Origin of the sequence: Paenibacillus sp. FSL R7-0273 (genome assembly GCF_000758625.1) — a bacterium.
In the GTDB taxonomy this organism is placed as follows: Bacteria; Bacillota; Bacilli; order Paenibacillales; family Paenibacillaceae; genus Paenibacillus_AQ.
This window is the reverse complement of record NZ_CP009283.1, coordinates 2,602,610-3,063,982: the sequence shown is the minus strand read 5'-3', so window position 1 is coordinate 3,063,982 and position 461,373 is coordinate 2,602,610. Positions and strand designations below refer to the sequence as shown.

The window sequence follows — 461,373 nt, the reverse complement described above, 5'->3', positions numbered from 1 at the left end:
TTGGTAGCCACGGATTCCACGAAACCGTCCTTCGGCCCGCGGACTACCATCTGTGAGGAAGACTCTTCTACAGCGCGCGTCTCGCCGCCTTTGGTATCGCAGATAACCGCACTTGTGTATCCGTCTGCGAGAACAGCCGTATCACCTGATAGCACGGCCAGCAGCAGATCATTCCATTCATCTGTGACCTGGGCGTCGCCAAGCTCTAATACTCTTTGAACCAGCCGTGCGGGAAATGCCTCCTGGCTGCCTGTCTCTTCCGGCAGCCAGGAGGGCTGGTCTGCCAGTAACGAGCCGATAACGAACTCATTGACGGCAGTTGCATCCGCCAGACCGCTGATATGAACTGCTGCTGCCTGTATGGGATGCTCTTTTCCGACCAGTATTTTCCGCACCTTCAGATCCGGGCTTCCGCCAAGCGCAGTCCTGATCTTACGGATGTCCTCATCGAGAGCCCCTGTTAAGCCGGGTGTCCCCGATTCCGGACCGGACAAGCCTTCCTCCTTATTCTGGCTTGCCGGACTCTGCCGTCTGCCGTTCATCGGACTCCCCCTTTTTTAACAGTGGTTCCTATTATTCGCGGTTCGTCCTGCCATTATTCGGCTGATGAACCGGCTAGAAACACAAAAAAGGATGTCCGCAAGCCGTAAGGCTTATCGGACACCCTTCTATTCTGCTGAAATATAACGTGCGGGCGAGGTCCTGTCTTATTATACTTCTACAGATCCTGTGTAGACCACCTGAGCAGGCCCCGTCATATACACATGATTATCCTGCTCGTTCCATTCGATGAAAAGGTCGCCGCCCTTTAGACTGATAACAGCCGAGCGGTCAGTCAGGCCGTTCAGGACGGAGGATACCAGCGTTGCGCAGGCTCCAGTGCCGCAGGCCAGAGTCGGTCCTGCACCGCGCTCCCAGACGCGCATGTCCACATGGCCGCGGTTCAGCACCGTTGCAAACTCAACGTTTACTTTTCTCGGAAACAGGGGATGCACTTCAAGCTTGGGTCCCCAGGTCGCCAGATCAAAGCTGACAGCATCATCCACATAGATAACACAGTGCGGGTTGCCCATCGAAACAGCTGTAAATTTAAATTCTCTTCCGTCTGCCTCAATCGGCTGATCCTGCACCGGCTCGGCATCGATAGCAACCGGAATCTGTGTTCCGGACAATACGGGCTCGCCCATGTCCACGGTTACTGTCTCCACCACGCCGTCCTTCACCTTCAGCGACACCTTCTGCTCGCCGGCACCGATCGTTTCAATAACGATCTCTTCCGACTCCACCAGACCATGCTCATAGACATATTTGGATACGCAGCGGATCGCGTTGCCGCATTGCTCGGCCTCCGAGCCGTCGGAGTTCATAATGCGCATCATATAGTCTCCGCGTTCAGACGGCAGAATGTATACAAGCCCGTCGGCGCCAATTCCGAAGAACCGGTTGCACAGCTTAACCGCCAGCTCTGCAGCATTAGCCGGCAGCTCCTGCTCGCCGAATACGATAATAAAGTCATTGCCAAGACCGTGCATTTTTGTAAATTCCATTAATGGGTCCACTCCTAAAAGGTTGTTTGATAGCATTCAAAGGTGAACCAAGCATACCTCAAGGAGCGGGAACAAAGCTATTGATTTTATGCCGAAATTTTTGTACTTTTTATCATCGGCCGTCCGCCGCTCTTGCTGCGGTTCCGCTTGCCGCCCCATACGCTGCCTGCACCCATCACGAAGGTCGGGATACCAGCGCTAACCAGCACCAGGCACCATTCCCGGAAGTTCAGCGGTACGGTCTTGAAGACCGGCTGCAGCACCGGCAGGTACATGACGACCAGCATCAAAACGACAGAGGACAATACGGCCAGCACCAGCGGTTTATTCTGGAGCGGGTTGCGGTGGAATACCGAACGCGAGCTGCGGCAGTCAAATACATGGATCAGCTGGGCCATGACCAGAGTCGCGAAGGCCACGGACTGTGCGCGGATCAGCTGCTCTGCACTGCCTGGCGCGGTACGCAGCGTCAGCCAGAATGCGCCGAGTGTGCAGAGCCCGATCAGCAGGCCCCGGCTGATAATCTTCCAGCCCAGGCGGCGGGCAAAAATATTTTCCTTCGCTCCGCGCGGCTTGTGCTCCATCAGATCCTTCTCCGGCTGGTCTACCCCGAGCGCCATAGCCGGCAGCCCGTCAGTTACCAGATTGACCCACAGAATCTGGATCGGCACCAGCGGCAGCGGCAGTCCCAGCATCATCGCGAAGAACATGGTCAGAATCTCGCCGACATTGGACGCCAGCAGGTAGCGGATAAATTTACGGATATTCTCGTAAATATTCCGGCCTTCCTCGATAGCGGCAACAATTGTGGAGAAATTATCATCACCCAGCACCAGCGCTGAGGCTTCCTTCGTAACATCGGTACCGGTAATGCCCATGGAGATACCGATATCCGCCGCTTTGATCGCCGGCGCATCATTGACGCCGTCGCCAGTCATCGCCACCACATGGCCGCGCCGCTGCAGCGACTTGACGATCCGCAGCTTATGCTCAGGAGATACACGGGCATACACATTGACGGTATCCGAAATTTTATCAAGCTCATTATCGTCCATACGGGTCAGCTGGCTGCCGGTCAGCACCGTTCCGCCCCGCTGCAGGATTCCAAGCTGATAGGCAATCGCTTCTGCGGTCGTCCCGTGGTCCCCGGTAATCATTACGGTTTTGATGCCCGCACGCCGGGTTACGCTGATTGCATCGCGCACCTCCCGCCGCGGCGGATCGATCATGCCGGCTAGGCCGGCGAAGACCAGCTGGCACTCCGCATCCTTCTCGCTGCCGGCCGTTTCACCGGAGCGCAGATCGCGGTAAGCCATGCCGAGCACGCGCAGTGCGCCTGAGGCCATCTCCTCATTCGCTTCGAGCACCTTCTGGCGCAGCGTCGGCGTGCAGGGCACGACCGCACCCTCCCACAGCATATAGGTGCAGCAGTTCAGCAGGACATCCGGCGCGCCCTTCGTGCAGATCATCCGTCCGCCGGGATGGCTGACGACGACAGACATCAGCTTGCGTTCCGAATCAAACGGGAATTCCTGCTCCCTGGTATACGTAACCGCCAGTGACTGTGCGGTAAGGCCCATTTTGGCGGATAAGGCGACCAGGGCGCCTTCAGTCGGATCGCCCTTCAATTCCCAGACAGGCTGACTGCTGAGTGGATTCTCACCGGCTTCGGCTTTATCCTTCCCTTTGCGTTTGCCGCGCAGCTCGGACGGGAAGGTCTCCACAATCTCGGCATTGCTGCAGAGCGCGCCGATCTGCAGCATCCGCCGCAAATTCTGGTCATTTTTCAGATCAACCGGCTTGCCCTTCTGCATAACCTGGCCTGCCGGGGCATAGCCCTCCCCCGTGACCTCAAGAACCCGGCCGGCGTTCCAGACACGCGTCACCGTCATCTTGTTCTGCGTCAGCGTCCCTGTCTTGTCAGAGCAGATAACCGATGCGCAGCCGAGCGTCTCTACCGAAGGGAGCTTGCGGACAATCGCCTTGCGTTTGATCATCCGCTGCACACCAAGCGCGAGGGCAATCGTAACAATCGCCGGCAGACCCTCCGGAATGGCAGCTACCGCAAGACTTACACCCGCGAGGAACATCGCCGGCGCAGGCTGCCCGTGCAGGATACCGGCAAGCACTACAACAATGGTCAGTCCCAGCGATACATAGATGAGAATTTTACCGAGCTGCTCCAGACGGTGCTGCAGCGGCGTTTCCTGCGATTCGGTATTCTGGATCAGATCGGCTATTTTGCCCATCTCCGTATCCATACCGGTCCGGACAACCACGGCTTTGCCTGTGCCGCGCGTAATCATCGTGCCCATGAAGCCGATATTTTTCTGGTCACCCAGCGGCAGCTCAGCTGCATGAATGGCCTCGGCATGCTTCGATACCGGCAGCGATTCACCGGTCAGTGCAGATTCCTCCGCATACAGTGCACTGCACTCCAGCCAGCGTACGTCAGCCGGTACCCGGTCGCCGCTCTCCAGCAGCACAATGTCACCCGGGACCAGCAGTCTGGCCGGAATATTCTCCTGCCTGCCTCCGCGCAGCACCTTGGCATTTGGAGCAGACAGCTGCTTCAGCGCCCGCAGCGAACGCTCGGCGCGGAACTCCTGCACAAAGCCCAGCACCCCGTTCAGCAGAATAATGGCCACAATCGTAATGGCATCCAGGTATTCGCCCAAAAGGCCGGATACCAGCGTCGCCCCCATCAGCACCAGTACCATAAAATCCTTGAACTGGTTAAGCAGCAGGGTCAGCGGCGAGACCTTTTTCCCCTCCGACAATTCGTTTAATCCGCTCTCCTTGCGTCTTTCCTCCGCTGCCTCTGCGCTCAGGCCCGCACCCGGTTGAACGCCGAACAGCTTCTGCAGCTCCTCTGCACCGAGCCGGTGCCAGCTTTTTTGTTCCATATCGTTTCTTTCCCCTCCCGGTCGTTTCTTGACTTCCGGCGGCACACAGCTTTTCCACCTGTTCATGACCCATTGTATTCATGGTCGTCCCAAAATATCACTGCCTGTCTGCTTCTCCTTTTGCGCGAATGTGTTAAAGTATGGCATCATAGGAAGGAGACATTATCATTTAGCGACAGGAGAGCTTTTATCATGGCATTAGACGGCATTGTTACCAGAGCGATCGTGCACGAGCTTCAGGCATTTATCGGTGCGCGCGTCGGCAAAATATATCAGCCCAGCACCCACGATCTTATTTTTATCCTGCGCGGGGCCGGGGGCGGCGGCAAACTGCTGCTGTCGGCCAACCCGACCTACCCCCGCCTGCATCTGAGTGAGCGGAGCAGCGTCAATCCGGCGGAAGCGCCGATGTTCTGCATGCTGCTGCGTAAGCATTGTGAAGGCGGAACCATTGAGAGCATCACCCAGGTCGGCATGGAGCGGATCATCCATATTAACATCAGGACCCGCGATGAGCTGGGCGATGTGTCCGCCAAGCAGCTGATTATCGAGCTGATGGGCCGCCACAGCAACATTATTCTGACCGATCTTGTGAGCGGGACGATTATTGACGGCATCCATCATGTAACCCCCTCTATCAGCAGCTACCGGATTGTCATGCCCGGAGCTGCCTACACCGAGCCTCCGCAGCAGCACAAGCTGAATCCGCTGGATATAAGCAGAGAGGCATTCATCAAGCTGATGGCGGACGCTGAGGAAGCCGTACTGCTGGGCAAAAATGAAGAACAGGGCGAGCCTGAGGACATGATTGAAGGAGAGATTGCCGGGCTGCTGCGCTCGCTGGAGGAGCCGGCGAAAGACGGAAGCGGCGGACCCGCTCCGTCAGCAGACCCTGTCGGCTGGATGGTCCATGCCTTTAGCGGATTAAGCCCGCTTGCCGCCGGAGAAATTCTGCAGAGGGCAGGAGAGGCCTTTGATCCGCAGGGGACAGAGGCAGCTGCACAGCTGTGGACCGCCTTTGATTCCGTGATGACGCCTGTCAGAGAGTTTGCGTTCACTCCGGTGTCCGGCAATAATGCCAAAGGCAAGCCGTTCTTCTCCGCTATCCCGCTGTCTGTACTGGGCGGAGAGGCACGGCATTACAGCTCGATCAGCAGCTGTCTGGAGGAGTACTACGGGGATAAGGCAGAACGTGATACAGTAAAGCAGCGGGTAGCCGACCTGATCCGCTTCCTCACTAACGAGCGCAGCAAAAATGTCAAGAAGCTGGCCAAGCTGAAGAAGGATTTGGAGGAAGCAGATGACGCTGACCAGTACCGGATCTGGGGAGAGCTGCTGTTTGCTTCCCTGCATGCGGTGTCCAAGGGCGACAAGGAAGCCCGGCTGGTGAATTATTACGATGAAGATCAGGGAGAGATCACAATTCCGCTTGATCCGCTGCTCACCCCGTCTGACAATGCGCAGCGTTACTTCAAGAAATATAATAAGTACAAGAACAGCCTGCTTGTAATTGAGCAGCAGCAGGCCAAGACACACGAAGAAATCACCTACATGGAAACACTGCTGCAGCAGCTTGCCCATGCTTCCCTTAACGATATCGAGGAGATCCGGGATGAGCTGGTCAGCCAGGGCTACCTGCGTGACCGCAGCAAAAAGGGCAAGAAGAAGAAAAAAGCAACCCGGCCGACTATCCAGGTCTATACCTCTTCCGAGGGGATTGATATTTACGTCGGCAAAAACAATCTGCAGAATGAATACGTTACGAACCGCCTGGCCTCACCGAATGACACCTGGCTGCATACCAAAGACATTCCGGGCTCGCATGTGGTGATCCGCAGCGAGGCGTTCGGGGATGCCACATTGGAGGAAGCCGCGCAGCTGGCTGCTTATTACAGCCAGGCCAAGCAGTCCAGCAGCGTGCCGGTCGACTGCACCCTGATCCGCCATGTCCGCAAGCCAAGCGGCGCGAAGCCCGGCTTCGTCATCTATGACCACCAGAAGACGCTGTTTGTTACGCCGGATGAAGAACGGATCAAGAGCCTGCCGAATACGCTGAGAAGCTGAGCCCGCATAAACCGAAAAAGCCGTACCGCCGGAAGCGTAAACCTTCCTGCGGTACGGCTTTTATCTTGTGCGCTGCTCCGGTCAATAGATTAGCTGCCAGTTTCATAGACCGGACAGCGCCTTACAGCGGTGCCGCCCTTCAGTATTATCTGCGTTTGCCCGCAGCTTCGCGGAGCTGCTCCAGCACAGCCGCCGGTACGTTCACGCTGCCCAGATCGCCATGAAAAATGACGCCTTGGCGCGCGCCGTGAAAGTCCGAGCCGCCGGTAACCAGCAGCCCGGATTCTTCCGCCATCGCAACATACCGCGCAGCATCAGCCGCGCTGTGGTCCGAATGATAAGCTTCGATGCCGCGAAATCCGCTGCGGGCAATGATCCCCTGCACCAGCACATCATCGCCGTAGAGGCCGGGGTGAGCCAGCACCGGAGCTCCGCCGGCATCAATAATCCATTCACAGGCCTCCTCCGGGGTAATCCGCGGCGGAGATACATAAGCCGCTGCTCCGTCAGCCAGGTATTTGTCAAAGGCATCGCGCATATCGGCAGCAGCTCCGAGCCTTACCAGCTCATCGGCAATATGCGGCCGCCCGATGCTCTCATCCGGCTTCAGGTCACGTCCAAGACCGGCAATCACCCGCTCCAGCGTAATATCGATACCAAGCTCACGCAGCCTGGCCAGGATTGCTTCGTTCCGGGCGGCACGGGTATCACGCTGCGCCGCGAGCCTGGAGAGAAACAGTTCCTGTTCAATGTCAATATAATAGCCAAGCACATGAATCTCCTTACCTTCCGCACGGGTGCTGATTTCTACTCCGGGTAGGACAGCAATGCCGTATTTCCGTCCTGCCTCCAGCGCTTCTGCAACGCCGCTGACCGTATCATGATCGGTTATCGCTACGGCCGACAGCCCTTTATTGAAGGCAATCCGCACATTCTCCGCAGGCGGCTGCATGCCGTCCGATGCCAGGGTATGGGTATGCAGGTCTGCAAGCCCCTGCAGCCCGGTCCCGCCGCTGTCTTTTACCGTAATGTCATTCTGCTGTCTGTCCATCTGTGCCACCCCGTTGTTCTAAAGTAGGTACGCGGGTCATGCTCTCCCATTCCTCACGGAGAATTCCCATTTTGATTGCATCGTAATATTCGCCGCGGACAATCCGCGCTTTGCGGATCTGCCCCTCCAGGACCATACCGCATTTGGCAGCCAGCCCCATCATCCGGACGTTGCCCGACCAGGTGGCCATGCCAAGGCGGACTGTATCAAGTGAAGCAAACAGATAAGCCATCCACATTGTAAAGGCCTCGGTTCCGTAGCCGCCTGACCAATAACGGGAATCAAAAATGGTGATCCCGATCTCGAGCCAGTCCGTTTCCTCCGATACCCAGTACCAGTTGACTATGCCTTTGAGCTTTCCGTCTATTTCAATCACCAGCCTTGACCGCGGCTTGTCCGTCCGGGTAACCGCCAGCACTCCACGGTAGCTCTCTGTAAACTCCTCATAGCTCTCTTCTTCGGCCGGGTAATAAGGACCGTCCCACTCCTGAAACGCCTGGTCTTCCGCTTCATAATAGTGATGGTAGATGGTCCGGAGATCAGCATCAGCCAGATCGCGCAGAATCACCCTGCTCCCTTGTATCCGTACAGTCATTCCTTATTCCCCCGCTTCATCTGTTTGTATAAAAGCCGGATGTGCTCTAACGGTCATCCTTATGCTCGCGCAGATAAGTCAGGAAGGTGACTGCCGGAATCGGCAGCAGCGTCGATTTCAGATGGATGGCATAGAACTGCCGCTTAAAGGAGGCATCTGTAATATCAACAATCTTGAGCAATCCGAGCGCTACCTCATGCTTGACCGAGGATGCGGAAATAATCGTAATACCGAGTCCGGCTTCCACCGCCGATTTTACAGCACCGGTGCTCCCGAGCTCCATGACGATCCTCATAGCTCCAGGGTCAAGACCCTTTTCGAGCAGCTGCTCCTCCATCACTATCCGCGTGCCTGATCCCTGCTCACGCAGAACGAACGGATATTGCAGCGCATCCGCCAGGGTAACCCCGCCTTGCCCGGCTAACGGGTGCTCCCTCGGTACGATCAGCTTGAGCTCATCCCCCATTACCGGCTCCTGCACCATTGCCGGATGGGCTACCGGTGCTTCAACCAGCCCGAAATCCAGCTGATGCTTATGAATCTCCTCTATAATCTGTGAAGTATTCATAACTTTCATGGTAATGGAAATGTTGGGATATTCCTTGCCGAAGGGCCCGAGCAGCCGCGGCAGCACATATTCGCCGATCGTCAGGCTTGCCCCGAGCTGCAGCCGCCCCTCCAGCATATGCGTAAATGCCGTCATGGCCTGATCGGCCTCACGGATCAGCTGGATGCTGCGCCGCGCATACGGCAGCAGCACCTGTCCCGCTTCCGAGAGCACGATCTTTTTACTGGAGCGGTCGAACAGCTTGGTGCCGAAATAATCCTCCAGTGCCTGCACCTGCATCGTGACCGCAGGCTGGGTCATATGCAGCCGCTGGGCTGCAGCAGAGAAGCTCCCCTGCTCTGATACCGTATAAAAAATATGCAGCTGATGAAAATTCATGTAATCAGGACTCCTTCAATTTACTTCTAAAAAAAGGCATGCGGCCTCGGCCGCATGCCTTTTTGTTATGGTGCTGTACATCATTTGCGTCTGCGGCGCTTCTTCATCAGCTTCACGCGGCGGGTATTCCGCAGACGCGAGTAGTAGCCCTGCAGATCACGCAGCTGCGGAGTCGCCGAGATCCGCCCCAGAAAGGATACGATCACCATGATATGCAGCGGCCGGCCGGACAGGCTGGTGACGCCCTCCAGCTCCTTGAACTCTGCAATTACCACGGTATCCTCATCGATCAGATAGGCGTTGTATTTACTCTGCAGATAAGGCTTAACCCGGTTCTGCTTCAGGCTCTGCCACAGATAGGCGGCAACATCCGTCCCGGCTTCCCCTTCCCTGCTGACCCGGTCTGCATAACGGCTCTGCGCATGGCTTGTTATAACGATATCTGCGACCCTGTAGTCATTCAGCATGATGTGGAAAGGCTCATACGCCCCCCACCAGTCTATCCCTTTGCCATGCATCATCATCACTCTCCACCGGAAGGGTCTAGGCATGCTCTTATTGTTGTCAATCTTACCGCATTGACGCAGCATGTTCAAGCATCCCGCTCCGGCTGGGGCCCTCCCGTTCAGGAGCCTGCCCTGCTTACCGCAAGGTCAGAATCATCTGCAAAGCTGCTGCCTTTGATCTTCTTGCACTTTTTTTTGAGCCGCGCCGCCTCTTCGGACAAGGCCTCAACCGATGCAAACTGGCGGAAACGGTTGGTCACTACTGCAACGGAGATGGAGACCAGCGGGATTTTCTCGACACCGCCCGATCTGCTCTCCGCCAGCACATACTGCTGCGCCAGATGGCCCGGATGATAGAATCCTTTTATCACCTTTTCAAATTCCGCAATAATGGTCTTGCAGTACTCTTCAAACTGATAGTCATTAATAAAAATAATAAAGTCGTCCCCGCCGATATGCCCAAGAAACCCTTCCCGCTGCAAAGCGCAATGCTTCAATATCTCCGCAGCCGCCTGGATCAGCCGGTCGCCCTCCTTAAATCCGTACGTATCGTTGTAAGCCTTGAAATGGTCAAGATCTATGTATAGCACACTGAACTGCTCCTGCAAAAGCGATTTTACCATCCATTCATTGATGCTCAGATTGCCCGGAAGTCCGGTAAGCGGATTGAGAAAGCTGGCAGCCACCGCCTGAATTTCAGCAAAATTAAGCAAAAGCTCACGTACGCTCACCGCTCCGAACAAATGCCCCTCATGCATGACCAGCACATAATCATACAGGTTCTCCTCGTTGCGGTCCATCGCCAGTCTGCTGACCTCCGTAATCTGTGTCTTATACTCGACAACCAGCGGATTGCGGTCCATCACAAGCTCCACCGGCCTGCCCATATACAGCGTATAGCCGTATAACGTCCCGATCTGCTGATAAAAGCGGATGCGCATAATCAAGGCCACCGCCTGCCCGTTCTCCGTCACACATACACCTTGAAGCTTAGGGTTGCCTTTGAAAATATGATCCACATATTCGCATTTATGCTGCGGGGAAATCTCCGGGATTTGCTCCGCAATTTCACCGATTTGAAGAAACATAGCCATAGACTCCCCTTCCAGCAGCTTTGATAGGCTCTACCGGACAACTGCCCTGGACCGGAAGCTGCGCCGGCCTGCCCAGCGCGTAGCCCTGGCCGAACTCGATACCCGCCCTCTGCAAATATACCAGCTCCTCCGCCGTTTCGATCCCCTCTGCTATAACCTTGGTAGATGACCGTGCAGCATATTCCCGGATCAGCTCCAGCAGCTCCTGCTGCTCTCTGCAGCCCTCAATCCCGCGGATCAGTGACTTGTCCAGCTTGATAAATTCAGGCTTCAGGTACACCAGCGTTTTGAGGCTGTTATAGCCGGACCCTGCGTCGTCAACCGCAATGCGGAAGCCCTGCTCCCGGTAGTGGGACAGCACCTTTTCAAATCCGATATAATCCTGGACAGCCTGCCGCTCCGTCAGCTCAAACACGACACGCTCCGGCGACAGCCCCAGTGACTGCAGCAGGGCAAGGGTCTCACCGCTCTTATGCCGGGCGTCATTCAGCACACCGGGATGGACGTTTATGAAGACAAGCGTACCGCTCGCACGATCCTCCATCGGCAGCCGTTCCATGTAGCGCTGCAGCGACATCCGCCGGCAGTTCTGCTCAAAGCGGAACATCTGGTCCGTCCGCCCGGCAAATTCGTAGAAATGCTCGGTAGTGGGAAAATGGACAGAGGACGGAGGACGGTTCAGCACCTCATGTGCAACCGTAAGCCCGGAGCGCAGCTGCAAAATCGGCTGGAAATACGTGTCCAGACGTTCTTTGTTCATGATATCCAGCAATGCGGATAATTGGCCGAGCTCCTGAAGCTCCCCCCTGAGCCTGACATTTAAATGCTGCAGATACCTGGGGATTAATTTTATTTTTTGGGCAAGGGCCCGCTCTTTATTCATCTGATCACCTGTATGCCTGTCTTCGTGAATTTTATCACTCTTACTGCAAGCATATACGCAAAGTATTAAGCGGTGATTAAAACTTCTGCCAAATATCGACAACCGGCCGTTTTATTTTAAGCAGCGGGACACAGGTATCATTATAAAAAAAAGCAGACGCCTGCAGCGCCTGCTTCTGTTCCGTCTATGAATTATCCTACAGCCCGTAATACCGTGACTTGTCCTGCCCGTTACTGGTGTATTCCGTCTTGAGCTCATTGCGGTAGGATCGTTCGATCTTGCGCACATATGAGAGCCTGCGGACGTTCTTCATTACTTCCTCGGCACGCTCCGCATTGACGTACATTACCGCATAGTGCATCCGCCGTGATACATAGTGCAGTGTCCCGTATTTCTCCAGGTTGCGTGCCGCTTTGACATCGCTGACCCATACGATATATCCTGTCCGTTCCGCAAACATAAGCTCATCCGCCCTTTCTTTCTCTCCCCTGCCAGCGGCACCTTATCCGCAGGAGCATTTGCCTCCGCTGCCGCAGCCGCCCTTCGGCGACGGGTCATTGCTCGGAACCTTGATGCTCTCCGACACCGAGAATGCGATCGCTTCAGACATGGAATGCAAAATATCGTCCAGCGTCGCCTCCGCCTGCTTGAAGCGGACAACCTCCTCGAACTGCTCAAGCTCCTTCTCTACTGCTGCTACTTCATCCTTGGCCATATGGTAATTGGGGTGAAAATGCCCGAAGCGCTGTGTCTCTTCGAACAGCTCCTTCTTGCTCTGCAGCCGTCTGACCATGGCCTGGATTTCGGAATTGGCGCCGACGCGCCCCTTCCAGTATAAATAATCCGACACTTCGGCGGATTGATTAATCATATCGCCTAATTCATAGGCGTATGTCAGCACTTCGGCCATATCGACCGTATTCAATTCCGCTACGCTCATGAACTTCAACTCTTTTCTGTTGTAATGTTCTACAGCACAATGTAGACTACCCTATCATAACATAACCGGTCACCTAAGCAGAAGAGGAATTTCTCCTCTTCTCCGGAATCAGCAGCTTCATTTCCTTCCAGTCTCCCGGTACCAGCTCCGCGGCTTCATACTGCCCGGTTCCGGCAGGCATCAGCCAGCCGGAGACGCTCCACGGCCTGCCGTGAAGCTGCTCGGGGATGAAATCACAGATTTCCCCCTCCAGAGACAAACGGACCTTAATCCCCCAGCGGTGAGCCTGCTCCATTACCTTTTGTGCGGTAGTGATATGGTATTCCCGCCATTCCCTCAGCCACATCTGCGGAACGCCTTCTTCACCGGGAAGCAGCCCATCCTCTGGTTCCGCAGCCGGGACCGGCACGGTCCTGAGCATTGCGGTGCCGCCTAGCAGGCCTGTGGTCTCTTCAGGTGCCGGAAGGACGTATGCCTCCTGCTGAGCAAGGCCAGCATCCTCCGGCAGCCCGGCAGGCGCAAGCGCGTCTCCACCTGCGCTTCCGATCAGCCGCGGCGGTGCCAGTCCGGCTGCCGCCAGCTCCCTGCGAACCTGATCCGCGCGCCCATGCTGCACAATGAAATGCAGCGGCCCTATCCGGGTCAGGCAGTCTCCAAGCCGCGGATGTGCAGCGATGTCGGCAGCATCTCCTTCCCCCCGGCAGGCAAGCAGAATGGCCTCCTTCCAGGAGGTCCGGCCAATGCTGCGCGACCACTGGGCAAGGGACTGCCTGACCTGATCAGGCAGTCCGCCTGCGGCATGGGCCGCAAGCCAGCCTATCACGGCTTCCGGCGGCCTGCCCCGCTCTGCCGCCTCTTCCAGCTTCTCACGGCTTAGCCGGAAGCTCCACAGCCGGTCGTCGCCGGCAAGAAGCTCCGCACAGCCGGCAAGCCCCCAGCGCAGCCGGTAGGGGACCTCCGGCGGAACCAGCACCTCGAAATCCGGCTGGACGATAAAGCCGCCTCCGGCTCCGCCCGCGCTGTATCCGGGTTCCGCGCAGAAATTCCCGGTGTCCTGATTCTGCTGTCCTGCCGGAAGCACCGGCTTATACAGGGTCCAGCGGAAGCAGCACTCCCCGCTGTCTGCCGCCGTCCCCAGCTCACACCAGCCGAAGCCTGCCATGCATTGCAGCCAGGCAATACAGCCCGGCTGAAGCGCTTCGGTATCCTTGCCTGCAGTCAGATCCGACTGCAGCATTAAATCCATTAAATCACGGAGCACATACCAGCTGCCCGGCGTGAAAGCGCCGGATGACAGAAGATACCGGAAATGCTGCTGGGCCGGCTCTGAAGCAGCGTAACGGCTGAGGATTACACCGTATAACATTTCCGTCATCTGCGCCTCAGCGAGCCCAAGCCAAGCATTCATCTTCTCAGTCTTCAGCCGGTAAGCGTTGTCCCCGCGTTCAGCAAGCTCCAGTGCAAGCATTAAATCCAGCAGCACAGTGACAGTAAGCGGAACCGTCTCATCTGCAGGAGTACTGGGGAACAAGCCGCGCAGATGCTTATCCTTGACAGGCAGCTGAGCTGCCAGTCTGCCCGAGTGCTTCTTGTGGACGGCTCCTTTGCCTGTCAGCGGAAGCCCTTCCTGGCGCATGAACACCAGCGTGCGGAACAGCTGTGCAGCCAGCCCGGCCTCTGCGGGCCAGGTCACCTCAACACGTCCGCTATTAAGGGATTCCGGCTTGCAGCTAAAGCATTCCTGCTGCACAGCAGCCAGCTGCTGCGGAGGGATCTGGTACAGCTGCTCGCCCCAGATTTTCTGGCGCAGCTCCAGCAGCCCGGCCCGGCGCAGCTCCAGGATTGCCAGCTGGAGCTCAGCACGGCAGAGCGCTTCAGGGCGCAGCTGCTCCGCCTTCTCCACGGCAAACGGCCTGTCCGCATAAGCTGCACATATGCGCCGCAGAATCTCATTTGCGCCTGGACTCACGGTCATCATAGCAAAGCCTCCTCCTGCGGCCCGGCTGTTCTGACCGCATATTCATAGCCCTGCTCCGTCAGGAACAGCCGCCGCCGCAGGGCAAATTCCTGTTCACGGCTGTCTCCGGTGACCAGCGTATAGAAATAGGCTCTGTTCTCGCCCTGCTTGGGCCGCAGAATCCGTCCCAGCCGCTGGGCCTCCTCCTGCCGGGAGCCGTATGCACCCGATACCTCGATCGCAACCGAAGCGTCCGGCAGATTGACTGCAAAATTGGCTACCTTGGATACCACCAGCACATTTAGTGCGCCTTCGTTAAAGGCCTCGTACAGCCTGTTGCGTTCACGCTGCGGGGTTTTCCCGGTGATAAGCGGGGCATCCAGACAGGCAGCCAGCGCTTCGAGCTGATCCAGGTATTGGCCGATCACAAGCACCCTTGCTCCGGCATGCTCGGCAATAATCCCCGCGGCCGCCTCCGCCTTGGACGGGTTGCCGGCGGCCAGCCGGAACTGCTCCTTGCCCCCGGCGTAGAGATACCTGCTGCGCAGGGCACTGTCCATCGGCACAACCAGCTCCACACATTCCACAGCGGCGATCCAGCCCTGCTTCTCCAGCGACCTCCAGGGCAGCTCATAGCAGCGCGGTCCGATCAGCGAGAAGACATCCCCTTCGCGGCCGTCCTCCCTGATCAGCGTAGCAGTCAGTCCCAGGCGCCGCGTTGCCTGGATATCGGCGGTTGCCCGGAAGACCGGGGCAGGGAGCAGATGCACCTCGTCATAGATAATAAGGCCCCAGTTGCGCTCATTGAACAGACTCATGTGGACGAAATCCTCTTCCTTTGAGCGGCGGTGTGTCAGCATCTGATAGGTTGCCAGCGTAACGGGCCGCACTTCCCGGCGCTCACCGGTATATTCCCCGATCTCTCCGCTCTGCAGGCTCGTCCGCTGCAGCAGCTCTTCACGCCACTGCTCAACTGAGGTTGTATTGGAGGTCAGGATCAGTGTTTCACACTGCAGCTTCTCAATGACAGCAAGGCCTACCACCGTCTTCCCCGCCCCGCAGGGAAGAACAACCACTCCGCTTCCGCCCATCCCGTAGAATAACCGGACTGCCTCCTGCTGATATGGCCGGAGCCCGAAGGTCCCCGGATTGCCGCCGGTCTCCTCCAGCCCGACACCGGTCCAGGCCAAGCTAAGCCCCTGGCCTTCACGGTAGCCGGCATAGTCCAGCACCGGGTAGCCGAGCCGGGTAAGCTCCTGCTTCAGCAGCCCGCGGGAGACTGCCGGACATGCACATTCCAGCTCTCCGGTTCTTCTAAGCTGCAGCGCGTCCAGCCCTGCGAGGCCTGCCAGCTCATCGAGCAGCGCCGGGCTGTCGGCGCGCAGCAGCACCAGCCGGCTATCCGCTGTACCGGCATGCAGCGTCAGTCTTCCGTACCGTGTGACCAGCCTGCCGATTTCTTCCTCCAGTCCGGCCGGAACCCCCCAGCGCGCCAGGCGCCGCAGACTGGCAATGATCTGCTCCGCCGTCATCCCTCCGGCAGCGGCATTCCACAATGACAGCGGAGTGATCCGGTAGGTGTGATAGGCCGGAAGGCTTTTTACAAGCTCGGCGTAATCTGCAAGCTCCATTCCAGCAGCCCCGAATCCCGGGTGTCCGCATTCCAGCAGCACAGTCTTATCTTTACGGGCTATACATGCCCCTGTTCCGTTCATTTTCTCTCCTCCTGTCTGTTTTATCACTGATCAGCTCTTGTCACGCCTGACTGTAAGAACAGGCCCAACAGGAAAAAGCCCACGCCCGCAATTTTGCGGCTATGAGCTTCTCTTGTATCTTATTCAATGCAGCCGGTGCCGGGATATTTCACTCAGCGCCTCTCCCGCTTCGTCTGCAAAAATATTCTTTGCAGCCAAGTCGCCCAGCGACACAACGCCTATCAGCTCCCCGTCACGGGTTACCGGCAGGCGGCGGATCTGCCGTGATGCCATAAGCTCAGCTGCTTCCTCTACAGTCGCAGACTGCTCAACGGAAACTACCTGCTTGCTCATCACCGTCTCCACAGCGGTGGAACCCGGATGCTTCTGCGCGTACCCTCTCAGCACCAGGTCCCGGTCCGTAATCACACCGATGAGCCTGTTGCCCGACTCTGAATCAGTCACCGGAATGAACCCTGTATCATAGTCTCTCATTTTGACGGCAACCTCATAGACATTATCCAGCAGCGTCACCGCTGCAGGCCGCTCTGTCATCACTTCTCTGACTGTCTTCAAGTAGGAACCTCCTGTCTCTCCGTAATATACGGAAGTAGGTTCTCCCAATCCTGGCTATTTATGCATGATAAGTGCAATTATTCATTCTGGCAGGAGTCAGCGAGCGCCACCAGCAGCGTGGCACCGTGCAGCAGGGCATCCTCGTCAAAATCAAATTTGCTGTGATGATGCGGGTACACGGCATTCTTGTCCGCATTTCCGGCGCCGACAAAGATAAAGCAGCCGGGAATCTCCTTCACATAATAAGCGAAGTCTTCAGCGGGCATAATCTTCTCCATATGAATGACCTGCGCCTCATCTCCAAGCGCTTCGGGAGCAACCCGCATAAACCGGCGGAATTCCGCCTCATCATTAACCAGCGGCGGATAGCCCATCATGTAATCCACCTTCGCCTCAGCCCCGTAAACAGCAGCAACCGCTGATGCCATCTCCTCAATTCTGGTGCGGATCAGATACCGGGTCTCTTCATCAAAGGCACGGACCGTACCGGTAATCCGGCAGCGTTCAGCAATGATATTCTGGGCAGTTCCGCCCTGAATGGTGCCGATGCTGAGCACTGCAGGCTGCAGCGGATCTACACTGCGGCTGACGATGGTCTGCAGCTGTGTAACCAGCGCTGCAGCGGCTACGATACTGTCTACCGTGCGGTGGGGCATCCCGCCGTGTCCGCCCCTGCCGGTAATATCAATGAAGAATTCGTCCGCCGATGCCATCAGCGGACCCGGCGCACTGCCGACTGTGCCCAGAGGCAGCGGTGTCCACAGATGCAGGCCGTAGATGGCATCCGCTCCGTCAAGCACCCCTTCAGCAATCATATCCTTCGCTCCGCCGGGGCAGATTTCTTCTGCAGGCTGGAACAAAAAGCGCAGCTCGCCCTTCAGCCCGTCCCTCCGGGCGCTATAGTACGCAGCTGCCCCGAGCAGCATTGCCGTATGACCATCATGTCCGCAGGCATGCATAACACCGGGATTCTGTGAAGCATATTCACTTCCGCTCTCCTCGGTAATATTCAGCGCATCCATATCGGCACGCAGCACCACTGTCTTACCCGGCCTGCTGCCCTTCAGAATTCCCGTCAGTCCGTAACCGGCCTTGCTGCGCTTTACTTCAATTCCGAATGCTTCCAGCTTCGCGGCTACAAAAGCCGACGTTTCCTTCTCCTGGTAGGACGTCTCCGGGTGGCGGTGCAAATGGCGGCGCCATTCCACCATCTCCGGAAGCAGCCGGTCGATCTCTCTTTTGTCCATACGGTTCCATTCCCTTCTCACGTATTTTTACATTGTAGCAGAAACGCAAAAAACTGTGTACGGCTATGCCCGGCTTACCTTGCGCAAGCCCCGGAAACATACTATCATGAGGTAGAACATCTATAATGACACTTGCGAAATGATCATTATACTTCATAAGGGGGATATGTGCGCTATGATATTTGAGAACACTGGCCTCGTAGGACTGCAAAGCGACCTTCAATATCTGGACGAAAGTGCGGCCAAAGCCGGGTTCATCCGCTGGCAGTGGGAGTACACGCGTGCCACTTACGACTGCAAGATCGAAGACCCGCAAGAAGGCGGCGAATACTTCCTCAGAATCAACACGCGTGCTGTCGAAGGCAAGCTGGAGAAGCCCGATGCCGTGCTGGCCGTTGAAGCCGTTTATCTGGGCAAGGCCACCTTTCCCCATGGCCTGGAGTATGACTCCCCGGTCCCCCAGCCTGTACTCGACACCGCAGCACAGCGCATTCTTGAGCTGAAAGGACTGCTTGAAGCTTGAATACCGTAAAAGGAAAAACCAAACAAAAAGCCAGACTTCCCAAAAGAGGCACGCCTGATTTCCAGCTGCTCATCCTGACCCTGCTCCTGGTCGGCTTCGGTCTTGTCATGGTGTTCAGCTCCAGCTCCAGCCTGACCCTGGCCAGTGAAAAGTTCGGGAACGATCCGCTGTACTTCCTCAAGAATCAGATTCAATGGGTAGTAGTCGGCAGCGTCGTAATGTTCACCGTTATGAATATCCACTACAGTAAATTCAAGAAATGGTATGCCCCGATTTTTTTACTTACGCTCCTTCTGCTGCTGCTTGTAGCTTTCACTGAGCGCACCAACGGTGCCAAGAGCTGGTTTAACATCGGCGGACTCGGCATCCAGCCTACGGAGCTTGCCAAAATCTCGATCATCCTGTATCTGTCTGCACTCATTACCAAAAAGGGCGAGCGGCTGCGGGATTTACGCACAGGCTATATTCCGGTCATGGTCATTGTCGGTATTGTTGCCGGCCTTATCATGATGCAGCCGGATCTGGGCTCCTGTCTTATTCTTGTAGCAACCAGCGGGCTTGTTATCTATGCCGGCGGTGCCAGCATGAAGCATATCCTCGCCTCAATTGCACTATTGGTGCTTGGCGTAGGCATTGTCATGGGAGCCAAAACCGCCATAGACTCCCTGTCGCCGCAGACAACTATTGTGGCTGCTGACAACAACTACAAAATGGACCGCATCGCGGCTTTTATTGACCCTTTCAAGGATGCTGAAGACGGGGGATATAATATCATCCAGTCTCTGACGGCTTTGGGAGAAGGGGGCACAGGCGGCGCGGGGTTCGGACAGAGTATCCAGAAGCTTCATTATCTGCCTTATCCGTATACGGACTTTATCTTCGCCGTCATCGGCGAGGAGCTCGGCTTTATCGGCACAGCCGTCTTCCTGCTAGTCTATCTGTACTTTATCTGGAGGGGCATCATGATTGCCCTCAGGTGCACCGATCCTTTTGGCACACTCGTCGGCGTCGGGGTCATGGGCCTGATTGCCATACAGGCCTTCGTCAACATCGGAGGGGTTACTAAGACGATCCCGCTTACAGGGGTCACACTTCCATTTATCAGCTACGGGGGATCCTCACTGGTGGTTACGATGTTCTGTATGGGCATTATGCTCAGCATCTCACGGGAAACAAACCGCCCGGCCAAAGAAGAGGTTACCAAATCCGTCACCACTGTGCGGCAGGTACGCGCCACCCGCTAGAGCGGGACAGCAGCTGCCGGATATAAAAAGGCAGTCCGGAATGATCTCCGGGCTGCCTTTTTCGTTCAAACCTTATGAAATTTCGTCGTTCTTGAAGGCAACGCCTTCAACCTTGACATTCACTTCCACAATATGAAGGCCGGTCATGCTCTCTACTGCCTCACGCACATTCTGCTGAAGCATCCGGCAGACCTCATGGATCGGTGTCTCATACAGTACAATGATACGCAGATCCACTGCAGCTTCAAGCTGCCCCACTTCAACAGTAACGCCTTTCTGCACATTCTTGCCGCTTAGACGCTTCGCCCAGCCTTCAGACAAGCCGCCTGACATGGCCGCTATGCCCGGAGTCTCCAATGCCGCCAAACCGGCAATTTTAGAGACGACATCATTCGATATCCGTATGTTTCCCATTTCAAGTTGAAGTTGTTCTGCCATGCCATATCCCCCCTACACTCATTATCAATTATTGTAATTCGAAAACAGGCTAAAAAGCAAATGACTTCTGCGGCACCCGTTTACACACGGGATCAAGATGGGTATATTGAAATATGAATTTAAACTACATACAGAAACCGGAGCGTGCTTTACATGAAAAAATGGATTTCTCCTGCGCTGCTGATAATCACCTTTATCCTTAGCGCAGCCGGGCATTATGCGGACTGGGACCACACACTGCAGTTCGTATTATCCGCTGTTGCGGTTGTTTTCGTGGCCGGCTTTCTCGGCCGGGCGACCGAAAGTGTAGCCCACTATGCCGGACAGCGGCTCGGAGGCTTTCTTAATGCCACCTTCGGCAATGCCGCAGAGCTGATTATCGCCTTCTTTCTGGTCAAGGAAGGCCTGTTTGACATGGTCAAGGCAAGCCTGACCGGGTCCATTATCGGCAATCTGCTGCTGGTGCTGGGCCTGAGTATTTTTGCGGGAGGAATGAAGTTTAAGGTTCAGAATTTCAATGTTACCCTCGCAGGGCTCAACGGCTCACTGATGATCGTGGCGGTCATCGCCCTGTTTGTCCCCGCCATGTTCTTCAACACCCACTCCATCACCGAGCGGGATACCGATGTGCTCAGCCTCGTCGTGGCCGGACTGCTGATTGCAGCGTATATGGCCTGGCTGGTCTTCTCCATGATTACGCACAAAAAATATCTGGCCGATGTAACGGATGAATCTGCGGAGGAGCTGCCCAACGAGCATGCGCCTGTCTGGTCTAAGGGCAAGTCCATCTTTTATCTCATTCTGGCAACGGTCATGGTCGCTTTTGTCAGCGAGTGGCTGGTAGGCACACTAGAGACCCTTACGGAGCGCTTCGGCTTCAGCGAGCTGTTCGTCGGTGCCTTCCTTGTCGCAATTATCGGTAATGCAGCCGAGCACAGTGCAGCAATCATGCTGGCCATGAAGAACAAAATGGGAGCAGCGGTGGAAATTGCCGTCGGCAGCAGTCTGCAGATTGCCCTGTTCGTAGCCCCTGTTCTGATCTTCGCCAGCTACTTCATGGGCAATACGATGGATATCGTCTTTACGACCATAGAAATTGTAGCGATCGCCGTCTCTGTGTTCATAGCTAAGTCTATAACCCAGGATGGCGCCACCAACTGGTATGAAGGCTTACTGCTGCTGGCCGTCTACCTGATACTGGGTGTATCCTTTTATCTAGTATAGACAGACCTTTCCCCGACTCTTATTACAACAAAAAACGCACATGAGCGGCGTAGTCCCTCATGTGCGTTTTGGTATGAACAGTGCAAGCTGCTGTTAATTCTCGCGTTCATTCGCCTTCTTGTTCAGCGCCTCGTACAGCACAGCCAAGTTGCGTTCAAGCTCACTCAATACCTGCTTGCCGGTGAACTCAGGCACCAGTCCCGCCCTAACCGCAAAATCGACCTCTCTTGAAAAGCCGTACATCTGGGTATCCAGCACTTCCTCATAGAGAGGGCAGTAACGAGTAGCCAGATTCTCCATCTGCACTTCGATGAGCTTCTGAATTTTATCGGCATCTTCTTGTAGAAGAGTAATTGCTTTAAGATTAAGCTGTTCCTGCAAATCCGATGAAGTCATGCATTATCCCCCCCATGTCCAAAAGTTACAGCTGTTAATGCTATTTAGTTTAATATTAGTCGAAATTGAGAGCCAATACAAGAATTCAGTTGCGAGTAATTACAAAAAACGCCCTGCCGCTTCCGGCAGGACGTCTTTGAGGTCGCCGATTACTCAGCAACAACAGTAAAATTCAGACCATGTTTGGAAAATACTTCGCTCATCGCTTTCTTTGCTTCTTCGGCATCAGTGCCGTGTACATGAAGCTCATAGCTTTGACTGGAAACCAGAGTTGTAAACAACCCGAGGATGCTCTTAACGTCAATGTACTTGTTGTCCGCCTGTAGGACGATTGATGAGTTGAACTGGCTTGCCGTTTGGGCAATATCCACGATTGCCGCATTGTTACTGGACATAGGAATCCCTCCGCAACTTGATTAGAAAAACTTAGTACGCTTGTTCATTTGTAACCAATTCCATGATACATTGAATCCGCTTACTCACGCAAGGTGTTTTCTTTTGATTACATTTTATTTCAGATTTTCCGGGTTCAGACCTTCAAGTTCAGGAATCACGAAAATACCGTCCTTGCGGATCAGCACATCATCAAAATAAATCTCCCCGCCGCCGTACTCCGGACGCTGAATCAGCACGAGGTCCCAGTGAATGGAGGAACGGTTGCCGTTATCGGTCACATCGTACGCCTGACCCGGTGTAAAGTGCAGGCTGCCGGCGATTTTTTCATCGAACAGAATATCCTTCATCGGGTGGAGAATATACGGATTGAAGCCGATGGCGAATTCACCGATATGGCGTGCGCCGTCATCAGAATCAAGAATCTCGTTAAGGCGTGCGGTATCATTGCTGGCTGCCTCGACAATTTTACCGTTTTCGAAGCGGAACTTTACATTTTCAAAAGTAATGCCGTTGTACAGGGTCGCCGCGTTATAGCTGATCGTACCGTTAACGGAATCACGGACAGGGGCGCTGTAGACCTCGCCGTCGGGAATATTTTTCTGGCCGGAGCATTTCTCTGCACCGATGCCCTTAATGGAGAACGTGAGCTCTGTGCCTGGACCGGTGATGCGCACCTTGTCTGTTTTCCGCATAAGATCGGCAAGCGCATCCTGGGCTTTGTCCATTTTGGCATAATCCAGGTTACATACCTCAAAGTAGAAATCCTCAAAGGCTTCAGTAGTCGTATTGGCAAGCTGGGCCATACTCGCGTTAGGATAGCGGAGAACCACCCATTTGGTATGCTTGACCCGCTGCTCGCTATGTACCGGATGTGAATACAGGGAGTTATAAAGCTTCATATTTTCTTCAGGCACATCAGCCAGATCGTTCACATTCTCGCCGGCGCGGATTCCGATATAGCAATCCATCTGCTTCATGCGGTTCAGGTCGATCTCAGCCCAGGTCTTAATCCCCTCCGGGATTGCATATTTAAGCATACTGCGCAGGACGGTACGGTCTGTCAGCTGGACAAAAGCATTGCCTCCGGCTTTACCGACCTCCTCCACAACCGCCTTAATCAAATCTCTTTCGCTGCCGATCATTTCGACCAGCACATTTTCGCCCGGCTGCACGTCTACGGAATAACCCACAAGGTTTGCCGCCAGCTTTTGAATTCTTGGATCCTTCATCCTGCTCGCTTCCTTCCTCTTACATAAAAATGGCATACCGTTCTATTGTAGCACGCCCTCTATCCAGCGCAAGGCTTTCTGTCAGGTCCATCCTCCGTCTCTCATTGGTAGCCGTAAAAATCAACGTTGCTTACAAAAGCTTCGCCGTCTGAAGCACCGCCAGCTCCCGGATAACGGACTGTCTGCGTCCAGGTCAGCCGCTTGGGCAAATTCCGCCTTGTATCCACCTTCAGAAAATAAACAGAGGACACTTCAGCTTCGTCCAGCCTCCGCTTCAGCTCCCCGCTCTTCTGCTTCCATAAATTCTCCATCGCTGACCGGACCTCTGCCGGCTGTGCTGCATAGCCTGTATCTGCAGCCCCTGGACGGACGGCCTGCATTTCCTGTTCAAGCCGCTGCGCCAGCTGCCGCTTGGCTGCTGCAGGGCTGAGCCTGATCCGCAGCACCCGGCTGCCCGAGGCAGCGCCCGTCTCCTCTGTTACCTCCTTATCCTGCTCCTGCAGCTCTTCCAGCTGGTGCAGGGGATTGAGCGCAGTGAGCGGTCCGGCATTGTCCTGCAGGCCGTATGCCTGATACGGCTTCCATTCCCCGTCCTGCTTCTCCAGGCTGGTATAATAGGCTGAAGCTGCAGGCCCGCTCTGCTCAAGCTCCTTCAGCCCCTTGCCGGCAGCCGTACCGGCCCCTCCCGCCTCATCCGGCAGCAGGGAATACAGGGTGATCCGGTTATGATCCTGCAGCTTGCCCCCGTAATAAACCGCAGACTCTTCCACCGGCTTGCCTTCTACAAGGAGTGCAGCCGAGCCTTCAAAGGACACGGCATCTCTGCCGTCCATTCCCGCCAGAGCCAGATCCAGATCCTCCGCTGCCGGCCTGCCCCCTGCCGGACCACAGCCGCTGAGCAGCACCAGAGCCAATAACGCAAACGCTTTATTCATCTTCATGTGCGGATAGACATCCCTTTTATCGTATTTTCAATATCAATCTATATAGGTTCTCCTTTCACTGCACGCTTATGCGTCTGTCTCTATAGTCAAAAAAAAGAATCCTGTCAGCCCGTGGCTTAAGGATTCTTTGCACTATTCTCTGCATTTTTACGGTCTGTTACGACCTGATTACGGCCGTTGTTCTTTGCCTCGTAAAGCGCCATATCCGCACGGTAAAACAGGGATTCGACGCTTACCCGGTCATCTGTCCAGCTCCATTCAGCGATACCGCAGGATACCGTTACCCGCGGCTCCGTTTCGCCCATAACCCGCTTGCGTATCCGTTCCGCCACATATACGGCCTGCTGGATGCCAAGCTGCGGCAGATATACCGCCAGCTCTTCACCGCCCCATCTTGCGGCAATATCACCCTGGCGGATGGAGGACTTCACAATCTCACTGACCTGCTTCAGAATCTTGTCGCCCCTCTGATGCCCGTAGGTATCGTTAACCATCTTGAACTGGTCAATATCGACCACTATGAGCGTTCCGCAGAAGTCCTTGGTCTGCCGCTCCTTGATCTCCTCATCCAGATAATGGCGGGCATACAGCCCCGTAAGGCTGTCCCGGTTCGCCAAATAACGCACCTCCGCATGCAGGCGCGCGTTGCCGACAGCCAGCCCGATATGGCCGGCCATCGCCTGCAGCAGACGGAAGCTGTCATAGGAGAAGAAGTGCGGCTCCCTGTGGGTCAGCATAATAGCCCCCCGCACCTCTCCTCCCACATTAAGCGGTGTAGCAATCGCCGACTGCGACTGCGTGGCTGCCATAAGCCTTGAATGAATGCCTTCCGCCCCGCTGTACTCCGATAGAATAAGCGGCTCTCCCGAGCTGTACACCCGTCCGCCCAATCCTTTGCCGTTATCAATAATTTCGCCGCGCAGCGGAGGGTAGTTACAGGCAATGGCCTCAAGCCCGCCCTTCTTCTCATTCAGATGCAGGATACAGCAGTAATCGGCGCCGAACATTTCCAGCAGCTCTTCAAAGGCATACTGAAAAATATCCCCCAGACGCAGGCTCTGATTCAGCCGCTGGGTCAGCTCATTGCTCATCCGCAGCTCACGGATCAGCTGGTTCGAGCGCTCGTAGAGCTTGGCATTCTCAAAGGCGGTCCCTGCGGTATCCGCAACCATTGTGAGAAAGCGGAGATCCACATCGGGGAAGGCAGGCTTGTCCAGCATCATATGAAAGACGCCGTACACTCCCTGCTTGCCCCCAAGCGGCAGGCCGATTTCCACCGAATTGTTATCCCGTCCGGCATGCAGTGCCACCCGTCCGTCCTTAAAGGCCTTGGCGCAGACATCGTCTGCCCCCCAGCGCAGCGGCAGCGGCTTTACCTGCGGATGGGTGCTCCGGTGGTCCTGCGACATGAACAGCTCGAGCCGTGCACCCGGGTACATCGCTGAAATGCTGTCAATAACCTCTGTCAGCACGGCATTGACGTCGATGTTATCATGCATCCGCTGGACGATCTGGAACAGCAGCGAGCGCCGGTTGCTTTCGCGCTCGGCATGCTGATGCACCCCGGCCAGATCAGATACAAACACATGCTCAAATCTGCGGTAAAAACAGGTCTGGTAGTGCAGCGCCATCGCTTCTGCCGTATACCGGCCGCCCTGCATGAACTGCTCAGCCGGCATCGCGCAGCCCAGCAGGGCAAATATCTCGCCTTTGCTTCTGGTGAATACGGGAATTACCAGCAGCTTAACCTCCTGGCTGCCCCCCGCATCCTCTGCCGAAAGCACAAAAAGCTCTCCTGTAAGCAGGCTGCCCGCAGCGGCTGCCTCCCACGCCTTCTTCCATAGACTGCCCCGTCCCCCGGCAGGCTCTGCCGTCTCTACAAATTTCCCTTTATAATTCAGTACACACCATTCCCATGACCGGGCAAACGGCAGTACAGCCATCCCGCACCATTCCCTGAAGCTCTCTGCAAGCAATTGGCCTGCGTAGGGAAAGTCATAGGATACAATATCCGTCTCCCTTAGCCATGCGGCGGGATCATCGGGCTCTCCGCTTGCTTGCATTGTGTCCTGCAACAGCATACGTGTGTCTTTATAACCGCATGCTTCCTGTTCCGGCATAACTAGGATCCCCTTTGCATCAATTTAAAAAAATAATAATATCCGATAACATCTAATTAGCTATATTTTACTCTCTTTCTAGCAGTAATGCATTATATTTTCCTAAAACCCGGGATTTTTTTTAGGACCAAAGAACTAACGACAAAGATAGACAAAATCTTATTAAAGTAGCGCTTGACTTTACCTATTCTTTTCATATAATATTTATTGTTGAACAAGACTGTAAGAAGTCTTACTTGGGCGTAACGTTGTGTCACCCTCACGCTACCGTTACTGTCAGGGCAGCGGCTGAACTCCCCTGACAGAGTGAAACCAAATACACGCTTTCACGAATACGGCTGCGGCACAAATAGGCCCTACCATGAAATTTCAATTATAAAGGAGTCTACTATAACATGGCACGTTACACCGGACCTAAATTCAAACTCAGCCGCCGTCTGGGCATTTCCCTTAGCGGTACAGGTAAAGACCTTAAACGCCCTTTCCCACCAGGACAGCACGGCGCTAACCAACGCAGAAAAGTAAGTAACTACGGTATGCAGCTTCTGGAAAAACAAAAACTCCGTCACATGTACGGTCTGGGCGAGAAGCAGTTCCGCACATTGTTCTCCAAAGCACAGAAGATCCAGGGTATCGCGGGCGAAAACTTCATGTTCCTGCTCGAAAGCCGTCTGGACAACCTGGTTTACCGTCTTGGATTTGCTAACTCCCGTGCAGGCGCACGTCAGCTGGTATCCCACGGCCACGTAACTGTAAACGGCAAGAAAGTTGATATCGCTTCTTACCGTGTAAGCATCGGCGATGTAATCGGTCTTCGTGAAAGAAGCCGTTCCATGAAATCCATCAAGGAAGCTCTGGAAAACCGCAATCACCTTCCAGCTTACCTGGAATATGCTGACGCAGCATTTGAAGGCAAATATATCCGTTTGCCGGAACGCGCTGAGCTGACTCAGGAAGTTGACGAGAAGCAAATCGTCGAGTTCTACAACCGTTAAGATTCACACATCAAAGCCTCCGGTTCCCCGGAGGCTTTTTTGCGCCTTCTGCTATACACGCTGCGGGCAGACTATCCTAACCAAGACTCAGCCTGGCCAGCCTTCTTTTACCCACCTGGATAATATCTCCTTCCTGTGGAAGAATAGCTGCGCCCGGGTCTCCCTGCTTCACACCGTTAAGCCTCACAGCCCCCTGACCAATCTGGCGTCTGGCCTCACTGCCAGATTCAGCAAAGCCCAGCACCACCAGGAGCCGGGCCAGCTTTAGAACACCGTCCTCCAGTTCAGCCGCATCCAGACGGAAAGTCCCGATCTCCTCAGGCAGGGCACGCTGCTGGAAGACTGTTATGAAATGCTGCTGTGCGGCATCTGCTGCTTGCGCCCCGTGATACATCCGGACCAGGGTATGGGCCAGACGCATTTTGACATCCCGGGGATGGGCTGCCCCTGTATCCATAGCCCGGCTGAGCGCTGCCAGCTCACTATTGCTGAGGTCTGTCGCCATTTCGTAGTATCTGAGCATCAGCTCATCGGGCACGGACATCGTTTTGCCGTACATTTCGTTTGGCGCTTCATCAATGCCTATGTAATTACCGAGGCTCTTGCTCATCTTTTTGACCCCGTCCAGACCTTCCAGCAGCGGCATCAGCACCACGGCCTGCGGCTCCTCCCCGTACTCCTTTTGCAGTGTGCGGCCCATGAGAATATTGAATTTCTGATCTGTGCCGCCGATTTCAATATCCGTACCGTTGGCTACAGAATCCATCCCCTGCATCAGCGGATAAAAGAACTCATGTACACTGATTGCCTGGCCGCCCTGAAACCGTTTGGTAAAATCATCCCGCTCCATCATCCGGGCCACTGTGACCTTAGCCGCAAGATTGACCACCTCCGCAAAATTCATCGGGCTGAGCCAGTCCGAATTGCAGAGCACCTTTGTTTTATCCGGATCAAGAATCTTGAATATCTGCTTCCTGTAGGTTGCCGCATTGCGCTGAACATCCTCTTCACTCAGCTGCCTGCGTGTTTCCGATTTGCCTGTCGGGTCGCCGATCCGTCCTGTAAAATCCCCGATGATCAGCTGCACCTGATGCCCGGCCTCCTGGAACTGGCGCAGCTTATGAAGCACAACGGTATGCCCGATATGAATATCCGGCGCCGACGGGTCCAGCCCCAGCTTGATGTTCAACGGTGTACCTGTTGCCACTGACTGAACCAGCTTGCTCCGCAATTGCTCCACCGGAATAATTTCAGCCGCACCGCGCACGGCTGTTTCCAGCTGGCGCTCTACCTCCTGCTGCTGCGCCGGGGTTAATTCTTCCCATTTCATGCTTTTTCCTCCTCAATGTGATCTAACGCAACGCAAAAAGAGCCTGTCGCTCATCCCGAAAGGGACGAGCAAAAGACTCGCGGTACCACCCTAATTAAGAACCCCGGCAGGCTAAGCAGCAGGAGATTCTTCACTTCATTGTTATAACGGGGATGCCCCGGTTCCGGACTACTGGCTGGCGCCGCTTAAGCACCAGAGGTTCCTCCGTACAGCTCCGGACTGTAATTCAAAGGGGCCTGCTGCCGGTTCGCACCACCCACCGGCTCTCTGAAACACATGGCTTGCCTTCTACTGATGTCCTTCAACGCTTTTCTGATATCCAGTTGAGTTATTTTATACCACGTCTGGTTTTAGAAAGTCAACCGCGCTGTAATCCGACTTTCCATCAGAAGCGCATTCAAAACCGGCAAATTGTGCTATAATAGTTCCGTTAAAAGGAGGATTATCGTCGATGGTTGAGGAGAAAAAGAAGAAGACCGCAAAACAGCGCCCCCCTCGCAGATCCTGGCTCCGCAGGTTCGGTTCAGTCGTAAAATGGGTGTTTATACTCGGCATCCTGGGCCTTCTGTTTGCCGGCGGCGCCGTAGCAGGCTATGTCACTTCGATAGTGAAGGACGATCCTGTGCGCTCCGAGGAGCTGATCCAGCAGCAAGTCAGCCAGAACGCCATCACCGGCTTTGCTTATTTCCGTGACGGCCAGCCGATCGGTCAGCTCCGTACCGAGGAGGACCGCAGGCTTATTGAATTTAATGATATCCCGCAGCTGGTAATTGATGCCGTCCTCGCTATAGAGGACAATAGTTTCTACGACCATGTAGGAATAGATTTCAGCGGTACACTGCGTGCCGTCAAGCAGAAGCTGCTTAACGAGTCCGTCCAGACAGGAGGCAGTACACTTACCCAGCAGCTGGCCAGACGTGTATTCCTCAGCCTGGACCGTACAGAGGACCGCAAGGTTAAGGAAATCCTGCTGTCGCTGCGGCTGGAGCGTTTTCTGTCCAAAAACGAGATACTCACAGCCTATCTCAACAAGGTGCCGTTCGGTAATGGCTCTAACGGCTATAATGTATTCGGCATCAAGGCGGCATCCAAGGGCATCTTCGGGCTGGATGATCTCGACAAGCTTAACATCGCCCAAGCCGCTTATCTCGCCGGGCTTCCCCAGCTCCCTTCCAAGTATTCCGCCTTTAATGGCGTAGGCGAGTTCAACGAGACTGCCTTCGGCCGGGCCATGGACCGCCAGAAGCTGGTGCTGCGCCGGATGCTTGAAGAGAACAAGATCACAACATCACAGTACAATGAAGCCCTGCAGTTTGATATCCAGTCATCACTGGCTCCGTATACGAAGAAGGCATATGCTACCTTCCCTTACCTGATGCTGGAAACAGAGCGCAAGGCTGCAGCCATTCTATTGGCCATCAACGAGGATAAGAGCACTGGCGAGAACGCGGACAGCGCCGCAACCGCCGGAAGCGATACCGTCCTGCTTGAGGAAGCGCGCCAGCAGCTGATGACCGGCGGCTACCGCGTGTACACAACAATTGACAAAAAAGTGTACAGCGCCATGCACAGCGTTTCGGAGAACAGTGACAATTTTACGAAGGACAGTGAAGCAAGAGGCAAGGAACAGGCAGCAGGCATGCTGATCGATAACAAAACCGGGGCCATCCTTGGAATGATTGAAGGCCGGGACTTTAATATCGAGCAGATGAACTATGCTACACAAATGGTCCGCCAGCCGGGATCAACGATGAAGCCGATTGCCGCCTATCTTCCGGCGCTCGACAGCGGGCTGATCCAGCCTGCCAGCATCCTGGATGATGCGCCTATGATCCTGAAAGACGGCTCTAAGGGCTTCCACATTCCAAAGAATGCCAATAACCGCTATCAGGGTCTGGTTACAGCGCGTTATGCGCTCAACAAATCGCTTAACCTGCCGGCGCTCAAGCTGTTTAACGAAAAGGTCGGAATCGAAGAGTCCTGGGCTTTTACCAAGAAGCTGGGAATTACAACGCTCCAGGATAATGATTACAATGCACAGACCGGGGTTATCGGCGGCCTGCGTTACGGTGTTTCCGTTGAGGAATTGACCAATGCGTATGCTTCAATCGGCAACAACGGCGCTTTTAATGATGCATACATGATTGAGAAAATCGTTGATTTCCAGGGTAAAATTATTTATCAGCACAAGGTGAACCCGGAGCAGGTATTTTCTGAGCAGACGGCCTACCTGATGACAGATATGCTGCGGACTGTTATTACAGAAGGTACGGCTACCACTGTAAAAAGCAATTATGAGCACTTTAAGGACGTGCCGATCGTCGGCAAAACCGGGTCCACGCAGAACTACGGCGACGTCTGGTTCATGGGTTATACGCCGGATGTAACGCTTGGAATGTGGGTCGGCTACAAGGAGCAGATCAACACGCTTCAGGGTGATAAGCAGAAGCGCCAGGCGCAGACGCTTTGGGCCAAGGTTATGAATGCCGTAATTGAAAAGCAGCCGGAGCTGTTCGTAACGAAGGAGTTCACCCAGCCTGAGGGGATCGTCAAGAAGACTGTCTCCGCCTACAGCGGCAAGCTGCCGACGGATCTGACAGATAAATTCACCACAGACCTGTTCAATGCCAAGTACGTGCCGACAGACAGTGATGACGGCATTTCCAAAGCCAAATACATCACCTATGGCGGCGTGAATTACCTGCCGCTCGAGGGTACGCCTGACGATTTCCTCAGAGAGAAGATTGTCGTCAAGCGGGATAAGCCTATTCAGGACCTGATCAAGGAGCTGCAGGCGGCATTTGACGGGATGAAGGAGCATGAGTCTCTGGCATACTATATGCCGGCTGATGCCAAAACCGACTTCCCGACCGAGGTCGATCCCCGTGTTGATGACGGGAACGCACCGACTGCACCAGGCAGTGTCAGTGTGTCGTACAGCACAGGCAAAGCGGTCATAACCTTTGCCCCAAGCGGTTCTTCTGACGTAGTGGGCTACCGTCTCTACCGTTCGTTGAACGGCGGCGCTTTCCAGAAGCAGTCCGTTATCTCAGCCGGAGAGAACCCTGTTTTTACTCCGGGTACTCCGCAGAGTGTCAACGCCACCTTCTATGTGACTGCTGTAGATGTGGCCGGGCATGAGACTGCTTCAGGCAGCGTAGCCGGCGGTACGGCTCCTACACCGGAGCCAACACCGCCGCCGGAGGAATTGCCGGGAGCAGAGGCGACACCGGAGGGCGGTATCGTGCCGGGCGGGACCGAAGAGGATCCCGGAATGATTATCGTGCATCCGCCGGGCAGTGAGGAAGTACCGGCCGGCGGGGCCAATAATGCCGGCGGCGGTAACAACGCCGGCAACGCGCCTTAACCTTATCAGAAACACAAGAAACACCGGTACCCTGCTATAATGGGTACCGGTGTTTTTGATGTTTCCTATAGAGATTATGCATTAGTCCTCGATCGTTGATAAATCACCGGCCGGAAGCTCCAGCTCCCAGGCCTTCAGCACCCGGCGTATAATTTTGCCGGAGCGGGTCTTGGGCAGCTTCTCCTTAAATTCGATCTCCCGGGGGGCGGCATGTGCGGATAAGCCTGCTTTGACGAAGGCTGCAATCTCCTCCTTCAGCTCAGGCGTAGCCGTATAGCCTTCTCTGAGCGAGATAAACGCCTTAATGATCTCTCCCCGCAGCACATCCGGCTTACCGATAACACCGGCCTCTGCGACCGCAGGATGCTCTACAAGCTTGCTCTCTACCTCAAACGGGCCGATCCGCTCCCCGGAGGAGTTAATAACATCGTCAATTCTGCCCTGAAACCAGTAATATCCGTCTTCATCCATATAAGCGGAATCACCGGAGATGTACCAGCCGGGAATACGGAAATATTCATCGTACTTGGCTTTATTGTTCCAGATCATCCCCATCATCGACGGCCAGGGTGTCCGGATGGCCAGATTGCCCATGGAGTAAGGCGGCAGCACCTTCCCCCTGTCATCGAGAATCGCTGCCTCAATGCCGGGCAGCGGACGCCCCATGGAGCCCGGCTTGATATCCATTCCCGGATAATTACAGATGAGCTGGGCACCGGTCTCCGTCATCCACCAGGTATCGTGGATACGCTGCCCGTAGACCTTATCGCCCCAGCGCACGACCTCCGGATTCAGCGGTTCCCCTACTGACAGTACATGTCTGAGGCTGCTCAGATCAGCGCCCTGCAGGCTGCTCTCCCCTGCTCCCATCAGCATGCGGAATGCTGTAGGCGCACTGTACCAGACCGTGACGGCGAAGCGCTCAATCGTCCTGTACCAGTCCTGGGGACTGAAGCGCCCGCCCCGCACTACATTAGCGACACCGTTCAGCCAAGGTGCAAAAATGCCGTATGAAGTGCCTGTAACCCAGCCCGGGTCCGCAGTACACCAGTAGACATCATCGGGGCGCAAATCGAGCACTATTTTCCCCGTATAATAATGCTGGATCATAGCCCTCTGCAGGTGATAGACGCCCTTGGGCTTCCCGGTTGACCCGGAAGTGTAGTGCATAATCAGGCCATCCTCCAGTGTAAGCCATTCCGGTTCCAGCTCTGCAGGCGATGCAGCCATCTCCTCCAGGTAGCTGATCACTCCCTTATCCCCAGCGTTTTCCAAGCCTGTAACAATAACGTGCTTCAGCTCAGGCAGGTCCTCACGGCGGACCCGCCGCAGCAGCTCAGGTGTCGTTACAAGCGCCACCGCCCCGCTGTCCTCCAGCCGGTCTTTTACAGCGGTCTCCATAAACGCCTCGAACAGCGGTCCCGCAACCGCCCCGACTTTGAGAATTCCGAGCAGGCAGAAATACAGCTCCGGGCAGCGCGGCATAAAGATAAACACACGGTCGCCTTTGCCGACGCCGTATTTCCGCAGAATGTTCCCGAACCTATTGGACTGTTCCTGCAGATCGGCAAAGCTATACCTTTCCTCACGGGAAGCATCGCTATAGACCAGTGCAGTTGCCGCACCGCGTCCTTCAGCTACATGGCGGTCTACCGCCTCATGAGCCATATTGACCTTTCCCGTCTCATACCAGGAGAAGGCCTGCTCCGCATCCTCCCACCGGAATTGGTCAACTGCCAGGGAATAATCACTCATATTCGCCTGCTGCACTCGCCCCGGCAATATTTCATTGTGGACTTGCCCCATTACTCTTGCCTCCCCTGCTGGATTGATTTAAGCTTTAAGGGCGGGATTTCAAATTCATATCACATTTTGTCAACGTTCTATTTATGAATATTTTGTGTCTGAATTAGTATAACATAGCAAACGGTTACATTCCATAAATTAGTTGACCGGAAGGAGCCCATTCATGGACCACCGCAAAATCCACGTATCTCACCAGATTGTACATAACCACACAGAAATCAGCGTCTGCGGCCCGGTATCCTCTCACTTCTTACAGAGTCTTACGATTCATCCCGAGCTTGATGCCTTCCGCAAGCCTCGGAAACAGCTGCAAGCGCTGATCGAAATTGCTGAACTGCCTGAAGGACGGGTTATTGCCGCAGCCTGCAACAGCCTGCTGGTCGGTTATGTCACTTTTCATTATCCCGATGAAATGGAGCTTTGGTCACAGGGGAATATGGCAGATTTGATTGAACTGGGGGCGATAGAAGTAGCTGACGGGTACAGGGGCTGCGGGCTTGGCAAGCAGATGCTTGCCGCGGCTTTTGAACAGGAGCAGTTGGAGAATTGTATTGTGTTCACTACGGAGTACTATTGGCACTGGGACCTTAAGGGCACTGGACTGGATGTATGGGCCTACCGCAGTATGATGGAGAAGCTGATGAAGCCGGCAGGGATGGTCTGGTATGCCACCGATGATCCGGAGATCTGCTCACATCCCGCCAACTGCCTGATGGTCAGGATCGGCCGGGAAGTCCCTTTGTCCTCACAGGAAACCTTTGACAGGGTCCGCTTCAGGCAGCGTTTTATGTACTAGGGGGTACAGATTGATTAACTATCCTACAGCGCCTTCAGCATATATTCAAGAATGGCATGAGAGCGCCGCGCGGCTGTTACTGTAAATTCACGGTAATTAACATGAGCCGACCCATCGGCCTTATCAGACATCGAACGGATAATTACGAACGGGGCAGCATTCATATAGCATACCTGGGCGACAGCCGCACCTTCCATTTCTGCACAGGCGCCGTTCAGGTCCTTATATAAGCTATCAACCACACTGCTGCTGGCAATGAACTGATCCCCGGAGAGCACAACTCCCGTTATGAAATGCTGGTTAAGACCCCTGCAGGCTTCTTCTGCAAGCTGTACCAGTGCTGCATCTGCTGCAAACACAGACACCTCCTGATAAGGAATAACGCCTCTGGAATACCCCAGCGCAGTCGCATCCATGTCATGCTGGATACATTCCGAGGAGATCACAATGTCACCGATATCCAGACCGGGATGAACCGCTCCGGCAACCCCTGTGAACAGTATCTTCGACACTCCAAACTGGCCAAGCAGAATTTGGGTGGTCACTGCCGCATTCACTTTGCCGACCCCGGACTTGCACAGAACCGCCTTTTTGCCGAAAATGTCACCGGTATAATAGCTTACTCCCGCCTTGACCGTAGTCTGCTTGTTCTCCATGCTGCTTAACAGCAGCTCAATCTCCTCATCCATCGCACCAATTAATCCGATTACCTCATTCAATATGTATCCCTCCATTAGGCTCAGGCAACATAAAAAGCTCCCGAAGGAGCTTTCTACGTACCTCTATAAATAAATCTTACTTGTTGACGTGATTCACAGAGAGGCGGAGAATCGTCTCATGCGGCAAAATAACCCGCGGATTCTCAACGGTCTCCTTCTTCATCAGCTTGGTCAAAAGTCTCATCGCTACCGCACCCAGGTCATACATCGGCTGAGCTACAGTAGTCAGCAGCGGACGAACCATGGAAGCCATACGGATGTTGTCTACACTGATGATTGAGAAATCATCCGGAACCTTCAGACCCTCATCCTGAATGCTGTGGATGGCACCAATCGCCATTTCATCCGTTGCAGCAAAGATAGCAGTCGGCTTCTTCTTGAGGCCAAGGAAGTATTTCATCGCTTCGACACCGGATTCGTAACGGTAGTTACCGATACGCACCAGATCCTCCTGGTACTCAATTCCTGCCGCTTCAAGCGCCTTCTTGTAGCCCTGGAACCGGGCATAGCCGTTGGCCGGATCCTGCAGCGTTCCGCTGATCATTGCAATCTCACGGTGTCCGTGACGGATAAGCGTGTTCACAGCATCAAAAGCCGCAGTTTCATGGTCGATATCAACCGAAGGATAGGTGCCCTTCTCATCGCGGGTTGCGCATAGTACAATAGGAACCGCTGAGGTCTGGAACGCCTGGATATGCTCATCTGTTACCGTTCCGCCCATGAAGAGCAGCCCGTCAACCTGCTTCTCCAGAAGCGTGTTGATTACACGGATTTCCTTCTCTTTGCGTTTGTCCGCATTACACAAAATGATATTGTAATGATACATGTTCGCGATATCCTCAATCCCGCGGGCAATTTCCGCAAAAATCGAGTTGGAGATATCGGGAATGACAACACCGACGGTTGTCGTTTTCTTGCTGGCGAGACCTCTCGCCACGGCGTTTGGACGATAGCCCAAACGTTCAATTGCTTCAAATACCTTCTTCCGGGTCTGCGGCTTCACGTTAGGGTTATTATTCACAACCCGTGATACCGTAGCCATAGATACGCCTGCTTCGCGAGCTACATCGTAAATGGTTACCGTCAAATTACTCTCTCCATTGCGATAAATTTTATCGTTCGACTAATTAAAATTATGATACGATACTTTGTACAATTGTGCAATGATAACGCTTCATTTTCCTTTCAAATTTCTTTCAAAGGCAAAAAAAGCCAGTAAAAGCATGCACAAAGAATGAACCTGTTACTATCGTAACAAAAAGTCCGTGAAAAATCCAATATTCGTGAAAATTTTTCATTGTTTTTGCAGAAAAACTTTTTATTTCGCATTTTCTGGCGATTGAACTGCCAATTGTGCCAGTCTAGAGCCTGTTTCTTCCATCCATTTCAGGTCAGCAAGCTCTACAGCCAGCCGGTACACATCAAGCAGTACATCGATCCGGGCCTGGACCGCATGGCGGATGTTATCCTCCAGTTCAGTAAATCCGCCGTGAAATATACCCGTGCCGAAAACCTCCTTAAGCACACTCGCCCATTCATTCCGGTCCGCAAAGGAAAGCCTGCGCCGTGCCGCCGTATGCTCCAGTTCACCGATGAGCTTGCCCAGCTCCTTCTTTATGGACGGCAGCGGTTCATAACGTCTGCAGACTCCGCAGGTATATACGGGGACATGGGTAATTTTGGTCTTAGTGCTATAGACCAGCGTGTGCATATGTATGGTCATGGTACCGCCGCAGCCGCATGACTTCTTAACCAGATTATCGTTTAACATCTCCTACACCTCAGGCTACAATAGTATTGAAAAACACAGAAAACCGCCTTTTCAATAAGCTATATTCGACCTTATTCGTCCGGATTCCTTCCCATTTGCATAAAATGATTTATTTGGCAATAAAGCAATTTATTGCTTATCCAAAGATGACTTCATATTTTAAATTTGATAGAATGGTCTGGATACTGTGACTGAAGGGAGCTGCTGACAATGAGATTATCCGGTAAAAAGGTCATTGCGCTGGTTGATGACGAATTCGAGGATCTGGAGCTTTGGTATCCGGTATACCGGGTACGTGAAGAAGGTGCCGAGGTGCATCTGGCCGGGCTGGAAAAGGGTAAAACCTACACCGGCAAATACGGCGTACCCGCTGTAGCCGAATATTCCTGGGACGACCTGAATGCTGCCGATTACGACGGTATTCTTGTACCGGGAGGCTGGGCTCCTGATAAAATCCGCCGCTACAGCGCTGTCCTGAAGCTCGTGCAGGATTTCAACGCTGCCAAAAAGCCGATCGGCCAGATCTGCCACGCCGGCTGGGTACTGATCTCCGCCAAAATCCTTGACGGGGTAACAGTCACCTCGACGCCCGGCATCCGCGATGATATGGAGAATGCCGGAGCCATCTGGAAGGACGAGCCGGTAGTAACTGACGGTCATATCATTTCGGCCCGCCGTCCGCCGGATCTTCCGCCATACGGCAAAGCATTCTGTGATGCGCTGGCCGGGGAATAAGCATTTAGGACCTGTTTCCAAAGACAAGCAAGCCCTGCCCCTCCTTTGCTGAGAGGTTCAGGGCTTGTTCTGCTTCTATGCAGAAGCTACTGACGGATATCGAGGGATAGCTTCTGGTACACTGGAGCCGGATAGCTGTATATAGTAAAGGTCAGCGGCTGAGCGAACTTATTGCTGCCTAACCCCATGTAATTCCGCACCGGGATGGACTTCTGGTCCTTTGACGCCTGGTGCGGCGGAATGTCATACAGGTCCGCGGATGAATGAATCTGACCTTTTGAATCGGTAAACTCACCTTCCAGTATTAAGGAGTTATAGAATTTTTTCTTGCCGGGAGCTGTGTAATGATTCAGGACCAGCGTTGTTCCTTTTTCAGCAGTGTACAGTAACACACTTAAATTATCATCCGGGGCCATAATAACCTGCTGCTTATCCGTGTCAATAACCACCTGCATATCATCCTTATCGAGTGCCAAAATACCGTCAAGCTGCAATTGGAGCGGCTGTCTGGAGCGGCTGTCATTGCCGAACACCAGGATTTCCTTGCCTTCTGCGACCAATGTGCGAACAGGGCTGAAGCTTGTAAAGTCACCGTTGCTGCCCATCCGGAACTGCGGATTTATGATGGAAAAGATTTGTTTCCGGTTCTGCTGGCTGTTGGCATACTGGAGATAGGTGCCACTCGCGGCAGCATACACTTCATCAATAATAATATCTTGACCATCGACACTCAAAATTTGATTCATGCTCATGATTTCACCCGCTTTTGCCATCTTTTCCTTATCCAGCTTGAAGGGAACGGATAGTTTTGCCAACGGCTTATCTATAACTACCGGAGCTGAAGGATTCCGTTCAGGCTCACCAATATTAAGCTCAAGCGTGATTTCGTCCGGCAGAGAGCCAAATCCTCCGGCCCACTGCAATATTTCATAACTGTACGTCGTGCCGATTGCTACTTCCCTGGTGTTTAAAGACAGGCCATACGGGTAGTTCACCGGTGAGTAGCCTTTCCCTGAGAGCTGCAGCAAATTCACCTGCGCTTTCTGACCGGTATTATTTTGAAGTGAAAATAATAGAATAATCCCTTTGCGGTCTGCGGCAATTGCTTCTACCGCCAGTTCAAAACCGTTCTGCTCCACCGTAACACCGCTGACAGGCTGTACCAGCCCCGCTTCAATTGCCGAAGCTACCGTATTGTTGGCTTTTTCCAGATAGGGTGAAAACAAAGCATTTATCTGAGAAGCGACAGAGGACCCACGGGCATTATGCGGCTCGATCTGATTGCCAAGCCAAGGGAATGCAAAGAGCAGCAAGGCAGCCGCTATAACCGCCATCCCCACCAAATACCGCTTGGCTGCCCGGACACGGTAACGTACCGGTCCAGAAACTCCGCTGCGGATTACTGTATTTAATTTGATTTCCGATATTTCATCCGCCTGCCCCGCTATTTCACCAAAATACTCTTTCAACAGCATATCCTCACTGCCAGCCATGTGCGGATCCCCCCTTCATCTTGTTCCGGAGCTGCTTAAGGCCCTTGTTGAGCCAGGTCTTGACTGTCCCCTCCGGCTTGTCCAGCACTTCGGCAATTTCTGTCAGCGTCATATCACGGTAGTATTTCAGCACGATCACCTGACGGTATTTCAGCTTAACGCCGTCGAGCGCCTGCTCCATGTCCAGCTTGCGGTCACTGGTCATAACCATCACTTCACCGCTTGGGACATCAGCCGCTTTTACGGAAACCATCCGCTTCCTCCGCTTCATTTCATCATTGCAGCAGTTAATTAGAATGCGTGTTATCCAAGGTGCAAACCGCTGCGGATCCTTCAGGCTTTTTCTCCTGCTCCAGGCTCTGAATGTAGCCTCCTGCAGCATTTCAAGCGCATCCGTCTCACTCCGGAAATAGCTGTAGGCTATTCCGTAGAGTATTTTTTTCTGAGCCGATACAAGACCGATAAAGGACTGCGCCTCCTCTTTAGCCAGCTGTACCCGCTCAATCTCCATTAGATTTTCCATTCTCCGCCAATCCTGCCTCCTTTGTGCCCGGCTTCAAAAGCATCCTTTGTACTTCTGTTAATACTGACTTCCAAAGCCCGGAAACGGTTTTAGTTATTTTTTACGACCACTCATAAGTAAGCAGGTAATGCAAAAAGGCCGGCGTACCCGCCAGACCCTTTAATGCTGTCTTAGACAATATGTACTATCTGATTCTAATACGGTCATCCCCGATGATCATACCCGGATAGGCAGATAGCTTAAAGGTTAGCGGCTGCGGCAGCTTCTCTGTACCAAGTCTGAAGCGGACTGTAGTAATTGCCTTCGTGCCTTCAGTTCTTTGATCCCAGTCGAGTGTAGCATTCTGATCCTCCGGATTAACGAGCCAATGCCAAACTCCTTCACCATCCATGAAAGTGGAATCCAGAGAAAACCCTCTGATATCTGCATACTCATCTTCCTCCGGCACTTGCATTGTCATATCCAATATCATTTCGCCTGGCTCCGCATAGTCCATCTGGTCTGATAAGGTCAGACGTTCGTCGGGAGCTTGTATGATTTCACGGGTATCGCTGTTAATGACCAGATTGAGCCTCGCTTTGTCAATTGCGTGCAGGCCTTCGATATCCATCCTGACCGGGTCCTTGGGGCGTATACTATCATTGTGGAAAATATAATAGATTTTACTGTCTGATGAAAAGTCCCCGGCTTTTGACAGCTCTTTTTCATGTTTCCCGGTACCCATGACAACGCCGAAGCCATACTCACCGTATACGTCCAGATCCTTTCCTTGATATCCGGGAGTCATGTAAATCCCCGTAGGTCCGAGATAGAGGTCGTTTATATTATAAGTGTAGCCGGCAATGTTAAAGCCCTCCTCTAAAACAACCTCATCCCCCGCTGAATATTCTGCAGTTTCGTCTAAGTCTATAACCGCACCCAGCTTATGCATGATTACTTCACCGTTAGCATCCTGAAATATATATTGCTCATCGTCCATGGGCAGCAGCGTCAGTGTGGCAAACACATGATCCGGCAACGTAGTCTGCAAGTTATTCCACGGAATAATCATTACATCACGGACAATTCCGCTATACATGCCAGGTCTGTAATTATGATAACCGCTATAAAAATAAGTGCCTTCTGCAGTCAAACTGGCTGTCGAATGCTCATCTGCTTTAAAATTGAACTTCATATTTATATATTGCTTATCTGTACTATTCTCCAGCCTATATAGAAGGATTACTCCCCTCCTGTCGGCGATGACACCATCGATAGTAAATTGAAAGCCTCCCACTTCGGGAGACACAATATTCACATGCTGCACATATCCGGCATCCAGCGCAGAGGTAACCGTCAAATTGTCGCCGATAGCCTCACGGTATTCCTCAAGCTCACCCCAGCTTTGGGGCGGCAGCGCTTCGGGTTCGCGTATTAACTGCCCGTAGCTCCAAGCCAGACTTGCAAAGAGGACAACAGCGAATACCGCTATAATCACTCTATTGTATCTTCTGCGGCGTACAGGACTGCGGTGCCTGCCCTCTGCGATTCCGTTATGTATAGCCGTATCCAGCTTTAATTCAGGCACATCCGCCGTTAACCCGGCTATCTCCTGAAAATAATCTCTCAGCAGCCTATCTTCAGCCTCTGTCACATCAGGATACGGCTCCGCTTTCCTCCGCATTTTATCCCCGAGCTGCTTCAGGCCGTTGTCCAGCCAGGCTTTGACGTCACCCTCCGGTTTATCCAGTACTTCAGCTATCTCTGAAAAGCTAAGCTCCTGATAATATGTAAGCACAAGCACCTGGCGGCAGTTGTCCGTCACACTGTCCAGCGCCTGCTCCAGGTCCAGTCTGCCGCCGCTTTTCATCACTGTCATCCTGTCTTCGGAATAGTCCGGCTGCAGTCCTGCCTTCCCTCTCTTCAGCTCGTCATTGCAGCAATCCATCAGGATCCGCATCAGCCAGGAGGGGAAATTCCCGTTATCCTTCAGGCTTTCACGCTTCATCCATGCCCGGCAGGCCGTTTCCTGCAGCACCTCCAGGGCACCGGCTTCATTACGGACATAGCTGAAGGCAAGCCCGTACAGCTTATGCTTTTCCCGGGATACCAGCCTATAAAATTGCTCTTGCTCATCCTCTTCCGTTACAGCTACATCCCTAATATTCTCCGCCACTTGTCTGTTCCCACCCCTGTCCTCTTAAAAAACGTCTTACAACCTAAATACTTCACTGAACGTCAAAAGGTTTTACTTTTTTCTCATTTGAAAAGGCCCGGCAGCAGCCGGACCTGAAGGCACTTTATTTAGCCGAGTATGGAAGCTGCTCAGTCGGTATTGTCTTCGCCGCACCGCCCAGTCCGGCAAACGCACCAAGCACCTCTTCCGTCTCAAGGCTTGTCTTGTAACGGAAGCAGGCCTGCGCTGCCTCTTTGGCATCGGATGCCAGTGTATTAAGCGTGCGGTGCTTCACCCGCAGCAGCGCCTGCGGCGACATGCTGAGATTGCTGATTCCGAGCTCCAGCCAGAGCGGCAGCGAGCGTTCATCCGCAGCCAGCTCCCCGCAGACACTGACATCGATGCCTGCGCCGCGTGCAGCTGTAACAGTCATACGGATCATGCGCAGCACTGCCGGATGGTAAGGATGATACATATGGGCAATCTGCTCATTCATCCGGTCCACCGCCAGCACGTACTGCACCAGATCATTGGTTCCGATACTGAAGAAATCAACCTCTTCAGCCAGCAGGTCTGCAATCATTACAGCGGCCGGCACCTCAATCATGATGCCAACCGGAATATTGGCGTTATAGGGGATATTCCGCTGATCCAGCTCTTTTTTGACTTCGTCCAGCACAGCTTTGGCTGCCTGAACCTCTTCTACCGAAGAGATCATCGGGAACATAATTTTGACATTGCCGTAATGGCTGGCCCGCAGAATCGCTGTCAGCTGGGTTTTGAACAGATCCGTCCGGTCCAGGCTGATACGGATGGCGCGGTAGCCGAGGAACGGGTTCTGCTCCTCGGGAAGCTGGAAGTAATCCAGGTGCTTGTCTCCCCCGATGTCCAGCGTACGGATGACAACAGTATTGCCGCCAACCTTCTGGGCAACCAGCTTATAGACCTCAAACTGCTCCTCTTCTGTCGGAAAAGAATGCCGGTCCATATACAGAAACTCCGTACGGAACAAGCCTACGCCCTCCGCACCGTATTTCAGCGCCATATCCAGCTCCTTGACGGAGCTGATATTGCCGGCCAGATGGAGATTGACCCCGTCCTTTGTAACAGCCTCCACAGTAGCAAGCAGCTCAAGCTGTTCTTTTTTGCGCTGCTGCTTCTCGCGTCTTGCGGCATACAGCTGGATCGTGGCTTCATCCGGATGAAGCTGTACAATCCCGGTATCCCCGTCCATCGCCAGCATGTCACCGGTCTGGATCGGGTTGCTGATCTTGTTCTCAAGTCCTGCAACCAGCGGGATGCCCAGCGCCCGGGCCATGATTGAGGAATGGGAGGTTTTGCCGCCCATCATGGTGACAATCCCCAGCACGTAGACCGGATTCAGGTGGGCCAGCTGAGATGGGGACAGCTCCTTCGCCACGAGAATGTAAGGCTGTGTATCCGAAGGCAAGGTTACCTCTGGTGCACCCAGCAGGTGCTTGAGCAGCCGGTTGCCGACATCCTTGATGTCTACCGCCCGTTCCTTCATATATTCATCATCCAGCAGATCAAACATGGCCACAAAATGATCTATGGCTTCCTTCACAGCCACTTCGGCTGCCTTGTACTGGCGTTCAATAATGCCGCGGATTTCACTCATGAAGACCGGATCATCCAGAATGGCCAGATGGGCGTCAAAAATACTGGATTCCTCCGGCCCCACGACCTCGCGGAATTCTTTTTTGATAAATTCGATCTCATCTTTAGAGGTGCGGATTCCTTCATATAACCGCTCAAATTCCTGGGCCAGATCAACCGGATTCACTTGCGTGTCCGGCAGGCTCCATTCCCAGTTAGGCAGGACAAAGGCCTTCCCGATAGCTACACCTGCTGCAGCGCCTATGCCTTGAATCATGCTTCCACCCCTCCAACACTTTCATGTAATACCACGGACATTACCGAAGACTGCCCCTTTTTAACATTTTTGAATGGAGCGTAGCTCCAGGATTTGACGCGGTCCGGATTGGTGATGACCATCGGCGTTGCCAGTGAAGCCGCATGCTCCTGCAGGTAAGCCAGATCAAACCGGACCAGCAGCTGGCCGGGCTCTACACTGTCGCCTTCCTGTACAAGCGCCTCAAACGGCCCTTTAAGCTGCGAGGTATCGATCCCGATATGCATCAGCACCTCCAGCCCTTCAGGCGTAGAAATGCCTATTGCGTGCATTGTAGGGTACACGTGCATGACCTTGCCGAATACAGGCGAGACCAGCTCTCCTTTTTCCGGAAAAAAAGCCACCCCGTCGCCAACCAGCTTCGCCGCAAAAATATGGTCCGGGACCTCCTCGATCGGCATCATCTTGCCCTGGATCGGGGCACAGAACAGCACCTGCGGAAGATCGCGCAGCATCAGCTTGTCGATCTCCTCGCGGATCAGCTCGGAGTAGGTACCGAACACCACCTGTACATTGCCGCCGCCCAGCTTGATAATTCCGGCAGAGCCGAGGCCCTTGAGTGCTGATGTATCTATATATCGGTCATTGTGCACCGTTAATCTTAATCTTGTGATGCAGGCCTGAACCTGAACGATGTTTTCTTTGCCGCCCAGCGCCTCCAGAATCAGCGGAGCCTGATAAGGGATGTTGCCGGCCCAGTCCCCCAGCTCCGAGCCCTCCTCACGCCCCGGTGTCGGAATCTGGAAGCGGCGGATCGCCCAGCGGAACAGATTATAATAAACCACCGCGTAGCCGATGCCGATCGGAATCAGCAGCCAGGCGCGCTGGGACAGATGCATATTCAGGAAAAAGTCAATCGCTCCCGCCGAATACGAGAACCCGTGATGGATGCCCAGCAGATAGGTCAGCACCATGGCCAGACCGGACATGACCACGTGGACTGCGAACAGATACGGGGACGCGAACAGGAAGGCAAATTCAATCTGCTCCGACACCCCTGTCAAAAAGCAGACCAGCGCCGCACGCAAAAAAGTCTTCTTGATCTTCGGCTTCAGATCCTCGCGTGCTTCCTGGATAATAGCCAGTGCAATTGCCGGCAGGGCAAACATCATAATCGGGAACAATCCGGCCATAAATATCCCGGCCGTAGGGTCACCCGCAAAAAACCGCGGCAAATCCCCCTGAACCACCGCAGTGCCGTCAGGAGTGGTGAAGCTGCCAAGCTGGAACCAGAACACGTTGTTCAGGATATGATGGAGACCGAAGGCGGTGAGCACCCTATACAGCACCCCGTACACAAACACACCGTATCCGCCGGCAGACTGTATATCACGAAATAAATGGTCCAGCACATTCTGGAGCAGCGGCGAGACGCCGAGCATTATCGAGGCAAACAGGGCCGAGAACAGCCCCATGAACAGGAGTACAAAACGCGACCCGCCAAAAAACTGGATCGCCTCCGGAAGCTTGATATTTTTAAACTTATTATGTGCCACACCGGCGACAATCCCGAGGATAATCCCGATGAGTGTGGCAGGCTGAACAGCACCGTCTCCCATATTGGAAACAATCCGGTCATAGGTGAACATCCCCGCTAATGCTGCAAGTCCGGCCGGACCGGCCTGATTCGACAGCCCCCAGGCTACGCCGACAGCAAACAAATAAGGCATGAAATAAAATATTCCCTGCCCCGCGTATGTAGTCACTTCAGATACCGAAGAAAGTCCCCATGCAGACCACGGTAAGCTGCCCAGACTCAGCAGAATAGCCGCAGCCGGCAATACCATGGTAGGAAGCATAATGGCTCTGCCCAGCTGCTGCAGTGATCCGAGCCAATTCAAGGTGACCCTCTCCTTTCATTCTATCCTAAATGGTAAGCGCTCCAGCATTTTTTGTCAAAAGAATACGCAAGATTTAGAATACCACGGGTGACGGAGGATGGGAAGTTTATTCTGGCCGTCCGGCTAGTTGCTCAAGATGTATAGCTACCTCAACTAATACATGGCATGGCACCTGGCACAGCTGCACCAGCCACCAGCCACCAGCCACCAGCCACCAGCCACCAGCCACCAGCCACCAGCCACCAGCCACCAGCCACCAGCCACCAGCCACCAGCCACCAGCCACCAGCCACCAGCCACCAGCCACCAGCCACCAGCCACCAGCCACCAGCCACCAGCCACCAGCCACCAGCCACCAGCCACCAGCCACCAGCCACCAGCCACCAGCCACCAGCCACCAGCCACCAGCCACCAGCCACCAGCCACCAGCCACCAGCCACCAGCCACCAGCCACCAGCCACCAGCCACCAGCCACCAGCCACCAGCCACCAGCCACCAGACCAGCCACCAGCCTGAATAAGTGTACTTTGTACATCTAAAAATAATACCTTAGCCCAAAAATTAATTTTAACTGCAGTTTGTGCAGCTATTCCTCGCGTTTATTGGCTTTATCAGCAATTTCGCGGATTTTAGTTGCACAGAATGCAGTTATCCCCATAAAATGCCCCAAAATGGTTACTTTAGTTGCACGGAATGCAGTTATTCAACGAGCCCCCTGGATGTTAGCGACACTCTCCACTCACCAGCGACTACATTACCACAATTGGCCGGGCTGTAGACTCTTCACCTCGTAGTACCGCACCCGTTCGCTGGAACACACTGGCTTTAATAGCCCCTTTTCACTCAAAGAGATCAGCAGCTTCTGCGCCGTACGGAAATTAACCTTAAAATGGTTCACTACATCCTTCGGACGCACCGGTCTGCCAAGACGCCAGGCTAAACGCAGCACCTCTTTTTCTGCGGACAGCAGGTCGGCAGTACTGGCGGTTCTTGTTAAATACGGAGCCAGCGCCAGCTGCAGCAGTATTCTGCACACTTCAGGACGCTGCTGGATGTCATCGAACGAAAAATGCAGCATCCGCCAGCCCATGCCGGTGAGGAAATTATCCCGGTTCAGCGCGTAGCTGAATTTCTCCCGGTCCATGTCTTTAATATGTGTCTGAAAGCCGTCGCATTCAATCCCAATCTGCGGGCCGCTCTCCGGCAAAAAGGCAAAATCCAGAAACTGTGATTTACGGTTCCAGTCGTACACCTCGTACTCGGGATGCAAATGCGCCAGCGATCCAAACAGCGGCCACCATACATTCTGCACGAACAGCTTCTCCGCAAAGTTATGCCCCCGTAAAAGCCTGCCTCTGCGCTCACCGCTCCGCTCAGCCGAATGACTGCCAATCCACAATCCATGTGCTTCTTCGAAATCCATAATAAGCCCCCTCCGGCAAAATAAAAAAAGAACGCCCACTTCCCGTAAGTAGCCTAACGGGTAATGGACGTTCTTCGTCTAAAGCAAGTATAGCAATGCGCTTCGTTTATTTCCAGCCTGATTAAGGCTGAATGATAGGACTTTGCAACCGCACTCCAGTATATGGCGGCTTGAATGCCACTGCCCAGCCTTGCGAATCCTATATCGCCATCCGGCCGGCTGCAGTCTCAGGAAACCAAATGCTAGCTCCGGCTGCGCCCGTGCATCGTAATGGCTTCCTCAACCTTGATGCAGCGGTCCATGATTGCGGTCATGCCATGCTCAGCAGCAATATCTGCCGCCTCCTGGCTGATAATACCCTGCTGCAGCCACAGCACCTTGGCGCCGATGTCAGCAGCCTCCTGTGCCACCTCAGCACAGTATTCACTGCGCCGGAACACATTGACAATATCAACCGGCTCCGGAATCTCAGCCAGTGTGTGATAGCACTTCTCTCCGAGAATGTCGCCGTCTACCGTAGGATTCACCGGTATGATCCGGTATCCCCGGCTCTGCATGGCATAAGCCACCATGTAAGAGGTGCGGTCCGATTTGTCGGACAGGCCCACAACAGCAATATTACCTGCTGATGCGAGGATATCTCCAATCTGTTCACGGCTAGGGTTCTCAAAACTCATCGCAATGTTCCTCCTGTCAATGATCTTCGTCTGAATGCATTCTTATCTCTAAGAATGCCCTAAGAATATCATAAAGAATCAGCAGCCATCTGCGTCATACGGCACACGGGCCAAATATCGGGTCCCCGGAGCTTTACAAAAGGGGCTCATTACCCGTATGCCGCCTCTTATACTCTGTCCGGTACCGAATCAGCAAGCCTGCGCGCTGAGCTGCCTTACCTTACTTTACCCATTCCACATCGGCGCCAAGCTCACGCAGGTGATCAAAGTACTGCGGGTACGATTTGGCGACGTGATGGGCGTCCTTGATCAGCAGCGGCTGGCGAGCGCGCAGGCCGACTACTGTCAGGGCCATGATAACCCGGTGGTCATAGTGGGCATTAATGGTTACGCCGCCCTCTACGCCTTCCGGCATCCCGTGAACGATGATCTCGTCCTGCTTCTCTTCCAGTTTAGCGCCGGCACGGGTCAGCTCGGCCAGGTAATCCGTAATACGGTCACATTCCTTGTAACGCAGATTCTCTACATTATAGAAGCGCGAGGTCCCTTCCGCGAATACAGCTGCTGCCACCATTGCCAGTACAGCATCAGTTGCCGCATCGCCGTCAAATTCAACGGCCTTCAGGATTCCGTTGCCCTGAACATGTGCTGTTCCGTTCTCATGAGTCAGCGGCACCTCCATCATCCGCAGCACATCCACAACAGCCCGCTCTCCCTGCTTGCTCTGCTCGGCCAGCCTGTGGATCTTGACGTCTGACTTCGTTACAGCTGCAGCCGCCAGAACGGCCGCGGATCCCGGATAGTCTCCTTGCACCGTATAAGACTTGGCAGCATAAGCCTGACGGCCCGGCACCTTGAAGGACATGTAATCATCAGCAGCGTGTACAACGATTCCCGCCTGCTCAAGCACCTCAAGCGTCTGGCCCACAACAACCTTGGATTTCAGGTCATCCAGCACAGTAATCTCGCTGTCTTCCTCCAGCAACGGAGTCAGGAAGAGCAGTGCGCTGAGATACTGCGAGCTGACTGTGCCGGAGACGGTAATCTGACCGCCTGTCGGCTTGCCTCCGCGGATGGTAATCGGCAGTCTGCCGTTATTATGCTCAACTTCCACGCCCAGCTGGCCCAGTGCCTTGATCAGGTCATCGTGCGGACGCTTGCCCAGTGAATCGGGATAAGTGTTAACGAAGGTCACCTCCGGGCTGAGCGCAGCGACCGCCATGAGAAAACGCAATACCGCCCCCGCATTCCCTACATTAAGCTCCTTCACATCACGCGGATTCCGGCCAAAGCCCTGTACAACGATTTTTTCGTCATCCTCAGTCAGCACAGCGCCAAGATCCGCGATACATCTGCGGATGGCATCGCTGTCTTCACTATGGGCAGGATGGTAGATGGTGCTTACCCCTTCTGAAAGCGCCGCGACCAGCAGATAGCGGGTAGTGTAATTTTTGGAGGACAAAGCTCCAATTTCTCCTTGCAGGTTCGGTGTCGGCCTAACAATAACGTCCATTAGTTGTACGCTCCTTATATAATGTAATGTATATATGTAGTTCCCTGTTTGACATGCCAGTCCAAAGCTGTGTTATCATAACAATATTCTGCAGATAGAAAGGGGACTTACCCATGAACGATATTCCACAAGTTACACCTGATGAGCTGCGGCAGCGCCTGGCAGCCGGCGAGAACCTGCTTCTGATCGATGTCCGTGAGGATGATGAGGTGGCAACCGGAATGATTCCGGACGCTCAGCACATCCCCATGGGGCAGATTCCACAGCGCAGCGGAGAGCTGCCTGCGGATACCGGAATTATCTTCATCTGCCGGTCGGGCGCACGCAGCCAGCGTGTCTGTGAATACCTCCAGCAGTTTGGCATTCAATCGTCCAACCTGAGCGGCGGAATGATTGAATGGAACGAAACGGCGCAAGGCTAAGCCGCTTACGCCAATATACTTAAAAGCTCAACCGCGGTAATGCATTAAAATATGCTGCGACACTTCTGCCGCGTTCAGCTCCGATGTATCGACCGTGCAATGCGCAAACCGGTAAGCCTCACGCCGCCGCTCCATAATGGCGCGTACCTTATCCTGTGCATTGCCGGCGAGCAGCGGACGGTTCAAATCTCCGCTTACACGGGCAATAATAGCCTCTTCAGTCGCTGTTAATGCTACTACTAGTCCTTTATCCAGCATCATTTCGGCGTTACCCGGCGCAAGTACAGCTCCGCCTCCGGTCGAAATAATCCGGCCCTGCCCTTCAAGCATCCGCTGCAGCGCAGCCGATTCTGCCTTCCTGAAATACGTTTCACCGTCTGCGGCAAAAATGTCCGCTATGCTCCGGCCTTCACTCTCTACTATAATGTGATCCAGATCAACCAGCTCATAGCCGAGCTGCTCTGCCAGCAGTGCACCGACAGTTGACTTGCCTGTCCCCATCATCCCGACCAGAATAATATTTCTGCGCTGTCCTGCCTCAGCAGCACTTTGTCCTGCAATCTCCCCCGACATAACTACTACCCTCCAACCGCGACATTTGTCATATCATAACACACGGTCAAAAGATTGCACAATCCACTTCCAGGCTTACCGCCTATATCTCACATCATTAAAAAAGCCCGAAGGCTCCCCGTACAGGGAGACCATTCGGACCTTTAGCTTTACAGCTGCACTGTAAAGCCTATTCGTTAATCCAGTTGTGGTGGAAGACGCCTTCCTTATCCACACGCTTGAAGGTATGGGCACCGAAGTAGTCGCGCTGTGCCTGCAGCAGGTTCGCAGGCAGACGCTCTGTACGGTAGCTGTCATAGTAAGCAAGGGCGCTTGAGAAGCCCGGCACAGGAACGCCCTGTGCAACTGCAGCGGATACCACTTTACGCCATGCAGCCTGGTAAGAGCTCATGATGTCCTTGAAGAACGGATCCAGCAGCAGGTTCTTCAGATCCGGATTCGTTTCGTAGGCATCGGTGATGTTCTGCAGGAAGCGGGAGCGGATAATGCAGCCGCCGCGCCAGATTTTAGCCAGGCTGCCGTATTTCAGATCCCAGTTATATTCGTCGGAAGCTACGCGAAGCTGTGCGAAGCCTTGTGCGTAGGATACGATTTTGCTGGCAAACAGCGCTTTGCGCACATTCTCGATGAATTCGGCCTTGTCGCCCTGGAACGGCTCTACTTCAGGTCCGCTCAGCACTTTGCTGGCTGCTACGCGCTCATCCTTCATGGCAGACAGGAAGCGGGAGAATACGGACTCAGTGATCATGGACAAAGGCACACCCAGGTCGAGCGAGCTCTGGCTTGTCCATTTGCCTGTTCCCTTTTGGCCGGCGGAATCGAGGATCACGTCAACCATCGGTTTGCCGGTTTCTTCATCGTACTGGGCAAAGATATCAGTAGTGATCTCGATCAGGTAGCTATCCAGCTCACCGCTGTTCCATTCTTTGAAGATGTTGTGCAGTTCCTTGGCATCCAGGCCAAGAACGTCCTTCAGGAGCTGGTATGCTTCGCAGATCAGCTGCATGTCGCCGTACTCGATACCGTTGTGCACCATTTTGACGTAGTGTCCGGCACCGTCCGGTCCAATATATGTACAGCAAGGCTCTCCGTCCACTTTGGCCGAAATTGCCGTAAGAATCGGTTCAACCAGCTTATAGGCGCTTTCCTGTCCGCCCGGCATGATGGAAGGACCTTTAAGTGCGCCTTCTTCACCGCCGGATACACCGGTGCCGATGAAGCGGAAGCCTTTGTCTTCAAGCTCTTTACTGCGGCGTACAGTATCAGGGAAGTATGCGTTACCTCCGTCAATAATGATATCGCCCTGGTCCAGATACGGCAGAAGCTGCTCAATAGTAGCGTCGGTTGCTTTACCGGCTTGTACCATGATCAGAATTTTGCGCGGTACTTCAAGGGATTGTACAAACTCTTCAACAGAGAAGGTACCTACCAAGTTTTTGCCTTCAGCTTCGGCGATCAGGTCATTGGTTTTCTCCGGGGAACGGTTATATACCGATACGGAAAAGCCTCTGCTCTCGATGTTAAGAGCCAAATTTTTACCCATTACCGCCAAGCCAATAACGCCGATTTGTTGTTTTGCCATCTGGTTCTCCACCCTTTGCACCCTATATTTTTGTGAAATCCATTTCTCGCAGTATCAGAATACCATCCTTTGTCAGATACAGCAAAGTTCCGCCTGCGAAAGAGAGATCAATTTCATTGACAAAGCACACAGCATCAGGAAATTGCTCACAATGACTATTTTAACGTTTTTGCATGCAGAAGTGAACCCCTGTCCACAAGTTGAATATCGCGGCCGGACTATAGCCTGCAATATCCTTCATCAAGAGCAGTCTCCTCATAAAAGCAGGACATCCCGCCCACCGGGATGCCCTGATAACCTGCAGCATTTACCATTCCAGCAGCTCAAGCTCACGGGACAAATCAGCCAGCCTGGAGCTGCAAGCTTTGATAAGTGCGGTATCCTTGCTGCGCAGCGCTTCATTTAAACGGTCAAGCTCCTCGTCCACTTCCACCCTGCGCTTCCGGATCCGCTCTTCGCCTTCTACTGAGTAAAACAGTTTGCTGAGCTCCTGGTCAGTAAGCAGCGGCCCTTTTTGATACAGCACACGCTGCTGATAGCCGGAAATTTCCACCAGCCGGATCACTTCGCCGAACATAATGTTCTCAATGATAATCTGCCGGTCACGGAAGCGCTTGACCACCGCATGCCCGCGCATATCTCCGATCAGCTTCTCCATCCATTCCGACAGCCGCGCATCACGGATCATATAATCGCCTACCAGCTTATATCCGCCCTTTATCTGCTGAAAACGCAGCTTAACCAGCTTACGGCCGGTACGCACCGAGATCAGGAATACATTTTCATTTTCACTCCAGTACAGGGAATAGCCTTCCTTGATCAAATCCTTGATCAGGTTCTGGATATGCTGCCTGTCAAAGCGCAGCTCCAGGTTGCAGTACTCCACCTCGTCGTTTTTGTTCACGGCACTCCCTCCTAACAGCTTTGTTGAAGCGGCTTGATCTGGGGACACAGAGTAAAACGGACTGCCGGGCCTCACCTGATGTCAATACCTTTCGTTCGTCTTACTGATATTTTATACTTCATTTTATGTAGCGGTAACTTGGTTTATTGACTATTTTTACCCGCTTCCCGCCTTTCCCAAACGGCAGCAGCCGGGAACATGTATTTCTGCTCCTTCAGCTGCTGCTGTGCCTGAGCTTATTGCGGTGCAAGATCAGCAGATGCAGCCCGGCCAGCAGCACCATTACAACGGCACTTGCCAGAAAAGGAGCGCCGTGGCTGACCGAATCCCACAGCCGTCCCGACAGCACCGGACCGGCAACCATGCCGGAGCCCTGCAGGGTCAGAAACAGCCCCCAGACCGTTCCCCGCTCGCCTTTTGGCACCTGCATGGCCACAAATGCGTTCCAGGCCGGCAGAATGAGCGCATAGCTGATTCCGACTAACGCTACAGCCAGGAATGCCAGCGGCAGCTGCCGCACCTGCGAGAAGAAGGCCAGTGAGCAGCCGGCAAGCAAAAATCCGATATTCAGAAAGATGGTTGTACCGATCCGGTCAACCAGCTTGCCGGCAGGAATAAGCGTAAGCACTGTTATCCCGCCTCCGGCAATGAGCAGCAGGCTGAACTGGTTCGGTGTGACATGCAGCTCGGAACGTGCAAACAAGGTGACTACAGGTGTCATCAGCCCGATGGCAAAGGCCTGCAGGAACAAGGCCGGGAACAGCAGCCTGCTCACCTTAAGCGAGGTTCTCACCTGGCGCAGGGTCTGCTTCAGACTCCGGAAGGGCTGGAACGGCTTGCGGCCGCCGGCCGGAGCATTGCCGTGCATGTCCCCGACCGCACGCGGTGCATGGCCCGAAATTCTGGAAGGCAGGAACAGCGCCACAGCAGCCACAACAGCTGCACAGCCCATCAGGACAAGGAACACAGTCCGGTAGCTCTGCCCCCCGTGATCCATCATGAAGCCCACTACAATCGGCCCGATACCGGTCCCCGCCAGTGAGGCCATCTCCACAGCACCCATCGCCGCGCCGCTGCTGCCGCTCTCCGTTGCCCCGGCAAGCTCGGTTATGCCGGTCATTGTGCACGGCCAGAGCGGAGAAGTGCCGATACCGAGGATCAGGCAGGCGGCTGACAGCGCTGCTGCAGACTTGGCGTAGAGGATCATGCCGACTGCAAGCACAATCAGGGTCAGTGCCCCTGTCATCGTCCAGCGGTAGCCGATCCGCTCCATCACCCAGCCGAACGGGCTGCGGAAGAGATTATCACCCAAATACTGCAGGGCAAAGGAGAAGCCGACCACGGTAACAGACAGGCCGAGAATGTTCTCCATATACACCGGCAGCAGCGCCACCAGCAGGGAGCCCTTTACAAACTCAACCAGAAAGATAATGACCCACATCTCTACGATAAACGGCGAGGCCAGATTAATATGCATACGTCCTGCAGTTTTGCCAGTCATTTTATCACATCCTAGTATTATGGTGATTGATTTGTTATACTGATGCTTGCCGTAAAAAAATAAATCTTGGCGAAAGGTTGTGACAGCATTAAATGAATCAACACGATACTCCCCTCTTCACCGCTCTCAAAAAGCATGCCGCCGGAAACCCTGTGCAATTTCATATTCCCGGGCATAAGAAGGGGCTAGGAACCGATGCCGAATTCCGTGAGTTTATCGGCGATAACGCGCTATCCATAGATTTGATCAACATCGCACCGCTTGATGATCTTCATCAGCCTACAGGCGTGATTCTAGAAGCTCAGAAGCTGGCTGCGCAGGCCTTCGGCGCCGACTATACGTATTTTAGCGTACAAGGCACGAGCAATGCCATCATGACTATGATCCTCTCTGTCTGCTCGGAAGGAGACAAAATAATTGTGCCCCGCAACATTCACAAATCCGTGATGTCGGCCATTATTTTCTCTGGAGCCAAGCCTGTCTTTATCTCACCTGTTCAGGATGAGAATCTTGGGATAGACCACGGTATTACCACCAGCTCGCTGGAAAAAGCATTAAAGCGCCATCCGGATGCCAAAGGCGTCCTGGTCATCAATCCGACGTATTTCGGTGTAGTGGCCGACCTTCGTTCGATTGTAGACCTGGCCCACAGCTACGGGGTTCCCGTACTGGTGGACGAGGCGCATGGAGTATTGATTCATTTTCATGAAGATCTGCCGGTATCGGCCATGCAGGCCGGTGCGGATATGGCGGCAACCAGCGTACACAAGCTGGGCGGCTCCATGACGCAGAGCTCGGTGCTGAATCTTAATGCTAAGACCGGCCTGGTTAACCCGCAGCGGGTCCAGACGATCATCAGCATGCTGACCACAACCTCCACTTCATATATTCTGCTGGCGTCGCTGGACACCTCCAGACGCAATCTGGCACTGAACGGACATGATATGGCCGAGCGGACAATCGGCCTGTCCAATTACGCCCGCGAAGCCATTAACAGCATTGACGGCTTGTACAGCTTCGGCAAAGAAATTCTCGGCACAGAGGCTACCTTTAATCTCGATCCGACCAAGCTGAACATTCATGTCCGTCATCTGGGCATCACCGGCTATGAGACCGAGAACTGGCTGCGCCAGAAGTACAACATCGAAGTTGAGCTTAGCGATATGTATAATATTCTTTGCCTGATTACCCCGGGAGATACCCGTGAATCAGTGGACAAGCTGATTTCCGCCCTGCGGGTGCTGTCAGCCGTTCACTACAGCAAAGGCGAGATCTACGAGCTCAAGGTACAGGTGCCGGAAATTCCGCAGCTTGCCCTGATTCCGCGGGATGCCTTCTACGCCGATACCCAGCTGGTTCCGTTCCGTGAATCCGCCGGATACATTATTGCTGAATTTATTTATGTTTATCCGCCGGGTATTCCGATTCTGCTGCCTGGTGAAGTTATTACCCAGGATAACATCGACTATATCATCGACCACGTCGAAATCGGCCTGCCGGTCAAAGGACCGGAAGACCGCAGCATCAACTTTGTAAAGGTTATTGTCGAGGCTGACCCGATCTCCTGACGGGCAGCTTTGCAAGACAAACAAAACCCCGATACTGAACCAGTATCGGGGTTTTGTGCATGGAGTGCTGCCTGTCCGGCAGGCATACCCTCAGCTGCACTGAAATCTATTCTTGCTGGGCAAGCAGCTCGTTGTAAGCTTCTTCAACAGCTTTCCATTCAGCTTCATCTTCAATGTTGTAAAGAACCATTTCCTCGTTCTCTTCTTCCATACGCAGAATGATGCCGTCTGCTTCAGGGTTTTCGCGTTCCAGCAGCAGCGCATACAGCTTCTCGCCTACATCGAACGTTTCTACCAGCACCATTTCTACATCTTCGCCCTGCTCGTTCGTCAAGGTCAGCACAAACTCCTCGTGCTCATGGTCGTGATCATGTCCGCAACCGCATGCTTCACCATGTTCATGGCCATGCTCATGTTTGTGATCGCTCATTGAAATACCTCACTTTAATTGAATTATCCTGCCTTACGTATCGTAACACGTATGGTAAGTTCAGGTCAATTTGAAGAAGCCGTTTAATTCTTGGCTGTGGCTGTTACTACCTTTTCTGACACAAGAACGTAATCTGCACCCTTGGACGCCTTGATATAGAACCCTACGCTGTATTTACCGGAATCCTTGAAATCATAAGTGAATTCGGGCGTCGAAAACCAGAAATCCTCATTCTTTGAGCCGCCGGAATCCTCCAGAATGTCCTTTACATTTCCCGAAGGGTCCGTTATTGACACCTTCACGGCCGAAACGCTTTCCTTCAGGCTGTCCACCTGGGCAAGAACCTTCATCTTCAGCTTACCGGTATACGTGTTGCCGAATACAGTGTCGCCTTTGAACAGGACAATGTGCACGTTAGGCTTCAGGATCGTTACCTTACCCGAACCGTCCCAGCTGACGACACCCCCCGCCTCTCTGGCCGGAATGTATGTTTTGCCGTCGATCAGATACCCGCCATCGGCTATTTCCTTTCCATTGCTCCATACTCTAATCTTTTGATTAACTGAATCCGCGAATAATAATGAGCCTCCCATCAGGGAAAACACAGCCACGCACAGAGCAATTTTTTTCCATCTCATACCCGAGACCCTCCAAATAATTCATGCTGTTAATATATACTACATGTATTGCCACAAGTTGCGGAGGGTTCAGGTAAAAATTTCATCGATCCGGGTTAAAATAATACTATATTTAGAGTTACGCAATATTCTGCTGCAGCAGACTACTATTTCGGGATAGCATTGGAGGAATGAAGCAATGGCTGTACAGCTGCAAATGCTCGGCACCGGGGATGCCCATGCCAAAAACTACTATAATAACAACGGGCTGCTGCTCAGCCCGGACTATACGCTGCTGATTGATTGCGGTACAACCGCACCGGCTGCCATGAAGGCAGCAGGCCGTTCCGTCCATGAAATTGATGCCGTCCTGATTACCCACCTTCACGAGGATCACGCCGGCGGTTTGCCTGAGCTCGGTCTGCTAGCCAGGACGGATACAGGAGGCCCAATAATGTTACTTGCAGCTGAAGCCTTAATTGAACCTCTGAGGGAAAGCTACCGTAAAAACTGTCCTTCCGCCCCCCGGTACCCCCGCTCGCTTGAGGAGGCCTTCAATGTGAAGCTGCTGAAGCCGGACACTCCGCATATTCTGTCAGGCGAAATTACGCTTGAGCTGCTCCGCACGCCGCACATCCGCGGCAAGGACAGCTATTCCCTGCTGCTGAACAGCACTGTTTTTTACAGTGCTGATATGATCTTTCAGCCCGAGCTGCTCCTGAAGCTGGTCCGCAAGCAGGGCATCCGTACTATTTTTCATGAATGCCAGCTTGCGGGCAAGGGGGTAATCCATACTTCACTGGATCAGTTGTTATCCCTGCCGCCTGATATCCGCGAGCGGATCAGCCTGATGCATTACAGCGACGAGAAGCCCAGCTATGAGGGAAAAACGGGAGAAATGGCTTTTCTGGAGCAGCAAGCCGTATATCCGTTGTAAGTCTCATGGAGCTTTGGGCTGCGCAGCCCCTTTCCCTCTGATTTTGGCCACAAGCCAGTATAGTAGCGGTATCAGCTGCATACAGAGGGCGTAAGAAGGCCAGTATACCGTCATGAAGTTGAGCAGCTCTGCCGTGTTATTGGCAAAATGGACCGAATAGCCCACAACGGCAGCCGAAACCGAAAGGGCAAGCGGCTTATAATCGTGCAGCGACAGTAATCTGGCCAGACTGATAACTGCGGCATAGACCAGCAGGCTGATTTTTAGAAGCAGTGCAGGAATGTAGAGGATCGTCAGAAACGGATCCAGCGTCTCAATGAAATCGGCGATCCGCATGCTTCTTACATATTCCATAACCGGATACGTCATTTTGCCGCCCAGCTCCGGACCGAAGGCCAGCAGGCTTGGAACCAGATAGGACAAAATGAGAATCATGGAGAAAACAGCCCCCCAGAACGCCGCCCGCCTGATCTTGATCTGCTGCTTAAGGTGAGGATAGATAAACAGAACTACAAAAGCATCTCCAAACCAGGGGGTTGCCTGCAATGTTCCGGCTGCAGTACGGTTCAGATCGAAGTTGGTTACAAAGGCCCTAAGCATAGGGATATGAAGCTCGATTCCCATCAGCAGCGGAGTCAGGACAACAAACAGCAGCACATTTACAAAAAAAATCACCTCGGCAATTCTCGCAATAGCCTGTATGCCCGCCCTCACGGTCAGCGCGACGGCGATCCCCAGCAGAATCGCGATGACGGATTCCGGTGTTGTCGGCAAGTGGTTGACCATCAGAAAATCCTCGATATTACGCATGCCCATAGACGCCCGGTGAAGCATATATCCAATCAGGAGCAGGATAAGCAGAGTATGTACCCATTTACCCACAATATATTTACCGAATACGGCAAAGTATTCACGTTCATTTTTTCTTGCAAGCGCAGCACTGACCAGGACAATCAGAAGCCCCAGAACTCCTCCGATTATTACAGCAAATACTGTACTATAGGAGGCTGTTTTAATGATTGGAGAGATCAAAAAAGCAGCAGCCTCTGAGTACAGGTAAATAGTCAGCAGCATAACGAGCTGGGAGGACGAAATATGCTTCATGCAGCATTCTCCTTACCGGTTATTTTTGCAGAACAGCCTCAATGATCAGGTTAGGATTGAGCTGCTTCGGCAGCCAGGCGGCAGCCAGATTATAGATTAGCGACAGCAGCATGACTCCATAGACTATGAGATGCGTGCGCGGCTTCCTTTTATTAGATTTCAGGTAGGCATGTTCGAACAGGAATATCAGCAGGAACAGAACGAAAATTACAGCCACAGCCACTCCCCCTACAGGACGTAAAACAATTATTTTTTCTGAGCGCCAAGCAGCTTTATCTCTGCTTTTGTCTGTACTTCCAGCTTGACCCGCTCCTTGTACACACTGCTCCAATCCTCTTTGACCGCCTTCCATTCAGCCGGATAATTCCAGGCGATGTGGGAGCCAAGCTGAAAGGCATCACTTCCCGCCTTAACAGAAGCTTCAAAAGCCTGCATAATTCTGGACTCCACCTCACCGGAAAGAATCTTTTGCAGATGCCTCATGGTATCGGGGTCAGCCATTTCAAGGGAGGAATTGGAGGAATCCACGATGCTCTCGATATCAAGCTTCAGGGTGTAAACAAACTTTTCATCCTTCCGGCTCAGGCTTATTTTAGACTTGGCACCGATAATCAGCAGGCTGATCAGCTCTCCGTCAGACGGTGACGGAAAGGTGATGATCGCGTCCTTAATGTTGCCGCGCAGCCACATAGCCCCTCTCGTCTTGTAAACATCAAGCGTATCAACCATCTGGTTGTCCTGAAACAGCGCTGCACCAAGCACCCGGATCTGATGGCCTTCTGACTTGTCAGGGTTAGGACTAAGGTAAGACAGAATCATACCTCTGCCGTATTCCCGGGCAATCATAAAATGCTTCACGCTACCTGTAATGATCTTTTTGCGGGCTATCAGCTCACGGAAGATTTCACTCGGAAATTTCTCAATCTGGGTAGGAAACATTGAAATGGCCTCTGCGGTTCCTTTTGCCACCAGAATATAGGTTTTCAGCGGGATCGCCGACTTGCGGTTGACGAAGTCCAGCAGCGGCTGAACGCCTGTGCGGGCATACTGCTCGCCCATGACAATGATTTTTACCTGTCCCCAAAAAATCTCGCGCGAAGCATTGGTCTGGATATTGCGGTAAGCCTCTGAAATATTGCGCCCTTCCCCCTGGATAGTCGCATAAGGCATCGATGACCCCGGCGACTCGCCGCCTGCTCCCGAGGCAATCTGGTTAGGCTTGGCATACCCCAGCGTAAGCAGAACCTTGCCGTCCTCCTGCTCATCAAGGAACATCGCCACCACCAGCATCCGGTCATTAATCTCGATCCTGGACCAGCAGCCGGTAAGCACCAGAGACTGCAGAGTCATGATAAGGACAAGGGCAGCTATTTTTTTATACACCTTCGATCCGCTCAATCCCGGTCATCCCCATCATTGTGAAGTATGGTTTTTAACCGCCTTGTCGGCTCCATTCCATAAACAGAGGGTCTGGTCTTCATTAGCCTCCAGGGTGCGCGGGTCAGGGTATCTTTAATATCCTTCCATTTAAGAGGTGCAATCGGAGCCAGATAAGGCACGCCGAAGGAAGAAAGCACGACCAGATGAAGCAGCACCAGATAGATCCCGATTGACAGGCCAAGCAGACCAAAGCTCCCCGAGAGGAGCATAATCGGAAAACGGATAAGCCGCAGCGTAAGCCCCAGACTGTAGCTGGGAACAATAAACGAGGAGATTCCTGTCAGGGATACGATAATGACCATAGGTGATGAGACAATACCTGCTCGGACTGCCGCCTCGCCTATAACCAGTGTACCCAGAATGGACACAGCCTGGCCGATCGCTGACGGGATGCGGATGCTGGCTTCCCTCAGGCCTTCGAAGACAATCTCCATAATGAACGCTTCGAACAGCGCGGGGAACGGAACAGGCTCACGCGCTGCAGCAACACTAAAGAGCAGGCTAGCCGGAATCATCTCCGGGTGATAGGTGGTTAGTGCAATATAAAAGGATGGTGCCAGCAGGGAAACGAACATAAACAGCAATCTGATCCAGCGGATCCAGGTCGAGGCGTAGGAACGCTGATAATAATCCTCCGGAGATTGAAAAAAGACAGGAAAGGTCACCGGTGCAATCAACGCGATCGGAGTACCGTCGGTCAAGATCACAATCCGCCCCTCCAAAAGAGCTGCTGCTGCAGTATCCGGCCGCTCTGTATTCTGAATCTGCGGAAACGGTGAATACGGGTGATCCTCAATGAACTCCTCAAGATAACTGCTCTCCAGTACGCCGTCGATTTCGATTTTGGACAGCCGGTGATGCACCTCCTCGACAAGCTCGGGGCGGCAAATTCCTTCCAAATGAATGACTAGCACCTCTGTACGGGTGTGTCTGCCAATATAGGTGCTCTGAACCTTCAGCCCCGGGCTTTTGATCCGGCGCCGCAGCATCGTTACATTCGTCCTAACTTCCTCCACGAAGGCTTCACGGGAGCCGCGGATAACCACCTCATTCTGCGCTTCACCGATGCTGCGCTTCTCAAACCGGGCATACGGGTAGCAGATCATCCGGTCCTCACCGTCTATAATCAGCAGCACCGCGCCCTCAAGCACATACTGCATCACTTCCTCGTAATCCCCGCTTACATTGCAGGAGGTAATCAGCAGACGGCTGAAATCCGCCTCAGGTCCGGTTGCCCCCTTATCCCGGGAGTCTTCTCGTGTAAGCGGATTGATCAGATCCTCCTGCAGCAGCTCCAGATCGGCAATCCCGCCCAGAAACACAAGGGCATATTGCTGCCCGCCTGCGCCTGTGAAGGTCCGGAATACCGCATCCACACAATTGTCCAGCCGTTCCTCGAACCACTGAACCCGCTGCCCGAGCTCTTTACCCGGCTCTGGTGCGGACGCGGCAATCTCAGCAGCTTTCGGGGCCTTGCCGATGTTCGCTTTAGGTTTTCGGAATAATGAGAACATCTGCATCCCTCCGCCAGTCTAATCTTGGTAACCACATTATCCGCCATTTTCCATTGAACTATACGGCAAAATAACCTCACAAAGTGAGGCTTCAGCTTTGGTAATTACTCAAGTACACAGTAAGGACCCCAAAATAAAAAACCGGACAGATGCGTTAAATAACGCTTGTCCGGTCTGCAGGTTCATCTAATGCTGCCCCTGCTAAAACTGCGGCAGCTGGTCGAGATTATTGGTCGGGTCACCATCCGCATCTCCGCGGATATACAGCCCGCCGTCTTTTCCCTTAAAAATATTCACTCCGGCAATACCTCCGGCCTGTACCTCCTGCAGCGCCTGCTGATAATCAAGTACACGGCCGGAAGAGGTCTGGAACTTCAGCAGGTCTCCATCACCGTTACGCTGTGCTGCTACAAAACGCTCACGTTCATTGTTGTTAATCACTTAGGATCCGCTCCTTCGCGTAGGAATTCGCCCTTAGGCATACTGCTAGACTACCCTCTCACGCGAAAAAGTATGTACTTAACCGGCTACAGCTTCTTCTGCATTCTCACATGCAGAATACCGGCATCATAGAACGGCTCTTCCGAAATAACCTCATAGCCCTGCTTGGCATAAAAATCCTCCGCCTGGCACTGTGCATCCAGCACCGAGAACACCAGCCCCAGCTCCTTGGCCCGCTCCTCAAGCGCCATCAGCAGGACACGGCCGTAGCCCTTGCTGCGGTACTCCTTATGCACCGCGATGCGCTGCATTTTGGCAGAGCCCGCTTTATAGTAGATCAGCCTGCCGGTGGCTACCGGCAGACCTTCATCTATCACCAGCAGATGATGCACCTGATCACCGATCACATCGTATTCATCTATTTCCTCTTCCGCCGGTACCTGCTGCTCCTCCACAAATACTTTTTTGCGGATGTCCAGCCCCATCTGAAGCTGCTCCTCTGTCGTTACATGTATAATTTCCGCTGCCATCGTTACTGCCACTCCTCTTCATGTCTAAGCAATAGTTGAATTATTATACAGAATTTTTGATATTCTGTACAGGAGGTATACGGCCGGAGATTCAGCGCTTATTCGGTTGAATATACTTCTGCGGATATGGAACGGTCATATACATCCTGCATTACCGGTGACACCGGGCCGTACATGCTGTCCGGTCTGCTGTTCAGCTCTGTCATCGGACGGATTTCCACTGCTGCGGGCGGATTATACTCCGCAGTACAGCCGGCCAGTCCTGCAGACAGAAGAAGATAAATGCCTGCAGTTGTAATAGCACTTAGTTTGCGCATGGTACAATTCCTCCTAATCTTATCTGCTGCTTCCAGCTTTGACGGCTTAGGCAAATCTTAAACTTGCACTTGACTTCTGCCGCAGCCAGCCGTAAGATATCCAGTAATTAGGATATTACAAAGGCTGGGAAGAGAAAGAGTACCTTGGCAAATCTCTCACAGAGAGCTCCGTCCGCTGAAAAGGAGCAGAGATAACCCACGGGAATATGGTCTCTGAGCTGCGCACCGAATCCCTTGCAGGGCTGTAGGCTGCGCCGGAATCCGCATCCGTTAACATGCTAGGGTATAACCGCTTAACCTGCGGCGTACCTGAAGAGATGAATGCTGCGAGGCATTGATGAAGTTGGGTGGTAACACGTGAGCACAGGCTCCCGTCCCTTTTGGGGACAGGAGTCTTTTTTGTTGTTCAGAAAGACCATTTATCAACGGGAGGCGTACGATTGATGACGAATATTTTTATTGGAGGGGCCTGGCCTTATGCCAACGGCTCTCTACATTTGGGCAGGCTGGCAAGCATTCTGCCGGGGGACATCCTTGCCCGCTACCACCGGGCCAAGGGCGACCGGGTGCTGTACGTATCAGGCAGTGACTGTCACGGAACACCGGTGGCTGTGCAGGCCGCCAAGGAGGGTGTAACTCCAGGAGATTTTGCCGGCAGATATCATCAGGAATTCACAGAATGCTTCACCAGACTGGGCTTCACCTATGATCTGTACACACGCACGGATCAGCCGCAGCATCACCGGGTGGTTCAGGAGCTTTTTTTGCAGCTGCTGGATCACGGTTATCTGTACACAAAGTCAACCTTACAGTGTTATTGTGAGCAGGATCAGCGTTTTCTGCCTGACCGGTACGTAGAGGGCCTCTGCCCGCATTGCGGACAGCCGGCCAGGGGTGACCAGTGCGATTATTGCTCAGCCCTGCTTGACCCGTCCGAGCTGCTGGAGCGGGTCTGTAAAATCTGCGGTACTCCGCCCGTTCTGCGGCCAACGGAGCATTATTATCTCGCGTTATCGAAGCTGCAGAAGGAGCTGACCGCTTATGCGGAGGCGGAGCACGGCTGGAGAGAAAATGCGGTAAAGCTGACACAGCGTTACCTGCAGGAAGGTCTGCAGGACCGCGCAGCAACACGGGACCTGGACTGGGGTGTGGATGTGCCGGCGGACGGCTTCAGCGGCAAAAAAATCTATGTATGGATCGAGGCGGTCAGCGGTTATTTATCCGCAAGTAAGCAGTGGGCCCTGCAAACCGGCGAAAGCTGGGAGGACTTCTGGCTGGAACACCGGGAGGACAGTACCGGGGAGCAGCCGGACATTCTTGCTTACTATGTGCACGGCAAAGACAATGTGCCCTTCCACAGCCTGATCTGGCCTGCTATCCTGACAGCCGCCGGCGGGCTGCACCTGCCGGACCGGCTGCTCGCCTGTGAATATATGACACTGGAGGGGCAGAAATTCTCCACCAGCCGCAACTGGGCCGTCTGGGTGCCGGATATTCTCAGCCGCTATCAGCCGGATTCCATCCGTTACTTTCTGGTTGCGAACGGGCCTGAGAAGCGGGACACCGATTTCTCCTGGCGGGAATTTATCCACAGCCATAACGGCGAGCTGCTTGGCGCCTTCGGAAATTTCGTCAACCGCAGCCTGGCTTTTATTAATAAAGCATTCGGCGGCCGGGTGCCTGGCGGAGCAGCAGAGCCGTTATGGGAGAGCAAAATTGATATCCTGTATGGCGATGCGGGAAAGCTGATTGAAGCAGGCCGGTTTAAGGATGCGCTGGAGCTGATCTTTTCCGGTATCCGCCAGGCCAACAAATATTTCGACGGGCAGAAGCCCTGGATTGAGCTGAAGGAAAACCCTGCCGCCTGTGCCACCACCCTTTATAACTGTGTGCAGATCATCGCTAATCTGGCTAACCTGCTGAATCCGTTCATTCCTTTTTCCTGCGGCAGGATACGTTCCTTCCTCTCGCTCGGACAGCCTTGCTGGCACAGCATCTCTGTGGCTGAAGGCCAGACTGTTCAAGACCTGACCCTGCTGTTTGAGCGGATAGATCTGAAACAGATTGAGGAAGAGACCGGGCTGCTGGAGCGGAATTTAAAATAATCGCTTAAACCGCCAACCCTTACAGACATAAACCGGTATGTTGCGGCAGCTAGACTCTTTCACCTTGCCGCATATAGGCCTCTGCTTCGGCTGCCAGCGCAGGGACGATCAGCGGATAGGTCAGGTTATCCGGTATTTCCGTAAAATCCTTTATCTCAGCCATCTCATACTGGGGGAGCTGCCCGAACCTGTTCACATCCGCAAGGTAGAGCTTGCCGAAGCTTTCGGGCACCCCCTCTATGGCTACTGAATAGATGCAGACCGGCGTTATTGTAAATTCCTCTGCACCCGTCTCTTCATACAGCTCCCTGGCCGCAGCAGCATCCGCCGCTTCACCAGAGTCAATGTGGCCTCCGGCGAACTCCCATGTATTCCGGTCCTTATGTCTGGCCATGATCCACTGGCTGCCTTGCCTGACAGCAATGACTACATATTTTAACGAAACCTCTTCTTCTTCTGCATTCCTATGTATAGTTACTTTCAATGGTTATCCCCTCTATCTGCACAATATAACTGCTCCCATATCTCTTTTGTGTTATCCTCGCCCTTGTAATAATCCACCTGATCCGCCGCCTGATACAGCTCTTCATAGGGCAAAATATTAATTTTGCCGGAATCCGGGTACTCTGCAACGTCCAGACCATTGTTCGTGCGCAGATCAAAGTACCTGCAGGGAAGCTCCGTATGATTATACAGCTGATGCGCCCCCTCCGGACCTGTCTCAAAAAACACGATATCCCCTGCACTCAGCTCCTCAATTCCTTCCGGTGTTCTAAGCATGGCCTTACCTTCTATTATCACAAAAAGTTCTTCCGCATTTCTATGGAAATGATACGGATATGAGTACTTTCCGGGGTCTAGCGAGCGGATATCAAAAATCAGATGCTTCGAGCCAGCCATAACAGCCAGCTTCTCACTGGTATGCCAGGCAAACTCAGGTACCGGAGACTGCTTTTGCGTAAAAGCTGTATTTGCAACATTGAAAATAGAGGCCATGTGCTCACTCCTTATCAGTTATACAGGCTCCTATATTTTACCTGAAATGCAACTTTGCTGATAGGGATCTCACTAAATGAACACAGTGCTGTACCTCTACTGCAGCTCCCGGAAAAATAATGGTTGCTATTAACTAACATCCTATGGTATTATAAATTTCGTTGCAGGACGGTAGCTCAGCGGGAGAGCACTATCTTGACAGGGTAGGGGTCATGGGTTCGAACCCCATCCGTCCTATATGTGAGAAGCCTTATTATATAAGGCTTCTTTTCTTTTTATGAAGAAACCATCTCAACATAGCCCCTCCTTTGCCTGCATGGTAGCACCGTGGTAGCAAGTCAGTTCATTTCATTCTATATCCCTCAGTTACCACTGGGTAACTCAAGTTTAGAATAGTTGTTTTCCTAGAAAGTGCGCTGCTTCTCCCTGCATGTTCGGAAACAGGTGAGACTACAGATCAAGAGTAATCTGTATAGAGGCATGTCCCAAGCGCTCTGATACGATTTCATAATATCGCACCTCCTCTTTACGGACTGTATGCAGGAAATGTCAGACCTCATGGGGGAAAGTTTGGGGAATGGAGGGTCTGCCCGACCCCGTGACAAGCAAAAGTTAAAAGTAGTATATAAATCAAACGACAAAGGCTGCGTGAGAAATAACCCACACAGCCTTTAATATTTAATGTGCTTTCCTCAGCATTTTCAATTGATCGAAAGAAAGTCCTGTCAGTTCCTCAACTGTTGCAATATCCATTCCTTTAGCCAGCATCATTTGAGCCACTTCAAATTTCCCTTCCATCCTAGCACCTTCCAACATCGAGGCTTCGTCATGAAGGACTTTTTGCCTCATCTCATACAGACGCCTTGCTTCTGCATCTTGGCTTAGATATTCCAGTGCAGTCATTGCTTTACTCAAGGCAGGTTCATTCACTTTCAACACCTCCCAGTTTGTCGTATCTTCGCTTTTGAGGAATAACAGCCAATTGAGCAGGCCGCCTTCATTGGGTATATTTTGCGTGCTTAGCTTGGATAGCTCCATGATATGGATTTCAATGTCATCAATCAGTGCGATTCCGCTGTGGTCTTCCCGTAGATGAAAGACGCTGTGGTATCGGTCATTGGGGAGAATGGAGAAATTCAGGATGTTGATCGTGACGCATTTTCGAAGTTGCTTGTAGGATTGCCCTTCCTCAAGTTGCCCTGCGTATTGCTTACTCCAATAGTATAGCGTCCGCTTCTCGTTGTCGTATTTGTTGAACAGTTGCATTTCGACGTTAATTAACTTTCCTTCTATCGTTTTGGCTTGGATATCGAAGATGGATTGCTTGTCACGCGGTGAATCCTTGTCCGTGTAAGGGTTCATTAATATGATCTCTGTCAGCGGTGGTTCGCCAGCTTCCATGAAAGTTCTGTTAAGGAAGGCAAGTAGAATATCCTTGTTCTCCTCGCTGCCGAAGATACGTTTAAAAACGAAATCGTTCTTGGGGTCAAGTAGGTCATGCATTCGAATCAACTCCAATCCTTATCATCATTATTATACTATGATTCCCATTTAGTTGCATAATTTGCTTCAGGCAGCAGGAGCTTGCTTAGGAGTGAACTGCCGCTAATCAGCGGATGTTTAACGCAGAATGTAGTAGCAAGATGGTAGCATACTCCTAATAACTGACGGAAACCACAGATTACATCATTACTCAACAGCTCGATTTATAAGCTTCTAGGAAATCTAAGAACAGCATAGGAAACCACGGTACTCCATTGACAGGGTAGGGGTCATGGGTTCGAACCCCATCCGTCCTATACGTGAAAGCCTTGATATTCAAGGCTTTTTTTGTTGTGTCTTATCCAATAAGATAACCTCTGCAAAGTCCAATCCATTTGAGCCTCTGGCGTATACACTTTACTAATGGAATAATTCCGGACAGAAGCAGGTGGACATTATATATGAACCTTCAGGAGATTCAAAAAGAATACGATTTAATTATCAGCCTGGGCTCCTCCTGCTCACCCGCCATTAATATGAGACGATACGGCCTGCGCAGGTTCGCCATGCCCCTGGATTGGATGATTTCATCCTCACTGGGTGATGTGAACCGGCTGCTCAGCAGCCGTTTTAACCGTTTTATGGCACTTGAGAATCTAAGCAGGCTGGAGGAGACACACTTTTTCCTCAATGACGGAAATCCTGTGTATGATGATCCTGCCCGGGGCAGCTTATCCCAATCCCATTTTATCAGGGACTCCATGTATAATATTATCTCCGCCCATGATTTTCCGCTGATCCCGAATGTAGACTGGCGCGCCTTCTATCCGGCCTACAGGCAAAAGCTTGACCGGCGGATCACGCGCTTCTGGGCAAGTCTGATGGCAAGCAGCAGCATCCTGTTCATCCGATGGTCTGCCAGCTACGAACAGGTCTATGAGCTCCGGGAGATTGTATCTGTATTGCTTGGCGGAAAAAGCTTTACGATTCTGATTCTCAACCCTTCAGAGCATTTACCGGTCAGCCGGGAGCTGCCCTGGGGTATGGAGCATGTCTGCGCACTCGAGGTTCCGAATGATATGAACGATTATGCGAACTGGGATTATATATTAAGCGGTATACGGCTGAAGTAACCGGTTATCCGCTAATAACTTAACGATTGTCCAAATTCAAACCTTCCCCCCGACAAAAAAAGCCACTGCCGCAAACAACTGCTGACAGTGGCTTTTTCATATCCGCTTCCCCTTACTTTTGCAGCTTTTGATCAAAAAAAGCTTTTAGCCCGCCGGATTGGATAGAGAAATACTTTTGGCTCCGCTTATCCGTTATTGCGGCGTACAGTTCATGTTCATCATATTGAATCCGGATCGTTCGCGAATCATTCTTGTTCAGGCTGAGTCCAATTTCTGCAGTCAATGTACGTTCAGCATACCGAACTTCACTAATTGCAGACCCCGGAATGGCGTTAAGCATTGCTCTAACCTGATCCGTCTCCTGTTCATTCAGCTTCACGTAACGGTTCTCCGTATGTTGCCCGTCACCAAAAATCCAAAAATCAGCCCCGCTAACCTCATTCGGCCCAAGCTGTTCCCAGCGGATAGCCGGCTCATTAAGTAGACGTTCCACCATGCTGCCTCCCGACCCGACTCCTGCTATACCCGCAATACATATTGCAGACATAAGAACGACGGACACTCTGCTGATTCTCAGGTAACCATACAATGTACAGATTAAGGCCGCTGTAAGAGAAGGGATAACCAGAAAGGTCATGAGTCCCGATTTCAGTGAATAATCAACCATGGTCTCCAGCGAAACTAAGACAGACGAATCCTTATAATAGGAATACAGAAACGGGATGGACAAGCTGATAGCAAGGGATAACGGCACAATAATCCAATACATCCGCAGACGGCTTCTGTCATGAATGAGCCGGAATATCCTGTATAGCAGAGCCGGATACAGTATAGAAGCTGCGAGCACCAATATTACGCCCACGTTATCCCTCCCCCGTTGCTGATTCTAATAGCTGGCATAGATATACACCGAACCCAGCGTATCTCTCCAATAGCATAATGCATTATAGCTGACATAATAGATATTTCCCCAGCTGCTGATCTTCATGTACATATTAGCATTGCTGTCCTGGATATAGCCTAATGCTGTAAACCAGTGAAACACCATGCTGGAGGTACTTCCCGTATCAGGGTAGGTGGTGCTGCCTGTGGACGTTTTTTTGCCGGCGAGGACAGCAACCGGTTTGTTCCCGTTGATGCCTGTTTTGATATTATCCCATACCAGTGTATTAGAGGTCGTTGTAGGAGTTCCGAGATTGGTGTTATCACTTCTCAATTGCGACGCTAAGTAAGGACTATGATTATAATTGCTTAAATATGAATTAAGTCCGGCTTTGAATTCCGGAAAAGTAGTGCCCCAAATCGCAGACATGCTGTTCACTAAAACACTGCCCATAGTATACATATCCATAGCCCTTGCCGGATCGGCCTTCCACCACAGCATATCATTATAGGATGAATTGCGCTGCCCCAGCGAATACAAAAGATTAGTGCCGGCAGCAGGACCGCAGCCAAAATTCTCAGCTAATCCTAACGAGCCCTGAACATTTGTAAGAAAGACACTTTGGGTCGGGAAGCTAATCTGGGTATAGCCGCTGCTGGGCGGAGAAGGCTGGGCAGCAGCCACACTGAACTCAGGCATTTGAAAGGCCAGGGCTTCTGTAGAAATTCTCTCGCCGGTAATAACGTTAACTGCTGTTTTATCAAAGGCTTGCTGCTCTTTATCAACCTCTACACTATAAGACAATAGCGGTCCGCCATAAAGGAGCTCTGAATTGGCCAGTGCGGGGTCAGCATTCGTTTTTTGGACGGGTGAAGGCGTTGTTCCATGCTCCATAACGGCAAGCTTACCGTTATCTTCAAGATCTCCGAGGATTATGTAGCCTGTATAGCTGTCTCCGTTATAAAGATCGATATTGTAATAAGTCCGTTCATCTATCCCCTTCAATGGCGTTATTTCTTGACGCTCCGCTCCGGCTCTTCTCTGCAGGCCGTTTTGTTCAAAGACCGATATTTGACCCAGAAATTCCTGAACAGCTTGTGCCGCGGCTGCCTTATCAACCGAAGTGTCCTGAAGCTCTTCCTCATTAAATAATATGCTTTGCATTTTGCTTTCTGCATCTGCCTGCGTGACTAATGGAGCCGGGTCCGGCTGCTCCTCTGCCGAGACTGCTGCAGCGTTCGCTGTTAACATGAGGCCTGCCATAAGAACGGAAATGATCTTTTTCATACATACCTCCATAGAATGGTTAATATGAAACCTCCAGTTGATTACCTATTAGTTCCAAATAAAGAATAACCTTCATTTTCTATGAAAGCATTATCATTAGTCATATTCCTATTAATTGTTATTTGCTATGTCAGGTATCTCCTTCGAGAATCAGCCTCACGCCAGAACCTGCAACACATCCTCTATTTTGCGCCGGTGCGCCATCACGCCATAATTCATCCAGGCCATAAAATCCATCTCGTATACGCAGCCGCTGCGCACAGCAGGCAGGCTGCGCCAGAGCGGACTTTCAAGCAGCTCCCGGCCTTCCCCCATCTGGCGGTCAAAGGTAATGAACAGATGATCTGCCGTCAGCTGTGCGAGGGCCTCCAGGCTGAGATTCACCTGCTTCTGCCCCCGGCACAGCTGACGGACCAGCGGATGCGGCTGCAGCCCGAGGTCGCTGTGCAGCACACCACCTGTATAGCCCAGCCCGTCACATCCGTACAGCATAATGCCGGCGGAAGAGATACGGAGCACTGCTACAGTCTGCGTACCTGCTAAGCGGCTGAGCCGCTGCCTGGCTGCACGCGCCTTGTCCTCATAACTGCCAATAACCTCCTGAACGCTTCCGGACCGGCCGAAAATCGCTGCCGCTGAACGCAGGGTGGCACGCCAGTTCTCCTGATGAAACGGAAGCTTGAGCAATGGCGCTACCTGACTGCATTCCTCGAGATGCCAGCGCTGAAAGCCGTCATCAAGCATAATCAGCTCCGGCGTATAACGGGACAGCCCCTGCCAGTCGCCGGTGGAAATATCAAACGCCGGAATCTGGTGAAGCCCAAGGTAATCCTGCTTGCCCCAATCTGCATGACAGTACTGCGCAACAGGCGTGATGCCCAGGGCCAGCAGATAATCCTCCAGAAACGGGGCGAATATCCGTGTCCCCTCCTGGTAGAGGCTTCTGTATTTGCCCGGTGTAACCCCGACGCTCCCCTTAAAACGGCGGCTGAAATAATACTCATTGCTGTAGCCCACCGCCAGAGCAATCTCATGCAGCCTGTCTTTACTCATCAGCAGCTGCTGCTGTGCGCGTTCAATCCGCAGTCCGTTAAGGTACTCCAGCGGAATCTGGCCGGTCTGTTCCTTGAACAGCCTGGTAAAGCGGCTGCGGCCCAGGCCGGCAATCTCCGCCAGGCCGTCAACCGTTACCGTTTCATTGAAATGCTCCTGCATATATTGTATAGAGCGTTGAACCGCCGCCCGCTCATCCTCAGGCACAGCTGCACAGGGATTAGCACGCATGAGCAGCAGCAGCAGTTCCTGGAACCGGCTCTGGGCGGCAAAATGTTCTATACGCTCTGTGCTTCTAAGGCTCTGATGAATCGATTCCAGCAGCATATTGATTTGCGGGAACGGACGGCACTGTAACGGACCGGGCTGCAGCAGCCCGTCGTCAGGCAGGCTTTGCATTCCAAGCCCCCCGTTGTCACCGGCAGCAAGCACTTCAAAATGAAGCCGGTAAAAGCTCAAGCCCTGCTCCCCGGCACTAATCCGGTCTAAGGCTCCGCGTTCAAACTGGAATCCGGCACCCTTATCCAGCGGGTAACGCTGTCCGTCTGCTTCAACCCAGCCCTGCCCGTCTGTTACTATAATAAGAGCCGGAACCGGAAAATAACCGGTTTGCCTGTTGTCAGACATGGACTGTGCTAATGTCTCTATGCTGTTTAGACTGTATAACAGTCTGTACGGGGACGTACCTTCATATGCCCTTTCTTCCATTGCTCCGCCTCCTGACTGAGAATCATTTTCATTAATCCAGTGTAAAACAAAAAAGAAGGCCTATCAACCATGCTGATAGACCTTCTTCAATATTTGCTGCCAAAGCCAAAGTAATGAACTATTTAACTATCGCCTTAAGCAGATCGTCAAGCTTCATGGAATTGGCGGTAATGGCCCCGGACTGCCAGTGTGAACGTTCCATTTTGTAAATATTTCCGTTCTTCACTGCCGGAATGTTCTTCCAAAGCGGCCCGTCCAGAATGCTCAGGGCATCCTGATTCTCAGGGGTGTCCCAGTCCCCGTTATCGAGGAACACAATGAAATGATCAGCGCCCAGCTCCGGAATCACCTCTTCAGAGATAATCGACTGGTAGTCCGTCATCTCTGCTGCCATATCAACAGGAGTTAGTCCGAACTGATCATAGATTACCCCGGTATAACGGTTTTTGACCCCGAATAAGGCAAATGACTTATCAGCTACATTGAGCCGGATTACTGCTACCTTTTCCTGGCCGATTGCCTGCTGCAGCTTGGCTTTACCGTCCACTAATTTTGCGTCATACTCAGTCAGCACGCTCTCGGCTTTTTCCGGAATACCCAGAGCATCAGCTATTGCAGCGAGCATCAGCCTGGAGTCCTGCAGTACCGCCTCAGGCAGCCGGTAAACTGGTGCCACCTTAGAGTAGTTCTCGTAAGCTGTCTTGTCAGCACCGCCGTCCAGAATGATCAGATCCGGATTCTGGTCCAGAAGCGCCTCCATACTGCCGGTTATATCAAATTCCGGAACATCCAGTCCGAGATAATCCTGCTTGCCCCAGCTCGGATGATACCATTGCACCACCGGTGTAATACCCAGTGCCTTCAGATAATCCTCTACATAGATACCGGCAACCCGCTGCGGATGCACCGGAATCTCAACATCACCGAATTCCCCGGTAATAGTACGCATTTCTGCTTCACTGCTTGTATTGCTGTCCGGCGCATTGCTTGCTGCAGTCTCTGCCGCATTCTCTGTCTGTGCGGCATTTCCGCTGGCTGCATTATCATTGCTTCCGCAGGCAGCCAGTACTGCCATTAACATTAGGAGCATTGCTGTCCAGATATATTTCCGACCCCGTTTTACCATTGAACTCTCCACTCCCGACATTGATGTGATTGATTATCATTCTCAATAATCATATTGTCAATACTAGCATGCTTGTCTGAAGTTTCAATGCACTTTCTCAGCGGATTTTTTATACAAACTCAACTATTTAACTTCACATAGCAGCAAACAGAGACAGCCGTAACCTTTAAAACGGTTCACAGGCTGTCCCTCTGTTAATCTTTATGAGCCTTATTCATCCACCATCCGCTTCTTATACACATAGGCAGCAACTGCATGTATCACCAGTACCCAAGCCAGGATGACCAGCAGATGCAGCATAACATCACCCAGGCCGGCACCAGCCTCTACACGGTTCGCCAGCTCCAGCAATTGAAGGTTCGGCATATATTCTACCACAGCCAGTACCGGATATTTCTCGATAAACGGAGTGAGGAAGGAGCCGGAGCTGAAGATGAACATAATCGGAACGATAACTACAGAGGCCTCCATAACCGATTTGGTAAACAAACCGATCAGCGTACCTAGTCCAACATAGAACACCGCGGATAACACGAGCGCAATAGCAATTACAGCCATATTCCGGGGATTATAGCCGCTGAGCCAGATTGATCCGGCAACAACAACAGCTGTGGCGATAAAGCTCAGCAGGCTTTTTCCGCAAAAGATTTCTAGTGTACTGGCCGGAGACAGCATCAGTCCGCGCAGTGTGTTCTTTTCCTTCTCTTCCGCAATCAGGGAGGACTGGACATAAGCCCCTACCAGGATGAAGCCCAAATTAATGATCAAATAATGAGAAGCAATGCCTACAATCCCCATGCGGCCGAATAAAACAGCCATCAGGAGCGGCATAATTAATGTGGTGGATACGAACAAATTGCGGGACAAGTCCTTATAATCCTTTTGCAAAATAGCAATTATTCTTCTCGTTGAAAATGTCATGCCAGCTTCCTCCCTGTCACTTCTACAAATATATCGCCAAGTGTCGGATGATTCGATTGCACGGATACAAGCTGGTTCGTGCTCATATAACGGAACATCTGGTCCGCGCCTTCAGGCCCCTTCGGGACAATGACCATGCTGCCGTCGGCCAGCTCGACTGTCAGAGTGGGCTCCCCCCGCTGCTGGCGCAGCTTTTTGGGGCTGTCCAGGAGCCGGATTTCCCCGCTGTTCAGGAACGCAACCCGGTCGCATAACGCCTCTGCCTCATTCATGTCATGTGTCGTCAGGAAAATCGTCGTGCCCTTCTCCTTTAATAGAAGCAGCCCTTCATGAATATGCTTTGTATTGACCGGATCTAGCGCCGAAGTCGGCTCGTCCAGGAACAGCAGCTCAGGCTCGTGCAGGAATGCCCTTGCCAGAATAACCCGCTGCAGCATCCCTTTCGACAGCTTGGATACAGTCTTCTTTTCTTCACCCGCCAGATTAACCATCTGGAGCACCTCAGCGATTCTTTGATACGGCACGCCGTAAAGATCGCAATACAGCTTCAGATTATCGTAGACATTCAGCCTGCCGTACAGGGCCGTGTTGTCTGTGACGATGCCAACCTTTTGCCGGTAGGCCTCAGACTTCAGCTGCTCAGTGCTTACACCAAAGGCATACGCGCTTCCGGATGTCGGCCTCAGCTGTGCTGTCAGGATTTTAATAGTAGTCGTCTTGCCTGAACCGCTGGGACCGAGGAACCCGAATATCTCTCCTCTTTTCACACTGAACGTGACATCCTTCAGCGCCTGGGAAGACCCGAATGCTTTCTGTAATGAAGTGACTTCAATAATATTCTCCATCTCCTGCTCATCCTCCGTCTTGTGCTGTCTATGTCCAAATCGTACGGCAAATGCCGCAGCAGCGCATTAAAATCACCGTGAATGGAGCACAAAAGAGCGTGAATGGAGCATATGTATCCCTGAATGGAGCTATTTCAGGCCCATCATTTCCTTTAATTCGGCCATTTTGGTCTTGGATAAGGGCACCGAGGTTTTCGCCGCATCATCGAGTACGAGACTATAGCTGTTGCGGGTAAACGTGATCACCTCACGGACCTTCTGGAGATTAACGAGATAGGAACGGTGGCAGCGGAAAAATCCGTAGGAATGCAGACGCTCCTCCAGCTCATTAATTTTAAAAGCAGTCGGATAAAGCTCACCGCCGATTGAAAGCTGGGTCTGACCGTCACTGCTTTCGACATAATCAATTTCCGGCGGATTGAACAGAATGATTTTGTCGTTCATGCGGGTCGGTATTTTCTCAAAACGGAACAGCTGAAGCGTCTGCTCTATCTCCTCGGCTGCTTCTTCCTCTGCTATCACTAAAAGGTCCAGCTCAGCTTCGGCTAATTCTTCAGCCTGGTCCTCTTCACCTTGGATATCAAAACTCTGTAGTCCCTTTTCATCCAGCCGGTACACCCGGTTAGTTATACTGAGCGCAGTCTCCATGTTACCGGTCAGAATAAGTACCGCTTTCCCGCTGTCGCACAGCTGCTGCACAAGCCGCCTGAACACAAGCTTTGTTTCGTTATCGACATTCTGGTCCGGCTCCTCACAGACGAGCAGCTGCGGGTCCTGGATAATCAGCCGGGCATACTGCACACGTTTCCGCTCAGAGTGGCTCAGGGCGGATAAACGCACACCTGCTTTGGCATCAAGCCTGACCATCCGCATTACCTCCTCGACCGGACGGCCGTAGCCATACAGCTTGCTGTAAAAGCGCAGGTTCTCTTTTACCGTTAATCTGGTGTATTCCCCCTGCTCCAGCAGCAAAAAACCAGTCTCAGGCACCGCCTGCCGGATATGTCCGGTATATGTATGGCCGTTAATTCTGATTTCCCCTTCAGCCACAGGCAATTTGCCTGTAAGAATGCCGAGGAGCACAGCCCGTGCGTTCATTCCCGTATGCAGCGCAACCGCTTCCTGCCGGGAAACCTCCATTGTAAATGCGGGAAATACAACAGAGTGTTCCGTATAGCTTTCCAATTGTCTTATTGACAGCACAGTCACTTCATCACCTGACCCGTTTGTTTTTAGTTCTGCTTCTATTTCTCTCTTTATAATAAATCTATTCTATTATAGCAGCTTCTGTTCACCAGTTTTTCAAAAAGAGAATTGTTAAAAGAGGATTGATTTCCGGGACATTATATTTTACAATGAACTCATAAACGCGCGTTTACAAGCAAAAAGGGGGCAATATGCGCAGCGAAGATATAGCGAGGCTCGCAGGGGTGTCCCGAAGCACGGTGTCCCGCGTGATCAACAATTATTCCAATGTCCCTGAAGAGACGCGGGCCAAGGTACTGAAGGTTATTGAGCAGCATCAGTATGAGCCCAACAGCTTTGCCCGGGCTCTGGCCGGCAAGAAGACCGATACGATCGGGCTTTTTGCCATCAGCATGAACGAGAAGGAGAACACGACCCGGATCTACCAGAATAACTACTTTGCACCGTTCGTCGATGCCGTAGTCGACACGGCGAATGCCAGAGGCTGTTATGTGCTGATCCACACCGTCTACTCCCCCGATGATTTCCTGAAGGTCAAGCAGGCATTCCTGCAGAAACGGATTGACGGCGGTATCATCGTCGGCACCCAGAAGGATATTGATATTGTGCGGGAAATGGTGGGGCTGGACTCCCCGCTTGTGCTGATCGATTATGATATTTCAGAGATCATGGCAGAGCATCTGGACCGCAATCATCTGGCTATTGTTAACTCCAAGGATTATGAGGGCACGGTCGAAGCCATTGAGCATCTGATCGGACTTGGCCACAAGGAAATCGGCATGATCTGCGGACGGATGAACACTTACTCCGGCAGGGAACGCTACATGGCCTATGCGGATACGCTGAAGCGCCACGGGCTCATTCCCAATGAACAGTTTGTCCTGCAGGGCGATTTTTTGAAGGAAAAGGCTTATGAAGAGGTTAAACAGCTGATTGCTTCGGGTAATACGCTGCCGACCGCTTTCTTCTCCTCCAATGACGATATGGCGATTTCGGCCATGGAAGCGCTCGCCGAGCACGGCATCTCCGTGCCTGAGGACATCTCGATTGCCGGATTTGATGATGTGCAGCTTGCTGCCCGCATTCATCCCAAGCTGACCTCTGTGCGCCTGCCGATTTATGAAATGTCCAAGGCTGCCGTCGAGAAGGTCATCGAGCTCTGCGATTCACAGCAGCCAACCTTCAGCACCATCAGCTTTCCGGCCCGGCTGGTCGAAAGAGATTCCTGTCAGCCGCCGAAGGCAACCTAATCAGCAAGCAGAGACGGCTTCGCCTTCCAAAACAGGAGGGGTTCCGTCTCTGCGAGAACTATACTTCAAGAGAAACTCCCTTTGCCCCGAGGGAATTTTTTCTGACTCCCGTAAACGCGCGTTCACAATCGAAAGGAGACTCTCCTAAATGAAATTCGGAACTTTTGACGACACTCGCAAAGAGTACGTAATCAACACCCCAAAAACACCTTATCCATGGATCAACTACCTCGGTAACGAGCAATTTTTCGGTCTTATTTCCAATACTGCCGGCGGTTACACCTTCTACCGTGATGCACGCATGAGAAGACTTACCCGTTACCGGTATAACAATATTCCGCTGGACAACGGCGGCCGCTACTACTACCTGCATGATGATGGTGATTTCTGGACTCCGGGCTGGATGCCGGTTAAGCGTGACCTCGATTTCTACGAGTGCCGCCACGGTCTTGGCTACACTTCCATTACTGGTGAGCGCAACGGTATCTCCGTTAACCAGCTTGCTTTTGTACCGATGGGCCACAATGCCGAAGTACACCGCCTCATCGTTAAGAACACTGGCGACGTGAAGAAAACAGTTAAGCTGTTCTCCTTTGCCGAGTTCTGTCTGTGGAATGCCCATGATGATATGACCAACTTCCAGCGCAACCTGAGCATTGGTGAGGTTGAAGTCAAGGATTCCGTTATCTATCACAAAACCGAATACCGTGAGCGCAGAGACCACTACGCTTTCTATTCTGTAAATAAACCGCTGGCCGGCTTCGACACTGACCGTGAATCCTTCCTCGGCATGTTCAACGGACTGGACAACCCTGAGGTGGTCGCTTCCGGACAGGCTAACAATTCCGTAGCCTCCGGCTGGTCGCCAATCGGCTCCCACGCTCTGGATATTACGCTCGAACCGGGTGAACAGCAGTCCTTCATCTTCGTTCTCGGCTACATCGAGAATCCAGAAGATGAGAAATGGGAAGCACTGAATGTCATCAACAAAAAACCGGCACAGGCTGTTATCGACCAGTTCGCCACAGACGAGCAGGTTGACGCTGCACTTGCTGTTCTGGCTGCACACTGGGATAACCTGCTGTCCAAATACCAGATCCAGAGCGGTGACGACAAGCTGAACCGGATGGTTAACATCTGGAATCCGTACCAGTGTATGGTTACGTTCAACATGTCCCGTTCCGCTTCCTACTTTGAATCCGGGATCGGCCGCGGTATGGGCTTCCGCGATTCCAACCAGGATCTGCTCGGCTTCGTACACCAGATTCCTGAGCGTGCCAGAGAACGTATTCTCGACATCGCTGCTACCCAGTTCCCTGACGGCAGCGCATATCACCAGTACCAGCCGCTTACCAAAAAGGGCAACAACGAAGTCGGCTCCGGCTTCAATGATGATCCGCTCTGGCTGATCTCGGGAACTGCTGCCTATATTAAGGAAACCGGCGATTATTCGATTCTTGATGAGCAGGTTCCATTTGACAGCAATCCGGACCATACTGCTACCCTGTTTGAGCACTTGAAGCTGTCCTTTGAGCATGTTACCAACAATCTCGGACCACACGGCCTGCCGCTGATCGGCCGCGCGGACTGGAATGACTGCCTCAACCTGAACTGCTTCTCCACCGTTCCTGGCGAATCATTCCAGACTACCGAGAACATCGCAGGCGGTACAGCGGAATCCGTATTTATCGCTGGTTTGTTCGTCTTCGTTGGACCGGACTATGCAGAAATCTGCCGCATGCGCGGACTTGACGATGTAGCTGCAGATGCTGTTGCCAAGATCGAAAACATGCGTGAAATCACGCTGACTCACGGCTTCGACGGAGACTGGTTCCTGCGTGCTTACGACCACTACGGCGATAAGATCGGCAGCAACGAAAATGAAGAAGGCAAAATCTTCATCGAGCCGCAGGGTATCTGCGTTATGGCCGGCATCGGTGTTGAAGGCGGCCAGGCAGCCAAGGCTCTGACATCTGTAGAAGAGCACCTGGATACTGAATACGGTATCGTATTGCAGCAGCCAGCGTACTCCAAGTACTATCTGAACCTTGGTGAAATTTCCACGTACCCTCCGGGCTACAAGGAAAATGCGGGTATTTTCTGCCACAACAACCCGTGGATCATGATCGCCGAAACCGTGCTTGGACACGGGGACAGAGCGTTCGAAATTTACAAAAAAAATCGCTCCGGCCTACCTGGAGGACATCAGCGAAGTACACCGTATGGAGCCTTATGTGTACTCCCAGATGATCGCCGGTAAAGACGCTGTGCGTCACGGTGAAGCGAAGAACTCCTGGCTGACAGGTACAGCTGCATGGAACTATGTAGCGATTACCCAGTCGATTCTCGGTATTCAGGCTGACTTTGCCGGTCTGAAGGTTGATCCTTGTATCCCTTCCGAGTGGGACGGCTTCGAAATCACCCGCGTCTTCCGCGGGGACACTTATGTCATCACCATCAAGAACCCGAACCATGTGTCCAAGGGCGTTGCCAGCCTGACTCTCGACGGTGCTGCTGTTGAAGGCAACATCATTACCCCGGTCGGCGACGGCGCTGTACACAAAGTTGTAGTTGAGCTTGGCTAATTAGCTGCTGAGGCCGCTTAGGCGGACGTAGGCTTTTGGATGTAAAAGAACCCGGTTATCCGCTGATGCGGAGTAACCGGGTTCTTTATGTGTAGGGCTGCCGGGTTCAGAATGGCTGGGAGTTTAATGTTGCCGGGAGTAACGTCGGGTAAGCCGGTTTAACTGCAGTTTATGCAACTAAATCCGGTAAATAGCTACCTTTGTGCGCTTTAAGTGTATTCCGTGCAATTAAAACAGGCCGGATAGCCTAATTCAGAGATTTTCAGTACGTTTAAGTGTACAAAGTGCAGCTAAACACCTTAGTCATGATAGCTGATAGCCGCTTCACAAGCGTTCGCTCCCCGTCATATCAGTCTATAGTAACCAGTCCCCACTTGCCTTCCTTGCTCTGCATGAACCAGTAATTCGGGCTGTCCGCCCTCTCTTCACCGTCTGCGGTAAGCCAGTTGTAATTCACGTTCATTACTACTCTTCCATCCGGCTGGCTGAAGATATAATCCACTCCGGTGAAAATAATACCGCCTCCGGACTTGAAGCCATACTCATTGGCCTTGGCCAGCTCCGGCGTTGTAAACGCACGGTTGAACTGCTCCAGGTCCTCATTGACAATCCCCTCAAGCGCCTCTTTCAGGCTCGCTTTAATCTCATCATTTACGACAGGATCAGATATGTCGTCAATATCAAAGGCAATCTCTCGCTTATATTCTTCAGCTTCAGCCGCTGCCTGAGGCGCAGCAGTCACCTGGATGGCAGCCTCCGGCTGCGCCGTTGCTTCAGCAGCCTGTCCGCCTGCACCGCCCGGCTGACCGTTGTCTCCGCAGCCTGCCAGCAGCAGCATTCCCATCATTCCCAGCATAGAAAAACGTCTCATAAGTTATCCTCCTTATTCCCGGATACTTATGAGACGCCAATGCCGCTCTAAAAGTTGCTGCCCGCAGCCGACGCTGAGGGGCCATCTTATTTCATTAGACAGGCAGCATCAGGACATAGCTTCCAGTCATTAATCCCGGACCCACACCTTCATCTCACCGCTGCCGCGGTTGCCCCACATGTAATACGGGATCGCCGTAACCTCGACAGGCTTAACGCCGGCCTTCGTGCTGCCGTACAAACCGCCGTTCCAGCCTGCCTCATCTACACGGAAACCATCTGTCTTCACGACAACAGCTCCGCCGAGCAGCGACTTATCAAAGCTTTCGGTAAACGCTCCTGCGTCATCCAGGGAAATGGAGCTGAGTGTTGCTCCGTTATCCGCCTCCTCCAGACAGTAGACCAGCGGCCCCCGCTGAATGGCTGTCTGTCCGGCATCGGCACGCAGCTGCGGATGGGCGTAGACACGGCCTGCTGTCATAGGGAGGCTAAGCTCAATGACATCCCCGGCGTTCCAGGTGCGGCGGATAACGGCATAACCTTGCTCAAGAACAGAAGCAATATCCACAGCTTCTCCGTTGACCGTAAGCACCGCCCCCGTGCTCCAGACAGGAATCCGCACCGCAAGGCCAAATTCAGCAGCCGCAGCCGGCACAACCTTAAACTGCACCTTGCCCTCCCACGGGTAATTGTTCTGCTGGCTGACGGTAACCTCCTGTCCGCCAAGTGTAAAGACAGATTCACTGCCAATATACAGATTCGTATACAGGGTATCTCCATGCACCGTATAGATATACTGGTTCAGGGAAGTGAGCAGACGCGCCACGTTCGGAGGGCAGCAGGCGCAGCCGAACCACCCCTGGCGCTCTGCTTTTACATGATGCTTGCCCGGATTGCAGGAGCAGGCCTGCGGCCATACCTCCAGGGGGTTAACATAGAAGTAATGCTTGCCGTCCTGGGCCATAGAGCCAAGTACATTGTTATACAGCGCCCGTTCCATCACATCCGCATATTTGGCATCAGGAGTAAGCTCCAGCATCCGCTTTGCAAAAAAGATCAGCCCGATCGAAGCGCATGTCTCAGCATAGACAGTATCGTTAGGCAGGTCATAATCAAAGGTGAAGGCTTCACCGTGATGGGTCGAGCCAATCCCTCCGGTAATATACATCTGCTTCTGCGTCATATTAAGCCACAGCCGTTCGCAGGCCTCACGCAGCCCGGCATCGCCGGTAAGCGCCGCTAAATCTGCCATTGCAGTATACATATAGACAGCGCGGACGGAATGGCCTACCGCTACACTCTGCTCACGTACCGGCAGATGCGCCTGAAGATAAGCCAGATCGGTCTTATCCGTTTTGCCGCTCCAGTGTGTAACCTGTCCCCGGTCCTCCCATTCTTGATGGAGGAAATTCGGTTCCTGTCCGCGCTGGTCGATGAAAAAGCTGCTAAGCTGAAGATATTTCTGCTCCCCGGTCAGCCGGTACAGCTTCACCAGCGCCAGCTCGATCTCCTGGTGGCCGTCATAGCCCTTAAGCTTGCCCTCTTCCGGCCCAAAGACGTCTGCAATATGATCAACCAGCCGGCGGACAATATTCAGCAGCTTATCCTTACCGGTCGCTTCGTAGTATGCCACCGCTGCCTCGATGAAATGGCCGGCGCAATAGAGCTCATGGCAGTCCTGCAGATTGGTCCAGCGGTTGCCCGGTTCTTTTATAATAAAATACGTATCCAGATAACCGTCTGCCTGCTGTGCTTCCCCGACCAGCTCAATAACCTCATCCGCCCGGCGCTCCAGCTCAGGATCCTGCTTAATACTCAGGGAGTAGCCGACCGCCTCCAGCCATTTTGCCACGTCGCTGTCCTGGAATACCCAGCCCTTAAATTCACCGTTCTTTCTTCCGGCAGCGATTTCAAAATTGGCAATCGCATGGCTCGGCTCCGCTTCGGGCACACGGTCATGCAGCGCTTCATATTGATAAGGGATCACGACATCCTGTACAAGCCTGATATAACGGCCCCAGAATTCATCTTTAATTTCGGTGGTACCCGGAAGTGTTGCTCTTGTCTGTGTAATTTTGTTCATTTTATTCTTCCCTCCGCAGTGAATTTCTCCTCGCTAATTGCTATTATAGGCGGTAAAATGAAACAAAAACAGGAACAGAAGCAACCCTGTTTTTGTACTATTTCACACAACAGAAGAGGAGCCTGCACATGACCTTTCCACCCTCCTATATTCACTTGGCTGCGCCGCCGTTCCCTTATTTTCTGGAATGCGGCCGCACCGTCTATCAGCCCGGAGACCAGCATCCCAACCGCAGGGCTATGGGCAAGTTTGACCTGATATTTGTGGAGGAAGGCTGCCTGTACATCGGAGAGGAGCATAAGCAGTGGGCCGTCCCCGCCGGACACAGCCTGCTGCTGCTGCCTGACCGCTATCACTATTCAGCGAAGCCCTGTGAGACGGTGACCTCCTTCTTCTGGGTTCATTTTCACACTGTCGCGGAGTGGGCTGAGGCTGAAGGGGAGCCCGTCTATGCTGACCGTGATGCCCACTTCCGGGAGTTCCTTACACACCCCTATACAATCCGTATCCCGCAGTTTGGCCCCCTGCCTGACCCGTTCATGCGGAGCGGCCAGGCGGAGCTGCTGCTCCAGCTGAATGGAGTCAGACGGTCCGGTGCGGTATGGCAGCAGCAGCGGATTTTTGAGGAGATGCTGCGGATGACGGATCTGGCCCAGCAGGACGCCGCAGGCAGCCATGCCGTGGAAATCGCCGAGCAGACGGAGGCCTATATCCGTAATCATTATGCTGAAGCGCTGACTAACAGCCTTCTGGCAGAGGAGCTGCACTTTCATTACAACTATCTGGCCCGCTGTATGAAGCGGGTGTACGGGCTGACCCCAATGGAATATTTGACAGACTACCGTCTGGAGCAGGCTAAGCTGCTGCTGCTGAAGACTGAAAAATCCATAGCGGATATAGCAGAACAGACAGGCTTTGAGAGCACAGCCTACTTTTCCCGGCGCTTCACCGGCAAGGTGGGGATATCCCCGCTGCGTTTCCGCAAGCGGTACTCCCGTTAACAGACATGCCAAATACCCCAAGCCGGCAATAAGTGCATTGCGGCGGCTTGGGGTATTTTCAGACCAGCAGCTTGTCATCTGCCCGTGTTCAGCGGATAAGCACGGAATTCATACAGCTCCCGGCTGTACGATAAACCGCGTATGCTTACGGAGTTAGGCGTGTATTGCCTGATCCGGGCGCCATCCTCCAGAATATCATCCTCATATTCCTTAACGGCTACTGCCACCGGTATCTCCGATAATGCTGCAGCCAGGAGATCCAAGTCACTCTCCAGTACTTTGTATGTATAGTCCATCTGCGCCGTTCACCTGCTTTATTAAATAATCTGTTTATTCGTAATTATTACTATTAATATAATGGTTTTTAGGTGTGTCTGCAAGTCCTTTCAGCTTCGTTCCTAATGGTTCTGAATAAAACAAGCTATGCCGGACAACCTAACTCCACGTTCCTAATTCTATAATATAAGGAGATGTTCATATGTCAGGAGTGCTGGGCGGCAGCCCCAAGGACGAGCCGCTTCATTACGGGGAAATTTATGGCCTGTGGCAATTTACTGCTTCAGCCAAAATGGCCTTATCCGCTTTTCAGGCCTACCGTTACCATGCCGGAGATAGAGACCTCAAGGTCATTATTGATGACTTCATCGATCAGGTGCACCGGGAAATCAAAGCTTGCGACAAGCTGCTGAGGTCGAACGGCTTCATGGCGCCTCCGGAGCTGCCCGACCGTCCATCGGCAAAGCTTGATGACATCCCGGCCGGAGCCAGATTTACAGATCAGGAAATTGCCGCAGCCTTATCCTCCTCTGCTGCAGCCGGAATGGTGGTATGCAGCCAGGCCGCGGGAATATCGATCCGCGAGGATCTCGGCCCCATGTACATGAAATTCCATGCGCAAATGGCCGCACTGGGGCTTGCACTGCTCCACTTAAATAAGAAGAAGGGCTGGCTGGTGCCGCCGCCTCTTCAGCTTAAGCACCGTGAGCCTGCGCTAGTCTGAAAAGGATGACCGCCACACCCGATAATCCTGCGCAAGCAGGATTTTTTGCTGCCAGCTATTTTTTTCCAGTTTCGAGCATATCTATTAAGACATGCCTTAATTCTGGAGTTGTTGAATATGCGTCCATTATTACGTTTTGCAGTCATCCTGCTGGGAAGCCTGCTCATAGCAGCCGCAACCAACTTTTTTCTGGTCCCCTACAAAATACTGGATGGCGGCGTAATCGGCATTGCCCTGATCCTCAATTACACAAGCGGCATCAACATCGGACTGGCTATTGTCTGCTGCAGCCTTCCCATTTTCCTGCTCGCCTGGCTAAAAGAACGGGATATTTTTTACAACAGCATAATCGGGCTGCTTGCCTCCTCACTGCTGATTGAGCTGCTGGGACCGCTACAGTATTATTTTCTTTACTATATTGAAATCGGCTCCATCTCAAGTGCGATCATCGGCGGCTTCCTGATGGGTACCGGGCTTGGTCTGATGCTGCGCTTCAAAGCCAGTACAGGCGGCACGGATCTGCTGGCCAAGTTCATGAAACGGTACATTCCGCTGAATGTAGGGGTTATTATTTTTCTGAGCGATACCCTGATTATCGGCGCCGGCGGTGTGCTGATCTCCAAGGAAACCTTTTTCCACTCTATCCTGACGATCTTCTCCGGCGGCATTGCTACAGGGTTATGTACGTTAGACAATAAATGACAGGCCAATCCTTACTTTATAAGCAGTCCTAATAAAATCTTTCTTCAATCCATGAACCGAAATTCAAAGTATATTTCCTGTTTCCGGATAGAACCACCCTGAAATAATCAGGCGACAGCAGCTCATAATAGAACCTCCGGTCCTGTCCCGAATACACCTGATTGTATTGCTCAATAATTTGATCCCTGACCGCTTCAAGCTCCGCTTGGCTTTTTACAGGAATGTTGAACGCCAACAGGGATTGCTGAAAGGTCCCGGGGTTATTAAAGTTTTCGGTGAAATCGGTAAACGGGTTATTTAGCCCTGTATCCCCGGTAAGCTTCCGGATATCACTTAAGGTAAACCGCCATTGCCCGCCGACCTTTGCACCTGAAAGCTCACCGGATTTCATATAATTTCTGATCGTTCTGGTGGTCACCTGTAATTCCTTGGCCAGCTCCTCGACCGTCCAATAGCTTTTCATCATTGATATTCTCCGCCTCTAATGAAATCGTACCCGTTGCATATTTAACAGTATCACTGTCATGAGAAGTATATATTACTATTTTATCCTTTGCCATAGCCAGCAGTGCATTAAAAATGTCATCCGATGAGGTCTGGTCAATGCTGCTTGTGCTTTCATCCAAAATATAGACATCCGCATCCTTCAGCAGCATTCTGGCAATGGCAATCCTCTGCTTCTCGCCCCCTGATAAATTAGCCCCGTTCTCTGTAAGCAAAGTGTCCCAAGCCTTTAATTTTAAAATGGGTCCGATCACACCGGATTGTTCAATAATCTTCTTCTGTTCAGGGGTCAGCCGTTCACCGAAACCGATATTCTCCTCCAGGCTTTTTGACAGGATGGCCGTGTTTTGAGCGAGATAGGCAATTCTTGATCTTAAAGAGCTGTTACTAACCGTATGTATCGGCATGTCATTGATTGTGATTCCACTTCCGGCCCGGAATTTCAGCAAAAGCTTCAGTAAGGATGATTTACCGGAACCCGAGGGACCTCGAAGATACACGACCTGGCCTCTGCTTATGTGTTCCTGAAGGGGATAGCCGAACTCCATATTCCCTAGCTTAAATTCCGGCTGCTCAAACGTAATGGACTCAATTGTTGTAACGGGTACTGCGCCGTCAGCCTCTATATTGGAATCCAGATCGCTTTTAACAAAATCAATAGCAGCCTCCAGTGTTTTCAGATTCAGATTGACCTGGGTCAGCTCTCTTAAAGAGTTAAAAAACAGAGGCAATACTACACCAATGATGACTATACTGCCCACTGGTAAGCGCTGTTGTGTGATAGAGTATGCGATCGTTACGTAGATTAAATTTTGCAGGAGCTGGTTTATAAAATCAATGACCGAGCTTGCGCCCTGGGCAAACTTATTGGTATTGGCCAGCGTCTGATACATCTTCCCTATTCCAGGCAGCAGGGCCTTCTCCAAGAATGTAAAATCGGGCAGCTGCTTGATATGATCGGCATTTGACAGCGCAGTTACCAAATCCTTATTGGCCGTGGCGCCTTCGTGCTGCAGTGCCTCCATTTTGTGCTTAAGCCTTTTATTTATAAACCGGAAGCCAAAAAAATTCACAGGTATAAGAATCAGCAGACATAAAAAGATGGACCAATGAACAGAATAAGCCAGAAAAAGGGAAAAGAAAATGATAAAGCCCGCCCGGGTCAAGCCTTCAAAGCTGGAAATCATGAACAGATACACGGTGTCCACAGCTGAAAAAATCCTGTTAATCAGGTAGGTCGGCTCAAGCCTGCTGTACGCATCATAGTTCATTTTAAACATTTTATGTAAAAGCGACGACAGATGCCCAGTATTAAATTTTGCAGCATAGTTCTGTCTATAGATCAGTAAAGCAAACTGCAGCACGAAGGAAATGAACATTGCAGCAATAACCATTCCGAAGATATCCGTATCGGCCTCTGTTTTCCGGCTACTTAGAATCTGGATGATAACAGGAGTAATCGTAGAGGTTATTGAGGCTAGTACGACTAAAAGCAGGGTAATGGCAACGAACTTTTTATTCTTCAATATAAGCTCCTTCAAATAAATCCTCCCCTTTATCAAACCCTTTACCAAAAAATTCCGGTATAATTTCAAAAGATATCACAACATTCCTATATTTTCAATATAAACATGAAATATTAGGAAACCATAAACAGTCTATCGGATAACGATTTTGTTTAATTTTTATCTTTTAGCAGAATGACATTAATAATGGTTGATCTTTTTGTGAATTGCGGCGACAATCGGATATATAACATTTCAGGGGAGGATATAACGAAGTTGGACAGCACAAGCAATAACAGCAATACTTCCACGCATGACATTATCGATCTATGCCTGCTGGCCGGCAAAATTATGCTGCAGAGCGGCGCAGAAACATACCGTGTTGAGGACACAATGTCCCGTATGGCCGCAGCGCTCGGCTTTCCGGGGGCGCACAGCTATGTAACTCCTACGGTTATTATGTTTACTACGAGCCGGACCGAGCCGGTGAAGCTGTTCCGGATTGCGGAACGGACCACCGATCTGAAGAAGGTCTCGGACGTTAACGATATTTCACGCCGGCTGAGCGAACGCCAGCTTACCGCAGCCGAAGCCCGCGAACGCCTGGGGGAGGTGGATGATGCCGCCCATGCCTATCCGCTCTGGCTGCAGATTGTTGCAGCTGCCCTGACCGGGGCATGCTTCACTGTCATGTTCAAGGGCAGCCTGTGGGATGCACTTCCGGCCCTGCTGGTATCCGCACTTGGCTTTGCAGCCGCGACCTATCTGCACCGGCTTGTCCAGATCCGGTTTTTTGCCGAGTTCTCTGCCTCCTTCCTGATCGGTCTGACCACCTTCCTCTCGGTTAAGACAGGCATCGGCCAGGAAATGGACAAGATCATCATCGGCTCGGTCATGCCGCTTGTCCCGGGACTTCTGATTACGAATGCAGTCCGTGACCTGATGGCCGGCCACCTGGTATCCGGGCTGTCCAAGGGAGCCGACGCTTTCCTGACTGCATTCGCCATCGGGACCGGCATCGGGCTTGTGCTCTCGCTATTCTAAAAATATACGGTGTGAAAGAGGTCTGTCGTTCATGATTTTGCAATTAGTTACCAGCTTTATCGCGGCTGCCGCCTTCTGTATCCTGTTCAATGCACCGGCACGTGCGCTGCTGCAGTGCGGGATTGCCGGGATGGTCGGCTGGGTTCTGTATCTGGAGCTTGAGACGCAGCTGGATACCGTGGTCGCCACCTTCCTTGCAACGGTTGTAGTCGGCGTAATCAGCCAGCTGTTCGCCCGCTCGTATAAGATGCCTGTCATCATCTTCAGTGTCGGCGGAATCATTCCGATGGTTCCCGGGGGGCTGGCTTATGATGCCATGCGTAATTTTGTTGAGAATGACAATAATCAGGCGATTCAATACGGTGTGCAGGCGCTGCTGTTATCCGGGGCAATTGCAACAGGCCTTGTGCTCAGCGAGGTGCTGGGTCAAATGTTCCGCCGGAAAAAGCCTAGCGGCACCGGTCTGAAATGATTTGCCAGCATGCAGAAAAAGGCCGGCTGCGGTCAAGGGAGAAGCTCCTTTGCCGCAGCCGGCCTTTCCTATGGAGAGGTCAGCTGTTTCATTCATTAGCCGGTCCGATGATTTTCTGGTAGCTGGCAATATCCAGCCATCTTCCGAACTTGCGGCCGATTTGCCTGAACAAGGCGCTTTGTTCGTAGCCGTACTTAGTGAACAGCCGGCGGCTTGGCTCATTATCTGCACAGACAGTGGCGACCAGAACGTGAAAGCCGAGTGCTGCAGCCTCACGTTCAATGAAAGCCAGCGCCTGCCCGCCAATCCCCTGCCCGCTGCTGTCCGGGTTCAGATAAATACTGATCTCTCCGGAAGTATCATAAGCCTGCTTGTTCTTATGCCTGGTTATGAGGACATAGCCCGCTAAGCTCCCTGCCTGCTTAATAGCATAGGATTTGAAGCGCGGATCGCTGTTTAACACGGAGCTCCGCATCTCGTCAAGAGTCAGAGGCTCTGTGTGGAACGATACCGTCGTATTCAGCACGTAATAATTATAAATATCCAGCACACCGGCCAGATGCTCTTCCTTAGCTTGTTCAAAAATCAGTTCATCTGCCACCGTTCCCCTGTTTCCCACCGTCAATCCTCCCAAATCGATGTTTCCAGCTGATCCACAAACCGGCGCAGCCTGCCGGCAATCTTGAGATTGATCGCTCCGTTCTGATACATCTGCTGTACGGTATCGCGCTGCTCCTGGATTGCCTTCAGCTTAAGCTCCAGCTTCTGGTCGTCAATAATCCCGTCCTGGCTCCAGCCCTCACCCTGCTCCAGCCGTGATTCAATCCGTTCATATTTATCGATAACCCGCTGTGCCGCCTCCCGGTTCTCATCATTGATTCCGCTGCTCACCGCACTGACTGCAGCCTGACACATGGCGATCTTTGCTTTACGGGCTTCTTCGGCATTCTGGATAGCCTGCCTGCCCTCCGCACCGCCCAGCCGTCCGGTGAATAACCCGGAGAACAACCGCTGGAGCTCAGTCAGTGAGAACTTCACATGCGTATCAAACCGCTGGCACAGAATGGATTCCGTATGTTCCAGCATTTCTTCCATCTTAACCGCGACGGGCGCCGGAATGGTACCGTTCTCCGTCATCCGCCGCAGCTCGGTCCGTTCCGCCTCAAGTCCGCTAAGCCTTGCTTCAACCCCCAGCCGGCGCTTCCGCTCAGCTGCAGGGTCATTATCCTGCCGGAGCGCACAGATGCGGTCAATCTTGTCGGTGAACTCCAGCAGAGCCGGCTGGTTCATACGCTCCCCCGTCTCCGAGACCAGACTGCGCAGCATGCTCATGCCTGCGTCAATAACCACAGATCTTGCCGCCAGCTCCGTACTTCCGCCTGCTGTCTGGATAACCGTATCTTCGGCTTTGCCTGCAAGAAGCGGCAGCAGAATACTGGCGATTACCAGTGACATCAGAATAACACCTGCTGCCAGCGCGATTATAAGATCACGTTCCGGGAACGGAGATCCGTCTCCCAGGGCCAGCGGAATCGAAAATGCCCCTGCCAGCGTAACGGCTCCCCGGACTCCTGAAATCGAAGTAATGACCAGTGATTTGAGCGGTGTCCTCCGCTCCTTGAATCTTTGGCTTTCAATCAGAGAATACAGATACACCCAGATAAAGCGCAGCAGGATCAGCAGGGCTGTAATAATCAGAACGTACCCGAATACCATGAAATTACTGACCGTCTCATCCCGGTATATTACCCCGACCACATCAGGCACCGAAACACCCAGAATCACAAAGACGAGACCGTTCAGGACAAACAGCAGCACAGACCAGGTGCTGGCAGAGACGAGCTGCAGCTTATACTGCGGCGAAGCGGCACGGTCCTTCTCAATGGCATACACCACGCCTCCTGCAACGACGGCAAGAATGCCCGATACCCCAAGCTCCTCACTGATCAGATAAATAATAAACGGAGTGAGAATCTGCAGCAGCACATGCATGGTAACATCCTCCATGCCGAACCGGCGCAGGAATACGCTTAAGCGGATCAGCAGAAAAGACAGCACCGCCCCAACCAGCAGCCCTCCGGCTGCAATGATGATAAAGCTGAGCCCGGCCTTTGGCAATGAGAACACACCGGTAACGGCTGCAGCAATGGCAAACTTAAAGGCAACCAGACCGGAGGCGTCATTCATCAGTGACTCTCCCTCCAGAATCCGGTGAATACTTCCAGGCAGATGCACCCTTCCTGCCAGCGAGCTGACTGCCACCGCATCTGTAGGCGAAAGGATCGCCGCCAATGCGAAAGCGGCCGCCAGCGGTATCGATGGAATCATCCAGTTAATTGCGTACCCGGCCACCACAACCGTTACGAACACCAGGCCCAGCGCCAGCAGCAAAATCGGTGCCCTCAGATTCCACAGCTCCCCGCGCGGCGTCCGCTTGCCGTCATTGAACAGCAGCGGGGCAATGAACAAAACAAAGAAAAGCTCAGGCTCAAAATGCATATGTATTCCCGTAGGAACCAGTGCGGCGATAACCCCCAGCCCGATTTGAATCAGGGGAACCGGCACAAACGGAATGAATCTGTTCACAACGTTAGATGCCGCAATGAGTCCAAGCATTAACAGTACCGCAAGAAAAGTCTCCAAGCTGCCCAGCTCCATTCCACATCTTTTTTTCATCATTATATCCCAAAAAGAGGCATGACCGCATCATCCGGTTATGCCTCTTGCAATTCTTTTGTTGCAGCCCCCGTCATAGCAGAATCAGGACTCGGAAACTACCGTGAACCGTTCTCCGATATGCTGCGGCTGCTCAAGCTCATCCACAATGGCAATGGCGTAATCCGCATAACTTACATAGCTTTCGCCTTTGGAGTTGACCAGCAGGTGATCCTTGCCCTTGGTGTAAGAGCCTGTTCTGTCTCCGACGGCAAAGTTGGCGGACGGACTGACAAAGGTCCACTTCAGGCCTTCAGTACCCTGCAGAATCTCCAGGTTCTTCCCCTGGTTCAGTGCAGTAGGCTTAACAAAATCAGGGAAGCCCGGTGTATCCACCACCTTCGTTGTCTTGGCTTCATCTACAAACAGGCTGCCGGCTCCGCCGACAACGAGCAGGCGTGTCCCCGGTGCATCCTTAAGCGCATTAATCAGCACATTTCCGGCATCCACATGCAGATGCTCCTGCCCGAACGGCGCGCCGAACGCATTTACGACAGCATCAAAGGTCTGCAAATCAGCGGCGGACAGGTCAAAAACATCCTTTTCCAATACAGCTGCCCGGCTGTCAGTAACTTTTGCAGCGCTGCGTACGATAGCAGTCACCTCATGTCCTCTGTCCAACGCTTCCTTAACTATTTCACTTCCGGCCTTGCCGCCTGCTCCTATAACTGCAATTTTCATCTTAATCCCTCCAGGTCGATTAGTTCTTCTGATGCTGCACGGTCAGGTGAATACCGATATTCCAAGGGTCGGTTAGAATTACTCCGTCCGCTGTTTCCGTAACCGGATAGCCGGCAGCACGAACCCGTTCTGCGACTGTTGTTATTTCGTGTACGTCCGGCAGCTGCAGGGTAAAGTAATCAATGCCCGGAGCGTTCGCCGGAGTAGCCGGCGCACCTTGTCCTGCCCAGACATTCAGGCCCATATGATGATGGTACCCGCCTGCCGAGATGAATAATGCGGAACTCCCGTATTGGGTGGTCGGTTCAAAGCCGAGCGCATCCACATAAAATTTCTTGGCCTCGGCAAGATCACCCACATGAAAATGCACATGCCCGATAATAGTACCTGCCGGCAGGCCCTCCCAGGCTAGCCCTTCTGAAGCAGCGAGCAGTCCATCTACATCCACCGGATCGGTGGTCATTACAACATCTCCGGCAGAATCCCGCTGCCAGGTATCACGGGGACGGTCACGGTACAGCTCAATTCCGTTATTGTCCGGGTCCTGAATATACAGGGCCTCACTCACCAGATGGTCGCCCTGACCGATCTCGATATCCGCTGCAATCAGATTACGCAGCACCAGCCCAAGATTCGGGCGGTCCGGCAGCAGAATGGCAAAGTGGTATAATCCGGCGCCCTTGCGGCTTAACAGCTGAGGACGTTCAATCTCCCGCAGCACCAGCAGCGCCTGACGGCCGTCAGCGGTCATTACTGCTTCCCGGCCCTGACGGCGCAGAACCTGAAGCCCAATCACATTCTGATAAAAAGCGAGTGAACGCTCTAAGTCACTCACTCTTATCTGTACAAGACCAATCTGTGTGCTCTCATGTAAAACCGCTTTTGCCGTCATATTGAACCCCTCCTGAGGTGGCTGCATCCGCTATACCAGGTAATTGCAGCTTAGTGTTAGCTTCTGCTACTAATGTCATTCACTTGTAACTGTTACCGTTACATCTTAACTAACTTTAGTATAGTTGGGGTCCAAAAGTTTGTCAATTACTTTCACGAATAGTTTGGGATTCAATCAAACACAGTATATTTTAGCTTATTCTTTCCGCTCCGTTATAAATCCGTTTATCAAGCATCACTGCCTGAACCCATTCCAAAACGGATGTCCTGCTGAAAAAATATTTCTCATCCACTTTTAAATAGGGCAGCATATCCCCATAAAAGCTTCCGGTTTGACTCAGAATAGTGTGCTCAGCCCTTATAATGTTCATTACCTGATCCTCCTCAAGACCCAACAGCTGTGCTGTCTCCTGGAGATTCAGTACCTCTTTGCCCTGAGCCTCTGTCTTCGCCAGCAGCTCAGCCTGAGCTTTGGCTTCAGTCTGTACCTGGGCCAATGCCGCTTGGGCGGCTTTCTCGCTGCTATCCGCACGTTCACCACTTATAATCAGGCAGCCTATAATAAAGGAAATGCCCAAGATCAGACTTGAACCAAGCTTAACTACAAGATTTTCTTTCATATGTATTCTTCCTCCCCTGTTCTGTATTTCCGGTGAAATCTACTCCACTCTTCCGCAGTTAGCTGCCCTCATGTAAGTCTACCGCCTTTGGAATATTGTGTAAATGCCATCCATAGTGGAACATTAAGTGTAATAAGGTCACCTATTTATTGGACTTCAGCTATTTTGGGAGCCATTAGTTTGATAAAGGCAACCTAATCCGGCTGGCACACTCGTTCCCCCTAATCAGTTACACAGTATCCCAAGCCAAGCTATATGAAACGTTCAAAGGGGATTGTACACAAAAAGACCCTGCCGAGGCACGGCAGGATCTATCTAAAATGCATCCACTGGGGGGTGGAGACCTCAACTATACTCCCCAAACCTTAAAATCAGATAAAATCCTGCTGAAAGCCAACTTAAAATTTAAAAACGACACATTTCCGCTACTTTAGCTAACCGGAATCTGGCCGACAATCTGGTCAAGCGTAACCTCCTGCAGCACCTTCTCCATCGCCTTCTGAGCCATAGAAAAGACCGGTACAATCGCGCCTGCGATATTCTTGCCCACAGGACACTCCGGGTTGGGATGGTCGTGCACAGAGAACAGGCTGTCTTCTTCAACGGCATTTACTGCCCGGTAGATTTCCAAAAGGTTAATATCTACAGCACTGCGCGTAAGCTTGGCTCCGGCTACACCGGGCCGGACCTCAACCAGTCCAGCCTTGTTGAGCATACCGGTAAGCCGCCGGATGACAACCGGATTGGTATTCACGCTGCCGGCAATCCATTCGGAGGTGCTTTTTCCTTCCTTATTGCTGTCAATCAGCGTCAAAATATGAATAGCGACCGCAAAACGGGTGCTGATGTTCATGTGTATCTCTCCTTTGGAGCCTTCAGACAAAAGCTATAGATGCAACTATAATAGTTACATTTTAGACAGTTGTCAATCCTGCAAGCAGCTGCTGAACCTGCTCCGGATATTTTTTGCTGAGCCGCGCTTTGCCCAGATTTGCCTTCACCAGCCGGAGTATCCGCGGATCTCTGCTCTCAATCAGCCTGCGCAGCATGGCAAAGCCGGCCTCCGGTTCAGCGGCTGCAAACAGGCTCAGACAGTATTCCAGACCCTTGGACAATACCCGGAAATGCTCAGGATCGCAGCCGGCAGTCTTCCCCTGCAGAATAGCGTCCGTAATTTCCTCAGCCAAATCCAGACAATACAGCACTTGGCTGCGGGATTCGAGCAGCGGCGGATGAGCCAGGCCGGCCAGAAAGGCACGCTGCTCCAGAACAGAGGCCTCAGGTCTCCAGCTGTCCAGCAGCTCCTGCAGCAGGGAGAAGTCATTCTCTCCTATGAGTTGCAATCCGATTGCAGCCGCCTCACGGACCCTCCATCCCGAATCGTTCATAGCCGTTCTGAGAATTCCCCGGATCTGCCTGCGGTGCTCGTTGTCCGCGTAGCTGTAGTGGGCAGCGCAAGCTTGAACAGCACAGAACGGCAGGTATTCGCCGGGCTCTCCGGCCCATTTTATGATCAGCGACCATGCTGTACCGGTAATTTCCGGCTTACTATAATACCGGGCAAAGCGTGCAGCCAGTGCCAGATTAGCTCTCGGTCCGGGCAAACCGCTATTCTGCAGTAAATATTCCTCCAGCTGCTGCCCCCCGTCACTAGACTGGAGCCAGTCCTGCAGTTGTTCAAGCTTGTCTTCTTTTTTGTCCACACTACTCCCACCCATTCAGAGAAATTTTATTGCCGCTGCACGATTCCTTGTGTCACATACGGGTAATCAATCTGCTGCTTCACCGTGAGCATAGCTTCATCCCCAGCCAGCATTGACAGCATGTACAGCCCCAGGTCAATGGATGCGGAGACACCGCCTCCAGTAACAACGCTGCCGTCCTGAACGATCCGCGCCTTGACCACATTGGAGCAGTAAGGTGCAAGCAGCTCATAGGCTGACGGGTGTGTAGTTGCACTACGGTTCTCCAGAAAGCCGGCAGCACCAAGCAGCAGCGAGCCGGTACATACGGAGATTTTATAGGGAACCCCGGCCGCCCCCTGTAGCCAATTAATGAAATCAGCATCAGACCGCAGCTTCCTCGTCCCCAGCCCGCCCGGCACAAAAATCAGATCATACTCCGATAAGTCCGGCTTAATCCGGTTTATTTTGACCGTCAACCCCAATTCATCCGTTATTTCCTCACGCAATCCGCAAATATCCCATTCCAGGCCTTGTCCAGCATCAAACTGCCCAAGCCGGTAGATCACATCGTAAAAGCCGGCGAAATCCAGAAACGTTACTCCGTCAAAAAGAATAAAGGCCATTTTCATCGCAGCGTTTCTCCTTTTCTCCCATATAATAAGGGCGGCCCCGGACAGCCAATTGCCTGACTATTAACCGGTGCAGCCCTCATTCCCTCTGAATATTTTGCTTAGCGTACTGTGCAGTCCGTTGCTTCTTAAGCGCTCGTAAGGATAATCGGCTTGCCCTTGGTCACGATAATGGTATGCTCAAACTGGGCAACCCGGCTGCCTTCACCGACACTTAAGGTCCATCCGTCACTCTGCTGCTCCGCAAAGTCCGCTCCGGTACTCAGGAAAGGCTCCACAGTAATAACCTGCCCCTCCTTCAGCACAGTCTGTACGCGCGGATTATAGAAGGGTAAAATTTCAAACGGCTTCTCATGCAGCGCCCTGCCGATTCCATGGCTGCACAGGTTACGGATTACTTTATAGCCGCGTTTACGGGCTTCCTGCTCCATCACCCGGCCGATCTCATTGACCCTCATCCCGGCCCGCAGATGATTAATGACAGTCATCATGGTCTCTTCTGTACTGCGGCACAGGTGAATGAGCTTTTCATTATAGGGGGGAAGCTGAAAGGAAACTCCCGCATCTGCATAATAACCGTTCAGCACTGCCGAGACATCAATATTAATCAGATCTCCAGGCTGGATAACCTTCGGGCCGGGAATACCGTGCGCCACTTCGTCATTAATACTGATGCAGGTGCTGCCCGGAAAATCATACGTTACCCGCGGTGCTGATTGTGCCCCGAAACGCTCCAGCAGCTCTTCCCCGATCTTATCAAGCTCTGCGGTTGTCATCCCGGGAGCTACACTGCGCTTCATCTCCGCGATGGTATAGCCAACCACCTTGCCTGCTGCCTGCAGGCCCTGCAAATCCTGTTCGTTATCGCTGGTCATCCGTCCACTTCCTTCTGCTGTATAAGCTGCTTTACTTTTTTAAATGCGTTCCAGCGGTATGTATTAACCACCTGCCGGCCGAGCGAATTGTCATAAAAGGCGGTTTTGAAGCCGTCTGCGGTTTCATCCAGCTTGACTGAATACCTTTCGGGAACAGTAATGAATAGTTCAGGAGTACTGTCAACCGGTAGCTCTTTAATAGAATAATCTTCACTGATTGTAAAAAGCTTAAATACATTTCCATTACTTGAACCGTATTGACCAATTGTAAAATCCGGATTGCCGTCACTGTTGTAGTCACCGAATTCAATCAAAAACAAGTCATTGAATACCAGTTCTTCATTATATTGATCGCTCAACGGAAAAGTGTGCAAAAGCCTCCCGTCATCAGCGCTAATGCTCAGCCGGAACTGTCCGCTCCAGCTTCTGCCTGCAAACGGTGAAGGGGCATTCCAGTCCTCCCTGTATGTGCCCTGGACCAGCTCCAGGCTCAGAACCCCCGGTTTGCCGGCCGCCTGAAACAACGAATTGCGAGATATCGTAAAGGGACTCTCCACATTAACCGCCGCCGGATCACTAATATAACTATTATCATTAGTACAGCCGGCTAACAAAGCTGCCAGTAACATTGGTACAATAAGCTGAAACCTCCTGATGGGCTCCACCTCCATGTCCATATGCATCCACTCATTATAACAGTCTAGTGCAGCATAATAAAATACTCACAGAAAAAGCCGGGCCGGAGAGCCAAAAAAAGACCGGTCCGCATACACCTTACGGATCAGTCTTCTGTCTCCCGCTGTTGTCTGTGCTAGCTGATGGCGCCGGCCGCTTTAAGCCAGGCTTCTGCAATAAGTGCATGCCCGGCCGGCGATGGATGTACACCGTCTCCTGCCCAGTAAGCAGGCTCCGCCTGCACCGCTGCAGCCGCAAACAAGCCGTCAAGCGGAACAAGCGCCGCACCGTATTCCCGCGCCAGCGCGCGTACCACATGGATCTTGGGGTCAAGATCCACACGCCAGCCCTTTCGGTCTTCCGGTACCGGCAGCACAAAGGGCTCAATCAGCACAAGACTGGCATGGGTTGCCGCTTTGGTACGCTCTATCAAATCCCGGTAAGCGGATTCAAATTCCTCTGCTGTAGTCTCGAAGCCCGAGTCATACCAGCGCCAGGTATCATTAACTCCAATATATATGGATACCCAGTCCGGCTTCAGTGCCAGGCAATCCCGGTCCCAGCGGTTCTGCAGATCCGTTACCCGGTTGCCGTTGATCCCGCGGTTATATACAGTCAGCTTCTTCTCCGGATACAGCAGCCCCAGGCGTGCGGCAGCCATCAGGGCATAGCCGCTGCCCAGCGAGGCAGCATCACTGTAATTACGTCCGCAGTCTGTAATACTGTCACCAATGAATACAATCACGTCATTATCCTTGAATGCCATTCTTTAAATCCTCCCATGCGAAACCAGAATAATATAAACAAGGCTATTATAGCAAAGGGAAGGAAATAGTACAGCGGATTATTTCCATTATTTAATAGCAAGCAATTATTATGTAAAAAAATAAAACCCCCTCCAGTCGGAGGGGATTAAATGAATTAATAAGCGAGACTGAACAGGCCTTTAATATGAGTCAGGTAACGGATATTACTCGCTTCCTTCATCATGGTTGCCGGCAGCCCCTTAAGCGGAGTCGAGCTGCCGCCGATGATGGCTACGCCATCCTTACGGCCAAGGCTCGCAAGTGTTCCGGAGTTAATCGGGCTGAAGGTTTCCATGGATTTGTTGTTCAGCAGAGCATACAGATTGTAGCCGATCAGCTCACCCATCTGCCAGGCAATCTGTGCAGTCGGCGGATTTGGACGGCCGTCCGGCGCGAAGTGAACCGCGCTGTCTCCAGCAACGAACACATCCTTATGCGAAGCGGACTGCAGGAAATCATTAACGGTCGCACGGCCGCGGTTAACCTCAAGGCCGGATTCCCCGACCAGCGGATTGCCCTGGACGCCACCGGTCCATACAAAGGTGTTGGCAACGATTTTTTGACCATCCTTAAGATCAATCGTGTTGCCCTCAACATTCGTTACAGGCAGTCCGGTCAGGAACTGTACACCGCGTGCTTCAAGGCTTGCGGTAGCACGCTGGATCAGGTGATCCGGCAGTACAGGCAGAATCTTAGGCCCTGCTTCAACAAGCAGCAGCTTAATTTCCTTCTGGTCTACGCCATAACGCTTGGTCAGCTTAGGCAGAACATCGGCAATTTCACCAACCAGCTCCACGCCGGTAAGTCCGCCGCCGCCGATCAGGATAGTTGCATCCGCAGAGTTTTTACTTTTTGCGTATTCTGCGATTTTGCCTTCGATGTGGGCGTGGATGTTTTTGGCATCCTCAGCCGACTTCAGCACCATGCTGTATTGCTCAAGACCCGGAATACCGAAGTAAGCCGTGGTGCTGCCAAGACCGACAACAAGTGCGTCATACGATAGGGTTGATCCGTCAGACAGGCTGATCTGCTTGCTGTCCACGGAGAAGGATTTCACCTTGGCAATCTTCAGGTCGATATCTTTACCGGCAAACAGCTTTGCCAGCGGCATGGCGATTGCCTTTTCCGAGATGCTTCCGGCAGCCAGACGGTGAAGCTCTGTAATAATCTGGTGAGTCGGGTACTGGTTCACTACAGTAACTTTTGCTTCAGCCTTGCCCATATATTTACGCACAGTCAGCGCGCTCAGCAAGCCGCCGTATCCTGCACCTAGAATTACGATATGTTTTGACATTCTTATTCCTCCGTCCATACGTGTGTATACGTTTCTTATTAATAAGCTACAGTTATTTCTGCGGGCTGCGTTCGCCGCTGACCTGCAGATAGGCGTTCACGAAGCGGAGCATTTTCTGCACCTGAGGATCCTTGAGCATCTTCATCATGCCGAACAGGCTGATATTCTCCGTACTGGCCTCGGCGCGGTCCTTAGCTTCGATAACATTAGCGGCCATGTTCTTAACCGACCCTACAACAGGCTCGGCAATTTCCTTGATCGCTCCCACAGTGTCATTCTTAAGCACATCATCCGTTGCAACCGCCTGGACAAAATCAAAGGATTTCGTTAATACTCCGGCCAGCTGGGTGAGCTTAGGCAGCTCCTCTACCAGCAGTACGAGTGACTCCTGAACCTCCGGCTTTAGCAGCTGCTCCAGCAGGTCCTCCTTGGATACCTTTGCTGCGGCCGCTTTTTCTTCCTGTTCAGGCAGGGTTTGCGTAGTTGTTTCTGACATATTAGCCTCTCCTTCACATTGACATACCTGCTTAAAAATTTCTAACTCACAAAGTCAGTGTGCCTATTATACCACCGTTCTTGTTAAATATGTCACAAAGTTTTACCCATTTAGCTTTGTTTTGTGATAATAATCACTTCTTTAATGTCTTTTTCTCGAATTTACTTCTTTTTAATAAATTTTTTTATAAATTCATGTTTAATATCATTGACGATCCACAGTAGCCGTGTTATCTTAAGCAAGTAACCAATTGTAAGTACATTATAAAACATCAGTTATTGATTTTTATTAACCAATACATAAGCTAACGGAGGCATAATCATGAGTACCTTTTCAGAATTAGTCCAAGCCCGCAGATCCGCCATGAATTTCGTTGAAGGTGTTGCTATTTCGAAGGCAGAGCTGGAGGAAATGTTCTCGCTGGCCCGTCTCGCCCCATCCAGCAACAATCTGCAGCACGCCCACTACAAGGTGGTTACCGATCCGGCTGTCAAGGAACAGCTGCGCAAGGACGCCTACAACCAATACAAGGTACATACCGCCTCAGCCGTCATCCTTGTATACGGAGACAAAAATGCTTATCTGCAGGCACCGGAGATTTACAGCGGCCTTAAGCTGCTTGGTGCGATGAGCCAGGAGGAATATGACGATACCATCCAGTCCATTAACGATGCCTATGCCGGCAACGAGGCCTTCCAGCGCGATGAAGCTATCCGCAACGCCTCCCTGTCAGCCATGCAGTTCATGCTGATTGCCAAGGATAAAGGCTGGGATACGTGCCCGATGATCGGTTTTGATCCCGCGGCGGTTAATGCGACTCTCAAGGTGCCTGACAACCTGATTCCGGTCCTGATGATCACAATTGGCCAAGACAACAAGCATAAGATCAGACCGCGCGGCTACCGCAAGCCGGTGAACGAATTCGTGGAATTTATCTGAATGCGCATAAAAGCCCTCCGTCAGCATTTGGCGGAAGGCTTTTTTTGTCATATAATCCGCCCGGCAGCTATCAGGCTTCAAGGTGGGCCAGCTCCAAAAAACGGATGAATCTATGTAAAGCCGGCGGCTGCTGTTTACGGCGTCTGATTACAAAACGGATTGTCATTTTATCAGGCAGCTCCTCAAAACGGACAGAATGCAGCTCCTTTCGGCTATCGGCAACTTCTGCGGGAAGGATACTGATCCCAAGCCCTTCATTGACTGCCTGGAGAATGGACTCAAGCGAATCGAATTCCAGCACTGACCGGTCCGGCTGCTCTTTTTGACTGAACAAACCGAGCAATTTCCTTCTGTACACACATTCCGGGTCACTGTTAACGATTAAAGTCTGCATGTGCAGCGGCTTCCCGGGATTCTGCTTAGGAGAAAGGATTACGAGGCGCTCATCATAGGTATACACAGACTCAAACAACACGTTATTGTAAGGCCCGTTTACAAAAATCCCGTCCAGCTCCCCGTAAGAGAGCATTTCCTGCAGCCGTTCCGCACTATTCGTTCTGAGCTTGATATCAATATTATGGTTCTGCAGAAATGAAGACAGCAACCGGGGAATACGGATAGCGGCAACAGTCTGGGGAGCGCCGATAGCCAGCGATTTTTTCCACTTTACGGGATTTACAGAAGACCGGGCTTCCTCCATTAAAAGCAAAATTTGATTGGCGTAACCAAGCAATTCACTTCCCTCTTTAGTCAGTGTCACACCTCTGTTGTTGCGCAAAAATAACCGGACGCCGAGCTCCTCCTCCAGACCTTTTATCCTTTGGCTGATATTGGACTGGACATACCCCAGCTTCTCCGCAGCTTTTGAGACTGACTGCAGCTCTGCAACCTGTTTGAAAATCCTTAAATCCTGACTCTCCACAACCTAAAACCTCCGCTGATATCATTTCAAATGATACCCGATTCACTTTTCCGAATTATACCGCACCTCCGCACAAAAGTATAATGAACCTGTAAATCTAAAACGGAGATGATTATTGATGGAGCTGCAGGATAAAGTAATCCTGGTTACGGGCGGCGGAACAGGTATAGGCAGGGCTACTGCCCTAATGCTGGCTGCCAGAGGAGCCGTTGTTGCAATAAATTTCAGCCGGTCGGAAAAAGAAGCGCTTGAGACCCTTCATCAGATTGAGCATTTAGGCGGCAGAGGCTGTGCTTATCAGGCGGATGTGGCGAATGAGCAGGAGGTCCAGGCCATGGCTGCCTCCATTGCAGAGGCTTACGGAACGATCGACGGACTGGTTAACAACGCCAGCATTACCGTCCAGATCGGGATGGATAACCTGGATGCTGTGACAGACGAGGTGTGGGATACTCTTTTCAAGGTCAATGTGAAGGGGATGTTCCACTGTGTCAGGGCAGTTGTCCCTTATATGCAGAGGCAAAAATCCGGGGTTATCGTTAATATGGGGAGTGTTGCGGGAATCACCGGAATAGGCTCGTCGATCCCTTATGCAGCTACGAAATCAGCCATCCACACGATGACAAAATCGCTGGCCATTGCGCTGTCACCGCACATCCGGGTAAACAGCATTGCTCCGGGCGCGGTCGGTACCCGATGGTGGTCGGGCAATGAAGAGCGAATGCATCAGCTTGCCGGAAACCTGCCGCTCCGCAGAATTTCCACACCGGAGGATATTGCCGGGGCGGTTATTTTTCAAATAACACAGGATTCTCTTACGGGCCAAGTGCTGGTTATTGATAACGGGCAGACACTGTGAAAGTATTTCTGTGCGCAAACCGGACACCCTACCTTTAACCAGGGGGAGGTGTATTCCGTGAATTGGACACGAATCGTTAGCGTTACGCTTCTGACAATGGTGTTGAGCATATCAGCTCCAATGCCGGTAACAACAGCTGAAGCCACTTATTACACGCCGCTCAGAGACTCAGATGAGCTGAGGCTGCAGGATATGCTTATGAACTTTTTGAACCCTCATATCAATAATGCTGTCCGGGATTATTACCGGCATGTATTACTGGAGGCGCCGCTTGTCTATCCGTATTTCGTTAATATAACCGAATCTGCGCGGATAAACGGGTTTCGCGGTTTCCGGCTGTCAGTAACGCTTGATGTGACACCTGTTGTCGGACCCCACATTCCTGTTGGAGAGGACAGGTTAACGTTCGAAATCTCTGCAGGACCTGAAGTGAAGCTGGTTGACTATACACATCTAAAAAGCTATCCGCTCCCTCCGCACTGGCAGGATATTGTAAAGAAGCCTGTGAGGTGAGTGCTTATCCGTCAGGCTGTATTAAGCAGGAGCTTGTCTGCGAAAAGCATACAGGCAGACGCTCCCGCTCCTGCCCCTCCAATTCTACTTGGCGTAATGCAGGATGGCTACTGCCGCCCGTTCACGCCGGTCTGCATCATCGCTGTTCAGAGCCTCTTTAAGGACGGCAATAGCTTTGGCGACGGTTATTTCATCCACCCGGCTGCGGTTTCCGTCAGCTGCGGAATCTGCCGGGCCCGTCCCTTCAAGCCACAGCTCTATTCTTGCCGCCGGCAATGTCCCGCGGTACCTCGAAACGCTGCTCTCGTCTGCCAGCAGCTCTGCGACCTCCGGATTCAGCGCGCTTTGCGGAATGCTTTTCAGCCAGGTTACCCCGCGCCGGTGGCACCGGCCATCCCCTGCTTTATCATAGGTTTCGTCGTAAAAATAATCACCCAAATCGCCCAGATGCACCCACTGTCCGTCTGCAACCAGTACATAATCCCCATCCTGCATTTCGTGCACGAACAGATTAAGGTTAACAACAGCTGCCTCAAGCTCTTTTCCCTGATAAGCCCCGCTCTTCAGCAGCCTGGCCAGCATCTCCTCCGGGCTTGCACCTTCCAGATCCCCGGTGCCGGGATAGCCGATGCAAATATAGTTATTCTCCAGAAACTCCGCGATCCGTTCTACGCCGAGCGGCGATGCTTTGATCTGAAACAGCTTCATTTATACTCCTCCTCTGTGGGTTCATTATACATGATTTCTAAATAGGCATTACCCGGGTACAGGCCGAGGATACCGAAAAACTAAGAATCAGCCAGAATAATAGCGCTTACAAGAGGATAAACTGAAAAATAGTACCATTTTTAAGGCTTAGCGCTTTTTACAGCCCAGCCCTCCCCGGGTATACTTAAGACATCAACTCAAGGGAACCTTACACCGCTAGAAGGAACGTCTGACGGGCAGCTACACCTTTTCCGCAGCAATCCTGAGCAGCTGTAATCCCTGGGCTTGAGACTATATCTTTGATCCTGACGCTAAAGCTTTCAATCCATCCCCGAACGAAAGGGTATGAGCTTCTTAAAGCTCGAAGGTTACACCGCAGTCCACTCGTGGCAGAGGATGAATTAGAGAAGATTTACCGTGCAGGATAGGCAAATTTACTGCCGCCTCGGACGATTTCTACCCGGCTGAGTTCAAAGAGTGTAGGATAAGGAGTCTGAGCATAACATGGGTATAGTGCAAACAATGTAAGCCTCTATTGTTGATGCAAATCAATGATAGGGGTTTACTTGTGTTTTGGAGACATCTTGCAAGCACTTAGCCATTTCCCGGCAAAACCGGGCTGATATACAGTCACATCATCACCCGCATGAATATCCTGGTTATTATGCCTACGCCTGATACCGGGATAACTATGGACGGGGATGTGATCATGATGAACAGCAAAATCTGGAGAAACAAACAGCCAGTGGTAACGCAGGTTTCTGCCAAAGCTGCACAACGGCCGGTTAGAAGCAGTTTAAGTAACACAGGAGCAAGTAAAAAACGTACGGGCGGCAAGGCAGCGGCAGGGACCGGCTCAACGCGCACAAGAAAGCAGCTGAAGCGCTCAGCCAGCACCACACCTCGTACGGGAAAGCGCATAAAACGTTCAGCCGGCAGCACCTTACGCACAAGAAAACGCCAGAAATGCCCAAACGGCAGCCGAAAGCCTGCAGCCTCTTACATCTACCGCGATCCCTTATATAGCTTCACGCTAAAGCTCCCGCGTTCGTGGAAAAGCTTCACTGCCGTTGCACGCAGCAACAAGCTCGATGATGCAGAATATGGCGTGTTTTTCCGTTTTAAATATAAGGGTAAGGTCTATGATGACGTCCTGAGCCTGCTGGTCTACAAAATGACCCTCAAGCAGTGGCATGACGACGGCTATGATGACTCACCGATTCAATTCCTTGGCACGCGGAACGGACGGATTTATGCTTACACCGTGCCGGGAGAGCTCCCAGAGGAATTCCTCAACGAATCCGGCGACGATTATGATTACAAGAAATACGGCCGACAGATCTCCCTGATGAAACGCATGGTGAACGACGAGGTGCCGCAGATTGTCAAAACCTTCATGCTAAAGCGCTTGACTGTGCGCTAAAGGGCAAAAAACTGCTGAATCCTGTTCAGCAGTTTTTCTTTTAATGAGTAAGCGTAAATAAATCCAGCCTCTTGCCGTCCACATCATAGGCCTCATAAGTCAGCATTTTGCCTCTAACGCTAACACCGGCGAACATCGCCTTGTTATTCTGAAAATGCACGGCATGATAGAACTGGTCTTCTTTCTTCGCATTGAACTTGTTGCCGGAAGCATTCGTCACCACGTAGACTGTCCCCCTGGCCGTACCAGCCGGTTTTTTACTCCCGGTCACAATCTTTCCATTCAGCAGCGGATGTGACCTCGAGTACTCGTGATTATGCCCCTGGAGCACCAGATCCACTTCATATTTATCAAATATATGGGCCCAGTCCTCCACCTTCTTATACCTGTTGCCCCCGTACACGGGACGGTGCATGGCGACGATTTTCCAGGCTTGGTCCGTGCCCGCCAGATCCTTCTTCAGCCACTCGGCCTGTTTGCTCAGATTACTCTCCGTATTCAGCACCGTAATATGCACCGGACCATAGTCAAAAGAATACGTCGTTCCGGCGATCGATCCCTTAGCCCCGTTATCCGGGACGTTGAAGTGTGAGGTGAATCCGGCTGCTTGTTCCTCCACCTCATCGTGATTTCCTGTCACCGGCATCAGCGGGATGCGGGCAACAAGGCTGGTTACATTGCTGAAAAAACGGTTCCAGCCTGTAGAATCCTCTGCTTTCTCTGCAAAATCCCCGTTATGCACAATAAACTGCGCCGCCGGGAAGGTCTCCACTGCCCTGTTCAGCGTCTGCCCCCATACCGCAAAATCCGCCGCCTTTTCCCCTTGCGAATCGGTCACATTGATAAAGGTTACCTGGTCCATATCTGACTCCATAGTGGTGAAGCTGGCTGCAGCAGTCCACTCTCCCTCCTTACCTGAGCCTGCCCTGTAAGTGTACACGGTACCCGCCTCAAGCCCGCTGACCTCCGCTTTATGTATGCCTCTTTTGCCCTTGTCGGTCTTAAACGTTGCATCTGCAGCCTGCACTTTAATTACTGATGCACCTTCAAAAGCAGCCTCATCCCCCTTTACAACCTCCAGCCAGCCGGCTGCAGCAGGGTCCTTGGTATACCAGGTAAAGGCACGGCTGGTTCCCGCGTCTCCTTTGAACGTAGTTACCAGATTGTACGGGGTCCCTCCGTGGGACAATGCAGTCTCTGTACGCTCCGTCTTCAGTCTTTCCAGTACCAGTACGGCTACAATTACCACAATGAGAATAATTCCAATTATGAGTATGTTGTTCAAATGTTTCACCCGGGCTTTCGTACAGCATTTTACTTGGTAACAAACATAGCCTCCCTGGCTCGCAGAAGTCAAGATTTAACACAAACATCTGTCTGTTCCCTTCGCCGGGTTTAGTTAGATAAACATAGATAATACCCAGACGCCGAGCTGTTGGAGGGTTATCTGTTTACTTTTCTGCAGCACAAATCAATTAGTTCGATTTTCGTTACCTAATTTTCTCTTTCCTCGGCTTTTCTAACGATTAGTTGGAAAAACATCACCTAATCCGGGGTTGAAGACCCCTTTTACCGTAAAACACTCGTATTAGCTATCCTTTTTCCAACTAATCTTAGTTACAGGGTTCTTGGTGAAAAAATAGATGGCGTATTTCCACCTAATTTGATTAACTGCTGCAACCACTAAAGCCGGACAAACTTCATTAAGCATTTCTGACACCAGCCTGGCCTCTAGGCACCTCACAAATACCTGACGCATACTGTAGGGTATAGCCTACCGGGCGACAACGTGAAGGGAAGTGGATGTATGACTGCAAGGATTTTAAGATATTTTGCAGGCGGTAATACAGCTATCGGTTTCTTTAATTTGTTCGAATCGAATCTTCGGGGACTCCAGCGGATCTTTATTTTGAAAGGCGGCCCAGGTACCGGAAAATCCTCACTAATGAAGACAATCGGCTCGGAATGGGCGGAGCGGGGATACGATATAGAGCTGATCCATTGTTCATCCGATAAGGATTCGATCGACGCGGTCATTATACCGGCGCTTAGCGTGGGCATTGTTGACGGCACTGCTCCCCATGTAATCGAACCCAAGGCCCCTGGAGCGGTTGAGGAGTATGTGAATCTTGGGGAAGCCTGGGATTCAAGAGCGCTCATTAGTCAAAGAGAGATTATCGGCGAGATTAATCAACGGGTTGCGGATTCCTATAAGGCAGCGTACAGCGGCTTTGCAGAGGCTCTGAAGATTCATGATGAGTGGGAAAAGATTTATTTTGCGCACATGGATTTTAACAAGGCGAATCAATTAACAGCCGGAATGCTGGAGCAGCTTTTTGGTGATACACATCTTACTAAAAGTGCCATCGTAAAGCACCGGTTTCTGGGAGCGGCGACTCCTGCGGGGGCAGTTGACTTTGTGCCTAATTTGACAGAGGGGCTGTCAAACCGGTTCTTCATTAAAGGCCGGGCGGGAACAGGCAAATCCACCATGCTCAAAAAAATCGCCGCCGCCGCAGAGCAACGGGGCCTGGATACGGAAATCTACCATTGCGGCTTTGATCCCCACAGTCTGGATATGGTTATTGTGCGTGAGCTTGGCTTTGCGATCTTCGACAGCACGAGTCCGCATGAATATTTTCCGGACCGGGAAGGTGACGTGATCATTGATACGTATGAAACCCTTGTCGCACCCGGAACAGATGAGCGTTATGCCGGACCGCTTGCTGAAGTAAGCTCCCAATATAAAGCCCAAATGAAGGATGCCATAGCCGCTCTAGCCGAGGCGAAGGTGCACCGGGATCAATTAGAGAAAATCTATGTCACCGCCATGGATTTCCGTGTGGTGGATGAGCTGACGGACCGTATACGTACTGAGCTGTTGGAATGGACTGCTAGCCGGGGAGTTTGATTTATTGAAAGTAAACTAATAGTTTTAAAACTCTGTTTCAACTGCCTGGGCTGGGACAGAGTTTTTTGAGACTATCCCTTAATGATTTCAAATGTGATCTGTCTGCAATATAATCTAAAAATATTATTTTCATATTCAACTACCTTGAATCTTAAATTCTCTAGCTGGTCCTTAGATATATCCGTGATATCAAAGTATAACCAGCATACTAATCCCGCTAGCTGCCCTGTTTCCAGTTCGCTTACCCCTGTAAATGTTATCAATAATTGTTCCTCGTAATCAAAAGTTGATTGAGCCAGAGTGATTTGTAGAGTCGTCCGAAAATCGTCTAGCTCAGAAGCGCGAGTTAATTGAAATGAAGTTAAGTAACCGAAGTTCCTTTTTACTTGATCAAAATCGGATATGTGAGCTTTGTATTTGTTCATGTTATCCTCCTCGCACATTATATCTATACCACCTTGAGTTCCTATTCTCTTTCTGGCTATCGAAACTAAACCCTACACGTGCAGTGTTACTCATCCCATTTGATGTTCCTCATTGGTCCACATCATTAGTTGGTTTTATACTAAATTCTGATTTAACGTTCCGTTTATTGGATTTCCATCGATTTCAGTAAAATCACCTCGTCTATGTTTGCATCCACATACTAAATCACTCAAATTTATTTAACACCTTCCTTATTTCTCTGATATCAGATGTAAGTTGAGTCATTAAATGTTTATTTTTATCTGAATCACGTACTGCAAAATCCATCCCACCAAAAAAATCAATATGCAGCGCCATAATTTTATCCTTAATTTCATTCTCTACACCGCAATATTTTGTTTCATAAAGGCAACCGGTGGTTCTCGTTCATCACTTCCGGTAATCCCGCTGGCGGCAGTAGCTCACAGCCTTCCAAACGGCTGATTTCAGCAATAAGTTCTTTGATCATAGCTCCTCCTCGAAACTGGCATGCATGCGAAATACGCAAGCCATGCCCTTCTCTAGATCTAATTTATACATATATAACCATATACACAACAAAAAACTGCGGAACCCCCATCCCGGAAAAGGACAAAGCATTCCGCAGTTATTTATCTTCACATTGTTATTCCGTTGTCTATCCCTGCCCTACTCCTTCTTCCCCCGAAGCAGCGCGATCGCCGACAGCAGGAAGGCCAGCAGAGAAATCCCCAGCGTGATGTAGACCATCGGCGAAGTGCTGCCGGATTCCACGTTCTCCATAATCGCCTCATGCTCATCCATGGTCATGGAGCCGGAGTGTGCAGCCCCTCCATGGGAATGGGCGTCACCGCCGCCAGCGGCCTGGACGATCTCAGTAACAGAATGCGGCGTGTCGCTGCCTTCTTCACCGGACCATTGCACCAGACTGCCGTCAGCATAATGCTGGTAGGCATCCCAGGCGATATCGCCGGCAGTATCCGGGTTCTTGGCTGTGAAGTAGAAGCGCTGGAACTGGCCGGCCAAGATGCCGTCACCGGTTGATATCCAGCTGATTTTGTTGCCTTCGACCGTAACGGTCCAGCCCGGCGTCGTTTCATATTGCTTGAACTCGGCGCCTTCCGGCATGCGAAGGTCGATCTGAGTTGTGGCAATGTCTTTTTCCGACGGGACCTTCAGTGTATAGGTTTCCCAGGCGCCTGTGGTGGATTCAGCCGGTGATACGGTTACATGGGCGCTGGCCACAGCGGCAAATAGTGATAGTGCAGCTGCCATAGGGGCAGCAAGTGTCAGTAGTTTACGAAGCAGTTTATTCAAGATAGTTCCCCCTCAATGGATGATTGTTTCTTCTAATAATGCTTTATCTTTTCCGCGGAAAATCCCGCTCCCGGCGGGCCAGTCCCTGCTCCAGGGCATAGCGGGTCAGTTGTGTACGGTTCTGGAGCTGCAGCTTTTGCAAAATGTTCTTAAGATGGTTTTTGACCGTATGCTCAGAGATCCCGAGGGTTGTCGCAATCTCCTTATTTGTGGAGCCGGAGGATACACAGCCCAGTATTTCCTTCTCGCGCGCCGTTAATGCTTCCCGCTCCTCTTTGCCGGAGGTCACTGCAAATTCTTTCAGAATCTGAAAAGCCAGCTCCCGGCTCAGCGGGACCTCCTCACTAACAATGGCCACTAAATATTCGATCCAGGTGGACGGGGCCAGATTTTTCAGCAAATATCCCTGCGCACCCTGCTTCAACGCTTCGAACAGATAGGAGATTTCATCCGAGACAGTAACGATGACGATCCGGACATACGGATATTCCAGCTTAATGCGCCGCGTCGTCTCCAGTCCATCCATTCCCGGCATTTCGATGTCGATCAGAATCAGGTCAGGCATCCACTGGCCGGTCATAACAATCGCCTCGGCACCGCTGCCGACCGCACCGATCACTTCAAAGCGCTCATCCAGTGACACGATTTCGGTCATGGCCTCACGTGCATGCGCATGATCATCGACGATCATCACCCGGTATCGGTTCATCTGCGGTCCCTCCCTTCACAATTTCAACGGCCGTTCCTTCCGGTCCGGATATCAGGCCGAGCTGCCAGCCCATGCTTTCCGTGCGCTCCCGCATAATCTGCAGTCCATAGCTTCCATTTACCTGAAAAGGGTCCATATGCACTATACCGCCGCCGTTATCTGCCACGCTTACCTTCCAGCGCTGCTTATCACCTGTGCCTGTAATTTTTACCATACCGGCGCGGGTATGCTTGCGTACATTAATAACAGCTTCCCTGATACAGGACAGCAGCTCCGCCTGCTCTTTACTCGTCAGGGCATCAGCCTGCAGCTGCCAGTCGAGCGCAACCTCAATCATGACCTCACCGGCGATCCGTTTCAGCTGCTCCTGTACCGACCGTTCCAGGGAAAATTCCTCCTCCCCCGAGACCGGCACCTTGAGGCTGGCGATGGCCTGGCGGACATAGCGGTTCACTTCATGCACTGTCTTTTTCAGCTGATCCACATGCTCTGCGCTGACTGTGCCCTTCTGCTGGTTCTGCTCCAGCCGGTCAATACGCACAGACAGCAAAAACAGGGACTGCGCCATCCCGTCATGCAGCTCCTTCGCCAGCCCTTCGCGGGCTTCCATTGCCGTTGTTGCCGCCCGTTTCTCCTCCAGCTCCTGCCGGTTACGCTCCATAATCCGGAACAGCGGCAGCAGCAAAATAATACTGAACACGAACACAAGCACCGGTGTTAAATAGTTCCCCATATCCATCGAGATGTACGGCATCAGAAACTGGTGGCGCACGAACTCCCAAATCCCGACCATTAATGTGGGAATCAGCAGAATCAACAGCTTAATCGTCGTATACGTTGCCGTCCCCTCCCCAAATTCAGTTCTAAAGGTATCATTACCAGCCGGCTGCCGGCATGACTCTTTCGGGCTATACCTTTACATTAAATGTTACAAAATTAAGTATTTTAAAAATAATCCGACTGTGACTGCAGGCCGCCTGATCTCTTGTTACTTCGTCATTTACTATGTACAGCCTATTCTATTATTCACGATTCCTGTTCGCGAAACAACTTCCGATAAGGTACACTAGGAGCAAAGCGCTGTATAGGTACGTGCTTAAGATTATGGTTACAGGAGCGAATATGAAATGAAACGGATAACAATCCTTATCGCCGACGACGATGCTGAAATTGCCGGACTGGTAGCTCTGCATCTGGAAAAAGAGGGCTATCACACCGTCAAGGTGACCGATGGCAAAGCCGCGGTACAAGCCGTCCAGTCCCGCCACATTGATCTGGCGGTTCTTGATATTATGATGCCCGGCCTAGACGGGCATGAGGTGACCCGGCAGATCCGCGAGCAGCATCAGCTGCCGATTATTTTTCTGAGTGCCAAAACCTCGGACCTCGACAAAATCACCGGGCTGGTCATCGGCGCCGACGATTATATGACGAAGCCGTTCAACCCGATGGAACTGGTAGCCCGGGTAAACGCGCAGCTGCGCCGCTTCATGCAGCTTAACCAGCCACAGGCTGAGCGCAGGCCGGTGCTTGAATCCGGCGGGCTGGTTATTGACCCCGACCGCCGGACGGTGGAGCTGTTCGGAACGAACGTTGAGCTGACCCCCAAGGAATTCGACATTTTGTACCTGCTGGCCAGCTATCCGAAGAAGGTGTTCAGCGCGGAGAATCTGTTCCAGCAGGTGTGGGGCGAGGCTTATTTTGAGAGCGGAAATACCGTTATGGTTCACATCCGCACGCTGCGCAAAAAGCTTGGCGAGGAGCAGAACAAGAACAAACTGATCAAAACCATATGGGGAGTAGGTTATACGTTCAATGGCTAAAAGGTTTCGCAGCTTCCGCTTCCAGATGATCTTCCTACTCACGCTGAGCATGCTATGCTCCGGTATTATCACCTATGGGCTGTACAAGGTTCTGCAGCTGTATTATACGTCCACCGTTATGGCCGAAGACCCGCTCGCCCGGTTCCGGTATATGATCAGTAATATCGGGGACCTTAATTTCTTCCTGATCTTTTTTATACCGTTGGCCCTGGTCTTCTTCTACCTGTTTACGAAGCCGTATGCCCGCTATTTCCGTGAGATTTCACAGCAGATCCGTCAGCTGGCAGAAGGGAATTTTACCAGCCGGATCACCATCCCCTCGCAGGATGAGTTCGGGGACATTGCTGCCGATCTGAATGTAACCAGCGGCAAGCTGCAGCAGGCGGTGGAGCGGGGGGATTTTGCCGAGAACAGCAAGGACCAGCTGGTGCTCAATCTGGCGCATGATCTGCGCACACCGCTGACCTCTGTGCTGGGTTATCTCGATTATGTGCTGAAGGATGAAGCCTTATCTGCCGAACAGGTAAGGCATTACACCTCCATCGCCTATACCAAATCACGGCGGCTGGAGCGGCTGATCGATGAGCTGTTTGAGCTTACCCGGATGAACTACGGCATGCTCAAGATTGACCGCAATCCGCTCGATCTGAGCGAGCTGCTCGTCCAGCTTCATGAGGAGCTGTACCCGCTGCTGGACAACAACGGGCTGACTGCCCGGCTGGAGCTGGCTCCCGTTATGGAAATTCAAGGTGACGGTGAGCTGCTGGCCCGCGTATTCGAGAACCTGCTGACCAATGCGGTCCGTTACGGCAAGGACGGCCAGTATGTCGATATCAGCTGCAAGGAAGAGGACGGACAGGCAGTTGTCCGGGTAACCAATTACGGGGGCAGCATTCAGCCTGCGGATTTGCCCTTTGTATTTGATATGTTTTATACAGGCGACCGGGCGCGGAGCCATCAGGAGGGCAGCACCGGGCTCGGCCTGTTCATCGCCAAAAATATTGTCGAGCAGCACAAAGGCGAGGTTACGGTAGCCAGTGATCCGGTCCGCACAAGCTTTGTAGTAAAGCTGCCGCTTGGTGTGTAAGCAGCAGCCCGTCTGCAACTCCGCCTTCAGCCGGCTTTTAAGAAAAAATTTATTTTTACCCCGCTTCTATTTAAACGCTGCTCCTTATTCTTGAGTTATCAGGACAAGGAGGAAGCCGAAATGAAGAAGCGGGTTTTTTGCGCGGTTTTGATTGCATTACTGGGCTGGGAGGCTCTGCGGCAAATGAACGGAACTGGTGAACCGGCTGACGGGCTGCAGATGGTCCAGGTCATGAACGGTGAAGGTAAACGGTCTGATCTGACTGCCGTTTCAGCAAGCCGTGTGCACCAGGGCAATCTGCTGCTGGTTAACAAGGATTATCCGGTGCATTCGGAGGGTGTCACGTCCGACATCATTAAATTGGCAGAGCACAGGGAGCTGACGGCCGGCTATGCGCTGCTTGATAATGACACCCGGCTGTCCAAAACAGTAGCCCTGCAATTTTCAAAAATGGTCGAAGCAGCAGCTGGAGAAGGAGTCAGCCAGTTTCTGATCAGCAGCGGCTACCGGGATACTGACAAACAGAAGCAGCTTTATGAGGAAAAAGGAGCCGATTACGCCCTTCCGCCCGGCCACAGCGAGCATAACCTCGGGCTGTCGCTGGATATCGGGTCCTCGCAGATGGAGATGAGCCGTGCACCTGAAGGCCGGTGGCTGGAGGCTAATGCCTGGGACTATGGCTTCATCCTCCGCTATCCCAAGGACAAGTCGGACATCACCGGCATCCAGTATGAGCCCTGGCATTTCCGTTATGTCGGCTTGCCGCACAGCATCATTATGCGCGACAAGCACTATACGCTGGAGGAGTATCTTGATTTCCTGAAGGAGCAGCAATCGGTTACCGTAAAAGTTAAAGGGACGGTATACCAGATTTCCTATTATCCTGTTAACGGCAGCAGCACCTTCATACCTGTACCTGCCGGGCAGCAATGTGACATATCGGGCAATAACATAGAGGGATTGATCATAACCTCACATCCATAATATCCGGCCTTATTGCTATATCCGTCCCCCTAGAAAGGAGAGTCACCCCATGAACCAGACCCGGGTTATGCGTGAAAAAAAGGCTGCTTCTGTGAAACGCACAGCGCAGCAGCCGGACGCTTTTGCCAAGCTCCGTTCGGCCGGTCTGCAAGCTGTATTCGCAGTCTATATCTATGTATTGTTCAAAATCATCCTTTTCAAGTTCAGTCCGATCGACTTCCGCTTTCTGTGGCACCAGCTGCAGCGCAGTCCGGATACGATCCTGCGCCAGCTGCGGCTGGGCAACTTCACTCCGCTGGAGACCGTCTATAATACATTTGATCCGGTTACTGTAACCAAGCTGGTGAACCTTGTCGGAAATATCGCGTTATTTATCCCTTTCGGTATATTTATAGCTCTTTTGTCCTCTAACCGGAAGATTACCTGGTTCGGCGTAATGCTACGCTCCTTCGGACTCAGCGCTGTGCTTGAATGTGCGCAAGGGCTGTTCTCGATCGGTACGTTCGACGTTGACGATCTGCTGCTGAACACCTTAGGCGGTGTAATCGGCTACGGCTTGTTCAGGCTGTGGCGGGCAGGCCAAAAAGCCCGGCCGGCGCAATGAAGTGCCGGCAGGCTTTTGACTTTTGTTTGCTGAAATGGCGTGTTCCAGGCTGTCGCTAAACAGATTAAGTGGAAATTTGTCACCTAATTCTCTAGCAAACGCTGGAACGGGACGATTAGCTGGAAAAAGGACACTTAATTTCACTCGATCTGCGCTAAACCGGGTTTTAGGCTGAAATAAGTGACTTTTTTCCACCTAATGAACGAAAAAACCCGGATTTGAGGAAATTAGGTGGCGAAAATCAAACTAAAGTTGGAATGGGCCTGAGAAAAGCACCTTTGAGATCAGCCGTGGCGGCGGAGAACTATTAGCTTGCTGGAATGGGGTGTTCCAGGCTGTCGCTAAACAGATTAAGTGGAAATTTGTCACCTAATTCTCTAGCAAACGCTGGAACGGGACGATTAGCTGGAAAAAGGACACTTAATTTCACTCGATCTGCGCTAAACCGGGTTTTAGGCTGAAATAAGTGACTTTTTTCCACCTAATGAACGAAAAAACCCGGATTTGAGGAAATTAGGTGGCGAAAATCAAACTAATGATGAAGTGTCCCTGCAAAGTAGCAACTTTGAAGTTTAGCCGTGACGGCGGAGAACTATACGTTAGTGCTAGTGCTAGTGCTACTGCTACAACTACAACTACAACTACACTTACTCCATCAACAACTACACTTACTCCATCTACTACACTATCTACCCATCCACTACACTCCAACTCCAACTCCATCTACTATACACTTAATCTATCCTCTACACTCCAACTCCATCTACTACTACACTTACTCCATCCACTACTACACTTCAACCCCATCCACTGCACTTCGACTCCATCTACTCCCACACTCCAGTTCCATCTACTCCAATCCAACTCCATCTACTGCTACACCTTAACTACACTACTGCTACAACTACACTTTTAGCTCTAACTCCAGCTCAAGCCACACCTACCAACTACAGTTACTGCTCTAGCTCCTTACAGAAATCTCCATCACAGCGGCGAAGTATAGCGGTCGTACTGGATATCCAGCTCTTTAAACGTCTCTCCGGTCTGCTCCAGGAAAAAGCTGTTGATCCCCTCTGCCCCGAGCCAATTCACACCCAGCAGCAGTCCGTCAGTTGTCCTGGCCGCGAACAGCAGGGAGAACATCTGCGGGATGACTTCACCGCCGTCGTCGACACGCCAGACCGAGTACTCGTTGTCGGTGATCTCGGCAGGGTAATCCATAAAGCTGAGTTTGCCTTCTTCCTCCAGCACCAGGCTGAACAGCATATCCTTGTTCTGTCTGACGAACTGGACAAGGTATAGCTCCCGGCCCGGCGGCAGACTGGCCAGCTTCCAGGCCGACTGGATCTCCCGGTGCTTGGCATCCGTTATGCTCTTGCGCACCGGATCAGATTCAGGCAGCTGATCAGCATCTGCCGGTCCCGGTTCAACAGGTACCAGAGCCTCCAGTTGGAAGGTGGATGAATTCACGAGATAATAGGTTTCATCTGGAACCGCTGCATCGCCATCGACCGTAAATACATAGCCGGATATATTGGGCAGGTTAACGGCCAGCTCCCGGCCGTTGTTCTGGTCATTGCCCTCCTGCCAGCCCCCGAACCGCACCCGGAGCACCTGGCCTCCGCTACCGATGGCGGTATCCAGCGCCTGCATCTGCAGCTCCTCGTCATTCCCCTCCCGGGTGACAAGGAGCTGCCTGCCGGCTTCCCCGGCAAACCCGAACACCGGCTGCAGCGCAGCCGGATCCAGCACCGCCGCCTCAGCAGGCGTAGCCGCCGGACCGGGCGTTTGCGTTGCGGCAGCAGCAGACGCTCCAGCTCCAGCTCCGGCTCCAGCAGTTGCAGCTCCTGACGCAACCGGACTTGCATCTCCCTGATTAGCATCCTGCCCGCTGCCGGCACCTGAACAACCCGCAAGGCTCAGAGCAACTGCCATAACAGCCGCCAGTACAGCAGCCGGCTTCAATCGCTTAGGCATGCTGAGTGCCTTAAAGCTATGATATCCTCTCATGATCCGCTTCATCTCGTTCCCTCCGTCCGGGAATTAGAATATTCCCATACTCAGATAGCGTTCCCCTGTATCCGGCGCAATACACAGCACCCGCTTGCCGGGCCCGAGCCGGCGTGCCTCCTGCAGCGCAGTCCAGACGGCCGCGCCGCCGGAAGGGCCGATCAGAATACCTTCCTTACTGGCCAGCGCACGGACAGTCTCCAGTGCAGCTTCATCCTCCACCTGGACGATTTCATCATATACGCCAGTGTTAAGGATTGCCGGGATGAAGCCGGGGCTTGTGCCGACCAGCTTATGCGGTCCGGGCTGGCCGCCGGACAGTACGGGTGAGCCGTGCGGCTCAACAACGACGATCCGGATGCCCGGCAGCTCCCGGCGCAGCACCTCGCCGGTTCCAGTGATGGTTCCGCCGGTCCCCGAGGTGGCGACAAACACGTCAAGCCGCCCTTCCATCTGCTCGATAATTTCCGGGGCGGTCGTCGTGCGGTGGATATCCGGATTGGCGGCATTCTCGAACTGCTGCGGAATGAAGCTGCCCGGAATGGCTGCCCCCAGCTCCAGCGCCTTGGCAATCGCACCCGGCATCCGCTCTGCCGCCGGAGTCAGTACCACATCAGCGCCATATGCCTTCAGGATGTTGATCCGTTCCTTCGTCATATTATCAGGCATGACGAGAATGGCCTTATAGCCTTTTGCTGCAGCGTTCATCGCAAGGCCAATGCCGGTATTGCCGCTGGTCGGCTCGATGATCGTTCCGCCCGGCTGCAGCCGTCCGTCCAGCTCTGCCTGGAGGATCAGATTATAGGCCGCGCGGTCTTTTACACTGCCGCTGGGGTTGAACATCTCCAGCTTGACGTAGACTTCCGCATCATCAGGGCCGGTCAGGCGGTTAAGCCGCACAGCCGGCGTGTCCCCGATCAGCTCGGCGATATTATTCACTACTTTCGATTTCATACTTTCGTCCTCCCTTATCCTTCATGGTATACATTATACAATTAACGGCGGTCAAGGACCTGTGTGAACAAGTCCCTGACCGCCGCCGTTTGCTTAACTGTTACACTTCCCGGTCACTCATTTCTCCCGGACAACCAATAGTACACCTATAAAAATAAATGCGGTGCCTGTCCAAAAAGTCAAACCAATCTGTTCACCAAGCAGCAGCCACCCCAGCAGTGTACCGACGACCGGCTGCAGGAAGAAAAACAAACCACCGCTGGATGCATTCAGCATCTGCAGGCCGCGGTTCCACAGCAGAAAGCCGCAGGCTGTCGAAATAATCCCCAGATACAGCAGACCGCCCCAGATCGACGGGTGCAGCATCGCCTGGAGATCGAGCCTGGGGAGCCGGCTTACCGTAAACGGAGTAATCACAGCAAACGCTACGAGGATACTGTAGAACGTGACAACAATCTGTGAGTATTGTCCCGGCACTTTTTTTACGAGGACAGACATTAGTGCCCAGGTAAGTGCCGCAACAAGCAGAGATATGCCCCCAAGCCGCAGCGAAGGATCGATACTCCCGGTTCCTACAATAACGCCTACGCCGGTAGTTGCCAATATGATCGACAATGCTTTTTTGAGCGTAATCCGCTCTTTAAGGATGATCCTTGCAAACAGCACCATAAACGCCGGTGTCGTTGAAGTAATGATAGCGCCCATCTGTGCAGTAGACAGCATCGTGCCCGCTTCCTGAGTCAGAATGGAGACCGTGTTGCCAATCAGGCCTATCAGGATAATCAGCAGCATATCCCGTTTGGCAATACGCCACGACTGCTTTGTTACAACCCCGATGACCAGCAGGGCAATAATGGCAATCAAATAACGGAGCCACACGATTTCGAGCGGCGGCACAACGTCCACCACATGCTTTACAACAACATACATACCGCCCCAGATGCTGGCAGCCAGTGACAAAAACAATGATCCCATTACCTTCGACTTCTTCAATTGTGTACCCTCCGTTTGTTAGACAAGTCCTTGTTTGTCCTTAACGGAGTTGCAGTTTTCTGCTGTTAAGGAAGAAGAACTGCAGGTACATCACACTCAAACCGCGGTGCAGCCATCATTACTGTTCAACTCGCTTTCAAAAGCATAATTTCATTACATTTTACACGAAAGCTATAGTTTAGGATAGGGTCCGTTTGATAGGGACATACAGGTCAATTTTGGCCTTGCCCTCAGGATCGGAGTAGGGATCATTCATACAGAACTCGAGGGCGTCACGGTCATCAGGCTCATACCCGCTTGAAGGCAGCCACCCGCCGTACACACTCTGATACGCAATGGCAAGCTTGTCGATGGTGTCATAGAACTTATAGAGCGCATACGTACCGCCGGGCAGGTCTCTAAACGCAATACCCGTATCCTCCTCCTCCTCCGTAAATCCATCTGGAACCGTAATACAGGCATCATACCTGCAGGAGCTTTCGCCGGTTACACCCGGATCATCCAAAGATATGCCGATAAAAGTTTCTGCGGCCGCCAGACCACTGCTCCGCACCCATGCACCGAGCGTTTCCCACGCCTTATACGTTTCAAGATAGCTGCCGACATGCCTTACATAGGCTACCTTATAACCTGGCAGCTCCTTCAGTTCAATGTTCATTCCCCACACTCTCCTTAGAAAATTATTACTGTTGCTGTTCAAAGCATAGTCTTTGGGAGCGGACAAATCTTCCGGATTATTGCCGGAGACTGACGGAATGTTGCTAGGTTTCTTCTGTTCAGACTTGCGCATGGCGCTTGGGGTAGTGCCAAATTCCCTTTTAAAAGCAGCATTGAAGCTGGAGAGCGAGCTGAAGCCGCACAGGGATGAAATATCCAGCATAGTCTTGTTGGTTGAACGCAGATAAGTAACGGCATGATGAAGACGTCTTTCCGTCAGATAGTTCATCGGGCTTTTATGTATAATGGCGGAGAACACTCTGGAAAAATGATATTTAGAAAAGCTGGAAACCTCTGCAAGCGTGTCGAGCTTGATGTCCTCTCCAATATGTTCTTCTATAAATTGCAGAACCGCCCCGATACGCTGCTTATAATCGTTGTTCATCCGGTATCCCCTCACCTTCTGTATTCTGCTATCAAGCATAGCAAGCAGCTGCCGGTTCATGCAATGAACGAATCATCAGCTCAGCGTACTCACTGCCCAGAATCAAAAAGCCGCTCCCCGGCGCATCCGGGAAACGGCCCTGTATGGAACAGCAGCTTACGGATTGACTGTGATCGTAAACGTGGACGTGTTATTTTTGATCGGTGTCACCGTATTGGTAATCTTCAGATTGTTGAATATAACCGAGCCGACCGCCGGACCCTGGCCTGGCTCTGCCGATTCGTTGACCCAAATGCCGACCCCTGATTTGGCATCGAAGGCATCGCCGCTTTTCTGGGCTCCCGAGATGGAGATGTTGGTAAAGACCGTGTCCGCTACCGGGAACTGCGGCGCCGAGCCGACATAGTTAGTCTGGAACATGATGCCATGGTAGGTCGGATCAATGATATCCACATCACTGACGCGGATGCCCTGGAACACCTTGGAAGCCGAGAATACCCAGATCGCCGGAAAAGTCTGTGAGCCCCAGAAGTGGCCGCCTGCGCGGACAACTGAGATATTCTGCAGATTCGTCGTTGGCGAAGCGCCGAAGCCGTTCATCGGATAGCCGAAGTCCAGTGAGCTGATCGTAATGCCCGAGTAGCACAGCGTGTCGGCAATGTATATATTGCGGAAAGTGTTTGCGTAGCCGCCGTATACCGCCACGCCGGCTGCACGCCAGGTCAGAATGGAGGTCAGATTCTCATACACGTTGTCCTTCATGTCAGCACCGCCGGAATCAATCGCCGAGAACAGTGCAAAGCTGTCATCGCCGGTTGCCCGCGCTTCGTTATTGGAAACGAGATTATTGGTGCTGCCGTTAGTCATGTTGATGCCATCGGCAAAGGTGTTGCGGATCCGGGAGTTGCGGATGGTCATATAATCGGTGTTCGCTCCCCAGTACATACAGATCATGTGCTCAGTCCAGATGTTGTCGATCGTCATATTTGCGACGTTGGCGAAGTCAAATACTTTGCCCGGACCGTCGATCCGCGAGGTGTAATTGCCAAAGTAGGCAAAGCCTGAGAAGGTGGAGCCATTGGCGCTATCCGTCGCCCTGAAGCCGACATCCGTATTCGACTGGCTGGCTGGAGCATAAAACCGTGTGTACCATGGGCCGGCTCCGATAATTTTCATCGCTTTGCCGTACACCTGGAATTTGTTCGACGTCTCATAATTGCCTGCAGGCAGATACACCCCTTCAAGCTTGCCGGTTGTATCCATCCGCACTTTGTCCAGGGCATTTTGTACATCCTGGTGGGTGAAGCCCGCTGGTACGGCATATTTGGCCGGATCAGGATTCGCTATGGGCGCAACCTGCTCCAGACTGATGAAGTCGATGGCATACTGTGAGGTGTTGGCAGCATCCTTTTGCAGGCGGATCGTACTGCCTGCCGGAATGGTGCTGTCAAACATAATATTGGCCTCATCGTAAATATGACGCGGTGAGCCTGCACCCGGCTGGTTGCCCGGACTGGTCTCGGAGCCGTACAGCCAGGCGTATTTGGAGGTCAGGCTAATCGCCTTGGTAAAGACCCCGTTGACATAAATGTTCAGGGTGGAGCTGATGCCGTCACCGCTGGCTGAATCGGGAATGGAGAACCGGGTTACCAGTGTGTTGGTACTGGCTCTGGTTGTGAATTCCACATAGCTGCCGGTTGTATTGAGCGTTACCGCTCTTCTGCCGGACGCTTCACCGGCCAGGTCGCCGATATTGCGGTTTGCCGCAAGCTTGACTGCTCCGCCGCCGGTAACACCATCCTCCGCTTCATACATGTCATACGGCATATTCGCTCCGCGGCCGATGAACAGCGGGCGTGTCTCGGTGTTGTTGGCCTGCTTGACCGGCAGCTCATTTCCGTCTACGGCAATTTGCGTTTTTACGTTGTATTTTCCGTTCACCGCAGTCCAGGTGCCCAGGGTAACGGGGGCTGTGGTAGCGCCGCTGCTGATAACGCCGCTATAGGTGCCTGTCAGGGTTTTGATCACTGCATTCGTCGCTGCATCCGTCAGGGTCAGCGTAATATTGTGGGTTCCGCCCGCAGATGCGGCTGTCCCCTGATTTTTGACCGCTGCGGTGAAGGTTACGATATTGCCGCCGGCCGGATTTCCCGGAGACCAGCTGACCGCTCCTGCAACAAGATCGGAGCTTGAGACGGGTACAACGGTTAGGGAAGAGGGACTTGTGTAGCTGTTATTCCCTTCGTTAAGCTCGATAACCGTGTTGCCTTCATCAACCTTGGCGCTTACTGCATAAGTGCCTGCATCCTTCGCTCCGATGTTCAGCGATACAGTGCCTGAAGCACCGGCGGCAAGTGTCCCCACCTGAGCCGTGCCAGCAAGCGCGGTTCCCAGATAGAAGTTTACATTCGTCGCTGCAGCTGCTGCAGTACCTGTGTTTTTGACAACAGCACTGAGTGTAATACTGTCGGTTTCTACCGGAGCAGACGGATTCCAGGACAGTGCCGTTATTGTCAGATCCGGATTGGCAGCCGGTGTTCCAAAGATTTGTAACTCCGCCACCTGGCCGGCGCTTGATCCGGTATTGGCCGTAAACTTCAGCTGCAGCTCACTGGCTGTTGCGGTAACCGGAATGGTCACTGAATTGCCAGTGGCCGGGTCGAAGGGATAGACAGCTGCCGGAACGAGTGTGGAGAATGATGTGCTGTTCTGATTACGGCCCAGTACCTCTATCGTTTGGGAGCGTGCAGCCCAGGCAGAGGCCGGATTCAGCTTCACAACGACTGATGTGATATTGGCGTTGGAGCCAAGGTTCACGCTGAGTGTATTCGGGTAGCTCCCGCCTGCCCCTTCCCAGTAAGTGGTCACATCCCCGTCATTGACATTAGCCGGGACAAAGGTAAAGACAGAGGATGAGGCGTTGACAGCTTTTCCTATAGCCAGATTTGAGGAAGGTCCTGCAGTCGGCATAGCTGTCGGTGCCGGTGTAACAGTTGCCGTCGGTGTAGGAACGGGTGTTGGAGCAGAGGTGGGCGCTACAGTTGGAGAAGGCGTTGGAGCAACGGTTGGTGCCACTGTAGGGGCCGGTGTTGGAGCAGTGGTGGGTACCGCAGTCGGACTGGTTGTCGGTGCCGCTGTAGGGGCAGTTGAGGCTGTAAGCACCAGCTGGTCCAGATTCACATTCCCGCTGTCAGACGGATCATATTTGTAGGCAATCGTGTTTGTCCCGGCATTCAGTGTCAATAATTCACTTTTAACTCCCCAGGTATCCCAGTTCGCCAGGTTAGGAAGCACCGTCTGTCTGATTTTAGTTCCATTGACATAGATGCTGAGGGTCTTGGCACTCCCCGTGGCGTTTGCATACCTCAGTGCAGCATCTACATTCCCTGCTCCGGGCACAGTTACCGTAAAAGCAGCTGCTGCTCCCTGCGTCAGGTAACCGTCAACAAAAGCGCTGCCCGTATATCCGCTGTGATCGGTATTGGTTTTGGCACCGCCGCTTAAAGCTGCTGCCTCTGCCTCATACGTTCCCGGCGTTACAGCGGCTGTACCGTAGACCTCCAGCTCGGATACCTGGGCAGCCGGCCAGCCGGTATTGGCAGTGAAATTGATTTTTATATATCTGGCCGTAGCCGCGGTAAAATTAATCGTTACGCTGTTTCCGCCCGCCGCCGGAGTGAATACATAGCTTGAGGATGCAGCAAGATTGCTGTATGAGGAATCATTAAGGCTCCCCTGAACGGACAACGTCTGCGTTCTTGTCTCCCAGCCTGCGGGGAGCTTCAGTACAACCTGGTTAACACTGCCCGCAGCTGCAAGATCGACCTTGATCCATTGCGGAAAAGCATTGCTGGCGCTCTCCCAGTACGTCCCCTGATTGCCGTCATTTGCATTCACTGCGGTATATACATCACCGACCGAGCTTGCCGTAATGCTTTTCCCCTGGGCCAGATTACCCGCCGCCGCGCTTACCGCCGGAAATATCCCCATTTGTCCCGTAATCAGCAGAACGATCAGGATGTACATCGGCAATGATCTTTTGGCAAAAGCCTTGTTTCCCCTAGACATGTTCAGCCACCTCCTATAGATTTATCAATCTATTCCACCAACGTATACGCTTACAATATATCTTTTTGCCCATCGCCTCCCGGGTATAATATAAGTTATAGAGAGACGGTGGTCGATGACCGATTCTATGCGGAGTATGTGCAAAATAACGTACCTGAGAGGAATTCTTTCTGTTGTACAGAATTAGTAGAGTATCTCATTTCCGGAGGATGACTTATGGCAGCTTCACGCAAAAATACGGATTTTTATATGTTGGCGGCATCTGTTGCTTTCTTTCTTTATTTTATCATCGCTGTTATCCCGTACGGTGATTCGCATAACTTTTTCAGTGAGGCCAGTGTGCCTGAGGGCAGCGAAATATGGCCCTATTTTTTAATGACTACACCCGCATTGCTTGTATATCTGATCATCACATTTAAATGGATTGGAAGAATCCGATTTTTACGCTGGCTGAATTACCCGGTTATTATTTTCAATATCAGCTTCATTTCTTTGATATGCCTCTCTGCCTTCAACGGCGGGACCGTCTTCTGGCTGATCTTCATTATGGGCCCGGTTTCCCTGTTACTGACCGTCATCTTTTTTACCATCGGCCTGATTAAGGACCTGAAGTTCCTTCGTGCTGCAAAAGAACAAAAATAAAAGGGACCCTGCTTATTAGACAGGGCCCCTTCTCCGTGCTGCTTCAGGCGATATTGAATCTGGCCACCAGCCCTTGCAGACCCTGGGCCATCGTGCTTAGCGTGCTGGCGGAGGAAGCGATCTGTTCAACGGAAGCCATCTGCTCCTGGGAAGCGGCGGAGACATGCCGGGTGCTGGAAGCGGTTGTCTCCGAGATCATGGTGACCTTGCGGATGGACTCGACAATCTCATCGGTGGCAGCCGTAATCTCCTCGACCGCACCGGAGACCTCCTGCACCTGTCCGGCCAGTGAGTCAATGGAAATGCGGATCTCTCCGAAGGCATGTCCGGCATGCTCAATAATACCCGTGCCGTTCTCCACTTCATTCATGCTTAGCTTCATTGTGGCTACTGCGCCGGAAGCTTCATTCTGTATGCCGGCCGCCATCTCGGCGATCAGATTCGCGGATTCCCCCGACTGCTCCGCGAGCCTGCGGACCTGATCCGCAACTACTGCAAACCCTCTGCCCTGCTCTCCGGCCCGCGCCGCCTCGATAGCCGCATTCAATGCCAGTATGTTCGTCTCCGAGGCAATACCTTTAATGACTCCCACCAGACTGCCGATCTCCTGCGAGCGGTTCACAAAGCCCAGCACCTGCTGTGATAGCGAGGCGATCGAGCCATTAATGGAGTCCATCTGGCGGGCCGCCGCCTGCAGCGACTCATCACCGGAAGCGGCATATTCGGCGGAACGCACCGAGGCGTCGGAAATATCCTGCACGCTTGCGGCGATCTGCTGGATTGCCGCAGACATCTCCACAATCGTCGTCATATTCGTCTGCAGATCGTTCATCTGTCTGTCCGTACCTGAAGCAACATTGCCCATGATACCCGCGATCTTCTCGGTGACTGCAGCCGTCATTCCGCTGTCCGCAGTCAGCTTGGAGGAGGAAGCAGCCAGACTGTCGGCCGACTGGCTCACCTGGCCGATAATGCTGCCCAGATTGCCTGTCATCTGATTAAAGGTATGCGCCAGCTGCCCGATCTCATCCCTGCTGCGGACATTCAGCTTACGGGTCAGGTCTGCCCTGCCGTCGGCTATTTCCTGCAGCTGATTGTTCACGTCACGGATCGGCTTCAGAATCCGTCCGGACAGCAGGAGCGCAATCAGTGCAGCCAGCAGCACCGATAATCCCGTTACGCCGAAGCTGAAGCCCATTGCTGAACCGCGGTGCGCAGCCGCCTGGCTCTGTGCAGCCTTTATTTCTTTGGCCAGTACTTCCTCGAAAGCAATTTGCGATTCCATAATTGTATCCAGGGAGAGGTTAGTGAACTCTTTTTGCGCACCAGGGAAATTTCCTTCCTTCGCCATTGCAAAGGCATTCTCCAGTACTGTCAGATAATGGCTCCATCCGCTCTCCAGATTAGTAATTCCGGACAGCTCCGCTTCATTCAGGCCGGCATTCTTCAGCTCTGTAATCGAAGCTGTGATTTCCGGTATTTCAGCTTCATACGCCGACAAATATTTGGTGCGCTCGTCGTCGGTGTTGCTCATCACATATCTCGCCGCCAGACCGTCTGCTGTGCGGATCTTATCCGTCAGCTCCTGTACCAGTGTCAGCTTGCTGTAATTGCGGTTAATCTGGTCTGTCTGCATTGTTGCCTTGCCCTGAAACAGGGTATTACCGGCGATTGCCAGTATAAAGACGAGTATAACGGCAGCGAACCCCATCAGGATTCTTGCCCGGATTCCTTTAATCATAAATGTTGCCTCCCGGTTATGTATTATGTATTGCTTTTATCCTAAGCTGGCAGCCTTAAATCAGCCTTAAATCTGCCTGAGCATGGACTGAACGTTAGCTGAAAGTGCAGCGCCTCCCCCTCATCCTTCCCGCAAAAAAAAGACCGCCTCCCGGTCATATGCCGGAAAGCGGTCCTTCTCACCCTCATGCTTCAATTATTCGTACAAGTTCCCGTTAGCCAGCTGGGCCAGCCGGGTCTGATCCAGCACGCTCAGCCTGCCGCGCTTGCGTTCAATAATGCCTTCGTCGATAAAGCGCCTGACAATCCGGTTAAGATGCCGGTAGCTTGTGCCGAGCAGATCAGCAGTCTCGGTTAAGCTTGAGGTACGGATCTCCTCAACCCGCTGGCCGCCGACCGTCTCCTCAAACAGGGACATCAGATAGCTGGCAAACCGGTTCTCCACCGGGTAGAGCAGGTTCAGCGCAGAGGTCTGGCCGAGGGTGTACATTTTGTGGCTCAGCTCCCCCATCAGAAAACGCAGCAGCGCCGTATTCTCCTCCAGCTCCCGCAGGAGCATCTTCCGTGATGCCACAAGCAACAGGCTGCTGCCGACGGCCACGACTTCATTTTTGACCGGGTACTGCCGCAGCAGCTCCACATCCCCGATCACTGACATCGGCCGGGCGAACCGCACCAGCATCGACTTTCCGTTTGGCAGCAGCGTGTGAATCTTCAGCTTGCCCTCCATCAGAATGAACATGCTCTCCAGCCGGTCGCCGACCGAGCAGATCACCTCACCGTCCCCGTAGCGCCTCAGCTCCATAGCGGCTATGTCAGTGCTGCTGAATATTTTACCCAGACCGTTTCTGTCAGCAAGCCGCCGGACAGCTTCCGGGTCAATCATGGACTGCATTCTATTTCCTCCTTGAGAACTTGCAAATGTACAAGGTCATGCTCCGCGCAGGAGCATCAACATGATGCCCTTACTGTAACACAACCCCGCACAATATCGTAAGAGCGCCTGCCTCAAGGTTATTTTAACGAATGGATATAATCCTGCAGCGCCTGCTGTCCCCGGTGCCTGGAAATGTTGAAGGAAGGCCACTCCTGCTGCGCCTCCCCGCGCTGATTCGTCCATTTCTCACTAAGCTCCTGCTTGAGCAGATCATCATTCTCTTTACTGAAGCTGATCAGCAGCGGAACCGTCTCCCAGGACAATCCGGTCAGATAATACTTATCAATATCCCCTGCCGCCTCATACCGGGCAATATTCTGTGAAGCAATAATCCGGTCCATCCCGATGTAATTCATGAATACGTAGGACAGCAGTCCAAGTGCCACGTACCATTTTATCAGCGGAAAATCGGTCTTGGTTATCCGTACAGCAGCGAGAATCAGCAGCAAACCCAGAAAAATCATAAAGGCATGCACCAGGAAGCGTATCTCCGTATAGCCGTAAGCTTCTTCATATAAGGTAAGCCGGGAGAACGCCGAGTACAGCATCACTACCGAGCACAGAACCAGAATGTACAGGAGGATGCGGATGACGGACAGCAGTCTGGCTTTGGCCCGGGGCAGGGCAAGAAGTGACAGCAGCAGCAGGCCGAAGTTTATCGACGTCACCATAATCAGCTCGAAAAATCCGCTCCGCGCATAATCGGCATACGTGCTTCCCTGCGGCAAAGCCCCCTCCCACGCACCGAACAGGTAGGAAAATTGAACACTCACAAACAGTACATAAACCGCATTCACCGCCGTCAGGACGGTTGTGGCAATCACAGGGTCAACGGAGAACTCGAAAGGCTCCAGCTGCGGCTCCCCTTCCTTCGGAACGATAACCTGCCGCTCAGTACGTTTATAAGCTATAAAACCCATTAAATAACTGAACAGCCCGATTCCCAGCAACACACTCCACAGCGTCCGGCCGAAGCCTTCACCGAAGGAGATCCGTTCCAGCAGATCAGGGAATTTATTCAGAAGCTCATTAAACACACCGTCTGCCGAGGAGAGCAGCGAAACGACAATCAGCAGCAGCGGACAGGACAGCAGCAGACCGGCCAGCACCTTGAGGTATACTTGTTTATGTTCGCTTTTCAGGCCATCCCCGCCTGATTTGCGGATTGTAGTGAATACTGTAGGCCAATGCCGCGGACCCTGGGCAAAAAAATGCTCCAGCGCAGCGCCGATCAGCTGAATTCCGCTCCACGAAGGCCGGCGGTAGCTGAGCAGATAGGTCATATGTAAAAGAATCAGTACCGGAAGCGCCAGCAGATTAAGCCCGTAGAAAAACCAGCTGGAGAACAGCATAAAGGTTATTGCCAGCAAAAAGATGGCCGCCAGCCATACATAATCAAACCATTTCAGCGGGCGAAGCTGTTCCTTCGCATAGTACAGCATGAAGCCGTAGAACAAGACGACAAAGACCGGATAAGAGACTCCAGGCATATGTCCATAAAATAAATACTGGTGCACGATTGCCAGCAGCAATGCCGCAGCCAGCGCGGAAAGCGCAGACCTCGGAATAACGGGAACTTTCTCATTCATGGGAATACCCTCCAGTTTTTCACTTTCTTATACCAATTCTAGCTGTTAAAATAAGAAGAAAAAGAGAAAAAATAATCCGCTCATTTCCTATTATATTGAAAGGGGCCTTCGGCATGAAGCTGCACGGCCAATATCTGAAGCTGCATTCACAGCATGGAGGCGCAGAAGAAGCCTCTGTCACGCTGGATGAGCTTGCCCATATCCTAGGCTGCACCCACCGTAACGCACTGCATGTTATCAACAAGCTGACAGAACAGGGCTGGATCTGCTGGACACCGAGCCGGGGCCGCGGACGCCGTTCTTCCCTGAAATTCCTCGCGGATGCCGAAGAAATAGCGTTAAGCTCCATGAAGCAGGCCATCAGCAGCAGTGATATCCGCAGCTCGATTGAAGGCATCCGCGGGCACGCGCGCTCCTCCTCCCTCCAGGATACGCTCCAGGGCTGGCTGCTGGCCTATTTCGGACATCATTCGGAGCTGCGCAGCGACAAGCGTATTGATACACTGCGCCTTCCCGTCAGGCAGCAGCTGCACAATCTGGACCCGCTGTATATGAATCTGCTGGCTGAATCGTTTGTATCCAGCCATATTTTTGACGGGCTGGTTACCCGCAGCGGCGGAGCGGAACGGATCAGCCCCGGGCTTGCCCATGCCTGGGAGGCTGACGGGCAGCGCAGCACCTGGACCTTTCATCTGCGCAAGGATGTGCTGTTCCATCACGGCAAGGTGCTGTCCGCCGAGGATGTTGTCTATTCGTTTCAGCGGATGATGAATACCTCGCAGCGGATGCTGTACAGCAACATTTTCAAGGACATCCGTGAAGTGAAGGCGCTTAATCCGGTTACGGTCCGTTTTCTGCTCAAGCAGCCGAATGAGCTGTTCCTTCCTTTCCTCTGCACCAGCCGGGCCGCAATTGTACCGCGTGATCTCGAAACCGCCTTTGCCGGAGGCTTCGGACGCAGGCCGGCAGGAACCGGACCTTTCAAGCTGATCGAGATGAATGAGGACCTCTGCACGCTGGAGGTATTTCCTTATTATTTTCAGGGCAGGGCGCATCTCGACCGGGTGGAGATTCTTCATGTCCCGTGGAATATCATGGAAGCTGCACCGGAGACGAGCTCGGCCTTCCATATCATCCATAACCCTGCCTCCGGCGGTTCAGCTGCCTGGAGCCGGATTCACTCGGAGTATTCCGTACGCAAATTCGTGACCTGTAATACGAAGAAGCAAGGTCTGCTCAGTGATCCGCTGGTCCGTGCAGATGTGCTGTCCTGTCTCGGCGGCTTTACATCCGCAGGGGCTGAGTTGGCGGGAAGGCTGCGGGGTGAGACGGGTAATGAGGTTGTTGCGCAGGAAGCACCAATGCTGCAAATCGCCACTATCCCGCAGTATGCCGGAGATGCAGAAGCGGTAGCTGTTAAACTAAACGGCTGCGGATATCCGTGCCAGGTATTATCTGTGTCGCCCGAAGAATTCAAGGGTCCGGTCCGCCTGCAGGCTGACCTGATCGTCTTCTCGCTGCTGCGCGATCAGGACGAGCATCTGCGGCTGTTTGATCTCTACTCTACCATGGTGCAGCATCTGGAGCCGCAGACGCGGGCTGATATCGAAGGACGGCTGCGGGTCATCGCCCGTGAGCCGGACAGCCGGATAAGAGCCGCAGGCTTTCAGCAGATCGGGGACAGCCTGCGGCAGAAGCATCAGCTGCATATCCTGTACGAAAAGCCTGCTGAAACCGCCTATCTCCCCTCTGTCCGCGGGGTTACCTTTAACAGCCAGGGCTGGGTGGATCTGCGTCACCTGTGGTTTCCGCCTGAGCTGTAACATCAGGAGCAAATACGGAAGATCGGAAATTGGTAAATATAGCTCCGGTTTGGTATATTAGGTTTACTATGTTTATAGCGGAGGGGATTTAGAATGAGACTAGCGGAAGCACTTGTGCTGCGGGCAGACTGCCAGCGGAAGGTGGCGCAGCTGAAGCAGCGCCTGGGAAGAGTCATCAAGGTTCAGGAAGGCGACCAGCCTTCGGAGCCGCCTGCTGAGCTGCTTCAGGAGTTGAAGCATACATTGGATGAGCTGGCCGTCTGGGTGAAAAAGATCAACAAGACGAACTCCTTGAGTCCGTTTAATGCAGACCTGACCCTGTCGGAAGCGCTGGCGGAACGGGAGCGGATTATGCAGCACCGCAATATTTTGAATGAGCTGCTTAATGAGGCCTCGATCAAGCAGGAGCGTTACGGGCGGCAGGAAGTCAAATTCTATACAACGATCGAAATCTCTGCCCTGCAGAAGGACGTCGATGAGCTGTCCAAGCAATACCGTGAGCTGGATTTCCGTATTCAGGAGAAGAACTGGAGCACGGATCTGCTGGAATAGTGGTGTATGTCTGACTGTATAGCAAGTTGGTAACCGGAAGCATACAGGTGAGCACAACCCGCCAACAGGGTTAGTTGGACCTCCAATGTAGAAACAGGGCCATCTATAAACCTTACTAATTAGCCCAATAATGTTACAAGAGTGCGCGTAGCATGTAACCAGGCTGAATTTTTTTAAATGTTAACTACCATGTGCTGATGTATGATTCCGGTGAGGGCGGGTTCGGGGACTTGTTAGCTTTAATTTGTACAAAAAATAGCGGCAGCCTGGAAGTGTTCCTTCCGGCTGCCGCTTTTGTGTGGGCGGGGTGCGCCGCTATTAGCCTTTTTGTGAGGTGATGCGCCGCACGTAGCTTTTTTGGGTGGGCGGTGTGTCGCTCGTAGCAATTAGTTGGATTTGGGTCACCTAATTCTGCCAATTCTCAGCATTCTGGGTGATTAGTTGGATTTTGGTAACTTAATTATGGCTATATCCCCTTTGGAGCTGCAAAAGGACAAATTAGCTGACTTTTTTCCAACTAATCTCCTTTTCCAGGGACGCCAGCCCGAATTAGATGACTTTTTTCCAGCTAATTCTCATGGGTTAAGGTAACAGGGCCGTATTAATGACTCCTACTCCACCTGCTCTAGTCGGTACGGCGACTCCAGCTTAGTTCGGCGACTCCATCAGCTCCAACTTAGCTCAGTTACTCCACCTGCTCTAGCTTAGTTCGCCGACTCCTGCGATTCCATCTGCTCTAGCTTAGCTCAGCGACCGCACCAGGTCCAGCTCATCGCGGCGACTCCACCACTTCCAGCTCATTTCGGCGACTCCCGCCCTTTCTCTCCTAACTGGACCAGACTACTCAGCAGCTTTATCCGCCGCTATAACCGTCTGGGCCGCAGCATCCCATTTCACATCCATATTCAAGCCCTCGGAGATAAACCGCACCGGTACCAATGTCCGGTTATTAATGATCTGGGCTGGGACATTCAGCGTAACGGCTGTTCCGTTGACATAAGCGGTTTTGCTGCCGATGGTCATCGTGATGGTTGTGCTGCCCTTAACGGCAGTAATTTTCTTCGCACTCTGATCCCAGGTCACTTCAGCGCCAAGTGCACTAAAAATCGCACTGACCGGCACCAGTACCCGGCCGTCCTTATTCAGCGGAAGCTGATCCTGGAAGCTCACAGCCGTGCCGTTCAGCGATACTGTGATCACTTTGCTGCCAGAGGAAGCTGCAGGCGTCGTTGTGCCTGCTGATCCCGCAGCAGCCGTGCCGCCTTTGGTTGCAGCCACCTCCGGCAGCGGTGTAACCTCAAGCCCCAGCTGCTCCTGCAGATTAGCCAGCCGGTTCAGGGCGAAGGTCATCAGCGAGCCCGCTGCCATTGTGCCCATGCCCTGTCCGCCCTGCGGGCCGCCTGCACCGGCGAAGCCTGTGTTACCGCCCGCTCCCGGTGCAGCAGCGGCCGCTGAACTGCCAGCCGCTGCCGATCCGGCTGTTGCTGTCCCGTCAGCCGATCCGGCTTGTCCGGCAGCAGCGTCGTCAGGCCGCACGGGCGGCAAGCCGCCCATACCTTCCGGCGGCGTCATATCCCCTCCGCCGCCCATCATGCCGCCGCTGCCTGCGGTATCAGCTGTATAGGCCACATTGTTCTCAAACTGATCCATCGTGTAGAACTTGGTCGGATCAGCTTGAACATACGGCCGGATCAGTGCGGCAAGTCCGGTAATCCGGTCCTGGATTCCTTCCAGATAGGTCACCAGTTCAGATACATAGCCGTCATACTTGGCTTTGTATTCCGGGACCTCAAGCAGATTGCCGATCAGCGGCACCTGATCCACATCGATGCCGAGTGTCGGTGTATCGATAGAAGCAGTCACCGCATTGGCTGCTGATGCCGCTGCAGCTGTTCCCGTTGTGCCGGTGGCAGCACTTACTCCTGCTCCGGCTGATGTACCGCCAGCTCCGGCTCCGGCAGCCGCTGTACCATTAGCAGCTGTCCCAGCCGCGCCCTGCAATCTTCCTCCGCCGCCTCCGGTTGAATAGCCGTTAAAGCTCATATTCATATCCCATGGAATGACGGTATATTTACCGGCAGCATCCCCGTACAGCAGATAGTTATGCCCTTTATCGCCGTTATAGCTGTCGTAGTTGCCCAGCACGGCATTAGCGGCAATATATTTCAGTGCGGAATCCACGTCCAGCACACTCTCAATATTGCCTTTTTCCCCGTCAGGCATGGCGTTCAGCACGCTGATGAAATTTTTGAGCGATGCTTTATCATCCTCGGTACCGGTGTCATAGGTCAGTGTTTCATAATCGCTGCCTTTCTCATATTTCAGGTAGCTTTTCTCTTCCGTATCATACAGCACGCCGCTGTCAGCATCTGTACCGAAATTACGCTCCAGATAGCTGTCGTCCACGGACTCAACGCCGATATAGAAGCCGTATAGCTCTCCGTTGATATAGAGATTTGTGAACACTGTCAGCGGAACATCCTCACCAATCGCCCGCAGCGCCTCATAATGCAGATACTCCCGCAGGAACGACGGGTCCGAGTAGCTGTTGTTCAGCACCATTTTATCCAGGCCCAGCAGCGTCTGTGTTTTGTCATACTTGTCGAACTTCAGCCGGAAGCTATAGCGGTCGGAATCCGTCATCGCCGCCACAGATTTCAGTGTCAGGTTACCCTTGGTCGAAAAGCCCACATTTTCCAGCACCGTGCCGTCCACATCTACCGTAACGCTTTTATATTCCTTTTCCAGAGGCTTGGCAAGAATGCTCTCCCAGTCCTCATCGTCAATCGTCACCTTTACATTAATCACCTTGTCCGGGGTGAATAGGGCTTCATAGGCTTGGCTTACCCCTGCCTCAGCGGCAAAAGCCGGCACCGGGCTGACCGTAACGCTCCCCACCGATGCCGCCACTGTGAGCGATAATGTCGTCAGCAGCATTTTTTTGAACATGCTCTTCATTTTCAAGATGGTATTCCTCCTCTTATGCAGATTCATATTTTTTGTAAAGCCTGTGTAAAAGCTTAGAATATGAACCTGAAAAAAGACTGAATCCCCCTTTAACCCTTACCCGGCAACGTATCCCGCAGCCCGCGTCCGATGACATTGGCAGACACCGGCTTGTACCCCAGCTCTCTCGCCCAGACCGACAGCTGCCCCGTATGATGGATCTCATGGGCAATAATGTGCCGCATAATCTCGCCCCATGCATCGGTAACACTCTCTCCTTCATAACGCTTATCCACAAAAATATTCCGCTCCAGCCCCTCATGCCAGCCCAGCACAAACGCTTCTACCTCAGGCCGAAAGCGGGCATCCAACTCTTTTACCCTATCCAAAGTGCTAAATTCCGCAAAATCCTCTTCAAAATCAGGCTTGCCCTGCATCGCCATGATCCAGCTCCACTCCACATCTGCAATATGGAACAGCGTCTTCAGAATCCCGCCGGCTCCGCCGGTCCTCGGCTGCAGCAGCTCCTCCTCACTCAGCGTCTCACACCATTTATACCACTCTTCACGGACCATCCAGTTGTAGCGGAACAATGTCTGCATCTTAAGCCTCCGGTATTTTAAATTTAAATAAGACCTTTGAATTCAGTGTATCACAGCGGTTATTCATGTCCGAGGGAAAAAATGATTATATGCAGCAGTATCCGCCATCCCCGGACAACGCAAAAATACCGGCAACCAAGGTCACCGGTACGATAATTTATATGTACATGATACAAAAAAACATCTAGTTTTCCTGCGTTAACTATAAAATTAATATAGCACGGAAATGTCAACCTGGCAAGCATTTTTATGGAAATCGGAGAAAAAAGCACCTTTACTCCCCCGCTGTCAGCAGTGATGGAGCTACAGGGTGTTATGTGCTGCTGTCTCATCCATCCGCATAATGGTATGATCATCTCCGCGAAGGAGGCGGATCGAATGCAAATTAAGCTCAGGGACATCAAAAAAAGCTTTAAAGTGTATAAACGGCCGGAAGGAAAATGGGGGCTCCTGAAGGGAGCCTTTATGCGGAATGTGACGGAGGTGGAGGCGCTCGGCGGGATCGGCTTTGAGATTGCGGAGGGTGAGCTGGTGGGATATATCGGCCCGAACGGCGCCGGCAAGTCGACCTCGGTCAAGGTAATGAGCGGGATTCTGACGCCGGACAGCGGCGAATGCACCATCCTCGGCAAAGTGCCCTGGAAAAACCGTGTGGAGCATGTGTCAAAAATCGGCGTCGTATTCGGGCAGCGGTCGCAGCTGTGGTGGGATGTGCCGGTGGCGGATTCTTTTGACGTGCTGAAGGATATATATGCAATCCCGCCCGGTGATTACACAATCAGACTGGGCGAGCTAACACAAACTCTCGGTGTGGAAGCGCTGTTACAGACGCCGGTCCGCCAGCTGTCGCTGGGACAGCGGATGCGCTGTGAGCTGGTGGCAGCGCTGCTGCACCGGCCGAAAATTCTGTTTCTCGATGAGCCGACGATCGGACTGGATGCGGTGTCGAAGCTGGCTTTGCGCAATTTTTTGAAGGAAGAAAACCGTAAGCACGGAGTTACCATGCTGCTGACTACCCATGATATGGATGACATTGAAGCGCTGTGTGAGCGGGTGATGGTGATCGGGCACGGCAAGCTGCTCTATGACGGCAAGCTGGCCGGGCTGCAGGATAAATACGCCCCTGAGGTTGTAATGAAGGTCAACACGGATGCGATGATTGCCGCCATGTACAACGATCTGGCACTGACCTAACCGGGCGTGCAGCCTCATAAGGATGCCTTTGCTTTTCAGCTTAAATAGGAGGTGTGCAATTGCAATGGATTTAAAAAATACCTGCCGGGCCTCAGCCTCGCTCTTCCGCATCCGGATGGCCGAAGGCCTGCAGTACCGCGTATCTGCGATTTCCGGAACAGTGGTCGGCGTGTTCTGGGCGCTGCTGGAGTGCGTGCTGTTTACTGTTTTTTATACATATAGCGAGCATGGCTCATGGAACAGCAACGGGATGAGCCTGCCGCAGACGATCTCCTATGTTTGGATCGCCCAGGGGCTGTTTGTGTTGCAGACGATGAGTATCGACGGTGAAATTATGGGTAAAATCAACAACGGCGACGTCGGGATCGAGCTGTGCCGGCCGATGAATCTGTATACCCACTGGTTCGTCAAAAGCTCGGCCGGCAAGCTCGGTACCTCCTGGATCCGCAGTGTTTTGACCGTGCTTGTCGGTCTGCTGATGCCCGCCGCTTATGCGCTGCGTGCTCCTGCTTCTGCCGCCGGACTGCTCTGCTTTCTGCTCTCTGTCATTATGGCTTTTGTACTCTGCTCCTCCTTTGCGATGCTTGTGACGGCAATCCGGCTGAATGTTACCTGGGGTGACGGTCCGAGCCATATGCTTCTGCTGCTGAGCGGAATTCTGTCCGGGACGTATCTTCCGCTGCGGCTGTGGCCTGACTTTATGCAGACCTTTCTTTACCTTCAGCCGTTCGGCGGCTTTGCCGACATTCCGGCCCAGCTGTATATCGGCAGTATGCCGCCGGCAGCAGCACTGCCTGCAATCGGACTGCAGTGTGTCTGGAGTGCAATTTTTATCGCGGCCGGCCGGCTGATCATGAACCGTAAGCTGAAGAACATTATTGTCCAGGGAGGGTGAGCAGCAGCATGATTGCCGAGAGTAAAATCTATTTCAAATATTTACGTATGCATCTGCTTTCCGGAATGGAGTATAAAGGCTGGTGGCTGATGCTGATCCAGGTACTGGTTGTTGTCGTCTCTGACCCGATCTCTACTGTCCTGCTGTTCTCCCGCTTCGGCAATATCGGGGAGTGGAGCGTTGCCCATATTATTCTCGTATACTCGCTGGCGGTGGCTTCCTTCGGGCTGGCGGAGAGCTTTTGCCGGGGCTTTGACTATTTCCCGTGGCATCTGCTGCGTTCCGGTGACTTCGACCGGCTGCTGCTGCGGCCGCGCTCCCTGTTCGTTCAGGTTGCCGCCTCCCGGTTCCACCTGCACCGGCTCGTCCGTCCAATTACAGGAATCTGTGCAGCAGCCTGGGCGCTGAATGAGCTGGGTGTACAGCTGACTCCCGGTAAAGCAGGAATTCTCATTATGGCGCTCGCGGGCGGGTGCATCATGTATTGCGGAGTATTCGTGCTGACCTCAGGGCTTGCTTTTTTTACGATAAAGGGGCTTGACTGGATTTACCTGTTGACCAATGCCAGCTACCAGATCACCCGCTGCCCGGAGCCCTACATGCCGAGAGTGCTGAAATCGGTGTTCAGCTTTATGCTGCCGATGCTGTTCATCAGCTTCTATCCGGCTGCGGCCGTATGCGGCTGGGATTATCCGGCGTGGCTGGGCTACCTGTCGCTTCCGGCTGGTGCTGCTTTTCTCGGACTCTCGCTGCTGGTCTGGCGCATCGGCGTAAGGCATTACAAAAGCACAGGAAGCTGACCCCCGCTATACGGTGATCAGCTTCACTGTTCTATGATCCTATGATTACACGGGGACTATCTCTCTCCGCATACCGGCTCAATGCGAGCTCAGATGCTTGCGGTAACCCTCCACCTTCTCCACCCGGTAGCCCATCTTCTCATAGAAGACGTGGGCTTCCTTGCGCTTTTCCCCGGAGACAAGAATGATGTAGCAGCAATTACGCTCATGGGCGAGCTTTTCAATTGCGGTCATCAGCTGCCTGGCGAGACCCTGGCGGCGGGCGCGGGCGGAGACGACGACATTTTCAATGACCATAAACGGCCGGCAGTCCCCGACCAGATCCTGGCAGAGGATGCCCATCAGCGAGCCCATCAGCTCCCCGTCCACATAAGCGCCCAACAGGATGTATCTGCTGTCTGCCTTAATGGAGGCAAAAGCCTCCGCGAGCCTGGCAGGATCGGTCGGCTCACCGGTCAGCTCCCGGTATAGCTCAATTAATTCCGTTAGTGAATCTGCCTCAATTTCTCTGATCGTTACCATAGCTATGTACAACTCTCCTTACGAAGCAATATTTATTTCTCATATACATAAAGCTGTCCATTTCGGGGGTGGCTCATCCGCCCGCCTGTATACTTTCTGCGCCGCAGCTCAAGCTCAAGCTGTTTCATCAGCAGTCCATGTGTAACAAGCAGTACGTCTGTCTGCTCCGGCCTTGCCTCTATGTGATCCAGCATAGCCTTGATACGCCGTGAGGTTGCCTGCCTGCTCTCAGGCTGTGAGGCATGACCTGACAGCCACAGCAAGCGTCCTAGCACCAGCCAGCAGACGGAAGGCAGCTTGAAGCCCCGCAAGCTTCCCGAAGCCGCCGTCACACCAATTTCTCTAAGCTGCGGGCTGTACTTAATTTCACCGGTAAAAATGTGACGGGCCGTATCTGCAGCTCTAGAGAGATCACTGCTTATGCAGTAACCCCAGCCCTCCCCGTAATCGGCACAAGCTTCCGGCAGAATCCGCGCTTCATCATATTCAGCAACCCAGCGGTTGAACTGCTCTCCGGTAACCCACCCGCGCAGCCGCGGATGCTCCACCTTGAAATGCCTGACCAGCCCGATCCTCACTCCGCCTCCTCCCCGTCCAGCTGCAGCTCAAACTGCTCCTGATGTCCGTCCCACTCAACCTTCACCTTGACCGGCGCCTGTCCGCGATTCAGCGAGCCGCTGCTTGAGCCGTGCATATGCAAGGACTCCATTCTTACCGGGCCCTCCATCGACTGGCTTGAGCCGTGGCCGAGCGCCTCAAATCCATATGTAAATTGCTTGATCTGTTTAAGGTCTTTGGCTTCCCCTTTATAGGCCAGCTGAAAGTTATAATCGCTTGAAGGCTGGTAATACGCTGCTTTTCCTTCTGAAATAATCGGCTTCTCCGTAACCGTCTCGCTGTAGATGGCCGACCAGTGTTCTCCCTCACCGGAAAATGTATACGTATGATGAAGTGTGCCGCTGTTGCAGGCAGTCAGGAGCGCCAGCCCCGCAATAAGCCCGATCAGCCAAAAGCTTCGTACTGCCGCAGTCCGTCTCATAGCCTCAGCCCTCTTTTCCATAGGATAAGTAGCCTAATACAGCCTCCACACGCTCCTTAACTGACAAGTCTCCCTCCAGCCGCAGAACAGGACAGTCCAGCTCCAGCATCCACGCCTCATGCAGCTTCAGGCTCCGCACCTCCGGCCCTGCCGTGTCATACAGGCTCGCCCATTCCAGAAAAGCCTGCACGTCAGCATACCTGCTCCCGCCCGGCAGGCTCTCCGTCCCGTAACGTTCATATTCCCTGGCCTTCAGCCGCTCCAGCCTGAGCTCAGGCGGGATCCGCAGGAAGATTACCAGGTCAAAATAAGGGCGCAGCCCGTCGCCCCAGCCGCACACCGCACCAGACAGAATCCAGGGTCCCGGCTGCTCCAGATCCTGTCTTATTCTGCCGAGACGCTCCGTGATCTCACGCTGCTTCGTGAACTTGTGCTCCCAGAAGTAGTCGTCACTGTCCAGATGCACATGCGGAAGCCTGCAGGCAAGCGCCTGCCCGAGCGTGCTGGTTCCTGATCCGGAAGCCCCCATAATATGAATTCTGCGCTTCATCTGTACCTCCTGAACGTCTTAACTATCCATAATTTAACATACTACAAGCGATTAGTTTCTGCAAAAATGTAACCATCAGCTACACGCCAAGTACTCTTCCCACTGCCGTATAGCAAGAATCCTTAAAATGGGCATGCAGCTCATCCTGATCGGCCATCAGCCACTGGATCAGGCAGCCGTCAATAATGGCCCGGATCACCGGTGCAGTGGCTTGCGGAGTAAGCTGCTTGTCGTAAATCCCTTCCTGCTGCCCCAACTGCAGCACCTCTGTACTAATGCTGGCACAGCTGTCATAAAACCGCTGGTTAATCTCCCGGTAGACCGGGCTGCGGCTTGCCCTGGACAGAAAATCCAGATACACACGGTAAAAGGAACGGTTCTGCGCCGGACCGGCGAACGCAGAATCAATATATGCATGAAGCTTGCCTTCTGCCGTATGCTGCTCCGCTACAGCCGCCCTTTCCCTCGCAGATATTTTGCCGGTCAGCCATTCCAGCAGCTCCACCAGCACGGCTTCCTTGCTCGTGAAATAATAGTGGACCACTCCCTTGCTGACCTCAGCGTAATCTGCAATCGTCTGCAGGGTGACCGCATCATAGCCGTGCTCGGACAGTGCCCGGAAGGCGGCAGAAAGAATCTGCTTGCGTTTTTCTTCGGATTTCTTGTACTTTACCATACGACCTCCGCTGTTTAGCGTGATTGTCCGCTTAATTTACTGTATATTATATCATAGCAACAAAAAAAGTTGACCGGTCAGAATAAATTATAGATGACAGACCTGCTTAAAGATTGCGGATAAGGAGCGAATATAACATGTCAGAGACGTTTCAAGCTTTGGTTGTTGAGAAAAGAGATACCTTCTCAGTGGAGGTCCAGCAGATTGGAATGGATCAGCTGCCTGCCGGTGAGGTACTGATCAAGGTTGCTTACTCCAGTGTCAATTATAAAGACGGGCTGGCGGGTATCCCGAACGGCAATATTGTGCGCCAATACCCGTTCATTCCCGGCATTGACCTGTCCGGAACGGTCGTTTCCTCGGAGGACAGCCGCTTTCAGCCGGGCCAGCCGGTCATTGCCACCAGCTATGGTATCGGCGTATCCCATTATGGCGGATTCAGTGAATATGCCCGCATTCCTGCTGATTGGGTCCTTCCCCTCCCCGGCGGGCTGACCCTTCGGGAAGCGATGATCTACGGGACAGCCGGCTTCACTGCCGCGATGTCCATTCAGGCGCTTGAGGCCCACGGGATAGCGCCGGATAAAGGGAATGTGCTGGTAACCGGGGCTACCGGCGGTGTCGGCGGGACGGCCGTCGCCATGCTGGCCAAGCTGGGTTATCAGGTGACAGCGAGCACGGGAAAAGCCGGTGAGGCCGGTTATCTGCAGCAGTTGGGCGCAGCTAGTGTAATCTCCCGTGAAGAGGTAGGCAGCGAAGCTCTGAAGCCGCTTGACAAGCAGCTTTGGCAGGCTGCTGTAGATTCCGTCGGCGGCAGTCCGCTTGCAGCTGTGCTGAGCAAGATCGCTTACGGCGGCGCGGTAGCTGCAAGCGGCTTAACTGCCGGCACTGCTGTTCCTGCAACCGTGCTACCGTTCATCCTGCGCGGTGTAAGCCTGCTGGGCATTGATTCTGTCGCCTGCCCTGCCGGCAAGCGTCAGCTCATCTGGGAGCGGATGGCTGGTGACCTGAAGCCGGACAATCTGGAGCTGCTGATAGACCGTGAGATCACATTGAATGAGCTGCCGGCGGCCCTGCAGGATATCCTAAAGTCAAACACAAGAGGCCGGGTGCTTGTCCGCCTGTCCTAGCAGCAAGCCTCCCGGTTCTCTACTAACTCGGGAGGCTTTTTTATGCAGCTGCTATTCGTTATCTGTACCGGCATTGGAGTAAGCCGGCGGGTAAGGCAGCTGGCGGTACGGCTGCTGCACATAAGGCTGGGCATAGCAGGCCATGGTATTCATAGGCTGGTAGCCGAAGCCCTGAACAGCCGGCTGAGGCATATAATAAGGCATATTGGCTGATGCCATTACCGGAGCCATATTCGGGGCCATGTTCGGGGCCATGCTAGTAGCCATGCTAGGAGCCATGTTAGGAGCCATGTTAACGGCAGCCTGAATATTTTCAGCTGCCGCCTTTTGCGGCTCACAGCAGTCAGCAGGCGGGCCGATGAAGGTCTGCGGCTTCACCGGAGCCAGTGTTTCTTTTACCATGGCCTCATTCAGGCAGTAAGTATGTGCCAGCACATTGGCAGGTGTTTTGCTTAAGATATCCGACCCCAGAATCACTTCAGGCGTAGGCGCGTTAAAAATAGCCAGCAGATGCGTACAGTCCATGGTAGCAATCTCATAATGCCACCAGCCCTGCGGCACATTCGCCACCTGCCCCGGGGTAATCGGGAAATGCAGCAGCTCGTTAGTGAACGGGTTGATCAGTGAAACCACTGCTGCACCAGAGATACAATATACAAGCTCTGCGGCATTTTGATGATAGTGCGGTTCGACCACATTGGATTTGCTGAGGAAAATATCAAGCAGTGAGGTGTTCTCCAATGTATTCAGCTGCTTGATCCCCAGCACATTGATATAGTTGCAGTCATCCTTTTTAAACAGCGGATTGCAGTTCAGGTCTGCCGTGAATTGTGTAGCCGGGTTGGTATAATCCATGTATGAAGTCATTGTGCTTCTTCCTCTCTTTGAGCCCAGTTTTTTATCGTTCTGGGGTAGAATATGTATTTGCCCATGCCCGGGTGACGATTAATTTGCTCCAACAAAAAAAAGCATCTCTCCATTTTGAAAGATGCTCCATTCCTATTCACCATATATAACTGTGCGGTTCCTTCCGCTATGCTTTGCTGTATACAATGCTTCATCTGCACAGCCCAGCAGCTCCTCCCGGGTACGCCCATGTGTGGGGAAATGTGCAATTCCCTGTGAGGATGTAACCTTCATCGGCAGCGGGACCTCTGTTACCTCCAGTGTTTTGCGGATCCGTTCAGCAACTGTAAATGCCTGCTCCGGCTTAGTCCGCGGAAGCAGCAGCACAAACTCCTCACCGCCATACCTGGCGCAGATGTCACCCGGGCGGATGCTCTCGGTAAGAATTCCGGCTACCCGCCGCAGCACCTCATCACCGGCGAGATGGCCGTACGTATCATTTACGAACTTGAACTTATCCACATCCAGTACAACAACAGAGAACGTAACCCGGGCGGCTATCCACTGGCTGATGCTGATATCAAGCGACCTGCGGTTGGTAAGTCCGGTCAGGAGATCCGTCATTGCATCATGTGTCAGCTGGTCAGTCTGCTTCTGGATGTCTGTCCATGCCAGAACTACAGCTGTTGTAAGTAAATCCACCTCGCGGTTCCAATGGGGCTTAAGCTCAGGCAGCTCTACCTTCTCCTTACCGATCTTGTTCACCAGATCAGCAAGTACCACGAACGGCTTGGCTAACCGGTGTGCAAGCACAAACACACAGAACAGCAAAACGACAAACGGAATGACTGTATAGGCCACAATTTTGCTCAGATGCACCCTCAGCTGCTGCTGTATGACTTCTGCGGGCGAGACAACTACAATCCCCCACCCGTTGGAAGGAACCGCAGAATAGCCGGCTAGCATGGATACTCCCTGCGTATTTACAGCCTGCATTTTTCCGCTGAGTCCAGCCATTAAATTACGGACAACTCCGTTTCCGGTAACATTCTCATTCAGTCTGCCGATATCCGGATGATACAGCAAATGCCCTTCTGCGCTGACAATGTAATAATACGAGCCCGACTTGTCGATAACGTTGTTTCCAAAAATCATATTCAGAATATTGGAATCCCGAAGATATACTGTGCCTCCCAATTGCCCGAGATAATGCTTGTCCTTGTTATAAAGCGGCTCACTCATAAAAAACAGCATTCTGCCGGTAGACGGTGCAATATAGGGTGCAGAGAGATAGGAATTTTTCAGGCGGAGCGCTTCCTTGACCTGGGGTGAAGTAATCTGCTTCCCTACTATCCCGAGCTCCGCCGGTGAATTATTAAGCACAGTGCCGTTAGCATCCACCAGAATAATAGAATTAAAATAATTGCTGCTATTGCGTGTCAGATCGAGATAAGCATCGATGCTATCCGGAGACACGGCTTCCAGATTAGCAATCTGTTCCGCGCTGAACTGCAGGCTGCTGCGCATTGAACGGAATAAGGAATCTACGGTTTTGCCCATTCTTTCCGCATTGGTATAATTCAGATTAAGCGTTGTCTCTATTAGAGATTTCTTCTTGGACTGATACGAACCAATCAGCAGGATCGTTGTAGTCAACAGAAACACCAGGCTCACCAGTGCCATTAGGAGCAAAGTGAGGCTGAGTTTCTTCCTGGGTCTGGGTCTGGATTTGGCTGCTGCTGGTCTGGACATTTCTCTCAACCCCCTGATTGTCCGGGTATGTTAGCTTTTATTATATACGATTGGAATAGAGAATCTACATCCAGATTTCTTTTCCAGCTGATAGTGAAGGGTACATCTTTCCGTTGCTTTCAGGGCATCATTCAAAAAGATTACAGTACACAAAAAGTGGAGGAAATGCGTAATGAAGCAGATAGCAAACCGGATTACAATGATCTTCGCAGCAGCCCTGCTGATCCTGGTATCAGGCCTGCCGGTTAATGCTGCAGCAGTTGCAGCAGGCAAAACGAGTAAGCCGGCGGCGCAGAGCCTGACCTTCGTGCTTGTCCATGGAGCATGGGTAGACGCAGCCTTCTGGGATGAAACGGCAGCGGCGCTGCGGAAAATGGGCCATACCGTGTACACCCCGGAATATGCCGGACACGGCAGTGACAGCAAGAACACCATGGTCACGCATCAGCAGGTCACACAGTCTGTCGTAGATTTTATCAAAGAAAAAGACCTGCATGACATCATCCTGCTGGGACACAGCTTCGGCGGAACAGTCGTGCAGAAGACTGCTGAGCAGGTGCCGGACCGGATCAGACGCCTGGTCTTTTTTGATGCCTTTGTGCTGCCGGACGGACAGAGCGTTGCGGACCAGTTCCCCGCTCCCGTTCAGCAGCTGTTCAGCAATCTGCTGCAAGCTTCGGGCAACAACACAATTATGCTGCCTTTCCCGCTGTTCCGCGATGTGTTTGTGAATACCGCGACACTTGAACAGGCCCAGGCGTTGTACCAAAAGGCGATTCCCGAACCGGCCGGGCCGGCTTACGAGAAGCTCGATCTGAAGAAATTTTATAGTCTGGATCTGCCCAAAAGCTACCTGTATCTGACCGAGGATACCGTATTACCCCAAGGCGCCTCCGGCTGGCATCCCGGTCAGTCAAGCCGCCTGGGAACGTTCAGATATATCGAAGGCCGCGGGGATCATATGACTACCGTTCACACAGAGCCGGCGGCGGTAGCCGCCAAAATTGTTCAGGCCGGCAGAGAATAGTACCCGTTAATCTTTATCAGCTGATAAATAAAGAGCAGGCACCGGCAAAAGCCGCCGGCAGCCTGCTCTTTAATGTCTCTTACCATAAGCTTCGCTGAATAAGTGAGGTAATCTGGGCAGTATGTAAGCCCCTCTCTCAAATGGCATGCTATAAGAGCCCGTAGCATTCATCCAGTGAAACCACTGTATAATCCGGCTTCACCGTATGCTTCCAGGATGCTCCGGTCCGGTTAAGCCAGCATGAGGTAATTCCTGCCCTTGCTGCCCCCAAAACATCTGACGGTGTATCACCGATATGAATAATCTGCTCAGGTGCTGCTCCGTAATGGGCAAGGACCTCATTGAACATAAGATTACGGCTGTCGTTTTTGTAGGATTTGTACTGCTCAGAAGTAAACAGGGTGACCGGATAGCTCTGGTAGAACTCCGGAAGCATCAGGATATCTGTATCACTGACAATGCAGACCTGATATTCCCGGCATATCTGTTCCATAAACCGTTCTGTGTCCTCATACAATGCAGACAGCCGATGCTGTGCGAACAGAATATCTACAGCCTCCATGTAATTAAAATCCACCTTATGCTGCCCGAAAACCCGCTGAAAGCCGCAGGAGTAAATCTCTTTACTGGTCCAAAAGCTTCCCGTTTCCCTGACCTCTGCCGCCGTTTCATAATAGCTCCGCAGCAGCAGGCTGCCCAGCTCCAAAGCCCGGTCTTCACTGTAGTTCTGCTTAAGGATAGGCCTCCACACATATTCTCTCCGGCCTTCAATATTCACCAGCGTCTGAAACATATCCAGACTGACTACTTTATAGCGGCTCATCCCTGCAGGGACCCTCTATTAAATCGCGCTGTGACAAAAACAGCCGGTGAGTTCCAGTAGATCGTAACCTCATTGGTGGAATAGCTTGCCTCATGATCGGCAAAGCACTGCGCGGCAGGCTTGCCCTGCAGATGCTCCCTGACATATTCATCATGCAGCCCGCGGTCCGGTCCGCCGGACACAAGCCCGGGAACCGGCTCTGCCACCCCGTCTCCCACAGACGGGCGGTGATGGGGATATCGGACCGGACGGTCGCCGTACCCGGTCACATAGCTGATGTCCAGTACATTCCGGCCTAGCAGATAATGCAGATGATCCAGTGCACATTCCGCATAGGCTGCCTCTCCGCTGAAGCGCTCTGCTGCCAGCAGCAGCATCGCATTATTCATCACCAGCATATTGCTGCCCCAGATATAATCCTCTTCCCGCAAGGATATGCGGTAGCCGTCTTGTTGGCTAACCGCAGCCAGCCGGTCTGCCTCAGCCAGCAGGCCCGCCAGCAGTGAACGGTGCAGCGTGTCATCCGTACGCTCCTCACCGGCCAGCAGATAAGCCAGCGTGCCGTAACCGCCCATGTCCCCCCAGCCCAGGCTGTATTTGGGGAACGGTAACGGAATCAATTCTTCAGCAGCCGCTCGATATGATGGTTTGCCGGTGGTCCGGTACAGCTCTGCCGCTGCCCAGAAGCGTTCATCGCGGTTCTCTTCATCACCGTATTCTCCGGTCGTTATTCCCGGAGGATTGGTGAAGCCCGGTTCCTCGGGATGCTGCTCCAGCCAGCGCCAGGCAGCTTCCGCTGCAGCCAGACAGCGGGCAGCGTAAGCCTTATCCCAAGGCTCATAAATTCTTGCCGCCATTGCCATCACGCCGGCAAAGTCGCCGGTGGCAGCTGCAGATACCGGCGAGAAAAACAGCTCCGCCGTATCGTCCTCCGGCATCACCTCAAGCCCGGGAAAGCCCGCAGTTGTCAGCTTGTGATACACACCGCCGCTGCCGGCGTCCTGCATTTTGAACAGCCAGTCCAGCTCGACTCTGCATTCCAGCAGCACATCCGGTGTTCTGCCGTCACTTTCCGGCAGTGTGAGCGCATCCAAAAAGGCCTCGGGATACCATTCAAAGGCAAGCAGCAGGTCGGCAACCGCCTTGGCACCAGGACCCGAATATTTACCGTAGTCTCCGGCGTCATGCCAGCCTCCGCTGCTGTCCAGCCTCAGGCCGGGCTGGCCGATAACAGCGCCTTCAGCCAGATGGCAGGCTGCATGTCCCCAGGGGCCGGCATACTCTCCGCCCAGCTCCACACCACAGCGGTAGAAATAAAAGGCTTTCAACAATCCCTTCTGCAGCTCCTCATAGGGACGCTCTCCAAGAACAAACTCAGCTGAAACCGTCCCGTCCTCAGCTTCGATCAGGTACCGGCCTGCAGCGGTGACCGCAGAGAAATCTCCAGCTCGTACAACAGCACCGCTGCTCCCGTCCTTAACTGCCGCTGATGTTTCCCCGCTGAACACGGATGTACCGGTCTGTGCCTCCACTACACGGTAATGATGCGTCTGCCCCCTAAAGAGGGCGGTCTTCCTGCTGCTTACCGGATAACCAATCTGATTCACTGTAACCGTACGGACATTGTGTTCACTCACCTGATACACTCTCCCTTGTCATTTTCAGTGTATGTTCCAGATACGTTGCGACACCATCTTCGTTATTGGAGGCAATCACCTCATGGGCCAGCGCCTTGAGCTCAGGCCGGGCATTCTGCACAGCCATTCGCCTGCCTGCTGCAGTGAAGAGTCCAAGGTCGTTGATATGGTCACCGAACACTGTGATATTCCGGGTATCAACGCCCATATGCCGTGCCCACAATTTCAGCCCTTCACTCTTGTTGCCGCGGGGATGGCTGAATTCCAGGAAATAGTGCTCCTCTATGTATATGTCCTTCATGAAATGAATCTGCAGCTTATCCCCGAACCGCTCTAGCGCCGCCTGCCGGATGGGCTGTAGCTCCTCAAACAGGCCGATATAGCTGATAATCAGCGTCCGGTACCCTTCCGGGCAATCCAGCGCTGCTACTTCACGGAACCGCCTGTCCCCCGGCCGGCTGTTATAGAACTGCACCTCCCCGCTCCTTACAAGCGGTTCATGCAGCACACGCTCACAGTCCGCTTCATCAAGTGAAAAATAAAACGGGCAAAGGCCGCCCAGCTCCCGCCCAAGGGCGATGATTTCCCCGGAAATAACGGGGTCAAGCCAATAACCGTCAATCACCCTTCCGTTAATCCCGTCATAGATCAGCGCTCCGTTATAAAGAATCAACGGATGTCTCCACGGTATCTGTGTAACCACGCGGGCAGCACTGACATACCCTCTGGCCGTGGCATAGCTGATGAGTGCACCCTGATCCAGCGCTTGCGTAATCACCTGCACCGTATAGTCAGTAAGCTTCTGTTCCGAGGTGAGCAGTGTTCCGTCAAGATCCGTAATATAGGCCTCTGCCGGCATTCAATATCCTCCTTAAAGGTTTGATAGCATCTGCTACACTTACAAATACATGCTATACGATGAGCGTTGTGTCCGGCTGTGATTATTCACCCAGCAGCTTCATAAAGCCGGCCGGCAGATTAAACTGCTGGTTATTTATTGTAATCCGCTGGAACTCAATGGCATCGTCCTCCGCCTGGGCATCCTTAATTTCCTGGATCTCACGGTGCAGGCGCTCCATCTGCAGATCCAGCTCATTCGCCTTTACCGCTGCATTCTTCAGCTCACGGGTCAAATGCTCAGGAACAGACTGGCTGTACTTGTAGAAAATCTTATGTTCAAGGCTGGCCCAGAAATCCATCGCGATCGTACGGATCTGTACCTCTACACATACCAGCTCCGTGCAGTCTGACAGGAACACGGGCACCTCTACCAGCAGATGAAGGCTCTGATAGCCGTTTGGCTTCGGGTTTTTGATATAATCCTTAACTTGCAGCACCTTCAGGTCATCCTGCTTCTGCAGCATCTCGCTGACCTGATAAATATCGGATATAAAGGAACAGGTGATGCGGAGTCCGGCGATGTCCTTGATGCTTGATCTTACGGCATCCAGGGAAAAGGGTTTATTTTTGCGCAGCATTTTGTTCATAATGCTCTCCGGGGATTTGATTCGGGACTTTGTATGTTCAATCGGGCTATAGTCATGGAGCATCTGGAATTCCTGCTTCAGAATTTCAATCTTGGTCTCTATTTCCTCGAGGGCAAACTTGTAAATCATCATAAACCGGGTCAGTTCATACTTAATCTGCTTAAAATTCTCAATCTGGTTGCCAGCGTTCATCTTCATTTCTCCTCTTTCTGCTGCCAAAGGGTTTAGCAGGTTCTCATTTAATCATAGCCACTATGCCGCCGGAATTCAAATATGCCCGCAAAGCAATAAAAGCCAGCCCGGAAGCTCTGCAATGAGCATTCCGGGCTGGCTTAACGGGTGCCTGCGTGATACAGCGGCGGTCTAAACTAAAACCTCATCGACCGTCAATGCCCGTTCCTTCGATAAATCCCTGTATTCTTCATTCATTTTGACCAGCGGCTTAAAAATATCCAGGGCATTGTTCATTACAATTGTGCCTGTCTCCCCGTTACTTAGCAGCACAGTCTTTCCGACAAACCCCGGCAGCAGATGTCCGGTCAACGCCTGCACAACATTGCCGTTCAGTCTGCCAAAGCCCCATTCATGCACCTGACGCAGCACACTCACCAGCCCCTGCTTCGGACGGCTCAGTCTGGAGGTGGTCAGCTTCATATAAATATCTGCCACTGTTACAATTTCCGTGTACGGATGCAGATCAGCCTTACGGAGACTGGACGGATAACCGGAGCCATCCTCATATTCGTGATGCTGCAGTGCAACCAGTGCGGTGGCTTCATCCTTCATTGAGCCGCGGATAATATCATAGCCGTAAGCGGTATGCCGCTTTAGTTCAGTTTCCTCCGCAGCGTTCAGCAATCCGGGATTGTTGAGGATGGACAAGGATACCTGGCTTTTGCCGATATCATGCAGATAGCCCGCACGGCTGATCCGGTAGCATTCTTCCTTGGAATGCCCGAGCCAGGCGGCAATATAATAAGACAGCAGGCCCACCTGGAGTGAGTGCTGATACGTATCAATATCTTCGCGGTCAAGCAGGAGCAGGAGTGTAACAACGTCCTTCTGCTTGTCCAGCGTCTCCAGCAGCGGCTGCAGCGTGGCATCCACAAGCGCCGGGGTGAAGCATCCGTGAGACAATGCCTCCAGGAAAGTCGCTTCATAATTCATAATAGCCTCATCAAATTCTGCATGCAGCCCATGACCAGCCAGCTCCGCATTACCCGGAAGCTCGCGGGCCTGAATGGACACATAATCCACCCGGTGCCTGATCAGCAGAGAGATTTCTTCACGCTGCACAACTGTTCCGCCCGGTAATATATGCAAGCCTACATTATTGAAAGTATCAGTCATGAGGCGGTCACCAGGTTTGAGATCTGTGACATGAACCTTCAAATTGCAGCACTCCTTTAAATTGCAGATAATAAAACCTTATATTCCTTGATGATAGCCAAAAGCTCTCCAGGTAACAATATGGTTAAAGTCACATTCATATATCCGGTCTAGTTCTAATGTAACCCGACTTTAGCCGCTTTTTTTTAATGAAATTGTTGATTTAGTAAAGGATAGGGTATAATCAGTCCCAGTTCAATGAACAGGAGGTTAAATATGTACGAGCATTTGGTTGTATTCAAGTTCAACAGTAGCTTTGACCCGCAGCAGGAGCAGCAGCTGGTTAAGACGCTTTTGGGGCTGAAGGATCAGATTCCGGGAATAAGCGGGTTAACCGCGGGAGTGAATGTAACCGGGGAGACGGAGAATGTACATGGCTATACGCTGGGGCTCCGCGTGACCTTTACAGATCAGGAAGCCCTGCGCGCCTACGGGCCGCATCCGGCCCACCAGAATTTTGTAGCGATGCTTGAGGGGATTATTGAAAGTGTTGTAGTTGTTGACTATCCAGTTCCAGCTGACTAAAAAATATTATTCACATCAATAAGCACCTTGCCGACCAGCTGATCCTTGGCTACAAACGGAGTGGCCCACAGATGGGCATCATAGCTCACATTCCGGTTGTCGCCAAGGAAAAAGTAATGCTCCTCCGGAACGGTAACCGGTCCAAAGGTATAACTCATCGGCTCCTTAAGATACGGCTCTGCTATTTGCTCACCGTTTCTGTACAGCGCCCCGTCTTTTATTTCAACTGTGTCCCCCGGAAGGCCAATCAGCCGTTTCACATACCGCTTCTGCTCCTCGCCGGGCACCGGCGGGTGGAACACCACGATGTCACCATGCCCGAGCTTAGTCATCCAAAGCATTTTTTCCACAAACAGCCTGTCATTCACTTCGATCGTCGGGACCATGGAGTCCGTGGGGACCCTCATCGCCTCGGCAACATAAGAACGTATAAATAAGGACAGGACTATGCCCAGCGCAATACTAGGCAGCCACTGCTTCAGAAATTTTTTCATGCCGGCACCCCGTTTGTCGGATTGGATTATGAATTAAAGTTCAAACTTGGCCAAGATCCGTGACATTTCAGCTTCTACATCCAGCATAGTATCATCCTGAATATGGATCACAAGAAAGCCTCCAAAAATCTGTTCAGAGCGCCCGCCATTTTCCTTAACCGCCTGCTTCAGCGCTGATATCTCTCTTGAAGCCGCCGCTTCCCTGCTCAGCAGCCAGGCAAATCTCCGGTAAACGGACTTTTGCACGGTCTCCACATAATACGAGATCCCCTGCTTCTCCTTGACCCGGATAATATCTCCTAACGCAATGCCCGGGTTAAAAATCGGCGTCTCTTCTATTCTGTATTTGTCCTGTGCTACAGGAGTCACATCGAGCACCTCAATCTCCCGTCCCGACTCATCAAAGCAGATATGCAGTCCCACTGTTTCCGGCATTGTACACCTCGATTCTCTATGCAAATCCATGAATCTTCATTGTATTCAAACTTTCAAAGTTTGGCAATGAGCGTGATCATTGGATAATTAGCATCCTGACCGGCGGCATACAGACAGCCTGAGCTCAGGCATCCCGTCTACGGTAAAATGCGGTAGCTGCTGCTATAAACATCAGTGTCCATGACAGGGTTATGCCTGTCCCTTGCACAGGTGTAAGGGCATCCGCTCCGGTAAAAGCAGGCGGCGTATACATATAATAACCTGCTCTATCAGGGAAATAATTACTGAAATCAGGCAGAATACCCGTTGTTAATGGACTGATTATGAAATAATAACCGAGCAGTATTACCGCCGCAGGTGTGCTCCGTCTTAATAAACTGCTTATAGCCGCACTGAGGAGTGTAGTTAGCGTCAGATAGCCTGCTGCACCTGTTAATGACCTTATTACTGTATTTATTTCAATCCCTGCTGACGTGTCTTTCATCATAATAAAAGAATATAGAATTCCTGATGCCGCAATGATAAAAGCTGCCGGAAGAGTTACAATGGCCAGTGCCAACAGCTTGGCGGATAATTGAAGCCCGCGCCGGGGCATCACTGTCAGTGTAGTCCGGATCTGTCCGCCGCCTGTGTACTCTGAACAGGCAGCCAGGATCCCAAGAACAATGAACCCGGCCTGAAGATATCCCATTGAAGCAAGCCCTGTATTCAATATAGCCTGGGTTCCTCCAGCCCCCTGCAGACCGGCAGAAGTAAAGGCCGCAGCCAAAGCTAAATTAAGCATGAAGGCAGCAATGAGAAGGAAGCGGATCAAGGGTAAGGTAGCCAGCTTTTCCAGCTCAGCACCAAGGATCTGTGGAAGCCTTCTGCTGAAGGAGAGCTTCATGACGCAACATCCCGCTTACGGATTACAACAATTGCTGCAGCGAAAAGAACGGCTACCCAGGCAAACATGACCAAACCGCCTCTGAACGGACTAAGGATGCTTTCGCTTAAAGACATAAACATGTCAATACCGGCCCGGTCCGGCAGATATAACGCCAGCTTTGTAACCTTGGAGAGCAGAAAGCTGAAGGATACAAAGGAGGAGTTGATTATGAGCACAGCGAGGGGAACTATACCATTCTTTGTTAAAACGGTTATACCAAATGCTAAAAGAGCCGTGAATGCCCAGTAACATATTGCACCGATAAGCTTAGGCCATTCAAACCCCGGGGCATATTCACCCAGAATAAGATGTGTTGCCGGTACAACAGCCGCAATCGCAACACTGCACTGCAGTATGCTGATTAATGTCACTGCGCCTGCTTTTGCCAATAAAAAATGAAGTCTGGAGGAAACAACCGTCAAGCTTGCTGCAATTTGCTGCCCTCCGCCGGATTCACTGCTTTCGGTCAAATACTCACTGCTGACTGCAAGCACACCGAGAATAATGACACCCTGCACACCTACGGCTAATCCGATGTAACCAGCTTCCGGCAGCCGTGTGCTGACTCCTGCTATAAGATCCTCTTTTTGCGCTATACTGTCTAACGCAGCAATGACCGCCGGGGCAAATGCCCCGATGCAGCAGGCAAGCCAAATGCCCGGCAGGGAGAACAATTTATACAGCTCTGCATGAAACGCCCTCATACATTCTCACCAGTATATTCAGTGGTCAGGGCAAAATAAGCTTCCTCCAGCGTAGGATGTTTCCCTATTACTTCTGCCAATGTCCCGTCTGCAACAATTTGGCCTTGCTTAATAATCACTACATCATCGACCGTCTCGGCAAGCTCTCCCATTAAATGACTGGATAGCAGCACCGTGTTGCCAGACTCCGCACGCTTACGCAGAAATGTCCGGATCCAGCGGATGCCTTCCGGGTCCAGCCCGTTTACAGGCTCATCTAAAACCAGTATTTCAGGATCGCCGAGCAGAGCAGCTGCCATTCCAAGTCTTTTTCCCATACCAAGGGAATAGCTCCCTACTCTTTTGCCGGCTGCATTAGTCAGGCCTGTTATCTCCAGAACCTCCTCAACCCGTGCGCGTGGCAATCCTGCGGCGCGGGCAATCCAGCCTAAATGTGCACGGCCTGTCCGCATCCGGTGAGCTCCGGCTCCATCCAGTGCGGCACCCACTGTTGCCAGAGGATTATGTAATTCTGTAAACGGCTTGCCGTTAATTAGCGCAGTCCCCGAAGTGGCACGGTCAAGTCCTAGCAGAATACGCAGTGTAGAGCTTTTACCTGCCCCGTTCGGACCTAAAAAACCGGTTACTCTGCCCGGCCTGGCTTTAAAACTGATGCCCGATAAGATTTCCTGCTTCCCGCGGTGTTTTACCAGGCTATTTACTGTAATCAACCATAACACTTCCTTTCCGTTATGGTTCCCATTATAAAGAAGCAAGGTTACATCCCGGGTATCCGCCCGTTTAATTCCTGGTTACTTTTAGGTAAAGCTTTGCCAATCGTTACACTTGTGCCATATTCATCCGATGTGAATTCAGCCTTCAGCCTCATTTTTTCCAGCATATAGCCCACAGCCGATAAACCAATTCCCGCTCCGTGCTCATAGGCTGATGAGTTATCCATACCCGGCCCTTTGTCCGCGACAGTAATAACCTCTTTTTCTATATCAATCATGACACTTACATATTTCCCGTCTGCCGCATGCCGGACAATATTCTGAAATAAATTATCCAGAACCCGTGTCAGCCATTTAGGATCTGCTTCCCAATAAAAAGTTGTATCCGCAGGTATATCTGCATTGATCTGAATGTCCTGTTCTTCAAAAACCGGATACCACGCGGCAACCGCCGCCCTTACCAGACGCCCGATATCTGCCGGAGCAGGCACAAAGGGAAGCTTCCCTGAGGTAAGCTGGGTATAGGAAAACAAATCATCCATCAGCTCGCCGGCTCTTGTGATCGTACGGTCCATCTCTGCTAAGGAGCTTTGCCCTTCTGAGCTTATGGCTTCTCGATTCAGCCTTGTGATATGTCCTCTCAAGATGGTAAGGGGGGTCCGTAAATCATGCGATAAATTAGCAATAAGCCGGTGGCGTAACCCCTCCTCCTCATGCTCCCTTGCGCGGCTGTCCTCCAGCTGCTGAATCATCCAGTTAAAAGAGCGGCCTAACTGATCTATTTCGTCCATACGGTCACTTTGAACAGGTACGGGCTGCGGGAACGAGCTATGTTCAGCTGAGAAGGCCATGGCCTCCTGCAAGCTGGTGAGACGTTTGCGGAGCTTCAGGAAAAACAGCCAGGATATCAGAACAAAGGCAACAATAATAAAACCAAACACAAACAGTGCTGCGTAAAATTGATTCAGCGTATTCAGCGTTACTTCATTGACAGAAACCTCGACAAAGGCAGATAGAATAATAAGCACCATCGGAGGAAAAAAGATAAACATAAAATGGATCTTCAGATAACGGCGGAATAACGGCCTGCCCTGTTTCATAGCTTCACCCGGTAGCCGATTCCCTTCAGCGTTTCAATAATTTCCGGTGAATCCGGATTACGCTCCAGCTTTTGGCGCAGCCTGCGGATATGGACCATTAACGTTTTATCGCCTGTGATATAAGCTTCTTCCCAAACGGCTTCATAAATCTGTTCTTTCGGCAAGACCTGGTTAGGATGGCGTAAAAAATACATTAAAATCTGATGCTGCTTCCCTGTCAAAATCAGTTCCTCACCGGTGCGTTTGTCGAAAATCAGCTGGAGCTGCGGATCAACCTCAATATGTCCGTCTAATAAAATCCGTCCGGAGGGTGTTCCGCCGCTGCGGCGTATTAATACTTCCATTCTTGCAACCAGTTCTTCTGTATGGAACGGTTTCGTTAAATAGTCATCCGCAAATTGCAGTCCCTCGACCTTATCATCTATCGATGTACGCGCAGTTAAAAGTAAGATAGGAACAGCAGGTGCAGCTCTTTTCAACCGTCTGCCCACAGTAAACCCGTCCAGGCCGGGCAGCATAATATCCAAAATAACAAGCTCATGCTCCTTTACTTCTTGTTCAGCGCCTTCGCCGGAAAGCAGCCACCGGACTGAAAATCCGCGCTGCTCCAATTCTTCCTTGACCCAGCCGCCTATTGTCTCGTTATCTTCAATGTACAGAACATTTCTATTCAAGTTATACCCTTCTCTCTATAGGGGGAGATGTACGGTGCTTACTTCATCCCCGCCAGGGATTTGGCGATAAAGCGCTCGAGCGTTTTCCAGGGAAGCAGGATTTTGCCGATAATGAGGCTGTGAATGCCTTTACCCACCGGATAGCGCAGCTTGGGAGAGCGCTTCTGTACAAGCCTTCCAATCAGCTCGGCTACCTGTGACGGATCCGGCGCAGTTTCTGCAGTCCGCCGGGAGTAGCGCAGCACCTGCTCCAGCTGCTTGTTGTAAGGAGAAGCAGCACTGGTGCGGATGCTGTCCATTCCTTTGCCCCAGATCGGTGTGCGGAAGGAGCCCGGCTCGACCAGAATGACCTTAATCCCAAAGGGCAGCAGCTCCTGGCGCAGACTTTCGCTAAAGCCCTCCACTGCAAATTTGGATGCGGCATACGGCGCATAGCCGGGAAAGCCGAACAGCCCGCTCACGCTGCTGACATTGATAATACACCCCTCCCGCTGTTCCCGCATAACAGGCAGCACTGCCTTGGTAACCTCGACCAGACCGAAAAAATTCGTATCCATCTGGCGCCGCCACTCCTCCATGCTTATTTCTTCCGTGAAGCCGCCGACAGCAAAGCCTGCATTATTCACCAGCACATCTATGGCTCCGAAACGCTCGGTAACGGCTGATACGGCCGCTTCAATGGAGTCTGAGCGCGTAACATCCATCGTCATCAGATGAATTCTCTTTGTTACTCCGGCAGCTTCCGCCTGGCGGAGCAGCTCGTCCTTACGCTGCAGATCACGCATACACGCTACCACCTGATATCCCAAGGCGGCCAGCCTGACTGCCGTCAGCAGCCCGAAACCGCTGGATGTTCCCGTAATCAGCGCGATTTGATCACGGGCTTCTTCCTGAATTTGATTCATATATGCCTCCTGTGCTGTGATTGGACACTTCCATTCCACATTTATGCGTTGGCGAACTGGCGTTCCATTATTCCTTGACTTCCCAATAGATTCGAGCTATAGTGTGTATAAATTATACATGTTGAGCGGGCGAAGCACCTCGCAGGACAGGCATTTATGCCTTTCTTGGGGGTGCTTTTTTGCGTCCGCTGATAACATGCAGAGAAATGGAGATGACGCAAATGATTAATCCTGCTGTAATAAGCAGAATCCGCAGCTTTACTGTCCTGCTTCTCATTTTTGCAGCTTTGTCCGGGAACACCCCGCGGGCTGCGGCAGCCTCAGACTGGGATGAGGCGCTGGACCAGATTAACGAACAGTACAGCAGCTACACCAGCCTGCAGGCATCAGTTAAGGCTGAGAGCAAGCGCAATCAGGAGCTCCGCAAGCAGAACACAGCCGGTCTCGCTGCCGTTAATGCAAGGCTTCAGGCAACGGACAAGACTCTGCTGGGCCGTCTTAAATCAGAGGCTGAAGCCACCAGGAAGAAGCATGCTGCGCTGCTGGAGCAGTACTCGTCGCTGGGGAAGCAGGCTGCGGCAGCACGCAAAGCGGGCAATCTTAAGAGCGCTACTGCCTTCGAGCTGAAGCGCAATAAATTAAAGGCTTCTGCTGCAGCGGCGAATGCTGAGATTAAAGTGAAGAACACTGCGCTGACTGAAGCCAGGACGGCTGCGGCAGCCAAGAACAAGCCTTCCAAGGATGCGATCTCCCCTGTAGCCGGCATCAGAAAGCAAATTACTGCCGGCAACAAGCAGATCAGCGAAGCACAGGCGCTCCGCTCAGAAGCGGACAAACGTTATAAGACTGCCGTCAAGGCCGGAGACGCTGTTACTGCTGCGTCCGCAATGAAGCTTTCCTGTGCCAGGATGACGGAAATCCGTACCGGTCTGCAGCAGGTTTATGTACTTGAGCAGAAGATCACTGCAGCCCTCCGGCTGGCTGAAGCTAAGCTTCCATAACGGGCTTATCAGATTAGCTGAACCATCCAGCTGATGAAATAGGCAGCCGGCTCGAAGACGAGCTGGCCCAGCAAGGTTCCGAGCACCCTGGAGAACATTAACAGAACATAGATTTTACCTAGCTGGTCACGGTACTCTACACTCTCCGTTGCCTTATGGGTAATAATCCCCAGCTGCGGATCAATAAAGATGGTCAGCAGAATCGTAGCCAGACCGTTGATCAGCCCGGAGGCGTTGGAGGCGGTGGCCAGCAGCTGGGGAGACAAATGGCCGGCATACAGGGAGGACAGCACCCCAACCGTATAGAATCCGGTGACGAATATATTCATAATGATGAACCGCTTAGGGATGCCCAGATACCGGAAGCTTGGCAGCTGCAGGCCGGGCCGCTTGAAATACTTGCGGGTGTTCTTGAGCTGCTCCACAGTCACGCTGCTGAGCAGCTTGGGAATGGAGCCCTCTACCTCCAGCTTGGAAATCACCCTGCTGAACAGGCCGACAAAGGTCGGAAACAGTGCAATTGCAATCAGAGTACCCAGGGTAGAAGCGAGCATAATGATCCGCAGATAATTGCCCAGCGGAAAGCTTGGATCTTCATTGTTGGAGTAATCTACAAATTTGGCCGTCAGCGGGGCCTGAATCATATTGGCGGTTCTTGAGATCAGCACGATAATGCCGGTCAGGGATAAGGCAATGGCAATCTTGTTCAGCTTCACACCGGCAAAACGGACCGAATAGGATAACGTTTCTGCCGTATTAATAATCAAAGTCAGCAGGCATACGACGATTAAGCTGTTGGTCATGGTCATTAGGCATTCTCATCTCCATCAAGCTTATTTATCACGTTGAAGCTCTGTTCATGCAGCTCCGGTCCAGCACATAGGCGGCGCAGATTCCTGCTGTATAACGCACCAGGTCGATCCAGAGGAACCCTCTGCCCAGAATCAGCCTGCCCGGCAGCGTGGCCCGCACTTCATTAATCCATGCTGCCTGGTATAGCTGGCTGAGCTCAATGCCGAAGCTGAACAGCAGGCTTAGCGCAAGCGCGACTGCCAGTGACCGCCGGCTGAGCAGCAGGCGGAATCCGAAATACACCATCGCCGCCCATAATGCGTCTCCCAGATGAGCTGCTGCGAACTCAGGCAGATACTCCGCATAAGCTCTGGAACAGAGTCCTGAGACAAGAGTAATGATAATGGCACAGCAGTATATAATCCTGATGCGGCAGAGGTTTACAGCAATCTTTGGCACACTGATATCTCCTAACTTTTAATTAAGATGAAGCTACTCAAATATTGCCGGCCCGGCTTCAGCAGCGGGACTCCGGAACAGCTCAGCCGGATAGGGAATGGCAAGCTGCGGCAGCTCCCCTTCCTTGAAAAACCTGAGCTCCTCGCACTCTCCATCCATACTCCTTGGCGTCCCCTTGACGATTGAACACTCAAATACAGTAACGGAGTACTCAACACGGTCACCATTGCTGTACTCATACGCATACTTTTGGCCGCCGAATACGCCGCTGATCCGTAGTGGTGTTACCATTAATCCCGTTTCTTCAAACACTTCGCGGCGCAGCGCTCTGGACGGTGTCTCCCCTGGCTCAACCGCTCCGGCCGGCAGACCCCATAGCTGCTCTCCGCCTTTGCGGATGAAGAGAATTCCGCCTGCATCGTTACGGATCACCGCAGCCACAGACGGCACCAGCAGAAGACTTGTCCCTACATTGCTGCGCAGTCCGCGGTAAAATTCTGAAATCGGCATTATTACTCCCTCCTTACTCTACAGTACTACTATATGAGTTTATCAAAGAAGGCATTACGAAACTAACTATATTTGACACAGGATCGCCCGGTTCCCTCCATTAATTCCAGAAAACCCCGGAAATCCGTATTTCCGAAAATGCCAAAAAGGACCCTTCTTTGCCGGATGAACAAAGAAGGGTCCTTAATATACGGGCAGCGCTATAACAGAAAGGTCAGCCTTCACCTGGCTCCAGTCCGTTTAGACTGCGCCGGCGTATCCGCCAGGTCCAGAGCAAATCCGAAGTGAACAGCAGTACAACCAGCGGAAGCAGCGGTATCCACAGAATCTCGATGTAGGAATAGATCAGCCTGATCAGCGGATGCAGCATATAGATACACCCGGCTGCCAGCACCCACCAGTACAGCGAGAACTTGAGGCAGATGTGGCCGTGCAGCTGGCGGGGCATGTCCGAATAATCCCACCACTGTCTATGGAAGAAGCTCATCAGCAGCCAGCCGCTGATATACTCAACCAGCGAAGGGATAATCAGCACCAGCGTCAGAAACAGCGGCAGCGGAAGCTCCAGCCTTTGGGCTGCCAGCAGCAGCAGCGGTGCAAAGCCATACATCGGCTTGACCGGCCCCTTTAGAAAGCCCTCCTTACGGAAGCTCCCCTGGCTGTAAAGGTTGTATGACCCTTCGAGCATCCAGCCCAAGAAGGAGTATGCTGCAAAATAAAAGATATATTCTCCCGCCGCGGCAATTGCAGTATAACCGCCCGGCGGAAGCAGCGGAAAAAGATTCACCGGCCCGGCCTCCCGAATTGTATATTTATTGATACAGATCCATCGGGAGCTAGTATGTCAATACACCGCTGTAATTATGCGGATAATAAAAAAAGATGTCCCAGACCGTTGACTACGGCTCCTGAGACATCATATGGGCATGAATACTGGCATGCTGGACACCTTAAGCTTCACTCCTTCTGCTGCTGTTCCTTCATCAGCTGTGCTGCCAACGGATTATCGTACTGCTTCTTTAGCGCCTCCAGTGTGAGCTCACTGCGCACACCAACATCCGAGCCGTATTTCTTCTCAAGATTGCCTGCCAACGCCTCACCGCGTTTTTGCCTGTAGCGGCCGTTATCGTTACGACTACGCATCCTCTTGCCTCCTTCAAGTTCATCTGAATGAGTTCCGGGAAATCAGCCTGCGGACTGGAATATGATGACAAGCGACAGTACTTGACCTGAGTATACAACAGCTGTCTCTAATTACTCAATACAGCCGGTGCCACTAAAAAACAGGCTGCCCGTTTAGGACAGCCTGTCTGTATCAGTGTAGATCAGTTTTTCGGAAGCGGGTCCGGATGAGCGGACTCTGCCGGCTTGGCTACCCAGTCATCAGCCTCAGGCTCGATGTCTACGCCGTTCTCCATCTTTTTACGTTCTGCAAGAGAGTCGCCGTCCTTGTTCTCTTTATTGCGAATGTCCGCTTCGTTCTGAATGTGATCTGTCATGTGAATTCCTCCTTGAGCTTAACAGTTTTTTGGACACTTAGTTATAGTTACCCGTTGGACTGTTTCGCAAACATCAATTCTCAATCAAGGAAGACGTCAGACCTGCGTTATTCGTAATACACCCTGAACACAATATCCTGTTCATAATTGCCGAAGCCGCGGCCGTACAGCGTTAATCCGCCCCGCCTTCGGGTCGAATCTTCCGCCGTCAGCCTGAAGGTCCACTGGTCCTTCTGCCAGCACACATCATCCAGCGTTACTGCTGAAATCTGCTGCCCGTCGATGTAAGTCCCCCTGCGGTTAACGCGCAGCACCTTAAGCAGACCGTACTGGTTCACATCCGGATTCCACCAGGAGGGGGTTAGCCTCCCGCGCATTACCCCGAAATCACCGGGACTTGTCCATTTGCCCAGATCATGTCCGTTCAGCGCAAACAGGATCTCCGAAGGCCATTTCTCATTCACATGCGGCGCCTCTGAGCCAAGCTCCATAGAAATTTCGATCTCCTGCACCTTCTGATCCATAAACAGATAGTTGGGCACCTTGTACTCGGCATAACCCTTAGCGAACCAGAGAATACCCGCATCCACCCGCTCCGGGTCCAGAAAATAACGCGGATCATCATAATATCCGATCAGCTTCTCTGTGGTGGCAATCCCGCAGGTTGGTGAAGCCTGCAGATCCGTATAATGCCCAACCGGAACAGACACCTCTACCACCTTGCGGGCGATGCCCTTCGCTCCGGACAATTTAATCTGCAGAAAGTTAGCCGACAGGGAGCAGTATTTATAGGTGCCGCCGTCAATTCGTTTCATCTGTGAGCTGACGATCCCCGCCTTCTGCAGCTTAGAGACATGGGAGCTGACTATGGCACTGCTGAGATACAGCTTTGCCGCCAGCTCTTTAATATGCATCTCTTCAGTGCCCAGCAGATCAATGATTCTGAGCCTGACCTCACTGGCCAGCGCTTCATAGACTTTAAGTGACTCCGAATCTGTAGTTAAGTACATCCTTATCCTCCACCCTGTTAGGATTAGTAATTATATTAATCCTGAAGATTTATATTGCCTATTTTAACGTATAATTCGTATTATGTAATCATATAAAGATTAATTAATTAACAAATTCATTAATCCAAATCAAAGGAGCTGCACTGATGACAATAAAATCTACGATGATCGTTGACAAGGATTTCCGGCTGGGCGAGGTCGATCCGCGGGTATACGGTTCTTTCATTGAACACCTGGGCCGGGCTGTATACGGCGGAATCTACGAGCCCGGACACGCGACAGCCGATGAGGACGGCTTCCGAGGAGATGCCCTGCAGGCCATCCGCTCGCTGAATGTGCCGATTATCCGCTATCCGGGCGGCAACTTTGTCTCCGGCTACAACTGGGAAGACGGTGTCGGGCCGAAGGAAGAACGTAAGCGCTCTCTTGAATTAGCCTGGTGGGTGACGGAAACAAATCAGGTCGGCACCAATGAATTCGCCAAATGGGCGAAGCTGGTCGGCTCCGAGGTTATGATGGCAGTTAACCTGGGCACACGCGGAATTGACGCTGCCCGTAATCTGGTCGAGTACTGCAATCATCCGTCCGGCTCCTATTACAGTGATATGCGTATTTCCCACGGGGTTAAAGAGCCTCATAAATTCAAAACCTGGTGTCTGGGCAATGAAATGGACGGCCCATGGCAGATTGGCGCCAAGACAGCTGTTGAATACGGCAGACTTGCCAACGAAACGGCCAAGGCAATGCGCTGGGTCGATCCTTCGCTTGAGCTTGTTGCCTGCGGCAGCTCGGGCCGAAGCATGGCTACCTTTGCCGAATGGGAAGCTACCGTGCTTGACCTGAGCTATGACAATGTGGACTTCCTGTCTCTGCATACCTACTACAATAACAATGAAGGCGATACGCCGAATTTCCTGGCCAGCTCACTGGATCTGGACCAGTTCATCGACAGTGTAGCCGCTGTGTGTGACTATATCAAGGCCAAAAAGAAAAGCAAGAAGAAAATCTACCTCTCGCTTGATGAATGGAACGTATGGAAATCGCAGGGGTCCAGCCGGGCTGAAACGTACTGGCAGGTTGCCCCGCCGGAATTCGAGGATGTATACAATCTGGAAGATGCGCTTGTTGTGGGCTGCTGCCTGATCAGTCTGCTCAAGCATGCTGACCGGGTCAAAATGGCCTGTATCGCCCAGCTGATCAATGTTATCGCACCAATCATGACCGAAGACGGCGGTCCGCTCTGGCTGCAGACGACTTTCTACCCTTATATGCATGCTTCACAGTTCGGCCGGGGCACCGTGCTGCACCCGCTGATTACCAGCCCGAAATATGATTCCAAGGACTTCACCGATGTCCCTTACCTTGAGGCAGTCAGTGTATACAACGAGGAGCTGGGCGAGGTTACTGTATTTGCCGTAAACCGCCATTTGACCGAAGGCATGGAATTCTCCGTTGACCTGCGCAGCTTCGGCGAAGCCTCTGTTATCCAGCACACGGTGCTGGAGCATGAGGATCTGTATGCTGCCAACACCCGCCAGAATCCGGGCAATGTGCTGCCGCATGACCGCGGAAATGCTGCAGCTGACGGCGGACGCATAAGCGCCCTGCTGCCTAAGGCTTCCTGGAACGTGATCCGCCTGAAGGTCAAAGCTGAATAACGGCATTAATGTCTAGTGGTACATGATCCAGACGACGAGCGGCGAGACAACCGAGCCGACAATAGCACAGACCGTCATGGCAACTGAGCTCATGGAGACGGACTGCTCCCCGTATTCCAGCGCCTTGGCTGTGCCGAGCGCATGGGATGCGGTGCCCAGCCCGATGCCGATGCCGGACTCACTGCGGATTCTGAACAGCCTGATGATGTAGGGGCCGCCAATAGCACCGGTGAATCCGGCAATCATTACGAATACAGAGGTCAGTGAAGAATCTCCGCCGAGACTGCCGGAAATCTGAATCGCTACAGCCGTTGTAATGGACTTGGGCAGAATCGAGAGCACATAAATTTTGGAGAAGCCAAGACCGGCTGCCAGCAGCAGGCCGCTCAGCATGCCGACCAGCAGACCGGTCACGGTTCCTCCCAGCACAGCAGGCAGATTCTCCCGCAGCACATGCCGCTGCTTATACAGCGGGTAGGCCAGCGAGACAACCGCAGGTCCGAGCAGGCGGTTAATCCATTCGCCGCCGATCATGTATGTATCATACGAAATACCGAATCCGAGCAGCAGCACCACCACCGTAAAGGTAGCTGTCAGTGCGGGTAACAGGACAGGCAGGCGGTACCGTTTATAGAGCATGGCCATGAACAGGTATATTCCAACATTGAACAGGATAAATCCTGCAGCAAGCAGTATTCTCATGCGCCCTTCCTCTTTTCGCCCAGGGTTTCGGCAGGAATGCTTGTTGTACGGTTACGGCTTGCACTGAAGCCGGCGATCCACTCGCTGGTATGGGCGGTCACAACCATAGTAATCACACTGCTGACAACCAGAATCGCGATGAGCAGCAGGCCGCGGCCGCTGAATATATCCAGGTGGTTCATAATTCCCGCAGTTGCCGGAATGAAGAACATGGGCAGATAGGCCAGGATAAACGACGAGCCGTTTTCAATCAGCTTAACGGGGACAATTTTTAACAATAAGAGTACAAAGAGCAACAGCAGACCGACGATGCTGCCGGGAACAGGCAGATGGAGCAGCTTCTGCAGAACATCCCCTGCCAGATAGAACACGTACAGTATTCCGACCTCTGCTATGATACGGATCATTTTCATGTTGCAGGAATCCCTTCAGTCTAAAATAAGTAATTCACCGGATTTACACTTCCCTTCTAAGACTAGCGGCCTTTCAGCAAATTTTCAATCGTTTTTCGCACCTTCTCAATATTTTCACAAAATAGAAAAACCTCTTTACAAAGCCGGTGCACACAGCACAGACTTTCTGCAAAGAGGTTTTTTGTTCATCTATACCTTACACCCACTGAATAACCTGTTCAGAGGTCTGTCTTGTTTTGGCTCGCGGTTCAGCTTTGCGGTAGCCGAAGGCGGCCATGCAGGCAAGGCCGAAGTGTTCACGGTCCAGAATACCCTCCGCTTCCAGCGTCTGCTCAATCAGCTCCTTGTTGAAGCCTTCAACCGGGCAGGAATCAATGCCGATCATGGCTGCAGCAGTCATCATATTGCCGAGCGCCAGATAGGTCTGTCGTGCTCCCCACTCGAATTTGGCCCGGTCATTGCCGCTTAAGCCGAAGTCATCGTTGAGAAAAGCATCAAACGCCTTGGCTTTGCCTGCAGCCACCTCCGGCGGCAGCTGCTGCACCTCATGCATCATTCCGCTGAGAAACGCAGAACCGGCAGCAAAATCAGCCGGCTGTCTTGACAGAATCAGCACAAAATGGCTGGCTGTGGGCAGCTGCTTCTGCGCCCCCCATGCATTTGCCCGCAGCTTCTCGCGCAGCTCCGGATTCTGGACGACAACAAACTTCCAGGGCTCAAAGCCGAAGGAGCTTGGGGACAGCCGTCCGGTCTCCAGAATGAACGTGAAATCCCCGCTGCTGATTTTACGGCTGCTGTCAAATTCCTTAGTGGCGTGTCTGAAGGCATAGGCTGCCAGAATATCCTCTTTTAAGGCCAGTTTATTTTCCATCGTTTCCATATCGGCTACACCCTTTCCGGTCCTGATAAAAGTTTGTTTTGACGTCATCCTGTTCACATGCTTAATATTAAGATATATATAGCGGAGTTTGAAGTACGCACATTTTTGTTATGTAGTATACAAATTGATACTGTGAGGTGAATGACATGCGTGACAGAAAAGGGGGCTTTGGCGAATGCCCGGATGGCGCAAAGGCCTGCCCCGTTGAATTTACCCTTGATGTTATCGGCGGAAAATGGAAAGGCGTGCTGCTGTACCATCTGATGGACGGAACAAAGCGCTTTAATGAATTCAGAAGAATCTGCCCGGGCATCACCCAGCGTATGCTGACGCTGCAGCTGCGTGAACTGGAGGAAGACGGCGTTGTTCACCGCGAGGTTTATCATCAGGTTCCGCCAAAGGTTGAATACTCGCTGACCGAATTTGGCCGGACACTGATACCAATTATCCGTCTAATGAGGGATTGGGGCGAGGCCTACCAGACCAAGCAGCTCTCCGGGGAAACGGAAAGCCGCGGCCGGGCGGAAGCTGATGCAGGGGGGCAGGCTTAACGCCGTGCCCCTTCTGCTCCGGGATCATCATCAAAAAACTGCTCTGATTTCTCCCGGTGCTCCTCGGTCACCTGTCCGGCAATTGCCCGTACACCGGCGGCAATGATTGCGGCATCATCGGTCAGGCCAAGCCCGATAAACGCATCGGGGATAGCATCGATAGGAGCGATAAAATAAGCAAGTGCACCAAAAGCTATGCCCTTGGCCCAAAGCGGTGTTTTGGCATCCATGGCACAGTAATACATGGCGACGGCATCCTTTGTAAAAGGAATTTTACCGGCAAACTTTTTCATTTTACGCCAGAAATCCTTTTTAACGGTCTGCTCATTCTCCTTGCTGTACTTAAATTCCTCCGCCTTCAGAACTGCCGGCAGCTTATCATTTTCCAGTTCCATATCAGATCCCTCCTATTGTCATTTACCCTAATCTGCGGTATCTGCCGCCAGTTAGAAGTTGCAAGTCTATGAAAGCGTAACTATTATTAATAGGTATGCGCAATTATTATATTAAAAGGAGATGTTACCCATTCGATTCGGAACGTTAGCCCACACGGCAGGTTGCCTGCCCCTCGACACACTGGTTTCCACTCTGCAGGCTCACGACATTGATTTTGTGCAGCTTGCCCTGGCCAAGGCCATTCAGGATATTGATCTTTCTCCGGGCAGGTTCAGCCCCGCGCTGGCTAATTATATCGGTGAAAAATTCGACAAGGCCGGCATCCGCATCGGCGTGCTCGGCTGCTACATTGATCCGATCAACCCGGACCCCGCAGTACGCAGGGCTGAAATCAACCGCTTCAAGGAGCATCTGCGCTTTGCCAAGCAGTTCGGTGCCCCGATGGTCGCAACTGAAAGCGGAGGCTTAACCACCTATCAGTCAGCTGATCCTGAGCGTTATGAAGAGATTGGCTGGCAGACCTTCAGAGCCACGCTTGAAGAGCTGGCTGAGGAAGCGGAGAAATGGGGCGTGTTCGTCGGTATCGAGGGTGTCAGCAGCCACACACTGGCTTCCCCTCAGCATATGCGCCGGATTCTGGATGAAGTGCCGTCCAGCAACATCGGTGTCGTATTTGACCCCTGCAACCTGATCGGACAGGATGTGGCCCGCCAGGATGAGATCGTTGACAGCTCGCTTGACCTGTTCGGGGACCGGATCATTCTCGCCCATCTGAAGGATATTTATGCCGAGGGCGAAGGCTACCGTCATGGTGTTCCGGGCGGCGGACTGTTCCATACGGCTGAATTCTTCAAAAAGCTTCAGGCCCGCAAGCCGATGCTTGATGTGTCTCTGGAAGAGATCACATTGCCGGTGTTTAATGACACTGTTGCCCTGCTGCACAGCCTGCGCAGCTAGTGTTGAACAGCATTAGGTGTAATGCTTCCAGGCCAGCAGATACTCATCTTCATCCTGCAGCCATCTGGCAGCGTACACAATCTGAACGGTGTAGCAGGCATAATGCCCTGGCTGCACCGTTCAGTTTTTTTTGAATACACTGTGCCAATTAGACACCAGACCAAATAACGTACCTTTCCCTGTCAGCTGAATAAAATGCTATGACATAGCATTAATGCCAATGCAGCGCTACACAGGAAGGGAAGAGATCACTGATGAGGTTCACATTCCCCATTCTTACCTTATGCCATGGCGGTGCGCAACGGATGCTGGTGGAACTCACCAATGGTCTGACCGCGCTGGGCCACCAGGTTGTTATTGTCATGCCTGTGCATGGAGATGTTTCATACGAAATCCATTCGGCCCTGCACCGTACCGATCATACGGTGCTCCGGGAATCCGACTTTCCCTTCAGTGATATCATCGTATCCAATTTCTACACCACGGTCCCGGTGGCAGAGGCGGCCAGCCGAAGCGGCAAAGGGCTTCATGTCCGTCTGTCGTTATGCTATGAGCCGCTGTTTCTGCCGGAAAACCATGTCTCTTTTCCCAGCTATAATACCACGCCGAGGCTGATTGTGCTGTCGGAATGGCAGCGGGATATTATTGCGCTTAATCACGGGATCAAGGGCAGCATTGTTCCGGTCGGCATCAGCCCCCTTTTCCGCAACCGGCATATCCGCCACAGGCTGCAGGAGCCGATGAACATCACCGCCATTCTCCGTAAGGTCGAGAACGGCTTCTCCTGGCACCGTGAACAGGATTATCTTGTTTCGCAGCTCGATACCGTCAAGCAGAATCTGCCGCACGTAAATATCAACTTCATCAGCCCGCCGGATGAATTTTACACCTCGGACTCTCTTCAGGCCCTGAAAGCCAGCGGCAAATACCGCTTCTATACCCCTCTGAACGATGAAGAGCTTAATTATCATTACAACTGTGCCGATATTTTTGTCAGCTCAAGCATTTTTGACAGCGGCTCCCTGCCGGGGCTGGAAGCGATGCGCTGCGGTGCAGCGCTGGCTACCGTCTATTCCGGGGGAAATATGGAGTACGCCAGACACGAAACGAACTGCCTGCTCTCCTTCCGGTATGAAAACAGGCTGGCCGCTGATGTTATCCGGCTGGTACAGGATCATGCGCTCAGGATCAGGCTGGCTTCGCAGGGTGAGGCGGATTCCAACAGCTGGACCTGGGGGAACAGTGTCCGGATTATGGAACAGGCCATTCAGCATTTTATGCAGGGGCATTCCGCACTCTGATTCCAGGTACCGCACATATAATAAACGGACAGCAGCCATCCGCGGCAAATCGCGGTGGTGCTGTCCGTTTTTGCAATCGGCTGGTAACCTCCATAATCTGTGCGCAGGTCTTATAGCAATTCGGAATTATCCGCTTCCCGATCCGGGGATTGCAGCCGGATATACCGGTCCCCGAGCAGATTGCTGAAATAATTGCGGTTATACAGCATGCTGGGATGTGACGGATGAAACAGGAGTGCTGTTTCATTATGCTGGCTGGCCTTTTCATGCTGTCCCAGCCGGTCATAGCACAGGGCGAGCTGCAGATGCGGCAGCCAGGTGGAATACGCTTCATTTGTTATAGCCATCGATTCTTTATTCCGGGGCAGCATGACTGCCAGCTCATACCAGTATACGGCGGGCTGCAAACGTCCTTTATCCAGATGCCAGGCTCCGAGCCTGCAGCAGAATTCCGCACGGGGCTGGTCATACTGCAGCGTCCTGCACAGCGCAGCGAAGGCGGCCTCCTGGTCCCCCATCCGTTCCCGGCACTCTGCCAGCTTCAGACAAGCCTGAATATTATCCTCTATCCAGCCTCTGCCTCCGTCCAGAAACTGCTCATAATAGCCGGAGGCCTCCTCTTGCATCCCATGGTCACGCAGCTCATTGGCAAAATAGTACTGGTCACGCGGAGTGAACTGCTCCCCCTCTCCTGCCCGTTTCAGATAGATCCGCAGGTTGCGGTCCGTATATGCTTTGTCTTTTTCATGTGTAATACAGACGTCACTGCTGAGCGATGGCCCGTACACCTCCAGATATTCATGCACCGGCCCGATCCAGCGGAAATTGCAGCTGCGGCGGACCAGACGGTTGCGGCGCAGCGAGGCCGTTACATTCCCGGCTGCATCAAAGCCCAGATTATATTGCATGCTCACACTGTCTATCCCCTCCGGCATATTGCTCTTCAGCCGCAATAACCGCTGCTGATCCTCCTCCTTCAGGTAATCGTCAGCGTCGAGCCAGAGGATATATTCCCTGGTTGCTTTACTAAATGCAAAGTTGCGGGCTGCCGAGAAGTCATCAATCCACGCAAAATCGTAAATAACCGCCCCGAAGGCTGAGGCAGCTGCTTTGGTTCCGTCGGTGGAGCCTGTATCCACAATGATGATCTCGTCAGCAATGGCGGAGACCGTAGACAGGCAGCGGGGCAGGCTGTTCTCTTCATTGCGGACAATCATACATAAGCTGATTTCTATCATAAGCTCCTCCTGACCGGCTGATTGCTCAACCGTATTTGTGCTCCTATATGGATATGCAGCCATGGGGTTGAGCAACCCTGTTCCTACCCATGCCGCTGCTTCATTCCGCCAATTTTCCGGTCTTACCGGGCTGTAAAAAAAGTTATCCTGCAAAAAAGCAACTTTTCCTGCTGCAGATGGGTCAATGTTATAGAGACTGGGGGGCAAATGATGCCAATGGAGCGGAATGAAGTCGCCACGATGAGCGCCGGCGCATTGAAGACACTGATGGATACCTATGGCGAGGATGTGTGGAATTACGCTTTTTTCCTGTCACGCAGCAGAAGCGCTGCCGACGATATTGCCCAGGAGACCTTTATCCGGGCCTTTAAATATATGCATGCTTTCCGGGGGGAGGCTTCGGTCAAAACCTGGCTGCTGCGGATTGCCCGCAACCGCTGGTATACCTACCGCAGCAGCAGCTTTATGCGGCTTGTAACCCTGCAGGCTGCTCCGTTCAGTACACAAGCGGAAAAATCCGCAGAGGATGCCTACATCGGAGAATCGCTCAGCAGTGAGATCTGGCAGCTGGTTCTCCGGCTGCCCCGCAAATACCGCGAAATTCTGATGCTGCAGGCACATTATGACATGTCGATGGAGGAGCTGGCCCATACCCTTAACATCAGCCTGTCAGCGGCCAAATCAAGGCTGCGCCGGGCAAGGCAGAAGGCCAACGAATACTGGGAAAAGGAGTTGAACGGAAATGGGTAGACTACCACGGGACTGGGAGAAGCAGCTGAAGGCGAAGCCGTTTGCAGACAGGCATTTTACTGAAGAGCTGCAGCAGAATGTGAATGACCGGCTGCTTGAGCCGCGGCCCCGCAAGCTCCGCGGCTGGATTTATGCTTCCGTAATACTCCCTGTGCTGGCACTAATGCTGGTAATCGGCTATAGCACCGGAAGCTTTAGCAGTCTGAATGCTGTGCCGGACGAAGCCATTTCAAACGGGGAAAACGCCCGGGATGACGGCACAGCCGGCACAGCGGCGGATACGTTATCCTTTCCCTTAGCAGCTGCTCCCGGTGAAGAGGTGCAGCTCCCGCTTGTTAAGGTGCTGGCCATCCCAAGTATTGATAAAGGATTACCGGCAGTGAAAAACCCGGTCCCTGCCCTGCCGGACATGGCTTATGCTCTGTCAGCAGAAGCAGCAGAGCAGCTGCAGGCGACACTGGTCTACGGAGCGGACGGTAAAGACAGCTATCTCCTGCTATCGCCTGCCGGCTGGAACGCCTCTGCCGTTATAGGCGCCAACGGCTCCTACGGGATAACCTTCCAGAACCCGGATGATCCGGCACAGACACTGGCCTATACGGATACCAACTGGAGCTGCCAGGGCTGTGCCATTGCAGATATCGGACTGTATTTTCCGGAAAAAGCAGACTGGGCGGAGGAGCTGGGCTTTCCCGTATACATGCCGCTGGACTTCACGAGCCGTCAGGCGGCGGGTACCGGAGAAGCAGAAGAGCGCAACGTCCGCTATGTCCTGCCGGCTGACAAGGAAGGCCTCCGTGTAGACGGGGCGGCTTATTACGAGGAAGGGGACTGGGGCTATCTGATCCGCAGAATGGAGCTGAAGCATGATTCCGGCATTCCCGGGCAGGAAGCGGCGCTTGCGAGCATACTGGGCTTTTTTGCAGCAAATCACGGGGCATTAAGCCTTTCTGCAGCAGCTGCAGATTCAGACACATCTGACACCGCTCCATACACAGCCAGCGACCTGCTAGCAGCGCTTGGACAGCAGGGCCTCCGGCTGACCTCCGTAGGATCCGGTGAAGAGCATATGTTCAACAAAGAGTTAGCCGGTGTATGGCCGGCCGAGCAGCTTATCGACTATGAGGGGCCGCTGACGATTCCCGACCGGCTGTCCATTTATACTTATGAGAGCGCGGAAGCTTGTGCAGAAGGACTGGAAGCGCTGAAGCAGGAAATTAACCGGCCCACCAATGATGGGGGAGCCCGGATTTACCCCCATGTATTCAGAGGCGGGAACTTCCTGGTAGTGTACTGGATGGGCCCGGGCGGAGACGGCGGCTTCAAATATGACAAGGCGATCAAAACCGCTCTGGCCGGTTTTAATCACCAGGAATAAAAGTGAATATACGGCTGCGCAGCGCTAAAAAACAGCGTTGCGCTTTTTTGGCGACGATAGCGGTGTTTTTTGTTATAATGTCGTAGTGTGTAAATTGATTCCTCCAGAATCATTGCTTCAGAACTTTATATACAAGAAGGAGACGTTCGCCTTGTCAAAAATCGTGAAAACCCTAACTATAGCCGGTAGTGACTCCAGCGGTGGCGCAGGCATCCAGGCTGACCTCAAAACCTTTGAGGAATACGGCACTTACGGCTTCAGCGCTCTGACCACTATTGTTACAATGGACCCGGACAACGGATGGCACCATAACGTTTACCCGGTAGACGCCGCTATTGTGGCCGAGCAGCTCAAAACGGTGTTCGCAGGCGGTCCTGTTGACGCTATGAAGACTGGTATGCTGGGCAGTGTTGAAATCGTGCATGTCGCTGAAAAAGCGATTAAGGACAACCTTCAGACCAATGTAGTCATTGACCCTGTTATGGTCTGCAAAGGCGAAGATGAGGTATTGAATCCCGAAAGCGCCAACGCTATCCGCGATCTGCTGCTGCCGCTGGCAACAGTAGCTACGCCTAACCTGTTCGAAGCAGGGGTGCTGTCCGGACTGGGCAAGCTTACAACCCTCGAAGATATGAAAGAAGCGGCACGCCTGATCCACAAGCTGGGCACCAAAAATGTCGTTGTAAAAGGCGGCAAGGCACTCGGCGGCGACCTGGCGATCGATGTCTTCTTTGACGGAACGGACTTCACCGTGCTCGAAACCGCGAAGATTGAGCCGGCTTACAACCACGGTGCAGGCTGCACCTTTGCTGCGGCCATCACTGGCGGTCTGGCCAACGGCCTGTCGGTCCATGAAGCTGTAGCCAAGGCAAAGGACTTCGTCTCTGCCGCAATCCGCAACGGCTATGCCTTCAACCAGTATGTCGGCCCTGTATTCCACGGCGGCTACCGTCTGGAGAAATAGGACGAGCCCCGAAACAAACAAACCGTGCCCCTCGTCAGGGACACGGTTTGTTTGTGTTTCGGGCAGCAGTAAGTCTGCAGGATTATCATCCGGCAGCCTGCTTACGTAGTCCACTCATCATGGACTATTCCGCTCAGATACCAGCAGCCCTTGTATTTCTCATATACGAGCCGCAGGCTGCTCCAGCCCAGGTCATTGCCGTCCGCACCCTTGCTGAAGCTGTACTCCACAAAGCTGCTGCCGGGATAGGCTGCTTCAATGTTGCTGGACACATTCCCCGTCTGGACAATCTGATTGTAGCTGACCTTATCCGGTTTACTATAATCGCGGTTAAAGATGAACCGTTCATAGTACTTTTTAAAAGTCAGCCTGATCGGATCACCTGTGCCGTCATAAGCTCCCCATTCATAAATCCCGGCGTTATTGAAGCCGTTACCGATCTCAGTTCCTGATAACAGGATATCCCGCTTTACATCGATGTTAGCGTACGGCGAGAACCGGACACCTTTTTGGGGATGGGCCAGCTGCTGCAGCACCTTGAAATCCTGATTTTTGAGTGCTGAAACCGTCGTTTCCGCAATGGACATAACCGCTTTCCGGGCTCCGTCCTCTGCTGAAGAATCAGCAAGCACCGTTATATCTTCATAGACTGCCGGAACCGTGGGGGCAAGCGGATACGGGGTATGGCTGAACAGCAGAGATGCCGCCGCCAGCATAAAGGAGAACATCATCATATCACCTCTTAATTTTGGTTAGAGATTAGGTTGCTACGATAATGTAGAATCTCCCGTATGCGGTATTCTATACCTCACGGCAAAGCTTAGCTTACTGTGCAGCCGATCCTCCTGCAATATGCTCAATAAACGGAATAGCCTTGTCCTTGGCTTCATCCACACCAAGCACCCCGATAATCATATTCTCGTCCTCAGCCTTGTTAACCGGCAAGGCGGCCACAAAGGCAGAATCCGTAATATCCACGCCATAGAGCTCTTCTTGCCCGCTCTCCGGATTGGTGCCCCACTTCAGGCGCGGGTCATCTTTATCCAGGCTGCCGCTCTCAACAATGGCGCTCAGATCCTGAAACCCGTCCTGCCCGCCGATCCACTCCAGCGTAGCCTCATCCAGAATAATAATATCGGGATGGTTCGCCGCCAGCTCCACTACCGCTTTTTGCATATAGTTCATATCGAAGGAGTCTGCGTCCTGGCCGGTTCTTGGCAGGTAGATCATATTGCTCTCCACCCGCTTCCACTCCGGATACTGCGCAATAATAGCGGCATCCAGATCAGCCGTCTGGCCGTCAGGGTCCTGCACGCCGAAATTGCCCAGGAACATAATCTTCGCATCGAGCGGCGGCAGGGAGGCCAGATATTTGCGGTGCTGCCAGTTGTTATAGATGGCATTGCCCGCAACAGCAAGCACAATGACCGCGATTACCGATACAATGACATGCGTCCGGTACAGGCGGAAGAACCGTTCCCACTTGCTGGCCGCTCCGGAGAACTTACCGTATTTAGCCAGACGCTCCTGCTCCGCCTCCTCAATCTCCTGCTTGTCCAGAGTATCGAGAATGAACTTAAACGCCTGGAAATCCTCCTCCGGTGCAGAGCGTTCCTCATCCGATGCTTTGGATTTCCGCCGTTTAATCAGCAGGTCGAAGCGTTTATTAATCTCTTCCCTGGATACGTTTTCAGATAAGCCTAACTTGTCATAGGCCTGCTTCAGCTTCTCATTCACATTCATTTCTCCTTTGGTATGTATGATGCCAACTTCACTTACCTCTTACCGGTTTGTTCTGGAATAAGGTGTTCTTTAGCGTCCTGATCCTATTTTACCAGACATCGGCTCCATTTCTCCAGTCAGCCACAATTATATGAAGCTTCATGACTATATTATATAACAGTGAACAAGCCGATATAGATTTAATATAAAGATATTAACTATACTTTTGGAAGAAGGAGAACCTGTTCATGAAAACATCCGAGATCCTCATTGCTGCTATGCCCTACATCACACAAGCTATCCGGGAGGACGTTTCTATCTCCTTGTATGACCGCGAAAAATTTCTGTTTTTTCAAAAGAGTGAGGCGCTTCAGCTGGATTTCCGGCCTGGTGATCCACTCAACGATGAAAACCGGGATTTCAAGGATTTAAAGACCACTGAAGGCAAATCGTATGCCCATTTCCCGGAGGAGCTGTTCGGTGTTCCGTTCGATGCCGTCTTCATACCGGTTAAGGACGCACAGAATGAAGTTGAAGCAGTGCTAAGCCTAACTTACAGCATGGGGAATCAGAACCAGCTGCGCAAGCTGATGGCTGAGACCGAAGAAATCACCAGCAGACTGGTAGACAGCGTCCAGCATGTGGCAGCCCATTCCGAGGAGCTTAGCTCCACGACCGAGGAAATCCTGACCAATACAAGGCACACCGTAGAGAATTCCAGGCAGGTAACCGAGGTCGCCAGCTTTATCCGGGAAATATCGGAGCAGAGCAATCTGCTGGGCTTGAATGCAGCCATCGAAGCTGCCAGAGTCGGGCAGGCGGGCGCGGGTTTCGGCGTGGTTGCTACGGAAATCCGCAAAATGTCTGTACATACGAAAGAAGCAACCTCCAGGATCGAACTGTCCTTGAAGGCTGTTCAACAATCCATCGGGCTTATGGAAAAGGAGCTTACTGAAATTGCCTCCTCCTCGCTGGAGCAGGCCAATCTGGTCAATGATTTCATGGATACCATCGGGCAGCTGAATGAAACTAACCAGAATCTTAAAAAGTTCATTAAGCAGATCATCGATATTGAAGCTTAACTGATAAGTAGAACAGGCGGGGATGCATCCTCACATACCTGTCAAAGGGAGGAAGCATCCCCGGCTTTTAAATTATCTCTTCCCTCCGGGAATATAAAGCGCTTTATCACATATATATCCCACTAGGCAAAACATTTGGCTTGTCTTAACAAGCCATGAGGAGGCTTGAGAAAATGTTCACATTCGCCAGTGTTAACCAGGAGGAATGCATCGCCTGCGGAGCCTGTAATTCTGCAGCTCCCGATATTTTTGATCTGGATGATGACGGCATTGCGGCAGTCATATTTGCAGGTGACAACAACCGCGGCATTACGGCAATTGCCGAGGATCTGCAGGAGGAGCTTCAGGATGCTATAGACAGCTGCCCGACGCAATGTATCCGGCATGCTGATGCTCCTTTTGCCTGAAGAATACGCAGAACAGCCTGTTCATTATACACGCAGCAGGGCAGCTCTCCCCACTCCGGGAACAGCTGCCCTGCTTAACCATGCGGTTCATTTGACTGCCCGCTCACTGAAACCATGACCCGACGATGGTATTGAACGGCTTGTAAATCATGATGATGAGCAGAAGCGGGCTTGGAATATTCACACGCAGCAGTGCGCAGACCGCTGAAGAAATGCCGGCAGCCCAGAACAGCATATAAACAATCCGGTCACGGCGAATGCCGCGGCCTTTAAGCAGCTTCCGGTCGTAGGCCATGCAAATGACGGCAATAGCCAGGCATAACACGACAAGCAGCATATCAGGTTCACTCCTTAATCTGATCTAGAAAGGAATTATCTATGGCTCCTACCCGGTTAATGATAACTTTAGCCTTGTAATGAATAGGCAGGCTTTTCAGGTAATCACCGCCGCTCTGCTTCAGCAGCCTCGCCCAGGCTTTGGGGTTTTTCTCATAAATGGATTGTCCGAAGCCAAAAATATCAACGTTATAGCGGTCATTAATCTGTTTAACAGACTGCTTCATCCTTCTGATAATCCGCTCCTCTGCCTTTCTTTCCAGATCCAGAATATCCTGCTCCGCATCCAGACGGTCTTTGCCCGTCACTTCCTCGACATTACAGACGGCTTCAATATCGAGATAAATATGCGGTTCTCCTTCAATAAACCTGACCCTTCTTTTTGTTCTGGACTTCAACGCTTCAATCACGATTAAACCATCGTCATCCCCTTCAACATGACCCGTATTCTTTATCACATTATCCGTAATATAGTTATACCCGGCTACCTCATCGTCATCCAGCCAGCCGAGCATCTTATCCTTGCTGAATACCGCAACACTCTCATAACGCAGCTTGGTTTTTGGATTGGTGCGCTCCGTATTGTTTTTTTTACCGCCAGCATCGGGTTCACCTTTAACCACTACACCGGTCAATACCGGTGCTTTGCCCTCATAGAGCAGATCTTCAATGAACCTGTCCAGTGACACTGCGACCGTCCTGGCTGATACCTTGTAGGCCTTGTCCAATGCATTGAACAGTTTATTTGCCGGAAGCTTATCCAGAGCCGTGAGCACATTTAACGCTTCCTCCGCCGTCCCTTCCTTTGCCACCATGACGTAGAAATCCATCCGCGGCTCGCGGCTGCGCTTCAGCACATCCAGCATCGGGCCAAGTCCCTCGCGGGCAAGCGGTTCACCAATGACCAGTACCCGAATGTGTCCCATATAGGCAGAACGTGAGACGGTCATATTGAATAGACGCAGCGATTCATAAATGGTAGGTGCAGGAAAGGTATAGGAAGCTACGGGCACGCCGCTGCCCAACCCGCCGCCATTCTGGGAGGATACCGCTGAGGGGATCACGACCTGCATGGTCACCTTGAAGCCGGTCTCCGCCTTATCTATTCCCAGAGCAAGAACAAACGCCAGCTCGTTCAGCTCCTTCCTCTCCCAACAGCCGCTAAGCAGCATCGGCAGCAGCATTACCGGCAGCAAGGAGCATATTGCTCTGCGAAGACGTCTCATCATCATTTATTCTCCCTGCGGCGTGCTGTCCCTTGGCGGTAATAATTTTTGGTAAGATTCTCTTTCGGCCGGGTCCTGAGGTAAGGCCATGGAAAGCGGAAGATGGTATCCTTCATATCCTCTGCCCTGTACGGGCCGAGTGGGCTCATATATGGAATACCAAAGGAGCGCAGGCTCGCTAAATGCAGCACAATAACGAATACTCCGCACAGAATACCATATAAGCCGATAAATCCGGCCAGACCGATCAGGGCAAACCGGATGATCCGGGCAGCGATTGACATTCCGGCCTCGGGTATAACGAAGCTTGAAATCGCAGTTATAGATACGATAATGACCATTGCTGCAGAGATAAAGCCCGCAGCAACTGCCGCCTGGCCGATTACCAGCGTTCCGACAATCGAAATCGCCTGACCGATATTTTTGGGGATTCTTACTCCGGCCTCACGCAGGATTTCATAAGTCAGCTCCATCAGCAGCGCTTCTATAAAAGCCGGAAAGGGAACCGTCTCCCGCTGGGCGGCAAGGCTGATTACCAGATTGGTCGGAATCATCTCCTGATGATAGGTCGTTATCGCCACGTAAAAGGCCGGAGCCAGCAGTGTAAGAAAGAAAGCCAGAAACCGGATAAACCGCAGCAGAGTGGAAATATCAGCCCGCTGGTAATAGTCCTCAGCCGATTGAAAAAAAGCGACGAATATCGTCGGAGCAAGCAGCACAAACGGTGTTCCGTCAATCAGAATAGCCACTTTACCCTCAAGGATGCCTGCGGCAATCGTATCCGGCCGGTCACTGTTATATATGGTCGGAAAAGGCGTCTTAGCGGTATCCTGGATAAACTCCTCGATATAACCGCTCTCCAGTATGCTGTCGGTATCAATCCGGTTCAGACGGCGCTTTACCTCCTGTACAAGCTCGTCATTGGCAACATTGCTTAAGTACATAAGAGATACGCTGGTCTGGGTCACCCTGCCGATCTGAATGGTCTCCAGCCAGAGATGACTGTCCTTAATTTTGCGGCGGAGCAGTGCCGTATTCGTCCGCAGGTTCTCGGTGAAGCCTTCCATTGGACCGCGTACCACGGATTGCGAGCTCGGCTCACTTACCGCCCTGTCCTCCCAGCCCGGCAGACCGATCCTTAGCGCATTAGCGGTGCCGTCTACTACAAGCATGACGCTGCCGGACATCAGATCATGGACAAATTGGCCTGTTTTATTAATTACCGTCAGATCGCCTGCCATCAGAATACGATGTCTCAGCAGCTCAACAGCAGCATCCGGGCCAAGCCCCGCCAGCATATCCGGCGCCCTGCTTCCCTGCAGGGAGTACAGAATGGAATTGTGCAGCAGCCCGGTATCCACCAGCCCGTCTATATAAAATATGGATATGCGCGTGGTATCTCCAAGCAGCAGCTCTTTACTTACCAGATCCGTGCTGGAGCCAAGCAGCTTCTTGAGCTGTTCGTAAGTATCATCCAGGCGGCCCGATAAGGCCTCCTCATGTGTCTCTCTCATCGTGCTGCCTCCCTTTCCACCCTTCTGTCCCATAGTTTGATTCAGATTTTGATAATTATTCCTTGGCTGAGAATCTCCTGTACTAACATAAAATGGGCTAAATAAGCCATACTATGCCAATACCGACAAGGATATCCGCCCGCAGCGGAGGCAGGGGAGACAATATGACGCTTGAAAAAGACAGGCTTAGCTCAGCACAGATGGTTATACTTGGTCTGTTTGCTTTTATCGGGGATATGGCACTGGTCTACCCTGCAGTAATGGCTTCTTCTGCCCATCAGGATGCCTGGATTACCGGGCTGATCAGTGTACCGCTGGGGATCGGGACTATCTTTCTGTTAGTGACCTTAGGTAATATCGACCCTACTAAAACCATTATCGAGCTCAGCCGGCAGATTCTGGGCAAATGGCTTGGCGGAGCCGTGGGACTTTATTATCTGTTTTTTTATCTGCTGGCCGGTTCTACCTATATCCGTGAAATTGAGGATTTCCTCTGCACACAGATCTACGAGGGGACCCCCGGCGGCGTGATCAGGGCTATGGGAATATTTATACTGGTATACGGCCTGCGACTGGGATTGGAGACGCTGGGGAGGGCATCACAGATTTTTTTCCCCCTGTTTGCCCTCTTCCTGGTCTGCCTCATCGTCCTGCTGCTTCCTCAGGTGCGGGTTGATCGCCTGTTACCTATGCTTAATACACCGGTTCCCGATATGATTCATTCGGTAATGTACGGTGTCTTTTACCCGTTCGGGGAGATGTGTGTATTCTTGATGATCTATCCTTATGTCCGCAAATCGGACAAAATTAACCGTGATATCTTCCTCTCCATCTGTCTGGGCGCGGTGGTCCTGAACATTATCCTGATTCTCTCACTCACCGTGCTGGGCGTATATTTCTCGGAGCATGACTTCTACGCCGCCTATCTTCTGGCCCGGAAAATCAACATCGCCAACTTCCTGCAGCGGATTGAAGCCCTTATGGCTACCGCCTGGATTATCAGCACCTATTTCAAAACCGTACTGTTTTTTTATGCCTTTGTACTGGGTACTGCCCAGTTCTTTAAGCTGAAAAGCTACCGGCCGCTTATCTTCCCCACAGCCTTTCTGCTCTACGGTCTATCCCAGCTGATCGCCAAAAATATTATCTTCTATGTAAGTGAAATTCCAGCCTACTGGGTAGACTGGAATTTCACTTATGCCTTCGTCCTTCCGGTAATCATGCTTAGCGTCAATACGGTGCGGAAACGCTTGTCCCGGGGCTCATGAGCAGCTATGATTGAACCGGGGGAGGCTCAGTCAAGCATGGATATCAATCAATATGAGCAGCTGGTGCCGGATGTATTTCTGTTTGTTGACCGTAAATGCTTTGAAGGCTGGGGAATCGGCCGGAGCGTCATCGATTTCCATGATCTGACCTTTATTGTTGACGGCAGAGCCAGCTATTACATTAACGGGATCAAATATACGGTAGAAGCCGGAGATATGCTGTATGCCCCGGCAGGCAGCATCCGCGAGGCTCACACCTTCAGGGAGGCCCCGATGCATTCCTTCGCCTTCAATTTCTTCTGGCTGGGCGGGAGCAATGAAGTGGAGCTTCCCTTTCAGACAGTGACCCGCCATTGGCGGACTAAAGAAATTATGGAGGACATCCGCGAATTCTCACATCTATGGATGAGCAAGCAGCCGCTCTACCGGATGAAGGCCAGAGCCGTCTTCCAGCAGATCATCTACCGTCTGCTCATTATCGCCCATCATCAGCAGGCACCGTTTGTTGATCCCAGAATACATAAAGCAACAGCCTATATCATGGATCATTATGCAGATGAAATCACGATCGGCGAGCTTGCTCTACCTGCCGGGCTGAATCCCGAATACATGGGCAAGCTGTTCAAGCAGAACACCGGAGTAGCTCTCAAAGAATACATTAACCGGGTTCGGGTTAATAACGCCGAGATGCTGCTGTCAGCCGGCGGCTTCAATGTATCCGAAGTCGCCGCCCATTGCGGCTACCGGGACGCAGCCTATTTCAGCAACGTATTCAAGCAGATCAAGGGCTATCCTCCGTCAGCGCTGCTGAAGTGAGATAGCTTTCCTCCGGCCCAAAATAGGAATAAGGCAGCGGCTCTGCGGACAGCACCAGCTTCTGCAGCACCAGCCCGGCATCCAGTCCATAGAAACGCAGTATATGGACACCTTTAGATAAGGTGTGGGTGGTGACGGTAGTATGAATATTATTCATTACTGCCCGGCACCAGGGCTCATTCCCATGGTTACCTCCTTCATAGCCGGGAGGTAGAGCGTCGGCAACAACAGGCGCTAATCCGTCAAAGCCTGCTGCATACCTCAAGCCGCTGACTGGCGAAAGGTGATTGGTAGGCGCAATATAAGCAGTCAGGATATATTCGCCGTCCCGCTTGACCAGCAGCCTGTACTCCAGATAGGGCGCTTGTGCCGGTTCACTGAAGGATACAGTGTCCGGGTACATTTTGACCGAGGATAGGGTCCTGCCGTAATTGCTGATTGTTGTCCACTCTACCCCGTCCGCCGCACAGCGGTTAACAGTATGCTCAGCCTCTATAGCTACAACGTTATGTGCTTCAATAAAAGTCGCCGGCGGCAGCTCACCCGGGCTGCTCCAGTCTACCTCTGCACAGACAATCACCGTTCCGCCGGCTCCGCTGATAACGATATTGCCGCTGCACGCTCCCTGCACCTTATCCCAGTCAACCGATACTGTGATAGTCTCTCCTGTCTCAGTCCAGCCGCTGCTACTCTCCAGCCTGATCCAGTCCGTACTGCCGGTAGCTTCATAGGCAAAGCCCGTGTCCCCGCCGCTGCTGACCGTAACTGAATAGCTCTCTTTATGCAGATTTGTAAAAGCCGGCAGCGCCGCCGTTCCTGAAGTATACCCTTGCTCCGTGCCCTGCACATCGACGATCATAAGCTGGCCTTTTACCGGAATAACGGAAGCCGCCTGCGGATAACTCCACCCTGCCGCGTCCCAGTTCACATAGCCTACATGTGCCGAGCTCATCATCCCCCGCCATTTTCCGCCGGAAAGCTCATTGTTATACGCGTGCTCCAGCTGTTTATCCCGTTCAACCGCCGCTGCTGTAAGCCCGGCATACGTATTGGCGAGTACGCTGCCGCGTGCTGCATACAGCTTGCTTAGCCCTGCGTATACTTGCATCTGCAGAACATTGGCCGAAGCAGCAGCCGGAAAATAAACGAGCTGGAAGTAAGCAGCCTGGAGCTCTTCCGGAATCCGGCTTCTGTAATGCTCAGCGTTCTCAACAAGCTTGCCTGCCTGCTTCAGCACCTGCTGCGCCTCATTGTAATGCACGGGACTGAAGGTCTCCGGCCTTATAATTTCAGGCTTGCGCCGCCCGTTCATTCTCGTATAATCCGCCAGCACACCGGCAATTCCGCTTACGGCGGCTTCGTCGGCTGCATGGCCGAATTGCTGCCGCACCCACTGTTCTGTGTATTCTGCAGTTTTGTTAGGCGCAGCGGTTCCCCAGGCCCCGAAATCATAAGCTAAATCCAAAAAATATGAAATGGGCAGCTCCATCGGCTTCAAGTCCCCGACATTAACAATCCACACATCCCGGATGCCGTAATCATAAGCCATACTCATCTGCTCCCAGACCTTCTCCAGCGGCGTCGTATTGACCCATTCATACGAATGCGGGCCTCCATGGTAGTCCAGATGATAATACATCCCCCAGCCCGCGCTGCGCTGCTGCTCCAGGCCGAACGGGATTTTGCGGAGATTGCCGAAATTATCGTCTGACAGCAAAATCGTCACATCATCAAGCACATCCCAGTCCTTCAGTCCCGCCGCTTCAGCTGTGCCGTACCAATATTTCTCCACCTCTTTGTAGACGGCCAGAACCTGCGGTGCCTGCTCAAGCCCATAACGCTTAAGCAGTTCTTTTTGCGTGAGAATAATGTCCTTAAGCAGTCCAATATTGTAATGGTCGCTGCCTTCCAGCTCTGAATCGCTTTCTCCGCGCATGCCCAGTGTAATCAGGTTCGGATACTCTCTGTTGCGCTTAATTCCGTCCTCCCAGAAGGCGGTGATCGCCTCCCGGTTCCTGGCAAAATCCCACAGATTGCTTGTCCCGTAATCCCTGTACACCCTCTGCCATTCACTGCCTGCACGGAACAGGGGCTCGTGATGCGAGGTGCCCATAATGATACCGTATTCCCTGGCAAGCTCGGCATTGGCAAGCGGATGATGTCTGCCGTTAACGCTGAATTCTGCGCTCCACATCGCCGGCCAGAGATAATTACCCTTCAGCCTGAGAATCAGCTCAAAGACCTTTTCATAGAATGCTTCGTTGAAATCCCCGAATGCACCGGTTACCCAGGAGCCGAGTGAAGGCCAGTCATCATTCAGAAAAATCCCCCGGTACTTTACGGACGGCTCTTTGGAGATTACCTCCAGCTTTGCGTCAGGCAGGTCAAGCAGGGCTCTTCGCTCTGGTACTACATCGGCAAAATAAACCCACGGACTCACTCCCATCAGCTCAGATACCGCGTATACGCCGTAGATTGTTCCTCTTTTATCGCTGCCCGCAATGACCAGCGCCTGTTCAATACCGTCACAGGGATGTTCAATCCGCTGAATTTTGTAGCATTCCCGTTTGCCGTGAATAGCCGACACATCCAGTTTGCCTGCGGCAGCCCATTCATCGATCAGCCTGCTGCTTCCGGCGGTTCCTATAATGATAGCAGTACTCCCCAGCTGCCCTGATTCAGTGACTATTTCCGGTCTTGTACCTGTAACCAGCTCTATATCCGCGGCAAAAGAATCTGCGACCCGCCGCAAGCCTTTATAATCGACGGCCGCCGGATCCAGATAAAGCTTTGCTGCCGCTCCCTGTTCTGCCAATATCATTGTATTCCCGTCCTTCCGTATCGTCTGTTTACGCTGCTCAGGCACATTATATAAGTTAAGCGGTTTCAACAGCCATGTGTAAACCAGATACTTCTTGTAATAAACCGATATGATTTTAGGTAAAAGGACTTTAAATACGCGGAACTGCATTTTAGGCATAACGGATTTCTGGTAAAGTGTAGGCATTGTATGGCACTTCCGCTGCATATTCCAATGCAAATCCGTAAGCGCCTTCAAAATTACAGCCGTGAGGATGATCGATATATGTCAGATCCAATAAGCTCAACAGACAGCTGCACCGCCGGCAGCGGGCCCAGAGCCCCTAAAGATCCTGCTGAGCGCAGAAACGGATTTTTTATGCTGTTCGAAACCCATATTGAAGCAACCGCCCGGCCTTCAGGCAAGCCGTCCCAGGAGGTCTACCTGGAGGGCAGCTACCTGATCGACAAGGCCAGATATATCGGCGGAGTTGAGGATACGCATATGCTGGAGCTGCTGCGGACTTGTGAGGGCTTTCGTACATTAGTCCATAGCATCGGAGTGTCGGTAAAAGCGGAGCATAACCAGGGAGACATTACATTTCTGCTGCAAAACTGGGGGAAAACGGACAAATATACCTCCGGCACAGCGCTGCGGCTTCCCTGTCCGGCAGACGGGACCGAGCTTATTCTGCAGCTGGAGCAGATTGAATGGTCGGCGGACGATGATGTTCCCGGTAAATTTGCCTTTGAGTTTGATCAGGCGGGCGGGCTTGCGGTGGCGAGCATTATTTTTTATCTGAATGACGGGTATTGTGCCCCTGAGCTGTCACCGGAAACGCCGGTTGCCTTTGGTTCAGAGCCGTACCGCGATATGATCTCACATTCCCTGCTCCATCCGGGTAACAATGTGCGGCTGAAGGCTGCCATAGACAAGGCTTCCCGGGGTGAAGACGTCACCATTGCCTATATCGGGGGCTCCATTACCCAGGGTGCGGGAGCGAAGCCGATTCATACGGAATGTTATGCCTATCAGTCTTATCTGGGCTTTAAAGCGCTGTATGGCAGGGACGGCGGCGGGAAGGTTCATTTTATAAAAGCAGGGGTTGGCGGTACGCCGTCAGAATTGGGGATTATACGTTATGAAAGAGATGTGCTCAGGGAGGGTGCTGCCGAGCCGGATATTGTAATTGTGGAGTTTGCCGTCAACGACGAGGGGGATGAAACCAAGGGCAACTGCTACGAGAGCCTGTGCCTGAATATCCTGTCCGCTGACAACCAGCCTGCGGTCGTGCTGCTGTTCAGCGTATTTATCAATGACTGGAATCTTCAGGAGCGGCTCTCCCCTGTCGGGCTACGCTATAATCTCCCTATGGTTAGTGTAAAAGATGCCGTGACCGGCCAGTTTAAGCTGACCAAGGCTGAGGGGAATGTCATCTCTAAAAGACAGTTTTTCTACGACATCTATCATCCTGCTAACGACGGGCACCGGGTGATGGCGGATTGCCTGATTCATCTGTTTCAGCAGGCCGCCGCAGCTCCGGCAGATCCTGCAGATATTGATTTGCAACAGCCTCCGGTGATTGGGAATGATTTCAGGAATATCCGGCTGCTGGACCGTTCGGGCTCATTAAGTCATGTGCGGATTGAGCCGGGCAGCTTCACGGAAACCGATACGGATCTGCAGATGGTAGAGCTGGACGACAATCCGTCAGGGACCCCGGAGTTCCCGTATAACTGGATGCGTCTGGCGGAGGCTGGGGGCGAGCCTTTTAGATTAACGATTACCAGCAGAATCCTCATCCTGGTATTCAAGGATTCCGGCAGTGCCAGCTTCGGCAGCGCTGATGTCCGTGTGGACGGCAGGCCCGTGCTGACCGCTGATCCGCATGTGAACAACTGGACCCACTGCAACGCAGTCCTTTTGTACCATCAGCAGACGAGCAGCGAGCATACGGTAGAAATCACCATGGCTGACGGCGACCAGGACAAGTGCTTTACGATCCTGGGGTTTGGATATTGCTGACGGCACCGGGAGTGCGGATAAAAGGGGGATATTGAGGGACTTGGTGGACTTGGTGGACTTGGTGGATAAGGAACTTGGTGGGTAAGGAACTTGGTGGGTAAGGAACTTGGTGGGTAAGGAACTTGGTGGGTAAGGAGAGTGGTGGGTAGGGAGCCAGATAGGTGCGTGCTATACACGTAGTTATGGAGTGGGCGTTTGTGTTAAGTAACTGATGTGTGCATCCCTATCCGTCCGTCCCGTTGCCAGCACATTCAAAGGGATTTTCCCCTTTGATTCCGCCACCTCCGACCGTTTCCAGCCCCACCAAAGGGATTTTTCCCTTTGATTCCACTCCCTCGACCGTTGCCAGCCCCACCAAAGGGATTTTTCCCTTTGATTCCGCTCCCTGGACCGTTTCCAGCCCGACCAAAGGGATTTCTCCCTTTGGCTACCGTCCTCTCGGCGCGCGGCATCGGCTACTTACTGGCCCTCCCCCTATTCCCTGCAGATTGAATCCATGTGGCTGTGGAGCACCCGGAGGATCCGCTCCCTGTCGAGACGCCGGGGCTCCAGCAGCGCATGCAGAGCTACCCCGTCAAGCAGCGCGTACAGCCGCTCCGCTTCGATGCTCATATCCAGCTCCTCCCTCAGCAGCCCGCTCTCCTCCAGATGGCCCAGCAGATTGACAATGCCCGGATAGATTCCGTCATTTAACCCGCTATAATCCTCCTCTGCATACTTCAGGTGGAACACAAACGCGAACCATACCTCCATCTCGGCCATATTATTATCATTTAAAGGCAGCAGCTCCATCAGCACTCTGGTTACCAGCTCCTTCGGCGGTAAGCCCAGTCCGGCAATGTCTTTGATTCTGGCGTTAGCCCGGTCACTGACCAGCTTCATGGCAAAGCCAAGCAGCTCCTGCTGTGTTGCAAAATAATGACGCAAAGCGCCCAGCGATACTCCGGCCTCCTGGGCAATTTTGCGCACTGTAGCACCCTTCATCCCCTGATTCAGAATGACGCGCCAGGTGGCTTCGGCAATATGTGCTTTCCGTTCTTCGTGATCGACTATTTTTGGCATGTCCGTATTGTAGCATACCGCCGAAGCAGGCTGCAATTTAAATAATACAGTTGTATTATTTAAATCCGGCTGCTATAATCCCTCTTAACCAATACTTTTTCTGATGAGGAGTGCATGATGAACACTGTAGCCTGGGCTATTGTCACTGTTGAAATCCTGTTTTGGGTCGTAATCATTACAGGTCTTACTGTACGCTATATATTCAAACACCCCAAGCTGGGGCTGTTCTTCCTCGCACTGACTCCAGTGCTGGACCTTATCCTGCTGGTCATTGCAGGCGTTGACCTGTCCAAGGGCGCTACCGCCACTACAGCCCATGCCATCGCAGCTGTATATATCTCGGTATCCGTTGTTTTCGGCAAAAGCATGATCCGCTGGGCAGATGAACGCTTCCGGTATTATATCACCAGACAGGGAACGCCGCCGCTCAAGCGTACCGGAATGGACCACGCCCTGCATTATTTCAAGAGCTGGCTGTTGCATCTGCTGTCCTTTCTGCTGGGAGCCGGAATTCTCTACGGACTGATAGTCTGGATCGATGAGCCTGCCCGCACCGAAGCATTGCAGGGTGTTCTCAGCATTTGGACAATTGTCGTCGGTATCGATCTGCTAATTGCAGGCTCCTATTTCCTCTGGCCGCGTAAGGAAAAGGCAAAAACATCCGCGTAACAGCAGAAACTGCAGCACTTCTAATACAGCCAGCAGTACTCATACCCCAGCACTCATACCGCAACAGCACGTATCCCCAAACAGCATGTATCCCAAAACAGCATGTATCCCAAAACAGCATGTATCCCAAACAGCACCTATCCCAAGCAGCATCCGACCAGCAGCAAAAAACACACCCTCCGGTGTGTTTTTTCGTAATCAAGCCAATTGCAGCTGTGGTCCCGCGAAACCTTTCGGCTGGCGTGAGTATCAATTCACCTTAGTCAGTGCCCATTTCTGCGCATCGGTTCCGTTGTCGGTCCACTGCTGCACCGCCGCACCATCAGCTGTCGAGGAGCCGGATACATCCACAGCCAGGCTGCTCACCTTGGATATAAGCTTATAGTAGCCGCCGCCGGCATCAACGATCCGCCATCTCTGCGCATCCGTCCCGTTATCGTTCCACTGCTGCAGCTGAACGCCCGTAGCTGTGGAGGAATTTGGAACATCGAGCACTTTGCCGCTGTGTACTGCGGTAAGCTTATAGTACCCGTCACCCGTGCTGTCTACCCGGAACTGCTGGTTAGCGGCAGTGTAATTGGTCCATTGGTGGATTTTGGCGCCGGCTGCTGTGGATACGTCCACCACATCCATTACCTTTCCGCTTGCCTTGGAGGCAAAGGTGTATACGCCCCCGCTGACAATGCTTGCCGATGAGGCCGCCTGATAGACCCGCACATAATCGACCAGCATCTGTGCCGGGAAGGCGGTCGAAGCATTCGGGCTGCCCGGCCAGTTACCGCCCACCGCAAGGTTCAGCAGCAGAAAGAATGGCTTCTGGAATTCTTCTGTGTTACCGGTGTTATTCTCAATATAAAACTCATTGAACAGGCTGCCGTCCACGTACCATCTGATGTATTTGGCATCCCACTCAACGCTGTACACATGATACTGGGAGAAATCGAGATTGCCTGATACCTTGCCGTACTCGGCGTGGCCGTTGGCATCCCAATGAACGGTGCCGTTAACATAAGCGTTGTTATTCACCCGCTCCATAATGTCGATCTCGCCGCTTTTTGGCCAGCCGACGGTATCCATATTAGAGCCGAGCATCCAAAAAGCCGGCCAGATGCCCTGACCCGAAGGCAGCTTCATCCGGGCTTCGATTTTACCGTAGGTGAAGCTCTTTTTCCCCTGTGTCTTGATCCGGGCCGAGGTGTAGCTGCTGCCGTTATACGATTCCTTCTGGGCCGTAATGACCAGATTGCCGCCTGTTACCTGCAGGTTCTGCGAACGGTTTGTATAATACTGCAGCTCGTTGTTCCCCCAGCCGCTGCCGCCGGTTCCATTCTCAGCAGTCCAGTCTGCCGTATTCAGTGAGGTTCCGTTGAACTCATCGCTCCACACCAGATTCCAGCTGGTTGCGGCATCCGCCGCTTTTCCTGCCGGAAATAACGTAATCAGAAGTGCCAAAGTCATAATCAGCGCTGCCCATTTCCTTCTACGCATCGTATTCCTCCTAAAGTTTTCGGATAGCTGCTTATTTCAATACACGCCGCGCGTAACGTGCCTTTGAAATCGTTGCAACAGCAGGTTCCGCATTAACGAAACCGCTTTATTTCCGCCCCTTTGCATTCTATATCCTTTCCGGCGACAATATGACAGGAATCCGGGCAAGGCTGTCCACCCGGCTTGTTGACAATGCCCGGGCAGGAGCATAGATTTAAGAAGATTAGCGAAGCGCCAGCTGACACAAATCATGAAAGCGATTAATCCGCACCAAATAATCCATACATACAAGGAGAAGCAGCGATGAAATTATCTGTATTCTATGAGCATATCCGTGAAGCAGCCGGACAGAGCGGCCGGAGCCTGGAGGAAATCTGCACACTAGTTAAGAGCTTTGGCATTGACGCGCTGGAGATGGACGCAGACCAGTTTAAGGCTGAGGAAGACGCTATCCTGACGCTGCTTACGAAGACTGGGCTGACGGTAAGCTGCATGTACGGCTTTTTTGACTTTGGGCACATCACCAGCAGTGCAGTAAGAGAGGAGCAGATCACCTCCTTTCTATCTATGGCCGGACGGGCAGGAGCCTCGCGTGTGCTGGTTATTCCGGGCTTTCTGGAGGAGCATGAGCAGGACCCGGCTTCATTGGAGCATCAGCAATGTGTACAGTTAATGAAAGAGGCCGTAGCCGCCATGTGCGCAGCAGCCAAGCCTTTGGGTATAAGGGTAGGGATGGAAGATTTCGATGATTCCAGGGCACCGTTTGCCACAACAGCGCAGCTGCTGTCTTTTGTAGAGGAAATACCGGAGCTGTCCTGCTTCTTTGATACCGGGAATTTTTTGTACAGCGGAGAAGCTGCCCTCGAAGCCTACAAACGCTGCAGACCCCATATCGGCTATGTCCACTGTAAGGACCGTACGTTTGAGGTTCACCCTAAGGAGGAGCCTAAGCTGACGGCGGACGGCCGTCCAATGTATGCGGCCCCTGCCGGGAGCGGCTGCATTCCGATGAAAGAGCTTGTTACGGATCTGCTGCAAAGCGGCTATGATGACACCTTCGTCATTGAGCATTTCGGCGCTCAGGATCAGCTGGCTTTCATGAAGCAATCGGCAGAGTGGCTGCTGGGACTGAGAAAAGAAGTGCTCGGGGGATAGCCGCCGGCCAAAACTTTATCCAAACCTTAGATTTGGTTTAGAATAGATAAAGATTAGACCGCTATACTGGCCAGGGGTGATGGATTATATATACGATACTGATTGCTGACGACGAGCCTGAAATTGTTGAATTGCTGCAGCTTTACCTTGAAAAAGACTACCATATTCTAAGCGCTTCATCCGGATTAGAGGCCCAGCTTCTGATCCGGGAGCAGTCTGTCGATCTGGCGATTCTCGATATTATGATGCCGGGGATGGACGGGCTGCAGCTGCTGAAAAGCATCCGCGGAGCCTATCACTTTCCCGTCCTGTTCTTATCCGCCAAGAGCCAGGATCATGACAAAATACTGGGACTGGAGCTTGGTGCCGACGACTACATAGCCAAGCCCTTCAATCCGCTGGAAGTTGTGGCGAGAGTGAATGCCCTGCTGCGCCGGGTCCATCATTTTGATGTGCCAGTCCTTGCGCCGGAGCCTGAGGTGAAGCAGCTTGTGCTGGGGGCATTGACTCTGGATCTGAAGGAATGCGTGCTGTATGTATCCGGGGAGCCGGTTATGCTGACCTCTACCGAGTATAAAATCCTTAAGCTGATGATGGAGGAGCCGGGCCGGGTCTTTACCCGCAAGCGGATTTATGAAGCTGTGTGGGAGGATTTCTACATGTACGAGGATAACAGCATCATGGTGCATATCAGCAACATCCGTGAGAAAATTGAACGTGATTCCAAAAAGCCGGAATATTTGAAGACGATCCGCGGACTGGGGTACAAAATCAATGCGCCTGTGGAAAACTAGACAGCAGCGGCCGCTGCAGGCATCGCTGGCCATTGACTTTCTGCGGTTTCTGCTGATTGTGCTGTTTACAGTGACCGTAATTATATTCGGCACCTATGCCTTTATGCAGCTGGATGTTGCGCAGAAGCTGCAGGATTACCAGCTGGCTGACCCGGACCTGAAGACGCAGGCCAGCCGGTATCTGGACAATCCGCAAAGCGGGCCGGAAACGGCCAAACTGCTGCGCAGCGAAGGCTGGCTGGAGGTGCTGGACAGCAGCAAGACGGTCCGCGAGGTCATCGGCAGTAAACAGGATGATCCGCACAGCTATACTGAGGAGCAGCTGTATACATTGCTTGAGAATGATCCGGATCAGGCTTACTACGTGTCCCTGGCAGATTATCAGCAGGACGGGTTCACGGGCTGGCTGCTGCTGAAGCTTCCCCGGGACCGCATCGATATCACGATTAACAGCTATCCGTTCATGTCTCATGTCAATCAGTCTGTGACCTTCTATATCATGCTTGGCGCAATGCTGCTTCTGCTGCTTGTTGTTACGTACAGCTATTCCGTTGCCCGCCGTATCCTGAAGCCGCTGAAGACTATTATCCAGGGACTCAAGGAAATGATTCAGGGAAATTACAGCACCCGTCTTACGGTCCATGCCGAGAAGGAATTTGAGCAGATGGCCGAGACCTTCAATTACATGGCGGATATGATTGAACGCACGACCATTGCCAAGCAGCGGGCTGAGGACAGTAAGCAACGGATGATTATGGATTTGTCCCATGATCTCAAAACCCCGATCACCAGTATTCAGGGGTACGCTCAGGCCCTATATGAAGGCCGGGTAGAAGACGCCGAGCGGCAGCGGAAATATTTACTCTACATTTACAACAAGTCCTTCCAGGTCACCCGGCTGATCCAGAATATGATGGAGCTGCTCAAGACGGATTCTCCGGATTTTCTGCTGAAAATGGGCCGTCATGAGCTCGGTGATTTCCTGCGGGAGATTATTGCCGGCGCCTACGGGGAAATTGAACAGAAGCAGTTCACCCTGCGGCTTGAGGTGCCTGACCACGACGTCTACGCCCAGTTCGATCCTGAGCTGCTGTCACGTGTAGTCCAGAATCTGATTGCCAATGCGCTATCCTACAATCCGCCGGGTACGACACTACGGGTCGGGCTGGCTACAAGGCCGGAGGCCGTAGTCATTGAAATTGCCGATAACGGTGTAGGCATCCCTAAGGAGCTGCAGGCCACCATCTTTGATCCCTTTGTCCGGGGGGATGAGGCAAGAACAGCCTCCGGCGGGACAGGCCTGGGACTGGCAATCGCGCGGAAGAATACGGAACGGATGGGCGGAACACTTGAGCTGTCCGGATCCAGGCAGGAAGTGACGGTGTTCACCATCACTATTCCCCTCTAACCCCAAGCACAGCAAAGCGGCAGTCAAGGAGAATTCTCATCCCCTTGAGCTGCCGCTTCTTTGCGCTGCTTCATGTACAGTGCCATTATTGCGCTGCAACAACACCGACCACTGTCACATTTACATCCGTCACCTGCAGACCGGTCAGCTTTTCAATCCGGCTCTTGATGCTCTGCTGCAGAAGCTGGGCCAGCTGATGAAGCGGTGTGCCCAGGGTAATAATCGGGAAGAGCTGGACCGACAGCTCACTGCCGCTGATTTTCACCTTGATCGCCTTGTAAAATTCCTCCCGCTTCTTCCGTTTGGTGCTGCCTTCCACAAGCGCCTGCACCGCCTCAGTCTCCTGGACAGCCATTCCGGCTATTTTGGATATAACCTGCTGTGACACCGTCAGCTTTCCTACACAATTCGAGTCCTTGTCCGGTTGATTCATTCTGCTTCCTCCTTCAGCTCTCATAATGCCTACAGTCCCTCCCACTTCTCCTTGAGAAACAGCTGGTATGTATGCTTGGATATAATCTTGATTACCATGTACACAGGAATGATAATCAGCATACCGATAATTCCGAAGAAATTCCCCACTCCCAGCACAAGCACCGTCGTTGTAATCGGATGAATGTCGAGGCTTTTGCCAAAAACCAGCGGTGATATTATATTATCCTGAATCTGCTGGGCAAGCAAAATAATGATGAGTGACCACAAGCCTACCATAGGTGAGACTGTCAGACCAATGATCACAATTGGAACAGAGGAAATGATCGCTCCGAAAAAAGGAATAAAGTTCATAATGAAGGCAATCAGCGTCAATACGAGTGCGTAAGGCAGCCCGATCATCAGGAATCCAAGATACATCAGTATGCCCAATGCCAAATTGACGATGACTCTGCTCACAATATAGTTGCTGAGTGCGCCATCAACTTCACCTGTAATCGTATGTGCCCGCTCCCGGAAACGCCTGGGTACCATACGGACAAAGGCCTTGCCGAACTTGTCCCCCTCCTTAAGCATATAGAACAGCAGGATCGGAAATGTGAACAAAATGATGGCCAGATTGGACATCGCTGAGAACAACCCGGTAACATAGCTGGTCAGCAGCGTAAAGCCCTGGCTTAAATAATCATTTAACTGGGACAGCAGACTGAAATCCTCGGGAAACAGCTTGGCGAAGAAGCCTGACTGCTCCAGCTCTGTCATTTTATCGCTTACGATATCGAACAGCTGCGGGGCATTCTGCACCAGTGTCAGCAGCTGTGATTTCAGCGGAGGCCAAACCCCGCCAAAAAATCCGATTAACAGCACGCCAAGCACCAGATAGATCAGCAGAATAGCCTGCGTGCGCTTCAGTGTCCAGCGCTTGATCTTCCAGCGCTCCATCAGCGGCAGCAGCGGCCGCAATAAATAGTAGAAGAACACCGCCAGCAGCACCGGAATAAGAATAACGCCCGTCAGTGACTTGAACGGCTCAAAAATAAAATCGACCAATGACCCCACATATACAATAAGCAGAACCAGCAGTATTGCCTTACCTATCGTCAGAAATTTGTTCAGCTGCTTCATCTGCCACCCCCTGGCCCGTTAACAACCCGGCAGCCGGAGCACGCCGATTGCTGGTTTTGTTACAACTGTACCCCAGCAATCTTAATGCTGCCTAAGCTGAACCTAAAGATTAGCTAAATAATAGCCGGGCAGGCGGCAGACTGGCTATTCAGGCTGAATGCCAGCTTGGCAAAGATATAGGCTCCATTATAGTTGATAATCATTCTCAATACAATGGAAATACATATTATCCTCCGCCCTGCCCCCTGCTCAGGTAACCCCTGTCAGTAGAGAAAAAGTGCATAAAGTTGAAGATTGTCGAATGTTAGCCGGGGATGATTGTCCTCCCTATGGGTGAACGATATACTGGAATGAAGATAGAGGGGGCATGGCAAGCGCATGGTTGAACCTTTTTTTAATACCAGTCTGAAAACGAAAATTGTCATTGTGTTTGTTGTGATGATTACCCTGATTACGTCGGCTCTCGGGCTGTACTCGTTCCATACCTCCAAAAAACAGATTGTTAACAAGGTCAGCACGACCAATCTGTCGGTGATCCGGCTGATCGATAATAATATCATAGAGATGCAGAAAAGCATCAAAGACTGGGTGACCGTCTTCAGCCTCTCCCCTGTTGTGCAGGATGCGCTGCAGAATGAGCCGGACGGCAACGTGGATCTGGAATCACAAATCTATTCGGGGACGATGTCCGCCATTATGAATCAGATGCTGGTTACCGGCAATTTCGATTACCTGTCCCTTTACGGGCAGGAGGAGCAGCCGCTCTATCAGGTTGCCACCGATGACAGCAGCGGTCCTGGCAGCTACAGCGGGATTGTGTCCAGCGATGTCTATAAGCAGACCCTGGAGTTTAACGGCGCCTCCTACTGGTATCCGCTTAACGCCGCCAATAATGTCTTTATCGATGTGAACCGCAATGAAAAAATCGCCATGAGCCGGATTGTCCGCAGCACGCTGAACGGCCGGAACATCGGGCTGATCTTCGTCGGTATTAACACCGAAACGATCCGCAAGCGGTATCTGAAGGATCTGTATGACGAGTCCCATGGAATCATGATTCTTGATCAGAACGGCGTACCGTTTCTCACTGCCGGGAAGTCTTTTTACAATGAAAAGGAGCCGCTGCAGCTGCCAAAAGCCGGGAACGGTGCGCTAGACGGCTCACGCATTATCAGCCTGAACGGGGAAGAGCTGCTGCTGACCTACACTCAGAGCAACGCAGGCTGGCAGATCCTCTATGCGGTTCCGCTGGACACGCTGACCAAGGAGCTCAATTCCATCAAGCTGTTCGTCGTCATTGCTATTCTCGTGAGCCTGCTGCTGAGCATACCGCTGATGCTGGTGCTGTCCAATTTTCTGACCGCTCCGATCAAGAAGCTGCTGTATTCCATGCGGCGTTTCCAGAACGGGCATTTTGACGAAAAGGTGGAGGTGCGCTACCGGGATGAAATTGGCCTGTTAAGCCGCGGCTACAATACGATGGTCGGCAATATCAAGACTCTGGTGGATGAAGTGTATGTCCTGAAGCTCAAGGAACAGGAAGCAGAGCTCAAGGCGCTGCAGTCGCAGATCAATCCGCATTTTCTCTATAACATGCTGGATACGATTTTTTGGGAGGCGGAAAGCGCCGGCCAGGACAAAATCAGCGAGATGGTCATCAATCTGTCCCGGCTGTTCCGGCTCAGTCTGAACCGCGGCAAAAGCTTCACCAGCGTAGCCAAAGAAAAAGAGCTGATCCAGCTCTACCTGTCCCTGCAGCAGATGCGCTTCCGCGACAAGCTCAGCTATTCGATCGATATTCCGGATGCCCTCGATAACCTTGTCATTCTGAAGCTGAGCCTGCAGCCGTTCATTGAGAACGCTCTGGTCCATGGTATTGAGCGCAAGCGTGAGGGCGGTGCAGTCAGTATAACCGGGGCGATGGACGGCGGGTACCTGCGTTTTGTCATTGAAGACAACGGCATCGGCATGGATGAAGCAACGATTGCGAAGATTACCGAGGTTCAGGAGGAAGACGACATTCACACCGGCGCGAACACCGGCGGATATGCGGTAGCCAATGTGATCCAGCGTTTCCGCCTGTATTATAAGGATCAGTTCAACATCCGGTATTCCAGTGAACCCGGGTCAGGCACCCGTGTAGAGCTGATCATTCCTGTCACATCAGAACCCTTGGAGGAGAACCATGATTAACTTAATGATCGTCGACGATGAAGAGCGGGCCAGAACCGGGATCAGAACACTGATCGACTGGGCCAGCCATGATGTGGAGATTGTAGCCGAGGCGGGAGACGGTGTGGAAGCCCTTGAGCTGATGCACAAGCACCATGTGGATATTCTGCTGGCCGACATCCGGATGCCGGAGATGGACGGTCTGGCCCTGATTGAGCGGGTTAAGCGTGACTTCCCGCATGTGAAGTCGGTGATTATGAGCGGCTATAATGATTTTCATTATGTCAAAAAAGCGATCGCACTCGGCGCATCCGACTACCTGCTGAAGCCGAGCAGACGCCAGGAGATTACCGATACCATTGTCAATGTGGTTAACGGGATTCTGGAGGAGAAGCGGCAGACTGCGCATCTGAAGCGGTTAACCGAAGGCTTCCGCGAGAGCCTGCCGCTGCTGAAGGAACGTACGCTCAGCCAGCTGGTCCTGTCCGAGGAGGTCTCCTATGACAAAATCCGGGACAGCCTGGAGCTTAACGGAATTTATTTTCCCTATGACTATTTCGCCGTCTTTGTCATGCAGCTGGATAATCTCCATACCCTGCAGAAGAGCTATACGGCGTTTGAACTGGAGCTGCTGAAATACGGGCTCAAAAATATCAGCGAGGAAACCGTGCGCCAGCCGAATATCGGCCTGAGCTTCGAGCATCAGGATGATATCATCGCTATCCTTAACATGCCTGTTGAGCTGGGCAGCTCTGAGCTGCTGGCACTGGCCGGGGAATTCCAGTCCAATGCCAAAAATTATCTCAAGCTCGGCGTTTCCGTCGGCATCGGCGTTACCGGCACCCAGCTGCCTAGCCTCAACCTGTCCTACAGCTCAGCCATAAGCGCACTGGATGACCACTATGCCCTCGGTCCGGGCAAGCTTGTAAATGCCCAGGATAGCCGGGCGGCTGAGCACGGAAGCTGGTCCTATCCTATTTTACAGGAAAAAACAGTGCTGCTGAGTGTAATGAACGGCGACGCGGACAGCATCCGGGAGAGTCTCGCCACGTTCATGTCATCCCTTCCATCTTCCAAGGAACAGATTGTCAGCTGCTCGCTTGCGCTTTATTTTGCCCTGTATAAGCTGTATATCGAGAAAAATGCCGGCGGAATGGACGATTTCGGCATGACTCTGCAGGACAACATCCAGAGTATTTCCAAGGAAGATCCGGAAGGTATCAAGAGTGAGCTGCTTACCGCCGCCGTCAAAGTTAATGAGCTGCTGAATGCCAAAAAGAACAAAAACAAGCTGTTCGAATCCATCCTTGCTTACATTGAAGAAAATTACTATAAGGACATCAGCCGCGAGACGGTAGCGAATGAGGTGTTTATTACCCCGGGCTATTTGAGCCTGCTGTTTAAGCAGCAGATCAAGACTAATTTCCTCGACTATCTGCACAAAATCCGCATCGACCAGGCCTGCCTCCTGCTCAAGGACCGCAGCCGCAAAATCGGCGACATCGCGATGAAGGTCGGCTACAACGATGAGAAATACTTTTTCCAGGTGTTCAAAAAGTACACCGGCTTCACGCCCAACCAGTACCGCAATAATCTGGATGAGACGGGATTAAACTTATAATCCTCTTAATCTGAGGCTCCGCCGCTATTCCCTTAAGCTATGTATTCAAACGGGCAGCAGTCCTCTTCAGCACTAGCACACCGCTTATTAGTGCTATGTTGATGATAAGGACGACAACGCTGCCCTCTATGGCATAGCCGCCGCCTGACAGTAAGGATGCGCCGTGATAGCTGCTGTTATAGAGCTTCGGATAATCGCCTGCTAATGAGACTCCGCCTAAAATAACCGCCCCTGCTGTGTTCCAGACAAAATGGGCCAGAACCGGTGCTAGTAAGGTGCCTGTGTATTCCAGCAGCAATGTCATGAATAAGCTCATCGTTACAACATTCAGCACCGGGATAATCCCCGCTTCAAAGGCTCCGCCATGCATTAAAACAAATAATAGTGTGGTTATCGCGGCCGCCGCCAGCCTGTTGCTGCTGCGTTTCCATAGCTGATACAAATAACCTCTCACCAGCAGCTCCTGCATCGCCACATTTAACAGTGACGCCAATATCCAGATCCATATGTAATTTACCTCATTCCGGCTATGTATCGCCATCGTATCTGTCAGCAAGAGGACGGCCACTACGCTCCCCAGCCATAAAGCACCTGCCGCTATCCCCAGTAATATGTTTCTGAAGAAATGTTGTGCTAATGGCACCCTTAACCTCCCCCGCTCAATGAATTTCACAAAAAGTACAGTAAATAATACGGCTGCCGCCAAAGGCGCGAACTCCCACCACAGGCGACGGATTGCAGGATTGCTAAAGGGTCCATCGGGTGTAAAAGAAACTGCCGCCGCCCAGCCGGCAAAAAACAGAACTGTTTTTACAATGGTGCTCACAGGCTTGTTCATACTTGGCTCCTCTTTCTCTTTAGGATATAGTAAGTTGCCCGGCTCATCCCGGGCATCCTAACTTTAGACGCATGTGAGGGTGGATTGCACTGCAGCCAGCCGGGGAGTGTTGGCTGGGTGTTAGGATTTGATTCAGGCCGCCGGATAAGAATAGATGTATTTTGTGCAACTAAAAGCAGCTGAAATGAGCAGCAGCGCCGGATAACTGCATTCTGTGCAACTAAAGTTGCATGAATCAGCCTAAATCGGCCCTTTTGCAGCATTTTAGTTGCATGGAATGCAGTTATAACGCTGTTTGGAGCAAAAACAGGCGTTTTAATTGTACAAAGTGCAGGTAAGTGTGGATGGTGCGGTGAACATAGCTTGTTTGCCGCCTGGCTTGCCATACAAAAAGACCAGCCTGGTGATTCGGCTGGTCTTCTGCTGTGGTGTTAATTATGCTCCCGATACTCAAAGTAATCGAAATCGGCTGTGATCTGTCTGCGGTAGGAATCCTGGCAGTTGATCCCGGCGAAGGCGCCGGTGAAATGTCCGGAGGTGGAGTATTCATCTGAGCACTTGGTGCCGTCCAGCTCCGGGCCCACCTGCTGCCACTGCTCCCCGTCCGGCGAGGCGGAGAAGGTCAGCATTCCCTCACTTAGCTCGGCGCGGAGATAGACTCTTTCCCAATTCGCGACCGGCAGCCGGGACTCCGTAAGCTCAACCTTGGTGCCGTTGTCGGCGTACAGGATACCCAGACACTTCCCTCCAAGGCTCTCACTATAATAAATCCGCAGATAGTAGAACATATTCTGGTCATAGAAGAGCGTAAGTCCGGCTGACTGATGATAGTTCTCCGGCGTAAACTCCACACAGGTCTCTACCGTTGCATTAACGGACTGCAGGCGGCGTGCCACCAGGCTTTGCTCATGCAACGAGAATAGCGATTGCCGCCCGCGCAGCCGCAGGTAGCCCGGCCGGGCCGACAGGGAGGCCCAATCCTCGTCAATCGGAACGCGCAGGGAGCTCAGGTGAAGGTTCCACTTCCCGCTGTCAAAGTCCTCTCTGGCCGGTTCCGGTGCGAACGGATGAGGCGTGAGCTCAGGAGCGGGAGCCTCGGTCAGGGCCGTTTGTCCGCCGCCAATCATGCGCAGCCAGCCGTCTTCCGTCCATTCACATGCCTGAAGGGCCGTTTCTCTGCCCAGCATACTGCGGATTTGCGGCAGCACCGGCCGGGCACATAGATGCGCGATGTACCACTCCCCGTTCTGCGTTTCCACCAGCGAGCCGTGCCCGCTTTTTTGCAGCAGAGAATCCGGGTTATATTGGTACGGCTTAAGGTAATCATCCACATTCCGCCGGTCCAGATTAACCAGCCTGGCGGATGTAATAATCGGATTACACGGGTCGGACTCGTAAGGTCCGAACAATTCGCGCGATCTCGCCATAGTAACACCGTGCCCGAAGCCGGTCCCGCCCTCAGCGGTCATCATATAGTAATAGCCGTCCCGCTTATAGATATGCGGAGCCTCCATGCAGCCCATATCCGTTGCCCCGCGGAAAATGCTGCGCGCTGTGCCAATCAGCTCCTGCCGCACCGGATCATACTGCTGAATAACTATTGAGCCGGGATGCTCGTACCCTTTGCGCGTCTCCCACTCCAGGTTAACCAGCCATTTACGCCCGTCATCATCATGGAACAGTGAAGGGTCGAAGCCGGAACTGTTGAGATAGATGCGCTCCGACCAGGGGCCAAGAATGCTTTTGGCCGTGACCACATAATTGTCCAGGTCAAACGCGTTGCCGTTTGTGCTTCTCATAATCGTGTAAATCAGGTAAAAGATCTGCTCCTGCTCATCATAGGTCAGGCACGGTGCCCAGACACCGCCGGAGGCCTCGATCCCCTTCATATCCAGCTGATCCGGCCGGTCCAGCGCATAGCAGAGCGTCTGCCAGTTCACCAAATCTCTGGAATGATGAATCTGCACACCGGGGAACCATTCAAAGGTGGATGTCGCCATATAATAATCGTCACCGACACGGAGAATCGACGGATCGGGATTAAAGCCCTTCAGTACCGGATTTTGAATTTTAACGCTAGTCAATGTACTCCCTCCTCCCCTCTATCCGCTATACCTGCTCCAAAATAATCTGCACACCCCAAGGCGCAAACTCAAGCTCACTTTTTGCAGCAACTACGTTACCTGAGAGCAATTCAATTCCACCTTTGACCGGACGTACTCCCGTCACCTGTTTGCCGGAGTAGTTGTAATAGAATCTGACCGGAGCCCCATCACGGTTAACTGCGGATTTCACGATCAGCGGGAAAACATATTCTTGCTGCTCTGCCCACAATCCGGCTGTCTGTAGTGTATCGCGCACGATAACGGCCAGATCGGCAGAGTCCATCATACAGCCGACATAGGTTGCTGTACCTTCGCCGAAGGTATTCCGCGTGGCCGCCGCATAATTGCCCCATTCCGGATGGTCATAGGAGGCGAGCACTTCAGCGGTTCCCGGAACCAGCAGCTCCATCCAGCTGCTGACCGTACCGGCTCCGCCTTGCGGGAACAATCTCCCGGTAAGTCCGGTCTCTGCACCCGGCGTGGCAAACATGCTATAGCCCATTCCGCAGGCTTCGCTGATGATGCCCGGCTGCTGCACCGTGCGCACCTTGACCTGCTCGTCGGTAAAGCCGCTTTTGAAGGAATACAGGACGTGGCCGCCGCCCTTCACATACTCATTAAGCGCCAACAGTGCTTCATCCGATACCGCGTACAGAGCCGGCACGACAATCAGAGCATATTCATGGAGATACGGGCTGGAAGCCTGGATAAAGTCACATTCCGCATTCATCCGGTAGAACGCATCATACAGCCAGCGCACCACATCATTATAATTCTTGCCGTCCGGCAGCTTGAACCATTCCATCGCCGACAGCGCCTCGTTGCTGATCATAAAGGCGATTTTGTTCTTCTTCACGAGTCCGGTCAGCTGCGGGCTTAGACGTGCGAAATCTGCTCCAACCGTGCAGGCTTCCTTATAAACCGGGTTAGGCAGAAAATCATGGCTGAGCAGCCCCTTCCAATACGTTTCAAAGGAATTGTGGATCGAGTGCCAATGCCAGTAAGCCACCATGTTCGCACCAGAGCCGATATGACTGAAAGCCAGCAGCCGGAGCTGCCCCGGATAAGGTGTCCACTGCGGAAAGGCCTGGGCCTGTGTCTCCAATACCAGATAATTGCTGCGCTTCACGGAGCGTGAAATATCTCCGCCAAAAGCGATCTCGGCCCCGGTCAGCTCAGACTGGGAAGGATGATAAATATCCACACCGGCAATATCGAACGGCTCAGCCGCTGCAAAATGGTCCACCGAAGGCTGAACGCCGAAGGAATGCCCTCTCCACTCATAGTCGAAATTCTGGGTTACGAATTGACCCGGCTGCTTGTACTCATTAACTATCGACACCTGCCAGGCCAGAAAATCATTCACCAGCCCGCGCTGGAAACGGGCAAACTCAGCCCCCAGGCTACCGTTAATCGTACCGGCTACGGACGGAAAGTCCTCCCAGCTGTCGATCCGGTTGCTCCAGTAATCGAGACCGAATTGATGGTTGATTGTTTCCAGGGTTCCGTAGGTATTCCGCATATATTTCACAAATTTCAGCTGGACATTGTCGCCCGCTGTCTCGTAATGCTTGGTTTCATTATCGGTCTGGTAGCCGATGACTGCCGGATGCTTATGCACCCGCTCCAGCAGCTTGCGGATGATCCGCTCGGCATAGAACAGGTAGACCGGATGCGTGATGTCCATAATCTGCCGGGCACCGTATTTCCCGCGTCCCGCCGCAGTGACTGCCAGCACATCCGGGTGCTCCTTGACCATCCAGGCAGGAATGGCGTAGGTCGGCGTTCCGACAATGACATGGATACCGGCCTCATGCATAGCATCAAGTACGCGGTCTACGGATGTGAAGTCGAACACCCCGTTTTGCGGCTCATGCGTGCTCCAGGTAGATTCGGCAATCCGCACAGTATTGATTCCTGCCTCTTTCATCATGCGGATATCTTCAGCAAGCCTCTCGTAAGGCATGTATTCATCGTAATAGGCAACCCCATATAGCAGCTTATCCATTGCTTCATTCTCCTTTTGACCTAAAGTAACGTATCCTTAGCCCTTCACCGCGCCTGCAGTAACCCCTTTGGTAATCTGCTCGTTAAAGATGGCGTAAATAATGATCGCAGGCACCGAGGTCAGCACCATAACCGCAAACTGTGAACCGTAATCCGAGGAATACTGGCCGGTAAAGTTCATGACCGAGAACGGCAGCGTTTTGAGCGAATCCTTGCTCAGGAATGTGGAGGCCATAATAAATTCATTCCAGCAGTTCAGGAAAGTTGTTACGACAATAGTCACCAGGGCCGGAGCGGTCAGCGGGGCAATTATGCCGAATACAATCCGGTAAATGTTCGCGCCGTCGATTACTGCCGATTCTTCCATCGCTTTAGGAATGGAGCGCAGAAAGCCTGTCAGCATAAAGGTCCCGAGCGGTACAGAGACTGCAGTATAAGGAAGAATCAGTCCGAGATAGGAATCCGTTAAGCCCAGCGATTTAAAAATAGCAAAGTTAGGCAGCAGTGTCGCATGAATCGGAATCATAATGCCGAGCAGGATTACAGTAAAGAACAGGGAGCGCAGCTTCCACTGCATCCGTGTAAACGCATAGCCCAGCGTAAGTGATAGAACAACCGTCAGTACAATCGTAACCGCCGTTACAAAAAAGCTGTTGAAGAAATACCGGGCAAACTTGCCGTCCACCCACGCGTTAATGTAGTTCTGCCACTGCGGGGCATCCGGCCATTTCAGAATGCTGGAGGAATAGAACTCGCTGCTGCTTGTAAAAGAAAAGTTCACCAGCCAGATGAACGGGAACAGCTGCACCGCGGCGATGATCAGGAAGAACAGCCAGAGCATGATTTTAGTATTTTTCTTCATGGTGCTTCCCCCTTAGTATTCGGTAGCATCGCTGCGGGTCAGCTTGTTGCTCAGGTAAGTGAACAGCAGACACACGGCAATGAACAGGATGGATATGGCATTGGCATAGCCGTACTGGCTGGCCGAAAAAGCTTTGTTATACAGATACACAGCGAGGAACTGGGTAGAGTCGCCGGGACCGCCGTTGGTGGTCAGGAATACCATCTCCATCTGCTTCAAGGCAGTGATCATTGCCAGTGTTATCTGAACTGTAATGACCGGCATAAGCAGCGGGACGGTGATGCGCAGATGCAGTTTGAAGCCGGAGGCACCATCCAGAGATGCCGCTTCATACAGGTCTTCCGGGATACCCTTGACTCCCGCATAGTAGAACAGAAGGCCCCAGCCGAAGCCGGCCCAGATCAGAATGACCAGCATGGAGACGAGTGCAGTGCTGCTGTCGCCCAGCCAGGCATGCTTTAGAGCGCCAAGTCCTACAGAATCAAGCAGTTTATTAAGCACGCCGAAGGTCGGATCAAGCAGGGATAGCCACATTTTTGAAATAACCACGACGGAGATGACACTGGGAATGAAGAAAATGGTCCGGAACCACTTCTCGGCTTTACCGCCGATCCGGTCCAGCATAATGGCGAAGAAAATGGCAATCGGATGCTGGATAATAATAAAACCCAGGCCCAGCAGAACCGCATTGCGTAAGGAAAGCCAGAAGCGGCTGTCATGAAACAGCAGCTCGGTATAATTGCCAAGTCCGATAAACGTCGAATTCGTTCCGGGTGCAAGCGTATCGCGGAATGAGTAGTAACCGCTCAGTACAATCGGGGCCAGAAAGGTTAGTGCGAAAAGTAAAATGCCGGGAAAAACAAACAGAAAGATGGCCAGCTTGTTGTTAAGCACTTTATGCATGGGCGTTTCCTCCATCCTCCGGACGGACAAAGGGCAGGGAGTTCACTTAAGTTCCCTGCCCTTGTCCGTACCGTTATCTTTATAGTTGTTAAAGGGTTCGTCTTACTGGGAAGCCGCCGCAGACTGCAGATCGCCAAGCAGCTGCTCCGCCGTGGAGCCGCCGGCAAAGAATTTGCCGAAAGCATTCTGGGAATCGTCCTTGAATTTCGGTGTTCCGTAATCGAGACCCAGCGAGCCAGCAGTAGTAGTCGCACCGGTAAGCACTTCTGTCAGTTCCTTCTGAAGGCTGCTTTCATTCCCGTTCAGCTGATAGGTCTGGGCAGGAACAGCAGCACCGATATCCCATACGGTTTTGGCCCATTGACCCGCGCTCATCAGATAATCGAAGAATTTCTTGGCTTCCTCCGGATGCTTGGAGCTGTTCACCAGAGAGTAGCCGCCGCCGTTCCAGGCCAGCAGGTCCGTGTTCTTGCCTTTGCCGCCGTCCACTACCGGGAACTTAAGCACCGCTACATTATCGCGGAAGGTCTGCGGAAGATTTTCGTTAGTCGCCATCCCTGCTTCCCATGAGCCCATGTACCACATGGCTGCCCGCTCCTGGGTGAACAGGTTCTGGGATGCGCCGTAGTCAGAGGTCATGTACGAAGCCTGGAACAGTCCGCTGTCTCGGGCCTCGCCCAGCAGCTCCGCCGCTTTTTTAAAGGTTTCGTCTGTGGTGAAATCCTTCTTCCTGGCTACGGCATCCAGCATCAGGTTCTGGTCTCCGCCAACCCGGATCACAAGATCCTGGAAGAATGCGCCGAAGCTCCACAGATCCTTACCGTTGATTGACATCGGCTCAATGCCCTTTTCCCGGAACTGCTTGCCTGCTTCGATCAGCTCAGCATAGGTAGTTGGTACTTTGATGTTATTTTCTTCAAACAGCCGTTTGTTGTAGTAGATTACTTCATAGTCACTGTTGCGCGGAAGGCCATACAGCTTATCGTTGAACGTGAAGGAGGTATATACGCCCGGCAGGAAGCTGAAGGCTTCACCTTCGTAGGCTGCAGGATCGAGCTCTTTTACATAACCGGCTTGTACCAGCGTGTTCAGCTCGGCGCCGCCGTGTACCATCGTGACGTCAATCGGCTCGTTGGAGGCCATGTAGGCTTTCAGCTTGTTTTTGAACGGCTCCTCGGCCAGCGTTTCCAGCTCGATTTTGACATTCGGATTCTCTTTCGTGTAATTGTCAATGACCATCTGCTCTGCCAGGCCCTGTCCCGATTTACGGTCCGGAAGGTTAGAGAAGACGCGCAGTGTTACCTGCTCCCCGCCTGCTGCCGGCGTATTATTTCCTTCGGATGCTGTATTGCTGCTGTTATTGCTGCCGCATGCGCTGAGTACAGCCGTTGCTGCAAGTGCCCCGGCCAAAAGTGCATTTCTGCCTGAGAGTAAACCTTTGTTCATGATGAATCCCCCTCAAAGATCGTTATGTTTGGTTTGTCTGGCTTAGTGGTGGTGGTTCGTTCTTTCTGACCTCATATTATCAGAGCAGTCCCCCGGCGGCAGTAGAGAAAAAGTGAGGAAGGTTGAAATTTATCGAGACCGTTCAAATTTGCAGCAAAGTTATCCTGTACTAAATTTTAAATCGTATTGGCGTTTTTTCTGTTATAGCTTCCCCTTTTTCCGGGCTCATTAGAACGGCATGACGTTCATGCGGGTTGCATTGTGGCAGGCTTAAAGGATTGTTTCCACTAGGCTGGGAGTAACGAGCACCTACGCCGGAATCAAGGGCATTTCTGCCTCTCATTCCGCCATTTCCGCACCATACGCCGGAATCAAGGGCATTTCTGCCTCTCATTCCGCCATTTCCGCACCATGTGCCGGAATCAAAGGCATTTCTGCCTCTCATTCCGCCATTTCCACACCATACGCCGGAATCAAAGGCATTTTTGCCTTTCATTTCATACAATTCATCTTCGCCCCGCCGCACAGCTGACTCCGCATTGATTTTAACAAGGCGTCAATTTACACGAAAAAAACCCGGCAGCCTAACGGCTACCGGGTCAATACAGCAAACTTATTATCATGCCAGTCACCCGCGGGTACGGCGACCTGAACTTTCCGCCTTCAAGGAAAGCCTCGAAGCAATGTGGATGACTTTGCGCTGCGCTAGTCATCTGTATGCCCGAGGCCTGTCCCCGCGTCATAAAACATTCCAGTTCAGGGGGCTATTTCAGGTAAAAAACTTCCTTAAGGCTCTTGGATACCGGGCTGTTGTCCGGATTGGTCTCCATCAGCGGCTCCATGTAGACCCACCATTTCCGGCAAATCTCGGTCTCTGACATCTGGTCCCACTTCGCTTCATCCTCAATCTCCACGTAAGCAAACAGATTGCCTGTCTCTTCGTCGAGGAAAATGGAATAGTTGTTGGAGCCGTGGTTTCTCAGCTCTTCAGCCATCTCCGGCCATAGCTCATCATGGCGGCGCTTGTACTCTTCATAATGCTCGGGGTAAACACGCATAACACTAGCTTTTCTAATCACTGTTCAGCACTCCAGACATAATAGGGTTGGAAGGAACTTAAATAAACTATAATGAACATTATATGTTATAAATGAACTTTTTTGAAGATTAATAAACAAAGTTAAACGTTGCAGAGGATTTCTCCGCTTATAGCCAGTCCAGCTCCATGGCATTTAGTTGGATTTTCGCCACCTAATTCAGCTATTTCTCATCTTTTTTTAGTATTAGGCGGAAAAATGCCACCTATTTATACGAAAACTCTGGCTTAGGGGCAAAATCAGTAGAATTAAGTGACCTTTTTCCATCTAAAGCCCTTCTGACGGGGCACGCCCCGGAAATAGATGACAATTATCCACTTAATCGCCTGGCAGCACACTGCTCTTTATTAATAGAGCGGGCTTATATAGAATAGTGAATATAGAACGATAGATTATAGTAACCACACACGGAAAGTTGAGGCTGACGTATGAATCCGATGCGGCGTCATGAAATGATTATGAAAGTGATCCTGAACCGGAAGAATGTAACGGTTAATGAGCTTAGCGATAAACTACAGGTAACCGGAAAAACCATCCGCGAGGATCTGAGCAGACTGGAGGAGCAGGGGCTGATTCAGCGCATCCATGGGGGAGCGGTGCTCGCGCAGAGTGACCAGTTCGGCATTCTGGGCTCCAGACAGCCGCTCGATAAGCATGCCGCAGAGAAAATAGAGATCGCCCTGCTGGCACTGACTCATATCGTCCAAGACGATATTATCGCCCTGGACGGAGGCAGCACAACACTGGAGATTGCCCGGCGGCTGGACAACATGCCGCTGACGGTCATCACCAATGACGTATACATCATCAGCGAGCTGGTGCGCAAGGATCAGATCCGCCTCGTTGTGCCGGGCGGCTACCGTGTCCGCAACATATTGGCCGGTCCGGAAGCCGCTGCTTATGTACAGAGCCTGAATATAGAGAAAGCGTTTCTGTCTGCTACAGCCATACATATTACACACGGACTTTCCGTATATACCGGAGATTCCCTTGACTACAAGCAGGCGCTGACCCAAACCGCCCGCAAGGTATTCGCCACAGCCGACCATCATAAATTCGGCCAGGTTGCCCTGCGTACCTTCGCCTCGCTGGAGCAGGTGGATGTAATCCTGACAGACAAGGGACTGTCACAGGCAGCCGCAGAGCAGTACCGGCAGGCTGGTGTTGTCATTGAATGCGGATAGCGGATAGCAGACAACGGAACCCCGGCTGCAAGAGCTTATATCCTCACGGGAACACAACGTACCGGTTCAGCCCTTGCACCCCGCTCTGAAGAATCCCCTGCGCCACCAGCCTGGCAATTTCAATTGCGCCAGTCTCCGAGAAGTGGGTGTTATCCTGCGCCCCCTCCGGAAGATTAGGATATTGGCCAGGCTCTGCCCAGAGGAAGATTTCCTTGGTCCGCTCTTCGCCAAGCTCCTCGAAGTACGTTTTACTGAGCGCTGCCAGATCCACAAACGGCACGGCTTCACGTACGGCCAGCTGCCGCATCGCTTCTATGTATTCCCCGTGGGTATTCGTGATAGTGCCATCCGGTTCAAAAAACCGCCGGTGCATGGGGGCTACCAGCACAGGGTTCGCCCCGGCCGTACGGGCAAGCTCAATATGCTCCTTCAGATAGTGCTGATAGGTGGTGAAAGGCCCTTCTCCCTCTTCCTTTTCCTTCTCATCGTTGTGTGCAAACTGGATCAGCAGGAAATCATCCTTGCGCAGTTTTTTGGCGATCCTCAGCAGCCGGCTTTCCTGGATAAAGGTCTTTGCGCTTTTGCCGGAGCGGGCATGATTGGCGACCGCAATATCCCCATGCAGATACAGTCCGATCATCTGGCCCCAGCCTGTGTAGGGGAACTGGCCGGAAGGCTGGTCCGTTACTGTGGAATCACCGGCAAGATATAGGGTGGGAATGGCTGTGTTCCGCTCGACACTAACATACTGTACTGCCGGAGCTTTTCCCCCGAAAGCAAGCTTCAGCTGGCCGTTATCAACATGTACCGCAAAGGTACGGGTGATATGCTCTCCGGCTGCAGTCTCCGCTTCCAGCACCATGATCCGTCCCAGTCCTTCTCTTACGGTTGTGACTGCACTAAAGTCCGGCGATCCGAGCTGCAGAGTAACCTTATAATTGCCGTTAGGTACATCCATCAGGAGTGTCGGTACCTTCTCTGTGAAATAATCACCGGGCCATGAATCCTTCAAATCCTCATTTTTAGAGCCTTCTGCTGATATAGCAAAGCCATAGCCTTGTTCCGGGTCATAGCGGCAGTCAGCCGCAGGTGAAAACGAATAGCCAAACTTCATAAGGTCTCCCCCATTCTTTTTCCGTCCAGCTTAATCCATCCGGGGATTTCCGGCAATCAGACTTTTTTGCAGCGTTTGCACTTTTCCTGATTAAATCTGCATTGACAATAATATCTGGAGTCTATAATATTAGAAGTCCTGCCAGCTGCTCGCTGGCGATAAGGGGACCTGTAGCGGTTCATTCTTATTAAAAGGGTGGTTTGTATGAATAAAGAGCAATTGATGGAAAGCGCACGCAAGATTAAACAGGCTGCTTACAGCCCCTACTCCAAGTTTTCGGTAGGAGCCGCAATCCTGCTGAAGGACGGAACCGTCATTAACGGAGTCAATGTGGAGAATGTCTCCTTCGGGGCAACGAATTGTGCGGAACGGACCGCCTTTTTCACAGCGGTTACTAACGGGTACACCAAAGGGGATTTCAAGGCTATTTCCATCGCCGGGGATACCGAGGATTATCTGCCGCCCTGCAGCATCTGCAGACAGGTAATGGCAGAATTCTGTTCACCTGAAATGCCTGTATACTTAACCAATAACAAGCAGGAAATCCTTGAATTGAAGCTGATAGATTTACTGCCTTACGCCTTCACGGAGCTTGATATGTAATAAGCCATTAAACCAAACAAAGCAGCTGCCCTCCGTTAACGGAGAACCGCTGCTTTTTCCTTTTTCAGTGCTATTGCCCCAGCAGGATTTTGGCATAAGGCGAATCAATCGGGATCATAATCACCGGCTCGTTCTGCAGCGTGGTCACATAGCTCTGCAGGGTACGGTAGAAATTGTAGAACTCCGGAGACTTGCCGTAGGCCTGGTTATAAATTCTTGCGGCCTCGCCTTCGCCTTCAGCAATAATTTTCTTGGAGTCAGCTTCGGCCTGGGCTAACAGCTCAGTAGAGGTACGGTCTGCTTTGGAGGTGATTTTCTTGGACTCCTCGTCACCTTCAGACAGGTAGCGCGCAGCAATGGACTGGCGGTCTGAAATCATCCGGTTGTACACGCTTTGCTTGTTCTCTTCCGGCAGATCGGTACGCTTGATCCGAACGTCAATAACTTCAATTCCGTAGTTATCACGGGTCAAAGCGGAAATAACGTCCTTGGTGATCTCATCGTTAATATTGCCCCGTCCGGTATCCTCACTGATAATATTCTCATAATTGACCTCAGACAGCTTGCGGCGGACTGAGTTGTATACCGCTTCGTCGATACGCTGGATGCCGCCGCCAACGGATTGTACCGTTCTGAGGAACTGCGAGGCGTTGGTAATTCTCCAAACAGTATAATTATCAACCACAATCGGCTTCTGGTCCTTGGTCAAAATACTGGTTGGCGAGCTTTCGTAAGTCATCTGATATTTAGGAAGAGCCGATACATTCTCGATAAAAGGAATTTTCAGCTTCAAGCCGGGCTCCTCGACCGTACGCATCGCTTCTCCGAACCGGAGGACAACCTTGTATTCCCCCTCTTTCACTACATACATGGAACCTGCAAGCAGGATCAATAGAATTACTGTGGATATCAGTCCGATAATCTGGTTTTTCTTCATTCTGCAGCTCCTCCTTGCGGTGCGGCTGAAGCAGACGGGCTGGCAGGGGTACTGCGCATCAGCTCATTCAGCGGCAAATAATTTACAGTGTCACTATTGGAATTGGTTACAAAGATTTTGGCGTTAGGTAAAATCGTTTCCAGCGTCTCCAGAATCAGCCGGCTTTCAGTTACGCTCTGGTTGTTGGTGTATTCCGCATAAATCGCATTGAACTGGGCTACATCACCCTGCGCATTAAGGATACGTGATTTCTTCTCCCCTTCGGCTCTCTCGAGCAGCGCCTGCGCTTCACCGCGTGCTTTTGGAATGATATCGTTCTCATATTTCTTCGCATTGTTAATCTTCGTATTCTTCTCTTCCCGGGCATTGGTTACCTCGCGGAAGGCTTCCTCAACCTGGCCGCTCGGCGGCTCAATATCCTGGAATTTGATATCAATAATCTGAATGCCGGTGTTGTATTTCTTCTGCAGGTCAATGAGCAGCTCCCGGACTTTATCCTGAATTACGGTCTTCCCGTCAGTAATCGCATAATCCAGCTTCTCGGAACCGATTACGGCGCGAATTGAGGAGCTGGCCGAGTTACGCAGGAAATGCTCCGGGTCATCAATATTATACAGATAATCACGGATATTGCTGATCTTCCACTGAACCACCGCGTCTGCAGATACGATATTCTCATCGCCTGTAATCATCATTGCTTCATCTTCAACGGCTACTGCACCATCTGCCTCCTGCCGGTACCCGATATGTATTCTCTGGGTCAGCTCCGCAGGCACCGTAATGACTTCCTGTATCGGGTAAGGCCATTTGAAATGAAGCCCTGCCGAGGATTCATTCGTGTATTTGCCAAAGGTCAGTATAGCTGCTCGTTCCTGCTCCTGTACGGTATAAAATGATGTAGAGCCCAGATACAGCAGCAAGGCTGCTGCAGCTACCCCCAGTCCAATCTTCTTGTACGTTCCCGGCTTCATCTCAGGCAGCTTGGGCCCCGGTACCGGATTTCCGCCATCCCCATTTGTGAAATTCAAGATGCATCGCTCCTTTTTGCGTATTTAAGCCTATATTAAGATACATATACGTAAATAAAATAAAAAAGTCGCAAATTTCGCGACTTTGTTCAAGCTTGCTGATTTTTACTGCATTTCTCTCTTTTTCATGCCATAATTTTAGAGTGAGGTGAACTATGGAATGAACGATCCGCAGCAGATTATTACACAGCAGAAAAAGTCTGTTTATTTCTCACACGTCGATAATCCGGTATGCACAGGCACCGGCTACAAAGCGCCTAACTTACATACATGGGGGCCGGGTATCCGCGATGTGTACGCGCTCCACTATATCGTAAACGGCAAAGGGTATTATGAGATAAACGACGTAACCTACACTTTACACAAAGGCGAAAGCTTTATTATTTTCCCGCATATGGAGGTATATTACTACCCGGATCAGGAGGAGCCCTGGGAGTATGTCTGGGTAGAATTTAAAGGGGCCGCCGCCTTGCATCTGCTGTCCATGACCAGGCTGGCTCCCCATGCTCCAACACTCCCCGTGTCCCCGGAGGATCTGGAGCCTCTGTATAATGTGAGCGGATCTAACGGAAACAAGCCGTTTGAAAGAGAACGTTCCAACGCTAAGCTGCATGTATTGCTAACCTATTATATGGAATATTTTCCGGGTGAACGGGCAGTTCATAAAACAGACTATGTTATTTCAGCACAGGAGTATATTGAAAGCTATTATTGGAATCCGGATTTGTCCGTTCATCATGTGGTGGATTTCGTTAATATTAACCGCAGCTATTTGTTCCGGCTGTTTAAGGATACGACCGGTATGTCCATTTCCGGCTATCTTACTGCGTTTCGGGTACAGCGTGCCTGCGATTTATTAAAAACCACCCTGCTGTCTGTCAAAACGGTAGCCTATTCGGTTGGCTATGAGGACCCGTTGTATTTCTCAAAGGTTTTTAAGAAAGTAACTTCATATAACCCGACCGAATACAAAAGCAGGCACACTGCCGTTATTAACGGAAAAGAACACAATTCCCGGATTCCCTGAAATAGTTGATCAGCTTTTCGATAGGCTCCCTGCCGCAGTTCAGCTTAGCACCCAGACAATCGATGCACAAAAAATCTTTAGAGGCTCTGGAGACAAGCTTTAGATAGATGGCTACATCGTCAGACTGTAACGGGACATCACAGCGCAGGCAGGTTCTCTTCATCAAGGCTCTCTCTAAACCAGTTTGGCCCGTACAACTACACAATCATGGGCTGCCACAACCGGAGCATATCTTTCCTTGAATACGCCGAGCTCCTTATGCTCCCAGCAATCATACAAAGACAATGCTTTGCCGGAAGCATAGGGAAGCCCCAGATCCCAAAACTGCAGGGAGATTTCCTTTTGTCCGTCACTCAGATTAAAGAAGCCTATCGCCAGATCGCCGTCAGTCAAAACTTTTACCAGCATAAAGACCTCATCTGTATGGAACCACTGGGGCTCAGGCTTGATCCGGTAGGCTCCCCGGCCTTCAATATCCTGATTAATAGCGATCAGAGACTTGTTCATCAGAATATCCTTCGCCGCCCGGCTGGCCTTCCGGATATCATTGCCCATCATCAGCGGAGAGCCCATAAGGCTCCATAGTGAAAAATGCGTTTTATATTCAATATCATTGCAGCCGCCGATGGCTGCGCCGATAAAGCCGCTGTTAGAGGTACCGTACATGCCGACAACCAGCATATCCAGATCATTGTGGCAAAAGGCACCTGTACTGCTGGCCTTATCCAGCTGGGACAGCGTCAGGCTTTTGATAGAATCCCAGCTGTCCTGTATGTCAACCGTAGAGCGGTACATGTGCGCGCCTGATTCACGAATCCAGTGATACACATTGTCCTCGCCCCAGTTGCAGGCCGAGAACAGAATATCTCTGCCGCAATTTTTAAGCGCCAGACTCATCCGTTTGTACAGGAGCTCTCCCGACACATGTCTGGGCTTAAAGCAATAATCGTATTTTAATAGATCCACTCCCCATTCCGCCAGCAGCGCTGCATCCTGGAACTCATGCTCGAAGCTGCCGGGATAGCCGGCACAGGTATGTGTTCCCACACAGGAATACATTCCAAATTTCAGCCCCTTGGAATGGATATAATCGGCAAGGGCCTTCATTCCGCCTGGAAATTTATCCGGATCAGCCACAAGGCTGCCGTCTTCAGCCCTCTCCTTCAGACTCCAGCAGTCGTCGATTACAATGTACTCATATCCGGCTTCCTTATAGCCTTCCGAGGCTAATATATCTGCCGCCTCACGGATCAGCCGTTCATTAATATCCCAAGTAAACGTGTTCCACGAATTCCATCCCATAGGCGGGGTTAGTCCCAGCTGTTGACCCTGCATCTGTTCATCATCCCTTCATTTAAGCAGTTAAGCAGAATAAAGCTCCTTTAATCTGCTGCGCCTGTATGTATTTAATCACAGGCTGCGGGCCAAGCCCATGGCTTGGCGTTGCTTTTAGATGGAGGCATGTTGCTAATCCTCCAGCTTCTTTCATTCTCCCGATTACTTCTCGCGGCGGTTCACCGGCTGCTTCGGCGTCAACCCGTCGCAATACCGCAAGCAGCAGCTGGATAAGATGTACCGGATGTAATGCTGAGCACATAAAACAAGCTGCCCCTGTCAACAGACAGAAGCAGCTTGTTATCACATAAGCTAAACCTAAAACTCTCTATAGAAATCATCCCGCATTTCAGAGACTGCAAGATAACACTCTTTTCCCTCCAGCAGCTTGGCCGGCACTCTCCATACTTCTCCATAATAGTAGCTGTCCGCGACTAATTCCCCATCGGCATAGATCTGTGCTGCATCACCGTAATAATCAAGATTAACGAAGCCTTGGGAGCCTGTAACCGTTATTTTCTGCCAGGTGATCCTGCGCCCGCCGCCGATATGGAGCTCCTCTGCATACTTGGCTTCAAAAGGAGGCTGTGGAACCGCTTCAAGCAAGAAGACAGGCTCTGTGTAAGGCTTCTGGACAGTACTCAGTTCAAAGCCCGCCCCGTTCCAGAGCCAGTACCCGAAGTCTCCTGCTGCTGCAGATCTGATTTCGCCATCGGCTTTGTACAGATCACACTTGTCACCTACATAAATCTCATTATCCAGCTTCCGCAAATATTTCGCCTGTTCCCAAGTGAGCGTGATTACGGTAATGCTGTTCAACTGGAATCCGGACTCTAATCCTGCTTCAGGCGTGAAGCCCTGCCCGTTCTCAAACTGATATTCAGCAGCAATTCCCGGAATCTGTGCGAAGAAATAGGTATCACCTTGTCTGCACAGCGGCTGGGCCGTTGCATACTCCAGAATATTGCCTGACAGCTCCAGCTTGAACGGCATAAAGAAGCTGACATCTCCGCAAACATCAATCGGCGGGAAAGTGACGGTTCCTGTATTAATTACCGCCCCGCGGATATCTTCAAGCTGCGACAGCCGCTGGTAATGGTTGATAAATACAAATCCGCTTGTACCGTCTGTACGCATTACATACCGCAAGGAGGCTGTATCTTCCCGTTTTACTGTATGCTCGGCCTCTACTCTGGTCATAGGTGCCAGGGTCTGGTCAAAGTCCTGCACAAACAGATGCAGCAGATTCAGCAGCCTGTACTGCCCGCGCACCTCACCATACTCGGAGAGAGCAGTCTGAAAATCATAGGAAAGTATCGGATAATCGTTCGGATAGCCCGTTGCCTTTGACTCATTGAAGGTGGACAGTGTGCCGATCTGGTTCGTCCCGCCATGATACATGTAGTAACCGATCAGGTTATTGCCGTCACCAAGCTTTACAAGTGAAATGGCGTAGATATCCATCTCGCGGATGATCGGTCTGCGGTGATGGGTTACCTGCAGCCCTCCGCCGAGCTCACAGGTCGCAAAAGGATACCGTTCATACGGCAGCTGCCATTCACCATTCTCTTCGTTTCCCCGGGGAAGGAGATCTGCCCCTATACCCGTATCGTTACGCATCCCGGTAAAGAAATAATGGGGTGACGGCGGAAGCGGGTCCATATGCTCCTCCCATGGAGCTTCACAGTAGCCTCCGAATACAGGAACCACTTCGTCTACAGGAATCTTGGCACCGGAGACCGCATTCCAGCCCGTTACTGTATAAATAGGGGCAATCATTCCGCACGCTATGGACAGCTCCTTCAGTTTAGCCAGATGCTCGGCATCATTCGTCAGCTCATTCTCTAACTGGACGGCAATGATATTCCCCCCATCCTTGTAAAAGAGTCCCTGCACCTGCTCGGCGATTTTCTCATACAGGATCGTTACCTTCTCCAGGTATTGCGGATTATTCTCGCGCAGCTTGAACGGCTTCGCAAGCAGCCAATCCGGATACCCGCCGTTTCTGCATTCGCCATGCGCCCAGGGACCGATCCGCAGGACAACCTCCAGGCCGGCCTTCTGGCACTCCAGTATAAAAGCACGCACATCATTGTCGCCGGAGAAGTCGAATACGCCCTCAATCTCCTCATGGTAAATCCAGAACACATACGTAGATACAAGCGTTACACCGCCTGCTTTCATTTTGCACAGCTCATCATACCAGTCTTCTCTGGCATATCTGGAATAATGGAATTCGCCTGTTACCGGAATGATCGGCTTGCCGTCCCGCGTAATATATAAACTCGTTACATCAATTGTCTCTCCAGCCGGATTGGCGCCTCCAAGCTTTAAATGATTGCGGAGGATTTCAGGCTGCTTGTAGTCTTTAAATGTATACACTTGTAATCTTCCTCTCTGTAGGTCCCGTCAAAGCTACCCCTAATGTAACGCAGGCCTGCACACAAGCCAATCGATCAAATTCGGCTAAGCATGGATTATATTCTTGCCTGGTCATTCTCTTCCTAAGCTCACTTAGCCACATTGCCATTGTAACGCAGAGAATCAGCAGGCCGTTAGGATTATAAGACTTAGTAAATAGTATAGAATGAACATTTCCTGTAAAAGCGTATATAAAGACGCCTGCTGCACTCCGCACAAAAACAGCCCGCCGGCTAAATCCCGTCAGGCTGCAACCATTCAAACCTTCGTATCCTGTTCCTTATGTGGCTTAAGTAAATATCTCCTCCAGCACTCTTCCGTCGCCGTGAGAAAACTCAACACCCAGAATCCGGCCCATTGTCGGTGCGATGTCAACCATTTCAAGCGGCCCGAAGGCATAGTCATGCCTGATCTGCCTGCCGGAGACAACGATGTTGCAGCGGTAGCCGTCTTTATCGGGAGAGTAGCCATGGGTGGCATAACGGATACCGTGTGCCTCCAGATCCACCAGCAGCGGCTGGTCTATACTTTCGTCAAAGCTGTAGCCCTTCCTGGCTTCCAGCATGAAGCTGGTGACCGGACTGGCATGCAGGGAGTCCAGCTTATCTCTCGAATACACCTCTTCAACGCCTGACGCAGCATCCTCCATGTACTCTTTTACAGCTTCAAGAGCCAGCTGCTCCGCCTCAGCATCTCCCGGCCGGATATGCAGGTAAGCCGAACCGCCGCCGCACTGGAAGTATGCCCGCCATTTCCTTTCGCCGCTCTCTTCATAGATCAGGCCTTTATCCTGCAGCAGCTTGTTCAAATGCACCTTGTACCGCACATTGAACTGTCCGTGATCCCCGAGCACCATAATTACTGTATCGTCCTTAATCCCGGACTCCTCGACAGCCTGCATAATTTCGCCCAGCCTGTTGTCCATCCGCAGGATAACCTGCCTCACTTCCTCGCTGTCTGTCCCGTACTGGTGCTTGGCATCATCGAGATCGATCAGATGCAGCATCAGCAGGTTGGGCTTTTTGCGCCTGATTGTATCCGCAGCACACTTTGTGGTGAAGTCATCCAGATAGGGCTGCTGAATCCCCTGCCTGAGCTTTCCGTGCCTTAACTCCATCTGGATCGAGTACAGCGGGCTGCCGCTGCGGAGCACCTTGAGCGCCTGATTCTCACCCTTCAGCGCCCGGATTTCCGGAATATTATATTGAATGGAGGACTTGCCGGACACCGGCCAGAGTAATCCTGCAGTGCTCATCCCCTGCTTGCGCACAGCATCATAGATCGTCGGAGCCTTAATCGCCTCGCGGAACCAGAACCAGTGCTGGTCCTCCTCCGGGACGAACGGCTGCAGCGGATTGTTGTGATGAATCCCGTGCCTGGCCGGATAAACCCCGGTAGCGGTAGTCGTATGAACGACATAGGTAAGCGTCGGATATACGCTGTGCAGACGGCTGCTGTAAGCACCGCTCTGCATTAATTTAGCCAGATTAGGCTGACGGCTCGCCAGCTCCCAGTTGTCCTCCGAAAAGGCATCGTAGGAGATGACGATCAGATGCTTCGCTTTTGGCGTAAGCGCCGTGTTCGGTTCCATATTAGTTCCCCTTAGGTAATGTGATGAAGATAAAGAAGCCGATCAGAAACAGCGGGATAATGGACAAAATGCTGTAGGCCGCATTGCCCGTCAGCGTAGTCGTCAGAGCCATCAGGGCAGGCCCGATAATCGCGGCAAATTTACCGAAAATATTATAGAAGCCGAAGAACTCATTGGAGTTCTCCTTCGGAATGATTTTGGCGAAATAGGACCGGCTGAGTGCCTGAATTCCTCCCTGGGCAGAGCCGATCAGCGCCCCCAGAACAAAGATATGCCACACCGAGGAGATAAAGAAAGCGGCAATACAGGAAATGATATATGTAAAAATACCGGCGATGATCATGGTGCGCGCAGAGTACTTTTTGGCCAGGTTACCGTAAAGAATCGCACAAGGAAAGGCAATAATCTGAATGATGAGCAGAATCCCCAGCAGCGTGAAGGTGTCCATGGCGTCGGCACCAAGCACGGAGGTTGCATACGGTACTACCATTTTTATAATCGTATCGACTCCGTCAATGTAGAAGAAATAGGCTAGCAAGAAGACGAACACGATTTTGTGCTGGCGGATATTGGCGAAGGTGACAGCTAAGCGTTTAAAGCTTTTGGCAACAGGCTGTGGCTCCGGTTCAATGTAATATTTCTGCTTCACATCCCGGATCATCGGCACTGTCAGCAATCCCCACCAAAGCGCCGTAATGATGAACCCGATCTGGTAGCCGATGGCTTTATCCATCCCCAGGACAAAAATCAGCAGCAGACTGATCCCGAACGGAATTACGCTAAAAATATACCCGAACGCAAAGCCTCTCGTTGACACCTTGTCCATGCGCTCATCCGCGGCAACATCCACCAGGAAGGAGTCGTAGAAAATATTGGCCCCGGCGAACCCGATCGCAGACAAAATGTAAAAGGCAACCAGCAGCTGCCACTGTCCGCTATCCGGGGAGACGAACGCCAGGGAGGCCGTAGCCAGAATTCCTAACGCTGCAAAAAACATAAAAAAGCGCTTCTTCCGGTCCTTGTAGTCGGCAATCGTACCCAGGATCGGGCTGAGTACGGCCACCAGTATACTGGCGATGGAATTGAAGTAGCCCAAATCCATACTGCTGTCCACATTGTTGAACATGCCGAACACAATCGGCAGCAGCGCCGTCGTCACCGCCATCGAATACGCCGAATTGCCGCAGTCATACAGAATCCATGATTTCTCCTCTTTGCTCAGCTTCATCTAATCTTCTCCTCTTATAACGTATTGTTACTGTTATATCACGTGAAGATATGGAGCATGTTAAGCCGGTGTTAAATCGTGGAAGCTGCCCTGCTCAGTACTCTCCTTTGATCACAAAAAAAGACCCGCGGATCGTTCCGGCCAGCTTTGATTTCTGCCTTGCAAATTTGAACTTCTCCTCCAGCTCTTTAGGCACGTCCATCCCCTCGGACAGCTTGAAGCCGAAAGCCCGCTTCTTCGGGTCATCCACGGTGTACATTACATTAATAGCAAGGCCATCCTCGTAGAAGACATAGGTGAACCGGATATTTTCTACCTGAAAGCTTGAGGTTTCCAGCGGCTTGGCGGCAAATTCGATATTACGTTCAGTCTTCAAGATCCGGTTGACATAGTCAAGGTCTTCCTGGCTCTCACCGGCCGGTACGGTTGTGAATTCATGCTTGTACTTGTTCATAAAATAACGTGCTTCATTCGCCCGCAATCCGGCCAGCGCCTCTGCTACAGGGGATGACTCCAGTCCGGCTGTTGACACCTCTTTAAAATCAACGGTATATGGCATGTCTGTTCCTCGCTTCTATATTATTTATTTACAGATTTACTATTAACAAATTCAGCTGCATATATCCGAACCGTATATTCGACAGCAATGCAGTTAAATCCTTCATTTTTTAAATAAACCATCACAACAAAAAAAAGCAGCCCGTCAGAGCTGCCTGTGTCACTAAGTCCGGTTAGCCGCTACAACGGGACCGCTTGATCCCGCTCCATTTTCAAACAGCAGCCGGTAGAGGGTATTCTCCATCCATAGTTTCTGATGCTTGCCCTGATCCGCGATCTGCCCGTTGTCCAGCAACAGAATTTCATCCGCGTACATTACTGAGGAAAGCCGGTGGGCAATGATAATTACGGTACGGTCAGACGGCAGCTTGGCAAAGGTCTGATGAACGGCTGCCTCAGTGATATGATCAAGCATAGAGGTCGCTTCGTCCAAAATAATGATTTTGGCATCCGACAGCAGCACTCTGGCCAAGGCAAGCCGCTGCTTTTGTCCACCGGACAGCTGTACCCCCTTTTCTCCGATCACTGTATCATAGCCATGGGTCAGCTTTCCGATATACTCTTCCATCTCGGCCAGCCTGCAGGCTTCTTTAATTTCCGCTGTTGAGGCAGCCGGCCTGGCCAGCTTGACATTCTCCAGGATAGACATATTAAAAATGGCCGGATTTTGCATGACGACACCGAAGGATTTACGCAATTCGGCTTCACCAATCTGCTGTAGCTCACGCCCGCCCAGTTGGATGCTGCCATGAAAAGGCTGACAGATTCTGAGCATCAATTTGATTATTGTGCTTTTACCGGAGCCGCTCCTGCCGACAATGGCTATCCTCGCCCCGGGTTGAACAGCAAAGGATATATCCCTCAGCACAGCGGAACCTTCAACATTATAATAGAAAGAAACGTTTTTAAATTGCAGGACAGGAAGATGATTCTGATCTGCCGCTGGCTTCACTCTAGTTGTATTTTTCGTATCTGGCGTTTCTGCCAGCATGGAGCTGATTTTTTCAAGACCGGGCACATCGCCGTTAAACTGCATATCAAAATCGTTGATGGCTCTTAATTGCGTAAACAGCATTTCATAATACTTCATAAAGACCAGCAGCCCGCCAATCGTCATTTCCCCGTGGAAGATCAGCAGTCCGCCGAGAAAATACAGATTCATTCTTGTAATAAAAAGGTCCTTGAACTCCTGAAGGACACGGTTGAGAAACCAGTACATTTCTTTTTGAAAAAACACTTTGCTCATCGCATGCCAATACCCCGTGAATTTGAGTGAACTCCGCTTCTCCATCCGGTTGATCTTAATTTCCCGCCAGCTTTGGATGGATTGCTGCAGCCATCCTTCATACTCCCCGTAAATCTGCCGGTAGCTTGTAGAAACCTCTCTTGCCCGGATACCAAGTTTGCTTGTAATCCAGAAGGAGACAGGCACCATAAGCAAAGCGACCAGTGCCAGCTTCCAGCTGAAAACCGCCATCATGGCAGCACCCGCCAGCAGGTATGCAAAGCTATAGGCGTATTCCATCAGCTGCACCTTGAACAAACGGTCCACTGCATCCGTATCCTGGTCTATTCTGCCCTTTAAATCGCCTGTGTTCAGCTGGCAATAAGTACTGAGCGGCATGTTAAGATATCTGTCCCATAAAGCTGTACGTACAGCAAACGTCACACGATTCGTAAATTTGTTGCCTACAAAGGTTTGTCCGCCCGTGACGGCAGACTGCATAATATATACAGCAGCATAACCGGAACAAATCAGCCAAAGCGCCTTTAAATCCTGCTGAACGATAACCCTGTCAATCAGGAGCTTGAACAGTAAAGGTGAAACCAGCCCTAAACCAAGCAGCAGCACCTTAAAACCGGCAAGCATACCCAGCTCATAACGGCGGGGCTGCAGTTCAGCCTTGAAAGCCTTGATGTAATGCAGCTTAAGCCTGATACTGTGCTGCAGTTTCTTCATGATTCATCCCCAATCCGTTTTCAGCATATTGCTCATAAAAAAGCCGGCGGTAGATTTCACTGTCAGACAACAGCCGCAAGTGATGATCATAAGCAACGATCCGCCCGTTATCCAGGACCGCTACCTTGTCAGCGCTTAATATCGTGGACAGCCGGTGGGCAATAACAATAGCCGTCCTGCTCCCGCCAAGGTTATTCCATTGGGCCCGCACAGCCTTCTCTGCTTCACCGTCGAGTGCCGAGGTAGCCTCATCGTATATAATGATCGGAGCTGGCCGCAAAAAAGAGCGCGCCAGAGATATGCGCTGCTTTTGTCCCTCCGACATTCTCAGTCCGCGGTCTCCTTCAATCAAGGTGTCCAAGCCCTCGGGCAGTGTCCGTATGTATTCTGAAATGAATGCCTGTTCACAAGCAGTCCACAGTGCCTTGTCCGCCTGATAAACGCTTCCCCAAAGTAAATTTTCGCGCAGTGTGCCTGCAAAGAGAAAGGTTTCCTGTGCGTTGGTGCTGACTGCCTGACGAAGGGATCGCAGGCTGCATCGGCTGATGAGGGTTCCGTCAACCCTGATTTCACCCGATTCGGGTTGATAGAGACCCAGCAGCAGAGAAGCCAGCGTAGTCTTCCCGCTTCCGCTTTTGCCTACAAGAGCCACCGTCGTTCCTCCCTCCAGAGCGAGGCTCAGGTTCAGTAAAACCGGAGTTTCGGGGTTATAGCTGAAGGAAATGTTGTCAAATTCGATATTTCCCTTTGTTACCCTCAGACCGGGTAAGTCTGATCCCTTATTCTCTTCAGGCTCCTGCAGCAGAGAGATAACCCGGTCTATCGCCACTTTATTGCGCTGAATGCTGCGGCTTGCGCCGCTGATTCTTTGCAGCAGCTCACCACCCTTGGAGAAGTATTCCATACTTGCAATAAAAACGCCGAGCGTCAGCTGCTGATGGATAATGAGATAGCATGCCGTAACATACAAGGCGAGGTCAGAGCAGAGGCTGATTAAACCTATCGTTCTTTCAGAGATCCATTCCAGCTTGCTTGAGCTGTTCTTAACACGCATATATTGGATCAGCATATGTACAAATGTTCTGGAGCTGTACTTTCCGGCTCCCAGCAGCCTGATATCCTGCAAGCCTGCCAGCATTTCAAAGCACCAGCTCATCAGTGTGCCATATTGCTCTCTCTGCTCCGTCAGTCTGGTCCGTAATCTGCGGTTAAACATTACCGTAACAAAAACAACCGCCGGAACGGCCACCAGCATCAGAAGCCCTAAATAGAAGCTTGCATACAGCACAAAAGCTACTGCTGTCAGCAAACGGAGGATATTAGCTGCAAGAAAAAAAACGTTCAGATGGATGAAGGCCAAAATTTCTTCGGTATCCCTGTTGATAATAGTCATAAGATCACCGGATTTGCTTGCAGTGAAAAATGCCGGCCGCAGTGACAGCAGCTTATCATAAAGCCTCTTACGGATATCAAACGAGAACCGGGTAGCCAGATAAGCCCAGGCACTGTTGAAGCAGATATGCAGGCATTGCTCTCCGGCGAAAACAGCGCCATACAAAATTACGATATATTTCAAGAACTGGAGGTTCCTCTGATAGAACACTTCATCTATAAGCATTCCGAAGATATAGGGATAAACCATGCCGATGACAGAAGTAACTACAACGCAAATGAACAAATTGATGAAACTCCACCTGTACCGGCGGATAATTGGCCACAGCGGTTTCATCTGCGTATACATTGTTTTCCTCATAGGCGTTCTCCCTTATAAATCATTTTGAACCACAAGCTTCGTTGCCCCTGGGGAATTTCCACAAAGACCTGCTCTCCGGAAAGTGTCTTACCGGATTCTGTATTGGCCCGGGTCCATTGGCTGCGGCTGATTTCAAGCTCGACAGTACTCCCGCCCGCTTCAGCCTGTACCGCTACGACCGTTCCCGTATATCGTCCTCCGTCCGCACTTAAGTACCAGCTTGCAGTATCGCGGATATCAATATAGGAGCTGTCATAATTCCCCTTTAAGCGTACAAGCATATATTCCCCCGACACAGATGCCGAGCCGCTGACCGTTACATAATGTTGCAGAAGGAGGCTGTCCGCCCAAATGTATAAGCCTCCGCATAGTCCTGCAATGATCAGCAAGGCCGCTAGCGGCGTTCGGATAAACAGATAAGAGAATCCGTTCCACAGCCGCCCGTTCTTCTTTCCTTTTGCAGCATTCATCGGCGGCCCCATCTACTTATTAAGAAGCTCTTGCCGGTAGGAAGTAAGCAATTCAGGGGCGATTCCCAGCTGCGCAGCATATCTTACACATAAATAGGATGGCCCGAAAAAATCACCCAAAGCAATCTCAGAAGCGATTCTGCACTTCTTGACAGTCGGCCCGCATTGGTCAAAATGTTCACATTGGCTGCAGACCGTCAGCTCATTGCGGTTCATTACTTTTCTTACCCGGTTCATCCCCTCGGAATTCCAGACTTCAAGCAGCGAATTCCGGGTAACATTTCCGCAGTGATCAACAGGACGGGCCGAATTCGCATAAATCATGCAAGGATACACATCCCCGTTGTAATCAACAAACATCTGGCTCACACCGCCATCACAATTCGTTAAGACATTCTTATCCCTTTTAACAACATCATAATTGCCGCTCTCCATGCGGTTTCCGCTGAGAATGCCGTTTAAGAAAGCTTCGGCGTTCTTCCGGGCTATGGAGGGCTTCTCTTGAAAGAGTCCCGCGGGAAAATAGGGGTCGCTGTAATGTAGCTCGACTCCAAGCTCCAGGCCGGAAAGCTCGCTGACTCTATGCAAGTAACGGAGCCGGCTGTCCCACTCCAGCTCCAGCTCTTGTATTTGCGGATTCCGGTCAAAGTTGAATACGGGGTGCAGATACAGACTCCCGACGCCATTCTCGCGGCAAATGGTGATTAACGAATCCAGTTCAGGATACAGCTCCGCTGTAGCCATACTTTCAACGGCAGCAACAGGTATTCCCCGGCCGTTAAGCTGCTCCAGTGAGCCGATGATCCGGTTAAAGCTTCCAGTGACGCCCCGGACACCGTCATGTGTTAACGGAGTTCCTCCATCCAGGGAAACATGCAGCTTTAAGCCGCCGGGTTTTTGCTCCTGTATGCTCCGGAACAAGGTCAGCCACTTCTCATTGATGAGCATGCCGTTGGTATATAGAATTACCGTGTAGCTTCTATTCAAAGAATCCTCAATAACGGTATAGATCGATTGCCACAGCAAAGGCTCTCCGCCTGACAGCACTATATTCTCCACACCGCAGGCATCTGCTTCGTCCAGGAAAGCTTGTATATCCTCGAACCGCAGAATATCCTGCTGCTTATAATGCTTGTCAGATACAATGCAGTGCTTGCAGCGCAAATTACATTTAGGGGTACAGTTGAACATAATGGTCCGGGGAATCAGCGGTATTCCCTTTAGACGCTCTTCGGAGCTGCCAGTGAGCAGCCTCGCCTGCCCGGAAGCCGGCCCGTCATTCAATAATAAGAAATCCTGGGCAGTCAGCCAGTCTAAAACTGCCTGAAGCTCCTCTTCGTTCTCCCCGTAGCGGTTTAGCAGCTCATCGTATTGCAAAGGCAGGATCAGCTCTCTCAATAAGCTGAAGGACTCTGCTTCCAATACCGTTGTCCTTCTATTCTCAGTGTCACGTACATAGTAGGACGGGTTCAACGGAAGCCCGGCAGGCGCTCCTGCATTCCGCACCGCCTGATCGGCCAGAATCAGTGAAGACTTAGCTTGGTATACTCTCATGATTGGTCTCCTTAGAAATAGCATTCGGTCCTGCTGCCGGCTTGCGTAAATCAGCGGCAGCCTGAAGACCGGCGCCTGCTATGGTCTGCAAAGCATGCCCGAGGGTCACTACAAACCGGTTTTCACCGTAGATATGATATTTCCCGGATTCCTGTTTGGGCGTGTAGTTAACCGTGATTACATTGGCTCCGGCATTCAGTCCGGCAATTTGCCCTCCTATCCTGATTTTTTCCAGGGCGCTTACGGAAGGAATCAGCCATTCCGGATGTAAAATCCGCATAATAGATATAGCATTCAGTGACAGATCAATCGAACCGCTGCTGTAACGCTCAAGCGGAGTGTGCGCTGCAGGCAAAAAAGGCGACACACTGCACATATGCACCTTCAGTGATTTAGCCAACAGAATATCGTCAGCGATGCTGTCGATGGTCTGGCCGGGCAAACCGATAATCATTCCGGTGCCCACCTCATAACCGGTCTCAAGCAGCAGCTGAATCGCCTCAATCCTTTTATCCAAAGCCTCATGCCGGAGCCGCTCATGATTGATGGGGTCACTTGTTTCGAATTTGAGAATATAACCGTTCGCACCCTGCTCGTATAAGTACGCATACTCTGCCGCCGTCTTCACACCCAGGTTCAGAATAATATTCACTTCATCCCGGTACATGGAGCGGATTTTGCGGATAGCGCCTCCCGCTACCCGGGTATTTGCCGGATTTTCCCCGCCCTGCAGGAACACTGTACGGATTCCGCAATCCGTCATTTGCTCAACCGCACCCAGAATTCCCTCCTCGTTCAATGTAAACAGCGAGTTGTTTTTAAGATTATCCCGCCGCATCGGGCAATAATCGCAATTGCACAGGCAAAGATTACATACCTCAACGACACCTCTAATACAGACTCCTTCCGGAAACTGCTTATCTCTGACACCTCTCGCTGTTTCATAAAGCATCTGCTGCTCTTCTCCGTCTGCCGTTAAGAACTGAATGATTTCATCTTTATTCAAGCGTTATCCCCCGCCTTCACCTGATTACGATTCATATAGTCAATGACATCACCAAGCCGCTGAAAAGACAGTAAATCCTGATCAGGAATACTACAGCCGAGCCTGTTCTCCAGCTCTGCAACGAAAAAGAAAATATCAAAGCTGTCGAGACCCAAATCCCGCAGCTTCGAGTCTTTATGAATCCCTGCCGTTTGTACAGAAAATTTACGTTCTAAAAGCTCATAAATAAATTCCTGGGATATCATACCGGGCGCCCCCTATTCAAGCTTTGCTTGCAGTTCTTTTCTGTTTACTTTACCGCTGGTAAGCTTCGGCAATCCGGCACATTGGATAACACGGAATTTAGTAGGCGTAAGGACATCATTCAGCAGCAGAAGAATGTCAGGGTACAGGTTGCCTGATTCCGTATTTACCGAGTAAAAAATGCCTACAGTGTGGCTTGTATCCGAATAGACTGCAGCTGTTTCCGCTATACCCGGCAGGCTCCGGACTTGCTGTTCCAGCTCATGCAGTGAAATTTTTCTCCCCGCCGCTTTAATGAAAGAATCTGTCCTGCCGGTAAACCCCAGTACACCACCAGGATGACAGGTAACAGTATCTCCCGTATGATAGTAGCCGTCCTTATCAACAGGCTGCTGTTCCTCATAATTCCAATAGCCCTTCATTACGCTATCCCCGCGTATCAGCAATTCACCGCATTCCGGTTCAATCATCAGCTCATATCCGGGCACAGGAAGCCCCAGTATAGCCCCTTCCTCCAGAAATAAAGCTTCAGGCATTACCAGTACAATCCCCGTTGTCTCTGTACATCCCCATACCGAAATCAGTTTTTTTCCCGTCCTGCTATAGAATTTGAACCTAAGGTCATATGGAACGTTCTCCCCGGTCCCCAGCAGGAATTTAATGCTCTGCCAGTCTTCCCGGCTCTGGCATATTTTCAGCAGGTTTGACAAGGTGTGCGGAGTAGCCAGCAAATGGGTCAGCCGGCGCTCACGCATATGATGCCCGAAGCTCCGTAATTCGTGATTGGCTAACAACAGACACCGGGCTCCGAACAGCAGAGGTCTGGTAAATAGTTCATGGGGATGCATATCCGGGGCAAACAGACAGCAGTAACAGTCTTCTGTGTTAAGAGGGAGACGCTCGCTGACAAGCAGCGCATTTATAATAATCTCCCGGCTCCCTGTTCTTACCGCTTTAACTCCGCCGGTAGAGCCTGAGGTGAGATTATAGTAACTGGCATTGGCCTCTGACGGGGAGTACGTATAGCCTGCATAGCTGTTGTTCAATTGATATGGAATAAACGCATTGTCCGTTTCTTTTATATAGCCGTCATTAGCAGGCCTGATTCTGCTTATTACATAGGACCTGCTGCCCGGCTGGCTGTATCCTTCGTATTGAATGAGAACGTTCACCGGGATCAGGGATAAAATCTGTTGCAGCCGGATTTCCGCTGCCTGCTCCGGAAGCGGAACGACAGACAGTCCAAGTCCCATGGCAGCCACATACAGGAGGACAAGGGAAACACTGCGCGGAGCCGATATCCCCACAATATCCCCCTCGTGCAAGCCCTGTGAGTGCAAATAGCCCTGCAGCTCGCGCACCTTACACAGCAGCATACTGTAAGTCAGCTCCTGCTCGGCATCGGCCACCGCAGGATTGCCGCCGCTGCTCCCGGCCCATAGCTCCAAGTAGTCATTAAATGTGTACATCCGGATTGCACCTCTTTTCAGGAGCTCAGCTTTCTGGGCAGACCATAGAGAGCTGGGGGTGTGCTGTTTGTTTACAAGTCATCGCCTTATAGGCTGCTCTCCATTTACTGATTTTGAGCAGAAGGTTCATTGAAATGAATCTGCCGTCCAGGTGAGTCAGCACAAAGTCAAAAATCCGTTCATCGAAGCCCAGAAAGTGCGGAATAAGCAGGTCATTGCCCGTTTGCCCAAGCAGCGTTTCCAGTCCGCTTCCCGGTGAGATCCTTATCCCAAAGGAAAAGAAAAGCTGACCCGGCTCCAGAAACCGGTTGGCAAACTCGCAGGTTTCTTTAATAGTCAGCTCTGTTTCTCCGGGACCGCCGAATAACAGCAGACCTACAAGATTTACTCTGTATTCGGCGCACAATGCTATGAATCTGCTGATGGTATGAACAGAAAAGCCTTTTTTCAAGTTTGTCAGCATAGCGGGAGAAAAGGTATCGAACGAAACACTTAAGGTCTTACAGCCTGAAAGAGCCGCCAGCCTCAAAAACTCTTCATTGCGGGTCGGCCTGGCATATGCAGTCCATTCAAGCTCCGGCAGATTAAGCTCAATCAGCAATAGACAAAGATTCCGGGCATGCCCAGGTGAAATATTGATTAGAGAATCAGTAAAGAACAGCTCTCTTACGCCGATTTGATAGAGCTGGATAATTTCATTACGCAAAAGGTGCAGAGGCCGGGTATAATGGGTATTCTGGTCAAGCAAACCGTAAGAGCAATAAATGCACTGCATCGGACATCGGCCTCCGCACCGGGTTGGAATGCCGATCTGCTTCGCCCCAATTGCCAGATAAGCCTTCACAAGCTCCGGTTGATACTTAATTTCGAAGGCAAACCGTTCAGGACAGGTACTGCCAATACCAGCAAGCTGATCATTTTGCATTTCTTCGATATGGCCAGTGATAAACTGGAATAACCGTTCCTCTGTATCGCTGTCTATAGCGGCATCAAAGGGAAATACTTCAGCAAATCCTTTAGGGTAGGCGGTAAAGGCGCTTCCTCCCAGAAGAATTTTCACATCGGGATTCCGTTGCCTGCCCTGCTCTATAATTAAGGTTGTGATTTTCAGATAATAATCTACCAGATATTCACCGTCCAGCTCCATGGAATCCAGGTTTCTGATGGAGAATGCGATGCAGTCGAACTCTTTTTCCAAAAAATCCAGCGTTTCCAGCAAGTCCGGCCGCTGCACAAAATCGATAAAATCAACTTCTGCGCCCATTTCGGATAACAGTGAGCATACGTAATTGGCACCTACCGGGAAAACCGGACTGAATCCCAGATTCGGCAGTGAATTAAGATTGACCAGAATTACCTTATAGTTTCGCATAGGACATTTCCTTTAACGGATTTGAAAAGATAGTGGGTTTCATGGCCGCACTCATTGGTATACGGCGAGAATCCCGAAAGACGAAGGAGCGTGATTTTCCGCTGATGCTCCAGGTTTATTCTATATGTAGTTAGCCCGTCGCGGTTCAGCACAGCCAGCAATTCTACAATAGCCGCCGTGATGTCCAGTTCAGGTCTGGAGGAAAGTGTAAACATTGCGAACAATGTATCTCCATAAATACACCAGCGGATGCCTGCGGCTATTCCCAGCTCATCCTCTCCGACAAACCAGCCTGATTCAGGATTGGTAAAATCACCGCTCAGATTGACACTATCAATAAAGGAGCTTTGTGCTTCTGCTAGACTCTCAATAGCGGTACTGTCTCCTTGCACAGCGCACCGCCACTGAAGTAGGCTGTCCTTAATCTCTGCCTGCCGCAGCCGCTGCAGTCCGGCATCCTTAAAAAACAGCCGGTAGACCGGTCTGACGGATGAACTAAATTTCAGCCGCTTCATCATCACCGATTTCCAGGAGGGCATGTCGTCAATCCATGTAATAAAGCCATCGGTTACACATTCGGAAAGGGAGTCTACGGTGTGCTGGACCAATTGATAACAGCTCCAGATATTATGATTCTCAGGACGGACATAGACCCCGTATAAGAATCCCCATCCTGAAAGCAGCACTGTCCGGTGACATCCCATAATGAGGCCATTCATTTTGAGTACTTCCCATCTGATTAGTCCGCTATGCCATGCTTCAAGCTCAGCGGGCAGCTCTTTCATAAACGGGATTTGTAGCCGTGACATCTCCTCAAGATCGGAAAGTGCAGCTGTACTGTAGATTTCCGCATCCATACATTCAGCTCCCTTAATTAAAAGCTGAGTATGGAGAAGATCCCATACTCAGCTCAACAGTTAATAGACATTTTATCTTGGCTGATCACATGAACTCATTGCAATGTTCGATTTGTTGATAAACTCCACATTATTGGAAAGCTTACCGACAACCGCTTCAAATAATTGCGGATTCTCGCTTAATTGCTTAGTAAAGTCAGCAAGGCTGATCCCCAATCCGGCTTCTCTCAAAGCAGCATCCGGGTTATCGGCAAATTGTTTAACAAAATCAATATTCTCCATACGTTCGAGCAAGCCGGAAAATAAGCCTGCTGTTTGTTGTACAGCAACTGCCGCCATATCTGTCACCTCCTTTCCCTATAATCCATAAAGAAAATCGATGTGTAAGTATGTGAGTTGTTCTTATATTAGTTTCTCCCCTTCCAATTGTCAATCATATCCAATTATAATTATTTTTAGGTAAATTTCTTTTTTATAAAATATAATGATTTATCTGTATTAATGTCTTTATTATTCTTCATTAATACAGTTAATTCAGCATAAAAAAAAGATGAACCGCCCTTAAAAGGTACGGTTCATCAGTATCGCTGTTAGTACAGCTTGGGCTATTTTAATGATTTGACTAAATTAGACCAGAACGCCGAATAGTGCTGCCAGTCCATAAATTCCGTCGAGCCCCAGTGCGGGGAGCAGTCGCTGGCAAAGGCGGCGGTTTTGCCCTCGCCGTAGGTGCCCACGGTCAGTATAGCATCGCCGTTATAGCTCAGCAGCTCAGCAGCATCCGGCTTCGCAGCCAGCTTGTTGTAGCCGAGCAGCCGAGGCCAGCCGCCGTAGCCTACCAGCGGATGCTCCTGCGCCGCCACCGGCGAGAAGCCGGCCGGCATTTCCACCCGGTCATCGCCCGGCTGCATCACAACCGGCAGCACCTCGGCCAGAACAGTGTTTACATAGTTCGCTTTGCCCTCTATGCCCATAAAGGTCAGGTACCCGCCGACCATCAGCAGCCCGCCGCCTCCGGCCACATACTCCTTAATGTTGTCCAGCGCATTAGGGATAATCTGCATCTGGTAAAAGGTCGGGTTCTGCAGCAGGAACGTATTCGCGCCGACATCACTGATTACGATGGCATCATAGGCTTTCAGCTCCTCAAGCGTCTGCGGGAACCGCACCTGCACCTCATGGGCCGGCATATAGGTTACATCAATTCCCTCTGCCCGCAGGCAGGACAGCAGATAAGTCGCTCCTTCCTCGTATTTGGTAGAAGTAAAGCTGTCATATCCTTTGGTATGGATCATATGGACCACCCAGGATTCGCCGACAAATAGAATTTTCATGCTGTAATGGCACCTCCGTGTATGTTATAAGGCCGTTGCCCGTTTAATATCAGTCTTTAGGTTGTCTTATCATTAAGCCTTCTCTCATTAGCCTCTTCAGCACCGCACCAGTCGATAATCGTCTTGGCCATCATTTTGACCGCCTGGATCACTTCAGCAGCTGGCGTGAATTCGTCGCTGTGGTGAGCCAGGCTCGGGTCGCCGGGGCCGAAGTTGACCGTCGGAATACCGACGTTGACCGGCCAGCCCATATCGGTATGGAAGCCGAGTCCTTCGATCTTGCCCTCTTCGCCAATGGCCTGCAGTGACTGGACACAGGTCTGCACAAATGGATGAGCCACATCGGTTTCAGCACAGTCGGCATCCACCATCCACTCGATTTCCGGCAGATGCTCACTAAGCCACGGGTCCTGTCCGGCAGTTTCGCGCAGGAAATCAATAAGCTCCTTTTTCACATGGCCGCCGACCAGCTTTTCGTCACGCTCCGACGGGAGGTACTGGGCATTAAAGACAATCTCCGCTTCATTGGCAAAGGAGGTCGGGTACTCTCCGGCATTCAATTGTGCTACATGCACCTGGCAAGGGATAGATAAATACGGGTGGGTCTTGCTTACAGCCCACTTTTCATTCAGCCGGTCGAACGCATCCAGAATGTACCGCGCCTTCTTAATCGCATCGACTGCTCCGCCGTCCTTCCAGTCAGCCTGCGGCATTTCAATATGCCCGCTGCGGCCCTGGATTTTGATCTTGCCCCACAGAATGCCGCGGCATAGCGGCGCAATGGTCAGGGAGGTCGGTTCAGTCAGGATGCAGGCATCCGCCCGGTAGCCGTGGTGGATGAAATCCAGCGCACCCATGCCTCCGGCCTCCTCATCGACAACGGTCCCCACGACAACCGGGCCTTTCAGCTTCAGGCCGCTGCGCAGAACAGCCTCTACCGCCATAATCATTGCGGCCACGCCGCCCTTCATATCGACGGTGCCGCGGCCGTACATTTTGCCGTCAATGATCTGGCCCTCGAACGGGTCTACGGTCCATTTCGAGCCTGCCATTACAACATCGATGTGGCCGAACAGCAGAAGCGACTTGCCGTCCGTTCCTTTACCGAACGTTGCTGCCAGATTCGGTCTGCCGGTAAAATCGCGCCCCGGATAATATCCGGCCATTCCCTCATACTGCTTCAGGTCATCCGCAACCGGCTCCCACATTTCGATTTCCGCACCGAGCCCTTTAAGCTTACGGGAGAGAAATTCCTGCACCTCCTTCTCCTTGGACGGGCCCGGCTCGTCGAAGAACCAGGGATTAACGCTCGGGATCTGAATGAGCTGCTGCAAAAAGCCGAGGATTTCGTCCTGATGTTCATCGATCCATTTCATTACCTGCTGTTCCTGTGCCATCGCGTATGCTCCTTTATCTTTTATCCAAAAGTAACACTGTCACCGCCGGTAAAGTCCACCCACGGATTAATCATCTCATCACCGAATGTATCCTTCTTCTTTTCAATCGCAAACAGATACCTTGCAGCCTCTGCCGCCGGATAGGCCGGACTGTGCCAGACGCCGCGGCCGATAACAATCGCTTGTCCCGGCTTTATGCGAAAAGCCTTCACCGTAGAAGGATCAGGCTGCTCCTCCGGATCGTCAATATCCAGACACCGGGCAACCGGCTGGATAATCTCCTTGTCAAAGGTGAGCAGCAGCTCCTCGCGGCTGACATGCCGCTCCATCGCTGTCACCGTGAATTCACGCTGCTTCGTGACCACCAGGCCGAAGCCGATCGGCTCCGACACATCCAGCATCTGGATGTAGCTCCAGCAGTCCCAGCCGTCGCCGCTCTTGGACGGCTCCCCCGCAGGAATATCCACCACTTTTCCGTAAGGGGCAAAGCTGTCTGCCGTTAAATCTTCAATGATTATTGTGTGCTCCATGCAAGCTGCCTCCTATAACAGCTCTGACTAGAAGTCAAAGCTGCCCACATTTTCGCTGGTCACTTCAAGCGTTCCGATGAATATGTTCTGGCCGTCTACCTTAACAGCTCCCACGTTCGGGATTTCCATACCGTCCGAAATTTCGTTGCCCTGAGCCAGCTGATCCAGAATGTATACAGTGGTGTAAGCCAGCTTGCCCGGATCCCAGATGATATCCGTCTTGATCGTGCCGCTCTCGATGTAGCTCTTCACGACGCTCGGTACAGCAATACCGGTAATGGCGATCTGTCCCTGTTCAATCGTGCCGGCCTTCACTGCCTGCTCAACCACCTCAGCTGCCGCCGGCGGTTCGCCGCCCGCAAAGCCGATGATCCCTCTAAGATCAGGATAAGTCTGGATCAGGTTCTGGGCATTGGCGTAAGCCTTTTGCTGATCATCGTCACTGGCTACCGTTGTTACCAGCTCAATGCCGGGGTAGTTCGCTTCGAAGTAAGCTTTTGCCGCATCCGATTTGGCAATCTGGTTCTGGGAACCGAGTCCCGCTACCATGAACGCGACCTGTCCCTCGCCGCCGATTTCCTCGCCGATCGTCTTGGCCAGCAGCTCGCCCACTTCCTCATCAGTAGCAGGAGCTACATAATATTGGCGGTCCGTCTCGGGAGCATCGCTGTCCCAGGTCACGATCTGCACATCCTGCTCGGCTGCTTTTTTGAATACCGGCCCTACTGCTTTAGCATCATTAGGTGATACACCGATTCCGCTCACTTTACGGGTCAGCATATCCTGAATCATGTTGATCTGCTTGGAGGAATCCGCCTCAGTCGGTGCATTGAAGATTACCTCAACACCCATATCTTCGCCTGCCTGAATAGCGCCTTTTTCTGCAGCCGCCCAATAAGCCGGGCCGATCGATTTCGGATTGATGAAGTAGGTTCTGGTGCCGGAAGCAGCCGCCCCGTCATTGCTTGAGGACCCGGCATTATTAGCCGGAGGATTACCCGAATTCCCGCCGCAAGCAGTCAAGGTCAAAGCAAGCACGCCAGTCAATACAGCCAATGTCATTTTTTTCATAGGTATCACTCTCCGCTAATTTTTTTATTGGCTACCGCAAGCAGCAGCAGCGCCCCCAGAATAACCGCCTGATAGAGCACCGAAACACCCAGCAAATTCAGACCATTGCGCAAAAAGACGATAATCAGCAGACCGACAAACGTGCCGGTAAGGCTTCCCCTCCCTCCGAAAATATGAGTGCCCCCGATTAAGGTAGCTGTGATGACATCAAGCTCTATATTGGTACCCGAGGTCGCTTCGGCGCTTGCCAGCCGTGACACCAGGAATACACCCGCCAGTGCAGAGAACAATCCGCTGAGCATGAAGAGAATAAACCGGACGCGGACTACGGAAATTCCGGAGAACCGGACAACCTCCTCGTTATTGCCGATCCCGTAAATGTAGGTGCCGAACCTCGTCTTTTTCATGAAGAAGCTGGCTATGAGGAACATCATAACGAGGACGATGGCGTTAAACGGAATACCGGCAACGTACGCCTGTCCCAGAAAATAAAAGGAATCAGGGAAGCCGCTGATCGGTCTGCCTTCATTGACGACATAGACCAGCCCGCGGAGCATCACCAGCATCCCGATCGTGACTACAATCGCCTGCATCCGGTGCCGGGCAATCAGATAACCGTTGACTGCACCGCACAGCAGGCCGGCCAGCAGCCCGAAGATTACACAAACCCAGATGTTATAGCCGCGTTCAAAGGCAACCCCCATCGATACCGCGGAAAAAGCGAGGATCGAGCCGACCGACAGGTCCATCGCACCGGATATAATGATCATGGTCATCGGAATGGCGATCAGCCCGACCTCAACCATCTGGTTCAGCACATTCATGAAGTTGGTTACTGACAGGAAATAGGGTGACAGGAAGCTGAAGAGAATCAGGATGAACAGCAGCAGAACCAGCTGAACGATCAGCGTACCCGATTTGAACGGCAGACGGCTTGTCCAGGTTGTCATACGAGATCACCTTCTTTCCCTTTATTTTGGCGGGCCCGCTGCAGCGTGTTGATCACGATAGCGAGGATAATCAAAAACCCTGTGGTTGCATCCACCCAGAACGGGGATACCTTGGCGATAATCAGCCCGTTTTTGACAATGCCCATGAACAGTACGCCGAGCATCGTGCCGGCAATCGTCCCCACCCCGCCGAAGATGCTGCCGCCGCCGATCAGCACTGCTGCCATGACCTCAAAGGACAGGCTGTTACCGGCAGTCGATGCTTGCACACTTCCTACCTTGGCTGCAAAAATAACGGAGGCGATTCCGACCAGCAGTCCGGTTAATACGTAGACCATAAACTTGGTCTTGGGGACGCTGATCCCCGCAAGCTTGGCTGCGGAGCTGTTGCCCCCGACCGAATAGATTCTCCGGCCCGCCCGGGTGAATTTCAGCAGATAGATGAATACGGCAATCAGCAGGACCGCTACCAGGAGCGGAAATGAAACGCCTGCCGCCGTCCCTTGTCCGAAAAAGCGGAAGGCCTCGGGAAAATTATTCATCCAGGTGCCGCCGCTGATGCCGACCGCCACGCCCCGGAATATATACATCGTAGCCAGGGTGACAATGATGTCAGGAATCCGGCGGACGGCGATGAAATAACCGTTGACCATCCCGCAGAGAACACCGATTACAACCCCGAGCAAAGCCGCAATAACCGGAGACATCCCCTTGCTGAGAAACAGGCCGACCGAGGTTGCCGTTACTGCCAGGACCGAGCCGACCGACAGATCCATTCCTCCGAGCAGAATAACCATTGTCATTCCGATTGCCACAATGAACATGGTGATGTTCTGGTCCAGAATCAGCTTAAAGTTATTGATTGCGAAAAAATCAGGTGAAAGGAGTGAGAACAGTATGATGACGAGTATCGTGAAAATCAGGATCGGTGCCTCATGCACATTTAAAATACGCTTCATATAGCGGCTCCTTCCGTCCGGGGATGGGATGCCCGCTGCAGCAGCTGCTCCTGATCGGCTTCACCGCGGGTAAATTCATGGACAATGTCCCCTTTGTACAGCACGAGCACCCGGTCGCTCAGGCCCAGCACCTCCGGCATTTCGGAGGAAATCAGCAGAATGCTGAGCCCATCCCGGGCAAGCCCGTGGATGATGCTGTAAATCTCCGCTTTGGCGCCGACATCCACGCCCCGGGTCGGCTCCTCCAGTATCAGAATATCGGGCTTGGCCGCAAGCCATTTGGCTATGACCACCTTCTGCTGGTTGCCTCCGCTGAGAAAATCAACGCTTTGTCCGTCTCCCGGTGCCTTGATCCTCAGCTTCTCCATGTATTCTGCACTCACCTCACGGATAGCCTCACGGTCCAGCACCAGTCCCTTAGACAAACCGGGCAGTGTCGGAAAAGAGATATTCTGCCTGATCGACATCGGCTTAATGATGCCCTGGCGGTGCCGGTCAGGCGGGACGTAAGCCAATCTTTGTGCCTTGGCATCACCGGGGCTGGCAATCTTGACCGGCTTCCCGTTGATTTCAAGCCCGCCGCTGCCCCGCTTGAGCCCGAAGAGCCGCTCGGCAACGGTATGTGAGCCCGAACCCGGTATGCCGAACAATCCCAGGATTTCCCCTTTGTGCAGCTCGAACGAAATCTTGTGGCCGGCATCCAGCGACAGCCCGTTAACCTTAAGCACAACCTCCTGTCCGTGCGGCTGCTCCCGCTCAGGGTACAGCTGCTGGACCTCTTTGCCGACCATCATCTGGATCAGGCTCTGCTCCGTGACCTCGCCAATCGGCCTGGTGTCAATTTTGCGTCCGTCCCGCAGAACGGTGACCTTATCGGCAATTTCGAAGATTTCCTTCATCCGGTGGGAGACGTACACAATGGCTACTCCCTGCGAGCGCAGCTTCCGGACAACTTCGAACATCTTTTTCACTTCATTCTCCGGCAGCGCGGCCGACGGCTCATCCATAATCAGCACATCCGCCTTAAAGGATAAGGCCTTGGCGATCTCGACCACCTGCTGGCTATGTACACCCAAATGCCGGACCTCCTGGCGCACATCAATTTCGCCGCCTCCGATGGAGTCAACCAGCGCCTGCGCCTCCTGCACCATTTTCGACCACTTGATCCGGCCGAACCTGCCAGCCATTTCCGGACGGTCGATAAAAATGTTCTCAGCTGCGGACAGGTTGGTGAACAGATTAAACTCCTGGTGGATAATGGATACACCCTGGAGCTGGGCATCCAGCGGATTGCCGAAAGCCGCTTCCTTGCCCTTAAGCCTGATCACTCCTGCGGTTGGCGGGTAGACACCGGACAAAATTTTCATCAGCGTCGATTTACCGGCTCCATTCTCTCCCATCAGTGCGTGAACCTCACCGGGATAGAGCTCAAAATCAACATCCGCCAAAGCTTTGACACCCGGGAACTCCTTGCTGATTCCTTGCATGGACAGTACTGGCTGACTCATGGTCTTGACCCCCTTCTTCATTGACAGTGCTGAACCGGGATAATGCATTTATACTTTAAAAAGTCTAAGCGTTAATTGATAAAAGCACATGGATACAGAATTGCATCCGCCGCCGGAAAAAACGGCTATAAACAGTGAGCCAGAAAAGCATCCACCTGCTCCTTCACCGGTATAGAGCTCTGGGCTCCGGCAGCCGATACGGCAAGCGCCGCTGCCGCAGACGCATACTGCAGACTGTCCTTCAGCTCCATGCCCCCGTAATAGGCGGCGGCAAATGCCCCGATAAAGGTGTCACCGGCAGCTGTAGTGTCCACAACATTAACCGGATAAGACGGAGTCTCTATTACCGTTCCGTCTGCATCCATATAGAGTGAGCCTTTGCTGCCGAGTGTAATGACCAGCTGCAGGACGCCTTCCTCAAGCAGCCGGTATCCGGCTGTACGAGCCTGACCGAAGCCTTCAACCGGGAGTCCGCTCAGCGCCTCCGCTTCAGTCTCGTTCACAATCAGCAGCTTAATCCGGCTAAGCTGGCCGGGGTCAAACCCTTTTACGGGAGCTGGGTTCATTACCACAGGAACTCCTGCCGCCTCAGCCTTTTCAAGCACCGCTTCATTCACCGTTCCTGCTATTTCATTCTGCAGCAGAATCACATCATAGCAGGAGAAATCCGGCACCTTCAGCTCCTCCGCACGATAGCTGAAGTTCGCACCGGGAGAGAGGATGATGCTGTTCTCCCCAGAGCTGTCAGTAGTGATTATTGCTATGCCGGTTGTTTCCGGCGTATAGACAATGGCTCCCGTATCGATTCCCTCCGCCTCAAGCTGACTGTACAGCTGCCGGCCAAAGGCATCAGCACCGAGTCCGCCAGCCATCGTAACCGCCCCGCCGGAACGGGAGGCGGCACAGGCCTGGTTGGCGCCCTTCCCTCCGGCATGAAAGCCGGTTCCAAGTCCCTGTATCGTCTCACCTGGAACGGGGAGATCCGCAACACGTGTCACAATATCCATATTCATGCTGCCTACGACAAGTATATTGGCCATATGTCCTCCTCCGGGCTGCTAGTTTAGCTTTTTAACAGATCCCCGCTTGATCAGCTCCACATCCAGCACTATCCTTTTCAGCTTCGCCTGCTCGCCCGGCGGTGCCTTGATCTTCTGGATCAGCATCTCCGTTGCCTGTAGCCCCATCTCTCTCATCGGTCTGCCTACTACTGTAACTCTGGGCTGAACAAACTGTGCGAGCTCATTTTCGTCAAAGCCGATCAGGGAAATATCCTCGCCGATTTGGAGATTCAGGTCGCGGATGGCCTTGATGGCACCGGTACAGATAACGTTATTGGTAGCAAAAATAGCGGTCGGCGGCTCGGCGGACTGCAGCAGCTCCATCGTGAACCTGTATCCGTCCTCCTCAAGCCAGCTGCCCTGCTTATGATACTTGGCTTCAGGCACGATACCATGCTCATGCAATGCCTGATGATATCCCCAGTACCGATCCTTCCCGTCATTAAAGTCATGCGCCCCGTCGATAATCGCGATCCGCTTATGGCCAAAGTCTGCAAAATGCCTGGCCGCCTCGTACGCCCCGCGGAAATTATCGATCAGCACCCCGTCATGCCCGCAATCATTGATATAACGGTCTACCAGGATAGTCGGCTTACGGATATTCCGGTAAAAGCCGGCATCCTTATGTGTACCGATCAGAATGATGCCGTCCACATTGCGTCCCAGAAAGCCTTCAAAGAATTCCTCCTCCTCGGCCTCATCGTTATACGTAGACACAACCAGCGTGGAAAAGCCCTCCTTCTTCGCTGCCTCAACCGTACCGCCGATGACCGCCGTGTAGAACGGGTTCTGAATTTCCGGAACAACGACCGCGAGCATATGCGTCTTTTTGCTGACCATTGAGGCAGCCATCGTATTGGGCACGAAATTCAGCTCTTCAATAATTTTCTGGATTTTTTTGCGGGTGGCATCACTTACGCGATTCCTGCCGTTCATCACCCGCGAGACGGTAGCCACAGAAACTCCGGCGAGTCTGGCCACGTCTTTAATTGTCATTTCTTTCTCCGCCATATTTTTCCTCTCTGTCATAACGTTTACGCAACATATTTCCTTAATGTACCAGCGTTATGACCGTTGAAGTTTAGTCAGCTTTGCAAAAACGTTTACGCAATTTCTAGGTTTATTTTAGTATAGGATTTTCAGGATTACAATCCCTTTTTACTGAATTTTTAAAATAAAAACGGTTTCAAGACAAATACCTCACATAATTATGTTACTTATGTTGGTTTTATATACCATAACAAAGAAATTTTACACACGTTAATGTAATATTATATAACACATGACCTTAATCACGGACTTGAAATCCGCCAACCCTTACAATCCGTTTATTGGATTTTCAGTTTTTTATTGCTATCTTTATCATTTTTCCCATTTTCTTAAGCCCCTTTGAAATGAACCGATTACCCGCTAAAAAATTGTAAAAACGTTTACGCAAATCTGCTTTTCAGCACAAAAACACGACAGCATGTCTGCCATGCCGCCGTGATTGTAAAACTATATTTTCTGGCGATGCTTACGCCGGACAGAAGAAACAACCAGCAGCAGCAGCGGAATTCCGATCATATTCACCGGCAGCACATAACGGACCCAGACTGCCTTAAGCAGCAGCCCGGAAGGCGGATTCAGCTTGATGACCAGCATCGTGAGTATAAAGGTTACGGGAGCTACCGCCCAAGTGAGCTTTTTCCAGCTGCGCGTTTTCCCGATCCACTGGGCCACTCCGTAACAGGTTATGAACATGTAAATCGACAGCTTGACGAAGATGCAGACCAGCCATACAGCCATCACAAAAATATCCATATTCTGAATGAACTCCATCAGGTAGACCAGCTTGACCATCTCAAAAAACGGGAACTGCATCCGGCCCCCAACCGCCGGGCCAAAGGTCATTATGACCCAAAGGACGCCAAATAGAAGCAGGAACGACGAGAGCCCTACTCCCAGCAGCACGGCCTTTCGGGTCTCCTTTCCGGGATGCTCCACAAAGGGAAACAGCATCATAAGCAGCACGGCTTCACCCAGCAGCGAGACCGGGGCAAGCGCCCCTTCCGCAATAACCCCAAGTCCGGTATCTGCATATACAGGCAGCAGCATGGTCCAGTTAAGATTATTAAAGGTTAAGCCAAAGGTCAGCGCCAGAATAACCATAAGAATCGGTCCCCACAGCTCGCTGACTCTGCCGATCGCCTCAATCCCTCCATGATACACGGTGTACAGCACCACTCCGATCATCGTGCCGATCACAACCCAGTCCGGTGTTTTATAGAGAACACTGAGGCGGATGAACAGATATTCATCCCTGAGAATCAGGCTCATCACCCAGAACCACTGGAGGATAAAAGGAATGACGATCAGCTTCCCGCCCCATTTGCCCAGAATGGCAGTACTGTACTGTATCAGGGTCTGCTGCGGATAACGGGAGCTGAGCCGGGCGGCGGCATAGGTGATGATCAGCCCCGCCGCTCCGGCCGCAATGTAGGAAATCCAGGCATCCTGTCTGGCATTGCGGATCGTAGCTGTCATCGAGATAAGCAGGTTAATGCCGATCTCCATCATCAAAATCATCCAGAACAGCTGGCGGTTGCTGATCTTCATCTATTTATCACCGCCCTCTCTGTTAGGCAGCAGGGATTCACCCGTAATTCCCGTTCCCGTCAGATTAAGCTTAACCTTAATATCCAGCTCAACGTCCGGAAAGGTAGTTTCCCACTCAGCGGCAAGCTTCTTCCAGCGGTAGGGATGAAACTGGTGAAGCTTATCTCCCAGCCCGAAAATGTCACTTTTGAAATCCTTCTGCACCTTTTTGACAACCTCTTTAACCCGTTCCTCCAGATATTCATTCATCCGGGCCTCCACTTTCTCTATATTCCCCGGCTTGGACAGGTTCAACGGAGAGTCGTTTTCCTCAATGTAGCCCTTGCCCTCCAGCCGGATGCGGAACCCCGGCTGCCCGTCGTCAAAAACTGGGGTAATCCTGCTCTTGAAGGTATCTACGTTGACCGTTACAGTCTGGCCGCTCGTTGCTCCGGATAATGCATCTGCGGCTGCCCCGCCCGGCTTATCGGCATCAATGGCATTGACAATAGTAGTAAAAATCCAGCCTGTCAGCTGATCTGTAATCCACAGTCTGACCCAGTATTCATTATGATTCAGATAACCCGCCAGCTTCAGCTGGCTGTTAAAGATAGCTGCCCCGTATAAACCGAGTGTCGTTTGCGGAGGACTGTCATTTTTACTTTTCTTGTCCGTCTTCACTTCCGGCGGCAGAATCGTGAGCGCAGGCATGATCCCGCAGCCGGTGCCATTAGCCATAATGTAGAAGTCGAGCAATGACCGGCTGATTGGTGCACCGCTTTTCTCCTGAATTTTCTGAACGGCAATGGCCGGATTGGTCTCAAGCTGGTAAGCCAGGCTCATTGCATCCTGTGCCGTCCCCTCCTTGACGACAAAAATATTCGTCCGCGGCCGGACCATCGGGCTCCGTCCGTACTCATCAAGGATAGAGAAGACACCATGCTCCGCCAGCTTCTCCCCGATAAAAATATTGCGCCGGTGCCCCGGGAAAAGTACACGGGACAGCTTTCGCTGCATATTCTGTTCAGCATCCCTGTTGTTTTTGCCATATGCGCTTTCGGTCATGAAGCCGGAACGGCCGCCCTGTTCCCCGCCCTGCTGTCCGCCTGATTTGGAGGCAAGCGGCAGCACCAGATTGGCGGTCGCAAGGTACACCCCCTCCTTCACCAGATCCATGCCCCAGCCCAGCACTATGGCCTGGTCGTTTAGCTCCTGCCGGTCCCAGCAGCCGGTAAGCAGCAGCGGCAGAATCAGGAATAACGCTGTTATTTTCCTGTACATACACCTGTGTCCCTTTCCTGCCTGTTATTTGTTCCGTTTGGGGAACCGGGCAGCCCCGTTCTGAGCCAGCCACGGCTGCAGCCAGCGCATTTTGGATTTGGGCGCCCTGACAAGCACATCACTCAGATTGCGGATTGACATCGGCGCATAGGGTGACATATAAGGCACACCAAAGGGCTTCAGCGTTACCATATGAACAGACAGTACGATGAGAAACAGCACAATACCGTAGAACCCCAGCACCCCGGAGGCAAGCAGCAGCGGAAAACGCAGCATCCGGTAGGCTGTCCCCAGGTTATAGACCGGAAAGGCAAAGGAAGCAATCCCTGTGAGGGACACGATGATGACCATCGGGGTGGAGATAATTCCCGCAGCCACCACCGCCTGCCCAATAACCAGAGCTCCCGCAATACTGACGGCCGGCCCAACCTGCTGGGGCAGCCGGATGCCGGCTTCACGCAGGCCCTCGAATATAAATTCCATGATCAGCGCCTCAATTACAGCCGGCAGCGGCACGCCTTCCCGGGCAGAGGCGATGCTGACCACAAGCGGTGTCGGGATAACCTGCAGATGGTATGTGGTCAAAGCCACATACAGTGAGGGCAGCAAAAGGGAAACATGGACAAAGGTATACCGGATCCAGCGCACAAAGGTAGCGTAAATATACCTGTCTGTATAATCATCTACAGCCTGCAGTCCGGACCAGTAGGTCATTGGTAAAACCAGTACGAACGGCGTATTATCCGTGATGATCACGACTTTTCCCTCCAGCAGGCTGGATACAGCCACATCCGGACGTTCGGTATTCTGAATTTGCGGAAAAGGCGAGAACATATCGTCCTCAATATATTCTTCGATATTGCTGGAATGGATAATGCCGTCCAGCTCGATTTTTTGCAGACGCTTCCTCACTTCCTTGACCAGCTCTTCCTTTACGATGCCCTCCATATAGCCGATTACAACTTCCGTTTCAGTCAGCTTGCCGAGCGTCATACATTCCAGCTTCAGCTTGGAGGAGCGGATCCGCCGCCGGAGCAGAGAGGTGTTGGTCCGAAGCGATTCCATGAACGCATCACGAGGTCCGCGGACGACCTTTTCCGAAGTAGCCTCTTCAATGGAACGCTGCTCCATTTTGACCAGATCGGCCAGCATCACAAATGCATTCCCCTCTGTGAAAATAGCCGTTTCCCCGCGCAGGATCGCCTTAATGATCTTCTGTGTTTCATAGGCAATGCTGATCTTCAGCGTGGGGATAAAAATCTCCTTAAGCTCAACATTCCGGACCTCATCCACCCGCTGGCTGCTGCGGAAATGCTCAATCAGCGGCTGCAGCACAAATTCATCCACCGCCTGGACATCGCACATCCCGTTCACATAAATCAGCGTTGCCCGGTTCATCCCCCCAATACTGCAGTTCCGGTACATCACATCTGAACAATTGAGAAACTCCAGCTGCATCCGCTCTATATTGAACGCCAGCTCCGTAGACAGTGTCTCCGGCTCTTCACGTTTACTGAAGGCTGTCTGCTGTTCCATATCCATCACCCCATGGTTGGTATTTGCCGGGGATGCAGGAATTATGCACCGGAGCAGGCCTTTTACGCCATCCTGACAAAAAAAAGAGCACAGCCGCATCCTTTCGCAGCCGTACTCTTTCTTCCAGAACGTTCCCTTTATTTCAAATTCTGCAGCAGATCCCTAATCTTCGTGTAATGTCCGCTTACCTTGTCGGCCATGTAGTTATACATCAGCTGATTTTCTGCCAGGGTGCTCATTTCCTGATCGATATCCACATTGTTACCGTTGTTATTCATTGATGTGTCGCTCGATCTGGTAATCCGGTAAGGGATCACCGGTGATGCGGTATCTCTGATTGAAATATGCTTGTCATGAGTCCTTCTGACGTCCAGCTCCCCCTGCGAGCCGCCGTTGATGACACGCCGGAGCTCCTCCTCAAAGACTACCGTCTTCTTCTTGTAATTAGGTGTATCCGCGTTGGCAATATTCTCGGCAATCGCCTGATGCCTCGCATTCAGCACCTTGAGTAAAGATTCGTTGATTTGTGAAGACCTGCTCTCAATCATGGCTGTACCTCCCTTTCGCTGGCTGCTAACGGTTCATTCTGTAAGGGAAACTGTAAAACCACTCTGGTCCATTTCCCGTAAACGCTTGTTATCTCGAGCTTCCCTGCATAGCTGTTCATAATTCTCGTTGCGATGGCAAGACCCAGCCCGTTCCCTCCATGCTTGCGGCTGCGCGCTTTATCCACTCTATAGAACCGGTTAGTGACCAGATGCAGCTCATCCTCCGGTATGCCCATACCGTAATCGGTTACCGCCAGCTCCAGATTGCCGTTAGTCAACGCTGCGCCGATCCGGATCTCCCTGGTGCGGCCGGAGTATTTAATCGCATTATCCAGGATGATAATCATCAGCTGCTGGAAATGGCTTTTTTGCACGCGCAGGCTATAATCATCGCTGATCTCCAGCCTGGTGCTGATCAGGAATTCACGGTTCAAGGTCTGAAAATTCTCCACAATCTCCCCGATCGCCTGCTTTACTCTTATCGTCTCCTGAAGGTCCCTGGCGGCGGTGCCGGAATCCTCGACCCTTGTCAAAATCAGCAGCTCGGACACCATCTGAACCAGCCGGTTCGTCTCGTTGAGGCTGAGCTGGATCGATCTGCCCAGAACCTCGGGATCATCCTTCCCCCAGCGCTTGATCATTGATAAATGGCCGTGAATGATCGACAGCGGGGTCTTTAATTCATGTGAGGCATCCTCAATAAACTGCTGCTGCTGCTTAAAGGACTTCTCCAGGCTGTCCATCAGCTCGTTGAACATCAGCGACAGCTCGGTCATTTCATCCTGGTGATTGCTGATCTGGACGCGTTCATTGAGCCCGTTCTCTCTGATCCGCTTCATCGTACGGATCATTGAATTAATCGGATTAAGCAGCTGGAACGAGATCAGCCTGCCCCCGACCAGGCTCAGCACAATCGCAGCCAGCCCGGTGATGATGAACAATGTGGTACTGAGATTAATCAGACTCTCAAAGTTCTCCAGATTCCGTACAATTTCAACGGTACCTGTGAAGCCGTCAAACTCCACAGGCTTCCGGTAGATCAGCAGGGCGTCTCCCCCGGGGGAGACCTCAAGCAGCTCCTCTGCTCCGACATTTCTGGGCTGCACCCAGTCCTCCGGCACATGGTCTGACAGGCTGAGAACCGGCGTGTGGTCAGGACCGACAATCCGGATCAGCTGATAGCGCTCATTCAATACCTCCAGATATTCCCCGGCCTCCGCCAGATCGCTTCTGTCCCCGTAGTCCTGGACAAAGGCAACGATCTCATCCATATTATTGCGGATAATTTCCTTTTCGTGGTTGTTCACCCAGTTCTGGATCACGGTATATTGCAGCAGATTGTAAGAGAGAAACAGGAACAGCAGCAGAAATGCAGCCCACAGGGTCAGTTTCCATTTGATATTAATATTCCTTAAGGAGAGCTTCCTTCTATTTCTCATCCCGCATTATATATCCTATTCCTCTGATGGTTTGTATATATTCTTCCTTGTCGGCGGTCTCCAGCTTGTTGCGGAGATGCCGGATGTACACATCGACAACGTTGGTTTCGATCCCCACATCATAATCCCAGACCTGCTCGACCAGCATTTCCCGCGTCAGCACCCGGTTGACATTCTTGAGCAAAATAAACAGCAGCTCATATTCCTTCTTGGTCAGCTCAATCCAGCGGTCTCCCTTTTTCAGCATTCTCGAGTCAATATGCAGCTCCAGATCCTTAAAGCCGAGCGTCATGGACGGCTGGGTGCTCAGCTTCTCGTTCCTTCTGACAATCACCCTGATTCTGGCCAGCAATTCTTCTATAGCAAAGGGCTTGGGAATATAATCATCAGCCCCGCTGTCGAGACCGGTCACCCTGTCCATCACGCTGTCCCTTGCTGTAATCATAATAATCGGCGTATCCTTGACAGCCTTGACGCGGCGGCAGATTTCCATTCCATTAAGCTTCGGCAGCATGAGGTCGAGCAGAATAATATCCCACTCCTCACCAAGCGCCGCTTCCAGCCCTTCCCTGCCGTCATAGACAGGCCTTGCCTCATAGCCTTCATGCTTCAATTCCAATATAATAAAATCGGACAAGCCTTCCTCATCTTCAATAACCAGAATGCGCATCCGCCTAAGCCTCCAATGCAGACATTACTCATTGCTACCATTATACCCTATGAAAATAACTTGCCGGCTAATTCAAAATTAAATTTTTTTCATAATCCGCGATCCAGCAAAAAAAAGACAGACCACCTGTTAAAGGCAGATCTGTCTCCGGCCGTTCAGAATAAAATTTCACGCTTGTTGATCTTGGCTCCGGTTAACGATTTCTCAAACATATCAAGAATGAACAGGAAATGCTCCGCCTCCCGGTATACGTGATCAGCCAGCAACGGATGAATAATGCTCTTGATCCGGCATTCCGCGATTAAATCCCTGGCAGTTTTTTTGAAGTCGCGCAGCGATTCAACGGATACCTTATTCTCATCGACGAACTGGCTGAGTAGTGGCACGGTCTGGGATTGCGGCCGCATGGAGCTTAGATCGATTGCCTGAAACAGCAGGGTATCAAAATCATGGCTGAACTCCCTTGCCTGCTCCACCAGCTTCCGCTCGGAAGGATCCAGCAGATGGCTTATGAACTTGGCATGGTCGGCCATAATTCTCAGGAAAAATACATTTTCATCGATAATCGCATCATGCAGCGGTTCAAGCGTGCCGTTATTGAGCTCCTCGAGCCGGTTGCGGAAATAATTGGCCTCCCTGCTCACATGGTCCACCAGCAGCGGGAAATTGTTCTGCCCGGGAAGCTTGCACTGCAGGATGAGTCCGAGCACCTTTCTTTTGAAAACCCAAATATGGCTGACGGCAGTATGGACCTCAATATTGAATGCCCTGATTGTCTGTGGATCTGTTTCGGCTGTGAATGTATAGGACTTCCGTTCGATTTCCTCAAACATGGCTTGAAACTGGTTAGCCTCACTGATTAATTGTGTATCCTCACACCTGAATCCCAGCCGCAGGAACAGCGAATGCTCCTTCATGATACGTGACCAGAACCGGATCTCCTCCAGTGAACGGACTACAAAAGGATCAGACAATCGAACCCCTCCCATTATTTTCCCGAAATTAAGCTACCTAGAAAATATACGGGGTCCGGCTTGGCTATATTCGTTAAAGATCTATTATTTGCTGACGCTTACCCTGATAATATCACTCACCGTCTCCCCCGCTGCATTGACCAGCTCTGCCCGGTATTCATATTCACCGGAAGCGCGGCCGCTGACGGCAGTGACCGCACTCTGCGCTGCAGGCGTGTTAGCATTGAGCGCCTGTGTGTCGATTAGCTTGCCGTTCTCATACAGACGGTACTCTGCAGCATTAGTGCCCCACCACAGGTTCATCGTTATATTGTAGGTGCCGTCTCCATCCCAGTTGTCCTGACTCAGAACCGGCTTGCCCGGAGCAGCGTCACGGATCGTTACCGTGAGCGGCTGGCTCGTGGTCGTACCGTATTTGTTGGTCAGCTCCGCAGTATACACATAAGTACCGTTCGCTTTGCCTTTAAGCGCTGTGCTGGCCGTCTGTGCTGAAGGGGTAACATCCTTCAATTGACGGGTATCAATCAGTGTTCCGTTTTCATACAGCCTGTAGCTGGCAGCGTTATTGCCCCACCAAAGGTTCATGGTCACGGAATAGTTTCCGTCGCTCAAGCCATTGGTATGGCCGCTGTCCGAGGACAGCACCGCCTGACCGGGCTTGTCCGTTGCGAGTACGGCTCCGCCTGTAATCTGGAAGGTGTAGCTTTTCTCTGCAGAGTTGCCTGCGGCATCAGTCACAATGTATTTAATGATATGGGACCCGGCTCCCAAATCGGCTGCGCTAAGAGTCTGTCCTTCAGCAACCGGCTGTCCATCCAGCAGAAGCTGCTTCGAGGCTATGCCGGAGAGCTTGTCCTCCGCAGCCAGTTCGAACCTCAGCTGCCCTTCCTCTGCCACATCACCTACCGCATGGCCGGACTCCGTCAGCTCTGCCGTTGGCGCAGCGGTGTCAATATTAACACTCAATGACTTCGTCTCTTCCGGCTTGCCTGTAGCCGGAACTGCATGGTAAGCCAGCTGATGCCGTCCGTCTTCACTTACGGCAACCGGTGTGCTGTACAAGGCTTCAGTGCCGCTGTTCAGCGAGTAATAAATTTTGGCTGTATCAGAATCAGCCTCGAGGCTCACTTCAACCGGCCGGTTCAGCCAGCCCGCAGCGTTCGGTTCTGCGGACAGCTTCGCGGCAGTTACCGGAGCCGCTTCCTCTGGCGCTGCGCTGAAGTCTGCGAGACTTCTCGGCTTGAGCTGGAAGACCCCTTTAAAGACCGCGGCAACGCCTGTAATATCCAGCTTCTGTCCTTCCGCATAAGGGAAGCTATCCTGCGTGATGCCTGTCCGGACATCTACCCGGATGTGATTGCTTGTCCCGTCACCGGCCACAGCGTCGAATTCAAAGGAGCCGCTGGGAGCGGCAGTGATAATATTCGTTACTTCCACATAACTCAGCTTGATCAGCTGCCCCTGATTGCTGTCATTCACCGCCGCTGCGGCAGCAGGCTCAGGAAGCGCCGCTGTGCCGGTCTTTTCAATCTTTACAACCTCCGTCAGCTCCAGCTCCGTATTGTATAAGGCCGTTGAAGCCGTTAGCTTGACCTTGTCGCCGGCGTGAAAACCGCTTTGATTCTGATAGACATACAATCCGCCTGTTTCATCCTGCAGATAGAAGGTCTGTCCGCCGAATATTCCCGGCTCGGTTGTGACGACGCCCTCTACCGTTACCAGGGAACCGGCCGCTTTGCTCCGGGCTTCGGAGATGGATACGGCCGCCGGAATGGGATCTTCCTCGGACGGCAGCGGTTCTGCCGGCACATTGCCCAGCGTCACGGGCTTGGTAAGCAGATTGGTTCCATTCTGGCGCAGCCGCAGATTGGAGGCCGCAGTTGTGCCCGGCTTAATCTGCACCGTCAGATCCTTGTAGGCATAACCATTCAGATCGGCAGTCAGGCTGAAGGTGGAGCTGTAGCCATAGCTGGCCGGCCACGTGCCGTCACTGTTCTGGATCTTGGCGATCTGGGCTCCGCCGCTAACCTGGTAAATACCCAGCTGGAAGCCGGATACGCTGGTTCCCGCAGGAATATTATCCGCACTTACGCGGATCTGGAAATTCTGCGCATTTGGCAGCACAGCCTGGTGCGTGAAATTGTATTCCGCATTGGCAGCAGACGCCGGTCCGCCGTAGGAACCCGCTTTGAAGGTCGTACGGTCATACCATTTGTAGCCGGCATTCGGCGCAGCCCATGGCTCCGGCTGCGGCTCGGTGGACAGCGCCGGCTCTTCAAATGGAAGCAGCGGTGTCGGCTGATCCAGCGTCAGGCCGCTGACCTGGGTAAAATGAGTATAGCTTTCCTGTTCGGCAAGCCAGTTGACTGTATTCACCAGAAGCTCGGCATCGTCAGCTTCCTTGAAGCCGTCGTACGTTGTTTTTCTTGCGCCTGTGTCCTCGCGCAGATATTTCGGCGTGATATCCTCAACCGGTGAGGAGTCGCCGATAAACGCCGCTTTGCCGGCGCCTTTTTTGGCTACTGCCACATAAGGGCCTTCCTCAACCCCGCCGCCGTTGTAGACACCCTGGTCCACTGCGTTACCCCAGGCAGCGTTCGTCTTCGGCAGATAGACAATGCCCTTCGCCCGGGCCGGGTCGATAATCGCCAGCGTGGAGCCGGCATGCATAGCTACTGCTGATACGCCGGATGTAATGCCGAAGGCCTGGGAGGGAGACACGATGTTGTTCGCGGTAATATCGCCGAGTGCGTTATAACGGAACCGCACGCCGAATTCTTCCGCCAGCCAGTCAGAGCTGACTACACCCTGCATCGCAGCGGAGCCGGCCTCTTCGGCGCTCATGCCCTTGGCCGGGTTGTCCCAGGCGCCGCGGCGGTAGCCGTTGAAGGACTCATTGCCGTCCCAGCGGTTCTTGTTACGGTCAGCATTATAATGGTCGCCGATGAAGAAGATACTGCCGCCGTTCTCTACATATTCCGCCATGGCCGCCTGCTCGCTGGCTTTGTACGGAATATTGGCTTCAGCCACGATGAAGACGTCATAGCCGGAAAGATCACTGGACGTAATCGGAGTCGTCTTGCGGAGCTCCTTGACGTAATAGCCTTCCTGCGCAAGCGCATTGCCAAAGTCGGAAAAAGCACCGTCGATCACCCAGTCGGCCGCCCCGGCCGTCTGGGCGTGGGTATTGTCGAACAGAATTTTCTGGCCGGCACGCTCATTGACCACCTTGGCTTCAATATACGGTGCGGGGTCGCTTGGCCCGTCAGCATATACTGCCGCTCCGGCACCGAATGCGAACCATTGCAGCGGCACAGCAACTGCTGCAGCCAGCGTGCCGTTTAGCAGCCTCTTTTTCCAACCTGAATGCTTCTCCTTCATGTCCTGCCTCCTTAGAATATAGATCGGCGGCCTTTTCCATCATTATCCACCGCTTGTCGTCTTATATGCTAGCGTGGAAGGATCAAGCAAAACCCTGATTTATGTAAACCACTGGAAAATTATACTTTTGAACTAGACGCAGGAAGAAACAGGGTCGAATCCTGTAATTAAAATATGAAATAAGTCGCAGTGCTGCAGCGATTAGGACAGGAAATGTCCTATATGATTCCGCATAAAGAGAGCAGCCGGCTTTATATCACCGGCTGCTCTATGAACGGAATTTGATTATGCGTTAACACAATGCAGGATTTGCGGCTCAAATGGACTTGGCAATTCCGCGGTTAAGCTTCACGCTTAATATCCGAGCTATACGGTACCGCCGTTTTACGGATACGTCTAACGGTAATAAAGGCGGCTGCAACCAGGACAATGAGAATCGCCAGCAGCTGCGAGGTCCGGATATTTTCTCCTGCTTTCATCGTCCCCCAGCCCAAGAAGCTTACCGGGCTCCATAATGCTTTTAACAGAGCTGCAAGCCATTCCGGTCCGGCAAAGGACAAGCTGTCTGTACGGACTCCTTCTACATAGAAGCGTCCGATGGAGTACCATATAAAGTAGCCCATAAAGAGTTCACCGGCCTTCAGGAAATGCCTCCGCCGCAGGAAGAGCAGCAGAATTAGCCCCGCCAGGCTCCATAAAGATTCATACAGGAAGGTTGGATGGTAATACTGGCCGTCTATGTACATCTGCTTCACAAGGAAAGAAGGAAGCTGCAGCTTACTGTCCAGAAACTCCTGCGAAACAGGGCCGCCATGGGCCTCCTGATTGACAAAATTCCCCCAGCGGCCGATCATTTGTCCCGTAATTAATCCGGGTGCGCAAATGTCGGCAATTCTCCAGAAATTGTATCCTTTTCTTTTTGTGTAAATGACCGCTGCAATAACTGCACCTATCAATGCACCGTAAATCGCGATACCGCCGTGCCAGATCATGAATATTTCAGCTAAGTTATTCTTATAGCTATCCCACTCAAAAGCCACATAATAGATTCTCGCACCAACTATAGCGGACGGAAAGCCGATCAGCACCAGGTCGTAGAAAAACTCCTTTCCGATCCCAAACCGTCTTCCCTCACGGATAACAAGCATTAAGCCCAAAAGAGCACCTATCCCGATAATGATACCGTACCAGTGCACTGGAATCGGCCCGACGGAAAAAGCGACCGGGTTCAGCATCCCGCTGTCACCTCCTTATTATTTATGAGTAAGAATGCGTTAAAATAAAACAATCCCGCCTACCGCCGACAACAGGATCACCGCAAAGGGATGGATTTTATACCGGAGCACTGCTACCAGACTCCCCGCACAAATCAGCAGCATCCCGAACGTGGACCAGCTTACCAGTGACCCCCTCGCGCTTCCTATGCCGAAATGAATGGCAGCATAAACGATGAGCCCGGTAATAATGGGCCGTAATCCGTAAAACGAGGAGCGCACCCAGCTGTTGCTTTTCATCCGGAGGAAAAAGGCCGTAAACAAAATGACAATAAGCAGCGACGGCAGAATAATGCCAATGGTCGAAACGATCCCGCCCAGTATACCCATTTGCGAATAACCAATCAGTGTGGCTGTATTGGTCGCTATCGAGCCCGGAGCCATTCCGGCCAATGCAACCAGCTCCTGAAACTGCCCTGGGGTAACCCAGCCTTTTTCTGTTATTTCACGTTGAATAAGTGCAATCACGGCATACCCGCCGCCAAATGAGATCAGTCCCACCTTCAGAAACAATAAAAATAATTCAAGCAACATGCCACCAGCACCTTCAGATGTAATATTCAAGGTAATTCAAATCAGGCTGCTGATTTTTTACCTGCTTTTCCGTTTGAGCCGACAGGCCGAAGGCCCTTTTAACCGCAATAATTGCAACTCCTGCAACGGGTCCCCCCAGAATCAGATACAGGGAGTGCAGAGGTGTGAACAATAACAGCAGAACACTGATACAGGCAATCAGCAGCGTGGGGATATCCATAATCGACGCCTTGCCTATTTTAAAAGCAGCCACTATAATCAGCGCCACAACCGCAGCATGCACACCTTTGAGCGCAGCCTCCACTTTGGGCACATCCTGAAACAGCATACCCAAAATGCTCAGGAGCAGCACGATCAGGAAGGTTGGCAGCGTAATCGCGAACACAGCCACAATAGCTCCTAAAACGCCGCCCAGCTTATACCCTACAAAAGCAGCTGAATTTACCGCAACCCCTCCCGGAGCAGAACCGGCAACTGAAACCATATCCCCGGTCTCCCCCGGCTTCAGCCAGGCCTTTTTGTCCACAATTTCCCGCTCAATAGCTGCAATCATCGCATATCCGCCCCCGAATGTCGAAGGCCCCAGCTTAAAAAAGACAGCAAATAACTGCAGTAAAACTTTAATATGATCCTTTTTCCTTGCGTTCATCGCCTTACCCCCGTAACCATACTGCGCCCCTAACCTTTTTTGCCTTTAAAATTATAACACGTTAATTCCATTTTGGAAAAAAGTATACGCAAATTCTTATGTTTTTCTTGTTAACATTGTGATTATTGGGCCGACTTTCATTCAAAATGAAATTAACTTCATTATTCCTATATCAATAACTGGATAAAACGCCTGCTATCCGCTATACTGGGCATATCCCGACCTATTCACTTGGAAATGGAGCAGATAGAGATGCCTAATCCTTCCTCTTTTTCACTCAAAAAGCAAATATATAACCGCATTGCGTACCTGGGCACCATCTCCAAAGCCGATTTACTCGAGCATTTCTCTATTACAGGCAGCAGCATGACCCGGATTCTCGAAGAGCTGCTTGCGCAGGAGCTGATCCTGGTTTCCGGACTGGGTACATCAACCGGCGGGCGCAAGCCTATTCTTTTTCAGGCTAACCCTTCTTACCGCTATCTTCTGGGACTTGATATCTCGCGGATCAGTTCCTCCCTCGGCTTGTTCGATCTTCAGCTTAACTGCTTATCCTCTGTACGCTGGGAGATGGGTCCTGAGCTTTCGCCTGAACGTCTCATTGAACTTGTCATACAAGAAACGGATGCTATGCTGCAAAATCACCATATACAATATGACCAGTTACTCGGTTTGGGAATCGGGGCAGTCGGCCCGCTTGATGTACAGACGGGGGTTATCCTGAAGCCGGAGTACTTTTTGTCAGATGCCTGGAGCCACGTTCCCATTTGCAGACTCTTTGAAGAAGAGCTTAAGCTTCCGGTCAAGCTTGATAACGGGGCTAACACAGCGCTGTTGGCTGAGCATTGGGCACTGCGGGGTGAAGCCTGCAGGAATATGCTCTATGTACACGCTGGAGTCAACATACGGTCATCCATTATGTCCGGAGGACAGATCATCCGGGGTTCTGCTAATACTGAGGGAGCTATCGGCCAGATGATCATTCAGACGGGGGGACGGCGGCTTGGCGATAAGGGGAATTACGGTGCCCTGGAGGCGTATGTATCCCTCCCTTCACTGGAGGAGCGCGTCCGTTCCCAGCTTCGGATGGGCCGTGAAAGCTCCCTGCCGGCAGTTCCGCCTGAACACATCACCTTTTCTACCTTACTGGAAGCCTTGCAGCGTAAGGACACTTTTGTACGGGAAATGTTCCTTGAAACAGCCTCCTACCTCGGAGTTGGACTTGCTAACATGATTAACACGGTTCATCCGGAATATGTGATTGTCGGCGGGGCGCTTATTAATGCGGATCCCATAGTCTACGAGACGGCGGTTAACGTGGCCCGGAAAAATATACATGACTCTTCAAGCTACAAGCCCTTATTTACTCACGGTATCCTTAGAGAAGAAAGCGTAATGACCGGAGCGGCACTCCAGCTTCTTCAGCTTTTGGAAATTTAAAAAAGTCTATATTACGGTTGAAGCAAAGTCTCCTTTCCGGTAAAGGTTTGACTTTGCCAAAACTATATCGTATTATTTGAATATAGTGATATATCCACCCGGGAGGAATACCATGAATCAGTCCGCTTTTTTCAACAGTGATTCCAAGCAATTTAACGAATTGGCTGAATTATTAAAGGCTTTGTCTCACCCTGTCCGCCTGTGCATTGTACGAGGTCTGATGCGCAAGAAGAAATGCAATGTATCCTATATGCAGGAATGCCTGGACCTTCCGCAGTCAACAGTGTCCCAGCATCTGCAGAAGCTGCGCAGTGCAGGCATTGTAGAAACCGAGCGCAACGGCCTGGAAGTGAACTACGTGCTTGCTGACAAGCGGATTGAACAGCTTATACCTATTTTATTCGGAGAGGAAGATTGTGAATCATGAGCAAGAAAGTATTGATTGTGGGCGGTGTTGCCGGAGGTGCCTCCGCAGCAGCCCGCCTGCGCCGTCTGGATGAGCATGCCGAAATTATCCTGTTTGAGAAAGGGCCTTACATCTCCTTTGCCAATTGCGGTTTACCTTATTATATAGGCGGTTCCATTGCTGACCGCGAACGCCTGCTGGTTCAGACTCCCAAAGGCATGGCAGACCGTTTCCGGATTGATGTCCGGATACAGAGTGAAGTCACAGGCATTGACCCTGTCAAACGTACGGTCCAAGTCCGGAGCGGGGAACGGGGACTATATGAAGAAAGCTATGATGAGCTGATCCTGTCACCCGGTGCCCGGCCCGTCATTCCCGATCTGCCCGGAAAGGACCACCCGCTCATTCATACCGTCCGCAACATTCCGGATATTGACCGCATCAAAGAACTCATTACTTCTCATAACAACCTGTCTTCCATAGTTATTGGCGGCGGATTCATCGGTGTCGAGATGGCAGAAAATTTAAGGGAAGCCGGATTGGCTGTAACGCTGATTGAAGGTAATGAGCAGCTGCTAGCACCCTTTGATCCCGAGCTTGCCGCTTCGATTGCCCGGGAAATGGAACAGCATGGCATAAACCTGCTGTTCTCACAGCGTGTCCAGGGCTTCCGGTCCCTTAACGGGGGTATTGGCGTAGAGCTAGCCGGCGGCCGTCTGCTGAATGCAGATCTGGTCATTCTGGCGATTGGGGTAACTCCGGACACCGGCTTTCTGCGGGGCAGCGGAATCGAGCTTGGCGAACGCGGACATATCCTTGTTAATGAAGCGCTGGAAACCAATCTTCCGCATATCTACGCTGCCGGCGATGCCATTGAGGTTATGGATTACATTCATGGCACCAGGACCGCAGTTCCGCTTGCCGGCCCTGCCAACAAGCAAGGCCGGATCATTGCCGACCGGATTGCCGGACTCGATTCTGTCTATAAAGGTACCCAGGGCTCCTCTGTTATTAAGGTATTCGGACTGACCGGAGCAGCTACCGGCAGTAATGAGAAGACATTGAAACGTCTTGGCGTCAGCTATCAGAGCGTCATCGTCCATCCCGGGTCCCATGCCTCCTACTATCCCGGCGCAAGCCCGATAGCCCTTAAGCTACTGTATACGCCGGAAGGTAAAATTCTTGGCGCGCAGGCAGTCGGCTATGACGGGGTGGATAAGCGGATTGATGTAATAGCCACAGCTATTCATTTCGGCGGTCATATCACTGATCTGGCAGAGCTTGAGCTGTGTTATGCCCCTCCTTACTCGTCTGCAAAAGACCCGGTTAACATGGCCGGTTATGCAGCAGACAATAATGCAGCCGGACGTGTGCAGCTTTTCACGTATGACCAGCTTGATTTGCGTGAGCGGGATCAAACACTTCTTCTTGACGTACGAAGTGCTCTGGAGCATCAGAACGGACATATCCCGGACTCATTGTCCATTCCGGTAGATGAGCTCCGTGAGCGCATGCATGAGCTGGATGCCTCCAAAGAGATCTGGGTCTACTGTCAGGTTGGCCTGCGCGGATATACAGCTGCGCAAATTCTGCGGCAGCATGGCTATCAGGTGAAAAATCTCAGCGGCGGATATAAAACGTACCGGGAGTCGCAGTATAAACCAGCTCCATTCTCTGAAACGGACGGCAGCAGCGGGACAGCTCCTAAGGTTAACGGGCGTTCTTCAGCCGAAAGCGAGCCTGCCCTTAAGATAGACAGCGATTTAAATGTATGCGGATTAAGCTGCCCCGGCCCGTTAATTCAGGTCAAGCAGGCCATGGATCAGCTTGCTGCAGGCCAGACTCTCCGTGTACAGGCATCTGATCCGGGCTTCTATGAGGATGTGAAGGCGTGGTCGGCTATGTCCGGCTCCCGGCTTCTTCAGCTAAACCGGGGAAAGGGCGGCATTATTGAGGCTGTAATTGCGAAGCAGACGCCGTCCACTATACCTCAAGCAGAAGTTGCTTCTGCCGCAGCGCCTGCAAGTACCATGGTTATCTTCAGCGGTGACCTGGATAAAGCCATCGCCTCTTTTATCATTGCCAACGGAGCAGCTGCCAGCGGCCGCAAAGTAACGATGTTCTTCACCTTCTGGGGACTAAGCATATTACGCAAGCCTCAGCCCCCGTCTGTTTCGAAAACCATGCTCGGACGGATGTTTGACATGATGCTGCCGGGGAGCAGCCGCAAGCTCGGCTTATCCAAAATGAACATGCTCGGTGCAGGTCCGAAGCTGATCCGCAGCATTATGTCGGGTAACAATGTTGCCTCACTGGAGGAGCTCATTGAGAGCGCAGCTGCACAGGGAGTAGAAATGGTGGCCTGCCAGATGTCGATGGATGTTATGGGCATTAAGCAGGAGGAGCTGATGGACGGGATCAAAATCGGCGGAGTCGGTTACTATTTGGGTGAGGCGGCTTCGGCTAACCATAATCTGTTTATCTAAAAGGCGGCTATATCTTTGGAGTGCCTAAGGGGGAGATCATTGCTTTATCCTCCCTTTGGCCTTAAAGGTAATAAACCAGACTAAAGGCAGCAGGATGTTGAAGAAGATCACACCTGTCGGCCATACCGCAGTAATCTCAGCAGTGACAGATGGATTGTCCCAGACCAGCATAGCCAGCGGGATGCTCAGAAGCGCCAACGGGGGCAGCAGCCGCTGGTGATTTTTGAGCTCAAATAATTCAGCAACACCCTGTGTGCATATGTAGTAGGTAAAAATCATACGGTAGAACATCACGATGAACCAGATCACCGTTACTGCAGTTTCAATCCGTTCATAGAAACCGCCTACGGTAACGGTCTTGGCTGCAAACTGGCTGGCATAAGGGATATTCGGCGGCAGATTCTCACCGAGTACGGCTATAACCATAACAGTCAACAGCAGCAGACCCAGACCAGTCAGCCAGGTGCTGTGCCAAAGGGCTTTACTGTAGGTCTTCTTATTTTTTATATAAGGTGCCAGAAAAAGGCTTAACGCAATTTCACTGTTCGGATAAGCCAGAAACATTACTGACCCATGCAGGACAGGACGGATTCCGTCCTCCATTACAGGCAGGAAGTTGTCCCATTCCGCACCATGAAGCAGGGACAGCAGCAGCACCGCCAGCAGAAAGCCGGCAATGGGAAAGGTCAGCTCGGCCGATTTGGCCACCGCTTTTATTCCCTTAAACAGGCAGTACATCATGGCTGCCAAAATAAGGATATAGATCGCTGAAGGCGGTGTTTCAATATAGAGATCGGTGCTTGTAAAGTCACCCAGGCTGCGCAGGGTCAGCACAAAGATCTGAAAAGGCACGAAGAAAAGACAAAGAGCAAGCAGCGCTTTTCCGAACCCTTTTCCGAAAGTCCGGTTTAAGTACTTGCCTACCGAATCTCCGTTCATCTGCTTGAAAATCCCCGTAAATAGCGGAATTAGAAGCATTTGCAGACAGACCCCGAGCAATATGGACAGCCATGCATCCTTTCCGGATACGCCGATTAGTGAAGAAGGGAGTCCCAAAAGGGCGCTTCCCCAATAATTTAACGTCAGCAGCAGTGTCAATTCACGAGCGGTCAACATGGGCCTCCTCTCTCTTCCCCGGCTTGCTATCCCATTCCAAGAGCCCTATTCACCATTTGGAGCAGCGTTATGTAGGGCCGCATCAGTACAGGCTCGATCCACTTTTGAGCATAAATGATATTCATCGCCAGTGCACTTCCGTACAATCCGTGAAGGACGAGCTTTTCCTGCCACGCCCTTCCAGCCTTATGAACGGGCAGCCACTGCCAGATCCACAGCAAAGATGTGACTACAATCAATAAAAGGTTCATTCCAAAATCCCTTTCTGGATCGGGTTAACAATTCTGCCCCGGCCCTTAACCTCATATTTAACGACGACTTCAACCTCCATCCTGCTGAACATACGGTCCCAGTCTTCTTTCCACACCCTCCATTGCTTCGGGTATTTATGATGAAATTTCTGTCCGAAGCCGAAAATGTCGGATGCATAGCGGGTCTGCACTTCCCTAATGCCATGCTCAATGAGTTCCCTGGTCTTCCTGCCGGCCAATTCCCCCACCTCTTTAAGCACCTTACGGTCATTAAGATCCAGCTTACATTCCACTTCAGCGATATTGCCTTCAATCGAAACCTCAACGGTTGCCGAAGGTCCTCCCTCTTTCAGTCCGGGAATGATTTTGGTACGGGAATTGATCAGCTCCATAACAAACTCCCCTTTTTGATTCGGACACTCTACTTTGCCTACCGTTGATTTGACTTTTCCTGTTACATAGTTATAAGCCTTGCTGTCACTCTCATTCAGCCAGCCCAGCAGCACATCATCCTTCATGACCCCTATGCCTGAATATTCAAATTTGGCAGGGCTGTCCAGAACGGAGATATTGTCTTTACTCATTCCCTTTTCTATATCCCCCACCATCTTAAGACCGGTCAATACCGCCTGCTGCCCTTCTGTATTAAACCACTTCATTAGATCAAGCAGCCGGACCGCCGCTGTCGGCGCCCACACCTTTTCCGATTCATTCAGGGAATCAAACATGTCCCGGGCAGGCATCTGCTCCAGCGGGGTCAGTATTGAAAGGGCATCATGTGCAGTGCCGTTGCGGACGATAACCACATTGAAGTTGGGCCGCACCTCATGATCCCGGAACAGAAAATCAAGTGAATCCAGCACTCCCTCCCTGGCAATGGACTCATCAATAAGCAGAATGCTTAAATGGGAAAGATATATTTTACGCGGCAGCTTAGTTGTCAGCTTGCGCAGCGCCTCCATCACTGTGCTCTCCTCAGTAGCCATAACCAGGGCGGGCGGGCCGTTTGCTCCGCTTGCACCCGAAGCAGCCTGGCGGGGAGCAACAATCTGCGTGGTGACGCGGTACCCGTGCTCCGTCCGGTCGATGCCCAGACCGATTGACACCGCCAGCTCATTCAACTCTTTGCGGCTCCAGCAGCCGGACAGCACCAGTGTCATGAGTACGGCTGTCCATACAACCAGCACAGTTCTTTTCATACCGGTTGTCTGCCCTTGGTTTTTTTGTGCTTGTCGCGAAGCCAGTAAGGCGCCCTGATTAGACCGTCAACCTGTTCATTCTTTAAGTAAGGCGCGTAAGGCCGCATATAAGGGATACCCATGGAATCGAGGCTGCACAGATGCACTGCCAGCGCACAAAAGCAAATGGTCAGTCCAAAAATACCGAAAGAGGCCGCTACCCCCATAAATAGAAAGCGCACCAGCCGGAAAGCAATCGACATATTATATGCGGGAATGACAAAGCTAGAAATGCCGGTAATGGCAACTACAATGACCATTGCCGCCGATACAAATCCGGCATCCACAGCCGCTTGTCCAACAACGATGGTTCCTACAATTGAGACTGCCTGTCCGATATTACGCGGCATCCGGATGCCCGCTTCCCGGATAATTTCAAAAGTAATTTCCATCAGGATTGCCTCTACGAATGCCGGAAACGGGACACCCTCGCGCTGGAACATCAGGCTAAGCAGCAATTGAGTGGGCAGCAGGTCCTGATGGAAGGTAGTGATTGCGATATAGATAGCTGGTGCTATAAGGCTGATCCCGCCCGCAACCATACGCAATATCCGGATAAAGCTGGCGAACAGATAAGGCTGGTAGCTGTCTTCAGCAGATTGAATAAAGTCCAGAAACATAGAGGGCAACACAATTGCAAAAGGCGAGCCGTCGACAAACAGGGCAATCCGTCCCTCTGAAAGGGCTGCGGTCACCGAATCCGGCCGTTCTGTGTTCAGCACAGTAGGGAAAATAGTCCCTTTATTACTCTGCAGATATTCCTCGATATACTCTCCCTCCAGCACCGTCTTTAATGTCAAATGATCAATAAGCTTCCAGATCTGATCCAGCAGCTGCTGCTCAGCCATGCCGTCGATGTACATCACGGAAATATCAGTCTGGGTCATCTGTCCTGCGGTATGTGTTTCAATGCGCAGCCGTTCGTTCTTCATTTTGCGTCGGATCATCGTAATATTGGTGCGCAGATCCTCGGTGAATGCCTCCTGGGGTCCTCTAATGACCGCCTGGGTTTTGGTTTCCTCAATGCTGCGTTTTTCATAGCCTTGGATAGACAGAGACAAGCTTCGGGTATACCCGTCTATCATCAACAACAGGCATCCTGTCAGAATAGTCCGGACTGCGTGAGGAAAATCTTTTACCGTGCTTACTTGTCCGACAGGCAGAATTTGTCCGGAAAGCAGATCGGGCAGATCCGTCTCAAACGGAATATTGCCCGTGTTCTGAATAGCAGGAATAATGCTTTCCTGCAGGAGCTGATTATCAATCATTCCGTCCAGGTAGATCAGCTGGATTTGACTGCGGACGAGCTTACTGTCAGCATGTATTCTGCCTATCCAAAGAGAACGGATCGTCAGATCCGAGCTTGCCCCCAGGATTTCTTTGATAATCGATGTATTCGACGATGAATCTGATCCCAGCGGCCGGCTCTCCCCATTCTGCTCATCATCCCTGCTGCTTTTCTGATCATTGTTTCTCAAGCTTAACCACTCCTTGCACAGCTCTCCTGATTCTGGTAAGTAGTGTTGCCCGAACCGCTCATTTCATGCGCAAAAAAATCCCGTCAGCCGAAAGCTGACGGGAGCGGATGCAAACTAAAAAATATGTCTTTTAAGGAAGCAGTCTCTTTACCTCAGTGATAAACGGCTCCGCAGCCGTTTCTACAGGATAGGCATAGACCCCCTGCTTAGTATGCAGATAAAGAACGCCTTGCCCTTGTCCAAGATCCCGGAAGGAAATATCAAAGATTTCGGCCAGCTGAAATTCCCGGTAGGCCGTTTCTATCCGGTCAGAGTACAAGCAGAGTGAGCGTTGATGAATAATGGTCTCAATGCTATCAGCAGCTACAATCCGTTCAACTTTATAGTAAGGCTGAGTGGCGATGATCATAAATACTCCTCCTAATGTCCGGATACGGAATTTCTGGTTCCCTCGCCTCCCTGATGGAATTCAGCGTGTACTTTTTATCTACAGGTTATCTTCACTCCGGTTTTGCTGCCGGGCTTTCAGGTCATCCCTGACACTCCCCGTCCATAAAGGCACTCCTGAACGGTAGGCTGCCCTGCCGTTGAGGTGTCCTGCAACCGGAGAGGTAATGAATACGAATACTATTGCCAGCAGCAGCTTAATGCTGAATGTCCCGTCTGCGAACAGAAAGTAAACAAACGCTCCCCCCAGTACACACAACACCCCGAACGTTGCACTTTTGGTAGCCGCATGTGAACGCAGGTAGACATCAGGCAGCCGGACTAAGCCGAACGCACTGAGTCCGCAGAAAACCGCGCCCATCAGCACGAGAATTTTACCAAGCACTTCAACGATCATTCTGCTCACCCGCTTCCTCTTCTATCACAACGCCGCGCTCAATATATCTTGCCAGGGCAGTGGTTCCAATGAATGTTAGAATTCCAATAACCAAAATTATCTCCAGGAAATCCTGTGTATCCAGCAGCATGCATACCACTGCGATTATGGCCAGTACATGAATGCCGATCGTATCCAGTGCAGCAATCCGGTCAGAGCGGGTAGGCCCTTTCAGCAGCCGGAACAGGCAGGCAAGCAGTGCGAGGGCCAGAATGACCAGGGCAGCCATTAATATCGGCTGGTTCATCCGCGGGTCACCTCCATGATCGTTTGCTCAAAGCTTCTTCTGATTTGCAGTGCCATCTCCTCGGCATCCTTAATATCAATGGCGTGGATATAGAGGATTTTGTTATTTGCCGAAACATCGAGTGTTAAGGTTCCCGGTGTCAGACAGATCAGACAGGACAGCAGGGTGACCTCCCACGCTGAGGACAGCTTGGTCTCGTAAGCAAATATCCCGGGGCGTATAGCCAGTTTTGGCCGGATTATGTGGCCGATGACTACAAAGTTCGAAACCGTCAGCTCCCGGATAAAAATAAGCATCAGCTTCAGCACCGCCCATAAGCGCCTGAGATAAAACGGGCGGTTCCGCAATCTCCTCAGGAACAGCAAGATAACGACACCCAGCAAATAGCCGATGATGAAGCTTGAGACAGAAAGATCATTATTAATGAACATCCACAAGAAGGCAATCAACAGGTTAAGCAGGATTTGCAGGAACATTCCCTCTACTCCTTCATCACGGATTCAATATAAAGTGCCGGGGTGGCCAGAACTTCACCGGCTTGCGATACATAGGTATATACGGCCTCTGATTTAAGGCCCATCATTATCACGAGCAGCAGCAGTACGGCCGCCACGGCTGAAGTTCCTTTCATGCCTGCCCTTGCCTTTGGCACTACGATCTCAGGATCATCACCCCAAAAGGCCAGCCTGAATACTTTGATCAACGAGTACAGCACGAGAAAGCTTGAGCCGAGCGCGATAAGCGAAAGCATAAGCATACCGGCATCCAGGGCGCCCCGGATAATAAGCAGCTTACCGGCGAAGCCGCTCAGCGGGGGAATCCCGACCAAAGCCAGTGCAAGTATAAAGAACATCCAGCCGAGCAGCGGATACCTTCTGATCATTCCGCCCATGCCGGCCAGCCGGTCGGTTCCCGCAGCCGTAATAATCATTCCTCCGAGAATAAACATGAGTGCTTTCGCCAGCATATCGTGCAGCAGATAGAACACTGCACCATTCAGGGAATCGGCGGTCCCCGCAGCCAAACCGAAGGCCACAAACCCCACACTGATAATGACATTGTAGTTCAGAATCCGCGGAATATCCTTGTAGGCCACCGCTCCGATTCCGCCCAGGATCATTGTTGCTGCGGCCATCCAGGCAATCCAGTCTCCCGTAAAGCCCGGGTCGTTCACAAACAGCAGGGTAAAGGTACGGATAATAGCATACAATCCCACCTTGGTCAGCAGCGCTCCGAACAACGCCCTGACTGCAGACGGAGGCGCGCTGTATGAGCCCGGAAGCCAAAAGAACAGGAATAGTCCCGCCTTCAGGGAAAAGACAATGAGAAACAAAATGGCAATTACGTTCAGCACGCCGTTCTGGCCCGCTTCCGCAATCCGCAGGGACAGATGGGCCATATTGAGCGTTCCGACCGCAGCATAGAGATATGCAACTGCAGCAACGAACAGTGTTGACGAAACAATGTTAATCAGCAGATATTTAGAGGTTTCGCGCAGCTGAAGCCGGGTCCCTCCCAGTGAAATCAAGGCGTATGACGAGATCAGCATAACCTCAAAGAACACGAACAAATTGAAAATGTCACCGGTCAGGAACGAGCCGTATACCCCTACCAGCAGAAAATGAAAAAAAGAATAATAATAAAACCGCTCACGCTCTGCTCCAATACTGGAGAAGGAATACAACAGGATGGCAAAGCTGACAAGTGATGCCATCATGACCAGCAGCACGGCAAACATATCACCTACAAACACAATTCCGTAGGGCGGAGCCCAGCCCCCCATCTGCAAGGTCTGTATGCCGTCAGAATGTACGCGTTGCACTAAAAATACGGATATAAAAAGATTCAGTAAGCCGCTGGCAGTACTGATTCCGCGCTGCAGCCGGATCTTCTCCTTAAAGAAAATCAGAATAACTGCAGTAGCCAGAGGAATCAGTACAGGCAGCACCAGTAAATTACTCATTCCTTCTCCTCCTTGATGCTGTCTATTTCATCCGTACCTAAAGTCTGATAAGACCGGTACGCAAGCACAAAGAAGAATGCCGTAACGCCAAAGCTGATTACAATCGAGGTCAGGATCAATGCCTGAGGCAGCGGATCTACGTAAGTATCTGCTGTACCGCCCAATACAGGCGCCGCGCCTCTCTTAAGTCCAGCCATGGTGAGAAGCAGCAAATGAACACCATGTGTCAGCAGGGATGTTCCCAGCACAATGCGCAGCAGACTCTTTGACAGGATAAGATAGATGCCTATAGTGAATAAAATGCCTACCGCCACAGCCATCAGGAGCTCCATTGCTTATCCCCTCCGATCGATAAAATAATATTCATGGTGACACCGACCACAGCCAGGTACACTCCCAGGTCAAAGAGGACCGCTGTTGCAAGCTCCGTATCTCCGAGCAGAGGCAAATCAAAGTGCCCGAAGGCATGGCTCAGAAAAGGTGCTCCAAACAGAAAGGAGCCCGATGCGGTAAGAATGGCCAGCAGCAAGCCGGTTGCTGTAAGAAGACGGTAATTTACAGGAAGAGCCTTGCGGACCTGATCCATTCCGAAAGCGATCGTCATCAGGACAAGCGCCGCAGAAGTCATGAGCGCACCGATAAAGCCGCCTCCCGGATGATTGTGGCCTGCAAAGAACAAATAGAATGAGAAAACAATAATAATAAGGACAATCCCCTTGGACATCGTCTGCAAAATCACATCATTACTCCGCAGCTGCCGCGCAGAGGCGTTTTTAATGTCCGGCTGCCGAAGAGCAACAGGGTCCATTTTCAGCTGGATCAGACCAAAGATGGACAGTGAAGCAATACCAAGTACCATAATCTCGAACAAGGTATCAAATCCGCGGAAATCCACCAGGATGACGTTGACGACATTTTTTCCTCCGGCCGAGCTGTAGCTCTCCTTCAGAAAATATTCCGAGATCGGCTCAAAGGGGCTGCTGCCCATAGCAGCAAGGGCTATCAGCGTTACTGTAATACCGCCTCCCAGCGCAATAATCAGATTAGGCAGCTTGAAGCGCAAAGGCTCCTTTTGCTGCTTCAGCTTCGGCAGATACCGGAAGCAGAGCAGGAACAGTATGACAGATACGGTCTCTATGATCATCTGTGTAAGCGCAAGGTCGGGTGCCCGGAAGAGTACAAACAGAAGTGTGACCATATAACCGGTCCCGCCGGTGAACAGAATGGCATTAACGCGCGACTTGGCAAAAGGCACGGCAAATGCCGCCAGAAGCATCACCGCTACTACGGCTGTTTCATAAAAGGATAAATCGGCATATTGCCCCATTCCGAAGTGTACTCCCTGCTCCGACAGCAGAACAGCCAGCAGAGAGACTACCAAAAAGCTGAAAATGTACAGCAGATAATGACGGTTGGAGCCTGTCATGTAAGCATCAGTCATACGTTTTGAACCACGTTCAAGCAGTAGCAGGGATCCATCATAGACCCTGTTGAGAATGTTGCGTCCAGGTGCTTCACGATCCTGCACCTTAAGGCGGCTGTAGCCTATAAATAACAGGATTCCGGCAGCAATTACGCCTAAAGTCATAAAAATTTCCGGAGTAAAGCCATGCCAGAAATGAATGGATACTTTAAAGGCTTCGCCTGAACCAAGCAGCCCGGTATGGATTGAAGCAAGCGCCGGTTTAATCAGCGGATCTGATACGAGCCCCGGGAAGAAGGCAAACACGACAGCCAGTGAAATTAAAATCACCGGGGACAGTAAAAGCCCAAGCGGGGCCTCGTGCGGAACTTTATCCAGCTTCTCCTGCCGGAGCTTGCCGCCAAAAGCTTTGAAGACGAAAATCATGCTGTATACAAAGGTAAAAACACTGGCAATCCAGGCGATAACGGGAAAGAGCTGTATCCAGTAAGCCGAACTGAGGATATCAAACCCGCGGATATTCAGAACGGATGTAAAAAACATTTCTTTACTAAGGAATCCGCTGAACGGCGGCAGGCCCGCCATGGAGAAGGTCCCGATAACCGCAATGGAAAAGGTAACCGGCATCAGCGACATCAGTCCTCCCAGCTTGCGGAGATCACGGGTTCCTGTCTCATGGTCAATTATGCCTACAACCATAAACAGACTGCCTTTGAAAACGGCATGGTTGATAAGGTGGAAGACTGCAGCTGTCGTAGCCATAGTATAGAAGGCAGCTTCTCCAGTTCCGGTAAAGAAGGCTGCAGCAGAGCCGAGCCCCAGGAGAGACATAATCAGTCCCAATTGACTGATAGTCGAGTAAGCCAGCAAAGCCTTGAGATCGGTTTGGCGGATAGCTTTAAATGATCCGTAGATCAGAGTGACCAGACCCGTCAGCGAGACAATCCAGAACCATTCGGCTTGCCCTGCAAATAACGGAGTGAGCCTGGCCACCAGATAGATCCCGGCTTTAACCATAGTAGCTGAGTGAAGATAGGCACTGACCGGAGTCGGCGCTTCCATCGCGTCAGGCAGCCAGATATGGAAAGGAAACTGGGCAGATTTCGTGAAAGCACCCAGCAGAATAAGCAGCATAGCCGGGATAAACATAGCATGGTCTGCCAATCCGCCGGCCTGGGCTATAATTTCACGGATGCTGTAAGTGCCGGTCATTACATACAGCAGATTGAAGCCGGCAAACATCGCCAGTCCGCCGAATACGGTAATCAGCATTGACTTGAGCGCCCCGTAGGAGGATTTTTCCCGGCGGTGCCAGAACGCGATCAGCAGGAATGAGGATATGCTGGTAAGCTCCCAGAATCCGTAAAGGACAATCAGATTATCCGACAGCACGACACCCAGCATTGCCCCCATGAACAGCAGCAGATAAACATAGAACTGGCGGATACCCTCCGTCTGCTTATTCAGATAATAGATGGAATACAGAATAACCAGTGTACCCATCCCGGTAATCAGCAGGACAAAGAGCAGACTGAGTCCATCCAGAATCATGGTTAAATCCACCCCGAAGGAAGGCATCCATGAATAGCTGTCCTTTAGAAGCTGCCCTGCCTGAACAGGTGGAATCTTCGTCAGGAAATAGATAAAAAGAGCCGCCGGCAGTGGCAGAACGAGCCAGCCTAAATGAAAGCGGGAGCTCTTGTTAATCAGCAGCAGCAGTAACGCCAATAAAAACGGAAGCAAAATAATAGTGAACAACACGGCTCAGCAGCCCTCCTTTTGTGATAGTTTAGCTTAGTGCGGCTTCACCCATTCATTTTGCACAATCCGCAAATACTGCGCCTCACCGTCTGTGACGATTTTAAACAATCCGGTGTTAAAGTCGGTGTGAAGCTCGCGGAAGAAGACACCCTTCAAAACATTGACATTGCTGTCTTCAGCACTTTCTGCGAGGACATAACGGTCTTTGCTTAATGCAAGATAAGCCTTAACCCCTCTCTCATGCGTTTGCTCAAGCAATTCAGGATAACGCTGCACAGCCACAATATGAAGATCAATCGGGCCCAGCAGCTCCAGCAGGTCATTGATAAAATTCCCCCGGGTAAGTCCTTCCCAAAAGGTCTGACCTGATTGCCCGATTATAATCTGCGTAATGCGGTTCTCGCGCGCCGTATCCGCAATGACCTCAGACACGCTCTTGCCGTTGCCGTCACGGATAACAAACTGTCCACCGGCAGCTTCTGTAAGGCTCTTCCAGCCTGAAAGATATTGCTGCTTCTCCCGGTTGTATTCATTGTCTCCCAGTGCGCCCACTGTAAGTACAATTAACGGCGCCTGAAGCAGCCCTGCCAATTGGCTGCCCCGCTGAATCAGCCTTTGCCCGTGGGGACCATAATGTACACAGACCATAATGCTCTCCTTGCTTATTTCCACCGCACGGCCTCCCTTAAAGTAAATTTTTACCAGAAAAGCAACACAAAAAGAGCCCGCTGTTGGCAGGCTCCTCCGGTTTACTGCGTATACAATTAAAGCTATTATATAGTTCTCCGCGGGGAATGTAAAGCAATAACCGGTTAGCTCTTTGCTTCAGCCAGATTCATCTCCGCGCACATCAGCAGGAAGCCACCTACGCCGTGCAGATCATTTTCGCTGGTCGGGCGGGCGATGTAGTGCTCATAGCCGCCGATGCCGGTTCCGATGCAGATGTTGCCAATACGCACATAACCCTCATCATCAAACTTCAGGGTGTCGATTACCCCCTGATACCCTTTCCACGCATACTCCATGTAGCTTTCATCGAGGTAGCCGAAGCGGACAGCCTTGGCAATTGCATGTACATAAAGGGCGGTGCAGGAATTTTCCAGCCAGTTGTCCGGACGGTCAGTCTTATCCGTCACCTGATACCACAGTCCTGTGGCCGGGTCCTGGAATTTGGTCAGGGCAATCAGCAGGTCCTTCGTAATCTCCGCCAGCCGTGTCTTGTCCTTATGGTCCTCAGGCATATATTCGAACATTTCCAGCAGCGCGACAGGATACCAGCCGATGGCCCGTCCCCAGAACTCCGGTGCACGGCCTGTCACGGGATCAGCCCATGCGGCCTTTTTGCTGGCGTCCCAGCCGTGAAACAGCAGGCCCGTTGCTTCATCATAGGTATGCTCATGCACAAGCAGCGCCTGGAACGTCATCATGTCGGTGTACTCCGGCTGGTCGAAGGTCTTTGCAAACATGGCAGCAATCGGACCTGCCATATAAAGCCCGTCCAGCCACATCTGGTTAGGATAATGGCCTTTATGCCAAAAGCCGCCCTCCTCGTTAACCTCCCAGCTTTTCAGCAGCGGGACCAGAGTGAACAGCGCCTTTTTGTAGCGTTCGTCTCCCGTTTCCTTATACAGATTGAACAGCAGCACACCCGGCTGGATATCATCCAGCTGCTCACGGTGGAACTCCTTAATGCTGCCGTCCGGCTGCACCTGGGAATCTACCCAACGCTTGATATAGTCAAAATACTTACGTTCGCCGGTCTGCTGCCACACCTTCTCCATACCTGACAGAAATACGCCCTGATGATAGTGAAAATAGTTCGGCGGCAGTTGCTCCGGTTCAAATTCGTGCATCAGCGCCTCACAGGCTTTTTCTCCCCAGCCTATAGGGGTTAGTGCTGTTTTTTCGGTCATGAGCGGTGCTCCTCCTCGGATTCAATTCCTTTTCAACCCGATAGTAACACAGCAATCTGCTCATTTTTTGCGGAAAAGGCGTAATCCTTCTTATATCTTGCGATGTTATTAACACGCTTACCCGTTCAAGGCAGCTTCCGGTAAAATAACGGCGGCTGACCGGTCACCTGCCGGAAGACTCTGCCGAAGTGGCTCACACTGCCGAATCCGACCTTGCGCGCAATTAAATGAGCAGGCAAACCGGTTTCTGCCAAAAGCCTGATGGACTCCTTTACCCGTACACTATTAACGTATTCCACAAAAGTAAAGCCCGTAGCCTTCTTGAAGCACACGCTCAAATAATACGGGCTGATGAAAAAGCGTTCCGCAAGCAGCTGCAGCGACAGCTTCTCCATGTAATTCTCATTGATGTACCGGACCACGCCGGACATCCGTTCATGCATCGGGCTGGGGTATTCAGCCGGCTCCTCATCGTCTCCTGTCATTCTGCGGCAGCTGAACAAGATCAGCTGCTGAATAAGCGTAAGCACAAACAGCTCAAATCCCGGCTCCCCCCGCTGAACCTCGCCGATGATTCTTCTGGCCAGCTCATCGGTATACAGCCGCTCCTGCATGCTGCACCGGACAATCCGGTAGTCCGTCCCCAGCAGCGGAGCAAATACTTCCCTGCCGCCCTCCCCGCCAGGCAACATCAGATCCCTGCGGATGTTAACGATCAGCCGTTCATGCTGGGGCTCTGCTGCATTCGTCGTGCGGTGAAGCACATGGGGAGACACGATCATCACCTCCCCCTCCTGAATCTCCATTGTCCGGTCACGGATGAAGAACTCTCTTTTGCCGGACAGCAAATAGTATATTTCATAGGTAGAATGGAGGTGGAAGACCGGCATATTATGAGACTCCGCCTGACGGTGGGTCAGCTCAAAGGCTCCGTCCAAACTGCTGAATTTCAGCTCACTCACGCTTGATTCCCCCTCTGGCAGAGCTCGGATTAGAGATGATATAACTTCTATATAGCTTAACGTAAGCGCTTGCGTTATTCCACAAAAAAGTCCCGGACCGGAAGGCTCCGGCCGGGACTTTACAGCAGCGTTACTTATAAAGCTTCATCATATTGTCCAGCGCACAGGTTATCCGTAGGTTTGCTTTGATTATTAATCAAAGCAGGATTCAATTAAACAAGACCCTGTCCTTTGGATTCCGGCAGGGTCTTATTCTTATCCAATTATGCATTCCGTCTGTATGCACGAACCGCGAACAGATAAGCAACAACCAGGATTCCCGTACACCACGCCAGAGCGGCCCATATGTCAGTGCCTACCGGCTGGTCAGACAGCAGGTTGCGGATGGCTTCGACAATAGGGGTCACCGGCTGATTTTCGGCAAATACACGCACAGCTTTGGGCATCGAGTCTGTCGGCACAAAGGCCGAGCTGATGAAGGGCAGGAAGATTAGCGGATAGGAAAAGGCGCTTGCGCCTTCCAGGGTTTTGGCGGATAATCCGGCGATGGCTGCGATCCAGGTCAAGGCCAATGTAAACAGCACAAGTATACCTGCTACAGCCAGCCAAGCCAGAATCCCCGCCGGAGAGCGAAAGCCCATAAGAAGGGCAACGAGAATAATAAGGGCAACTGAAAGGATATTGGACACCACTGAGGTCAGCACATGCCCCCACAGCACAGCGGAACGGGCAATCGGCATAGAGTTGAACCGTTCGATAATGCCGCGCTGCTTATCTAGGAACAGCCGGTAAGCCACGTATGCCACACCGCTGGCTATCGCCATAAGCAGGATGCCGGGCAGCAGGTAGTTAACATAATTAGCTGCACCTGTTTCTATAGCACCGCCAAACACATAGACGAACAGCAGCATCATGGCGATTGGAGTGATACAAACGGTGAGAATAGTGTCCATACTGCGGACAATATGGCGCATCGAACGGCCGAGCATCACACTCATGTCGCTGAAAAAATGGTTTTTTGCCGTCTCCATCAGATAGCCTCCTTGTTACCGGTAATTGCGAGGAAGATTTCCTCTAAGGTCGGCTGCTTCTCAACATATTCTACCTTTGCAGCCGGAAAACGCTTTTTCAGCTCTGCCAGTGTTCCGCCCGCAATAATCCGCCCCTCATGCAAAATGGAAATTCTGTCAGCCAGCTGCTCTGCTTCTTCAAGATACTGGGTGGTCAGGAATACTGTCGTGCCGCCTGCAGCAAGCTCCCTCACGATCTTCCAGACCTCTATCCGGGCCTCCGGATCAAGACCGGTGGTTGGCTCATCGAGAAAAATGATCTGCGGCTTCCCGACAAGGCTGAGGACAATATCCAGTCTGCGGCGCATGCCGCCTGAATACGTAGACGGCTTGCGGTCAGCAGCATCTGATAAGCCGAAACGGTTCAGCAAAGCTTCAGCCACTTGCCGCGGCTGGTCCAGATGCCGCAGCCTAGCGATCATAATCAGATTTTCCCGGCCGGTGAGCATCTCGTCTACGGCGGCAAATTGGCCGGTCAGACTGATTGCCTGCCGCACCTTCCCGGGCTCTGACATAACGTCAAAGCCGTTAACGGCCGCAGTGCCCCCGTCCGGTCTGAGCAGTGTGGCGAGAATTCTGACTATCGTCGTCTTACCTGCGCCGTTACTGCCCAGCAGGGCGAAAATCTCACCCCGCTCCACTTCAAAATCGACCCCTTTTAACACTTCTGTATGCTTGAAGGCTTTGCGCAGGCCCTGCACTTGAATTGCTTTTCCCATTACGGTATCCACCCTTCACTTCAGTTTATCCGTTGCCTCTTTCATTGCTTTGGCTGTCCTTTGGTCAACCGCCTCCTGGTAAAGGTCAGCGTAGGTTTTGGAATCCTTAATTAGCTCGTCACAGAAGGCCGCAACATCTTTGCCGGTCACTTCAAGCACGCCTTTTCCTGAGGCAGCGCCCTCTTCAAACAGATCAACAATTCCCGAGAGCAGCTCCATCCCTTCACCAAGCACCACCGGACTGACCTTCATGAGATACTTTTGCAGCTCCTTATAGACAAACTGGTAATCCTGCGGGAGTGCCTTAACACGCGCCATATGCGCCTTCCACTCTTTTCTGCCCTCGATCATATCCCGTATGCTCATGTTATTTCCTCCTATTTGCCTAATTTTTTGGCTATGCTATTGTTAAGCTGCTCGCGCCACTTGTCGCGTTGAGATTTTGCCCCTTCTTCGCCGGCCAGCGCTGCACAGAAGCCTCTGATGTCGTCACCCAAAACCTCCTGGACACTCTGGCCATCCGCTGCCGACACCTCCAGCAGGCCAACTACTCCGTCAAAGATCGGCATGAGATTACGGCCGGTGAAATCGGAATGTGCCCAAAGATTTTGCTGGATAGCTGCCCATGCCGCCTGATAATCCGCAGGGAGCTCCTTTACCCGAATTTCATAAGCTTTGAATTCTTTTGTCATGTCCCTGCCGGTTACCTTTTCCCACAAATTCATTCCGCTCTCTCCTTTAACTCGCTCATTTTTGATGATACGAAGGCCCATTTGTCCCAGAACCTCTGCAGCTCCTCACGCCCTGCAGCATTGATGGCGAAAAACTTCCGCGGCGGCCCCAGCTCGGAGGGCTTCTTGGTGGTCTCAACCAGCTTGTTTTTTTCAAGCCGGACCAGGATCGTATAAACCGTTCCCTCCACAACATCCGCGAAGCCGAGGGCATTCAGCTGCCGTGTGATTTCGTAGCCATAGGTATCCTTGCGGCTTATAATTTCCAGGACACAGCCCTCAAGCACGCCTTTGAGCATTTCTGTCAGGTTATCCAATGTAATCATCCTTTACTATTCTGTATGACTGGTATGCAGTATTACTTAGTACTACTATAAAGTATCACTAAGTAGTGTTGATGTCAATAGCCAGCTTCCTAAAAATAGAAAACCCGCGCTATGCGCGGGTTCTTAAGGAGCTATGCTATTGTCCTTTAACAATCTTAGTTATGAGGAAGCCTTGATACAACCCTAGGCGCTCTGGACTGGTTTCTTGCGGATGCTTGTAAGTTCAAAGGCCTCTTTGGGAATCCCCATCTCTTGCGCCCTCTTCTTCTTGATCACCATGGCTTGCTGCAGGCTGGTAGCCTGAAATTCAATGGTAGTGCCGCGCGGATCCTCAAATGCATAGTAGCTTTTTTTCTTGGACATTCACACCGGGCCTCCTAATCCTGTACACGAATCATTTTTTGGTAAATCACCCTGATAGTGTGTGCCTCAACCTTAGGAACTATGCGTATATGTTCAGCAAAGAGCCTGAGCATTTGAGGCTGCTGCCGCCGCTCTCCAGCCTCCGCTTGCTGTAATGTTCGATGCATGCTCTACGGCATACGCTTCGCACAGAAATCCGGATACATGCCGCCCGTCCGCCAGCTCAATTTTGCCGATGCCCAGCGGGGCCGGGATCATGGCTGTGAATGCTCCAAAGGATGCTGCAGGCATGCTCCATAGCTCGAGTTCAATCGAAGCTCCGGCTTGAGGCACACGGATAAGACCGGGCTTGGCGGGTGTAGTCGGGAGCTTATATAGCTGATACATGGGGGCTGTTTGTGCTTCCTCCAGGAACTCAGCTCCCAGGCCAAGCATTTGCCGTTCCAGCGGCATGCCGCGCATATGAAGGCCGCAGACCGCGACTGTGATGTCATCCGGCTGGCTGGAGAACAGACGGGCCGCCGCTCCAAGATTCGCCTCTTCCTCAGGCACTGTAAACAAAGTAATGCCGAAAGGCAGCTTCTCCTCAGCCTCACCTGCGGGAACGGAAACGGCGCTCAGATCAAGCAGGTTGCAATGATTAGTGTAGAGTCCCATCTTGCTGTTGGTTATAACCGGATCGGCAGTCACCTGCCCGCGTGTCCAGGTTCCGCCTGCTGTCGGCAGCACCAGTACAGCGCCTCTAAGCATGCCGTGGACCAGTCTGCGGATCCCGGCAATCCGGTGCTGTGAGCGGAACAGCGAAGCTGCGGTAAAGTCCGGCTTCGCACCGGACCGGAGAATGCTCTCCGTGACAGGCAGGGCAGCACCCGGATGGCTTTCAATAAAATCCGCCAAATCTGCCCACCGCTCTGCAACCCATGGTCCTTCATACAGTTGAGCTGCCGCTTCCTGCAGGAGACTGACATCCGTTTCCTGTACGTTCATCCCGGAGTCCCGCAGATTTTGCTTCGTAAGCTCCCAGGCTTGCTGATAAGCAGCTGCGTATGGGCCAAAGAATTCCAGCGGCCCGGACGGGACAAGCCATATCTCAGGAGTTACCGCACGCCCAAGCGGACGATCAGCAGAATAAGGGTCTGACGGAAGGAGTCCGCGCACCTGCCGGTCAACGGCCTCTGCATCCTCTATCGTTTGGGCAAACACGGTAACACAATCCAGACTGCGGCAGGCCGGGATTACGCCCGCTGAAGGCCAGGCGCCGACTGCCGGCTTATAGCCGACCAGCCCGTTCAACGCGGCCGGAACTCTGCCTGATCCGGCTGTATCGGTGCCGAGTGCGAACGCAGCCTGGCCAAGCGCAACAGCCACTGCCGAGCCTGAGCTGGAGCCGCCGCTGATCAGCTCGGGCCTGAGCGCATTATGTGTTGCTCCGTAAGGGCTTCTCGTGCCAACGAGCCCTGTAGCAAACTGGTCCAGATTGGTTTTTCCCACCGGGATGGCTCCTGCCGCAACGAGCCGCTCTACCACAGCCGCGTGTCCCTCCGGCTCATAGGCATACTCCGGGCACCCGGCCGTCACCGGCCAGCCCGCGACCTCAATATTATCCTTAACGGCAAAGGGGATTCCCCATAGAGGGAATTGCTGCGGGTCCATCTCCTGCAGGCGCTCCAGGTACGGCACGAGCCGGTCCAGCGCAGGCGGCACAATCCAGACGGCCTTATCCTTATCCCTTATCGAACGCTCAACGATTACGGACATCACCTCTGATAAAGTGAACCGGCCGTTCCGGTAGCCCTTTTGTAGAGCACCGATGGTTAGCTTTGACGGTACATTCATTACGCTCATGATGCCGCCTCCTCTTGTTCCGGATAGATGGCCGCGATAAGGTCGCCTGCCCGGACCTGGTCCCCCGGTGATACAAACACATTTGCAATAATACCGGCGAACGGTGCCGTCTGAGGGAACTCCATTTTCATACTTTCTTCTATTATAATAGTCTCGCCCTTCTGCACCCGCTGGCCCGGCCCGGCGATCACCTTCCACACGCTTCCCGGCATCAGGCTGTTAATACCTGAGCTGCCTTCAGGAAGCACATTAACAGCCTGACCAGCCGCTGCTTCCGTTTCAGCCAGATGCTCGGCGATCCCCAGCTCCTTCCACAGCTCCCGCTCCTGCTGGAAGGCAGACTGCTGCGAGCTGCGGAACTCCGCAGCTTCCTGTTCAAAGGAATCAAGCCAGGCGAGATATTGGCCCAGATTAAAAGTAGTCTCTTCCACTTGAACTGTATAGGCTCCGCGCGGGAAGTCTTCCCTCATCTGCAGCAGCTCAGCCTCTGACACGGGATAGAAGGAAATCTGATCGAAGAAGCGCAGCAGCCATGGCTTGCCGGATTCAAAATTCGCGGTCTCCCTGAACTTGTTCCACATTTGCACTGTCCGGCCGACGAACTGATATCCGCCAGGCCCTTCCATGCCGTACACACAGAGGTAAGCACCGCCGATCCCGACCGAGTTCTCGGGAGTCCATGTGCGGGCGGGGTTGTATTTAGTTGTGACCAGACGATGACGCGGATCAAGCGGGACAGCTACAGGCGCACCCAGGTACACATCTCCAAGGCCCATAACAAGATAGGAAGCATTGAACACAACCTCCGCGACCTCGTCGATGGATTCGAGTCCGTTCATCCGGCGGATGAATTCCAGATTGCTCGGACACCAGGGAGCATCCGGTCTGACGTTCTGCTGGTAGCGCTCAATGGCAAGCTGCGTGGCCGGATCATCCCAGGACAAAGGAAGCTTCACTTTGCGCGAAGGCACCTCGATCGTATCCAGCGGCGGCAGACTCAGGTCGATATCGAGGACAATTGCCGCTGCTTCCTTTACTGTAATCTTCGTCCGGTCCAGATGAATCTGCAGGGAGCGGATGCCCGGTGTCATCTCGATATACGGAATTCTGCCATTGTCCTTAACGGCCTGCATCAGCACGTAGACCTGGAACCGGTACAGCAGATCCAGCTCGCGGTCCCCGTATTCTACGAGGATATTCTCGTCGCCGGAGCAGCGAATGGCGATTTTGAAGCGGCGTCCCTGTTCCTCAAAGGCAAGCAGCGGCATATATTGCCCGCTTGACTGTTCGGGCAGTGCTGGAATCTTAAGCTCTTCTGTCACGCTATGTTCTTCACCGATTTCATTTAAAAAGAGCTCCTGTGCCAGCCTAAGCTGCTCGGCCTCCTCAACAGTGATCAGCTTAAAGCAGACTTTATCTCCCGGACGCAGCTGGCCGATCTTCCATAGCTCCGCGGAAGCCGTGGTCACCGGGCAGACAAAGCCGCCCAGACTCGGGCCGTCGGGACCGAGCAATATCGGCATATCGCCGGTTAAATCCAGCGCCCCGATTGCATAAGCATTGTCGTGGATATTGGAGGGATGCAGCCCCGCGTCCCCTCCGTCCTCCCTGGCCCAGAGCGGTGCCGGTCCGATGAGCCGCACTCCGGTGCGGGAGCTGTTGAAATGCACCTCCCAGACGGTTCCGGTCAGCTGCTCCAGGTAGGCCGGCAGCAGATACTCCTCCGTGCAGTGCGGTCCTGGGATAACACCGATAGCCCATTCCCGGCAAATATCCGGCTGCGACACTTCAGGAAGCGGACGCACCGGTACCGGACGGTTCAGCGGTGCGGCCGGGTTAACCCTGAGGACGCAGCCCGGACGCAGGGCTCCGCCGCCGTAACCTCCGAAGCCGCCCAGCGTAAAGGTCGAGGCGCTGCCGAGCGTCAGCGGCAGATCGAAGCCGCCGGCGACGAGCAGGTAGCTGCGCATACCGAGTGCAGACTCGCCGAGTGTCAGTACAGCTCCGGCTGAGGCTTGCACCGGCGTGTACGGCGCAACCGGCCTGTCGTCCAGACGGGCATCCATATCCGCCCCGGCCAGGACGAACCGGATGTCTCCGCGGAACCGGTAGCTTCCGCCGCGGAGCGTCATCTCAAGCCCGGCTGCCTGCTCACTGTTCCCGAGCAGCCGGTTTCCCATCCGGAACGCCAGCGTATCCATCGGGCCGGACGGAGGAACCCCGATGTCCCAGTAGCCGGTCCGTCCGGGATAATCCTGCACCGTGGTCTGAACGCCGCCGTCCAGAACCTCTATTGCATGTTCAGCAGGACTATAGCCGCCCAGCATATTCGTAAAGACCCGGCCGGCGCAGAAATCTTCTGTCCCGAGAAAGGCTGCAATATACGCCTGATTGGTAGTAATCCCATACACACGCAGCTGCTCCAGGCTGGTAATCATCGCTTGAATGGCCTCGCCCCGGGTATCCGCATGTACGATCAATTTCGCCAGCATCGGATCATACAAGGTTGTTACCTGCAGTCCCGGCTGGATCCAGGTCTCTACCCGCGTGCCTTCCGGCCATATAACTCCGTCGATCCGGCCGTCACTGGGCCTGAAATCATGATGGCAATCCTCCGCATACAGCCGCACCTGCAGGCTATGGCCCTGCGGCTTGTTCACTCTTTCCTGCAGCTGCCCAATCCCGCCGGAAGCCTCAAGCACCATCCATTCCACAAGGTCAGCTCCGAATACCTCTTCAGTTATCCCATGCTCCACCTGCAGCCGGGTATTGACCTCGAGGAAATAATACTGGCCTGTGGCGGAATCATAAAGAAACTCTACGGTTCCGGCGTTGCGGTAATTCGCTTCTGCTGCCAGCTTCCTGGCACTCTCATGCATCGAACGGCGGGTCTCCTCCGCCAGCAGCGGGGCAGGCGTCTCCTCAATGATCTTCTGGTTCCGGCGCTGGACCGAGCAATCCCGCTCTCCGAGAGCGACCGCATTACCGGCCCCGTCTCCGAAAATCTGCACCTCGATATGACGGGCACGGGCGATATATTTTTCCAGGAAAACACCGCCGTCATTGAAATTTGCCGCTGCAAGCCTGGTCACGGAATTAAAGGCTTCTACTAATGCCTCTTCACCGGAACAGATCCGCATTCCTATTCCGCCCCCGCCGGCTGTACTCTTAAGCATAACCGGGTAACCAATCTCCCCTGCCTTCATAACAGCTTCCTCCAGATTGCTGATCAGTCCGGTTCCGGGAAGCAGCGGGACACCCGCCTGCTCTGCGATCGCTCTGGCCGTATGCTTTAAGCCGAACAGCCTGATGTTCTCCGGGTCAGGGCCAATAAAGGCAATCCCGTTCTCACTGCACGCTTCGGCAAAAGCAACATTTTCGCTGAGGAAGCCGTAACCGGGATGAATCGCATCCACGCCGGCTTCCAGAGCTTTGCTAAGAATGAGCTCCGCATTAAGATAGCTCGTTTTCGCCGGACCTTCACCAATAAGCAGGGCTTCATCTGCCTGCTCCACATGCAGGCTGTCGCGGTCCGTCTCCGTATAGACGGCTACAGAAGCGATCCCCATTTTTCGGAGCGTCCGGATGATGCGTACGGCAATGACACCGCGGTTAGCAATCAGCACCTTTTTAAACATGGTCATTCCCTCCTTTGCCATCCCAGATCAGCACCTGTGCCGGAGTCGGATTATAGGCATTGCACGGATTGTTAAGCTGCGGACAATTGCTGATGAGCACCGTAACCGGAGCCAGGGCGGTCAGCTCCACATAACGTCCCGGGCCTGAAATACCGTCGGCAAAAGTCAGCGCCCCCTCAGGGGTAACCGGCACGTTCATGAAGAAGTTCACGTTAGGAGCAAGATCACGCTTGGAGTATTCCGGGCGGCCTGACAGCATCAGCATGAACGTATCCCGGCAGTTATGCATCGGCAGCGTATCATGGGAATAACGTACCGTGTTGCTCTGGGCAGAGCAGGCTCCTCCGATCGTATCGTGGCGGCCGCAGGTATCTGCCGTAATTTTCAACAGCCCGCGTCCCGATTCTGCCAGCAAGACAGAGCCCGTTGTCAGGTACAGATTCTGCTGGCTGGAAATGGTCCTGATTGCGCTGTAATGGTCGCCCGGTTCATCTGCCGAATAAAACAGGGTATCCACTGCCTGATTGCCCTCCAGATCCACTATTCTTAAAATCTGTCCCGGCAGCAGATCATGCAGCCAGCCTTCTCCTGCAGGAATCGTCTTGTTATAAACAGCATCGTCTGGATTAAGTACGCTTAACGCCGGTTCGAAAGAATAGGTTGTCATTACAGATTCGCCCCTTTCAGTAAGGTATGTACATTCCAAGTGTTCTCAAAGGCTCTCCGGTTCTCGGGACAATGTGTAACACAGACATCATCCTCCGTAACAGCTTCCGCATCTGTTACCTGAACGAGGATGGACGAATCCGGATATTCAGAGCCCGGGTCCAGCGGGTTAGGCGTATTGGAGCATACCAGCAGGACATCACTTTCTGTACGGAGCGTCACTGACCGCCCGGCGGCCTGCTGCTGAACATAGTGCATAGAGCCGTCAAGCTCACAAATCACCTTCGAGAAAAAGTTAACCGGCGGCAGCAAGTCACGCGCCAGCAATTGGTTGCGGTAGAGCTCGACGATCAAATTTTCCTCACCGCTGCGGTACCATTCATTCCGCTGGTTCTGATAGCGGGTCAGCCCGTATTTTCCGTCGGTAGCCTGCCTGGTTGAGTACCCGCCTAAAGGATCATGCCAGCCGACCGAATCCTCAATGATAGAGGCAAGCACCTTGCCCTGATCACTCATCAGCACATTGCCTGCTGTCAAAAAAGCGGTATGCTGCGCCTTGAGCGTATCCGGCATGTTGTACCGTTCCGCAGGCTGCCACGCATCGAACAGGAGTGTGGACAGATTGGCGCGGTCATTATGGGCAGTCAGCGTGATTAATTTCCCTCTGGCAATGCGTCCGGACCATTTACCTCCGGCTTGAATGGTGAATGTAAGCATGATGATTCCTCCTTGATTATGAAAATATAAAAAAGCCCGGGAGAAGCTTCAAAGCAATTGCTTTGAAAGTTCTCCCGGGCTTTTATCCCGCCGTGGACACCGGCCCTGCAGGCTCCGGTGCGTCTTCTCTCGGACCAGCCGGATGTGAACATCCCGGAACCCTAGAAGACATTGTGTATTCGGTTTTGATGTTACAAAGTCTAACACAATAAAAAGCTATAGGCAACAAGAAAATTAAAAATTGCAGATTTTTTTGTGATTTACTTATTGTAGATGTCAGGTTTTTAATTAAAACAGAACACAAGTTCCTATTTACAGCTTTAAAAAAAGCTTGTTATAGTCATCTCATTCAAAATCATGTCAGCTGTAATGACATTCGGTCTACAATCGGGAATTAGAGGGAGCTGGAGAGCATATGAAAAATACAATAACGCTTAAGAGGGATTTATCCCTGTCACATGTCGTTACTATGGGACTTGCGTGGATGTCGCCGATGATTTTCTTCACCAGCTTCGGGGTGCTGCATGATAGTTCAGGAGGCATGCTCCTTGCAGCCTACGCTCTCGCCTTTATCGCCATTCTGTTCACGGCAGCCAGCTACGGCCAGATGGCCCGGGCTTTTCCGGTATCAGGCTCTGCTTACACGTACGTCTCCAAAGCAATGAATCCGTTTCTCGGCTTCCTGGTTGGCTGGGCGATCCTGCTCGATTATTTATTTTCCTGCATCGTAGCTGTCCTCATGTTCGGCGTTAACCTGAATGCCCAATTCCCCGCCGTTCCTTCTTCGATATGGATCATTCTGCTGACGTTTATTGTAATGATTATCAATGTGATCGGCATTAAGCCGCTGGCGAATATCAGCAAGCTTTTCGTATTTATGCAAATCCTGTTTATCGCCGGCTTTTGTGCACTGCTTGTCTACAAAGCGCTGGAGGGCGGTGTTACTGCAGATTTGAATCCTCTGGCTGCCCGGGAAGGCGTCTCCTTCTCAGCTATTTTGGCCGGAGCCTCACTCGTATGCTTCTCGTTTCTCGGCTTTGATTCTATTACGACCATGGCAGAGGAAACAAAAGACCCGAGGAAAACGATCCCCCGGGCCATCCTGTTAATTGTCCTGTCTGCTGGCGTGATGTATTTTGCTACAGCGTACCTGATCCAGCTTACCGCTCCCGGCTTCTCCTATGTGAATGTAGACTCCGCCGGATATGAGCTGATGCAGAATATCGGAGGCAGCCTGCTGGCCGGCATATTCACCTTTGTTATTATTTTCTCGATTCTGTCGCAAGGGCTCTCCTCCATGACCACCGTCACACGGCTGCTGTTCGTCATGGGCCGGACCTCGCTGCTGCCGCAAAGGTTCGCCTCCGTCCACCCCAAATTCCGCACTCCTGTTTTTAACATCGTGCTTATGAGCATCGTGTCCTTATCTGCGCTCTTTATCAGCCTGGAGACCGCCATCAAGTTTGTCAGCTTCGGCGCTCTGACAGCCTTCCTGTTCGTCAACCTGTCCGTCATCGCCCATTACATGATCCGCCAGAAGCAGCGCTCGCCCCGTGACATCCTCTTCCGGTTTATCTGCCCGCTGTCCGGTGCAGGCTTTGTCCTCTATCTGATTGCCCTGCTGGATTCCGCTTCGTTAATGCTCGGAGCCGGCTGGTTGGCAGCGGGTCTTGTATATTACGGAATCCGCAGATTATACAATGCGAAGGACAATCCGGCTCGTATACTATCGGAGCCTCCAGCTGAGGATCTAGTGGTATAAAAGGTACATAAAGGCTCAAACCGTGGTCGGTTTGAGCCTTTATGTACGACTAAGAATAATAAATACGATGTCGATGTTTAGTCAGAGGTACATCTTTAAACTGTGCTTGTAATTTACCTGCTGAATTTGTGGAGTCAGATATTACAGAACTATATAGAACATCATTAAGAGACTAACAAAAGGGCTCCTGTTCCCGCCTTAGGTAAAGCGTTGGGCAGCGGATAGATCCCCCCTCCCAAACGCTAACCTCGGTCAGTCGGTTCACAGTCAAATCAGTTTTAAGTGTACTTTGTACAATTAAAACAGGGGAATTTAGTCATTTTAAGGAGATAACTGTATTATGTACATCTATTTCCCTCAAAAAAGCCGGTTTCGGGCGTTTTTGGCAAATATAAATGTATAGAGTGCAGTTAAAACCTGCAGCGTAGCTAATTAGCCAGGTCTAATTGCAGAAAGTACAGTTATTTCAGCCCGTCGCATTCATTATGCCATGCAATTAACTACGAAACAGGACAAGTGCGCACCGAGTAGAAGGAAAGAGGCGATAGATTGTCTCTGCTTGAGGTTATAAACGTAATTGCGGTTTATATAGCACTATATAGATTGAACTTAAGAATTTAAGTTAAGGGAAAAGTGGCGGAGGGGAATTTTGGAACTGGAGGAGCGGTAGCGACCGCCTTTGTCTGCGGATTTCAACCGTTAAAAACGGTATAAATCAAGAAATCTGCAGACAACAGCGGCTGGAAGTCCAAACATTCTCTGGAGTCACATGCAATCCCAAAACAGCAATATTATTAGTTCAATCTAAATAGCTTTCGATTTACTATTAGTCACAGAACTTTTTGAACTTGGACTAGAGCCACCGCCAGCTCCTCCCGTTACTCCTCGGGATGGTGGAAATGATCCTGAACCTGATTCCATACTTCTAATTTCATTTTCAACGCTTATGCCCACTAGGATCAACATAAATCAGAAAATTATTTTCTACATACGTATACAGATTTGAACTCAGCGGATTGTCAATTTGACCTTCATACGTATTGCATTCACCAATATTACATTTCTACCGTAATGTCCGTCAGACCCTCACGGGAAATGGTGACCCCCTGTGCAGTCCGCGTGATACCAAGGCTGACCAAGGCTTCTTCCAGCGGAGGAGCTGAGCGGCTGCCAGCTGGGGCTCCGCAGACCGCGGAGATCAGCAGATGGCTTCCCGGCTCCAGCTCAGCCAGCAGTGACGGCAATGACGTGCGGGGATACAGCACATTGGTATTTACATTGGAATAGACCAGCTGTGCCTTGGTGTATCCTCTCAGGCTGCAAACACCGCTTTCGCCAAAGGTATTTTGGACCGACAAGCCCGGATTTCCCGCCTTCTCAATCTGCTGCTCCTGCTTCGCAGCCAGTGAATATCCGCCTTCCGCAGCAGTCAGCGGCCGTCCTGTCTTGATCTTGTGAATGCGTACATGCCAGGGAAGACCGGCCACGATCCAGGTCTGAACCTCTACATCACCCCACGGGCGCCATTTGGCGTACAGCACATTGCCGGAAATCCAGGTTTCCTCATTGACCCGCCGCACCCGGAACAGCTGATCCCGCTCGCTCAGTGCCAGCATGGAGTCTGCCGATGCCTGCTCAAGCCCCCATTCCGCTCTGGGCACACTGAAGCCAAACCGGGTCGAGTAGACAAATTTTTCATATTTGGCCGGAGTGTGCGTATGGGCATTGGTTCCAAGATGTCCGCTGTTGAACGCTGCCACATGACCTGAATCCAAATCCCTGCACACGACAAGGTGCGGCTCAGCTTGTACTGACAGGGCAGGCAGCTGCGGCATATCTTCCTCAGCGGACATCCAGAAGCCGGAATTCGTCTCAAGCGCCAGCACAAGGAAGGTTTTGAAGGCCCAATACGGCGAGCCTGGTGCATTATAATTCTCTGCCATAACGAGGTTGGGATAGGCATAGCCCACGGTTAGCACACCTGCGCTGTCAAAGATAGGCTGGCTGAACCACCAGCGGAGATTGCGCAGGATCATACCTTTCACCACACCGGGTGTAAGTGCCTCTGAGCTCAAGCCGGCATAGGCGAAGGCACTCCAGAAGGCAGACTGGGCAAAACGGTAAGACAAGCTTCTCCCGTAAGGCAGCGCAGACCCGTCTGCATCGAACCAGCCCGCAAAATCCTCTGCAAACAGCAGAGCACGTTCCTTATAGATAGAGCAGCGCTGCGGATCTTCGTTCTCCATCAGCTTTACATAAACCAGCGAGTAAAAGTGAATGGCAAACGGGCCATAATAATCACTGTGTCCGCCGATGCCGTCACTGTACCAGCCGTTTCCGAGATAGAACTCGTCGATGCGCTGTAAATTCCGCTCCATCTGCGGTGCGTCGTAAGGCTCACCGATCTGCCGGAAGCCGAGATTGACCATTATCTGAAAGAACAGCCAGTTACAGTCATGACAGGGATGTACATTGATCTGATTCAGCCAGTTGTACAGATTGCGGCGCTGCCCTGCATCAAGCGGGTACCAGACTGTCTCAGGGGCAAGGCACAGCGCCAGACCCATCGCCGCCATTTCCACAAGACGCTGGTCGTAATCGCCCACCTCTCCCCAATATTCCTCATGCCCCGGGTCCGTTCCGTTGATCAGACCCCGCAGGTAAATCTCCTTCAGCTCCGTTTCTTCTCCGCCGCCTGCCAGATACGGAACCAGTCCCCATGATATCCGGGAAAATCCCTCCATATCTGCGATCTCCTGCGTATGCCCGGCACCGGCGCCTCTGATTTCAAGGCGGGCTCCGCCGGTGCTGTACAGCTGTGTCAGCGGAGCAGTCAACTGCCTGAAGGCCGCCATCAAATCCTCTTTTGTCCGTAACGCATTTTCACTGACCGGTTGCTTAATAGCCATTGCTTTGTTCTCCCTTTCCCCTGATGGGCAAGACTAACGGAATAGCCGCCACAGCTTTCCTGTGGCGGTTATTCCAGTTTACTATTATTCTGCTTTTAATGCTGCCTGCTGCTGTTCAAAAATTTCATAGAAGTCACTCCAGATCAGCACATTGTCCTTTTCCTTATCCCACCATTGCTTATACCAGTCTACAATCTCCGCACCGCCGCCGGTTTCCCATTGCTTTTGCGCGTCCTGTGAAGCTTGTTCTACTGTATATTTGCCTCCGCTGATAATCGCTCTTGTGTAGATATCATGTACAGCGGCTGTCACGTTGCTGAATTTAACCTGCAGCTCCTTCGGCAATTGCGGCATATGCTCGGAGTGGGTTAGGCCTTCGCCCACCGGCAGATCGGTCATATACATATCCACCGCTTCCTTGAACAGGCGCAGCGCTTCCTTCTGGGCAGGAATGGCTTCGTCGAACTGGGTTTCGGCATAACCGTATTTGCCTTCCTCCAGACGGCTGTACACCATACCGAAGTCGCTGGCCCAGCTTACTTCATTCTTGTATTTCTCCTGGTCCAGAATGACCGGTCTGCCGTCAGCCTCCAGCTTATAATGCTCTCCCTCAATACCGTAGCGGAAGGTGCGTCCGGTCTCCGGCTTAACCAGGAAATCAATATATTCCATAATAGCTTCAGGGTTCTTGGCCCGGGCATTCACAATAGCAGTCATCTGCACCGGATTGTTCCAGACTGTAGTGAACTGTCCTGCGGAAGTCTTAGGCAGAGGCATAATCTTCAGCTTGGAATCCGGTACATTTTTCATCAATGTATCCAGCTCACGTGAGGCAAAGCCCATATAATCATTGGTCATAAAAGCGTAGATTCCGATTTTACCGTTCAGGAAGTCCTGCTTCGATTTGGACCCGTCCTTATCGCTCAGGAAGTCCTTGTCGACAACCCCTGCTTCGTACAGCTCCCGCTTGAATTCGGCCTCAGCCTTCAGGCGTTCAGGTCCGACCTCAATTTCACCGTTCTCACCGAGATTAACCCAGTTTGCATTAAAGATATACCGGAACAATCCGGCATTGTCCCCGAATTCAAACCCGCCGATCCCGTAAGTGTCATCCACGCCGTTGCCGTCCGGGTCCTGCTCGGTGAATGCTTTGGCTACAGCCAGGAACTCTTCCTCCGTGGTAGGAACCTGAAGTCCCAGCTTATCCAGCCAATCCTGGCGGATGAACACGCTCACCAGCGGGTACACCTCATTCATGCGGCCGAATTCATACAGCTTGCCATCCGATTTGATCCCGGCCTGCCGCAGCTGAGGATATTTCTCCAGCAGCGCCTTATACTCCACACTATGCTGGTCGATGAGATCATCCAGCGGCATGAGCTGCTTCTGGTCAAACATCTGGTTGCGGATGCTGGTGCCGAATTCAAAGATCAGATCCGGTGCACTGCCCGAAGCCAGAAGCACGTTCAGCTTGGACTGTGACTCCCAGCGCGGAATCGCCACAAATTTCAGATTGGCCGGTCCGTTCTCATTGATCCACTTGGTCCACATATTGTCTTCAATCGTGCCCATCCCGTTCGGAACCGATCCCCGGTCATAGATGGTAGAGGAGATATTCCCCCGCTCCTTAGGTGCGTTAGTGGCTGTGTTTCCAGCCGCCGGCTCTTTATCAGCGTTGTTGCTTGAACATCCTGCCAGCAGGCTGGCACCCAGGCCTGCAACGAACAGAAGCTTAGGCAGTTTATTGATTAAACTCATGATGAAACCCCACTTTCATGTAGTATAAATATGGAGAACGCCGGCCCTTTACCCTTTGATTGAGCCAAGCATAACACCCTTTACAAAATACTTCTGCAGCAGCGGATACACCGCCAGAATCGGGACAATCATGACAATGACGGCGGCAGAGCGTATCCCTTCCGGTGTCATCGTGGCCAGCATGGTCGGGTCCGCAAAATCCTGAATCATCGAGGTGGATTTGATCATATTCTGCACGAGCACGGTCATATTGTACTTGGCCGTATCGTTGATATAAATCATGACACTCATGAAGGAATTCCAGTATGCGACTCCGTAAAATAACGCTAGTGTTGCCAGCATCGGCTTGGACAGCGGCAGAACAATCCGCAGCAGAATGCCCGTTTCACCGCAGCCGTCGATTTTTGCCGCTTCATCCACCTCACCCGGCAGCTGTTCAAAGGCAGAGCGCATAAGCAGCATATTGTAAGTGCTGACCAGTCCGGGCAGCCAAAGTGCAGCGTAGCTGTTCACAAGGCCAAGATTGGACACGACCAGATAGCTGGGAATCAGACCGCCGTTAAAGATCATTGTGAATACCATCGCCAGTGTAAAGAAGCGGCGGCTGTAAAATTGCTTACGGGATAAGGGATAGGCAGCCATAATGGTAACCAGCATACTAAGCCCGGTACCGACTAATGTAATTTGCACACTGTTCCAGAAGGAACGCATGATGGGTGTCCCTGTAAACAGGCTGTTAAAGGACGAAAGGCTAAACTCCACCGGCCAGAGCGTCACTCTGCCGCTTGCCACCGCATCCGCTCCGCTGAGCGATAAAGCGATTACGTTCAATAAAGGAGCTATGCAGCTTATTGCTACAATGGTCAATACTATATAATTCAGTGCATAGAATATTTTCTCACTTCTGCTGTCCCGCATAAGTAGCTCCTCCTTACCATAGACCTTGATCAAATTTGCGGGCGATCGTATTGGCTGTGAATACCAGGATAAACGCCACTAATGATTCAAATAATCCCATTGCTGTCGTCAGACTGAACTGTGCACCCTGTAGACCGATCCGGTAAATATAGGTGCTGATTACATCGGCAATCTGATTCACATTCGCATTTTGAAGCATGAACACCTGATCAAAGCCTACCTCCATCACCCGGCCCATGGATAAAATCAGCAGCAGGATGATCGTAGGACGAATCCCCGGGAGCGTAATATGCCAGATTTGCCGCAGCTTCCCCCCGCCGTCCATGGCCGATGCTTCATACAGGCTGGGATCTATAGCAGACAGGGCCGCCAAAAAGATAATCGCGTTAAAGCCCATATCCTTCCAAATACCAGATCCGATAAAAATGGAAACCCAGGAGAGCTTCTCATACATAAACGGATACGCTGCACCGGTGAGCTGCTCAACGACCCGGTTGACCAGTCCGTTCTCCATGGCAAAGGCTGTCGATACCAGCATGGCAATGATGACCCATGACAGGAAATGCGGCATATAGACAATGGTCTGGACCGTCCGCTTAAAGCCCATGCTGCGGACTTCATTGAGCATGATCGCCAGTATAATCGGAATCGGAAAGCCCACGGCCAGACTCAGCAGGCTGAGCACCAGTGTGTTGCGGATAATCTCCAGCGTCCGGGGGTCCTGAAACAACACCTCAAAGTAATGCAGGCCGACCCAGGGACTGTTCATTATCCCGTCATAAAAGTTGTAATCCTTAAAGGCAATGACCAGCCCGCCAATCGGCGCATACCGGAATATCAGGTAAAACAGGATAACTGGCGTGAACATCAGCAACAGGGGCAGATTTGTTTTGAAGCGTTTCCATTTCGGCCCGCTGAATCTTCCCTTTACTTCTGGTCCGGCAGGGCTTGCAGCCGGAGCTGCATTTGTAATCTCCATCAAGACTCCTCTCCTATCGTGTTGCTCTTTGTTTATTGGTTATACATAGATTGTACCGGGCCGGGACGGCAGGAACATTCAAAATCCTACGATGTTTTTTTAAAATTCTACACACAAAAGAGCCATCCGCGCGTAAACGCCGGATGGCTCAAGCCCGGTATGAACTTTGGATTACTCAAACCGTTTCCGGAACTCACGCGGCGATTCCCCGGTCAGCTGCTTGAAGACGACCGTAAAATAACTGGAGTTATCGAATCCGACCCGCTCCGCAATCTCCGTCATCCGCAGGCGGCTCCGCTGCAGCAGCAGCTTGGCCTCCTCGATCCGCAGCTGGGCAACGTAATTTGTAAGACCGGTCCCAGTCTCTTTTTTGAACAGATTGCTTAAGTAATTAGGCGTTACATGCACATGCGCAGCCACAGTCTGCAGGGAGCAGTCCTCCTGGTAGTGGCTTTCAATGTATTGCTTGGCCTGAAGCACGGCATTGTCCTGCTGCCTGCTCAGCCAGTCATGGAAAATGCCTGTAAATTCTGCGCATTTCTCTTTGGCCCAGCCCGCCAGCTCCTGCACAGTCTGAAATTTGAGAATACGGGCAGGATTGAGCTCTTCCCCGGCCACTGTTGCCCGGACATGCTTGAACTCTGTCAGCAGGATACTTGAAAAGACAGTGATCAGCGTATAGATTCTCGTCTTGCCTGCCTGAAGCCCGAGTGCTGCCGCCTGGTTCACGTATTCCTCCAGCCTGCGCTCCGCCGCCGGCAATTCACCGGTATCCAGCAGTACCAGCAGCTCCTCTTTAAGCAGTGCAAACCCGTCCATCGTATCGAGATCAGCTATGCTGCCGGCTCCTGCTCCCGAATGAATACCGTATTGCTTCGCAAGATCGGCAAACCTCTGCACCACTCCAAGCTTCAGCCAGCTTGTCTTGAGCTCAATAAAGTCGTGCAAAGCCTCCTGCACATGCAGACGGTAAGCTTCCCCCATGGAACCGGGCTTCAGCAAGAAAGCAAAGGTATCCTTACGCAAAGGGAAATAAAGGCCTTCCACAGGCTCCCTCTGCAGCAGCTCCTGCAAAATATTCGTTACCGCGTAATGGAGGAGGCCAATGTCACCTGCAGAATAAGTTTTGCCCGGCTGCTCGTAGGTATCCACCTGCAGGATACAGAACTCCGCTTCCTGCCATTGCCGTTCCCAGCCCTCTCTGAGCGTACGCTCACAGGGCAAGCCGAATATCGCAGCCCGGAACAGCTCGGTCTGCTGCTCCTGTCTGGCGATTCTTGCCTTCAGCTGCTTCAAACGCAGCGCCTCATAGGCTTTGCGGAACACGAGATAGGCTTCATCCAGCGAGAAGGGCTTGAGCAGAAACTCTACGGCTCCGTAGCGCAGCGCGCGCTGGGCATACTCGAAATCACGGTAGCCGGTCAGAATGATCACCTTAATCTCGGGATGGGTGTGTGACAGCCATTCCATGAACTGCAGCCCGTCCATAACCGGCATATTAATATCCGTTATAATCAGGTCCGGCTTGCACAGCGCGACCGCCTGCATGGCCTCTTCCCCGTCAGCTGCCTCTCCGACAACCTCCCAGCCGAGCTGGTTGCTGGAGATCAGCTGCACCAGGCCCTCACGGAACCAGATTTCATCATCTACGACAAGCAGTTTACCAATCAAGCTTCCTCACTCTCCCCCAGCCGGTATGGCAGCTTCATCCGTACCAGCGTGCCCTCACCGGGCACCGACTCGAATTCGACTCCGTACGGTGCACCGTAAGCCAGTTCGATCCGCCGGATGACGCTCCCCGTACCTATACGTTTTCTTTTATCGTTTACATGCTCAGGTGAAGGATTCAGAATCCGCCCGATGGTCCCCTGGCTCATCCCGCTGCCGTTGTCGCTGATTTCCAGGACAAGCACCGGCTCTGCTCCTCCCCCGTCAGACTGAATACGGCCGGTAATCAGCAGACGCCGGTCCGACTTTTTGTTGTTGAAGGCATGCACGAAGGCATTCTCAACAATCGGCTGAATCAGCAGGCGGAACACACGGCAGTCCATCATTTCTTCAGGAATATTGATTTCTGCGGCAAGTGCATCCGGATAGCGTTCCTTTTGAATCTCCAGATAATTGTTAATCTGCCTGAGCTCATCCCGCAGTGTGGTCATCTGGCTGACCGGCTCGAGCGTATACTGCAGCATTTCCGACAACCCGTTAATCAGACGGGCAGAGCGCTCATCACCCAGCATATAAAACTTCCAGAAGAACATTCCCAGCGTGTTATACAGAAAATGAGGGTTAAGCTGAGCCTGTATCGCCTTCAGCTCTGCCTCCTTTTCATTAATTTTGCGTTCGTATATTTCATAGACCAGATTTTCGATATGGGCCGTCATATTGTTGAAGCTTTCTCCGAGAAAGCCCAGCTCATCCCTGCTGCGGATTTGGATCCGGGTCTCGAACTTGCCCTCCCGCACATGCCGCATTCCCCGGACCAGACTGCCCAGCGGGCGCAGCAGCATGCGGCTGATTACTGAAATAATAATGCACAGACTGACAAAGCTGGCCAGTGCCGAAGCAACCGCCACCTGCAAAATCACACTGCTGCCGCTCTGAATCTGTGCCAGAGATACCTTGCTTACCAGTGTGAAGCCAACCTTCTCGGACACCTGTCTGGTGTACATGTAGGAGACTCCATGCTCTTTGCGCACCATGCTGCCGGCTGCGGGCATGTCGGCAAGAGCGGGTGCCTGCGGATTGTCCGAGCCATTGAGAGAATAGACCAGCCGGCCCTCCGCATCGAATAAATAAGCTTCCGCATCCTCATGGATGCGCAGATCCTTGATGTGCGATTCAAATAAAGAATTGTTGAATAATATCAGCATAACGCCGTAGGTCTCCAGATCAATGGTACGCATGAGCCGGCCGGCCAGCAGCACATTGGTGGCCGCCCCCTGAACGAAATCGCTTTCAACAGACCGGCTCCATACGTACTCTCCGCCCGTCGGCTCCAGTCTCGCCAGCATATCCTCCATAAAGGAGCTGGTAAAGTTATTGAACCGTCCTGAAAAGGAGCCCAGGTTGAGAATGTTGCCTTTTAGGTCATATATGCGGATTCCCATAATTTCCGGCGCATCCAGGCGGATCTGATACACCTCTTTATCCAGCAGCTGCTCAAGCTTCATCCGCTCAAAGGAATTGGCCCCTTCCGCCTGCTCAGTGACTGCCTCACTTACCGAAGGATTCAGGGTGATATAATCGGTGACCCTGTACATATCGTTGACTCTTGAATCCAGCTGGGCCAATATTTGCTCAGTTGTCATGGAATACTGGCGGCTGATTTCCTCATTGAACAGCGACAGATGGATACGGTACGTAATGATGCCTGTAATACTGGAAATCAGAATATTGGCCGCCGATAAGGCAATGATCAGCTTCGTGCTAAATTTGAACGTTCCCCAAAACGGCCGTTTCCCCTTGTTAGTCATAGTTCATCCTCCGCTTAATACAATGCATGATGCCTTGGCCGAAAGTCAATATTGCTGTTGAGGATACAGGCTCTGATTGTCCGTAACCGGCCTAAGCCCAGCGCCGGAATTCCGTCCGGCGCTGGGCTTTGCAGTAATCATTACTTGATAGCTTTGTATAAAAGCTGTGCTGCCTGTGCCCGGGTAGCTTGGGCCGCAGGTGTAAGCTTATTGTTGTCTCCTGTCATGATACCGGCATCCACCAGTGCCTTCATCGCCTCTTTGGCATAGCCGGCTACTGCGGCTGCATCTGCAAAGCCGTCCAGGCTTACGCTATTCTGGCCCGCAGGCAGTTCACCCAGATGCTTCAGGGCATTGTAGAAAATAACGGACATATCCTGCCGGGTAATGACTGCTTCCGGGTTGAACTTGTTGTCCCCTGTACCGGACACCAAGCCCAGCTTCCGTGCAGTGCTTACATAGCCGGAGTAGTATTTATTCTCTGTATCCGCAAAATGATCCGTTGCTCCGGCATCTGCTTCGATCCCGTAAGCCTTCATAATCATCATGAGGAAATCAGCCCGTATTACCATGCTCTCAGGGGCAAATGCATTGCCGCCTACACCCTTTGCGATTTCTCTTGCTGCCAAGTAACCCACTGCATCATTGTACCAGTGCCCGGAGCTGACATCGCTGAAGGTCACTGCATTGTATCCCGCAGCATATTGCGATAAATGGCTTGTCTGAAGCTTCACCGTTCCTGTTGAAGCCTCATAACCGCCTTTGACAGGGGTCAGGCTTCCTGCCTGATCCATATAGTAGGCAACAATTGCGTTAGTCTGTTCACCCGCACGCGGAGCATATGGCAGACTGATTGTCACCTTGCCCCCGTTAAATTGTGTGATTTCAGTATTGGCTGCCTTTACAGTGAAGTCGTATACGGAATTGTCCCCGATTACGCTCCGGACATTATCCGGGAAGCCGGAAGCAGCAAGTCTATTAACACTGATTTCGGTATCTGCTGCTGCACTGCCTATAGCTGCAACTGATGTATGATCAAAGGTAATTGCAGCACCACCGGTATTCAGCCTGAATGCTGTTTCCGTATGATCCGCCAGCAGCTTGATCGCTTCCTTCGGAACCGTTAATTGGACAGTCTGCTCATTCGCTGCCCCATCAAGCTTGAGCTCAATTACCGCTTTTCGGCCCGCTGCCTGAGACTCTTTAACCTTTTGCAGCAGACCGTTTATTACATTAGAGTCCAGCTTGGCTGTATATCCTTCTTTTCCAGCGTTTGCTTCCGCTTTGATAGTGAGACTGTAGACATTAGTATTGCCGGCAACAGTAACAACAGGCTCGGGTGCCGGAGTACTGATTGTTCCCGGAATGCCGCCCGGAGAAGGAGTTCCGGTCTCACCGCTGGCTGGCGGAACCTGCGTCCCCGGATCGGTTCCCGGCTGTGTGCCTGGATCCGTTCCTGGATCTGTGCCTGGGTTCGTACCCGGCTCGTCACTGATTTTGATCAGAACGAAGTCGTCATAGGAGCCCCAATTCCCGGCTTTTGCATCCAATGAGAAGCCAATCTTCAGTGTTCCATCGGTGACTTTAATGTTGTCTACAACCGCCTGGTTCCACTTATTCCAGCCCTTATTCTTGAAGCCGGCTGTTAAAGGCGTCTGACCGCCCGCCACTGCATACAGCTCATTTTTCACTTCATCCCCGGCGCCCTGCGACCAGGCCGACAGCTTGTAGGTTCCGTTCGCCAAGCCTGTGAGCTCCTGATAAGCCTCAAAGGTAAACGCGGTTTCCTTCCAGAAGCCAAGCGACCTTTCACCCGTATAACCAGTGCCTTCACTCATCGGTGTGGTGTCAGGAAGGGTCCAGCCTTCAGGTGTGCCGTCTTCCTTAACCTTTTCAAAGCCGGGATTAGTAATTGTAATATACTCGGTATTATCCTTCTCTTTCAGCTCAAAATGATCAAGATTACCCCATTGCCCATCGGAGAGCTTATAATGGGCTCCGACAGTCAGCGTCCCATCTGTAACCTCAATATCCGTAATAGCGGGGTTGCTCCATTCTTTCCATCCGGTATTAGTGAAGCTCTGCACAGCATCTCCGGCAAAAATCTCCGAAACCTCTTCACCGCCGCCGCCGGAAACCCAGGCTGATAAAGTATATGTTCCGTTTTCCAGCCCGGTGAGGGTCTGGGAAACCTTGAATTCAGCCGGTGTTGGACTGTAATAGTGTAAGGCCGAAGAACCGGTATACACATCATTTTCGATGGTTACCGCGCTCTGATCTCCGGTAAGGGTCCACGAGTTCAGACCGTCCTCAAACCCGGGATTCTGAATCAGGCTTGTGCTTGGAATAACCGTAACCTCGCTGGCAGCGGTAAATCTGCCGTCATAGGTAACCGCAGTTACTGTTGCTGTTCCGGCAGAAATCCCGGAGAGCGTTCCCTTGTAAAGATCGACTTTAACAATGTCAGGCTGGGAGCTGGTGAATTTAACGCCCTTGTAGGTTGCATTCTCCGGAGTGAAGATTGGCGTTAAAGCACCATTCCCGCCGACCTCAATCACCGTTTCAGGCTGATCAAGGGTGAGGGCTTGAACGGGATAACGGTTAATTGGGGCGGCACCATCAATAAAAGCATCCATAGCAATGGTCGGGCTGCCGTCTTTATTCCATGCGGATAACGGATAATCAAACATAATACCGGTCGGTTCCCAGTAGAAGATCCCGGTGCCCCTCTGGTTCGGAACATTATGCAGTTTATCCTGCACGGCTACAAGCATATTGTGAACGCTGTCAACATCCTCGGAGACGTTCCCTCCAACTTCGACAATCATCACTTCCTTTCCGTAATTCTGCTCAAGCTTATTCATATTCTCGCTTAATTCATCAATGGAGGAGGTAAAGGTAGCCTCCGGATAATAAGATAACCCGATGATATCGTAATCGCTATCCTTCAGACCGGCAGCTACAAGACCGGCATAGTAGGGATCAACGCCTGCCTCTGCTCCATTTGCCCGGTGAATAATCACCTTGATCTCCGGAAAAATCGCTTTGGCTGCACTTGATCCGGCCTGAATCAGCTGAATCAGGTTGGTTGTATTACTGTAGGCGCCCAGCGGATGCAGCATACCGTTATTGATCTCGTTGCCGATCTGTACCCACTCCGGGGTAACACCTGCAGCTTGCAGCGCTTTCATAACGTCAGTAGTATATTCTGACACATGGACCTTTAATTGCTCCAGATCAGCATCGGCCCATGCCGCAGGGGTGACCTGCTTCCCCGGGTCCGCCCAGCTGTCGCTGTAGTGGAAATCAATCATCACCCGAAAACCGAGAGCGCTTACACGCGAAGCTAAAGCAACAACCTCTTCTGTACTGTTATGCCCGTTGGACGGATCATCCGAAGGATTAACCCAGGCTCTGATCCGGATGGAATCGATTCCATGATCCTTTAAAATAAGCAGAAGATCCTGTTCTTCCCCGTTGTCGTTATAGAATTTATGCCCAAGTGCCTCTAATTGCGGCAGCCAGCTGATATCAGCGCCTTTGGAGAAGGAACCCGGAGCAGCTGAAGCCTCTGCTTTTGCCGGTAAGCCGGTAAAAATACTCGACAGTGCCATTGAGATGAGTAGAATAATAGCCAGCATTCTTTTACTGTTCTTCACATAATAACCTCCCGGTAATTAGATTAGCCACATGAATCAGACTGGCGGCCTGATCCTGCTTATATGTAAGGGCTGTCCCAAAGCCAAGCTTTGGAGCAGCCCTTTAACATTAGTCTGATTATTGTCCTTGAGCAGCCAGGAAGGCATCTACCTGAGTCTGCACTTCAGCCTGCACCTTATCAATACCAGCTGATTTCAGCTGTTTGATCAGGTCTGCCTGACCTTTTTCAAGATCATCGATCAAGCCGTATTCCAATGGAATAGCGTAACGCAGCATTACATTACCGATATTAGCCACTTCATTCTTCACATTAGCTGTATCGAAGACAAAGGTTTCAAGCGGGAAGTGGAAGACATTAGCCTGCCATTCATTGAACATGTCGTCCGCTTCTTTAGGGTAAGCTGCATCCTGACGGTTCAGCGGGGAATTCCAGCCCCAGTTCGAGAAGCCTGTGTAGTTAGCTGCTGCCGGTCCTGCACTGAACTTATCGTCGCCTTCCGGATTGTAGTGGGTACCAGCGATACCATACATGGTCAGGTCATGAATTTCTTTATCGTTCTGCAGCAGATCGATCAGCATCAGGGCACGTTCCGGATTCTTAGAGGTTGCATGGATAGACATACCGTTCTGTGTAGCGATTGCAGCAATTTTCTTCTTGTCCGGTGTCAGGTCGGCAATGGCCAGCTCAACATCGGGTTTATCACGGCGCATTTCGGTAAGGTTGGCAGCAACAGTACCCAGGTTGTGGGCATAGGAGGAAACCTTGCCTGCCTTAACATCCTGCCACACGTCATTTTTGTTGCTGACTACGTTCTTCGACCAGGCGCCATTGTCCGCGAGATCTTTATAGTACTTAAGCAGTTCAGTGAATTCAGGCGTATCATAGATGTTAAAGATCTGGCCGCTTGCATCATCCAGCTTGTAGGCCAGCGGCATCAGGTTGGCATCCACCAGGTTGAAGTCGTTGTTCTGCTCCAGCAGCAGCTGGTCCAGCTCATGGAACTTCCAGCCATCAGCAGGCTTTGCTCCGAAGGCAGTTACACCCTGCTCATCTTTAGCAACCGTTTTCAAGTAATTAGCATAGGTTTCAGGACTGTTGATTTCCGGAAGATTGTACTTTTTGCGCAGATCTTCGCGGTACAAGACCACTTTATCTGTTACTTCAACATTGTTGTTCGGAACCATAAAGATTTTACCGTCTACTTTAGCCTGCTCCCAGTTTACCTTCGGCATGTTTGCCCAGGTCTGCGGCATATACTTGGACAGCATGTCTTCTGTCAGCTCCAGGAAGCCGCCTTTGAGTGCCTGATCGTTATAGAAAGCCCAGTTAGCCGTATACACGAGGTCGAAATCCTCATTGGCAGCAAATTTCAGCGGATATTTCTGTGTCCAGTCGGACCAGTCAAGAAACTCCGTTTCAACAGTAGCATTGATTTTCTCTTTCAGCTTCGTATTCAGCTCACCGAATACCTTATCGTAATCACCAGGCTGGCCGCCGACCAGAATCATTTTGAGCTTAACTTCTTCGGAAGTATCTGGAGCACCGGAGTTTGCAGCCGAATTAGCAGCATTAGTGCCGCCATTCGTTGCCTCTCCAGCTGTGTTAGCGGCATTATTGCCGCCTCCACATGCACTGAGGATTGTTCCAAGTGTCATCATTGTTGCCAATGTGACCGTGAGTTTCTTTTTCTTGTTCATCATGACATGTATTCCCCCTAAGGAAGTAGTGTTTTGAAAAGTATATTGATAACCGGGTTGCCCCGGAATTATCCTTTAACAGCACCAATTGTGAGGCCTTGTACAAAATATTTCTGGATGAACGGATAAGCGAGCAGGATCGGGCCTGTTGCTACAATTGTCATCGCCATCTTCAGGCTTTCTGTCGGCAGATCCGAATTCACAACCGCTCCTGAAGCCATCATGGCTTTGCGCATCCCGTCCATATTGCCCAGCATTTTATAAAGATAGTATTGCAGCGGCATCAGATCAGACTTGGAAATATACAGCAGCGCATTGTACCAGTCGTTCCAGTAGGCAAGAGCTATGAACAGACCAATCGTAGCAAGTGCAGGCTTAGATAAAGGAATAATCAGCTGCATGAAGATGCGGAAGTCGCCGGCTCCGTCGATTTTGGCAGATTCCGTGATTGCGTCTGGGATGCTGCTCATGAACGATTTCATGACGATAATATAGAATACATTCATCAGCATCGGCAGAATCAGGACTAACAGCGTGTCCTTCAGCTGCAGGAAGTTAATGATCAGCAGGTAAGAAGGCACCAGGCCGCCGCTGAACAGGGTGGTGAAGAAGAAATAGAAGGAGAAACGGTTACGCCATTCAAAGTCTCTCCGGGAGAGCACATAGGCAGTCATGGAAGTCAGGAACAAGCCGACAACCGTACCGATCAAAGTGACGGAAATGGTCACTCCATAGGCCCGGAGCATTTCACCCGGATACTCGAAGAGCAGTCTGTAAGCTTCCGTGGAGAAGGTGGACGGAATAATCTGGAAGCCCTTCTCGATAATAGAGCTCTCATCACTCAAAGAAGCGGAGATGACCAGCAGGAACGGCACGATACAGAATATGGCCAGGATTGTAAGTGTAACATATCCAATGAGGGACAAGGTTATTTTATCGATATCAGCACGCTTGCGTACTTTTTTCATATCGCCGTTTACAGTAGTTGAACTCATTAAGCTGCCTCCTTTGTTTAGAATAGAGCACGGTCTTTATCGTATTTACGCACAGCGTAGTTGGCGAGCATGATAGTCGCAAAGCCCAGCAGGGATTGATAGAAGCCGGCTGCAGCTGACATCCCGATCTCATTGGATGTGGTCAGGGAGCGGAATACGAACGTATCGATAACATCGGTATTAGAGAAGAGCAGACCGTTGTTCCCTACCATGTTATAGAACATGCCGAAGTCTCCGCGGAAGATGTTCCCGATTGCCAGAAGCACCAGAATGATCACCGTAGGAATCAGATTCGGAACAGTGATTTTCATAATACGCTGGAAGATGTTCGCACCGTCAATCTGTGCTGCTTCGTACATTTCTGTATCAATGCTTGTAATGGCGGCAAGATACATAATCGTACCATAGCCCAGCGCCTTCCAGGCAGAAACCACAATCAGGATAAGCGGCCAGTAGGAGGCAGTGTTATAAATATCAATAGGCTGCATGCCAAGCCCTTTGAGCAGTACATTGAGCGTACCTACATCAAAGTTAAACAAGTTATAGGCAATCGCTCCAACAACTACCCAGGAAATGAAGTATGGCAGGAAGAGTATGGTTTGTGTAATTTTCCGGAACCATTTCCCCGCAACCTCAAATAACAGAATACCGGCAAAGATCTGCAGCACATTATTGATGATAATAAAAGCAATATTATACAGTGCTGTGTTCCGGGTTACACGCCAGGCGTCACCGGAGCCAAAGAAGAATTTAAAGTTATCCAGCCCGTTCCACGGACTGTTAAAAATACCTCCGCTATAGTTGTACTGCTTGAACGCAAGTACGATCCCGGCCATAGGCACGTAAGCGAATACCAGGAAGAACAAGACTGCCGGAGTTAGCATAAGCAGCAAGGTTCTATTCTTTTTAACCTTATGCCAGAATCCATATTTGTTCTGTTTCATCTCCAATCCCCTTTCCACTACTCAATATCTCTATGTATTGATTATAGATAAGCAAACATTGCTTGTGGATTGAGCGCGCCAACAAATACTAATACTTTTCCAACGATAATTAATAAAAAGTATGCCCCGATAGACAAAAAACGCTGCCCCGGACGATAATCGGCCCAAGACAGCGTTTTATTGGCTATACTTTATGCTTTTTGCGGTATTCTCCCGGCGTCATTCCGGTTATCTGCTTAAATTGCCTGTTAAAATAAATCAGGTTTTTGTAGCCCATCCGCTCGGCAATCTCATAGATCATAAGGGTAGGATCCTTGAGCAGCTCGAACACCCGGCTCATTTTACGTTCCTTAACATAGTCTATAAATGGAATCCCATAGTCTTCCTTGAACAGATATCCTAAATAATTCGGTGTAAAGTTAAACTGGACCGCCGCTTCCTTCAGGGTAATCTTCTGCTCCAGATTATCTTCCACATACTTAATAATCTCATCAATCAGCTTGCGCTTCTGGCGCTGGCGTTTTACATACAGCAGCTCGGACAGCTCGAAGAATCTCCGTCTCATCCAGGACAAAATGTCATGGATCGTCTCAAACTGGAACAGAATCTCCGGCTGATGGGATTCCCATTGCAGCAGCTCGTACAGATTCTCGTTCTGCTGCTGCAGATCCGCATGGAGCTTTGAGGTGATCCGGATAATCAGGTCATAGACATCCTTTTTGCCGGCATTCATCATGAGCTGTAATAAATGATCATCGATAGCCACCAGATCGTACTGGATAATAGCTTCAAGCAGAAGGTCCAGAGTCTGATCCATATCGGCACCGGGCGTACCGCTCGGCACCGGCTCCATTGTATCGCGGATCAGCCGGTTCTTGCCCAGCAGCCATTTGGCGCTGAGTGCAGCTTGAGCCTGCTTGTAGGATGCATGCAGCTCCGCTTCACTCCGGGCATACCGGCCGGCGCCAACCGTTATTGTACAGATCGAGGACTCAGCAGTTCTCCGGATCAGCACCTCCATTAATTGCAGAAACGCCTCTTGGGGAAGGCTGCACAGAATAATGAATCTGTGACCGGACCCGATAATCATCGTTCCGCTCTTGTTCTCCTCAAGCAGGCCTCTAATCAATTGCTGGGTCTGCCGTATCATCATGCGCGCATTTTCTTCGGAGACATCCTGCATTTTCCATTCCAGATCATCGATTTCTATAACGGCTGCCGTTGCCCCGCTTACTAACAGCGGAATCAGGGCAGCATGCAGCTGCGGCTCAGCAGGCTCGGGTGTATCCTCATCGAACCAGCGCAGGATAAGCTCCTTGTTCATAAGAGACAGGGCTTCGTTAAAGGACCGGTTCTGCTCCCGCTCCTGTTCAATGGAATGGCACAGATTCCCCAGCATTTCGTACAGATCCTTATCCTTAACAGGCTTTAGCAGATATCCCGAGGCACTGATCTGGATAGCTTCCTTGGCATAGCTGAAATCCTCGTGGCCGCTGATAAATACGATTTTCACTTTAGGATGGATTGCTTTGGCTCTTCTGGCAAACTCCGTTCCGGTCATAATCGGCATCCGGATATCAGACAGAATGATGTCTACACGCTCCTGCTCCAGCATTTCAAGTGCATCAAAGCCGTTATTTGCTGTACCTGCCACTTCAATATCAAAACCGCTGGACAACACTCTGCGCCGCAGCCATTCCAGATCAACGGCTTCATCGTCAACCAGCAGTACACTGATCGTCCTCACTGTGAATTCCTCCTGTTGCGTTTAATGCAGCCTGCTTATCATCAGCCGGACTGCTCCTCCATCTCTGCACGGTCTGTAAGCCCGGCCGGAAGCAGGAGCTGAACGGTGGTTCCCGCCCCGTAGATGCTTGCAATGGTCACGCCATATTCGTCCCCGTACCTGAGCTTAATCCGCTCGTTCACATTTTTGACCCCGTAGCCGCCTGTCTGGCCCTGCCCGTCCATCATTTTCCGGATGTCTTCTGGCCGCATGCCAACGCCATTGTCGATAACCTTCAGCTCAATATTATCGCCAACTCTCCGGCCGGTCAGACGAATCGAAATGGTTTTGCCAAACCAGGCATGCTTGAATACATTCTCTACAAACGGCTGCAGCAGCAGCTTAATGACCTGCATATGCATAATTTCCTCGTCAACATCGACATACAGATTGAAGGTATCCGCATATTTGACCCGCTGGATGTCCAGGTACGTCTCCACCTGCTCCATTTCCTTCTTCAGCTCAATGTACACATTGCCCTGGTTCAGCGTCAGCCGGTAGAAATGCGATAAGCCTTCAACCATCCGCGTAACCTTTTCAATCTCCCCGAGATTCGCCAGGCTGCCTATAGTCGAAAGTGTGTTGTACAGGAAATGCGGATTGATTTGTGCCTGCAGGGCCTCCAGCTCAGCCTGTTTTTTCGAAACCTCCTGCACATAAACCCTGTTTATAAGCTCCTGGATGTTAGCCGCCATATCGTTAAAGGAATCGGCAATCTGCACAAATTCATCATTGCCCGAGAACCGGATCCGTTTCTGAAAATTCCCCTCCTGGAAGGAGCGCACCAGTCCAACAATCCGGCTCATCTTGCGCCCTGAAATACGCGCTACGACAAACCCGATCAGGGTCATGACCAGAAAGCTTAGCGTACAGGCAGCCAGAATGACCATGCGCAGCCTGCCGGCATCCTGTGTCAGATACTTTTGCGGAACAAGGGTTTCAATGAACAGATCACTGCCCGGTATCTGCTCATGCAGACTCAGGAATTCCTCGCGTCCGGAGTCATAACCGGCTGTTCCGCGCTGAAATATAGCCGTTCCGGCAGCCCTGTCCACCAGCCGCAGGGTAATCCCCTCTTCAACGGGGAAGGTCTCAAAGCCGCCGAACAAATCCTCCAGCGGAACAGTGATGCGGATAAAGCCAACCATCGTTTTGTTGTCACTGAAGCTGATCAGCCTGCGGACATGCGAGATATTGTTGAGCTTCTGATCTGTATCAATCTGCAGCCATATATTATCCCGCTTGGAGTCCTGAAGAGACTTAAACCAATCCTGGCCGGTGATATCCTCCAAGGGAAGGATGTAGTAATCACTGTCCACTATCGGCTCATCGAGGTTATCTCCGGGTACAACATTATAAATATTGTCCGGTGTATAGAGCATGAAGCGGATCTTATTCCCGAACAGCTGCAGTGGTGCAGTCAGCTGGGGGAGAATATCATCGATCAGCGTCAGGTAATTCTCGAACGGAGTCCCCTTCAGCTCAATGGCGCGCTGAAAGGGCTGGCTCGCGAACAGGTTATCGGACATCCTCTGTATCTCATCCATCTGATACCTTATGTTGTTTCTGGCCTGCTCCATCCCGGTTCTGACATTGGTCTCTGCCATCTCTGTCCGTGAATCGGTCAGCATGGAATAAGAGATATAACCAATGAATACATCCGTCATTAGAACCAGAAGCAAATAGGGAATCATCATTTTGTAGGTAAAGGGCATGTATTTCGTTAACCTGCGCATTGTTAGGGGCCATCCTCTATGTGAAATTCTTTATACTTCTATATGATCTCCCGGTACCGTCTGCAGCATCAGCTCTGCAGGAGCAAGTCCTAAGGATTCGGCCCGCAGCGTAACAGAGCCTGCATCGCCGGAGGCCTGAACCAGCGCCAGGCACCATCCGTTAAAGGCACGGCGCAGGGACGACTTGTCCGGCTCATGGCTGCTTGGGTTACCGTTGCCTACGCCCAGCAAGGAGCCTGCACCGGTAACCTCAAAACGGATTTCGTTATCGGCTGTAGGCACAATATTGCCATCCTTGTCCAGTACAGCAACGCGGACAGGAATCGTATCCATTCCGTCCGCCCGTGCTTCGTGCCGGTCAGGAATTAGTTGAATCTGATGAGGCTGGCCGGCTGTCACAACAGACTTCCGGGCTACCTCCTGTCCGCCGTGCTTTCCGACAGCCTCCAGCTGTCCCGGCTCGTAGATCACGTTCCAGGTCAAATATCCGTTTCTGTCCACCTGCTGTTCTCCCAGGCTTCTGCCGTTCAGATATAGCTCCACAGTCCCGGTATTAGAGAACACGCGAACCTCAACAGGCTTACCCTCCGAGCCCGGCCAATTCCAGTGCGGCAGCAGATGAACCATCGGCTTCTCTGTCCACACAGCCTGCATATAATAATAGCTGTCTTTCGGGAAACCGCAAGTATCCATCAGACCGAAATGGGAATTGATGCACGGCCACAGGTACGGAGTCGGCTCTCCCCGGTAATCAAATCCGGTCCACATGAAGACACCGGTCAAAAAGCGGTTGTCCACCAAATCTCTCCAGGCCTGCTGCGGCGTGCAGCCCCATGAAGGAATGTTCGTGCCGTATTCGGAGCAGTAGCCTCTAACCGGATCATCCTCATACACGCCTCTGGTTGCTGTAAAGCTGGCACATTCACTGCCAATCATCAGGCGTCCCGGGTATTGCTCATGGTCACGGATATCGAGATGGTCCCGGTGCCCATAATTATAGCCGGTAATTTCAACCGCATCATTATAGCCGTTCTCGTTCCAGCCGTGGTTCATTGCAGCACAGGTCGGGCGTGTCGGATCAATGCGGCGGGTGGTGTCCGCCAGTGTTTTCAGTATCCGGGCGCCTGTGATGGTGCCTTCCAGCACCTCTTCATTCTCCATGCTCCAGATAATGACGCTCGGATGGTTGCGGTCACGGTAGAGCAGCCGTTCCAGCTGGCTAATCCCGTTCGGGCTGCTGTCCAGCTTGCGGTTCTCATCCATCACCAGCATTCCGATCCGGTCGCAGATATCCAGCAGCTCCGGGGTTGGCGGATGATGTGCGCTCCGGTAAGCATTGGAGCCCATCTCCTGCAGAAGCTTAAGCTTATATTCAATCAGGCTATCTGGCAAGGCCACGCCGACTCCGGCAAAATCCTGATGATTGCATGTTCCTTTAATAACCAGCGGCTCACCGTTCAGGAAAAAGCCCTCCTCCGCATCAAAACGGATGCTGCGGATGCCGAACACCGTCTCGTACCGGTCCAGCTCTTTTCCTTCATGGATTATTACCGATTCTGCTCTGTACAAATACGGTGAATCAGGTCCCCAAAGGTTAGGCTGCTGGACCACGAAGCTCTGCGCAAGCTCCGTCTCGGCGTACCACTCAGCATAGGTATCTGCCGACCATGCACAGACCTGCTGCCCGGAGCCGTCATAAATTACGGTCTGCAGGGAGACCTGAAGACCTTCTGTATATTGATTGCGGATCCGTGTGCGGATGTTAACCGTTGCCTGTTCTTTGGCAACCTCGGGTGTGGTTATGTACGTACCGTATTCCGCCACATGCAGCAGATCCATATTCTCCAGCCAGACATGCCGGTAAATGCCGCAGCCCTCGTACCACCAGCCTTCACATTCCGTCGCATCCACTTTGACAACAATGACATTACTGCCCTCATCCCCGTAACGGAGCACGTCCGACAGGTCATAGCTGAAGCCGATGTATCCCCCATGGTGACTGCCGATCAGATGTCCATTCACCCATACCGTGCTGGTGCCGGATACCCCGTCAAAACGGATCAGCCATTTGCTTCCCGCAGCCTCGGCCGGCAGCTCAAACCCCTTGCGGTAAAAACCGATCCCGCCCGGCAAATACCCGTGGCTCCCGTCTCTGGCTCCCAGATGCTCATCCTGGACATACTGCTGCTCCACACACCAGTCATGCGGGATGCTGACAGAAGACCAGTCCAGCTGCTGCTCGCCCATTCCTTTATCGTTGAATGCAATATCCAGCCATTCCCCATCCTTGCGGGTACTTGCATCTGTTATTCCGCCTGTCATCCCGGCCTTAACTGCATAGGGAATCCGGATATCCCCTTTATAAAAGCTCCACTCCCCGTCAAACTGTACTTTGCTTCTGCCTGTGCCATTATTCATTCTGTGAATACCTCCCGGTGAAATAATACTCTCATTGTAGAGGAGAAACGCGAACTCCGGTTAGGACAATCCTATTATTGAATAGCACAAAATGAACATGCATTTCAGAGAAAAGAGAATGAACCGACTGGACCGGCTCATCCTCCTGCAAAAATAAAACTATACATTCTACATTAACTGCTTAATTGCTCTACGTACAGCTCATTCATAATGCGCTCAACCTGATAGGAATTCTCCGGCAGTTCCGATTTAATGTAGGCTTCCACGGCATCCGCGGGGATCTCATACATGACTTCAATTTCTTTGGAAAAAAGCTTATGCTCCCCCTTTATCCATTGTGCCAAACGGGGGGCTCTGCCCGGAGTAACGCCTTGTGTACTTATTTGGCTAAGCGCCTGGACATAAGCCTCCAGAGGTCTTGCTCCGACTATTTTCACACCTTTATTATCTTCATTTACCATAATAATAGTCGGGAAGCCGCGTACCCCTAAGCGTGATACCATCTCAAAATCTTCATCCAGCAGCTCCTGGGCAGCACCCAGCGCAGCTTCCCCGACAATTTGTTCTCCATCCAATCCCAGCCGGTCAACCATTCTGATCAGCACCTCGTCAGCGCCGATATTCAGATTTGATACAAATACGGCCTCACGGGCACGTCTTAGAAAGTCGGCCGCCCTGCCCGGAAACTTATTCTGGATCACCTTGAACACCCGGGATGGCGGATAGGAGGACAGAACCGGATCGGTATGCCACAGCGAGCCGTCAATCGGCATACGGGAGTGCTCCCCCACCTCTTTCCAATGCTCTGCAACATCAGACGGCTTCTGGATGCCATTCCCCCCGTCCGAAAAGCCTTTCCAGCTGGGCAGCAGTCCCCCCATCAGGATTTTCAGGTGGAAATACTGTCCATACTCCTGAATAAAGCGGTTAAAGACAGGCTCCAATGCCCAGCAATGAGAGCATATCGGATCCGTGACATAATACAGGGTTATTGTCTTCGGGGCCAGATTCAGATCTATTTCCTGCACGGCATCTTCCTCCGCAGCACCGCATACTCCACTTTCCAGATCACACATCATATTGGAATTATCCATAAGAAATTCAGTCCTTTCGAAAAAGCGGTTTGTTATTAATATCTTCTTTCTTATAGATCAATTATATTTTGTATGTATAAATTAACAAGTACTATTATATTTAATACCTAGTATACTTTTTATACTCGAAAAAGAACAGGAGCCCTCTGCAGGCTCCCGTGGCTTATAAATCTTTAAATTTTGGTTGTGCGTTGATGCCTAATATTATGAGCTTCTGTATGATCAACAATCATATAGTTGAGAATGCTCCCTTGTAATATTGTTCAGCCATTTATATCTGAAATAGCGCACTATCGCAACCGGAGCCTTAATGACCTCATCCAAATTGATGACAAAATAAATCATAAGCGGCGGGAGCTGCCATACAAATGCGCTCAAAAATCCAAGCGGCAGAATGATTCCCCACATCACGAGGGTGTCACACCACAATCCAAACCTGGAGTCTCCTCCTGCTACAAAGATGCCGCCGATTATTGTGGAGTTGATGGATTTCGGGATGCAATAATAAGCGCAGATCAGCAGCATACCGCTGAGGTACTGCTCAGCCTGCTCATTCAGATTCACCACCCGGAGCACTGCAGGCATTAGCAGCAGTGTGGTCAGCCCGGCCAGGATACCGAACAAAACAGCATAAGCCGTCAGCCTTTTACCGGCAGCTTTTGCCTGCAGGATTTCCCCGTTGCCCAGGTATTTACCGACTAATACAGCGCCTCCGCTTGCTATACCTCCGCATAACACAATTGCCAGATTTTTAACAACCGAAGCGACCGAATTTGCAGCTACCATATCCGCATTGACATGTCCGATGATGGCCGACGTTGCCGTTATAGCACCGCCCCAGACGATATAATTACCCTGGACAGGCAAGGTGTACTTTAGAAAATCGCCCAGTAAACGACGCCGGACAGCATCACGCAAAGGGTACTTAAACTTTATAGGTCCTTTAAAGGAATGAAGAATACAGCAGGCTAATTCAACAAACCGCGCAATTACCGTTGATAAAGCCACAGCCATGATAGCTTTTTCAGCATCCTCCGGATAAAGCGCAAATATGCTCACTGCATTAAGCAGGATATTTAACAAAAGGCAGGAGGAGCTGATCCAGGCGCTTGCCCGTGCATTCTCCATGCTCCGGATCACACTGAAGTACATTTGAGAAAGGCCTGCGGCCAGATAGGAGAAGGAGACGGTCTGCAGAAACTTTGCCCCGTACATGATCAATTCATCATCATTTGTAAAGAGACTCATCAGCTGTTCCGGCATTGACAGCGACAGGATAAAAAAGGCCGCAGAGATCATCAGTGTAAACACACATCCGATACTCAGTACCCGCTCAATGGTAATGAGGTCTTTTTTTCCCCAGTACTGTGCAGCAAGTATTCCAACTCCGGCAGCCATCCCTATGTAAAACAAGGTTAGCACGAAGGTGATTTGCCCGGCCAGGGATACGGAGGACATCGCCGACTGGCTGATAAAACCCAGCATGACCACATCTACAGTTACCGCCAGCGCTGAAATGAGATTCTGAGAGGCAATCGGGATAACCAGCTGAAGCAGCTGACGGTTAAAATGCTTATCCTTAACAGCTGAGATTATAAAGTTGCTAAGCATCTCTTCCCTCTTTTCAAGCCTTCTGCAGGGACAGCATTTGAAGGATCGTTTTCATTACGGCATCCTCGTCATTGGAGCCTGTAATATATCTTGCAGCATCCTTAAGCTCAGGGAAGGCATTGCGCACAGCAAAGCTGAAATCAGCACGGACTAGCAGCTCCAGATCGTTATACCCGTCGCCAAACGCCATTGTTTCTTCCGGTGTTACATTCAATAACTGCTGTAGATGTTCTACAGTCGTGCCTTTATGGACATTAACATTGGCAATATCGATCCAGGCTGCTTCAGACGCTACAATATAAGCGGATTCAAAAAAACGCGATAACCTTTCCCGTGTTTCAAAGCATTGCAGCGCCGCATCATAAACGGTTATTTTAACAAAATCGTCTGTAATTTCCCGGAAATCAGCAACTTGTCTGACCTGGGCGTAGGATCTTCTGACGAGGTCGGCGGGGACCGTATTCTTTATCACTGCACCGCTTCTTGTACAGGCGATGATTACATGATCCAGGCTGATCTCTTCCAGCAGCTGTATAATCTCAAGGCCAAGCTTGTTGCTCAGCAGGCTTTCATATACAAATTCCCCGTTGTGCTTAATCCGGGTGGCGCTGTCCCCCAGAATCCAGAGATCCTTGGCATCATCGCCAAACAGTTCTTCAACCCTCTCACACTGCTTACCAGTAACCGGAGCAAAAATAACGCCCTGCTCCTGCATCATCTCTTTTACTTCTTTAAATAGCGTTCTATTAAAATCACCGCTGCTGTTCAAAAAGGTTCCGTCCATATCAGTGAGTATTAACTTAATCATGTGTATGCTCCTTCATCTGTTGGTTTATCTCAATCCGGCTTCTTCATCCAGATCCTCTGGTGTTATCTCACGGTCCTTGTAATAGTATTTCCGGTCATGCTCATCAATCGTGCGTATTACCCGGCACGGGTTGCCAACGGCAACGGAGTTAGCCGGAATATCTCTGGTTACTACGCTTCCGGCACCAATAACCGTATTTTCACCGATGGTGACCCCGGGACAGATCGTTACATTCGCACCAATCCAGCAATTGTCGAGGATGGTTACAGGGTCCGCATACATGTAGCCCCGATAGTCCGGGTGGAGCGGATGTCCTACGGTAGCGATGGTTACAGCAGGGCCGAACATCACCTTTTTACCGATGATAATCTTAGTATCGTCAACAAAATTGCAATTAAAATTAAGGTAAGAGCCCTCCCCGATTTCGATGTTTGTCCCATAGCAGAAATAGAACGGCGGTTCAATCCACGCTTTTGTTTCCTTCCCGAATATTTCATTCATTAGGCTGGACCGTTGATCCAAGGCATCCGGTGCTGCGGCGTTGAAGGCAAGCATTCTTTTTTTGGCCTGCAGTCTGTCTTCTGGCAGTCCTTCGCAGTAATCCGTAAATAACTTTCCGGAAGCAATCCGCTCTCGCATTGTCATCTTTTTCTCTCCTTAAGCTTTCATTAAAGTTATCAAAATTGTATTATTATATTAACGTTCTATCTATCCAAATTGAATGCCATTTTATCAAAATCGTATTTTCTTAAGGAGAGGCACCTATGATGGCCAAGCTGGAAGTATTCTCAGATCTGTCGGAACAAATACATTATAATTTTCCTGATTTCCCGCTCTACGCAAAAAAGGGATTGCTGAACCAATTTGATAAATATGCTGCGGCATGCCACTGGCATCCGGATCTGGAGTTTATACTGGTGCTGGAAGGCGAGATGGAGTATTTTGTTAACGGCGAAATTATTACAATCGGACAGGGGAATGGTATTTTTGTTAACAGCAGACGCCTGCACTACGGCTTCTCTTCCAAGAGGCTCAATTGTTCCTTTATTGTCGTTGCCATTCATCCCGCATTGTTCGGAGACGGCAGCTATTTGGACAAAGCCTATTTCGATGAGACCTTCGGTTCTAATACACAGGACTATCTTTTAATTACACAGCAAAGCGGCTGGGAAAAAGACCTCCTGCGGGCAATCGAGCAAACTTTTAACGAAATGAACAATGCCTCCTTTAAGCCGTTGCGGCTTCTTGCTTTGGCTGCCGGACTTTGTGCGGATATCAGCGATCATCTGCAGCAGGTCCCCGGGCAGGTTAACGATGACCAGTCCTGGATGATTCTCCGGAATATGACCGGCTTCATTCATCATCAATATGATGCTAAAATAACACTCGATGAAATTGCTGCCGCCGGCTCTGTCTGCCGGAGCAAATGCTGCGAATTATTCGACAGATATACCGGGATAAGTCCTAACTCGTATCTGGTGCGTCACCGCATTCAGAAGAGCCGTGAAATGCTGACTGAAACGAACAGATCGATCAGCGAAATTGCGATGCGCTGCGGATTTCAAAGCTCAAGCTACTTCTCTTACGTTTTTCGCAACGAGATTGGCTTAACACCGCTGGGCTATAGAAAAAAGCTCAGAACATAAAAACAACCGGCGGAGAGCTGCCGGTTGTTTGGATGATGGTATTTTGCTTTTACTATAGAAACTGCAGTGTCTTGCCAGGCGGAACCTCAACAGCTTGACCGTCAACCGAAATCCATATAGCCAAGGCACACGGGTTATAGACCATAGTACAGTCTGCTGAAAATTTCAGCTTGCCGTGAGCTTCTATGTAACGGATGATTTCAATGTTGGTTGCATACCAGACCTCAGGATGATTGCTGATGCTTTGACTGAATGCCTCTATCAGCTCCCAGTTATCCTGCACATCAAACTCATAGCTGTGTCCCCATACGTAGAACAAAGATAAGGAACCGGAAGCATCAGCAAGAAAAGACTCTGTCAGATTCATCAGCTCAGGATGGTTATGATGACAGGTCGGGTGCCACTCATACGGATTATACGGCAGATTAAACTTCAAATGCGAGTTAACCGTTCTGGCATATTCCAGCCCGCATGCTTTCAGCACCTCGATAGTCGCAGCATTATAAGCTCCATAGGGATAAGCCATACCCGTTACAAGATAACCGAACTGCCGTTCCAGATTCCGCTTGTCGTCCAGCAGCTCAGTCAGTACATTCTCACGCGGAAGCTCTGGCAGCACAGGATGAGTCAGGCTATGAACAGCAATTTCGTGGCCTTCATACAAGCCCTTAAGTCCTTCCGGGTTCATCCGTCTGATCGTAATCCCTTTATCCACCCAGAAGCTGCCTTCATGCTGGATTCCGGAATTTAAGTTAAACGTTGCTTTCAGGTTGTAGGTATTAAAGATTTCTAGCAGCCTTCTGTCCTGCTCCACACCATCGTCATAGCTTAATGTAAAGGCTTTCGTTTTACCGCCGGGCCATAGCTTGGTTATCCGTTTCATTGGTGGCTCCTTTTATTATATTAGATATTAATATGCGCTTACCAAAGCGCAATTCCAACCTTATCCTTTTCTCGGAGTGCTATCTTTATCATCTCTAAGGCATTACCTGCTGCAAATTCTATAAATTCTTTATCAAGGGTTGTTCGCAGGATCAGAAATTCTAAATTTTCCAGCATAATATGGAATTCTCTTTGCAGCTTTTCTATTTCCTCATCAAAAACATATACGTTTGTTTCCCTCAAAGAATATATTAACTCACATCCAAGCTCTTTAACTGCATCACTCCCCCAGAATGATTTCCTGTAAGATTCATAACCGAACAAATTATTATGAGGTTCTGGTACCTGTGCTTCAAGTTCTTCCGTATCTATCGATACACCTCTCTTTTTGATAATACTAACAATCAGACTCATTTAGCGCCCTCCTCTAACTCATTATTATCATATTATTCCATGCTGCTACCACTTTAACAATATTAGCGTTATTGAGCTGTCCGAATCTTTTTCTCAAAGCTGAGCCCGGCGATTGTCCCCGAATTCTTCATCAAAATTTGCTGCCGGAAAAGTTCCTAATATATAAAAAAGCTTTCCTGCTGATACCTGGGTTAGGTACAGGGAAAGCCTTCGAATTGCATTATTAACGTGTTTCGCAGTGCAAAGTTACTCGTTTCAGTCGTGGTGAATTTTTTTCATTTCCTGTTGTTCAGTTATTGATGAGCGTTTTTCCGTTCCTTTTGGGCACTTAAACGCTGGTTGAACTTGTCAACGCGTCCGCCTGTTTCAGTATGCTTTTGTCTGCCGGTGTAAAATGGATGCGAAGCTGAGCTTGAATCTACACGAATCACAGGATAAGTTTGTCCATCCTCCCACTCCATTAATTCCGAGGAGCTTCTGGTTGATGCGCTAAGGAATGAAAAACCAACGCTTGCATCTAAGAAAATCACCTGTTTAAACTTTGGATGGATGCCTTCTCTCATAACAATCACTCTCTTTCTTTGTATCTCAAGTTTATTAGTAATGCGGACTTCCACTACTTCCCATGCGCACATTCTTCACAATAGCCGTAAATTTCAAATTTATGAGATATTACTTCGAATGCTTCCGGGGTCTTAATTCCCATATCAATGGGACAGAATTCAAGTGGATATGTTTTGTGGCACGCCAAGCAGATGAAATGATGATGGTGGTGGTCGGGACCACACCGTAATTTGTAGCGGAAGCCTTCTTTAAAATCAAATTGTTCAATTAATCCAATTTCCACCATAACTCTCAGATTGCGATAAACGGTATCGTAGCTGACCCCTGGTATATCTTTAGCAATATAAGAATGAATTTGACGGGGCAGCACGAACCCATTCGTAGATGAGAAAACTTCAGCAATAAGTTTACGTTGAAAAGTTACCCGAAGCCCCTTTTCCTCCATCGCTTCAACTAATTCTAACCATTTGCTTCCCATTTACCGTCCCCTTTTTGCCAAAAACCGGAAACAAGAATTATTTATTCTTAAATGTCCCAAGCTTCAACGATTTCTTTTCAAAAAAGTGTAAAATAGCTCTAAAATACTCTCCTCTTACTTATTCGTAATTATTACGATTTATTTATTTTACAACTTACCCATTTATGTGTCAACCTTGCACGAATTACAAGGATGACAAGATCGGCATCTGTTACTGCACCAAGTGCCAGTTGGGTAGCTGCACTGTCCTCCTGTATTCGGATTCCGGGCAGATCTGTAAGAACAACCGCGCAGTTCCTACCCCGGCAGCTTAAATGGATCTTCACTACTATTCACGACCTCGTCCTCTTGAACCAGACAGGCATCTAAATCCTGTATAATTTGCTCTTTGTCCATGTCTTTCCCTATAAAGACAAGCTCAATCATCCGGTCTCCAAAACGGGCATCCCAAATTTCCTTCAGACCTTCTCTAGCAGCAAACAACTGTCTGATTTCATCTGAATTTAGGGAAGCGATCCAGTAGCCCGCCGGAATAATATCCATAGCTCGGCCGGATTGCGAGATTTTGAACACCGTTTCTGCCTGTGTAATCAGCCACATCACACCTTTACACCTTGTAACCTCCCGCGGCCAACGGTCGAGCCACTGATCAAGCCGTACAGGATGGAAAGGTTCTCTTCTGCGATAAACAAAGGACTGAATACCAAGCTGGTCTGCTTCGTTCTCTATAAATTCATTCAGATCTTCTGTATCCAGAACGTCCTGGATACCGGCCATTTCATCAAATAACCCGGTATTTAAAACATCTTTTACAAGGACACGGCTAAAGGAGGTCTCGATAAATGATGCCTTAGGCTGAATTTTCCTAACAAATGAAGTCAAATAGTCCTTCTCATTAGGAGTTAACAAGTCAATTTTATTAAATACCAGCACATCGCAAAATTCGATTTGATTGATAATCAACTGATTGCTGTCTACATATTCATCGTTATACATACCATCCTCAGAGGTGAACTGCCCCAAAATCCTGTAGCCATCTACAACCGTTACATTCGTATCCAGACGGGAAACTGTATTAAGCGGCACACCATCATGCGTCACTCCATTTATGATGGTATTAGCAATTAATTGCGGGAGCGCAACACCAGATGCTTCAACAATGATCAGATCCACTTCACCTGAGGCAGCCAGATAATATACAGCTTCAATAAGTTCAGTTTTCAAATCTGAGCTGATACTGCCCGACGACATGACTACCAAGCGGTCTTTTTCAGTAAAAAATTCGCTTTTCTCAATTGTTTTTGCATCTACATTCACTTCGGCCAAATCATTGACGATCAATCCGATTCGCAATTGTTCTTTGCACAGTAATAGATGCAGTAACAACGTAGTCTTTCCAGATCCTAAATATCCGGATATCACTGTGACAGGTACACGGCTCATGTATAATCCGCCTCCTCGTAGAATCCCAATTTGATTTTCTCACATATGCTTCAACTGTCTTTTGAAGTTTAATTTTATCCTTATCTGGTGCTATACCATTTCTTGTCTGTTTTGACCCTCCGTATAATTTTACCAATGATAGTTACAAGCATTAAGATTGCGACAAGAATTAAGGTGATTGTTGCACCGGGTGGAGTACCATACTCGTAAGAAGTTACTAATCCGCTAAGCATACTTGTTAGTGTAATAGGTATCCCTATCAAAATCGTGCTTGAAAAACTTTTCCCCAAACGCATAGAAATAGCCGCAGGCAAAATCAAAATAGCTGACACTAATAATGCACCAACAATGGGCATAATGATAGCAATGGTTACCCCAGTTAACATATTGAACAGAATTGACATCATTTTTATAGGCAGCCCGGCAGTGAAAGCTGTTTCTTCATCAAAAACCATTACGTACATTGCTTTACGATATATTAAATATAGACTCGAAATAATAACTGCCAATATAAGGAGTATCCAAATTTGTTCCGTACTAATTGTGACGATAGATCCAAATAAGAATTGATTAATGCTTACCGTTTTGCCACCCTTACTTAAACTAATAAGAAGCAATGCCATAGCCATCCCGGCCGACATTAATATGGCAATTGAAACTTCAGAATAGGTCCGATACAACATACGCATATACTCTAGTAACACTGCTATAACGACTACCATTAGAATATTTGTCCAGGTTGGATTGATGCTGGTTATTAATCCTAATGCCACTCCAGCTAATGAAACGTGGGATAAGGTATCTGCCATAAGTGATTGCCTGCGCAATATAAGAAACAATCCTAACAATGGTGCAATTAATGAGATGATCAGTGAGGCTTGGAAAGCTCTTTGCATGAATCCATAGAGAAACATCTCCAAGGTGAGCCCACCTTTCGTATAAGTTCAATATGCTTGTTACAATAATTTTTCAGTTCATCGTGATCATGTGTGACCATCATTATTCCTTTTCCATGGGACTCACTGTGATGCTTTAACAGCCTGTAAAACTCCTCGCGTGACTTGGTATCCATACCTGTGGTAGGTTCGTCCAAAACAAATAAATCCGGATCTGTAGCAAAAACACGTGCTATAGAAATCCTTTGCTTTTGCCCTCCCGATAACTCACCGATTTTTTTAAAGCGCATGTCCCACATTGCAACTGATTCAAGTGCTCGTCTGACTTGTTCGTTGTCATCATTGTTTAATTTTCTTATCCATTTACCTCTTTGATAACGACCAGACTGGACCAGTTCCAATACAGTACTAGGAAAACCAACATTAAACGAAGCCACTTGTTGAGGAACGTATCCTATGATTAACTTATCTCCATTAGTATTTACTGGTGATAAGTTAACTTGTCCGGTGGCAGGCTTAAGCAAACCCAAGATATTCCGTAACAATGTGGTTTTAGCAGCTCCATTTTCTCCTGTCAGCATAATAAAGTCCCCTGGCCTTAATTCAAACGATATATCGGTTAAAACAGGTTCATTCTCATAATGAAAAGCAAGTCCATCTACCTTTACATAGTACATAATGATATTACCTCTCTATTCATTCCATGAAGGAGGGATCAAGCTCAATGTATACTGGCTTGCAGTGCTTCAAGGTTATGACGCATGGCTTCCAAATATCCTAAATCATTTGCCAGTAATTCTTCAGAGAGTACCTCTAAATCATACAAGACAGCCGTTTCTGTCCCTGTTTCTGTAGCAACAGTTTGAGCAATAGAGGAGCTGGCCCCTTGTTGATAATAAATAACCGGAACGTTGTGTTTATGAACTAACTCAGAAATCTCAGCAATTCTGGAAGGGCTTGGTTCCACTTCAGTTGATAGTCCGCCAATTGCAATTTGTTCTAAATTGTATCGATCTGCAAGATAGCCGAAGGCTTGGTGCTGTACAACAAAGGTTCTGTGCTCAGCATCCTTCAGCGCAGCCTGATAATCGTTATCCAACGCCTTAAGCTCCTTCACAAAAGCTTCTGCGTTTTCCTCATAAATCTGCTTTCCATTTGGATCTGCCTCTATTAAAGCATTGCGAATAGCCAGAACCTGATCTTGCGCCAATACCGGATCAAGCCAGATATGAGGGTCTTTACCTTCATGGTTATCAATCTTTACAGAAATGGCACTTGATTCTGCATAGACATTATGATCATTATCATAAAGTACAGCCTTCACTTCAAAGCTATCTCCAGATGTCTTATATTCAAAACGCTCAGTCTCTTGATCTGGTACAGCCTCCCAATCTTGCTCTGAATCCTCTCTTACGAACCAATTCCAATGCTCATAATTTTTCTCTTCTATTATATTGGCATTAAGCGTAACAACATCTCCTGTGTGATAGTGATCTGCTAAACCGACAATCGACACGCCTTCTCCTGCTTGTGTATGGCTGTGATCTTCATGGTCATTTTCTTCATGCTTTTCATCTATGTGCACATGATTATCATGATTGTCTATATGAAGCTCTACTGGTTCAGATTCAGCATATACACTGTGGTTGTGATCATAAATAACCGCTTTAACTTCGAAACTTTTTCCCGGTGCTTCTAAAATAAAGGTGTCCGTTCCTTGTCCCGAAATCGCTGCCCATTCTTCATTAGCATCTGCTCGCTGATACCAATGCCAATGATCATAATCTGCATCTCCTGTTAATTTCGCCGTTAGCTCAATCTCATCTCCTGTATGATAATGATTAGCTGCGCCTTCAACCTGTACCTTTTCTGTTTCCGGTCTACCAGGGCCATCTGCTGCACGCACAATGATGAGATTGTCATTCTCTATCGTTTTAAAAAGGCTTTTCGTCCAAAATTCCATCTCATCGCTACTATACACAAACACATCTGCTTTGTTTACAACCGCTACATCTTGTGCACTAGGTTCATAGTGATGTGCATCCTGCCCTTCGGAGACCATTAGTTGCACATCCGCCCGATCTCCTGCAACCTTTTTAGTAAATTCATACATAGGTAAAAAAGAAGCTACAACAGAAATGGTCGTTTCATTGTTGCCAGTGGAACCCTCCTCTAGCTTTTGCGACTGACACCCGAAAAGAACTAATGTCACAGTTAAAAGAACGGCTAGCGTTTGGAGCATTTTAAATTTCATCTATAAAGGTTCTCCTTTGAAATATGTAGTTAAAAAAAGCAGGGAGAAGAAAAGCTTATTGCTTCTCTTCTCCTCTATGATTAATGCGCTAATAGGTCGCGAACGATAGCTTTTGAATCATAACTTGAAGGATAATATGTTGGCCAATTTGTAACCTCTTTTAAGAGTTCTTCACGGTTATCTCCCCAGTATAAATGGTAATGATGAGAATCCGTTGGATATATGAGGTGGTCACTGAATTGAATATATTGCGGCATATCACTATTATCATCAACTAGCTTATAAATAAAGCGTACGCCCCGATTACCGGCTTCATAAGTAAGGATCTCGTGTCCATCATACTCGTAGTCGCCCTCGGATTTTTGTCCATTTTTGAAAAACGTGACATGGCCGTTATCAATAGTGATGCGCTCTACATCTGTTTCATACCCGGTGTTGTAGTATTCTTTGTATTCTTCCGCTGTCATTTTGCCATCTTGGGCTTTATGTTCATAAACCTCGTCCAAGTCACCAGCTAAAAGGTAAGGATATACAGACTGCCAGTCTCCTTCCCAGTCAGACAGTTCACGATCTTGTACTTGTTCATCGGTAAAGATACCTTTATTAATATTTCGACTCGCTTCGTCATGACCATGGTGATCGTCGATAACGATGGTCACTGGCTCGGATTCTGCGTATACTTCATGATTGTTATCGTAAAGTGTAGCTTTAATTTCAATGCCGTCCGCAGTTGCTTCCCCGGTAAAGGTTTCAGCCTCTTGACCAGAAGCCGCCTTCCACTCAGACTGTCCACTATCTTTTGTGTACCAATGCCAGTGATCATAATCAACCTCTTCACTAAGTACAGCAGTTAATTCGATTTTATCCCCTGTGTGATAATGGTCACCTAAACCTTCTACTGTAATTTTTCCTGCCTCTTGTACATTTGTCTCCTCTACTTCTGCTGTTGCATTAGTATTAGCAGCTGATCCTTCTTCTGTGCTTTGACATGCTGCTAACATCACGCTAAAAGCCAATAAACAAATAAATAAAGATATTTTTTTCAAGTGTGCTCTCCCCTTCTTCTCTCTTAATCGTAATTATTACGTTTTAAAGAATACAGGGGTAAGCAGCAATTGTCAAGCTAAGATATATATTTTGTCATATTCAGGCGGGCAATGCATGACTCGGTAAACCGGCTTCGAATAATCTATTCATTGCTTGTCAGAATATAAAATGAAGCTGAGAGAATCGGAGCAGCTCAGAGACGCTTTCATTAAAAAAACGGCCACTATTCATTCAGTGGCCGTACCTTTTTACGGTAATTATTCTAAATAATCAAAATATTCAAAATGCGCAGGAGAGCGGCTGATCCTGCCGTTTCCAGTCGCATACATTCCAAAGAATACCCCGGTAAAACCTCCCGCTACCTCGGTCGCCACGTAGGAGCATTCCCCGCAGCCGATGATAACCGGCTCTTGTCCGGCTAAGGAATAGCTGAAGATATACTGCCGGGAATCCGCCTGGATGCTCAGAATCACCCCGGCTGCCGCCTGCGCCTCCTCCCATTCCACCTTCCACAGCGATCCGATACGCCGTCGCAGAAACAGTGTTCTACGGCCGTTATATTTTCTCAGCCCAATCTCGTAATGGGCTCTTTCGTTCATATAGACGGTCAATCCAGCTTCTTCACCCTCATTACCAGGATCAAACAGCAGCAGAGCTGAAACCGCGCAATCGAAATCCTGCTGTCTGCGGCCGACAAAGGCCAGCTGCTGTGAGTCGTCCAGCGTATATTTTGTCCCATATAGCGTAAGACAGCCTTTCCGGTCGGAAAGCGAGTAGCTCTGTTCAGGCGGATTCTTATAAAAGTTCCACTGCAGGCCCAGAGCCCCGCCATCGAAATCATCCCTGCCAAAACGGGAAAACGCCGGGTCATAGCCTCTGAAAAAGCCAGGGCCCTCCATCTCCAAGCCGATCCTGCCACTCTCACCAATCAGCGGCCAGCCGTCTTCCGTCCAGGTCACAGGTGCAAGGTACGTTTCCCTGCCCAGGTGGTGGTGAAAAGGATACCCGACCGGCCGGATGCCGAGCAGTACGGTCCACCATGTGCCGTCATGGGCCTGAACAAAATCAGCATGACCGGTAGCCTGGACCGGATGACTGATGCTTCTGTGAGTCAGAATGGGATTGTATGGACAGGTCTCAAAAGGCCCGTAAGGCTGGCGGCTTCTGGCAACCGTCACCATATGGCCGTACTCTGTACCGCCTTCGGCAATGAGCAGATAATACAGGTTATTAATGCGGTACAGGTGCGGTCCCTCCGGAAAGCTGCCTCCGGTCCCTTCCCAGATCAGCTGCCGTTCTGTCAGAATCTCACCTGTAGACAGATCCATTTCCGCCTGATAAACCCCTGGAACAGCATCTGTATGGCTTCCTGTACCTGTAATGTATACCTTTCCGTCTTCGTCGAATAAAAGTGACGGATCAATTCCTCCCCACCTGTCCAGATACAGCGGCTCTGACCAGGGGCCCTCCGGCTTCTCCGCCTCGATGATAAAGTTCCGTCCCCCAACCGTATTGGTAGTTATAATATAAAACCGTCCGTTATGGAAACGGATCGTTGGAGCATAAATCCCCATATAGCTAAACAATGGCCCGCCGTCCGCGCCCTCGCTGCGGAGCAAGGGCGCCTGGCTTTCCCTTGTTAATCCGTAGCCGATCTGCCGCCAGTTAATCAGATCCTTGCTGTGAAAGATAGGCAGCCCGGGAAAATAACCAAATGAGCTGTTAACCAGGTAGTAGTCGTCATCCACCCGGCAGATGCTCGGGTCCGGATAGGCTCCGCTGACAATCGGATTGCTGAATTTCATCTCCATGCTCCTTCATTCTTTTTATTTCACAGCGCCAATCGTGATGCCTTTTACAAAATACTTCTGGAAGAACGGATACGCGATCAGGATCGGCAGTACACCGATTGCTGCAATGGCCATCCGGACCGAAGTGCTTGGCAGCTCCGCTATCGCCGCTCCGGCGTTCACGCCTGCAGCATTGCTGTTGCTTGTCAGGAACTGGATGTCCATCACCATCTTGGTGAGAATCGTCTGAATCCCGAACATCCGGGTGTCGGTAATATAGATCAGGCCGTTGAACCAGTCATTCCAGTAAGCGATAGCCTGAAACAGCCCGATCGTTGCCATAATAGGCATGGATAGCGGAAGGATGATCCGGTAGAAAATTTTGATCTCCCCAGCCCCGTCGATACTCGCCGCATCAATCAGGGCAGGCGGAATCGAGGTCAGGAAGAAGGTCCGGACCAGCAGGATATTAAAGCCGTTCATCAGCAGGCCGGGCAGCAGCAGGCCGAAAAGTGTATTTTTGATATCAAAGATTTGTGTGTATACCAGATAGGTTGGTACTAAACCTCCGTTAAAAAGCATGGTAAAAAAGACGATAAAGGTCCAGAATCTGTTCAGCGGCATATCCCGGCGGGACAACGGATAAGCCAGCATCGAGGTAATGGCCAGACTTACCGCAGTTCCTACCGTTGTTATAAGAATTGTAATCCCATAAGCCCGGCCCAGCTCCAGCTGATGCTGCCAAAGATACTCATAGGCCTTCAGGCTGAACGCCTCCGGGAAGAACGTATAGCCCTGTCGGACGATACTTTCTTCACTGCTGAAAGACGCAATAATCAGCAGGGCAAAGGGAATAAGGCACGCAGCCGAAAAAAGCCCCAATACCAGATTAGAAATCCATTTCATTGCTTTACTCTCATTGATCACGACCCGCTCACCCCGATTCTGTTAGAATAACGCATTATCTTTGCTGAACCTGCGGACAAGCAGATTCGCCCCGAGTACCAGGATGAAGCCGACGATGGACTGATAGACGCCTGCAGCCGATGCCATGCCCATATCCCCCGATACCATTAGCCCCTTGTAGACATAAGTATCAATTACACTCGTCGTATCCGAAATAAATCCGGCATTCATCGGCACCTGATAGAACAGCCCGAAATCGGAGTAGAAGATCCGGCCGATGCCAAGCAGTGTCAGCATGACAATAACCGGAGTAATCAGCGGGATGGTAATGGAGCGGATCTGCGCCCATTTGGAGGCTCCGTCCAGCGTTGCAGCTTCATAATATTCCGTATCGATACTTATAATTGAGGCAAGAAAGATAATGCAGCTGAACCCGATGGATTTCCACAAATGAATGATCGTTAAAATGAACGGCCAGTACTTCGGCTCGGTGTACCATGAAATCGGATCTATCCCCAGGAGCGGCAGGACTGTTTTATTCATAAACCCCGTCTCCAGGCTCAGTCCGGCATAAGCCAAGTAACCGACCACTACGAATGAAATCAGATGCGGCAGGACAATAACACTCTGATAGAACCGGGACAGCACCTTTTTCTTAATCTCATTGAGCAGTATGGCAAAGGCAATGGCAAATATCGTTCCCAGCACGATGAACACCGCATTATATAAGATCGTATTTCGCGTGATGATATAAGCGTCACTCGTCTGGAACAAATATTTGAAATTCTGAAACCCGATCCATTCGCTGCCGAAAATGCCTTTGGTGAAATTAATATTTTTGAAGGCAATGAATATCCCCAGCATCGGCAGATAATTGTTGATCAGCAGATAGACGATTCCCGGAATCATAAGCAAGTATAAGGGAGCATATTTAAGCTTTTTACTGCCTTGCTTTAAGCTCTGCTGCTTCATGTGGACTGCACTTCCTTTCCCTTGGAAAAATAGCATTTTAACAATACGATCCAACCAGCCTGCTGCTGATTGGATCGTAAGCCTCCCTATTTAGACGCGTTGCCGGCAGCCCATTCATCCAGCTGCTTCTGCTTTTCGGTGATGATGGTATTAATACCGGCATCATCAAGCTTCTTCAGGAATTCGGGAAGCGCTTTATCCAGTTCAAGCACGCCGCTCTCGATCGCCCGGCGATATTGGTCAAGCACCGCATTGCATGCTGCAATTTCGGCTTTTACAGAGTCGCCGTTAAAGGTGAAGCCAAGCGCCTTAGATTTGGCGGCAGACTGGTTGAACTCATTCATCTTCACATACACTTCAGGATCATCGCCCTCGAAGACATAGGAGAGGAACTGGTTGCCGTGCATCCAGCCGTCACTCTTGTAACCGACATTGTCGCCTGTGACACCATCCGGATATTTGATTACATTATCAGAGCCTTCGGCCTTAACATAATGCTTGCCTTCAATACCCCAGTCAATCAGATTTACGATTTCCTTATCCGTGTACATCAGGTTCAGGAACTGCAATGCCTTTTCCGGCTGCTCCGAAGTGGCCGCTACCCCGATGGCCACGTTGGTCACAGTATCCGTCATAGCTACTGGAGCCTGAGTGCGCGCGGCAGTCATGTCTACCCCGACATTGCGGCTTTCCTGTGTTTCAAAGCCCGGCTTCATGGCGGATAACCAGCTGGCTGCCTTACCGGATTTCACCATCACATTGTTTAATTCCGGGCTGGTCGCGGCATCCTTGACCAGGTAACCGGCCTCATACCATTCGCGGATTTTGGTCACAATCTGTTTGTACTCGTCCGAAGCGAAGAGGTTAACGACCTTCAGATCATCCAGCCCATGGTTCAGCAGGACGCCCAGATTGTTACCGAGCGGGTCCTGGATACCGTAAGTGCTGAGAATCGAGCCATTGGTTAAGTTAGTTGCGCCGGCCATGCCCGGCTCATTGTCTTTTACTGCCTTAAAGATTAATTCAAAATCATCAAAGGTAGTGACCTCATCAAGGTTAATGTTATATTTGTCTACGATATCCTTGCGGACTACGATACCGAAATCCTGGGCCAGGTCGCGGAGGCTCGGTACACCGTAGCTGACGCCGCCAACCTTGGTAGCGTTATAGTAATCGATGCCCAGCGCATCGATCGTCCCTTGCGCATTCGCTTCCATGATGTTGCCGATCGGGTACAAGGCTCCTTTAGCCACCTGATTGCTGTAGCTGCTTAGCATGGCGAACATATCCAGCTTTTCCCCGCTTGATAGCATCAGGTTGATCTGGTTAGTGAAAGCGCTGTTACTAATGGGCAGAAGCTTGACCTTTACATTGATTTTGTCCACCGAAATTCTGTTAATGGCTTCCTGTACCTCCTGAATGTCTGCAGGTACATTAGAGAACGCCGGATAAGCGTACACCACTTCATAAGGCGCCTCTTTACTCCCGGACGGATCGGCACTGCCTGCTTCTTTGTTCCCTCCGCCTGCATTGTTTCCTCCGGTATTTCCTGAACAAGCGGTTACTGCAAGCATAAATACCAATATGAGACTCAACCAGCCAAGCTTCTTTTTCATTCTTCATCCCCCTGTACCGTGTGTGAGTTGGAATCGAATTTGCATCGAATCTGTTTATAATGTTACAGCGGGCCACATTCCCTCACTACTCTGTTTTCGACCTCACATTTGCATATTTTCGACCTGTATGCAGCTACTGCTTATGCTTGTTCCGGTACTCCTTCGGGCTCATCCCCACCACCTGCTTGAATCTCCGGGAGAAATGGGCCAGGTTGGTGTAGCCTGCGCGGGAGGCAATGGAGCTGACAGACTGATTGGTCGCCGTCAGCAAATCGCGGGCCAGCAGCATCCTTCTGGATACAATAAACTCCGTGACGGAATGGCCGGATTCCTTCTTAAAGAGCCTGTCCAGGTAATCCGGATTCAGGAACACCTGGCTGGCTACAGCCTCGCGGGTCAAGCCCTCCGATTCCAGCTCCTGCAGGATGAATTGCTCCGCATCCTTCATAATCGGCTGTGACTGCTGGACTGTTCCTACATAACCTGTGGCCTTGGATATGGTATGCTTCATCCACTCCTTCATATCCGTCAGAGAGCGGACAGCGCGCTGGAACAGCACGGATGAGGTTTCATCGTTGAACAGGAGCTGGGCCTCAATGCCGTTTAGCTTCAGTACATAATAGACCATCTGCAGAAAGTTATGGTGGAACCGGTATAAGCTGTCTGCATCTATGGTCTCTGCACCGCTCAGGTCATGGAGAAACTTCTCCGCTTCTGCCAGCACCCTGTCCCCGTGTCCCTCCTTCAGCAGCACAGACCAGGTATTCATATCCGGCAGAACTACATTCTGCTGGCCATAGGGTTTATTTCGCCACAGCAGCACTCTATTACCATGAGCTACATTGTTCAGGTCCCATTCCGCCAGCCGGCCCACCATATCCGTCAGCTCATGACTAAGCACCTCATTACCGATGTAGACAGATATGTCGCAGTAGAAATAAGAGCTTGCTGTATCTATAAAAGCACGCCCGCGTGCCTGCAGCGTCTCCTGGATCTCAAGTGCATTCCGTTCCACAGGAATCAGCGCCAGCAGCTTATGCTCCGGCAAGCCGAACAGCAGGCCGCTGCCCTGAATGCCCAGCAGCTCTGCGCCGGAGTTGATCAGGGCATATTCGATAATTTTTTCGTCGCGGGGCGTAAAGGATTTGTTATAGCGCTGGATGGATATAAGGGCAGGCAGAAGCCTCATGTCCGTATCGAACGGAATATTGCGCACTTCTGCTTCCCTGCGGATCAGCTCCGGATTGGACGGAATCGTATGGTTGATGATATCCAGCCAGAAGCGCTCTGCCAGAAGCGGCTGATGCTTGGCCCAGAACTCCCCGAACCGGCTGTATTGCTTGGTCTCCTTGTCTTTGTTGATTTTCTCCGCTGCCCTGCGGGCGACATCACGCAATTCTTCCTCAGCAACCGGTTTCAGCAAATAATCAAAGCTCCCAAGCTGCACCGCCCGCTGCGCATACCGGAAATCGGCATGGCAGGTCATGAACACAGATTCGGTGCGCGGATAATGCTCTCTTACCCAAGCCAGCAGCTCGAGTCCGCTGCCTTGCGGCATCTCAATATCACATAGCATGAAATCCACCTGAACGCGTTCATAGATTTCTTTGGCCTGCCGGGAATTGTAAGCCGTATAGACAGGTCCGATGCCCAGGGAGGCCCATTCTATTTCATTAGTCAGTGAATCCGCAAACAGCTTTTCATCGTCTACAATCAGCATGGTTAACATGACGCAGTACCTCCAGGGCTGTAGTTGGGTCTATTCTCAGGAGCAAAGGGAAGCGTAATTTCAATGATTGCCCCGTGCGGAGCAGCATTGCGGAGCGTAACTTCCCCCTGCCCGTGATAGAGAAGCCGGAGCCTCTGCTTCAGGTTCCGTATGCCGATATGCTCGCCATCTTCATCGACGATGCGCTCCTCCTGATCAATCTTGCGGATAACGCCTTCCTGAAATCCCGGCCCGGTATCCCGGATCTGGATCTGGATTCCCGCCTGCGGCTGTTCACTCATCTCAAGCTCGATATACAGGTATACCGGATCATCCAGAGTAATGGCATGCTTGACTGCATTCTCCACAAAGGTCTGAAGGACCAGCGGAGGCACCGGCGTATTCAGCAAAAATTCGGGAGCCCTGATCTCAGGAATCAGCTGACCGGGAAACCGCAGCTCCTGAATGCGCAAATAATTTCTCACATGCTGCAGCTCATCCTTGAGCGTGACAAAGCTTAGATTACTCTGAAACATGTAACGGAAATAACGGATCAGATACAGGGACAGCTCCTCCAGCAGCTTCACTTCCCTGGTCCGGGCCAGGGTATGCAGCAGGTTTAAGGTATTGATATAAAAATGGGGCTTAATCTGCAGCTGCAGATGCTGGAGCTCCGCCTTCTGCTTGTTCAGCTGCTCTTCGTAGACGTTAATGCGCAGGTTCTTGATCTGCTCCATCATATTGTTGAACGTATCATTGACGGCCCTGAATTCAATGGAAGTCGGAAATTGCTTAATCTGGGTATCCAGGTTCCCCTGCTGAATCCGGTTCATCGCTTTTAACAGGCGGTTCAGCGGAATAAGCAGCGTCTTGCGCAGCAGCATCAATCCCAGCAGCAGAATGAGTATGGATGCAAAAGGCAGGATAAACGAGATGGCCCGCAGTGTCGGCAGCTGCTGCAATATTTTTTCCTCCGGTATAAAGGCATACAGGCTGAAATCTCCTTCGTGTGAACGTTCTCCTACCGTCAGATAACGCTCCGTCTCCCCCGTCAAATAGTAGGATTCCTCATCCGGCTTGATCTCGGCCCCTGTATCACGGATAAAGCTCTGGTTAACCAGCGCATTTCCCCGGTCGTCCACGAGCAGAGCCGCTCCCTTCTCCCCGATTCCCAGCAGCTCCAGCGGGGTTTTAAAGGCATTCATGTTGATCCATGCGCCTACAACCGACTGATTCGGCATTACAAAAAAGCGGATCAGGTACGTCTGGTCCCCGCTCCGCTGAACATACCAGTTCTTCATATGCTCGCGCTGCAGGCTTTCGCTTTTGCTTACATCACTGACAATATAGTCCTTCAGGTACATCCTGTCGATATAAGTGGATCTGGTCTGGAAGGAGTACAAGAAGGCATCATCCGAAGCCAGATACACAAATAATCCGTCAAGCACGGAATAACGCAAAATGGAATTTGAAAGGTTGTTATTAATCCGTTGTTTTACGAAAAGACGCTCATCCGCCGCGGTGTAAAAATCAAAATCCGACAGCTCCGGCTCAAGCATCAGGCCGTTCAGATAATTATCGGCTTCCTGCAGCCGGGCATCGACCTGGCTTCTGTACAGGGACAGAAGGTCCTTGCTCGATTCCGCCACCTGGGTTCTTACCGTATGAATGGCATATACATTGGAATAGATCAGGAACGCGATGAGCGGAGTGACAATCAGGAATAAACCCGCCAGCATTTTCACGCGGATGGATTGCCAGGTCAAAAAAGGATTTTGCCGAATACGGAGTGTCCGGAGCATTGTGATCTTCCTCTCTGTGCTGAAAATACGAAGTCTATTCTGACAGAACGATAATACCTCAATAAGCGAGTATTGGCGATATGAATCTTTGCTGTTCCAGATCAAGGTCCTATGAAACCGGTAATTAATAAACTGTAAATTCAATGTCAAATCAGATATAGTAAATCGTACCGATTTTGAAAATGGGTTCCCGTTTTACGAAGGATGGATCAACACGTCTCTATCCCATTTATTAATAATCTCTTCTCGAATTTAGTGAATTATTTCACATTAATTACCACAACATTCCTCTATGATGTTCATAGGTTATTTTAACATAGGTATTAATAACCCATACATTTAGGAGGCTAATCTAATGGTATTAAAGCATGTGTTTGCTCCCGGACGAATCGGGACACTTGAGCTTAAAAACCGCTTTGTTCTGGCACCAATGGGGTCCGGTATGGCCCAGGAGGAAATGATTACAGATCCTTTTATCAACTACCACGTATTGAGGGCAAAGGGCGGTGTCGGGTTAAATATAGTGGAATATACCGCTGTTCATCCGACCACGCGAAATGCTAATATCCCCTCTCTGTACCATGACTGTTTTATTCCGGGAATGCAAAAGCTGACAGCATCCGTGCATGAAGCCGGCGGTAAGATCGGGGTCCAATTGTGGCACGCAGGCCGGCAGACGAGCAGCAAAACAACAGGCCAACCGATTATTGCTCCTTCCGCTATTCCTAATGCAGTCTACCGGGAGATGCCGCTGGAAATGAGCCGGGAATCGATCCAGGAGATCGTCGAAGCCTTCGGAGATGCAGCCCTCCGTGCCAGGCTGGCTGGTTTCGACATGATCGAATTGCACGGGGCAAGCGGATATCTGCTTAATCAATTTATGAGCCCATACAGTAACATACGCCAGGACGAATACGGCGGAACTCTGCCAAACCGGGCACGTTTTGCTGTCGAGGTTATCCGGAATATCAAGCAAAAGACCGGCGCTGATTTCCCGGTTTCCTACCGCATTACAATCAATGAATATGTCCAGGGGGGGCTGCTTCCTGAGGATATTATCGAGGTGTGCCCTCTGCTCGAGGAAGCTGGAGCCGATGTCATTCACGTTACCAGCGGCATGCTGGAGACTGTTCATGAAACCATTGCCCCGCTGGAGAAACCACCCGGCTTTAACGCTGTATTCTCAGAACGCATTAAACAAGCCGTTCGTATTCCAGTTATAGTTGTCGGAAGAATTAACGATGCGGCAGTAGCGGAGGATATCATAGCCAGCGGACAAGCCGATTTCGTTGCCTTGGGAAGAACGCTGATTGCTGATCCGGCCTTTTGCCGCAAAGCAGAAGAAGGCCGGATAGACGAAATCATCAAATGTATCGGATGCAATCAGTCCTGTATCAGCGGTCAGCGGCCCGATCCTGAGGCAAGCCGAAATTACGGTCCGGTATGTCTGCGCAATCCTGTCACCGGCCGAGAGTATCTCTTTACGGATGAGCCAGCAGCTGAGACTAAGCGAATTCTGGTCGTCGGCGGTGGAGCAGCAGGTATGAGTGCGGCCATCCATTTGCAGAACCGGGGGCATCAAGTCACTCTTTGTGAGAAATCAGATATGTTAGGCGGACAGCTGTATCTTGCCGGACAAACGCCCTCCAAACGTGAGATGGCCGAATCCGCGCTGCAGATGGGTAGAGAAACCGGCAGAAGCGGCGTACAAATTATACTAAACACCACCGTTGATCCGGAGCTGATTGATTCATTAAAACCGGATGAAGTTATAATAGCAACAGGCTCGGTCCCTTTCATTCCGGATATCCCAGGCCATGAGCATAGCCATGTCAAAACCGCCCATGATATACTCCGCGGCGAGACTACAGGGAACCGGATTGCCATTATTGGCGGCGGACTGGTCGGCATGGAGGCTGCTGAGCTGCTTGTATCTCAGGGCAAGCAGCCTATTATTGTCGAGATGCAAGATGAGGTAGCCAAAGAATTGGTGCCTTCGCGCAAGGTCTTTGCCAAAGAATTAATCGCCAAGCATAAGATTCCAGTCTACGTTCAAACCAAATGTATATCCATTAGCGAGACTGGCATTACACTGGAGCAAACAGGAGCCTGCTTTGAGTTAGATGGTATAGATACCGTAGTCATCGCTACCGGCTCCAAATCCTTGGATAATCTAAGCAGCATAATGGAACTGAAGGGTGTGCCTTTCCATGTCATCGGAGATGCTTTCCGTCCGCGCAAAGCGCTGGAGGCTATCTATGAGGGTGTACGGGTGGGGCAAATGATTTAAGTCTTCACCTTCAAATCATCGTGACAATATAAAGGATACGGCCTTCAATAGGCTCGCATCCTTTTCTTTAATTTTGCCGTCCTCTGGATGAAGATAGTATACTGTTATATGAGTGAACATACGAACGGAGGATCTCCTTGTATATTGATATCTTGATACTATCGCAACTGATGAACGGGCCCAAGCACGGCTACGAAATTAAGAAAAACGTCCTCATTATGCTCGGTAAATCCAACTCCATCAATAATAACTATTTATATCCGGCATTAAAGCGGTTTGAGGAAGCAGGCATCATCACCAAGAGATTGGAGGCTCAGGAAAAACGGCCAAATCGCCATATTTATTCCATAACAGACCTGGGAAGGGAACTTTTCTATGAAATGCTTAATGAATTCCCTCCAGAGTATGCTGCCAACACCAATGAGGTTTTTAACCGGCTGGCCTTTTTTGATTTACTGGAGGATGCGAGCAAGAAAAAAATTCTTGGCTACCGTATAGAATATTTACAAGAACATATCAACTCACTTGAAAATCTGAATCAAACCATGACAGATACAGACTTCCTGCCATTTTCACCATACATCTATCATTATTCCAAGCGGCTGGCCGGCACAGAATTAGAATTTTTAATGGAGTTGGATTCTGCCCTGGAGCGGTCACAGGAATAAACCTGCAATGTTACCGGTTAGACGGCTAAATAATAAACACATAAAAGGCGGACATCCATGAAGCACTTTCTTTACCGGCATTATGGTAAATATGACAGGAATATAAGATTTACCAAAGCATCCTTTGTTATTAACGCTGCTGTCGGAACAGGCAAGCTTATATTGGGATTTTATTTGCTATCCGCATGGTTTAGTTTAAACGGGATCTATTATCTGTTACTATGCTTAGCAAGAAAGATAGCATTAACTAAGTATGAAGCAGCGAAAGAACTGAATGAGCCGGAGGAACGCTATAAATTGGCTCACTCCTTTTTAAGAACAAGCGGTTTTTTTCTTGTTCTTCTTGGGGCTATCTACTTTTTTATCAGCAATAGCCTTTATCTTTACGGTGATTCCATTATTTACGACGGATACCTTGCCTTTCTGGTCGCGTTAATAGCATTTCTTAAGCTTAGCTTTGCTATCTATGGAACCATTGCAACAAGCCGGCAGAGAAACCCGCTCGCCCTGGGCTTGAAACTGCTTAATTTCGCGGATGCGCTTGTTTCTATTGTCTTTACGCAATACATCCTGCTCGTTTTTACCGAATCAGAAAAATCTGTAGAGAGCAGCGCTGCCTTAGGTATGTTTGTCAGTGCCGTATTATTTATAACAGGCGTTATTGTATTTTTCAGAAAAAGCAATCTGTTTTTGAATGACGTTGAGTGACCGAGATCCTCAAGCTGATTAAGGATAACAGAAGCCCGATATCATAATCTGACTCTGCTGTCATGCAAGCTTCGTCTTCACCTTTCTCCACGGCAGCAGCTGACAGAATTTCGAAATAATATAATAGACTTTGCATGCTGTATCTCCTCCTGTTTGCACTAAGCAATCTTTTTCGATGGAACCACTATCGTAAGTCCCTGCGGAACAATCTCGATATTCTCCATTGAGCTTTTACGCATCTCCCCGTCAATACCGATATGAGCTGCATTTGCATCAAATTGAGTGATGCTTACCTTTTTAGTTTTGAAATACAGAACATCCGGATGTTCAATATGCGTACCCTTTTTTATATCCAATAGAAGCTGCATCGTGTTTAAAAACGAACTTTTCTTTATAACGAGCACATGTAGATACCCGTCATCCATTTTTGCATCCGGAACGATTCCTTCTCGTCCGCCTACCACAGAAGAATTAGTTATCAGGTAAAGCAATGCTTCTTGCTCGTTACTCAGTTCACCGCTCTCGATCTTAATATGAGTACCTTGAAATATCTTTGTAAGCTTAGGAACAGCCGATAAATAGTACGCTTTCTCACCAAACATATTTTTTAAATACTGATTTGTAGTATAGCTAATTGTATTTATTGCCCCACCTGCCAGAACATAATGAAAATACTCATCTCCGGCTAATCCGAGATCAATTTTTTTTGGTATGCATTCCATCCAACATCTCGCAAAATGCCTCCGCTGTGTACGGCAAACTCAAGCAGTGTCCGAAATCATTAACCGTCCCTGTGGGAAGATAGGCAACAGCTTTGTCAATTCCAAGGTGCTTAATAGAATTAACAGCATAGTGAAGTGTTCCGTCACCACCAGCTACTACAATGACATCGCAATGATCGAAAAATGCTTTTTCAAGCGGCTTACTCGTCAGGGAGGTATAGAAAATATCTTCCCGGCCTAACGTATGCTCTCTTTTCAAACGGTTAGTTACTTCCGCAACGACACTCCGCGCCTTAACATGTCCCGATACAGGGTTTATAATCATTTTTAGTCTCATATATTATCGAAGCTCCCTTCACCTTATAATTGATTTATCTCAATAAATGTTATGTGTATCTTTGTTATATTTTCATCTTACAGTAATGATAGCTGGTCAACATCGTCCAAAAGGGCGCCTGCTTTCTGCCCTTTCGGGCAGCCCTTAGGACAAAATGAAAAGCCCTGCATCGCAGGACTTTTACAAGTACAAATTATTTTAATTGACATCATCCGGTAATTGCAGAAGATAGCTATTCGACATCTCCAGCAGACGCTGTGCTGCTTCAAACTGCTTCTCGGTTGATCCGCCCGGTCTACTTTCATTATCCTCTAAGCTGTAATTTTCTCCATCCGCATAATCATTCCCAGTGACATAAATACTCTGATCGTTAACGAAAGAGCCTGTCGGTAAGAAATGTCTGATGGGAAGCACATTTCGATCCTGGTTAAACAAATCCTGACCAAAATGCAGCTGGTCCTCTACAGATATACCTAACAGATTGGCAACCGTCGGAAGAATATCCACCTGCCCCCCGGTGCCGCTCATAATCGGAGGCAACTGTCCGCCAGGGGAGTGAACAATTAAGGGAATGTTGAACATATCGGTATACCCGTATTCATGCCCGATTAGTGCGCTTAGCTGCTCCTTTTCTTCTAAACTGAGCGTATACATCGGAATTCCCTGATGATCCCCGTAGAATATGATCACGCTATCCTCCCACAGCCCGCTGGACTTTAAGTCTTCCAAGAATAAGCCCATAGCATAATCCGCATAATTTTGCGCTCTGATATAGTCTCCGAGCAGCGTATCTTCATAACTTTGAGGTAGCTGCATCTTGTATTTCTCCTCCGGAATATGAAAAGGGTGATGAGCGCTCATGGAAATGACCATCGCATAGAATGGCTGCTGCTCAGCATCTAGCTTGGACAACTCATGTGCTGTCTTGCTGAACAATACCTCGTCAGAGGCTCCAAAGGCAATATGATCCTCGCCACCATAAAAAGGCTGGTCGTAATATTGTGTGAAGCCAATCGCTTTATATAATGCGGTACGATTCCAGAATTCTACACTGTTCGTATGAAAAGTTGAGGTAAAGTAGCCGTTGTCCCCCAACAGGCGCGGCAGACTTGGTAGCCTCTTATTCATATAATCTGAAGAAGTTGCCGGTTTGTTCTCAGGCGCATAAAAGGATGTGTTGACAACAAACTCGGCGTCCGAGGTCGTACCTTGACCCGCATTGGTATAAAAGTTGTTAAAGTACGTCTCCTCTTTAACCAGTTTGTTCAGATTCGGCGTTACTTCCTGTCCGTTAATAGTCAATCCGATCAGAAAATTCTGGAACGATTCCATTTGGACAACGATAAGATTGTTACCCTTGTTCATTCCCCAATACTTCCGATTTCCCGGGATTTCTATACCCTTCCATTTGTTCACAGCTTGCTGTGTTATTTCTTCAGAATCGATTAATGCTTCCTTTTCAGTTGTATCCGCAATAACCGTGTACAGCTCATAGCCAAGAATGCCCATTCCTTCAGCTTTTTTATGTTCATTCATGCTGGCATGATGTGGCCAAATATTGAAGGTACAGAGTCCGAGAGAGATTGCTGTCAAAGGAATTAGGACCTTACGATTCATGCGGATCGACGTGTTCGACATCCAACCCTTAATGTACTTTGGACGGATGACAAGCAAACAAAAGAACACAATATCCACAAAAACAAACAAATAATAAGGTGCAATCAGTGAATAGGTGCTTTCGCCCACATTTGCAACCTTCTTCACCTGTCTTAGAGCATGATAGGTAGCTATGACTCCATAATATTTGTAGTACATCAGGACGGCAAAATAGATCAGTGTGATCGAGAGATTTGCAATCATATAGTAAAGAACCTTGCGTTTTCCAGAAAACCACTCAATTAGACAGAATACGATTATAAAAATAGGGACTTCTGTAAGAATCATACTCCAATTGAGAGCGTTATTAAATACGACATACCAGGCTACTGCACTCTTCAGGAGCAGGATAAAGCTGAATAGCAAAATAGGCTTGTTTTTTAAACCCCTCAATTTGTTCATGTTAGCCGTTCCTTTACATTATCTTGCGATTTGACACAGATGCACCATCTGACTCAGATTCCCCACCCTTCTTGGAGTACTCTTTCATGATGGTCTCCCCTTCAATATCGAAGTTGGGTAGAATTCTATCAAGCCATTTCGGGAAGTACCAAGCCGATTTGCCCATTAATGTCATTACAGCAGGCACAATGGCTAACCGAACTACAAAGGCATCAAATAAAACGCCCACAGCTAAGGCCAGACCCATTTGTTTGATCGTTGGGTCATGCGAGAAGATAAATCCTGAAAATACCGATATCATGATTAGCCCAGCCGCCGTTACGACAGCCCCATTTTCCTTCAAACCTGCATGAATTGCTTTCTTGGCATCGCCGGTGTGCGCAAATTCTTCACGCATTCTGCTGACCAGGAATACCTCGTAATCCATGGATAGACCAAACAGAATACCGATACATAAGACAGGCAACAAGAATAAGATTGCGCTTGAACCCGGGAAGCCAAACACATCAAGGAAATTACCATCCTGTACAATAAATACGGTGAAACCTAAGGTTGCGCCAATCGAAAGCACGAATCCGAGCACAGCCTTTAAGGGTACGAGAATGGATCTAAAGACAACCATCATTAGTACAAAGGCAAACGCTACGATTAGAATAGCAAAGGTTGGCATGGCACTCATGATTTGGTCAGAGATATCAATATTAACGGCTGTAGCTCCTGTCACCAGAATCTCCATATTCCCGCTGTCAGAAAGATCCCTGATCTCGTTTACAAGATCTTTGGTTTCCTGTGCATTCGGTCCATCTTCCGGCGTGACACTCAGTAGAAATAGTTCATTCGTTTGGTTCGGCATTGCAGGGGTGGCACTTTTCACATGATCCAGTTCGTTTATAGTTTCGGACAATGCATTCAGGTTTTCTGCAGAAGCCGCTTCCTGATTTGCAGGTTCAGCAATTACGACTAACGTAGAATGGAATCCTGCCCCATAAGCATCCGATAACATATCGAACCCTTGTTTCTCCGACGTTTCATATTGTTTATTCCCATCGTCCGGAAGGCCAAGATTTAAATGAAAGAACGGAGTAGCAATTACCGCCAGTAAAGCGATGCCGACTACAGCAACGATCAATGGATTTTTCGTTACGAATCTGCTCCAGGCATTGGTATCGGATTCTTTTTTCTTGTTTGCCCGCGTCAGCATGGCGATCAACCGGTTGCTCTTCTCGGGTCTGATGCGATGTCCCATAATTCCCAAGACCGCGGGTACAACCACTACGGCTACAATGATCGACATCAAAACAACTACAGCGGTCGCGATTCCCATGGTGGTCATAAAGGGAATGTCCACAACCATAAGACCCAGAAGCGCGATGATTACCGTTAATCCGGCAAAGATTACTGCATTACCAGCCGTACCGTTTGCGATCGCAATCGATTCTTGAACGGAAAATCCTTTTTTCAATTGTTGTTTGAACCGTGAGAAGATAAACAGGGAGTAATCAATTCCGACGGCAATTCCGAGCATTCCTGCCAAAGTGAGGGAGATCGAGGAGATATCGAAAAAGTTAGTTCCCAGCAAGATTAACAATACCCCGATACCAACACCGATCAGGGCCATAAGGATCGGCATTCCTGCAACAAGCAAGGAAGCAAAGGTAATGGCTAAAATAACATAGGCTAATATGACGCCCATAATCTCGCCAGGGCCTCCGCCCGCTTCCGTCTGTTCAAACTTTACAGTTCCGCTAAGTCCGGTCTCGATTCCTTTATCACGTGTTATCGCTAAACTGTCTTCTACTTTATCCTTAGATTCTTGTGAAACCTTATCTGCGGCAGAATTATACGTCACGACTGCATAGCCGATTTGTTTATCCGGATTGATGTTCGCCAGCTCGTATGGAGACGCAACCGAAGCTACTGCCTCATCTTCTTGAATCTTCGTAAGCAGCTCGCTAATGCTCGTTTTATTACCAGCTGAGTCTAAGGCTTCGTTATCCGGAGCTTTGAACACGATTTTTACTTGCCCGTCCTGTTCACCGCCTGTGAATTTTTCAGCTAAAATCTTCATGGCTTTTTCTGACTCTGTACCGGGGATAGATACATCCTCTTGGAACGCTGTTCCCATACTAAAGATCAATCCGCCCAATACAGCCATAAGCAATATAAATGCTACTATCACCTTTTTACTGTTGGAGCCTGCATAGCGTCCTAAACTAAATAACATCTTTGCCATTCTTCTCTCTCCTCCAATGCTCTCTACGACTAAGGTCGCCGACATTTAATGTTTTATCATGTCCTTATCGTACAGCTTGAAAGAAAAGGGCACATCGTCCGAATGGGCAGCCGTTACTTGCCCTTTTGGGCAAAATAGGGCATAAACAGCACTATATGCCGTTTGAGCCCTTTATTGCGTAGTATACCGTTATGCCCTCTCAGGCAGTTTTTTCTGATTTACGAAATAGCTGAAACCTACGCTTCTCGGAGTTCTACGGCTGAGTAAGCCGGCAAGACAGGAAGACAAATAGACTTGCTTAAATCCATAGCGCTCTGTTAGTTTTATCTTTGTGTATTCCCCATGATCAGCTGCCATCGTTTGCGAGACCAGAGTCATTTCGCGTTGTAATTCACCAGAAGCACTACTGGAATGAACTTGCATATCTTTCAGAATACAAATGTCCTGATCCGTTTGGCTACGGTTAAAGGATTTAAATCGTATCTGCATCTGCTGTTTTAGCTTTAGCGGACTAATGATTCGATTATTTAAGCCATATACTTCTCCTGCCGTGTTTGCAAGCTTTATCTTGTCCAAAATAAGCTCTTCATTTAAGTTCTTTCTGCTGTTATTAAGTAACTGAAGTAAAGCTTTCATTGATCCTGCTTTCGGGACACTGACAGCAGCCTTGACTACCATCAAGCCCGTTCCACTTGAAAAGGCATACGAATCCATTACTGTAACATCTCCGTTAGAAAAAAATAATGCCGCCTGCATTGCATTCTTGTAGGATTTAGATATTTCAGCAGACATACTAATAAACAAAACCTTCTCTTTCTGCTCAATAACGGATTTAAAAAGATCATAAAAATCTTTAACCGAAGGAGCTGCAATGCCAGGCATCATACCTCTTTCCAGGACATGGCGGTAAATATCTTCAGTCTGAATATCTTCATTGTGCTTGTAAATATTGTTATTGCCAAAGACAACATAAACAGGAATAACTCGGATACCCAATCGTTTTTTCAGTTCTTCAGGAAGCGTGGTCATACTATCCGTAAATACACGCACATTTTTCATAAGAAGCCTCCTCCTTCTATTCCGTTAGTAAGCATCCTAAAATTCAATGAAAACAACTTTAAATAGTCCGATATATTTGGTATTGTCCGCGGTCGTGAAAATAGAATAAAACAGTTTATTTTTTCTTTCTGTTGTTGATGCTAGCATTGGTTTACTGATTAGATTCGTAAAGCTTGTTATAAAGCCGTTTTTAATCCCTTCATGTACACCCGAACGGTTTAATTTATACTCTGCGAAATCTTCCTTGTCCGGATTATACAATGCAAGCAATGCAAACAAGATGGCACATAGAATAAGAAGCTTATTGTTATTATTTATCCTTCTATTGTCCTCATTGAATTGCGGATTAAACATTCCAACCCTCCTCGAATACACAGCCGTGAAGAAGAATAAGCATTCATCGCGACGTTTGTTTTAGCTCCAGTCGAAGTCTGTTCTGAGCGTTATCAATCATTGAATGAATGATTTCGGTAACGCCTGAAATAATCAAATAACCTGACATAAAAAAGATATACGTAACTTCAAGATTATTGGCTGTCACCCACGAAACAATTCCGAGCAGAAATGACAAAATAGAGTTAGGCAACAGTATCCAGTTCTTCCTCTTTATGTTCACCGATTTCAGATAATGATTAAAGTTCAGATACGCATTAAATACAAACCCTAAGCTGAGCAGGAGATGTGTAGATACAGAAAAGGCATCCCCCTTCAATAAAATCATTGATGACAGTCCCAATAGAGCAAAATAAAGTTTGGAAGTATGCTTCCAGACAGGCATGTGATTTTTAACTTTTTTAAGATGACGGATATATTTGTACACAGAGAATGAAAAAAAAGAAAAAAAGAATAAGGCTCCGAGTATTCTAAAAGTAAATTCGGGTTTCTGCATAAAAAACATTCCAAGAAGCGTGGTACATGCCCCTTTTATCATTGAACTCGTTCTAAGAAGAGCAAAATAATCAATTTTGCGGCAGCCTGTAATCACAGATTTGAAAAATGTTGATATAGCTTCCTTCGTCTTCACATCTGACCTGCCTAATGCCAGCAATATCGCTTCAAAACCGTCGACGCCGCCGCTTGTCAGATCTACCACTAAACTTGCACCGCCTGCTCCCAGGGCATCAAACAAGTCATTGGTAAATGTCTTTCTTTGCTCAAAATCAACATGTTCAATCCAGTTATCAACCATCTCATTAATCAGTTTGCAGCGTGGAGTCAAATCATCCTTTCGCACAAAGGCGCTGCCTTCCACCTCCCAGGTCATGGGATGATGTTGCATTAATCCTGTTGCCGAGCTTTCAATGATATATCGGGAAGTGTCGGTTGACGCAAACAGCATTCCGATCACACTGAACTCTGGTATAATTTGAAGCGTTCGGTCTTGTATTTTCTTCATATTTTCTGCCCAGGGAAGATCCTCGCAGAAGCCTGGACCATCATTGTTATAGATTTCAAGAATCTGCTCTCTAGCGGATTCTCCGCACATCATTGAGGCATACATCGCGAGATTTCCGCCTTTTGAATGCCCGCCTACCCTATATCTGTTCACACCAGGAACAATAACGGATTCAAGATAAGCCAGCGCCGATTGCTGGGCGGACACTGTTTGAAAGCTTATCGTAAAGTCCTCTCTCCATCCCAAGATAGAATTGTCTGTCCCGCGATATGCAATATAATTCGTATCATCTTCCAGTTCAATTAACAATGCAGAAAACTGCATCATTCTGGCATCATCCATAATATCAATGAAATTGGATAGCCTTGCATTTTTGAACCGCTCCGATTGTGCCATTTCTTTAAGCAGCGCGTGGTCTATAATCGACAGGCGCTTCAAACGTTCGGCATTTTTCTCATGCTGATGATTAAAATATAATTCAGAAGCTTCTGTTACCGTTATAGACTTGTCCTGACCTAATTCGGGTACAATTCCCTCCAGATCAAAGTAGGATAATGCAGACAATATTAAATTATCCACTTCATTAAAAGGCCGCTCCTTCAAACTTAGATCCCCGCGCCACTTTAAATAAGACAGGATATTCCCCATACATGCACCTCAATATTTTGAGCTTATTAAGAAAGTGATTAATCCCACAGCCTGACATCAATAACAACGGCTGCAGGCTATCTGCGCATGCAGCCGTTATCTTGATTCATCCTTGTATTTTATTGAATGGCTTCATAGAAATCCGTAGCAGATTGTGTGGTGTGCTGATATTTTTTCTCCACTTCCTTCATCACTTCCTCACCTTCAACATCCAGATTCGGCAGAAGGCGGTCCAGCCACTTCGGCAGGTACCAGGCTGATTTGCCCAGCAATGTCATCACACCCGGGACAATAAGCAGACGCACGATAAAGGCGTCAAACAATACCCCGAATAGAAGCGCAAAACTCATAACTTTAATACTTGGATCGGTTGTCATCATAAATCCGGCAAATACCGAGATCATAATCAGACCTGCCGCCGTAACGACACCGCCGCTGTGACGGATTCCGGCAAGCACTGATTTTTTGGCATCCCCGTTCTTTTTGAAGTCTTCACGCATCCGGCTGACCAGGAAGACCTCATAGTCCATTGCCAGACCAAACAGAATACCTACAACCATGATAGGGAGAAAGTTAAGTACAAGGGATTCTCCGCTGAAGCCGAACAGATTCTGGAAATGACCGTCCTGCACAACATAAGTTATGAATCCCAAAGTAGCTCCAAGAGAGAGAACAAAACCAAGAACCGCTTTGATCGGAACCAAAATCGAACGAAACACCATAACTAACAGAACAAATGCCAGACCTACTATGATTAGGCAAAATTCAGGCAATGCCTCATTAAGCTTCTGGGAGATGTCTATATTAATGGCTGTGCTGCCGGTGACACTCAGCTCCACATGGTTCTGTTGTGCAATTTCCGCTGCATGACTGCGAATCGTCTTGACCAAATCCACCGTTTCAATATCTGCATGTCCGGTAGCCGGGATAACATTGATCAATGAAACATTTCCCGAAGCACCTGTTACAGCCGGAGTAACGGTGCCGATGTTCGGATAGGTTTTGAGCTGCTCTACCGTCTTGGCCAGATTAGCTTCAGCTTCCGGACTGCCGTCTGTCTTGGCAAGAATCATTAGCGGATTATGATAACCGATACCGTAAGCCTCTGACATCAGATCATATGCCCGGCGCTCGGTCATAGTTGTCGACTTTAGCCCATCGTCCATAGTCCCAGTCTCCATATGCATAAATGGAACGGATAAGATTGCGAGCAGTGCAGTACCCAAGAGGACAGTCAACCAAGGACGTGCCGTAACCAGTCTTCCCCATTTATCTCCGCGATTCTTCTTTTTGAGATGAGTAACGCTTCTTTCAGAACGCTTAGCCCGCTTGGCCTTGATTAATCCGCCCATAGCGGAGAGAACCGCAGGAACTGTGATAATTGCAATTAAGACAGCTACCAGAATACATAGTGCAGCAGCCAGCCCCATTGCCGTAAGGAACGGAATACCTACAACACTCATCCCGGCAAGACCGATAATCACTGTAACTCCGGCAAATACGACTGCGCTCCCTGCCGTGCCGTTGGCAATTGCAATGGCTTCTCTCCGCTCAAAGCCCTGGGCCAGTTGCTGACGGTATCTGGAAATAATGAACAGCGCGTAATCTATGCCTACTGCCAGACCAATCATGCTGGCAAGCGATAAGGCGAATGAAGGGGTCTCTAAGAAGTTGGAGCCCATTATGATCAGCATAACACCTGTTCCCAGACCAATAACTGCTGTCAGAATTGGAATAATCCCTGTCAGGAACGATCCGAAAGCAAAGGTGAGAACAACAAGAGCTATCAGGACGCCGATACCTTCAGTAGCTCCACCGATCTCCATTGATACATAACCGTTTCCGGTTACTTCCGCCTGCAGGCCGGCATTCCGTAAACCTTCAGCCGCTTCCAGCACATATTCCTTCGAGACCTCTGTAACCTCAACACCTGGACGATAAGTAATCGTGGCATAACCGATAGTGCCATCGGCATTCAATGATTGATTATCATAAGGACTGACAACTGATGATACCTCAGGGTCCATCGCCACTTCCTTAAGCTCGGCGGAAATCAGCTGCTTGTTTGCCTCTGATGATAAGGTTTCATTATCCTTCGCTTTCATTACCAGCTGAGTTTCCTTGCCTTGGCCGTTCATGGAAGGGAATTCCTGATACATTCGTCCCATTGTCTGGATTGATTCCAGACCAGGAATCGTCGTTTCTTCGTTAAGCTTCGGCCCCATGGACATCGCCACTATCGAAGAAATCAGCATGACCGCTATCGTTCCCAGAATTACCTTGATTCGATTCTTGGCTGACCAGAAGCCCAGCCGATATAACAATTTAGCCATAACAGTATCGTCTCCTCTTATCTGTATCTTTGATCTTCTCTTAGGATACAGCAGCCATAAGTGGACAACATCGTCCGAAAGGGCAGCAGCATTCTGCCCTTTCGGGCTGCCCTGATACAGTTAGAACATGAAAATTTAATATATTTCCAGATCAAACATAAAAAAAGCATGCAGGATATTCATCCCACATGCCGGCAACATAAAATTATAGATTTAGCAGCCCACGCTCCAATGCAGCAGCAACGGCCTGTGACCGGGAGTCTACCCCCAGCTTATTATAAATACTGGTCAAATGGGCTTTGACCGTACGTTCTCCAATAGCCAGATCATAAGCAATTTCTTTACTCTTAAAGCCCTTTGCCACACACTGCAGAATATACGTTTCTTTGTCGCTCAGCAGAGCTGCTTCCGCTTTCAGCGGGAGCTCAGCCAGCTGGGTCTTGGCAGCAATAACACGCTCCATAATCTCTGCCGACAACAGCGTATCCCCACGTACAGCAGACTCAATGCTCCGGAACAGATTGTCGCGGTTTGTGTCCTTCAGCAGATAACCCTTGGCCCCCAAAGCCAATCCTTTGATCATAAGCTCATCTTCATTGTAGGTTGTCAGGATGATGACCGGGATCGTGATTCCTTCACTCTTCAGCTCCTGCATCGCATCCAGACCGCCCATAACCGGCATATTCAGATCCATCAGGATGACGTCAGGCTGAAGCGTCTTGAGCAGCTGGAGCGCCTGCTGACCGTTCTCGGCTTCGCCAATCACTTGAAACTGCTCACTTGTCTCCAGAATGAGCTTGAGTCCTTCGCGGACTACAAAATGGTCATCGACAAGCATGATTTGACAAGTGTTCATCTCTGTGCCCCTTCATTATGTGGTATGGATAACGTTATCGTCGTGCCTTGCCCACTGCTGGATATTTCCATCTCTCCGCCGATTAGCCTTGCCCGCTCCTGAATACCGAGCAGTCCGTAATGGCCGGGCTCCTTCCCGATTGCTTCTGTATCAAAGCCCCTTCCATTATCAATAAGCCTGATCTGCAGCCTGTCCCTATCGCCATAAACCTTAATCTTTACCATGCTTGCACGGGCATGACGGGCAATATTGGTGAGACTCTCTTTAATGATATGGATACTATGCTCCATAACGACCCGCGACAGCCGCTTGTTCCACTCAATATCAGTGATCATCTGAATACCGGTCGCTTCCCTGAAATGCTGCGCTTCATCCTCTATGCTCTCTTTGAAATCCAGCTCGGGTGCCGATTTCAGCCGCAGATTATCTATTGCCGTGCGCGCCTCCGCCAGCGTTCGACGGGCTTGCTGCATGGATAGCCTAATGATCTCCTGGGAACGTTCCGTATTGCCCTTTGTTAAATGTGCGTCAGCAGCTTCGAGCTGCATAATCAGTCCGGCGACTCCCTGTGCCAGAGTGTCGTGCAAATCACGGGCCATTCTCTGCCGCTCATTTGAAAGTGTAAGCTCTTCTACCTTCCGGTGCGCCTCCTGCAGATCACTCAAGAAGCTTTGTACTCTGAGCCTTTCCTGCACTTGACGGAAGAACGTAATAGCATATGCAATTACAATGATTAGCATCAGTACAAAGATAGGCAGGAAAATCAGCAGTTCACCTGTATCGTCAACAGTCAGAGCAGAATCAAAAAAGATGATGATGCTTATTAGTGAGACAAAGACGACTCTCCTGAAGCGAAAAGAAAAGCCTAAGCTTTGGGCAATGAGTACCGGAAGCAGTCCGATCAGCACCGCCTGATACCCGCCCGGCATCAGGATGGCACACAAGTAAATCAGAGTCCCCTGGATAGAAAAATAAATCCAGAATTGTTTCGGCGTAACCCGGTACGATACCCAATGGAGCAGAGCATGGATCGTGAACAAGCCGGTAAATATAACACCGGGCAGAATTAAGGGGTCCTCTAGAAACTGCAGGACAATGCTTCCAGCGTATACAAGCGTTAACCAGATCAGTACGGGTACTCTCGTGGAAAACATCTCATTAATAACCTCAAGTCCATCCTTCTTCTCCCTCAACAGAATATCCCTCTCTCATAATAAATGATTACAGTTTGAACCTGCCGATAGAACCTCTTAGCTGCTGCGACAGCACGGCCTGTTCTTTAGTGGTATTTGCCGCCTGATGCATAACCTGATTAATCTCAGCTAAGCTTCCATTGATTGTCCGGGTATAGTCCGAGGTTAAGAGTGAATGGTCCTTTACACTCCGGATAACTCCGCCAATCTCACCAACAGCAGTGCCCATGATGACAGTGGCTGAGTTCACCTCTTCCGACAATGAATAGATCGTTGCAGCATCCTTCTGATATTGTCTTCCGGTGTTGATCAGCAGCTCGTAATCTGCCTTAACATCCTTATTGATATAATTGAGAATATCCCGGGAGCTGAGCTCCAATTGCTCAAATGCTTCCTTTACTTGTACAACAATACCTTCTACATGAGCTATAGCCGCTGCAGACTTTCCAGCCAGCGTCCTCACTTCTTCCGCAACAATTTCAAATCCTTTACCATGCTCGCCTGCCCGGGCAGCCTCAATGGATGCGTTAAGCGCAAGCAAATTGGTTTGTGATGAGATTTCTTTAATACTTTCGGAAATATTGTTGATCTCATCTACAACCCTTCCCGCCTGGATCGCCTTTTGCAGGTTTTCCTGTTTCTCCAGATAAGTACGGTTAGCCTCTTCCAGTGATTGAGCTGCCTCCAGCTCCATTTGCGCCGCTCTTACTTTCATTGCACTGGAGGTGGATAGAGATAAATCCACTTTACTGCTGAGCACATCGTTGGTCTGATGAAGATGACTGATCGTTAATTCAGCATGATGAGCAGACTCCGTTAATTTGACTGCACCTTGGGCTAGAAAAGAAGAGGTAGAGTGAATGTTCTCCACACTGGAGGCAGAGCTCTCGGTTGCTTCCATCAGCTGCGCACTTGAAGTATACAGCTGTTGTGAGGCCGTGTTAATTTCCTGAACCAAATGCTTGATATGAGTTGAGCTTGTATCCAGAGCCCGGCCTAACCGGCTTACGTCATCGTTACCGCTAAAGTTCAGCTCATCCGTTAAATCTCCTTCTCCCAGATTCTTCGTGTAACCGGATACTCTTTGCAGCCTTCTGAGAATAAGCCGGTCATATAACGCTATAATAATATATACAGATATAAGTATGCTTAACCCGGAAGATACATAGAAACCCGTGTTCCCGTCTATGTACTGCGTATCAATTCCTGCCTCGGATATAACTTCCTTCCCTTTGTCGAAAAACATGTTTACTACCTGCCCAATATTGGCACTGAATATTTGTACTAATACGATCGGCAGAACAAGCTTGAACTTAATAGAATCCATTGTCCATTTGCTCATTTTCTCTTTAATCATCATAAGCTGCTCCTTTAACCTGAATCATTATCCTCATTCTATCCGGCACAGCTCATATTCCGCATCGTCCAAAGGGGCATTATCCATTGCCCTTTCGGGCAATGGATTCAGCTAAGTGACAATTCATCAATTAGCTTCATTATTTCCGGTGCCAGTTTTTTGCGCTCCTGTTGGGTTCGGATCAGGAACACAGGATAAGCAAGAGCTACACCGATAAGCCCAACGACACCAACCATAACCCCGGAAATAAAGAAATCTTTCCAGCGCAGAATACAGGCTAACCCAAGTCCAAGGAGCATAGACCCGGTTACACCGACAATAATAGAGAGAAGGGTTCCTGACCTTTCTGCCCGTTTATCCAATCTGCGAAGCTGCTCCATCTTATCCGCTTCACGCGGAAGATATTTTTGGCGTATGCTTCTAATCTCCTCCTGCTGCTTGGCGGAATACGTGAAGCTGAATGCTTCATTATTATTTTCCATTTCAAGCCCCTCCTGCTATCATTAGAATAGAGTCACAGTAAACACACTTCCCTGACCATAAATACTTTCCACCTTAATATCTGCACCTACGATATCGATTACTCGCTTCACTAGAGCAAGTCCCAAGCCGTTCCCCTCTGTAGCATGCGCCTTATCACCCTGATAGAACTTCTCGAACACGTGCCGTCCTACCTCTGGGCTCATCCCGCAGCCGGTATCGGCAATTTGCACGGCAGCTACACCGTTTGACTTCTTTAGACTGACGGTAATTTGACCACCCGGTTCAGTAAATTTAATGGCGTTAGAGATGAGATTATTCCACACAAGAGTCAGAAGCTCCGCATCTGCTTTTATATCCATGTCGTCAATGTGTGTAACCACCTTCAGCCCTTTCTTATCCCAGGCATCTTCAAAACCAAGCAAACACTCTCTAAGCTGCTCTCCCAAGGGGTACTCCCGCGCCTCCGGGAAAATCTGCTGATTCTCCAGCTTGTTCAGCTTCAATATATTGGTAATCAGCTCTGACAGCCTCCGTGAAGCTTGAGTGATCGTTTTTGCGTATTCTGTGTGCTTTTCCTTGGGCAGGGTCGGATTTTGCAGTAAAGTTGCGTAATTCTGTATAACCGCGAGCGGCGTCTTCAGCTCATGCGATACATTAGCAATAAAATCTGACCGCAAGGTTTCGATGCCGGACAGCTCTGCAGCCATCCGGTTAAAATCCCCGATGATCACATCAAACTCATTCATCCTGCCCAAATTATGAAACGGCTCAATCCGGGCCTCAAACTCCCCTTTGGTCAACCTGTGTGTAGCGTTCAAAATCCGCTTTACCGGACGCTCTACTGTATATTTTCTGCGGATACCGTCAATGACACTGCACAGAAGACTTAGTACTAACACGTTAACAAAGGTAAGAAGCGCATTTCCCCTCACATCTTTAAAGTTAATATCCATATTGTGCCAAAACAATAAAAAAGAACAGGATACCAAGGATGAAACTAACAGAAAAAAGTAAATATAGCTGCGCAAATTGAATAAGCTGCGGTTTACCCTTTTATCAAATTTATAATCCTTCATTTAACTACCGCTTTGTAGCCGAGACCATGTACCGTAACAATTTCAAAATCAGTGCAAGCAGCAAACTTTTCCCGTAGCTTAGTTATATAAACATCTACCGCACGCGGACCGGAGCCACTTTCGGTATCCCAGAACTCGTCCATCAGCTGAGAGCGGGTAAAGGTTTTCTTTGGATAAGACAGCATCTTAAACAGAAGATTGAACTCCCGGACTGTCAGGGGGATATCTTCTCCATCCAGGCTGGCTGAACGCTCCTCTGCATTGATGACCAGCCCGCCTATTGTCAGCTGTTTGCTGCTGGCAATTCCGGCACGTCGCAGCAGTGCCTTGATTCGCAGAATGAGTTCATCCAGCTCTATTGGCTTGACCATATAGTCATCGATGCCCGCGCGAAATCCCTTCTGCTTGGAGGTCAGATCGTCCCGTGCGGTCACAAAAAGGATCGGAATCTCCTGATTTAAACGCCTCACTGTTTCCGCAAATTCAAATCCGTCAATCTTTGGCATCATAATATCGGAGATAATCAGGTCAAACGCCTCTGCATACATGACATTGTAGGCTTCATTGGCATCAAGACAGCCTACTGCATCATATCCGCTCTGTTTAAGAAATAAACAAACCGCATAGTTAATTTCCTTGTCATCTTCCACAACCAGTATCTTAAGCATCAGCAGCGCTCCCGTGCGTTATTTTCCTATAAGAATATCATAAGGTTGTTAGAGTTTTGTTTGGATTCCGGCAATTTCTAAATAATCACAAATAGAAAGAAGGGTGGCGGCAATTGCGCTACCCTCCATTTCATTTACAGTATCAGGCGTTTGCCGCCGTACGGTCAATCACTTTACCGATGCTGATAAGCCACCGGACTTCATCCGTAATGGTATCATCGAACGAGCGGGTCCGGTAGCCGAGCTCGGTTTGTGCCTTCTCTGAGGAAAAGTTATTATTGCGGGTCATGTTATACAGTCCGAATTTCAGTGTCGCCAGCTGAGCCTCTTTATCCGGTCCATCAGGTATGGTTCGTGTAGCATTGGATAACATAACATCCGCCGGCAAGATGGTTTCTACTACCGGCGCACCGCTCGCGGCGCTGATGAGGTCAAACATCCGGCGGATCGGCACCATTTCATTGCTCATAATGTACCCTTCACCCTTGGTTCCTTTCTCTGAACAAGCGATAACTCCCTCCGCCAGATCACGTACATCTACAGAATTGAAGGAGCCTTCGAAGCCGACAGACATTTTCCCATCGCAATATTGCATAATCAAATGCGCTACCGGTCCGAACGCGTAATCATTGGGTCCGCATATGCCTGAAGGATAAACAATGGATGCATCCAGATTATGCTCTTTTACCGCTCTTTGGACGATTTGGGTCGCGAGTGCTTTGGTTTTACTATAGTATCCGACAACTGCTTCCGCATCCAGAACCTCCGGCTCGAGGATCATTTCCCCATGCGGTAATTCTGGAATAGCGCCTGTCGAGCTCACGTATACCAGCTTCTTGGCCTTGCGGGAAATACAGAGATCAACGATATTCTGTGTACCGGTAACATTCACGTCATACACCTTCAGACTGGGCAGCGGGGACACTGATACGATACTTGCACAATGAATGACGATCAAACCAGTGCCTTCCGGTACAGTGTAAAAACGCTCCAGCGAAGCAATATCTGTCACATCGCCGATAAAGATCTCTGCTCCATGGGGGATATGTTCAGCTGCCGGATCTCCCTCCAGGACAAGCGCCCGGACCTGCTTACCCTGGGCAATCAGTGAGGCGGCAACATTGTTTCCCAGTAGTCCGGCTGCTCCGGTCAGTAGATAGATAGTATTCATATTCATAGTAAATTTCCCTCCATGCTTGATTCAAATGATCTCTCACTTGTTGGTTACATTCTATCGGGAAGTTGTTGTTAAGTTGATTACGAGATGTTTGAGAATTGTTAATATAATTACGGAATTCAGCGTATTCATGAATACGCTTTCCTTATCATTTCAGCTATAATAAAAGCGTATCGATTTACATAGAAAGGAAGATTGTGAAATGCACACAACTATTTCTGAATGTGATTTCAGCTGTATCCGGGACGGGTTGACCATCCGCGGAAAAGCGTTTATTCCGGAGGGTGACAAGCTTCCGGCCATCATTGTCAGTCATGGATTTGGCGGAAATTCAAAGGATCTCTATACATACTGCCGGACCTTGGCATCCTGGGGCTATGCGGCGTACTGTTTTGATTTTTGCGGCGGCAGTGCGCACGGGCAAGGCAAGAGTGACGGAGCAACAACAGAGATGACTGTGCTGACCGAATGCGGGGACCTGAAGGCTGTTATGGATTACGTCAAAAGCCAACCGTATACAGATTCAGGAAAAATAACGCTCATGGGCTTCAGCCAGGGCGGATTCGTATCAGCGCTGTCCGCAGCACAGCGCCCGGATGAAGTTGAAGCGCTGATTCTCATCTACCCTGCGCTCTGCATACCCGATGATGCCCGCAAGGGTGCTCTTGGCGGCTCCTCCTATGACGTCAATAAGGTGCCGGATATTATTGATTGCGGAAAAATGCAGCTTGGTAAGAGCTTTCATGAGACAGTAGCAGGTATGGACCCTTTTGAAGAAATCTCACCCTTCAAAGGCCCCGTGCTGCTGTTGCACGGCACTGAGGATCAGGTCGTAGACTACACGTATGCCGTTAAAGCCCGCGGAGTCTACGCGCCGGGCCAATGTCAGCTTCAGCTGATTCAGGAGGCGGGACATTCCTTTACCGAGAAACAGAGTGCCAGTGCCATGGTATCCATACAGCAGTTTTTGCTTGGGAAAAAAGAGATTTTAACCATAAGTGTCCAAATTACCGGCCGGGAGATCCGCAAGGAAGAAGGTTCGTATAGACAGTCAGCCGTACTCTTTACGGGAAACAGTGACAGCGCCTATTTCAAGGGACATATTGAACCCGGAGCGGAAGACGTGCAGGAGCATGTGGAGGATCAATTAGTCAGTATCCGGGCCGATTATACGTTAGAGGGCACGGATTATACAGGTGAGCAGTGCCGGATACATATCGTCAACCAGAGTGTGAACGGGGAATGGAAGCCTGCTATCGAAACTGACAGTACGGCACTTGCTTTCCTGAATCACGAAGATTTAACGGCAGCACTGGAGGGGTATACAGGCGGGCTTACTGTACGGATTTATTCGGCGGTACCCCGGAACAGCTGATGCAGCATTTATTGTAAATAATCAACCTTAGCATAACGCTGCCAATCACGCAGCCCCCCGTTCCATAGGAACGGGGGGTGCTTGTCTTATCGGATGATATTGTATTTACACGTAATCAATAGTAGACATCCCTCAGCCGGCTGATTATCACCGCAGCCTGTGCACGGCTGGCAGCCTCATGAGGACCAAAGACTGCCGGGGATAAGCCTGCAATGACTTCGGCTTCCGTCAGCATTGCGACTGCTTCTCTGGCATAAGGAGCAATGGCTTCCCGGTCGGAGAATGTAGCTAGGGCTTTGCTAGAATCACGGAGTGAATATTCCGCAGACAGCCTGAGTACATTAGCCGCCATTTGCGCCATCTCCTGGCGTGTGATCAGACGATTAGGATCAAACCTTTCTCCGCCGGCACCATCAGCCAGCTTTGCTTCTACAGCTGAAGCAACATACGGATAATACCAGCTTGATAATGGAACGTCTGTAAATGAGATTTCTGCATCGGGTACTGACAAATCAAAGGCCTTTATGATCATTGTCAGAAACTCTGCACGGGTAACAGGCTGCAGCGGCTTGAAGCGGTCATCACCGGCTCCTTGCAGCGCCCCCAGATTTACGAGTTCAAGGATTGATTCCCCTGCCCATGACTCTACGCTATTCAAATCATTGAACTTTACAACAGGGACCGGAACTGCTGCGTTCGCAGCAGGCGAACTGAATATGGCGTTCGCCAGCAGCCGGAATTGATGCTGGGGATGAGCTTTATTCGTCAGATCATTAGCGAACACTGTAAGGTGCTTATTGTTGCCGTTATAGGTGAAGGCCATTATCTTCCCTTTGGCAGCCGAATGACCCGGCCACCAGCCTGCTTTGAAGAAATGATCTTCACTGCTTATACTTGCAAGCACCTTTGCCGTTCTCGGCACAGCTTCAATATATGAGCCGGTTACAGTATAAAAAAGCTCCTGCTCATCATAAGGTCCGGTGATCATGTTATCCTGCTCGACATCTGCCATAAACAAACCTTCATAAGGCTCCCAGTCAGGGCCGGCAAAAGCGAACCCGGGAATCAGATCCTTGATGTTCATCATCCCCATGCTGCCGTAAGCAATATAAGGCCTGCCGCTGCGGACCAGCTCTTCAGAATCAAACGTATTCACCAGAATATCTGCCTTCTCCTGGTCTGCAGTCACTTCAAAACCCAAACCCTTCAACACCATTTCCGGTTCACCTAACGCGGCTACAGTCTGATGTTTTAGCAACTGTCCTTTCGGTTCGCCTTTTCCAAATGCATCTGCATCAAAAAGATATTTTGCAAGCAGCGGTTTCAAGTCCTGATAAGAAACAACAAAATCCCCGGCTTTGTCCTTCTCTGTACCCGCTGTAAGCATCGTCACCGTTTTACCTGAGGAGAGTAACTCATTGACAGCCCTTATTGCATCATTATTTGTATTATGAATAATAACATAACCTGCATTGCCAGGCAGCGTTGTTCCAGGCACGGTTACCGAGGTTACAGGCTGCGTTTTGCCTGTAAATATATCCGGCTGACGGATCTCATAACGATTAAATCCACGCAGGTCAGGGAAGTTCTGAACGATTTCTGCGGTAACCCATTCAGCATCGGATAGATCAACACCGTCATACAAGACAAGATTAACCAGCCCCCGCATGGCCTGATGCATATTCACTACAAAAGAGCCCGCAGGATACGCCATACCTCCTACTCTTACCTGTTCAGTTGAACGCTCAACCTTCACTCCGTTCCGCAGGAAATATTCAACCATGCGGTATGCTTCAAGCGCATTTTTCTGTACACCCGGGTCCACCGGCATCACATAATATTCCGGGAAGAAATTTGTATTTCCTTTGCGCGGTCGGCCAATTTCTTCATTCCTTGCATTGACTAAATATTTATCCACTGCACGATCATCCAGATTATTTATACCGCGCTCATAGATTTTGAGCTGATTAATAAACAGCTTCTCCTGATTGTCCATAACATAGGATGTGGCTGCTGCCGCGCTGTAGTACAGTGCTTTTACAGACTCTTCGTTGTTCTCCGGCATTTCCAGCGTGTGTCCCAAAGCCCCGTGGTGCATGGCAAATACGGCAGTATACGCCGGAGAAGCATCATCCCAGCCCGATGCTGTTCCCTTAGATATGTATTTGGGATCTAATACAAACTTCTGGTGTTCTTCATAGGGAACATGATAGTAATCATACTTTGTGTTGGCAATACCAGCTTCGCCCATCGCCTTAGCCTGCTCCAGCATACTGTTCATTAGCAGATCATACTCGATGTTCGGATCATGCGGCGGCGTAGCCGGTTCAATCAGGAAGTTTTTATCAAAACCATGCAAATCAAGAAAAGAAAGCGGAGACCACTTGGCGATTTGCTCCGTTACGCTGCGCGTCTCCGGCTGTGTCTGATATGCGTTATCCCGGTTCAGATCAAAATCGTTGGCATTGACTCTGGAAGTATGAAACCGCCCGTCTGGATTATCCGTGTAGACCAGAAGGAAAAACACCTTTTTTAACACGTCATCTATATTCATGATGGTTTCACTTGCATCTCCATCCGGCAGTGTTGTATTATACGAAATCCGGCTCTCCAGTGCCAAAGACTTGAAATAGTTGAAAATAGCATCGACTCCCGGGGATTCATTCGGGTGAATATTGTTCAACCAGACGGGCACCGCGTAATCGCCGAATACCCCTGACTTTACATCAGCCTGCAGCTGCTTAGGGTTATTCATCATCGCAGGGTGTGTAACATTCTGGTATTTATCTACCGTCTGCTTGTCTTTTGCAACAATGGTGAGGTAGATATCCCTTCCTTCAACTGATTTTCCAATGGATTCGGTATGAATGTACCTGTTATTGAGGACAGCCGCTTGTGATGTAACTTTATCGATTGCCGGCTTCAGTTCATCATAAGACAGAAAGCTATCATATGGGATTAATTTTACTGATGCCTTTGCAATCACTTGTCCGTCAACTCGTGCCGCCAGTTCATAGGTTCCCATTAGGGATCCGAATAATTGCCGCTGCAAGCGTGGTTCTGCCAGATTATCACTGCCGTACGGGAGATCAAAGGTAATACTTGCCGAATATTGGCCTCCTTCTACCTGCTCTTGACTGACGGTGATGAAGGACGGTCCGGTATAATCACGTTGTTCATACACTTTCCATTCGGATAAAGGCTTGTCCCCGTAGGTCCAGCTGATCTTTTTCGAATCTGCTCCCTTCGGCAGATGAAAGCTGACTTGAAAAATCCTCTTTTCCGTCATGGATGCCACGTTATTGCTCATTTCCAGCACCTGAGCGGTTTCCTCCCGGCTCACCCTGCTGTCACCATAAGCCGTTGCATCTGTCAGCAGCGATAGTACTATTAACAGCGCCAGCGCACCTTTATTGAATAGCTTCTTCAACCTGCTGCTCCCCCTCTTCTGCCTGTGCCTCAGAACTTCCGTCAAGGACATTCCGGACATATTCCTTCAATTCATCGCTGCTGGAGACGGCCAGCACTGCTGCTTTTCCCGCATAGGTCTCTTTGACCAGACTCGTAGGAGGAATCTGCTCGCTTGCCTCGATTACACTTTGGTAGCCCACTGTTGCCAGCTTCCACATATCGTTCACCGTCAGATTGGTATCAATATACGGGCTGACCTCCTCGAGGATGGATGGAAGCTTCATAATGGAGGTGGTGCTTTTCATTTTTTGAACGATTGCATCGGTGAAATCCCGCTGGCGTTTCGTACGGGAGTAGTCGGACAAAGCATCATGACGAAACCGGACATATTGCAGTGCCGTTGTTCCATCCAGATGCTGCTGCCCCTCCTTCAGGTTAATGTCATATTGATGCTTATCAGCTATGCTTTCATAGTTCATGTCCTTCTCCACATAAAAGTCGACTCCGCCTACAGCATCTACGAGCTTAATAAATCCTTGAAAGTCCGTGTATACGTAAAATTGGATGGGAATGCCCAGCAAATCACTTACTGCACTCATCGCTGTTTTGGGACCGTGAGTTATGGCCGTATTAATGCGATTCTTGCCGTGGTCAGGGATTTGGACATAAGTGTCACGGAGAATGGAAAATACATGAATCTGCTCACGGACAGGGTCCAGAGAGACTACCATCATGCTGTCGGATCTGGGAATTTCACCTTTAGCGGTTCCACGGGCATCTACTCCCATTAACAAAATATTTACCGGCTCCTTGCCCGCCCATTTAGGCGGCTCTTCAATCTTCTCTTCACTAGCCTTTACCTCGGCCAAGGGAGAGCTGGCATCGGCTTTACTTAAATCATCCAGCCCCTTATAAACAGACGAGATATAATAAATGACAAATACGGCTATTACAATGAAAATCATTAATGAAACCGCTGCAATCCTTTTCACTTTTAGCGACATGCTAAGCCCTCTTTTCTTTAATTATGCATCCTTGTCAGCCTTATTGTTCCTGGAGAGCTGCAAGGAGAAGAGATGCGTAATATCTGCTGCCCTCCGGTTTTAAGTGCACTCCGTCTTTGTAGAAATAATCCGGCTTCCCTTCACTTGCGACATACCAATCCACAACCTTAGCGTTATTGAATTCAGGAACAACCTCCTTAATCGTTGCGTTAACCGTATCCTGCCACCCCTTTGGCACCCGGGTAGTCACAAGAAGCACCTGTTTGGCATCAGACAGTGCAGTTAATATATTGCGAAGCTGTTTTTTATTGAATGGACCATTTGTACCAAGCTCTATAATGATGTAATTGCCCAGTGTCCCGTTTGCTTTTAATTCAGCAAGCAGCTTCTGCGCCTGCACCATCTGTCTGCTTTCCTTGCCATCCACCGTAACATCAGGAAGCAGCTCTTTCAGGTAGGGTTCGACTCCCACCATAACTGAATCACCAATGACGGTTACTTCTTTTCCGGTAAACGTAGGGGGTTGCGGCTGCGGAGTGCTTCTTGAAACCGGCTGTTGACTCTGTACGACCGGCTGTTGACTCTGTGCAGCCGGCTGATGTACAACAACTCCTTCACCCGGCTCCGATGAAGTCTCCTTATGTACGCCAAGGTACACCAGAGCAGCAAATAGAACAACAAACAGCAATACCCTTCCAGATCCTTTATTTTTCATATATGATCATCCCTTTCCCGCCTTCTAGTACGTGATCCAAGTGACAAGCCGAAAAAAAAGGATAATGATTACAACGAACCCGATCATCGGCTTAAATGAAAAACGGCTCTTAAGAGACAGCAGTTGAGCACGAAAGCCCCCTCTGCGGACCGGCTCTTCAATGTATTTGTAGGAAACCACAGCAAGCAGCACAATGACTGTGAACTGCAGCAGCATTTGGATAAGCCCCGGCCGCTCGTTAGCGCTGTTCGCGTTCATGAGTATAATTACAGGGTAATGCCAAATGTAGAGACTGTAGGAGCGTTTACCGATCCAGGCCAGCGGCCGGCAGCCCAATATTCCGCTTAGCCGGCTGGCCGGATGAGCCAGCACTGCGATGACAGCCGCCGAGATCAGAGACAAGAACAGGAAACCAAACGGATATAACGAGTCATCGTACTCATTGGTCAGGCAGATCAGCACGAGGATGATGACCAGCGCGATTCCGCCCGTGATATCAAGCAGCCTTCTGCTTGAAGCTGAGAGCCTTTCACTTCGCTTCCAGCTCGGCCAGCCGGCTGCGAGAGCCGCTCCAATGAGGATTGCAAAGGCTCTGGTATCTGTTCCGTAGTAGATTCTGCTCGGATCGGTTCCCGGCACATACAATGCAGCCATGGCTACCGCAGATACAAAGCTTAATATCAGGATAAAGAGCATTAACTCCCCCCTGCGCGGCGACAGTTTCAAGACAAACCATATGGCAAGAGGCCAGATCATATAAAACTGTTCCTCAATGGACAGCGACCATAAATGACCGATGGGCGACGCCGGACCAAAGCTCTCGAAGTAGGAAACCTTGTGGAAGATAAGGTACCAGTTATTCATGTAGAAAATGGACGAGGCTATATCCCCCTTCAGGGATATTAGTCTGGCAGGGTCCGTAAACAGCAGCCATAGTGTGACAGCTAACAGCATGAACACCATCGCAGGCAGCAGTCTGCGTAATCTTCTGATCCAGAATTTCTTGATAGACAGGCTGTGGTTAATTGCCCACTCCTGTAGAATTTGATCTGTAATCAGATACCCCGACAGAACAAAGAACACCCCCACTCCCATAAATCCGCCCTGAGCCCATTTCATGTTGAAATGATAGGCAATAACTGCGAGAACAGATATAGCTCTCAATCCGTCTATTCCCGGCATATAACGCTTCATAAGTTGATCCTGCTTCCCGTTCATTTCTGTTCAGTCCTTGTTGTGTATTGGGCGTTATCCTCTTCATTAACTATAAAGACAGGATGTCGCCAAAGTTTGATCAGGATGTAAACAAGTTGTCAACAAAAACACAAGGTATTGCGGACAATAAAAAAGCCCTGCTGCGGATACCCGCAACAAGGCTATTGGAGATATAGATTTTACTCAAGCTCGATAATAAATGACGGTCCCCTGGAGGAATCGTATTGTCCGGTAAAAGGATTCGCATAGGAACTAGCCCCCTGAAGCAGCAGCTTCGTATGATCCGTGCTCCAAAACATATCCGAAGGCATCATACCATGATACACAGGCTCCCTGTACACTACATTTCTGCCCTGCATTTTGCCCACATATACAGCATCTTCACCTTGCGGAGAGTAGGCAATGATTTTCTTGTCATCAGATAATTTATAGGCAGCTACATTCTCCAGTATCACGGAAAGCTCGCTGTTTCGCTGGTCATATTCATACAGCGTTCCGTCCGGTCCGAGAAAGGCAAACTGATCATTGCTGATCCAAGTGTTCTGTTCTTCCACGGTTTCGCGTGTATACATAATCTTAATATCCGGATCAGTCATCCTACCGGACATTAACACTGTTTTTCCCGGCCGGTCTGCTTCAAACAAGGTGAACAATACACCGCGCCCGTCATCCGCAACATTAATGCTGAGCAGTGTATCCCCTTGTTCAATATCCCTTAAAAGATACTGTTTAGTCGTATTGGTCTGCAGATCGTAAAGATATATGCTACTCTTGCCACTGTCAGAGGCATTCAGCACCAGATAACTCAGGAACCGGCTATTTCCGGACCAGGATATATCCTGCAGGTATTGCAGGCCGCCGCTGCCGAACGAAGCAATCTCTGTCTCTTCCCCGTTCTTTAAAGAAACTACTTTTAGGCTGGTGACCGTATTGGAGCTGCTTATCTCAGCTGTGTATTTCCCGTCCGGAGACAGCTCCAATTGAGTCTTGTCACTGACTGCTTTGATATTCTCACCTTGCTCATATGGAGAGGTTAACCGGATCAGGTTGAACGATTCTGTTGTTCCTGCAGTCTTAAATGCCCCGGCCAGCGAATCCGCTGAGGTCCAGCCCAGCCAGTAACCATCATTTGTATAATGATCCGGCAGCCGGTATATGGCTTTAACCTGGAATGAGCTTGAGCTCTGGGAAGCCTGCTCTGTTTCTCCGTCATCCGGGATAATTACAGTTTCACTGTGAACGCCCGCCCGGCAACCGGACAACAGCATGATCAGAAGCAGAATTCCGGATACCCATCCTGTATATTTTCCAGTCATAGGCTGCCTGCCTCCTCTGCCGCTGTCCGTCTCTCGAATTCTACAGTAACAATAGTATGATTATTATCGCTGATAACAGAAATGCTGCCTTCCAGTTCATCCACAATAGACTTAACGATGCTTAGCCCAAGCCCGACGCTCCCTTGCTCCGGGTTCATGGAATGAGCCAGATAGAAGGGCTCGAACAGGTTGGACAGCTGCTCTTCGCTGATGGCATCACTCGGATTATCAATTATAAAGCGTATTTTTCCGTCTGCATGAAGACCTTTCACTTCCGTTTCCGAAAGCGGCCAGCTGTACTTAATGGCATTATCAATCAGATTAATAAAAAGCTGGCGTATCCGGTCACTCTGGCCCATCATCCACAGATCGTTTTCGATATGAATCCGGAGGTTTTTTTTGTACCGCTGTGCCCTTATAGCCATGGATTCACAGACATCCTTAAGAACAGCTCCGGCATCTACCGCCTCAAGGTCATTGCTCTTCACCTGACGGGAGACTTCAAGCAGCCTCAACACCAGCGTGTGCAGACGTCTGCTTTCCTCAATGATGTGATTCATCCCTTTTTCAAAAAAAACCGGGTCCCGCTCGCCGTTAACCTTAATCAGCTCCGCATATCCCAGAATAGAGGTTAAAGGGGTTTTCAACTCATGCGTGATATTGTCAAAAAAGCGTTTTTCCTGCTGGTGAAGCTCTCTCAGCTGGTCACGGTCCTTGCTGATCATGCTGATCTGTCTGCCGATCTGATCAATCATGTCATTATAGTTCTCTGCCAGCCGGCCGATCTCGTCCTTTCTTCTTAAGTGGATGCGGACGTCCAGATTCCCGCTCTTGACTTGGGAAGAGGCATGGGCAAGCTTGCCGAGCGGCAGGGTGATATGTCTGGACAGAATAAATGAAAACAGAAACGCAGCTGTAAAAATCGCCAGAGTAATGTAGAGTGTGACATCGAGAATCCGGTTGCTTTGCTGGTAGAGCAGGCTGTAATCTTTGAAATACCGCAAGATGCCTACCTTGGCTCCGTCAATAATCACAGGATATGAAAACATGACCGAGGTCTCAGGCTCATTATTCAATATGCTGTAGGCTGTCTTGCCGGCTACCGCTTCACGCAGATCACTGTGCTCCTGCTGCTGGAACACAGCCTTGTCCGATGCGTACAAGAGTTCACCATTAACCGTGTATACACCCACGCTGTTGCCTGTCGCATGCTTCAGGGTACTGCCTAATTCCTCGGCCATCTCGCCGAAATACAATTCATTACTGGAATAATGATTGATCAGGAACGCCTGCCGGACATACACATTGCTATTATTTTTCAGCCCCGTCAGCTCTGACGTAATCAGATCCTGATTGTTGGTCCGGATGAACGCTTGTACGGTCTGGCTAAGCACAATAAATGAGATAATAAAAATAAACAGTAAACCGAGCAAAAACTTGATACTGATTTTACGTATCATGCTGAAGCACCTGTTTTTTGAACTTGTATCCGATTCCGAACACCGTTGCAATGTATTCCTGCGCCTCCAGCTTTTTGCGGAGCCGCTGAATATGCGTATCTACAGTGCGGGTATCTCCGGCAAAATGATAGCCCCATACACTGTCAAGCAGCTCAGACCGGGTAAAGGTCCTCCCCGGATTCCTGACCAGCATCAGCAGCAGATCATATTCCTTTGGAGTCAGCTCAATATCATGGCTGTTTTTCTTGACAAGCCGTTCTTCAGTAATAATATCGATATCATGGAAACTATAGCCCTCAGAATTTGACTCCGCCTTAGCTCCGGCACCGGCCTGCTCCACTCTGCGGAGAATGGTTCGGACCCGGGCAATCACCTCCCGCAGATCAAAGGGCTTAGTAATATAATCGTCTGCTCCGAATTCAAGACCGAGCACTTTATCGGTTATGTCTGATTTGGCGGTAATCATGAGGATGGGAAGGTTATATCCGGAGGTTACCTGCTTGCATATCTCCAGCCCGCTCGTATCCGGAAGCATCCAGTCCAGCAGCAGCAGATCTGGCTGGAAAGACTGGATTTCTTGCATTCCGGCAGCGCCGTCTGCGGCGGTTCGTGTATGAAAACCCTCCATGGAGAGCCCGTAGGACAGCAGATCCGCAATCGGTGCGTCATCTTCAATGATCAGTATTTTTGCATTATTCATCTTTATCCCCGTCTCTTTGATTACATCCCCGGAATTCCGTGCCCAAGTGCATAGCTACTGCCTGAGTACGTGAATCCACTCCGAGTTTATTGTAAATAGCCGTTAAATGTGCTTCTACTAGGTGTCTCCAATGTAATGGTACATGCATTGTAAACAAACCAGTAAACACAGTCAAATTCATTCACTAATTTCATTTACGGGAGCCTTAAAAACAATGTTAACTTGTCCCCCGGGCAGCTAGACCATTATTCTCTTGAGACTATGGACGTAACGGGCGCGGATGATGACAAAATAGAGCGACTGCACGCCTAGGAAAGCTATTGCCGTGATCAGAATCGGCAGCGTGGTATCCCGGATGTGGAATTGATTCAGCACCGGGCGGACCACCACCAGCGTCTGCACTGTTGCGACCAGCACAGGGACGAAGAACAGCAGGGCAATCTGCCTGGTGGCGGCAGATGACATCTCTCCGCTGCTCAGGCCTATTCTGGAAAGCGAATGGTACATCCTCATGTCCGTGTTCAGCTCGGTATGCAGCTTGAAGTACAGGAAGCTGGCCGAAGAAACGGAGAAAACAAGCGCCATAAAGATGCCGATAAAGCCGATCATAGCGTTCTCATGCTTCGAGGACAAATAATCGAATGCCTTGGCATTGAGCATCGTATACTGCGTACCTGCGGAGAGGTTCCGGACCCGGTTCCACTTTACCAGCTCCGCAGAGATGATGAATTTAGCTTCATCTACTGTAGGAGGAGAAGAATCGTTCCAGGCCGGTATAGTGTAAAAATAATTTCCGATCAGGGAATTGCCGCCGGAGCCGGCCTCCGCCTGTCTATAGAGCGCATCATCCACAATTAATACCGGTGCTGTATACTGGCCGAACGGCATTACCTTTGGCTTACGTACCTGCTTTAAGGTGAGCGTCTGTTGTCCGCTTGCGTCGGTCAGCGCTGTTGTCTGTCCAGCCTCATAATTGTAGTCGGTATACTGCGGGTTCAGCAGCAGCACGGCTTCATTTACGGCGAGCGGAGGCAGCTCCTTATCCCCGATAATCTCCCCCAGCTCGCGAAAGCGGCTGAACGGCAGCAGCAATACGGGCTGGGCACTGTTCTTCTGTTCGTCGATTACGGCGCTGCGGATGAAATCGACCTTGTATTCGTTGTAGGCGACGCCTTCCATTTCCAGCCGGCTGCGGATTTCCTGCAGCCCGGCACCGCTGTCCCCGGCGGAAGCCCCCGGGTAAATAGTGTAGCTGACGGCGAACGGATTGCTCAAATAGCTTGCACGGTTGGCCTGATTCATCGACAGGAGAAATGACGCAGCCATACTGGCGAGGGAGATAACGATCGTCACCAGAAACAAAATGCGCGCATTGTCCTTGAGCTTATAGCCCATTTCCGAGATCCATACAAGGTTAGTGCCCCGCCAGCTCCGTTTGCGGCTGTTTTTGAGCAGCCGCAGTCCCAGTACAGATAGCTGGGAATAGAACAAATAAGTACCGGCAATGCCCGTGACGGCGGCGATCAAGAGTGAGCGGGACGACATCTGTCCATGAATGGCTGTGGCCCCGGCACCCAGCAGGGCCAGTCCAAGCAGCGACAGCAGAAATGAGGCTTTGGGCTCCTTTTTTGGCTTCACACTGCCTTTAAGCAGCTCAAGCACCTGATTCCTGCGGATCAGCACAAGCGTGAATATGGAATTCACCAGGAACAGCGTCACGAAAGCAGCCGTGGTCGTAATCAGCGCCCGGGCCGGCCAATAAAACGGCAAAGAATCCAGGCCGATGACGGCAGTGCCAAGCAGCAGGAACAGCTTGGACAACAGCAGCCCGCCTGCAAGACCGCACACAATCGACAGCCCCCCGATCAGCATATTCTCCATCAGAATAAGCCGGTTGATCTGGCCCGGACGGGCGCCAAGAATCGTCAATAGGCCGAATTCCAGGTTGCGCAGCTTCAGAAAGGCGCTGATGGAGTACATGACGAAGAAAAAAGCGAAGATGAACACAATATAGGAAGCGATCTTCATCCCGGCGGCGGTATTCGCCCCCATTTCCACAGCGGTGACGCCCGGGTGGAACATAAACACGGAATAAGAGAAGAAGATCATAACCATGAATGCGCTGCTGAGAAAAAAGGCCGCATAGGTACGCGCACCCCGCCTTACGTTGTTAAACGCGAATTGAGGAAAGCTCATGCATATTCCCTCCCCAGAAAGAAAGTGTATCAATGATTTGCTGGAAAAAGGCCTGCCTATTGTCACCGCGGTGGATTTCAGCCGCCAGCTTGCCGTCCTTAATGAAGACGATACGGTTGCAGTAGCTTGCCGCCAGCGGATCATGGGTAACCAGCATCAGCGTCGCGCCTTCTTCACGGTTAATCTCCTCCAGAGATTCCATCACGATCCGTGAGGAGTGGGAATCCAGTGCGCCGGTAGGCTCATCGGCCAGCAGAATGGCAGGCGAGGTGATTATAGCCCGGGCAATGGCCGTCCGCTGGCGTTGCCCGCCGGAGATTTCATAAGTCCGCTTGTTCAAGATATCCTTAATGTTCAGCCTGGCTGCGACCTGGTTCAGCAGCGACTCCATCTCGGCCAGCCTGCGGTTATCCAGGGTCAGGGGAAGCACGATGTTCTCGGCAACAGTTAGGGTATCCAGAAGATTGAAATCCTGGAACACGAAGCCGAGCTGCCGGCGGCGGAACAGGGCCAGCTCCTTCTTGTTCAGAAGATACGGGTTGCTCCCTCCAATCTTGACCACACCCGATGAGGGCTGGTCGATGGTGGAGACCATATTGAGCAGGGTTGTTTTGCCGCTGCCTGAGGGTCCCATAATGCCGACAAATTCCCCCTGTTCGATGCTGAGATGAATATCGGTGAGCGCCTGTGTAGCGACCTTACCGGGATACGTTTTGTTCAGTGCGGTTACTTCAAGAATATTCATTGTGCTCTTCCTCCCTGCCCGGAAACAGGAGCGCCCCACCACCAGCCTGAGCCCGATAGGTACGCCGCATGTTTCCTCTTATGCCCAAAGTGTACAGGATCGGCCTGCGGCTTGCTATGGATTTACCTTAACGTTGCCTTACAGCCCGTTTAAGCTGGTGTTCGCCTCCCGGGATGCTTTACCCAACACAACAAGTCCGTCCATCAGCCGTAGCGGGTGATAGACGGACTCTGATCCGGTGGTGCTGAGCGGATTACGCATTGCCGTTCAGGCGGGCTGCACCGCTGAAGGTCAGTGTTACTGTTGTTCCTTCACCCGGCCGGGAGTCCAGGCTGATGCTATGGCCCAGCCGTCCGCAGATTTCATGCGCCAGATACAGGCCCATGCCGGTCGATTCACGGTACTGCCGCCCGCGCTCGCCGGTGAAATATGGATTGAAGACACGCTTCAAATCAGCCGGAGAAATGCCAATGCCCTCATCTGAGATTTGCAGAACGATATCCGCCTCCTGAACGTAGGCATGCGCTGTCACCGTTTTTCCCGTACCCGGAGTGTAGTTTACTGCATTGACCAAAATTTGGGTCAGCATAAATTTCAGCCATTTGGCATCGCTGTAGATCGTCAGATGCTCATCCACCCGGATGTCAGCCTTGATGCCTCTGCGGATGAACAGCCGGCGGTTCTCTGCCACCGTCTCGCTGACTATACTGCGCAGCGGCAGGCTCTGGACCTGAAAGTCAACCTCGAACTGTTCCAGCCGGGAAGTGTAAATAACCATTTCCAATCCCTTGCGCAGCCGGTCTACCTCCTCCTGGATACTGCCCGCCTTCTCTTCTTCAAGCTCCTGCAGGGTAAGCTGGATGACGGACAACGGGGTTTTCATCTGGTGGACCCAGCGGTTGATGAAGACAATATGTCCGTTCATCCGCCCGGCGTAGGCCTGAAGCTGCTCCTCGTAATTTCGGCGGCTCTGCCTAAGCAATTCGCTGACCGCTTCCGGCAGCGGGGCATCATCCAGCGGAGCCGCCGGACCAACGGTCGCAAGCGGGGTACTCAGCAGGCTGTACAGCTTGTAATGCCGGATATACCTGTAGACGAGATAGACAAGCAGCACAGCGGTGCTGAGTGTCATTCCATACAGAATGATCGGCAGCGTCCTGGATTCACCGGTCAAGTAGTACAGCACCGGAACAAGCAGCATTTGCAGCAGGTAGAAGAGCAGCAGCGGGACCTGATCTCTGAGAAAAAGCTTCATGACCGGCCATCCGCGGCGCTCATCCGGTAGCCTGCCCCCCTGATAGTCTCTACGGTTTGTTCAAGCCCCAGCTCCTCAAGCTTCCGCCGGACTCTGGCAATATAGACATTCAGGGTATTATCATCGATAAAATGCTGGTCCTCCCACATCACATCCAGCAGCCGTTCCCGGCTGACCACCCGGCCCTCCTTCTGCAGCAACGCTTCGAGCAGCAGAGTCTCCTTACGGGTAAGATCCATGGTCCGGCCTGCGTAACGGATCATATGCCGCTCGGGAAACAGTATTAATCCTCCTGCCTCCAGCTTCCGCTCCTCCGGAGTCCGGGCATACTGGCCGTAGGACCGGCGCAAATGGCTGCGGATTTTGGCCAGCACCACCTCATATTGGAAGGGCTTCGTAATATAATCGTCGCCGCCATTCTCCAGCGCAAGCACCTGATCCATCCCGCTGTCGCGCGCCGAGATGAACAGGATCGGGCATATCGAGAATTGGCGCAGCTGGCGGCACCAATAAAATCCGTCATAACGGGGCAGATTGACATCCAGCAGCACAAGGCTGGGAGCTGCCGCCTCAAAGCATTCCTGCACACTGTTAAAATCATCCACAATGACCGTGTTAAAGCCGTATTTGGACAGATAGGTACCCAGCATGTCCGCCAGCTTGGCGTCATCCTCAACAATCAGAATCGTCTCCACATGCTCACTTCCTTGTGTCAGTCATTTCAATGGAATAATCATATAGCCAGGTATTTGCGGCGTCAATGAATCTGCAATGACAATGTTCAACCCGTTTCCATTCTACTTAAATTGGAACCACGTTAAATTTGCAACTGTGGTTGAATCTGATTTAACAAAAGTAACATATACCGTATGGGTTCCTACAGCTGTCCCGGCATTAAGCGGGATATTCTTGACTGACCATGTCTGCCATCCGCCTGTGCTTACTCCTGTCCAATAACCCAGCATAGTGCCTGTAGGGCTGTCCAAGTGGAATTCTATTCTTCCGCCGGAATTAGCAGATGCAACCTTCAGATCAATACTTGTTTTAGCTGTACTGCCAAAATCCACATTTTTAAATGCGATATAGTCGCCATTACTCCCGCCACCCACATTCAGCCCGCCGTCAGTGCTTGACTCATAGGAAAGAACACCTGAACTAAGGTTATAGCCTTCCGCTTCAAATTTCAATGTGTTGAATTTTGGCTCTGCAGCATAGCTGTTCGTGTCAGTTATTTTCAAATCCGTCAAATTATTTACCGCAACTCCACCGACGCGGACATTGTTTAATGTAACTCCGGAAACAGTAGAAGTGTCACTCCAACCCTTCATTATTGAAACTTCACCTAAAGCGCGTAGATTGATATTATTATAGACCACATTTTTGATCGGACCGCTTTTTGCAGAAAGATCAAACCATCTGGAGTGAACACCGGATCTTGGCCAGAAGCCTTCTACATCGATATTGTCAAATATGATGTTTTGTGCTGCTGGAGTTCCATAAAGATGACCTACTGCTAAAGCGCGCCAGCACCGGTATACGTAAGAATTTTTAACAACTATGCCATCCTGAGGCTGTTTCACTCCATCTCCAACCTTGAATGCTCCACATCTGCTCCAAGCCAATGCATCATCCACCACTACATTTGACTGGTTCTCAGGAATTCCCGGCCAGTTTGCAGCTATATCCGTTGTCGCTACATCCCATGTCTTAAAGGAGTAGGTGTCATCCTCCGATACGGCTACCGTATGCTTGATGAGTACATTCTGGCTCTCTTGAATATCAATTGCATCATTTTCATAATCAAGTTCATTGTTGTTAAAGTGCTTTGTATTCTGGAATATGACGTTATTTGATCTGGTAACGATTGTAGCCCAACCGCCGCTGTCTCTTATGGTTATGCCGTCAACCGTGAAGTTGCTGCACTGCAAGGGTACAAGAATATTGTTCAAATAATTGTTTGTATTTCTCATATAATGGCCATTGCCGTCAATAGTCCCCCTGCCGTATATCTTAATATTGTTTGCATTGGTCTCGGTATAAATAAACCATGTCCCATCCTTATTCAGAGAATTCTTATGAAAATGGGTCGTGTAATCGCTTGGATTTCCTGAACCCCTTATAACAGATCCACCCTCCAGATAAACCGAAACATTGCTTTTTAGAACAAGGTTTCCGCTCTTGTATACCCCGGCTGGAACGTATACTGTACCGCCACCTGCTGCGTTAGCTGCATTTATGGCGTTTTGTATGGCAGTTGTAGCCAGAGCGGTACCGGTACTGTCGGCACCGTAACTGGTTTTAACATTGTATATACCTGTACCGGATGAAGCCGGAACATTGGTTTCAAGAGCATCTGCCGCAATAACCAGATCCTTCAGATTATTGATTTTAACGATAAGATAGGTTGGTGATGAAAGTGTAAATGTAAGTGTATTTCCGCTCTTTGTTGCAGTGATTCCCAAAGCTTTAGGAGAAATATTATAGGTATTGATTGGCTCGCTTGCTGTTATTGTGATTGTAGTCGTACCTGAAAAAGAGAAATTACAATAATTATAGTTTACAAATACCGCTGAAGTGTCGATTACCGGTATATTGGTAGAGTCTGCTGTTACCGTGTATTGACTAGTCGTGGTATAAATCGACGGTAATGGATAGCTTACAATTGTACCCGCCGCTCTTGCTGTCAAAGGAACGACAGCTGACAGACTGGCGAGCATACAAATAATTAAACTTAATAATTTTAACTTTTTCAGCATAAATAAACACTCCTCTCATATTTTCAAAAAATCCCGGCGGTATAGCGCTTCTTCCAAGTGTCCTCCTAACCTTGTCATTGGCAAACGGCACCTGCTCGACGGCGAGCAGTAGGCTGGTGTTGCCCCAATGCTTCAGGTCCCGCGACTCGGAGATCCAGGCATCGAAGCGGTCCCGGCCGCCGCGGCTGTATACCGTGCAGGGACGCTCCAGCCGGACATACTTGCAGCCGGTCAATTCGGAGAACAGTACTCATTGGTAATTCCTCTTTATATCTCTCTACTGTATACGCTTACAACCTGATTATAGACGGATTAGCGCATCCGGATAAGGCGGGTAAGCCCACTTTAAGGGCAGATTTCTGCAGAAGCTTTATACAGTGAAGGGAGGCTACCTCCGCCCCGCGGACATGCCTCCCCTGTGCTTTTTTATTCTTTTCCAAAATAATGAAGTTAGAACTCGGACGGGGTCATCCCGGTATATTTCTTAAACACCTCGCTGAAATAGTTGGATAAGCAGCAGAACACGGCAATATAATGAATTATATTGCCGTGTTCTAGATGTTGAAACTTTTTTACTTATAATGAACTGAACGGATTCTAAATAATAAAAGGAGAAATCACTCTAAAATCTCCAGAGTCAGACTAATTGTTTTATGCAGTTAATGTATGTGATTGTTCAAAATAAGTGAGAAAATCGAGCGTAAAAAGCTAATGATTACGGCAGCAAACGTTTCAAAAAAGTTGATAAAAACACTCCACACGCTTTACTCCACTAAAGAATTCTTCACATATACTGATAAAAAGAGCATTTATAAAATATGCATACTTTTTGTATAATATTCACGATATTCATTCCATTGTTTATTTATTCATAAAAAAGCATAATAACTCAAAATTACAACTATCGTTATTTTTCACTTATGTTTAAGTCACTAAATAATTATTTTTTCATATTTATAAAATTTAAACATGCCATGTATAACTTCCCCACTTACTGCCGGATTTTTTAGGACTAACAGCGTGACCCTGATCATCTTCACAGATCATTATAAATTTATGATTTTTTTCATTTTGTCGCCCAAACTCATCGATTAGTAACTTCACAGAGATAGTAGTATTAGAAAGAGCTATATCTTGAATTGAAACTATTTCGTATGAAATCAGTAACTGGCTCTTAAATTGCTCACGAACCTTTAAAGGTGCTGTTTTTTCATCAAACACCTTATACGGAAGAATTAACGTCATCCTACCGTAATTCTTTTGCATCCAGTATGTAAGAAATTTATTTAGTACATATTCAGGAGTATTTTCCTTAAATAAATCGGGATTGATTGAGATTGACTCCCGGGGTTTCCAACTTTCAAGTTCTTTCTTAGTATTATTTAGTTCTTGAATGTTTTCAATTATGTCTAATAATGATTCTTTTGGCTTGCCTTCAGGAGGGACTAACTCACCTTTTTCAGCCTTTGCAGCCCATTCACCGACTGCAAATAGGAGTGCCCAGGTTTTTGCAGCTACAATTTCATTATCATAACCTAGATCTGTTCCATGCAAAATACCATTTCGATATGGTAGGGTTATTGTTTCATTTGTAGTTTTGCGACGACCTTTACGTGTTATTCTAACCAACTTTTCCAAACCCTGACTATGAGCCGCAATTGAATCCCAGGCTTCTAACTTAGTCGATTCTGCCGAGATTCCTTTACGATCTGCATGAAGTTCATTTACAAGGCCATCCATTAAAGCCAGGATAACCGGAACACATGCATGATACCTTTTCTCTTCATAATCGATTAATGCTTTAAGGGCTAATTCCATTCGTGGTCTAAAAGCTATAATCGAATTTAGACGTTTTAACTGAAACCGTATTGTTTCAACGTTATAGTATTGTAGTATCAGCTCAAGCGCACCTTTAAAATTACCCGACTCAGCTGCTAGAACTGCCTCTTTTGCAACATCAAAATTCATCATTCTATAAGTTATCCAGCCATGCTCTGCAAAAAAATTATTAAATCTGTCTGGGATCGTAACAATATCTTTGGTTTGCATGTCCAATTCCGGTATGTTACTTAATGCGTCTTCAATCTTGTCAGTTTTCACTCCAAATTCATTAAGGATTGGTCCTAGTAGAGGCATTGTCTGTTTTAAACTCTTCATATTCGTTACAGTAGTTGATAGCTCCTTAATACTAGCGATATTACGAATACGATTCTTACTCTGTTTCTTCGTTTTTTTCTTAGCCATAAGTTACTCCCCAATTTAATTAATCTCATAACTATTAATTTATGAGTTTAACCATCATTTTACCAGGTGGATCACAAGAACTTGATTGTTTTAAAAAAACCTGCACTTTGCGCAGGCTTAATGTCTTTTGATAAGTTTAGGCCTGAGCCCTCTTTTTTTCTATCTCCCTTATTATTAATTCTATATCGGTTACATATTCTCTATATTCTAATGTGTTCTGTTCCTTTTCAAGATAAAGTTTAGTAAATATAGATTCAATATCGATAAAATTTGATAATGAGTTAAAATCTACATGCTTGAAACTTCCCATTGTGCGGTAAAAGTGTTTAATAAATTGAACTAACATCGATATATTACTTTCTGTCTTATCAATAAAGTTCATCCATCTTTGTTCATTATCCCATTCTTTCCAACGATATAAAATGTACTCTAACCGAACTTCATTATGCAGCTTATTGTTTTCATCAAACTCTAATATTTTCTCTACACAGAACTTTTGAAGCTCTAGTATATGACTAGATTCGAAAATACTTTCATTATTAACTCTAGCACTTTCAGGTGACGAAATTATAGAGACGTAATGAACAGGGGCGTACAATGTTTTTGACGCTATCATTGTTGATTTAAGAGTCTCAAAATTAAATTCCTTGTTCTCTTTTTGCCTCATAAACAATTGATGTATGATCCTAACAATATTCATATCAGGGCTAAAGTCAAATACACTAGTTTTCCCAAGAGGAAGCTCATCTGATATATTAAAAAGAGCTTCAATTACAGGTGCATTATTTGCTGCAGGTATATCATCAAAACCACTTGTATAATTTTGTATATCCCGTAGCACTTTTAGTATCTTACCTTTATCCATGTAAGATCTTAAAACCGGCTCGAATTCTTCTAATGTTTGACTTGCATGAATAATCGTTTTCAGTTCATAAATACTAACCTCATCTTCATCTCCCCCAGGAATGTAGGCAAAGAAGGATTCAAAGTGTCTCGATGAACATACTTTCAGTTCTTTAGCCCACTCTGCCTGCCATTCTGCTCCATATGATAAGGAGCCTCGGTCTAAGATATTTTTTAACTGCGGGAACAGGAATACCGTTATGTCTTGGATGTTTTTCCTGTAATGAATATCTATCTTAGAAAGTTCAGCATTAAGTATTTTTTGTCTTTCAGTCCCTTCGTTAGAAGAAATCAACCTGGAATTGCTAGTATTTGTGAATAACTCTTTATTAGCTTTAATAAAATCATAGAAATGTGGAGTGAATATTCTTATCGCTTCAACTCCTAATAAATCAACTAAATTTACTTCAAGCGTGTCATTTTTATAGAGTAAAGAAAGATTGAATTCCAGGCTACTAATATAACGCTTTATATCCCTGATTGTTGTAAAAAGTTCTTTAAACCCACTATTATAAAGATTAGACCATGTTACATTCTCCTCTCCTAAGTACTTGTCCTTTTCTCCATTAGGAATACGTTCTAGGACGCGATCTAGTTCCTGAAAAAGCGTTATGTGAAGACGACTCTGTCTAACTTGAGGGATATTAAAGTTAACCTGAACAATTTTCTCTAAATAATTTTTCCCTGAGAAACCATGTTCTCCGTTTAAATGCTTTTCAACAATACCCCGATCCATCGCAAGGACATAAATCGTATTCGGAAAATCTGCATTTACTCTGATAACCTTCATTAAACTTTTGATTTCACTTTGTGATAATCGGTCTATGTCATCAATAATAATTACAAGTTTTTTATTATTCTTTTGTAGTGTATCTTTAATTTCCTCTTTAAGTTTATTCAATGGCTTTTCTTTACTTTTTGAGCTTATTTCAAAATATGACGATCCTTTTAATAATGTGTCTTTGATAAATTGGATAACTATAAAAAGAAAACCAAAGAAAAGACTTAGATTCTTGATCCAGCTAGGAACAATAAACGGTATATTACCCAATGAAATCCCCACAAGTGAAAGTACGGGAATCAATTTATCAAATACGCCTCTGGCTATAGATTTTTCAGGCACTGCACCGAGTAACACTGCATAGGCCTTTAGTTTGTCAGATAGTTCTTTTTCTCTCTTGCCAGTATCTTTTAATTGCATTTCTTTTGCCAATTCGTTAAAGAAACTCCCCGTAATACTAACAGTATCCGAAAATGCCCAAGGATTATATTCAAAAATAAAAGGTGTTTTATCATTGCGTAACTTTAAAAAGTGAACTGCCATATTAATAACAGAGCTTTTTCCTGATCCCCATTCTCCATCTAACGAGACAACAAGACTGTCATGTCCATCCCATTCTCGGATTGAATTCGCTAAATGTTCTGCGAAGCCTTTTCTAAAAAGCAGATCTTCATCGGGCTTGTTTATAGGTCTGTCTTGCAAAAACATGAGTTGATTCACCCTTTACTGAAAACTATACTTACTACGACAAATAACAAAATGATTGAGGGGCATGGAAGGAATTAAATTCGAGTTTAGGATCTATAGGTTTTTCATACCGTACTGGTTCAAGTATTTTAATTGCATAACCCTCTTGTCTATTCGCAAAGTATTGATTAAAGAACAAATCACTTACGCCAGCGTATTCTTTTGTTTCGCTCCAAATCATTTCGGGACTATCAAACAAAATAGAATCAATTTTAAATTCTCCAACGATTAGCCCTTCTGGCATTGTTGAATATACAACAATTATATCTACATCTTTTTTAAAAATAACTTTACGATATTCATATTTTTTTTCTCCGCTAAAAATTTTTTCCACATATTCAGGTTTAATCGATAACAAGACTTTCATAAACATCACCTAAAGTTAGAATTTTTTCAAACTCTTGATCCGAAAGCGTTAAACATCCCCAATAATCCTTTTCATTTAAACCAACTTCCTCAACTAATTTTTTTCTGGTTAATCTTTTTCTAAATGCTACATTATATGTCATTTTGATTATGTAAACACGTCCTTTTTTATACCAGTATTCTAATAATTCTGAATCAGTAAAAACGGAGTAGCTTCTGCAATATCTCATATATGATTCTAAATTTGAAAATTCACGGGGGCTTTTAACTTCTTCAATTACACAAATAGAAGTTGCAACAGATGTATACCATGCAGAGGTATTTTCTGTTTTAGTCCTATATATTACCAATAAATCTCCCGTCTTAACAGATGCTAATCCAGACATCGATGAAAGATACACTTTATGTATACTATTTGTATGAGAAACGTCCGATATGATATCAAAGCTCTCATTTTTCAAAATAGAGTCTGGAAATAGCTTAGTATGATAACGTGGTTTTATTGCCAATAAGTGCTTAGCTCGTTCACTTGATTTGACTAATGGGTAATCTTGTAGAATATTATTAACTGTAGTTATTAAACTTTTGGTTAAAACTAATTCTTCCCCTGCAGGAGATACTTTACTTCCACTCACCTTAAATCCATATTTTTTAAAGGTTTCGACTAATTTTTGATGCTTATCAAAAACGGTAACATAAATATTTTTGATGTCCTTAACAATGGCATAATCGAGAATTTTTTTTATAAATCGCTCTCCAAGTCTAGTACCATGCGGATTAACTTTCATAGTTCCGACCTTTAACCACGATCCTTCACCGAGTACAGGATGAACATCATTTATTGGGCCTGTTTCAGTTTTCATATATAGGAAGGCCTCCAGCATGTCTGATTCATTATAAAATACTTGAGCTGTTTCACTCCCCTTTTTCATAAACCATTGTTCAAATCCAGGATAGTCCTCCTTTAACGTTACAAAAAAAGGATCGTTTAAATTAATCTCTTTAAACTTTTTAGTTTCAATAATTCCATCCATAACAACGCCTCCACGCATGGTAATATAGTCCAATAATACCAGACAAAACGTGTCGATTGTTGTCTCTTTAAGTCGTTATCAAATTTTCCCTTCAAACAGTTCAAACAGTTCAAACAAATAGTAAATAAAAAACAAACAAAATTAAACTTTAAACTTAATATTGTATCTATAATTTCAGTATACCACTATTGCCACGAATAAGAACTTACGTTCTGCAAAAAAGATAAATAAAAATAACTGGAATATTAATTGGTATCAAAATAAGCCCTAACCATTATAGTTTCAGGCTTATTTATGTAGGCATTCAGGATGAAATATATAACATTCTCAGCATTCACCTTACATATTTAAAATAATAATTTATTCGAGTTATAAATGAATGTATTGTAGATAAATTAAGAATCCAACAACATTTATATACATATAAGAAGCATTTAAATGTCAATTCTTTTTGAAATATCTTCTTCTGTATCTTGTATAATAGCTTCGTCCTTTATAAATTCAGCTATATCTTCGAGAACTCTGCCAACAAAAGGATATTCAAAATAAAAACGTTCTGCCAGATCATGATACTTTGCAGCCAGTTCCCGTTCTTGTTTTCTACCTTCATCGTGCCATTCAAATCCCCGAGAACTTATAATTTCCAAAAGTAACCCCGTTCGAACTCCAGATGGTGAGATCTCCTCCAATGCTTCACATACTTCCTTATAAGGCCACATACCTTCTTTTTCTGGAGCTTTTGAAAGCAGCTTTCCGAGATACTCATCTCCTACTTCAGTACGACCGTAGATCCGGCATGGGTCTCTTACTTCAATAAGCCATGCCTTCAATACAGAAAAGCCAAGCATTGGCATGATCATCGATAAGATTCTTGTTTTTACTTAATTTAGATTTTAGTGTTACAAATTTATTCCAGGCATCAATCGCTGTTTCTTCAAATGAGAAATAATTAGCAAGATTAAATGGAAACCACATATCCTCTGCATTTTCGAGTTGATTTGATATTCCTATAAAAATCGGCTTGTTTAGCGAATGAGCAATTCCAATCTCAGTAATGCTTCCATAGGCGTCTCTTTTATCTGTCCAGAAGAACACCATATCAGAACTTTTAATCCATTCAATACATTTATTGTTAACATCATGGCGTTTGAATTGCTTTTCAATTTCCTCCCCTTTTTCTCCAAAAACACCTGTATCGCAACCAGTATTTATGACTCCTAAGCCATGATTGCCCGCGTCATGAAAACATCCGTGGTCACATGAAACGAAAAAAGGACCGTTGTAACTGAAACCATCAACATAACTCATTTTGCTTTTGAAAAAGTCAGAATTTCCCGACCTCAAGTCTGTGAAAATTGAATGCCTCCAGTCATTTCTTTCAATTTTACCGCCCAGATATGGTTCAAACATGATTTGAGCCTTCCTTTAGAGAGGTAATCTTTGTGTCATTTTCTCCTTTAGGAATAACTTTTGTGTCACTCGGTTCTAACAGGGTAACTATTGTGTCATTTTCCTTGTAGTAACAGCCTCGCTGTCACCAAGTGCAGACTAATGTAATGAATAGAATTATATTCTCTTCCCTTTTTTTATACTAAATAAACCTCCAATTCGATAAATCAGAAATAAAAACAGCAAGAACGCACCATAAATTAAAATAATCTGTGTCCAATTGGATTTGTTGGACCAAATTCCATCCCCTACGTAGGCAAAAACAAGCATAGCTGGAATCTTACCTAATAACGTAGCAAGTATAAATATGCTAAATCTAAGTTTAAATACGCCAGCATACACATTAATTGCAACAGCCGGGAAAATAGGAATGATTCGTGCTATAAGCACAGTCCAGAACAGATGGCGACTAATCATTACTTGCAGCTTCTCCACGAACGAATACTTAATGAGCAACCGGCTTCCCCATGTATGTAAAATGGTAGTAGCCAAAACATAAACAATTATTGAGGCTAGTGTTGATGCAGCTATGTTTACAATACTCCCCCAGACTAGACCATATTTCGCTCCCATTAGGCCACCGATAATACCAAAGGGAATAAAGGGGAAAATAGCAAGCATCGTCACCATAATAAATACCAGAGGAAAGTATGCTGTATTATTCGCACTGATCCATGCATATAACATGTCTTTTTTCACTAAGATGATCACTATAATAAATATATTCACACTAAGCAGTACCCATTTTTTCAAATCTCTTCTCTCCAATTCATTGGTAATGCCACCTGCGCAAGTCACTTCACAACAAGCAACAAAACATTCTAGCATATCTTCAGCAAAGAAATCCAGAAACCACAAAAAAAGGACAACTCAAGGTGTATCACTCACCATGGAGTTGTCCTGCTTGAAAGAAATGAAATCAAGTGTTTCCTTGTGTTTTTCCCTAACACTGTTAAAATTATCGTAATCTGAGAAGAACAGACTTTTTGCTTGATCAAGTTTTGAAATTTGATCCACGTATTGATTTCTTGAAAGCATTATTCATTAGATCAAGTAATGGTTATTCGTACGAAAGGCTAGTCGACAGGTCACGATAAGCATTAATCTGTTCCTGAAGTTCCACCAGCTTTTGCTCATAAGCTGCAATCCCATCTGCACCAGCAATCCAACGTAGTGGCGGCTTCTTCTCGCTTGCAATGGTAAGGAGTGCTTTTGCAAGCTTCGTTGGATCGCCACCTTGCTTACCGTTCATGGACTCCCAAATAGCTCGAGTCTGTTTCGTACGCTCAGCATAGTCATCGATGCTCAGCTCTGGCCAATTGGTTGACTCTGGTTCCAGTAGCTCAGTTCGGAAGAAACCAGGCTCAACGATAGTGGTATGAATACCAAAAGGCTCCACGTCAAAGCGTAAAGACTCCATCCAACCTTCGAGACCGAACTTGGAAGCAGCATATGCAGCACAGAACTCTTGACCAATTAGACCGGCAAGCGAAGAAATCGAGATAATGTGACCAGAGCGAGCTTTACGCATGACAGGCAGCACAGCTCGTGTAACATTCATCGGACCGATTAGATTAGTGTTAATCTGTTTCTCAATCTGAGCCGGGCTTAATTCTTCAAAGTAACCCGCATAGAAGTTAGCAGCGTTATTAACTAATACATCAATACGACCAAATTTATCTGTAGCTGCCTTGACAGCTGTCTCAGCATCTGACAGTTTGGTCACATCAAGTTGAACGACCAAAAGATTGTCCGACGCTCCGATTGCTTGAGTAACCTTGTCTGTGTTACGGCCTGTTGCGACAACCTGATGACCGGCTGCCAGAGCGGCCTTTGCAATATCTACACCCATACCGCGTCCTGCACCTGTAATAAACCATACTTTTTTATTTGTCATCTTTATTTCCTCCAATATACTTTTTAATGTTTTTAGAGTTGTTGAATAGTTGGACGAACAATCATTTCATTAACAGCTACATCTGCCGGTTGTTCAATGGCAAAAGCAATGGCACGAGCAATGCTGGACGGCTTTATTGCAATTTTCATATCCTCATCAATAGCAGACTTTAAATCCACACCTGAAATGGCTTGAGTTAATTCAGTGTCAATAGATCCCGGCGAAATAATGGTCGTACGAATATTGTTGCCGCACTCCTCGATACGGAGGCCTTCAGTAATGGCACGCACAGCAAATTTTGTACCACTATATATGGCACTGGCAGGGAATACTAAGTGGCCTGCAATAGAGGAAACGTTAATGATATGCCCTAGTTTGCGTTCTCTCATCGATGGAAGAACAGCAGCAATCCCAAACAGTACACCTTTGATATTAATGTCAATCATTGCATTCCATTCATTAATTTTCTTCTCATGAACAGGGGATAGCGGCATTACTCCTGCATTGTTGACCAATACATCTATTTTTCCAAACTCTTTAAGAGTGTACTCGGCTAACTCTTCCATTTGTTCATGGGAGGCAACATCCGTCACTTTATAAACAGCCTGTCCACCGTTATTTTCGATCTCCTGCTGCAGCTTTTGCAAACGATCTTCGCGTCGAGCCGCAAGAACCAACTTAGCTCCCTTCGATGCCAGTTCTTTTGCAGTTGCTTCACCAATGCCACTGGAGGCACCTGTAATAATTACAATCTTATCTTGGATATCGGACATATACATAACATCCTCTCTCGTTAAACATGATTAAACTTTAAAAATAAGCCATTAAAAATCTTTTCCTATTGCATAAGCATCGGAGTGCAGTTGTTCAAAATGAGCAGTTAATTCATCATTCGATTGGACATTTTCGCCACCCAGGGAATTATACAGAAAGTGAATCTCTGAATCGGGCACACCAACATAATCCGCAATTCCGATATTTAGATGGTGCTCCATCATTAATTGATATCCTCGTTTTTTGAATCCATATCTTGAATCCGCGGCAATGGCAATCCATCTTATCTTTTCAATCGGCAATTTGTTTGTCCCATATGCGAAACCATTATTGAATACCCGATCAATGTAGCCTTTTAATATCGCAGGTGTGCTGTGCCACCATACAGGGAAAACAAAAATAATTGCATCATGCCTCTTAATACGTTCCATCTCTCGCTGGACTTCTTTCGAATACCCTTTATCAGAATTCCCAAAATCGGGTTCATCAATCGGTTGCAAAAGCGGATTGAAATTTTCAGCATACAAATCTAATATTTCATATTTATGTCCACTGTGTGATAATCCTTCGACCATCTTTTTTGTCAAGCTCCATGTCAACGAATCTGTTCGCGGATGAGCTATTACTACTAGTGTCTTCATAATAAATCTCCCTGCAGTTATCTTTTAGTCTTCAATCTTAAACCATGGGCCCGAAGCCTGAATTGCATTCCAAAGTTTTTCCGGAAGTTCAAGCTCACTTACTTTTGAAATCTTAATGGCAGTCTCAAGTTCAGCTTCTTTTCCATTTTCAATCTTTTCCACCCAGTCTGGATTCATGATTAACCCATGTCCAACCGCTGCCAAGGTTAGACCTTTGTCTAATGCTGCTGCAACATCATCTGGAGTCACCATAGAACCAGCAGCCAATAGAGGCAATCTGCCGTTTACATGCTCCACAAGTAATTCAAGGTAAGTTTTTTCGTCCTGACTATCAACCGGCTTTGACGAGCGTGCATCTACGAGTGAAGCATGTACATAATCCACACCCTCTTCAATCATACGGTCAATCAATGTGTAGGTATCCTTCATTCGCAGACCACCTTCCATGGGTTCGTCAGGAGAAATCCGGTACCCGAAAATAAACGGTTTTGTTGCATGCTTTTGAATTACTGCTTTCATTTCCTGAATGACTGCTAACGGGAACCGCAAGCGATTCTCTAATGAACCTCCCCATTGATCTTCACGTCTGTTGAAGAATGGCGAAAAGAAGTTCTGTAGTAAAAATCCATGTGCGCCATGAATCTCAACGCCGTCAAATCCTGCCTCAATGGCACGTCTTGTTGTTTCTCCAAACGCATGAATCACTTCCAGTATTTCATCGTGTGAAAGAGCTCTCGGTGTAACGGAAGGAGCAAATGCTGTAGCTTCAGTCTCGACAGCGCTGGAACTTACTACATCTCCATTTGGAGTCAGCATCGGCAGCGCCTTGTTCCCTGCGTGGAAGATCTGAAGTACTGCAGGAGCTCCGCCACTTTTCGCTGCAGCCGCCAATTTCCGTAAACTCGGAATAAATGTATCGTCATAAGCTGCAAATTCATGTGTAAAACCTATACCATTGGGTTGGACATGCGTACATCCCGTAATAACCAGACCAACACCCTTTACTCTTTTTTGATAATATTTCACTTCTTCATCTGAAATCGTGTAATCGTCATTACTGGCCCAGGTAGTCATCGGCGACATAACCACTCGATTTCTAAGGGTGATTCCATTGTTAAGGGTAAGGGTTTCAAGTAGCTTGGTATATTTTGCGTTCATTATTTAACCTCTTTCATTTATAAGTTTGATTTATTTTTTGTTTCGTTCATCTTAAGTTTTATGCTTTACAACAACACCTTCAGCTATCCCCCCTTATGCCCGAATAAGAATTACCTTTTGCTTTTTTGAACGCGCTTCATAACGTAGTACGTAATAAAGACACATAGTCCCATGATGGTTATAAAATCTATGAAAAAGAGTACAGCCAGCTGCTCATAATCCCAGAAGGAATACGAATAGTATAAGACCAGATATTGACCAATTTCCCTCTTGAAAAAAGCGTACAAGCCATAGCCAGCAATAATTGCAGCAATCAGGCGAAGGCTGAGAACCAGTGTCCTAGTTGCTTTTGGACTTTTTCTCATCCTCCGTGCTGCCCCCATAATCATCACCCAGTGTAGCCCAAGATGAATGGACATCAGTATAAATCCCCAGTAGGCTGACAAATGATGCAGCTTTCGGCCAAAATCAATACCTATGAATGGAATCAAGGAAAAAACGGTTTGTGAGATGATAAGTCCACTCACCATCATGCCCACCATAGCGAGTAAGAGCAAAAGATTGACCGCAGTACGAATGACACGAACTACCGAATATTTCCCTTTAAAAATGGCCTTATACCAATTCAAGTTCAGTACATTATGAATGATAAACAGGGTGAATAAAGTCATGCCCGTCCATTCATGGGCAGTATTACCCGTCAAACGATAAGCCATCATGATTATAAACAACACAGTCATAAGGGTATCGATAGATAATCGAATGATCATTTTGGGTTTTATCAAGTTCACCCCCTTGTATTAACGTACTCAATTCAAGTACCCAATTTCTTGTAACCATGCGTCCACTTCATCTTGTGCATCTTCTACACGATTTCCGTGAACGGCAAGACCCTCTAAAATAGTAGCCCCAGGAGTAAGCTCGCGGATGTCGTTAACACTTCGTCCAAGACGACTACCATCGTGAGTGATGAAAGGAATGATGGTTTTTCCGGAGAAATCATATTCCTCTAAAAATGTATATACGGGCATTGGTATCGTCCCCCACCAATTGGGATAACCAAGGAATATCACATCATACTCATCCATATTTTCTACATGGGTTGCCAGTTCCGGTCTAGCGTCCGCCTTTTGCTCCTCCAGCGCCAAATCTGTCGTTTCTTCGTAATCCCCAGGGTAGGGTTCGACTGTAACAATCTGGAACTCATCGCCTTCAACAACATTCTGTACCATATCTACAACCACTTCTGTATTTCCAATCCATCCTTCATCGCCAATTCTTAAGCTCGCAGAAGTGACGGCATCTACGTCTTCGCTGAGGGAGGAAGTTCCCACGCGGGAGAAATAGGCTATAAGCGTTTTACCGTTTCCACCTTCCGGCTGTTGTTCTCCACTGGACTCGCTACTTCCGGCCCCGGCCGGGGCAGAGGTTGGGGCTGTCGATGGCAGGCTAACTTCAGTGCTACTTACCGTTTCAGTGCTATTACCACTCCCACAGGCGGCCAGAGAAAATAACATCAGCAACGAAAATATAGACGTTAATACTGTTTTCAAGCGTTCTCCCCCATTTCAGTTGTTCAAATGTAATGATTTCACAACACGTTCTAACCTCTCCAGTCCCTCTATCAATAAAGCTCTCGGGCAAGCAATATTCATCCGGATAAAACCATCACCTGTATCACCATAGGTATGACCATTGTTGATTCTTAGGAAGCCTTCTTCAAAAATCTTGTTGCAGAGCTCTTCAGAGCCGATACCAAGACTGCTGCAATCCATCCAGACCAGATAAGTAGCTTCAGGAATAATGACCTTCAGTTGTGGAATACGCTCATTGATAAATGAGATTAAGGTATCCCGGTTCCCTTGAAGATAATCCATTAATTGATCCAGCCACTCTTCTCCCTGATTGTAGGCAGCAATCAGGGCTTCAATTCCAAAAGCATTTGGTTCAATGGCTTCATTATCGTTGAGCGACCGGTTTACTTTTTTTCTGTATTCCTCATTGGCCACGATAATATTTGATGTTTTGAGGCCGGCAAGGTTAAAAGGTTTACTGGGAGCTGTGCAGGTGATGGAATTCATCAAAAATGCTTCATTCATTGATGCAAACGGAATATGTTTGCTCCCTCTATAGATCAGGTCCCGGTGAATTTCATCAACAACAACAAGGACATTATGTTTCAAACATATTTCACCTACGCGCAGCAACTCACTGCTGGTCCACACTCTTCCAACAGGGTTATGAGGATTGCAAAGGATGAACATCTTCACTTTTTCGTCTGCGGCCTTCCGTTCAAAATCTTCAAAATCAATTTCATATGACGCCCCATTGTACTTCAGTTCATTACGAATAACATCACAGCGGTTATTTATAATAGAACTGTTAAAGTAATTGTAGACAGGGGATTGAATCAGCACCTTATCTCCAGGTTCTGTAAAAGCCTTCACAATCGCCGAAAGCGCTGGAATAACGCCCGTAGTGACTTCTATCCATTCTTTCTTTATTTTGAAAGCATGTCTCTTCACACACCAACTCACCTCTGCTTCATAATAAGCATCTGGGATACTGGCATAACCGAAAATTCCATGCTGGACTCGCTTTTCGAGTGCCTGAATGATTGGAGTTGCTGTCCGGAAATCCATATCCGCTAGCCACATGGGCAAGATATTTTCTGGAGTAGAATCCCATTTCACGCTATTTGTATTTCTTCTGTTGATTAACTGATCAAATTCATACTTCAAGGATGGCCTCCTCTAATTCCTTAGTGTCTATCCCGGTATTAATTTGTGTACTGGAAAAATCAAGCTCTGGATCGTCTAAAATGAGTTCTCTAATACCTTCTGCCCTGATCATACCGCTGATTGGATTCTTAACGCTGTCTATGGTGTTTAAAATGGTTGCATGTACAGTCGAATACTCGAAAGACAAGTCCGTATCAATCATTTCGCAGTTTTCAAGGATAAGGTTCTCTGCATAACATAAGGGCTGTGTGCCAATAATTTTACAGTTAACCAGTTTTAAATTTTTGGAATACCAACCTAGGTACTCGCCCTCTAAAACCGAATCATAGACCGTAATATCCTCTGTATTCCAAAAGGCATCTTTTGATAAGATCACACTATTACGCACAATACCTTTTTTAACATGCTGGAAGGAGTAGTCACCGTCTAATTTAAAATGATCAAGTTCTATATTGGAGGCGTGCAGTAGTAAGTAATTCCCCTTGAATTCAGAATTTGAGATTATAACATTTTCACAGTCCCATAAGGTCTCATTCGTATCCATAACTGTCTTGTGAATCGTGATGTTTCGTGCATCCCTAAAAATCTTAGGCGCATCCACTCTGCAATTGGTCATCTGGACGTGGCTGCTGTACCATATCGCTGCCCGGCTGCCATCCGAGAAATAACTGTCCTGTATGTCTATGTCTTGGTTATGCCAGAACGGATATTTACCAAAAAAACTACAATCTGCCACTTTCAAATTCCGACTCTCTTTTACTGCTGATTCTCCAGCCAAAAACTCACTATGCTTAATTTCCGTATTAGCAATCTTATATAAAGGGCGCTCGCCTTTGAATATTCCTTTTTCAATCAAATGCATCTTAAATTGCCTTCTTTCTTTTTATAATCGAACATTCGATTATTTAATTTTATAGGTACATGCTTATCAAAGTAACGTCCCGCACCATAATAAACGATCATTCGATTAATTATGAATCGCTTAAAGCCAGAGGGAATAATTTTGTAACCTTCTAATTACACATAGCTCCCTCTGAACGTCTGATTAAGCTTTTAAAGCATCCCAGGTCATTTGAACAATCTCGTTCAAGCTTTCTTGTTTAAATTCTAATCGGCCACCAAAATATTCTTTAACATATTGCATCACCGGGTTGAACATAAACATATGGAGCAGGCTCGTGTCCACTTGTTTGAAAACATTCTGACTTTTGCCCTTTTCAAATAATTTAATGAGAGGTTCAAAATATTCTAATCCCTCATTACGGGACAATTTATCAAGTAGTGGTGAATTTGAAAATTGCTCCAGAAATAAGAACTCATCTTTATGCGTCAAAACAAAGTCGATATACTTTCCTAAGGCATGCTCAAATGCCGTTTTTAATGGCATAGATTCATTGTAATCATAGAACACTTCCAAGCTCATTTCCTTTTTGATACTCAAATATAATTTATTCAGCATATCCTCCTTATTTTCAAAGTATACGTAAATCGTCGAAGCAGATACACCGGCTTTTTTTGCGATTTTGGACATCGAAGCTTCCGATAAACCCAGTTCATTGATCAACTGGATCGAAGCATTAAAAATACGCTCACTTTTATTCTCATCTTTATGTCTCATGCGTCTATAATAAACGTTCATTCGATTAATGTCAACCATTCATCTTAATAACCTACATACCATTGATGAAATACTATAAAAAGCACTGGCTATATCCTTACAGTTGACCCTTTTAGAGCAGTCTGGATTAAACTAAATATTGCTTTGATCATATTTTTACTGACAGCAGTGCATTGGTTGAGCCGCTTCAATTCTCATACCAGTCCTTGAGAATGCGTCATAGTTATATAACTATTATTAGACAATTATCAAATCGGAAATAGTACCATGTTCTTGTCCATTATCGGCAATGGGACCAAGTTCTTGTCCCGAGCAAAGGACAAGAACTTGATCCCATAAAACAGAAAACCCGCGCCGGGCGCGGGTTTCAATGGGACTATGTTCTTGTCTTCCTACAGATGGAGGATTGAACATGTCATGATGTTGAGGCGGAATGGATTCTTTTCTGTTCATTGTATTTATTATTCTATATAAGTTGAATCAAAGTTCTTAGCAAACCTTGACAAGGAAAAACGAACCATTTGTCGAATAAGAAACAAATTTAAAAAAACGGACAAGTGGTGAACGTCATGGATAAGCATACCGAACTGGAAAAAGTAACAGAGGCTATGAAGCAAGCCAAAGAGCGACGCATGTATGAGCGTTATTAAGCGATCTATTTGCATTTGAAGGGCACATCCATGGTGGAGATCGCTGGCATTTTAAATCGAAATCGAATGACGGTGAGCAGCTACATTCACACGTACGAAACCGGTGGATTGACAGCCTTGCAACTGAAGTACTCATCAGGTGCACCAACTCGGCTGACGAAGGAGCAGCAGGATCAGCTGAAACAGACGATCGCCTATTCGGTTCCGCATGAGGTCGGCTTTGCGGCTAAACACAACTGGACGCTTGAACTCATTGCCGCTTATGTGGAGCGAGAATGGAATCACCGCTATTCGCTCCGAGGGATCTCCAAGGTCATGGAACGATTAGGGCTCAGCTACACGAAACGCACTTACACACTCGCAGCAGCAGACCCTGAAAAGCAGCGCCAGTTTGCCGAAACGACCTTTCCCGACTTGAAAAAAAGTTACTGAACGATGAAATCGATCACTTGCTATTTGAAGATGAATCTATGATTCGGGATTATCAAGCGATTCAGAAAACCTGGTTTCTTCGCGGAAAGCAGCGAATCATTCCAACCACAGGTAAGCATCGCGGAGTCAAGCTACTCGCTACGGTTGACTATGAGACGGGACAAATCGGGCAAGAAGACGAACAATATACCGCTGAAACGTTTCTTACCTTTCTCCAGAAAATCCTCTTGGCTTATCCAACGGGAAAACTGGTTCTAGTGTTAGATAATGCTCGAATTCATCATGCCAAGCTGCTTCAACCGTTTCTGGAAGAACAAAATAAACGGTTAGTACTTGTGTTTCTGCCACCCTACAGCCCGCAGTTCAACATTGTAGAAGGTCTCTGGAAATGGCTCAAATCTAGTGTAATCAATAACGTCTTCTATTCCACCGTTTCCGAAATCCGTCTGCGCGTCGGGCAGTTTATGGATGAAATTATGCAAAACCCTTGTGCAATCATTGACCGCCTATGTGACCGACTTTGATTGCTGGGTTCTTTCGTTCAACTTATATAGTTACTCTTTGAATAAACCTATTTTTTTGAGGTAATCCATTGTTTATTTTGTGAAAATATATGTTTTTTAACTGTCCATAAAAAACATGTTCAAAAAACAGCCTATCGGCTTCACGTTTCCTCTCGGAATGCTCTTCCATAATTTCTTCGAATATACCTTCTATCGTAGTTGACGTAACCTCTATCCCCGCATTTAATAGTGTGTCTCTATAAGCATCAAAATGACTATAAGAAATAAGTTTTTTTACCGTTAAATAAGTAAGCATTTGCTGTAGTCAATTGCATTTCCCCGCTTGACAATTTACAGTTGTATCTTTTTTCCTATTGTATCACTATATTTCCTTTTTCGTCGATTAAAATATGATACTGGCTTCCGTATGTAGATAGAGGCATTTTAAAATAAAAAAAACCGCTGATTAAGCGGTTGGTTCATTCATAGCCATCCAAGAGATGCCTTCTTTTGTCATCTGATTTAACTTCGCAATAAATTCTTCACTATTTTCAATGTTGAAAAGCTGAAGTTCACTAACTTCATCCCACTCAAACTCATCCAGTGCAGTATCGCGATTATATTTGTTTAATGAGCTGTTTGTAGTTGACCAAAGTTCTTGCCCTATTCGTTTTCTTCAACTTCTCTGACTTTCTCAATAAACCTTAAATGAAATTTGTATTCCACAAATGTTTTCTCGCCTCGATGCTTTGCTCTTATGATTAATACTTGCTTTTAATCACGAACATTTGACGTGCGAGTTTGGATTTTGATAAAATCTGATGTCATTTTAGAGGAGAGCTCCAACCTTGACATCAAGATGAGGGCTATAGGACGCTTACATTTATATAAGAAAGCAGAAAAGGAAAATAATATTGCAAAGCCAAACCAACCTTAATCTTTTCCTTTGACTTTAGGCCATAATTAGAAGACGTATTCCAGATCGATGGCTTATGGCAGAATGAGGCTATATCCATTATTCAACTTGATGATCATGAAATTTGTTTAGTCCTCCAGATACATCTATGAAACCATCATAAGAAATACCCTCAATTTTATCTTTTGAAAGGAATATTGTCTGAAGACCAATTTTATTAGCAAAAGCAACAATGGTAGGATAAACTTCTTTAAAGCTTTCAATTCCCATCGGCTGATTAGCTGAATCAATTATTAGAAGCGGCATATAAATAAAATCAGAAAAATGTATTTTCAAGTAATCGAACATAGATAAATAAACAAGTATTTGAAGATGTGTTTGTCTTGCCATACTTCCGGGCATAAACCGCTCAGTAATATCACCTTTTTTATGACTAGCAAAAAGGCAGAGTTTAAATGGCTCAAACTCCAACGCAAAACCCGGGTCCTGCGTATCCTCATTCAGATGCTTAACTTTCAATCCGCTCTCTAAATATAGCTTTGTAAGGCGGCTATTAAAAGCATCTATCTCTTTTTTATTGAATGAAGATTTTAATACTTTAATTTCGTTCTTTAACTGCGCCGTTTCTCTTTGCAATGCTTCAATTTTGGGAGCATCAATGTCTTTACTAAGCACTGCAAAAACATGTTCCAATACCCCTATTTTTTTCATGGCATCTTCGTATGATATTTCTGACGCTTGCCCTTTAGCTATTCTTACCTGCGCATCAATTTTTTCTTTTTCCGCTTTGATCTCTCTTATCGCTTTTTGATAATCTGTTAATGAAAGAATCACATTTTCTTGTCCAATTTCCTTTATTGTATTCAAAATATTATTTGTGTATTGCTCATATTCGGGCTCTTCTTCTACAATAGAAGTGAGTATCGCCAGTAATCTTTCAATTCTACCTTTTCTCTCAATCATATTTTTTGATTGTGCATTCATAAAAGAATAAAGCTTGATTTCTTCCGCAAGCGAGAAAGAAGCCTTTGATAAATATACAAGATCTTTAGATTGAGATTTCGCCTTCCTTGTAAAACTTGTGCGGAACTCAAGATAGGTTGAATGGTCTTTTTTATATTCTCCAGTGTGGTTCAACTGCAGCTCATCAAACAATTTCTTTAACTGTTGTAGGCTTCGTTGATATTCTTGGTAATCTTTAGATAATTTGTCCAACTCTTTTTGACGTTCATCTAGAAGTATTTCCTTTTCATAAATCTGCTCAATATTCTCGTAATTGAAAAAGAAATTCATAATATTGCGGATACGAATTTGATGTTTTAAATCTTTGGCACGAGTGAAAACAACGCTCAAATCCCCAAGCCCTTTTTCGTCAATGTAATTTATAAAACTGAATGATCGAAAAGTCGGCCTCTCATCAAACACTTTATTATATACATGCATGAAATGATTATTCGGATTATCAGTCAGCATTAAACAAATATTGTTCTTATATGTATCCACACTTATTTCTGTATAGGCACTCTTCTCGGTTCGACGAAAAAAATAACCGTCTGATATGCTTCGCTTAATCCATAGGTTTGTTAAATCATTTGTCAAATGAGCTTCAATGCTGTCAATATTATCCAACCCTTGATAAGTAAGACGTTCACTACTCCCTAACACGAAATCAATAGCTTTTGTCAGTGCGGTTTTACCAACAGTATTAGGACCGTAAACAAAAGTATGGTCTGAAAATGTGTACTTTTGCTGATCATCCGCATTATTAAAAAATATTGATTTAACTCTAAACATAACGTAACACCTCCTCAATCAATGCTTTGGGATCAAGCTTGTTTACTTCACTAATTGGATTTGGGTTTTTAGTTTTACAAAAAACCAAAAAACTACACTCCGACTGGAAATTAAATTCATGTGTAAGGCAAATCTCATCTCGGCTAATTGACACTTTTGATGTTTTATTAAGTTTATCTATTACACTTATTATTTGCTTGATCTCATGGTTATGCGTAGTAAGTTTTAGAGAAATATTACTAAAGAATACATCAACAAAATCCTTCGTCCGATTCTTGTATTTTGAATGATTAGTTTCGTTTTTTACGCAAAAAGCAATAAATACAATTTTGGTTATTGATTTAATTTCATACGGCGGCTTCAGTAACGTTATGATAATATCAGCATATTCAGCTTCCGATATCACTTCATTCAGTATCATTTTCTTCACCCCATGTAATTTGAACATCTTCTTGTACACCCTCACCAGTTAAGTATATGTAGCAGCCTTTTCTGTATATAGGACCTGGGGGAAGTAATTCGCTCTCAATTTGTTTATCAACTGTTTTAATGAACACGTTTTTTGGAGTAAAATCAACATCGCTTATTGAAAACTTGGCAGACTCATAGTTCTCTTTAGCGGTTTGTTCTAGATTAGATAATTCCATAGTTTTTCGTTGTTCGAAAACACTGCGAAAATCCTTGTACATTAACTCATGTACTATCCCTTCAATTACAAAATCCTCTCTGCTGTCTATTAAAAATAATTGTTTGACTTCGCGAGCAACCCGTTCTTCAACAATTTTTCGAGCAGGTTCCTTTGATTTATTTTTAATTGATTTAATATCAACAGTATATTTTTTATCATTGATTTCTTCTTTTACTTGCAGAACAAGCTGAACAAAATCCTTATAGAGCAACGTATATGGCTTCTTGTTTTTAATAGCATCGTCTATTCTCAAGTTTATATAGGATAAGAAGCGCTCTAACCGCTTGGACTTTGCCACTTCGTAATCTGTAATATCAGAACAATAGTGTTCATTAAATATGACAGCCAGTTCTTGATCGTATTCTTCCATGGACATAACAGATTTTTTAAGTCGATTAAGTAGAGATATTACTTGTTCCTTTACACTACATGATCCTTCATCTAGCTGGTCCTTATATTTTTCATAGGCCTTCCTAGCTATTGCAGTCTTCTTTTTCTTTTCGCCACTTAGAATAAATTCATATATTGCCGCTACTCTTTCTTCTTGTGAGCAATCAAATGATAAATCGTTTTCAAGAGCAAGCTCAAAATTTGTAGTTTTCGTATCATCAAGCAGTAACCAATTACATATGATCCGAGAAAAACACTCCTCGGATACATGCCCACTTTTCACTTGAATGCAACACCCGTTGGAATCTTGTATAGCGTATATTTTATCATCTGACCCGATTTCCACATCATCCCGGCCTTCAAATATGAAAAGCTGCTTTGCTCCTGCATGTCGCATAGCATATAACATAAATGCTTTGCGCTGATATAAAAATCCATATTGCGAAATTATTCCACTATCGTTCATTATAATCATCCTTTCGCGCAATATGAGTGTACCACTTCAACCTGATATGCCTGATAGCCAGTTGTAACGAAAATTCATTTAAATACCTTAAATAAATCAGTTTGATCAAAGATATCTAAATCACACAAAATGACCATAATCAATACTGTGTTTTATAGGGCGCATTCGAGAATAAGTATTCTTCATTTTATAACTTCTACTCAAATTCTAATTGAAATTAGCATACAATAATCTGTAGGCAAGAACAATATTAGGATGATTTAGTGTTATAGAAAATGGGGGCCTCTACACTACTTCAGGCAAACCCTTATAGTTTTTCTGCTACTTGTATTTAAGCAACTCAGACATCCCTTGATATGACTGAAAAAAACAAAAAGCAACATGCGCTCGGGATAGGTCTCATCTGGTGAACGATACAGGCCTTGGGTGATGCTTGTCTGGATTACCTTGAAGGACTCCAGCGACTTGGACAGATGAAAGTTCTGGATTGCGGAGGCAACTCCCACTTAGTCTTATGAGGTTTAAGTATGTTTAACCTAATTATCGTTGATGACTAGAATAAAATTCGTGAAGGACTTTCTGCATTGGATTGGGATTCAATGAAAATGAACTTGCTTGCAAGCTTTTCTCATGGTTTAGAAGCTCTCAGATATATAAAGGAAAATTCCGTCGATATTGTGCTTACTGATATTCGAATGCCTCATATGGATGGAATTGAATTGATGGAAAGACTCTCTCTGCAATACCCTTATATCAAAGTTGTTGTTCTTTCTGGACATGATGATTTCATGTATACAAAAAAAGAAATTCAACACGGTGCATTCGACTATATATTTAAACCATTGAAACTGTCTGAGACCAAAGAGGTATTCCGCAAGCTTGCAAAAACGATATTTGAGAACAAACAGATTGAACTATGAAACGCATCATTAAAACGCAAAGTTTCACTTCTTACAAAGTTATTAAGAAGAGATTTTTTTTAGTTTCTTTATTAAACGAAACATCTCGTTTGCATTGGCGAGCGTGTATGTGGCTTTAGTAAAGCTAAAATTCATCCGTTTTAGCATTGCGCTAATTCCACGTACGCTTATGATGACACCATATTCCCGTTTGATCCATTCCGAAAACAGTGGCAGAGTCCAGGTATAAGAGCCTCGAAACTCACATTGATAGGTGAACGCTGCTCCAGCATCGCGGCTAACTGATAACGTTGTTCTTCCGTAAGTTTTGTCGGTTGCCCGGGAGAATGATCCATTTCTAAACCTGTGAGTCCTTGGGTCTGGTAGGCTTGCCAATAAATAATGATCGTGCACGACTAAGTAACTCACCAATGTCCTCAAAGGGATGGCCTTCGAAGCAAAGACGAACCGCTAAATATCTTTCGTAAAGCCGTTTATCTGAAGTTTGTTTCATCGCTGTATTCAATTGCTCTATCTCTTTGTTACTCATTTTCATCGCCGCCTCGAATTTATTTACTAGGTATTACCAGACTTGGCGATGGAAAGATTATGTTAGTTTATTAATTACGTTCTATATAGATGTAGAACTTAAATTTTTGCTCACTTATAATGTTTCGATAATTATAGTGTTTTTAATTCCTCAATCTTTGATCTTTTGAGCCAATATTTTTGTCCAATCCTGTGCATCTTTTCATGTAACTTACCGATTCTAATCCAATGGCGAATTTTAGTTTCTGGCATTCCGTATTCAATCGATGCTTGCTTAATGCTTAAATAATCGCCTATGAATTGATCTATAAAATTCTTATTGAATAAGTATCGTTTCCTCCCATCTTTCAGCACAATAACTTTCTCCGGTAACAATATTCCCTTACTCATAAATACTTTCATGGCCTTCTCTCCAATATGAAGCATGTTAATAACATCGTTCATATAATAACCTTCGATTACTGTTTTCTCTTTCTTTATCTCGGAAATGCATTGTTCCAGTTGATGTTGTTCAAAAAACAGACCGGCCAAATTATCTGAATTCAATTTTGAATATGGCTCCAATCGTTCCTCACTAATTAGCTTTAGTATTTTAACTATTGTAAGCCCAACAACTGAATATTTAATTAAAGCTTGATGAAAAAAGATATTCTGTGGTTTAGGCTCTTTCTGTTCCCCACGACATCGTTTCATAAGACCCGTTACTTCGGATCTTAATAACTGCGTGACATTTGAGAACGGTGTTTTATATTCATTCAATAACTTTTCTTTAATCAATGGAGGAATGGAGTCCTTCCGAATTCCCAGAAAATCCGCTGCTTCTCGACGAGTAATATATTGCTTACTTATCTTTAAAGCTTGTTCAAAGGAAGTTTTTTCAACGTAGTACTTCTTGCTGCTACCCTTCACCTTATCATTTAATAAGATTAAATTATTATCTGCTAGCCCACTAATTTTCTTATATCCATAGCCATATAGTCCTTTAATCTCCTCACGTGCAATAAAATCACGTTTTTCAAGTAGGCTCTGATTAGATTTAAAGACTGAAAAATCTTTGCGAATTTTCCTCTCATTTAACTGTTTAATCCAATAAGCTTCGTAGGCTTCTTTTATTACATTGAATTGTGGATGTTTGAGTATTTCTTCATAGTTTGTTTTTCTTTCATAGCTATGGCGATTTTGTAGGTTCTGAAAAGCCTGCAATACACGATAATAGTGCGAAGGAAAGTCACTGTACATCCAAAATACATTAGAATAAACGGTTATGGCATTTTCTACGCTTTGCTCTCTTGACCTCTTTTGTATAAATGCGTGTATTGGTGTTGTGTTATCAAGAAAACTATTCATACCTTCAATTAAGTAAAAACTATGATAGGCAAGTGATAAGTATCGCCGGATTGATAGTTCAGGAAATATGATTGAATTTCTACTTTGAAATAATCGCTCAGTCAAATCCTTTTGGGCTAAATACATTATGCTACTCTGATCAACTTTTTGGGTCACAGCTTTCTTGTAAGAGAAATTGCACTTAGAACATTTACCATACATAAAATCTTTTATCCCAATATAGGATTGGCAGAAGGAACACCTGTCTATAAGTAAAACCGAATGTTCAAGACATACAGTATAAGGATAAAGTGACCAGTACCATTTATGTCTAAGTTCACCCTTCTCAATACAAATTGGGCAGTATTTAATTCTATGCCGTTGAATCATATGATTGTATAATGTATCACCTAACATTAATCTAACTGTATTTGTAGAACCAGATTTTAAACTCTCAATTGGATTATCTGAGAGTTGGCTTAATCTCCTGATCATAGTATGATTAAATTCATTTTTGTTTATTTGTAATGAATGACAGTTTAATTTTTTTGCCAGGTTTGTAATTCCTGAGTATCTATTCTCTTTGGAAAGCCGATATGTATAACCTGCCAAGCTCTCTCCTTCAATATACTTTGGATGCTTAATTAATCTTTTCATCTTGATTGACACCTTCCTATTCATATAAAAAAGATAAGAGGCTAGTAAATAATGATCTAATAGTTAGTTAGGATCTATAAATCTCACTCTAATTCTAGTATCTCCAATTCTTCTTAATAAAACACTCATATTTCCTAACGCAAAAAGAGCATTTGCAGGTTTGCAAATACTCTTTTTGAAGTATATTTTTTGTTTTTAATGAGTTGCTTTTTTCTTCTTTCTTCTCCGTCGTTCTTTGGCTTCCTCCTGGGATTCTTTTATAAAAGCTTGATTCTTTTTATCCTCAACATCTAACCATTCTGCTAAGTCAAATTTGTTATTGTCAAACGGAATCAAAGCATATGGGCGAGATGAACGTGTAATTCGGTAGCATGCATCCCTTAAAGAAGATTCGGTAATGCAATCTTTTCCTTGACGCAGTGAAATTTTAGTAGCTTCTTTTACTAAATCTTTAATATACCTAGGAACTCCATGTGAAAAATAATAAATTTTTGCTGCTAATTGTGGATCACTAAGATTTGAACTTTCAGAAAAGGGGAGTTCAGCATCCAGATACTTCAGAAACATACGGAACTCAATCTGCTCTTCTGGAGAACTAAAATAAAAAGGTTCAAGGAAAATACGATTCGAATATCTCCCATCTAACTGTTCATTATGTTCAAAGATTCTCTGAGATTCTGGCAATCCACACAATACAACCGGTATCTGAATCTCCTCAGCGAGGGTTTTCAACCAATCTGATGCTAAAGCAAGTACATGCTGAGTATCTCGATCAATTAAATGCTGAAATTCATCAAGGATAATCATTTCAATATTACATTCTCGAACGAAATGCTGTATCCGTCCTGTCATATTCTCCTCCGTACCTGTATCAAAAAAAATATCTCCCAGGTGATACAAAATTTTAGAGGCTACACTTTTTGGTGACTTAGCTCTTGGAGGCACCTTTACGTATAGGATAGGTACCTTCGTATAATCGTCCATTTCTTGGCGTGGAAAACGTTCCAAGTAGTGTTCTAGGAAAGTTGTTTTACCTACGCCTGTTCTTCCGCAGATAAACAATCCTTCTGCCAGTACGGATTCTTTGGATAATTCATGAACTTCCTCAAGAAGTTTCATTGCTTCATTAAATCTCGGATGTTCTATGACTATTTTCTTGACATGTTCTACTCTCGTTGCATATTTTTTAAAAGATGCCGGTTTTGAATTTAAAGATGAAAATTCTCTTGTTTTATCTGTCATCAATTTTACCTCGCTTTTTTTAATGAAGTTCCCCAAGCGCCACTCTCTTTGCTGAGATCATCAATATTTTCAGGTGATGGTTTGGAAATGGAACTGGTATTAGGATTTGACTTGCTATTCTCTTCTTTTCCTTTAGAAGAAGTGACTTTTTGAGACGTGGCTTGCTTCTTCTTTTTGCTTTGAATATTTTTTTTCAAAGCAATACTAACCTCTTCATCATTTTCATCTAAGAGTTCTAACGTTTCTATCCCCTCTGGAGCCAATTGTAAATCGTACACTAGGTTAATTGCTGATATATCATCATAATATTTTGCTGCGCGTTCGTCCTGAGTCATTTTTTCAAGTTTTAAAATTTCAAGTCTACTCAGATTAACTATTTCCATTACTTCGTGATATCCTTCGCCTACTGCATCTGTATCAAAATCTTTGTAACCTTTATAGTTCTTATAGTTATAGTGATGAAGTTGCTCATAATGAACCGGGTATTCAGGATTAATTTTTTTCCTTCTAAAACTATTCCTCGTGGGATACGCTTCAAGATACTGCCGATTTTTTTCATCCCAAATATAAATAACTCTCATATCCGCTTTATCAAAACGTACTCTTACTTTTGAATCATCCTTCGTTCGTTCCTTACGATCTCGTAGTTTCATGAGTTCAGAACTTTGATAGAATTGGTTTTGAATATTGATTCCTTTGTTTGTAATCGTCCGCGGTTCAATTCCAGTCCCGAGTAAGAGTTTTAGGTCTTCTTTTTTGTAGGGAAGCTTTCTATGAACTCGAGTGTCTTTTAAAGCCTCTGTCCATAGAATCTGTGGTGTCCCGCCTCTGGCGGTGTCATAATCGTTTGCAACGAGTTCAATCAGTGTTATATGAATTATTTCATACAATGCTCTTAGAGTTACACAAGCTTTACCTTCAGAATCATACTGATCTTTTTCTTTTGTATTTGAAAATGTTGTTCCTGGGATACCATGGAATACTTTAGTATTTAAACTTTGGAATGCTCTCTCAATTGTTCCCTTAAGGTGACCTGATTGTATTGGAGGATAATCAAGTTCAACCCCTAACAAATTACAAATTTCCTCCAGATCTTCCGACTCGTTTACTTTGGCATTATCAAGTACAATTTCTTCTGGAACACCGTATGCTAACCAGTCATGTTTTAGATTTGGATAAAGTTTTCGAATATGAGTTTTCGGAAGCATGATATGCAGTAAACATTGTTTGATAGCATGTGCGTCAGGTTCTTTTTCAGAAATGTAAAATCCGAGAGGATATCCCGTTAATTTATCTATACCATAGACCAGATAATATCGCTCAGTAACAAGATTCATTACATCTACAATAAAAAGATCTATTGGAGTCCAGTCGATCTCTACCCTCTGAAGCGGACGTTCTACGTAAACTTCACCAGTAGACCCATCTCTCTTCAAATTTGCTTGCACTACCCCATGTCTCATCTTATCTTTTTGGTAAGTATCTGTTAAATCCTGTACTATTCGATAGACAGTAGTGTCGCTGCAGGCTTTGATCTTACGTATTTCATCTCTGGTTAGATTCATATCCTTTAATCTTCTTTTTAATTCAAGATGTATTTTTCTGTTAGAGATATTGACTCCTTCCTTTTCAATTTGCTTGAGAATCCCCTTGATGATCTCAACTATTTCAGTCGGTGTAGTTCGTTGTTTTGGACCTTTCAAATCGTCTCTTCTGATAAGGCTTCTTTTATCCTGTGTACTATCCCAACGTTTCTTCCATCGATATATTGAAGCAATTGAAGTCACTTTGCGTAATTCATCGGGTAAACCTTTGATATAATCAGTATACTGAGCAGGCTTTACTTGCCCATTAATAATAGGTTCTAAAATTCTATACCTTATCTCCATATCGTTTATTTCTTGTTCTGTATACATTTTAATATCATAATTCGCTATTTGTGCCAACTCAGGTATATCATCTTGTTTTACCAGCAATGTTCCTTCTGACCAAGCTAAAACCAATTCATCTAAACTAAAAATTTCTACAGTGTCATATGAGTAGTTAGTGACCTCTATATCATTACCATTCTCTTTACGGACAATGTACTCCATATCTCCCAGCCGAAATCTAGTTCCTGGTGAAAAGGAAAAACTTTGCACTTATTCACCTCTAATTTTGCGAGCGAAATTCGCGCAATTTTCTTTTTAATTCAAGATAATGTAGTGCATTTAATTTATCGCCCTCTTCTTTTCCTAGCTGTACGAGACACTCATGAAATAATTGTGTTAATTCAGTCCATGTAATTTTTTCTCTGATATTTTTTATATCATCTCTTTTAATTAAGTTTTTCTTATCTTGTGCTCTATCCCATCTTCTTTTCCATTGATAAATCGTTGTAACTGAGATCACTTTACGCAACTCTTCCGGTAGTGCATTAACATAATCTTTGTACGCAACAGGCTCTATTTGTCCATCAATAATTGGTTGTAATATGCCGTACTTTAGTGCCATTTTCATTGTTATCTGCTTTTTGTACCCGACAAATTCATAAACTCCTAATAATACTTGCAGAGGCAAATCACCTTGCTTCACTATTGATGTTCCAGCTGACCAATCTTTAAATAATTTATCATGACTTAGAGTTTCTACAATAGCATTTGAACAGTTAACAACTTCTATATCTTTACTGTTTATTTTAAGAACAATATAATCAGCATCCGCTAGAAAAAACCTAGTTCCTGGCGTAAAAAGAAATCTACTTATCTGCCTGTTTCCCTTTATGCTATGAACAACACCGGGAATACTAAAAAACATACTCCTGTCGATTTGTTCAAACAATCTCTTTTTGGCCTCCTCTTTACGATGCACAAACTTCCCCTCCCAACTGAAAATGATTTATATTGACGGACACCAATGTTTCATCAGTCAACTCCGATGCAATTAAATCAGCAAATACTTTTTGAAAATAAATAAGCTTGTAAATTGCAGCATAAAAAAATTCATCATCAATATCTTGACAATTTTCACGAAGCATATATATCGTAGTGGCTCCGGTTATACATAGAGTATCATAAACATTCTGCAATACGATTGATGGAACTTGTGGTTGATGACCAAGAGCTCTTAGAAATCCTAAATTAAAGAGTAAGCAACTATTTTCATATAATTGCTTTTCGGTTACGATAATATATTTCCATCCTTTTTTCTTACAATATAATCGACCTACAAGTGCTTTTAATTGGATTTCCGGCTTAGACACTTTGGAATGAGGTTTGATTTCCACTATTAAGACTGTGCCATCTTTAAATGTAACTTTAAAATCAGGGTAATAGAAACGAATTCTCCCTTTTATTCTGTATGGAATAAACAACGGCTGGTACGCAATCTCTACAACATTCTGATCAAAATCAGTTACCCTTACATAGTCTCGCTCTAAGCCGCTTTCGCAATGAATCATCCTTCCATTTTTAAAATAAGGAACCTTCCACCTATGGTTTTTTCCTCTAGTAGCCTTTATTTTTCTAGCTGGCTGATTCATTTTCATAATACCTCCTTATTACAACTCTACTAAAATATCATTTCCAGGCTATGAATCTTTTAAACCTAACAGCTGCATTAAACTAGAATCTCTTTTGTACAAATACCTTGCACCACCATCAATTTTAGGACCGCTTACAGGCTCCACTCCCATGCTAACCAGAACGCGAAAAAGCTTGCCTGATGAGTGAATTTCCGGGTGGATTTTAACCAACTCTCTTGCTGTGACGTATAATTCATTAAACTTTTGGAAATCAATAGGAGTAATTAAAAAATAATGGTTTTGAACCCGTTTGGCTGGTAAGAAACCTTTATCTATCCATGAACAGATCTCCTTTCTATCAATACCCTGTTCATGAGCGATATCGTTAATAGACAACCATCCTCCTTTGACAACACTTTCTACCTCACTAGCAATAAATAAAAAACTATATAAACCAATTTCATTAGATCGTCCACAGGCTCTAATTTGTTTTGTCATGATACTATGAAGGAAGTCAGTAAGTTTTTGACCCCAGTTTGTAAATATGCGCAGAGCTTCTTGAAATGATATAATTGAAGTGATTTCTTCAGGAGGCTCTTGCATAAATATTTGAATTTCCTTAAGAAGGTTTTCTACACTCTGACGGTCAAAAACAAAATTGTACCTGCTTATTAAGTTGGCGTCATTCACCAATCTAATTATTTCTTTTTTTCCAAGAGCAACAATTTGTACACGTTGTTTTAATCCCAATAAGTCCGATACTTCATTAGTGGTACAATATTTTAGATCATTTAGTTGGTTGGACTTTATCAACAAGTGTTTTTGTGAAATTATCTTTTTTTCTAATGTTTCCTTATAACTGGTTTTGAAATATATAGAATCTTCATTTTGTTCATAGTAATTAACAAATTCTTGATGAATAAATAAAAATTCTGGATAAGGTAAGCAAAGATATAGCCTTTTATAAAATGAGTTCAGATTGGTTCTCATTCCGTCTAAAAAATTATAAAATGAGGTCGGCCATTCATTAAAAATACTAATGCTATTTTGAATAAGTTCATGTAAATCAGCGCTCTTGTAATTATGCACGAACCGATATTGTTTGATACCATCATGGTAATTTGACTTCGCTTCACAAAAAAACATCACTAAATATATCAGGTCTAGGATCTCCAGATTTTCTAAAGGATTGATTGTAGAGGGGGTGATTGGTAGCTGGGAAAACATTCTTTTATTAATTAAATTTGATAAATATGTATGTTTTGCTGATACCTTAACAATTGGAGCTTTTCTTAAATCATAGCCACATCTGCATTTCATGAGATTCGAACGATGTGATGATATTTTCTTCCGGCATCGAGGACACTCATCAATGAGTAAACATAAATGGGTAGGACAAGTGGTTACAATGCTTAAATCCCATAATTTGCGATGATATCCTTTTTCAGATAAGCAAAGTGAACAAATTTGTTGCTTTCTTATAAGAGTACCTTGAATCATGATTTTATTAGTTTTTTTACTATTTTCATTTGATTTTCCTAGTTCATTGTTGAAGCTGAGAGAGACCAATTGATCCTCAGTACAAGTTGTCATCGTGCTCAAGTTAGTAAGGTTAACTTTCTCTTTGACCATGTTTACGTTAACAACTGAATGAGATTTACGGAGTCCAGCCATTTTATAGAATATAAAGATATCTGGGCAAAGGTTTAACTCAGCAAGACGAATAATATAACCTTTTAAACTTTCATCATGGAAGGGTTTTGGATGTAGTATTAAAGAACCTTTCATAGGCTCTCCTCTCTTTTTAAAGGTCATAAATTTGACCTAATTAGTCATCGGAACATCTTACCTTCCTTTTTTCAGTTTGTCAATTTTTATGACTACATTTAATAAATTTTTTTTATAAAAAGGAGAACGCAACGTGGGATATGCTCATTTACTTGACAAATACATACAGAATAGCGAATTAAGTATTAATGAAATTTTAGAACGATTAAAAGATTCTGGAATTAAAATAGACCGATCTTATATTAGTAAATTAAGATCAGGAGCTAAGCCACCTGCATCCGAAGAAGTCACACGAGCTCTTGCAGAGATTACAGGAGGAGATCCACAATCACTAATCAATGCGGGGGTTATAGAAAAGGCTCCTGAAGAAATAAAAGCATTCATAACTAGGTTAGAGGATCAAACATGGAATATGGTAGATTATTTATTATGTAATAGTGAAATTAAACAGGTGCACGAACTTGTCACACATATTCAAAGAGCTAATTTACAATCTAACCATATAAAAGTTCTTGATCTTGAAGATAAAGAAAGATTTAATATTGCAGCAATCACTCGACGTTTCGATCTTCTTGAGACATTAAGCCGAGAGACTTTCAGCTTTACAGATAAATTAGAACTTTATTATGCTGTCACTATATATTTTCAAAAATTCAATGAAATCCCCATGGAGTTATTTTATTCAAAATATATTCTTCAAGGAGACAATCTCTCAACTTCAACAAACCAACAAAACTCCGGTTTAATACTATCTAGTAAAGGGAAGGAATCTATAACAGGAGATGAGTTAGATTTTATCAACAGTTGTTTAGAGGCTTACAGAATCCAGAAGGCAAAATGGCTGTAAGAAAAGAGATATTGGAGGGGTATTTATGGGTGATGGAACATTAAAAAATTCAATAATTGAGGCTTTAAATTCTGCTATTTTAGAAACAGAAAGTCAACTACAGCTTTCAGAATATAATAAGGGCGAAATTGCGGGCTTAAGAAAAGCTCTAACATTAATTAATATACTCTCTAACCCCAGGTATGAAACTGCAACACCAATTGATATCATTATTGATGATTTACCTCCATATACGGAGACACATAACAAACTTTCAAAATAAATCCTCATAACACTTTAGCTTAGTGATTAATAATGTAGTATATAAAAGCCTGTAGCTTATTAGCTACAGGCTTTTAATAATTATGCATACTTATACACTTGTGAATATTAATACAAAAAAATGTATAAAATGATTTTATCACTTTATCTGACGAAATTTTCTCGCTATTATTGCAAAATTTATCACTTATTTTGCACAATCACAATGTAATATCAATCATGCATAAAAGGATTGATCACCCGCACCGGCTATACCCGCAATTTCCGCAGGTCTTACATCCCTCAATATTTATAAGCGATGCACTCCCGCAGGAAGGGCAGAGATCCCGCGATGCCGCCGAGTGGCTGTGCGTCCCGTGTCCGCCATGCCCGGCATCTGCAGGAGCCGCGGCTGGCACGCTCGATTGCAGCTCGGCGCTGAGCGCCTCATTGAAATCGAGCTCCAGGGTGGCCGCGATCGGAGCGGCCACGTGGTCGTCATGTGCGTTATTCTGCACATGCGTTTCGAGGGCTTTGGCTACCGCGTCGGCGATGGACTCGACGCGGTTCGCGCCGAAGCCGATGGCGCCGGAGCCGCCGATGCCCTTGAGATGCTTGATCAGCAGCTCAACCTTCTCGCCGTGGTCGCCGTAGCGCAGGAACAGCGAGCAGACACGGCCCAGGGCTTCGGCCATGGCGAAGACGTCGGAGCCGGCCTTACCGACATTCAGGAAGATTTCGCCCGGAATGCCGTCCAGATCGTTAATGGTGATATACGCCATGCCGAACGGCGTGTTGATCTTATAGGTTGCGCCGCGCAGCACCTGCGGGCGTTTTTTGTATTGCTTGTCAGCTCCGCCGGCCTGCGGTGCCGGGCTTGCTGCCACTACCGGCGCTAAAGGCGCCGCCGGGGCCGGTTCAGCAGCAGGCTCTGCTGCGGCAGGTGTGTCCTTTTTGTCTTCCTTCTTCGACGTTTCCAGCACCTGCACATCGCGGCTGCCGTCACGGTAGATGGTTACACCTTTGCAGCCGAGGTCGTAGGCCATTTCGTACAGCTCGGCGGTTTCCTCGACAGTGAAGTCGGACGGGCAGTTGGCTGTTTTGGAGATGGAGCTGTCCACCCAGCGCTGAATCGCTGCCTGCACACGGATATGGTCCTTGGCGGACAGATCCATCGAGGTTACAAAATACTCCGGCAGCTCCTCACCCGGATGCGCCTCCAGCCATTGCTGGGCAATCGGCACGAACTGCTCGTCATAGCCGAGCCGGCTCTGGCGGAAATATTTGAAGGCAAAGTAAGGCTCAATCCCGGTCGAGGTGCCGACCATGGTTCCTGTGCTGCCTGTTGGCGCCTGAGTAATAACGGTGACGTTACGCATGCCTTGCTTAAGGACGGCTTCACCGACCTCCGGATACACCTCAGTAATGTTGCGCATAAATCCGCTTTGCAGATATTTCTCTGCATCGAAAGCCTTGAATGAGCCCTTTTCACCAGCTATTTCTGCCGAAGCCAGATAGGCCTCCCTTGCCATGAAGCCGTACAGCTTGTCCAGGAACTCCAGTGATTCCGGGCTGCCGTAACGGATATTCAGCTTGATCATCAGCTCGGCCAGACCCATCGTGCCCATACCTACGCGGCGCTCCAGCTTTTGATTCGCTTCATTTTCCGGGAAATGATACGGTGTTTTGTCGATGACATTGTCCAGGAAACGGACGGAATAACGGGTGGTTCTCGCCAGATCCGCCCAGTCCACATCATGGTTCTCCGCATCATAGAATTTGGAGAGATTGACCGCCGACAGGTTGCAGACACCCCAGCCCGGAAGTCCTTGTTCACCGCAGTTGTGAGCAACTACTCCGCCGGCAATCAGCGAGTGCGTTACAGGCTCGGTGATATCATAGACCGTTACAAGCTCCCCAGTCTCAACACCAACGACTCTGGACATGAACTTCTCTGATTTGCGCGAAGGTCTGGCGATCCGTTCCAACGCTTCTTGTTTTCGGGTGATCAGCTTGAAGCCGATTTTTTCCTTGAAGGCTACAATGTTGTTTCCGCTCAGAATCAGCTCATAGAACCCGCCGCCTTCGTAAGTTCGTTCTTCTCCACTTAGAGTTGTGTAAGTAAAGACAGCCTGTGCTTTCTTTGGACGATTATAAATGGAGCTGTTAATCCCGAAATTAAGCAGCAGCAACTGAACCCCTTGCAGCAGCTTCTTCGATGCAGAAGTCAGTCTGACCGTACGGTGCATCTCGTCATTCTCATAGACCGTTCCGTCTGCCGAAAATAATCCTTGCAGGAAAGCCACAACTGTCGCGCGCGAAGCGGTATACAGTGCGGCCGGAACCTCTTTTTCCGCCGCTTTGACAGCCTTGACCCCAAGGGCTTCAAGCTGCTCGCGGAACGATTTGCGCCACCAGTATGCCTGCTTGGTCCCGTTGTCCCGGTTAAACACTTTGGCGGTTACGCCCGTAATACTTTCACCAGCAGCAATCAGTGCCGGGATGACTTCGCTGTCCGCTTCACCGAATACCATGCCGATGTCGCCGCGTTTGGATATCCAGCCATCTCCAGTCAGCCAGCCCAGGAACCAGCCCCACTGCTCCCCGAGTGTGTCTTCAGCCGCGAAGCCGCCTTCACCGGACTGCAGATATACACGGTCGTCAGCAGTTAAAGTATGAGCCTCTTTCCAGCCGGAATCGGTAAACAGACGGTGTTCAGGCGTTACGGATAGCTCAACCCCATTTTGCAGGGAAATCTTCAAGGTCTCTCTGGTTCCCGTAGGGAATACCGTCGCCCTTCTCATCTGCAGCCCCGGAATTTCATAGCTTCGGCCGCCGACCACTTTTGCCTGCTCGACCAGTCTCAAATCGGTTCCGACCAGGAATGATTCTCCGGCTGTCTTTTTATATAATTCCTCGATAGTAAGGAGTCCATATTCTGTTGCAATGCGGGTGTCCGGGTGGAAACAAGGATTAGTACAAATTATAGGATTAAAATACCAGCTGTTCGACATCTGGTTATAGTATTCCATAAACACAACGCCCGGCTCTGCTGACTTCCAGGCCGATTCAATGATTGTATGCCACACATCGCGCGCCTTAACAGTCCGGTAAGGGATAACCGCACGGCCGGCCGCCTTCCATTTATCCAGGTCCCCGTCCCACAGCTCATCATAATCCGGGTCGCTGGTGTCCGGGAAGACCAGCTCCCAGTCCAGGTCCTTTTTGACAGCCAGCATGAAGCTGTTGCTTACGCACACCGACAGGTTCGCATTGGTAACCTGCCCCATCGTCTGCTTCACGGTGATGAAATCGACCACATCCGGGTGCCAGTCGTTGATCATCAGCATCAGCGCACCCCGGCGGCTGCCGCCCTGCTCAATCAGTCCCGTTGTATAGCTGAACAGGCCGCCCCAGGATACGGAGCCGCTGGACGAGCCGTTAACGCCTCTGACAATAGCCCGGCGCGGACGCAGCGAGGACAGGTTAATGCCGACACCGCCGCCGCGCGCCATAATTTCGGTCATTTCGGAGAGGGTCTGCATGATCCCGCCGCGGCTGTCTTTTGGAGAAGGAACCACATAGCAGTTGAACAAGGTCAGCTCCTCGCTCGCTCCCGCCCCTGCGGCAATCCGTCCGCCCGGAACGAGCTTCCAGTCATCGAGAATAGAGCGGAATTTGCCTGTCCACTCCTCCTGCAGCTCAGGGGTCTTCTCCACAGAGGCCATGGCTGCAGCCAGACGGTCCCACATTTCCTCAGGTGTTTTTTCTATATTAAGGGTCAGCTTCTCCACATCCGATTGCACCAGCTCGCCGCTGCGGGTCCTGACGGTCACTATCCGTCCGCTTCGCCCGACAATCTCACCGACCTCCTTGGTCGGAAATTTCGGGTCATCCTTGGTCAGCACCAGCACGACGTCGCCTACCTTGGCATTATTCGTGTCCGCATCCTTCCAGGCATAACGGTCCAGAAATATTTTCTCGCTCAAGCCTTCAAGGCGCTGGTTGGGTTCCACTGTACTCAATACAAAAACCTCCCGGTAAGTGATATGTAACACAGGTACTGCTGTAATGCTATTGCTCCCGCTTGTCAATAAAAATCAGCCGCTAAAAACATGCAGCAAACCAACAATTCAAGCTTTTGTCACAATATATTGTATCAACATGCCTCATCACTATACCACATATTGTTACAGAGTTCCTTTTTGAAAATAGAAGCGATTCCGCAGAAAAAACAGATTCCAGGCGCTTTTTCTATTGATTTCGCGGTTTTTTAGTCTCTGTTATGAATTCTCTTTAATACGAGCATACTACTTTTACGCATTCCGATATAAAACCTTGCCGGAGGAGGCTGCAACATGATGCAATTATCCCGCAATTCCTTACCGCAGGAGGGAGGCATATCCGCCCCGCTGCTGCCGGTTCCCCTGTCCTTTGAACGGAACTGGCTGCAGGATCTGGAATCCAGGCAGGAAAAAGGCGGCCCCTGGGGCGACTGGAAATTATCGCGGCTGGCTGTGCAGGGTGAGCAATGCGGCCTTGTCACGAGCTTTGACGAGCTGCAGTGCACGAAGCATCTGTCCGGCCTGTCCCCGCTGCCCCATCAGCTCGATACCGCCCATAAGGTATTGTTTGAGATGTCCGGCCGGGCTATTCTCGCCGACGAGGTGGGGCTTGGCAAGACGATTGAAGCCGGTCTGATTCTCAAAGAATATCTGGTGCGCGGGCTGGTGGGCAAGGTGCTGATTCTGGTTCCCGCCTCCCTTGTGCTGCAATGGGTCCGTGAGCTTAATGCCAAGTTCGGAATCACCGCCGTCGCCCAGAAAAAAGCCTACTCCTGGGGCAACGACATCGTCGTCGCATCCCTGGATACCGCCAAGCGCGATCCGCACAAGGAGCTGCTGTTAAGCTCTGAATTCGACATGCTGATTATTGACGAGGCCCACAAGCTGAAGAACAAGAAATCGACCAACTACCAGTTCGTACAGCAGCTCCGCAAAAAATACTGCCTGCTGCTCACAGCCACACCTGTGCAGAACGACCTGGGCGAGCTGTTCAATCTGATTACCCTGCTAAAGCCGGGGCAGCTCGGGAATCAGGGTGATTTTGCAGCCAACTTTGTCGTCGATAAGCGCCAGCCGAAGAACGAGGTACAGCTGCGCGGCGAGCTCTCCAAGGTAATGATCCGCAACCGGCGCGGCGAGGGTCCTGTCACCTTCACCAAGCGCAAGGTCCGCAATATCCCGCTCATTCTTTCCGCAGAGGAGAAGGCGCTCTATGACGGGGTAACCGCTTTTGTAAAAGACACCTATCAGGAGTCCGGCGGCAATCTCAGCAGCATGCTCTCCCTTGTAACGCTTCAGCGCGAGGTCTGCAGCAGCCGTGACGCCGTCTTCATTACCCTCGTTAATCTGATCAAAAAGCTGCCTGCCGATTCGCCAAAGCGCGACCGGATGATGGAGCTGCTGCAGAGCATCCGCACAGTCAAGACGAACACCAAGGCGGAGAAGACGATGGAGCTGATCCGGGATATGAATGAAAAAGTAATTGTGTTTACAGAGTACCGGGCCACCCAGGAATATTTACTGCAATACTTCCGTGATCACGGGCTGCAATGTGTGCCTTACTCCGGCGGAATGAACCGCGGCAAAAAGGACTGGATGATGGATCTCTTCCGCGGGCGCGCCCAGGTCATGATTGCCACCGAAGCGGGCGGCGAGGGCATTAACCTGCAATTCTGCCACCATATGATCAATTTTGATCTGCCCTGGAACCCGATGCGGGTGGAGCAGCGGATCGGACGGGTACACCGGCTGGGCCAGCAGAATGACGTCGTTATCTATAATCTGTCTACCCAAGGAACGATTGAAGAGCATATTCTCCACCTGCTGCACGAAAAAATCAACATGTTCGAGATGGTCATCGGGGGGCTGGATGTGATCCTGGAACGCTTTGAGCAGAAGGAATCGCTGGAAAAAAGCCTTTATAAAATCATGCTGGAGGCCCGCAGCGACGAGGAGCTGCGCAGCAGCCTGGATGATATCGGCGAATCGCTGAGTGAGCTGTCCCAGGAAACCCGGCAGAAAAGCGGGGTTTCGCCATGACGCTGAGTGTACAGGAAGTACGCAAGCATGTGATGGATTATCTAGAGGCCACAGAGTGCACCATTATCGAGGTGTCTCCGCTGCATGTAACAGTCAAGCTCTCCCCCCGCGCCGACCGGATGCTGACCGACAGGCCATATTACTGGGGGTTTGTGGAGCGTACAGGCGCTGAACCGGAGACGCTTTCATTCACCTTCGTGTTCGATCCGGAGCAGTATGATCATGCCGCCGCAACGGCAGCGGCAGCGCCTGCCCGGCCGCCGGGCAGCTTAAGCATGGAGGCTGCTGCCGAGCCTGCCGCAACGGGAGCAGCCCCGGCCGGAGTCCCGCCAGGTGTGTCGGCTGATCCGCAGGACAGCATTCTTGCCCGTTATTTCGGAGTTGTTCCGGCGCTGCCGCGCCTGGGGCCGGGCATGATCCGCCGCGAGGATGTCATCTACGGCAGCAAGCGGCTCAATCAGATCTGGGCTGCAGCGCGGGACGAGGGCAAATGCCTGCAGCTGTTCGAGGACCCCGGCAGCAGACAGCGGATGACCCTATTCTCCGCAGCCTATGAACCATGGCTTGGCGTATGTTATAAGGTTGAAATGACCTGTGACCTGAAGCGGGAGGAGCTGCATTTTCTCGCGATCTCCCTGACCACAGGGAAGATTGTCACCGATTTCGGCTCCAGGCTGGACAGGCTGGAGCTGACACCGCGCCTCCCGGAGAACATCCATATCCAGCCCTATGAGCTAAGCGTTGCAGGAGGAGCAGACAGGCTGGAGAACTACCTGACCGCCCAGCTTGCCGGGCTGGATTACAGCTGGGCCGAACAGGCCAGGGAGCGGCTGCAGCTGGAGCTGAGCATCGTCGATCTCTATTATGCCGAGCTGCTGAAGGAGCCGGATGAGGAGAAAAAGCAGGCTATCGAAGAGCAGTATAACGCCCGCCGGACTGAGACCACCTGGCAGTATGAGCCGCAAATTTCGGTTTCTGCCGTCACTTATGGTCTGTTTCACCTGCGCAGTTCATAGAATACGACCAGGTCTGCTAAAAGCAGGCAAAAAAACAAGCCGCGCGGTCCACCGCCGCGCGACAGCAAGCAACACCCTTTTCAGGGCTTGTCTTCTACAATAGATGTAGAGGACAAGCCCGTACGATTATGGATCAAGAAAGGTGAATGATGTCATGAAATCATCTGCACGACGGCAGGCAGTGCCAAGGCGGCGCCGGCTGCTCTCCATCCTGTGTCTCGGACTGGCCCTGCTGCCTGTGGCCGCAGCTTTTCCGTCAGCCGGTGAAGCTACTGCCCAGGGCAGCCGCGCTGCTGCGCCGCAGACCGTTTCGCAGGCGCTTCTGCCGGAGCTCTCCCTGAAGCCGCTGCCCTCACCCAAATCTCTGCAGGAGTTTACTGCCGACACGATCAGCAGATTATCCGCAGCCGCTCCGTTTACCTCCTGGAAAAACGCCGGCACCGCATATTACCCGCTCGGACCAGGCACGCACAGCTGGCTGGTAAATGTACTGAATGGTGAGCAGCGTATCGGCTATCTGATCATATCCGCCACAGCAGACGGCGGCTATGCGCTCAGTGAATACGGTGCAGGCACAACCGGACTTCCCTACAGCTTGACCGAACTGCGCCAGTATGTGGTGCAGGAGGCCCTTATTCCTTCATCCTATTCCGGCACCGCCGAATTAACGGCCCTTTATGCTCCTATGCTTCCGGTTTGGAAGCTTTCACTGGACAAGCAGACCTACTATATTAATGCTGTGACCATGGAGCTTCTGCCCTGGAATCCGGTCAAGGCTGAGGCTGCGCTGCAAGCAGCTCAACCATCAGCCGATGCAGTAACCAGTCTGGGCAGCCGCTGGTCACCGCTGCCTGCCAGCCTTAGCGGAGGACAGGATGATCCGTATGCGGATCTATCGTGGCTGGCCGGCTCCAGGCTGAAGGCAGTGGATAGCGGCAATGTTGCCGTCCTGCTCGGCAGCGGCCGTGCCCTGGCCTTTCAGTCGCCCGGAGCCAATGACACGACCGGCGCTCCTTTTATGATTACAGGCTTTCAGAGCTGGCGGCCCGCCGGCCAGGGAGATAAGGCCCGCACAGTAATCTATGCTGCCACCGGCCTGAAGGGCAGACGGTATCTGCCCTTTGCCCTGCTTCAGCAGACGGGAACACTGCATAAGCTGCCGGATGCAAAGGGTAAGGATTTGGCCTATAGTGCTGATGCTGCTGTTGCGGTACTGCGATAGCTTTTGCAGTATGCGGTAGCCAGTGTATCATGCGGTAACTTGTGAATTTTTGCTTACCCTGGTTTGTTCGGCAACCCGTAAAGTGTAACAGTGTTACCTAAGTAATGAGGTTTACGTTAGCCGTAACGTTTCTCACGCTGCTTTCCCCTTGGTTACCCAGTTCATGCGCCTACACCATAGCGGATTTCATCAGGTACTGCATCAGGTACTGCATCTGGTATTGCGTCAGGTACTGCATGATGTACTCACATTAACGGACTCCAGCGATCTTATTTTCGCCCAAATAAGCTTTTGGACGTTCTAACGGACTCCAGTGACCTTATTCACGGATACTAGGCCTTGTATTAGCTATTTTGAGAGAAATAAGATCACTACGGTCCGTTAGAATTATGAAATGCCTCATTAAGTATAATTAACGTCATCTGGGTCCGTTAACGGTTTGTGGGGCGGGGGAGGCATTCGGGTTCGGGTTCGGGTTCGGGTTCGGGTTCGGGTTCGGGTTCGGGTTCGGGGTCCGGCTCTTGGGCGGGTCGGCTTCGCTTCGGGGTCCGGCTCTTGGGCGGGTCGGCTTCGCTTCGGGGTCCGGCTCTTGGGCGGGTCGGCTTCGCTTCGTGTTCCGGCTCAAGGGCCCGTTCGGGGTCCGGGTCTGCTTCGGCTTCCAGTTCGAGTTTGGTTCGAATTCCGTTTCCGCTTCCGCAATATTCCTCATCAAAACAACCTTCCCGTTATAATGCCGCCATGCGGCCGGGAAGGTTGTTTATTTGCGTATAAACCTGCTGTAGCTCCATGCTCCGCCGCTCACCGGCGGTCCTCCCTGGTCCATTTGCTCCGCCAGATTGACAGCCCGAGCGGCAGCATGCCGAACCATCTTTGCGCCCACGGCTGCTTCTCGGCTCTGCGCCGCTCCCGGCTGGCCTTTGGGTCCTCCATATAGACTACTACCTTCTCGGTAATGTACTTTACCAGATCATCTCCGCTGGAAGCCATTGTCCGTACCTCCTCTTAATGTTCTGCAGCTTTACTGCTTCATCCAGCCGCTGCCGGATGTCTCTAGCTCTAGTGTGCTCCAAAGCTGATATCTCTAAACCGCCTGCGCTCCGTATAGACTTGGCTTTCACAGCACAATCTAACAAAGAATCCGCCGGATAACATGAATAACGTGCAAGGAGGTCATGCACATGAGACATTTAAGCCCGAGAGCCGCTGCCTGTAACAAAAGAACTGTACGACGCACCTGGCGCAGATGGTCGATTCTGCTCGCTTCAGCAGGACTGATGGGATTGATGGCCGGTCCCGTTAATGCCGGGCCTGCTGATGCCTCCCACTCTGCTTTTGCCTTTTCAGCATCACCCTCTGCTTCCGCCCTATCAGCATCTCCCTTTGCTTCTGCCCTTTCAGCGTCGCCGCCTGCAACACAGCAGGAACGACGGCAGGTGCTGGGCCACGACCAGCGCATCATTCTGATCGATGCCGGGCATGGGGGAATTGACGGGGGAACCTCCCATGGCGATATTCTGGAGAAGGATATTACGCTGGCGATTTCCCGGCGCCTGTTCCTGCTGCTGCGCAGTGACGGCTTTGATGCCATCCTTAACCGTACCGGGGATTATGCCCCCAGTGACGAGAACCGCTGGCTGCGCAGCTCCTCCCGCCATATGCGTGATCTGGCCCAGCGCAAGGAGCTTGCGGAGACGCTACCGGCTAATGTGGTGGTCAGTGTCCATATTAACTGGGCGCCTTCCCCCGCCAAGCATGGGCCGCTCGTCCTGTACCGCCAGGAAGGTCGCAGCTTTCTTTTGGCCCGATCCATTCAGGATCAGCTGAACAAGCTGTATGGCATGCGGACAGACCCGAGGCCGGGCAAGCCGTTCTACCTGCTCAACAAAATAACCGCCACAACAGTAATCGTTGAGGCGGGCTTTATCAGCAGTCCGGCTGACCGCGGCAGGCTCTGTTCCCCCCGGGGCCAGGAGGAGCTGGCAGAGGCGATTGCCGGCGGGATCGCCGCTTATCTTATGGAAGTCTAAGCTGCGCATTCCATTTCCATTCATCCTTGACCAGCTCTGAAATGCCGACGAAATCCACATGATCCTTCAGTTCTGCAATGCCGCTGCGGATGCCCGCGGCGGTCTCTTTGCCCTGGATACCGACATGTCCGATCGTTACACAGAATTCGTCGTCCAGCGCCTTCTCCTTCACAAGCCGCATCTGCTTCAGCACATGGCCGGCAGAGTGAACATCATCAAGAAAGATGTGGTTCTCCACAGGCGGCAGCCCCAGCTCCCTGGCCATTCTGCCGGCAACCGACCTGTAGTTTGTATGGCTGTCTACAAAGAACAGGCCGCGTTCCCTGCAGACCGTCAGCACGATTCTCATTACCCGCTCATCCCCGGTCACCTTGGAGCCCATGTGATTGTTGATTCCGATTGCATAAGGGACATTGTCCAGCGCCGCTTCGACCCGCTGGCGCACCTCCGCGTCGCTCATGCTGGTCAGAACGGCACCGGGACCAAGCCATTCCGGCTTGCCCTGGCGCGGCTCCATCGGCAGATGCACCAGCACATCATAGCCGCGTTCATGAGCCCGCTTTGCGTCCTGCTCCGTGGTGGACAGAAACGGCATGACGGCAGCGGTAATCTTGACCGGCAGGGCGAACATTTCATCGGTGCCGCGCATCCCGTTACCGAAATCATCGATTATAATGGCTACACGGCTGCGGGCAGGCTTCACCGGCTGCCCTTCTGCCCGCCCCTCCGTAATTGGGTTGTCTGCAGCCGGCACCTTGCCCGGCTCAGACCAGCCAGCCTCTGCCCGGTGTTCAGCCGCTGCTTTCACCGCAGACGGGGCTCCCGGTAACAGCGTGGTCATCAGGACTACTACGGCGGCATATGAGCACAGCTTGCGGCAATTGTAACGAAACGTGAACCTATGGTTCATCAGGAACGCCTCCTTCATCTTCTGCAGCTAATGCTCTCATTGTTTGGAATCCGGAGGTTTAATATGTACAGCCGGGATGCGCAATAATTAACAGTCTTATCCGGCCTGTTGCCCCCGGCGGTCAGCAGCCAGCATTGCTGCATATACATCCTGAGGTGTTACAGTAAACGGCATATTCTTCATGGGTCCGCCCTCAGCACAGCTGGCCTCAGCAGCAGCCAGCAGCTGCTCCGGAGCAATATCCGCGAGTCCCAGCTGCGCAAGGGTAACCGGCAGTCCGGCTTCCCGGCAGAAACCGGCAACAGCAGCAAGCTCCTCCTCCGGGGCCTGCTCCAGCATCAGCTGCGCAAGGGTAGCGAACGCTACCTTCTCACCGTGCAGGATGTGACGGCATTCTTCCAGTATAGTCAGTCCGTTATGAATGGCATGGGCTGCAGCAAGGCCGCCGCTTTCAAAGCCGATCCCGCTTAAGTAAATATTCGCCTCTACAATATGCGCAACCTGATCAGACACTCTGCCCTGACGGACATCCTCAAGCGCTGCAGCCCCGTCAGTGATTAGCGTATCGTAGCAAGCCCGGGCGAGTGAAAAGGCAGCTATTGAGCCAAGCCCTCCGGCTTCAGTAACAGCGCCTGATTCCCGGCACGCTCTCGCCTCAAAATAGGTGGACAGCGCGTCCCCCATGCCTGCCGCCAGCAGCCGTACAGGTGCCTTGGCAATCAGTCCGGTATCAGCAACCACCACATCCGGACTGCGCCGCAGGGACAGATAACGGTCGAACCTACCGTCTTCAAAGTACAGAACGGCAACCCTACTACATGGCGCATCAGTAGAAGCAACGGTCGGAACCAATATTACCGGAAGCCCGGCATAATGGCTGACTGCCTTGGCAGTGTCCAGCGTTTTGCCTCCGCCGATGCCCAGAATGACCCCTACCCTTTCAAGGTAGAGCTCTGAGACAATCTCCTCTACCTGAGCGAAGCTGCATTCCCCCTGAAACTCACGCTCCTCCAGCGCAACACCTCCGGCTGCAAAGCTGCTACGGATCTCCTCCCCATACACAGATACAATATAAGGATCGATAATAGCATAAGCCTCCCCGGCCTCCATTTGTGCGCAATACGTCCCGAGCCTGTCCAGCTCACCTTCGCCCTGAATATACTTTGACGGTGCATAAGTTATCTGTCTCATGTCGTCCCCTCCTTTTTCCAATTGAGACTCATTGTAAAGAAGTAATTTTCCGCCTGCAATTAAAAAAGCCCCATTCCCGGCGGAATAGAGCCCCTTTCTGCATCATTTATTTTTTACGGACAGGCATCCGTTTAGCATCTCCTGTAAGTTTACAATCCTGGTTTCTGGTTCCAAAACCGCTCCCGGTAACCTTATTGTCTATGAAATCAACAATTTGCTGCAAGGAAGCAATCTGCTCCAGAATATTCTGCTTATGTGTTTGAAGCTGCTCATACAATTCCGGATACTCGGTCAGAGCAGTATCAGGAGTCAGATTCAGATAGGGGCGCATATCATCCAGCGGCATTCCTGTTTTTTTGAGGCAGCCAATCAGCTTCATCCTCTCCACATCTGCGCTGCTGTAGATCCGGTGGGTATTTCCTTTACGCTGTGCCCGGGGCAGCAGTCCAATCTTCTCATAGTACCGGATGGTATCCTCCGTTATGCCGGTAAGCTCCGCTGTCTGCTTGATGGAATAACCCGGCTGTTCCGGTCTTGCAGCTGTTTCAGTCATTTCTGACATTTCCCTCACCTCCATATTTCACACCTTAATCTGCCCTCTGTAATACAGTTACCTTATTGTATAACCTGGAGTCAACTCCAAGTCAAGCCCGTCATTCCCAGCAAAAACACCTGTTGACTTGGAGCCGGCTCCAAGTTATAGAATGAGCGCACTGACAGATAAGCGGCTATATAACACGCTCTGTCTAAACCAACGCTCAACTAAGGAGAGATTTCCATGAACACACAATATAATGACACCCGGCTTGGAACCGCACTGATTACCGGAGCCAATAACGGAATAGGACTTGAGCTGACCCGTAAAATGCTTGCGGAGGGCTGGGAGGTCGCCGCCCTGGTCCGTTCTTCTTTTCCTGCAGATGATTCAGGCATACTTGAAGCCATCCGCAATAAAAGGCTGCGTATCTACAACGCCGATCTGGCTGATTTCAGCAGCCTGCGCAGGGCAATTGAGCTCATTAAAGCCAGCGAACCCTGCCTTGAGCTGCTGTTCAACAACGCCGGCGGCAGCTTCCCCGAGCTGCTGTATTCCCGCCAGGGCCGTGAGCTGCACTATGAGCTGCAGACGGTTGTTCCTTATATCATAACTATGGAGCTGAAGGAGCTGCTGCAGCGCGGAAAGCGCAGAACCGTAATTAATACTTCTTCCAATGCTATTTTTAGTGTAAAATCGTTCGATCCCGCCCTGCTGGAGCAGCCCCGCACCTTCAAAAAGCTGTTCGGCCCGTATGCCGTCACCAAGCTGGCCCTTTCCCTGTGGACCAGGGAGCTTGCACCGCAGCTGGCAGCCGAAGGGATCATGATCCGCAGTGCGGATCCGGGCGGCAACAATACGATCCGTAAGGACAAGGATTCCGGCCTGCCCTTTTACATCAAGCCTATAATGAAAATGTTCTTTCACCATCCAAGCTATGGCGCCGGCCTGCTGTACAATGCTGCTCTGGGTGAGCATAAAGAAAAGCCGGGTGTCTTTCTGATGAAGGACAGGGTATCCGGCCTGAGATTCACCAATCATGCACCTGCCATACTGAAAAAGCTTCAGGACATCCATCTGCAGGAATATTCTGAAATCCCTGTAATCAGCTGATCCCCTAAAAAAAGCGGTGCCGACAGCCTTCTCCCTCCGGAGATCAGCCTCAGCACCGCCCTGTTCATTTATAAAGCTTTAATCCAGCCGCCCGAACGCCCGCAAAAACAGCAGCTTGTCAAAGGCTATTCCCGCCTTCCACCAGTTTTCGCTGACCGCGAATTCCCGCTCATAGCCCTCCCATTTCCAGCTCAGGCTCCAGAGCCCTTCGCTATTCCGGCTGGCCAGTGTGTAATCCAGCTCCTTCTCCACAATAGCTGCATTGTCTGCGTAACCCAGGCCTGCCGGGCTATGAATGAGGGCTGACGGCTTGCAGGTATAGCCGTTCCAGTCCCCGGCATCACGTTCCAGCAGAGCGGTAATCCGCCGCGCGGCCGCTGCTTGCATCTCTGCATAGGCAAACTCCTCCTGCAATCCCGCCAGCGCAATATAATCGAGCAGGGTAAGTACGCATATGAGCGGGTGCATTTCCAGCTCCGGCTGCATTATAAAAACCGCCTCCAGCCCCTTCGCAATCTCCAGGCCCCGGCCAAAAAGCCTACTCTCCCTGTCAGCATGCTGCAGAATAAACCCGGCCAGGATCGCTGTCGGATTAAAGATGCTGCGGGAGGTGCTGTCCGAATCCGTATGCCACCAGGGTGCATGCGGATAATCATTGTTCGAGACAATCACATTCCGCCAGGTGTTACCGTCCATTTCGGCCCCGCTGTCCAGATACATCAGCATACGCTGAATGACCGGATGCCCGCTGTTCTCAAAGCCGATCTCCAGCAGCCGTTCCGCCGCAGTTGCCGTAGTCAGCGGCGAGGAATTGGGATTCCAGCAGTCCGCCTCCAGGGCATGCCCGAAGCCGCCGTCCTCATTCTGGTAGGCAGCCAGTGCCGTCAGCACAGCAGCCTGTCCCCCATTTTCAAAGTGGAACTGCCATCTTGCCAGGTCAAGCGGGCGGGCGTTACGGTAGAACCAGCCTTGTATCCTTTGAAAATCCTCAGCTGCAAGCCCCATTCTCATTCCCCTTTATTCCATAATTTGGACATCCATATTTAGAGTTTAACCTTAATCAGGGTAATGATAATAATATAAATATCACACAAGTACATATTATAGAGTAACTGAAGGAGGGAAATATGAAGAAGAAGCATGGTGCCGGAGTGTACTCTTTTGGCAAAGAGCTGTTCATCAAAATTAAGGACGACGATGTGCAGGGCGTCAGCGCACAATTAACCTATTATCTGATTCTCTCCCTGTTTCCGTTTCTGATCTTTATTATGACACTGATCGGGTATGCGCATATTCCCCTGGAGGACAAGATTCATCAGCTTGAGCGGATTATGCCTGCGGAAGCCTATTCCATCATTGAAGAAATTTTGCGGGATGTCTCTGAAGGGCGGAGCCAGGCGCTGCTGTCGTTCGGGATGCTCGCTACGCTGTGGGCGGCCTCCAAAGGGATTAATGCCATTATCAAGGGCCTTAACCGCGCTTATGATATTGATGAGAGCAGAGCATTCTGGAAGATCAGGGGCATCGCTTTTCTGGCTACGCTGTCTATAGGTCTAGTGGTGCTGCTCAGCATTCTGCTGCTCGTGTTCGGAAGCTGGCTGAAGACCCAGGTCTTTTTACTGGCTGAACTGCCCTACGGCCTGAACAAGCTCTGGGATCTGCTGCAGTATACCGTCCCCCTCTTCGTTATGTTCGTGGTATTTACACTGCTCTACTGGATCGCTCCCAGCCGCAGGCTGCGTCTTAAAGAGGTTATGCCGGGTGCGCTATTCTCAACTATAGGCTGGATCGTCACCTCTGTGCTGTTCTCCGTCTATGTTAACCAATTCAGTGATTTCACCAAAACCTACGGCAGCCTCGGCGGGGTCATGATCCTGCTGATCTGGCTGTATATAAGCTCCATTATCATTCTGGCCGGAGGGGAAATTAACGCCCTTCTGCTGAACCGCCGGTCTCCTGTCCCGCGCATCCGGGGTTGATTATTATGTCACGTCGTGATATAGTCACATCATGACATAGTTAAGCATGACCAAGGAAAAGGTGATGGAGTTGTCCGCAACCGATAAGCTGCTGAAAAAATATGTACCGATGACCGAAACCGCTTTTTACATTCTGCTGTCCCTGACGAAACCGCGCCACGGCTACGGGATCATCAAGCATGTAGAAGAGCTGTCAAACGGACGGATTAAGCTGGGATCAGGCACTGTATACGGTACATTGACCAAGATGAACAAGGACGGGCTGATTACTGTATACGCCGACGAAGAACGCAAAACCGTCTATAAGGTATCTGAGTCCGGCAAAAAAGTGATGACTGTTGAAATCAGCAGATTGAAGGAGCTGTACCGCAACGCCGTCGCCTGTGAGGAGGATTTTTTATGAAAACCGTCTTTCGTCCCTTCTGGAGCTATGATTTACACCGGACCGAAGCCTGGTTAACAGAAATGGCCGCTCAGGGCTGGATGCTTGCAGGCTGGAATCTGCGGCTCCGCACATTTTCATTCCGCCAAGACACCCCCGTTCATATGACATGGCAGATTGGTTATGAGCGCTCAGCCAATACTGCAGTTCCGGCAGCTATGGCCGCCGCGGGCTGGAGGAAGCATCTGCAGCAGGGAAAATGGTCCGTATATACTAACCCCGGGCAGCCGGAGGCGCTCAAGGCTTACCCGTCCCGGAAGGAGCTGCTCAAGCGCAGCAGAACCCATACCCTGTTCTTTACAGGAATTACGGTATATGCAGCCGTCATCTTCATCATTCCGCTGACTCTCCTTACTGCTTCAGTAATTACCGGCACACCTGTCCGCGTTGTGAAAAGCCCGATGTGGCTGGTTACCGGGCTTGCTGGTGTCGCTCTTCTGCTGCTACTTATAGCCGCCTTGATTTCCATGCACAAGATTAGAGCCGAAAGCAGGCACTTCTACGGTGATAACGGGCGGGCACAGAAGGTTGAGACTCCGCATATGTCAACAGGACGCAGGGCGGTCCGGCTGAGGCTCGGCTGGATGTACTCCCCGGACCGGCTGGAGAAATGGCTGGAGGCTCAGGAACGCCGGGGCTACAATCTGTACAAGGTCGGGCGTTTAGGTACGATTTTCTACTTCATTAAAGGCAGTCCGCGGCTGGTGAATTATCATGCGGATTATCAGCTGGCCGCAGACCCGGACTATTTCGAGCTGCACAGGTCGGCTGGCTGGAAGAACAGATTCAGCACCTCTTTTTCCACCCGCAAATGGACGATATGGAGCAAGGAGTATGACCAGGGTGAGGAGCCCCCGCAAATGTACAGCGATCCGTTCCACCGCCTGAAGCATGCACGCAGAATTGCCATGTACTATACTCTGCTTTTCCTGCCTATGCTGCTGCTTTATTCGCTGAATCTGACAGTCTTTATCGGCAGTGCCGGCGGTGATGGCGCCAATCCTGCGCGGCTTACCAATATACTGCTGATGCTTGTCTCGGTCATCATCTTCGGCTCCTTTGTCAGCAGAACCTGGCTGTATTACAGACGGCTTAAGATCAGCCTGAATTAACGCACAAAAGGTGCTCTCCCATAACAGGAAAGCACCTTTTCTGTGTGAGTGCAGCAGTTACTCCGCCTTCAGATCATATTTATAACAAGCCAACGCCTCAGCTTCTCTGAAGCCTTCACCGGTGTACAGCGCCTTCGCCTGTTCATTCTCCGCATTGACGCACAGGATGCTCTTGCTGTAGCCGCTGGCCTGGGCCACCTGCAGCGCCGCCCGCAGCAGCACTCTGCCCAGCCCTTTCCCTTGATATTCCGGCAAAAGCGCCAGCGGACCAATGCTCATCACCCGCTCGCCGCCATAATCATCGTCCGAGCCGCGTACAATACCGACCGCCTTGTCATCATGGTACAGCAGCAGCATACCGCCCCCGATGTAGTCAGCCTCCGCAGTCATAGCCTTCACCATCTCCGGGGTTACCGGCGTCTCACTGCCCTGAAGTCTGGCAAAGCCGGCATTTCTAACCTCGCTCCAGACCTCTTCATCTGCCCCTGGCTTAAAAGCCCTAAGCTCGTATTGCTCCGGCTGACCGATGTCAGGCAATTCCTTAATGTCACGCTCGAGCACATAAGTATACCGCTCCACCGTAAAACCTGCGCCAGCAAGCTTGTTAGCCTCAGCCTTATTCATAACCGGCGCAAAAATATTCAGCTTATCCATTCCCGCCGCATGTCGCAGAACCGCTTGCAGCAGCTCCCGGTATACCACCGGTTCCTCTTCCTCGGCATGCAGAATCCGCAGCCGTGCCTTCCGTCCTCTGCGGCTGTAATCATTCAGCATCAGCGAAGCCGCTCCTGCGATCCTCCCCTGAGGATCTACCGCGATATAGGTTGGATTCTCTTCGTTAAGCCTGAACTCCGCCAGCTCCTCATCAATAAGAAAAGAATCATCAAGCTGACTGCGGTGCCGCCGGCAATAGCCGAGGAACTCGTCAAAGCTCTCCTGTTCCAATGCTGCAATTTTCAATGGTCTTCCCCCCTTCTGTCTAGATCAGCTCTCCGCGTTTCTTCAGAAAACGGTACAGCACAAAGCCGCATATGGCACACAGCAGGGCACATAGTCCGATAAAGCCGTATCCTGCCTGCAGGCCGCGCAGCAGGGCATTCGGATCATTTACGCCGTACAGCTTTTTCACAGCCTCAATAACAAAGCCGATGATATAGTTACCGATTACACTGCCCAGCCCCATCATTGTAACAGTAAAAGTAATGGCGGTGTCGCTTCCATTAGGATAACGCTTTGCAATGAAGGCCATAACGGTCGGATAGATCATCGCAATCCCGAGGCCTGCCGCAGCAAACAGAAATGCCCAGGACTCCCCGCCTGCAAGAGCTGCAAAGGTACAGATGGCCGAGAAGCCGGAGAAGATAATCAGTGACAGCGTGAAGCCGATTTTGTCAGTTACCGGCCCCAGCACAAGTCTGCCGACCGAGAACAACAGGAAGAAAACAGACAGCAGTCCTGAAGCCTTAACAGTATCCCAGCGGTAAGCCTTCTCCAGGAAATTAACCAGCCAGCCGCCTACAGCAAGCTCAGACACAACGCCAAAGGAGAGAATCAGCACCATCCACCACAAGGCCGGGTCCCGTCTCAGCTCCTTGAAAGGCGTGCGCTGTTCAGCGGGCATATCATCCCCCGGAAAAGTGCTGCGCAGCGCCGTGAGGATCGGCAGCAGAGAGAGCGACAGCATCACCAGATACATTCCGCGCCAGTCCAGCACATGTCCGAATACCTGAACCGACATCATCCCTGTAGCAATGAGAGGGGCAACTGTCGAGCTTAGTCCATAGAAAAAATGGGACAGGTTCATCATCGTGCCGACATTTTTGACAAAAATACGAGCCCCCAGAATAGCCAGGGCAATCTCCAGCATCCCGTTGCCGATATACATCAGGAAATAGGATGCGGCAAATGCCGGATAGGCATGGGAGATGAAGATAAAAATACCGGACAGCAGCATGGAAGCAAACGACATTATGCTTGTTGCCTTAATTCCAAATTTACGCACTAATATAGCGGTGAATGAGCAGGCAATGAGATAACCCAGCGCATTCAGGGACAGCAGGCTTCCCAGCTGCTCCTCGTTCAAAGCAAAGTCAAACTGGATCCGGGGTATGGCCGGTCCTTTAATATTCTCCGAAATCCCGAAGATGATAAAGCCCAGAAAGATGGTAACCAGCTGCATAGCATATATTTTATTGAACCGGGTTGTACGCTGTTTCAACGTGAAGGCCTCCTGAAAGATGTGAATGTTAATTAGGGTCAGATTAAATATTCAGACCGGGCTTGATGCCCGTTACTATTTGCGTTCAACCAGCTGCAGCCGGTATGTCAGACGCTCCAGCGTAAGGGCGGTTATGCCGGTCATGTATTCTTCCTGTGTGTTATTTTTGATCAGCAGTGCAGGCATATGCTCTTGCGGAATATGCTGCAGACAGCCGTTAAGCAGCTCCTCCGTCATCGAGGGGTCTGTCAGCTCGCCGGTAACGGCCACCGAGACCGGATTGAGTATTGTGATGACCGAAGCCAGCATTTGAGCTGCCATGGGGATAAAGGTCTCCTGCTTATGCAGCCGCTGAAGCTGCTCCACCCGCGTGTATGCAGAAGGAAGGTACGAGATTTCTCCGGCAAAATTGGTTATCCCCGACACCATCCGCCCGTTTACGATAAAGCCTGCTCCCGGAAAATGATTCTTGGGAAAGGTGACTACGGCAAACGGCTGGTCCTCCTCCGGATTATGCAGCTGATAAAAACCGTATACGGTAGCATTCATGTCATTCTCAACAATGATATCCATATCGTACTTCTCGCTGAGCTGCTCACCCAAAGGGACACCGGCCAGCTCAGCCACATCACAGATGCCGATTACCCCGCGGTGTGCGACTCCCGGTATGCCGATGCCGGCTGCCTTTATATTGCTGTACTTCAGGGTCAGCTCTCCGATCAGCAGATCCACTGTATCCGCATCAATCCGGGTAAAGTCACGGGTCCCTTCATCCAGCCTGTCCCCAGTCAGATTAACCACTATGTAGGATACGGAATGCCGGCCGCCCTCAGTCCTCACCATCAGGCAGAGCACACAGGCATAATCTGCATTGAACCTATATTGTCTGGCAGGCCGCCCGCCGCTTGACTCCTCCAGCTCCTGCTCCAGCACCTCGCCGCTGCGGACCAGCTCGTTCAGAATACTGCCGCACGTAGCTACGCTCAGCTGCGTCATTGCGGCAACAGATGCCTTGGTTCCGGTTCCCGTTGCCTTCAGGCTGTTTTTCACCAGCTCCACATTGATCCGTTTGACCTGATGTGTATTATGAGATATTGACATAGCAGTCTCCCCTCGTGTCCCGGCAGGTTATTATAACTCTTTTAATAAGTGCAAATATAAAGGCTTCCTGCCTTGGTGTCAAGTACTTATTACAGGATTGCATACGATGGGCCAGTCATCAGTGTACATCCGCCCAGAACAAAAGAAGACCCGCATCGCCTAAGCGTTTACGGGTCTTCTTCACAGGATGCGGTCGAGAGGACTCGAACCTCCACGGTATTGCTACCACACGGACCTGAACCGTGCGCGTCTGCCAATTCCGCCACGACCGCATATTTATCAGCGCCACTTTCGCGGCCACAAGATAGATCTTACCATGTACAGACCTGAGAGTCAACACTTATTTCTTTTTCATTTCTTTTCATTAATTTTGGATAATTATTGCTTTTCATTATAAATTTAAGGTATAATAAGAACAAAAGTTCGCATACTATAAATGAGGTGATTTATATGGCGACTGCTACCAGAACTACTCTTAACACACCCATTATTCCTGAAGATATAACCAAAGACGAACTGTCCCTTGTGAGAAGCTATCTGCTGCTGACGTTTATTCATAAAGTATTTGAACGCGATTGCCGTGTAATCGGCAGGAGCGGACTATTCAAGACCCCTCAGCTCTACATGGAGCTGGTAACAAGCGCAACGAAGAAGACTTCGCTGATGCTGCAGGAGGTAACCCGCGAGCTGTCCTCCCACAATCTGAAGATTACCACCATCCGCCAGGATCAGCGTGGTGTGGAAGCCTCTTATGCCTGCCGGGGATATACCGGCGAGATCAATATCCAGTGGCCCGGCTTCCGCAACGAGATGATGCAGCGCATGCGTGCTTATCTCGGGCTGAATCCCGAGCTTGCTGTTCTGCCCAAGAGCGAAAGCGTTGAACAGATGGCAATGTCCATCTGAAGCCCTTTAGATTGCAACAGAGCCCCTATCCGTTTCCCGGACAGGGGCTCTGCTCTTTTTATTATTTTACCTACAGATCATCCAGACCTTTACGAGGCTCCTTGTATGGCTGAAATACATAATTACGGTCCAGCTTAACAACATGCTTATTAGGACGGCGTACCATCACCTGGGTATCATTCCATGCCAGAATGATGCCTCTTACGTCATTACTCTCAATAGCGTCACGGATGACGCGCACCTTCTCTCCCGATATGCGGTAGGCATCCAGCTGTTCATCACTGATCATGGCCATCCCTCCTTTCCATTAGCTTGTCCTATTCAAAAAAAGACCCAAATGAGATTCCATTTGGGTCTTGATTGCTTAACTAAGATCCTATATCAGCGCTTCATTCTTCTCAAACCAGAAGTCAAGAACTTTAGCGGACATCACACGTTGCTCCAGATATTCAACCTGATTATCTGTGAAATTCTGTTTCCAGTCGAATTCCAGCTCTTGGCATAAGCTAGTGATTGTCAACAGCTCTGACCATGCAACATAACGTTTGTACCAGAAAAATTGAGGATGTTCAATCATATAGGGATACAGATCGTCGAACTCTGTGTGTTTACAATCCAGCGCACGCTCGAAATGATCCTTGGCCTCGGTTAATTTATCAATAAAAAATTGCTCTGTCACCGGTTCTTTCCCCATTGTGACGCCTCCTCTCCTATGTCTAATCCTTATTATAAAGGAAAACTTATAGGGTGAAAAGAAGTTGTTTTAAAAATAGGCTATGTTCCTATAATTGTCACCGGTTTAATCGGCAAAATGAACCTTGCCGTCTTCAAGCGATTCTATACGGACGAGCGACTCCAGCCGGATGCCCTGATCCCTGATTGTACGCGCTCCAGCCTGGAAGCACTTCTCGACAACCACGCCCATTCCGGCAAGCTCCGCACCGGAGCGCTGGATGATTTTGATCAGTCCGCGCGCAGCATCACCGTTCGCAATAATATCATCAATAAACAGAACCTTATCCTGCGCTGAAATATATTGCCGCGACAGCATGATGTCGGTAACAATCCCTTTTGTAAATGACGGTACCCGTTCACACAGGGCATCCGGATCGGCGAGCAGTGTTTTTTTGCGGCGGGCGAATACAAGCGGCACCTTCATCTCCAGAGCGGTGGCAAACGCCACGGCAATACCCGAGGATTCTACGGTAACCACCCGCGTAATGCCTGCATCCGCAAATCTCCCGGCAAACTCCCGTCCCATTTCCATCGTCAGGATCGGATCAACCTGATGGTTGAGCAGGGCATCCAGCTTCAGCACCTGATCCGAAAGGACGACCCCTTCCTCTAAAATCCGCTGTTTCAATACTTCCATGACTTAGTACCTCCATTACCTTAATAATTCCAGACATTCCGCATGCGTAACCGTTCATTTCACCAGCACGGAAGTCATGTCCCTCTGGCTATCATCATAACCTGTACTATATGGACTGCACAAGGCAATCCGGCGGGCACAGCCCATTTTTATAATCACAGTACATAAGGAGTGAAGCTATGAAATCGTATGTCCGTACACTGCAGATTGCTTTCACCTATATCGGAACGATTGTCGGCGCCGGGTTCGCGACAGGCCAGGAGATTCTGCGTTTTTTTACCCGGTACGGCCACTGGGCTCTGCTGACCATTATGCTGTCGGCGGCGCTGTTCATCTGGCTCGGCACCAAAATGATGGTGATTGCCCGCCGGGCGGGAGCCGATTCCTATGAGGACTTTAACCGCCATCTGTTCGGCGAAAAAACGGGCAGCCGCATCAGCCTGTTCACCATGGTTATCCTGATCGGGGTCAACAGCATTATGCTGGCCGGGGCCGGGGCTATTTTTCAGGAGCATCTCGGCCTTCCTTATCAGGCAGGGCTGCTAATCACACTGATTGGATCATTCTTCCTGCTGAAGCGCGGGATTTCGGGCATTATGCAGCTTAACAGCCTGGTTGTGCCGCTGATGCTTACTCTGTCGCTTATCATTATTTTTAATACATTCGGACTCCCCGGAGCGGAGCGGTTCCTGTTCCTGCACACAGACCATAGCACCTTCAGCGCCTGGATGTCACCGCTGCTGTATACCGCCTTCAACCTCGGGATGGCCCAGGCCGTGCTGGTCCCGCTCGCCCGCCATACCGAGGACGAACAGGTACTGGTGCGCGGCGGCATACTAGGCGGTATCGGCATAGGATTCATGCTGCTTGCCGCACATTTTGCCATGAGCTCACAGATGCCGGGCATCCTGCAATACGAGGTGCCGATGGGCAGCATCGCCTTCCGTCTTGGCTCCATCGTGCAGATGATCTACCTGCTGCTGATCTTCCTGGAAATCTTCAGCACCTTCGTCGCCAATATCTATGGGGTCAGCGTCCAGCTCCAGCAGCGCCTTCCGGTTGCACCTACACTCGTAACCCCTCTGCTGATGCTGTTCTGCTATCTGTTCAGCCAGTTCGGCTTCAGCTCGCTGCTCGGATTATTTTACCCGATCTTCGGCGCACTGGCCCTGGTCTGGGTCAGCATGCTGCTGCGCGCACCCCTGTCTCCCCCGCCGCGCCCTCCGGGAGGGCCTGAGGAGAAAGACAAGGATACGGGAAAGGATAAAGGAAAAGGCATCACCATTGTTGCTGTGAAGCCGGTTATCCGGGGGCGGAAGTGAGGGTTGTGGATGGTTGGATGGGTGGCTGATAGAACGGCTGGATGGTAGATCGGGTGGCTAGGGGATCAGAAGCTGGGAGTTGGAGTTGGAGTTAGAATGGAATTGAGGAGTGGATGATGTGTAAGGTTTCGGCCGCCAATGTTCAGATAAGTGCTGGCTGACGGGCCGCATCTGTATCATTAAGGGGACCTTCCGGCTATTGTGAGCTATTGTGAGCCGATAGATTGCATGGGACAATATTGCTACTTTTGGGGTCATTAAAGGGATTTTTCCCTTTGCTCTTAGCTAACTCACCTACTTTCCGGCTCATTAGAGGGATTTTTCCCTTTGTTCTCGGTTGACTCACCTAATTTTTGGCTCATTAATGGGATTTTTCCCTTTATTCTTGGCTAACTCACCTATTTTTCGGCTCGATAAAGGGATTTTTCTCTTTGTTCTTAGCTAACTCACCTACTTTTCGGCTCATTAGAGGGATTTTTCCCTTTGTTCTCGGTTGACTCACCTACTTTTTGGCTCATTAATGGGATTTTTCCCTTTATTCTTGGTCAACTCACCTATTTTTCGGCTCGTTAAAGGGATTTTTCCCTTTGTTCTTAGCTAACTCACCTACTTTTCGGCTCATTAGAGGGATTTTTCCCTTTGTTCTCGGTTGACTCACCTACTTTTTGGCTCATTAATGGGATTTTTCCCTTTATTCTTGGCTAACTCACCTACTTTTCGGCTCATTAATGGGATTTTTCCCTTTATTCTTGGTTAACTCACCTATTTTCCGGTTCATTAAAGGGATTTTCCCCTTTATTTTCGGCCAAAGTTCTAGCAAAAGACCACCTAAAGTAAAAAGGCAGCGGTGCCCGGTCCGGAGACAATCAGATGCGGCACTTATTTTGCCGGAAATCATGATCTTCCATCCTTATGCGGTACATGAGTCGCTGCCTTATCTTTTATACAGAGATTACCGTTGATTCGGGTATGATCCGCGCGGCTGCCTCCGCCACATGACGGTGGCAGGTCATCATAACGATCTGGCGGGTTGCTGATAGCTCTCCGGTCAGGGACAGCGCGGCATGCAGACGGTGTTCATCAAAATTAACAAACAGATCATCCAGCATGAGCGGAAGAGTGGTCTTCCCGGACATCGTTTCGGCCAAAGCCAGCCTGATTGCAAGATACAGCTGCTCCTGCGTCCCCCTGCTGAGCAGGGAGCTGTCCAGAAGCCCAAAGCTCTCATGCTCTGCCTTCAGTTCCTTATGACCCAGCGTCATGACGATTCTGCGGTATTCCCCGCCGCTCAGCTTGGCAAAATATGCAGAGGCCAGCTGCAGAACCTGCGGCTGTTTTTCCTGCTCATAAATACGTCTGGTCCGTCCGATTAATTCGGCGGCAAGCACAGTAACAGCGTACTGTCCTGCCAGATTCTGCAATGCTGCCCGCTGCTCCTCCAGCTGCTGGTTTACAGTATCCTCCTTACAGCGTTCCTTCAAATATTCCTGCTCCTGCAGCAGCTTCCCTCTCTGCTCCAGCAGGATATTCCGCTGTTCCTCCAGTTCTGCAGCAGCAGCCTCTGCAGCTGCACGTTCACCTGCGAGTGCAGAAGCATCGTGCTGCTCCAGCAGCCTCAGTAATTGCTCAGCGCGGCCGTCCTCCCAGCCGGCGAACATCGCCGACTCCCATCCGCGGACAGCTCGCGTCAGCTCCGTCCGCTGCTGTACTGCCGAAGCGCGCCGCAAAAAATCTTCACCGTCTGCGGCACCGCCCTCGCCCAGCAGCACAATGCTGAGCTGCTGCAGTCCTTCCAGCTGCTGAAGCTGCTCAGCCAGCTCCTCACGGAGCTCAGCCTTACGTGCAGACAGCCCTTCCCTGCGCAGCAGCTCATTCCGCTGCTGCTCCCACTCCCGTTTCCGGTTCTCCAGCCAGCTGAGCAGGCTGAAAACAGAGTTATCCCGCGGCTCAGCGCCCCCGGACCATGAGACAGACTTCGTCTCATCAGCTTTTGCCAGTTGCGCCTGCGAAGCCGTCAGGTGCGGGAGGGCAGAGGAAGCATGATTATCCGCTGCATTTGGCGGATGCACCGGAAGGTCTGCTTCGACGCTGTCGTAAAGAGCGGCTACAGAATCGGCCGGAGTGACAGGAAAGTCAAAAGACTTATTATCGTCTGCTGCATTTAGCGGAAGCATCGGGGAACTTGCTGCCTGTTCTTCGCTCTGCCGCAGCAGCGTCAGCACCTCGTCCTCAAAAGCGGCACACCCGGTTTCAAGCTCTCCAAGCCGCTGAATCAGCTTGCCGCGCTGGCGGAGCAGGTCATTCCCCTGCTCCACCAGTGCAAAGATGTCCGGCAGCCCTTCCGGGGAGAGGCCTTCCGGCAGCCGGCGCTGCTGCAGCCACTCTGTATACCGGCCGTCCAGCGCTGCGAACTCTGCCTCAGCACGTTCCAGCTCCTCTGCCAGAGCGCGCTCCTGCCCGGCGAGCGCCTCTGCTTCCGTCCTGGCGGCATCGCGCTCGCCGGACAGCCGGTCCACGCGCTGCCGCCAGGCGTTCCACGCCTCCATCAGGCGGCGCAGCTCCCGCATGCCGGCTTCAAGCGCGCCGGCATCATTGCCCCCGGCCGCTCGCCCCGGCCGGCGGGTCCCGCTCTCCGGCTCCGCTCCGGAGAGCAGCAGCCCGCGCAGCCGCAGCATCTCCGCTGCGGCTGCTGCGCCATCCCCGCCGTGCCCCGGCGGGGAATCCTGCCGGCCCGCTGCGCGCAGGCCGGCCCACAGAACCAGGTCCGCTGCGGCCAGCAGGCCGAGCGCGGACCAGGCGCTGAGCGGCGGAGCACCGCTCAGCAGCAGGGCCGCCGGCAGCAGCAGCGTCAGCGCTGCGCCTGCGGCCAGCCACCGCCGGTAGCGTGCCGCCCGGCGGTCCCCGGCGCCGGAGCTGCGGCCGCCGGCGCTATCCGGGCCGCCTGTGCCGAGCTGGGCTTCGCGCCAGCGCTCGGCAGCCTGCTGCAGCTCGTCCCACAGCTGCAGCACCTCACGCGGGCTGCGCGGGGCGAGGCCCGCGAAGTCTGTGCCGCCGCTTGCGTGCTCACGCGCAAGCGAGCGTTCTGCCGCCTGCAGCGCAGCAGCGGCGGCGGCCATGCGGGAGCGGAGGCTCTGCCGCTCCGCCTCCCGGGCCTCCATGCGCCGGTCGTAGCCGGCGAATGAGGCCGCAAAGCGCCGGGCAGCCTCGCGCTCGGCTGCGGTCACAGCAAAGCCTGCCAGCTCCGGATAGCCCCAGCCGGCGCCGATACTGCGCAGCGTGCGCTCAAGATGAGCGTCATGCGCAGCCAGCTCAGCGGTAAGCCGCTGCCGCTCGGCACGGCGGTCCTCGTAGCCCGGACGGCTGCGGTCAAGGCGCTCAAGCGCAGGCCCCTGGGCAATCAACAGCTCATCCGGCGGATGCAGCGCCAGCTCGGCAGCCAGCTCATCATGCTGGCGGGTAAGACGCTGTACGGCTGTGGCGGTACTCCGGAGCTCAGCCTCGAGTGACTGCCACCGGCCTGCTCCATTCTCAGGAAAGTTCACGATTACCGGCAGGCTGTCCAGCTCTACACGGGCATCCCGCCATTTCAGCCACATTTCGCGGATATCCGCTGCTTTGCGCAGCAGAACCAGCCTCCCGGCTGCTTCGGCCCGCGACAGCTCAAACTGCGCCAGTCGCTCTTCGGCAAGCTCAAGCGCAGCAAGACTGGCATTATATCGGGGCAGCAAAGAACGGCTCTCAGCCATCTCCCGCTCCAGCTTGTCAATCTGCTGGAGAATTTTCGCCGCCTCCTGCACCTTACCGCGCGGCTTGTACAGCTTCTCGGCGTCCTGCAGCAGCTTGCGCTCAGCACGCATGATTTCCCCGCCTCCGCCCATGCCGGCATGGAACAGATAGCTGCTCATTTCCTCGGATTGCAGAGCACCAAGCTCCTGCAGCTCGTCCAGGGATACTGCGAACAGCTGACGGAACATGCTCCGCGAGATGCCGCCGAGCAGCCGGCGCTCCAGCTCTTCCTGTGTCGCCTCTTCAGTCCGGCCGTCAGGATAACGTACGGTAATGCCCAGCTTCTCGCTCCGGCCCTGCAGCTCTCCCCCGGCCGCGAAGCGCCGGATGGTCCAGCGTGCTCCTGCGTTGTCACACACCGTCAAAACCCCGCCATGCCGGCCGCCCTGCACCGGCTCATACCGCTCTGCCGGGTTAGACCTGCCGGGAATGCCGAACAGCATCGCCCGGATGAATTGCAGGGTGGTGCTTTTTCCGGCTTCATTCCGGCCATATAATACGGTAACACCGCCGCCCAGCTCAATTTCCCGCTGCTGCAGCCGGCCGAAGCCGCTGATCTGCAACTGCTCTATTCTCATTCTGAATCCCCCGCCTCTGCCGGACTATCAGCCTGATCCAGCTTCTTTAGTGCATACTCTGCTGCTCACAGTCTGATATTCCGCTTCTATAACACGGCCCGCTGCATTTAATTAGCCTCTTACGAACTGGAGCATCAGCTAATTCTCTTCATTCTATATAGCCTCTTCTTCTGCACCGCTCAGCAATGTAATGCCTAACTCTTCCGCGCTTCTCAGCCATTCCCGCTTGTCAGCCTCCGGCATTGCAGCCAGCAGCCGCCTCAGCTCCCGGTTCTCCAGCAGCGGCTTCAGCGCGGCTGACAGCAGCTCCTCCAGCCCGTCTGCACTTTCTGCACTGCGCCCCGACAGCCGCAGCAGCTCACCAAGGAAGCTGTCCTCCTGCAGGAGACGCTCCCGGTCGACCGGCAGTCCTGTCTCAACCGAGAAGCCCTCGGTCCACACCAGCCCGGCAAAAGCCTGCCGGCCGGCACGGACTGCCTCCCTGCGCTGCAGCTCGGAGAGGAGATCGGCAGCGGCTCCTTTTTCAGACAATATCCTATGTACATTTCCCCGTCCGGTCAGCCTGAAGCGCACCACAGACATAAGAAATGGCAGCTCCTCGCGGATATCCTCTATAGCCTGTTCTACAGCGCCGGTCCATTCGGCCTCATCCGCCAGGCCGTCAATCGGAATTTCCCGCACCTGCCAGCGGACCGTATCAAGCTCATGGAACTGCAGCTCCGCATGTCCTTCTGCATTTACATCCACAATGTAGCAGCCCTTAGGACCGGTTTCCTTGACACTCCGCCCTTGAGTATTGCCCGGATATACAATAGGAGGGCTCTCATGCAAAATGCTGCGTTTATGAATATGCCCGAGCGCCCAGTAATCAAAGCCCCTGCCAATCAGATCTTTGCGCGTACAGGGCGAATAGGTTTCATGCTGCAGATCACCGTCTACATTACCGTGCAGCAGCGCAATATGATACAGCGGGCTGCCCGGCATCCTGTTAAACCGCAGTGCTGTATTCTCCGTCACCTTTGCCGTAGGATAAGAAATGCCGCTGATTACAGCCACCTCAGCCCCGTCGCTGCGGCAGCAGGCAACAGCCTGACCGGGCTCCCTGGCACTGAACACTGTAACCCCCGCAGGCAGCTCCATCTGCAGCCTCGGGCCGTCTAGCGGATCATGGTTGCCGTGGATCAGATATACTCCAATCCCGTGTGCGGCCAGCTCCTTGAGCGCCTCCTGAAAACGCAGCTGGCCCTGCAGCGAAGCATCTGAAACATCGTATACATCACCGCTGATGACTACAAAATCAACTTCCAGCTCTATAGCTACGCCAACAAGCCGCCCGAGGGCGGCGAAGGTGGACTCTCTTAGATAAGAGCGTACAGCCTGAGGAAGCTGCGCAAGTCCGGCAAAGCGGCTGTCCAGATGCAGATCCGCAGCGTGCAGGAATCGGAAAGGAATCACGCGGCTCACCCCTTCGTTTCCGGCTGATACTGCAGATAGATTTTTTTCAGCTCATTGGCGACACGGGTCAGCGAATACTGGCTTTTTGCCTTATCCCAGGCCGACCTCGACAGCTCGTAGCGGTAGCCGGGATCAGCAATTACTTTTTCCAGTGCATCAGCCAGCGCAGTCTGATCATCCGGGTTGACCAGCAGGCCGTTCACACCGTCTTCAATCTGCTCCGGAATGCCGCCGACATTGGTGCCGACCAGGGCAAGGCAGCTGAGGGCAGCCTCTGCAAACACCGAACCGAACGCTTCCGCCCTTGAAGGCAGGACAAAGATATCAAAGAACGGCATGAATTCCTCCGGATGCAGTGTATACCCGTAAAAAATCGTTTCATTATATATACCTAGCTCCTGTGCCAGCGCCTCCAGTTCTCCGCGCGACGGTCCGTCACCGATAATGTGGAGCACATATTCATGGCCGCGGTCCTTCAGCTCTGCGCAGGCTCTGAACAGAATATCCAGACCCTTGGCAGGTACCAGACGGGTAACCGTAACCAGCTGCGGGATGCTGTTGTCATGCGGCACAGGCTTGAATCTTTTCTCGTCAAAACCGTTCGGGATAATGCCAATGCTTGCAGGATGCTCGGTATAAGGGATCAGATAGTCGGCAAAAGCGCGCGAAACCGTCATCAGCCGGTCACTCACATGCTCAAGCTCACGGTAAATCGACACTAGAAACTGGTGCTCTAGCCCGCCCTCACGGATTAGACCGTTAAGAATAAGCTCGCGCTCATAGCTGGAGTGCAGCGTCTGAATCAGCGGAATTTCCGGATAAATCCTCTTCATGGCAAGGCCCGCTATCGGATGATGGGCATGGATCAGATCATATTGCTTGCTCATCCGCAGCTTGGTCCACCAGATGTAATCCCGGTAGGTCTGGATATATTTTTGCACAACCGGACTTTCGCCGTATACCGTCCAGTCAAACGTCTCAAAGACAATCTCTTCGCGTCCCTTGCCCCTTATCCGCTTGGGCAGCCAGAACAAATCCATATCCCAGCGGCTGGAACGGAACCGATCCTGCAGGTAAGGGATCATGGAAGATACACCGCCGGGCTGCTCCGGCGGGAAGAATAGCGCTTGCAGCAAATTCATAAGGTACATCCCCTTTTCGATTGCCCTGATTACGGTGAGACCCGGCAATTATGATATAGTTGTATATATGTACATTTACAGGCACTCTTAGGTCCCATACCTTGATTTTATCGGTATCCACCTGAAACAGCAACTAATTAAGAACACTTGAGCCTGTTTTGAAATCAACCTTAAGGAGAATGACGTATGAACGAAGAACGGCTGCCCGCCGCTTTTACAGCTGCCATGAAGGAAATGCTGGGGCAGGAGGCGGACGCTTTTCTGCACAGCTACACATTGCCGCGGACCCAGGGCTTGCGGTTCAACACTTTAAAAAGCACCCCCGGCAGCGCCCCCGCCGCCCAGGCAGCCGCGCTGTTTGGCCTCACTCCGGTCCCGTGGTGCCCCTCGGGCTATTACTATGAGGACCCGGCCCGGCCCGGCAGACACCCCTTTCATGCCGCCGGACTATATTATATTCAGGAACCTTCGGCAATGTCCGCAGCAGAGCTGCTTGCCCCGCTTCCGGGAGAAACCGTGCTTGATCTGGCTGCCGCACCAGGCGGTAAAACCACACACCTAGCCTCCCTGATGCAGGGACAAGGACTGCTTGTCTCCAACGAGATACACCCCGAGCGGGCAAAAATCCTGGCGGAGAACGTGGAACGCCTCGGTATCTCTCATGCCCTGGTGACCAGCGCTACTCCGGGAGAGCTGTCACGGCGCTTTGCCGGGGTGTTTGACCGGATTATGCTGGATGCCCCCTGCTCAGGGGAAGGTATGTTCCGCAAGGACCCGGCAGCTGTCAGCGAATGGTCACTTGATCACGTGAAGATGTGCGCCGAGCGGCAATGGGATATTTTACAGGACGCTTATCTGATGCTGAAGCCGGGCGGAAGTATGGTCTACTCAACCTGCACCTTCAACCGTCTGGAGAATGAGGAGACCATCAGCCGGTTTACCCGGGCTTATCCGGATATGGAGCTGATTACGCAGAAACGGCTCTGGCCGCATCACGAAAAAGGCGAGGGGCATTTCGTCGCCCTGCTGCATAAAGCGGCCGCTTCCGGCTCCGGTGAGGCAGAGCGGTCCGGCAGTAAACGCAGCGGCGGAAAGGGCAAAAACGGACCGCGTGTCCATGCATCACTCCGCGATGCCTATCAGCAATTTAGCGACTGGGCGGCAAAGGAGCTGCCCGGATTTAACGGCCAGGGCAGCCCGCTGCTGTTTGGGGAGTCGCTCTATCTGCTGCCGGAAGCCTTTAATGAGCGCCTCCATACCGGCCTGCTGGATGGACTCAAGGTGCCGCGCGCCGGCCTGCATCTTGCCCACCTGAAGAAAAACCGGATTGAGCCAGCCCATGCCCTGGCCATGAGCCTTCAGCCCGGACAGGCTGCACGCCATTATGATCTTGCAGCTGACAGTCCGGAGCTTCAGGCCTGGCTGCGCGGGGAGAGCCTGGCTGTTCCGGCTGAGCTCCATGGCTGGACGCTTGTTACCGTAGAAGGCCTGCCGGTCAGCTGGGGTAAAGCCAGTTTAGGCCAGCTGAAAAACCATCTGCCCAAGGGCCTGAGAATACAAAAAGCCCATCTTGAGGAGGCTTAGGCACCTAACCAGTTCAGACCCGCCTTCCATGCATATGATGTCATTATCCCAAGGACGCCGCAGCCGCAAGGCAGGCATTGGGAACCAGACATGAGTTAAGGGAGGAATCAGACATGGGTGCAGTTCCTGGCTTCACATCAACCGGTGCAATTTTGGTGCTTTTCATCTTGCTCGTTATCATTTCCCGTTCGCTGTTTGTCTAACTCTATTCGCAGCTAAAAATAGTGACAGCAGGCGGCCGCGCAGCCCTTCACAGGGCTGTGCCGCCGCTTTTTTTATTTGTATGGACCATAGCGGGGTCCCTGCCTCAGCTCACCCATCTTATACAAGAGCTCTGTCTCATCTTCCCCTTGCCTTCCAGTTAACTCATATCAGCTCTTATCAGCTCTTCGCTTAGCTTATCCATCTCATTCCCCTCACCAGGCTCACCCAACTCCTCTGTTTCATTTTCCATTATCTTGCCTGCTCATCTCAGCTCATCTCTCATCTCAACTCATCCCACCAGACTCACCTAACTCCCCTGTTACATTTTTCCCTGTCTCTCACCCAGCTCTTCTCAGCTCATCTATCTCAATCTGCACTTTCCACTCCGCCATCTAATCCAACTCCTAGGTCTCATCTCATTCATCTAACTCACCGCCTCATACATTTCCACCCACCACTCCTGAACTTCCTTCACTTCCAGATCATCCCTTACTTCCAGATCATCCCTCACTTCCCGATCATCCCTCACTTCCAGATCATCCTTCACTTCCAGCTCATATTCTCCCCGCATTTCTCCCTCCGTTCGTCCGACCTCCTTACTCCACGCTCAGTCCCATACTGCTCAGTTCCCACACTCCCCACCTGCCCCCACTCTCCTGGTTAAGGGTCCTTTCTATTTAGTTCGATTTTCGTCACCTAATTCTTCTGATTTCCTACATTTCCGGGTATTAGGTGGAAAAACATCATCTAATTTTGCCCCCTGAGCCCTTTTGGCGATAATATGGATAATTAAGTGTCGTTTTTATAACTAATGTTCCAAATATGATGTTTGGTGAAGTATTAGGTGTAGAAATTCCATCTATTTTGAGCAGAAGCCCCCCGATCCCAGCAAACACAGCCAGATAGCTAAACATCAAAAGCAAAGAATGCCCTTATTAATCGCCTCATCAGTACTTATGATCTTATATTAGCTGCTCATGCCGGCCATGCTGCTATAATATGCACCAATGGTAATTTTCACATCTTTCCACCTGCTCTCCGCTTCCAGCTTCCAGCTTCCCTCTTCCCTCTTCCCTCTTCCCTCTTCTAAGCCTCCACAATTTAGTTCGATTTTCGTCACCTAATTCTTCTGATTTCCTACATTTCCGAGTATTAGGTGGAAAAACATCATCTAATTTTGCTCCCTGAGCCCGTTTGGCGATAACCCCCGCCGATTCCTGCAAACGCAGCCAGATGACCGTTACCATCAAAAAAAAGCATAAACCAGTACCGACCGGCACCAGTTTATGCTTGTAATACCCTTAAATTATAATTGCCCGAAGCTTAAAGACAATACTTCACAAGCGCGTCCCGAACGCCGTGCTCGTTGTTGGTACCGGTGATAACATCCGCAGCTGCTTTAACCTCAAGCGGGGAATTGTCCACGGCAACACCCAGCCCGGCGTAGGTCAGCATGGAGATATCATTGTAATAGTTGCCGACAGCCATTACTTCGTCCTGCGGGATACCAAGCTGTGCAGCAAGCTTCTTAAGCGCGTTACCCTTGGAAGCTTCATGATGCATGAAATCGGCAAAAAACTCGCCGCTGCGCAGCATATTGTACTGCTGGGTCCAGGTGCCCCATTCCCGCATTGCTTCATCCAGCACCGCAGACTTGGTGAACACTGTAAATTTGACGATCGGCTCGCGGAATTCCTCCCACGCCGGCAGGGAGGCCGGCATAATCCGGAAGTGCTCATACATATAGTTGGCTTCCTTAGTCAGGTTCTCCACGTTGTCCACATACATCTCGAAGGCCGTACTGACATCAAAATGGATATCATGCTTCCGGCAGTATTCGATGTAAGGGTCCAGCCCGCGGCCGTCCATCCCGTATTGATCGAGCACCTTGCGGTCACTGACCGATACCGTTGCACCGCCGTTGTGGCCGAGAACATAGCCCGTCAGCCCCAGCTCCTCCATAAAAGGAATCGAGTTCTGCGGGCTGCGGCCGGTACATAACACGATTTGTCCTCCCCGGCGTGTAACCTCGGCAATGGCCTCTTTATTTTCAGCACTCAGCTTATGGTCATCATTAAGCAGCGTTCCGTCAACATCCAGCGCAATCAGCTTGTATTTCATACTCCACCATCCTTGTCTGTCTATTTCTATCCGGCTGTATCAAGCAAGCTTATCAAAGCCGGGTCAACAATGAACCGTATTTGTATTAAGCATATATAAAATCGTCCAGCCGGCCACAGCCGTCAATCTGCGGAAACCTCCGCCCCGCCGGTTAACAGCGCAAGCTCTGCGTCCGTCAGCTCACGGCTGGCTCCAAGCGGCAGGCTCTCATCCAGCTTCAGCCCGCCCATGGATACCCGCTTCAGAAACGTCACCTTTTTGCCGACAGCGATAAACATCCTTTTTACCTGATGGAACTTGCCTTCGGTAATGGTCAGCGAGATGTATGAGACCGTCTTCGCTCCCCGTTCTCTGCTAAGAATGCTCAATTGGGCAGGCAGAGTCACGTAACCGTCCTCCAGCTCAACCCCCCGGGCAAAAGCCTCCACATCATCAGCATCCACATCCCCCTCTACCGTAGCCTCATAGGTCTTAGGCACGTGCTTGCGGGGAGAGAGCAGCTCATGGGCCAGCTTGCCGTCATTGGTGAGCAGCAGCAGTCCTACCGTATCTTTGTCCAGCCTGCCGACGGGAAAAGGCTCGAACAGGGCATAATCGGCCTTAAGTAAATCAAGCACCGTCCGGTCACGCTTGTCCTCTGTAGCTGACAGCACACCGGCAGGCTTGTTCATCATCAGATATATAAATTCCCGGTAGCAGACCTCTTCACCGGCTACTGCAATTACATCTTCATACGGATCTACATGGAAGCCGCTGTCTTTAACGACCTTACCGTTCACGGTGATTAAGCCCAGCTTGGCCTGCTTGCGGATGTCACTGCGCGAGCCGATGCCCATGTGGGACAGTACTTTATCAATGCGCTGCTTCTTTCCGGCGTTACCAGATGTATTCATGCTTTAGGTCCACCTCCATCCTGCGGGATATTCGTTCTTCAGCATACCGTCCTGCCATTTGCCCCAGCCGGCGCTGAAGCTGTCAATGCAGACCAGGACGTAGCCCTTGGACGGGCTGCCCGGCTGAACAGACAGCCGCTGCTCAGGAGCAGCCAGCGTCTCGCCCTTCAGATAGGAGACAGCTTCGCCGTTGGCGCTGTCCAGCGACAGGCTGCGCAGGCTCTCGGACGGCCTTAGCGCTGTAGCCAGCGGATGGCCCGGAATGAATCGGCCGCTGCGCAGCTGGCCCATATACCAGCCTGGACGGATGGTCCTCAGTCCGTCCAGTGCCGCAGGCGGCAGCGGCGAGATATACAGATGCTCGCCGAACAGCACCGGGTAGCCGGCCGGCTGCCAGCCGAGCTGCTCCCGGCAGAACCCGGCGAACGCGGCCAGCGCCGCTTCCTCGCCGGAGCCCTGCGGCCGCTGACCGCGCGCGCCGCCGCCCTTACCCTGACCGCGTCCGCCTTTGGCCTCGCGGTCCCTGCTGCCGCCTGCCTTGGCCGGCCGGGCGGCAGAGCTGCCCTTGCTGCGCACGGAAACCGGGAGCGCGGTATCCGCGTCCCCGGCCGTTCCTTGCGCAGCAGCACTTCCGTCATGGCGAAGCACCGCCATGAAATGGCCCTCGCCCTTGACCTTATGCGGCCAGAGCCGCACGGCCTCGGGCAACCCGCTGAGGCCCGGCGCGAACCCGCCGGACCCGCCCGCCGGGACCGCCGTAAATTGCGGCTGCCCGGCGAGGAATTCCAGGATCGACCCTTCGTTTTCCTCCGGGGCGAACGTACAGGTCGAATACACGATCGTTCCGCCCGGCTTCAGCGCTGCCGCTGCTGACCGGAGAATCTCCCGCTGCATATCAGCATACTTCTGAGGTGTTCCCGGCTCCCACTGCTTGACCATATCTTCGTCTTTACGGAACATGCCTTCGCCGGAGCAAGGGGCATCGATCAGAATCCGGTCAAAGAAGCCCGGGAAAGCCGCAGCAATCCGCTCCGGACTTTCATTCAGCACAATGCCGTTTCTTACGCCGTAGAGCTCCAGATTTTTGGCCAGTGCCTTAGTCCGGTCAGGATGCAGGTCATTGCTGACCAGCATCCCCGTGCCCTGGAGCTTGGCGGCAATCTGGGTGGATTTGCCGCCGGGCGCCGCGCACAGATCCAGCACCCGGTCGCCCGGCTGTACATCCAGCAGTTCAACCGGCGCCATAGCGCTCGGCTCCTGGATGTAATACAGGCCGGCATGATAATACGGATGCTTGCCCGGCCGGGCTCCTTCTTCCGTGTAGAAGCCGGCCGGACACCAGGGAATCGGCTCCAGCCCGAACGGCGAGCGCTCCAGCAGCTCCTGCACAGTAATTTTCAGTGTATTAACCCGGATACCCGCATAAGGCGTTTCCTTATAGGTCTCCAGGAATGACTCATATTCTGTTCCAAGCAGTTCCTTCATACGCCCGGTAAACGAGCCGGGCAATTGTGCTGCCATGATGCTGTCCTCCTGCTTGTGTTAGCTGAATTTGGGGATTAACAATCAAGGAACACCCCTGCGGGTGCTCCTAATTAGATGTTGCTTTTATCGCGGGTTTATTTGTGGCGGGCTCTGTCCGGCCTTTGCGGTCCGCGCCGTTGGGGCACACTCGGCACAATCCCGGGGGCTGTCTGCTCCAGTTCAGCTGCAAGCGCCGGATCCATGACTTCAATCGTAAGGTCATAATAATCAAACGGGCTGGCGGCGTAATCCTTCAAGCGTGAGGCATATACGCCAACCTCTGAAACCAGCCTGGCAAGATTGATGCCCAGTGTCTCGCCGGGGTATTGCTTAAGCACACTGTAAGAACGTTCAAGCATAATCAGTCCGCCGCGCACATTGCCGTTACGGAAGTGATACAATCCGACAGCCACCTGCAGCAGCGCTTTGTAGACCGGATCGCGGTCCCGGGCCAGCCACAGCTCTTCAAGCACCTCATGGCATTCAAAATAGTCTCTGTCACGGTTGAAGTAGACCAGGTAAGCCAGGTACAGCGGTTCAAAGGCCATCCTGCAGGCTGCCCTTCTTGGCATTTGAGATCAGTCCGCGCACATGCTCCAGCAATTGCTTCATCGCTTCCATGTCCTGCGTCTGCCAGATCTCATTAAAGCGGTTCTGGCTTTCAATCGCCTCATTCACCAGATGATAGAAATACAGCTGGTGAATGGCGTTAAGCACTTGAGTCGTCGTGTTGGAGTTCTCCTCGAACAGCTTTTGCGCCTCCAGAATTTCTTCACGGATGCTGGACATCTCACTGTCCAGGATTGACGCGGCTTCTGCCGCTGTCTTCAGGCGCACCCGCATTTCATCCGGCAGGCTTTCACGGTATTTATAGTTCAGGGAATGCTCAATGGTAGCCCAGAAATTCATCGCCAGTGTCCGGATCTGAATCTCGGCCAGCACAATTTTCTGTCCCAAGGCCGTCTGCACCGGATATTTAATAATCATATGGAAGCTGCGGTAGCCGCTTTCCTTATAATTGGTGATATAATCCTTCTCGTACAGCACCTCAAGGTCCTTGCGGGCCCGGATGTATTCAGCCACTCTGCGGATATCCTCAACGAACTGGCACATAATCCGGATTCCGGCAATATCCTCAATGCCCGTTTCCAGGTCCTCCATTTTTACATTCAGGCGCTTGGCTTTTTCAAGTATGCTGGAGAGACGTTTGACACGTCCGGTTACGAACTCAATCGGCGTGTATTCCTCTCTCTTCTTGAGCTCCGAGCGCATTGTTTTGAATTTAACCTTGAGTTCCTCCACAGTCTGTTCATATGGAAGCAAAAAAGTTCCCCAATCCCTGCCGTCCATCGCCTTCGTCCTCCTGTCCATTCAACCTTCAGTGATGATCGGCGCCCACCGCTTCCAGGATATGAGAGAAGCCGTCCCGCCGCAGCAGCTGCCGCAGGCCGGCATGCAGCCGGCGGTTAACCTCCGGTCCCTCATAGATGAGCGCCGTATAAATTTCAACCAGGCTCGCACCTGCCCGGATCTTGTCATAGGCATCCTGGGCGCTAAAAATACCGCCTGACCCGATGATCGGCAGCTTTCCGCCCGTCTGGCGGTAAATGCTGCGGATAATTTCCGTCGACCGGTCTCTCAGCGGCTTGCCGCTTAGACCGCCTGTTTCACCGGCCTTGTCGCTGGTCAGTCCCTCGCGGCTTAGCGTGGTGTTAGTGGCAATAACGCCGTCAACTCCAGCTTCTGATAGCGTATGTACCATAAATTCCAGCTCACTGTCACTGACATCCGGAGCAATCTTGACCAGCAGGCTTTTGGCGCTGCCGCTCTTGTCCCGCTGAAGGGCCATTTCTTCCTTCACTTCAGAGAGCAGCTTTGCCAGCTCACTGCCATGCTGGAGGCTGCGCAGGTCCGGCGTATTCGGAGAGCTGATATTAACCACAAAAAAATCACCGTAAGGGTACAGCGTACGGATACACTGGCGGTAATCCTCGTGCGCTGTTTCATTCGGAGTTGATTTATTGCGTCCGATATTGACCGCTACCGGTATTCTGCGCGTCTTCAGCTCCTTCAGCCGCTCTGCCATCGCCCCGGCACCTTCATTATTGAAGCCCATCCGGTTGATGAGCGCTTCATCAGGAATCAGGCGGAACAGTCTAGGACTGTCATTGCCCGGCTGCCCTTTGGGCGTTACTGTACCGACCTCCATAAAGCCGAAGCCGATGGATGAGAAGCCGCCGACCGCCTCGGCATTTTTGTCGAGACCGGCAGCAAGCCCTACCGGTGTAGGAAAATGAACACCGAACAGGTCAACAGCCATATCTGCCGTTTCAGGGACTCCGTACATAAGCCGCATAGCTGCACTTCCGCCTGGAACAAATGCCGCTTTGTTTAATCCGCCGATCACGAGATGATGCGCTTTTTCCGGATCCATTTTAAAGAAAATAGGTTTGCCTAAATGCCGATACAGCACCGTTCTCGCTCCTTCAAGGGATTACCCGAATCGTCCTCCGACTCCCCGTTTCGTTTGTTTTCTTCTTAATTTTATCCTTTTCCGGGCGAAAAGAAAAGTTTTTTACCGTGCGGATATTCCTGGCGGAGCCGGGGAGTATAGTAATTTTCTGCTAAACCCATTACAATGTAAGGGTAATCACCGATAAAGAGAGAAAGAAGGATGACGAACATGTCAACTAAACGCAAGCCTCCGACACTTCAGCAAAAAAAAGAAGAAGTGAACCGCAAAGCGATCCTGTGGATTGGTGCAAGTCTGGTTCTGCTGATTCTGCTTATTGTCGTCTTGTTTCTGGTAGCAGGCAATTAATTCAGCCAATGGTAGACTTTATCGGGGTTGGTCTGGTTGGCAGGGGCTTCCGAAGGGTAACGTTCACCCGGAACCAGCACCTCATCAGGCAGGCCCCCTTTACTTATCTGCACCTTCGTGCCCATCGGCACCATCGCGAACAGCTCCTCCACATCCGCACGGCTCATCCGGATACAGCCCAGTGACTCATCCTTGCCGATGCTTTCCGGCTCATCCGTACCATGTATAGCATAGTTAGTGTCCGAGAGCTGCATCCCCCGGCTGCCGAATTCCCCGTTGTCCCGTCCGTTCGGATTCACTACCTTGTCTGTAATAGTAAAAGTCCCCTCAGGCGTCCTGCCGCCTCCAAGCCCAACCTTATAATTCCTTAAAATAACGGAGCCGCTGGTTACTGCCAGGCGGTGATTTTGCTTATCTACTATTATAGTGAGCGGTCCGGTAAAAAAAGGCAGCTCCTGACCGCCGTTACCTGCAGCCCCGGCATTGCCTCCGCCGGCTTCTCCTCCACCTGCAGCCGGTGCTTTATCGCCTGACCCTGCGGCTGGCTGCTGTGTCATACCTGCGGCGGCTGCACTACGCACAGAAGCGAATGCCTCCTTCATCAGCGGTGTAGTTCCGGCAAGCCAGTTGCCCGGAAAAGCTCCTGTCAAAGCCTCCGGAGACTGCGGAAGGCTCCCCTTACTGTTCTTATAGGCACGCATTGCGCTCCACAGCACGGCCAGCTGCTCCTGACGGCTCTGCCATTGCCCGGCCTGCTGCTGCAGCGCAGCAGATTCCGGCGGCTCACATTCACAGGCAGCGCGGTCATAGGACTGGTAGACAGCACGTCCGTTAGCATTCTTCACTAGCGTTGCAGCCAGCGGAAGCTTTTCCCTCCAGAGCAGCCATTTCCCTGACCGCTCCATTGTCAGCATTGCTGTAACGTCAGGCTTTTCTCCCTGCAGCAGCTGCGCAAGCGCCGCGCCTGAGCCTGCAGCGTCACCGGAAACGGCCGTAAACCCCAGCTCCGGCTCCTCCTGCAGCTCCGGCCGGGCTTCCTGAGGATCATCTGCTGCAGGCTCAGGAGCCGTCTCCTCCGCTTGGCTGAGTGCTAACGCCAGCTCTGCCTCCGTTCCCAAATCTGCGCCAGACGGAACGGCTGACGGCAAAAGCACCAGCATTGCCAGCATCAGCGCAACGAGCATGCGCCTCCTTTTGAGCTTGACCTGATGGCGGTCATACGCCGCCTTGAGCATGCCGTCCTCATACTCGCGCAGCATTTCCGCCGGAACTTTACTGCGTTCAAAAGCCTCATACACTTCACCGGCCATATTAAAGCAATAATTGGCCTTACCCTCCTGGCCGCTCTTATAGTATTCCTTACCGAGCAAGTACCATGCCATCTTGTTATCCGGGTGCATTTGAACGTAAGCCTTAAGATGCTGCGAATTTTTCATCGGGGCCTCCGGGAATCATTAATTCTTTCTTCTACTTATATCGGCATCTGCATGAAAAAAAGACATCCCTGCCGGACAAGTACCGGCGAAGAGATGTCTTTATGTGTGTATATAAGAATCAAATATAAGCCTAAATCTTATATCCGGCCCTCATATCCGGTGCGAAGCCGCCAGCCTGGAATTAACCTTCCTTATTGAAAGGAGCGTCCGCAATTTTGATGGAATCGGTTGGGCAGCCGTCAGCAGAATCCTGCAGATCGTCGAACAGATCGTCAGGGATCACTGTGCATCCGCGGTTTCCGTCATTCTCAAAAATCACTTCTGCCAAACCCTCATCATCGTAATCAAAAATATCAGGAGCCGTTGCGCCACAGGCACCGCAAGCGATGCAAGTGTCTTTTTCGACCCAAGTGTACTTAGCCATTTTATCTCTGCCTCCCGTTGAACAATACAGCCTGCAGCAGCAGCCTGTTATTTCAACCATATTAATATAAAAAGGATACAATTTCAATGAAATTTCAACACGTTTACACATTTGCCGCATATTCTGTCAGCTAACCGCTTTGAAAGCCCATTCGCTCGCTCAGGCTTTTTCCGGGTCCACCTGCTCCATGTTATCCTTCTGCAGCGAGGTGCCTCGCTCCTTGTGGTTACGCAGGCGGGCCGAATGGCTGTCACTTAGCATTCCGGCAGTAAGCACAGCATTTTCACCAAATTTGTTGCGCAGCATGTCCATTGCCTTATTCAGTGATTCCTTCTTCGGCTGACGCTCATAATCGAACAGATCCAGCTGAATCGCGGATTCCTCCTTGGGGCTCAGGCCCTGCAGGGTTACGCCAAGCAGTCTTACCGGCTTATCACCCTTCCAGTGCCGGGCAAACTGCTCGCATACAACCTTGTAGATATCCTCAGCGGTTTCTGTAGGAGCCTCCAGCTGGCGGGATCGCGTTATCGTCTTCATATCAGGGGTCCGGATCGTAAGCTGCACACCCGCAGCAACCAGGCCCTGCTTCCGGAGCCGCCGTGCTACCTGATCGCTCAGATTCAGCAGGATCGGCCTGGCATCAGCCAGTCCTACCACATCCTTCGGCAGAGTCGTAGTATGCCCGATGGACTTGCTCTGCTCGCGCTCGGGATTCACCACTCCATAATCTAAACCATTCCCGGCCCGCTTCAGCCAGGAGCCCATCACCCCGAAATGGTCGGTAAGCATCCGTTCATCGGCTGCCGCAAGCTGTCCGATATTATAAATGCCCAGCTTGCGCAGCTTTTCAGCCGTCTTGCCGCCGATACCGAACATTTCGCCGCACGGCTTGTTCCACAGCACCTCGGGGACATCACGCAGACGCAGCACAGATATGCCGTTCGGCTTTTTGAGATCCGAGGCCATTTTGGCCAAAAGCTTATTGGGGGCTACCCCGATCGAGCACGGCAGACCCAGCTCATCCATAATCCGCCGCTGAATCTCTCCGGCAATTTCCAGCGGGGTGCCAAACTGCTTGGAGCCGGTAATGTCCAGATAGCACTCATCGATGGATACCGCTTCTAGCAGCGGGGTATAGCTGTAGGCAATCTGCATAAAAGCATTGGAATATTTGCGGTATAAATGAAAATTCGGCTGAATAAGGGTTAAGGACGGGCATATGTGCAGCGCCTTCTGCACCTGCATGCCTGTAGATATCCCGAACCTGCGGGCAGCATAGGAACAGGTAACGATAATCCCCCTGCGCTGCTCCACACTGCCGGCAACTGCGGTAGGCTTTCCTTTGTATAGATCCGGCTCCTCCGCTTCATGCACCGAGCAGTAAAAAGCATTCATATCAACATGCAGGATCACCCTGCCGCTTGCCGGGTAATAACGGTCCACATTCTGCACAATATCTACCTTCTTATCTACATGGTTTCCATTGTTCATTTCAGCATAACGCTTTTGTCTGCAGGAGGTCAATTAAAGTCGTAACTCTCCTGTAAAGTTCTTTGTTACATTCCCGCGTAAAAATGCTATAATATAAAAATTATTTCAAAACACAGTTGATGCTTTAGGAGCCAGCTTTGCACGAAGCAGTACGTGGAAGCCATGCTCACAAAACTAAGCATATGCTTCCGAAGCCAGTTTTGTCCGAAGCCAATCAATGGAGCAGATGCTCACAAAACTTTTAGGAGGAGACTTAATGTCTAAGTCCATTTCCATCTTCGATACGACACTTCGCGACGGCACCCAAGGCGAGGGCATCAGCCTGTCTGCGGATGACAAGCTGAAGATTGCCAAGAAGCTCGATGATCTCGGTGTACATTACATTGAAGGTGGCATCCCGGGGAGCAACAATAAAGACATTGAGTTTTTCAAAAGAGTCAAGGAACTGTATCTTAACGCCAAAATCACCGCTTTCGGCAGCACCCGTCGCAAAAACTCCGTCGCAGAGCATGATGATAACCTGCTTAGAATGCTTGATGCCGGTGTTCCGGCGGCAACACTCGTCGGTAAGTCCTGGGACTTCCACGTGCATACCGCCCTTCAGACAACGCTGGAGGAGAACCTCGCAATGATCGGTGACTCCATTTCCTATCTTAAGCGCAAGGGACTGGAGGTCATCTTTGATGCCGAGCATTTCTTTGACGGCTACAAGAACAATCCGGAGTATGCTGCAGCCGTGCTGGCCAAGGCCCGCGAAGCAGGTGCAGACTGGCTTGTCATGTGTGATACGAACGGCGGTACACTGCCGAATGAGGTATACGACATCGTAACAGCGATCTCCGGGCAACTTCCCGGCGCTGCTTTGGGCATTCATACCCATAATGACTGTGAGCTTGCAGTTGCCAATGCACTCAGTGCAATCAACGCGGGAGCCCGGCAGGTTCAGGGTACCATTAACGGCTACGGGGAGCGCTGCGGTAACGCGAATCTGTGTTCCATTATCCCTACCCTCCAGCTTAAAATGGGCCGCCACTGCATTCCGGGAGATTCCCTGCCTCAGCTGACCAATACTGCACGCTATATCAGTGAGGTTGCCAATGTGAACATGCCGGTGAATCAGCCTTATGTCGGCACCGCTGCTTTTGCCCATAAGGGCGGCATCCATGTCTCGGCCATTCTGCGCGATTCCCGTACCTACGAGCATATTGCACCAGAATTGGTAGGTAACAAGCAGCGTGTTCTCGTCTCCGAGCTTGCAGGCCAGAGCAACGTGCTCTCCAAAGCCCAGGATATGGGGCTTAGTCTTGACCCGACCAGCGAGCAGGCGCGCAAGGTGATCGACAAGATCAAGAATCTGGAGCACCAGGGTTACCAGTTTGAAGGTGCAGATGCCTCCCTTGAGCTGCTGCTGCGTGAAGCGACTGGCGAGCTTAACGAGCTGTTCAAGTTTGAATCCTTCAAGATGCTCGTCGAAAAGAATGCCGGCCAGCCGGTAGTCTCCGAGGCCTTCGTCAAGCTCCGTGTAGGCGGAGAAAGCCTGTACACCGCCGCTGAAGGCAATGGTCCGGTTAACGCACTGGACAACGCCCTGCGCAAAGCGCTTAAGACTTATTTTCCGCAGCTTGATGAAATGCATCTCTCTGACTATAAGGTCCGTGTACTCGATGAGCAGGATCAGACTGCAGCCAAGGTACGTGTATTGATTGAATCCAAGGACTACAACAACACCTGGAGCACTGTCGGAGTATCCAGCAATGTGATTGAAGCCAGCTGGGAAGCGCTGGTGGACAGTATGCGCTACGCCCTGCTCGGCCAGATCTCCCTGGAGAACGAAACAAGAAACAGCAGTGAACCAAAAGGTCTGGTCAATCATTGATGAGAGCCTGATTGGAACACTACCGCATATGAAGCCCCTCTGCCGCGGGAATTTCCCGGTATACAGAGGGGCTTCATTCCGGCTTCCGAAGGCTCAGGAGCCGGTTAGTGCAATTATTTTTTTCTCGAGCTCCTCAGCAGTCAGCATGCCGAGTACAACCTCGGTAATGACTCCGTTCTTGTCGATGAGGACATTGGTCGGAAAGACCTGGCCTTTATACAGATCAAACACTGTCCCCTTTTCATCGAACAAGGCCGGAAAAGCCAGCATATATTTTCTGATGAACCGCTCTGCATTGGGCTTATAATCCTGGCTGGTTACATTAACTCCGTAAATATCCAGTACATTCTTGTATTTCAGGGCCAACGCATTCAGGTCCGGCGCCTCCTCCTGGCAAGGGCCGCACCAGGATGCCCAGAAGTTCACAATCAGCGCCTTTTCCCTCGGACCGCCAACCGTATAGACATGACCATTTTTATCCTTCAGTGTAAAGGCAGGTGCCGCCTGGCCGGCGCCGCCCGCCGTGGACATCCGGCCGGCTGCCGGAACCGACTCAGGCTCATCCTTAGTCCAGCTTCCAAGGGCCGCTGCGACGAATAGAGCTACCAATGCCAGAACCGCAAAATTCAATCGTTTAACAGCTCTCATCAGATGTCTGTTCCTTTGCTAATGGGATGGTTTGCTCCTATTGTACCCCTAACAGTAGGATATTCAAACCACCCTGACATAAAAAAGAGGACTCCGTCCGAAGACGAAATCCTATGAAGAGAGAGGGGTCAATACATGACAGCATTCCAGGGAACACCTCCGCCGATATGGCTGGATTCTTCCGTACAGCTCATGCTGGGGAAGCACTTACTGACCTGTCTTCCGCATGAAGCTTGCGGACTACTGCTGGGTACTGCCGCAGCGGGAGGCATACTCGTCAGCAGCTATGTGCCGTTGAGCAACGTAGCGCCTGACCCGCTGCATGCATTTGTGCCGGATCCTTCCGAGTGGGTCAGTGCATTGTTCAGCAGTCCTGTACCCATCGGCTTATTTCACTCCCATCCAACCTCCCCGCCCTGGCCTTCCCCGGCCGATTTGCAGGGGCTGAATGCCCTGGGACCTGAATTCTGCGCATATCTTATCGGTTCACCCGGAACAGACTGCGAGAACTCCCCTGATCTGAGCGGCTTTATAATCAGCCGTGAACCCGGCCCTGACGGCCAGCCGCGCCCCCAATTACTGCATACTGCAATTCAGGTTCTGCTCAAGTAGGCATACAGATCACCCAAGGTATCCACCTGGCGTTTGCTAGCGATCTCACGCAGATAAGCGACCCATAGACGGGCTGTCATCTTCGCATCCTCAAGTGCATGATGGCGTCCCTGAATGGGAATTTCATGCACTGCCAGCAATTCATCCAGCGTGTAATTGCTGCGCTGCGGCTCCAGCCAGCGGGCAAGCATCATTGTGTCCAGCACACGGTGCGTAAGCTGCACCTTGGAGGTTTTCCATAACGCTGCATTCAGAAAGGATTTATCATGTGCGCTCCCATGCGCCACGAGCACCCGCTGCCCGACAAAGCTCATGAAATTATGAAGGCCGTCTATTAAAGTAGGTGCAGAAGCCGTCATCTCCTCCGTAATCCCTGTCAGTCTGGTAATATTCTCCGGGATAGCTGACTGGCATTTCACCAGTGTATAAAAGCACTCATCCTCTTTAATCTCTTCACCGACTACCTTGATTGCACCAAAGGACATAATCTCATCGCCATGCTGATGGGAAAATCCGGTTGTTTCCAGATCAAAAATGACCGTCTCCAGCTCGGAAAGCGGGGTATGCAGTACTTCAGGCCGCCGCTTCTCGCGCATCAGGGACCGGATAAAGGCCATCTGCTGCGCAGTCTGCTGGGCGGATTCGCCGCCCCTGATTGATGCGATTGCGGACGGCATTCCGCCCTGCCGCAGATTATTCCAGAATCCGCCGCCTTTGTTAGGCTCCTTCATGACTGCCTCCTTTCCGCTGACCGGAGCTGACGCTGCAAGGCCCTGTGCAGCCTTCTGACCAGCAGCAGGCTCTCACGCAGCTCAGACATAAGCTGTTTGTTCCTCAAATCATTTTCGGAAATATAATCACTGCTTAACAGCAGACCGTCCTGCTCAGTGTACGGTGTATTTACACGCATCCGTAAAGCAGTCAGGAACGCCGTCCTTATCTCCGCTAAATGCTCGTACTCATTCCGTGCACTGAGCCTGCCGATCCGCTTCAGGGTTGAGCTGTCCTGAACTGCATGCAGCAGGGCTAAATGCCTGACTATATTAACAAGCGGAATGTAGACACCATATTTAATATCAAAGCCTCCGGCATAATCACCGAACCGTTCCGTAAGTACCTGTCCAAGCAGATTCAGCGTTGCCTTGTGGCGGACCGTATTGCGCAAAACAGCAGTGGTCAATTTATCATTGTCCACAAAGCCGGCATGAAAGGCTTCCCTCCATTCAGCCGACAGCTCTGCGCTTCCGGCTACATGCCGCATGTCCGAAGCAATAATAAGATAACGGATAGGCTCCCACTCCAGCTGGGTCATCCAGCTGTTCAGCTGCTCCTTCCATTCCGGGAGCGTCTTCCGCCAAAGCGGCTCCGAGCACATCACTCTGCCGTCACATTTCTCATATCCAACCGCTTCAAGCACATCTGACAACAGCTCACCGAATGCAGTAAAATAAGCGCGCTTTAAATCATCCGGCTCCCCTTCTACGATCAGCCCGTTATCCTGATCACTCCAAAGAGTGGATTCCTCTCTGCCGGCGCTGCCGAATACAATAAAGGAATAAGCGCAGGGAGGCGGGCCGTAGCCCGCCTCCTTCATCTGCGCTTCACAAAGATTCACCGCCGCTGCTGCAATCAAATCATGCATTGCATTGACGCGGGATACCCATTCCTCAATCGGAACTACATTTAACTGCTCCAGAAGAGCCTGCTGGCAGGCTGCCCGCCTGCCCCTCAGCTCCTGCGGCGAACCGGCCGTTGCGATGGATTTCATTCTTTCATCGTTTCTCCACTCTGTCTCTTCCACCCCAGCCACGCGGTCCGCCCCCCGTCAGTTTATAATTATAATTTGTGGGTTTTGGATTCGGAATCTGTAATCAGCTTCATCTGCTCAGGATAGCCGTAAGTACCGTGCTCACTGATATCCAGACCCATCAATTCTTCTTCTTCTGTAACGCGGATTCCCATTACCAGCTTCATCACGTACAGGATGATGAAGGACAGTACAGCTACGAATACAAAGGTTCCGACAACACCAAGCGCCTGAACGCCAAGCTGGTGTAAGCCGCCGCCGTAGAACAGTCCCGCCTCACCAACAAGACCACCTTGTTCAATCAGATCAGGTGCTGCGAAGAGACCTGTGGACAACGCACCCCACATACCTGCAATACCGTGTACAGAGAAAGCATAGATCGGATCATCAAGACCAGCACGCTCCAGCCATTGCGAAGTCATGAAAGTAAATGCACCTGCAACCAGACCGATAATAATAGCTGCCCAAGGCTCTACGAATGCGCAGGCACCAGTGATCGCAACAAGTGCTGCCAGTACGCCGTTCAGCATTGCCGGAATATCGGATTTACCAAAGTACAGCCAGGAGGCTACAAGTGCAGCCAGACCGCCGGCAGCAGCTGCAATGTTAGTTGTCAGCGCCACATGTCCGAAGAAGCCGCCCATTGGGGACAATGCACTACCAGGGTTAAAGCCGAACCAGCCGAACCAGAGGATAATTACACCAAGTACAGTGAACACCTGGTTGTGGCCCGGGATAATAACCGGCTTGCCTTCCTTATTGAACTTGCCGAGACGCGGTTTAAGCAGAATTGTCGCTACTACAGCCGCCGTTGCACCCGTCAGATGGACTACTGTCGAACCTGCATAGTCCTGCATTTCGAGGTTAGCCAACCAGCCGCCGCCCCATACCCAGTGAGCTACAACCGGATAGATGATTACAGAGAACAGAATACCGAAGATAATGTACACACTTAGTTTAGCACGTTCAGCCATACCGCCGGATACAATTGCCAGTGATACTGCTGCAAAGGCCATTTGGAACAGGAACTTAATGTTCAGGGTTACATCGGAGAAGGCCAGAGATTCAAACGAAGCGGCTTGAGTGTCTCCCCCGTAGAACCAGCCTGTAGTTCCGATAAAGCCGTTACCGTTACCAAAGCCGAGCCCGAAGCCTACAGCCCAGAAGCACACGCTGGCAATTGCCAGTGTCAGAACGGTCTTGCCGGCTACGTGACCGGCATTCTTCATCCGGACCGATCCGGCTTCAAGCAGTGCAAAACCTGATTGCATAAAGAATACTAAGATGAATGCCAGGAAAGTAAAAGCCGTATCCAGTCCGATTTGCAGGTCCGGTGCTGCAGGACCCTCAGCAGCAAAGGCGCTGACCGGATAGATCATCAAGGTGATCATGGCCAGGAACATCATCAATAACTTTTTCTTCATCTTAACCCCACTCCCCAATGTTATATTTTCTAACAAAGCGTGAAACTCTTAATGTCATTATAATCAGAAGTCAGGTAAATTGACAAGACTATTTTTTGTATTGTTTCGCTTTTATTTTTGGATGCCATGAAATCAATACACCCGGTCAGTCACAGCGCCGTATTTCTGCCGTTTCCTTATAACTACGCCTTTTTTGAGCTGAACATTATGTAAACGTATACAGAAGGCGTACACTCACACAATGTATTTTTATTAGAAGTAAAGACTAAAAATGCTAATCGTTATGGATCTTTGCACCTTTAGCAAGGATTAGCGCAGATAAACTTAACACACTCATGTTATATTCATCTTTTTTACAATCAGAATCAATACCCGCAGCACAGCATATACTTAAAGTAAGCATGACGTTTGACTGTATGGATTGACTTTTGGTATCATTTTAATAAGACATTTCATATTAAGAACTTCCGCTTTAGAACAGCAGGAGGATTAAACAGCGAGGTGAACTGAGATGGGGATATGACCCTTTACCGGATTGGCGAGCTTGCCAAGGCTGCAAGCTTAAGCGAACGGACCATCGACTATTATACAAAGCTCGGTCTAATCGCTCCTGAATCAAGAAGCTTGAAGAATTACAGGCTGTACAGCCATGAAACCTTAACCGCTTTGGAACGTATAAATCAGCTAAAGCAAGAGAAATACTCATTGGAAGAAATCAAATCCATGATGGATAAATGGAGTGCAGCGGCTCCCGAAGCTGATGTTTCGGACAAACTAGTAGAGCTGGAGCTTCAGATGCAGCGGCTGGAACGCGAGGTTAAAGCCCTTGAGCCTATGATCAGCGGACTCAAGCCGGTTCAGGCCAGACGCGCGCTTGCTGCCCTTATCCCGCAGGGCGTTGCCTGCATGGAGGCGATTAAGCTACTGCTGACGCAGAATCCGCCAATGTAATTTCTTACACACATCACGATGGAGGAATGAAATATGTTTTTATTAGTCATTGTTGCCTTTCTGTTTTCTTTGTGGGCCCAGTTCAGAGTTAAGGGCACATTCAATAAATGGGCTAAAGTCGGAAATATGAACGGATTGACCGGCTATGAAGCCGCACGCCGGATGCTGGACGCGAACGGGCTGCACGATGTTCCGATTGAACCGGTCCGCGGAACACTTTCTGACCATTATGATCCGATCCACCGGGTGGTCCGCTTGTCAGAGCCGGTATATTACGAGAGCACAATCTCAGCCGTCTCCGTCGCCTGTCACGAGGTTGGTCACGCCATTCAGCATAAGGTTCACTATCCGATGCTGACGCTCCGTCACCGGATGTTCCCGGTCGTCAATTTTGCTTCCGGTGTGGCTCCGTTCATGCTGCTGGCAGGCTTCATTTTCAGCGCAACCAATCTTATCGGGCTTGGCATTATCTTTTTCTCGGCTGCTGTAGCGTTCCAGCTTGTTACACTGCCTGTAGAGTTTAACGCCAGCAACCGCGCACGTCAGATTATGGTTGAACAAGGCTTCATCCGCAATGAGGAAGAACGCGGTGTAGCGAAGGTATTGAATGCTGCAGCTCTAACCTATGTTGCCGCAGCCCTCGTCTCGCTGCTAGAGCTTCTGCGTCTGATTACCATGTTCCTCGGCAACCGCGAATAATAGCTGCAAATAACCGCAACGATATTACAATAAAACCCCGGGAGGCTAACAGCCTTCCGGGGTTTTATTGTAATCCTTGAAATAGGTAAGGAGGAACGTGCGGAAGGATCTGGCCACCAGCGGCAGCTTGCCGTCACTTCGGTGAATAATGCCCACCGTCCGCGTAACAGCCGGTTCAACCACCCTGACCTGGGCAGGCTGCATCGGGTTAGTCTGGTACAGCGCCGTCTCCGGAAGGAGGCTGACTCCCATGCCGGCTGCCACCAGGCCCCGTATTGTATCCGTCTCTCCACCCTCGAAGGCGATCTGCGGCTTGAAGCCGGCCTCAATACACGCCTGCCACACTATCGGCCTGAGAGAGTAGCCCTGGCTGAACAGTACAAACTTCTCGTCGCGCAGCTGCTCCAGCCTGATCACCTCTTCACCCGCCAGCGGATGATGCTGCGGCAGAATCGCGAACAGCTCTTCCGTCATCACTATATCCCCGGCAACATGTCCGTCATTCTCCGGAAACGGGGATATAAAGGCGAGATCCACTTCACCGGACAGCACATCCTTAATCAAAGAGGCATACGTCCCCTGCTTGAAGCGGAATCTCACATTCGGGTAGAGCCGCCTGAACTCCGCTACTATTGAGGGAATCAGATGTGTCCCAAGGCTGTGCGGAAAACCGATCCGGATCTCACCAAGCTCGGGGTCCAGAAATTCATGCACCTCTGCCACTGAACGCTCCAGATCCTTCAGGAGCGTCTCTACCCGTTTGCAGAAGAGCTGGCCTACAGGTGTAAGCTGCAGATTGCGGCCTTTTTGCATAAACAAATCCACTCCGAGCTCCTGCTCCAGCTGATGAATCTGGCGGCTTACCGCCGACTGGGCGACATGCAGCTCCTCGGCAGCCTTGGTAACATGCTCCTTTTGGGCAACCTTCAAAAAATACTGCAGCTGTCTAAGTTCCACTGTCCAACCTCTCCTATCGCCTGCTTCTTTTTAAAAGCCGGATAATCAGCCCGTACAGGAAAAAACCAGAGACCAGCCCGCCCAGATGGGCAAGCCAGTTCACATAAGGCGTCACGAAGGACATTACAATCCCCATGACGAGCAGCCCGTAGAGCGTTTTACGCGAGCCCTCGTCCATCATCCCGCGCTGCAGGACCGCAATGTAGAGGAACGCGCCATAGATGGCATAGATTGCGCCTGACGCGCCGACAGACACTGTGGCCGTATAGGCTTCGGGTGTTGTACCGAGCGCAACCGACAGCACATTAGCCAAAAAGCCGCCGATAACATAAAGAATCGCATAACGCCACCAGCCCAGCAGCCGCTCCAGCGGCGGAGCAAACACGAGCAGCGAAAAGCTGTTGAAGAATAAATGAGAGAAGCCGTTATGCAAAAACATAGCCGCGAAATAACGCCACAGCTCTTCTTTTTCCGGCCCGTTATCCACCACCGCACCAAATTTGACCAGTGTGTCCAGGTTGGTGGACCCGCCGTTGAGCGCCACCACGATAAACATAAGGAGATTGGCCAGCAGGAGAATCACGGTTACAGGATAGTACCGCAGATAGCTTTTCCAGTTTTCGTAACGTATGAAGATCATAGCACCCATCCTTTATGTATGTTGTCCGGTTGGACATCAACCTTATAAAACGATTATAATTTATTCTGGCAGTAACAATCCAATATTGCAATCTGAGGAGGAAACTAGGACATGACGCAAGAAAGAACAGGTGTAGCCGCTTTTAAAGGCAATCCCATTACTCTGGTAGGACCCGAGCTCAAGGTTGGGGACAGTGCTCCCGACTTCACCGTAAGCAAAAACCTGCTTGAGGATGCATCGCTTGGTGATTATGCCGGCAAAATCAAGCTGATCAGCGTCGTACCTTCCCTGGATACAGGCGTATGCGATGCCCAGACCCGCCGCTTCAACAGTGAAGCTGCAGAGCTTGGAGACGATGTCGTAATCCTCACCATCAGCACAGATCTGCCGTTTGCCCAGGCCCGCTGGTGCGGCGCTGCCGGTATCGACCGGGTCGTTACCCTTTCAGACCACAAGGAAGCAGCCTTCGGACAAGCTTACGGCGTACTGATCAAGGAATTCCGCCTGGACATGCGCTCCATCTTCGTGATCGACAAAAACGACAAGCTAACCTATGTGGAGTACCTTGGCGAAATGTCTGAGCACCCGAATTACGAAGCAGCGATTGCTGCCGTTAAGGAATTGCTGTAGGCTTCAGTTCATCTTATAAGGTAAAAAAGCGGCAGAAGGCCCTCCCTCTGCCGCTTTGCTATAGAAAACACATCGTATAACTGATAGCGCCGCGATGCTTCCGGAATATCTCGAAACCGCATACATACCCCTCAGCTAAATCCGGCGGTTCATTAATCGGTCTTATATTTGCCCAGCTTCTTGTCCAGCGAATCATACAGGCGCTGAATCACACGGTAGTTGGCACCAAGATCACCAAGCGATCCTCTGGATGCGGAATAAATATCGATTCCGCAGCGTACCGGTGAAGTATTAAGCACGGAAACCGTTATATCCAGCGTACGGCCAAACCCCGTTCTTTTCTCCAGGGTAATTTCCCCTACGGACTGCACCTCATGCAGGACCCTGTAGCCAGGTACCTTCTTCAGTGTCGAAGACACTTCATCCCATGCCTTGTCTTTTGAAAGAGTATAGTAACGTGTCTTTAATGCCGGATCCTTTGCACGGTCGCTTGTTCCGTCATGACTGCGGAATATACCGACCAATGTTCTTTTGAGCGACAAAATATTTCCCCCTCTTTTAGTCCCAAGTTCATTAATATCAGTGTAACATTCTTAATCCAGGAACAAAAGAGCATAGCTCACTTTCCTGGGTCCTCTATGTAAGAAAGGCGTCTGCAGACACCGTTTCCAAGAAGGCTCAGCAGCAAAAAAGGTGCCCCGTTCCCCGCGGGTAAGCGGGATACAGGGCACCTTGTCAAAATCAGTAGAAAACCCGCCTATGCCGTCCGGCTACAGTGTCTTCTGAACCTGCTTGAGCAGGTGGGTGACCGCAGAAGTCGTTTTTGAATTCCCCAGGTCATATAGACAGGGCTGTTCAGCCGCGCTCCGTATTAAGTCTCCCGAGACATTATCATTGGTTCAAAACAACGAGCAACCGTAACGTACATCGCAGGATTTATAACTATTATATTGCGTTTTGACCAAAAAGTAAACCTGTATGCGCTTTAATTTACACTGGAATAAAATTCTCGTCCCTTTTTGCCGGGTTTGTAACGCTGATGTTAAATCCGTTTCTGCGACCTGGAAGTGTCCTCGTCATCAAAATCGTCATCATCATCGTCGTCATCGTCATCATAATCCGCCTCAAGGCGCTCAGCTGCTTCTTTCTCCGCTGCCTCCTGGGCTTCCAGCTCCTCCTGCTTCTTCTTCTCCACCTGCAGCTGCAGCTTGTTGTATGTGGCAAAGAAGTTAAAGAATGCAAGCATAGCAACAAGTGTAGGAATACAGATTACATACAGCACAGGATACCGCAGACCTATATATGCAAGCAACGCAGAACCGATCAGTGTAGAGAAAACACGGATTGGACGGGCGATGGTCAGCAGGACAGAGTTCTTCATTACCTCTTTGAAGGACATCTGGTAATGAACGACAATCGAAAAAAAGTTAAACATCGACACAAACAAAATAATCATCAATACCAGCATCAAAATGCCGACAATTCTGAAATTGGCCATTTGTGTCATGTATACGGTCACATCTACGTACATTACAACAAACAGCACGGTATAGATGAGTCCCCCAAGCATGCTTTTGAGATAATTCTCTTTATACCCTTGAAAAAAAGTGCGGAACGTACTGACGTCCGTATTGCCCATCACCCATTTACGAACAACATTAAACAGCGCCGACGTAGCCGGAAACACCGTGAACGGTGCCAGAATACCTATTGCCCAGTTCAACGTTATCTGTTCGTTGGGTCCCCCTTGACCTGATCCATACATGATCACCTTCATAACAACCATAAATAAAAACGGAATTGAACAAATGCCCCATAATATGTTACTGAAGGCAATGCGTGAAATCCATTCCGTGATGCGGTATAGACCGCCCATAGCTCCTTTAAACTCCAATTCCCTTCCTCCTGTCTGTCTCGCGCATACTGCGTACTTTAACTATAACCTATTTGACCCGGACTTTTCCAGCGTCCATTCTTGGCAATCCCGGATATGCCAAAAAAAGAAGGCAGGAACCGCATATCGGGTTCCCGCCTTCACTCATACCGGACAAACCGGCTGTTTAGTTGTTGTCGTAATCCTTGGCAGGACGTGTGCTTGTGCCGCTAGGACGTGAGTAAGGCTTGCGGTCGGAGCTGCGGCCGGCATCATCACGGTTGCCCTTGTAGCCTCCGCTGCTGCTGTTGCCGCCGTAGCCGCTGCTGTAGCCGCCGCGCGTTGTGCCGCCGGAGCTATTATCGCGGTTGCCTTTATAGCCGCCGCCGTAGCTTCCGCCTTCACGGTTGCCGCCTTCACGGTTACCTTTGTAGCCGCCACCGCCGCCGGAACGGTTGCCGCCATATCCGCCGTTCGGCTTGCGTCCGCTGCGGATATCGTATTTGCCGCCGCGGCGTTTAGCGCGGATCGGATCCTCAGGTGTCAATTCAACCTGTGCATCCTTGGAATCGCCCGTAAGCAATTTCATTGCTGCGGAGAGAAGCTGCACGGAATCGTATTGCTCCAGAAGCTGGATTGCAATTCCTTTGTATTCGTTCAATTCGCCTGCTTCAACCATTGCCAGCAAGCG

413 protein-coding genes, 2 tRNA genes, 1 other RNA gene, 4 pseudogenes, 1 riboswitch and 2 other annotated features (2 of these 423 only partly in view) are annotated in these 461,373 nt (G+C 50.4%); of the genes and pseudogenes, 92 read left to right on the top strand and 328 right to left on the bottom strand.

Annotated features, from left to right (window positions below):
- The 3 genes from R70723_RS13065 to R70723_RS13055 form a co-directional block, all read right to left on the bottom strand.
- Positions 1-542 carry the 5' portion of a spore germination protein gene (locus R70723_RS13065; RefSeq protein ID WP_081957369.1) on the bottom strand. The gene continues 1,111 nt to the left of window position 1, outside the view, so the window shows 542 of its 1,653 coding nt (coding positions 1-542); its start codon is at positions 540-542; its stop codon lies off the left edge, out of view.
- 168 nt (positions 543-710) lie between these two features.
- Positions 711-1,547 (bottom strand): diaminopimelate epimerase, encoded by an 837-nt coding sequence (gene dapF / locus R70723_RS13060; protein ID WP_039872601.1) that lies wholly within the window; start codon positions 1,545-1,547, stop codon positions 711-713.
- An 86-nt stretch (positions 1,548-1,633) separates the two neighbouring features.
- Positions 1,634-4,453: a calcium-translocating P-type ATPase, SERCA-type gene (locus R70723_RS13055; protein ID WP_039872600.1), complete on the bottom strand. Its 2,820-nt coding sequence runs from the start codon at positions 4,451-4,453 to the stop codon at positions 1,634-1,636.
- Between the two features lie 192 nt (positions 4,454-4,645).
- On the opposite strand from R70723_RS13055, the gene R70723_RS13050 reads away from it, so the two are divergent.
- Positions 4,646-6,517: an Rqc2 family fibronectin-binding protein gene (locus R70723_RS13050; RefSeq protein ID WP_039872598.1), complete on the top strand. Its 1,872-nt coding sequence runs from the start codon at positions 4,646-4,648 to the stop codon at positions 6,515-6,517.
- A 145-nt stretch (positions 6,518-6,662) separates the two neighbouring features.
- Here the strand turns inward: R70723_RS13050 and R70723_RS13045 are convergent, their stop codons facing one another.
- The 12 genes from R70723_RS13045 to R70723_RS12990 form a co-directional block, all read right to left on the bottom strand.
- Complete coding sequence (locus R70723_RS13045; RefSeq protein ID WP_081957368.1) at positions 6,663-7,568, bottom strand: PHP domain-containing protein; 906 nt, start codon at positions 7,566-7,568, stop codon at positions 6,663-6,665.
- Positions 7,549-8,163: a GNAT family N-acetyltransferase gene (locus tag R70723_RS13040; protein WP_047171118.1), complete on the bottom strand. Its 615-nt coding sequence runs from the start codon at positions 8,161-8,163 to the stop codon at positions 7,549-7,551. Before R70723_RS13040 ends, R70723_RS13045 begins: the two co-directional genes overlap by 20 nt.
- A 46-nt stretch (positions 8,164-8,209) precedes the next feature.
- Positions 8,210-9,109: a selenium metabolism-associated LysR family transcriptional regulator gene (locus R70723_RS13035; RefSeq protein ID WP_039872596.1), complete on the bottom strand. Its 900-nt coding sequence runs from the start codon at positions 9,107-9,109 to the stop codon at positions 8,210-8,212.
- An 80-nt stretch (positions 9,110-9,189) separates the two neighbouring features.
- A complete protein-coding gene (locus R70723_RS13030; RefSeq protein ID WP_372238219.1) occupies positions 9,190-9,699 on the bottom strand; it encodes a hypothetical protein in 510 nt (169 codons plus the stop codon).
- A 35-nt stretch (positions 9,700-9,734) separates the two neighbouring features.
- Positions 9,735-10,703: a GGDEF domain-containing protein gene (locus R70723_RS13025; protein ID WP_039872593.1), complete on the bottom strand. Its 969-nt coding sequence runs from the start codon at positions 10,701-10,703 to the stop codon at positions 9,735-9,737.
- The gene (locus R70723_RS13020) at positions 10,684-11,592 is read right to left on the bottom strand and encodes an EAL domain-containing protein (RefSeq protein ID WP_039872591.1); all 909 of its coding nucleotides are present in this window, start codon (positions 11,590-11,592) and stop codon (positions 10,684-10,686) included. The genes R70723_RS13025 and R70723_RS13020 overlap by 20 nt, the downstream gene beginning before the upstream one ends.
- A gap of 196 nt (positions 11,593-11,788) precedes the next feature.
- On the bottom strand, positions 11,789-12,052 hold the full coding sequence (locus tag R70723_RS13015; RefSeq protein ID WP_039872590.1) for a YlbG family protein: 264 nt from the start codon (positions 12,050-12,052) through the stop codon (positions 11,789-11,791).
- 42 nt (positions 12,053-12,094) lie between these two features.
- A complete protein-coding gene (locus R70723_RS13010) occupies positions 12,095-12,532 on the bottom strand; it encodes a YlbF/YmcA family competence regulator (protein WP_039872589.1) in 438 nt (145 codons plus the stop codon).
- Positions 12,533-12,605: 73 nt separating this feature from the next.
- Complete coding sequence (locus R70723_RS13005; protein ID WP_039872588.1) at positions 12,606-14,510, bottom strand: helicase-associated domain-containing protein; 1,905 nt, start codon at positions 14,508-14,510, stop codon at positions 12,606-12,608.
- Complete coding sequence (locus R70723_RS13000) at positions 14,507-16,204, bottom strand: DNA repair helicase XPB (RefSeq protein ID WP_039872586.1); 1,698 nt, start codon at positions 16,202-16,204, stop codon at positions 14,507-14,509. The genes R70723_RS13005 and R70723_RS13000 overlap by 4 nt, the downstream gene beginning before the upstream one ends.
- 123 nt (positions 16,205-16,327) lie before the next feature.
- On the bottom strand, positions 16,328-16,759 hold the full coding sequence (locus R70723_RS12995; protein ID WP_039872585.1) for a CBS domain-containing protein: 432 nt from the start codon (positions 16,757-16,759) through the stop codon (positions 16,328-16,330).
- A gap of 77 nt (positions 16,760-16,836) precedes the next feature.
- Positions 16,837-18,006 carry a M20 metallopeptidase family protein gene (locus R70723_RS12990; protein WP_039872583.1) on the bottom strand — a complete coding sequence of 390 codons (1,170 nt, stop codon included), beginning with the start codon at positions 18,004-18,006 and terminating at the stop codon, positions 16,837-16,839.
- Positions 18,007-18,181: 175 nt separating this feature from the next.
- Here R70723_RS12990 and R70723_RS12985 point away from each other — a divergent pair, with 175 nt between their 5' ends.
- Both R70723_RS12985 and ftsW read left to right on the top strand, forming a co-directional pair.
- The gene (locus R70723_RS12985) at positions 18,182-18,529 is read left to right on the top strand and encodes a YugN family protein (RefSeq protein WP_039872582.1); all 348 of its coding nucleotides are present in this window, start codon (positions 18,182-18,184) and stop codon (positions 18,527-18,529) included.
- The gene (ftsW, locus tag R70723_RS12980; protein ID WP_039872580.1) at positions 18,526-19,773 is read left to right on the top strand and encodes a putative lipid II flippase FtsW; all 1,248 of its coding nucleotides are present in this window, start codon (positions 18,526-18,528) and stop codon (positions 19,771-19,773) included. The genes R70723_RS12985 and ftsW overlap by 4 nt, the downstream gene beginning before the upstream one ends.
- A 72-nt stretch (positions 19,774-19,845) precedes the next feature.
- On the opposite strand, the gene R70723_RS12975 is transcribed toward ftsW, so the two are convergent.
- Complete coding sequence (locus R70723_RS12975; RefSeq protein ID WP_019911482.1) at positions 19,846-20,211, bottom strand: Asp23/Gls24 family envelope stress response protein; 366 nt, start codon at positions 20,209-20,211, stop codon at positions 19,846-19,848.
- 153 nt (positions 20,212-20,364) lie between these two features.
- Between R70723_RS12975 and cax the strand changes: the two genes are divergently transcribed.
- Complete coding sequence (gene cax, locus R70723_RS12970) at positions 20,365-21,435, top strand: calcium/proton exchanger (protein ID WP_039872578.1); 1,071 nt, start codon at positions 20,365-20,367, stop codon at positions 21,433-21,435.
- A gap of 93 nt (positions 21,436-21,528) precedes the next feature.
- On the opposite strand, the gene R70723_RS12965 is transcribed toward cax, so the two are convergent.
- From R70723_RS12965 to R70723_RS12945, 5 genes are all read right to left on the bottom strand, one after another.
- Positions 21,529-21,831, bottom strand: coding sequence for an Fpa/YlaN family protein (locus R70723_RS12965; RefSeq protein ID WP_039872575.1), 303 nt, complete (start codon positions 21,829-21,831; stop codon positions 21,529-21,531).
- A 149-nt stretch (positions 21,832-21,980) separates the two neighbouring features.
- Entirely contained in the window at positions 21,981-22,226 is a 246-nt protein-coding gene (locus R70723_RS12960) for an HPr family phosphocarrier protein (RefSeq protein WP_039872573.1), read from the bottom strand.
- Between the two features lie 114 nt (positions 22,227-22,340).
- Positions 22,341-23,456: an aminopeptidase gene (locus tag R70723_RS12955; protein ID WP_039872571.1), complete on the bottom strand. Its 1,116-nt coding sequence runs from the start codon at positions 23,454-23,456 to the stop codon at positions 22,341-22,343.
- Positions 23,457-23,557: 101 nt separating this feature from the next.
- Positions 23,558-24,397 carry a hypothetical protein gene (locus tag R70723_RS12950; RefSeq protein WP_039872569.1) on the bottom strand — a complete coding sequence of 280 codons (840 nt, stop codon included), beginning with the start codon at positions 24,395-24,397 and terminating at the stop codon, positions 23,558-23,560.
- Between the two features lie 119 nt (positions 24,398-24,516).
- Positions 24,517-26,520 (bottom strand): diguanylate cyclase, encoded by a 2,004-nt coding sequence (locus R70723_RS12945; RefSeq protein WP_039872566.1) that lies wholly within the window; start codon positions 26,518-26,520, stop codon positions 24,517-24,519.
- A 395-nt stretch (positions 26,521-26,915) separates the two neighbouring features.
- Here R70723_RS12945 and rpsD point away from each other — a divergent pair, with 395 nt between their 5' ends.
- Complete coding sequence (gene rpsD, locus R70723_RS12940) at positions 26,916-27,515, top strand: 30S ribosomal protein S4 (protein WP_039872564.1); 600 nt, start codon at positions 26,916-26,918, stop codon at positions 27,513-27,515.
- Positions 27,516-27,591: 76 nt separating this feature from the next.
- Here the strand turns inward: rpsD and tyrS are convergent, their stop codons facing one another.
- The gene (tyrS, locus tag R70723_RS12935; protein WP_039872562.1) at positions 27,592-28,845 is read right to left on the bottom strand and encodes a tyrosine--tRNA ligase; all 1,254 of its coding nucleotides are present in this window, start codon (positions 28,843-28,845) and stop codon (positions 27,592-27,594) included.
- A 57-nt stretch (positions 28,846-28,902) separates the two neighbouring features.
- Positions 28,903-29,159, bottom strand: a binding site (T-box leader).
- A gap of 137 nt (positions 29,160-29,296) precedes the next feature.
- Here tyrS and R70723_RS12930 point away from each other — a divergent pair.
- Entirely contained in the window at positions 29,297-32,212 is a 2,916-nt protein-coding gene (locus tag R70723_RS12930; protein WP_081957367.1) for a transglycosylase domain-containing protein, read from the top strand.
- 81 nt (positions 32,213-32,293) lie between these two features.
- Here the strand turns inward: R70723_RS12930 and acsA are convergent, their stop codons facing one another.
- Complete coding sequence (gene acsA / locus R70723_RS12925) at positions 32,294-34,018, bottom strand: acetate--CoA ligase (protein WP_039872560.1); 1,725 nt, start codon at positions 34,016-34,018, stop codon at positions 32,294-32,296.
- 163 nt (positions 34,019-34,181) lie between these two features.
- Here acsA and R70723_RS12920 point away from each other — a divergent pair, with 163 nt between their 5' ends.
- Positions 34,182-34,814: a GNAT family N-acetyltransferase gene (locus tag R70723_RS12920; protein WP_039872558.1), complete on the top strand. Its 633-nt coding sequence runs from the start codon at positions 34,182-34,184 to the stop codon at positions 34,812-34,814.
- A 23-nt stretch (positions 34,815-34,837) separates the two neighbouring features.
- On the opposite strand, the gene R70723_RS12915 is transcribed toward R70723_RS12920, so the two are convergent.
- From R70723_RS12915 to R70723_RS12905, 3 genes are all read right to left on the bottom strand, one after another.
- Positions 34,838-35,533, bottom strand: a complete 696-nt coding sequence (locus tag R70723_RS12915; RefSeq protein ID WP_039872556.1) for a 5'-methylthioadenosine/adenosylhomocysteine nucleosidase — start codon at positions 35,531-35,533, stop codon at positions 34,838-34,840.
- A 76-nt stretch (positions 35,534-35,609) separates the two neighbouring features.
- Entirely contained in the window at positions 35,610-36,620 is a 1,011-nt protein-coding gene (gene ccpA / locus R70723_RS12910) for a catabolite control protein A (protein WP_039872555.1), read from the bottom strand.
- A 231-nt stretch (positions 36,621-36,851) separates the two neighbouring features.
- Positions 36,852-37,304 (bottom strand): hypothetical protein, encoded by a 453-nt coding sequence (locus tag R70723_RS12905; RefSeq protein ID WP_039872552.1) that lies wholly within the window; start codon positions 37,302-37,304, stop codon positions 36,852-36,854.
- 210 nt (positions 37,305-37,514) lie between these two features.
- On the opposite strand from R70723_RS12905, the gene R70723_RS12900 reads away from it, so the two are divergent.
- Positions 37,515-38,039, top strand: coding sequence for a type 1 glutamine amidotransferase domain-containing protein (locus tag R70723_RS12900; protein ID WP_039872549.1), 525 nt, complete (start codon positions 37,515-37,517; stop codon positions 38,037-38,039).
- Positions 38,040-38,125: 86 nt separating this feature from the next.
- On the opposite strand, the gene R70723_RS12895 is transcribed toward R70723_RS12900, so the two are convergent.
- The 9 genes from R70723_RS12895 to aroA form a co-directional block, all read right to left on the bottom strand.
- The gene (locus R70723_RS12895; RefSeq protein WP_039872546.1) at positions 38,126-39,532 is read right to left on the bottom strand and encodes a hypothetical protein; all 1,407 of its coding nucleotides are present in this window, start codon (positions 39,530-39,532) and stop codon (positions 38,126-38,128) included.
- Positions 39,519-40,055, bottom strand: coding sequence for a sigma-70 family RNA polymerase sigma factor (locus R70723_RS12890; protein ID WP_039872544.1), 537 nt, complete (start codon positions 40,053-40,055; stop codon positions 39,519-39,521). The genes R70723_RS12895 and R70723_RS12890 overlap by 14 nt, the downstream gene beginning before the upstream one ends.
- 184 nt (positions 40,056-40,239) lie before the next feature.
- Positions 40,240-42,210 carry a sigma-70 family RNA polymerase sigma factor gene (locus R70723_RS32570; RefSeq protein ID WP_063837762.1) on the bottom strand — a complete coding sequence of 657 codons (1,971 nt, stop codon included), beginning with the start codon at positions 42,208-42,210 and terminating at the stop codon, positions 40,240-40,242.
- 124 nt (positions 42,211-42,334) lie between these two features.
- On the bottom strand, positions 42,335-44,104 hold the full coding sequence (gene ptsP, locus R70723_RS12880; protein ID WP_047171117.1) for a phosphoenolpyruvate--protein phosphotransferase: 1,770 nt from the start codon (positions 44,102-44,104) through the stop codon (positions 42,335-42,337).
- On the bottom strand, positions 44,101-45,984 hold the full coding sequence (locus R70723_RS12875) for a glucose PTS transporter subunit IIA (protein ID WP_039872543.1): 1,884 nt from the start codon (positions 45,982-45,984) through the stop codon (positions 44,101-44,103). Before R70723_RS12875 ends, ptsP begins: the two co-directional genes overlap by 4 nt.
- Positions 45,985-46,137: 153 nt before the next feature.
- Complete coding sequence (locus tag R70723_RS32565; RefSeq protein ID WP_052421300.1) at positions 46,138-46,518, bottom strand: hypothetical protein; 381 nt, start codon at positions 46,516-46,518, stop codon at positions 46,138-46,140.
- Positions 46,519-46,737: 219 nt separating this feature from the next.
- Positions 46,738-47,406: a PDDEXK family nuclease gene (locus R70723_RS12865; protein WP_039872541.1), complete on the bottom strand. Its 669-nt coding sequence runs from the start codon at positions 47,404-47,406 to the stop codon at positions 46,738-46,740.
- 242 nt (positions 47,407-47,648) lie between these two features.
- On the bottom strand, positions 47,649-48,083 hold the full coding sequence (locus R70723_RS12860) for a CoA-binding protein (protein ID WP_039872538.1): 435 nt from the start codon (positions 48,081-48,083) through the stop codon (positions 47,649-47,651).
- A gap of 220 nt (positions 48,084-48,303) precedes the next feature.
- Positions 48,304-49,596, bottom strand: a complete 1,293-nt coding sequence (gene aroA / locus R70723_RS12855) for a 3-phosphoshikimate 1-carboxyvinyltransferase (protein ID WP_039872536.1) — start codon at positions 49,594-49,596, stop codon at positions 48,304-48,306.
- Between the two features lie 113 nt (positions 49,597-49,709).
- On the opposite strand from aroA, the gene R70723_RS12850 reads away from it, so the two are divergent.
- Positions 49,710-50,018, top strand: coding sequence for a rhodanese-like domain-containing protein (locus tag R70723_RS12850; RefSeq protein WP_039872535.1), 309 nt, complete (start codon positions 49,710-49,712; stop codon positions 50,016-50,018).
- Positions 50,019-50,045: 27 nt separating this feature from the next.
- On the opposite strand, the gene R70723_RS12845 is transcribed toward R70723_RS12850, so the two are convergent.
- From R70723_RS12845 to R70723_RS12830, 4 genes are all read right to left on the bottom strand, one after another.
- Positions 50,046-50,591: a shikimate kinase gene (locus R70723_RS12845; RefSeq protein ID WP_039872531.1), complete on the bottom strand. Its 546-nt coding sequence runs from the start codon at positions 50,589-50,591 to the stop codon at positions 50,046-50,048.
- 169 nt (positions 50,592-50,760) lie between these two features.
- Positions 50,761-52,173, bottom strand: a complete 1,413-nt coding sequence (gndA, locus tag R70723_RS12840) for an NADP-dependent phosphogluconate dehydrogenase (protein ID WP_039872528.1) — start codon at positions 52,171-52,173, stop codon at positions 50,761-50,763.
- A gap of 307 nt (positions 52,174-52,480) precedes the next feature.
- Complete coding sequence (locus R70723_RS12835) at positions 52,481-53,077, bottom strand: hypothetical protein (protein WP_039872525.1); 597 nt, start codon at positions 53,075-53,077, stop codon at positions 52,481-52,483.
- Between the two features lie 214 nt (positions 53,078-53,291).
- Entirely contained in the window at positions 53,292-54,578 is a 1,287-nt protein-coding gene (locus R70723_RS12830) for an MFS transporter (RefSeq protein WP_047171115.1), read from the bottom strand.
- Between the two features lie 92 nt (positions 54,579-54,670).
- On the opposite strand from R70723_RS12830, the gene R70723_RS12825 reads away from it, so the two are divergent.
- Positions 54,671-56,146 (top strand): aminotransferase class I/II-fold pyridoxal phosphate-dependent enzyme, encoded by a 1,476-nt coding sequence (locus R70723_RS12825; RefSeq protein ID WP_039872522.1) that lies wholly within the window; start codon positions 54,671-54,673, stop codon positions 56,144-56,146.
- A 106-nt stretch (positions 56,147-56,252) separates the two neighbouring features.
- On the opposite strand, the gene R70723_RS12820 is transcribed toward R70723_RS12825, so the two are convergent.
- Positions 56,253-56,576, bottom strand: coding sequence for a DUF1292 domain-containing protein (locus tag R70723_RS12820; protein ID WP_039872519.1), 324 nt, complete (start codon positions 56,574-56,576; stop codon positions 56,253-56,255).
- A gap of 83 nt (positions 56,577-56,659) precedes the next feature.
- Complete coding sequence (locus R70723_RS12815; protein ID WP_039872516.1) at positions 56,660-57,214, bottom strand: stalk domain-containing protein; 555 nt, start codon at positions 57,212-57,214, stop codon at positions 56,660-56,662.
- A 178-nt stretch (positions 57,215-57,392) separates the two neighbouring features.
- On the opposite strand from R70723_RS12815, the gene R70723_RS12810 reads away from it, so the two are divergent.
- A complete protein-coding gene (locus tag R70723_RS12810; RefSeq protein ID WP_039872512.1) occupies positions 57,393-58,130 on the top strand; it encodes an MBL fold metallo-hydrolase in 738 nt (245 codons plus the stop codon).
- A 3-nt stretch (positions 58,131-58,133) separates the two neighbouring features.
- Here the strand turns inward: R70723_RS12810 and R70723_RS12805 are convergent, their stop codons facing one another.
- The 7 genes from R70723_RS12805 to R70723_RS12775 all read right to left on the bottom strand — a co-directional run bounded on the left by R70723_RS12805 (position 58,134) and on the right by R70723_RS12775 (position 63,476).
- A complete protein-coding gene (locus tag R70723_RS12805) occupies positions 58,134-59,234 on the bottom strand; it encodes a GerAB/ArcD/ProY family transporter (protein WP_039872507.1) in 1,101 nt (366 codons plus the stop codon).
- Between the two features lie 19 nt (positions 59,235-59,253).
- A complete protein-coding gene (locus R70723_RS12800; protein ID WP_039872504.1) occupies positions 59,254-59,451 on the bottom strand; it encodes a hypothetical protein in 198 nt (65 codons plus the stop codon).
- 29 nt (positions 59,452-59,480) lie between these two features.
- Positions 59,481-60,632 (bottom strand): Ger(x)C family spore germination protein, encoded by a 1,152-nt coding sequence (locus R70723_RS12795; protein WP_039872501.1) that lies wholly within the window; start codon positions 60,630-60,632, stop codon positions 59,481-59,483.
- On the bottom strand, positions 60,629-62,188 hold the full coding sequence (locus tag R70723_RS12790; RefSeq protein WP_047171114.1) for a spore germination protein: 1,560 nt from the start codon (positions 62,186-62,188) through the stop codon (positions 60,629-60,631). The genes R70723_RS12795 and R70723_RS12790 overlap by 4 nt, the downstream gene beginning before the upstream one ends.
- Before the next feature lie 201 nt (positions 62,189-62,389).
- Positions 62,390-62,626, bottom strand: a complete 237-nt coding sequence (locus R70723_RS12785) for a DUF3892 domain-containing protein (protein WP_039878683.1) — start codon at positions 62,624-62,626, stop codon at positions 62,390-62,392.
- An 89-nt stretch (positions 62,627-62,715) separates the two neighbouring features.
- Positions 62,716-63,159, bottom strand: coding sequence for a GNAT family N-acetyltransferase (locus R70723_RS12780; RefSeq protein WP_039872498.1), 444 nt, complete (start codon positions 63,157-63,159; stop codon positions 62,716-62,718).
- Between the two features lie 98 nt (positions 63,160-63,257).
- Positions 63,258-63,476, bottom strand: a complete 219-nt coding sequence (locus R70723_RS12775; RefSeq protein ID WP_039872495.1) for a hypothetical protein — start codon at positions 63,474-63,476, stop codon at positions 63,258-63,260.
- 117 nt (positions 63,477-63,593) lie between these two features.
- Positions 63,594-63,858: a binding site (T-box leader), on the top strand.
- Positions 63,859-63,919: 61 nt separating this feature from the next.
- Between R70723_RS12775 and metG the strand changes: the two genes are divergently transcribed.
- Complete coding sequence (gene metG, locus R70723_RS12770) at positions 63,920-65,581, top strand: methionine--tRNA ligase (protein WP_039872492.1); 1,662 nt, start codon at positions 63,920-63,922, stop codon at positions 65,579-65,581.
- Between the two features lie 49 nt (positions 65,582-65,630).
- Here metG and R70723_RS12765 read toward each other — a convergent pair whose 3' ends face one another.
- Positions 65,631-66,065 (bottom strand): NUDIX hydrolase, encoded by a 435-nt coding sequence (locus R70723_RS12765; RefSeq protein WP_039872489.1) that lies wholly within the window; start codon positions 66,063-66,065, stop codon positions 65,631-65,633.
- Positions 66,062-66,577 carry a cupin domain-containing protein gene (locus R70723_RS12760; RefSeq protein ID WP_052421299.1) on the bottom strand — a complete coding sequence of 172 codons (516 nt, stop codon included), beginning with the start codon at positions 66,575-66,577 and terminating at the stop codon, positions 66,062-66,064. Before R70723_RS12760 ends, R70723_RS12765 begins: the two co-directional genes overlap by 4 nt.
- A 165-nt stretch (positions 66,578-66,742) precedes the next feature.
- Between R70723_RS12760 and R70723_RS12755 the strand changes: the two genes are divergently transcribed.
- A tRNA-Val gene (locus R70723_RS12755) sits at positions 66,743-66,814 on the top strand.
- Positions 66,815-67,255: 441 nt separating this feature from the next.
- Here the strand turns inward: R70723_RS12755 and R70723_RS12750 are convergent.
- Positions 67,256-68,080: an Rpn family recombination-promoting nuclease/putative transposase gene (locus tag R70723_RS12750; RefSeq protein WP_039872486.1), complete on the bottom strand. Its 825-nt coding sequence runs from the start codon at positions 68,078-68,080 to the stop codon at positions 67,256-67,258.
- A 440-nt stretch (positions 68,081-68,520) separates the two neighbouring features.
- On the opposite strand from R70723_RS12750, the gene R70723_RS12745 reads away from it, so the two are divergent.
- On the top strand, positions 68,521-69,192 hold the full coding sequence (locus R70723_RS12745) for a DUF1796 family putative cysteine peptidase (protein ID WP_039872484.1): 672 nt from the start codon (positions 68,521-68,523) through the stop codon (positions 69,190-69,192).
- Between the two features lie 112 nt (positions 69,193-69,304).
- On the opposite strand, the gene R70723_RS12740 is transcribed toward R70723_RS12745, so the two are convergent.
- The 7 genes from R70723_RS12740 to R70723_RS12710 form a co-directional block, all read right to left on the bottom strand.
- On the bottom strand, positions 69,305-70,054 hold the full coding sequence (locus tag R70723_RS12740; RefSeq protein WP_039872482.1) for a hypothetical protein: 750 nt from the start codon (positions 70,052-70,054) through the stop codon (positions 69,305-69,307).
- Positions 70,055-70,078: 24 nt separating this feature from the next.
- Positions 70,079-71,362, bottom strand: coding sequence for a hypothetical protein (locus R70723_RS12735; RefSeq protein ID WP_039872480.1), 1,284 nt, complete (start codon positions 71,360-71,362; stop codon positions 70,079-70,081).
- A 156-nt stretch (positions 71,363-71,518) separates the two neighbouring features.
- On the bottom strand, positions 71,519-73,123 hold the full coding sequence (locus R70723_RS12730; RefSeq protein ID WP_039872478.1) for a helix-turn-helix domain-containing protein: 1,605 nt from the start codon (positions 73,121-73,123) through the stop codon (positions 71,519-71,521).
- Between the two features lie 118 nt (positions 73,124-73,241).
- Complete coding sequence (locus R70723_RS12725) at positions 73,242-74,249, bottom strand: ABC transporter substrate-binding protein (RefSeq protein WP_039872476.1); 1,008 nt, start codon at positions 74,247-74,249, stop codon at positions 73,242-73,244.
- A 210-nt stretch (positions 74,250-74,459) separates the two neighbouring features.
- Positions 74,460-75,170 (bottom strand): ABC transporter permease, encoded by a 711-nt coding sequence (locus R70723_RS12720; RefSeq protein ID WP_039872473.1) that lies wholly within the window; start codon positions 75,168-75,170, stop codon positions 74,460-74,462.
- Complete coding sequence (locus R70723_RS12715) at positions 75,167-76,015, bottom strand: ABC transporter ATP-binding protein (protein ID WP_039872470.1); 849 nt, start codon at positions 76,013-76,015, stop codon at positions 75,167-75,169. Before R70723_RS12715 ends, R70723_RS12720 begins: the two co-directional genes overlap by 4 nt.
- Positions 76,016-76,144: 129 nt before the next feature.
- Entirely contained in the window at positions 76,145-77,218 is a 1,074-nt protein-coding gene (locus R70723_RS12710; RefSeq protein ID WP_231574878.1) for a LytTR family transcriptional regulator DNA-binding domain-containing protein, read from the bottom strand.
- A 194-nt stretch (positions 77,219-77,412) separates the two neighbouring features.
- Between R70723_RS12710 and R70723_RS12705 the strand changes: the two genes are divergently transcribed.
- The gene (locus tag R70723_RS12705) at positions 77,413-78,471 is read left to right on the top strand and encodes a LacI family DNA-binding transcriptional regulator (RefSeq protein ID WP_039872465.1); all 1,059 of its coding nucleotides are present in this window, start codon (positions 77,413-77,415) and stop codon (positions 78,469-78,471) included.
- A gap of 148 nt (positions 78,472-78,619) precedes the next feature.
- Positions 78,620-81,056 (top strand): annotated as a pseudogene (locus R70723_RS31575) (GH36-type glycosyl hydrolase domain-containing protein).
- 349 nt (positions 81,057-81,405) lie between these two features.
- Here the strand turns inward: R70723_RS31575 and R70723_RS12695 are convergent.
- On the bottom strand, positions 81,406-81,927 hold the full coding sequence (locus R70723_RS12695; protein ID WP_039872462.1) for a hypothetical protein: 522 nt from the start codon (positions 81,925-81,927) through the stop codon (positions 81,406-81,408).
- Between the two features lie 129 nt (positions 81,928-82,056).
- The gene (locus R70723_RS12690; RefSeq protein WP_039872461.1) at positions 82,057-84,009 is read right to left on the bottom strand and encodes a glycoside hydrolase family 127 protein; all 1,953 of its coding nucleotides are present in this window, start codon (positions 84,007-84,009) and stop codon (positions 82,057-82,059) included.
- A gap of 128 nt (positions 84,010-84,137) precedes the next feature.
- Between R70723_RS12690 and R70723_RS12685 the strand changes: the two genes are divergently transcribed.
- Positions 84,138-85,010: a helix-turn-helix transcriptional regulator gene (locus tag R70723_RS12685; RefSeq protein ID WP_039872460.1), complete on the top strand. Its 873-nt coding sequence runs from the start codon at positions 84,138-84,140 to the stop codon at positions 85,008-85,010.
- Between the two features lie 74 nt (positions 85,011-85,084).
- On the opposite strand, the gene R70723_RS12680 is transcribed toward R70723_RS12685, so the two are convergent.
- Positions 85,085-85,306 (bottom strand): hypothetical protein, encoded by a 222-nt coding sequence (locus R70723_RS12680; protein WP_039872459.1) that lies wholly within the window; start codon positions 85,304-85,306, stop codon positions 85,085-85,087.
- A gap of 182 nt (positions 85,307-85,488) precedes the next feature.
- Between R70723_RS12680 and R70723_RS12675 the strand changes: the two genes are divergently transcribed.
- Both R70723_RS12675 and R70723_RS12670 read left to right on the top strand, forming a co-directional pair.
- A complete protein-coding gene (locus R70723_RS12675; RefSeq protein WP_039872458.1) occupies positions 85,489-86,010 on the top strand; it encodes a DUF3231 family protein in 522 nt (173 codons plus the stop codon).
- Between the two features lie 117 nt (positions 86,011-86,127).
- Positions 86,128-86,712, top strand: coding sequence for a YitT family protein (locus R70723_RS12670; protein WP_039872455.1), 585 nt, complete (start codon positions 86,128-86,130; stop codon positions 86,710-86,712).
- A 28-nt stretch (positions 86,713-86,740) separates the two neighbouring features.
- Here R70723_RS12670 and R70723_RS12665 read toward each other — a convergent pair whose 3' ends face one another.
- Entirely contained in the window at positions 86,741-87,178 is a 438-nt protein-coding gene (locus tag R70723_RS12665) for a helix-turn-helix domain-containing protein (RefSeq protein WP_081957365.1), read from the bottom strand.
- Positions 87,090-88,742, bottom strand: coding sequence for an ATP-binding cassette domain-containing protein (locus R70723_RS12660; protein ID WP_197071803.1), 1,653 nt, complete (start codon positions 88,740-88,742; stop codon positions 87,090-87,092). The genes R70723_RS12665 and R70723_RS12660 overlap by 89 nt, the downstream gene beginning before the upstream one ends.
- Positions 88,743-88,997: 255 nt before the next feature.
- On the opposite strand from R70723_RS12660, the gene R70723_RS12655 reads away from it, so the two are divergent.
- Complete coding sequence (locus tag R70723_RS12655; RefSeq protein ID WP_039872450.1) at positions 88,998-89,765, top strand: threonine/serine exporter family protein; 768 nt, start codon at positions 88,998-89,000, stop codon at positions 89,763-89,765.
- A 31-nt stretch (positions 89,766-89,796) separates the two neighbouring features.
- Positions 89,797-90,237, top strand: a complete 441-nt coding sequence (locus R70723_RS12650) for a threonine/serine exporter family protein (RefSeq protein WP_039872448.1) — start codon at positions 89,797-89,799, stop codon at positions 90,235-90,237.
- 88 nt (positions 90,238-90,325) lie between these two features.
- Here R70723_RS12650 and R70723_RS12645 read toward each other — a convergent pair whose 3' ends face one another.
- The 13 genes from R70723_RS12645 to R70723_RS12585 all read right to left on the bottom strand — a co-directional run bounded on the left by R70723_RS12645 (position 90,326) and on the right by R70723_RS12585 (position 101,604).
- Positions 90,326-90,856 carry a GNAT family N-acetyltransferase gene (locus R70723_RS12645; protein ID WP_081957363.1) on the bottom strand — a complete coding sequence of 177 codons (531 nt, stop codon included), beginning with the start codon at positions 90,854-90,856 and terminating at the stop codon, positions 90,326-90,328.
- Positions 90,857-90,858: 2 nt separating this feature from the next.
- Positions 90,859-92,880: a Na+/H+ antiporter gene (locus R70723_RS12640; RefSeq protein ID WP_039878677.1), complete on the bottom strand. Its 2,022-nt coding sequence runs from the start codon at positions 92,878-92,880 to the stop codon at positions 90,859-90,861.
- Between the two features lie 117 nt (positions 92,881-92,997).
- Complete coding sequence (locus R70723_RS12635; RefSeq protein ID WP_039872446.1) at positions 92,998-93,633, bottom strand: NAD(P)-dependent oxidoreductase; 636 nt, start codon at positions 93,631-93,633, stop codon at positions 92,998-93,000.
- Between the two features lie 19 nt (positions 93,634-93,652).
- Positions 93,653-94,525: a VOC family protein gene (locus tag R70723_RS12630; RefSeq protein ID WP_039872445.1), complete on the bottom strand. Its 873-nt coding sequence runs from the start codon at positions 94,523-94,525 to the stop codon at positions 93,653-93,655.
- Positions 94,526-94,715: 190 nt separating this feature from the next.
- Complete coding sequence (locus R70723_RS12625) at positions 94,716-95,144, bottom strand: hypothetical protein (RefSeq protein WP_039872443.1); 429 nt, start codon at positions 95,142-95,144, stop codon at positions 94,716-94,718.
- 430 nt (positions 95,145-95,574) lie between these two features.
- Positions 95,575-95,997 (bottom strand): Rrf2 family transcriptional regulator, encoded by a 423-nt coding sequence (locus R70723_RS12620; protein ID WP_039872441.1) that lies wholly within the window; start codon positions 95,995-95,997, stop codon positions 95,575-95,577.
- Positions 95,998-96,058: 61 nt separating this feature from the next.
- Positions 96,059-96,847 (bottom strand): hypothetical protein, encoded by a 789-nt coding sequence (locus R70723_RS12615; RefSeq protein WP_052421296.1) that lies wholly within the window; start codon positions 96,845-96,847, stop codon positions 96,059-96,061.
- 26 nt (positions 96,848-96,873) lie between these two features.
- Positions 96,874-97,458, bottom strand: coding sequence for a DJ-1/PfpI family protein (locus R70723_RS12610; RefSeq protein ID WP_039872437.1), 585 nt, complete (start codon positions 97,456-97,458; stop codon positions 96,874-96,876).
- Between the two features lie 128 nt (positions 97,459-97,586).
- Complete coding sequence (gene map / locus R70723_RS12605) at positions 97,587-98,333, bottom strand: type I methionyl aminopeptidase (protein ID WP_039872436.1); 747 nt, start codon at positions 98,331-98,333, stop codon at positions 97,587-97,589.
- On the bottom strand, positions 98,330-98,890 hold the full coding sequence (locus R70723_RS12600; protein WP_156123812.1) for a hypothetical protein: 561 nt from the start codon (positions 98,888-98,890) through the stop codon (positions 98,330-98,332). Before R70723_RS12600 ends, map begins: the two co-directional genes overlap by 4 nt.
- Before the next feature lie 254 nt (positions 98,891-99,144).
- Entirely contained in the window at positions 99,145-99,774 is a 630-nt protein-coding gene (locus tag R70723_RS12595) for an SGNH/GDSL hydrolase family protein (RefSeq protein WP_039872431.1), read from the bottom strand.
- Between the two features lie 155 nt (positions 99,775-99,929).
- The gene (locus tag R70723_RS12590) at positions 99,930-101,108 is read right to left on the bottom strand and encodes an NAD(P)/FAD-dependent oxidoreductase (protein ID WP_039872429.1); all 1,179 of its coding nucleotides are present in this window, start codon (positions 101,106-101,108) and stop codon (positions 99,930-99,932) included.
- A 52-nt stretch (positions 101,109-101,160) separates the two neighbouring features.
- The gene (locus R70723_RS12585) at positions 101,161-101,604 is read right to left on the bottom strand and encodes a DUF1641 domain-containing protein (RefSeq protein ID WP_039872427.1); all 444 of its coding nucleotides are present in this window, start codon (positions 101,602-101,604) and stop codon (positions 101,161-101,163) included.
- 321 nt (positions 101,605-101,925) lie between these two features.
- Between R70723_RS12585 and R70723_RS12580 the strand changes: the two genes are divergently transcribed.
- Positions 101,926-102,543, top strand: coding sequence for a nitroreductase family protein (locus R70723_RS12580; RefSeq protein WP_039872425.1), 618 nt, complete (start codon positions 101,926-101,928; stop codon positions 102,541-102,543).
- Between the two features lie 70 nt (positions 102,544-102,613).
- Here the strand turns inward: R70723_RS12580 and R70723_RS12575 are convergent, their stop codons facing one another.
- A complete protein-coding gene (locus R70723_RS12575; RefSeq protein WP_039872423.1) occupies positions 102,614-103,465 on the bottom strand; it encodes a LysR family transcriptional regulator in 852 nt (283 codons plus the stop codon).
- A 118-nt stretch (positions 103,466-103,583) separates the two neighbouring features.
- Here R70723_RS12575 and R70723_RS12570 point away from each other — a divergent pair, with 118 nt between their 5' ends.
- Positions 103,584-104,324: an SDR family NAD(P)-dependent oxidoreductase gene (locus R70723_RS12570; protein WP_081957362.1), complete on the top strand. Its 741-nt coding sequence runs from the start codon at positions 103,584-103,586 to the stop codon at positions 104,322-104,324.
- Positions 104,325-104,381: 57 nt separating this feature from the next.
- The gene (locus R70723_RS12565; RefSeq protein WP_231574877.1) at positions 104,382-104,837 is read left to right on the top strand and encodes a DUF3888 domain-containing protein; all 456 of its coding nucleotides are present in this window, start codon (positions 104,382-104,384) and stop codon (positions 104,835-104,837) included.
- A gap of 84 nt (positions 104,838-104,921) precedes the next feature.
- On the opposite strand, the gene R70723_RS32055 is transcribed toward R70723_RS12565, so the two are convergent.
- Positions 104,922-105,545, bottom strand: coding sequence for a hypothetical protein (locus R70723_RS32055; RefSeq protein ID WP_052421295.1), 624 nt, complete (start codon positions 105,543-105,545; stop codon positions 104,922-104,924).
- 709 nt (positions 105,546-106,254) lie between these two features.
- On the opposite strand from R70723_RS32055, the gene R70723_RS32560 reads away from it, so the two are divergent.
- Complete coding sequence (locus tag R70723_RS32560) at positions 106,255-106,968, top strand: hypothetical protein (RefSeq protein ID WP_156123811.1); 714 nt, start codon at positions 106,255-106,257, stop codon at positions 106,966-106,968.
- Positions 106,969-107,008: 40 nt separating this feature from the next.
- Here the strand turns inward: R70723_RS32560 and R70723_RS12550 are convergent, their stop codons facing one another.
- A complete protein-coding gene (locus R70723_RS12550; RefSeq protein ID WP_039872419.1) occupies positions 107,009-108,262 on the bottom strand; it encodes a purple acid phosphatase family protein in 1,254 nt (417 codons plus the stop codon).
- Between the two features lie 513 nt (positions 108,263-108,775).
- On the opposite strand from R70723_RS12550, the gene R70723_RS12545 reads away from it, so the two are divergent.
- Positions 108,776-109,879, top strand: a complete 1,104-nt coding sequence (locus R70723_RS12545; protein WP_039872417.1) for a PRK06851 family protein — start codon at positions 108,776-108,778, stop codon at positions 109,877-109,879.
- Between the two features lie 71 nt (positions 109,880-109,950).
- Here the strand turns inward: R70723_RS12545 and R70723_RS12540 are convergent, their stop codons facing one another.
- From R70723_RS12540 to R70723_RS12525, 4 genes are all read right to left on the bottom strand, one after another.
- Entirely contained in the window at positions 109,951-110,304 is a 354-nt protein-coding gene (locus R70723_RS12540) for a hypothetical protein (RefSeq protein WP_039872414.1), read from the bottom strand.
- A gap of 688 nt (positions 110,305-110,992) precedes the next feature.
- Positions 110,993-111,640 carry a YcnI family copper-binding membrane protein gene (locus tag R70723_RS12535; RefSeq protein WP_052421294.1) on the bottom strand — a complete coding sequence of 216 codons (648 nt, stop codon included), beginning with the start codon at positions 111,638-111,640 and terminating at the stop codon, positions 110,993-110,995.
- 43 nt (positions 111,641-111,683) lie between these two features.
- A complete protein-coding gene (locus tag R70723_RS12530; RefSeq protein WP_039872412.1) occupies positions 111,684-112,349 on the bottom strand; it encodes a response regulator in 666 nt (221 codons plus the stop codon).
- Positions 112,318-113,166, bottom strand: a complete 849-nt coding sequence (locus R70723_RS12525) for a sensor histidine kinase (protein WP_231574876.1) — start codon at positions 113,164-113,166, stop codon at positions 112,318-112,320. Before R70723_RS12525 ends, R70723_RS12530 begins: the two co-directional genes overlap by 32 nt.
- 310 nt (positions 113,167-113,476) lie before the next feature.
- Here R70723_RS12525 and R70723_RS12520 point away from each other — a divergent pair, with 310 nt between their 5' ends.
- The 4 genes from R70723_RS12520 (at position 113,477) to R70723_RS12505 (ending at position 116,847) form a co-directional block, all read left to right on the top strand.
- Positions 113,477-114,172: a response regulator transcription factor gene (locus R70723_RS12520; RefSeq protein ID WP_039872408.1), complete on the top strand. Its 696-nt coding sequence runs from the start codon at positions 113,477-113,479 to the stop codon at positions 114,170-114,172.
- Positions 114,165-115,259 (top strand): sensor histidine kinase, encoded by a 1,095-nt coding sequence (locus R70723_RS12515; protein WP_039872406.1) that lies wholly within the window; start codon positions 114,165-114,167, stop codon positions 115,257-115,259. The genes R70723_RS12520 and R70723_RS12515 overlap by 8 nt, the downstream gene beginning before the upstream one ends.
- Before the next feature lie 120 nt (positions 115,260-115,379).
- Complete coding sequence (locus R70723_RS12510) at positions 115,380-116,243, top strand: D-Ala-D-Ala carboxypeptidase VanY (protein WP_039872404.1); 864 nt, start codon at positions 115,380-115,382, stop codon at positions 116,241-116,243.
- Between the two features lie 49 nt (positions 116,244-116,292).
- The gene (locus tag R70723_RS12505) at positions 116,293-116,847 is read left to right on the top strand and encodes a VanZ family protein (RefSeq protein ID WP_052421293.1); all 555 of its coding nucleotides are present in this window, start codon (positions 116,293-116,295) and stop codon (positions 116,845-116,847) included.
- 984 nt (positions 116,848-117,831) lie between these two features.
- On the opposite strand, the gene R70723_RS12500 is transcribed toward R70723_RS12505, so the two are convergent.
- From R70723_RS12500 to R70723_RS12480, 5 genes are all read right to left on the bottom strand, one after another.
- Complete coding sequence (locus tag R70723_RS12500) at positions 117,832-118,869, bottom strand: hypothetical protein (protein ID WP_052421292.1); 1,038 nt, start codon at positions 118,867-118,869, stop codon at positions 117,832-117,834.
- A gap of 21 nt (positions 118,870-118,890) precedes the next feature.
- Entirely contained in the window at positions 118,891-119,811 is a 921-nt protein-coding gene (gene cysK / locus R70723_RS12495; RefSeq protein WP_039872401.1) for a cysteine synthase A, read from the bottom strand.
- Between the two features lie 117 nt (positions 119,812-119,928).
- Positions 119,929-120,786, bottom strand: a complete 858-nt coding sequence (locus tag R70723_RS12490) for a DMT family transporter (RefSeq protein WP_039878666.1) — start codon at positions 120,784-120,786, stop codon at positions 119,929-119,931.
- 196 nt (positions 120,787-120,982) lie between these two features.
- Entirely contained in the window at positions 120,983-121,906 is a 924-nt protein-coding gene (locus R70723_RS12485) for an AraC family transcriptional regulator (protein WP_039872399.1), read from the bottom strand.
- A gap of 156 nt (positions 121,907-122,062) precedes the next feature.
- Positions 122,063-125,974 carry a galactose-binding domain-containing protein gene (locus tag R70723_RS12480; RefSeq protein WP_039872397.1) on the bottom strand — a complete coding sequence of 1,304 codons (3,912 nt, stop codon included), beginning with the start codon at positions 125,972-125,974 and terminating at the stop codon, positions 122,063-122,065.
- Positions 125,975-126,190: 216 nt separating this feature from the next.
- Between R70723_RS12480 and R70723_RS12475 the strand changes: the two genes are divergently transcribed.
- On the top strand, positions 126,191-126,616 hold the full coding sequence (locus R70723_RS12475) for a hypothetical protein (protein ID WP_039872395.1): 426 nt from the start codon (positions 126,191-126,193) through the stop codon (positions 126,614-126,616).
- 43 nt (positions 126,617-126,659) lie between these two features.
- Here R70723_RS12475 and R70723_RS12470 read toward each other — a convergent pair whose 3' ends face one another.
- The 3 genes from R70723_RS12470 to R70723_RS12460 form a co-directional block, all read right to left on the bottom strand.
- Positions 126,660-128,357 (bottom strand): methyl-accepting chemotaxis protein, encoded by a 1,698-nt coding sequence (locus R70723_RS12470; protein ID WP_052421291.1) that lies wholly within the window; start codon positions 128,355-128,357, stop codon positions 126,660-126,662.
- A 195-nt stretch (positions 128,358-128,552) separates the two neighbouring features.
- Positions 128,553-129,251, bottom strand: a complete 699-nt coding sequence (locus R70723_RS12465) for a Crp/Fnr family transcriptional regulator (RefSeq protein ID WP_039872393.1) — start codon at positions 129,249-129,251, stop codon at positions 128,553-128,555.
- A gap of 119 nt (positions 129,252-129,370) precedes the next feature.
- The gene (locus R70723_RS12460; RefSeq protein WP_039872392.1) at positions 129,371-130,882 is read right to left on the bottom strand and encodes a DUF4153 domain-containing protein; all 1,512 of its coding nucleotides are present in this window, start codon (positions 130,880-130,882) and stop codon (positions 129,371-129,373) included.
- 113 nt (positions 130,883-130,995) lie between these two features.
- Here R70723_RS12460 and R70723_RS12455 point away from each other — a divergent pair, with 113 nt between their 5' ends.
- A complete protein-coding gene (locus tag R70723_RS12455; protein ID WP_039872390.1) occupies positions 130,996-132,705 on the top strand; it encodes an ABC transporter substrate-binding protein in 1,710 nt (569 codons plus the stop codon).
- A 93-nt stretch (positions 132,706-132,798) separates the two neighbouring features.
- The gene (locus R70723_RS12450; RefSeq protein WP_039872388.1) at positions 132,799-133,257 is read left to right on the top strand and encodes a DIP1984 family protein; all 459 of its coding nucleotides are present in this window, start codon (positions 132,799-132,801) and stop codon (positions 133,255-133,257) included.
- Positions 133,258-134,097: 840 nt separating this feature from the next.
- Here R70723_RS12450 and R70723_RS12445 read toward each other — a convergent pair.
- A complete protein-coding gene (locus R70723_RS12445) occupies positions 134,098-136,215 on the bottom strand; it encodes a CotH kinase family protein (RefSeq protein ID WP_039878663.1) in 2,118 nt (705 codons plus the stop codon).
- 98 nt (positions 136,216-136,313) lie between these two features.
- Complete coding sequence (locus R70723_RS12440) at positions 136,314-136,805, bottom strand: DinB family protein (protein ID WP_039872386.1); 492 nt, start codon at positions 136,803-136,805, stop codon at positions 136,314-136,316.
- A 378-nt stretch (positions 136,806-137,183) separates the two neighbouring features.
- On the opposite strand from R70723_RS12440, the gene R70723_RS12435 reads away from it, so the two are divergent.
- From R70723_RS12435 to R70723_RS12425, 3 genes are all read left to right on the top strand, one after another.
- Entirely contained in the window at positions 137,184-137,999 is an 816-nt protein-coding gene (locus tag R70723_RS12435) for an ABC transporter ATP-binding protein (protein ID WP_231574875.1), read from the top strand.
- A gap of 64 nt (positions 138,000-138,063) precedes the next feature.
- The gene (locus R70723_RS12430) at positions 138,064-138,894 is read left to right on the top strand and encodes an ABC transporter permease (protein ID WP_039872384.1); all 831 of its coding nucleotides are present in this window, start codon (positions 138,064-138,066) and stop codon (positions 138,892-138,894) included.
- A complete protein-coding gene (locus tag R70723_RS12425; protein WP_144026961.1) occupies positions 138,891-139,694 on the top strand; it encodes an ABC transporter permease in 804 nt (267 codons plus the stop codon). The genes R70723_RS12430 and R70723_RS12425 overlap by 4 nt, the downstream gene beginning before the upstream one ends.
- A 78-nt stretch (positions 139,695-139,772) precedes the next feature.
- On the opposite strand, the gene R70723_RS12420 is transcribed toward R70723_RS12425, so the two are convergent.
- The 5 genes from R70723_RS12420 to R70723_RS12400 all read right to left on the bottom strand — a co-directional run bounded on the left by R70723_RS12420 (position 139,773) and on the right by R70723_RS12400 (position 142,481).
- Positions 139,773-140,216: a GNAT family N-acetyltransferase gene (locus R70723_RS12420; protein ID WP_039872378.1), complete on the bottom strand. Its 444-nt coding sequence runs from the start codon at positions 140,214-140,216 to the stop codon at positions 139,773-139,775.
- A gap of 32 nt (positions 140,217-140,248) precedes the next feature.
- A complete protein-coding gene (locus tag R70723_RS12415) occupies positions 140,249-140,794 on the bottom strand; it encodes a histidine phosphatase family protein (RefSeq protein WP_039872376.1) in 546 nt (181 codons plus the stop codon).
- Positions 140,791-141,255, bottom strand: coding sequence for a hypothetical protein (locus tag R70723_RS12410; RefSeq protein WP_039872375.1), 465 nt, complete (start codon positions 141,253-141,255; stop codon positions 140,791-140,793). Before R70723_RS12410 ends, R70723_RS12415 begins: the two co-directional genes overlap by 4 nt.
- A gap of 4 nt (positions 141,256-141,259) precedes the next feature.
- Complete coding sequence (locus R70723_RS12405) at positions 141,260-141,805, bottom strand: ATP-binding protein (protein ID WP_039872372.1); 546 nt, start codon at positions 141,803-141,805, stop codon at positions 141,260-141,262.
- A 79-nt stretch (positions 141,806-141,884) separates the two neighbouring features.
- Positions 141,885-142,481: a TetR/AcrR family transcriptional regulator gene (locus tag R70723_RS12400; RefSeq protein WP_039872369.1), complete on the bottom strand. Its 597-nt coding sequence runs from the start codon at positions 142,479-142,481 to the stop codon at positions 141,885-141,887.
- Positions 142,482-142,618: 137 nt separating this feature from the next.
- Here R70723_RS12400 and R70723_RS12395 point away from each other — a divergent pair, with 137 nt between their 5' ends.
- Positions 142,619-143,611 (top strand): acrylyl-CoA reductase family protein, encoded by a 993-nt coding sequence (locus tag R70723_RS12395; protein ID WP_039872365.1) that lies wholly within the window; start codon positions 142,619-142,621, stop codon positions 143,609-143,611.
- Between the two features lie 339 nt (positions 143,612-143,950).
- Here the strand turns inward: R70723_RS12395 and R70723_RS34385 are convergent.
- Positions 143,951-144,478 (bottom strand): annotated as a pseudogene (locus R70723_RS34385) (cupin domain-containing protein); the annotation flags it as partial.
- A gap of 132 nt (positions 144,479-144,610) precedes the next feature.
- Positions 144,611-146,209, bottom strand: a complete 1,599-nt coding sequence (locus tag R70723_RS12385; protein WP_039872362.1) for a sensor domain-containing diguanylate cyclase — start codon at positions 146,207-146,209, stop codon at positions 144,611-144,613.
- 172 nt (positions 146,210-146,381) lie between these two features.
- Here R70723_RS12385 and R70723_RS12380 point away from each other — a divergent pair, with 172 nt between their 5' ends.
- On the top strand, positions 146,382-147,236 hold the full coding sequence (locus R70723_RS12380) for an alpha/beta hydrolase (protein ID WP_039872360.1): 855 nt from the start codon (positions 146,382-146,384) through the stop codon (positions 147,234-147,236).
- Positions 147,237-147,384: 148 nt separating this feature from the next.
- On the opposite strand, the gene R70723_RS32050 is transcribed toward R70723_RS12380, so the two are convergent.
- The 5 genes from R70723_RS32050 to R70723_RS12355 form a co-directional block, all read right to left on the bottom strand.
- Positions 147,385-148,059, bottom strand: coding sequence for an HAD family hydrolase (locus R70723_RS32050; protein ID WP_052421290.1), 675 nt, complete (start codon positions 148,057-148,059; stop codon positions 147,385-147,387).
- Positions 148,056-149,696, bottom strand: a complete 1,641-nt coding sequence (locus R70723_RS12370; protein ID WP_039872359.1) for a glycoside hydrolase family 9 protein — start codon at positions 149,694-149,696, stop codon at positions 148,056-148,058. Before R70723_RS12370 ends, R70723_RS32050 begins: the two co-directional genes overlap by 4 nt.
- Positions 149,689-150,555 carry an HAD hydrolase family protein gene (locus R70723_RS12365; protein ID WP_039872357.1) on the bottom strand — a complete coding sequence of 289 codons (867 nt, stop codon included), beginning with the start codon at positions 150,553-150,555 and terminating at the stop codon, positions 149,689-149,691. Before R70723_RS12365 ends, R70723_RS12370 begins: the two co-directional genes overlap by 8 nt.
- 82 nt (positions 150,556-150,637) lie before the next feature.
- Complete coding sequence (locus tag R70723_RS12360; RefSeq protein ID WP_039872354.1) at positions 150,638-151,375, bottom strand: GTP pyrophosphokinase; 738 nt, start codon at positions 151,373-151,375, stop codon at positions 150,638-150,640.
- A 171-nt stretch (positions 151,376-151,546) separates the two neighbouring features.
- Positions 151,547-152,575, bottom strand: a complete 1,029-nt coding sequence (locus tag R70723_RS12355) for an HD-GYP domain-containing protein (RefSeq protein WP_039872352.1) — start codon at positions 152,573-152,575, stop codon at positions 151,547-151,549.
- Positions 152,576-152,788: 213 nt separating this feature from the next.
- Between R70723_RS12355 and R70723_RS12350 the strand changes: the two genes are divergently transcribed.
- Positions 152,789-153,097 carry a Dabb family protein gene (locus R70723_RS12350; protein ID WP_039872350.1) on the top strand — a complete coding sequence of 103 codons (309 nt, stop codon included), beginning with the start codon at positions 152,789-152,791 and terminating at the stop codon, positions 153,095-153,097.
- Here R70723_RS12350 and lepB read toward each other — a convergent pair.
- The 8 genes from lepB to R70723_RS12310 all read right to left on the bottom strand — a co-directional run bounded on the left by lepB (position 153,094) and on the right by R70723_RS12310 (position 159,050).
- Positions 153,094-153,591 carry a signal peptidase I gene (gene lepB / locus R70723_RS12345; protein ID WP_039872348.1) on the bottom strand — a complete coding sequence of 166 codons (498 nt, stop codon included), beginning with the start codon at positions 153,589-153,591 and terminating at the stop codon, positions 153,094-153,096. The genes R70723_RS12350 and lepB overlap by 4 nt on opposite strands.
- Before the next feature lie 33 nt (positions 153,592-153,624).
- Positions 153,625-154,026, bottom strand: a complete 402-nt coding sequence (locus tag R70723_RS12340) for a DUF4265 domain-containing protein (RefSeq protein ID WP_039872346.1) — start codon at positions 154,024-154,026, stop codon at positions 153,625-153,627.
- Between the two features lie 124 nt (positions 154,027-154,150).
- Positions 154,151-154,912 carry an ABC transporter permease gene (locus R70723_RS12335; protein ID WP_039872345.1) on the bottom strand — a complete coding sequence of 254 codons (762 nt, stop codon included), beginning with the start codon at positions 154,910-154,912 and terminating at the stop codon, positions 154,151-154,153.
- Positions 154,909-155,658: an ABC transporter permease gene (locus tag R70723_RS12330; RefSeq protein ID WP_039872343.1), complete on the bottom strand. Its 750-nt coding sequence runs from the start codon at positions 155,656-155,658 to the stop codon at positions 154,909-154,911. The genes R70723_RS12335 and R70723_RS12330 overlap by 4 nt, the downstream gene beginning before the upstream one ends.
- Positions 155,655-156,368 carry an ABC transporter ATP-binding protein gene (locus R70723_RS12325; protein ID WP_039872342.1) on the bottom strand — a complete coding sequence of 238 codons (714 nt, stop codon included), beginning with the start codon at positions 156,366-156,368 and terminating at the stop codon, positions 155,655-155,657. Before R70723_RS12325 ends, R70723_RS12330 begins: the two co-directional genes overlap by 4 nt.
- A 47-nt stretch (positions 156,369-156,415) precedes the next feature.
- Complete coding sequence (locus R70723_RS12320) at positions 156,416-157,471, bottom strand: sensor histidine kinase (protein ID WP_047171112.1); 1,056 nt, start codon at positions 157,469-157,471, stop codon at positions 156,416-156,418.
- Positions 157,468-158,145: a response regulator transcription factor gene (locus R70723_RS12315; protein WP_039872339.1), complete on the bottom strand. Its 678-nt coding sequence runs from the start codon at positions 158,143-158,145 to the stop codon at positions 157,468-157,470. The genes R70723_RS12320 and R70723_RS12315 overlap by 4 nt, the downstream gene beginning before the upstream one ends.
- Before the next feature lie 38 nt (positions 158,146-158,183).
- A complete protein-coding gene (locus R70723_RS12310) occupies positions 158,184-159,050 on the bottom strand; it encodes an SDR family oxidoreductase (protein WP_047171111.1) in 867 nt (288 codons plus the stop codon).
- 221 nt (positions 159,051-159,271) lie between these two features.
- Between R70723_RS12310 and R70723_RS12305 the strand changes: the two genes are divergently transcribed.
- Complete coding sequence (locus R70723_RS12305; protein ID WP_052421288.1) at positions 159,272-160,051, top strand: hypothetical protein; 780 nt, start codon at positions 159,272-159,274, stop codon at positions 160,049-160,051.
- Between the two features lie 8 nt (positions 160,052-160,059).
- Here the strand turns inward: R70723_RS12305 and R70723_RS12300 are convergent, their stop codons facing one another.
- The 7 genes from R70723_RS12300 to R70723_RS12275 all read right to left on the bottom strand — a co-directional run bounded on the left by R70723_RS12300 (position 160,060) and on the right by R70723_RS12275 (position 164,321).
- Positions 160,060-160,854: a lipid II flippase Amj family protein gene (locus tag R70723_RS12300; protein WP_039878653.1), complete on the bottom strand. Its 795-nt coding sequence runs from the start codon at positions 160,852-160,854 to the stop codon at positions 160,060-160,062.
- A gap of 37 nt (positions 160,855-160,891) precedes the next feature.
- Positions 160,892-161,302, bottom strand: coding sequence for a ribosomal maturation YjgA family protein (locus R70723_RS12295; protein WP_231574874.1), 411 nt, complete (start codon positions 161,300-161,302; stop codon positions 160,892-160,894).
- Positions 161,303-161,335: 33 nt separating this feature from the next.
- Entirely contained in the window at positions 161,336-161,812 is a 477-nt protein-coding gene (locus R70723_RS12290) for an NUDIX domain-containing protein (protein ID WP_039872338.1), read from the bottom strand.
- A gap of 214 nt (positions 161,813-162,026) precedes the next feature.
- Complete coding sequence (locus R70723_RS12285) at positions 162,027-162,599, bottom strand: putative ABC transporter permease (protein ID WP_231574873.1); 573 nt, start codon at positions 162,597-162,599, stop codon at positions 162,027-162,029.
- Between the two features lie 170 nt (positions 162,600-162,769).
- Entirely contained in the window at positions 162,770-162,955 is a 186-nt protein-coding gene (locus R70723_RS12280; protein WP_039872337.1) for a hypothetical protein, read from the bottom strand.
- A 182-nt stretch (positions 162,956-163,137) separates the two neighbouring features.
- Positions 163,138-163,311 (bottom strand): hypothetical protein, encoded by a 174-nt coding sequence (locus R70723_RS33740; protein WP_167336689.1) that lies wholly within the window; start codon positions 163,309-163,311, stop codon positions 163,138-163,140.
- Between the two features lie 107 nt (positions 163,312-163,418).
- Positions 163,419-164,321, bottom strand: a complete 903-nt coding sequence (locus R70723_RS12275) for an ArsR/SmtB family transcription factor (protein ID WP_039872336.1) — start codon at positions 164,319-164,321, stop codon at positions 163,419-163,421.
- 146 nt (positions 164,322-164,467) lie between these two features.
- On the opposite strand from R70723_RS12275, the gene arfA reads away from it, so the two are divergent.
- Positions 164,468-165,979, top strand: a complete 1,512-nt coding sequence (arfA, locus tag R70723_RS12270) for an arabinosylfuranosidase ArfA (protein WP_039872335.1) — start codon at positions 164,468-164,470, stop codon at positions 165,977-165,979.
- Positions 165,980-165,991: 12 nt separating this feature from the next.
- Here the strand turns inward: arfA and R70723_RS12265 are convergent, their stop codons facing one another.
- The 3 genes from R70723_RS12265 to R70723_RS12255 all read right to left on the bottom strand — a co-directional run bounded on the left by R70723_RS12265 (position 165,992) and on the right by R70723_RS12255 (position 167,965).
- Entirely contained in the window at positions 165,992-166,681 is a 690-nt protein-coding gene (locus tag R70723_RS12265; RefSeq protein ID WP_039872334.1) for an LrgB family protein, read from the bottom strand.
- Complete coding sequence (locus R70723_RS31565) at positions 166,678-167,094, bottom strand: CidA/LrgA family protein (protein ID WP_047171110.1); 417 nt, start codon at positions 167,092-167,094, stop codon at positions 166,678-166,680. Before R70723_RS31565 ends, R70723_RS12265 begins: the two co-directional genes overlap by 4 nt.
- A 196-nt stretch (positions 167,095-167,290) precedes the next feature.
- A complete protein-coding gene (locus R70723_RS12255; RefSeq protein ID WP_039878649.1) occupies positions 167,291-167,965 on the bottom strand; it encodes an NAD(P)H-dependent oxidoreductase in 675 nt (224 codons plus the stop codon).
- Positions 167,966-168,120: 155 nt separating this feature from the next.
- On the opposite strand from R70723_RS12255, the gene R70723_RS12250 reads away from it, so the two are divergent.
- Complete coding sequence (locus R70723_RS12250) at positions 168,121-168,525, top strand: winged helix-turn-helix transcriptional regulator (protein ID WP_039872332.1); 405 nt, start codon at positions 168,121-168,123, stop codon at positions 168,523-168,525.
- On the opposite strand, the gene R70723_RS12245 is transcribed toward R70723_RS12250, so the two are convergent.
- Positions 168,522-168,920, bottom strand: coding sequence for a YkvA family protein (locus R70723_RS12245; RefSeq protein WP_039872330.1), 399 nt, complete (start codon positions 168,918-168,920; stop codon positions 168,522-168,524). The genes R70723_RS12250 and R70723_RS12245 overlap by 4 nt on opposite strands.
- Before the next feature lie 121 nt (positions 168,921-169,041).
- Here R70723_RS12245 and R70723_RS12240 point away from each other — a divergent pair, with 121 nt between their 5' ends.
- Together R70723_RS12240 and R70723_RS12235 are read left to right on the top strand one after the other, a co-directional pair.
- The gene (locus R70723_RS12240; RefSeq protein ID WP_039872329.1) at positions 169,042-169,878 is read left to right on the top strand and encodes a sugar phosphate isomerase/epimerase family protein; all 837 of its coding nucleotides are present in this window, start codon (positions 169,042-169,044) and stop codon (positions 169,876-169,878) included.
- A gap of 254 nt (positions 169,879-170,132) precedes the next feature.
- Positions 170,133-171,179, top strand: a complete 1,047-nt coding sequence (locus R70723_RS12235) for a glycosyltransferase family 4 protein (RefSeq protein WP_039872328.1) — start codon at positions 170,133-170,135, stop codon at positions 171,177-171,179.
- A gap of 110 nt (positions 171,180-171,289) precedes the next feature.
- Here R70723_RS12235 and R70723_RS12230 read toward each other — a convergent pair whose 3' ends face one another.
- Positions 171,290-172,417, bottom strand: a complete 1,128-nt coding sequence (locus R70723_RS12230; RefSeq protein ID WP_047171398.1) for a glycosyltransferase family 2 protein — start codon at positions 172,415-172,417, stop codon at positions 171,290-171,292.
- Positions 172,418-172,633: 216 nt separating this feature from the next.
- On the opposite strand from R70723_RS12230, the gene R70723_RS12225 reads away from it, so the two are divergent.
- From R70723_RS12225 to thiD, 3 genes are all read left to right on the top strand, one after another.
- Positions 172,634-173,167: an RNA polymerase sigma factor gene (locus tag R70723_RS12225; protein ID WP_231574872.1), complete on the top strand. Its 534-nt coding sequence runs from the start codon at positions 172,634-172,636 to the stop codon at positions 173,165-173,167.
- The gene (locus R70723_RS12220) at positions 173,160-174,545 is read left to right on the top strand and encodes a DUF4850 domain-containing protein (RefSeq protein ID WP_039872326.1); all 1,386 of its coding nucleotides are present in this window, start codon (positions 173,160-173,162) and stop codon (positions 174,543-174,545) included. The genes R70723_RS12225 and R70723_RS12220 overlap by 8 nt, the downstream gene beginning before the upstream one ends.
- Before the next feature lie 151 nt (positions 174,546-174,696).
- Complete coding sequence (thiD, locus tag R70723_RS12215; RefSeq protein ID WP_039872324.1) at positions 174,697-175,509, top strand: bifunctional hydroxymethylpyrimidine kinase/phosphomethylpyrimidine kinase; 813 nt, start codon at positions 174,697-174,699, stop codon at positions 175,507-175,509.
- Positions 175,510-175,610: 101 nt separating this feature from the next.
- On the opposite strand, the gene R70723_RS31560 is transcribed toward thiD, so the two are convergent.
- Together R70723_RS31560 and R70723_RS12205 are read right to left on the bottom strand one after the other, a co-directional pair.
- Positions 175,611-176,243: a hypothetical protein gene (locus R70723_RS31560; RefSeq protein ID WP_156123810.1), complete on the bottom strand. Its 633-nt coding sequence runs from the start codon at positions 176,241-176,243 to the stop codon at positions 175,611-175,613.
- 91 nt (positions 176,244-176,334) lie between these two features.
- The gene (locus tag R70723_RS12205; RefSeq protein WP_039872323.1) at positions 176,335-177,246 is read right to left on the bottom strand and encodes a hypothetical protein; all 912 of its coding nucleotides are present in this window, start codon (positions 177,244-177,246) and stop codon (positions 176,335-176,337) included.
- Positions 177,247-177,479: 233 nt separating this feature from the next.
- Between R70723_RS12205 and R70723_RS12200 the strand changes: the two genes are divergently transcribed.
- Both R70723_RS12200 and R70723_RS12195 read left to right on the top strand, forming a co-directional pair.
- The gene (locus R70723_RS12200) at positions 177,480-178,313 is read left to right on the top strand and encodes a methyl-accepting chemotaxis protein (RefSeq protein WP_039872322.1); all 834 of its coding nucleotides are present in this window, start codon (positions 177,480-177,482) and stop codon (positions 178,311-178,313) included.
- A 173-nt stretch (positions 178,314-178,486) separates the two neighbouring features.
- Complete coding sequence (locus tag R70723_RS12195; RefSeq protein WP_039872321.1) at positions 178,487-178,720, top strand: ferredoxin; 234 nt, start codon at positions 178,487-178,489, stop codon at positions 178,718-178,720.
- A 103-nt stretch (positions 178,721-178,823) separates the two neighbouring features.
- Here R70723_RS12195 and R70723_RS12190 read toward each other — a convergent pair whose 3' ends face one another.
- Genes R70723_RS12190 through R70723_RS12180 form a run of 3 tightly spaced genes read right to left on the bottom strand, consistent with a single transcriptional unit; the run spans position 178,824 to position 181,796 of the window.
- Positions 178,824-179,057, bottom strand: a complete 234-nt coding sequence (locus R70723_RS12190) for a hypothetical protein (RefSeq protein ID WP_052421286.1) — start codon at positions 179,055-179,057, stop codon at positions 178,824-178,826.
- A 7-nt stretch (positions 179,058-179,064) separates the two neighbouring features.
- The gene (locus R70723_RS12185) at positions 179,065-180,288 is read right to left on the bottom strand and encodes a Ger(x)C family spore germination protein (RefSeq protein ID WP_144026965.1); all 1,224 of its coding nucleotides are present in this window, start codon (positions 180,286-180,288) and stop codon (positions 179,065-179,067) included.
- Entirely contained in the window at positions 180,285-181,796 is a 1,512-nt protein-coding gene (locus R70723_RS12180) for a spore germination protein (RefSeq protein WP_039872314.1), read from the bottom strand. The genes R70723_RS12185 and R70723_RS12180 overlap by 4 nt, the downstream gene beginning before the upstream one ends.
- A gap of 164 nt (positions 181,797-181,960) precedes the next feature.
- Here R70723_RS12180 and R70723_RS12175 point away from each other — a divergent pair, with 164 nt between their 5' ends.
- Together R70723_RS12175 and R70723_RS12170 are read left to right on the top strand one after the other, a co-directional pair.
- On the top strand, positions 181,961-183,064 hold the full coding sequence (locus tag R70723_RS12175) for a GerAB/ArcD/ProY family transporter (RefSeq protein ID WP_039872312.1): 1,104 nt from the start codon (positions 181,961-181,963) through the stop codon (positions 183,062-183,064).
- Between the two features lie 36 nt (positions 183,065-183,100).
- The gene (locus R70723_RS12170) at positions 183,101-183,880 is read left to right on the top strand and encodes a helix-turn-helix transcriptional regulator (RefSeq protein WP_047171107.1); all 780 of its coding nucleotides are present in this window, start codon (positions 183,101-183,103) and stop codon (positions 183,878-183,880) included.
- Here the strand turns inward: R70723_RS12170 and R70723_RS12165 are convergent.
- Entirely contained in the window at positions 183,846-186,701 is a 2,856-nt protein-coding gene (locus R70723_RS12165) for a glycosyl hydrolase 115 family protein (protein ID WP_047171397.1), read from the bottom strand. The two genes, R70723_RS12170 and R70723_RS12165, sit on opposite strands and share 35 nt — an antisense overlap.
- Before the next feature lie 264 nt (positions 186,702-186,965).
- On the opposite strand from R70723_RS12165, the gene R70723_RS12160 reads away from it, so the two are divergent.
- On the top strand, positions 186,966-188,705 hold the full coding sequence (locus tag R70723_RS12160; RefSeq protein ID WP_039872310.1) for an SGNH/GDSL hydrolase family protein: 1,740 nt from the start codon (positions 186,966-186,968) through the stop codon (positions 188,703-188,705).
- 474 nt (positions 188,706-189,179) lie between these two features.
- On the opposite strand, the gene R70723_RS12150 is transcribed toward R70723_RS12160, so the two are convergent.
- Positions 189,180-189,767: a TetR/AcrR family transcriptional regulator gene (locus R70723_RS12150; RefSeq protein WP_039878642.1), complete on the bottom strand. Its 588-nt coding sequence runs from the start codon at positions 189,765-189,767 to the stop codon at positions 189,180-189,182.
- A gap of 117 nt (positions 189,768-189,884) precedes the next feature.
- Between R70723_RS12150 and R70723_RS12145 the strand changes: the two genes are divergently transcribed.
- Positions 189,885-190,436: a hypothetical protein gene (locus R70723_RS12145; RefSeq protein ID WP_039872306.1), complete on the top strand. Its 552-nt coding sequence runs from the start codon at positions 189,885-189,887 to the stop codon at positions 190,434-190,436.
- 249 nt (positions 190,437-190,685) lie between these two features.
- On the opposite strand, the gene R70723_RS12140 is transcribed toward R70723_RS12145, so the two are convergent.
- Positions 190,686-191,924, bottom strand: coding sequence for an RICIN domain-containing protein (locus R70723_RS12140; RefSeq protein WP_039872304.1), 1,239 nt, complete (start codon positions 191,922-191,924; stop codon positions 190,686-190,688).
- A 303-nt stretch (positions 191,925-192,227) separates the two neighbouring features.
- Here R70723_RS12140 and R70723_RS12135 point away from each other — a divergent pair, with 303 nt between their 5' ends.
- From R70723_RS12135 to R70723_RS12125, 3 genes are all read left to right on the top strand, one after another.
- Positions 192,228-193,079, top strand: a complete 852-nt coding sequence (locus R70723_RS12135) for a sugar phosphate isomerase/epimerase family protein (protein WP_039872303.1) — start codon at positions 192,228-192,230, stop codon at positions 193,077-193,079.
- An 83-nt stretch (positions 193,080-193,162) separates the two neighbouring features.
- Positions 193,163-193,873 carry a response regulator transcription factor gene (locus R70723_RS12130; RefSeq protein ID WP_039872301.1) on the top strand — a complete coding sequence of 237 codons (711 nt, stop codon included), beginning with the start codon at positions 193,163-193,165 and terminating at the stop codon, positions 193,871-193,873.
- Entirely contained in the window at positions 193,854-195,281 is a 1,428-nt protein-coding gene (locus tag R70723_RS12125) for a sensor histidine kinase (RefSeq protein WP_039872299.1), read from the top strand. Before R70723_RS12130 ends, R70723_RS12125 begins: the two co-directional genes overlap by 20 nt.
- A gap of 85 nt (positions 195,282-195,366) precedes the next feature.
- On the opposite strand, the gene R70723_RS12120 is transcribed toward R70723_RS12125, so the two are convergent.
- Entirely contained in the window at positions 195,367-195,714 is a 348-nt protein-coding gene (locus R70723_RS12120; RefSeq protein ID WP_039872297.1) for an Asp23/Gls24 family envelope stress response protein, read from the bottom strand.
- Between the two features lie 29 nt (positions 195,715-195,743).
- Complete coding sequence (locus tag R70723_RS12115) at positions 195,744-196,838, bottom strand: AI-2E family transporter (protein ID WP_039872295.1); 1,095 nt, start codon at positions 196,836-196,838, stop codon at positions 195,744-195,746.
- A gap of 378 nt (positions 196,839-197,216) precedes the next feature.
- Here R70723_RS12115 and R70723_RS32045 point away from each other — a divergent pair, with 378 nt between their 5' ends.
- Positions 197,217-199,031 carry a sensor histidine kinase gene (locus tag R70723_RS32045; RefSeq protein ID WP_052421285.1) on the top strand — a complete coding sequence of 605 codons (1,815 nt, stop codon included), beginning with the start codon at positions 197,217-197,219 and terminating at the stop codon, positions 199,029-199,031.
- The gene (locus R70723_RS12105) at positions 199,024-200,631 is read left to right on the top strand and encodes a response regulator transcription factor (protein WP_039872294.1); all 1,608 of its coding nucleotides are present in this window, start codon (positions 199,024-199,026) and stop codon (positions 200,629-200,631) included. Before R70723_RS32045 ends, R70723_RS12105 begins: the two co-directional genes overlap by 8 nt.
- A gap of 37 nt (positions 200,632-200,668) precedes the next feature.
- Here the strand turns inward: R70723_RS12105 and R70723_RS12100 are convergent, their stop codons facing one another.
- The 7 genes from R70723_RS12100 to rhaM all read right to left on the bottom strand — a co-directional run bounded on the left by R70723_RS12100 (position 200,669) and on the right by rhaM (position 209,871).
- Positions 200,669-201,274: a CPBP family intramembrane glutamic endopeptidase gene (locus R70723_RS12100; RefSeq protein WP_231574871.1), complete on the bottom strand. Its 606-nt coding sequence runs from the start codon at positions 201,272-201,274 to the stop codon at positions 200,669-200,671.
- A gap of 626 nt (positions 201,275-201,900) precedes the next feature.
- Complete coding sequence (locus R70723_RS12095; protein WP_039872289.1) at positions 201,901-203,553, bottom strand: glycoside hydrolase family 43 protein; 1,653 nt, start codon at positions 203,551-203,553, stop codon at positions 201,901-201,903.
- Positions 203,554-203,578: 25 nt separating this feature from the next.
- On the bottom strand, positions 203,579-205,582 hold the full coding sequence (locus tag R70723_RS12090; protein WP_039872288.1) for a beta-galactosidase: 2,004 nt from the start codon (positions 205,580-205,582) through the stop codon (positions 203,579-203,581).
- Positions 205,583-205,618: 36 nt separating this feature from the next.
- Positions 205,619-206,443, bottom strand: coding sequence for a carbohydrate ABC transporter permease (locus R70723_RS12085; RefSeq protein WP_039872287.1), 825 nt, complete (start codon positions 206,441-206,443; stop codon positions 205,619-205,621).
- Positions 206,444-206,455: 12 nt separating this feature from the next.
- Positions 206,456-207,346, bottom strand: coding sequence for a carbohydrate ABC transporter permease (locus R70723_RS12080; RefSeq protein WP_039872285.1), 891 nt, complete (start codon positions 207,344-207,346; stop codon positions 206,456-206,458).
- 102 nt (positions 207,347-207,448) lie between these two features.
- The gene (locus tag R70723_RS12075; RefSeq protein ID WP_052421284.1) at positions 207,449-208,792 is read right to left on the bottom strand and encodes an ABC transporter substrate-binding protein; all 1,344 of its coding nucleotides are present in this window, start codon (positions 208,790-208,792) and stop codon (positions 207,449-207,451) included.
- A 764-nt stretch (positions 208,793-209,556) separates the two neighbouring features.
- Positions 209,557-209,871 (bottom strand): L-rhamnose mutarotase, encoded by a 315-nt coding sequence (gene rhaM, locus R70723_RS12070; protein ID WP_039872283.1) that lies wholly within the window; start codon positions 209,869-209,871, stop codon positions 209,557-209,559.
- 446 nt (positions 209,872-210,317) lie between these two features.
- Here rhaM and R70723_RS12065 point away from each other — a divergent pair, with 446 nt between their 5' ends.
- On the top strand, positions 210,318-211,073 hold the full coding sequence (locus R70723_RS12065) for a DeoR/GlpR family DNA-binding transcription regulator (RefSeq protein ID WP_039872282.1): 756 nt from the start codon (positions 210,318-210,320) through the stop codon (positions 211,071-211,073).
- Positions 211,074-211,116: 43 nt separating this feature from the next.
- Here R70723_RS12065 and R70723_RS12060 read toward each other — a convergent pair whose 3' ends face one another.
- Entirely contained in the window at positions 211,117-212,187 is a 1,071-nt protein-coding gene (locus R70723_RS12060) for a rhamnogalacturonan acetylesterase (RefSeq protein ID WP_039872281.1), read from the bottom strand.
- Positions 212,188-212,391: 204 nt separating this feature from the next.
- On the opposite strand from R70723_RS12060, the gene R70723_RS12055 reads away from it, so the two are divergent.
- Positions 212,392-212,790, top strand: coding sequence for a cytidine deaminase (locus R70723_RS12055; RefSeq protein WP_039872278.1), 399 nt, complete (start codon positions 212,392-212,394; stop codon positions 212,788-212,790).
- A gap of 70 nt (positions 212,791-212,860) precedes the next feature.
- Here the strand turns inward: R70723_RS12055 and hflC are convergent, their stop codons facing one another.
- Together hflC and hflK are read right to left on the bottom strand one after the other, a co-directional pair.
- The gene (hflC, locus tag R70723_RS12050; RefSeq protein WP_039872276.1) at positions 212,861-213,727 is read right to left on the bottom strand and encodes a protease modulator HflC; all 867 of its coding nucleotides are present in this window, start codon (positions 213,725-213,727) and stop codon (positions 212,861-212,863) included.
- On the bottom strand, positions 213,724-214,755 hold the full coding sequence (hflK, locus tag R70723_RS12045; protein WP_052421283.1) for an FtsH protease activity modulator HflK: 1,032 nt from the start codon (positions 214,753-214,755) through the stop codon (positions 213,724-213,726). The genes hflC and hflK overlap by 4 nt, the downstream gene beginning before the upstream one ends.
- A gap of 160 nt (positions 214,756-214,915) precedes the next feature.
- Between hflK and R70723_RS12040 the strand changes: the two genes are divergently transcribed.
- Positions 214,916-215,782 carry an AraC family transcriptional regulator gene (locus tag R70723_RS12040; protein ID WP_047171106.1) on the top strand — a complete coding sequence of 289 codons (867 nt, stop codon included), beginning with the start codon at positions 214,916-214,918 and terminating at the stop codon, positions 215,780-215,782.
- Positions 215,783-215,956: 174 nt separating this feature from the next.
- On the opposite strand, the gene R70723_RS12035 is transcribed toward R70723_RS12040, so the two are convergent.
- The 35 genes from R70723_RS12035 to R70723_RS11865 all read right to left on the bottom strand — a co-directional run bounded on the left by R70723_RS12035 (position 215,957) and on the right by R70723_RS11865 (position 257,272).
- Entirely contained in the window at positions 215,957-217,117 is a 1,161-nt protein-coding gene (locus R70723_RS12035) for a glycoside hydrolase family 27 protein (protein ID WP_039872275.1), read from the bottom strand.
- 318 nt (positions 217,118-217,435) lie between these two features.
- Positions 217,436-219,499: a beta-galactosidase gene (locus R70723_RS12030; protein WP_052421282.1), complete on the bottom strand. Its 2,064-nt coding sequence runs from the start codon at positions 219,497-219,499 to the stop codon at positions 217,436-217,438.
- A gap of 328 nt (positions 219,500-219,827) precedes the next feature.
- A complete protein-coding gene (locus tag R70723_RS12025) occupies positions 219,828-221,129 on the bottom strand; it encodes an alkaline phosphatase family protein (protein ID WP_039872274.1) in 1,302 nt (433 codons plus the stop codon).
- Position 221,130: 1 nt separating this feature from the next.
- Positions 221,131-222,357, bottom strand: a complete 1,227-nt coding sequence (locus tag R70723_RS12020) for an MFS transporter (protein ID WP_039872273.1) — start codon at positions 222,355-222,357, stop codon at positions 221,131-221,133.
- Between the two features lie 94 nt (positions 222,358-222,451).
- Entirely contained in the window at positions 222,452-222,916 is a 465-nt protein-coding gene (locus R70723_RS12015) for a DUF8821 family protein (protein ID WP_039872271.1), read from the bottom strand.
- 162 nt (positions 222,917-223,078) lie between these two features.
- Positions 223,079-224,875, bottom strand: a complete 1,797-nt coding sequence (locus tag R70723_RS12010) for an ABC transporter ATP-binding protein (RefSeq protein ID WP_039872268.1) — start codon at positions 224,873-224,875, stop codon at positions 223,079-223,081.
- Complete coding sequence (locus tag R70723_RS12005) at positions 224,844-226,628, bottom strand: ABC transporter ATP-binding protein (protein ID WP_039872266.1); 1,785 nt, start codon at positions 226,626-226,628, stop codon at positions 224,844-224,846. Before R70723_RS12005 ends, R70723_RS12010 begins: the two co-directional genes overlap by 32 nt.
- Positions 226,625-227,098, bottom strand: coding sequence for a hypothetical protein (locus R70723_RS12000; RefSeq protein ID WP_144026969.1), 474 nt, complete (start codon positions 227,096-227,098; stop codon positions 226,625-226,627). The genes R70723_RS12005 and R70723_RS12000 overlap by 4 nt, the downstream gene beginning before the upstream one ends.
- Before the next feature lie 12 nt (positions 227,099-227,110).
- Positions 227,111-228,652, bottom strand: coding sequence for a radical SAM/SPASM domain-containing protein (locus R70723_RS11995; protein ID WP_039872264.1), 1,542 nt, complete (start codon positions 228,650-228,652; stop codon positions 227,111-227,113).
- Positions 228,633-229,658, bottom strand: a complete 1,026-nt coding sequence (locus R70723_RS11990; protein WP_052421281.1) for a biotin synthase BioB — start codon at positions 229,656-229,658, stop codon at positions 228,633-228,635. Before R70723_RS11990 ends, R70723_RS11995 begins: the two co-directional genes overlap by 20 nt.
- Positions 229,655-229,903 carry an acyl carrier protein gene (locus R70723_RS11985; protein ID WP_039872262.1) on the bottom strand — a complete coding sequence of 83 codons (249 nt, stop codon included), beginning with the start codon at positions 229,901-229,903 and terminating at the stop codon, positions 229,655-229,657. The genes R70723_RS11990 and R70723_RS11985 overlap by 4 nt, the downstream gene beginning before the upstream one ends.
- A 12-nt stretch (positions 229,904-229,915) precedes the next feature.
- Positions 229,916-231,370, bottom strand: a complete 1,455-nt coding sequence (locus tag R70723_RS11980; protein WP_039872260.1) for a class I adenylate-forming enzyme family protein — start codon at positions 231,368-231,370, stop codon at positions 229,916-229,918.
- A 25-nt stretch (positions 231,371-231,395) separates the two neighbouring features.
- Positions 231,396-232,742 carry a B12-binding domain-containing radical SAM protein gene (locus tag R70723_RS11975; protein ID WP_039872258.1) on the bottom strand — a complete coding sequence of 449 codons (1,347 nt, stop codon included), beginning with the start codon at positions 232,740-232,742 and terminating at the stop codon, positions 231,396-231,398.
- Entirely contained in the window at positions 232,724-233,599 is an 876-nt protein-coding gene (locus R70723_RS11970; RefSeq protein WP_039872257.1) for a hypothetical protein, read from the bottom strand. The genes R70723_RS11975 and R70723_RS11970 overlap by 19 nt, the downstream gene beginning before the upstream one ends.
- 72 nt (positions 233,600-233,671) lie before the next feature.
- Positions 233,672-233,938 carry a hypothetical protein gene (locus R70723_RS11965; protein WP_039872256.1) on the bottom strand — a complete coding sequence of 89 codons (267 nt, stop codon included), beginning with the start codon at positions 233,936-233,938 and terminating at the stop codon, positions 233,672-233,674.
- Positions 233,939-234,204: 266 nt separating this feature from the next.
- Positions 234,205-234,933: a glutamine amidotransferase gene (locus R70723_RS11960; protein ID WP_039872254.1), complete on the bottom strand. Its 729-nt coding sequence runs from the start codon at positions 234,931-234,933 to the stop codon at positions 234,205-234,207.
- A 56-nt stretch (positions 234,934-234,989) separates the two neighbouring features.
- A complete protein-coding gene (locus R70723_RS11955; RefSeq protein WP_039872251.1) occupies positions 234,990-236,330 on the bottom strand; it encodes a M20 family metallopeptidase in 1,341 nt (446 codons plus the stop codon).
- 20 nt (positions 236,331-236,350) lie between these two features.
- On the bottom strand, positions 236,351-236,860 hold the full coding sequence (locus R70723_RS11950) for an ureidoglycolate lyase (RefSeq protein WP_039872249.1): 510 nt from the start codon (positions 236,858-236,860) through the stop codon (positions 236,351-236,353).
- A gap of 27 nt (positions 236,861-236,887) precedes the next feature.
- On the bottom strand, positions 236,888-237,931 hold the full coding sequence (locus tag R70723_RS11945; protein WP_039872248.1) for an autoinducer 2 ABC transporter substrate-binding protein: 1,044 nt from the start codon (positions 237,929-237,931) through the stop codon (positions 236,888-236,890).
- 5 nt (positions 237,932-237,936) lie between these two features.
- The gene (locus R70723_RS11940) at positions 237,937-238,881 is read right to left on the bottom strand and encodes an ABC transporter permease (RefSeq protein WP_039872247.1); all 945 of its coding nucleotides are present in this window, start codon (positions 238,879-238,881) and stop codon (positions 237,937-237,939) included.
- The gene (locus R70723_RS11935) at positions 238,878-239,840 is read right to left on the bottom strand and encodes an ABC transporter permease (RefSeq protein ID WP_039872245.1); all 963 of its coding nucleotides are present in this window, start codon (positions 239,838-239,840) and stop codon (positions 238,878-238,880) included. Before R70723_RS11935 ends, R70723_RS11940 begins: the two co-directional genes overlap by 4 nt.
- Entirely contained in the window at positions 239,837-241,348 is a 1,512-nt protein-coding gene (locus R70723_RS11930) for a sugar ABC transporter ATP-binding protein (protein WP_039872244.1), read from the bottom strand. The genes R70723_RS11935 and R70723_RS11930 overlap by 4 nt, the downstream gene beginning before the upstream one ends.
- 125 nt (positions 241,349-241,473) lie before the next feature.
- The gene (locus R70723_RS11925; protein WP_039872243.1) at positions 241,474-242,388 is read right to left on the bottom strand and encodes a ribokinase; all 915 of its coding nucleotides are present in this window, start codon (positions 242,386-242,388) and stop codon (positions 241,474-241,476) included.
- A gap of 18 nt (positions 242,389-242,406) precedes the next feature.
- A complete protein-coding gene (locus tag R70723_RS11920; RefSeq protein WP_039872241.1) occupies positions 242,407-243,420 on the bottom strand; it encodes a LacI family DNA-binding transcriptional regulator in 1,014 nt (337 codons plus the stop codon).
- Positions 243,421-243,906: 486 nt separating this feature from the next.
- Positions 243,907-245,007 (bottom strand): GerAB/ArcD/ProY family transporter, encoded by a 1,101-nt coding sequence (locus R70723_RS11915; protein ID WP_039872240.1) that lies wholly within the window; start codon positions 245,005-245,007, stop codon positions 243,907-243,909.
- Positions 245,008-246,267 (bottom strand): Ger(x)C family spore germination protein, encoded by a 1,260-nt coding sequence (locus R70723_RS11910; RefSeq protein ID WP_039872239.1) that lies wholly within the window; start codon positions 246,265-246,267, stop codon positions 245,008-245,010.
- Between the two features lie 24 nt (positions 246,268-246,291).
- Positions 246,292-247,803, bottom strand: a complete 1,512-nt coding sequence (locus R70723_RS11905; RefSeq protein WP_052421280.1) for a spore germination protein — start codon at positions 247,801-247,803, stop codon at positions 246,292-246,294.
- Between the two features lie 137 nt (positions 247,804-247,940).
- On the bottom strand, positions 247,941-248,351 hold the full coding sequence (gene flgB / locus R70723_RS11900; RefSeq protein ID WP_039872237.1) for a flagellar basal body rod protein FlgB: 411 nt from the start codon (positions 248,349-248,351) through the stop codon (positions 247,941-247,943).
- Positions 248,348-249,790 carry a HAMP domain-containing sensor histidine kinase gene (locus R70723_RS11895; RefSeq protein WP_039872235.1) on the bottom strand — a complete coding sequence of 481 codons (1,443 nt, stop codon included), beginning with the start codon at positions 249,788-249,790 and terminating at the stop codon, positions 248,348-248,350. The genes flgB and R70723_RS11895 overlap by 4 nt, the downstream gene beginning before the upstream one ends.
- A complete protein-coding gene (locus R70723_RS11890) occupies positions 249,780-250,460 on the bottom strand; it encodes a response regulator transcription factor (protein ID WP_039872233.1) in 681 nt (226 codons plus the stop codon). The genes R70723_RS11895 and R70723_RS11890 overlap by 11 nt, the downstream gene beginning before the upstream one ends.
- A gap of 155 nt (positions 250,461-250,615) precedes the next feature.
- Positions 250,616-251,434 carry a DUF2935 domain-containing protein gene (locus R70723_RS11885; protein WP_256704560.1) on the bottom strand — a complete coding sequence of 273 codons (819 nt, stop codon included), beginning with the start codon at positions 251,432-251,434 and terminating at the stop codon, positions 250,616-250,618.
- 84 nt (positions 251,435-251,518) lie between these two features.
- On the bottom strand, positions 251,519-254,815 hold the full coding sequence (locus R70723_RS11880; RefSeq protein ID WP_039872231.1) for a chitinase N-terminal domain-containing protein: 3,297 nt from the start codon (positions 254,813-254,815) through the stop codon (positions 251,519-251,521).
- Positions 254,816-255,156: 341 nt separating this feature from the next.
- Entirely contained in the window at positions 255,157-256,050 is an 894-nt protein-coding gene (lgt, locus tag R70723_RS11875; protein WP_047171105.1) for a prolipoprotein diacylglyceryl transferase, read from the bottom strand.
- Between the two features lie 39 nt (positions 256,051-256,089).
- On the bottom strand, positions 256,090-256,623 hold the full coding sequence (locus tag R70723_RS11870; RefSeq protein ID WP_039872230.1) for a chromate transporter: 534 nt from the start codon (positions 256,621-256,623) through the stop codon (positions 256,090-256,092).
- A 13-nt stretch (positions 256,624-256,636) separates the two neighbouring features.
- The gene (locus R70723_RS11865) at positions 256,637-257,272 is read right to left on the bottom strand and encodes a chromate transporter (RefSeq protein ID WP_039872229.1); all 636 of its coding nucleotides are present in this window, start codon (positions 257,270-257,272) and stop codon (positions 256,637-256,639) included.
- Positions 257,273-257,524: 252 nt separating this feature from the next.
- Between R70723_RS11865 and R70723_RS11860 the strand changes: the two genes are divergently transcribed.
- From R70723_RS11860 to R70723_RS11850, 3 genes are all read left to right on the top strand, one after another.
- Positions 257,525-258,712 (top strand): ROK family protein, encoded by a 1,188-nt coding sequence (locus R70723_RS11860; protein WP_039872228.1) that lies wholly within the window; start codon positions 257,525-257,527, stop codon positions 258,710-258,712.
- Positions 258,713-258,824: 112 nt separating this feature from the next.
- Positions 258,825-259,139 (top strand): ArsR/SmtB family transcription factor, encoded by a 315-nt coding sequence (locus R70723_RS11855; protein ID WP_039872227.1) that lies wholly within the window; start codon positions 258,825-258,827, stop codon positions 259,137-259,139.
- A complete protein-coding gene (locus R70723_RS11850) occupies positions 259,136-261,604 on the top strand; it encodes a DsrE/DsrF/DrsH-like family protein (protein WP_039872225.1) in 2,469 nt (822 codons plus the stop codon). Before R70723_RS11855 ends, R70723_RS11850 begins: the two co-directional genes overlap by 4 nt.
- A gap of 36 nt (positions 261,605-261,640) precedes the next feature.
- Here R70723_RS11850 and R70723_RS11845 read toward each other — a convergent pair whose 3' ends face one another.
- The 24 genes from R70723_RS11845 to R70723_RS11730 form a co-directional block, all read right to left on the bottom strand.
- A complete protein-coding gene (locus R70723_RS11845) occupies positions 261,641-262,720 on the bottom strand; it encodes a GerAB/ArcD/ProY family transporter (RefSeq protein WP_081957357.1) in 1,080 nt (359 codons plus the stop codon).
- 26 nt (positions 262,721-262,746) lie between these two features.
- Positions 262,747-262,971 carry a hypothetical protein gene (locus tag R70723_RS11840; protein WP_039872223.1) on the bottom strand — a complete coding sequence of 75 codons (225 nt, stop codon included), beginning with the start codon at positions 262,969-262,971 and terminating at the stop codon, positions 262,747-262,749.
- Positions 262,968-264,170: a Ger(x)C family spore germination protein gene (locus R70723_RS11835; protein ID WP_039872222.1), complete on the bottom strand. Its 1,203-nt coding sequence runs from the start codon at positions 264,168-264,170 to the stop codon at positions 262,968-262,970. The genes R70723_RS11840 and R70723_RS11835 overlap by 4 nt, the downstream gene beginning before the upstream one ends.
- Positions 264,167-265,687 (bottom strand): spore germination protein, encoded by a 1,521-nt coding sequence (locus tag R70723_RS11830; RefSeq protein ID WP_231574870.1) that lies wholly within the window; start codon positions 265,685-265,687, stop codon positions 264,167-264,169. The genes R70723_RS11835 and R70723_RS11830 overlap by 4 nt, the downstream gene beginning before the upstream one ends.
- A gap of 130 nt (positions 265,688-265,817) precedes the next feature.
- The gene (locus tag R70723_RS11825) at positions 265,818-266,096 is read right to left on the bottom strand and encodes a hypothetical protein (RefSeq protein WP_039872220.1); all 279 of its coding nucleotides are present in this window, start codon (positions 266,094-266,096) and stop codon (positions 265,818-265,820) included.
- Between the two features lie 78 nt (positions 266,097-266,174).
- Positions 266,175-266,531 (bottom strand): monovalent cation/H(+) antiporter subunit G, encoded by a 357-nt coding sequence (gene mnhG / locus R70723_RS11820; protein ID WP_039872219.1) that lies wholly within the window; start codon positions 266,529-266,531, stop codon positions 266,175-266,177.
- Positions 266,521-266,817 carry a Na(+)/H(+) antiporter subunit F1 gene (locus R70723_RS11815; protein ID WP_039872218.1) on the bottom strand — a complete coding sequence of 99 codons (297 nt, stop codon included), beginning with the start codon at positions 266,815-266,817 and terminating at the stop codon, positions 266,521-266,523. Before R70723_RS11815 ends, mnhG begins: the two co-directional genes overlap by 11 nt.
- Positions 266,814-267,293: a Na+/H+ antiporter subunit E gene (locus tag R70723_RS11810; RefSeq protein ID WP_039872216.1), complete on the bottom strand. Its 480-nt coding sequence runs from the start codon at positions 267,291-267,293 to the stop codon at positions 266,814-266,816. The genes R70723_RS11815 and R70723_RS11810 overlap by 4 nt, the downstream gene beginning before the upstream one ends.
- Positions 267,294-267,298: 5 nt before the next feature.
- A complete protein-coding gene (locus R70723_RS11805) occupies positions 267,299-268,780 on the bottom strand; it encodes a Na+/H+ antiporter subunit D (protein ID WP_039872214.1) in 1,482 nt (493 codons plus the stop codon).
- Positions 268,777-269,112 carry a Na(+)/H(+) antiporter subunit C gene (locus R70723_RS11800; protein WP_039872213.1) on the bottom strand — a complete coding sequence of 112 codons (336 nt, stop codon included), beginning with the start codon at positions 269,110-269,112 and terminating at the stop codon, positions 268,777-268,779. Before R70723_RS11800 ends, R70723_RS11805 begins: the two co-directional genes overlap by 4 nt.
- Entirely contained in the window at positions 269,100-271,964 is a 2,865-nt protein-coding gene (locus R70723_RS11795) for a Na+/H+ antiporter subunit A (RefSeq protein WP_039872212.1), read from the bottom strand. The genes R70723_RS11800 and R70723_RS11795 overlap by 13 nt, the downstream gene beginning before the upstream one ends.
- A gap of 33 nt (positions 271,965-271,997) precedes the next feature.
- The gene (locus R70723_RS11790) at positions 271,998-272,636 is read right to left on the bottom strand and encodes a universal stress protein (RefSeq protein ID WP_231574869.1); all 639 of its coding nucleotides are present in this window, start codon (positions 272,634-272,636) and stop codon (positions 271,998-272,000) included.
- Positions 272,637-272,776: 140 nt separating this feature from the next.
- Entirely contained in the window at positions 272,777-273,877 is a 1,101-nt protein-coding gene (locus R70723_RS11785; RefSeq protein ID WP_039872210.1) for a glycoside hydrolase family 88/105 protein, read from the bottom strand.
- A gap of 125 nt (positions 273,878-274,002) precedes the next feature.
- Positions 274,003-274,839 (bottom strand): helix-turn-helix domain-containing protein, encoded by an 837-nt coding sequence (locus R70723_RS11780; protein ID WP_039872207.1) that lies wholly within the window; start codon positions 274,837-274,839, stop codon positions 274,003-274,005.
- A gap of 263 nt (positions 274,840-275,102) precedes the next feature.
- Positions 275,103-275,870 (bottom strand): ABC transporter permease, encoded by a 768-nt coding sequence (locus tag R70723_RS11775; RefSeq protein ID WP_039872206.1) that lies wholly within the window; start codon positions 275,868-275,870, stop codon positions 275,103-275,105.
- Positions 275,870-276,628, bottom strand: a complete 759-nt coding sequence (locus tag R70723_RS11770; RefSeq protein WP_039872205.1) for an ABC transporter ATP-binding protein — start codon at positions 276,626-276,628, stop codon at positions 275,870-275,872. The genes R70723_RS11775 and R70723_RS11770 overlap by 1 nt, the downstream gene beginning before the upstream one ends.
- Before the next feature lie 15 nt (positions 276,629-276,643).
- Positions 276,644-276,994: a DUF1048 domain-containing protein gene (locus R70723_RS11765; RefSeq protein ID WP_039872203.1), complete on the bottom strand. Its 351-nt coding sequence runs from the start codon at positions 276,992-276,994 to the stop codon at positions 276,644-276,646.
- A gap of 11 nt (positions 276,995-277,005) precedes the next feature.
- Positions 277,006-277,353 carry a DUF1048 domain-containing protein gene (locus tag R70723_RS11760; RefSeq protein WP_039872201.1) on the bottom strand — a complete coding sequence of 116 codons (348 nt, stop codon included), beginning with the start codon at positions 277,351-277,353 and terminating at the stop codon, positions 277,006-277,008.
- Positions 277,350-277,658, bottom strand: a complete 309-nt coding sequence (locus tag R70723_RS11755; protein ID WP_269322741.1) for a PadR family transcriptional regulator — start codon at positions 277,656-277,658, stop codon at positions 277,350-277,352. The genes R70723_RS11760 and R70723_RS11755 overlap by 4 nt, the downstream gene beginning before the upstream one ends.
- Positions 277,659-277,868: 210 nt before the next feature.
- Positions 277,869-278,048, bottom strand: a complete 180-nt coding sequence (locus tag R70723_RS11750; protein WP_039872199.1) for a hypothetical protein — start codon at positions 278,046-278,048, stop codon at positions 277,869-277,871.
- Positions 278,049-278,141: 93 nt separating this feature from the next.
- A complete protein-coding gene (locus R70723_RS11745; protein ID WP_039872198.1) occupies positions 278,142-279,893 on the bottom strand; it encodes an allophanate hydrolase in 1,752 nt (583 codons plus the stop codon).
- Positions 279,890-283,531, bottom strand: coding sequence for an urea carboxylase (uca, locus tag R70723_RS11740; RefSeq protein WP_039872197.1), 3,642 nt, complete (start codon positions 283,529-283,531; stop codon positions 279,890-279,892). The genes R70723_RS11745 and uca overlap by 4 nt, the downstream gene beginning before the upstream one ends.
- The gene (locus R70723_RS11735; RefSeq protein WP_039872196.1) at positions 283,524-284,198 is read right to left on the bottom strand and encodes an urea amidolyase associated protein UAAP2; all 675 of its coding nucleotides are present in this window, start codon (positions 284,196-284,198) and stop codon (positions 283,524-283,526) included. The genes uca and R70723_RS11735 overlap by 8 nt, the downstream gene beginning before the upstream one ends.
- The gene (locus R70723_RS11730; RefSeq protein ID WP_039872194.1) at positions 284,198-284,914 is read right to left on the bottom strand and encodes an urea amidolyase associated protein UAAP1; all 717 of its coding nucleotides are present in this window, start codon (positions 284,912-284,914) and stop codon (positions 284,198-284,200) included. Before R70723_RS11730 ends, R70723_RS11735 begins: the two co-directional genes overlap by 1 nt.
- A 69-nt stretch (positions 284,915-284,983) precedes the next feature.
- Positions 284,984-285,090, bottom strand: a riboswitch (guanidine-I (ykkC/yxkD leader).
- Between the two features lie 239 nt (positions 285,091-285,329).
- Here R70723_RS11730 and R70723_RS11725 point away from each other — a divergent pair.
- On the top strand, positions 285,330-286,676 hold the full coding sequence (locus R70723_RS11725) for an APC family permease (RefSeq protein WP_047171104.1): 1,347 nt from the start codon (positions 285,330-285,332) through the stop codon (positions 286,674-286,676).
- Positions 286,677-287,731: 1,055 nt separating this feature from the next.
- On the opposite strand, the gene R70723_RS11720 is transcribed toward R70723_RS11725, so the two are convergent.
- From R70723_RS11720 to R70723_RS11640, 17 genes are all read right to left on the bottom strand, one after another.
- Positions 287,732-289,585 carry a DUF2264 domain-containing protein gene (locus R70723_RS11720; RefSeq protein ID WP_039872192.1) on the bottom strand — a complete coding sequence of 618 codons (1,854 nt, stop codon included), beginning with the start codon at positions 289,583-289,585 and terminating at the stop codon, positions 287,732-287,734.
- Between the two features lie 84 nt (positions 289,586-289,669).
- On the bottom strand, positions 289,670-291,343 hold the full coding sequence (locus tag R70723_RS11715) for an extracellular solute-binding protein (RefSeq protein WP_039872191.1): 1,674 nt from the start codon (positions 291,341-291,343) through the stop codon (positions 289,670-289,672).
- Between the two features lie 48 nt (positions 291,344-291,391).
- Positions 291,392-292,261, bottom strand: a complete 870-nt coding sequence (locus R70723_RS11710; protein WP_039872189.1) for a carbohydrate ABC transporter permease — start codon at positions 292,259-292,261, stop codon at positions 291,392-291,394.
- Positions 292,262-292,274: 13 nt separating this feature from the next.
- A complete protein-coding gene (locus R70723_RS11705; RefSeq protein WP_039872186.1) occupies positions 292,275-293,240 on the bottom strand; it encodes an ABC transporter permease in 966 nt (321 codons plus the stop codon).
- Positions 293,241-293,411: 171 nt separating this feature from the next.
- Positions 293,412-294,911, bottom strand: a complete 1,500-nt coding sequence (locus R70723_RS11700) for a response regulator transcription factor (RefSeq protein ID WP_039872185.1) — start codon at positions 294,909-294,911, stop codon at positions 293,412-293,414.
- Positions 294,908-296,716, bottom strand: a complete 1,809-nt coding sequence (locus R70723_RS11695) for a sensor histidine kinase (RefSeq protein ID WP_047171391.1) — start codon at positions 296,714-296,716, stop codon at positions 294,908-294,910. The genes R70723_RS11700 and R70723_RS11695 overlap by 4 nt, the downstream gene beginning before the upstream one ends.
- A 140-nt stretch (positions 296,717-296,856) precedes the next feature.
- Positions 296,857-300,375, bottom strand: a complete 3,519-nt coding sequence (locus R70723_RS32040; RefSeq protein WP_052421279.1) for a glycosyl hydrolase 53 family protein — start codon at positions 300,373-300,375, stop codon at positions 296,857-296,859.
- Between the two features lie 118 nt (positions 300,376-300,493).
- Positions 300,494-302,077: a DUF3502 domain-containing protein gene (locus tag R70723_RS11685; RefSeq protein WP_052421278.1), complete on the bottom strand. Its 1,584-nt coding sequence runs from the start codon at positions 302,075-302,077 to the stop codon at positions 300,494-300,496.
- Positions 302,078-302,142: 65 nt separating this feature from the next.
- The gene (locus R70723_RS11680; protein ID WP_039872183.1) at positions 302,143-303,069 is read right to left on the bottom strand and encodes a carbohydrate ABC transporter permease; all 927 of its coding nucleotides are present in this window, start codon (positions 303,067-303,069) and stop codon (positions 302,143-302,145) included.
- Positions 303,070-303,086: 17 nt separating this feature from the next.
- On the bottom strand, positions 303,087-304,013 hold the full coding sequence (locus R70723_RS11675; RefSeq protein WP_039872180.1) for an ABC transporter permease: 927 nt from the start codon (positions 304,011-304,013) through the stop codon (positions 303,087-303,089).
- A gap of 184 nt (positions 304,014-304,197) precedes the next feature.
- The gene (locus tag R70723_RS11670; RefSeq protein ID WP_039872179.1) at positions 304,198-305,760 is read right to left on the bottom strand and encodes a response regulator; all 1,563 of its coding nucleotides are present in this window, start codon (positions 305,758-305,760) and stop codon (positions 304,198-304,200) included.
- Positions 305,761-305,801: 41 nt separating this feature from the next.
- Positions 305,802-307,535: a sensor histidine kinase gene (locus R70723_RS11665; RefSeq protein WP_039872178.1), complete on the bottom strand. Its 1,734-nt coding sequence runs from the start codon at positions 307,533-307,535 to the stop codon at positions 305,802-305,804.
- A 30-nt stretch (positions 307,536-307,565) separates the two neighbouring features.
- Entirely contained in the window at positions 307,566-309,953 is a 2,388-nt protein-coding gene (galA, locus tag R70723_RS11660) for a beta-galactosidase GalA (RefSeq protein ID WP_039872175.1), read from the bottom strand.
- Between the two features lie 173 nt (positions 309,954-310,126).
- Positions 310,127-311,047, bottom strand: a complete 921-nt coding sequence (locus R70723_RS11655) for a DsbA family protein (protein ID WP_039872173.1) — start codon at positions 311,045-311,047, stop codon at positions 310,127-310,129.
- 222 nt (positions 311,048-311,269) lie between these two features.
- Positions 311,270-312,658, bottom strand: coding sequence for an MATE family efflux transporter (locus R70723_RS11650; RefSeq protein WP_039872171.1), 1,389 nt, complete (start codon positions 312,656-312,658; stop codon positions 311,270-311,272).
- Positions 312,659-312,671: 13 nt separating this feature from the next.
- Positions 312,672-313,466: an HAD family hydrolase gene (locus tag R70723_RS11645; RefSeq protein ID WP_039872170.1), complete on the bottom strand. Its 795-nt coding sequence runs from the start codon at positions 313,464-313,466 to the stop codon at positions 312,672-312,674.
- 24 nt (positions 313,467-313,490) lie between these two features.
- Positions 313,491-314,111 (bottom strand): DapH/DapD/GlmU-related protein, encoded by a 621-nt coding sequence (locus R70723_RS11640; RefSeq protein WP_039872169.1) that lies wholly within the window; start codon positions 314,109-314,111, stop codon positions 313,491-313,493.
- Positions 314,112-314,230: 119 nt separating this feature from the next.
- On the opposite strand from R70723_RS11640, the gene R70723_RS11635 reads away from it, so the two are divergent.
- Positions 314,231-315,112: an AraC family transcriptional regulator gene (locus R70723_RS11635; RefSeq protein WP_231574868.1), complete on the top strand. Its 882-nt coding sequence runs from the start codon at positions 314,231-314,233 to the stop codon at positions 315,110-315,112.
- Between the two features lie 52 nt (positions 315,113-315,164).
- On the opposite strand, the gene R70723_RS11630 is transcribed toward R70723_RS11635, so the two are convergent.
- The 15 genes from R70723_RS11630 to R70723_RS11565 all read right to left on the bottom strand — a co-directional run bounded on the left by R70723_RS11630 (position 315,165) and on the right by R70723_RS11565 (position 331,884).
- A complete protein-coding gene (locus tag R70723_RS11630) occupies positions 315,165-315,995 on the bottom strand; it encodes a polysaccharide deacetylase family protein (protein WP_039872167.1) in 831 nt (276 codons plus the stop codon).
- 38 nt (positions 315,996-316,033) lie between these two features.
- Positions 316,034-316,408 (bottom strand): hypothetical protein, encoded by a 375-nt coding sequence (locus R70723_RS11625; RefSeq protein ID WP_039872166.1) that lies wholly within the window; start codon positions 316,406-316,408, stop codon positions 316,034-316,036.
- Between the two features lie 293 nt (positions 316,409-316,701).
- A complete protein-coding gene (locus R70723_RS32910; protein ID WP_076418267.1) occupies positions 316,702-316,971 on the bottom strand; it encodes a type B 50S ribosomal protein L31 in 270 nt (89 codons plus the stop codon).
- Between the two features lie 53 nt (positions 316,972-317,024).
- Positions 317,025-317,450 carry a Fur family transcriptional regulator gene (locus R70723_RS11620; protein ID WP_039872164.1) on the bottom strand — a complete coding sequence of 142 codons (426 nt, stop codon included), beginning with the start codon at positions 317,448-317,450 and terminating at the stop codon, positions 317,025-317,027.
- Positions 317,451-317,747: 297 nt separating this feature from the next.
- The gene (locus R70723_RS11615; protein ID WP_039872163.1) at positions 317,748-318,893 is read right to left on the bottom strand and encodes a CobW family GTP-binding protein; all 1,146 of its coding nucleotides are present in this window, start codon (positions 318,891-318,893) and stop codon (positions 317,748-317,750) included.
- An 80-nt stretch (positions 318,894-318,973) separates the two neighbouring features.
- Entirely contained in the window at positions 318,974-319,813 is an 840-nt protein-coding gene (locus R70723_RS11610) for a metal ABC transporter permease (protein WP_039872160.1), read from the bottom strand.
- Positions 319,762-320,466 carry a metal ABC transporter ATP-binding protein gene (locus R70723_RS11605; RefSeq protein WP_039872158.1) on the bottom strand — a complete coding sequence of 235 codons (705 nt, stop codon included), beginning with the start codon at positions 320,464-320,466 and terminating at the stop codon, positions 319,762-319,764. Before R70723_RS11605 ends, R70723_RS11610 begins: the two co-directional genes overlap by 52 nt.
- 44 nt (positions 320,467-320,510) lie before the next feature.
- Positions 320,511-322,043, bottom strand: coding sequence for a metal ABC transporter solute-binding protein, Zn/Mn family (locus R70723_RS11600; protein ID WP_039872156.1), 1,533 nt, complete (start codon positions 322,041-322,043; stop codon positions 320,511-320,513).
- Positions 322,044-322,123: 80 nt separating this feature from the next.
- Positions 322,124-323,089, bottom strand: coding sequence for a ZinT family metal-binding protein (locus tag R70723_RS11595; protein WP_039872155.1), 966 nt, complete (start codon positions 323,087-323,089; stop codon positions 322,124-322,126).
- 258 nt (positions 323,090-323,347) lie between these two features.
- Entirely contained in the window at positions 323,348-324,895 is a 1,548-nt protein-coding gene (locus R70723_RS11590; protein ID WP_039872153.1) for a glycoside hydrolase family 43 protein, read from the bottom strand.
- A gap of 21 nt (positions 324,896-324,916) precedes the next feature.
- Positions 324,917-325,807 carry a carbohydrate ABC transporter permease gene (locus tag R70723_RS11585; RefSeq protein WP_144026971.1) on the bottom strand — a complete coding sequence of 297 codons (891 nt, stop codon included), beginning with the start codon at positions 325,805-325,807 and terminating at the stop codon, positions 324,917-324,919.
- Positions 325,808-325,828: 21 nt separating this feature from the next.
- On the bottom strand, positions 325,829-326,758 hold the full coding sequence (locus R70723_RS11580) for an ABC transporter permease (RefSeq protein WP_039872151.1): 930 nt from the start codon (positions 326,756-326,758) through the stop codon (positions 325,829-325,831).
- Positions 326,759-326,844: 86 nt separating this feature from the next.
- Positions 326,845-328,374 (bottom strand): ABC transporter substrate-binding protein, encoded by a 1,530-nt coding sequence (locus R70723_RS11575; RefSeq protein ID WP_039872150.1) that lies wholly within the window; start codon positions 328,372-328,374, stop codon positions 326,845-326,847.
- Positions 328,375-328,507: 133 nt separating this feature from the next.
- Entirely contained in the window at positions 328,508-330,103 is a 1,596-nt protein-coding gene (locus R70723_RS11570) for a response regulator transcription factor (protein ID WP_039872149.1), read from the bottom strand.
- Positions 330,097-331,884, bottom strand: a complete 1,788-nt coding sequence (locus R70723_RS11565; RefSeq protein ID WP_047171103.1) for a sensor histidine kinase — start codon at positions 331,882-331,884, stop codon at positions 330,097-330,099. The genes R70723_RS11570 and R70723_RS11565 overlap by 7 nt, the downstream gene beginning before the upstream one ends.
- 355 nt (positions 331,885-332,239) lie before the next feature.
- Here R70723_RS11565 and R70723_RS11560 point away from each other — a divergent pair, with 355 nt between their 5' ends.
- The 3 genes from R70723_RS11560 (at position 332,240) to R70723_RS11550 (ending at position 335,550) form a co-directional block, all read left to right on the top strand.
- A complete protein-coding gene (locus tag R70723_RS11560; RefSeq protein ID WP_039872148.1) occupies positions 332,240-334,174 on the top strand; it encodes an FAD-dependent oxidoreductase in 1,935 nt (644 codons plus the stop codon).
- 137 nt (positions 334,175-334,311) lie between these two features.
- Positions 334,312-334,842 (top strand): PadR family transcriptional regulator, encoded by a 531-nt coding sequence (locus tag R70723_RS11555; RefSeq protein WP_039872147.1) that lies wholly within the window; start codon positions 334,312-334,314, stop codon positions 334,840-334,842.
- 57 nt (positions 334,843-334,899) lie between these two features.
- The gene (locus R70723_RS11550; RefSeq protein ID WP_039872144.1) at positions 334,900-335,550 is read left to right on the top strand and encodes a hypothetical protein; all 651 of its coding nucleotides are present in this window, start codon (positions 334,900-334,902) and stop codon (positions 335,548-335,550) included.
- A 158-nt stretch (positions 335,551-335,708) separates the two neighbouring features.
- On the opposite strand, the gene R70723_RS11545 is transcribed toward R70723_RS11550, so the two are convergent.
- The 15 genes from R70723_RS11545 to R70723_RS11475 form a co-directional block, all read right to left on the bottom strand.
- On the bottom strand, positions 335,709-336,272 hold the full coding sequence (locus R70723_RS11545) for a diacylglycerol/lipid kinase family protein (RefSeq protein WP_039872143.1): 564 nt from the start codon (positions 336,270-336,272) through the stop codon (positions 335,709-335,711).
- The gene (locus R70723_RS11540; RefSeq protein WP_039872142.1) at positions 336,247-336,609 is read right to left on the bottom strand and encodes an acylglycerol kinase family protein; all 363 of its coding nucleotides are present in this window, start codon (positions 336,607-336,609) and stop codon (positions 336,247-336,249) included. The genes R70723_RS11545 and R70723_RS11540 overlap by 26 nt, the downstream gene beginning before the upstream one ends.
- A gap of 198 nt (positions 336,610-336,807) precedes the next feature.
- On the bottom strand, positions 336,808-338,667 hold the full coding sequence (locus R70723_RS11535) for an LTA synthase family protein (RefSeq protein ID WP_039872141.1): 1,860 nt from the start codon (positions 338,665-338,667) through the stop codon (positions 336,808-336,810).
- Positions 338,668-338,680: 13 nt separating this feature from the next.
- Positions 338,681-340,900: an MMPL family transporter gene (locus R70723_RS11530; protein ID WP_039872140.1), complete on the bottom strand. Its 2,220-nt coding sequence runs from the start codon at positions 340,898-340,900 to the stop codon at positions 338,681-338,683.
- Between the two features lie 189 nt (positions 340,901-341,089).
- The gene (locus R70723_RS11525) at positions 341,090-341,959 is read right to left on the bottom strand and encodes a DegV family protein (RefSeq protein ID WP_039872139.1); all 870 of its coding nucleotides are present in this window, start codon (positions 341,957-341,959) and stop codon (positions 341,090-341,092) included.
- A gap of 36 nt (positions 341,960-341,995) precedes the next feature.
- On the bottom strand, positions 341,996-342,313 hold the full coding sequence (locus tag R70723_RS11520; RefSeq protein ID WP_039872138.1) for a hypothetical protein: 318 nt from the start codon (positions 342,311-342,313) through the stop codon (positions 341,996-341,998).
- Positions 342,314-342,356: 43 nt separating this feature from the next.
- Positions 342,357-344,003, bottom strand: a complete 1,647-nt coding sequence (locus R70723_RS11515) for an Mbeg1-like protein (RefSeq protein WP_052421277.1) — start codon at positions 344,001-344,003, stop codon at positions 342,357-342,359.
- 119 nt (positions 344,004-344,122) lie between these two features.
- Positions 344,123-346,336 carry an MMPL family transporter gene (locus R70723_RS11510; protein ID WP_039872137.1) on the bottom strand — a complete coding sequence of 738 codons (2,214 nt, stop codon included), beginning with the start codon at positions 346,334-346,336 and terminating at the stop codon, positions 344,123-344,125.
- A gap of 205 nt (positions 346,337-346,541) precedes the next feature.
- Complete coding sequence (locus R70723_RS11505) at positions 346,542-347,192, bottom strand: response regulator (RefSeq protein ID WP_039872136.1); 651 nt, start codon at positions 347,190-347,192, stop codon at positions 346,542-346,544.
- Entirely contained in the window at positions 347,189-348,385 is a 1,197-nt protein-coding gene (locus R70723_RS11500) for a sensor histidine kinase (protein WP_052421276.1), read from the bottom strand. The genes R70723_RS11505 and R70723_RS11500 overlap by 4 nt, the downstream gene beginning before the upstream one ends.
- Before the next feature lie 28 nt (positions 348,386-348,413).
- Positions 348,414-349,745 (bottom strand): methyl-accepting chemotaxis protein, encoded by a 1,332-nt coding sequence (locus R70723_RS11495; RefSeq protein ID WP_039872134.1) that lies wholly within the window; start codon positions 349,743-349,745, stop codon positions 348,414-348,416.
- Between the two features lie 104 nt (positions 349,746-349,849).
- Complete coding sequence (locus R70723_RS11490; protein WP_039872133.1) at positions 349,850-350,224, bottom strand: hypothetical protein; 375 nt, start codon at positions 350,222-350,224, stop codon at positions 349,850-349,852.
- 21 nt (positions 350,225-350,245) lie between these two features.
- On the bottom strand, positions 350,246-351,178 hold the full coding sequence (locus R70723_RS11485) for a HAMP domain-containing sensor histidine kinase (RefSeq protein WP_197071801.1): 933 nt from the start codon (positions 351,176-351,178) through the stop codon (positions 350,246-350,248).
- 119 nt (positions 351,179-351,297) lie between these two features.
- The gene (locus R70723_RS11480) at positions 351,298-351,969 is read right to left on the bottom strand and encodes a response regulator transcription factor (protein ID WP_039872131.1); all 672 of its coding nucleotides are present in this window, start codon (positions 351,967-351,969) and stop codon (positions 351,298-351,300) included.
- A gap of 142 nt (positions 351,970-352,111) precedes the next feature.
- A complete protein-coding gene (locus tag R70723_RS11475) occupies positions 352,112-353,146 on the bottom strand; it encodes an NAD-dependent epimerase/dehydratase family protein (RefSeq protein ID WP_039872130.1) in 1,035 nt (344 codons plus the stop codon).
- A 202-nt stretch (positions 353,147-353,348) separates the two neighbouring features.
- Between R70723_RS11475 and R70723_RS11470 the strand changes: the two genes are divergently transcribed.
- A complete protein-coding gene (locus R70723_RS11470; protein WP_039872129.1) occupies positions 353,349-354,521 on the top strand; it encodes an alpha/beta hydrolase family protein in 1,173 nt (390 codons plus the stop codon).
- Between the two features lie 115 nt (positions 354,522-354,636).
- On the opposite strand, the gene R70723_RS11465 is transcribed toward R70723_RS11470, so the two are convergent.
- From R70723_RS11465 to R70723_RS33380, 31 genes and pseudogenes are all read right to left on the bottom strand, one after another.
- On the bottom strand, positions 354,637-357,951 hold the full coding sequence (locus tag R70723_RS11465; protein WP_231574867.1) for an S-layer homology domain-containing protein: 3,315 nt from the start codon (positions 357,949-357,951) through the stop codon (positions 354,637-354,639).
- Positions 357,932-358,936 (bottom strand): LCP family protein, encoded by a 1,005-nt coding sequence (locus R70723_RS11460; RefSeq protein ID WP_047171102.1) that lies wholly within the window; start codon positions 358,934-358,936, stop codon positions 357,932-357,934. Before R70723_RS11460 ends, R70723_RS11465 begins: the two co-directional genes overlap by 20 nt.
- Positions 358,937-358,976: 40 nt before the next feature.
- A complete protein-coding gene (locus R70723_RS11455; RefSeq protein WP_039872127.1) occupies positions 358,977-359,651 on the bottom strand; it encodes an SGNH/GDSL hydrolase family protein in 675 nt (224 codons plus the stop codon).
- A 24-nt stretch (positions 359,652-359,675) separates the two neighbouring features.
- A complete protein-coding gene (locus tag R70723_RS11450; protein WP_076418269.1) occupies positions 359,676-360,845 on the bottom strand; it encodes an acyltransferase family protein in 1,170 nt (389 codons plus the stop codon).
- A gap of 200 nt (positions 360,846-361,045) precedes the next feature.
- Positions 361,046-362,182: a hypothetical protein gene (locus R70723_RS11445; protein ID WP_039872126.1), complete on the bottom strand. Its 1,137-nt coding sequence runs from the start codon at positions 362,180-362,182 to the stop codon at positions 361,046-361,048.
- Entirely contained in the window at positions 362,179-363,642 is a 1,464-nt protein-coding gene (locus R70723_RS11440) for a sensor histidine kinase (protein WP_039872125.1), read from the bottom strand. The genes R70723_RS11445 and R70723_RS11440 overlap by 4 nt, the downstream gene beginning before the upstream one ends.
- Positions 363,632-364,342 carry a response regulator transcription factor gene (locus R70723_RS11435; protein ID WP_039872124.1) on the bottom strand — a complete coding sequence of 237 codons (711 nt, stop codon included), beginning with the start codon at positions 364,340-364,342 and terminating at the stop codon, positions 363,632-363,634. The genes R70723_RS11440 and R70723_RS11435 overlap by 11 nt, the downstream gene beginning before the upstream one ends.
- A 237-nt stretch (positions 364,343-364,579) precedes the next feature.
- Complete coding sequence (locus R70723_RS11430) at positions 364,580-366,538, bottom strand: FtsX-like permease family protein (RefSeq protein WP_039872123.1); 1,959 nt, start codon at positions 366,536-366,538, stop codon at positions 364,580-364,582.
- On the bottom strand, positions 366,513-367,283 hold the full coding sequence (locus R70723_RS11425; protein ID WP_039872122.1) for an ABC transporter ATP-binding protein: 771 nt from the start codon (positions 367,281-367,283) through the stop codon (positions 366,513-366,515). The genes R70723_RS11430 and R70723_RS11425 overlap by 26 nt, the downstream gene beginning before the upstream one ends.
- Positions 367,284-367,536: 253 nt before the next feature.
- Positions 367,537-368,538 (bottom strand): sensor histidine kinase, encoded by a 1,002-nt coding sequence (locus tag R70723_RS11420; RefSeq protein WP_039872121.1) that lies wholly within the window; start codon positions 368,536-368,538, stop codon positions 367,537-367,539.
- A complete protein-coding gene (locus tag R70723_RS11415) occupies positions 368,535-369,233 on the bottom strand; it encodes a response regulator transcription factor (RefSeq protein WP_039872120.1) in 699 nt (232 codons plus the stop codon). The genes R70723_RS11420 and R70723_RS11415 overlap by 4 nt, the downstream gene beginning before the upstream one ends.
- A 102-nt stretch (positions 369,234-369,335) precedes the next feature.
- A complete protein-coding gene (locus tag R70723_RS11410; RefSeq protein ID WP_083684196.1) occupies positions 369,336-371,294 on the bottom strand; it encodes a carbohydrate-binding protein in 1,959 nt (652 codons plus the stop codon).
- A 67-nt stretch (positions 371,295-371,361) separates the two neighbouring features.
- Positions 371,362-371,544 (bottom strand): annotated as a pseudogene (locus R70723_RS33990) (glycoside hydrolase family 130 protein); the annotation flags it as partial.
- Positions 371,545-371,744: 200 nt separating this feature from the next.
- Positions 371,745-371,819 (bottom strand): AraC family transcriptional regulator, encoded by a 75-nt coding sequence (locus tag R70723_RS34380; RefSeq protein WP_372238220.1) that lies wholly within the window; start codon positions 371,817-371,819, stop codon positions 371,745-371,747.
- Between the two features lie 438 nt (positions 371,820-372,257).
- Complete coding sequence (locus R70723_RS11405; protein ID WP_052421274.1) at positions 372,258-373,538, bottom strand: hypothetical protein; 1,281 nt, start codon at positions 373,536-373,538, stop codon at positions 372,258-372,260.
- Positions 373,539-373,674: 136 nt separating this feature from the next.
- Positions 373,675-375,930 carry a KAP family P-loop NTPase fold protein gene (locus tag R70723_RS11400; protein ID WP_039872119.1) on the bottom strand — a complete coding sequence of 752 codons (2,256 nt, stop codon included), beginning with the start codon at positions 375,928-375,930 and terminating at the stop codon, positions 373,675-373,677.
- A 34-nt stretch (positions 375,931-375,964) separates the two neighbouring features.
- Positions 375,965-376,336, bottom strand: coding sequence for an ASCH domain-containing protein (locus R70723_RS11395; RefSeq protein WP_039872118.1), 372 nt, complete (start codon positions 376,334-376,336; stop codon positions 375,965-375,967).
- A complete protein-coding gene (locus tag R70723_RS11390) occupies positions 376,314-377,369 on the bottom strand; it encodes a hypothetical protein (protein ID WP_039872117.1) in 1,056 nt (351 codons plus the stop codon). The genes R70723_RS11395 and R70723_RS11390 overlap by 23 nt, the downstream gene beginning before the upstream one ends.
- 434 nt (positions 377,370-377,803) lie before the next feature.
- Complete coding sequence (locus tag R70723_RS33385) at positions 377,804-378,229, bottom strand: hypothetical protein (RefSeq protein WP_156123809.1); 426 nt, start codon at positions 378,227-378,229, stop codon at positions 377,804-377,806.
- Complete coding sequence (locus R70723_RS11380; RefSeq protein ID WP_039872115.1) at positions 378,180-378,779, bottom strand: hypothetical protein; 600 nt, start codon at positions 378,777-378,779, stop codon at positions 378,180-378,182. The genes R70723_RS33385 and R70723_RS11380 overlap by 50 nt, the downstream gene beginning before the upstream one ends.
- Before the next feature lie 156 nt (positions 378,780-378,935).
- Positions 378,936-379,676, bottom strand: a complete 741-nt coding sequence (locus R70723_RS11375; protein ID WP_081957354.1) for a TVP38/TMEM64 family protein — start codon at positions 379,674-379,676, stop codon at positions 378,936-378,938.
- A gap of 202 nt (positions 379,677-379,878) precedes the next feature.
- Positions 379,879-380,715, bottom strand: a complete 837-nt coding sequence (locus R70723_RS11370; RefSeq protein ID WP_039872113.1) for an SDR family NAD(P)-dependent oxidoreductase — start codon at positions 380,713-380,715, stop codon at positions 379,879-379,881.
- 32 nt (positions 380,716-380,747) lie between these two features.
- The gene (locus R70723_RS11365) at positions 380,748-381,488 is read right to left on the bottom strand and encodes an SDR family oxidoreductase (protein WP_039872112.1); all 741 of its coding nucleotides are present in this window, start codon (positions 381,486-381,488) and stop codon (positions 380,748-380,750) included.
- Positions 381,489-381,539: 51 nt separating this feature from the next.
- Positions 381,540-382,130 carry an NAD(P)H oxidoreductase gene (locus R70723_RS11360; RefSeq protein WP_039872111.1) on the bottom strand — a complete coding sequence of 197 codons (591 nt, stop codon included), beginning with the start codon at positions 382,128-382,130 and terminating at the stop codon, positions 381,540-381,542.
- Positions 382,131-382,154: 24 nt separating this feature from the next.
- Positions 382,155-383,288, bottom strand: coding sequence for an NADH-dependent flavin oxidoreductase (locus R70723_RS11355; RefSeq protein ID WP_039872110.1), 1,134 nt, complete (start codon positions 383,286-383,288; stop codon positions 382,155-382,157).
- Between the two features lie 110 nt (positions 383,289-383,398).
- Positions 383,399-384,073 (bottom strand): DUF4405 domain-containing protein, encoded by a 675-nt coding sequence (locus R70723_RS11350; protein WP_052421273.1) that lies wholly within the window; start codon positions 384,071-384,073, stop codon positions 383,399-383,401.
- A 24-nt stretch (positions 384,074-384,097) separates the two neighbouring features.
- The gene (locus tag R70723_RS11345) at positions 384,098-384,841 is read right to left on the bottom strand and encodes a flavodoxin (protein WP_039872109.1); all 744 of its coding nucleotides are present in this window, start codon (positions 384,839-384,841) and stop codon (positions 384,098-384,100) included.
- Positions 384,842-384,856: 15 nt separating this feature from the next.
- On the bottom strand, positions 384,857-386,029 hold the full coding sequence (locus tag R70723_RS11340; RefSeq protein WP_039872108.1) for a MalY/PatB family protein: 1,173 nt from the start codon (positions 386,027-386,029) through the stop codon (positions 384,857-384,859).
- A complete protein-coding gene (locus R70723_RS11335; RefSeq protein ID WP_039872107.1) occupies positions 386,019-386,891 on the bottom strand; it encodes a DUF3737 family protein in 873 nt (290 codons plus the stop codon). The genes R70723_RS11340 and R70723_RS11335 overlap by 11 nt, the downstream gene beginning before the upstream one ends.
- A gap of 183 nt (positions 386,892-387,074) precedes the next feature.
- The gene (locus tag R70723_RS11330; protein WP_231574866.1) at positions 387,075-387,686 is read right to left on the bottom strand and encodes a TetR/AcrR family transcriptional regulator; all 612 of its coding nucleotides are present in this window, start codon (positions 387,684-387,686) and stop codon (positions 387,075-387,077) included.
- A gap of 198 nt (positions 387,687-387,884) precedes the next feature.
- Positions 387,885-388,100: a hypothetical protein gene (locus R70723_RS33380; protein ID WP_144026975.1), complete on the bottom strand. Its 216-nt coding sequence runs from the start codon at positions 388,098-388,100 to the stop codon at positions 387,885-387,887.
- Between the two features lie 116 nt (positions 388,101-388,216).
- Between R70723_RS33380 and R70723_RS32905 the strand changes: the two are divergent.
- Positions 388,217-389,253 (top strand): annotated as a pseudogene (locus R70723_RS32905) (IS630 family transposase).
- Between the two features lie 994 nt (positions 389,254-390,247).
- Here the strand turns inward: R70723_RS32905 and R70723_RS11315 are convergent.
- Together R70723_RS11315 and R70723_RS11305 are read right to left on the bottom strand one after the other, a co-directional pair.
- Positions 390,248-391,942: an AAA family ATPase gene (locus tag R70723_RS11315; protein WP_039872105.1), complete on the bottom strand. Its 1,695-nt coding sequence runs from the start codon at positions 391,940-391,942 to the stop codon at positions 390,248-390,250.
- Between the two features lie 407 nt (positions 391,943-392,349).
- Positions 392,350-393,486 carry a hypothetical protein gene (locus R70723_RS11305; protein WP_039872103.1) on the bottom strand — a complete coding sequence of 379 codons (1,137 nt, stop codon included), beginning with the start codon at positions 393,484-393,486 and terminating at the stop codon, positions 392,350-392,352.
- 599 nt (positions 393,487-394,085) lie between these two features.
- Here R70723_RS11305 and R70723_RS31550 point away from each other — a divergent pair.
- Positions 394,086-394,406 (top strand): response regulator, encoded by a 321-nt coding sequence (locus R70723_RS31550; protein ID WP_052421272.1) that lies wholly within the window; start codon positions 394,086-394,088, stop codon positions 394,404-394,406.
- A 42-nt stretch (positions 394,407-394,448) separates the two neighbouring features.
- Here R70723_RS31550 and R70723_RS34375 read toward each other — a convergent pair whose 3' ends face one another.
- The 8 genes from R70723_RS34375 to R70723_RS32895 form a co-directional block, all read right to left on the bottom strand.
- On the bottom strand, positions 394,449-394,799 hold the full coding sequence (locus tag R70723_RS34375) for a helix-turn-helix domain-containing protein (RefSeq protein WP_442950336.1): 351 nt from the start codon (positions 394,797-394,799) through the stop codon (positions 394,449-394,451).
- Positions 394,744-394,935, bottom strand: coding sequence for a hypothetical protein (locus tag R70723_RS33375; protein WP_052421271.1), 192 nt, complete (start codon positions 394,933-394,935; stop codon positions 394,744-394,746). Before R70723_RS33375 ends, R70723_RS34375 begins: the two co-directional genes overlap by 56 nt.
- Positions 394,936-395,066: 131 nt before the next feature.
- Positions 395,067-396,917, bottom strand: a complete 1,851-nt coding sequence (locus tag R70723_RS11290) for a TniQ family protein (RefSeq protein WP_076418271.1) — start codon at positions 396,915-396,917, stop codon at positions 395,067-395,069.
- A 195-nt stretch (positions 396,918-397,112) separates the two neighbouring features.
- The gene (locus tag R70723_RS11285; protein WP_047171389.1) at positions 397,113-398,159 is read right to left on the bottom strand and encodes a TniB family NTP-binding protein; all 1,047 of its coding nucleotides are present in this window, start codon (positions 398,157-398,159) and stop codon (positions 397,113-397,115) included.
- A 5-nt stretch (positions 398,160-398,164) separates the two neighbouring features.
- On the bottom strand, positions 398,165-400,252 hold the full coding sequence (locus tag R70723_RS11280) for a TnsB C-terminal domain-containing protein (RefSeq protein ID WP_039872101.1): 2,088 nt from the start codon (positions 400,250-400,252) through the stop codon (positions 398,165-398,167).
- Positions 400,253-400,310: 58 nt separating this feature from the next.
- The gene (locus R70723_RS11275) at positions 400,311-401,009 is read right to left on the bottom strand and encodes a hypothetical protein (protein WP_039872100.1); all 699 of its coding nucleotides are present in this window, start codon (positions 401,007-401,009) and stop codon (positions 400,311-400,313) included.
- Entirely contained in the window at positions 400,999-401,685 is a 687-nt protein-coding gene (locus R70723_RS32030) for a TnsA endonuclease N-terminal domain-containing protein (RefSeq protein WP_081957351.1), read from the bottom strand. The genes R70723_RS11275 and R70723_RS32030 overlap by 11 nt, the downstream gene beginning before the upstream one ends.
- A gap of 42 nt (positions 401,686-401,727) precedes the next feature.
- Positions 401,728-403,449, bottom strand: a complete 1,722-nt coding sequence (locus R70723_RS32895) for a TniQ family protein (RefSeq protein WP_076418273.1) — start codon at positions 403,447-403,449, stop codon at positions 401,728-401,730.
- Between the two features lie 133 nt (positions 403,450-403,582).
- Here R70723_RS32895 and R70723_RS32025 point away from each other — a divergent pair, with 133 nt between their 5' ends.
- Both R70723_RS32025 and R70723_RS11255 read left to right on the top strand, forming a co-directional pair.
- Positions 403,583-404,296 carry a hypothetical protein gene (locus R70723_RS32025; RefSeq protein WP_052421270.1) on the top strand — a complete coding sequence of 238 codons (714 nt, stop codon included), beginning with the start codon at positions 403,583-403,585 and terminating at the stop codon, positions 404,294-404,296.
- 25 nt (positions 404,297-404,321) lie between these two features.
- Positions 404,322-404,558, top strand: a complete 237-nt coding sequence (locus R70723_RS11255; protein WP_039872097.1) for a hypothetical protein — start codon at positions 404,322-404,324, stop codon at positions 404,556-404,558.
- Positions 404,559-404,793: 235 nt separating this feature from the next.
- Here R70723_RS11255 and R70723_RS32890 read toward each other — a convergent pair whose 3' ends face one another.
- Positions 404,794-408,561 carry an LAGLIDADG family homing endonuclease gene (locus R70723_RS32890; protein ID WP_081957349.1) on the bottom strand — a complete coding sequence of 1,256 codons (3,768 nt, stop codon included), beginning with the start codon at positions 408,559-408,561 and terminating at the stop codon, positions 404,794-404,796.
- A 333-nt stretch (positions 408,562-408,894) separates the two neighbouring features.
- On the opposite strand from R70723_RS32890, the gene R70723_RS11240 reads away from it, so the two are divergent.
- The 3 genes from R70723_RS11240 to R70723_RS11230 all read left to right on the top strand — a co-directional run bounded on the left by R70723_RS11240 (position 408,895) and on the right by R70723_RS11230 (position 412,878).
- The gene (locus R70723_RS11240; RefSeq protein ID WP_081957348.1) at positions 408,895-410,640 is read left to right on the top strand and encodes a DEAD/DEAH box helicase; all 1,746 of its coding nucleotides are present in this window, start codon (positions 408,895-408,897) and stop codon (positions 410,638-410,640) included.
- Positions 410,637-411,656: a YqhG family protein gene (locus tag R70723_RS11235; RefSeq protein ID WP_039872096.1), complete on the top strand. Its 1,020-nt coding sequence runs from the start codon at positions 410,637-410,639 to the stop codon at positions 411,654-411,656. The genes R70723_RS11240 and R70723_RS11235 overlap by 4 nt, the downstream gene beginning before the upstream one ends.
- Positions 411,657-411,810: 154 nt before the next feature.
- A complete protein-coding gene (locus R70723_RS11230; RefSeq protein WP_052421269.1) occupies positions 411,811-412,878 on the top strand; it encodes a hypothetical protein in 1,068 nt (355 codons plus the stop codon).
- Positions 412,879-413,676: 798 nt separating this feature from the next.
- On the opposite strand, the gene R70723_RS11225 is transcribed toward R70723_RS11230, so the two are convergent.
- On the bottom strand, positions 413,677-413,865 hold the full coding sequence (locus R70723_RS11225; protein WP_039872094.1) for a YqzE family protein: 189 nt from the start codon (positions 413,863-413,865) through the stop codon (positions 413,677-413,679).
- Between the two features lie 191 nt (positions 413,866-414,056).
- On the opposite strand from R70723_RS11225, the gene R70723_RS11220 reads away from it, so the two are divergent.
- Positions 414,057-414,905, top strand: a complete 849-nt coding sequence (locus tag R70723_RS11220; RefSeq protein ID WP_231574865.1) for an N-acetylmuramoyl-L-alanine amidase — start codon at positions 414,057-414,059, stop codon at positions 414,903-414,905.
- On the opposite strand, the gene R70723_RS11215 is transcribed toward R70723_RS11220, so the two are convergent.
- The 3 genes from R70723_RS11215 to R70723_RS31535 all read right to left on the bottom strand — a co-directional run bounded on the left by R70723_RS11215 (position 414,892) and on the right by R70723_RS31535 (position 417,568).
- The gene (locus R70723_RS11215) at positions 414,892-415,815 is read right to left on the bottom strand and encodes a divergent polysaccharide deacetylase family protein (protein ID WP_047171101.1); all 924 of its coding nucleotides are present in this window, start codon (positions 415,813-415,815) and stop codon (positions 414,892-414,894) included. The two genes, R70723_RS11220 and R70723_RS11215, sit on opposite strands and share 14 nt — an antisense overlap.
- Positions 415,816-415,911: 96 nt before the next feature.
- Positions 415,912-417,006 carry a glycerol dehydrogenase gene (locus R70723_RS11210; protein WP_039872092.1) on the bottom strand — a complete coding sequence of 365 codons (1,095 nt, stop codon included), beginning with the start codon at positions 417,004-417,006 and terminating at the stop codon, positions 415,912-415,914.
- 106 nt (positions 417,007-417,112) lie between these two features.
- On the bottom strand, positions 417,113-417,568 hold the full coding sequence (locus R70723_RS31535; protein ID WP_372238276.1) for a MerR family transcriptional regulator: 456 nt from the start codon (positions 417,566-417,568) through the stop codon (positions 417,113-417,115).
- 216 nt (positions 417,569-417,784) lie between these two features.
- Between R70723_RS31535 and R70723_RS11200 the strand changes: the two genes are divergently transcribed.
- Complete coding sequence (locus tag R70723_RS11200) at positions 417,785-418,654, top strand: SDR family NAD(P)-dependent oxidoreductase (RefSeq protein WP_039872090.1); 870 nt, start codon at positions 417,785-417,787, stop codon at positions 418,652-418,654.
- Positions 418,655-418,732: 78 nt separating this feature from the next.
- Here R70723_RS11200 and R70723_RS11195 read toward each other — a convergent pair whose 3' ends face one another.
- Positions 418,733-419,659 (bottom strand): hypothetical protein, encoded by a 927-nt coding sequence (locus R70723_RS11195; RefSeq protein WP_039872088.1) that lies wholly within the window; start codon positions 419,657-419,659, stop codon positions 418,733-418,735.
- 122 nt (positions 419,660-419,781) lie between these two features.
- Between R70723_RS11195 and R70723_RS11190 the strand changes: the two genes are divergently transcribed.
- The 3 genes from R70723_RS11190 to R70723_RS11180 are packed head-to-tail and all read left to right on the top strand — an operon-like array spanning position 419,782 to position 422,187.
- A complete protein-coding gene (locus R70723_RS11190; RefSeq protein WP_039872086.1) occupies positions 419,782-420,633 on the top strand; it encodes a YihY/virulence factor BrkB family protein in 852 nt (283 codons plus the stop codon).
- Between the two features lie 46 nt (positions 420,634-420,679).
- Positions 420,680-421,036, top strand: coding sequence for a PadR family transcriptional regulator (locus R70723_RS11185; RefSeq protein ID WP_372238275.1), 357 nt, complete (start codon positions 420,680-420,682; stop codon positions 421,034-421,036).
- Positions 421,033-422,187 carry a DUF2812 domain-containing protein gene (locus R70723_RS11180; protein WP_039872082.1) on the top strand — a complete coding sequence of 385 codons (1,155 nt, stop codon included), beginning with the start codon at positions 421,033-421,035 and terminating at the stop codon, positions 422,185-422,187. The genes R70723_RS11185 and R70723_RS11180 overlap by 4 nt, the downstream gene beginning before the upstream one ends.
- A gap of 57 nt (positions 422,188-422,244) precedes the next feature.
- Here R70723_RS11180 and R70723_RS11175 read toward each other — a convergent pair whose 3' ends face one another.
- The 4 genes from R70723_RS11175 to R70723_RS11160 all read right to left on the bottom strand — a co-directional run bounded on the left by R70723_RS11175 (position 422,245) and on the right by R70723_RS11160 (position 425,778).
- A complete protein-coding gene (locus tag R70723_RS11175) occupies positions 422,245-423,147 on the bottom strand; it encodes a GNAT family N-acetyltransferase (protein WP_039872080.1) in 903 nt (300 codons plus the stop codon).
- A gap of 19 nt (positions 423,148-423,166) precedes the next feature.
- Positions 423,167-424,366 (bottom strand): MFS transporter, encoded by a 1,200-nt coding sequence (locus R70723_RS11170; RefSeq protein WP_047171385.1) that lies wholly within the window; start codon positions 424,364-424,366, stop codon positions 423,167-423,169.
- Between the two features lie 114 nt (positions 424,367-424,480).
- Positions 424,481-425,506 (bottom strand): ROK family protein, encoded by a 1,026-nt coding sequence (locus tag R70723_RS11165; protein ID WP_039872076.1) that lies wholly within the window; start codon positions 425,504-425,506, stop codon positions 424,481-424,483.
- A gap of 188 nt (positions 425,507-425,694) precedes the next feature.
- Positions 425,695-425,778 (bottom strand) — tRNA-Leu (locus R70723_RS11160).
- Between the two features lie 178 nt (positions 425,779-425,956).
- Here R70723_RS11160 and R70723_RS11155 point away from each other — a divergent pair.
- A complete protein-coding gene (locus R70723_RS11155; protein WP_047171100.1) occupies positions 425,957-426,412 on the top strand; it encodes a YhjD family protein in 456 nt (151 codons plus the stop codon).
- A gap of 70 nt (positions 426,413-426,482) precedes the next feature.
- Here R70723_RS11155 and R70723_RS11150 read toward each other — a convergent pair whose 3' ends face one another.
- The 3 genes from R70723_RS11150 to R70723_RS11140 form a co-directional block, all read right to left on the bottom strand.
- A complete protein-coding gene (locus tag R70723_RS11150; protein WP_039872074.1) occupies positions 426,483-426,701 on the bottom strand; it encodes a hypothetical protein in 219 nt (72 codons plus the stop codon).
- An 87-nt stretch (positions 426,702-426,788) separates the two neighbouring features.
- Complete coding sequence (locus R70723_RS11145; RefSeq protein ID WP_039872072.1) at positions 426,789-427,106, bottom strand: hypothetical protein; 318 nt, start codon at positions 427,104-427,106, stop codon at positions 426,789-426,791.
- Between the two features lie 105 nt (positions 427,107-427,211).
- Entirely contained in the window at positions 427,212-427,784 is a 573-nt protein-coding gene (locus R70723_RS11140) for a xanthine phosphoribosyltransferase (protein WP_039872070.1), read from the bottom strand.
- 179 nt (positions 427,785-427,963) lie between these two features.
- On the opposite strand from R70723_RS11140, the gene R70723_RS11135 reads away from it, so the two are divergent.
- Positions 427,964-429,106, top strand: coding sequence for a YkvI family membrane protein (locus R70723_RS11135; protein ID WP_039872069.1), 1,143 nt, complete (start codon positions 427,964-427,966; stop codon positions 429,104-429,106).
- Positions 429,107-430,047: 941 nt separating this feature from the next.
- Here R70723_RS11135 and R70723_RS11125 read toward each other — a convergent pair.
- The 3 genes from R70723_RS11125 to R70723_RS11115 all read right to left on the bottom strand — a co-directional run bounded on the left by R70723_RS11125 (position 430,048) and on the right by R70723_RS11115 (position 436,067).
- Positions 430,048-433,470 (bottom strand): AAA family ATPase, encoded by a 3,423-nt coding sequence (locus R70723_RS11125; protein ID WP_039872065.1) that lies wholly within the window; start codon positions 433,468-433,470, stop codon positions 430,048-430,050.
- 153 nt (positions 433,471-433,623) lie between these two features.
- Positions 433,624-434,925 carry a metallophosphoesterase family protein gene (locus R70723_RS11120; RefSeq protein ID WP_039872063.1) on the bottom strand — a complete coding sequence of 434 codons (1,302 nt, stop codon included), beginning with the start codon at positions 434,923-434,925 and terminating at the stop codon, positions 433,624-433,626.
- A 5-nt stretch (positions 434,926-434,930) separates the two neighbouring features.
- On the bottom strand, positions 434,931-436,067 hold the full coding sequence (locus R70723_RS11115; RefSeq protein ID WP_039872061.1) for a glycosyltransferase family 4 protein: 1,137 nt from the start codon (positions 436,065-436,067) through the stop codon (positions 434,931-434,933).
- A gap of 186 nt (positions 436,068-436,253) precedes the next feature.
- Here R70723_RS11115 and R70723_RS11110 point away from each other — a divergent pair, with 186 nt between their 5' ends.
- Together R70723_RS11110 and R70723_RS33985 are read left to right on the top strand one after the other, a co-directional pair.
- Positions 436,254-437,651: an RsmB/NOP family class I SAM-dependent RNA methyltransferase gene (locus R70723_RS11110; RefSeq protein ID WP_039872060.1), complete on the top strand. Its 1,398-nt coding sequence runs from the start codon at positions 436,254-436,256 to the stop codon at positions 437,649-437,651.
- A gap of 113 nt (positions 437,652-437,764) precedes the next feature.
- Entirely contained in the window at positions 437,765-437,854 is a 90-nt protein-coding gene (locus R70723_RS33985; protein ID WP_197073075.1) for a sporulation protein YjcZ, read from the top strand.
- A gap of 425 nt (positions 437,855-438,279) precedes the next feature.
- Here the strand turns inward: R70723_RS33985 and R70723_RS33370 are convergent, their stop codons facing one another.
- From R70723_RS33370 to R70723_RS11080, 7 genes are all read right to left on the bottom strand, one after another.
- Complete coding sequence (locus R70723_RS33370; RefSeq protein WP_156123808.1) at positions 438,280-438,426, bottom strand: hypothetical protein; 147 nt, start codon at positions 438,424-438,426, stop codon at positions 438,280-438,282.
- A gap of 752 nt (positions 438,427-439,178) precedes the next feature.
- The gene (locus R70723_RS11105) at positions 439,179-439,976 is read right to left on the bottom strand and encodes a Cof-type HAD-IIB family hydrolase (RefSeq protein WP_039872057.1); all 798 of its coding nucleotides are present in this window, start codon (positions 439,974-439,976) and stop codon (positions 439,179-439,181) included.
- Positions 439,977-440,098: 122 nt separating this feature from the next.
- Positions 440,099-440,869: a pseudouridine synthase gene (locus tag R70723_RS11100; protein ID WP_039872055.1), complete on the bottom strand. Its 771-nt coding sequence runs from the start codon at positions 440,867-440,869 to the stop codon at positions 440,099-440,101.
- Between the two features lie 3 nt (positions 440,870-440,872).
- Positions 440,873-442,390 (bottom strand): RsmB/NOP family class I SAM-dependent RNA methyltransferase, encoded by a 1,518-nt coding sequence (locus R70723_RS11095; protein WP_039872053.1) that lies wholly within the window; start codon positions 442,388-442,390, stop codon positions 440,873-440,875.
- A 98-nt stretch (positions 442,391-442,488) separates the two neighbouring features.
- Positions 442,489-442,941 carry a DUF309 domain-containing protein gene (locus R70723_RS11090; protein ID WP_039872051.1) on the bottom strand — a complete coding sequence of 151 codons (453 nt, stop codon included), beginning with the start codon at positions 442,939-442,941 and terminating at the stop codon, positions 442,489-442,491.
- Entirely contained in the window at positions 442,931-443,743 is an 813-nt protein-coding gene (locus tag R70723_RS11085; RefSeq protein WP_039872049.1) for a GTP diphosphokinase, read from the bottom strand. Before R70723_RS11085 ends, R70723_RS11090 begins: the two co-directional genes overlap by 11 nt.
- 28 nt (positions 443,744-443,771) lie before the next feature.
- The gene (locus tag R70723_RS11080) at positions 443,772-444,866 is read right to left on the bottom strand and encodes a quinone-dependent dihydroorotate dehydrogenase (RefSeq protein WP_039872047.1); all 1,095 of its coding nucleotides are present in this window, start codon (positions 444,864-444,866) and stop codon (positions 443,772-443,774) included.
- A 210-nt stretch (positions 444,867-445,076) separates the two neighbouring features.
- On the opposite strand from R70723_RS11080, the gene R70723_RS33735 reads away from it, so the two are divergent.
- Entirely contained in the window at positions 445,077-445,214 is a 138-nt protein-coding gene (locus tag R70723_RS33735; RefSeq protein ID WP_179088101.1) for a hypothetical protein, read from the top strand.
- Here the strand turns inward: R70723_RS33735 and R70723_RS11075 are convergent.
- The 3 genes from R70723_RS11075 to R70723_RS11065 all read right to left on the bottom strand — a co-directional run bounded on the left by R70723_RS11075 (position 445,211) and on the right by R70723_RS11065 (position 448,565).
- Entirely contained in the window at positions 445,211-446,650 is a 1,440-nt protein-coding gene (locus R70723_RS11075) for a L,D-transpeptidase (RefSeq protein ID WP_039872046.1), read from the bottom strand. The genes R70723_RS33735 and R70723_RS11075 overlap by 4 nt on opposite strands.
- 181 nt (positions 446,651-446,831) lie before the next feature.
- Complete coding sequence (locus R70723_RS11070) at positions 446,832-447,074, bottom strand: ferredoxin (protein ID WP_039872044.1); 243 nt, start codon at positions 447,072-447,074, stop codon at positions 446,832-446,834.
- A 159-nt stretch (positions 447,075-447,233) separates the two neighbouring features.
- Complete coding sequence (locus R70723_RS11065; RefSeq protein ID WP_372238274.1) at positions 447,234-448,565, bottom strand: DNA polymerase IV; 1,332 nt, start codon at positions 448,563-448,565, stop codon at positions 447,234-447,236.
- 256 nt (positions 448,566-448,821) lie between these two features.
- Between R70723_RS11065 and cimA the strand changes: the two genes are divergently transcribed.
- Complete coding sequence (cimA, locus tag R70723_RS11060) at positions 448,822-450,441, top strand: citramalate synthase (protein ID WP_039872042.1); 1,620 nt, start codon at positions 448,822-448,824, stop codon at positions 450,439-450,441.
- Between the two features lie 93 nt (positions 450,442-450,534).
- On the opposite strand, the gene R70723_RS11055 is transcribed toward cimA, so the two are convergent.
- A complete protein-coding gene (locus R70723_RS11055; protein ID WP_039872040.1) occupies positions 450,535-451,089 on the bottom strand; it encodes a TlpA family protein disulfide reductase in 555 nt (184 codons plus the stop codon).
- 135 nt (positions 451,090-451,224) lie between these two features.
- Between R70723_RS11055 and R70723_RS32020 the strand changes: the two genes are divergently transcribed.
- On the top strand, positions 451,225-451,701 hold the full coding sequence (locus tag R70723_RS32020; RefSeq protein ID WP_052421268.1) for a M67 family metallopeptidase: 477 nt from the start codon (positions 451,225-451,227) through the stop codon (positions 451,699-451,701).
- On the opposite strand, the gene R70723_RS11045 is transcribed toward R70723_RS32020, so the two are convergent.
- From R70723_RS11045 to R70723_RS11035, 3 genes are all read right to left on the bottom strand, one after another.
- On the bottom strand, positions 451,683-452,432 hold the full coding sequence (locus R70723_RS11045) for an exonuclease domain-containing protein (RefSeq protein ID WP_039872038.1): 750 nt from the start codon (positions 452,430-452,432) through the stop codon (positions 451,683-451,685). The genes R70723_RS32020 and R70723_RS11045 overlap by 19 nt on opposite strands.
- Positions 452,429-453,469, bottom strand: coding sequence for a DUF294 nucleotidyltransferase-like domain-containing protein (locus R70723_RS11040; protein ID WP_047171099.1), 1,041 nt, complete (start codon positions 453,467-453,469; stop codon positions 452,429-452,431). The genes R70723_RS11045 and R70723_RS11040 overlap by 4 nt, the downstream gene beginning before the upstream one ends.
- 68 nt (positions 453,470-453,537) lie before the next feature.
- Entirely contained in the window at positions 453,538-454,932 is a 1,395-nt protein-coding gene (locus R70723_RS11035) for an ammonium transporter (protein ID WP_039872034.1), read from the bottom strand.
- A gap of 519 nt (positions 454,933-455,451) precedes the next feature.
- Here R70723_RS11035 and R70723_RS11030 point away from each other — a divergent pair.
- Together R70723_RS11030 and R70723_RS11025 are read left to right on the top strand one after the other, a co-directional pair.
- The gene (locus tag R70723_RS11030; protein WP_039872032.1) at positions 455,452-455,883 is read left to right on the top strand and encodes a MerR family transcriptional regulator; all 432 of its coding nucleotides are present in this window, start codon (positions 455,452-455,454) and stop codon (positions 455,881-455,883) included.
- Positions 455,884-455,916: 33 nt separating this feature from the next.
- Entirely contained in the window at positions 455,917-456,582 is a 666-nt protein-coding gene (locus R70723_RS11025) for a zinc metallopeptidase (RefSeq protein ID WP_039872030.1), read from the top strand.
- 45 nt (positions 456,583-456,627) lie between these two features.
- Here the strand turns inward: R70723_RS11025 and R70723_RS11020 are convergent, their stop codons facing one another.
- Positions 456,628-457,539, bottom strand: coding sequence for a glutamate biosynthesis transcriptional regulator GltC (locus R70723_RS11020; RefSeq protein WP_039872028.1), 912 nt, complete (start codon positions 457,537-457,539; stop codon positions 456,628-456,630).
- A 13-nt stretch (positions 457,540-457,552) separates the two neighbouring features.
- A complete protein-coding gene (locus R70723_RS11015; RefSeq protein WP_039872026.1) occupies positions 457,553-458,179 on the bottom strand; it encodes a rhomboid family intramembrane serine protease in 627 nt (208 codons plus the stop codon).
- 111 nt (positions 458,180-458,290) lie between these two features.
- Here R70723_RS11015 and tpx point away from each other — a divergent pair, with 111 nt between their 5' ends.
- Entirely contained in the window at positions 458,291-458,809 is a 519-nt protein-coding gene (tpx, locus tag R70723_RS11010) for a thiol peroxidase (protein WP_039872024.1), read from the top strand.
- 152 nt (positions 458,810-458,961) lie between these two features.
- Here tpx and R70723_RS11005 read toward each other — a convergent pair whose 3' ends face one another.
- The 4 genes from R70723_RS11005 to R70723_RS10995 all read right to left on the bottom strand — a co-directional run.
- Positions 458,962-459,351: a DUF1499 domain-containing protein gene (locus tag R70723_RS11005; RefSeq protein ID WP_039872022.1), complete on the bottom strand. Its 390-nt coding sequence runs from the start codon at positions 459,349-459,351 to the stop codon at positions 458,962-458,964.
- A gap of 204 nt (positions 459,352-459,555) precedes the next feature.
- Positions 459,556-459,748, bottom strand: a non-coding RNA gene (gene ssrS / locus R70723_RS32550) — 6S RNA.
- Between the two features lie 103 nt (positions 459,749-459,851).
- Positions 459,852-460,703, bottom strand: a complete 852-nt coding sequence (locus tag R70723_RS11000) for a YesL family protein (protein ID WP_047171098.1) — start codon at positions 460,701-460,703, stop codon at positions 459,852-459,854.
- Positions 460,704-460,869: 166 nt separating this feature from the next.
- Positions 460,870-461,373: the end of a degradosome RNA helicase CshA gene (locus R70723_RS10995; protein WP_039872020.1), read on the bottom strand. 1,152 nt of this gene lie beyond the right edge of the window; only the last 504 of its 1,656 coding nucleotides appear in the window; the start codon falls outside the window, past its right edge; the stop codon is at positions 460,870-460,872.

What these genes read in the sequence shown, in the direction of transcription:
- dapF (WP_039872601.1), bottom strand. Translation starts at nt 1,547, where the DNA reads ATGGAATTTACAAAAATGCACGGTCTTGGCAATGACTTTATTATCGTA.
- R70723_RS13055 (WP_039872600.1), bottom strand. Translation starts at nt 4,453, where the DNA reads ATGGAACAAAAAAGCTGGCACCGGCTCGGTGCAGAGGAGCTGCAGAAG.
- R70723_RS13050 (WP_039872598.1), top strand. Translation starts at nt 4,646, where the DNA reads ATGGCATTAGACGGCATTGTTACCAGAGCGATCGTGCACGAGCTTCAG.
- R70723_RS13045 (WP_081957368.1), bottom strand. Translation starts at nt 7,568, where the DNA reads ATGGACAGACAGCAGAATGACATTACGGTAAAAGACAGCGGCGGGACC.
- R70723_RS13040 (WP_047171118.1), bottom strand. Translation starts at nt 8,163, where the DNA reads ATGACTGTACGGATACAAGGGAGCAGGGTGATTCTGCGCGATCTGGCT.
- R70723_RS13035 (WP_039872596.1), bottom strand. Translation starts at nt 9,109, where the DNA reads ATGAATTTTCATCAGCTGCATATTTTTTATACGGTATCAGAGCAGGGG.
- R70723_RS13030 (WP_372238219.1), bottom strand. Translation starts at nt 9,699, where the DNA reads ATGCTGCGTCAATGCGGTAAGATTGACAACAATAAGAGCATGCCTAGA.
- R70723_RS13025 (WP_039872593.1), bottom strand. Translation starts at nt 10,703, where the DNA reads ATGTTTCTTCAAATCGGTGAAATTGCGGAGCAAATCCCGGAGATTTCC.
- R70723_RS13020 (WP_039872591.1), bottom strand. Translation starts at nt 11,592, where the DNA reads ATGAATAAAGAGCGGGCCCTTGCCCAAAAAATAAAATTAATCCCCAGG.
- R70723_RS13015 (WP_039872590.1), bottom strand. Translation starts at nt 12,052, where the DNA reads ATGTTTGCGGAACGGACAGGATATATCGTATGGGTCAGCGATGTCAAA.
- R70723_RS13010 (WP_039872589.1), bottom strand. Translation starts at nt 12,532, where the DNA reads ATGAGCGTAGCGGAATTGAATACGGTCGATATGGCCGAAGTGCTGACA.
- R70723_RS13005 (WP_039872588.1), bottom strand. Translation starts at nt 14,510, where the DNA reads ATGATGACCGTGAGTCCAGGCGCAAATGAGATTCTGCGGCGCATATGT.
- R70723_RS13000 (WP_039872586.1), bottom strand. Translation starts at nt 16,204, where the DNA reads ATGAACGGAACAGGGGCATGTATAGCCCGTAAAGATAAGACTGTGCTG.
- R70723_RS12990 (WP_039872583.1), bottom strand. Translation starts at nt 18,006, where the DNA reads ATGGACAAAAGAGAGATCGACCGGCTGCTTCCGGAGATGGTGGAATGG.
- R70723_RS12985 (WP_039872582.1), top strand. Translation starts at nt 18,182, where the DNA reads ATGATATTTGAGAACACTGGCCTCGTAGGACTGCAAAGCGACCTTCAA.
- R70723_RS12975 (WP_019911482.1), bottom strand. Translation starts at nt 20,211, where the DNA reads ATGGCAGAACAACTTCAACTTGAAATGGGAAACATACGGATATCGAAT.
- cax (WP_039872578.1), top strand. Translation starts at nt 20,365, where the DNA reads ATGAAAAAATGGATTTCTCCTGCGCTGCTGATAATCACCTTTATCCTT.
- R70723_RS12965 (WP_039872575.1), bottom strand. Translation starts at nt 21,831, where the DNA reads ATGACTTCATCGGATTTGCAGGAACAGCTTAATCTTAAAGCAATTACT.
- R70723_RS12960 (WP_039872573.1), bottom strand. Translation starts at nt 22,226, where the DNA reads ATGTCCAGTAACAATGCGGCAATCGTGGATATTGCCCAAACGGCAAGC.
- R70723_RS12955 (WP_039872571.1), bottom strand. Translation starts at nt 23,456, where the DNA reads ATGAAGGATCCAAGAATTCAAAAGCTGGCGGCAAACCTTGTGGGTTAT.
- R70723_RS12950 (WP_039872569.1), bottom strand. Translation starts at nt 24,397, where the DNA reads ATGAAGATGAATAAAGCGTTTGCGTTATTGGCTCTGGTGCTGCTCAGC.
- R70723_RS12945 (WP_039872566.1), bottom strand. Translation starts at nt 26,520, where the DNA reads ATGCCGGAACAGGAAGCATGCGGTTATAAAGACACACGTATGCTGTTG.
- rpsD (WP_039872564.1), top strand. Translation starts at nt 26,916, where the DNA reads ATGGCACGTTACACCGGACCTAAATTCAAACTCAGCCGCCGTCTGGGC.
- tyrS (WP_039872562.1), bottom strand. Translation starts at nt 28,845, where the DNA reads ATGAAATGGGAAGAATTAACCCCGGCGCAGCAGCAGGAGGTAGAGCGC.
- R70723_RS12930 (WP_081957367.1), top strand. Translation starts at nt 29,297, where the DNA reads ATGGTTGAGGAGAAAAAGAAGAAGACCGCAAAACAGCGCCCCCCTCGC.
- acsA (WP_039872560.1), bottom strand. Translation starts at nt 34,018, where the DNA reads ATGGGGCAAGTCCACAATGAAATATTGCCGGGGCGAGTGCAGCAGGCG.
- R70723_RS12920 (WP_039872558.1), top strand. Translation starts at nt 34,182, where the DNA reads ATGGACCACCGCAAAATCCACGTATCTCACCAGATTGTACATAACCAC.
- R70723_RS12905 (WP_039872552.1), bottom strand. Translation starts at nt 37,304, where the DNA reads ATGTTAAACGATAATCTGGTTAAGAAGTCATGCGGCTGCGGCGGTACC.
- R70723_RS12900 (WP_039872549.1), top strand. Translation starts at nt 37,515, where the DNA reads ATGAGATTATCCGGTAAAAAGGTCATTGCGCTGGTTGATGACGAATTC.
- R70723_RS12895 (WP_039872546.1), bottom strand. Translation starts at nt 39,532, where the DNA reads ATGGCTGGCAGTGAGGATATGCTGTTGAAAGAGTATTTTGGTGAAATA.
- R70723_RS12890 (WP_039872544.1), bottom strand. Translation starts at nt 40,055, where the DNA reads ATGGAAAATCTAATGGAGATTGAGCGGGTACAGCTGGCTAAAGAGGAG.
- ptsP (WP_047171117.1), bottom strand. Translation starts at nt 44,104, where the DNA reads ATGATTCAAGGCATAGGCGCTGCAGCAGGTGTAGCTATCGGGAAGGCC.
- R70723_RS32565 (WP_052421300.1), bottom strand. Translation starts at nt 46,518, where the DNA reads ATGTACAAAGTACACTTATTCAGGCTGGTGGCTGGTCTGGTGGCTGGT.
- R70723_RS12865 (WP_039872541.1), bottom strand. Translation starts at nt 47,406, where the DNA reads ATGGATTTCGAAGAAGCACATGGATTGTGGATTGGCAGTCATTCGGCT.
- R70723_RS12860 (WP_039872538.1), bottom strand. Translation starts at nt 48,083, where the DNA reads ATGAGTTTTGAGAACCCTAGCCGTGAACAGATTGGAGATATCCTCGCA.
- aroA (WP_039872536.1), bottom strand. Translation starts at nt 49,596, where the DNA reads ATGGACGTTATTGTTAGGCCGACACCGAACCTGCAAGGAGAAATTGGA.
- R70723_RS12850 (WP_039872535.1), top strand. Translation starts at nt 49,710, where the DNA reads ATGAACGATATTCCACAAGTTACACCTGATGAGCTGCGGCAGCGCCTG.
- R70723_RS12845 (WP_039872531.1), bottom strand. Translation starts at nt 50,591, where the DNA reads ATGTCGGGGGAGATTGCAGGACAAAGTGCTGCTGAGGCAGGACAGCGC.
- gndA (WP_039872528.1), bottom strand. Translation starts at nt 52,173, where the DNA reads ATGGCAAAACAACAAATCGGCGTTATTGGCTTGGCGGTAATGGGTAAA.
- R70723_RS12830 (WP_047171115.1), bottom strand. Translation starts at nt 54,578, where the DNA reads ATGACTGGCAAAACTGCAGGACGTATGCATATTAATCTGGCCTCGCCG.
- R70723_RS12825 (WP_039872522.1), top strand. Translation starts at nt 54,671, where the DNA reads ATGAATCAACACGATACTCCCCTCTTCACCGCTCTCAAAAAGCATGCC.
- R70723_RS12820 (WP_039872519.1), bottom strand. Translation starts at nt 56,576, where the DNA reads ATGAGCGATCACAAACATGAGCATGGCCATGAACATGGTGAAGCATGC.
- R70723_RS12815 (WP_039872516.1), bottom strand. Translation starts at nt 57,214, where the DNA reads ATGAGATGGAAAAAAATTGCTCTGTGCGTGGCTGTGTTTTCCCTGATG.
- R70723_RS12810 (WP_039872512.1), top strand. Translation starts at nt 57,393, where the DNA reads ATGGCTGTACAGCTGCAAATGCTCGGCACCGGGGATGCCCATGCCAAA.
- R70723_RS12805 (WP_039872507.1), bottom strand. Translation starts at nt 59,234, where the DNA reads ATGAAGCATATTTCGTCCTCCCAGCTCGTTATGCTGCTGACTATTTAC.
- R70723_RS12790 (WP_047171114.1), bottom strand. Translation starts at nt 62,188, where the DNA reads ATGTTCTCATTATTCCGAAAACCTAAAGCGAACATCGGCAAGGCCCCG.
- R70723_RS12780 (WP_039872498.1), bottom strand. Translation starts at nt 63,159, where the DNA reads ATGGCAGCGGAAATTATACATGTAACGACAGAGGAGCAGCTTCAGATG.
- R70723_RS12775 (WP_039872495.1), bottom strand. Translation starts at nt 63,476, where the DNA reads ATGCGCAAACTAAGTGCTATTACAACTGCAGGCATTTATCTTCTTCTG.
- metG (WP_039872492.1), top strand. Translation starts at nt 63,920, where the DNA reads ATGACGAATATTTTTATTGGAGGGGCCTGGCCTTATGCCAACGGCTCT.
- R70723_RS12760 (WP_052421299.1), bottom strand. Translation starts at nt 66,577, where the DNA reads ATGGCCTCTATTTTCAATGTTGCAAATACAGCTTTTACGCAAAAGCAG.
- R70723_RS12750 (WP_039872486.1), bottom strand. Translation starts at nt 68,080, where the DNA reads ATGCATGACCTACTTGACCCCAAGAACGATTTCGTTTTTAAACGTATC.
- R70723_RS12745 (WP_039872484.1), top strand. Translation starts at nt 68,521, where the DNA reads ATGAACCTTCAGGAGATTCAAAAAGAATACGATTTAATTATCAGCCTG.
- R70723_RS12735 (WP_039872480.1), bottom strand. Translation starts at nt 71,362, where the DNA reads ATGAAAAAGATCATTTCCGTTCTTATGGCAGGCCTCATGTTAACAGCG.
- R70723_RS12730 (WP_039872478.1), bottom strand. Translation starts at nt 73,123, where the DNA reads ATGGAAGAAAGGGCATATGAAGGTACGTCCCCGTACAGACTGTTATAC.
- R70723_RS12725 (WP_039872476.1), bottom strand. Translation starts at nt 74,249, where the DNA reads ATGGTAAAACGGGGTCGGAAATATATCTGGACAGCAATGCTCCTAATG.
- R70723_RS12720 (WP_039872473.1), bottom strand. Translation starts at nt 75,170, where the DNA reads ATGACATTTTCAACGAGAAGAATAATTGCTATTTTGCAAAAGGATTAT.
- R70723_RS12715 (WP_039872470.1), bottom strand. Translation starts at nt 76,015, where the DNA reads ATGGAGAATATTATTGAAGTCACTTCATTACAGAAAGCATTCGGGTCT.
- R70723_RS12705 (WP_039872465.1), top strand. Translation starts at nt 77,413, where the DNA reads ATGCGCAGCGAAGATATAGCGAGGCTCGCAGGGGTGTCCCGAAGCACG.
- R70723_RS12695 (WP_039872462.1), bottom strand. Translation starts at nt 81,927, where the DNA reads ATGAGACGTTTTTCTATGCTGGGAATGATGGGAATGCTGCTGCTGGCA.
- R70723_RS12690 (WP_039872461.1), bottom strand. Translation starts at nt 84,009, where the DNA reads ATGAACAAAATTACACAGACAAGAGCAACACTTCCGGGTACCACCGAA.
- R70723_RS12685 (WP_039872460.1), top strand. Translation starts at nt 84,138, where the DNA reads ATGACCTTTCCACCCTCCTATATTCACTTGGCTGCGCCGCCGTTCCCT.
- R70723_RS12680 (WP_039872459.1), bottom strand. Translation starts at nt 85,306, where the DNA reads ATGGACTATACATACAAAGTACTGGAGAGTGACTTGGATCTCCTGGCT.
- R70723_RS12675 (WP_039872458.1), top strand. Translation starts at nt 85,489, where the DNA reads ATGTCAGGAGTGCTGGGCGGCAGCCCCAAGGACGAGCCGCTTCATTAC.
- R70723_RS12670 (WP_039872455.1), top strand. Translation starts at nt 86,128, where the DNA reads ATGCGTCCATTATTACGTTTTGCAGTCATCCTGCTGGGAAGCCTGCTC.
- R70723_RS12665 (WP_081957365.1), bottom strand. Translation starts at nt 87,178, where the DNA reads ATGATGAAAAGCTATTGGACGGTCGAGGAGCTGGCCAAGGAATTACAG.
- R70723_RS12650 (WP_039872448.1), top strand. Translation starts at nt 89,797, where the DNA reads ATGATTTTGCAATTAGTTACCAGCTTTATCGCGGCTGCCGCCTTCTGT.
- R70723_RS12635 (WP_039872446.1), bottom strand. Translation starts at nt 93,633, where the DNA reads ATGAAAATTGCAGTTATAGGAGCAGGCGGCAAGGCCGGAAGTGAAATA.
- R70723_RS12630 (WP_039872445.1), bottom strand. Translation starts at nt 94,525, where the DNA reads ATGACGGCAAAAGCGGTTTTACATGAGAGCACACAGATTGGTCTTGTA.
- R70723_RS12625 (WP_039872443.1), bottom strand. Translation starts at nt 95,144, where the DNA reads ATGAAAGAAAATCTTGTAGTTAAGCTTGGTTCAAGTCTGATCTTGGGC.
- R70723_RS12620 (WP_039872441.1), bottom strand. Translation starts at nt 95,997, where the DNA reads ATGAACATCAGCACCCGTTTTGCGGTCGCTATTCATATTTTGACGCTG.
- R70723_RS12610 (WP_039872437.1), bottom strand. Translation starts at nt 97,458, where the DNA reads ATGAAAATGGCCTTTATTCTTTTTGACGGAGTAACGTTTCTGGATTTC.
- map (WP_039872436.1), bottom strand. Translation starts at nt 98,333, where the DNA reads ATGACCAGCGATAACGAACAGGATTTGCAGGGCCTGCAGGCAGCAGGC.
- R70723_RS12595 (WP_039872431.1), bottom strand. Translation starts at nt 99,774, where the DNA reads ATGGCATTCAAGGATAATGACGTGATTGTATTCATTGGTGACAGTATT.
- R70723_RS12590 (WP_039872429.1), bottom strand. Translation starts at nt 101,108, where the DNA reads ATGTCAAAACATATCGTAATTCTAGGTGCAGGATACGGCGGCTTGCTG.
- R70723_RS12585 (WP_039872427.1), bottom strand. Translation starts at nt 101,604, where the DNA reads ATGTCAGAAACAACTACGCAAACCCTGCCTGAACAGGAAGAAAAAGCG.
- R70723_RS12580 (WP_039872425.1), top strand. Translation starts at nt 101,926, where the DNA reads ATGAGTACCTTTTCAGAATTAGTCCAAGCCCGCAGATCCGCCATGAAT.
- R70723_RS12570 (WP_081957362.1), top strand. Translation starts at nt 103,584, where the DNA reads ATGGAGCTGCAGGATAAAGTAATCCTGGTTACGGGCGGCGGAACAGGT.
- R70723_RS32055 (WP_052421295.1), bottom strand. Translation starts at nt 105,545, where the DNA reads ATGAAGCTGTTTCAGATCAAAGCATCGCCGCTCGGCGTAGAACGGATC.
- R70723_RS32560 (WP_156123811.1), top strand. Translation starts at nt 106,255, where the DNA reads ATGATGAACAGCAAAATCTGGAGAAACAAACAGCCAGTGGTAACGCAG.
- R70723_RS12545 (WP_039872417.1), top strand. Translation starts at nt 108,776, where the DNA reads ATGACTGCAAGGATTTTAAGATATTTTGCAGGCGGTAATACAGCTATC.
- R70723_RS12540 (WP_039872414.1), bottom strand. Translation starts at nt 110,304, where the DNA reads ATGAACAAATACAAAGCTCACATATCCGATTTTGATCAAGTAAAAAGG.
- R70723_RS12530 (WP_039872412.1), bottom strand. Translation starts at nt 112,349, where the DNA reads ATGAACCGATACCGGGTGATGATCGTCGATGATCATGCGCATGCACGT.
- R70723_RS12520 (WP_039872408.1), top strand. Translation starts at nt 113,477, where the DNA reads ATGAAACGGATAACAATCCTTATCGCCGACGACGATGCTGAAATTGCC.
- R70723_RS12515 (WP_039872406.1), top strand. Translation starts at nt 114,165, where the DNA reads ATGGCTAAAAGGTTTCGCAGCTTCCGCTTCCAGATGATCTTCCTACTC.
- R70723_RS12510 (WP_039872404.1), top strand. Translation starts at nt 115,380, where the DNA reads ATGAAGAAGCGGGTTTTTTGCGCGGTTTTGATTGCATTACTGGGCTGG.
- R70723_RS12505 (WP_052421293.1), top strand. Translation starts at nt 116,293, where the DNA reads ATGAACCAGACCCGGGTTATGCGTGAAAAAAAGGCTGCTTCTGTGAAA.
- R70723_RS12500 (WP_052421292.1), bottom strand. Translation starts at nt 118,869, where the DNA reads ATGAAGCGGATCATGAGAGGATATCATAGCTTTAAGGCACTCAGCATG.
- cysK (WP_039872401.1), bottom strand. Translation starts at nt 119,811, where the DNA reads ATGAAATCGAAAGTAGTGAATAATATCGCCGAGCTGATCGGGGACACG.
- R70723_RS12490 (WP_039878666.1), bottom strand. Translation starts at nt 120,786, where the DNA reads ATGGGATCATTGTTTTTGTCACTGGCTGCCAGCATCTGGGGCGGTATG.
- R70723_RS12485 (WP_039872399.1), bottom strand. Translation starts at nt 121,906, where the DNA reads ATGAACAACGATTATAAGCAGCGTATCGGGGCGGTTCTGCAATTTATA.
- R70723_RS12480 (WP_039872397.1), bottom strand. Translation starts at nt 125,974, where the DNA reads ATGTCTAGGGGAAACAAGGCTTTTGCCAAAAGATCATTGCCGATGTAC.
- R70723_RS12475 (WP_039872395.1), top strand. Translation starts at nt 126,191, where the DNA reads ATGGCAGCTTCACGCAAAAATACGGATTTTTATATGTTGGCGGCATCT.
- R70723_RS12470 (WP_052421291.1), bottom strand. Translation starts at nt 128,357, where the DNA reads ATGATTAAAGGAATCCGGGCAAGAATCCTGATGGGGTTCGCTGCCGTT.
- R70723_RS12465 (WP_039872393.1), bottom strand. Translation starts at nt 129,251, where the DNA reads ATGCAGTCCATGATTGACCCGGAAGCTGTCCGGCGGCTTGCTGACAGA.
- R70723_RS12460 (WP_039872392.1), bottom strand. Translation starts at nt 130,882, where the DNA reads ATGAATGAGAAAGTTCCCGTTATTCCGAGGTCTGCGCTTTCCGCGCTG.
- R70723_RS12455 (WP_039872390.1), top strand. Translation starts at nt 130,996, where the DNA reads ATGAAGCTGCACGGCCAATATCTGAAGCTGCATTCACAGCATGGAGGC.
- R70723_RS12450 (WP_039872388.1), top strand. Translation starts at nt 132,799, where the DNA reads ATGAGACTAGCGGAAGCACTTGTGCTGCGGGCAGACTGCCAGCGGAAG.
- R70723_RS12445 (WP_039878663.1), bottom strand. Translation starts at nt 136,215, where the DNA reads ATGAAGAGCATGTTCAAAAAAATGCTGCTGACGACATTATCGCTCACA.
- R70723_RS12440 (WP_039872386.1), bottom strand. Translation starts at nt 136,805, where the DNA reads ATGCAGACATTGTTCCGCTACAACTGGATGGTCCGTGAAGAGTGGTAT.
- R70723_RS12435 (WP_231574875.1), top strand. Translation starts at nt 137,184, where the DNA reads ATGCAAATTAAGCTCAGGGACATCAAAAAAAGCTTTAAAGTGTATAAA.
- R70723_RS12430 (WP_039872384.1), top strand. Translation starts at nt 138,064, where the DNA reads ATGGATTTAAAAAATACCTGCCGGGCCTCAGCCTCGCTCTTCCGCATC.
- R70723_RS12420 (WP_039872378.1), bottom strand. Translation starts at nt 140,216, where the DNA reads ATGGTAACGATCAGAGAAATTGAGGCAGATTCACTAACGGAATTAATT.
- R70723_RS12410 (WP_039872375.1), bottom strand. Translation starts at nt 141,255, where the DNA reads ATGAGACGGACTGCGGCAGTACGAAGCTTTTGGCTGATCGGGCTTATT.
- R70723_RS12405 (WP_039872372.1), bottom strand. Translation starts at nt 141,805, where the DNA reads ATGAAGCGCAGAATTCATATTATGGGGGCTTCCGGATCAGGAACCAGC.
- R70723_RS12400 (WP_039872369.1), bottom strand. Translation starts at nt 142,481, where the DNA reads ATGGTAAAGTACAAGAAATCCGAAGAAAAACGCAAGCAGATTCTTTCT.
- R70723_RS12395 (WP_039872365.1), top strand. Translation starts at nt 142,619, where the DNA reads ATGTCAGAGACGTTTCAAGCTTTGGTTGTTGAGAAAAGAGATACCTTC.
- R70723_RS12385 (WP_039872362.1), bottom strand. Translation starts at nt 146,209, where the DNA reads ATGTCCAGACCAGCAGCAGCCAAATCCAGACCCAGACCCAGGAAGAAA.
- R70723_RS12380 (WP_039872360.1), top strand. Translation starts at nt 146,382, where the DNA reads ATGAAGCAGATAGCAAACCGGATTACAATGATCTTCGCAGCAGCCCTG.
- R70723_RS32050 (WP_052421290.1), bottom strand. Translation starts at nt 148,059, where the DNA reads ATGAGCCGCTATAAAGTAGTCAGTCTGGATATGTTTCAGACGCTGGTG.
- R70723_RS12365 (WP_039872357.1), bottom strand. Translation starts at nt 150,555, where the DNA reads ATGCCGGCAGAGGCCTATATTACGGATCTTGACGGAACACTGCTCACC.
- R70723_RS12360 (WP_039872354.1), bottom strand. Translation starts at nt 151,375, where the DNA reads ATGAACGCTGGCAACCAGATTGAGAATTTTAAGCAGATTAAGTATGAA.
- R70723_RS12350 (WP_039872350.1), top strand. Translation starts at nt 152,789, where the DNA reads ATGTACGAGCATTTGGTTGTATTCAAGTTCAACAGTAGCTTTGACCCG.
- lepB (WP_039872348.1), bottom strand. Translation starts at nt 153,591, where the DNA reads ATGAAAAAATTTCTGAAGCAGTGGCTGCCTAGTATTGCGCTGGGCATA.
- R70723_RS12340 (WP_039872346.1), bottom strand. Translation starts at nt 154,026, where the DNA reads ATGCCGGAAACAGTGGGACTGCATATCTGCTTTGATGAGTCGGGACGG.
- R70723_RS12335 (WP_039872345.1), bottom strand. Translation starts at nt 154,912, where the DNA reads ATGAAGCTCTCCTTCAGCAGAAGGCTTCCACAGATCCTTGGTGCTGAG.
- R70723_RS12330 (WP_039872343.1), bottom strand. Translation starts at nt 155,658, where the DNA reads ATGAGGGCGTTTCATGCAGAGCTGTATAAATTGTTCTCCCTGCCGGGC.
- R70723_RS12320 (WP_047171112.1), bottom strand. Translation starts at nt 157,471, where the DNA reads ATGAAACAGGGCAGGCCGTTATTCCGCCGTTATCTGAAGATCCATTTT.
- R70723_RS12310 (WP_047171111.1), bottom strand. Translation starts at nt 159,050, where the DNA reads ATGAATCAAATTCAGGAAGAAGCCCGTGATCAAATCGCGCTGATTACG.
- R70723_RS12305 (WP_052421288.1), top strand. Translation starts at nt 159,272, where the DNA reads ATGATTAATCCTGCTGTAATAAGCAGAATCCGCAGCTTTACTGTCCTG.
- R70723_RS12300 (WP_039878653.1), bottom strand. Translation starts at nt 160,854, where the DNA reads ATGACCAACAGCTTAATCGTCGTATGCCTGCTGACTTTGATTATTAAT.
- R70723_RS12290 (WP_039872338.1), bottom strand. Translation starts at nt 161,812, where the DNA reads ATGCCGATTTCAGAATTTTACCGCGGACTGCGCAGCAATGTAGGGACA.
- R70723_RS12280 (WP_039872337.1), bottom strand. Translation starts at nt 162,955, where the DNA reads ATGCGTAGTCGTAACGATAACGGCCGCTACAGGCAAAAACGCGGTGAG.
- R70723_RS33740 (WP_167336689.1), bottom strand. Translation starts at nt 163,311, where the DNA reads ATGACAGATCACATTCAGAACGAAGCGGACATTCGCAATAAAGAGAAC.
- R70723_RS12275 (WP_039872336.1), bottom strand. Translation starts at nt 164,321, where the DNA reads ATGTACTTAACTACAGATTCGGAGTCACTTAAAGTCTATGAAGCGCTG.
- arfA (WP_039872335.1), top strand. Translation starts at nt 164,468, where the DNA reads ATGACAATAAAATCTACGATGATCGTTGACAAGGATTTCCGGCTGGGC.
- R70723_RS12265 (WP_039872334.1), bottom strand. Translation starts at nt 166,681, where the DNA reads ATGAGAATACTGCTTGCTGCAGGATTTATCCTGTTCAATGTTGGAATA.
- R70723_RS31565 (WP_047171110.1), bottom strand. Translation starts at nt 167,094, where the DNA reads ATGAAAATGATCCGTATCATAGCAGAGGTCGGAATACTGTACGTGTTC.
- R70723_RS12255 (WP_039878649.1), bottom strand. Translation starts at nt 167,965, where the DNA reads ATGGAAAATAAACTGGCCTTAAAAGAGGATATTCTGGCAGCCTATGCC.
- R70723_RS12250 (WP_039872332.1), top strand. Translation starts at nt 168,121, where the DNA reads ATGCGTGACAGAAAAGGGGGCTTTGGCGAATGCCCGGATGGCGCAAAG.
- R70723_RS12245 (WP_039872330.1), bottom strand. Translation starts at nt 168,920, where the DNA reads ATGGAACTGGAAAATGATAAGCTGCCGGCAGTTCTGAAGGCGGAGGAA.
- R70723_RS12240 (WP_039872329.1), top strand. Translation starts at nt 169,042, where the DNA reads ATGTTACCCATTCGATTCGGAACGTTAGCCCACACGGCAGGTTGCCTG.
- R70723_RS12235 (WP_039872328.1), top strand. Translation starts at nt 170,133, where the DNA reads ATGAGGTTCACATTCCCCATTCTTACCTTATGCCATGGCGGTGCGCAA.
- R70723_RS12230 (WP_047171398.1), bottom strand. Translation starts at nt 172,417, where the DNA reads ATGATAGAAATCAGCTTATGTATGATTGTCCGCAATGAAGAGAACAGC.
- R70723_RS12225 (WP_231574872.1), top strand. Translation starts at nt 172,634, where the DNA reads ATGGAGCGGAATGAAGTCGCCACGATGAGCGCCGGCGCATTGAAGACA.
- R70723_RS12220 (WP_039872326.1), top strand. Translation starts at nt 173,160, where the DNA reads ATGGGTAGACTACCACGGGACTGGGAGAAGCAGCTGAAGGCGAAGCCG.
- R70723_RS31560 (WP_156123810.1), bottom strand. Translation starts at nt 176,243, where the DNA reads ATGATGATGTTCTCCTTTATGCTGGCGGCGGCATCTCTGCTGTTCAGC.
- R70723_RS12200 (WP_039872322.1), top strand. Translation starts at nt 177,480, where the DNA reads ATGAAAACATCCGAGATCCTCATTGCTGCTATGCCCTACATCACACAA.
- R70723_RS12195 (WP_039872321.1), top strand. Translation starts at nt 178,487, where the DNA reads ATGTTCACATTCGCCAGTGTTAACCAGGAGGAATGCATCGCCTGCGGA.
- R70723_RS12190 (WP_052421286.1), bottom strand. Translation starts at nt 179,057, where the DNA reads ATGCTGCTTGTCGTGTTATGCCTGGCTATTGCCGTCATTTGCATGGCC.
- R70723_RS12185 (WP_144026965.1), bottom strand. Translation starts at nt 180,288, where the DNA reads ATGATGATGAGACGTCTTCGCAGAGCAATATGCTCCTTGCTGCCGGTA.
- R70723_RS12180 (WP_039872314.1), bottom strand. Translation starts at nt 181,796, where the DNA reads ATGAGAGAGACACATGAGGAGGCCTTATCGGGCCGCCTGGATGATACT.
- R70723_RS12175 (WP_039872312.1), top strand. Translation starts at nt 181,961, where the DNA reads ATGACGCTTGAAAAAGACAGGCTTAGCTCAGCACAGATGGTTATACTT.
- R70723_RS12170 (WP_047171107.1), top strand. Translation starts at nt 183,101, where the DNA reads ATGGATATCAATCAATATGAGCAGCTGGTGCCGGATGTATTTCTGTTT.
- R70723_RS12165 (WP_047171397.1), bottom strand. Translation starts at nt 186,701, where the DNA reads ATGATATTGGCAGAACAGGGAGCGGCAGCAAAGCTTTATCTGGATCCG.
- R70723_RS12160 (WP_039872310.1), top strand. Translation starts at nt 186,966, where the DNA reads ATGTCAGATCCAATAAGCTCAACAGACAGCTGCACCGCCGGCAGCGGG.
- R70723_RS12150 (WP_039878642.1), bottom strand. Translation starts at nt 189,767, where the DNA reads ATGCCAAAAATAGTCGATCACGAAGAACGGAAAGCACATATTGCCGAA.
- R70723_RS12145 (WP_039872306.1), top strand. Translation starts at nt 189,885, where the DNA reads ATGAACACTGTAGCCTGGGCTATTGTCACTGTTGAAATCCTGTTTTGG.
- R70723_RS12140 (WP_039872304.1), bottom strand. Translation starts at nt 191,924, where the DNA reads ATGCGTAGAAGGAAATGGGCAGCGCTGATTATGACTTTGGCACTTCTG.
- R70723_RS12135 (WP_039872303.1), top strand. Translation starts at nt 192,228, where the DNA reads ATGAAATTATCTGTATTCTATGAGCATATCCGTGAAGCAGCCGGACAG.
- R70723_RS12125 (WP_039872299.1), top strand. Translation starts at nt 193,854, where the DNA reads ATGCGCCTGTGGAAAACTAGACAGCAGCGGCCGCTGCAGGCATCGCTG.
- R70723_RS12120 (WP_039872297.1), bottom strand. Translation starts at nt 195,714, where the DNA reads ATGAATCAACCGGACAAGGACTCGAATTGTGTAGGAAAGCTGACGGTG.
- R70723_RS12115 (WP_039872295.1), bottom strand. Translation starts at nt 196,838, where the DNA reads ATGAAGCAGCTGAACAAATTTCTGACGATAGGTAAGGCAATACTGCTG.
- R70723_RS32045 (WP_052421285.1), top strand. Translation starts at nt 197,217, where the DNA reads ATGGTTGAACCTTTTTTTAATACCAGTCTGAAAACGAAAATTGTCATT.
- R70723_RS12105 (WP_039872294.1), top strand. Translation starts at nt 199,024, where the DNA reads ATGATTAACTTAATGATCGTCGACGATGAAGAGCGGGCCAGAACCGGG.
- R70723_RS12090 (WP_039872288.1), bottom strand. Translation starts at nt 205,582, where the DNA reads ATGGATAAGCTGCTATATGGGGTTGCCTATTACGATGAATACATGCCT.
- R70723_RS12085 (WP_039872287.1), bottom strand. Translation starts at nt 206,443, where the DNA reads ATGAAGAAAAATACTAAAATCATGCTCTGGCTGTTCTTCCTGATCATC.
- R70723_RS12080 (WP_039872285.1), bottom strand. Translation starts at nt 207,346, where the DNA reads ATGCATAAAGTGCTTAACAACAAGCTGGCCATCTTTCTGTTTGTTTTT.
- R70723_RS12075 (WP_052421284.1), bottom strand. Translation starts at nt 208,792, where the DNA reads ATGAACAAAGGTTTACTCTCAGGCAGAAATGCACTTTTGGCCGGGGCA.
- R70723_RS12065 (WP_039872282.1), top strand. Translation starts at nt 210,318, where the DNA reads ATGAATCCGATGCGGCGTCATGAAATGATTATGAAAGTGATCCTGAAC.
- R70723_RS12060 (WP_039872281.1), bottom strand. Translation starts at nt 212,187, where the DNA reads ATGAAGTTTGGCTATTCGTTTTCACCTGCGGCTGACTGCCGCTATGAC.
- R70723_RS12055 (WP_039872278.1), top strand. Translation starts at nt 212,392, where the DNA reads ATGAATAAAGAGCAATTGATGGAAAGCGCACGCAAGATTAAACAGGCT.
- hflC (WP_039872276.1), bottom strand. Translation starts at nt 213,727, where the DNA reads ATGAAGAAAAACCAGATTATCGGACTGATATCCACAGTAATTCTATTG.
- R70723_RS12040 (WP_047171106.1), top strand. Translation starts at nt 214,916, where the DNA reads ATGAACGATCCGCAGCAGATTATTACACAGCAGAAAAAGTCTGTTTAT.
- R70723_RS12035 (WP_039872275.1), bottom strand. Translation starts at nt 217,117, where the DNA reads ATGCAGGGTCAACAGCTGGGACTAACCCCGCCTATGGGATGGAATTCG.
- R70723_RS12025 (WP_039872274.1), bottom strand. Translation starts at nt 221,129, where the DNA reads ATGGAACCGAACACGGCGCTTACGCCAAAAGCGAAGCATCTGATCGTC.
- R70723_RS12020 (WP_039872273.1), bottom strand. Translation starts at nt 222,357, where the DNA reads ATGAAGCTGAGCAAAGAGGAGAAATCATGGATTCTGTATGACTGCGGC.
- R70723_RS12015 (WP_039872271.1), bottom strand. Translation starts at nt 222,916, where the DNA reads ATGCCATATACCGTTGATTTTAAAGAGGTGTCAACAGCCGGACTGGAG.
- R70723_RS12010 (WP_039872268.1), bottom strand. Translation starts at nt 224,875, where the DNA reads ATGAAGAAACTGCAGCACAGTATCAGGCTTAAGCTGCATTACATCAAG.
- R70723_RS12005 (WP_039872266.1), bottom strand. Translation starts at nt 226,628, where the DNA reads ATGAGGAAAACAATGTATACGCAGATGAAACCGCTGTGGCCAATTATC.
- R70723_RS12000 (WP_144026969.1), bottom strand. Translation starts at nt 227,098, where the DNA reads ATGAATGCTGCAAAAGGAAAGAAGAACGGGCGGCTGTGGAACGGATTC.
- R70723_RS11995 (WP_039872264.1), bottom strand. Translation starts at nt 228,652, where the DNA reads ATGAGAGTATACCAAGCTAAGTCTTCACTGATTCTGGCCGATCAGGCG.
- R70723_RS11985 (WP_039872262.1), bottom strand. Translation starts at nt 229,903, where the DNA reads ATGATATCCCAGGAATTTATTTATGAGCTTTTAGAACGTAAATTTTCT.
- R70723_RS11980 (WP_039872260.1), bottom strand. Translation starts at nt 231,370, where the DNA reads ATGTACACATTTAATGACTACTTGGAGCTATGGGCCGGGAGCAGCGGC.
- R70723_RS11975 (WP_039872258.1), bottom strand. Translation starts at nt 232,742, where the DNA reads ATGCGAAACTATAAGGTAATTCTGGTCAATCTTAATTCACTGCCGAAT.
- R70723_RS11970 (WP_039872257.1), bottom strand. Translation starts at nt 233,599, where the DNA reads ATGGATGCGGAAATCTACAGTACAGCTGCACTTTCCGATCTTGAGGAG.
- R70723_RS11965 (WP_039872256.1), bottom strand. Translation starts at nt 233,938, where the DNA reads ATGGCGGCAGTTGCTGTACAACAAACAGCAGGCTTATTTTCCGGCTTG.
- R70723_RS11960 (WP_039872254.1), bottom strand. Translation starts at nt 234,933, where the DNA reads ATGAAAATTCTATTTGTCGGCGAATCCTGGGTGGTCCATATGATCCAT.
- R70723_RS11955 (WP_039872251.1), bottom strand. Translation starts at nt 236,330, where the DNA reads ATGGCACAGGAACAGCAGGTAATGAAATGGATCGATGAACATCAGGAC.
- R70723_RS11950 (WP_039872249.1), bottom strand. Translation starts at nt 236,860, where the DNA reads ATGGAGCACACAATAATCATTGAAGATTTAACGGCAGACAGCTTTGCC.
- R70723_RS11945 (WP_039872248.1), bottom strand. Translation starts at nt 237,931, where the DNA reads ATGAAAAAAATGACATTGGCTGTATTGACTGGCGTGCTTGCTTTGACC.
- R70723_RS11940 (WP_039872247.1), bottom strand. Translation starts at nt 238,881, where the DNA reads ATGACAACCTGGACAAGCCGTCTGCCGTTCAAATCGGGTACGCTGATC.
- R70723_RS11935 (WP_039872245.1), bottom strand. Translation starts at nt 239,840, where the DNA reads ATGAAGCGTATTTTAAATGTGCATGAGGCACCGATCCTGATTTTCACG.
- R70723_RS11930 (WP_039872244.1), bottom strand. Translation starts at nt 241,348, where the DNA reads ATGAGTCAGCCAGTACTGTCCATGCAAGGAATCAGCAAGGAGTTCCCG.
- R70723_RS11925 (WP_039872243.1), bottom strand. Translation starts at nt 242,388, where the DNA reads ATGGCCAATATACTTGTCGTAGGCAGCATGAATATGGATATTGTGACA.
- R70723_RS11920 (WP_039872241.1), bottom strand. Translation starts at nt 243,420, where the DNA reads ATGGCGGAGAAAGAAATGACAATTAAAGACGTGGCCAGACTCGCCGGA.
- R70723_RS11915 (WP_039872240.1), bottom strand. Translation starts at nt 245,007, where the DNA reads ATGAAGATCAGCAACCGCCAGCTGTTCTGGATGATTTTGATGATGGAG.
- R70723_RS11910 (WP_039872239.1), bottom strand. Translation starts at nt 246,267, where the DNA reads ATGTACAGGAAAATAACAGCGTTATTCCTGATTCTGCCGCTGCTGCTT.
- R70723_RS11905 (WP_052421280.1), bottom strand. Translation starts at nt 247,803, where the DNA reads ATGGAACAGCAGACAGCCTTCAGTAAACGTGAAGAGCCGGAGACACTG.
- flgB (WP_039872237.1), bottom strand. Translation starts at nt 248,351, where the DNA reads ATGATTGAGAGCAGGTCTTCACAAATCAACGAATCTTTACTCAAGGTG.
- R70723_RS11895 (WP_039872235.1), bottom strand. Translation starts at nt 249,790, where the DNA reads ATGAGAAATAGAAGGAAGCTCTCCTTAAGGAATATTAATATCAAATGG.
- R70723_RS11890 (WP_039872233.1), bottom strand. Translation starts at nt 250,460, where the DNA reads ATGCGCATTCTGGTTATTGAAGATGAGGAAGGCTTGTCCGATTTTATT.
- R70723_RS11880 (WP_039872231.1), bottom strand. Translation starts at nt 254,815, where the DNA reads ATGAAGGAGAAGCATTCAGGTTGGAAAAAGAGGCTGCTAAACGGCACG.
- lgt (WP_047171105.1), bottom strand. Translation starts at nt 256,050, where the DNA reads ATGCTGAACCCGGTCGCTTTTTCCGTCGGGCCGATTCCAGTGCACTGG.
- R70723_RS11870 (WP_039872230.1), bottom strand. Translation starts at nt 256,623, where the DNA reads ATGTTGCTTGAATTATTTTTATTGTTTCTGAAGGTGGGACTGATCTCA.
- R70723_RS11865 (WP_039872229.1), bottom strand. Translation starts at nt 257,272, where the DNA reads ATGAACGCAAGGAAAAAGGATCATATTAAAGTTTTACTGCAGTTATTT.
- R70723_RS11860 (WP_039872228.1), top strand. Translation starts at nt 257,525, where the DNA reads ATGCCTAATCCTTCCTCTTTTTCACTCAAAAAGCAAATATATAACCGC.
- R70723_RS11855 (WP_039872227.1), top strand. Translation starts at nt 258,825, where the DNA reads ATGAATCAGTCCGCTTTTTTCAACAGTGATTCCAAGCAATTTAACGAA.
- R70723_RS11850 (WP_039872225.1), top strand. Translation starts at nt 259,136, where the DNA reads ATGAGCAAGAAAGTATTGATTGTGGGCGGTGTTGCCGGAGGTGCCTCC.
- R70723_RS11845 (WP_081957357.1), bottom strand. Translation starts at nt 262,720, where the DNA reads ATGTTGACCGCTCGTGAATTGACACTGCTGCTGACGTTAAATTATTGG.
- R70723_RS11840 (WP_039872223.1), bottom strand. Translation starts at nt 262,971, where the DNA reads ATGAACCTTTTATTGATTGTAGTCACATCTTTGCTGTGGATCTGGCAG.
- R70723_RS11835 (WP_039872222.1), bottom strand. Translation starts at nt 264,170, where the DNA reads ATGAAAAGAACTGTGCTGGTTGTATGGACAGCCGTACTCATGACACTG.
- R70723_RS11825 (WP_039872220.1), bottom strand. Translation starts at nt 266,096, where the DNA reads ATGATCATCGCCACTCAGCCTTACTATAAAGTTGAACGGATTGTAGCT.
- mnhG (WP_039872219.1), bottom strand. Translation starts at nt 266,531, where the DNA reads ATGATCGTTGAAGTGCTTGGTAAAATTCTCGTGCTGATGGGCGCGGTT.
- R70723_RS11815 (WP_039872218.1), bottom strand. Translation starts at nt 266,817, where the DNA reads ATGAACCAGCCGATATTAATGGCTGCCCTGGTCATTCTGGCCCTCGCA.
- R70723_RS11810 (WP_039872216.1), bottom strand. Translation starts at nt 267,293, where the DNA reads ATGTTCCTGCAAATCCTGCTTAACCTGTTGATTGCCTTCTTGTGGATG.
- R70723_RS11805 (WP_039872214.1), bottom strand. Translation starts at nt 268,780, where the DNA reads ATGAGTAATTTACTGGTGCTGCCTGTACTGATTCCTCTGGCTACTGCA.
- R70723_RS11800 (WP_039872213.1), bottom strand. Translation starts at nt 269,112, where the DNA reads ATGGAGCTCCTGATGGCTGTGGCGGTAGGCATTTTATTCACTATAGGC.
- R70723_RS11785 (WP_039872210.1), bottom strand. Translation starts at nt 273,877, where the DNA reads ATGACCGAAAAAACAGCACTAACCCCTATAGGCTGGGGAGAAAAAGCC.
- R70723_RS11775 (WP_039872206.1), bottom strand. Translation starts at nt 275,870, where the DNA reads ATGGAGACGGCAAAAAACCATTTTTTCAGCGACATGAGTGTGATGCTC.
- R70723_RS11770 (WP_039872205.1), bottom strand. Translation starts at nt 276,628, where the DNA reads ATGGGAAAAGCAATTCAAGTGCAGGGCCTGCGCAAAGCCTTCAAGCAT.
- R70723_RS11765 (WP_039872203.1), bottom strand. Translation starts at nt 276,994, where the DNA reads ATGAGCATACGGGATATGATCGAGGGCAGAAAAGAGTGGAAGGCGCAT.
- R70723_RS11760 (WP_039872201.1), bottom strand. Translation starts at nt 277,353, where the DNA reads ATGAATTTGTGGGAAAAGGTAACCGGCAGGGACATGACAAAAGAATTC.
- R70723_RS11755 (WP_269322741.1), bottom strand. Translation starts at nt 277,658, where the DNA reads ATGCTCAAAGGCGTGCTTGAGGGCTGTGTCCTGGAAATTATAAGCCGC.
- R70723_RS11750 (WP_039872199.1), bottom strand. Translation starts at nt 278,048, where the DNA reads ATGTCCAAGAAAAAAAGCTACTATGCATTTGAGGATCCGCGCGGCACT.
- R70723_RS11745 (WP_039872198.1), bottom strand. Translation starts at nt 279,893, where the DNA reads ATGAGCGTAATGAATGTACCGTCAAAGCTAACCATCGGTGCTCTACAA.
- uca (WP_039872197.1), bottom strand. Translation starts at nt 283,531, where the DNA reads ATGTTTAAAAAGGTGCTGATTGCTAACCGCGGTGTCATTGCCGTACGC.
- R70723_RS11735 (WP_039872196.1), bottom strand. Translation starts at nt 284,198, where the DNA reads ATGACAACCTATTCTTTCGAACCGGCGTTAAGCGTACTTAATCCAGAC.
- R70723_RS11730 (WP_039872194.1), bottom strand. Translation starts at nt 284,914, where the DNA reads ATGCTTACATTCACCATTCAAGCCGGAGGTAAATGGTCCGGACGCATT.
- R70723_RS11725 (WP_047171104.1), top strand. Translation starts at nt 285,330, where the DNA reads ATGAAAAATACAATAACGCTTAAGAGGGATTTATCCCTGTCACATGTC.
- R70723_RS11720 (WP_039872192.1), bottom strand. Translation starts at nt 289,585, where the DNA reads ATGGCTATTAAGCAACCGGTCAGTGAAAATGCGTTACGGACAAAAGAG.
- R70723_RS11715 (WP_039872191.1), bottom strand. Translation starts at nt 291,343, where the DNA reads ATGAGTTTAATCAATAAACTGCCTAAGCTTCTGTTCGTTGCAGGCCTG.
- R70723_RS11710 (WP_039872189.1), bottom strand. Translation starts at nt 292,261, where the DNA reads ATGCGGGACAGCAGAAGTGAGAAAATATTCTATGCACTGAATTATATA.
- R70723_RS11705 (WP_039872186.1), bottom strand. Translation starts at nt 293,240, where the DNA reads ATGGAGATTACAAATGCAGCTCCGGCTGCAAGCCCTGCCGGACCAGAA.
- R70723_RS11695 (WP_047171391.1), bottom strand. Translation starts at nt 296,716, where the DNA reads ATGACTAACAAGGGGAAACGGCCGTTTTGGGGAACGTTCAAATTTAGC.
- R70723_RS11685 (WP_052421278.1), bottom strand. Translation starts at nt 302,077, where the DNA reads ATGATGAACAAGAAAAAGAAACTCACGGTCACATTGGCAACAATGATG.
- R70723_RS11680 (WP_039872183.1), bottom strand. Translation starts at nt 303,069, where the DNA reads ATGAGTTCAACTACTGTAAACGGCGATATGAAAAAAGTACGCAAGCGT.
- R70723_RS11675 (WP_039872180.1), bottom strand. Translation starts at nt 304,013, where the DNA reads ATGAAACAGAACAAATATGGATTCTGGCATAAGGTTAAAAAGAATAGA.
- R70723_RS11665 (WP_039872178.1), bottom strand. Translation starts at nt 307,535, where the DNA reads ATGCGCAGGTTAACGAAATACATGCCCTTTACCTACAAAATGATGATT.
- galA (WP_039872175.1), bottom strand. Translation starts at nt 309,953, where the DNA reads ATGAATAATGGCACAGGCAGAAGCAAAGTACAGTTTGACGGGGAGTGG.
- R70723_RS11655 (WP_039872173.1), bottom strand. Translation starts at nt 311,047, where the DNA reads ATGGATAATTCCAATATGATGTGTGATCTGGAAAGTGGAGTATGCGGT.
- R70723_RS11650 (WP_039872171.1), bottom strand. Translation starts at nt 312,658, where the DNA reads ATGCTTAGCAACTTTATAATCTCAGCTGTTAAGGATAAGCATTTTAAC.
- R70723_RS11645 (WP_039872170.1), bottom strand. Translation starts at nt 313,466, where the DNA reads ATGATTAAGTTAATACTCACTGATATGGACGGAACCTTTTTGAACAGC.
- R70723_RS11640 (WP_039872169.1), bottom strand. Translation starts at nt 314,111, where the DNA reads ATGACAATGCGAGAGCGGATTGCTTCCGGAAAGTTATTTACGGATTAC.
- R70723_RS11635 (WP_231574868.1), top strand. Translation starts at nt 314,231, where the DNA reads ATGATGGCCAAGCTGGAAGTATTCTCAGATCTGTCGGAACAAATACAT.
- R70723_RS11630 (WP_039872167.1), bottom strand. Translation starts at nt 315,995, where the DNA reads ATGAAACGGATAACCAAGCTATGGCCCGGCGGTAAAACGAAAGCCTTT.
- R70723_RS11625 (WP_039872166.1), bottom strand. Translation starts at nt 316,408, where the DNA reads ATGAGTCTGATTGTTAGTATTATCAAAAAGAGAGGTGTATCGATAGAT.
- R70723_RS32910 (WP_076418267.1), bottom strand. Translation starts at nt 316,971, where the DNA reads ATGAGAGAAGGCATCCATCCAAAGTTTAAACAGGTGATTTTCTTAGAT.
- R70723_RS11620 (WP_039872164.1), bottom strand. Translation starts at nt 317,450, where the DNA reads ATGGGAAGCAAATGGTTAGAATTAGTTGAAGCGATGGAGGAAAAGGGG.
- R70723_RS11615 (WP_039872163.1), bottom strand. Translation starts at nt 318,893, where the DNA reads ATGAGCCGTGTACCTGTCACAGTGATATCCGGATATTTAGGATCTGGA.
- R70723_RS11605 (WP_039872158.1), bottom strand. Translation starts at nt 320,466, where the DNA reads ATGTACTATGTAAAGGTAGATGGACTTGCTTTTCATTATGAGAATGAA.
- R70723_RS11600 (WP_039872156.1), bottom strand. Translation starts at nt 322,043, where the DNA reads ATGAAATTTAAAATGCTCCAAACGCTAGCCGTTCTTTTAACTGTGACA.
- R70723_RS11590 (WP_039872153.1), bottom strand. Translation starts at nt 324,895, where the DNA reads ATGAAATTCAGCAATCCGATTGTCAGCGGAGCCTATCCGGACCCGAGC.
- R70723_RS11580 (WP_039872151.1), bottom strand. Translation starts at nt 326,758, where the DNA reads ATGAAGCAGCAGAGCTTAAAGCAAGGCAGTAAAAAGCTTAAATATGCT.
- R70723_RS11575 (WP_039872150.1), bottom strand. Translation starts at nt 328,374, where the DNA reads ATGAAAAAGAAGCTTGGCTGGTTGAGTCTCATATTGGTATTTATGCTT.
- R70723_RS11570 (WP_039872149.1), bottom strand. Translation starts at nt 330,103, where the DNA reads ATGTTAACCATGCTGATTGTAGACGATGAAAAGCTGTTTGCGGATTCA.
- R70723_RS11565 (WP_047171103.1), bottom strand. Translation starts at nt 331,884, where the DNA reads ATGCTCCGGACACTCCGTATTCGGCAAAATCCTTTTTTGACCTGGCAA.
- R70723_RS11560 (WP_039872148.1), top strand. Translation starts at nt 332,240, where the DNA reads ATGGTATTAAAGCATGTGTTTGCTCCCGGACGAATCGGGACACTTGAG.
- R70723_RS11550 (WP_039872144.1), top strand. Translation starts at nt 334,900, where the DNA reads ATGAAGCACTTTCTTTACCGGCATTATGGTAAATATGACAGGAATATA.
- R70723_RS11545 (WP_039872143.1), bottom strand. Translation starts at nt 336,272, where the DNA reads ATGGAATGCATACCAAAAAAAATTGATCTCGGATTAGCCGGAGATGAG.
- R70723_RS11540 (WP_039872142.1), bottom strand. Translation starts at nt 336,609, where the DNA reads ATGAGACTAAAAATGATTATAAACCCTGTATCGGGACATGTTAAGGCG.
- R70723_RS11535 (WP_039872141.1), bottom strand. Translation starts at nt 338,667, where the DNA reads ATGAACAAATTGAGGGGTTTAAAAAACAAGCCTATTTTGCTATTCAGC.
- R70723_RS11530 (WP_039872140.1), bottom strand. Translation starts at nt 340,900, where the DNA reads ATGGCAAAGATGTTATTTAGTTTAGGACGCTATGCAGGCTCCAACAGT.
- R70723_RS11525 (WP_039872139.1), bottom strand. Translation starts at nt 341,959, where the DNA reads ATGAAAAATGTGCGTGTATTTACGGATAGTATGACCACGCTTCCTGAA.
- R70723_RS11520 (WP_039872138.1), bottom strand. Translation starts at nt 342,313, where the DNA reads ATGTTTAATCCGCAATTCAATGAGGACAATAGAAGGATAAATAATAAC.
- R70723_RS11515 (WP_052421277.1), bottom strand. Translation starts at nt 344,003, where the DNA reads ATGGGGAATATCCTGTCTTATTTAAAGTGGCGCGGGGATCTAAGTTTG.
- R70723_RS11510 (WP_039872137.1), bottom strand. Translation starts at nt 346,336, where the DNA reads ATGGCTAAATTGTTATATCGGCTGGGCTTCTGGTCAGCCAAGAATCGA.
- R70723_RS11505 (WP_039872136.1), bottom strand. Translation starts at nt 347,192, where the DNA reads ATGAACACTTGTCAAATCATGCTTGTCGATGACCATTTTGTAGTCCGC.
- R70723_RS11495 (WP_039872134.1), bottom strand. Translation starts at nt 349,745, where the DNA reads ATGATGATTAAAGAGAAAATGAGCAAATGGACAATGGATTCTATTAAG.
- R70723_RS11490 (WP_039872133.1), bottom strand. Translation starts at nt 350,224, where the DNA reads ATGGAAAATAATAATGAAGCATTCAGCTTCACGTATTCCGCCAAGCAG.
- R70723_RS11485 (WP_197071801.1), bottom strand. Translation starts at nt 351,178, where the DNA reads ATGGATATTAACTTTAAAGATGTGAGGGGAAATGCGCTTCTTACCTTT.
- R70723_RS11480 (WP_039872131.1), bottom strand. Translation starts at nt 351,969, where the DNA reads ATGCTTAAGATACTGGTTGTGGAAGATGACAAGGAAATTAACTATGCG.
- R70723_RS11475 (WP_039872130.1), bottom strand. Translation starts at nt 353,146, where the DNA reads ATGAATATGAATACTATCTATCTACTGACCGGAGCAGCCGGACTACTG.
- R70723_RS11470 (WP_039872129.1), top strand. Translation starts at nt 353,349, where the DNA reads ATGCACACAACTATTTCTGAATGTGATTTCAGCTGTATCCGGGACGGG.
- R70723_RS11460 (WP_047171102.1), bottom strand. Translation starts at nt 358,936, where the DNA reads ATGTCGCTAAAAGTGAAAAGGATTGCAGCGGTTTCATTAATGATTTTC.
- R70723_RS11455 (WP_039872127.1), bottom strand. Translation starts at nt 359,651, where the DNA reads ATGAAAAATAAAGGATCTGGAAGGGTATTGCTGTTTGTTGTTCTATTT.
- R70723_RS11450 (WP_076418269.1), bottom strand. Translation starts at nt 360,845, where the DNA reads ATGAAGCGTTATATGCCGGGAATAGACGGATTGAGAGCTATATCTGTT.
- R70723_RS11445 (WP_039872126.1), bottom strand. Translation starts at nt 362,182, where the DNA reads ATGACTGGAAAATATACAGGATGGGTATCCGGAATTCTGCTTCTGATC.
- R70723_RS11440 (WP_039872125.1), bottom strand. Translation starts at nt 363,642, where the DNA reads ATGATACGTAAAATCAGTATCAAGTTTTTGCTCGGTTTACTGTTTATT.
- R70723_RS11435 (WP_039872124.1), bottom strand. Translation starts at nt 364,342, where the DNA reads ATGAATAATGCAAAAATACTGATCATTGAAGATGACGCACCGATTGCG.
- R70723_RS11430 (WP_039872123.1), bottom strand. Translation starts at nt 366,538, where the DNA reads ATGAGCTTTCCTCAATTCGCGTTTAACAACGTAAGGCGGGGTGCGCGT.
- R70723_RS11425 (WP_039872122.1), bottom strand. Translation starts at nt 367,283, where the DNA reads ATGAATATTCTTGAAGTAACCGCACTGAACAAAACGTATCCCGGTAAG.
- R70723_RS11420 (WP_039872121.1), bottom strand. Translation starts at nt 368,538, where the DNA reads ATGAAGCTTTTTCTCAGAGATCAGGTCCCGCTGCTGCTCTTCTACCTG.
- R70723_RS11410 (WP_083684196.1), bottom strand. Translation starts at nt 371,294, where the DNA reads ATGCTGAAAAAGTTAAAATTATTAAGTTTAATTATTTGTATGCTCGCC.
- R70723_RS11405 (WP_052421274.1), bottom strand. Translation starts at nt 373,538, where the DNA reads ATGGCTAAGAAAAAAACGAAGAAACAGAGTAAGAATCGTATTCGTAAT.
- R70723_RS11400 (WP_039872119.1), bottom strand. Translation starts at nt 375,930, where the DNA reads ATGTTTTTGCAAGACAGACCTATAAACAAGCCCGATGAAGATCTGCTT.
- R70723_RS11395 (WP_039872118.1), bottom strand. Translation starts at nt 376,336, where the DNA reads ATGAAAGTCTTGTTATCGATTAAACCTGAATATGTGGAAAAAATTTTT.
- R70723_RS11390 (WP_039872117.1), bottom strand. Translation starts at nt 377,369, where the DNA reads ATGGATGGAATTATTGAAACTAAAAAGTTTAAAGAGATTAATTTAAAC.
- R70723_RS33385 (WP_156123809.1), bottom strand. Translation starts at nt 378,229, where the DNA reads ATGATCATGCCAATGCTTGGCTTTTCTGTATTGAAGGCATGGCTTATT.
- R70723_RS11380 (WP_039872115.1), bottom strand. Translation starts at nt 378,779, where the DNA reads ATGTTTGAACCATATCTGGGCGGTAAAATTGAAAGAAATGACTGGAGG.
- R70723_RS11370 (WP_039872113.1), bottom strand. Translation starts at nt 380,715, where the DNA reads ATGACAAATAAAAAAGTATGGTTTATTACAGGTGCAGGACGCGGTATG.
- R70723_RS11365 (WP_039872112.1), bottom strand. Translation starts at nt 381,488, where the DNA reads ATGTCCGATATCCAAGATAAGATTGTAATTATTACAGGTGCCTCCAGT.
- R70723_RS11360 (WP_039872111.1), bottom strand. Translation starts at nt 382,130, where the DNA reads ATGAAGACACTAGTAGTAATAGCTCATCCGCGAACAGATTCGTTGACA.
- R70723_RS11355 (WP_039872110.1), bottom strand. Translation starts at nt 383,288, where the DNA reads ATGAACGCAAAATATACCAAGCTACTTGAAACCCTTACCCTTAACAAT.
- R70723_RS11335 (WP_039872107.1), bottom strand. Translation starts at nt 386,891, where the DNA reads ATGCATTTGATTGAAAAAGGAATATTCAAAGGCGAGCGCCCTTTATAT.
- R70723_RS11330 (WP_231574866.1), bottom strand. Translation starts at nt 387,686, where the DNA reads ATGGTTGACATTAATCGAATGAACGTTTATTATAGACGCATGAGACAT.
- R70723_RS33380 (WP_144026975.1), bottom strand. Translation starts at nt 388,100, where the DNA reads ATGAACAGAAAAGAATCCATTCCGCCTCAACATCATGACATGTTCAAT.
- R70723_RS11315 (WP_039872105.1), bottom strand. Translation starts at nt 391,942, where the DNA reads ATGTTTAGAGTTAAATCAATATTTTTTAATAATGCGGATGATCAGCAA.
- R70723_RS11305 (WP_039872103.1), bottom strand. Translation starts at nt 393,486, where the DNA reads ATGAACGATAGTGGAATAATTTCGCAATATGGATTTTTATATCAGCGC.
- R70723_RS31550 (WP_052421272.1), top strand. Translation starts at nt 394,086, where the DNA reads ATGAAAATGAACTTGCTTGCAAGCTTTTCTCATGGTTTAGAAGCTCTC.
- R70723_RS33375 (WP_052421271.1), bottom strand. Translation starts at nt 394,935, where the DNA reads ATGAGTAACAAAGAGATAGAGCAATTGAATACAGCGATGAAACAAACT.
- R70723_RS11290 (WP_076418271.1), bottom strand. Translation starts at nt 396,917, where the DNA reads ATGAAAAGATTAATTAAGCATCCAAAGTATATTGAAGGAGAGAGCTTG.
- R70723_RS11285 (WP_047171389.1), bottom strand. Translation starts at nt 398,159, where the DNA reads ATGACAGATAAAACAAGAGAATTTTCATCTTTAAATTCAAAACCGGCA.
- R70723_RS11280 (WP_039872101.1), bottom strand. Translation starts at nt 400,252, where the DNA reads ATGGAGTACATTGTCCGTAAAGAGAATGGTAATGATATAGAGGTCACT.
- R70723_RS32030 (WP_081957351.1), bottom strand. Translation starts at nt 401,685, where the DNA reads ATGAAAATGAATCAGCCAGCTAGAAAAATAAAGGCTACTAGAGGAAAA.
- R70723_RS32895 (WP_076418273.1), bottom strand. Translation starts at nt 403,449, where the DNA reads ATGAAAGGTTCTTTAATACTACATCCAAAACCCTTCCATGATGAAAGT.
- R70723_RS11255 (WP_039872097.1), top strand. Translation starts at nt 404,322, where the DNA reads ATGGGTGATGGAACATTAAAAAATTCAATAATTGAGGCTTTAAATTCT.
- R70723_RS11240 (WP_081957348.1), top strand. Translation starts at nt 408,895, where the DNA reads ATGATGCAATTATCCCGCAATTCCTTACCGCAGGAGGGAGGCATATCC.
- R70723_RS11235 (WP_039872096.1), top strand. Translation starts at nt 410,637, where the DNA reads ATGACGCTGAGTGTACAGGAAGTACGCAAGCATGTGATGGATTATCTA.
- R70723_RS11230 (WP_052421269.1), top strand. Translation starts at nt 411,811, where the DNA reads ATGAAATCATCTGCACGACGGCAGGCAGTGCCAAGGCGGCGCCGGCTG.
- R70723_RS11225 (WP_039872094.1), bottom strand. Translation starts at nt 413,865, where the DNA reads ATGGCTTCCAGCGGAGATGATCTGGTAAAGTACATTACCGAGAAGGTA.
- R70723_RS11220 (WP_231574865.1), top strand. Translation starts at nt 414,057, where the DNA reads ATGAGACATTTAAGCCCGAGAGCCGCTGCCTGTAACAAAAGAACTGTA.
- R70723_RS11215 (WP_047171101.1), bottom strand. Translation starts at nt 415,815, where the DNA reads ATGAACCATAGGTTCACGTTTCGTTACAATTGCCGCAAGCTGTGCTCA.
- R70723_RS11210 (WP_039872092.1), bottom strand. Translation starts at nt 417,006, where the DNA reads ATGAGACAGATAACTTATGCACCGTCAAAGTATATTCAGGGCGAAGGT.
- R70723_RS31535 (WP_372238276.1), bottom strand. Translation starts at nt 417,568, where the DNA reads ATGTCAGAAATGACTGAAACAGCTGCAAGACCGGAACAGCCGGGTTAT.
- R70723_RS11200 (WP_039872090.1), top strand. Translation starts at nt 417,785, where the DNA reads ATGAACACACAATATAATGACACCCGGCTTGGAACCGCACTGATTACC.
- R70723_RS11195 (WP_039872088.1), bottom strand. Translation starts at nt 419,659, where the DNA reads ATGGGGCTTGCAGCTGAGGATTTTCAAAGGATACAAGGCTGGTTCTAC.
- R70723_RS11190 (WP_039872086.1), top strand. Translation starts at nt 419,782, where the DNA reads ATGAAGAAGAAGCATGGTGCCGGAGTGTACTCTTTTGGCAAAGAGCTG.
- R70723_RS11185 (WP_372238275.1), top strand. Translation starts at nt 420,680, where the DNA reads ATGACCAAGGAAAAGGTGATGGAGTTGTCCGCAACCGATAAGCTGCTG.
- R70723_RS11180 (WP_039872082.1), top strand. Translation starts at nt 421,033, where the DNA reads ATGAAAACCGTCTTTCGTCCCTTCTGGAGCTATGATTTACACCGGACC.
- R70723_RS11170 (WP_047171385.1), bottom strand. Translation starts at nt 424,366, where the DNA reads ATGCAGCTGGTTACCATCTTTCTGGGCTTTATCATCTTCGGGATTTCG.
- R70723_RS11165 (WP_039872076.1), bottom strand. Translation starts at nt 425,506, where the DNA reads ATGTCAATATCTCATAATACACATCAGGTCAAACGGATCAATGTGGAG.
- R70723_RS11155 (WP_047171100.1), top strand. Translation starts at nt 425,957, where the DNA reads ATGGCGACTGCTACCAGAACTACTCTTAACACACCCATTATTCCTGAA.
- R70723_RS11150 (WP_039872074.1), bottom strand. Translation starts at nt 426,701, where the DNA reads ATGATCAGTGATGAACAGCTGGATGCCTACCGCATATCGGGAGAGAAG.
- R70723_RS11145 (WP_039872072.1), bottom strand. Translation starts at nt 427,106, where the DNA reads ATGGGGAAAGAACCGGTGACAGAGCAATTTTTTATTGATAAATTAACC.
- R70723_RS11140 (WP_039872070.1), bottom strand. Translation starts at nt 427,784, where the DNA reads ATGGAAGTATTGAAACAGCGGATTTTAGAGGAAGGGGTCGTCCTTTCG.
- R70723_RS11135 (WP_039872069.1), top strand. Translation starts at nt 427,964, where the DNA reads ATGAAATCGTATGTCCGTACACTGCAGATTGCTTTCACCTATATCGGA.
- R70723_RS11125 (WP_039872065.1), bottom strand. Translation starts at nt 433,470, where the DNA reads ATGAGAATAGAGCAGTTGCAGATCAGCGGCTTCGGCCGGCTGCAGCAG.
- R70723_RS11115 (WP_039872061.1), bottom strand. Translation starts at nt 436,067, where the DNA reads ATGAATTTGCTGCAAGCGCTATTCTTCCCGCCGGAGCAGCCCGGCGGT.
- R70723_RS11110 (WP_039872060.1), top strand. Translation starts at nt 436,254, where the DNA reads ATGAACGAAGAACGGCTGCCCGCCGCTTTTACAGCTGCCATGAAGGAA.
- R70723_RS33985 (WP_197073075.1), top strand. Translation starts at nt 437,765, where the DNA reads ATGGGTGCAGTTCCTGGCTTCACATCAACCGGTGCAATTTTGGTGCTT.
- R70723_RS33370 (WP_156123808.1), bottom strand. Translation starts at nt 438,426, where the DNA reads ATGCGGGGAGAATATGAGCTGGAAGTGAAGGATGATCTGGAAGTGAGG.
- R70723_RS11105 (WP_039872057.1), bottom strand. Translation starts at nt 439,976, where the DNA reads ATGAAATACAAGCTGATTGCGCTGGATGTTGACGGAACGCTGCTTAAT.
- R70723_RS11100 (WP_039872055.1), bottom strand. Translation starts at nt 440,869, where the DNA reads ATGAATACATCTGGTAACGCCGGAAAGAAGCAGCGCATTGATAAAGTA.
- R70723_RS11095 (WP_039872053.1), bottom strand. Translation starts at nt 442,390, where the DNA reads ATGGCAGCACAATTGCCCGGCTCGTTTACCGGGCGTATGAAGGAACTG.
- R70723_RS11090 (WP_039872051.1), bottom strand. Translation starts at nt 442,941, where the DNA reads ATGGCCTTTGAACCGCTGTACCTGGCTTACCTGGTCTACTTCAACCGT.
- R70723_RS11085 (WP_039872049.1), bottom strand. Translation starts at nt 443,743, where the DNA reads ATGGACGGCAGGGATTGGGGAACTTTTTTGCTTCCATATGAACAGACT.
- R70723_RS33735 (WP_179088101.1), top strand. Translation starts at nt 445,077, where the DNA reads ATGTCAACTAAACGCAAGCCTCCGACACTTCAGCAAAAAAAAGAAGAA.
- R70723_RS11075 (WP_039872046.1), bottom strand. Translation starts at nt 446,650, where the DNA reads ATGAAAAATTCGCAGCATCTTAAGGCTTACGTTCAAATGCACCCGGAT.
- R70723_RS11070 (WP_039872044.1), bottom strand. Translation starts at nt 447,074, where the DNA reads ATGGCTAAGTACACTTGGGTCGAAAAAGACACTTGCATCGCTTGCGGT.
- R70723_RS11065 (WP_372238274.1), bottom strand. Translation starts at nt 448,565, where the DNA reads ATGAACAATGGAAACCATGTAGATAAGAAGGTAGATATTGTGCAGAAT.
- cimA (WP_039872042.1), top strand. Translation starts at nt 448,822, where the DNA reads ATGTCTAAGTCCATTTCCATCTTCGATACGACACTTCGCGACGGCACC.
- R70723_RS11055 (WP_039872040.1), bottom strand. Translation starts at nt 451,089, where the DNA reads ATGAGAGCTGTTAAACGATTGAATTTTGCGGTTCTGGCATTGGTAGCT.
- R70723_RS32020 (WP_052421268.1), top strand. Translation starts at nt 451,225, where the DNA reads ATGACAGCATTCCAGGGAACACCTCCGCCGATATGGCTGGATTCTTCC.
- R70723_RS11045 (WP_039872038.1), bottom strand. Translation starts at nt 452,432, where the DNA reads ATGAAGGAGCCTAACAAAGGCGGCGGATTCTGGAATAATCTGCGGCAG.
- R70723_RS11040 (WP_047171099.1), bottom strand. Translation starts at nt 453,469, where the DNA reads ATGAAATCCATCGCAACGGCCGGTTCGCCGCAGGAGCTGAGGGGCAGG.
- R70723_RS11035 (WP_039872034.1), bottom strand. Translation starts at nt 454,932, where the DNA reads ATGAAGAAAAAGTTATTGATGATGTTCCTGGCCATGATCACCTTGATG.
- R70723_RS11030 (WP_039872032.1), top strand. Translation starts at nt 455,452, where the DNA reads ATGACCCTTTACCGGATTGGCGAGCTTGCCAAGGCTGCAAGCTTAAGC.
- R70723_RS11025 (WP_039872030.1), top strand. Translation starts at nt 455,917, where the DNA reads ATGTTTTTATTAGTCATTGTTGCCTTTCTGTTTTCTTTGTGGGCCCAG.
- R70723_RS11015 (WP_039872026.1), bottom strand. Translation starts at nt 458,179, where the DNA reads ATGATCTTCATACGTTACGAAAACTGGAAAAGCTATCTGCGGTACTAT.
- tpx (WP_039872024.1), top strand. Translation starts at nt 458,291, where the DNA reads ATGACGCAAGAAAGAACAGGTGTAGCCGCTTTTAAAGGCAATCCCATT.